The organism is Burkholderia sp. KL41 (genome assembly GCF_057005415.2).
In genome coordinates this window covers 969,641-1,297,318 of the sequence record NZ_CM189268.1, presented here as the reverse complement: position 1 = coordinate 1,297,318, position 327,678 = coordinate 969,641, and the positions used below count along the sequence as shown (strand labels likewise).

The window sequence follows — 327,678 nt, the reverse complement described above, 5'->3', positions numbered from 1 at the left end:
CGTAATGTCCGGATAAGGTCACCTTGTTGAGAGCGGACTTTATACCTTTTCGCGGCGACGGGCAACGCCCTTGTTCCTGCTTTACTTGCACTATCTCGGCTAACCTTCAGATACAAAAGGAAAATATTCGATCAGACGATCTTTTCGGGGCCCCATATCCATCTACCTTTCGATCAAAATGCTTCCCACAAGCTGCTACCTTTCATGCCCGGTCACGGAAACCCGGCACGGGATTTGCCCTCGCCAAGGTAACCATCCATGGGAAACAGATGTGCAGAATCGAGATCGTTGGGCACATTCATGGTGCCGTGCAGCACAGTCTCGTTTTCCTCCCATAACTTGCTACCTTCATCGATTCCCACAGGAGGGTACCTTTCAACCGGTCTTGATTGCATGGATGCCGCAGACAGCTCCCATAAACGGCAACCCTTCGGTTTCCCCATAACAGGTTACCTGTCCGTGCCGTCGATCCTGTCCATGGGAACCAACCACTGGAAAATTTGGAAAAAGGCAGTCAGGCGGCCCCGGATGCTACCCATAACCGGGTACCTTTGAAGCGCCCCATAACCGGCTACCCAAGAAAAATCACTGTGCATTCAGGCATCTACGGATCAAAAAAATGCCCCATAAAAGGCTACCTGCATACGTTCCCATAGACGACTACCCAACGTGTTCTGTGGCCGATTTCCCATAACCGGGTACGCTTGCCCCATATCCACAACCCTGACTCCCCACAACCCGGTACCCCAAACCCCAAATCCACAGACCTGAAACCCCAGACCCTTACACCTGTGCTCCCATAAATGGGTACCGAACACCTGTCAAACCCTTGTGGGATAAGGCTGTGAGCCGTCTAAAAGTAGTTAAAGAAGTAAACGTCGTTAACAAAAGATGTAAACACACGTGCGCGTCCACAGAAAGACGAACCCCATAAACCGCTACCATTGAGTAGCCGTCTATGGTGTTACAGGCACCTCAAGGCTTCGATTCAGGCCTGGGAAACAGTGGCCGGGCTCCTCATTTCGCACAGGTTCCAGGCCCAACAAGGCTTCCAGTAGAGGTGAGTACATACTCACATCGACTGAAACGTAGAAACTTATGGGAGAAAAACGGGAGGAAACTGCCCGTTTCCAGGTACAGGTTCCCGTTTATGGGATCGAAAAACCGTCCCCGTAGTCTTGCGAATGCACGTTATCGACGGGCAAAGTCGATCGGCGGCCGGAAACATAGATCTCTTCGGTTTCGTTCACAGCAGTTTGAAATCATCCGCTACGGCTGGCGGAGGAATTTTTACACTCAGGCCTCCTTGTCTGCGAAGAAAGTTCTCCGATCGTCGGCTCGCGTCTCCGGTCAAACCCAGCCTGTCGGCTGTGCACAGAGAAAATCGGCGCGACTCGCTTCGCCGCGCCCGGGGCATCCAACTTTCTACCTTTGGCTCCATCAACCGAAAATCAATGCTGTGCCTCCCGTCCACAACGAGAGGCCCTGGAACGGCTTTCCAGAGATCAAGTAGGGGGCAGCATCATTTGCACGCGCCGCCGGGTCCTGGGTCGATCCAGCATGCGTCGCGGGCCAACGTGAAGATGGAAGGATCACGACGCTCACCACAGTCGAATTCGCGCGATGATCCCGAACATTCTCACCTTTCGACACTTTCGAATCTCGTAAAAGCTCGCCGGCCTGACACGGCCGCAGGTATCGGCATGCTGTGCGGGCGGCAATGCTCGTCACGATGCGCTGAGGCCAAGGTCGCGGAATGAAAATCCTGTGTTTCGGGCACGCCGTCCGATACGTTCCTGTGCTGAATCGGCCGGATCTCACCCTGCCGCGACATCATTTCCGCGGACCACGTTCGCCCGACGACCGTGGTGACATCCGCGCGATGCCGTCAGCGCAATCGTGAAGCGGTCCCGGCCGATGTCTTCACCGTAGGCAAGGTCCACGCTTTTCGTCATACGGACCACACGGCGACCGTATTTGCCCACTAAGGCAGCCCTTGGGATCACAGTTCGGCGATTGGTTGCCGGATCGAACTGCACACGCTGTGTGCGATGCAATCGTGCTTGCCTTGGTCTCCGTAACACCGAATCGTGGTCGTTTATGGGAGGAGCCGTCGCTTGAACCACGTCGACCGGCAACGTGACACACAGTTCGACTGCTGCGACTGCCGCGACTGCGGTGATCGTGATCGGCCGAATGACGATCACGTCCAAGGTGAGCGCGCCGGCATCCCCACCTATGAAACAGTCATGGGTATTTCGCATCGCACCTTCATACATCACTCGTCCGCGTCTTCAGGGCTCGGGTACATCACCGGTTTCCGGCTCCCGCAATGGCGCGATCCACACTTTCCGTCCTGTCAGTGACCATCCCGGTCGAGTGCCGTCCACGTTTTCTCCCATACGTGTATCCCCGAACTCCGTTGCACGTTGACGCCATATTTTTCACGACGCGGTTATGATGCACAGGTCCCGGATGCGGCATGACAACCGACCGGGGCAGGGGCGGTATCTCGATGGTCTTCCAATCCGTGATAAACCAGAAAAGAGAGTTCAGCGATGCGAATCCAGATCAGAAAACTCACGTTGGCTGCTACCGCAGCCGCGTTCCTGTTCGGCTCGGCAGTTCCCGCGTTTGCGCAGACCGACGCCAGCGCGTCCGCTGCACAGGACGCCAAGGCAGCGAAGAGCCAGGCACGCAAGGCGGCCAGGGCCCAGCGCAAGGCAGAGCACAAGGCTGCGCGTGCGAAGAACAACGCCGAGCTGAAGAAACTCGAAGATGCCGGTTACAAGCCGGCGGCCAATGATCCGAACTATCCGCAGAACCTGCAGAACGCGGAGAAAAAAGCCGGCATCGGCGCAAGCCAGTAAGCGTCGTCCGGCGGCAAGCCACGGATCGATCCGTGGCTTGCCGCATGCGGCCCCGTTCCACGGCGCACATCGAACGCAGCAATCCCGGTATCGACGAAGACAATACGCAATCCAGTCGCTTGCGTTATTTGATTCGCATTCCTGCATTTTGTGGCGCGTGCCACCCGCACACCGACGCGGTCAGTTCCGCCCGCCCGGCACAGCCGCATTTCCCGTCACCCTCAGCCAGTCCTTGAACGCCCGTACGGCGTCGTCGTTCGCGCGTGCGGAGGCGACGTACGTGAAGTAACGCCACGGCGGCAGCGCCGGTTCGCGGAACGGCTGCACGAGCCGACCTTCGGCGATGTCGTCCGCGACGAGCGCGATCGGCCCCATCGCGACGCCGAGCCCGTCGAGCGCGCCCTGGAGCGTCAGGTAGAAATGCTCGAGCGTGAGCGAGTGGCGCGGCACGAGATTCGGATGTCCGGCTGCCGCGAGCCATTCAGGCCACATGCCCGGATAAGTGGCCGCGTGCAGCAGCGTGAAGCCGGCGAGATCGGCGGGTGTATGCAATGGTCGCGCTTCCAGCAGCTTCGGTGCACACACGGGCAGCCGGACTTCCGACAGGAATTCCTCGGCAACGTAGCCGTCGATGGCCTGCGGGCCGCCGCGCACAATCAGGTCGACCTTGTCGCGCAGCTTGTCGATCGGCTCGTTCGACGTCGACAGTCGTACCTCGATGGCTGGATGGGCGACCTGAAACGACGACAGCTTCGGCACCAGCCAGCGCAACGAAAACGTCGCGGGTGCACTGACGCGCAGCACGCGCTGCTGCGCGTGGCCGAAATGCTGCGCGGTGGCGAGCGCGATCCGGTCGAACGACGCACCGACCTCGGCGAGATACGCGCGGCCCGCGTCGGTCAGCTCGACCCGCCGGTTATGGCGTTCGAACAGCGGCCGTCCGAGCCACGCCTCCAGTTGCTGAACGTGCCGGCTGATCGCGCCGTGGGTCACGCACAGTTCGTCGGCGGCCAGCGTGAAGCTGCCGTGGCGCGCGGCGGCTTCGAACGCGCGCAGCGAATTCAACGGAGGGAGGCGTCGGGCCATTGCATCATTTCGCGTGATATTTACTCACGCGATGGTTCAGGTTTAATCGTTTGATCGGGTGCTCAAGCTCCGCCAATATGGCACACAAACGGCCGGCTCGGCCGAACGATTGTCTGAATTTCTCACATGGAGTGCGGAGCATGCCGAACGTGGTGGTCGTGGGCGCCCAATGGGGCGACGAAGGTAAGGGACGCGTCGTGGACTGGCTGGCGGCACAGGCCGATCTCGTCGCGCGCTACAACGGCGGCCACAACGCAGGTCATACGCTGGTCGTCGGCGGCAAGACATACAAGCTCGCGCTCCTGCCGAGCGGCATCGTGCGCGGCAAGCGCGGCGTGATCGGTAACGGCGTGGCGCTCGATCCGGAAGCCTTGCTCGCGGAAATCGCGCGGATGGCCGAACTCGGGCTGTCGGTGACGCCGGACAACCTGTCGATCGCCGAGAATGCGACGCTGGTGCTGCCGATCCACCGTGCGATCGACCAGGCTCAGGAGCGTCTGCGCCGCGAGCCCATCGGCACCACGCTGCGCGGGATCGGGCCGGCCTACGAGGACAAGGTCGGGCGTCGCGGGCTGCGCGTCGGCGATCTCGCGGAACCGGGCCGGCTTGCCGCCAAACTGGATGTGCTCGTCGACCATCACAACGCGTGGTTCCGCGGCCTGGGGCTCGACGAACATTCGCGCGATGCGATGCTGGCAACGCTCGCCGACCTCGCGCCGCGAATCCTGCCGTTCGTCCGCCCCGTCTGGGCCGATCTCAACGACGCGACCGACCGTGGCGAGCGCATCCTGTTCGAGGGGTCTCAAGCCGTGATGCTGGACATCGACTGGGGCACGTATCCGTTCGTGACGTCGTCCGGCACCGTTGCATCGGCGGCGGCGGCCGGCACGGGGCTCGGCGCGTCGAAGCTCGGCCACGTGCTGGGCGTCACCAAGGCGTACGCGACACGGGTCGGCGGCGGCCCGTTCCTCACCGAACTGTCCGACGCGACCGGCGAAACGCTGCGCGCGCGCGGGCAGGAGTTCGGCGTGAATACCGGCCGGCCGCGCCGCTGCGGATGGCTCGATGCCGCGCAGCTGCGTCAGGCGGTCAGGATTTCGGGCATCGATTCGCTGGCGCTCACCAAGCTCGACGTGCTCGACGGTTTCGAGTCGATCGAGCTGTGCGTCGGCTACGAACTCGATGGCGTGCGGGTCGATCATCTGCCGGCAAGCCTCGATGCGCAGTCGCGTGCGAAACCCGTGTACGAGCGGTTCGACGGCTGGCGCGGCACCGTGAAAGGGGTACGCGAACGCGCGGCGCTGCCGCGCGCCGCGCAGGATTTCATCGCGCGCGTCGAAGCGGTCGCGGGCGCACCGGTATCGATGATCACGACCGGCGCGGAGCGCGACGACACGATCGTGTTGCGCAATCCGTTCGATGCGCCCGCCACGGCCTGATCCGCCATACATGACGTGAATCGTGCGGCGACACCGTGGTCGCCGGGTAGTTTTTGCCGATTCGGTGCGGTTAGCTTGCCGGCGCGTCGGGACGTCATGCACACGAACCGGACGACGCGTGCAGGGCGGCCCGGCGACACGATTCGGCATCCGGATCATGCCGCGTACGGCGAACTGGACACGTCTGCACCGCTGCTGTACTGTTCCGCACAATTCGCGCCAGACCGGCCCGCGCCGGAACCGCCGGCACCATGGCCGCACGGTGGCGCGACGTGATCTCAATCCCGGGGACAGGTCGATGGACACGTTACAGATGATGCGCATTTTCGTCCGGGTTGCGGAAGAGGGCAGCTTCACGAGCGCGGCCCAGCGTCTGGACATCACGACGGCCTATGCATCGCGGTCGGTCGCGCAGCTCGAGACGCATCTGCGCACGCGCCTGCTCAACCGCAGCACGCGCCGCATCGCGCTGACCGATGCCGGGCAGCGTTATCTCGACCGCTGCCAGCGCATCCTCGGCTATATCGAAGAAGCGGAAGCCGAGGCGGCCGATGCACAGGCGAAGCCGTCCGGACGGCTGCACGTTCATGCGACGACGAGCTTCGGCCAGGCCTACGTGGTGCCCGCGGTCGTGCGTTACCGGCAGCGTTATCCGTCGGTCGCGGTCGAGCTCACGCTGTCGCAGCACGTGCCCGACATCATCGACGAAGGCTACGACGTGTCGCTGCAGTTGAGTGCGACGGAGCTTCCCGATTCGGGGCTCGTGTCGCAGCGGCTCGGCGAGGTGCACAGCGTGCTGTGCGCGTCGCCCGCATACCTGAAGGAGCGCGGTACGCCGCGGACGGTGCGCGAGCTCGACGGCCACGCGTGCCTGCAGATCGTCACGCCCGTATTTCCGCGCGATCGCTGGCATCTCGACGGCCCCGATGGCCCCGAGACGTTCGACCTGCCGTTGCCGGATTTCCAGGTGAACATCGCCGATGCGCTCGGCGCCGCATTGCGCGCCGGCCTCGGCATCGGTTCGCTGCCGATGTCGTCGGCACTGCCCGCGCTGGCGAGCGGCGCGCTGGTGCGCGTGCTGCCCGACTACCGTTTGCAGAAGCTGACCGTCTACACGCTGTACGCATCGCGCCAGTATCTCGATGCGAAAATCCGCACGTTCGTCGATTTTCTGCGTGAATGCGTACCCGAAATGCTGTCCACCGACGAGGCTGCGCTGAACGCTTCCTGCACGTCCTGAAGTCGCGCCGTCGGCGCGTGAGGATGACGCTGCGTGTCAATCGAACCAATAATATGCAGTCCTGTATTTAAACCGGGTATCGAATTCATCTGCACGACCGGCTCGACCAAGGATGCGCGAGTAACTGGCAGGCCTTTATGAAAGTACTTGCTTTCGATATCGAACATCGTAGGTTCGGTGCATGGGTGCCGCGCACGTGACGTGCGTGGCCTACGGCGCGACGCGGGATAGCGGCACCGCCTGGTCGCGCAGCTTCACGACATCGCGGCCTGGCGCATCGCCGAAGAGGCGTGCGTATTCGCGGCTGAACTGCGACGCGCTCACATAGCCGACACTGCGGCACGCCTGCTGCGCATCCATTGCCGACAAGCACATCAGGCGGCGTGCCTCCTGCAGCCGCAGCATTTTCTGGCATTGCAACGGGCTCATCGACGTGACCGCGCGGAAGTGGTGATGGAACGTCGACGGGCTCATGTCCACCTGTCGCGCGAGCGATTCGACCGTCATCGGATCGAGGTAGTGGTCGCGGATCCAGGCGACCGCACGCGAGATGCGCTGGGTCGTCGAGTCGTCCTGGCCGACCTGCGCGACGCGCGCACCCGACGGGCCGCGCAGCAGCCGGATGAGGATTTCGTCGACGATCAGCGGCGCGAGCAGGTCGATGTCGTCGGGGTGTGCGATCAGTTGCATCAGCCGCACGACGGCGTCGACGATTTCGGGCGGCGCATCGTGCGTGTCGAGTGCGCCGCAGTCGACGGCCTTCGGCAGCCCGCGCGGAAACACGCGTGGTGTGAGCGTCGCGATGCGGGCCGGGTCGAGTTCCAGTTGTGCGTAAAGGAACGGCTCGGCCGGGCTCGCGCGCGTCACGCGGCCGGTGACGGGCAGGTCGGCAGTCGTAACCAGCATCCGCGATTCGTCGATTACGTAGGCGGCGTCGCCGACCCGTGTCGATTTCGCGCCTTGTCCGACGATGCTCAGGCACGCGTGGTGCACGCCATGGTTCCAGTGTGGCGGTGACGCGGACACGCGTGCGATGCGCAAGCCACGCACCGGGAGTTCGAACGTGCCGTCGTGCGGTGCATAGGCGGCGATCAGCGCAGCGAGCCGGGCCGTGGGCGACTGAGGGTCGTGATCGGGTGTGGTGCGCTGTAGCGGCGTCGTTCGGGCGTCGATTTCCATATTGCGTGAGCGGATGACCGAGGGGGCGGTGCGAGGTGCGCGACTGCGATTCCCTGTCGGTGTCCCGGCAGGTGGCTGGCACGGCGGTCACATCGTACGGCGAGTCGCGCGCACGTGATTGCCTAAATCTGTCGGAAACCAGCCCGATCATCCGGATCTGCACGGCCGGCGGCTGCATCGCCCGGGGTTGTGCAGTGTGCAGCGCACAAATTCGGAAATTAAGGCAAAACAATCGCAGGATCAGGCAAGCCAATTTCCGGCGGTTTTCATACCATTGCACCTGCTGAAAGAAACGTGTTCCAGTGCGCTCGGGCGATGCGGGTATGAGCGTCGCCAGGCCGGCGCATGCCGCCGGCGTTGCCGCTGTGAATCGCTGCAAGAGACTCAGGACTGCTATTCGAATATTCGTGCATCGGGCCAGCCGAGGCCGGCTTGCGTCCGTTGCATGCCGGTGCGCGTCCGGCGCGAGCGCACCGACCGATCCGGCGTGGCCGGCGTCGGTGCCACCGCATTGGCCGGGCCGTCACATGTCGGTCGGGACGCGGCAGCGGATGTGCGCGTCCAGGCGGCCGACCGCGCAGGGGAATCCGGACAAATGGACCAACTTCAATCGATTCGGGCATTCGTGACGGTGGCAAGGGAAGGCGGTTTTCGCCGGGCGGCGACGCGGCTGCGCGTGTCGACGGCGATGGCGAGCCGGCTGGTCGATGCGCTCGAGACGCGCCTTGGTGCACGCCTGCTTCAACGCAGCACCTGCCACCAGTCGCTGACGGAAATCGGCGAGTTGTATCTCACGCGCGTCGAACGGATTCTCGGGGCGATCGACGAGATCGACGGTCGTTTCGTCGCGATGGGCAGCAAGCCGGAAGGCGCGCTGCGCATTGCCGCGCCGGTCGCGTTCGGGCTCAGCCAGTTGAGCGCGTTGCTCGATCGTTTCGTGAGCCGGTTCCCGGACGTGCGGCCGACCGTGACGCTGACCGACGCCCATGTCGATCTGACATCCGAAGACATCGACGTCGCGTTCCTGACCGACGGCATGCCGGTGACAGGTGCGCACGCGTTGCACACGCTGGCCTCTTACGAATCCGTGCGCGTCGCAGCACCGGGTTATGTCGCCGCACACGGCGGCGCCGCTGCGTCGGGCGACTGGCCGGATCTTGCGGCCGTGCGGCTCGATCTGCCGGCCGCCGGCGGCGACGATGCGGCTGCGTTCCGGCCCGACGCGACGCCCGGCGGCAGTCAGGGCGTCGGCCATCTCGAGATGGCACGGCGGCTGGCCGTGGCCGGCATGGGCGCCGCGGTGCTGCCCGCGTATCTCGTCGACGCCGATCTGGCGGACGGCGCGCTGGTGCGCGTTGCACCGGTTCACTCGCTCGCGCCCGTCACGCTGAAGCTCGCGCATGCGCGTACCGCGCGTCTGCCGGCCGCTGCACGGGCATTCATCGAATTTGCCGGCACCGCGTTCCGGCCCGCGAGCTAGCGGCCCGGTTGGTCGCCGCGGCAACGCCCGCCCGCCAGTGACGCGGGCTCATGACGCTTTTTCCACGGAAGCAGTTCGACGAACGAACGCTCCGCAGGGCGCAACGAACGCCCGACATACGCAACCGCATCCGCGGCAAACAGGAAGCGACAGCATTCCGGCCGCGCGTGCAGGTTACGAGGAGATCTGGTGGTTCCAATTGAAGGTCGTCTATTTGCGAGAGGTCGCTCCATGCGCGTCGAACGGGTTCCATACCGCTTAATCACTGCCGCAACGGCTGCCGTTTTCCTGGCCGCGTGCGGGAAAAAAGAATCGGCACCGCCGCCGCAAACGCCGGAAGTCGGCGTCGTCACCGTCCAGCCGCAAGCCGTACCGGTCTTCACCGACCTGCCGGGTCGCACCAGCGCGTTCCTCGTCGCGCAGGTCCGCGCGCGGGTCGACGGCATCGTGCTGCGTCGTGAATTCACCGAAGGCACCGACGTCAAGGCCGGTCAGCGCCTCTACAAGATCGACCCGGCGCCTTACATCGCCGCGCTGAACAGTGCAAAGGCAACGCTCGCGAAGGCGCAGGCGAACCTCGTCACGCAGAACGCGCTGGTCGCACGCTACAAGGTGCTGGTGGCCGCGAACGCGGTCAGCAAGCAGGACTACGACAACGCGGTGGCCACGCAAGGCCAGGCCGCGGCGGACGTCGCGGCCGGCAAGGCGGCGGTCGATACCGCGCAGATCAACCTCGGCTATACGGATGTCGTGTCGCCGATCACCGGCCGCGTCGGCATCTCGCAGGTGACGCCGGGCGCGTACGTGCAGGCGAGCCAGGCGACGCTGATGTCGACGGTGCAGCAGCTCGACCCGGTGTATGTGGACCTCACGCAGTCGAGCCTCGAAGGGCTGAAGCTGCGCCAGGACGTGCAGAGCGGCCGCCTGAAGACGTCCGGCCCGGGCGCGGCGAAGGTGTCGCTGATCCTGGAAGACGGCAAGACCTATTCGGAGCCGGGCAAGCTGCAGTTCTCGGACGTGACGGTCGACCAGACCACCGGCTCGGTGACGATCCGCGCGGTCTTCCCGAACCCGGGCAAGGTGCTGCTGCCGGGCATGTTCGTGCGTGCACGGATCGAGGAAGGCGTGAACGAGAACGCGTTCCTGGTGCCGCAGATCGGCGTCACGCACGACCAGAAGGGGCAGGCGATCGCGATGGTGGTGAACGCCAGCAACAAGGTCGAGCCGCGTCCGCTGAAGACGACGGGCATGCAGGGCCCGAACTGGGTGGTCGAAGGTGGTCTGCAAGCGGGTGATCACGTGATCGTGCAGGGCGTCGACAAGGTGCGCCCGGGTGCGACCGTGAAGACGGTTCCCGCACAGCTCGCACCCGCGCCGGACGCCGCGTCCGGCACACCGGCAAGCGCCGCGAATGCGTCCGGCGCCGCGCCGGCGAGCACCGCCGCCAATGCTGCCGCGAGTTCGACCGCTGCGTCGTCCGCGCAATAACAAGGAGTCCGTTTCATGGCCAAGTTTTTTATCGATCGCCCGATCTTCGCGTGGGTGATCGCGATCGTGCTGATGCTGGCCGGCATCGCGTCGATCTTCAAGATGCCGATCGCGCAGTATCCGACGATCGCACCGCCGACGATCCAGATCCAGGCGAATTACCCGGGCGCTTCCGCGAAGACGGTGGAAGACACGGTGACGCAGGTGATCGAGCAGCAGATGAGCGGTCTCGACAACTTCCTGTACATGTCGTCGACGAGCGACGATTCGGGCAACGCGACGATCACGCTGACCTTCTCGCCGGGCACGAATCCTGACGTCGCGCAGGTGCAGGTGCAGAACAAGCTGTCGCTCGCGACGCCGAACCTGCCGCAGGTCGTGCAGCAACTCGGCATGCAGGTCACGAAGTCGAGCAGCAACTGGCTGATGTGGTTCGCGTTCAACTCCGAGGACGGCAGCATGTCGAAGGAGGACCTGACGAACTACGTGGCGTCGCACGTGCTCGATCCGCTCAGCCGCGTGAACGGCGTCGGCCAGACGCTGCTGCTCGGTTCGCAGTTCTCGATGCGCATCTGGCTCGATCCCGTCAAGCTGACCAACTACAGCCTCACGCCGACCGACGTGTCGGCGGCGATCTCGCAGCAGAACGTGCAGATCGCGGGCGGCCAGATCGGCGGCACGCCGGCGAAGCCGGGCACCCTGCTGCAGGCGACGATCACCGAATCGACGCTGCTGCGCACGCCCGAGCAGTTCGGCAACATCCTGCTGAAGGTCAACCAGGACGGCTCGCAGGTCCGCCTGAAGGACGTCGGCCGCGCGGCGCTCGGTTCGGAGAACTACACGTTCGACACGAAGTACATGGGGCAGCCGACGGCCGGTCTCGGCATCCAGCTCGCAACGGGCGCGAACGCGCTCGCGACCGCGACCGCGCTGCGGGCCAAGGTCCAGGAGCTGTCGAAGTACTTCCCGCACGGCCTCGTCGTCCACTATCCGTACGACACGACGCCGTTCGTGCGCCTGTCGATCGAGGAAGTGGTCAAGACGCTGCTCGAAGGCATCGTGCTCGTGTTCCTCGTGATGTACCTGTTCCTGCAGAACCTGCGGGCGACGATCATCCCGACGATCGCGGTGCCGGTCGTGCTGCTCGGCACGTTCGCGATCATGGGCCTCGCCGGCTTCTCGATCAATACGCTGTCGATGTTCGGCCTCGTGCTCGCGATCGGCCTGCTGGTCGACGATGCGATCGTGGTGGTGGAGAACGTCGAGCGCGTGATGGCCGAAGAGGGCCTGTCACCGAAGGAGGCGACCCGCAAGGCGATGGGCCAGATCACCGGCGCACTCGTCGGCGTGGCGCTGGTGCTGTCGGCGGTGTTCGTGCCGGTGGCGTTCTCGGGCGGTTCGGTCGGCGCAATTTATCGCCAGTTCTCGCTGACGATCGTGTCGGCGATGGTGCTGTCGGTGCTCGTCGCGTTGATCCTGACGCCGGCACTGTGCGCGACGATCCTCAAGCCGATCCCGCAAGGGCATCACGAAGAGAAGAAGGGCTTCTTCGGCTGGTTCAACCGTACCTTCGACCGCAGCCGAGATCGTTATACGGGCGGCGTGAACCACGTGATCCGGCGCTCGGGGCGCTGGCTCGTGATCTACCTGGCCGTGTTCATCGCGGTCGGCGTGATGTTCGTGCGCCTGCCGAAGTCGTTTCTGCCGGATGAAGACCAGGGCTACATGTTCATGATCGTGCAGACGCCGTCCGGTTCCACGCAGGAAACGACCGGCAAGACGCTCGACAACATCAACACGTACCTGACCACGACCGAGAAGGATGTGGTCGACTCGGTGTTCACGGTCAACGGCTTCAGCTTCGCGGGCCGCGGCCAGAACGCGGGCCTCGTGTTCGTGAAGCTGAAGCCATACGAGCATCGCCAGCGATCCGACCAGAAGGTGCAGGCGCTGATCGGCCGGACCTTCGCGCACTACTCGCAGTACAAGGACGCGATGGTGATCCCGTTCAACCCGCCGTCGATTCCCGAACTCGGTACGGCTGCCGGCTTCGACTTCGAGCTGACGGACAACGCCGGGCTCGGCCACGAGGCACTGATGGCCGCGCGCGGCCAGTTGCTCGGAATGGCCGCGAAGGATCCCACGCTGGCGCTCGTGCGCCCGAACGGCCTGAACGATACGCCGCAGTACACGGTCGACATCGACCGCGAGAAGGCGAACGCGCTCGGCGTGACGGCTGCGGCGATCGACCAGACGTTCTCGATCGCGTGGGCGTCGCAGTACGTGAACAACTTCCTGGATACGGATGGCCGGATCAAGAAGGTGTACGTGCAGGCGGACGCGCCGTTCCGGATGACCCCGGAAGACATGAACATCTGGTACGTGCGCAACAGCACCGGTGGCATGGTGCCGTTCAGCGCGTTCTCGACCGGCCACTGGAGCTACGGTTCGCCGAAGCTCGAACGCTACAACGGCGTATCGTCGATCGAGATCCAGGGGCAGGCTGCGGAGGGCAAGTCGACCGGCCAGGCGATGGCCGCGATGGAAGCGCTCGCGAGCAAGCTGCCGGAAGGTATCGGCTACTCGTGGACGGGCCTGTCGTTCCAGGAAATCCAGTCCGGCTCGCAGGCGCCGATCCTGTACGCGATCTCGATCCTCGTCGTGTTCCTGTGTCTCGCGGCACTGTATGAAAGCTGGTCGATCCCGTTCTCGGTGATCATGGTGGTGCCGCTCGGCGTGGTCGGCGCGCTGCTCGCGACGATGCTGCGCGGCCTCGAGAACGACGTGTTCTTCCAGGTCGGCCTGCTGACGACCGTGGGCCTGTCCGCGAAGAACGCGATCCTGATCGTGGAGTTCGCACGCGAGTTGCAGGCGAACGAGAACATGGGGCCGGTGCGCGCGGCGATCGAGGCGGCACGCCTGCGGCTGCGTCCGATCCTGATGACGTCGCTCGCATTCATGCTCGGCGTGCTGCCCCTTGCGATCAGCAACGGCGCGGGTTCGGCGAGCCAGCATGCAATCGGCACGGGCGTGATCGGCGGGATGATCACGGCGACGTTCCTCGCGATTTTCATGATCCCGATGTTCTTCGTGCGGGTTCGCGCGATCTTCAGCGGCGAGACGGAAAACGTCGACGATGCCTGGCGTCTCGTGCAGGGCGACCTGCAGCGCGGTCACGGCGACGCACACGATTCGAAGGGGCAGTAACGATGCAAAAACATGCTTTGACTGCAAGTGCGGTCGCGATGGCTGCCGTGCTGTTCGCTGCGGGCTGCACGATGGCGCCGCATTACAAGCGGCCCGACGCGCCCGTCGCGCAGGCGTACCCGGCCGGCGGCGTCTACGCGACGCAGCCGGGTGCGGCCGGCGCGCGCAGCGCGAACGGCCAGGCGGCGACCGCCATCGGCTGGCGCGAGTTCTTCGTCGATCCGCGCCTGCAGCGGCTGATCGAGATCGCGCTGAAAAACAACCGCGACCTGCGCGTGTCGGTGCTGAACATCGAGGCGGCGCGCGCGCAGTACCAGATCACGCGCGCGGAGCTGTTCCCGACGCTCGACGGAACGGGGACGGGCAGTGTCCAGCGCATTCCGCAGGGCTTGTCGACGACCAATGCGCCGCTGATCTCGCGCAATTACAACGTCGGGCTGTCCGCGTCGTGGGAGCTCGACCTGTTCGGCCGCGTGCAGAGCCTGAAGGACCAGGCACTCGCGCAATACCTGTCGACGTCGTATGCACGGCAGGCATTCGAGATCTCGCTGGTGTCGCAGGTGGCCGATCAATACCTGACGCTGTTGTCGACCGATGACCTGCTGAAGGTCACGGAGGACACGCTGAAGTCCGCTCAGGCGCAATACGACCTGACCAAGCTGCGGTTCGACAACGGCACGGGCTCCGAGCTCGAGCTGCGTCAGGCGCAGACGGTGGTCGAGCAGGCGCTGTCGAACCAGCAGCAGCAGGCGCGTGCGCGCGCTCAGGCACTGAACATGCTGGTGCAACTGATCGGCGAGCCGCTGCCGGACGACCTGCCGGCAGGCATGCCGCTCGACGCGCAGAACCTGCTGACGGACGTGCCGGCCGGGTTGCCGTCGGATCTGCTGACGCGTCGTCCGGACGTGATGCAGGCCGAGCAGACGCTGCTGGCCGCGAATGCGAACATCGGCGCAGCACGCGCGGCGTTCTTCCCGCGCATCTCGCTGACGGGCGCGTTCGGTACCGGCAGCCCGACGCTGGGCGGCCTGTTCAAGGCCGGCACGGCGGCGTGGTCGTTCGCGCCGCAGATCACGATGCCGATCTTCGAAGGCGGGCAGAACATCGCGAACCTGAACCTCGCGAACGTGCAGAAACGCATCGAGATCGCGAACTACGAGAAGGCGATCCAGTCGGCATTCCGCGAAGTGGCGGACGGTCTTGCCGCACGCGGCACGTACGACCAGCAGATCGCGGCGCTCGAGCGCAACGAGCACGCGCAGCAGCGACGTTTCGACCTGTCGGACCTGCGTTACAAGAATGGTGTCGACAGCTACCTGTCGGTGCTGACCGCGCAGACGGATCTGTACTCGGCACAGCAGACGCTGATCAACGCACGTCTGGCGCGCTGGACGAACCTCGTCACGCTGTACCGTGCATTGGGCGGCGGCTGGATCCAGCGGGCCGGCGAGACGCCGCGCGCGCCGGATGCGCCGGTCGACTACGACAAGGCGGCCGCTCCGGCGCCTGCGTCGGCAGCGGCGACGAACGGGTAAGTGAAAGGCGGGGCAGGAGCGGGCAACCGCTTCTGCCTGCCGAACCGGCGAGATGCAAAAGCGAAAACGCCACGGATGAAAATCCGTGGCGTTTTCTTATTGCTCGGCTGCTCACATCCGAAGCGATGTTGCGCTACGCCTGCTTTGTCCAAAGCGTGCGGCCGAAGAACGTCAGCGTGCGATCCCATGCCATTTGCGACCACACCGGATCGAACTGCGTGCCGGCGATACGGCCGGGGCCGACGGCCGTTTCGTTCGCGAACGCATGATGCGCGAGATAGCGATGGAATTCGAAACCGACCTTCGCGTCGGTCAGCTTCTTCTCGAGCGCATCGACCTGGTCGATCGCGAAGAACGCATCCTGCGTGGCCCAGTGGCCCATCAGCGGCACCTTGAGCTTCGCCGGATCGAGGTAGTCGAGCGGCGGGAAGCCGTACCACGTGACGCCCGCGTCCGCATCGGCGAACTGCAGCGACAGCAGCGTGAGTGCGCCGCCCATGCAGTAACCCGTTACCGCGACACGCGACGCAAGCGTCTTCAGATAGGTCACGGCGCCCGGAATGTCCTGCGAGGCCGCGTCGCCGAAATCGAGCCCGGTCATCAGGTGGTGCGCTTCTTCTTCCTCGACCGTCGACTTGCCGCGATACAGGTCGGGCACGAGCGCGAAGTAGCCGCAGCGCGCGAGGCGATCCGCGACGCCGCGGATCTGGTCGTTCAGCCCCCACCATTCCTGGATGACGACGACCGCGGGTGCGCCTTCGGTCTTTGCCGGCGTGGCGAGATAGCCCTGCAGTTCCTGGCCGTCCGGGCGTTGAAACGTGATCATGGAACCGGATGTTTGAGACATGAAACCGCTCCTTTTCGAAAAATGCGATGAGTGCGGCATCGGGGCCGGCCTGCGGTGCGGCGACGATCGGGCAAGCCGGGCGTCGTGGTTTCCGCTCGCGTTCGTTTCGGCCGGCGCCGACCACGCGGCCATTCTATGCGCAAACACCGGCTGCCTGCGTGAACGGCACGGCGTTCGCAAGATCGCGTGCGATGGGGGGCGATCCGTGCCCGGAACGGATGACCGAAAAAGCAACACCCCGCCCCGTTGGAACGGGAGCGGGGTGTTGTGCGGTGTGCCGCGCGCGTATCGGAATACGCCGGCGCGTGACGGGCGCTTACTGGCCGAAATACACGGAGTCGCGGCCGTCCTGCTTGACCGCGATCGCGCGGCCGGCACGCACACCAGCGGCGGCTTGCGCGCCGTAGCCGGTTTCATCGGCGTTCGTCACACGGGCCTGTGCGGTCTGCAGCGCGCGCGGGTAATACTGATCGGAGACTTCGGGCTTGTAGCCGGCCTGTTCGAGCTGGACGAGTTCCGCGCGCACCTGGGCACGCGTCAGTTGGCCCGACGGATTCGACTGTGCGAATGCGCCGTACGAGGCGGACAGGGCGGTTGCGGCGATGACAGCGTAGATGAACGACTTCATGATGACCTCCGGTTTCATTGATTTCGCGCTTCGCTTGTTGCGTTCAGCGGTTGATTGCATCGTAGCGATCGCGTTACCGGTCGGAAATACGCGTTCCAGCGAATAATTATTGCAACTGGGTAAACGATCTGAGCGAGTGAGTATTTCGTCTGACGATTGCGGGCCTGTCCGGCGCTTGATCTGGACCACGGGCGAGGCCGTCAATGGAGCGATGTCGTTGATCAGCACGTGGCCGGACAACGATGAATAAATCGTATTCCGAAGTGTTCGAGTGGGGCTGACGACATCGTCGATCGTGTCGTATCGCGTGCGTACTGCCGCGTCACTCGGCCAGGACTGCCTGCCGTTTCCGGTATTCGGCAGGTGTGATGCCGACGTGCCGGGTGAAAGACCGCCTGAGCGTATCGACGTTCGCGAAGCCGCATTTCGCGGCGACCTGTTTCGGCGTGTCGTGGCCGTTCTCGAGCAGGTGGCGGGCTGCCGAAATCCGGGTCGCCTCGACCCATGCGGCAGGCGTCATGCCGACTTCCGCGCGGAACAGCCGCGCGAAGTGGCGCGGGCTCATGCCCGCATGCTTCGCCATCTCCGCCACCGAGTGCTCGAGTTCCGGATTGGCCGCGATCCAGCGCTGGACCTCCTGCAGCACCGAACGCCCGGCGGGGCGCGCCTCGCCCTTGCGGCTGAACTGGAGTTGCCCGCCCGGTCGCTTGAAGAACATGACCAGTTGCGCGGCGACCCGCCGCGCGATCTCGCGGCCGAGATCTTCCTCGACCAGCGCGAGCGCGAGATCGAGCCCGGCCGTCACGCCGGCGCCGGTGCGCAGCTTGCCGTCGCGCACGTACAGTGCATCCGCGTCGACGGCGAGCGACGGATAGGCTTCGGCAAGCGCGTCCGCGGCAGCCCAGTGCGTGGTCAGGTGACGCCCCTTCAGCAGGCCGGTGGCCGCGAGAATGAACGCGCCGGTGCAGATCGAGCCGTAGCGCTTGCTCTGCACGGCCGCCGCTCGCAGCCATGCGAGCACGTCGGTGCGCAGTGCGATCCGGCCGGCACTCGGCGCGCCGGCGACCAGCAGCGTGTCGATGCGCTCGGGAATGTCGGGAACGATCCAGTCGGGCAGCAGCTGCGCGCCGGACGAACTGCGGATCGGGCCGGACTCGCCCGCAATGATCCGCAACGTATAGAACGGTTTCCCGCATTCGGCGTTCGCTTGCGCGAAGACGTCGAGCGGTGCGGAGACATCGAGCAGTTGAACGCCCGGAACGGCGAAGATTCCCACGACCTTCGGCATGATCGATTGCGTGTTGTTTCGAACGTGACGGGTAGCAGTATAGAGGGGCCAGCGATGCACGGAGCGCGCGGCGGAGCCTGTTTCCGGCGTTCTTCCTGCCGTGCGGGCACCGTGGCCGTCTGTCGCGCAAAATGGCAGGATTTGACGCAATACGTCTATTGAAGACGGCTATCGGGCTCCGGAGAATCAAGGGTGTTTTCAATGGAGGTCGATCATGACTGAGAACGTTGCAGGCATCACCATTCCCGATAGCCAGCTGACGCGCGAGATCACCGAACTCGTGCGCGATACCGCGTCGCCGTTGCTGTTCCATCATTCCAGCCGCGTCTTCTATTTCGCTGCGCTCGCGGGCCAGCGGCGCGGTCTGAAATACGATCCCGAGTTGCTCTACTGCGGCTGCATGTTCCATGACATGGGGCTCACGCACAAACACAGCAGCGCGTGCGAGCGGTTCGAGGTGGACGGCGCCAACGCCGCCCGCGATTTCCTGAAGGGCAAGGGCATCTCGCAGCAGGATATCGATGTCGTATGGACTTCGATCGCACTGCATACCACGCCGGGCATCCCGCAGCACATGCATCCGGTGATCGCGCTCGTGACCGCAGGTGTCGAGATGGATGTGCTGGGCCTGACGTATCCGGAATACAGCGACGTCGAACGCGAGGCCGTCGTCCGTGCGCATCCGCGTACGCCGCATTTCAAGGAAGACATCATCCAGGCGTTCTACGACGGGATCAGGCACAAGCCCGACACGACGTTCGGCAACGTGAAGGCCGACGTGCTTGGCGACAAGGATCCGCATTTCCACGCCGGCAACTTCTGCAGCGTGATCCGGTCGTCCGCGTGGGCGGGCTGATTGTTCTCGGTATGGCGCACGACCTCGGCTGCTGAACGGAGATCGTGCGCGCCTCGCGATTCGCGATTCGCACATTGTTCAGGAGTGCGATCATGTTGGACCGGTCGAACGATCGAAAGCTGATCGGAGCGAACGGCGCGCCGGTCGAAGATGACGTCAACATCCAGACGGTCGGCCCGCGCGGCCCCGCGCTGTTGCAGGACGTCTGGCTGATCGCGAAGTGATTCCGGAGCGGCGCACGCGTGCGAATGATGTCGGTGCGTACGGCATGGGTCGTGGCGCATGGTATTCGCCGATACACAAGGGCGAAAACCTTCACGGCAATCGGCAATCGGCAATCGGCAGGCGGCAGGCGGCAGGCGGTGGCGGTGGCGGTGGCGCGTTTTCCGACGTTCACCGGTGAACTTGGTGCGGCCGACTCTGTTGGTCAGCACCACGCGTCGGATCTTCGGGGAGTCGCAGAACATCCTCCACGACAAGTCGGCAACTGTGCGAAGGCCGGATCGACATATGGCGTGGACATCACGGCGACATGGGTGTGGCTTGCGGTGTCGTCGAAGCAAGCCGGGCGGTACGGCGACACGGCATCGTTGCATCACCAGCGGAAAGGTAGCCGTGTATGGGGGGCGCGATTCGTTGCGCTGCCGGATTTTCGACCCATACGAGTGTTTCGATGGCGCCCACACCTCACTACCTATCCGACAGCCCCGGTGTCGATGTGTGCTCGACACTGTTCGACGATGCCTGCAAGGGGGGAGGCCGAATGGCCGACGAGGTCTCACACTGGGTGTTCATGACCGGCGACGAGAAACGTGCGGTATGGGAACGCATCCGGCGCGAGGCGCGGTGATGTGTTTCCGTCGTGACGAACGGTGAATTGCCGGGAGCGGCGTTCCGAGTACCGAGTACCGGGGACCGCGCTTGACGAAATCTCCGTGTCCTTGGCGAACCTCTCGGCCTTGTCAGGAAGAATGGGCGGCGGAGCGGGAGCGGATGAAATCAGTAAAGATGTTGTTACGTGACAACCACGTGATATTTCCCAGACTTTATATACTGAACAAGTGCCTTCCGTCACCCTGGCGAATCTTCGATTCGCCCCCCCAGTAACGTGCCTCCAGGCAGGTGGGTCATGTTCACCCCCGCCTTTGCAGACGCCCTGACCTCCACCACAGCCACACTCTCCATCTACCTTCCGCCAGTTCCCGGCAAAACGCCTATAATGATTGGGCAAATTGCCTGGAGAAATCATGAGCACCATTGCTTTTCATCCTTCGGGCGTCGCGCATCCGCGTCAGGCCGAATTCACGATTCTCGAACAACTGCTGGCGATCCGAGTCCGATCGGGGGCCGATCTTGCCGAGCTGGCGAGCGCGCGCGTCGACGTCTCGGTGATCGACCGGCTGTCCGAGCGCGGGCTGAAACCGGACGAACTGGCCTTCATCATTCCGCGCCGCACGCTGAGCCATCGCCGCCAGGCGCACGAACGCCTGTCGCCCGAGGAATCCGACAAGGCGATCCGTCTCGCGCGCATCGTCGCGCAGGCAACGGCCACGTTCGGCGACCAGGACAAGGCGATGGCGTGGCTGCGCAACGGGCTCCAGCGCTTCGGCGGCCGCACGTCGCTCGACATGGCGAGCACCGAGCATGGTGCGCGGCTCGTCGAGGAAGCCCTCACGCAGATCGACGAGGGGTATTTCGCTTGACGACGCTTTGGCGGATCAGCAATTTCGCCGACCTGAAAGGCATCGGCGGGTTGCGCGCCGGCGGGCGCTGGCACTTCGCCGGGCAGCCCGTCGTGTATCTCGCCGAGCATCCGGCGCTCGCGCTGCTCGAGACGCTCGTTCATTTCGAGATCGCCACGGTCGCGCAATTGCCGAGCGGGTACCAGTTGCTTCGCATCGAGGTAGCCGATTCGGTCGATATCGCCGAAATCGCGGAGGGCGACGCGCCGGACGACTGGCGATCCAACGTCGACTGGACCCGCAGCGCCGGTACCGAGTGGCTGCACACACAGCCGAGCGCGCTGCTGCGCGTGCCGAGCGTCGTCGTGCCGCACGCGCACAACTTCCTGCTGAATCCACTGCATCCGGCTGCTTCCGAGGCCCGTATTGCCGAAGTGATGCAATCACCATACGACACCCGGATTCTGCGGCTGGTCCAGTCGAAGCCGGGTGAATAGGGAACCGGACACACGGAGCCTGCGCCGAACGCAGGTTCAGCGCTCGTGTGCGGCGCGATCCGCTGCCGCATCGGGCGGCAGCGTCTGCTGGAGGCGCGTGACCGTTCGCGTACTGACGAGACCGAGCATCGTACTGACGTCGGCATGTGCATGACCCGCAAGCAACTGGCGGCGCGCAACCGTATTGCGCAGCACGCGCGGGCTCATGTCCGCCGCGTGGAAGCCGATCGCGCTCAGCGCGTCGCGCACCACGAGCAGCAGGAACATGTCGTTCATCGCGCCACCGCCGCGCGGTGCGGGAAACAGCAACGCGGATGCCGGCGCGTCGCCCGAGCGCGCACGCCATGCGGCGAGCGGCGCCAGTGCAAATTCGGCGAACGCGATCCGGCGCGCTGGCCGCGCCCGATCGCGCGGCACGGATAGTGCCGGCGGCCGCGCGTCGAGATCCAGCGCGTCGTGCGTCGTCGCACGTATCTCCGCCGAAGTGATGCCGCTCCCGAGCAGCAGCGCGACGATCGCGCGATTCCGGCAATCGGCCTGCGTGTCGTCCGGTCGAGGCTGCACGTGGTGCTGAAGCGCCGCGTCGGCATCGGGCGGCAGGTAGCACGGCTCGGGCTCGCCGTCCGGCCATGCGAGATCACGCGTCGTCCGGCCGGCCGGATGAATCGTGCGCACGCCGGCCTCGACCAGATGCCGGCCCAGCCGGTCGATCAGCTTCGCGTAGCGCACGCGAGTCGACGTGCCGGGCGCACAGGTGCGCTCGAGTTCCGCCAGGAAGGCCGCGACGTGGTCGGGCCCGAACGTGGCCAGCGACACGCGGTGCGCGATCAGATGACGCAGGAACCGTTCGAACATCGCGACGTGCTGCACGACCGAACGCGGCGCGAACGGCCGGCGGTCGGCGCCGGTCGCGGCGGTTTCCTGCCATGCCCGGAAGGCGCCGACGGGGTCGTGGGTCCAGCGATTCGTGTCCACTGCTTACGAAAAGGTTTGTTGGAACGACGTGTGTGTAATGTGTAATGCGTGGATGCTTCGCACCAGTATGCGACAGTGAGTGACCGGCGGCGGTTCATCATGTCGCCAGCGCATGTTCCCCGGCTGTCAGGGAGCGTCTCCATACCGATTGGCCCGGACCGATGCATGAGCGTTGTCCGGCTGATCCGCTCGAGGTTTCCGGATCAGATCCAGGGCGATCGCGACCGGTTCGATTGCTTCGTATTCCTGCGACAAAACTTCCTACTCAGGTGGAGCATCCCGGAATTGCGTAGGGGATACACCGGTCCATCGCTTGAATGCGCGGGCGAAATTGCTGGTGCTGGTGAATCCGAGCAAGAACGCGATTTCGGTGACGGAGCTTGTCCGCTGACGGATGTAATTGCGCGCGAGGTCCCTGCGCGTGTCGTCCATGATCTGCAGGAAATGGGTGCCGCGTTGTGCCAACCGCACCTGCAAGGTAGCCGGACTCACGCATAACGCTTCGGCAACCTTCTCCCTGCTGCAGTCGCCGGAGGGCAGCAATTCGATGATCTTCTGCGTGACGCTTGTCACCACGTCGCTCTTGTCCAGCCGTGCAAGATATTGATTCGCGATGGCGTCGTTGACTTGTGCCAGTTCCGGACAGGCGCCGCCGAGCGGCTGCATCAGCTCGTGCCGGTCGAAAGTCAGCGTCGTGGCCGGATTCGAAAAACTGACCGGTGCCCGCATCAACGCGCGGTACGGCTCGTCGCCTTCGCGCGGCATCGCACGATGGAATTCCACGGACAGCGGATTGAACCCCGGCTTGTACAACAGGCGCATCGTCTGCACTAGGAACCCGACGAAGGCGTCTTCGGTTTCGCCGCAGACCTCGACCTTGAAATCGGTGGCGCACACGGCGATCGTGTCGACGTCTTCAACGATGCGAACGGTGGCCGCTTGCGACACCAGCCGGAAGTACTGTTCCAGCCGGTGACAGAAGTCGAGCAGCGTGCTGCTGGCGGCGAGCGCGTAGCCGAGCGCATGCAGGTTGGAGATATGGATGTGCCGGGCGACCGACAGGCCGAAATACGCATTGTGGGTGGCCTCCACGCAGGCCCGGTATAGCCGGGTCAGGGTGGAGACAGGCAGCCGGACCATCGGGCCGTTCACCATGTGGGGTTGCACGCCGACGGAGCGAAAAATGCGCTCGCTGTCCATTCCGCTGGCTTGCAGGGTTTTGGCGATTGCCGTGCAGTACCCCCCTATGGTCGTCGCTTCCTGCGTGGCGACGCGGGAGGGTTGGCGGTCGGGTTTCAAGGCGCGGCGAAGTCGATGGACGGTGGTGCGGCTGATTCTACACCGCCGCTGAACCGTTCAGCGCGCACCCGCGGCGATCCCCGTTCGATCGTGCGGAGCGACAACCGTCCCCTCCACAATCACCAGCTCGCTGGCGCGTGACGTCAATGTTTACCGCGAATCGCTTTGCGGAATGCACTTTTCGCTCCAAAGAGCCGCGCGTTCATTTCCCCCTGCCTAAGATCACTTCCTATCGCGGGCAGGTATGTACCTCTGCGCCACCACAACATTCCAAGACAATCCGGAGACGTCATGACTGAAGATGCATTGCTGTATGAAGCGACTGGCGCGGTCGCACGCTTGACGCTGAATCGCCCCAAGGCGATGAACGCGATGAATATCGCGCTGCTGACCGAACTCGACCGTCGGCTGGCCCAGATCGCCGCCGACGATAACATTCGCGTTCTAGTCGTGACCGGCGCAGGCCCCGCATTCTGTGCCGGCGCGGACTTGAAGGAGGTGCTGGCCAGCCAGAAGGCGGAGGTCGGCGAAGCCGATTTCCTCGACCGCGCCGATGCCACGCTTGCGCGCCTGCGCAATTTCCCGAAGCCGGTGATCGCCGCACTCAACGGTATCACCATGGCCGGTGGCCTGGAAATGGCCATGTGCGCCGACATCGTCATCGCTGCCGAGAGCGCAGCCATCGGGGATGCCCATGCCAACTTCGGCGTTTATCCCGGCGCCGGCGGCGCGGCAGTCTTGCCGCGCCTGATTCCTCAGAACATCGCGATGTATCTGCTGTTGACCGGCAAGACGCTTTCGGCCGCCGAGATGAAGGCTTACGGCTTCGTATCCGAAGTCCATCCGGATACCGAATTGTCCGATGCGGCGATGAAGCTGGCCGGCCAGATTGCCGGAAAGAGCCCGGTCGTGTTGCGGCGCATGAAGGAAGTCGCGCGCACCTCCGCCGACAAGAGCCGCGACGACGCGTTGTTGCACGAGCAAGTCATGTTGCGTCGGCATCTGCGCAGCTTCGACCTGCAGGAAGGCTTGCAGGCATTCGCCGAAAAGCGCGCGCCGCGATTCCAGGGCCGTTAAGGCATCCCGATTTCTTCATACCGCATTTCTCATTCCTCTTTCGGGCATTACATGAACGATATCTATGTTGCCGGTGTCGGCATGACGCCGTTCGGCCGCTTGCTGGAGCGCAGCGTCTACGACTTGGTCGGCGAAGCCGTCACGCTGGCGTTGAAGGATGCCGGCGCAGAAGCCGCCGACATCGGCTCGGCGTTCTATTCGACGCTGACCAATGGTCAGTTTCAGGGGCAGACCGCGATTCCCGGGCCGATCGCCATGCGTCGACTCGGCATCGCAGGCATCCCGGTGTTCACCGTCGAAAACGCCTGCGCTTCCGGCTCTTCGGCATTCAATCTGGCAGTGCAGGCGCTGCGGGCCGGAACCTGCGACGTCGCGCTGGCCGTCGGCGCGGAAAAAATGAACATCGCCGACAAGGCCAAGATGTTCGCCGCGTTCGATGGGGGCTGGGACGTCTCGACCGTCGAGGAAAACAAGAAGACGCTGCTGGCATTGGGCGAAGGCGTCGAGCCCCCGCCCGGCACGACGTCCGATCGCCCTTACAGCGTGTTCATGGATGTCTATGCGGCTATCGCCCGCAACCATATGATGCGTTATGGCACCACGCAGCGCCAGATCGCCGCGGTCGCGGCCAAGAACCATCAGCACTCGGTGCATAACCCGCTGGCGCAATTCCAGCAGCCGATGACGATCGAGCAGGTGCTGGCGTCGCCGCCGATCACCTATCCGCTGACGACAACCATGTGCTCGCCGATCAGCGACGGCGCCGCCGCCGCGGTGCTGTGCACCGCGGCCGGCCTCAAGCGCCTGCGAGGCGAGGCCGGACGCGCAGTGCGCGTGCTGGGCAGCGTCATTCAGACCGGCATGACGCGCAGCGTCGACGAGCCGCACAAGATCATCGCCCATCTGGCGGCGAAGAAAGCCTACGACCAGGCCGGTGTCACGCCGCAGGACGTCGACGTTGCCGAAGTGCACGACGCGTCGGCGATCGGCGAGATCCTCAACGCCGAATCGCTGATGCTGGTGCCGTTCGGCGAAGGCGGCCCCGCAGCCGAGCGCGGCGACTTCACGGTCGGCGGACGCATCCCGATCAATCCGTCCGGCGGCCTCGAATCGAAGGGCCATCCGATCGGCGCGACCGGTCTCGGCCAGATTCACGAACTGGTGACGCAGTTGCGCGGCGAAGCCGGACAGCGTCAAGTTCGAGACGCACGCATCGCCATCCAGGAAAACGGCGGTGGCCTGTACGGCATCGAAGAGGCCGTGGTCGGCGTCAACATCCTGGGCAAACAATAAGGAGGCGGACATGGGACACGTATTTCGCACCGAAGAGCAGCAGGCAGCCGTCGATGGACTGAAACGCTTCCTCGACGCCGAGATCGATCCGATCTTCAGCAAGCAATACCGCGACAAGTTCGTGCCACGCGACAAGATGGCCGAGATCATGCGCCGGCTGACGGAATTCGGTCTGGTGTCGGGCATCGCGAGCGAAGCCAACGGCGGCATGGGCCTGGACTGGCTGACTTCGCTGATGCTGTTCGAGGAGGTGGCGACCACCTCGGCCGACCTGTCGGTGCCGGTGCTGATCAACTCGTTCGGCGTCGTGCTGCTCGAGAAGATCGCGCCCCCGCATTTGCGTGAACGCTACCTGCCCGGCCTGTTGAGTGGAGACAGTTTCGTCTCGATGGGCATTTCGGAACCCGACGTCGGCTCCAATGTACTGGAGATCAGAACGCGTGCGCGCCGTGATGGCGATCATTTCATCATCAACGGCGAAAAGACCTGGATCAGCAACGGCGAATACTCGGACTTCCTGATCTGCACCTGCCGCACCAGCGACGATCCGCGCAAAGGGTTGACGCACTTCCTGCTCGACCGCAAGGAACATCCGTACGAAGTACGCGGCATCCACAAGATCGGCTTCAACAGCCAGTCCACCGCACAGATCTTCCTGACCGATGTGCGCGTGCCGGCCTCCAACATGATCGGCAACGAAGGCGAGGGGCTGCGCAATACGCTCTCGCTGTTCGAACGCTCGCGCGTATTCGTCGCCGCGCAGGGCCTGGGCATCGCTCGCCGCGCGCTCGAAGAGGCGGTGCGTTACGCCACGGAGCGGCGCCAGCACGGCAAGGTCATCGCGGGTCACCAGTTGATCGCGGCGATGCTGGCCGATATGGCGACCAACGTGGACGCGGCGCGCCTGTTGACCTATCGCGCGGCGTCGATGATCGAAGCGGGCGTGCCGGCCGAGATGGAAGCCGCGATGGCCAAGTATTTCGCCTGCGAAGCCGCCGTGAAAGTCGCCCGCGAGGCCGTGCAGATCCACGGGGGTAACGGCGTCACGACCGAATTCCTCGTCGAGAAGCTCGCACGCGAGGCGATCATCGCGCCGATTCCGGAAGGCACGACCCAGATTCAGCAACTCATCATCGGCCGCGCGTTGACCGGCGTGCCGGCGTTTTAAGCACCATCGCCACAGGACACATCATGCGCATTGAAGGAAAAGTCATCGTCATTACCGGCGGCGCTTCGGGCCTTGGCCTCGCCACCGCACGTTATCTGGTGCAGGAAAAGGGCGCGCGCGTTGCCATCTTCGATCTGAACGCCGAAGCCGGAGCCAAGGCTGTCGAAGAGATCGGCGCCGAACACGCGATGTTTGTGCAAACCGACGTCGCCAGTGAGGAGTCCGTGCAGAACGCGGTCGCAGCCGTGACGGCCCGGTTCGGTACGGTTCACGTCTGCATCAACTGCGCGGCGTTGCCCACGCCGTGCAAGGTGTTGGGCAAGGACGGCAAGGCCACGCCGTTGGCCAAGTTTGCGCAAGTGACGGCGGTCAACGTCAACGGCGTGTTCAACGTCATGTCGAAATGCGCCGAGCAGATGGCCAGGAACGAACCGGAGGTCGGAGAGGAGCGCGGCGTGGTCATCAACATCTCGTCGGGTGCCGCCTATGAGGCACAAATCGGTCAGGTCGCCTATGCTGCTTCCAAGGCGGCACTGCTCGGCATGAACATGCCGGCGGCGCGGGAACTCGGCGACGTCGGCATCCGTGTCAATGCCATTGCGCCGGGCCTGTTCCTGACGCCGATGGTGCAGACGCTCGACGAGAAGATCGTCGCTGCGTTGAAGACGCAGATCGAAGCCCCGCGACGCCTCGGCGACATGCGCGAGTTCGCGCACTGCTGCGCTTTCATCATCGAAAACGCCTACCTCAACGCGCACACCATCCGTCTGGACGCAGCATCACGGCTGCGCGCACGCTGAACGCGCCGCACCGGCGACAGTGCCGCCCTTCCTCTGAAGGAGAGGGAGGGCAAAAGAACAGAGGAGACAAATCCATGAAGATGAACTTTTGCCGCATCATGTGCCTGATGACGCTGCGCTTTCGCGACCGGCAAGCAATCGTCAATGTGGAGCGTAGCCGTAGCTACAGCTACCACGAGTACCACCTGTTGACCAACCGTATCGCCGATGCGCTGCGCAACGCGCTCGGGGTCGGCAAGGGTGACAAGTTCCTGCTCATCCTGGAAAACGACAACCTGAGCCTGATGATGCTGCCGACCGTCCTCAAGCAGGAAGGCACGGTGGTCATGACCAACCTGCGCGATGCGCCGGAAGAGCATGCGCGCCAGATCGAACTGGTCAAGCCGAAGGTCGTGTTCATTGAAACGCGCATGCTCGACGGCTACTACGACATGCTGCGTGCAGCCGGTTGCGAGATCGTCGTCATGGACAACCCGACACCGGAGCAGGCCGCGCGCCCCGGTGTACGCGCGTTCTGGCATCTGGTTGACGCTGCGTCCGAACTCGACGCCGACGTGGAGCTGGACGACGATGAGCACATCTGCATGTTGCGCTTCACCGGCGGCACGACTGGGCAGGGCAAATGCGCGATGTACTCGATCGACAATCTGATGGCTTGCTGCGATGGCGGCTTCCGCAACCCGGATTTCGGCTTCAACGATCGCACACGTATGTTGCACGTGGCGCCGCTCTCGCATGGCGCCGTGGTCGCTTTCATACTGACTTTCTATGCCGGTGGCGCCAACATCACGCTCAATCAGCTCGATCTCGAGCAATGGCGGGAAACGGCCGAGCAGCAGTGCGTGACCCATTCGTTCCTGGTGCCGACCGTGCTGTACCGTCTGCTCGAGTTGCAGCGCACGAACCCACGCAATCTCTCTTCGCTGAACACCCTGATCTACGCCGCGGCGCCGATGAGTCCCGCCAAGCTCGATGACCTGATCACGTGCTTCGGCCCCATCTTCGCGCAAGCCTACGCCGCCACGGAAGTCCCCATGTTCGTGTCGACGCTCGACAAGGCCGAGCACGAGACCGCGCATACAACGGGCAGCGGCACCAAGCGCCTGTCTTCGGCTGGTCGCACAACGCCGGGCGTCGAGGTTTATATCACCGATGAGCAGGGCAACCCACTGCCAACCGGCCAATGCGGCGAAATCCGCATCCGGAGCCGAGCTGTTATCAAGGGGTACTACAACAATCCTGAAACGACGGCCGCCGAGTTCTCTGACGGGGCATGGAAATCGGGCGACCTCGGCTACATCGACGAGGACGGCTATCTGTACATCGTCGACCGGTTGAAGGACATGATCATCAGCGGCGGCTTCAACGTCTATGCGGTCGAAGTCGAAGCGGCGCTGGCTTCCCATCCGGCCGTCATGATGTGTGCCGTGGTTGGCATACCGCATCAGGAGTGGGGTGAGGCCGTGCACGCGGAAGTGGTGCTGCGTCCTGGTGCTTTGGTCGAGGCCGCTGAACTTATCGCACACGCCAAGGAAAAACTCGGGAGCTACAAGGCGCCGAAGTCGATCGTATTTGTCGAACAATTGCCGACCTCGGTGGTCGGCAAGGTTCTGCGACGCGTGGTTAAGGACAGGTACTGGCAAAACATGCAGCGCAAGGTCAGCTAGGCACATCGATGCGTATGCTTTGAGTGAGTGGGGCGATATTGAGATTCAGGAGAATGCCTTGAAGATTCTTGTTGCTGTAAAGAGAGTGGTCGACGCGAACGTGAAGGTCGGCGTGAAGTCCGATCAATCCGGTGTCGATGTCGCAAACGTGAAGATGTCGATGAACCCGTTCGACGAAATCGCCGTTGAAGAAGCCGTGCGCCTGAAGGAAGCGGGCGTCGCGACCGAAGTGATCGCCGTGTCGGTGGGTGTCACGCAGGCGCAGGAAACGCTGCGTACGGCGCTGGCGATCGGTGCGGATCGCGCGATCCTCGTCGAATCGACCGACAGCGTCGAGCCGCTGGCCGTCGCGAAGATCCTGAAAGCGCTGGTCGACAAGGAACAGCCTCAGTTGGTGATCCTCGGCAAGCAGGCGATCGACGACGATTCGAACCAGACGGGCCAGATGCTGGCCGCGCTGGCAGGCCTGCCGCAAGCGACGTTCGCATCGAAGGTGACGATCGCTGACGGCAAGGCAACGGTTGCACGCGAAGTCGACGGCGGCGCGGAAACGCTGTCGCTGTCGCTGCCGGCGGTCGTGACGACCGACCTGCGCCTGAACGAGCCGCGCTACGTGACGCTGCCGAACATCATGAAGGCGAAGAAGAAGCCGCTGGAAACCGTGAAGCCGGAAGACCTCGGTGTGGACGTCGCACCGCGTCTGAAGACGCTGAAGGTCGTCGAGCCGCCGAAGCGTGCAGCCGGCGTGAAGGTGCCGGACGTGAAGACGCTGGTCGAGAAGCTGAAGACCGAAGCCAAGGTGCTGTAAGAGGGAGCGCAAAGAAATGACGATTCTGGTGATTGCAGAACACGACAACGCGTCGGTCAAGGCCGCGACGTTGAACACGGTGGCGGCGGCAGCGAAGATCGGTGGCGATATTCACGTGCTGGTCGCGGGCCACAACGCGCAAGCGGCTGCGGATGCAGCGGCGAAGATCGCAGGTGTGTCGAAGGTGCTGCTGGCCGACGCGCCGCAACTCGAAGCAGGTCTCGCGGAAAACGTCGAGGCGACCGCGCTGAACATCGCGAAGGGCTATTCGCACATCCTCGCGCCGGCAACTGCGTACGGCAAGAACATCGCGCCGCGTATCGCCGCGAAGCTGGACGTCGCGCAGATCTCGGACATCACGGCGGTCGATTCGGCCGACACGTTCGAGCGCCCGATCTACGCGGGCAACGCGATTGCGACGGTGCAGTCGAGCGACCCGATCAAGGTCATCACGGTGCGTGCGACCGGTTTCGATCCGGTTGCAGCGGAAGGCGGCAGCGCGACGGTCGAGAAGATCGAGGCGGCGGCAGACGCCGGCAAGTCGCAGTTCGTGAGCCGTGAAGTGACGAAGCTGGACCGTCCGGAGCTGACGAGCGCGAAGATCATCGTGTCGGGCGGCCGCGGTCTGGGCAGCGGCGAGAACTACACGAAGGTGCTGGAGCCGCTGGCTGACAAGCTGTCGGCCGCACTCGGCGCATCGCGCGCGGCAGTCGACGCAGGCTACGTGCCGAACGACTACCAGGTCGGCCAGACCGGCAAGATCGTCGCACCGCAGCTGTACATCGCGGTCGGCATCTCGGGTGCGATCCAGCATCTGGCCGGCATGAAGGATTCAAAGGTGATCGTTGCGATCAACAAGGATCCGGAAGCCCCGATCTTCAGCGTGGCCGACTATGGCCTCGTCGGCGACCTGTTCGCGCTCGTGCCGGAGCTCGCGAGCGAGTTGCATTCGCATTCATGACTCGCTTGCCGAAACGGCCTGCCAGTGTTATCCGATGTCATTTGTGGTTCACGTAAACGCGATTCTGGAGCAAGAGGTGAATAGCCGGGAAAGGTCGCTAAGCAGGCTGGTCGATAAGTGGTTCGGTTGCGAAAGTATGCGGCTTACCCGTTTGACACGTCGTGATTTCAGCATCCATAAATCATGGCGTGGTGTCTGCATCGAGGCAGAGTATGCATCCGGCACGTTATCGATCGTATTTTTCCGTCATAACGATGGCTCATGGTGCGTTTACCCGCCTCGGGGGCGACACCCTTTCATGGCAGTGACGAGTCCGATGCCGCCGGTTGTGACCGAATCCCGCGCTGCATGACGCGTGCGCAATTTCTTGTCTGGATAACAGAGTCGCCAGAGTTAATCTTGCTTCGGGCCAGATTTCTGAGATGCCAATCGGGGAATGCGGCTGATGCCATTCTAGCCGGCTGTTGAATACACTCGTCCGACACGGCAGGTTCTCCCAAAGAGCCGCCGCGCCGTTGGTATCCGGCGCGCCTGCGCCGGCCGGTGGGGAGCGGGCATGAAACTCTACGAAAAACTTGCGGACGATATAGAACGCTTGGTCCGTCAGGGCGTGTATCGACACGGCGATCGTGTGCCGTCGGTGCGGCTGGCGAGCCAGCAGCACCGGATCAGCATCACAACCGTGCTGCACGCGTATCTGCTGCTGGAAAGCCGCGGGCTTCTGGAGAGTCGCCCGCAGTCCGGCTATTTCGTGAACCTGCGGCGCGACGATGGCCATACACCGGTGCGCGAACTGCGGCCGTCGAAGCCGATCGCGATCTCGTCGTCGGTGGACATGAGCCGGCTCGTGCTGTCGACGCTGCGCTCGATCGGCACCGACGACGCGGTGCCGCTCGGCTCGCCGTATCCGGACCCGAGCCTGTTCCCGTTCGAGAAGCTGAACCGCTACGCGTATGCGGCCGGCCGCGACAAGTCGCAGTGGGGCGTGACGGACGGACTGCCGCCCGGGCATCCGCAGCTAATCCGGCAGATCGCGCGGCGCTACCTGGAAAACGGGATGGCGGTGGACCCGAACGAGATCATCGTGACGGTCGGTGCGACGGAGGCGATCAACTTGTGCCTGCAGGCGGTCGCGAAGCCCGGCGATACGATCGCGGTGGAATCGCCGACGTTCTACGCGATGCTGCACGCGATCGAGCGGATGGGGATGAAGGCGATCGAGGTGGCTACGCATCCGGAATACGGGATCGATATCGCGGCGCTGGCCGCGATCGCGAAGTCGCAGCCGCTCGCCGCGTGCATGGTGATGCCGAACTTCCAGAACCCGCTCGGCTTCCAGATGCCGAACGAGCGCAAGCGCGAACTGGTCGAATTCGCGACGCGGGTCGACATGCCGATCATCGAGAACGGTGTGTATAACGAACTGTATTTCGGCGAGTCGCATCCGAGCACGCTGAAGTCCTATGACCGCAACGGGATCGTGCTGCATTGCTCGTCGTTCTCGAAGAGCCTGACGGCAGCCTACCGGATCGGCTGGGCGTTGCCGGGCCGCTATCGCGATCAGGTCGAGAAGCTGAAGTTCCTGAACACGCTGGCGACGCCGTCGCTGCCGCAGCTCGCGATCGCGGAGTTTCTCGAACGCGACGGTTACGAGCATCACCTGCGGCGCTTGCGCAAGGCGTATGCGCAGCAGGCGAACCTGATGCGGGCGATGGTGTCGCGGTTCTTCCCGGAAGGCACGCGCATCTCGAGCCCGGCGGGCGGCTACGTGCTGTGGGTCGAATTGCCGGCGCAGGTCGATGCGATGCGGCTGTACCAGCTCGCGCTGGAGCAGGGGATCACGATCGGGCCCGGCTACATGTTCTCGATCACGGACAACTACCGGAACTTCATCCGGCTGAACTACAGCAGCCCGTGGTCGCCGGAGATCGAGCAGGCCGTCATCACCGTCGGCAAGCTCGCGACGGCCAGCGCCGGCTGACCGCGCGGCGCGCCCTGCGTCACGTCAGCCAGTACGATTGCTCGTCCGTGCCCGCGAGCTTTCCGCCGTCAACGATCAGGTGCTGTTACATAGCGCGCTGATGGTGGCGACGCGCAAGGTGGGTTGGCACAACATCGGCGCGGCCCGGGCGGGGCGCCGCGGCCGATTGAGGGGCACGGTCGGGGCGGTGTTCAGGCCGGGCCAAATTCCATGATGCCGTCGTCCAGCCGCCCCAGCTTGAGTACAAGGATATCGAGCGGATAATTTTGATGGAATTTCCAGGGGCGCCGCGTGCCTTGCCGGGGTAACAGATCGCGTGCGCGCTGGATATAGCCGGCGCTGGACTGGACCAGCGGCGGGCAAGGCATGCCGTCCAGCGGCGGGCGCGGCATGCACTGGCCGGCGCCGGTGCGGTCCATGTGGCGCAGCAAGCGACACGCATAGGCACTGGCCAGGTCGGCTTTCAGGGTCCAGGAGACGGTGGTGTAGCCCAATATCGACACCAGGTTGGGAACGCCACCGTACATCACGCCCTTGTACTGGACCATTTGCGACCAGTCAACCGGCCTGCCATTGACGTAAAACGCAATTCCGCCCAGCATTTTCAGCCGCAAGCCCGTCGCCGTCACGATCACGTCCGCGGCCAGTTCCGCCCCTGAACGCAGCTTCACGCCCGTTTCGGTGAAGGTGTCGATGTGGTCGGTCACGACTGAAGCGCGTCCCGAACGGATGGTGCGAAACATGTCGCCATCTGGCGCTAAGCAGACTCTCTGCTCATAGGGAGCGTGGCGCGGAGTGAAATGGGCATCAGCCCCGGCGGGCCACTGCCGGTGCATCTGCTTGAGCATGGCGGTGCGGGCCAGGGCTGGCCAGCGCCGGCGCAATGTATGGGTGCAAACACCTTGCACGATGCGTTTCCAGCGCGTCGCCAGGTAGGCCGGACGGGAAGGCAACGTAAGGTGCAGCCAGCGCGCCACGCGGTCCACGCCCGGTTCGGCCATGACATAAGTGGGAGAGCGCTGCAGCATGGTGACATGGGCTGCCTGCTCGGCCATGGCCGGCACCAGGGTGACGGCAGTCGCGCCGCTGCCGATGATGACCACGCGCTTGTCGCGGTAGTCCAGGTCTTCCGGCCACGCTTGCGGATGAACGACGCGGCCTCGGTAGCGTTGCTGGCCGGGAAAGTCTGGCGTGTACCCGGCTTCGTAATCGTAATAGCCACCACAGACGATCAAAAAGCCGCAACTCATGTGCACGGACTCGCCCTGTTCGCCGCATTCCACCGTCAGCCGCCAGCGCGCTTCCTCGGACGACCAGGCAGCCGCCACTACCCGGTGCCGGTAGCGGATATGGTGGTCGATACCAGTCTCGGCGGCCGTCTCCCGCAAGTATTGCAGGATGGTGGCTCCGTCGGCAAAGGTTCGATCATGCGGCCATGGCTTGAAGTCATAACCCAGCGTGTACATATCGGAGTCCGAGCGCAAGCCCGGATAACGGAACAAATCCCAAGTGCCGCCCAGGCTGGCGCGGCTTTCAAGCAGGACAAAGCGTTTTCTGGGGCAATCCTGCTGCAATCGCCGGGCGGCGCCGATGCCGGAAATCCCGGCGCCAACGATTAGTACATCGAAATATTCGGTCATGACGCGCTCCCCGGACGGCGATATAGCATGTTCAGTGAGCGAATACGCATAACGGTCGCGCCGTTCTGGTTATTGAGTTCGCTTAACATGGTGACCAGGCCACGGTCAGGCTTGCTGCCGGACGGACGCTTCTCCAGGCAAGTGACGGTCAGTGTCAGTACATCGCCCGGCCGTCCCGGAGTGAGAATTTCCAGTTCGTGCCGCAGGCTAGCAACTCCGGCCATGGGCGGATCCAGGCCGTCATTACTCAACAGGGCATAGATGGCGGCCAGGTGGCTGCCGGACGCAATCAAGCCGTTGACGGGCGTATCACAAGCGGCGACCGGATCGACATGGATGGGCAACGGGTCCCATTGCCTGGCAAATGCGATCATGTCGTTCTGGTTCAAGGCATGGGAGCGCGAAACCATCGGCAAGCCTATCTGTACATCGTCAAAATACAGCATGTGCATTTCCCCCTGCATTACGCAACTTTTTGATTTTCATGGTGCGAACTCAGTGAAATTGGGCGAAATTAGGACGGCGCTTTTCCAGGAATGCACTGAAAGCTTCGCGAACTTCCGGACTGTGCAGAGCGGCGGCCAGGGCGGCGCCTTCCGTGTCGATGGCGGACACCAGGCCCGCGTGCTGTGTCTGGCGCAGCAGGCGCCGGGTGTTTTGCACGGCATTGGGTGCCAGCGCCGCAAGCCGTTGCGCCCATTGTTCGGCCAGCGGCAGTTCCTGGCCGGCTGCAACGACCTGGTTGACGATGCCGGCGCGCAGGGCGGTTTCGGCGTCGAAGGGTTGCGCCAGCAACAGCAATTCCGTGGCCAAGCGGGAGCCAGCGCTGCGCGGTAGCAAATAGGTGGAGGCAAATTCCGGGACGCCACCCAAGCTGGTGAAGGGCAGCAGGAATTGGGTATCGGCCGCCGCTGCTACCAGGTCGCAATGCAGCAGCAGGGTGGCGCCACCACCTATGGCCTTGCCATGGACGGCGCCGATCAGCGGCTTGGTGAAGCCGGCCAGGGCGTGAGTCAGCTGAGCAAGGGGTGAGCCATCGAAGCCTTGCTGCAAGGCGCTGCGGCGCATGCCGTCCAGGTTGGCGCCGGCGCAAAATGCCCGTCCTTGCGCGGACAGCAGCACGGCACGCACGGCCGGGTCGTGTGCCGCGTCGCGCAACGCCGCCGCCAGCGCTGTGCACCAGGCGTCATCCAGTGTGTTCAGGCCGTCGGCCGACGAAAAGACCAGTTGCAGCACGCCTTGCTCGAGGTTGGAAGAGATGTTGGTTGTCATGTGGGAGTCCTGTTCAAAATGCGCTCACGCCGGTCAGCGCGCGTCCGACAATCAGTTGCTGCATTTGCGTGGTCCCTTCCGGGATGGTCATCACGATTGCTTCGCGCGCCAGTTTTTCGACCAGGAATTCGCTGGCAAGGCCATTGCCGCCGTGAATTTGAACCGCCTGGCGGCAGATTTCCACGGCCGCTTCGGTGGTATAGGATTTGGCCATGGCCGCTTCCATTTCGGCGCGCAGGCCGGCATCCATCATGGCGGCAGCGCGGTTGCACAGCAGCCTGCCGGCATCGATACGAGTGGCCATATCGGCCAGCATCGCGGAAATCAACTGGTGGCCGGCCAGCACCTTGCCGTGCTGGCGGCGCTCCTGCGCGTAGGCGATGGCTTCGTCCAGTGCCCGCCGGGCCACGCCCACGCCCTGACTAGCCACGATCATGCGTGAACGTTCAAAGAGCGCCAGGGTATTGGCCAGCGCGCGGCCTTCTCCGCCAATGATATTGGCGGCCGGCACCGTGACGTCGCGCAGGAAAATTTGCGCGGTCGACTGGCTGTTCAGTGCGATCTTGTGGATGTCGCGCACTTCATAGCCGTGTTGTTCGCGGTCGACCAGCAAGTAAGTTAGACCGCCGCGGGCGTCGGCGCCGGTACGGCAAGTGCAGATCAGGAAATCGGAATAGCGACCATTGCTGATCCAGGTCTTTTCGCCGTTGATCACATAGCCGTTCTCCCCCAAGCGGGCCCGAGTTTTTACTTCCAGCAGGTTGGAGCCCACATCCGGTTCCGAAAAGGCCAGGCTGGCGAAGCGCTCGCCTGATATCAGGCCGGGCAGGTAGCGCTCTCGCAGTGCGGGCGGAGCCAGTAAGTCCAGGCAGACAGCGCCAAACGTATTGATCAGCGCGACGATAGACAAGTCCAGCCAGGTGTACGCCAGTTCTTCGAACAGCATGGCGTAGGTTTGCCAGTCCAGTCCCAGACCGCCATGCTCTGTGCGCACCGGGCCGCTGCCGATGCCGAAGGCGGCCAGCTGGGCCATGATGGGTTGCAAGCGTTCTTTCGGCAAAGGGCGGTCGCGGAATTCGCGCGCCCATGGCTCGATTTCCTCATCCAAAAAACGGCGGAAGCCATCGACCGCGATCTGCTGTTCACCGGTACGAAATACATGTCCCATCAATCCTCCTTGCTGTTATTGAAGTTGACGAATATCGATTTTCACGAAATTATTATTTATTCAATTTTTAATTGTGCGATTCGTGCAGAAGGGCGGGTTTTGTAAAATGTCGCTATTTTTTTTAAATTCCGATCGCATAAAAATGAGGGTAATCCCTACCCAATTCGGATCAGAGTTTCGCCGGTCATGTTTGGGTGGGAATTACCAAAAAAAGAAAGGAAACTCTCGGCCGTTTTTAATAGAATGGCCTAATGTTTTTATGCGGGGTGAAAATGGAATCCTGGCAACAACTGAGCAGCATGTTCGGTGTCCGGCCGGTGGTGAGCCGGGAGATCGAAGGCAGTCTGCCTTTGCGGGTGGAACGCTACTTTTGCCATGCCAGAAAGCGGCGCGGCAATGGTTTGCCGCAAATGCTGCTGCTGACGCATTTGGGCGGCGCGCGGGCCTCCTGGGCCAGTCGGCACCGGGAGGCGGCGAATTTCTTGCCAGGATTTTCAGTGCTGGTGCCGCCCCACTGCGCGGCGGAATGGGTGCAGGATGGCGCCGTCGATTGCGCCGTGTTCCACTACCTCGATGGCGACCATCCCCATGTGCAGCGGTTGCGGCGGCTGATGGGCGATGGCGCCGTAGCCTATCCGTTCCACGATCCACTTGTGAGCGCAGCGGCGCGCCAAGTTTGCCATGAACTTCGGAGCGGCGATCAGGGTAGCCTCGCGTATGCCCAGCGCTTGAGCGGCATTATGGTGGAACAGACCGAGCGGGTATTGGCCGGCTGTGCGGGACGCCTGCCATCGCCCGATCGCGTGCAGTTGGCCCGCCTGTCGGCCTTGCTCGACTGGATACAGGGCAATTTGGGGGCGGCGATCGACAACGATGTGCTGGCGGGGCGCATGGGGGTGAGCCAATCCCATTTCCGCCGCTTGTTCTTCGAAGCGATGGGGCTGTCGCCCAGCCGCTATGTCCGCCAGCAGCGCTTGGAACGGGCGCGCGAATTACTGGCCACAACCAATTTGCCTATCGATGGCGTGGCGTTTGAATGCGGGTTTCGGGACCAGAGTTATCTGACTACGTGCTTCCGTTCGGAATTTGGATTGACGCCGGCCCGTTTCCGGCGCGCGGCATAAGTGACCCTGAACCAGAATTAGTCCCGGAATTGCGTAGGTGACATACCGGTCCATCGCTTGAATGCGCGGGCGAAATTGCTGGTGCTGGTGAATCCGAGCAAGAACGCGATTTCGGTGACGGAGCTTGTCCGCTGCTGGATGTAATTGCGCGCGAGATCTCTGCGCGTGTCGTCCATGATCTGCAGGAAATGGGTGCCGCGTTGTGCCAGCCGCACCTGCAAGGTAGCCGGGCTCATGCATAACGCTTCGGCAACCTTCTCCCTGCTGCAGTCGCCGGAGGGCAGCAATTCGATGATCTTCTGCGTGACGCCGGTCACCACGTCGCTCTTGTCCAGTCGTGCGAGATATTGATTCGCGATGTTGTCGTTGACTTGTGCCAGTTCCGGGCAGGCGCCGCCGAGCGGCTGCATCAACTCGTGCCGGTCGAAAGTCAGTGTCGTGGCCGGATTCGAAAAACTGACCGGTGCCCGCATCAACGCGCGGTATGGCTCGTCGCCTTCGCGCGGCATCGCACGATGGAATGCCACGGACAGCGGATTGAACCCCGGCTTGTACAACATGCGCATCGATTGCACCAGGAACCCGATGAATGCATCTTCAGTTTCGCCGCAGACCTCGATCCTGAAATCGGTGGCGCACACGGCGATCGTGTCGACGTCTTCGACGATACGAATAGTGGCCGCCTGCGACACCAGCCGGAAGTACTGTTCCAGCCGGCGACAGAAGTCGAGCAGCGTGCTGCTGGCGGCGAGCGCGTAGCCGAGCGCATGCAAGTTGGAGATATGGATGTGCCGCGCGACCGACAGGCCGAAATACGGATTGTGGGTGGCTTCCACGCAGGCACGGTATAGCCGGGTCAAGGTGGAGACAGGCAGCCGAACCATCGGGCCGTTCACCATGTGGGGTTGCACGCCGACGGAGCGAAAGATGCGCTCGCTGTCCATTCCACTGGCTTGCAGGGTCTTGGCGATTGCCGTGCAGTACCCCCCGATGGTCGTCGCTTCCTGCGTTGCGACGAGGGAGGCTTGGCGGTGGGGTTTCAAGGCGCGGGATGTCGATGGACAGTAGTGCCGCCGATTCTACACCGCCGCTGAACCCTTCGACACGCGCTCGCGGCGGCCGCCATTCGATCGTGCCGGAGCGGCAAACCTCCCGTCCACAGTCCCACCCAATGACGCGCGTCATCCATGATCGCCGCGGATCGCTTTGCGGAATGTACTTTTCGCTCCAAAGAACCGCGCGGTCGTTTCTCCCTGCCTATGATCACTTCATATCGCGGGCAGGTCTGTACCCCTCTGCCACGACGACATTCCAAGACAACCCGGAGACGTGATGACCGAAGAAGCCTTGCTGTTTGAAACGACTGGCGCGGTCGCGCGCTTGACGCTGAATCGTCCCGAGGCGATGAACGCGGTGAATATCGCGCTGCTGACCGAACTGGACCGTCGGCTGGCACAGATCGCCGCCGACGATGAGATTCGCGTACTGATCGTGACCGGCACAGGCCCCGCATTCTGCGCCGGCGCGGACTTGAAGGAGGTACTGGCCAGCCAGAAGGCGGAGGTCGGCGAAGCGGATTTCCTCGACCGCGCCGACGCGACGCTTGCGCGCCTGCGCAATTTCCCGAAGCCGGTGATCGCCGCCCTCAACGGCGTCACCGTGGCTGGGGGCCTCGAGATCGCGATGTGTGCCGACATCGTCATTGCTGCCGAGAGCGCTGCCATCGGGGATGCCCATGCCAACTTCGGCGTCTATCCCGGCGCCGGCGGCGCGGCGGTCTTGCCGCGCCTGATTCCTCAGAACATCGCGATGTATCTGCTGTTGACGGGCAAGACGCTTTCGGCGGCCGAGATGAAGGCTTACGGCTTCGTATCCGAAGTGCATCCGGATGCTGAATTGTCCGATGCAGCGATGAAGCTGGCTGGCCAGATCGCTGCAAAGAGCCCGGTCGTGTTGCGGCGCATGAAGGAAGTCGCGCGCACCTCCACCGACAAGAGCCGCGACGACGCGTTGCTGCACGAGCAAGTCATGTTGCGTCGCCATCTGCGCAGCTTCGACCTGCAGGAAGGCTTGCAGGCATTCGCCGAAAAACGCGCGCCGCGATTCCAGGGCCGTTAAGGCATCCAGATTTCCTCTTACTGTATTTCTCATTCCTCTTTCGGGCATTACATGAACGATATCTATGTTGCCGGTGTCGGCATGACGCCGTTCGGCCGCTTGCTGGAGCGCAGCGTCTACGACATGGTCGGTGAGGCCGTCACGCTGGTGTTGAACGACTCCGGTGCAAGCGGGAGTCAATGTAAGGTGATGGTGCTCTGATCCCGTCCTTCACAACAACGGAGTAGTCGATGAAAAGTATTCAGGTACGCGCGTTGGCGATTGCTGCATTGATTCTGGCCGCGTCCGGCCACGCATGGTCGCAGCCGGGCCAGGCTGCTAGTGCGCCTGTAGGCATGCCGGCCGCTTCCGCTTCCACTGCCGAAAGCGTGGCGGCTCCTGCGGGCACGAGGAAGGCCAATCGCGCGCTGCGTCGGAAGGTGTATGCCGCCATCGGCAAGTACAAGAAGATTAGCGCCGGCAATGTCAGCGTCGTAGTCAGAGGCGGCGCGGTGACGCTGAGCGGTACGGTCACGGATGCTGCGCAGGTCAATGAGGTTGCCCAGATCGCGAAGGGGGTGCAAGGGGTCACCTCCGTGACCAACAAGCTCACTGTGCAAAAGCCGTTCGACGGTTCGTAACAAGCTCGCACATCGGGGGAAGCAGGCACGAGCGTGCAAGCGCTGGCAGGTTCCGGTGTTGGAGTCGATCCGCTAAGGGCACCCGGCCGGAAAGCCATGCTTTTCCCGATTACTTGCTCGCATCTGTTCGCGACCGGTGCGATTGCCATGCCAGTGAGGTTGTCTGGCCGTGCCGCGAACCCGGTATAAAGGCACACCTTCACGGCAAGGGCTTCTTGCCTGCACCGCGCTGACCTTGCCTCGCGGCGGTGGACGTCGTTCCAGCTGACGTCACGCTCCCCAAGCGGAACCTCGTGCCCTGCAATCCCTGGGGTGCCACGACGAGTGTTTTCGCCTGGCATTCCCGTCGATGGATGACTTCGACGAAACGCGCCATTCCGGGCAGCCACGTCACTTCCGGCAAACGTATACGAATCAGGGCGTCAGGACGTGCTCTGCAGCTGATGCAGATTGTCCTGCGTTGATCGCGAGGCCGTCTTGTCGCCCCGGAAGTCCGACGGCGAGTGACCGGTCCAACGCTTGAAGGCGCGAGTGAAATTACTGCTGTCGGTGAAGCCGAGTAGAAAGGTGATTTCGGTAATCGATCGTGCCGGCTGCAACACATACTGACAGGCCAGATCCTTGCGCGTTTCGTCGAGCAGCGACTGGAAGCTCGTATCATGCCGAGCGAGGCGAGCCTGCAGCGTGCTCTCGCTCGTGAGCATGGCATGGGCCACGCGTTCGCGCGTGCAATCGCCCGTGGGCAGGAATTCGATGATCTTCCGACGCGTCGCGGCAACGACGTCGCCCTTGTCCAGGCGAGCGAGATACTCCAGCGTAAGACTATCGTTGTGAAGGGCGAGTTCGGGGCATGCACCGGCAAGCGGTTGCTGGAGCGCGCTCATTGGCAGCGTCAACGCCGAGCGCGGTGCGTCGAACGTGACGGGCGCACGGAACAGCCTGACATACGCATCGTCGCCCTGCGGCGGCGTGGGATGATGCATGGCCACCTGCAGCGGATTGAAATCCTGTTGGTGAAGCATCCGCATCGACAGCACGAGGAATCCCAGGAATGCATCCTCGGTCTCCCCGCACACGGTGGTCAGATGCTCGACGCGCATCACGACCTCATCGTCGCGCTGCTCCAGGGACACTTCTCCAACCTGCGACGCGAGCTTGAAATAGCGTTCTACCCGCTTCAAAAAGTCCATCAACGTGCTGCTGGCAGCCAGCCCGAAGCCCAGCGCATGCAGGTTCGAGATATGGATGAAGCGGGCCACGGTGAGCCCAAAGTACGGATCCCCCGTGACATCCACGCAGGCCTTGTACAGCTGCGTCACGGTATCGACCGGAAGGCGCGACATCGGATCGTTCGCGATGGCCGTGTCGATATGAAAGGGGCGGAACAGCTGCGCTGGGTCCACACCGTAGCTTTTCAGGGCTTTCGCAATCGCCAGGGCGTACCCGCCAATCGTCGTCAGCGAGCACGTCCGGAGTGTTGGGCTGGCCGCGCGTGGCGAATGGGGGGCAGGCATGGTGTCAGCGCAATCACAAAAATCCCATTCTTTTGCACGTACCACAACCTGTCAAGGCCGCTGTTCCAGACCGGATTTCCTCGCGTTCGCACGCATTCCTTCCGAAAGACCGAATGTCGATCGCAAATGACCGGCGACTGTCGGCGTACAGGAATAGTGTTTTGTCCAAGGGAACGGGGTGAATCGGTGGCACATACCAACAGCTTCTTCCGCATGCGCGCCTCTAAGGATGAGACATGAATTTGCACGAACTGCATGGCGTTGCCGTCGCCGCTTGGCTTGTCGTTCTCGCGGTGGAGGCCGCTGTCGAAGTGCAAGCGCGAGCGCGAGCGCCCGGGGCTCACCCCACCGTCGCGGCCATGCATGGATGGATCGGGCTGTTGGCGGAGGCGCCGCTGATTGCGATCACCGTGGTCACGGGGATGCTGCTGATGATGCGCATGTGGCCGGTTTCAACACTTGTCCTCGTCAAGGCCGCGTTGGGCCTCGTCGCGGCCGCTGCCAACAAGTTTCGCGTACTGCTGGCCACGCCCCGCATCTGTGTGGACGACGATGTGAAGCGCATCCGGTTGACGCGCCGGATCACGCTGGCCGGAACGGCAGTCCCGATCGGTGCCGCCGCCTGGTTTATCGGGTACTTGTATTTGCATGGGGAGTAGAGGGAGAACGCTGCTTCCCGTGGCACACCGAACTAGTAGCACAGCGCGACTAGCAAGCCCTCGACGAGCGCAATGGGCGTCGAGGCGAAACATCCGACGTAATCAGTATGTACAGCGGTCGCAACAGGCCGCTTCAACGCAAAAAAAACCGGAGACGCAATGAAATTGAAGTGGATCGCTGCTGCCGTTCTGGTGGCAACAGGTAGTGCAGTACACGCTCAGTCTTCAGTGACGCTGTATGGCGTCATCGATTCTGGGATGTTGTATCAGAGCACGTCGGCGGCAACGTTGAGCCCGACGGCGCCGAACCGCGGCAAGGTCTATCGCTACAAGGATGGCGGTATCTTTGCGAGCGCATGGGGCCTCAAGGGGTCGGAGGACATCGGCGGCGGCTATCATGTCAATTTCAAGCTGCAAGGCGAGTTCGACAGCGGCAGCGGCAGGTTCAACCTGTCCGATACGCCGGGCGCGGCGGCCCAGTTCAACCAGATCGCGACCGTAGGCGTGACCGGACCGTTCGGTACATTAAACCTCGGTCGACAGATCGTGCCGATTGCGTATGCAATGGCTGAGACCGACGTACGGGGAGCTCACTATTTCGGCAGCATCCTGACAGGGTGGCTCGGCATGAACCAGGCTGCCGGCTGGCAGGGCGCCAGCACCAATGCGCCAATCGGCGCGTTGTACGACAGCAATGCAATTGTCTATGAATCGCCGAAGTTTGCCGGCCTGTCCGCGGCACTCGAGTATGCCCCCGGGGGGGTGCCGGGCAGCTTTCAGGGCGGGACGAGGGAGTCCGCCGTACTGAAATATTCGAACTATGGCCTTCGTCTTGCGGCCGGTTACTACGTTGGCCACGACACGAACCCCGGCCCGACGACGGTGGCCACCGGGCTGGCCAATAACCGCCTGATCTACGTGGGCGCGCTCTACACGTACCGTGCGTTCTCGGTTTCCGCATCGTATTCGAACGGCAGGAATCCGGCGCATTCCGACCTGATCAACATCGACCTGTATTCGGCCGGCCTCGGCTACCAGTTCTCGCCGGCCTTCAAGGTGACCAGTGGTGTGTACTACCTGAAGGACCGCAACAACTCGACCAACAAGTCGACCGAAGTTGCGGTCGGCGCGGAGTACAGCTTGTCGAAGTCGACGCTCGTCTATGGCCAGGTGGGGCATGTAAACAACCGGGGAACGATGAACCAGCCCATCACGTTCGGGCAGCCCGTGGCGCCGGGCGTGAGCACGACCGCGGCCATGCTGGGTATCCGTCACGCTTTCTAGCGACTGCGTACCTGAACGGGAGCGATGACGGGGCGAGGAAAAACTGTGGAGAGCCACATTTCGCGAGCAATCCCATACGTGCGCCGCAGCGTCGACGAGCGGGAAGCCCGGGACGCTGCACGGACCGGCGAATCGGCTCCACGGACCGGTATGCGCACGATTTTCTCTCCATCATCGACCACCATGCGTGACACCTCCGTCGACGCGATCGATGGTGATCCGTTGGATTCGCACCGGGCGCACCGATCAGCGTCGGTGCGGTCTCTTTGTTCTGTATTCCCGAGTCCGGCTACGTGAGCGGTCAAGCCACACACCGTACGGATGGACTTCATCAGGATTTGACTCCCTCGATCGACACCATGGCACTTCTGTACCCATTCGCCCCTCCCTTGCCGCGCCACACCGTCGAGGTTGCCGCCGGCGTGCGCTGGATCCGGCTGTCCATGCCGTTCAAGCTAGATCACATCAACGTATGGTCGATCGACACCCCCGACGGCTGGATACTGGTCGACACCGGCCTGAACGCTCCCGACACCGTGGCGGACTGGTTGGCGCTCACGGAGCAGGGGCCGCTGTCGCGGCCGCTTCAGGGAGTGTACGCCACGCACATGCACCCGGATCACATCGGCCTGGCAGGATGGTTCACACGGCGCACCGGGGTGCCGCTGCACATGAGCCGCCTTGAATACCTGTCCTGCCGCGTGTTGCATGGCGACACGAATCGCGAGGCGCCGCTCGACGGCGTGCAGTTTTGTCGGCGCGCCGGGTGGTCGGATGCAGACATCGAAGGCTATCGCAGCCGCTTCGGCAGTTTCGGCAAGCATATTCACGCGCTGCCCGAAAGCTATCGGCGACTGCGGGACGGCCAGCAGATTCGGCTGGGCGAGCACGACTGGCGGATCATCACAACCGGAGGCCACTCGCCCGAACACGTCAGCCTGTACTGCCCGGATATGAAGCTGCTGATCTCCGGCGATCAGGTGCTGCCGAAGATATCGTCGAACGTGTCGGTGTTTGCCAGCGAACCGGAAGCCAATCCGATGCAGGAGTGGTACGAGTCGCTTGGCAAGCTCATAAGCGTCGTGCCCGACGATGTGCTCGTGCTGCCTTCCCACAACGAGCCGTTCTACGGTCTGCATGAGCGCCTCGAAGCACTCAAATCCGGGCAGGACCGCGCCCTCGATCGGCTGCTCGTATCATTGGCGGCCGGCCCCCAACGGATCGTCGACGCGTTTGTCCCGCTGTTCGGCCGCCCCATCGGGGAACGGGATGCGCAGCAACTGAGTCTTGCCACCGGCGAAGCGATGGCCTGCATGAACTACCTCATTGCCCAGCGCGTCGTGAAGTGCGCGGCGGACGAAAACAACATCGCCTGGTATTCCCTGGCAACTTGAAGCGGACGCACGCTTCGAGTTGTCGAACCGGCCAACCGGCTCGCACCTTTGCGAGTATTGATCGATAACATGTGCTCTCCTGTGTCGCCAGCGCTACGACGATCGGAGCCACTTTCGGAAGGAGTCGTCCCATGCCTCATCCCATTTCCTCTTTGGGCGCGGTTCACACTATTGTCAGTCTGGTGACGGTGGCCGCAGGTCTCTACAGCTTTGCCCGATATCGACGGATCGAGAGCACGACCCAGTCCGCGAAGATTTACGTGGCGGGGATGGTGGTATCGGTGTTCACGTCGTTTGGTTTGTCCAGTACCGGCGGCTTCAATATCGGGCACGCGCTCGGCATCGTGGCGCTACTCGCGACCTTGGGCGGGCTGCTCGCCGCGCGAACGAAAGCCGTGACGCCCGCGCGGCTGTACCTGTCTCAGTTCGCATTCACGTTCAGCTTCTTTCTGCTGCTGGTCCCGGGAATCAACGAGACGCTGACACGATTGCCCGCTGGTCATCCCCTCGCGAACGGTCCCGATTCCCCGATCGTGCGCGGATCACTCGCCGCGTGGCTGGGTGTTTTTGTGCTGGGGGCGATGCTGCAGTTCGTCTGGCTTCGTTCGTACCGCAGCCGTACATGAATGTAGGGCGTCCATCCCTCGACTGTTGTCCGAGCGCGTCCCCGATCTCCTGCAGTCTCGGTCCCGGAAATCTCCGAGGCATCGCGACCGTCAGTGTCAAAGAAGAAAACGGAACCAATTCATGAAAGCAGGTGAGGCGGGCGAGTCAGCGCGCACCGCTACCCGTCTTCACCATCAACCGTCGCGCGAAGGCGAGGAAGCCGCAACCGCTGTCGCGCTTGCCTGTCCACTGAGCCGCGCAAATGCGGCGAACGCCAGTTGCGTCGCGATGGCCGCGAGCGTGCCGGCCGCCATGCCGTTGCCGAGCACGATCTGCACGGCTGAGCCGAAATGGCGATACAGGTTCGGCACCAGGATCGGTGCAAGGCCGACGACGAACGCGGCCGCGAGCGTGTACTGGTTGGCGCGCGCGTGCAGGTCGACGCCGGCGGGCAGCCGGATGCCCATCACGCCGATCATCGCGAACACGACGAGCGCGGTGCCGCCGACCACCGCGGCCGGAATCGCATACGCGAGCCGCGCGAGCGGCGCGAACAGCGCGATGACGATCAGGATCGCGCCGGCCGCGGCCGTCACGTAGCGCGAGCGCACGCCGGTTGTCTGCACGACGCCGATATTCTCGGCGCTGGTCACGATCAGCGGCGTGCCGAACAGCGCGCCGGCGAGCGACGCCAGCCCATCGCCGCGTATCGTCTTCGGCACGTCGCGCGACAGCGAGATCGGCTTGCCGCACGTTTCGCCGACGGCGACCGTCTGCGCGGTGGCCTCGGCCATCGAGATCGCGGTGAAGATCAGCAGCGGCAGCGCGGCCAGCACGTCGAAGCGCGGCATCCCGAACGGCAGCCATACCGGATGCGTGAACAGCGGGCCGCGCCACACGTCGGCGAGCGCCGGCATCGCATCGAGCGCCCAGCCGAGCGTTGCGCCGGCCATCAGGCCGATCAGCACCGCGAGGCGCCCGAGCGTGCCGCGGAACGCACCCGCGACGACGACGGTGGCGACGATCGTCGCCAGCGCGAGGCCGAGCGCGCGCGGCTGGGCGAAGTCGGCCGAACCGGGCTGGCCGACGGCGATCGTCGCGTAGATCCGGATCAGGTTGATCGACACGAGCAGCAGCATCGCGCCGACGACGATGCGCGGAAAGAGCCGCAGGCAACGCGTGAAGACGGGCAGCAGCACCCAGTAGAACGCGCTGGCGAGCAGCGCCGCGCCGGCGGCGGTCGGCAGGCCCGATTGCGCGGCAATGCCGGCGAACAGCATCGTCGGTGCGCCGCCGGGCACCATCACGAACGGCATGCGTGCGCCGATCGGGCCGGCGCCGAGCGATTGCAGCAGCGTGCCGATCCCGCAGGCGAAGAACGTCGCGCCGATCAGCTGGACCGTCAGGTCCGCCGGCAGCGCGAGCACTTTTGCGATCAGGAACACGGCCGTGATCGGGGACGCGGCCATCGACAGCACGTGCTGCAGCCCGAACAGCGCGAGCTGCCAGGCGGGCAGCCGTGTGTCGACGGGCGTTGGGATCGGATCGTGCGACACGGCAGGCCCCTCGGAAGCGAACGGCGACGAGCGCCGGAAACCGGCGGTGAACGGCAAGGTCAGGCCCGCAGCCAGGGCAGTTGCGCGGCGCTGTAGCGGAACGTCTGGAACACGCTGTTGAGCTGGCCCGGCCCGGTCTTGCGCGCGGCTTCGTCCGGGTATTCGGCGAACCACGGAATCACGTATTCCCAGACGACCTCGCCGGCGGGCGTCACTTCGAACAGGCGGCCTGTCGACGATTCGGTGACGTGCGTGTTGCCGTTCGGCAAGCGCTGCGCGTTGCCCATGAACGGCGTGTAGAACAGGTTCACGACGTCGTCCGCATACGACCACACGACGCGCTGCGTCGCCGGATCGATCTCGACGACGCGCGAGAACACGACGTGCGCGCCGTGGCGGAAATTGCCGTTGTCGAACGCGAGGATGTTGCCGTTCGCGAGCGGCACCGGCGCGTGCTGGTGCGACACGACGTTGGGCCCGATCCGCAGGTCGACGCGGCCGGTTTCGCGGTTCACGCCGATGATGCCCGACGTCGTGCGCAGGCTCATCAGCACGCGGCCGTTCGCGTCGACCGCGAGGCCGTTGACGAGCGGCCAGTGATAGCGCCCGAAGCCCGCCGCGATCGGGAAATCCTCGGGTCGCAGGTGTTCGCGCGCACGCCATTCCCACACGATCTCTCCGGCCCGGTTTACTTCGCGGATCACGTCCGCATACATCACTTCGTCGTCGCCGTGCGGCGTGCCGCCCGGCACGCGCCGCGCGAACGCGGCGTCGACCGCTTCGCACGCGGCGTACAGCAGGTTGCCGTTCGGCAGCCACTGCGCGTCGTGATGATGCGCGGGGTCCTCGTAACGCCACACGGTTTCGCCTTGCGGCGTGACTTCGTAGAAGTCGCCGCCATGCCACATCGACCACGGCGCATAGCGCGATTCGGAGTGCGGATGATTGCCGTTGTAGCCGAGGTTGCCGTTCGCGAGGATGACCGCATGGCGGCCGGGGCGCACGGGCATCTTCCACTGGTGCGCGACTTCACCGTCGATGTCGACGAGATAGACGTTGCCGTCGGCCGTCTGCGGCGCGATGAGCGTATAGCCGCCCGCGGACAGTGCGGGATCGTGGGCGATGAGGCCGACGCCACGGCGGCGCTGGGTAATCTGGTCGACGGTTGTCACTGCACGCTCCATTCGAATCGGACACGGGGATGCAGCGCAATCTAGACGATCCGGGCGATCAGTAAAATCGGATTATTCTTGACGGCCTGTTCGGAAAAAACTAACGGATCACTCATGCGTTCGATATCGCAGGCATTCCGCTGTTTCGACGAAGTTGCGCGACGCGGCTCGATTCGCAAGGCGGCCGACGCGCTGCACCTGACCGCCGCGGCGGTGCACCAGCAGATCCGCAATCTCGAGGAGCAGGTCGGCGTGCCGCTGTTCGACCGGCTGCCGCGCGGCATGCAGCTGACGCTTGCCGGCGAGATCGTGATCGCGGCCGTGCGGCGCGGCCAGCGCGACTTCGACAACGCGCTCACGCAGGTCGAGGACCTGCGCGCGCTGCGGCGTGGCCACGTGAACCTGGCGGTGCCCGCATCGACCGCGGAAAAGCTCGTGCCCGACGCGATCCTTGCCGCGATGCAGCGCTATCCGGGCGTCACGTACAGCGTGCGCTCGGGAAACGGCGAAAGCATCGTGCGCTGGGTCGAGACGGGCGAGGCCGACATCGGCTATGCGTTGCGCCGGCGCACGTCGGCGGGCGTCGTCGAGGTGCGGGCGTTCGCCCAGCCGCTGGGTGTCGTCACGGCGCCCGGCCATCCGCTCGCGGCGTCAGGCGGAAAGGTGCGGATGCGCGATTGCTTCGCGTATCCGCTGATCCTGATGACACCCGACACGGAACTGCGCGCGATGTTCGACCAGATCGATGCGCGGCAGCCGCGCAGCGTGCGGCCGCTGGTCGAGACGGGTTCGGTGCCGATGGTGCGGCGCCTCGCGGCCGAAGGCGCGGGCGTCGGCTTCCTGATCGCCGAGAACGTCGCGGACGACGTGGCTGCCGGCCGGCTCGCGTGGACGCCGCTTGCCGATGCGGGCGCGCGCTCGTTCAGCTGCATCTACCAACGAGCGGACATGAGCGCGACGGTCGCCATGACGATGTTCCTCGAGTTCTTCTCCGACGCGATCGAAGCGATGGAAGACGGTTTCGCACGCGACGGCCGGTCGGCCGGCAAGCGCCGCCGGGCAGCGCGATAACGACAGCGGCCACGCGAGCGCATCGCACTGCGATGCAGTGCAACACGCGCACCCGCGCGCGCGGTCGTGACGTTGTGCGTGCAACGTCCGGCCGCATTACTTCATTCCCTTATTGCGGAAAAAAATTTGTTCATGGGACTATCGAATGCGTTGTCGGCGCACCGAGGGGGTCGCAGGCAGCGTGATGTCCCTCGCAACGACTGACAAGAACATCGGCAGACAATGAACAGAACAGCGATCTTTCCGTATGCGTCCGCGTTGCTCGCGGCCACCATGATGTCGGCCTGCGGCGGCAACGACATCGAAACCGACGCGGGCGCCACGACGACACCCACGGCCGACACGAGTTGTCTCGCAATCGACAACAGCGGCTCGACTGTCGTGGTCGGGTCGAACCAGCCGGGCGACCCGTCACTGCCGGAGGCGTCGTCCGGTTATCGCACCGGGATGAAGCCCGTCTATGCGAAAACGTATCTGGTCGCCACGTCGAACGCCTATGCGAGCGCGGCCGGTTGCGCGGTGCTGAAGAAAGGCGGCACGGCCGCCGACGCGGCGGTCGCCGTGCAGGCCGTGCTCGGGCTGACCGTGCCCGAAGCGACGGGCCTCGGCTCGGGCGGTGTGCTGCTCTACTACGATGCGCGCGGCAAGACGCTGCAGGCGTATGACGGCCGGGAAACCGCGCCGGCCGCCGCGACGGAGAACTACCTGCGCTATGTCGACGATGCGACCGACCACTCCGCGCCGCTGCCGAATGCGCGTGCGAGCGGCCGCTCGATCGGCACGATCGGTGTGCCGAGGCTCATCGAGGCGCTGCAGCAGGATCACGGCCGGCTGCCGTGGCAGAACCTGTTCGGCGATGCGATCACGCTCGCGACCAACGGCTTCCCGATCGGCGGCCGGCTCGCCGACGCGATCGCGGCGAACGCCACGAACCTGAAGCGCGACCCCGAGGCCGCCGCGTATTTCCTGAACGCCGACGGTTCGCCGAAGACGCTCGGCACCGTGCTGAAGAATCCGGCGTATGCGCGCACGCTGACGCTGATGGCGCAGTCGGGGGCGAACGCGCTGTACACGGGGCAGATCGCGCAGGACATCGTCGCGAAGATCGCCACGACGAAGGGCGCCGATGGCTCGACGCTCACGCCGGGCAAGACGACCGTCGCGGATCTGGCCGCCTACCAGGCGAAGCGCCGCGACCCGGTGTGCACGACCTATCGCAGCTACTGGGTGTGCGGGATGCCGCCGCCGTCGTCGGGCGGCATCGCGGTCGCGTCGGCGCTCGGCATTCTCGAGAACTACGACCTGAAGTCGCTGAAGCCGACGGCGATCGATCTCGAAGGCGGCAAGCCGACTGTCGCGGGCGTGCACCTCATCACCGAGGCCGAGCGGCTCGCGTATGCCGACCGCGACAAGTACGTGGCCGATACGGATTTCGTGCCGCTGCCGGGCGGCACGTGGAATACGCTGCTGAACAAGCCGTACCTGAAATCGCGCGCGGCGCTGATCGACCCGGCCAAGAGCATGGGGACCGCGCAGCCGGGCAATCTCGGTGCGGTGCCGCTCGGGGTCGACACGACGTTGATCGAGCACGGCACGAACCAGTTCACGATCGTCGACGGCGACGGCAACGTGCTGAGCGCGACGACCACGGTCGAGTCGAGCATGGGTTCGTTCCACATGACCAACGGCTTCCTGCTGAACAACCAGTTGACCGATTTTTCCGCGAACCCGGTCGACAGTTCGGGCAATCCGGTGGCCAACCGCCTGCAGCCGGGCAAGCGGCCGCGCAGCTCGATGGCGCCGACGATCGTGTTCGGTCAGGCCGCGGACGGCTCGCGCGGGGACTTCGTGATGGCGACCGGTTCGCCGGGCGGCGGCACGATTCCGCAATACGTGGTCAAGACGCTCGTCGGCGCGCTCGACTGGGGCCTCGATGCGCAGCAGTCCGCGGGGCTCGTCGACTTCGGCGCGAGCAACAGCCCGACGACCACGATCGGCGGCGAGCACCCGAACGTCAACACGGCGAACAACGGGGCGAACGATCCGCTGATCACGGGGCTGCTCGCGCTCGGGCACAAGGTGTCGACGTCCGCGCAGGCGAGCGGCGTCAACACGGTGATGCGCGTGACGGTCGGTCAGTCGCCGGCGTTGCAGGGTGGCACCGATCCGCGGCGTGAAGGCGTCGTGCTCGGCGATACGTTCCGGCCATAATCGGGCGGTACGCGTGCGGCCCCGATTTGCCCGTATGTGCCGACGGGCGATCGGGGCCGTGCATCGTGAAGGAGCCGCAATGATGCATGCGCATCTGCTTGAAATGGACGCCATCCTGTCGGCGCCGGGCTTTTTCGATTTCCTCGCCGGCCTGGATTGCGACCGCGCGCTGGACAGTCGCGACGCCGAGCCGTTCGACGCGCAGTGGATGGCGTCGTTCGACGAAATCGACGGTGATCCGGGCGCAGCGCTCGACCGGCCGGCCGTGGATGCGCTGAGGGAAAAGGTGTTCAAGCTCGCGTTCGGCGCGTCGGGGCATGCCGGCGTGGCGGCGTGCGTGTCCGACGACATCGAGCTGATCGCGAGGAGCCGGTTGTCAGGCCGCACCGACGGCTGGCCGACGAGCGTCCTTTGGAATGCTTATAGAAGCGGCCGGTTTCCCTGCTAGCCGTTTCCGGTCGCTTCCGGCCGTTTCGCCTGTCTGGTTCCGATCCGTGGCGATCGGCCTCGTCCCCGTCGCGGAATGCATCGCGCGACATGCCTCCAGGCTCTCCCCGTCCGCCGGACTACACCGTCCCGATCCCGCTGCAATCCCCCGATTGTCAAACTGTGTGAATCAATCGTCAGCATTTGCAACCGAAGTAACAGTCCCCGCAAATCAATCGTTTTGCGCGTTCGCGCCGCTACATTAGCTCCACCTGCCGCACGTCGCGGCGAGGCATGCGACAAGCCGCACGAAGGCGGCCCGCAGCAACAACGTCTTTGGGGAGAATGACCATGAACAAGATCCGTACGATTCTGGTGGGTGCTGCACTGACGGCAGTGGCGACTTCGGCTGCGTTCGCACAGACGGCGCAAACCGGCGCCCAGGGTTCCGCGGGTGTCGGCGCGCAGGTTCAGACGCCGCTGCTCGGCGGTGGCGTGGGTGTGCAGGCCGGCGCCGGCGCGAACGCGGCAGGCTCGGGTTCGGGCGCGGGCAACGTCGTCGGCGGTGCGCTGAACGGCGTCGGCAAGACGGTCGGCGGCGTGGGCTCGGCGGCCGGCAACGCGGTGGGCGGTGCGACGCATGCGGTCGGTTCGGCAGCGGGCACGGCGAAGGATGCCGCCGCATCGGCCGTCCACTCGACGAAATCGCACGTGAAGCATGTCGCGGGCACGGCGAAGAGCCACGCGCAAGGCGCGGTGTCGACGGCAGGCGACGTCGCCGGCGGCGCGAAGGCGAAGGCCGGTGAGGCGCTCGAAGGTGCGACGAACGCGGTGCAGGGCGGCGCATCGGTCGGCGTGAAGGGTTCGGCGTCCGCGCAAGGCGGCGCGCTGTAAGCGTCACGCTTCCCGTCAAGGCCCGGCCCGCTTCGATGCGGGCCGGGCTTTTCTATTGGCGCGCGCGGCGCGCCGTTCAACGCATCCTCGATACGGGGATGCGTCGACGTTCGCCACCGATCCGGCGCGCGACACGTATGCACGCCTTTGCCTGGGGCCGCCGGCACGTGCCCGCAACGGGCGGCGTGCGCGCCCCCTGCCCATTGCCCGCTCGCCATGCTTAAATAGCGGGGCTCCCGGTCGCCGGGCCGCCGGGATCGCGGTGCCGGCCGACACGGGCCAGCATGTCCGATCGACATCGTGACGACAGACGACACCAAAACGCCGTTCCGGCCAGTCCGGCGCGGCCCGATAACATTCCGAGGCTTCACGTCATGACCATCCTGTTCCGTCTTCTCGCGCTCGCCTGCGCGCTCTGGCTGGCCGCCTGCGCAGCGCCGCCCCCGCCGTCCGCCAGCACCGGCGCGTCCGCCGCCGCGCCGGATGCCAGCGAACGCCGCGGGCTCGGCACTGCATGGGGCGAGTCGGTGCGATCCGAAACCCGCCAGGTCGATTTCGAACGCGCGGATCCGGCGAAGCCGACGGATCTCGCGTCGGTCTATTACAACGATGCGCTGCCCGGACATCCGCCCGCGTCCCAGGTTCGCCGGTTGCCGACCCGCGTCGCGCTCGCCAACGGCGACATCGCGCTGTCGTTTACGGACGAAAAGGGTGCACCGCTGCGTCTTGCGCGCAGCAACGGCCGCTGGCACATGGCGGGTGTCGAAGGTTCGCGCTACATGATCGTGCTGCGCAACCAGGGGCGCCGTACGTTCGAAGTCGTGTCGACCGTCGACGGGCTCGACGTGCTGTCGGGGCGGCCGGGCAGCTACACGAATGGCGGTTACGTGCTGTATCCGGGCCGCACGCTGACGATCGAGGGCTTCCGCAAGAGCCGCGACGAAGTCGCCGCGTTTCGCTTCGCGGCGGTGCCCGACAGCTACGTCGCGAACTCGAAGTACGGCGATTCGGCGAACGTCGGCGTGATCGGCGTCGCGCTGTTCGCGCAGAAGGAGAATGAAGAGGAAGCGCTGCGCCGCAACGCGAATCCGTTCCCCGGCAATGACAACGGCTATGCTCCGCCGCCGGTGCCGCGCGGCGAGTGACGTTGCGTCGTGGATCGGCCGCGCGCGTCGCGGCGAACGATGCACGCGCGACGATCCTGGGTCGCCGCGGCCCGAGCGGCATGCCGGCGCATGCGACGGACCTCGCGACGATCCTGCGCGATTCTTGCGAGCACGGGTCGGCCCGATGAGATCGTCGATTGCATTGAAGCTCGCGGCGCTGGCGCTGCTGGCCTCGAATGCCGCCGTCGCATTCGCCGAAACGCCGGCGCCAGAATCGGTGCGGCTCGCCAACGGTCACGAGATCGAATGGGCGAGCCCGAGGTTGTTCGAGGTCGATGCGGCCCGTCACACGAAATCGGCACTGATCGTGCCGGCCGCGCTGCGTCGTGCATTGGCCGAGGCATCGAGCGTTGCGTTCCCGTCGGACCGTTTGAAGCGGATCGACGGCAACGACTATCTGCTGGTCGTCGTCAATCGCTCGTCGAGCAGCCGTCCGACCGGATATTGCGGCGCGGGCGAAGAAGGGTCGCTATACGTGCTGGAACTGCGCGGCGCCCGTGCGGTGCCGCGTTTCTCGCTGCCGGTCCAAAGCTGTCTCGATACCGTTTCTCTCGAAACCGACGGTGGAACTCAATCGCCTTACCTGGCGATCGCGTGGCGCGACGATCCGGCCGCCATCGACATCCGGTGGGAATATGTCGCGCATGGCGGCGCGCTGCATCGCGTTTATCGTTTCGTGAACGGCACGTTTGTCGAGGCCGAGGTACCGCAGTAACACGGTCATCCCGTGGCACGATGGCGATTCGAATTCGCATCGCGTGCTTTCCTCCCTTCCGGATCCACGGAGAGCGTCATGTCGTTACCCGCTTTCAGGTACCATCCCGACCCGCTGGCAACGGGCAGCGTGATCCGCTCGGACGCGCGCTGCGTGTGTTGCGGCGATGCACGTGGTTACGTATACGCCGGCCCCGTGTATGCGGTCGACGAGTATGAGAATTGCCTCTGCCCACGGTGCATTGCCCACGGTTCGGCGCAGCCTTCAGTGGCACGGACGGCATCGGCGGCGGCGAATGCGACGAAGTTCCCGACGCGGTCGTCAGCGAAATCGCTTGTCGCACGCCGGGCTTTCGGGGTTGGCAGCAGGAGCGCTGGTGAACGCATTGCGGCGTTGCCGCGCAGCTCATCGGCCGTGCGGGTACCGGAGAACTGCGCGCGCTCGGCCCGCAGGCAGTCGCGTCGATTCGGGCCGACCGGACTCGACGAGGGCGCGGAGTGGGAGCATTGCCTTGCCGCACTCGACAAGGACGGTTCACCGACCGCGTATATGTTCCGCTGTATCCGTTGCGGCGAACCCGGCGGCTACCAGGATTGCGTTTGATGGCCTGGCTCACGGCATCGCGCGGCGATCGCCGGTTTTATCGTCATGAAACAGAGGAATCTTCGTGAAGTTCATCCACGCGGCAGACATACACCTTGACAGCCCGTTGCACGGCCTGAGCGCGTATCCCGACGCGCCGGCCGCGCAGTTGCGCAACGCGTCGCGCGAGGCGCTGCGGCAACTCGTGGATCGTGCGATCGAAGAGGAGGTCGCGTTCCTCGTGATTGCCGGCGACCTGTACGACGGCGACTGGAAGGATCACAACACGGGCATCTTCTTTGGCCAGCAGATGGGGCGCCTGCGCAAGGCCGGCATCCGTGCGTTCGTCCTCGGCGGCAACCACGATGCCGAAAGCGAGATGACGAAGAAGCTGACGCTGCCCGACAACGTCACGGTGTTCGGCCACCGCAAGGCGGAAACCCACAAGCTGCCTGAATTCGAAGTCGCGCTGCACGGGCAGAGCTTCAAGGACAAGGCCGTCGTCGACAATCTCGCGATCGGCTATCCGGACCCGGTGCCCGGTTACTACAACATCGGCGTGCTGCATACGGCGCTCGAAGGCTATGCGGCGCACGCGAACTATGCGCCGTGCACGCTGGCCGAACTCCATGCGAAAGGCTACGACTACTGGGCGCTCGGCCACGTGCATGAATTCCAGCAATGGTCGGGGCCGTCCACCGTGGTGTTTCCCGGCAACCTGCAGGGGCGCCATATCCGCGAGACGGGCCGTCGCGGCGCGGTGCTCGTGACGGTCGAGCAAGGCCGCACGCAGGTCGAGCGTCTGTATCTCGACGTGCTGCGCTGGGAAGCCGTGTCGGTCGACGCGTCCGATTGCCTGACCGTCGCCGACCTGTCGAGAAAGATCGGCCAGTCGCTGGAAGCGCTGCTGACCGTCGACGGCCATGTACCGCGCGCGGTGCGCGTGACGGTCGCGGGGCGTACGCCCGCCCACGGCCTCTTTTTCGGCCGCGCGCCGCAGTTGCGCGCGGAGGTGCTGAACCAGATCGGCATCATCGGCAACGAGCGGCTGTGGCTCGAGAAGGTCCGGCTCGCGACGTCCGCGGCCGATCATCAGCCGGGCGAAAGCGAGCAGCTCGAGGCGCTCGAGGACCTGAAGCAGATCCTGGCCGATGCCGCGCGCGATCCGGATTTCCTCGAGCTGCTCGAACGCGACCTGAAGCCGTTCGTCGGCAAGGTGCGCAGCGACGTGAAGGAAGAGGTGCCGTTGTTGGCGATGGCGCGCGCGGGCGAGCTCACGGCACTCGTCGAGCAGGTCGGGCCCGCGTTGCTTGCGCGGCTGGCGAGGGGGGAGTAAACGATGCGGATCAACCAGCTCGATCTGATCAAGTACGGCAAGTTCACCGACGAGACGCTGCGTTTTCCGTCGGCCGGCGAGGATTTCCATGTGATCGTGGGGCCGAACGAGGCCGGCAAGTCGACGATCCGCACGGCCGTGTCGGAGCTGCTGTTCGGGATGAAGCTGCAGACGCCGCTCGATTTCCTGCACAGCACGCCGGAACTGCGGATCGGCGGCGTGCTGGAGAGCGGCACGGGCGAACTCGCGTTCCACCGCGCCCGCGGGCGCAGTCCGCTGCGCACGCCCGCCGACGACAGGTTGCCCGACGATTACCTGGCCGCCGTTCTCGACGGCGCCACGCGCGAGTTCTTCGAGCAGATGTTCGGGCTCGATCACGGGCGTCTGGTCGACGGCGGCCGGAGCATTCTCGACGCATCCGACAAGCTCGGCCAGGTGCTGTTCGAATCGGCCGCCGGGGTCGGCAGTCTCGGGCCGGTGCGCGAGGAGCTCGATGCGCGTGCGGTCGAGCTGTGGGCGCCGCGTCGCAGCGGCAGCGCGCTCGCGCTCGCCGAAACGTCGTTCAACGAAGCCGTGACCGAACTGAAGACGGTTCAGGTGCGCACGCGCGACTGGGTCGAACGCAAGGACGCGCGCGAAGCGGTCGAACAGCAGATCGAGCAGGCGCGCGCGGAACAGCGCCGGCTCGAAGCGCTGCGCTCGAAGCTCGAGCGCGTGCGACGGCTGGCGCCGTACCTCAAGGAGCTGACGGTCAAGGACGCGGCGCTCGCGGAACTGGGCACGGTCGTCGAGTTGCCGCCCACCGCGTATGCGGATCTGTTGAAGGCGCAGGGCGATCTCGCGGCCGAACAGAAGGTGCTCGAGGAACGGCGTGCCGACCTGCTCGCGAAACGGCAGGCACGCGATGCGATCGACGCCGACGCTGACACGCTGGCGCTCGAAGCCGACATCGAGGCGCTCGATCGGCTGCGCGGCGCGTGCATGAATCACGCGCAGGATCTGCTGCTGCTGGGTGCGGACGTCGAGCGGCACCTGTCCGCCGCGTTCGCCGCGGCCGCCCAGCTCGACTGGCCGACGGACGAAGCGTCGCTGCGTGCGTCGCTGCCGACGGCGCTGTCGCTGAAGACCGTGGCCAACCTGTTGCGCGAACACGGCGCGCTGCACCAGGCGCTGGCCGGCGCGCGCGAATCGCTCGACGAACGCACCCGCGAGCTTGCACAGGTGCAGGAGCAACAGGCGCGCCTGTCGACCGTCGATGTGCCGGAAACGTTGCGCGCGGCGCTGGCCGATGCGCAGGGCTTTCGCAACAGCGGCCAGCGCGAGCAGGCGCTCGAACAGGAAATCGCTGCTGTCGAACGCACACTGTCCGGCGCACTCGATGCGCTTGGCCGGTGGCGCATGCCGGTCGACACGCTGCGCGCGCTCGACGTGCCGTCGGTGGCACGGCTCGGCGCGCTGCTGAAGGAGGACAGCGAACGCGCGAGCGCGGCCGCTGCCGCACGCGACGCACGGGACGGCGCGCTCGAGGAGCTCGAGCGGCTCGAACTGCAGGAGAAGCACTTCGCGGAGAACCACAAGGTCGTCACGACCGCCGACGTGCTGGCAGCGCGTGCGCGGCGCGACGGCGCGTGGAGCGATATCCGCAGCGGCGCGATCGATCTCGCAACGGGCGCGCCCGCGCTCGACGATGCAATTCGCCTTGCGGACGAACTCGTCGACGCGCAGTTGGGCGCGACGCAGGCAGCGGCGACGTTGCAGTCGCTGCGTCAGCAGGTCGAATCCGCGCGTGCGGGCGTGACGCGCAGGCAGGCCACGCTGGACGAGCGCGAGCGTGAGCTCGCCGCGCATCGCGACGCATGGGCCGCGCTCGCGACGACGGCCGCGGTGCCCGGCATGCCGCTGGCGGCGATGGGCGACTGGCTGGCGAAGCGCGACGCGGTGTTCGCCGCGCAGGCCGATCTCGATCGCCAGCGCAGCGAATTCGACACGATTCGCGCCGCGCGGGCCGGTGCCGAAGCCGCGTTGCGCGCGGCGCTGCGTACCGTGTCGCGAGGCGGCGAGTCGGACGGCCTGGCGGCGCTCGTCGCGACCGCCGAGGCCTTCGTTCAGTCGGCCGAGAAAGCGCTCGCGCAGCAGGACAGTCTCGAGGAGCGCGCACGGGAAGCCGAACGCGGATGCGCGACGGCGCAATCGCGGGCCGGCCACGCGCAGGCGACCTACGACGCGTGGCACGCGCAATGGCGCGACGCGCTGGCCGACGCGAAGCTTTCCACGAGCGCGGCGACGCTGGCCGCGGCGGAAGGTGCGCTCGCGCTTGCCAACGCCGTGACGGCCGAGCTGGCCGATGCCGACGCGCCGCGCAACCGGATCGTCGCGATCCGTGCGGAACTGGCCGCGCTCGAGGCGGGCGCACGGCGGCTTGCCGCGGCGCTCGCGCCGGAATGGCTGACGAGCGGCGACTGGCCGGACGTCGCGCGCCGGCTGACGATGCGCCTCGCCGCTGCCAGGGAAATCGCGCGTGCGATCGGTCGGGCCGACGAGGCCGTGCGGCAGGCCGACGGCAAGGTCGCGGATGCCGCCGCCGCGGTGGCCGGTGCCGATGCACGCGTCCAGCCGCTGCTGCAACTGGCCGGTGTCGTGTCGATCGATGCCGCGCTGCCGCTGGCCGAACGCTCGGACCGGCAGCGCCAGCTGCGGCAGGCGGTCGATGCCGCGCACGAGGCACTGGTGCGCGACGGCGACGGCCTGTCCCGCTCCGCCGTCGAAGCCGAGGTCGCGGAGCAGGACATCGCCGACGTACCAGCGCACCTCGAAGCGGTGAAGCAATCGCTCGGCGATGTCGGCAAGCGGCTCAACGAGCTTTCACAGCAGCAGGTCGTGGCCGATCAGGCGTTCGGCGCGATCGACGGCCAGGCGAACGCGGCCGTTGCCGAGTCGAAACGGCAGGAAGCGCTGGCGGCGATGGGCGATGCAGCCGAACAGTACCTGGAAGCGGCCACCGCAAGCCGGTTGCTGAAGTGGGCGACGGATCGCTATCGCGACCAGAAGCAGGGGCCGATGCTCAGGCGCGCGGGCGAAATCTTCGCCGGGCTCACGCTGGGCGAATTCGCGCGGCTGACCGTCGATACCGAACGGACGCCGCCCGCCCTGTATGCACGGCGGACGAAGGGTGCGTCGGTCGAGGTTGCCGGGTTGAGCGAAGGCACGCGTGACCAGTTGTTTCTCGCGCTGCGGATCGCGGCACTGGAACTGCAGCTCGGCAGCCGGACCGCGCTGCCGTTCGTGGCCGACGATCTGTTCATCAACTTCGACGACGCGCGCGCGAAGGCCGGCCTCGATGCGCTGCGCGATCTGTCGACGCGAACCCAGGTGCTGTTCCTGACGCACCACGACCACCTGCTGCCGCTCGTGCGGGACGTATTTGGTGCGCAGGTCAACGTGGTCGAGCTGCAGCGCGCGCCGGTGAGCGCGTGATGCGGGGTGTGCCGGGATGCCGGCGCACGGGCGCGGTCATCGCGTGCAGGTAGTATGTGCGGTTCCGAAATGCGCGCGACCGGTTCTGCCGGTCGCGGGTCTGGCCATACGAGGGGGGAATATGAAAAAGCTGGTAGCCGCTATCGCGTTCGCGGCGGACAAGCATCGCAATCAGCGACGCAAGGACGAAGAAGCGTCACCGTACATCAATCATCCGATCGCGCTCGCCGACGTGCTGGCCAACGAGGCCGGCGTCGAGGACGAGCGGGTGATCGTCGCGGCCGTGCTGCACGATACGGTGGAGGATACGGAGACGACCGAGCAGGAGCTGCTGCGGCTGTTCGGCAAGGACGTGGCGGACATCGTGATGGAAGTCACCGACGACAAGTCGTTGCCGAAGGAAGAGCGCAAACGCCTGCAGGTCGAGCACGCGGCGACCATCAGCCGGCGTGCGAAGCTCGTGAAGCTGGCCGACAAGATCTGCAACCTGCGCGACATCGCACGGCATCCGCCCGCGGACTGGCCGCTCGAGCGCAAGCAGGCGTACTTCGACTGGGCGAAGTCGGTCGTCGACCCGATGCGCGGCGTGCATCCCGGTCTCGAAGCGATCTTCGACACCGCCTACGACGCACGGCCGGCGGACTGAGGCGCCCGCATGCGATCGGCCCGATCCGCTGGATCCGCGCGGCAATCGCTGGCCGTGGCGGGTGTCGATGTGGGTGGCGAAAAGAAGCAATGCGATCTCGTGATCCTGCGCGGACCAACGGTCGTTTGCCGCGAGGAACGGATCGCGCCCGAGGCGGTGCCTGCGCTGTGTCTCGCCCATGACGTCGTGGCCGTCGGTGTCGACGCACCGAGCCTGTGGTGGACGGGGAGCGGGCGTCGGGCGGCGGAACAGGCGCTCGCGCGCGAACGGATCTCATGCTTTCCGACGCCGTCACGGGAGCAGGCAGTCGCGAGCACGTCAGGCTTCTTCGACTGGATGTTCATGGGAGAGCGTGTCTACCGCGCACTCGCGGACGCCTATCCGCTGCTGACCGGCGCGCGCTATGCGGGCGGGCGCGCGAGCTTCGAAACCTATCCTTATGCGATCACCTGCGCAATGCTGGGCAAGACAGTTGCGTCGGCGAAGCAGAAACGCAACCAGCGCCGGCAGTTGCTGGAGCGACTGGGGATCGATGTGTCGACGCTGAAGTCCGTCGATGCGCGAGACGCGACCCTGTGCGCGTTGACCGCGCAATACGTCATCGACGGGAATGCGCACGCGTATGGCGATACGGAGGGCGGATATATCCGCGTGCCGATCGTGAACGAGACGATCGCTCTCGACGCACCGTAGTTGTGTCGCGCGGCCCGGGCGAGGCGCGTAGCAAAAAGGTGAGCTTTTTCGGGAGGGGCGCGGCCGGTGTGCCGGCGAAGGTGTCGGGCTGCGATTGCCGGCCGGCAAGCATCGGAATGGCTGGCGCACACGGCGTTAGGCCGGTGCGCTGCGCGATCCCGGGCCGCGTTACTCAATCCTCGAGGATGGCTTTCGGCACGCTGGACAGGTCACAGGCTTGCGCCTGTTCGAAATAGCCTTCGGCGTCGTCGATCATCACGACTGCGACGTCGATCAGTTCGTCGAGCCGTTGCAGCAGTGATTCGCGCCACTCGATGTCTTCGTCACGCTCGGGCGTCTTGTCCAGCTGCTCGATGATCGAGTCGGCCGTCTGCAGGAAGGGAATCGCCTGTTGATAATTTTCGATCGAGACCATTGCCGCGTTGCGCGCGCCGACGAGCCGCTCGCGGTGCTCGTCTGCCAGTTCGGATTCGCCGCTGATTCGCGGCAATACATCCGAGATGCGCTGCAGAAGCGGCGGAGCCTGTTCTTCCAGGATGATGGCGCGCTCGCGGAGCGCTGCATATTCGTCGCGAAGGTCGGCGTCGCCGGGTTGAGTCGTGCTGTCCATCGTGGATATGAGTGCGTGGTTCGGTCGCGGCATGATACTCGACAGCACCGGATTCCTTGCCCGTTCCGCGTCCGTATATATAGAGGGACGTGAGGCATACGTCACACCAATAGAGGGTTGATCGCGTGGCGACGCGCGGCTCGTCGTGAGGCCAGCCCCCGTGCGCGCCAGCGCACGGGGGCTTTTCAAAATATTTTCACAAAGGGCTTGCGTAGATGGGGGCCGGTGCTTAGAATCACGCCTCTTTCGCGCTAACGGAAACGCGGCGCGGAAGGGGGAAGCAAAGCTGGTGGTGTGCTGCAGTGTCGGGTGCGCGGCTGGCTTGGAAGTTGAGCCCCGCAGTCGCAACGATGCAGTGTAAAAAGTTGTTGACGAGCTGCGAAACACGGTTCATAATCTCGCTTCTCTGCTGCTGAAAACGCAGCGCTGCTGAGAAACACGAAGTTCCTCGCAGATTGCTCTTTAAAAATTAACAGCCGATAAGTGTGGGCGCTTGATGGAAGCGAGCTGATCTTCGGATCAGATAGCAAAAGTATCAAGAGTCTCACACTAAAGTAAGTCAGGTTTATGAAGCAATTCATATTCCTGTCAGCTTTGAGTGAGCGACCGGTTCTTAACTGAACCGAAAACAGTAACAGGTTTAAACTGAAGAGTTTGATCCTGGCTCAGATTGAACGCTGGCGGCATGCCTTACACATGCAAGTCGAACGGCAGCACGGGTGCTTGCACCTGGTGGCGAGTGGCGAACGGGTGAGTAATACATCGGAACATGTCCTGTAGTGGGGGATAGCCCGGCGAAAGCCGGATTAATACCGCATACGATCTACGGATGAAAGCGGGGGACCTTCGGGCCTCGCGCTATAGGGTTGGCCGATGGCTGATTAGCTAGTTGGTGGGGTAAAGGCCTACCAAGGCGACGATCAGTAGCTGGTCTGAGAGGACGACCAGCCACACTGGGACTGAGACACGGCCCAGACTCCTACGGGAGGCAGCAGTGGGGAATTTTGGACAATGGGCGAAAGCCTGATCCAGCAATGCCGCGTGTGTGAAGAAGGCCTTCGGGTTGTAAAGCACTTTTGTCCGGAAAGAAATCCTTGGCTCTAATACAGTCGGGGGATGACGGTACCGGAAGAATAAGCACCGGCTAACTACGTGCCAGCAGCCGCGGTAATACGTAGGGTGCAAGCGTTAATCGGAATTACTGGGCGTAAAGCGTGCGCAGGCGGTTTGCTAAGACCGATGTGAAATCCCCGGGCTCAACCTGGGAACTGCATTGGTGACTGGCAGGCTAGAGTATGGCAGAGGGGGGTAGAATTCCACGTGTAGCAGTGAAATGCGTAGAGATGTGGAGGAATACCGATGGCGAAGGCAGCCCCCTGGGCCAATACTGACGCTCATGCACGAAAGCGTGGGGAGCAAACAGGATTAGATACCCTGGTAGTCCACGCCCTAAACGATGTCAACTAGTTGTTGGGGATTCATTTCCTTAGTAACGTAGCTAACGCGTGAAGTTGACCGCCTGGGGAGTACGGTCGCAAGATTAAAACTCAAAGGAATTGACGGGGACCCGCACAAGCGGTGGATGATGTGGATTAATTCGATGCAACGCGAAAAACCTTACCTACCCTTGACATGGTCGGAATCCTGCTGAGAGGTGGGAGTGCTCGAAAGAGAACCGGCGCACAGGTGCTGCATGGCTGTCGTCAGCTCGTGTCGTGAGATGTTGGGTTAAGTCCCGCAACGAGCGCAACCCTTGTCCTTAGTTGCTACGCAAGAGCACTCTAAGGAGACTGCCGGTGACAAACCGGAGGAAGGTGGGGATGACGTCAAGTCCTCATGGCCCTTATGGGTAGGGCTTCACACGTCATACAATGGTCGGAACAGAGGGTTGCCAACCCGCGAGGGGGAGCTAATCCCAGAAAACCGATCGTAGTCCGGATTGCACTCTGCAACTCGAGTGCATGAAGCTGGAATCGCTAGTAATCGCGGATCAGCATGCCGCGGTGAATACGTTCCCGGGTCTTGTACACACCGCCCGTCACACCATGGGAGTGGGTTTTACCAGAAGTGGCTAGTCTAACCGCAAGGAGGACGGTCACCACGGTAGGATTCATGACTGGGGTGAAGTCGTAACAAGGTAGCCGTATCGGAAGGTGCGGCTGGATCACCTCCTTTCCAGAGCTTCTCGCAAAATTGAGCGCTCACGCTTATCGGCTGTAAATTAAAGACAGACTCAGGGGTCTGTAGCTCAGTCGGTTAGAGCACCGTCTTGATAAGGCGGGGGTCGTTGGTTCGAATCCAACCAGACCCACCACCGTCTTGTGGGCGGTACACACCTGAGGAATTCTGTACATGGGGGCATAGCTCAGCTGGGAGAGCACCTGCTTTGCAAGCAGGGGGTCGTCGGTTCGATCCCGTCTGCCTCCACCAATCACCAACGCTAAGTGCTTGGTTCATACGATGAACCGAGAATTTTGCATTGGCGATTGAGCCAGTCAGAGTGATACGAAAGTATCGGCTGTCGTTCTTTAACAATCTGGAAGAAGTAAGTAATTTGGATAGCGGAAGCGTCTTGAGATGGACGTGGAAACTATCCGGGTTGTGATTGTATCGATGTATCTCAAGATGATTCGAACTCTATGTTTGACTCAATTTGGAATACGGCACAACGCGAGAACTCAACCTGTAGCGACTGTCGTCCCCAGGCGGGGATGGGGCCCTCGTAAGCGCTAAAGCGCTAACGATGGCCGACATGAGACAGACTCGTTATAGGGTCAAGCGAACAAGTGCATGTGGTGGATGCCTTGGCGATCACAGGCGATGAAGGACGCGGTAGCCTGCGAAAAGCTACGGGGAGCTGGCAAACAAGCTTTGATCCGTAGATGTCCGAATGGGGAAACCCACTCCTTTTGGAGTATCCATGGCTGAATACATAGGCCATGTGAAGCGAACGCGGTGAACTGAAACATCTAAGTAACCGCAGGAAAAGAAATCAACCGAGATTCCCAAAGTAGTGGCGAGCGAAATGGGATGAGCCTTGCACTCTTTATTTGTATTGTTAGCCGAACGCTCTGGAAAGTGCGGCCATAGCGGGTGATAGCCCCGTAGGCGAAAACAGTATGAAAGAACTAGGTGTGCGACAAGTAGGGCGGGACACGTGAAATCCTGTCTGAAGATGGGGGGACCATCCTCCAAGGCTAAATACTCGTGATCGACCGATAGTGAACCAGTACCGTGAGGGAAAGGCGAAAAGAACCCCGGGAGGGGAGTGAAATAGATCCTGAAACCGCATGCATACAAACAGTCGGAGCCTCGTAAGGGGTGACGGCGTACCTTTTGTATAATGGGTCAGCGACTTACGTTCAGTAGCAAGCTTAACCGTATAGGGCAGGCGTAGCGAAAGCGAGTCCGAATAGGGCGTTCAGTTGCTGGGCGTAGACCCGAAACCAGGTGATCTATCCATGGCCAGGATGAAGGTGCGGTAACACGTACTGGAGGTCCGAACCCACTAACGTTGAAAAGTTAGGGGATGAGCTGTGGATAGGGGTGAAAGGCTAAACAAACCTGGAAATAGCTGGTTCTCTCCGAAAACTATTTAGGTAGTGCCTCGTGTCTCACCTTCGGGGGTAGAGCACTGTCATGGTTGGGGGGTCTATTGCAGATTACCCCGCCATAGCAAACTCCGAATACCGAAGAGTGCAATCACGGGAGACAGACATCGGGTGCTAACGTCCGGTGTCAAGAGGGAAACAACCCAGACCGCCAGCTAAGGTCCCCAAATATAGCTAAGTGGGAAACGAAGTGGGAAGGCTAAAACAGTCAGGAGGTTGGCTTAGAAGCAGCCACCCTTTAAAGAAAGCGTAATAGCTCACTGATCGAGTCGTCCTGCGCGGAAGATGTAACGGGGCTAAGCTATATACCGAAGCTGCGGATGCGTGCTTAGCACGCATGGTAGGAGAGCGTTCCGTAAGCCTGCGAAGGTGCCTTGTAAAGGGTGCTGGAGGTATCGGAAGTGCGAATGCTGACATGAGTAGCGATAAAGGGGGTGAAAGGCCCCCTCGCCGTAAGCCCAAGGTTTCCTACGCAACGTTCATCGGCGTAGGGTGAGTCGGCCCCTAAGGCGAGGCAGAAATGCGTAGCTGATGGGAAGCAGGTCAATATTCCTGCACCATTGTTAGATGCGATGGGGGGACGGATCGCGGAAGGTTGTCCGGGTGTTGGAAGTCCCGGTCGCTGCATTGGAGAAGGCACTTAGGCAAATCCGGGTGCGCAATTCAAGGGTGTGGCGCGAGCTCCTTAGGGAGCGAAGCAATTGGAAGTGGTTCCAAGAAAAGCCTCTAAGCTTCAGTCTAACGATGACCGTACCGCAAACCGACACAGGTGGGCGAGATGAGTATTCTAAGGCGCTTGAGAGAACTCGGGAGAAGGAACTCGGCAAATTGGTACCGTAACTTCGGGATAAGGTACGCCCTTGTAGCTTGACTGGCCTGCGCCAGGAGGGTGAAGGGGTTGCAATAAACTGGTGGCTGCGACTGTTTAATAAAAACACAGCACTCTGCAAACACGAAAGTGGACGTATAGGGTGTGACGCCTGCCCGGTGCCGGAAGATTAAATGATGGGGTGCAAGCTCTTGATTGAAGTCCCGGTAAACGGCGGCCGTAACTATAACGGTCCTAAGGTAGCGAAATTCCTTGTCGGGTAAGTTCCGACCTGCACGAATGGCGTAACGATGGCCACACTGTCTCCTCCCGAGACTCAGCGAAGTTGAAGTGTTTGTGATGATGCAATCTACCCGCGGCTAGACGGAAAGACCCCATGAACCTTTACTGTAGCTTTGCATTGGACTTTGAACCGATCTGTGTAGGATAGGTGGGAGGCTATGAAACCGGAACGCTAGTTTCGGTGGAGCCGTCCTTGAAATACCACCCTGGTTTGTTTGAGGTTCTAACCTTGGCCCGTGATCCGGGTCGGGGACAGTGCATGGTAGGCAGTTTGACTGGGGCGGTCTCCTCCCAAAGCGTAACGGAGGAGTACGAAGGTACGCTAGGTACGGTCGGAAATCGTGCTGATAGTGCAATGGCATAAGCGTGCTTAACTGCGAGACCGACAAGTCGAGCAGGTGCGAAAGCAGGTCATAGTGATCCGGTGGTTCTGTATGGAAGGGCCATCGCTCAACGGATAAAAGGTACTCTGGGGATAACAGGCTGATACCGCCCAAGAGTTCATATCGACGGCGGTGTTTGGCACCTCGATGTCGGCTCATCTCATCCTGGGGCTGTAGCCGGTCCCAAGGGTATGGCTGTTCGCCATTTAAAGAGGTACGTGAGCTGGGTTTAAAACGTCGTGAGACAGTTTGGTCCCTATCTGCCGTGGGCGTTGGATATTTGAAGGGGGCTGCTCCTAGTACGAGAGGACCGGAGTGGACGAACCTCTGGTGTACCGGTTGTCACGCCAGTGGCATCGCCGGGTAGCTATGTTCGGAAGAGATAACCGCTGAAAGCATCTAAGCGGGAAACTCGCCTTAAGATGAGATATCCCTGGGGACTAGATCCCCTTGAAGGGTCGTTCGAGACCAGGACGTTGATAGGTCAGGTGTGTAAGCGCAGTAATGCGTTCAGCTAACTGATACTAATTGCCCGTAAGGCTTGATCCTATAACAAGTCTGCCTTGTAGATCGGCGCCGTGCGACAGCACTGGCTGCAGGATCCAGAGCGACAAGTTGGATTCTCGTGTGTGATACACACAACCTAAATTACTGCTTCTTCCAAGATTGGTTGCGCTGCGAAGCCAGCGCAACAACCCTCTTTGCCTGATGACCATAGCGAGTCGGTCCCACCCCTTCCCATCCCGAACAGGACCGTGAAACGACTCTACGCCGATGATAGTGCGGATTCCCGTGTGAAAGTAGGTAATCGTCAGGCTCCCTAAGCCAGAAACCCCCGCCCGAAAGGCGGGGGTTTTTGCATTGGTGCGGCGGAAATGCGCGAGTGATCGGGATCGGTGGCCTGGCTGCAACCGGGCGCAGAATGCGTTCAGTCGCCATCCGTTCTCGAGCGATCGGTAGTTCTGCGCCACCGAACGCTCCCGACACGTTCCCCATTGCACTCCATGTCCCTTGGAACCTCTTACACAAGTGCGGCACGGTGGGTCATACCGGCTTCCTTCTGCCTCACGAGTCAGATCGTGATCCGCAAGATCGGAAAGAACCTGCCCGGGACGATGCTTGATTCCTTTTCGCCGATTTTTTCAGCCCCGATCGTCAGATAGAACGGAACCGCATTGGGATCGGCTTCGATCACAAAGCTCCTGATCCCTCTCGCAGCGCTTTCCTTGCGGACCGCGTCCCACAGCGCACGGGCGACACCCCGGCCCATGTGGTCGGGATGGACGAACAGCCATCCGGGTGTCGGGCGATCCGATTCCGATGACGCCCTGACCCAGAACCCGATGATTGCCTCCGCGGATTCCGCGACGTAACCGATCGACCCGTCGATCGTCTCCGGTGCAATCGTGAGATCGCCCTGCCACAAGTCGAGCCAGTCCTTCGGATAGCCCCAGTGTGCCTTCGAAATGCGAGCCAGACGCGTGAGTTCGTCCGCGTCCGCGGTACGGGCAGCACGTACGGTAAATGGTTTGTGCATTTCGTCTCCTGTCATGGTCGACACCTTCGTCGAGGTATCGTCCGGCTCGCATCGACTCAAACAACTCCGGATTCGCAGCTTGCCGACTCGTAGGGAGGCGAACTCGACGCGACTACATGACCTGCGATGCGTGTCCGGCGACGACGCGCCAGCCGGCGCCCGATCGACGCCACAGCCGAGTATAGGCAAACACGCCGTCGAATGCCGTGCCGTCGAAATGGCCGGCGAGCGTCGCCTTCGTCGTGGTCAGGATCATCTCGCCGATCGCGCAGGCGCGCGTTTCTTGTACTTCGAGCGTGTCGAGACGCAGCAGATTCTTGCGATGCGCGGCCAGGTCGTCTTCCTTCGAGATGACCTGGCCGGTCGGAACGGTGAACACCAGGTCGTCGTCCAGCAACGCCTCGAGTGCTTCGACATCGTTGGCCAGCATCGCGGCGCGAAGCGCGGCTTCGCTGGGTTCGATGACTGTACGGATTGCGTCCATTTCCGGGCCTCGCATCGTCTCTGAAGGTTTGTGGTTCCGTGCATATCGACGAGCCACGACAGCAGGCAACACACCGCACTGACGGATACCGCTTACCGCGTGGCCGACAACGATTGACGCCGGACCAGCATCACCACGCAGATGCCGATCGACGCAACGACGTTGACGGCCGGATAGAACGCGACCGCGATACCCCACGTGCTCAATGCCAGCAATGCCAACGCGTACTTGAGCACGCACAGCGCGAAATACGCGAGGCTCTCGCTCCACGGATCGCGGATCGTCTTGCAGACGGTGGGACCGAGGCCGGCAAGCTCGATCAGCGTCACCAGACAGACCGAGATCGTCGGATCGTCAGTCAGCATCCAAAGCGGAATGGCCGACAGGGCCGCGACCAGGAAAAACCAGTCGACGCGCGTCCAGCCGCGTTCGCCGCGAAACATGCTCGCGACCAGCGTCAGAAGGCATGTCACCGCAATCGCCGCCGTGCACCACGCGGACGGCCCGGCACCCGCGACGAACTGGCCGGCAGCCGCGATCGCCGTGACGACCGACCACACGAGCCATGTGAACAGATGCGGACGAACGGTGCGCCGGTAGATCGCGAGCGCGTACGGGATTGCCGCCAGCAACGACACGGCCGTTCCAATGACGCCAAAGATCGAAGCGGCACCCTGATCGACGTTCCCCATCGAATGCATCCTTGTTCGCACCGTCCGACCAGTATGTGGTCGGACGGGCCGCGGCGCAATGTCGTGCCGGCCCGGCGTCGCACCGGGTGTCACGTTGCATCGCACCGGAAAGCCGACGAGATCGCGCGCAAACAAACGGCACCGGGATCGTGCCGTGGCAGGAAAACCCACTGCACGCGCGCAGGATGAATAGAAATAACCTCTTCAATGAGAAGAAAAACTGTTCTTTCAAATCGCTTTTTGATGATCGACAGTTTGTCGACCGGACAACTGCGGCGATTCACGGCGGTCATGGGCATCGGTTGCGCCCGCTGGCGTCTTTCGTCGGGTCGAGTTCAGGCGGAGAACAACGCACAAACGCCTGGTCGTCAAAACGGAGTCTTGAATGAACCCAACTTCAGCAGAAAACCATCAGCACGCGGACTGGAGACGTCTCGCGGCGCAAGTCGAGCCGAGAACGCTCGCGCATCTCGGTGGCCGCAGCGTGCCGGCCCGAAGCGGCCGGACGTTTGCCGCAATCAATCCGGCTACCGAGGCCGTCATCGCGGAAGTTGCGTCGTGCGATACCGCGGACGTCGACGATGCGGTGCGGGCCGCGCGTCACGCGTTCGAATCCGGCGTCTGGTCGCGCTGCGCACCGGCGGAGCGCAAGCGTGTGCTCTGCCGGCTCGGCGAACTCGTCGCATCGCACGGTGCGGAGCTCGCACTGCTCGACTCGCTCAACATGGGCAAGCGCGTGGCGGACGCGTTCAGCATCGACGTGCCGGCTGCAGGAGGGCTGTTCAGCTGGTACGGCGAAGCCGTCGACAAGTTGCACGGCGAAGTTGCGTCGACCGACCCCGGCAACCTCGCGGTCGTCACGCGCGAACCGCTCGGCGTTGTCGGCGCGGTGGTGCCGTGGAATTTCCCGCTCGACATGGTCGCGTGGAAAGTGGCGCCGGCGCTGGCGGCCGGCAACAGCGTCGTGCTGAAGCCGGCGGAACAATCGCCGCTGTCCGCATTGCGTCTCGCCGAGCTGGCGCTCGAGGCCGGCCTGCCGCCGGGTGTGCTGAACGTCGTGCCGGGCTATGGCGAAACCGCGGGGCGGGCGCTCGGGCTGCATCCCGACGTCGACGTGCTCGCATTCACGGGCTCGACGGCCGTCGGCAAGAAATTCCTCGAGTACGCCGCTCAGTCGAACATGAAGCAGGTGTGGCTCGAGTGCGGCGGCAAGAGCCCGAACCTGGTCTTCGACGATACGGACGATCTCGATCTTGCCGCACGCAAGGCGTGCTTCGGCATCTTCTTCAACCAGGGCGAGGTGTGTTCCGCGAACTCGCGGCTGCTGGTCCAGCGTTCGATTCACGATGCGTTCGTCGACCGCCTGATTGCGCATGCCGCCGCGTTCATGCCGGGCGATCCCCTCGATCCGGCGAGCGGTATGGGGGCCATCGTCGACGAGCCGCAGCATCGGCGCGTGCGCGAGTGGATCGCACGCGGCCGCGACAGCGCGACGCTCGCGATCGGCGGAGGCGCGCCGCGTGTCGACGGCAAGGGCTACTTCATCGAGCCGACGATCTTCATCGACGTGAAGCCTGACGACGCCATCGCGCGTGAGGAGATCTTCGGGCCGGTGTTGTCGGTGATGGCATTCGACACCGAGGACGAGGCCATCCGGCTCGCGAACGACTCGATCTATGGCCTTGCCGCGTCGGTCTGGACCGGCAGCCTGTCACGCGCACACCGTGTGTCGGGCCGGCTGCGCGCCGGCACGGTGTCGGTCAACACGGTCGATGCGCTGAGCGCGCAGACGCCGTTCGGCGGGTTCCGCCAGTCGGGCTTCGGCCGCGATCTCTCGCTGCATGCGATCGACAAGTACACGGGCCTCAAGACGACCTGGATCAGTTACTGATTCGCGACGCGGCGGGTCGCAAGCGGCCGCGCCGCGCAACACGACAACGCTTTAATCCACACAACGAACCGGAGACTCGCCCATGAACGCGCCCAACTTTCCGCATCGTACGACGCAGGACTATCAACGCAGCGACGCCGCGCATCACTTGCATGCGTTCGTCGACCAGAAGGCGCTGAACGAGGAAGGCGCGCGCGTGATGGTACGCGGCGAAGGTGTCCATCTATGGGACAACGACGGCAACCGCTACCTGGACGGCATGTCCGGGCTCTGGTGCACCAACGTCGGCTATGGTCGGCCGGAGCTGATCGACGCCGCCGCGCGGCAGATGAAGGAACTGTCCTACTACAACATGTTCTTTCACACCACGCACCCGTCGGTGATCGAACTGTCGGAGCGTCTGTTCGCGCTGCTCGGCAATCGCTTCAGTCACGTGGTGTATACCAATTCGGGTTCCGAATCGAATGAGGTGCTGATTCGCACCGTAAGACGGTTCTGGGACATGATGGGCAAGCCCGCGAAGAAGGTGCTGATCGGCCGCGTGAACGGCTATCACGGGTCGACGGTGGGCAGCGCGTCGCTGGGCGGCATGGCATTCATGCACGAAATGGGCGACCTGCCGATTCCGAACATCACGCACGTGGACGAACCGTACTGGTACGCGAATGGCGGCGACCTGAGCCCCGAGGCATTCGGCAAACAGGCGGCGCTGTCGCTTGAGCGCAAGATTCTCGAGATCGGCGCGGACCGCGTCGCCGCGTTCGTCGCGGAGCCGTTCCAGGGGGCGGGCGGGATGATCTTTCCGCCGGACGGCTACTGGCAGGAGATCGAGCGCATCTGCCGTCAATACGACGTGCTGCTCTGCGCGGACGAAGTGATCGGCGGCTTCGGTCGCACCGGCGAGTGGTTCGCGCACCGCCATTTCGGCTTCGAACCTGACCTGATCTGCATGGCCAAGGGGCTGACCTCGGGTTACGTGCCGATGGGCGGGCTGATCATGAGCCGGCGCGTGGGCAATGCGCTGGTCGACAAGGGCGGCGTCTATGCGCACGGGCTGACCTATTCGGGGCACCAGGTCGCGGCCGCCGTCGCGCTGGCCAACCTCGACGTGCTCGAGCGCGAAGGCCTCATCGAACGGACGAAGACGGACACGGGGCCGTATCTGCAGAAGGCGCTGCGCGATGCGTTCGACGGCCATCCGCTCGTCGGCGAGATCCAGGGCGTGGGCGCGGTCGGCGCGATCCAGTTCGCGAAGAACAAGGCGACACGCGAGCGCTTTGCGAACGAGGCAGACCTGACCTGGCACAGCCGGACGGTCGGGTTCGAACTCGGTGCGATCGTGCGTTCGACGAATGGCCGCCTGATCGTTGCGCCGCCGCTGGTGATCGATCACGCGCAAATCGATGAACTGGTCGACACGATGCGCAAGGCCGTGGATGCCACCGCGCGGGAAGTGCTCGGGATCGACTGCTGACCGCCGAGCGACGCGCTTCCGTCCGGCAACAGATGGCCGGAAGCGCACCGAACCACGGGTTACGCTCCGGAGGCGAGGCGGATTCACGCATCCACAGGAGCGGCTGGCCGACACGTTGAGAATGAAGTGCCGCAGGCGGCAGTCATGTAACGCGATGCGTTATCGACCGCCTATTGATCAGGAATGCAAATGAGAAGAAAGCGTTCATTGCAGGACCCGCGCTTCACGTGCGCCAGGCATTCCGGGTCGCCCTCCAGCCGCCGAACCCGCGAACACCACAACATAAACAAGGAGACGAAATGAGTCAGGGCGAGTCCATTGCTCATCTCGAGGAAAGCACCATCCAGCCGATTCCGCTGACCGAGCGCCACGGCAGCGCGAAGGACCTGTTCACGATCTGGTTCGGATCGAACATCATGATGCTGACGATCGTCACCGGGTCGCTCGCGACCACGGTGTTCAAGCAGCCGTTCTGGTGGGCGGCGCTCGCCACGCTCGTCGGCAGCCTGATCGGCGCGGTCTTCATGGCGCTGCATTCCGCGCAGGGGCCGCAGCTTGGCGTGCCGCAGATGATCCAGACCCGCGGGCAGTTCGGGTCGTTCGGCGCGCTGCTCGTGGTCGGGCTGGTCGTCGTGATGTACGTCGGCTTCTTCGCATCGAACTGTGTGTTCGGCGGGCAGGCGCTGCACAGCCTCGGCGCCGGCATTCCGCTCGATGCGGGCGTCGTGGCGATCGGCCTGATCAGCCTGCTCGGGTCGATCTATGGCTACAAGCTGATCCACGCGTATGCGCGGCTGCTGAGCTGGTGCTCGGGCAGCGTACTCGTGCTGGCGTTCGCATGGATCATTTTCGTGCATGGATTGCCCGCCGATACCTTCTCGAAGCATTCGCTGAACCTGTCCGGCTTCCTCGGCGCGATGTCGGTCGCCGCGCTGTGGCAGATCGCTTATGCGCCTTACGTGTCGGACTATTCGCGCTACCTGCCGCCGGATACCGGGCCGCGCACGGCGTTCTGGTCGAGTTACTGGGGCTGCGTGCTCGGCTCGTTCTTCCCGATGCTGCTCGGCTGCCTAGTGGGCCTTGCGACGCCCGACGGCAATGTCGTGAGCGGCCTCACGGGCCTCACGCAAGGGATCAGCGTACTCGTGATCGTCGTGCTGTCGTTCGGCATCGCGGCCAGCAATGCGATGGAGCTGTATTGCGGCGCGCTGTCGGCCATCACGGTGCTGCAGACGCTCTTTCCGTCGTGGTCGGGCAAGGCGCGTGCGCGGGCGATCACCGCGATCGTCCTGTGCGCGATTGCGCTCGCGATCGCATTGTTCGGGCAGGACAATTTCCTCGCCGGCTACACGAACTTCATCCTGCTGCTGCTGTACGTGCTCGTGCCGTGGACCGCGATCAACCTCGTCGACTACTACCTCGTCTGTCACGGCGAGTACGACGTCGATTCGTTCTTCCGGCAGGACGGCGGCATCTACGGACGCTTCAACACGATCGCCGTCGGCTCGTATTTCATCGGCATCGTCGCGCAGGCACCGTTCATGGCGACCGATCTCCATACCGGCGAACTGGCGAGCCGGCTCGGCGGTGCGGACGTGTCGTGGATCATCGGTTTGTCGCTGACGTCGCTCGTCTACTACGCAGGCTGCAAGCTGTTCTCGCGGCCGCTGCGGGATATCGCCAGCGTCGACGGCGTTTCCCGCTGAGTGCGCGTCACGTCACGGCCTGAATGTCCGCAGGCGCTCGGCGTGGGCTTCGAGCCCGTCGAGGCCGAGATGGTGGCGGAGCTTGCCGGCGCGGACCCGGGCGATGTCGGTCTCGAGTTCGTGCAGCAGCGTCGTGATCGCCGAACGGCAGGCCGACGCCGCATCGACGCCTCGGGCCGACAGTGCGGCGCCGATCAGGCGCGCGCTGTCGGTGCCGCCGGCGGCGACGCAGCGCGCCATCGCGTCGGCATCCGGCTGCACGCCGGCGTCGAGCAGCGCGCGAATCAGTGCGGGCGGCACGGTGCCGGACACGGACTCCAGCGAATCCGGCGCGACCGGTGCGCCGGATTCGAGCAATGCACTCGCGGCGGCAAATTTCTGTCGCCGCAGCGCATAGTCGGTCGGGCTCGAGCTGCCGGCGAGTGCCGCGCCGAGATTCGCGATGAGCGGTACCAGTTGCACGGTGAGCGCGTCGTCGTCGTGGTCGATCGCATGTCGCAACGCGTGGCGCGCGAGCGCCGGTTGGGCGGCGAGCGTGCCGTCGGCGAGCGGTGTGCGCCAGTCGATCACGGCCCGGCAATAGAACGCGATCACCTTGTCACCCAGCGATGCCGACAGGCCATGCTCGGCCTGGCGTGCGTCGATATAGTCGAGCAACGTCGCGCCGGTGCCGTTTTCGCCGCCGGGTTCCAGCGGGTCCGCATTGAGCTGCAGGGCGCCGAATGCCGCGTACAGGTCCGGCGCGACCGTCGCGAGGCCGTCCTCGTGCATCGCGCCGCGCCACGCGGGCGGCAGCCCCTGTTTCCACGCGAGCACGTGGCCGCGATCCTTCGCGTCGGGGTCCGTCACGATGTAGATGCGGTCGCAGTACTCGAATCCGCCGAACGGCAACACGTCGAGCCTGCCGCTCCACGGGCGTGAATGCTCGTCGGCGGCTTCCTCGGCCAGTTCGAGTTCGTGGTCGATCCAGCCATCCAGATCGCGGTAGCCGTTGCTGCCGTTGTAGAACAGCTCCCCCCAGCCGATGGCTTCGATGTGTCCGTTCATCTCCAGCGTCAGGTCGTAGTCGAGGCTGCCGCCGGCCGTCGTGCGCCACAGCTCGAGCAGTGCGGGCGGAAGGTCGCCGTGACAGCGGGCCTGCACGGCCGCGATCTGGTCGGCCGGCATCGGCGGCTGAGCGTCGAAGATCACGCGGTCGGCAAACAGCACGATGCCGTGCGCGCGCAGGTCGGCCAGTTCAGTGTCGGAAAAGTCGGTGGCTTGCATCGGAGCGGGAGCGGTAGTGGTGGGTCGTGTCTTCGCCGTCGCTTGCCGACAACCTTCGACAACGAACGGCAGCCGGCTGGTCGCATCGTATCAGCGTCGAGTGAGTGTTTCCATGTCGGCCCTGCACGCCAGTCGACGGCCGCCTGCCGCATCATCCGCTCGCACTTCCCGGTTCCGCCTCGGCCGCATGCACGTCCCGACGGAACGCACCGGGGCTCGTACCCGTCCATTTCCGGAACGCGCGATGAAACGCGCTCGGCTCGGTGAAGCCGAGCTCGACCGCGATCTCCGCGACGCTGAGCGTGTGCCCGCGCAGCAGCGACTGGGCGAGCGCGCCGCGCAACTCGTCCTTGATTGCCGCGAAGCTTTGTCCTTCGCTGCGCAGACGCCGCCGCAGCGTCGCGGGCGTCGTGCCGACGCGCACGGCCAGCGTATCGAAATCGGGCCACTCGGCGGCCGGCAGCGTCTTCAGCTGCGCGCGCGTTTTCGCGACCCAGCCCGTATCGTGCCGGTAGCGCACGAGCAGGTTGCCGGGCGCGCCGCGCAGGAAGGTCTTCAGCGCCTGCTCGGAGCGGATCGTCGGCAGCGCGAGGTAGGCGGCGTTGAATGCGAGCCGGCTGTCGGGCCGGTCGAAATGCACGGGCACGCCGAAGAACTGGTGATAGTCGCTGCGCTGGTCGGGGCTCGGGCACGCGAAGTCGATGCGTTGCAGCGGGATGCGCCGGCCGATCAGCCAGCATGCGACGCCGAGGAGCATCAGCCAGAACGTCCGGTATGCGAACGCCGGGTAGGGCGTGCCCGTCTGCGTCAGCACGATCTGCGCCTGCCCGTCGGCCACGACGAGCTCGCCGTGCGGCTCGTCCAGCACCACGCGCAGGAACTGCAGCGCGCGCCGCAGCGCCTTGTCGAGCGTGCCGGCGTGCAGCACCGCGTGGCACAGCAGCGTGAAGCTGCCGTGCCGCATCGGGCGCGCGGCGAGCCCGAAGAATTCGTCGTCGAGGGTGCCGGCGATCGCAAGCCACAGCCTGCCGTACTGCTGCGGCGTGACGGGCTCGCGCACGGCGGCCGGCAGGCCGGCGGCGCGCAGCACGGGCGCCGTCGCGATGCGTTGCCGGCGCAGGCACGCGAGCGCGTCGTCGACGAAATCCGGCGAAATCATCTGCGGCCCCATTTTCCTGCATCCTCCCGACATGGCAAAAGCGATCACGATTCTAGATTCTGTTTGTCATTGATTGCAATGTGCGGGCTGTCTACTATCGAGCTATCCCCGTCGCGCCCCTGGCTCGCCGGGGGCCATAACGCACAGGAGACACGCATGCCTGATGGAGCTACCGCCCGGGCGGTGCCGGCCTACGCCGACGCCGTGGCCCGATTCAGTATCGAGACCGCCGCGCAGCAATTGCATGGTGACCTGGAGCGCGGCCTGAACGCGTGCGTGGAATGCTGCGACCGGCACGCGTCCGCGGACGCGATCGCGCTCGACTGGATCGACGCCGGCGGGCAGCACCGCCGCTACACGTTTGCGCAGATGAAGGCGCTGTCGGCACGCGTCGCGAACCTGCTGGTCGCGCAGGGCGTGAAGCCGGGCGACGTGGTGGCCGGCCTGTTGCCGCGCACGCCCGAACTCGTCGCGACGATCCTCGGCACGTGGCGCGCGGGCGCCGTCTACCAGCCGCTGTTCACCGCGTTCGGCCCGAAGGCGATCGAGCACCGGCTGCGCATGAGCGACGCGCGCCTGGTCGTGACCAACGTCGCGAATCGCGCGAAGCTCGACGAGATCGCCGCTTGCCCGACCGTTGCGACGGTGCGCGACCCGGGCGAGACGCTGCCGGAAAGCGACATCGATTTCCGTGCGGCGCTCGATGCGCAGTCCGACTCGTTCGAACCGGTGCTGCGCAAGGGGGCGGACCTGTTCATGATGATGTCGACGTCGGGCACGACGGGTTTGCCGAAGGGCGTGCCGGTGCCGCTGCGCGCGCTGCTCGCGTTCAGCGCGTACATGCGCGAAGCGGTCGACCTGCGGGCGGGCGACCGGTTCTGGAACATCGCCGATCCGGGCTGGGCATACGGGCTCTATTACGCGATCACGGGCCCGCTGATGCTCGGCCACGCGACGACGCTCTACGAGGGCAGCTTCACGGTCGACAGCACGTACGACGTGATCGAACGGCTCGGGATCACGAGCCTCGCCGGCTCGCCGACTGCGTTCCGGATGCTGATGGCGGCCGGGACGGAAGCGGCGGCGCGGCTGAAGGGCAAGCTGCGCGTGGTCAGCAGTGCGGGCGAGCCGTTGAATCCGGAAGTCGTGCGCTCGTTCGACGCGGCGCTCGGCGCGCCGATCTACGATCACTACGGCCAGACTGAACTCGGGATGGTCGTGAACAACCACCACGGCCTCGCGCATGCCGTCCACGCCGGTTCGGCCGGCTTCGCGATGCCCGGCTACCGCGTCGCGGTGCTCGACGAAGCGAGCCGCGAACTCGGCCCCGGCGAGCCCGGCAACCTCGCGATCGACATCGCGCGCTCGCCGCTGCTGTGGTTCCACGGCTACTGGCAACAGGACACGCCGGCGATCGCGGGCGGCTATTACCGGACCGGCGACAACGTCGAGCTGGAGCCGGACGGCACCGTGAGCTTCATCGGCCGCGCGGACGACGTGATCACGTCGTCCGGCTACCGGATCGGCCCGTTCGACGTGGAAAGCGCGCTGATCGAGCATCCGGCCGTGAGCGAGGCCGCCGTCATCGGCGTGCCCGATGCGGAGCGCACGGAGATCGTCAAGGCGTTCGTCGTGCTGTCGAACGACTTCGACGGCACGCCGGCACTGGCCGAGGAACTGAGCCAGCACGTGAAGCGGCGGCTGTCCGCTCACGCCTATCCCCGCGCGATCGACTTCGTCGATGCGCTGCCTAAAACCCCGAGCGGCAAGATCCAGCGCTTCGTGTTGCGCAAGATGGAAGCCGACAAGGTCGCTCAACCCTGAACACACACTGTACGGATTGCGAATGAATATCAAGGATCGCGTTTTTCTGATCACGGGCGCCGGGTCGGGCCTCGGCGCCGCGGTGGCGCGCATGGTGGTCGCGGAAGGCGGCAAGGCCGTGCTGCTGGACGTCAACGAAGAGGCCGGTGCGGGCCTCGCGCACGCACTTGGCGAGGCTGCACGCTTCGTGAAGACCGACGTGACGAGCGAAGCCGACGGCCAGGCGGCCGTCGCCGCCGCGCGTGACGCGTTCGGCCGCATCGACGCGCTCGTCAACTGCGCGGGCGTCGCGCCGGGCGAGAAGGTGGTGGGCCGCGAGGGTCCGCATTCGCTCGACCGCTTCGCGCGCGCGGTGTCGATCAATCTGGTCGGTACGTTCAACATGATCCGGCTGGCCGCCGAAGCGATGTCGAAGCAGGACGCCGATGCGGAAGGCGAGCGCGGCGTGATCGTCAACACCGCATCGGTCGCGGCGTTCGACGGGCAGATCGGGCAGGCTGCGTATGCGGCATCGAAGAGCGGTGTCGTGGGCATGACGCTGCCGATCGCGCGCGAGCTTGCGCGGTTCGGCATTCGCGTGGTGACGGTCGCGCCGGGCATCTTCGCGACGCCGATGATGGCCGGCATGCCGCAGGACGTGCAGGACGCGCTCGGCAAGAGCGTGCCGTTCCCGCCGCGGCTCGGCCGCCCGGAAGAATTTGCGGCGCTGGTGCGCCACATCGCCGAAAACACGATGCTGAACGGCGAAGTCATCCGTCTCGATGGCGCGTTGCGCATGGCACCGCGCTGACACTGGAGGAAGCGAATCATGACGACTCAGGATCCGATCGTAATCGTTGGCACGGCGCGTACGCCGATGGGTGGTTTTCAGGGCGACCTGGCGGCAGCCAGCGCGAGCGACCTCGGCGCGGTGGCGATTCGCGCGGCGCTCGAGCGCGCGAACGTGCCGGCCGAGCGTATCGATGAAATCGTGTTCGGCTGCGTGCTGCCGGCGGGCCAGGGCCAGGCACCGGCGCGGCAGGCCGCGCTGAAGGCCGGACTGCCGCTCGGGGCAGGCGCGACCACGGTCAACAAGATGTGCGGCTCGGGGATGAAGGCCGCGATGTTCGCGCACGACCTGTTGCTGGCGGGCTCGGCGGGTGTCGCCGTCGCGGGCGGGATGGAGAGCATGACGAACGCGCCGTATCTGCTGCCGAAGGCGCGCGCGGGGATGCGGATGGGCCACGGGCAGGTGCTCGATCACATGTTCCTCGACGGGCTCGAGGACGCGTACGAGAAGGGCCGCCTGATGGGCACGTTCGCGGAGGATTGTGCGCAGGCGTACCAGTTCACGCGCGATGCACAGGATGCGTTCGCGATCGCGTCGCTGACGCGCGCGCAACGCGCGATCGCCGAAGGGCATTTCGTGTCGGAGATCGCGCCGGTGACCGTGAAGGCCGGCAAGTCCGAAACCGTCGTGTCGATCGACGAACAGCCGGGCAAGGCGAAACTCGACAAGATCCCGACGCTGAAGCCGGCGTTCCGCGACGGCGGCACGGTGACGGCCGCCAATGCGTCGTCGATCTCGGACGGCGCGGCCGCGCTCGTGATGATGCGCCGCTCGGAAGCCGAGCGCCTGGGCCTCACGCCGAAGGCCGTGATCGTCGGGCATTCGACCTACGCGGACAAGCCGGGCCTGTTCGCGACCGCGCCGATCGGCGCACTGCGCAAGCTTTCCGAGAAAACCGGCTGGAACCTGCGCGACGTCGACCTGTTCGAGATCAACGAAGCGTTCGCGGTGGTACCGATGGCCGCGATGCGCGATCTCGACCTGCCGCACGAGAAGGTCAACGTGCACGGCGGCGCGTGCGCGCTCGGCCATCCGATCGGTGCGTCGGGTGCGCGCGTGATGGTGACGCTGCTGGCCGCGCTCGAGACGTATGGCCTGAAGCGCGGCATCGCATCGCTGTGCATCGGCGGCGGCGAGGCGACGGCCATCGCGATCGAGCGCGTCGCTTGACGCGTAGCACGCACGTAACGACGCACACGCGCGGTACGGCACGCTGACCGTATCGCGCTACGGGCGAAGGGCATCGCGCAGGCCGTCTCTGCGCGTTGACCTTCGCCCGCTTCGTTTTCAGTGAACGGCGATTCGCGTTGCGCTACGCCTTCGCGTGCGGCGATACCGCGCCGCATGCGCGAATCACGAGCTGCACGACCTGCTCGGTCGTCTCGGCGAACGCCTTCTGCGTGAACGCACGCTTGCCGCTCAGCGCGCGGATCTGCGCATCGAAATCCGCGTAGTGCTGCGTGGTCGCCCAGATCAGGTACATCAGCGCATGCGCGTCGATCGGCGCGAGCAGCCCGCGCGCGATCCAGCCGTCGATCACCTTCACGCGCGTGTCGAACCACGGCTTCACGCGTTGCGACAGGATGTCCTGCATGTGCTCCGCGCCATGGATGATCTCGTTGGCCCAGACCTTCGAGCCGAGCGGGCGCCGTCGCGACAGATCCATCTTCGCGCGCACGTAGCCGCCGATCGCTTCCACTGGATCGTCGCCAGCCTCGAATGTGCCGGCCGCGCGATGCCAGTCCTCGAACAGGTCGTCGAGCACGCGACGGTACAGCGCGAGCTTCGTCGGGAAGTAGTAATGCAGGTTCGCCTTCGGCAGGCCCGCGCGCTCCGCGATCATCGCGGTGCTCGCGCCGTCGAGCCCGCGCTCGGCGAACACGGCCTCCGCACACGCGAGCAGATGCGCTTCGTTGGACTCGCGAATGTGTGCCTTGCGTCGCCGCAAAGGCGCGGACGTTTCGTCGCTGTCGGTTGCTTCGGCTGCCGCCTCGTCATGTCTCATCGTTACCCTCGCGCGGCGGGCATGCCGCGTTGGGCTTCATTCTAGCCGCTGATCCGCGTCGAACGCACGCATGCGGAAACGGCGCATCCGCAGCGATGCTGCGTTGCGATGGCACGTTTCTCGCTCTATCGATCCACGAAAGAAAGACATTGCTTTGGTCATTTTGATCGTCTAAAACCTGTCCAATCGGACAGGATTCGACGAGCGGCGGAAGGCAGTTCCGGCGATTCGTCGGACGAACTTCGCGCACGACCGGGACATGCACCGCGCATGGGCGGGATTGCCCCGAAACAGGTATTGCACGCACCGGCACAGACCGGGCTGACGACATCACCGACCCCACAGGAGCGATACGAATGAACGCGGTATCGGAAACAGTGAAGCGGGCAGCTTTCGACACGTCGATCAAGGTCGACGGCAAGCGGTTGTGGGACAGCCTGATGGAAGTCGCGAAGATCGGTGCGACGCCGAAGGGCGGCGTGTGCCGCCTCGCGCTGACCGATCTCGACAAGGCCGGGCGCGACCTGATCGTGGGCTGGGCGAAGGCCGCCGGCTGCACGGTGACGGTCGATACGATGGGCAACGTGTTCATGCGCCGCGCGGGCCGCGTGGCCGATGCGGCGCCGGTCGTTACCGGCTCGCACGCGGATTCGCAGCCGACGGGCGGCCGCTTCGACGGCATCTACGGCGTGCTCGGCGGCCTCGAGGTGATTCGCAGTCTCAACGATCACGGCATCGAGACCGAGCATCCGGTCGAGGTCGTGATCTGGACCAACGAGGAAGGCTCGCGCTTCGCGCCCGCGATGGTCGCATCCGGCGTATTCGCGGGCGTCTTCCCGCTCGAATACGGGCTGTCACGCAAGGACGTGGACGGCAAGACGATCGGCGAGGAACTGGCGCGGATCGGCTACGCGGGCGACGTGCCGTGCGGCGGGCGCAAGCTGCACGCGGCGTTCGAGCTGCATATCGAGCAGGGGCCGATACTCGAAGCGGAGTGCAAGACGATCGGCGTCGTGACCGACGCGCAGGGGCAGCGCTGGTACGAGATCACGTTCACCGGCCAGGAAGCGCATGCGGGGCCGACGCCGATGCCGCGCCGGCGCGATGCGTTGCTCGGTGCGTCGCGCGTGGTCGATCTGGTCAACCGGATCGGCCTCGATCATGCGCCGTTCGGCTGCGCGACGGTCGGCATGATGCAGGTCTACCCGAACTCGCGCAACGTGATTCCCGGACGCGTGTTCTTCACCGTCGATTTCCGTCATCCGGACGACGCGGTGCTCGCGAAGATGGATGCTGCATTGCGCGACGGTGTGGCGCGCATCGCGGCCGACATCGGGCTCGAGACCCAGCTCGAGCAGATTTTCTATTACAAGCCGGTCGCGTTCGATTCCGCCTGCGTGGAAGCGGTGCGCGGTGCGGCCGACCGGTTCGGCTACTCGCATCGCGACATCGTGTCGGGCGCGGGGCACGATGCGTGCTATCTCGCCCAGGTCGCGCCGACGTCGATGGTGTTCGTGCCGTGTGTCGACGGCATCAGCCACAACGAGATCGAGGACGCGACGCCCGCATGGATCGAGGCCGGCGCGAACGTGCTGCTGCACGCGATGCTGTCGCGTGCATGCGAGCCGGCTTCATGACGCAAGGACCATAGCAGCCGGCAGGCTGCGTACCGCCTGACCGTAGCATTCCTGATAATGATGACCGCCCCGACTGTGCATTCGCAGCCGGCGGGGACGGCTTTGTCTCCACCCAGTCGAAGGAACGCGTATGACCACCAAGCCAACCGGCGATATCGCCGCGCATCGCCTGTCGTCCACGCAACTCTCGTGCGAATTCGCCGATATCGCGCCGCTGCTCGATCCGACCGCGGCAGCGGCCGCCGCCAGCCGCTGCCACTACTGCTACGACGCACCGTGCGTGCAGGCCTGTCCGACGCAGATCGACATCCCGAGCTTCATCCGCAAGATCGGCAACGGCAACCTGAAGGGCGCCGCGACCGACATCCTGTCGGCGAATCCGCTCGGCGGGATGTGCGCACGCGTGTGCCCGACCGAGATCCTGTGCGAAGGCGCATGCGTGCGCAATCATCAGGATGCGCAGCCCGTTGCGATCGGCGCGCTGCAGCGGCATGCGACCGACTGGGCGATGGCGACCGGCGCGGTGCGCTTCACGCGCGCACCCGACACGGGCCGCCACGTCGCGGTGGTCGGTGCGGGGCCGGCCGGGCTCGCGTGTGCGCACCGGCTCGCGCTCGCCGGGCATCGCGTCACGCTGTTCGACGCACGCCCGAAGGCCGGCGGTCTCAACGAATACGGGATCGCCGCGTACAAGACCGTCGACGATTTCGCGCAACGTGAAGTCGAGTGGCTGCTGTCGGTGGGCGGCATCACGCTGCAGACCGGCGTCGCGCTTGGCCGCGACATCACGCTGGACGCGCTGCGCGAGCAGCACGACGCGGTGTTTCTCGCGATGGGCCTCGCCGGCGTGCGCGCGCTCGCGATCGACGGCGAACAACTGGGCGGCGTGATGAACGCAGTCGACTTCATCGAGCAGGTACGGCAGGCCGACGCGCTGGAGAACGTGCCGGTCGGGCGGCGCGTGGTCGTGATCGGCGGCGGCAACACGGCCATCGATGCGGCGGTGCAAAGCCGCAAGCTCGGCGCCGATCGCGTGACGATGGTGTATCGACGTGGCGTGGACGCGATGAGCGCGACGTGGGCCGAGCGCGAATTCGCGCAGAAGAGCGGCGTCACGCTCGTCACGCACGCGAAACCCGTGCGCATGGCGGGCGCGAACGGGCAGGTGACGGGCGTCGAGTTCGAGGCGGCATCGGGCGAGCGTTTCACCGTCGACGCGGACATGGTGCTGAAGGCGATCGGCCAGACGCTGGTGCCGGACGATGGCGCAGCCGCGCTGCTGACCGCGGACGCCACGCGTATCGCGGTGGATGCGGACGGGCGCACCGCATGGCCAGACGTGTGGGCCGGCGGCGACTGCGCGGCGACGGGCGGCATCGACCTCACGGTGCAGGCCGTGCAGGACGGCAAGCGCGCGGCCGCGTCGATCGACGCGACGCTCGCGCAACGCGACGCGAAGGCCGCGTGAGCGCACCGCGCGCGTCGCATACCACCACCACGAGCACAACGAACACGACCCCACTCTCACGGAGCCGAACATGGCCGACCTTCGCTGCACCATCGCGGGCATCACTTCGCCGAATCCCTTCTGGCTGGCGTCCGCGCCGCCGACCGACAAGGCCTACAACGTGAACCGCGCGTTCGAGGCGGGCTGGGGCGGTGTCGTGTGGAAGACGCTCGGGCTCGATCCGCACGTCGTCAACGTCAGTTCGCGCTACGGCGCCGTGCAGTGGAACGGCCAGCGCATCGCGGGGCTGAACAACATCGAGCTGATCACCGACCGTCCGCTCGACGTGAACCTGAGAGAGATCGCGCAGGTGAAGCGCGACTGGCCGGAACGCGCGCTGATCGTGTCGCTGATGGTGCCGTGCAACGAGCGGGACTGGAAATGGATCTTGCCGCTCGTCGAGGATACGGGCGCCGACGCGGTCGAGCTGAACTTCGGCTGTCCGCACGGGATGAGCGAGCGCGGGATGGGCGCGGCGGTCGGGCAGGTGCCCGAATACGTGGAGATGGTCACGCGCTGGGTGAAGGAAGGCACGAAGCTGCCGTGCCTCGTGAAGCTCACGCCGAACATCAGCGATATCCGGATGGGGTCGCGCGCCGCGTACAAAGGCGGTGCGGACGGCGTGTCGCTGATCAACACGATCAACTCGATCGTCGCGGTCGATCTCGACCACATGGCGCCGATACCGACCGTGGACGGCAAGGGCACGCACGGCGGCTATTGCGGCCCGGCGGTCAAGCCGATCGCGCTGAACATGGTCGCGGAGATCGCGCGCGACCCGGAAACGCCGAACCTGCCGATCTCCGGCATCGGCGGCATCTCGTCGTGGCGCGACGCGGCCGAGTTCATGGTGCTCGGCGCCGGCAGCGTGCAGGTGTGCACCGCGGCGATGCATTATGGATTCCGGATCGTGTCGGACCTCGCCGACGGCCTGTCGAACTGGATGGACGAGAAGGGTTACGCGACGCTCGACGATATCCGCGGCCGTGCGGTGCCGAACGTGACCGACTGGAAATACCTGAACCTGAAGTACGACATCAAGGCGCGCATCGACCAGGACCGCTGCATCCAGTGCGGGCTGTGCCATATCGCGTGCGAGGACACGTCGCACCAGGCGATCACGGCGACGAAGGACGGCGTGCGTCACTTCGAAGTGGTGGACTCGGAATGCGTCGGGTGCAATCTTTGCATGCATGTGTGTCCGGTCGAGCAATGCATCACGATGGAGCGCGTCGATTCGGGCGACTACGCGAACTGGACCACGCATCCGAACAATCCGGCGAGCGCGGACGCGGGGGCGAGTGCAGGTGCGGTGGCACCCGAGAAGCACGCGAAGAAGGCTGCCTGACCGGCGTCCGGCGGCGCGGGAGAGCCCCGCACCGCCGCTTTTCGTTCCACCCGGGCCGGCATCGCATGGTGCCGGCGCCGACGTTTTCGCGGAGTGCGTTCAATGAATCACGCAGCGAATCCCGCCGATCCCGATGGCGCCGCGGCGCAGGGCGGCAGCCTGTACAACGACGACCTCGCGCCGACGACGCCGGCGCAGCGCACGTGGAAGTGGTATCACTTCGCGGCGCTCTGGGTCGGGATGGTGATGAACATTGCGTCGTACATGCTTGCGGCGGGGCTGATCCAGGAAGGCATGTCGCCGTGGCAGGCCGTGACGACGGTGTTGCTCGGCAACCTGATCGTGCTCGTGCCGATGCTGCTGATCGGTCATGCGGGCGCGAAGCACGGGATTCCATACGCGGTGCTCGTGCGCGCGTCGTTCGGCACGCAGGGCGCGAAGCTGCCGGCGCTGTTGCGCGCGATCGTCGCATGCGGCTGGTACGGGATCCAGACCTGGCTCGGCGGCAGTGCGATCTATACGCTGCTGAACATCCTGACCGGCAACGCGCTGCACGGTGCGGCGCTGCCGGTCGTCGGCATCGGGTTCGGGCAGCTCGCGTGCTTTCTCGTGTTCTGGGCGCTGCAGCTCTACTTCATCTGGCACGGCACCGATTCGATCCGCTGGCTCGAGAGCTGGTCCGCGCCGATCAAGGTCGTGATGTGCGTGGCGCTCGTGTGGTGGGCGACGTCGAAGGCGGGCGGCTTCGGCACGATGCTGTCGGCGCCGTCGCAGTTCGCGGCGGGCGGCAAGAAGGCCGGGCTGTTCTGGGCGACCTTCTGGCCGGGCCTGACCGCGATGGTCGGCTTCTGGGCGACGCTCGCGCTGAACATCCCCGATTTCACGCGCTTCGCGCATTCGCAGCGCGACCAGGTGATCGGCCAGTCGATCGGGCTGCCGTTGCCGATGGCGCTGCTGTCGGTGGTGTCGGTCGTCGTGACGTCCGCGACCGTCGTGATCTACGGCAACGCGATCTGGGATCCGATCGACCTGACGAGCCGGATGACGGGCATCGGCGTGGGCATTGCGCTCGTGATCCTCACGCTCGACACGATGTGCTGCAACCTCGCCGCGAATCTCGTCGGCCCGGCCTACGATTTCTCGAGCCTGTGGCCGAAGGCGATCTCGTACCGCACCGGCGGGATGATCACCGCGACCATCGCGATCGTGATGATGCCGTGGAAGATCCTCGCGACGACGGACGGTTACATCTTCACCTGGCTCGTCGGTTATTCGGCGCTGCTCGGGCCCGTGGCGGGGATCATGATGGTCGACTACTTCCTGATTCGCGGCACGCGGCTCGACACACGCGCGCTGTTCGACGAACGCGGCGGCTTCAGCTACGCGCGCGGCTGGAACCCGGCCGCGCTGGCCGCGCTCGCGGTCGGCGTGCTGCCGAACCTGCCCGGCTTCCTGCACACGGCATTTCCGGCGTCGTTCCCGAACGTGCCGGCGTTCTTCAACACGCTTTACACGTACGCGTGGTTCGTCGGCCTCGTGCTGGCGTCGGGCGTGTACGGCACCTGGATGAAGTGGCGCGCCGGACAGCGCGCGCAGATCGCGAGCGCATGACACGCGCGATGTGCTTGATGCGTGCGATGCGGCACCCGACAGTCAACGAGGAGGCAACCCCATGGCAATCCTGATTCGCGGCGGCACCGTGGTCGATGCGGACCGCTCCTATCGCGCCGACGTTCTGTGCGCGGACCCTGAAGACGGCGGCACGATCCTCCAGATCGCCGAGCAGATCGACGCGCCGGCCGGCGCGAGCGTTGTCGACGCGCACGACCAGTACGTGATGCCGGGCGGCATCGATCCGCATACGCACATGGAACTGCCGTTCATGGGCACGACCGCGAGCGACGATTTCTACTCGGGCACGGCCGCCGGGCTCGCCGGCGGCACGACGAGCATCATCGACTTCGTGATCCCGAGCCCGAAGCAGCCGCTGATGGACGCGTTCCGCGAATGGCGCGGCTGGGCCGAGAAGGCGGCGGCCGACTATGGCTTCCACGTGGCCGTGACGTGGTGGGACGAGAGCGTGCATCGCGACATGGGTACGCTCGTGCGCGAGCACGGCGTGTCGAGTTTCAAGCACTTCATGGCGTACAAGAACGCGATCATGGCCGACGACGAGGTGCTCGTGAACAGCTTCTCGCGTTCGCTCGAACTCGGCGCGCTGCCGACCGTGCATGCCGAGAACGGCGAGCTCGTGTTCCAGCTGCAGAAGGCGCTGCTCGCGCGCGGGATGACGGGGCCGGAGGCGCATCCGCTGTCGCGGCCGCCGGAGGTCGAGGGCGAGGCCGCGAACCGTGCGATCCGCATCGCGCAGGTGCTCGGCGTGCCCGTGTACATCGTGCACGTCTCCGCGAAGGACGCGGTCGACGCGATCACGCGCGCGCGCAGCGAAGGGCTGCGCGTGTTCGGCGAGGTGCTGCCGGGGCACCTGGTGATCGACGAGGCCGTTTATCGCGATCCGGACTGGACGCGCGCGGCCGCGCACGTGATGAGCCCGCCGTTCCGCTCGGCCGAGCATCGCGAGGCGCTGTGGCGCGGGCTGCAGGCGGGGCAACTGCATACGACGGCGACCGACCACTGCGTGTTCTGCGCGTCGCAGAAGGCGATGGGCCGCGACGATTTCACGAAGATTCCGAACGGCTGCGGCGGGGTCGAGGATCGCATGTCGGTGCTGTGGCATCACGGCGTGAATCACGGCCGCATCACGCCGAACGAGTTCGTGCGGATCACGTCGACGAACGCCGCGCAGATCTTCAACCTGTATCCGCGCAAGGGCGCCGTGCAGGTGGGCGCCGATGCCGACCTCGTCGTGTGGGACCCTGCCGCGACGAAGACGATCTCGGTGAAGACCCATCACCAGCAGGTCGACTTCAACGTGTTCGAGGGGATGACGGTGCAGGGCGTCGCGACGCATACGCTCACGCGCGGCGCACTCGCATGGGCCGACGGCGAATTGCGCGCGGTGCGCGGCGCGGGCCGCTACCTGAAGCGCCCGCCGGCAGCCGGCTACTACGAGGCCGCGCGGATCGCGAACCGGCTGCGCGAACCACATCCGGTCGAGCGCGCCGGCTGAACGGTGCGTAACGAGTGTAACGTGCGGGGCGTGTCGGGTCGAGCGGCACGCCCCGCATGCTTCATCTAGCCTTCCCGTGCATGCCGGCACCGCTTCTGCCTGCTGCTCCCCATCCCGCCAATTCTCTCAGTATTTGGGACGGATCGTGGCGTGATCCCGTCTTGCCGATCTCCCGGTATGTAGAAGAACTGAGCAAGTCGACGAAGCACGCGACGTTGCTCGAACGCGGCCATTTTGTTTGCGTTGTCGGCGTGCATGCCGGCGAGTAATATCCACCGACGGCGTTTTCGCAGGTATGCCGGGCCTGCCCGCCGAACAGTCCAACAACATTGAGAGCAAGGAGTACGAGGTGGATATTCTGCGCAGTCTCCTGGGTATGCTGTTCCTGCTGCTGGTGGCCTACCTGCTGTCGAACAACCGGCGCGCGGTAAGCGGCCGGACCATGGTCGCCGCGCTGTGCACGCAACTGGCGATCGGCGCGCTGGTGCTGTTCGTGCCGTCCGGCCGCACGGCGCTGGCGGCGGCCGCGAACGGCGTCAATCGCGTGCTCGACATGGGCAATCACGGCATCGCGTTCGTGTTCGGCGGGCTCGTCGACAGCAAGATGTTCCAGCTGTTCGGCGACGGCGGGTTCGTGTTCGGCCTGCGCGTGCTGCCGATGATCATCTTCGTGACCGCGCTGATCGCGGTGCTGTACTACATCGGCGTGATGAAGTGGATCGTCGCGATCCTCGGCGCCGCACTGGCGAAAGTGCTCGGCGTGAGCCGTATCGAGGCGTGCTCGGCCGTCGCGACGATCTTTCTCGGGCAGAGCGAAATGCCCGCGCTCGTGAAGCCGTTCGTGCGGAACATGACGAGCGCCGAGATCTTCACGGTGATGGCAAGCGGCATGGCGTCGGTCGCCGGCTCGGTGCTGGTCGGCTACGCCGGCCTCGGCGTGAAGATGGAATACCTGCTCGCCGCGTCGTTCATGGCGGTGCCCGGCGGCCTGCTGTTCGGCAAGCTGCTGTTTCCGACGGTCGAGCCGAGCCGCGTCGTGGTCGACGGGCTCGACTTCGACGACAAGCGCGCCGCGAACGTGATCGAGGCGGCGGCGTCGGGCGCGTCGGTCGGGCTGCGGATCGCGATCAACGTCGGTGCGATGCTGATCGCGTTCGTCGGGCTCATCGCGCTGATGAACCTCATCGTCAGCGGCGCGGCGGCGTTCGCGGGCTTTCCGCAGATCACGCTCGTGGGTATCATCGGCCACCTGTTCGCGCCGCTCGCGTGGATCATCGGCGTGCCGTGGCACGACGCGGCACTGGCCGGCAACTTCATCGGCGAGAAGCTGATCTTCAACGAGTTCGTCGCGTATGGCGACCTGTCGCCGTACCTGAAAAGCGGCGAGCACGTCGCGGCGGCCGGCCTGCAGGTGCTCGACCCGAAGACGCTCGCGATCGTGTAGTTCGCGCTGTGCGGCTTCGCGAACTTCTCGTCGATCGCGATCCTCGCGGGCGGCTTCAGCGCGGTCGCGCCCGAGCGCCGCTCGGAAGTCGCGCGGCACGGCCTGCGCGCACTGACGGCCGCGACGCTGTCGAACCTGATGAGCGCGGCGATTGCGGGCCTGTTCTTTTCGCTTCATTGAACTTGCGCCTGAACCTGAACGATCGAGGAGAGGCAACGATGTTTTTACCGCAGGAATTCATTCGCCGGAAGCGCGACGGGCAGCCGCTCGATCGCGACGGGATCGCCGCGTTCGTGCGCGGCGTGACCGACGGCAGCGTGACCGAGGGCCAGGTGGCCGCGTTCGCGATGGCCGTGTTTTTCAACGACCTGAGCACCGACGAGCGTGTCGCGCTGACGCTCGCGCAGCGCGACTCGGGCGACGTGCTCGACTGGCGCGCGCTCGATCTCGGGGGGCCGGTGATCGACAAGCATTCGACCGGCGGCGTCGGCGATGTCGTGTCGCTGATGCTCGGGCCGATGGTGGCCGCGTGCGGCGGCTACGTGCCGATGATCTCGGGGCGCGGGCTCGGCCATACCGGCGGCACGCTCGACAAGCTGAGCGCGATTCCCGGCTACGACGTGACGCCCGATACGGACGCGTTTCGTCGCACGGTGCGCGAGGTCGGCGTCGCGATCATCGGGCAGACGGCGCGGCTGGCGCCGGCCGACATGCGCATCTATGCGATTCGCGACGTGACGGCGACCGTCGAATCGATCGCGATGATCACCGCGTCGATCCTGTCGAAGAAGCTCGCGGCCGGGCTCGACGGGCTCGTGATGGACGTGAAGGTCGGCTCCGGCGCATTCATGCCGACCGCCGAACAGTCGGCGGAACTGGCGCGCAGCATCGTCGACGTCGGCAACGGCGCCGGCATGAAGACGACCGCGATCCTCACCGACATGAACCAGTCGCTCGCGCCGTGCGCGGGCAATGCGCTCGAAGTGGCGTGCGCGATCGACTACCTGACGGGCAAGTCGCGCCCGGCGCGCCTGCATGACGTCACGATGGCGCTGTCGGCGGAGTTGCTCGTCACCGGCGGGCTGGCGCGCGACGTCGAGGCGGCGCGCGTGAAGTTGCAGCACGCGCTCGATTCGGGGGCGGCGGCGGAACGCTTCGCGAAGATGGTCACGGCGCTCGGCGGCCCCGCGGACCTGATCGACGCCCCCGCGCGTCATCTCGCGCGGGCGGAGGTGATCGTACCGGTTCCGTCGCGCGCGAGCGGCGTCGTGCAGCGGGTCGATTGCCGCGCGCTCGGGCTCGCGGTCGTCGCGCTCGGCGGCGGCCGCACGCGCGCGGCGGACGCGATCGACTACCGTGTCGGCCTGACGGCGCTCGCGGAGATCGGGCAGCATGTCGAAGCCGGCCAGCCGCTCGGCCATGTGCATGCCCGCGATGCAGCCGCCGCGGCGCACGCGGTGGATGCGATCCAGCGTAGCTATGTGCTGGGCGACACGGGCGTCGCGCCGCCGACCCTCTATCAGCGGATCGGCTGACCGGTCGCACGGTGCGGATACCGGCGATCGCTGCACGCCACGGGCGTATCGTGGCGGCCGGGATGCGGCCGCGCCGATGCTCCCCGGCACACAATCGGAGGCACGACGAGATGGAACGACACGAACTGATCGAAGCGGCGAAGGCAGCGCGCGAACGCGCGTATGCGCCGTATTCCCGCTTCAAGGTCGGTGCCGCGCTGCTGGCGCGCGACGGGACGGTTTTTCACGGCTGCAATGTCGAGAACGCGTCTTACGGACTCTGCAACTGCGCGGAACGCACGGCGATGTTTGCGGCCATCGCCGCCGGTTATCGTCCGGGGGATTTCACGCGGCTCGCGGTCGTGGGCGACACGGACGGCCCGATCGCGCCGTGCGGCGCCTGCCGCCAGGTGATCATCGAGATCGGCACGCCGGACATCGAAGTGATCCTGGCCAACCTGAACGGGGCCGTCAGCGTCACGACGGCCGACGCATTGCTGCCGGGCGCGTTCCGGTTGTAACGAACGGCGCGCGCGCCGGCGCGCCGCTCACGTCACGCGCCGGTCACGCGCCGTCGCGCGCTTCGCGGATCGGGATCACCGTGCGCGCGCCGCACTGGCGCAGCAGGTCGCGCAGCTCGTTGATGACCGGAAACACCTCGTGGTTCCAGTCGGCGCCCTGCCGGTCATGCGCTTCCTGCTCGCGCTCGACGATCCAGCGATCCTCGCGGAAGATGCGCTCGGTGAACCAGACGAGCAGCGGCCACGCGAGATCGAGCGCGAACGGTATGCCGGGCTTGTGGATCGACAGCAGTCCGAACGTGCGGTTGGTGCGCTGCTCGGCGTCGAGCGGGACGTAGACGATCCACAGGTCCATCACGAGCGTGCCTTCGCTCGAGCGGATCTGCAGTGTCTGGTACGGATAACCGGTGCGCACCGTCATCACGCTCTTGTCCGCCTGCTCGCCGGGCTTCTTGCTCGCGCCGAACACGAGCGCCTCGCCGACCGGCTGCTTGCCTTCCATCCGCGCGAACGTGTAGTCCACCTCGACCCAGTCGTCGCCGCGGCGCCGGCCGACCGAGCGCGCACGCATCTGCCCCATCTGCTTGCGATGCAGGAACTGATGGTTCATGTCCATCAGGTTCTCGTGCATGAACGAGTAGTGGCACTTGACCTCGCGGCCGAAGCGGCGCGTCTTGAACGCGCGGTCGTCCGCCGATTCGAGCGCGGGGAACGGCCGCGAGTCGGCGAGCGTCGCGTCGCCCGGGAACACGAAGATCAGCCCGTGCGCTTCGCGGCACGGGTACGCGCGCACGCCGTTGGGCAGGCGCTCGCGGCCGAGGTACGGCACGTCGACGCAGCGGCCGCTGTCGCACGCGTAGGTCCAGCCGTGATAACAGCAGCGCAGCGTCTCGCCGCTCACGACGCCCGCGTGCAGCGGCACCTGGCGGTGTGCGCAACGATCTTCGAGCGCGTACACGGCGCCGGATTCGGTGCGCACGAGCACGATCGGATCGCCGGCGAAGCGCACGCCGAGCGTCTTGCCGCGTTTCAGCTCGCGCGACCACGCGAGCGGGTACCAGTGATCGGGATGAATCGGCACGCGGCGCAAGTCGCGCACGGCCGAGCCGGAAGAGGGTTCTCCAAGGGTGCCGCTGTCAGGGAAGGGCACTGCTCGCATGCGTGACGTCTCCGGGCTGGACTGGAATTCCGGGCGCCGCAAGATGCGGCGGGGATCTGGAGAAGTCTACGCGAAGTTGCCGGTCGCGGCGGACGCGATGCGGGTTTGCCCCGGCACGGCGGCCGCGGCTTCGTTGATGCAGCGCAAACCGGATCGCGGGCGGCTCGCGCCGGCCGTGCGTGGCCGCACGGGCTTCGGCCGTGCGGCGGGCGTTACCCGGTCGACCGGTCACCCCGTCACGCGGCCGCGTGACCGCGTGACGGTCACGAGCGCGCATCGCGCCACAGCACCGCTTCGGTGCGGTACAGCGCCGGGAAGTACTGCTTCAGCCCGGTGATCTTCGGCATGTCGTTGTACGCGATGTACGGCGCGTCGGGGTGCAGCTCGAGGTAGTTCTGGTGGTAGGCCTCGGCCGGGTAGAACCCCTTGTAGTCCTCGACGCGCGTGACGACCGGCGCCGGAAACACGTGCGCGGTGCCGAGCTGCGCGATGTACGCGGTCGCGACCGCGCGTTGCTGCGCGGTGGTCGGGAAGATCGCCGACCGGTATTGCGACCCTTCGTCGGGGCCCTGCCGGTTGAGCTCGGTCGGATCGTGCGCGACCGAGAAGAACACCTGCAGAAGCCGGCCGTAGGTGATCTGGGTCGGATCGTAGACGATGCGAACCGATTCCGCATGCCCGGTCAGCCCCGAGCCGACGAGCGCATAGTGCGCGGTTTCCGACGCACCGCCCGCATAGCCGGCCGTGACCTGCTTCACGCCCTTCACGTGCTCGAATACGCCCTGCACGCCCCAGAAGCAGCCGCCGGCCAGCACGGCCGTCTCGTCGTGCGATGCGCCGGGCGTTTCGTCGAGCGTGGGCGCGGGGACGGTGCGCATCGGCTCGGCGGAGTTGACGATGCGCTGGTAGCCGAACACGGCGAGCGCCGCGACGGCGATGGCGCCGATGCGGCGCAGCATCGCCGTGCGCCGTTGCGGCGCGGAACCGCGGGGGGAGGTGGTGTTCACGGTGTGCTCCTTCGGAAGGCGGAATGGAAAGCGGGGCCCGGACGCGGCGCCGGTGCGCCGCCCCCGGCCGGGATCAGCCGAACGTGAACGCATAGGCATTCACGCCGGGATCGAGAAACTCGATCGAGAACGTGCGATCGGCGATCGCGCCGGGTTGCCGGACCAGCTGATACAGGCGTTGCCCGGTCACGGTGCCGTAGCCTTGCGCATCGACGTCGCTGCCGTGCGCGGCGCCGGGGGCCGCGCCGTCGAGCGTCACGCGAAAGCGCACCGGCTTGCCGTCCTCGCCGGGGCCGAGCACCAGGTGCAAGTCGCGCGCATGGAAGCGGTAGACGATGCGGCCGGCGGGTGCCGCGAGCGTCGCGCGTTCGGCGCCGACCCGCCACATGCCGGCGAGGCCCCAGTCGTTCAGATCGGGACGGGCCGGCTCGGCATAGTGATACGCCGCATCCCGCACCACGCCGCCGGGCGACACGAAATCCTCGGCGCGTGCGTAGCCGACGTAGGTCTCGGGCGAGCGGACGTCCGCGCTGTCGGCCGCCGCGAGCGCACCCTTCGCGGGCGCGCCGGCGAGCCCGAGCGGCACGTTCAGCGCTTCCGGATGGCCGGCCTCGGCGAGCAGCGACTGGATCGCGCGCTCCGATTCCGCGTACTCGCCTTCGCCGAAGTGGTGACGGCGCACGCGGCCCTGCGCATCGACGAAGTAGTGCGCGGGCCAGTATTCGTTGTTGAATGCGCGCCAGATCGCGAAACGGTTGTCGATTGCGACCGGGAAGTCGATGCCGAGGTCGTGCACGGCCTTCTTCACGTTGCCGATGTCGCGTTCGAACGCGAATTCGGGTGCGTGCACACCGATCACGACGAGCCCGTACGGCGCGTACTTGCGCGCCCACGCGGTCGTGTACGGCAGCGTGCGCAGGCAGTTGATGCACGAATAGGTCCAGAAATCGACCAGCACCACCTTGCCGCGCAGGCCGGCCGCCGTCAGCGGCGGCGAGTTCAGCCACTGCACCGCGCCGTCGAGCGACGGCAGCGTGCCTTCGACGGGCAGCGCGGCCGGCACGTGCGTCGCGTCCACCGCGCGCATCATCGCGCCGCCGGCCTGCGCGGCATCGGCTGTCGCGGCCATCATCGCGCCGCCGGAGCCGTTCGCGGCACCGTTGGCCGAGCCGTCCGCCGCGCGTTCTGCCACGTTCTCCGCCGGACCGCCGGCCGCGGCCATCGCCGCCGGCGCGCCGTTCGCATGCCCGCCGAGCCGGTCGACGAGCTTCGTTTCGAGCCCGCCCGTCGTGACGGTCGACAGTTGTGCGAGCGCGCCCGTATCGAGGCCGAGCGCGATCGCGCCGACGCCGGCCAGCAGCGCCGCGCCGATTCCGCGCTTGATCCATTCGCCGGCGCCGAGCGAGCGCTTCATCGCGGCGAACAACTTGCCGCCGATCACCAGCGTGACGCCGAGCGACGTCGCCGCGCCGGCCGCATACGCGACCAGCAGCAGCGTCGTGCCGACGCTTGCGCCGCGCAGCGCGGCGCCGGTCAGCACGAGCCCGAGGATCGGGCCCGCGCACGGCGCCCACAGCAGGCCGGTCGCGACGCCGAGCAGCAGCGACGACGCGGGGCCGGCCGGGCGGCCGTCGCGTTGCGCGAAGCCGGTGAGGCGGTTGCCGGCGGCGACGAGCGGTCGCGTCAGGTGCTCCGCGAGACGCGGCATCAGCAGCGTCAGGCCGAACACCGCGAGCAGCACGATGGCGACCCAGCGGCCGGCCTGGTTGGCCTGCGCGACCCAGCCGCCGCCGACGGCCGCGAGCGTCGCGACGACGGCGAACGTGAGGGCCATGCCGGCCAGCAGCGGCAGGCCGGTGCGCACGAACGGCTGGTCGGCGCGCGCGAACACGAACGGCAGCACGGGCAGGATGCACGGGCTCAGGATCGTGAGCACGCCGCCGAGATAGGCAAGGACGATGAGCAGCATGGTGCGTTCTCCAGTCGATCAGGCGTGGGGCCGGATCAGGCGGTGGCGGGGTGGAAGGCGAGGGCGAGGCCGTTCATGCAGTAGCGCAGGCCGGTCGGCGGCGGGCCGTCGTCGAACACGTGGCCGAGATGGCCGCCGCAGCGGCGGCAGTGCACTTCGGTGCGGATCATCCCGAACGACGCGTCGGTGTGGGTGGCGACCGCGTGGTCGAGCGGCTTCCAGAAGCTCGGCCAGCCTGTATGGCTGTCGAACTTGGTGGCCGACGAGAACAGCGCGAGGTCGCAGCCGGCGCACGCGAACGTCCCGTGCCGGTGCTCGTCGTTCAGCGGGCTGGTGTACGGGCGCTCGGTGCCGGCTTCGCGCAGGACCGTGTACTGGGCGGGCGTGAGCCGGCGATGCCATTCGGCGTCGCTGAGGGTGACCTCGAAAGGCGCGGCCGTCTGCGGGGTGGCCGGCGGCGCGGCGAACGCGCGGCCGACCAGCGCGCGGCGGCCGACGGACGACAGGGTCGCAAGCGCGGCGAGGCCGGTGGCGCCGGCGAACAGCAGATGTCTGCGGGTGGGCATGATGGGCTCCTGGCGGCAGGTCCTGAAAACATGCGCCCATCGTAGTCAGCGGCCGGTGTCGAAGTCCTCACGGAAAGTTAAATGAATCGTGAAGTCTGGGGTGTTCGGTTGGGGGGGGGGCTGGAATCCGTCGAAGCCCCGGCTGGTAAGGGCCTTCGACAGGGGGAGCCGCCGATGTTTACCGGGCGCCTGTTCGTGCCGCGATTTTTAGTGTCTTTTTAGTGTTCGTCGAGAGGCGCGGCGAATCCGGAGTTTGGCTGGCCGGTCGAATCGGACAGGGACACGAGCGTTGTTTGACTGCGGTCATGCATCACGCCGAACGTGCGATGCGCGTTGATAGACGGATGAGTTTGCAAGCTAGCGCGACCGACGTGTGGTGCGCGTGTGGACGCGGAAGTTTGACAGTTTTTTCGTAGAAACTTCAGGGGGCGAGTTAGGACGTGCGCGGTTGTGCAGTGAAAGACGGGCGCGATGCGCTCCGCCGAAGTGGTCCATTTCGAGGCAGGATCCGGCGGAATGAAGGGGAACATAGTAAGGGCCAGGTTCTCCTTCATTTCGGGACCTAGGCGGGAGCCTCCGCGTGCGAGGCATCGTGTCCGAAGGGCATTGAGCGCCCCCGCCGTGGCGATCGAAAAACGCTGCCGCCACCGTCTCGGCACCCCTGTAATTCTGGCGCGGGCGACGACGTGTCGGTGGGCGGGTTCATTGGGCATTGCGTCGCACGCGGGCCTGGAGGTTCTTCGATCTGGGCGGGGCGACTGGAGGGGCGGCTTTGTCTCTGGCGGTGCCGAAGCTCAATTGCGCGCGCACATTTAGCGCGGTGACAGGTGAGGGCCTCGGCGGGCCGGTGGCTGAATTCTCTCCGCCCTGCGGAGAGAATTGAGCTGGACCCATCTGAGGATGTTGATGTACGTCGACGACCCGCTCAAGCGCGACTTCTACATCGAACTCTGTCGCCTGGAGCGCTGGTCGTCGCGGCAGTTGCAGGAGCGGATGAACTCCCGTTATGCGGCCGGCCTGCGCACCAACCGGCTGGTCGGCACGACGGTCGGTGGCATCTGTCGCCACGGTCGCGATCTACCGCGTGCCGGTCCATTTCACACCGGCTTCGCAGCCGGGTCCTTTCTCTGAATCGAGTGCGGCGCGGTTCACGCGGTACGCGATCCAGAGTCGCGGGCTCAGCGCCGACTGCAGCCGGCTCGTCGTCACGCCCTTCAGGCGATTCTTGACCGGCTGACAAAAGCGATCCCTGGACAGCCCACGAGCGCTTTCGAATTCGTGCCGAACCCGAGCGAGTCCAGCGCGTACTGGCCATGACCGTCGGCGCTCTCGAGCAGGTTTGTCGCGGTGCGCGGCACGGGCGTCGACTTGCTGCATACCCTTCCTTTTGTTTGATCAAATCCCGAATTGTGGTAAATACATAACATTGCGTTGTCTTTTCAGTAAGGCGTATCTCCACGATAGCTGGCGATTTTCGGGAACTTCCCGTTCTTCTTCTGACGAGGAAGGGTGCGGTTGTGTTTGACAAATCCCGTAATTAGGGATTACAGTAAAAACACCTTAGCCAAACCCGTCGAGCAGCCGCATGAACATCCCACAGTTGGGCAGCGATACCGAAGCAAGAAGCGGGGCGAGCGTCGTGCTCACCACGGCGCGCGACGCCGGTGTCGACGTCTGTTTTGCCAATCCAGGCACGACCGAGATGCCGTTCGTCGGTGCGCTCGATACCGTGGCGGGCATGCGCTCGATCCTCGGGCTGTTCGAGGGCGTGTGCACGGGCGCCGCGGACGGCTATGGCCGCATGACCGGCAAGCCCGCGATGACGCTGCTGCATCTCGGCCCCGGCCACGCGAACGGCATTGCCAACCTGCACAATGCGCGCCGCGCCCGCACGCCGATCCTGAACATCGTCGGCGATCACACGCGCGAGCATCTGAAGTACGACGCACCGCTGACGTCGGACATTGAATCGCTCGCCCGTCCGGTGTCGGTGTGGTATCGCAGCGTGGCGCGCGACGCCGATATCGCGACGGATACGGCCGACGCGATTTCCGCCGCGATGGGCACGCGGCGTGGCGTCGCGACGCTCGTGCTTCCAGTCGATCTCCAATCGGCCCGGGTGCGCAGTGCGGCGTGGCCCGCCATCGTGCGCCCGGCCGCGGTGACGTTCGATGCCGCTCGGGTCGAACAGGTGGCCGACCTGCTGCTCAGCGGTCATCGCGCTGTCCTGCTGATGGGCGCCAGCGCGCTGTCGGCGCGTGGGCAGCGTGCGGCGGCGCGCATCGCGGCGGCCACCGGTGCGACCTGCTTCAGCGAGACTTTTCCTGCGCGGGCGGAGCGCGGCGGCGGTCTGCCGGACATCGACCGCCTGCCTTATTTCCCCGAACCGGCGCTCGCCGCGCTAGCCGGTCGGCGCGTGGTGCTGGCCGGCGCGCTCGCGCCCGTCACCTACTTCGGCTACGAGGGCATTCCGGGCGAACTCGCGCGGCCCGAGGACATCGTGACGCTGGCAACACCAGGCGATGCGGCGGACGACGCGCTGGAGGCGCTGGCCGATCGCATCGGCGCGGCAACGACCGACGATGGGGTGCCTATCGAACGCTGGCGCGTGGAGGACGGGCCGCTGACGCCGCAGACCGTCGGGCGCGTGCTGGCGAATGCGCTGCCCGACGACGCGATCGTGTCGATCGAGGGCGGCACGTGCGGTTATCCGTTCGTGACCGCGTCGGCGCGCGCGCGCCGTCACACGATCCTCACGAACACGGGCGGCGCGATCGGCCAGGGCTTGCCGGTGGCGCTCGGCGCCGCCGTCGCGTGCCCGGAGCGCCGCGTGTTCGCGCTGCAGTCCGACGGCAGCGCGCAGTACACGATCCAGTCATTGTGGACGATGGCGCGCGAGCGTCTGCCGATCGTCATGCTGATCGCCTCGAACCGGCGCTACGGCATCCTGCAGACCGAGCTCGCACGCGGCGGCCTGCCGGCCGACATGCCGCACGCGAGCCGCCTGACACTGCTCGGCGATCCGCCGATCGACTGGCTCGCGCTGTCGCGCGGCTACGGCGTACCGGCCGAGCGCGCGAATACCGTGCAGGCGCTGTCCCAGGCGCTCGACGTCGCGCTCGCGCACTCCGACGGGCCGCGGCTCATCGAAATGTGCCTGCCCTGATCGCGCTACCCGCTGACTTCTTCAATCCCGACTCTGATCTTTCATCGTTATGGACCTGCAACTCCACGGAAAAGCCGCATTCATCACCGGCGGCAGCATGGGCATCGGCAAGGCGGTCGCGCTCGAACTGGCCCGCGAAGGCGTCAACGTCGCCATTGCCGCGCGACGCCTCGAACACCTCGAGGCCGCCGCCGCCGAGATTCGCGCGACGCTCGCGCCGCTGGGCGACGCGGCCGGCGCGATCCTGCCCGTCACGCTCGACACGACCGACATGGCGTCCATCGAAGCAGCGATGGCGGCGAGCGTCGAACGTTTCGGCCGGCTCGACATCCTGCTGAACGGCGCTGCGCATCCGGGCGGCCTCGTGCGCGCGGAGCTGGAGCACGCGGATCCGCAGGGGCTGCTCCAGGACATCGACATCAAGGTCGTCGGCTACCTGCGTTGCGCGAAGGCGGCCGCGCCCTACATGCGGCGCCATGGTTTCGGCCGGATCGTCAATATCGGCGGGCTCACCGGCCGCGGCAGCAAGCAGTTGTCCGGCATGCGCAACGTCGCGATCGTGCACCTGACCAAGACGCTGTCCGACCAGCTCGGCCCGTTCGGCATCACGGTCAACACGATTCACCCGGGCGTCGTCGAGACGCCGCACATTCACGAGCTCTACGAGAAGGAAGCGCAGAAGCAGGGGCTGACGGCCGCGGAGGTCGAGGCCAACTACGTGAAGGTCACGCCGATCCGGCGCGTGCTGCAGCCGGAAGAAATGGGATGGATCGTGGCGTTTCTCGCGTCACCGAAGTCCGGCTCGATCACCGGCGAGTCGATCGGCTGCGACGGTGGGCTCACGCGCGGCATTTTTCTCTGACACAAGGAGCATCGCATGACCGCAACCGTACTGGTCGCCACCGCGGGACAAGGCATCCTGCGCTCGAACGACGACGGCAAGACCTGGCATCGCCTCGGGCTGGACGAGCCCATCGAGTTCGACGGCATCGTGCGCGCGCTCGCGGTGGACCCCGCGACGCCGTCGCGCGTGTATGCCGGCGCCGATTCGGGGCTGTGCATCAGCGAGGATGGCGGCGCGCACTGGTTTCGCCCCGAGAACCTGCTGAACGGGCAGACAGTCTGGTCCATCGCGATCGATCCGGCGAATCCGGCCGTGCTGTATGCGGGCACCGGCGCGCCGTCGCGTGCCGCGCTTTACAAGTCGAGCGACGCGGGGCTGACCTGGGCGCGAACGGCTCCCGAGTTTCCGGAGTTCTGTTCAGGCGTCAATCGTCCGCGGCTGCTGACGATCTGCGTGGACCCGGAAGACAGCCGCAACGTGTGGTACGGCGTGGAGGAAGGCGGCGCATGGCGCAGCCGCGACGCCGGTGCGACCTGGACGCGCGTGGACGGCCCCGGCACGGCGATCCGCAACAGCGACATTCATGCGATCGCCGTGCTGCCCGCCGGGCCGCACCAGCCGAAGACGACGGTGTTGCTGACGGTGAACGCGGTGCACGTGAGCGACGACGACGGCCTGACCTGGGACGGCAAGCTGTCGCGCGACCGCTTCGACGGGCTGTACTACACGCGCACGGTCGTCCCGCTGGCGGCACCCGGCGGCGACCTGCTGATGGCGATCGGCGACGGCACGCCGGGCACGCGCAGCCGTATCTACCGCTCGCCCGATCGCGGCCGTGCATGGCACGAGACGGATCTGCACACGCCGCCGAATTCGACGTTCTGGGCATTCGGCGTCCATGCGGCGCGGCCCGGGCTCGTCTATGCGGGGACCAAGTACGGGCACCTGTTCCGTTCGCACGACGGCGGCCGGAGCTGGACCAAGGAATGGCGCGAATTCAGCGAGATCACGGCCGTGGCGTGGACGCCGTTCGAAGCGCCGCTCGTCGCCCACGCGCAGTCGACGCATTGAGCGGAGCGAGCGATGACCCAGCCTGACCTCCAGCAACGGGCGGCGCACGCGAACGAAAGCGGGCTGCCGCTGCCGGTACCGCGTGTGCAGCGCACGCACCTGTCGCTGTTCGTGCGCGATCCGGTGCGCTCGAGCATCTGGTATGCCGACGTGCTCGGCATGACGGAAACCGCTCGCGGCGAGCAGTGGGTGTTCATGTCGTTCGGCCAGAAACACCATGACATCGCGCTGATTCGCGCGGCGTCCGATGCGGAACTCGGCACGATCGGCCTGCAGCACTACGGCCTCGAAATCGCGGGCGGCCTGACCGAGCTGCGCCGGCTGTACGGGATGCTGATCCGTCGCGACGTGCCGATCGTGAAGATCACCGATCACAAGGTCGGAATCGGCGTGTATTTTTCGGACCCGGACGGCAACCGGCTCGAATTCTTTTGCGAAACCGTCACGGACGACGAGGAAGGCAAGCGCGTGCTGCACCGGTACAACGCGCCCAGCGATCCCTTCCAGCTCGAACCGCTGTTCGACTGACGCGCCGTCCATTCATTCCGACATCATCGATACTTTATAGAGGATTACTGATGAGCAAGATCGCCAATTTCGAAGGCTTTCATATCCGCAAGTGGTATACGCAGATCGAGGATTCGCTCGCGAACGAGACCGGCCAGCTCGCGGACGGCGAGCCGCTGCGCAAGATCGTGATCGCCGCGGCCGTGCACAACCCGTATGCGGGGCGGTACAGCGAAAATCTTGACGATCTCGTACGCCCGTCGCCGGCGCTCGGGCAGGAATTCGCGCGACGCATCGAGTCGCTCGCGGCGGGCCGCGCGATCGAGAGCTACGGCAAGGCGTGCCTGGTCGGCTCGGCCGGCGAATACGAACACGGCAACGCGTTCCTCACGTCGATCTTCGCGGAGCCGATCCGTGCGGCATTGGGCGGCGGCAAATCGTGGGTGCCGTCGAGCGGCAAGCGCGGCCCGATCAACACGGTGATCGACGTGCCGCTCGCGCACAAGGATGCGCTCTACGTGCGCTCGCACTACGACACGGTGACATGCCTGTTTCCCGACGCGCCCAACGACGACGAAGTGCTGGTGATCTTCGCGTTCGCGACGCGCGGCCGCCTGCATGCGCGGCTCGGCGGGCTGAAGGCGAGCGAGATCGTCGGCCGCGACGGCCTGGTGTGAAAGCAGGGGCTGCCGGAGAGCGAATGATGAATACGGTGTCCGTCAAGGATGGATGGGTCGAGAGCGACGGGTTGCGGCTGCACTACGTGAGCTGGGGTCGCGACGATGCGCCGGCCGTGGTGATGCTGCACGGCTTGCGCAGCTACGCGCGGACGTGGGAGCCCGTTGCCGACGCGCTGGCCGACCGCTACAGGGTCGTCGCGCTCGATCAGCGCGGGCGCGGGCTGAGCGACTGGGATCCGCGGCGGGACTATTACGCGGCGGCCTACGTGCGCGATCTCGATGCGCTGGTACGCGCGCTCGACCTGCGACGATTCGTGCTGGCCGGGCATTCGATGGGCGGCGCCAATGCGTTCGTCTACGCGGCATCGAATCCGGACCGGCTTGCCGGTCTCGTGATCGAGGACATGGGCCCGGGCGCGTCGGCCGGCTCGCAAGGTTCCGAGCGCATCAAGCGCGAGCTGAAGGAAACGCCGGACGCGTTCGCGTCGTGGGACGACGCGCGCGCATTCTGGCGGCATCAGCGGCCGAACATCGCGGAATCCGCGCTCGATTCGCGCGTCGCGCACTCGCTGAAGGAGGACGCGCACGGACGGATCGTGTGGCGGCACGACGCCGCCGGGATCGCGGCGGCCCGGCTGGCCGCGACGCCGGAGCAGCTCGTCCATCTGTGGCCGCTGGTTCTCAACCTGCAGGTGCCGACGCTGCTGTTGCGCGGCGGCGAATCGGATTTCCTGGCCGCGGAAGTGGCGGCCGAAATGGCGGCCAGCGCCGGCATCGACTGGCTCGATATTCCGGGCGCGACGCACTACGTGCATGACGATCAGCCCGCCGCGTTCAACCACGCATTGCGCACCTGGCTCGATCGTCTCGACGATCCGGCATGGCGGACGGGAGCCGACGCATGAAGGCGAACAATCCGGAGCGGACATCGGTCGCGATCGTCGGCGCCGGGCCAAACGGCGTGGCGATGGCGAATCTGCTCGGCCTCTACGGCATCGCGACGGTGATCGTCGAGAAGGCGGCGGACGTCGTCGAATTTCCGCGCGCGGTCGGCATCGACGACGAAGCGTTGCGGATGTTTCAGACAGCGGGGCTCGCCGACGAACTGAGCCGCGACATCATCCAGAACGTGCCGCTGCGCATGTTCAAGGCGAACGGTGAATGCTTTGCCGATATCCGCCCGTCGATCCGCGAATTCGGCTGGTGGCGGCGCAACATCTTCATGCAGCAACTGGCCGAACGAACGCTGCGGGCCGGGCTGGACCGCTATCCGCACGTGTCGCTGCGAACCAGCGAGGAAGTGGTGGATGTGGAACAGGACGATGGAGGCGTCACGTTGCAGGTGCGCCGCGCGGACGGTCGGCAGTATGCGCTCCAGGCCGACTACGTGGTCGCGGCCGACGGCGGACGCAGCCCGATGCGCGAGCTGCTCGGCGTCACGCTCGCCGGCACGACGCATCCGATCAAGTGGGTCGTGGTCGATGTGAAGAACGCCGGCCTCGACCAGCCTTGCACGGCGCTGAACTGCGACCCGCGCCGCCCGAACGTCTGCATCTATCTGCCGTTCGATTTCCGGCGCTGGGAGTTTCTCGTGTTTCCGCACGAGGACGAAGCGGCGATCGCCCAGCCCGACTCGATTCGCGCGCTGATCGCGCCGTACGTCGACGACATCGATCGCGTCGAGATCGTGCGCGCGCGAACCTACACGCACCATTCGCGCGTGGCCGAGCGTTTCGTTGTCGGTCGCGTGGCGTTCGTCGGCGATGCCGCGCACCTGAGTCCGCCGTGGATCGGCCAGGGCCTGAACGCGGGCCTGCGCGACGTGGGCAACCTCGCGTGGAAGCTGGCGGGCATCGTCCGTGGCGCATTGCATCCCGGCGTGATCTCGACGTACGAATCCGAGCGGCGCGATCACGCGAAGGCGATGATCGACCTCGCGGACACCTTCGGCGCGATGCTGATGCCGACCAACCGGCTCGTCGCGTTTGTGCGCGATCGCGTTCTCGGGCTGGTCCGCTTTGCGCCGGGACTGAAGGACTACATCCTGCAGATGCGGTTCAAGCCGATGCCGAGCTACACGCGCGGCATCGTGCTGCCCGGCGGATCGGATGCGGTCGGCAGGATGATCGTGCAGCCCGATGTCGAAACGGCCGATGGCGTGCGCCGCAAACTCGACGACGTGCTGGGTCCGTGGTTCTCGATCGTCGGCTGGCAGTGCGATCCGCAAGCGTGCCTGAGCGACGACGATCGCGCGTACTGGACGTCGCTCGGCGCGGCGTTCGTGCAGGTGAGCCGTTCGCGCAGCGGGACGAGTCGCGCCCGGCGCGTGACCAGCGTGCACGGCAGCGCCTGCGTCGAGGACGTCGACAACGCGCTGGCGGCGTGGTTCGACCGGCATGCCGGCCCGCTCGTGGTGGTGCGCCCCGATCGCTACGTGGCGGCGCAGACGGACGCCGTGGGGATGGCCCGCGCAACCGCGGCCTTTCAGGCGTTCGCGCCACGACAACGGGAGGAAGCGCATGTTTGTTGAACAACGCACCTATACGCTGGTGCCGGGCGGCGTCGCCGAATATCTGCGGCTGTATGCGGAATGCGGACGCGCCGCGCAGGAGCGGGTGCTCGGCACGATGATCGGCTGTTTCGCGACGGAAGTCGGGCCGCTGAACCAGCTCGTCTATCTGTGGGCATTCGATTCGCTCGACACGCGTGCGCGGCGGCGTGCCGCGCTGATGGCCGATCCCGAGTTCGGGATTTTTCGCGGCAAGGTCCGGCATCTGCTCGTCAGGCAGGAAAACCAGATTCTCCGGCAGGAAATCGGCGGCTTGCTGCATGCGCCGCAACAGGCGGCGTGAAGCGGCCGTCGCGCCGTCCGCGCCAACCGCGCACTTTCAACCGAGGGTTCCGTCTTGATTCCGTTTACGCCGCTGACTTCGCGCATGGTGCCTGATGCGTGCGTCGATTACCCGCCGCTTCGTCTGTATGTCGACGGACGGTTCCTGCCGGCCGACGGCCGGCGCACACAGCCCATCTTCGATCCGGGCAACGGCCGCGTGCTCGGCGACCTGCCGCATGCGACGCGGGCCGATATCGACGCCGCCGTGCATGCCGCGCATCGTGCGTTCGCGACATGGCGCCGCGAGTCGCCGCTCGTGCGCTCGGACATCCTGCGGCGCGCCGCCTCGCTCGTGCGCGAGCGCGCCGAGTCCATCGGCCGCCACATCACGATGGACCAGGGCAAGCCGCTTCGCGAGGCGGTCGCGGAGGTCATGTCGTCCGCGGAACAGCTCGAATGGCACGCGGAGGAGGGGCGTCGCACCTACGGCCGCGTCGTGCCGGCGCGTTCGCCGGACGTGATGCAGACGGTGCTGCGGGAGCCGATCGGCGTGTGCGCGGCGTTTTCGCCGTGGAATTTCCCGTTCAGCCAGGCGATGCACAAGATCGCGGCCGCGCTTGCGTCCGGGTGTACGCTGGTGCTGAAAGGGCCCGAGGAATCGCCGAGCGCGATCGTCGCGCTCGCGCACCTCTTCCACGATGCGGGGTTGCCGGCGGGCTGCCTGAACATCGTGTGGGGTGTGCCGGGCGACGTGTCGACGCAACTGATCGAGGCGCCGCAGGTGCGCAAGATCTCGTTCACCGGTTCGGTGCCGGTCGGCAAGCGGCTGGCGGCGCTCGCCGCGGCGCACATGAAGCGCATGACGATGGAGCTGGGCGGACACGCGCCGGTGATCGTCTGCGCGGATGCCGAGATCGAGCGCGCCGCGGCGATGCTGGCCGCGTACAAGTTTCGCAATGCCGGGCAGGTGTGCGTGTCGCCGACGCGGTTCTTCGTGCAACGCGCGGTGTTCGATCGCTTCGTTGCCGCGTATCTGGAAGCGGTCGGCAAGATCCGCGTCGGCTACGGACTGGAGGAGGGCGTCATGATGGGGCCGCTCGCGCATGCGCGGCGCGTGTCGGAGATCGACGCGTTCGTCGCCGACGCGAAGGCGAACGGCGCGGCGATCGTCGCGGGCGGCACGCGTTTGCCGGGGGCCGGCCATTACTTCGCGCCGACGGTCGTCGTGGCACCGCCGCGCGAGGCGCGCCTGATGAATGACGAGCCGTTCGGCCCGATCGTCGGGATCGTGCCGTTCGATGCACTCGACGATGCGCTCGCCGAAGCCAATCGATTGCCGTTCGGTTTGGCGTCATATGCATTCACGACATCGGCACGCAACGCGCACCGGATTGGCCGCGCGCTCGAGGCCGGCATGGTCAACATCAATCACTTCGGCATGGGGCCGGCGGAGATCCCGTTCGGCGGCGTGAAGGACAGCGGCTTCGGCAGCGAGGGAGGCACCGAGACCTTCGACGGTTATCTGGTCACCAAATTCATCACGCAACTGAACTGACGGTGCGCGCGCCGGCGCCCGCGCGCGACGTCGCGCCAGCCTTCAGGTGGCTTCGCCGATCTGCGCGGTGGCGTCGATCAGCAGCTTGCCGAGCACGTGCTCGTCGAACAGCGCGAAGTGCTCGGCGCGGAAGACCAGCGACAGGCTGCTGTTGATCTCGCCGCTGCTGGCGGTGCGGATCGGGGCGGCGATGCCGACGAAACCGGCGTCGAGTTCGCCGCGCGAGATCCAGTAGCCGGTCTCGACGATCTGCTGGCAGTGCCGCCAGAACTGTGTCCAGTCGGCCGCGAACTCGCCGAACGCGGCGTTGTGCCGTTCGTGCATCCGTTTCAGGCGCGCGCGCGACATCGCGGCCACGATCACTTTCGACGATGCGCCCTGGAACAGCGGCATGATGCGGCCGCGGCCGAAACCGAGCTGCAGGTTCTCGGCACCGGTTTCGTGCATGACGTTGATGATCTGTTCGTCGAACAGCGTCGACACGAGCGCATCGCCGCCGGTGACCTGGACCAGTTTCTGGATGACGGGCTTCGCGGCGGTGAGCGTCGGGTCCGACTGCCGCATGTTGTAGTCGAGATGGATGATGCGCGGGCCCAGCGTATAGCGGCCGTTGGTGCCGACGAGCAGGCCGACGGAAGCCAGTTCCTTCACGTAGCGATAACACGTGGTGCGTGAAAAGCCCATGTGTTCGGCGATTTCCTCGGCGGTCATCGACGTCGCGGACGAAGAGAAGACGTCGAGGATGGACAGCATTTTGGTGAGGCTCGACATGACGTGATCCGGAAATCAGGCGGCTTGCGGCAATGGAACGGGAGAATCGGAAACGGCTCGCGCCGCGCCGCGGTCGCGGGTGACGCGACACATCGGCGACGGCAGGGCCGTAGTCTAACTTAAGTCGTGGCGGCGGCAACCGGGCCCGCATCAAGGAAGGCGCGTGACACATGCCACTGATCGTCCTGTGATCGCGTCGCATCGAATCAATATGGAATCCTATGTTGACGATGCAGATAACGCAACCCGACACGGCCTGTGTGCGATCCGGCTCGCGGACGCGATGCATGAATATTCGATGAGGAGAAGAAGATGGGAACGTGGTTGAAGATGGTGGCGCTGTGCGGCTGCGGTGCGGTTTCGCCGGTGTTCGCGCAGTCGAGCGTGACGCTCTACGGTTCGCTCGATACCGGCATCACCTATACGAGCGATGTCGCTTCCGCGCCGCGCGGCGGGCGCCAGCTCGCGCTCCAGGCGGGCGTGTCGCGCAACGACGTGTGGGGCCTGACGGGCAGGGAAGACCTCGGCGGCGGCAACTTCGCGGTATTCCGGCTCGAAAGCCAGTTCCAGACATCGGACGGCACGTTGACCGTGCCGGGCTCCGCGTTCAGTTCGCAAGCGTACGTCGGGCTCGGCGGCGACTGGGGCACCGTGACGCTCGGGCGGCAGTTCGATTTCGTCGGCGATCTCATGCCGTCGTTCGCGATCGGCGCGAACACGCCGGCCGGGCTGCTCGCGTGGGGCTTGCCGGCGAACGCGTCGGCGGGCGGCGCGCTCGACAACCGCGTGTGGGGTGTGCAGGTGAACAACGCGGTGAAGTACGTGAGTCCGACGTTCGGCGGTGTCGCGTTCGGCGGCATGTGGGGGTTCGGCAACGTGCCCGGCACGGTCGCGCGCAGCAGCGTGCAAAGCGCGATGCTGTCCTACACGCAAGGCGCGTTCAGCGCAGCGCTCGCCTATTTCGGCCAGCACGACGTGGCTGCCGGCGGCAATCTGCGCAACTTCTCGGGCGGGGCCGGCTACAACGTCGGGCCGTTCCGCGTCTTCGGCATGGTGTCGGACGTACGGATCAGCGCTGCCGCGCCGTTGCGCGCCACTACCTACGACGCCGGGTTGACCTATTCGGTCACGCCCTCGTTGCAGCTCGGCGGCGGTTTCCAGTACCAGCAGCGCGGCGGGGACATCGGCTCGGCCAACCAGATCACGCTGAGCGCCGACTATTCGCTGTCGAAGCGCACGGGGCTGTACGCGGTGTTCGCGCGCGGGCACGACAGTGCTTACGGTGCCCAGGTCGAGGCCGCGCTCGGCGCAGCGGCGGCAGGCGCGTTGCAGACCGCGGTGCGCGTCGGGGTGCGGCATCAGTTCTGACCGCACGAGAGAGCACGGGTTGCCGCGTGCGGCAACCCGGCCCGCGGGTCGCCGCGCTCAGAACCGATGCATCATCCCGATCCGCAGCGCCAGCTGGTTGCGGCCCGACGACTGCCCGGCCGTGCCGAGCACGTGCGCATAGTCGAAGTCGGTACCGGTGTTGCCGGTTGCATGCTGGTAGGCAGCCTGGAGGTAGGTCGAGGTCCGCTTGCTGAGGTCGTAGTCGAGCATCATCGACAGCTGGTGCCAGCTCGGCGATGCGTCGCCGGCCGTCGTGGCGACATGCGCATGCGTGAATGCATAGGCGGCACCGAGCCAGAAGTCAGGCCGGAAGAAATACTGGCCGTTGACCTCGAAGTTGTCGAATTTCCACGCGTTCTGCGTGCCTGCCGCAGGCGGGTTCGCGAAGTAGAGATTCGATTCGGGGTTGGTCACGTCGACGTGCGAATACGCGGCGGAGAGCGTGAACTTGTCGCTGAACTTGTATGACGCGCCGGCATCGATGTTCTGCTGCGAGCGGCCGCTGAATACCGTGTCGTCGCTCGACAGCGCGCCGCCCGCGGTCGCGCCGCCGTTGTTTGCCTTCAGGTAGGCGACGGCGGCGGAGAACGCGCCCATCTGGTACTGCACGGCCGCGCTGTAGACGCGGTTTCGCGCGAAGCCGCCCGCCTGGTTCGAGAGGCCGTAGAGCACTTCGCCCTTGAAGCCGGCATACGCGGGCGACACGTATTTGACGCTGTTCTGGATGCGGTAGTCCCAGTCGGCGTTGTCGTTGTCGTACGGGTGCGCGCCGAAGTCGCCGAGCCAGTTTCCGGTGGCCGTGAACGGGCTCCACATGTCGAGCGTGGGGTCGTACTGGCGGCCGAGCGTAAGTGTGCCGAACCGGTCGGAATCGAGTCCGACATAAGCCTGCCTGCCGAACATCCGGGACGTCACGCCGAGCGCGCCCGTACTCGCGTTGAAGCCGTTTTCGAGCTGGAACAGCGCCCTCAGGCCGCCGCCGAGGTCTTCGGTACCTTTCAACCCCCAGTTGCTGCCGACGGTATCGCCGCTGATCATCTGGTAAGCCTTGCTGCCGCCCGCGTTGCTCGTGAAATTGATGCCTTCGTCGATCAGGCCGTACAGCGTCACGGTGCTTTGCGCGTGGGCCGGCAGGCCGAAACCCATGGCGCTCGCGGCCGATACGGCCGCCATTATCTTCTTCATCGTCGATCTCCAGGTGTGGGCGGCCCACGCGTGGCGACACGGTTTCCGACGGCGTGCGTCAGCACCGGACGCGTGCAGCGGGTCCGATTATCGTTAGTTAAACGAAATATGAATCGGGAAGAAAATCGGTCCGCCGCGATCGAGCGGACCGAATACGGCGCCTCGCCGGGCGCGAGGTTCCGCGTAGCGGAGCTACAGCATCCGCCGCAGCACGTCGTTTTCCGGGTTGCGGTCGAAGAAGCGGTGCTTCAGCGCGCCGAGCACATGCAGCACGATGAGCGCGAGCAACGTGTAGGCGAGCGTCCGGTGCAGCCACTGAAACGCCTCGAACCAGTGGTCGTTCTTCGGCAGCAGCTCGGGTACGCGGAAAAAGAAGAACGGCACGCCGTCGCTCTGCGTGAAAGTACTGGACATCGAATAACCCATCAGCGGCACGACGATCGCCAGCGCGTACAGCAGGTAGTGGCCGATCTTGGCGAGCTTGCGGTCGAGCGTCGGCAGGGTGGCAGGCAGCGGCGGCAACGGCTTCATCGACCGAATCGCCAGTTGCGTGACGACCACCAGCAGCGTGAGCACGCCGAACTCCTTGTGCGTCGGGTAGTACCAGTCGAACTTGGCCGGCAGGTTGTCGTCGAGCCGGACCATCGTCCAGCCGGTCCAGAGCTGCGCGCCGATCAGGATCGCCCTGACCCAGTGCAGCAGCCGAAGCGCGAGCGGGTATTTCTCCACGGTGAATGCAATGGCCTGGTGTTCCATTTGATTTGTCTTCCTTTGAAGCGACACTGCGACAGGCGGGATGCCGATCGTCAACGTCTCGCGCCGATCTTCGTCGAACCGAGGCCGGATGGCGATGCGCACGAACCTTCGACGAGAGGCCCGTGCGCCACGCTATTTCGCGCGCTCAGGCGATCGCCGGCGAATCCGCGCAGCATTCCTGCAGTGCTTCGCGCAGCGTCACCGCGATGAAGTCGGCTTCGTCCTGCCGCAGCGTCAACGGCGGCGACATCACGACCTTGTTCGCGATCGCCCGTACCAGGACGCCGCGCTTGCGCGCGGCATCGGCCACGCGGGCGGCGAACCCCTGTCCCGGATCGAGCGGCGTGCGGCTGGCCTTGTCGGTCACCAGATCGAGCGCCAGCATCAGTCCCTTGCCGCGGACGTCGCCGACCGTCTCGAAGTCGGCCTTCAGCGGCAGCAATTGCTCGAGCAGGCGCTGGCCGACCCGCGCTGCATTACCGGGCAGATCCTCGGCCTCGACGATGTCGAGCACGGCAAGCGACGCCGCGCAAGCGAGCGGATGCCCGCTGTACGTATAGCCGTGCATGACCACGTGCGAGAAGCCCGCACCATGTTCGATCGCGTCGGCGATCCGGCCGTTGTACAGTGTCGCGCCGAGCGGCACGTAGCCGGCGGAAATGCCCTTGGCGACGCACAGGATGTCGGCGGCGACGCCCCAGCCGCGGCTGCCGAGCAGGCTGCCGGTGCGGCCGAAGCCGGTGACCACCTCGTCGGCGATCAGCAGGATGCCGTTGCGGTCGCATACGGCCCGCACGCGCGGCCAGTAATCGGCCGGCGGGACGATCAGGCCGCCGGCGCCCTGCACCGGTTCGGCGACGAACGCGGCAATGGTCTGCGGGCCGTGAAACGCGATCGTTTCCTCGAGCTGCCGGATGCAGTGCTCGACGAGCTGTTGCGGATCGTCGCAGTTCCACGGATTGCGGTAGAGCCACGGCGTGTCGAGCAGTACGCAGCCGGGCAGCAGCGGGCCGTGATTGTAATGGTAGACGCCGTTGCCGCCGATCGACGTGCCGCCCATGTGTACGCCGTGATAGCCGTTGCGCAGCGACAGGAATTTCGTGCGCGACGGCTCGCCTGCGGCGACCCAGTACTGACGCGCCATCTTGAGCGCGGTCTCGATCGCGTCGGACCCGCCGCTGCCGAACATCACCCGTTGCATGTCCTCCTGCGCGAACATAGCGCACAGGCGGTCGGCCAGGTCGTAGACGCGCGGATGGGCGACGCCGTCGAAGGTCTGGTAGTAAGACAGCTCGTCCATCTGCCGCGCGATCGCGCTTTTCACTTCCGGCCGGTTGTGGCCGACGTTGACGTTCCACAATCCGCCGACGCCGTCGAGCATGCGATGGCCGTCGACGTCGTACACGTAGTTGCCGTCGCCGCGCGCGATGACGACGGTGGGGGTCGTATGGCCGGCGGCGGCCGAGCTCATCGGATGCCAGAATCGTTTTTGACGCTTTTGATAGTCCATGGTGTCTCTCGTCTCTCTTACGAAGTGCTTGAACAGAGGGGTGCGACGTGGTGTGCGCCGCGGGTCACAGGGCTGCGGTGACGATCTTTTCCTCGAGGTATGCATCGAGCGCGGCCTTCGACAGGTCGCGCCCGATCCCGCTTTGCTTGGTGCCGCCCCACGGCAGGCGTGCGTCGATCGGGCTCCATGCATTGATTGCGACCGCGCCGACGTCGAGCCGCTCGGCGACGCGGTGCGCGGTGTCGACATCCTGTGTCCACACCGAAGCGGAGAGGCCGAACGGCGTGTCGTTGGCGATGCGAACGGCCTCGTCCTCGGTCTCGAACGGCATGACCATGCCGACCGGGCCGAACACTTCGTCGCGGGCGATTCGCATGCCCGGATGGACACCGCCCAGGATCGTCGGTCGCATGAAGCAGCCGCGCGGCGGCACCTGTTCGTCGCCGACGAGCATGACCGCCCCTTCGGCGAGCGCGCCGTCGACGAGCGCACGGACGCGCGCGAGGTGACGCGGGTTGATCAGCGCGCCCATCTGCACGCCGGGCTCCGACGGCGGACCGACACGGATGGCCCGGGCCGCCTCGGCAAGCCGCTCTTCGAGTGCGTGCGCGATCGAGCGGTGCGCGAGCACGCGCGAGCCGGCCGCGCACGTCTGGCCCTGGTTCGCGAACATGCCGGCCATCAGCGACGGAATCGCACGATCGAGATCGGCATCCGCGAACACGATCTGCGCGGCCTTGCCGCCGAGTTCGAGTGTGACGCGCTTGAAGGTCTTCGCTGCCGCGGTCGCGATCGCGCGGCCGACTTCGGTGCTGCCGGTGAAGCTGATCTTGTTCACGAGCGGGTGCGCGACCAGCGCGGCGCCGACTTCCGCGCCCACGCCGTGAACGATGTTGACGACCCCGGCGGGCAGGCCGGCTTCGCAGACGAGTTCGCCGAGCCGGGCGACGGCCAGCGGCGTGTCCTCCGACGGCTTGATGACCACGGGGCAGCCGGCCGCGAGCGCCGGCGCGAGTTTCCACACGGCGATCATCAACGGCGCGTTCCACGGAATGATCAGACCGGCGACGCCCACCGGTGCACGCCGCGTGTAGCTGAGCGTCGGTCGGCCCATGAAGCCGTCGGTCGGAATCGTGCGGCCCTCGAGCTTGTCCGCCCAGCCGGCGAAATAGCGCAGCGTGTCGATGCACATCGGGAGGTCCATCATGCGCATCTCGGCAAGCGGGCGTCCCTGTTCGACGGCCAGCAATTCCGTCAGCGCATTGCCGTTGCGCTCGACCAGATCCGCGAGCCGAAGGAGCCAGCGGGCGCGGGCCGAGCCGCCGGCGCGGGCCCACGCGTCGTCGTGCAGCGCGGCGTGCGCGGCACGCACCGCGCGATCGACGTCCTCGGCGGTCGATGCGGGCACGGCGGCGACGTAGTCGCCGGTTGCCGGCGCCAGCTTTTCGAAAGTGCGGCCGGTCGCTGCATCGCAATGCCTGCCGCCGATCAGATTCTGAATTTTCATCATGGTGTCCATGTTTCACAGGGGCGAATCGTCGGGCTGAACGGGGCGGCGGCGAGGGCGGCTGCCACCGTGCTGCGGCGACGTCGCTTTCACTGTATGTCGATGAAATCGCGCGCCTTGTCCGCTATCGGCAATCGTTGCTGTGCGATCGGGATAGGGAATACCCGTGCCGGCGCGACGCATTGCGAGTCGCGTCGGCAGCGGGAAATGCCCGGGGAGGGCGTAACGGGACGACGGGGCGGCGCGGCACCGTCCGGGCCGCGGCTACGGGCCAGCGGCTACTGGGCGGCGCGCCCGAGTTCGCGGTACAGGTCGGGATCGCTGCGCTTCAGCCGCAGCGCGGCGCGGATGCCGAGCGCACCGACGGCGACGAGGAAATACGGAAACATCGCGACGAAGGTCGAATCCGATCCGCTCAGCACGGACAGGTTGCGCACGACCAGCACGAGGCATGCACCGAGCGCGATCACGCTGACGAGCGGCGCGATCAGGCGGTGCACGACGCTGGCGTCCCGGCGATCGCGCGCGAAGAATGCGATTACCGAGGCCGCCACCAGGATCTGCACCGCGATGATGCCGATCGTGGCCAGCGCACTCATCCACGAGAACACGACCGCGAACGGATCGAGGCGGAACACCGCCGATCCGACGATGGCCGCGAGCGCGATCAGCGTCTGCACCTTGCCGGCGACGTCCGGGCAACGATGCACGGGGCACGTATGACCGAGCTTGCGCCACAGTACGCGTTCGCGGCCCATCGCGTAGAAATAGCGCGTGATCGTGTTGTGGAACGACAGGATGGCCGCGAAGAGGCTCGTGACGAGCAGCACGTTCATCGCGTCCGTCGCGATGCCGCCGAGCAGCCGGCCGCTGACGGCAAACCACAGATTGGCCGGATCGCGGCCCGCCTGTGCGGCGATCTGCCCCTCGCCCCACGCCTCGACGATCGCCCACGACGACAGCGCGTAGAACGCCATGATGAGGATCACGGCCAGGTAGGTGGCCCGCGGAATCGTACGTTTCGGGTCGCGCGCCTCCTCGGAGAAGATCGCCGTCGCCTCGAAGCCCATGTACGAGCCGAGCACGAACACGAGCGCGGTGCCGAGCCCGGGTGCGAACACCAGCGCGGGGCTGAACGGCTTCGCGCTGAAGCCGCCGGTGCTCGCGCCGTGCACGACGATCGCGAGATCGAGCAGCATCACGATCGCGATCTCGCCGATCATCAGCATGCCGAGCAGCCGGCCGCTGAACTCGATGCGTCGCGCGCCGCAGACGTGGACCGCGACGACGCACGCGAGCGCGAACGCCCACCACGGCACGTCGACGCCGTAGTGCCGCTGGATGCTGTCGTTCAGGAAAAAGCCGAACATGCAGTAGATCGCGATCTGCACGGCGTTGTACGCGACGATCGCGACGAACGCGCCGCCCACGCCGGCGGGGCGTCCGAGCCCGTTCGCGATGTATGCATAGAACGCGCCCGCATTGGAGATGTGCCGGCTCATCGCGGCATAGCCGATGCTGAAGATCAGGTACATGACGCCCGCCAGCACGAATACGCCGGGCACGCCGGGGCCGTTGCCGAGCGAGAATGCCGCGGGCGTCGCGCCGACCATCGCGGTGAGCGGCGCGGCCGCGGCGACGACGAAGAAAACGATGTGTGAAAGTCCGACGGCGTTCTTGCTGAGCCCCGCTTCGGACCGGGGTGACGATTCGTTCATGAGTAGTCCCGCTGGCCGGATCGTCCGTCAGGAATCGACACCGGCATGCCTGATCGATATTCCCGTGCCGCGCGCCGATCCTGACGAGCCGGCAAGGGATGCCGACGGCCGACCACCGACGACGACACAGGTGTGCGCTTGGACGGCCGCTCGATGCGGTGAAGCGCACACAAGCAGGCCGACGACAAAAATTTACGGTGCCTAAATCACGCGCGTTGTCCGTTATCGGCAATCCGCATGCGCGGGGGCGGCAGGGGATTACCCGGATGCGCCGCCACCATGCGTCGTTCGCGGGCTCAGCTCAGGCGCGGCGTGTGTGACGGCAGCTCGTGGAAATGCTGGTGGTAGTACGCGGAGAAGCGCCCGAAGTGGCAAAAGCCGAATTGCGCCGCCGCGTCGCCGATCCGCATCGTCTCGGGCGTCGTCATCAGGAAGCGCCGCACGGCGTTCAGCCGGATCGAGCGGAGATAGGCGGTCGGCGTCGTGCCGACCACGTTCTGGAAACTGTATTGCAGCGTGCGGCGGCTGATTCTGAGGTGGTGACAGAGATCGATCACCGTCGGCACGTCGTCGCATTCGAGCGCGATTTCCTGGCTGCGACGAACGATGTAGCTTTGCGTCGAGGCCGACGGCAGCGCGCCGGCATCCGCATCGTCGGACTGCACGAGGTCGAGCAGGATGCCGACGACACTGTGCGCGAGCACGCGTTCGTCGAATGCATCGCGTGCGGTGAGCGAACCGCTGTCGAGCGCCTGGCAAAGCACGCGCTCGAGCCCGTCCAGCGCATGGCCGTAGCGTGCGGGCGAGATCGGCAGCACCGGCTGCTTCAGGATGCGGGCAGGCAGGTTCGCGAGTTCGTCCAGTTCGCGATCGGCCGTGAGCGTGCGATCGATCGTGAAGGCGAGCACCTCGGTGTCGCACGGCAGATGCGCGACGAACTCCTCGCCGCCGCGCAGCGTCAGCAGGCTCGGGCGCTCGACGGTGCGCCCCTGGACCACGGGCGCGACCGCGCTGACGATCGGGAGCGCGAAGCAGAGCCGGTCGCGCGGCGCGAGGCCGTGCTGCATCACGCGCTGATTGATGCGTTCGCGAAAGACGTGGAAACGCTGGCCGGCGACCTGGCGCAGCGTGGTCGTTGCGGTGCCGGGACTGATCTGGTCGTAGTGCTGCGACCAGTTCACGATCGCCTGGGAATGGAGGAACACATCCGAGAAGCACAGTGTTTCAGCGTGCAGATTCATGGCGTGGCTGATGCATACCGTCTGAAATTCGATGCCGGCCGAGGCCGACGCAGGTTGCCCGGGCGCGGGCAGCGCGCGATGCGCGCGGTTCGCCTGGATTCGCCCGGATGGACGGCTTCCGAAGATGCCGTGCCATGCGGCCGGTCCCGCCGACGATCATATCCAGAAAAAAACACCGGGTGACGCGATCGAAAATCCCGTTGACGCTCGCGGCCGTCTTTTTTTGTAAATCTCATTATATGAGATTGAATTTATTTTTATGATGGGGGTTTACGTGCGATATGACGCGATACCTTGCAGTGTAGGCGAAATGACCGGGATATCCGCAGGATCTCGATGTTTTCTTACAAAACTGACGAATGAAGGTGGGCGATGCGGTGCAGGCGACGCCCGGCGGATTTTCTCGTGTTAACTACCAATGAATCCCGAATTGTGAGATTCGTATAATTCTCCCGTGGCGCTTCGACTGGCCGTGCGCATGCATGGCGCCGCCGATTACAGCCGCGAGCAACGCACGCGACTGCCGATGCATGTCCACCTACCGGGAGCGGTCCATGTCCGAGTCACCCTCTGCCGTCTTGTACCGCCGGATCGCGCTGCGCGTGATTCCGTTTCTGTTCGTCTGCTATGTCATCAACTTCGTCGATCGCGTCAACATCGGGTTCGCCAAGCTGCAGTTCCTGCAGGATCTCGGCTTGAGCGAAGCCGTGTTCGGCTCCGCGACGGCCATATTCTTCATCAGTTACGCCGCCTTCGAGGTGCCGAGCAATCTGGTGCTGGCGCGCATCGGCGCGAGCCGCACGCTGATGCGCATCATGGTGCTGTGGGGCCTTTGCACGGTGGCGCAGATGTTCGTGACCGGCAGCGTGTCGCTGTACGTGGTGCGGTTTCTGCTCGGCGCCGCCGAGGCCGGCTTCTTTCCGGGCCTGATCCTGTACCTGTCGTACTGGTTTCCGGACGCGGTGCGCGCCCGTGTCAACAGCATGCTGCTGCTCGCCGTTCCGGTTGCTGGAATGATCGGCGGACCGCTGTCCGGCTGGATCATGGCGCACATGCAGGGCGTGATGGGGTTGCGCGGATGGCAATGGCTGTTTCTGATCGAGGGGTTGCCGGCCATCGCGCTCGGGCTGGTTGCGCCGCTGATGCTGAGCGACCGGCCAGAACAGGCGGCATGGCTGTCGTCTTTCGACCGGCAGGCGCTCTTGCGCGATCTGGACGCCGAGCGGGCCTCGGCCGTGGTCGGCCATGACCGGGTCGGCGTTGTCGACATCGTTGGCAACGGTCGCGTGCTGGGGCTTGCCGCGATCTATTTCTGCATCTACGTCGGGATGGGTACGGTGACGTTCTGGTCGCCCACGGTGCTGAAGTCGGCCGGGGTGTCGAGCATCTCCGGAATCGGCTGGTTATCCGGGCTGATATCGGTGTTCACGATGATCGGAAACGTGGCGATCGCATGGAGTTCCGACCGATTTGGCGAGCGCCGGTGGCATACGGTGGTCTGCATGCTCGTCACCGCGTGCAGTCTACTGCTCCTGCGCTTCTCGGTCGGCCACGTATGGATCACCGTGGCCTTGCTGGCGGTCGCGCAGCTGTGCGCGTTCACCGTGCCGATCGTTTTCTGGACGATTCCGGCTGCACAACTGACCGGTCGCGCGGCGGCGGCGGGCATCGCGGTGATCAGCATGCTGGGTTCGCTCGGCGGCGCCTTCAGTTCGTGGCTGGTCGGCCTCCTGTTTGCGCGTACGGGGGCGCCGTATGCCGGGCTCGGGGTGGTCGCGGGGCTGCTGGTGGTCGGTTCGGTGCTGGTGACGAGCCTGGTGCCGCGCACTCTGACGCCGCGCCGCGCGGCGAGCGAACGGGCGTGTCTCCATACAAGCCGGGGAGGTCGAGCGTGCTAGAGGACAAAGACACAAGGCGGCTCGTTGCTCACGGGGAACGCATTCAAAAAAGTGGCGTGCTCGGAAAATCGTCGCAGATCAATCGTCTTTTCGAATTACTGCTCGAACGTTCGCTGGCCGACGCCGCACCGAAGGAAATCGAGATTGCGCAAACGGTCTTCGGCAAATCCATCGACGTGGATCTTGCCGCCGATGCGACCGTGAGGGTGCATGTCCACCGGCTACGGAAGAAACTCGAGGAACTGCCACCGGACGAGCATGGTGAACGCCTGGCCCTTCCGCGCGGGGAATATCGGCTCGTCGTCGTTCCGCCGGCTGCGGCCGCGGCAGACGATCGTGCCGCACCGCGTCGCCGCCTGCCGCGCGGCGCCTGGATGTGGTTCGCAGGAGGCGCCGTGCTTCTCGCCGGGCTCAATCTGATTTGCTGGAACTGGTTCGCAGGCAATCCCGCCGGAGACGCTCGCCTCGAGACCAATCTCTGGAGTGCGCTGGCGGGGAGCCATATTCCGACTCTTGTCGTATATGGCGGCGATTATGTTTTCGGCGAGTTGGATTCCGACAACGAGGTTTCCCGCCTGATACTCGACCCCCGAATTCACTCTGCGGATGAGTTGGGTCAGTACCGGTTGCGGACCTCGGGCGCGAATCAAAAATATATCGACTTGAATACCTACACCCTTCCTGAAGGTGTGGCGCCGGCTATGGCTGCCATTACTCCCATCATTGCGACCGCGCGAGCCGGTGAGCTGCCGTCGCTGCAATCCATCGCGATGTCGAGCTTCACCAACAACATGTTGCGGACTCACGATCTCGTCTATGTCGGTTTGCTGAGGAATCTGGCGGATCTGAAAGAACCGCTTTGCGATATCTCGGGTTTCTCTCTGTCGGACGACGGCGATACGCTTGTCGATCGGGCGAGCGGGAATCAGTTTCAATCCGACTGGGACAACCCTTCGACCGAGGGGATTATGCGCCGCGACTATGCATATATAGCCAGCTTTCCGGGCTCATCGGGAAATCATATCGTCGTTATTGCTGGCACCAGGGATCCTGCGCTCATGGAGGCGATACATGTTGCGTCGAGTAAATCCGAACTGGACAAGCTGAAGAAGAGTCTCGGCTCCGATAACACGTTCGAGGCACTGTATGAAGTCCGTACATTCGGACCGTCGAATGTCGGTAATAAGCCGGTCATTGTTCGCCATCTGAAGGTCGGCCAGATGTGGCCTGTAAGAGAAAGCGAGCTTGCGCCCAAGAAAGCCGGAGCCGGCGAACCCGCAAAACCAAAATAAAAAGTTGCGTTGCGTACGGTGATCCCTGGAGCCGGTCCGGGCTCGAGATCGTGGTGAGCATGCGGGACGCACCTGTTTCGACGGCGATCCGGATGTGCTCTCGATGCCGCATCGAGATTGAATGCCCGATACCGGTTCGTCTTCTGTTTCTCCACCCGTTCCTCCCGTTTCGAGACGTCGTTATTTCGGCTGGGCCGAACCGGTGCGCGCCGCAAGCGAGCGGAGCAGAAGAGCGGGCGCAATGGACGCAGGAATCGATATGCCCGCGATACGCAGGCATCCGCGATGCGATGAAATCGGGTTTACCCCCGGAATTGCAGATGTCCGGTCACGCGAAAACACCAAAAAACGTTCGTTAACCGTTCGTCCACCGTTCGTTACTGGCCTGTGGGAGGGCGGCAGATCACCATGAACGCACTATCCCGACGGCCGCGTCTTCCTTCTGTGTCGAACAGGCCGCGGGCATAGACGGTACCTGGCAAGTGCGGCGTGCGCGACTCGCGGCCCTGCCCTGGCTCGTGACAATATGCAATCCCGGAGACGAAGATGCTAAATGAGATATGGAGCTCGGTTGCTGACTTTTATGACCCGACCATCGGAATGCTGCGGCAGTGGGCATGGGGTCTTCCGATTTATTTCGTGGTAGTTGCATGGGTCGCGTTCCTGGCAAGAAAAGAACGAGAGCCGGTGACGTTACGGGCGGTGGTGAGGTCCGTATTTCCGAAGGACCAGTACGATCACGCGTCGGCTCGCGTCGACCGATGGAACGGCATTATTCTTCTGGCGATCGGTTTTCCACTTTCTGTATTCGTCGCAATCAATGCGATATCGGTGGCGGACAATCTGGCGGGTTTTCTGGCGACGTATTTCGGGGCGAGAGCGCCTCTGATGCACACCGACTGGAAAATGGTTGCGGCTCAGTTCGCTATCTATTTTCTGGCTCTGGATTTTTCCGGCTACTGGGTGCACCGCTGGTGTCACGAGGTTCCCGTCCTGTGGCCACTGCACAAGCCGCACCATACGGCCGAAACGCTGACGCCATGGACGCTCTTTCGTCAACACCCGGTTGAATTCTTTTTTCTGAACACGATTCCGTCGTTTTTCGCCGGCGTGATGCTGGGCTTGCTGCTTTACGCCACCGGAACCGCTGTCAATCCGGGAACCGTGACCGTGATCGGAATTCAGGTGTACGTTTCCTTTTTTGTCGTCGACACGATGTCTCACGTACACGTGCACGTTTCGTACGGAAACTGGGTGAATCGTATCGTTCTCGCGCCTGTCATGCATAACCTCCATCACAGCATCGAGCTGCCGCATCGAGATAAAAACTACGGGGTGATTTTGACGGTATGGGACTGGATGTTCGGAACGCTTTATCTGCCGAAAAAGAACGAAACATGGCGCTGGGGGCTGAATGAAGTGGAGTTTGGGGAAAAAAATCCTCACAAAACCCTGCGAGGCTTCTATCTCGAGCCATTCGTTTCGTTCTGGCAGGGTTTGCTTCAAATCGGCGCTCGCCAGGATACCGTGACGCCGACCCACGAGTGAGTTTTCGCCGACGGGCGGATATCCAGGCCGCACGCACGACTCGATATCGAACAGAGTCGCGCGTGCTCGTTAAAAAATCACCTTTCTTGAATATGCCAAAAGTTACCTATATCGAAGCGAATGGCGACGAGCACGTCGTGGTCGCGCCGGACGGCGCCAATGCAATGGAGACCGCACTGGAAAATGGAGTGCCGGGTATCGACGGCTTTTGCGGCGGACAGGCCTCGTGCGCGACTTGCCATGTCTATGTCGACGAACCCTGGCTCGGCGTGACCGGCAAAGCCGATCCGGCGATCGAGCTTGCTCTCCTCGAGCCGTTGGGTGCAACGCAGGAGAACAGCAGGCTCGCTTGTCAGATCAAGTTGACACGAGAATTGCACGGCCTGGTGCTGAGAATGCCCGAGAAGCAAGGCTAGGCGGCTATCCCGAGCCTGTTCCTGACGGCTCGGCGCGCGTACTTCGACGGAGTACGACGGCGATGAACCGGGGGCACGAATGCGAATCTTCGTGTTTCGTGCCCGTTCGCGCGCGTTGTGCATCGACGGGTGCCGCGGCCGGTTCGGCGATCGGAGACGCGCTCGTGTGGGCGTATCCGATTGCCTGTCGGCGAGACACGCTCGTCTTCCTCTTCAACGCATTCGGAGTCCGTACTGCCCGGCAAGTGATCCACCTCGTCGAACATCGTTCCGGCTGCGCGATTGTCGAAGCGACGGTTTGCCGGCGAACGTCGTCCTCGACAGCCGGTTCCGGTGCGCACGGCGCACGCCGATCCGGTTCAAACCCGTGGATTGCCAGGGCGTTTCCTCGGGAGACAATTTTGACATCCTCACAAAAAGCGCCGCTCGTTATCGTCGGTGCCTCGTATGCCGGAACTCATCTCGCCGCGGCTGCGCGCGAACTGGGATTCGATGGACCGATCGTCCTGATCGGAGACGAGCCGCACGCACCCTACCAGCGCCCGCCTCTTTCCAAGGGCCTGCTCACCGGCAAGACCGGCATGGGCCAGCTCGCGCTGCGCAGCCCGGATTTCTATACTGAACAATGCATCGATCTGCGCGTGGGGCAGCGCGCTACAGCGCTGGATCTGGCCGCGCGCCGCGTGCGGCTGGCGGACGGCGAGCATCTCGAATACAGCTGGCTTGCACTCGCGACGGGCGCGCGCTGCCGCCCGCTTCCGGTTCCCGGCGCTGAGCTTCAGGGCGTGCATCAACTGCGCACGCTCGACGATGCGCTGGCGGTACAGCGCAGGCTTGGCCGTTGCTCGAGCGCGTGCATCGTTGGCGGCGGGTTTATTGGTCTGGAGGTCGCGGCCGCGCTGATCTCGGCTGGAACGCGGGTTACCGTGGTCGAGAGCCAGACTCGCCTCCTCGCGCGCGCCTTCCCGGCGTTCATGTCGGACTATGTCGCGCATGCGCATCGCCGACGCGGCGTCTCGCTGGAACTGGGCCGTAGCGTACGGGCGCTGCTGGGCCGTCAGGGTAGCGTCGAGGCAGTCCAGTTCGACGATGGCCGCACGTTGGATTGCGACTTGGTCGTAACAGGGATCGGCGTATTGCCGAACACGGAGCTTGCCGATGCCGCCGGCATCGCCTGCGACGACGGCATCCTTGTCGATGCGTTGGGCCGCACCTCGGTGCGGAACGTACTGGCCGTCGGCGACGTGGCCAACATGGCGCAGCCGCCTTTCCCGGGTAGTCCAGCCAGAATGCGGTTTGAATCTATCCAGGCCGCCAGCGACGGCGCGCGCGCCGCGGCCTCGGTGCTGGTCGGTCGGCCTCAACCGCTTTCGGCCGTACCATGGTTCTGGAGCGAGCAGCACGACCTGAGATTCCAGATGGCCGGTCTGCCATCGTCCGGAGACCAGGTGGTGTTGCGCGGTGCACCCGCCAGCGATCGCTTTACGGTGTTCTACCTGCACGACGGTGCGATGGCGGCTGCGCATTCCGTGAACCGGCCGTCGGACCATGTGCTGGCGCGCAAGCTGATCGCCCAGCGATCGCGTATTCCCGCTGCGACGCTGGCCGACCCGACCGCGGATCTCAGATCCATGATCGACGCCGGACAGGTGAATTGACCGTCATTTTCGGGGTACACCGGGCGCCTCGCGCACGCGAGTCACCGGTCGTATGTCGGCCATCGCGTGAATCCGCGTGCGCTCCGGCAGCGGATTCGGTCGCGGAAGATGACGAGCAGGGTGGTGGCCGCAGCCGTCGGAATGGGTGCGAGGCACCCTGCATCGCGGTCGGGCTCGGTGATCGGACCGCGCCGGCTCGTCCGGCTTCTATCCGTCGTTCCGAACCGGTCTTTTGGTATGCGAAGGCAGCTCGCCGAAGAGTGCCAGGTAGTCCTCGGCGAAATGGCTCATGTGGAAGAATCCCCATCGGGCGGCGGCGTCACCGATCAGGAGTTTGGATGGATGCGTCGACATCAGGCTTCGACGCACGCCGTTGAGCCGCACGGACCGAAGGTAATTCAACGGCGTCGTTCCGGTCACGGATCGAAAGCTGTTCTGCACGGTACGCCGGCTGACCTGCAGTTGCTGGCACAGCTCCATCACGCTGGGAACCTTGACGCTCTCGGACATGGTCAGGTGATGACATTTCTCGACGATGAAACTTTGGGTGGAACTGCTGTTGCGTTGGCGTAGATTGCAATCCGGGCTGCTGATCAGTCGAATCATTTCATGAAGAACGAATTGCTCGAACGCGCCTTCGTCATGCTGGATGGTGCCGCCTTCGTCGTCGACGAACGCCTCGGAAAATATCGCAAGCAGGCGACGGCGGCACGCGTTCAGGCGCTGTCTGGGCAACGTGATGACGGGTTGCTTGAGGAGCGTGTTGATCGCGTGGGCGTTCGCAACGGTCGATAGTGCCGATTCGAACATATCGCGATCGAAGTTGATCGACAGCATGTCCATGCCCGTTGGCATATGAAACATGAACTCCTCGCCGCTACGCAGGAAGAGAACGCTGTTGCAGTCTGCCTTGCGGCCTTGCATGACGACCGGTCCGGACGCCGAAATCGGTATGGCTAAGCAAATCTTTCCCGACGGAGCTTCGCCGTGTTGAACGACGCGCTGGTTTATCCGTTCCCGGAAAAGATGGCAGCGCGCGCTCGCAAGTTGCATCAGCGAGCTTTCGAGCGAACCCGCCGATATCTGGCTGTAGGTTTGATTCCAGTGCTTGATCGACGCGGCGTGGGCATTCACGTCATCAAATCGGTCGATGCTCTTCATGACAGGAAACCTCGACGGGGCGGCGAAGGACGTGCGTAGGGCGACTGATCGTTTTTTGGGCAGGAGAAATTCTGCGAACAAATCGTGTGTTATCCCAGCGGGGGAAACCCGCGGATGTCGAGCCTGGACGCGCGAGCCCGTCCGCCGGTCCGATGACTCCGTCAAGTTCGGCGTGTCGAGGCGCCGTAAGCGGTTGCGACTGCTACGAAGTCCGATGTCGGCGATGCGATGTGCGGCGGGGTGATCGAAGATTGCGCTAGAAATTCGCGACGATCATCAGGTTGGCATAGAAGTTTGCGGCCGCGCTGCCGGTCTGGTTTCCGCCGTTTGCAGCGTATTTTCGCGGTTTGTAGACACCGAAGTTCGGGGAAAACTGGAGATGCTTGGTCAGAGCCCAATCCAGATAGAGTGTCAGCTCGGACGCGTCGAGATCGAGGGTCGAGCGATTGGACAACGTCCGGAAGTTGAAATACATCAGGGTCACGGTAAATTTTTCGGATGGGTGGACTGTGAGCCCGACGTCATGGATGCGCGTATTGAAGTTGTATGAAAACGAATAGTTGGATGCGATTTCACCCTGGTAGCGATCGCCGAATCCACCCTGGAACAGCGAGTCGAAATCCTTCGAATAACGCGTGTAGCGATAGCTCAACGACGGCTGCCACCGGACATTCCGGAACGTATATCCGGCTTCGGCATACCACCCGTTGTCGTTGCCGGATCGTTTGGTTTGGTATGCATATTCGAACGCGAAGTGCGTATTGGAGATCCCGGCGTCACCGTCGCCTCGAATGCTGTACGTGTTCATCCCCGGGCGATCGAGGCGGCTTGGGGTACTGACATATCGCTTGTCGATGCTGATGCCATGGACAAAGGTGAGCCCGAGCGTTCCCGGCTGGGCCGTATAGTCCAGGGTGCCTACGGCCAGCTCGGTATCGGCTTGCAGATGATTGTTCGATTTGAGCCAGATTGCGCTTCCATGCCATCCGGTGTCGCCGCCCAGTCGCAGCACTGCGGTTCGCGAGAAAGCCACGCGCGATGCCAGATAGTAAGCGCCGCCGCGATCGTAGCGGCCGTCGTCCACAGCTCTGCCGGCACTGACTTTGTCTCCTTTGATCAGGAAACCGGAGCCCACGTTGACGTACTGGCTGCCGGCGGAAATGTCGATGCCGTCCTTTCCCAATGCAGGAATCGAGTCGCCGGATTTCCAGCCGAGGTAGGCGTCCTCGAGCGCGTTGCGGCGTTCGCGGCCGGTCGTAAAGCCGCCGGGGTCGCCGTCGCCCCACGTGGCCGAGCCGAGAAGACTCACGGCCCCGTAGATCGACCCTGCGCCGGGGATCGCCGTGCCGCCGCTCAAGCCATACTTCAGATAGCCTTCCTGCCATCGGGTTGCGCCCGGACGGTCGATATAACTGCGCTGGACACTGAAGAACCCGTAGCCCACGCTCAGATTCGCGTCGATGTTCGTGCTCCCGTCGTTGTAGAACTCGTATGCGCTTGCAGGCGACGGAAATGTGCCGATGACGATCAGCGCTGGAAACAAAATTCGGATAACGGAATACATGGAATTGTCCTGAAATGTGCAGTGCGCTGGAGTTTTTCTGCATGCGGTGTGCCCTGTGCAGCGCGCGCTGTCGACGGGAGACAGCGCGTCATTGAAGTCGTCACGAGCACCGCGAATCGCGGGTTCGAGTGTTCAGTCGCGATGCCGTGAGGTGGTAGCCCAAATCAGCACAAAGTACGAGGGTCGGGTGCAGGCGGCGATGCGAAACGTGGCGGCGCAATCGAGCCGTTGCCGTTGGCGGTTTCCTTTCGCGAGGGTATTCCCCCGGTTCCGTATGGAGTTGCCATTTCTGGATAAACGGCTGTCTGGAGACGCTGTTTAATGACTTGCGTCGAGCCGCCGACGGGTGTGCTTCCCTGGTCGACAGTGCAGCGGGATGGCGGCAGGGCGAACGGGAATCGCGGGGGCAGCGCGCCGCATGAAGGAAAAGCCCGCGCGGGAATACCGCTCATCAGCGAATACGAGATGCCGGAAACGGAAGGGCGGCGCTTTCGTCGCAGCGTGGCGTGGAATGCCCGAAAGACATTCGTGAAGCGACGCCGTGGGTCACGTGTTTCGCGCAGTGACCATGCTCATCAACAGTGGAAACATTCACATGCACCGTCTGATAGAGAAAACCCGATACGTTGTCTTGATGGGAGTTTGGATCGTGGCAGGTACGGCCGCACCGGTTCGCGCGGAGGTCCCGCAAATGCCCACCGTCGTCGAAGTTCCACCCTCCGGTAAGCTGCCTCTGTCGTCGGCTTCCCGCCCTGGAACCGAATATATCGATCTGGCCAGATACGGGTACACCGAGAAGGAATACTACCTATCCGGTATCGCCCCGGTCATTACCGCGACGGGGAAGACGATGTTCCAGGCGCCGTACCTGACACGGATTCTCGTCCGCGCACCGACCGACCCGGCCCGCTTCAATGGAACCGTGATAATCGAGCCGTTCAGCTGGTTCGGAGAGCGCGGCGCCGGCTGGATCCTTACCCGGAAATATCTGCTGAGTCGCGGATACGCCTACGTGGGATACACGCTCAATAGCAACAAGCCGGCGGTCGATCCGAAGTTCATATCGGACACGCCGAAGGAGCAGGCGGACCAGATCGCGTTGTATGGAAACATCGTCAATTTCGACTTCATGCGTCGCTTCGACTACGCGCGTTATGCGCCGCTGGGCGTGTATTACGATCCCGAGCATTTCGTGCTGGGCAACGTGCCGAACCCGTTCATTCCGCAATCGCAAGGCATCGGTGCGCAATTGGCGCTGGTGCTGAAGTCCGATACGCCGCAAAGTCCGCTCGCGCCACTGAAGGTTCGGCGGGTCTATGTCGATAGTTGGGCCGTGACGGCGCAAGTATGGATGGACTATCTCGACCAGGGGCGCCACCAGCAATGGCGGATGCCTGACGGTCGTCCTTTGATCGACGCGTACATGGCGGGGCGCATGGCCTATGGCGAGGTGGGGGGCGAATCCATTCGCGTTCCGCGCAAGATGCCGGACGACGCACCGTTCGTGACGGTCTTCAGCGAATCCGAATTGATGCACGATGTGCTCGCCGGTATTCCGCTGCCGCCGGACACCGACAGCCCCAAGCTTCGTTATTACGAAGTCACGGGCATGCCGCACTTGCGAAAGGCCGATCTCGGCACGGGTGAGAAGGAGTGGGTGGCCGCCGATATCGGCAAGGGTAACGATCCGCGTTGCCGAACGCTCTATGACGAGCCGGTGGAGGACGTCGTATCGGCAATCCTTGACGGGATGGATAGATGGGTGCGGAACGGCGAGACCATGCCGAAGGCGCCGAGGGTCGTCCGCAACGGTAAGGCCGTGGTGCGCGATCTGGTAACTGGAAACATGGAGGGAGGAGTCCGTCCACCCTGGATTCAGGTGCCGTCCGCGACCTACATGACCGACCAGGAAACGGGTTGCGGTCTGATCTACGACACGAAGATTCCGTATTCGAAAAGCAAGATGAGAAAGTTGTACGGAAATTACCAGAACTACGAGCAGGAATTCGAGGCGGCGAAAGAAAAGTCGATCAAGGAGCGCTATCTCCTGCCGGACGATGCTGCTACGCTTCGGCCGATTGCGAAACCCGGGGACTTCTAGCAGGCTGTTGAAAAACGCCTCGTTGTGACGACCGAGGCGCTACTTAAATGGGTTTCGTATGCAATTGGCCGTTGAGTCGCTGGCGGATCGTGCCGGATGCCCCGCTTGTCAGCGGGCCAACCGACGCGTTGCCGCGCAACGGCTGCGCCTGGGCGGCTCATCGTGCCACTCCCAGCGGCATCGCTTCCAGTATTCGAGCTATTCGAGTTAGGTTGCTCGCCAGCATCGTCAGCTTGAAGTGCTGGTCGACCCGTTTGATGCCGCGATACGTGGACTGCCAAATCCGGCCGACGGTCTTGCACCAGCCAAAGTGTTCTTCGATGCGCTTGCGAATTACTTGGCTGATGCCATTACCGGCGTGTCGCGAGGTGCGGCCGTCGATCGCGCAGCCACCTTGAGATGTCTGACCGAGGTCGCGAATCACACCGGGACGAGCAATCCTGGCTTGATCACCGCAGCCGATCCCGTGACGGAATCGCGCTACAGTCACCACCGATTCGTGACGGGGTATACCGGGATGCGGAAGGGACGTAACGGGTGCAGACCATGGTCTGCACCCGTTTTCATTTTCCGTTGACCTTCCCGTATCTTCCCGGCCACTGACCAGGCTGATCGGGAGCGTGGAAACATGCACTTCCCATCTTCTTGCCATCGTTGAAAATCATTCAATCGCAAAGCCAATTATCAAGATCGACCGGGGGCAACAAAATACGACATCGCACCCTCGTACAGGCATGAGCCATGCATTTCGACCACGCCACCATCGTTACCGATGACATCGACGGTACCCGTTGCTTTTTCGATGAGGTTGTTGGTCTCGATACCGGGCCCCGACCGCCGTTCAGCGTGGACGGCTATTGGCTGTACCTCGATCGTCACCCGATGATTCACGTTACGCGCGCGACGCTTCCTGCGCAGAAAGGTCGTAGCACACCGCGTATCGATCATATTGCGCTGCGCATCGACGCGCGCCGCGAATGGGAGGCGTTGATCGAGCGGCTGACCACCAGGCGGATCGACTACACATTGAGCGACGTGCCGTTGTCCAACGAGCGACAGCTGTTCGTGTCTATTGCTCCGGGCGTTTGCGTCGAGTTCGTGACGACACTCGCAACCAATGATCAAGGTGATATCAAGAATGCTTGAATCGGTATGTCGGACTGTGACGCGCAGATCGAAGGCTGGCGTAATGTGACAGAAGCGGTGCATGCAGAGGGCGGGCGCATCTTTTTACAGCTTTGGCATGCAGGCAGGATGTCGCACCCGGCTTTCCACGATGGTGCGTTGCCGGCAGTGCCATCGTCGGTAGTGTTCGAAGGACAGATTCTTAACGGAGGAAACGGGTGATGAAACTCAATGATCAAAGGGTGTTGGTGATTGGCGGAAGCTCCGGGATAGGTGAAGCGACCGCACGTGCATTTGCGGAGGCCGGAGCGACAGTGACGATTGCATCGCGCGATGCGGCCAGGCTGGCGGCGAGCAAAGACAGGATCGGTTATGGCGTGAGCACCGGCGTGATGGACATTACCGACGACGCGAGCGTCCGTGCATTTCTCGATTCGGCGGGCGAATTCGACCACGTTGTCGTATCGGCCGCCCAGACAGCCACGGGCCCGGTGCGTGGTCTGGAGCTTGATGACGCCTATGCGGCGATGGACAGCAAGTTCTGGGGAGCGTATCGCATCGCACGGGCCGTCCGCATTCGGCAAGGTGGTTCCCTGACGTTTGTGTCGGGATTTCTGAGCGTGCGGCCGAGCAAGAATTCGGTCTTGCAAGGCGCGATCAACGCAGCGCTTGAATCGTTGGCGAGAGGCCTTGCGCTTGAACTTGCACCGGTACGTGTCAACACGGTATCCCCGGGCCTGATCGCGACACCTCTCTGGTCGAAGATCGATGCGGAAGCGCGCGACCGGATGTACGAAGGCGCCGCGGCGCGATTGCCGGCCGGTCGAGTTGGACAACCCGAGGACGTCGCGAACGCCGTGCTCTACCTCGCGTCGACTCCTTATGCGACGGGTTCGACGGTGCTGGTGGACGGTGGTGGCGCGATCGCATAGCACCCTGCGCCGGGACAACCCGGGCGCGCGTGGATCGTACCGATAGTCGGTCAGTTCCCGTAGCTTCAGCTGGTACCGCGCGTCCGCGTTTTCGCGGAATTCCTTCGTGAATCACTCACGTCCGCCCGGAGTCGGGGCGAAGGGGAGTATCCGCTTCCTGAACAGCCGTTCCGCCTACGCCACGGGCGTGTTCAGGATGCCGTCAGCGCTGTCGAATACGTGGACGGCGGGACGGCTCCGACATGCGTACCGAATCGTCGTCTGGCGTTTCCAGGCCAGACGAACGGATCGTTTGCCACATCGCTTCTTCAAAACGTTCCATGGCGGGTGTAAAGGTCCTGCCGCGGCGCCAGCGCAACGCAGCGATGCGCGCCAGGCCGTCGTCCGAGATAGTCGTCGTTTCGATTCGCGAGCCGGCCTGCACTGCCAGCGGGCTCGCGATTGTTGCGTAGTCGGCATGCTCGATGAGCCGTATCAGCGAATCGACATTGGCAGCTTCTACGCGAACGTCCAGCGCAATGTTTGCATTCGCACATGCGGCGTCGATTTGCCCGCGCATGGCGAATGTCCGATTCAGCAGCGCGAGCGGCTGGCGCGCAACTTCTTGCAGGCTGACGGTCTTTCCGGCCCTGCGACGGGTAGATCGCCGGACGAGCGCCAGCCGTTCCGTGAACAACGTTCTCTGCTCGATGTCCGCATTCGACAAGTGAGAGAACGACACGCCGATATCCAGTTCAGTTTCGATCAGCCCTTGATCGATCGCCGCGGCCGGGAGTTCGTGAACGGACACGCGCAGCTGAGAATGCCGGGCGAGTAGCGTCGATATGGTCGGTATCACGAGCGATCTTGCGTAGGTGTCGATCGCACCAATGCGCAATGTGCCCTGAACTTCGAGCGAGCGGTTCCGGACGTTGGCAAGCGTCACGTCGAGTTTTTCCAGGATCGGCTCGACTTCCGCGAACAGGTCCGCACCCGCTTGAGTGAGCAGAATGCCGCGACCCACCCGGTCGAACAGCGTCACGCCGAGCAGATCCGCGAGCTCACGGAGGTGCTGCGAGAGTGCCGATTGAGTCAAATGCAGCCGGGCTGCCCCGCGGGTCACACTGCCCGAGCGTGCGACCGCAATGAAGCTGCGCAGCAGGCGAAGATCGATGGCTGAATACATAACAGGGGCTAATGAATCGATACGTAAAACATAAATTTACATCAGGTGATCCGAATCCTAACCTCTCATCCACGCATTCTTTCAACAGAGGTGAAGACATGCCGCACCTGATCATCGAATCCACGCCCGGGATTGCGAGACTGATCGATTTCCGATCCTTGACGAGTACGTTGCACGAACGGCTCGCGGCACAAGGACATGCTTTGCTCGCCGAATTGAAGAGCCGCATCTATACGGCCGAACAGTTCTTGTCCGGAGATGATCCGACAAACGAATTCGTCGTCGTCAGGCTGTTGCTGACGAAGCCCAGGAGCGAGCCGGTACTGCACGAAATGGGGAGGCTGATTCACGACGTCGTGCGAGACGACGTCGAGCGTATCCAGCCGGCGTTCGGCTGGCAGTGCTGCGTACTCGTCTGCGATTTCAGCGGCGCGCCGTACATCAAGACCGTTCGTGACGGGACCCACGCCGAGACGGGTGCTTCTGCATGACGTGGCAAGTGCTAACAACAATTCATGGAGACTGAAATGGACATCATGCGCAGCACCGGGTGTGAGACACCCGACGAACGAAAAGCAATCTCGGCACACTCGTCGCCCGCGGATCTCGACGCACTTTATCGACGCATCGGTTGGAAGCTGATGCCGTTGCTACTGGTGGCTCAGGTTCTTGCGTATCTCGACCGGGTTAACGTCGGGGCCGCGAAACTGCAGATGGCAGGTGATCTTGGATTGAGCGACACCGTCTACGGTATCGGCGCGGGCATATTCTTCGTCGGCTATTTCTTGTTCGAGGTACCGAGCAACCTCATGCTGCATCGTGTGGGCGCGCGCGTGTGGATTGCCCGCATCATGGTGACCTGGGGGATCGTTTCGGCCGCGGCGGCGTGGGTACATTCTCCCGCCACTTTCTATCTGCAGCGGTTGGTCCTTGGCGTAGCGGAGGCCGGATTTTTCCCTGGCATCGTGCTGTACCTGACCTACTGGTTTCCTGCTCACCGGCGCGGCCGGATGACGACGTTGTTCATGAGCGCGACGGCGGTCGCAGGCATTGTCGGCAACATGCTGTCGGGTTGGATCATGACGAATCTCGACGGATTCGCGGCGCTGTCCGGATGGCAATGGACGTTTGTAATTGAAGGCTTGCCGACGGTCGTCGTGGGTCTCGCCGTGCATTATCTGCTACCGAGCCGCCCGAACGATGCCCGCTGGCTGTCGCCGGAAGAGGCGGATGCGGTGTTGCGAGGCCTCGATGTCAATGCAGGTCGTGCCGAGGAGACGCAGCGCGCATCCAGGTTGTCGGCATCGGAGATGGTGTTGCTGACGACGATTTATTTCCTGCTGCTCGTCGGTCTGTACGGAATCGGCTTTTGGCTTCCGACGCTCGTGAAGGACACGGGTCTGACGAAACTGTCATGGATCGGCGTTTGCAGTGCGATTCCGTATTTGATTGCGGTGCTGGCGATGAATGTCGGCGCACGTAGCGCGGACCGTGCGGGTAACTGGGCGGCCTATGTCGTAGGCGGCGCCGGTGTGGCATCGGTTGGTTTCATTTTGAGCGCATCGTTCAGCGGCGCTCTGCCGGTAGTGATCGCGGGGCTTTCACTCGCCGCTGCGGGCACGCTGACCGCATTGCCTCTGTTCTGGCATCTGCCGACCATGCGATTGACCGGCACGGCCGCGGCAGCGGGGATCGCGACGATCAATTGTTTCGGAAACCTTGCGGGCTTCGCCGGACCGATCGCGTTCGGGTGGTTGAAAGACCGTCATCACGATGCGATCGAGCCGACCATGTTGCTGGCACTGAGTGCTTTGGCGGCTGCGTTGCTCACCGCGATTTACCGGCGGGTGGCGAGGCATTGACGAGACGCATGCCGAGTTTGCCTGACCGGTTTCGGTGGGATCCGAATTTTTTGGTCTGGATTGAAAGTCTATTCATTTCAAGGCCCATTTTCAAAATATGGGCGTTTGCCGAGAATTCATTCCACGCGCACGGTTTGGCGCGACATTCAATATCTGTTCATTCGTCATCACGCACCGCAATGCGGTGACAGAGACGCGCTTGTGCGTCGTGAGGAGTTCAACTATGGCAATTCAGGTCGATCAAACGGATCGTGATTCAGTCAATCAGGCGCCGGATCAGCCGACGCGCCGTTCCTTCCTGACCAAGGCCGGTGTCGGCGCGGGTGCTTTCGCCGTCGGTGCGATGCTTCAAACGGCGCAGGTCGACGCGCAAACGAGTCATTCCCAATCGAACGCGGCAGCTGCGCCCGGGCGGGGAGAATTCTGGCCTGACGGCGCGCGGCTGGTCATTTCAATCTCGATGCAGTTCGAGGCGGGCGGGCAGCCCCCGAAGGGGGCCGACAATCCGTTCCCGAAGGTCGATTTCCCGGCGAGTGTCCCCGCCGACCTGGCCGCCGAAGCGTGGTTTGCGTATGGATACCGCGAAGGGATTCCCCGGATGCTGGATCTCTGGGATCGTCACGACGTGAAGGTGACGGCTCATATGATCGGCGAGGCGGCGAAGCGGCATCCGGAGATTGCCCGGGAGATCGTGGCGCGTGGCCATGAGGCTTCGGGCCACGGGCCGACGTGGAACTCGCAGTACGCGATGTCGCGGCCACAGGAGCGCGAGTTCCTGATCCAGGCGCGATCGATGGTGGAAGAGGTAACAGGTCAACGCCCGATCGGCTATAACGCGAACTGGCTGCGACGCGGCCCGAACACACTGTCGTTGCTGCAGGAGCTCGGCTACGTCTATCACATCGACGATACGAGCCGTGACGAGCCGTTCATCGAAAAGGTCAACGGCAAGGATTTCGTTGTGGTTCCGTACACACTGCGCAATAACGACATCCTGCTGGTCGAGGGCCGCAATTACTCTCCGGAAAAATTCCTCGAACAGATCAAGTTCGATTTCGATCAGCTGTACGAAGAGGCGGGATCGCGTCGACGCATGATGTCGATCAGCGCGCATGACCGTATCAGCGGAACGCCGCAGATGACACGTGCATGGGACGCGTTTCTGCGTTATGCGAAGAGTCATCCCGGCGTTGCGTTCATGCGCAAGGACGACATTGCACGGTTCGTCCTGAAAAGCCCGATTACGGTACGCGAAAGCGAGACGATCTAGGGTACTGCCCGAGCGGCTGCGCACTGATTCGATCGCGCAGCACGCATTCCCGCCTGAACATTCAAAGTCGCGTCATTTCCGGATTCATTTCGTTTTTCGAGCACACCGCATAGGAGCCTGACATGAAAACCAGCACCGTCGTTTCCGTCGTTTCCCGCATCGCGTTGGCCGCCGCCACAGCTGCTGCCGCATTGCCTGCCGTTTCCGCCACCGACGACAATCTCGTGCAGCCGAAAACGCTGATTGTCGACAAGAGTCTGTCGAAGCATCAGGCCGAGCAACAGATCCGTGCGGCGCGCCTTTACGATACCTTCTGGAGCACGGGTGACGAGGCACAGGCGCGCGAGGCACTGGCGGCCGATTTCACCGACCGCACTTTGCCCGCCGGCCGGCCGCAGGGCATCGCGGGGCCACTCGCGGCATCGAAGGGTTTCCATGGTGCCGTGCCGGACGTTCACGCCGAGGTCGAACAGATGATCGTCGCGGGCGACCGTGTCATCACCCATCTGCACTTCACCGGTCACTTCACGGGCAGCTTCAACGGCGTGCAGGGAAAGGGGCAGGTGGTCGACTTCATCGCGACGGACATCTATCGCGTTCGCGACGGCAAGATCACCGACAACTGGCATCTCGAGGACAATCTGACGTTCCTCCAGCAGCTCGGCGTGGTCGCCAGGTAAATGGGCATGGGGCCGACCCCGCCGGTCGGCTTTTCCTGATTCGATCTGCATCGCGTTACCATGCCGGGGCCCACGCGGGGCATCGCGCGGCACAACCCATCATTATTTTCGCGTGACGCGATCATGGACAATCTCGGTGATATTCGCCTCTTTGTTGAAACGGCAAGCCAAGGCAGTCTGTCGGCTGCCGGCAGAAAGCTCGGCCTCTCTCCCGCCGCGGCGAGCGCCCGGCTCGTGAAGCTCGAGGGAGAACTCCATACTCAGCTGTTCGAGCGGTCGACCCGCAAGCTGCGCCTCACCGACGAAGGTCGCCTGTATCTCGTACATTGCCAGCATGCGCTGCAAACCCTGGAAGATGCGCGCGCTGCGTTGCAGGCCGGACGGGCGTCGGTGAGTGGGGCGTTGCGCGTGTCGGCGACGTCCGATTTCGGACGCACCGTGCTACGTCGATGGCTCGACGAATTCAACGAACGCCACCCGAACGTCACACTGACGCTGGTCCTGTCCGATTCGCTGTCACATTTGCTGCAGGACGACATCGATCTCGCGATCCGCTTCGGCGTGCCGGCCGACAGTTCGATGGTCGCCAAGCGCATGGCCGACAATCGCCGTGCACTATGTGCGTCGCCCGACTACATTGCCGCGCACGGTATGCCGAACCATCCCGACGATTTGCGCGAACATCGGTTCGTCGTACTTTCTTCGGCAGCGGGCGCGGCGAACAACTGGCGTTTCGCGCGCGACGGTGAGACCGCATTGTTCACGGCGCCGCTCGACAGTTCACGTCAAACGAACGACGGTTCGCTTGCCCGCGAATGGGCGATAGAGGGTCGCGGCGTGGCCATGAAGTCGATCTGGGACATCGGCGCAGATCTGCAGGCCGGGCGGCTGAAGCTGCTCCTGCCGGAGTGGCGTTGCCCGGACGTGCCGGTGAACGCACTCTTTCAACGCACGCTTTATATGGCACCGCGCGTGCGCACATTGCTCGACTTCCTCGAAAAGCAGTTCTCCGAAGCTTCCGAAGCGTTAGCGCCGTTTTTGCGATAGCTCGCCTTTATCGGCGGTTATCGGTTTGACCTGTATCCGCGCGGATCATTGCGGCCAGTGAGCGAGTCGCGGGGAGGGCGGCGGCACTCATGGTTTCGAGTCGTTTCTGTCGTGCCGGAAATGCCGCGAATGCTCGTCGCTTGTTCAGGGGGACTTGGACCCATCACGAGTGAGCCGGGCGAGAGGCATCGCTTCACGGAATGTCCGCTCGCTGTCTTCGTACGGCTCGGGAGAGACGACCCCGCTACTCGACGACACGGAGCCGGGTTCGACGCGACGCTCGCCGTTTTCCTCGCAGCCGGACACAACCAAGGTGATCCGGCATGCACGGGACCATCAGCGAGCGCCGATTTTGGGCCTCCCGTTACCGGTCGTACTCGAAGGACTCGGTAAAGAGCGTGTCGACCGGATCGGACCAGTTCAAATTCACGAACGAGAAGTCCGTGCTGCCGGTCCAGCCGGCGACCGACGGAAACGCCACGCCCTGGTCGCCCGGCACGTTGAGCGTCACCGCAGCGCCCGGCTGGACCGGCAACGCCGATGCCGAACCGTTGACGAACGTCGCCGCCGTCTGCCCGGCCGCGGTTGCGCGAATCTGCACGTTGCCGCGCTTGACGAACGGCAGTCCGGCTTTCGACGTCCAGGCCAGCGGAAAGGTCGTACCGCCCACGAATGTATCGGCAGTGCCCGGCGTCAGCTTGTCACGCGTGGATTGCGCCAGCTTGTGCCATGCGTACTGGCGCAGCGCTTCGGGAAGCGGCGACGGCGTACGCAACCGAACCGTGTAGTGTTTGGCTGGTGTCGACGTGTTGCCGTTCTGATATACGTCGATCGTATAGGCGCTGAACGGCTTGATGTCGGCCAGCTCGGCGGCACTCAGTTGCGGTTTCGCCCACGCGGTATTGTTGCGCGGCGCGTCGCCGGGCCACGTGAACTGGCTCTGGGTGGCCGGATCCTGCGCGACGCCGGCGAGGCGGAAATTGTTGCGGCACAGCGCATTCTTCGCCAGTGCGGCAAGCTGCGCCGGCGTCTGCCCGCTCGCGATCTGCGCCCGGATGTTCAAGGTGTCGCAGGTGCCGCTCGACGGCTGCAGGAACACGCCGTTGCGCAAGCCGGGGCCGTTCACGATCGCGAAGTCCACGGCGGTACCGGTCGCATCGACAGCGCCCACCTGGAGGTTGAGCGAATCGACGAATGCATTGGTTCCCGTCGACGGGTTGGCCGGATTCAGCCAGTCCCATTTTTGCGCGTTCGCGTTCACCTTGGTCAGTACCGCGCGCTGATTGCCGACCACGCGCCAGCCGTTGTCGCCGCTCGCGAGACTGCCCGCCCGCACCGCCAGCTGCACGTGCTGCTGCATGCCGTCGCGAATGCCGTCGCTGCGCGTCCACGCGAGCTTGACCCACATCGTGTCACCGGCAACGACGCGGATGACTTCCGGCAAGCTGAAGCTGGCGTTGTTCATTGCATCGTCGGCCACGATCCCCGGCGTTCTGCCGGCCACCGCACCGAACTCCTGGTCGGCCGACATCCCGTTGTTGAGATATGCAGCCGGCACGCCGCCGTTCAGCGCACTCGATGCGACGTCGTCCACGAAGATCCGGCCGCACGCCGCTACGCTGCCGCCCGTGCGCGCGGTGCCGGTCGAGCCGGCGAAGCACTGGTTGAGTGCGGTCTGCAATGCTGCCAGATCGCTGGCGCTCGGCAAATTCGACACTACTGCACCGTTGATGGTCGCGGCGGCCGGCAGACTCGCCTTGTCGCTGGCCTGCGGCGCGACACCAGGTGCGAGCTGAAGCTGTACCGGCGTATCGCTGGACGCGCCTGCCACCGAGCTGATCTGGACGCCGCCATCCGGCAGCACGTTGACCTTCACCTGGTCGAGCAGCCGGTCGAGGCCCGGTGCGCCGGCGGTCAGCGGGCCGGAAATCAGGTCGACACCCGTATTGCCGGTCGCGGCCAGCAGGTCCGATAGCGCAGACGAATACGCTTGCACGGTGCTCGCAACTGCCTGCGCTGTGACTTTGCTCTGCAGCAAGCCGGTGTCGGCGAGCAGCTTCGTCGGGTTGTCGCCGACGATCGTGGCGGCGATTGCGTTCGTGATCGGCGTGATGTTGATGGTCTGCGTGCCGGCTTTCGCGCTGAGTGCGATCAGCGTGGCTTGCGAATCGGCGACGTTGCCGTACGCGGACAATGCGAACGGCGCGCTCAAGCCCGTTACGGTGCAATGAAACGCGCCGGTCGACGCATCGGCCGGGCAGTCAACCGCTTTGCCGGTGGCATCGACCAGCTTCACGGTGGAACCCTGCATCGCCGCGCCGGCGGCCGCGACCCCGCTGACCGTCTGTGCTGTTGGTTCGGCAGGCGACGAGGACGAACTGCTACCGCCGCCGCAAGCCGACAGGACGAGCACTGCAATACCGGATACGACAGGTGTGAGCTTCATTGTTTTTTCCCCCGGGAGCCTGCTGGTTGATACGTGCCATATGCACTGCTGATGCACGCTGAATGGCCGGGATTCTCGCAAAGCCATTTTTTTTGATCATCATTCAGGTGGATGAAAATCAGGAAATAACATGGCACTGCATGCAAATAACCTGTGTTAGCCTGAAAACATTCGGTATTCGAAGCAATATCGTCAGACAAAATCAACATACGAAGATCGCGAAGCGACGGGGGGGAGCATGCACCGTGACCAACTCATCGGGGACCTCTACGAGGCCGCGCTGCATCCGGATGGTTTTCTCGAAGTCTTTCACCGGGTATCCGAAAGCCTCGGTGCAAATGTATTTCACATGTTCAGTTGGGACGTCGCACGCAATGCGCCGAAATTCTCGATTTATTCACCGCGCGCGGAATTCGACGAGATCGTCGCGCTCTACGACCAGTATTACGGCGCGCTCGATCCACGCCGAGGCTTCGTGGAGAATGCGCCGCTAGGCGAATTCGTTTGTTGCCAGGATCACCTGACCGAGCGCGATATCGAACGCAGCGAATTCTTCCAGGACTATCAGATTCCGTCGGGCATTCGCTATCTGATGGGCATTCGGTTCGCCCGCCCCGGTAGCGACAACATCTTGCTCGGGCTGTTGCGCGCGCACGGGCGCCCGCCCTATTCACCGGAAGAGCGTGCGACGCTGACCGGCATGGCCGGGCATCTGCAACGTTCGATCAACCTGTGGCAGGACGCCAGGGTATTGCATCACGATGCGGCACTCGGCACCGAACTGATGGAGGAACTGGGCCTGTCCGTCTTCGCGCTGGACCGGCATGCACGCATCGTGTTCGTCAACAGGGCGGCCGAAGCGATGCTTCGCGCGGCCACCTGGATCAAGCTCGAGAACGGTCATCTCGGCGCGGTAAGTGCGCCTCAGAATGACGCGCTCAAGGCGGCGCTGGGGCGTGTCGCGAAAACCCGCAAAAGCGAGAGTCTGGCCCTGTCCAGCACCGTGAACGCCGCGCACGAAGTCTTTCTGAGCATCGCCGCCTTGTCCGGACACGGGCGGCATGCCGTTCTCGGCGATGCGACGCTGCTGGTCACGGCCAGGCAACGTAGCGGGGCGCCGCTCGTCGCCGCGCAACAGCTACGACAGGCGTTCGGCCTGTCGAGCGCGGAAGCCGCCGTCGCCGAAGCGTTGATCGGTGGCAAGACGCCGGACGAATGCGCGGCCAGCGCGGGTGTGTCGCTCGCGACCATTCGCACCCAGTTGCGCGCGATCTACGAGAAGACGCACACCCGGAACCAGGCCGAGGCAGTGGGACGGATGCTCTGGGTGCTACCTCGGCATTCGCGCGGTGATTGATGCTTCGAAACCGCTCGCCGGATGGGGATAAGTCGCTTTCCGGCTCTGCGCGAGACCGCCGATCTCGCCGCAGTCGTGTGTCGCCTCGTTCACGGCGTAGTCGCAGTGGCGCAGGATCTGCCCAATCTGGTCGAGCAGGTGGCGCCCGCGTCGCCAGCCGTGGCACGTTCTCGAACACGATGAGTTCCACCGGGCCTTCCTTCCGTGCTTCACACGTCTGCCAGATACGCCCTTGCACGGCGAGAAAATGAACACGCAGTGCGGATGCTGGTTGCCGGCAGCGACATGGATGTCGGTGGCGGTCGCTTCGCCCCACGTTCAAAGCCGCGCGCGGAGCGCCGCAGCCCGCAGGGCGAGTACCGAACGGGTGACTACAACGCTTCGAGAACAGTCGCGATCCCTTGTCCGCCACCGATACACTGCGTGGCAAGCGCGTAACGACCATTGACACGACGCAGTAGCGTCGCCGCCTTGGCCGTGATCCGTGCGCCTGTTGCGCCGAGCGGATGGCCAAGCGCGATTGCTCCGCCGTCGATATTGGTTCGATCGGGATGGATGCCGAGCTCGCGCATGCATGCGATCGCTTGCGAGGCAAAGGCTTCGTTGATTTCGATCACATCCATGTCCTCGATGCGCAAGCCGGCACGCGCAAGTGCCTTGCGGGTCGCGTGTACCGGCCCCATCCCCATGATTTCGGGTTCAAGGCCCGCAATTGCGGTCGACCGTACGCGGGCGAGCATGTCGAGCCCATGCTGTCGCGCGAATGCTTCCGACGTGACGAGTACGGCAACGGCACCATCCGTCAAAGGCGAGGCAGTACCAGCCGTGACGGTACCGCCTTCCCCGAACGCAGGTTTCAGCGCGGCGAGCCCTTCGAGCGAAGTCTGCGGACGCAGACAAAGATCGCGATCGACCACGGTGCCATCGGGCGTGATAACCGGCACGAGCTCATCGTCCAGCCGACCTTCGGCTTGCGCACGTGACGCCTTGCGCTGAGACTCGACGGCGAACGCGTCTTGTTGCTCACGCGAAATAGCCCAGCGTGCCGCCACGTTTTCGGCAGTGACGCCCATTGGCGTGTACGCCTGGGTCGGAACGTCTGCATCGGGATGTTCTCTCGACGCGAAACGCGGATTCGGAGACGCCGACAAGCCGCCTTGCGGCACCATCGTCATGCTCTCGACACCGGCCGCGATGAACGCTTCGCCGGCACCGATGGCTATCTGTCCGGCCGCCATGTGGATGGCATACATCGACGAGCCGCAAAAGCGATTGACCGTCGCGGCACCGATTTGAACGGGCAGTCCGGCGAGCAGCGATGCGATACGTGCGACGTTGTCGCCCTGAGCGCCCTCGGGATAGGCGCACCCCATCAGTACATCCTCGATCAGGTGTGGATCGATTCCGCTGCGTCGGACCAGTTCGGCAAGTGCGACGGCGGCGAGATCATCCGGCCGCGTTGCGTGAAAGGGGCCCTTGCGTGCAAATGCGAAAGGCGTGCGCACATAACCAGCGATGACGGTACGATTCATTTCACAATTCTCCAGATATAGCCGATCAATAACGGCGGGTCGTTGCGCGATCCGTCACACCTCGACCCGAGTCCAGATACGTTTGGGCACCATCGTGGCCGCGCATACCAGCGCTGAACCGATCGTTCCCGCCGCGACGAAGGCGGACAGCGTCCCCATGCCGCCACCCAGCTGATTGACGGCCAGCCATCCACCGCCGGCCGCAATGAGCAAGCGGGCCGTTCCACCCAGGATTGTCCAGAAAGGACGGCCGATACCCTGAGCCGCGAACGAGAGGATGAAAGACACGCCGACCAGACCGTAGAGTGGCGCGATGGTCCTCAAATATAGGATTCCGAAGTGTGTCGTGGCCGTGTCATGCGTGAACAGACCCAGCCAGACGGGGGGATGAATGGCGACGACCAACCCGATGATCTGCGTGAAGCCGGCTCCCATCGCAATACCGAGCCAGGTGGCTCGTCGGGCCCGCGCGACGTCGCCCGCTCCCATGCATGTCCCGACGACGGTCAGCACGGCGGTACCTAGACCGAACAGCAGCGGGATCAAGACGTAGTCGAGTCGTGAAGCGATGCCGTAGCCGGCCAGCGCAGCCTGGCCAAAACGCCCGACCACCGCGGTCAGCAATACGACCATCAGATTCAGTTGCAGTGCGCCTATCGACGAGAGCGCACCAACCCGAAGAATGTCCGAAAAGAAACGCAGATTCAGCGGCGCGCGCGTCAGGACCAATCCGGCGTGCCCCCTGGCCATGTAGATCAGGAGCGCGACGGCGGCGATGCTGTAATAGAGGGAGACGGCAATACCCGCACCGGCAATGCCCAGGCCGGGTACGGGGCCCATGCCGAAAATCAGCAAAGGCGAAAGCGGAATCAGCACCAGCGCGCCGGCGAAGGTCGTGATCGCGGGAATCTTGACGTTCCCGCTGCCTCGCAGGGCTGCGCACAGTAAGTTGACGATCCAGACCGGTATGGCGCCGGCGAATACGTAGTTCGAATAGGTCACCGCCGCGGCGAGTCCCGGCCCCCGGCCGCCGAGTGCGGTATACAACTCGGGACCGTAGCACCACGCCGATATCGTGAAGAGGCAGCCGAGCGCCACGGCCACGACAACCGCATGCAGGACGAGCGCATCGGCATCGCGCCGTTTGCCGCCGCCAATTGCTCGAGCCACGGCGGACGCGACGCCACCTCCAATGCCGCCGTTGGACATCATCGTCATCAACATCGAGATCGGGAAGACAAGCGACACGCCGACCAACGAATCAGTACCGAGAAAACTCACGTACCACGTCTCCAGCACGCCGACGAACGTCTGGGCGATCAATACGGCCATGGTGGTGACCCCGAGCGACAGCAGCGTTCGAAACAGGGGGCCGCCCAGAATGCGGGCGCGACGTAGCGCGCCGGCATCGGGTTTGTTTGAAGTCTGATCCATATGCTTCGTCCCTATCCCCGGTCGGACAGGAACGACAGCAGCAGCTGATTGACTGCGTCCGGCGCTTCTTGTTGCGCGTAGTGCCCGATTCCGGCGATCAGGTGTTTCCCCTTCAGGTTGGGCACGTTACGTTCGAGCGTCTCGTATTCATCCTTTGCCATCTTCAGCACGCCATCCAGTTCACCGGCGATGAAGACCGTGGGCTGGAGGATGCGCGCGCCGTCCAGGAACGGCGTCAGCTCCCAGTTCCGATCGAAGTTCCGATACCAGTTGATGCCGCCCCGGAAACCCGACATCTTGAACTGTGCGGTGAAGTAGTCGAGTTCCTCCGTCGTCAGCCAGGCGGGTTGCTCGTCGGGGAACACGAGACTGTCGACAAGACGACTGGCCTTGTCGAAACGGACGAAGCTGGAATGGCGGTGTTTTTCACTCGAGCGAGCCTGCCCCGAAGCCGAATACAGAATGCCCAGCAAAGCGCGTCGAACATCGGCTTCGAGCTCGCGCTCGATCCGTTCCGGTTCCTGAAAATACTGTTGATAGAAATGCTGCTCTTGCGCGAGCAATTGAAAGCGGACGGCCGGCCGCAGTGTCTGGCGCGGCAGGTACGGCACGCTCAGCAAAGCCAGTTTGCGGAACATGTCGGGACGAAGCAGTGCGGCGGGCGCTGCGACCATGGATCCCCAATCGTGCCCGACGAGAATCGCGTGTTCTTCCCCCAACGCATGAACCAGGCCGACCAGGTCCGCAACGAGATTCAGGACGTTGTATGCGTCGATTGCGTGCGGTGCATCGGTGTCGGCGTAGCCTCGCTGATCCATTGCGACGACCCTGTACCCGGCCCGCGCCAAGGGCGCGATCTGATGGCGCCACGAAAACCACGATTCAGGCCACCCGTGACAGAGCAGGATCAGCGGCCCGGATCCCTGCTCCACATAGTGCATGCGAATGCCGTTGGTATGGACGTATCCATGTTTCCAGTCCTGTCCCACTTCCGCCCCCTTGGGTAAATAAGAGTATGGTCGACATCCAATTAGAGTATGAATACACTCTAAGTGTCAACGGGAAGTTTTACACGGAGCGCCCAGGCGCAAGATCGATATGAGAAAGTCCAGGGAAGAGGCAAGCGAGACCCGCAAGCGGATCGTGGAAACCGCCGCAAGGGAGTTTCGCGAGAAGGGCGTGGTTGGTGCGGGGATTGCCGACATCATGTCGGCTGCAGGCTTGACCCCAGGCGGGTTCTATCGGCACTTCGAGTCGAAGGACCATCTCGTGGCGGAAGCATGCGATGTCGCCAGCGCGACGCTGTACGGGACGCTCGAGGCGTTCGTGCAGGGGAAACCGCCTCGTGAGGCGCGCCGGGAGATTGCGGAGCGTTACCTGTCGGTCACGCATCGAGACAATATGTCGATAGGCTGCCCGTTTGCGGCGCTGGGTGGAGATATGGCGAGAGCCGATTCGCGTACACGGCAAGTCGCGACGGACGGGTTTCTACGTCTCGTAGGTCTCATCGAGGCACAGTTGGGCGGCACGGAAGCAAGCAAGCGTGGCAAGTCGCTGGCGGCCGCGTCAGCCATGATCGGTGCGCTGATGATGTCGCGCGTGGTCGATAACGAGGCGCTGTCGGAAGAAATACTCCAGGCTGCTCGGGATGCGCTGTGCAGATAACGCGGGAATGACTTTTTTCGATGGTTCGGCATCCTCTGTATTATCGAAGGATCCTGGGGCGCCGACCCTGATGCTGCGTGAGCACACGCAGCAAACGAAGCCAATCAAATCGGGGATTGCGGTTTAGTCGACATCGAAGCGCACCCATGCTCGACGAAGGTTTCGCCAACGGATCGAACGCGGAGCACACGCGTCGCGGGGGAAACCGTTGCCTGTTGCCGGCGCCGATGACGGCAGCAATTGCACTGGTGATGCGTAACACCAGTGCAATTGCGCGATGCGCGCCGGTTGTCAGTTCCCGACTTCCTTCAGCAGTGCCGCGGCGGCCAGTTTGCCGATGTTGTTGGACGCAAGCGGGCTATCGCCCGTGATCAGTTTCCGGTCCTGATGGCACCGGCCCGTCATGTCCTTGTTCAACACCTTGGCGCCGAGTTTTTCGAGGCTCTCGGCGACGAGCCACGGCAGCGGGCCCGGCATGTACCCGATATCGAGATTCGGCCCCTTGTCGAGGGCATCCGGGAACACGCAAACCTCGTAGTCCTTGAACGGATAGTTTTGCGGATCCTCGTCGACGGCCGCCGACAGCAGGCACGCCGGGCCGTGACACAGCGTGATGATGTGCCGGTCGTTGTCGAGCGCCCACTTGAGGGTTCGCTTTACCTCCTTGCTGTGCGGAATCCCGGCGAGCACGCCGTGGCCGCCGGGAATGAACACCGCGATGTACGGCGAATCGGCGCCGAGGTCCTTCTCGAGCACGTCGGACAATTTGAGCGGCGTCTTGAGCTTCGTCAGGTATTTCTGGTACGTGGACTGCACGGCTTCGTCGTCGCCGGGCATGGCCCACAGCTCCAGCTTGGCGGGATTGCCCGAAAGCGTCGCGATATCGATTTCAAAGCCGGCCTGATCCATGTGATGCATCGGCAGCAGCATCTCGACCGGATGATTGCCGGTCGAGAACATCTTGCCGTTCGTCATCAGGACGTAGCGTTCGTCCGTGGCGATCATCAGGACCTTCCACTTGCCGCCCTTGTACGGGTTCGGGTAATGCGCGCCGTCGAAGTCGGTCTTTGAAGACGTGTATTGCGACAACGAATACGGAGACGGAAAGTACGCATTGTTCTCGGCCGGATCGGGCGAGGGGATCTTGTCCGTTTGCTGCGGCTCGGTGGTCATGACTGCTCCTTTCACTGGACATGGTTCAGGAATCGGCGGGGCGTCGACGATTGGCCGTGCTCCACCGACGAATGCCTCTGAGTCGGCTCGGTAGGTCTCCTTTGCACTTCGAGGCGAAGACGACGATGTCGCCAGGCCGCGCGAGCATGCCCGGAGATCTTACAACGCGGCCGGGATTAATTGCCCCCCCGATCAGGTGGGTTCGCGCCCGGCCGGGCGAGTGCAACCCGCGCGATCGGGCGCGGCATGGCCGATCCGCCAGGACGGCTTGTCCCCCCAAACGTGGGGGTGTCCGGCGCATGCCGGTACGGTATCTTGACTGTCACCCTGGCCGACGCGAACCGGCGTCGACGACGGCCTGCATGGCCGCCAGAAACCTTGAATCGGGCCACGTCGCCGCTCACGGAGACTCTCATGAACCCTTCGCATTCCGGCTCCCGGGATGAGCCATTGCCGTCCGCGTCCACGTATCCGCTGCTGGTCAAGCAATTGCTTCACACCCCGCTGGCGACGCGGCCGGAACAGGAAATCGTTTACGGCGACCAGGTGCGCCACGACTACTGGACCTTTCGCCATCGTCTGGGTCAACTTGCCAGCGGGTTGTCATCGATCGGCGTCGGGGCCGGAGATACGGTTGCGGTGATGGACTGGGACAGCCACCGTTATCTCGAGTGCTATTTCGCGATTCCGATGATGGGGGCGGTGCTGATGACCGCCAACGTTCGACTGTCTCCCGATCAGCTCCTGTACAGCCTCAATCATTCGGGCGCGCAGGTTGCACTGGTGCATCGCGACTTTCTGCCGATGCTCGCCGGCATTCGCGACCGGCTCGAAACGGTGAGACGGTTCGTGCTGATCGGCGACGGAGCCGAGATCGACCTTCCGGACGGGTTCGTCGACGAGTACGAGCATTGGGTCAGCGCCAGCCCGCCGGATTTCGCGTTCCCCGATTTCGACGAACAGACCCGCGCGACGACGTTCTACACGACCGGTACCACGGGGCTGCCGAAGGCCGTGGCGTTTACCCATCGTCAGCTCGTGCTGCACACGCTGGCCGGCATGGCGGCGTTGTCGAGCGCGCGCGATCGCGGCCGCGTCCATCGTGACGACGTCTACATGCCGATCACGCCGATGTTCCACGTGCACGCTTGGGGCATCCCGTATATCGCGACCGCGCTCGGCCTCAAGCAGGTTTATCCGGGGCGCTATTCGCCGGACGGATTGCTCGCATTGATCGCGCGCGAATCGGTGACGTTCTCGCACTGCGTGCCGACGCTGCTTGCGATGATCCTCGACAGCCCGGCGCTGGCCGGGATCGACCTGTCGTCGTGGAAGGTGATCGTGGGCGGCTCGCCGCTGCCCGAGGGGCTGGCGCGGGCGGCACTCGCGCGCGGCATCGAGGTGTACACGGGTTACGGCATGTCCGAAACCTGCCCGCTGATGACGATCGCGCAGGTCGACCCGCCGCTCGGGGCCGGCTGCACGACGGACGACGACGATATCGCGCGCCGGACGAAGGCAGGCTTGCCGCTGCCGCTCGTCGACCTGCGCATTGTCGACGCCCAGTTTCGCGACGTGCCGCACGACGGCCGCTCGGCGGGCGAAATCGTCGTGCGGATGCCGTGGGCGACGCAAGGTTATCTCGGCGACGGGGCGGCATCGGCCGCGCTGTGGGCCGGCGGATATCTTCATACGAACGACATCGGCGTGATCGACAAGGACGGTCGGCTGCAGATCACGGACCGGATCAAGGACGTGATCAAGACGGGCGGCGAATGGGTGTCGTCGCTCGAGCTCGAGGACATCCTGTCGCGCCATCCGGCCGTCCGGGAATCGGCCGTGATCGGCGTGAAGGACGCGCGGTGGGGCGAGCGGCCGCTCGCGCTCGTCGTGCTGGCTGACGAGCATGTGGGCCGCGTCGGGCCGGCGGAGTTGCAGGCCCATGTGAAGCAGGTGGCCGACCGCGGGCTGATCTCGCGCTATGCGGTGCCGGAGCGCCTGCTGATCGTCGACGCGATCGAGAAGACGAGCGTCGGGAAGATCAACAAGCGCGCGCTGCGCGAGCGCTACGAGCCCGACTGAGTGCGGCGTTTCCGCCGGGCGCCGCTCGCCCTTGCGGTGCGGCGCCGGGTCGGCACAACGGAATCGTCCGGAGGACGTCACCCGAGGGTCGTCTTGCCGAGATCCTCGAAGAGCCGGACGTTGTCCCAGTAGGCGGCGAGCCGCTCGATGCGGCCGTCGGTATCGAACTCGAACACGAACGCATGCCGGAGGGAGAACGTGCGTCCGCGGTTCTGGATGCCGGCGAATTCGCGTACCTGCGTGCCGCCGATCGTGACTTCGGCGGTGGCGTGACGGCCGGCGTCGTCCGCATGAATGGCGTCGACCTCGTTGTGCAGGTCCGGAAATGCGTCCAGCAGCGCCGCCCAGATGGCCTTGCCCTGCACGTCCGCCCGGCCGGTCACGCCGATCGGCACGTAGTCGAGGGTGGCATCCGGCGCGAACAGCGTGAGCATCCCTTCGATGTCGTGCCGGCGATACCGGTCAAAAAACGCGGCGACGGCGTCGCGACTGTTCATGGCGGCTCCTGGGGAAAGCGCAGCGTCGGTGGCATCGCGGGTCACCCGCGATGCCGAGTTGCCAGAATGAAACGACATTGTCGTGCGAGGTACCCCCCGAATGGGGGGCTGAACATTGTGCGCCCGTTCAAGAACAATGCGGGTCCTTTGGAGCCGACCGCGACGCGGCGCCGCGAGCGGGCGGATCGGTACGGACATCACCTACTTTTGACGGCCGGCGCCGACTCGCTATGCTGTTGCGGAGCGCCGAGCGCCGAGCGCCGAGCGCCGAGCGCCGAGCGCCGAGCGCCGAGCGCCGAGCGCCGAGCGCCGAGCGCCGAGCGCCGAGCGCCGCGCCCGGGCATCCGGCCGGGCAGCCGGCGGTGCTTATTCCGGGCAGGCGGATACGCGCAGTGCGCGAGGAGAACGTGAACAGCATGACGCCGAGGGACAACAGACGATCAACCAGCCCGGCGGACGCCGACACGATCGAAGTGCTCGTGCGCACCAAGCTCGCGCCGCCGTCGGCCAGCGGGATCGTGTCGCGCATCACGCGGCTCGGGCGGCTGCGCCGCGGCCTCGATCGCCGTTTGACGCTCGTCTGCGCGCCTGCCGGGTACGGCAAGACGACGCTGCTGGCGGAATGGCGCAACGCGCTGGTCGAATCGGACAGGAAGGTCGCATGGGTGAGCCTCGACCAGGACGACGACAACGCGTCGATCTTTTCGTCCTACGTCGTCGCGGCAATCGTCGACGCGACGGGCGGGGTCGGCGCGCATGCCCGGCAGATGCTGCGCGACCGCGCACTGATTCCGCTGAAGGTCGTGTTCGACGAACTGCTCAACGAGCTGGAAAGTTCGGGTGTCGAACTGTTCCTGATGCTCGACGACTTCGATCGCCTCGTGTCGCCGGTCATCCACGACGCGATGTTCGGTCTGCTGCGCTACGCGCCGTCGAACCTTCACGTCGTGCTGTCGTGCCGTTCGGCACCGGCGCTGCCGCTCAGCTACTTCGATTCGCGCGACCAGCTCGTGCGAATCGACGAGAACGACCTGCGTTTCGACGATACCGAAACGCGCTCGTTCTTCGAGCTGATCGCCGGCAAGCCGCTCAACGCGGAAAACGTGGAGCGCCTGCGCGCGGCCACCGAGGGCTGGGTGTCGGGCCTGCAACTCGCGGCGCTTGCATTGAACGACGACAACGATGCGGCGCGCGTGGCCGAACAGGTCAGCCATGCCCGGGCCGGCATCGCCGCGTACCTGAACGAGAACGTGATGACGCAGGTGCCGGACGCGATCCGTCGCTTCCTGCTGCACACGGCCGTGCTGGACCGGATGACGCCGGCGCTGTGCGATGCGCTGACCGGCCGGGACGATGCGCTCGGCTGCCTCGAATGGCTGATCGGGCATAACCTCTTCATCCGGTCGATCGATGGCGACCGCCAGCGTTATCGCTATCACGCGTTGTTTCTGCAGTACCTGCGCGAGGAACTGGCGCTGCGCGAGCCCGATGCGGTGGCGACGCTCAATCGTCGTGCGAGCGAGTGGTATGCGGCGGAGCGGCAGTGGCCGGACGCCGTCCGGCACGCGCTGGCAGCGGGCGATTTCGACGCGGCTGCCGCCTGGGTCGAGGCATGCGCGATGAAGCTGATCGCGTCGAGCGACGTGCGCACCGTGCTCGACTGGGTGTCGCGCCTGCCCGGGCAGGCGCTGGCAGGCCGGCTGCGGCTGCGGATCGCGCATGCCTGGGCGCTGGCACTGGCGATGCAGATCATCGACGCGCGGCACGCACTCGATGCGCTCGAAGCCGACATCGACGCGGGGCGGCTCGACACCGATGCCGTCACGGCGACCGAGCTGCTGGCCGTCCGCTCGCTGATCGTCGCGCTGTCGGATCGCAGCATCGAGGCGCTGCACCTGGGCGAGCGCGTACTCGCGGCCGGCCCGCCGTCCGGCTCGTGGGTCGAGCAGATCGGGCAGACCGCGCTGAGTTTCGGGCTCGGGTACGCGGGCCGCCTCGACGACGCGCTGGACCTCCGGGCGCGGGCCGAGCGCGCGGCGTCCGGCCACGAACCGCTGTTTGCGAACGTGTATCGCCAGAACATGTCCGGCCTCGCGGAGTTCGTCGCCGGCCGTTTGCACGACGCGTCGAAGACGTTCGAAACGGCGTTGCGTGCCGCGGAGCGGGCGGCGGGGCGCCTGTCGGCGGCAACGGCGCTGTCGGCCGGTTACCTGTCGGCCATTTACTACGAATGGAACGACTGGCAAAAGGTGCGCGACGCGCAGGTCGACCGCTTCGACATCGCGATGCAGGCGTGTTCGCTGGGGCCGCTGCTCAGGTTCGTGCAGACCGCCGCATTGCTGCAGTTCCAGGCCGGGCACGAAGCGCGCGCGCACGAACTGCTCGACGAGGCCGATCACATCGCATGCAGCCGGCAATGGCTGCGGCTGCGCGTTGCATGCATGGCGACCGGCATCCGGCTTCACCTCGACGCCGGGAAACCGACGCAGGCGCATCGCGTCGGGCGGGCGCTCGCATCGCTGGTGTCCGAGGTGCCGCCGGAAGATACGTCGAGCCAGGTCGAGACATGGCAGATGGCGCAATCCGCACGTGCACGCCTGCTGCTTGCCGATGCGCGCGCGGACGAGGCCGCGCAAGTCATGGCGACCGTGCACGAGTTGCTTGCCGCCCGCGGGTTCGACTGGCTGGCGGCGCAGGCGGCCGTGTTGCGCGCGCTCGCGTGCGAACAGGCGGGCGACGAAGAGACGGCACTCGCGATGCTCGCCCGCGCGCTCGAATACGGTCAGGGCAACGGGCTCGTGCGGACCTTCGTCGACGATGGACCGCCGGTCGAGCGCATGTTGGCGCGCGTGCAGAACCGGCTCGACCGGTTTCCGGCGCTCGGGGCGTGGTATCCGCGCGAACTGATGCGCGCGTTCGACGCGCAGCGCGCCGCGGGCGCAACACCGGCCGGGCGGCCTGGCGTGGCCGGCAACCTGAGCGCACGGGAAGTCGAGATCCTCGACTACGTCGCGCGCGGGCTCTCGAACAAGGAAATCGCCCGCGCGCTGCGCGTCGCGCCGGAGACGATCAAGTGGCATCTGAAGAACATCTTCGAAAAGCTCAACGTCACGTCGCGCATCCAGGCCGTGCGCAGCGGGTTGGCGCTCGAAGCGTCCCGCACGCGCTCCGGCGGCGAATGAACGGCTTGCGCCCGCAGACGATTGGCCGGAACAGGCGATACAGCCACTGATCCGGAAATCGACCGTCGACCCATAGGTGTACCGACTGTTCGTTCGTCACGATGCGCGCGCCACGCCCGAGCGAATGAGGTTCCGTCGTCATATCGGCTCGCGGCCGGTGCGTCTGCGCGATCGGCGCGTTGACGCAAACGCCAAGCATTCCACATGATCGACCGGTACTTCAGCCCCCCGACCGGGGGGCTGAAGTGTCGGCGCGGAATGCCGGACAATCGGTGGCACCGAACGCGTCGCCGCACCTCGCTGGCGTGTCGCGTGGATGCAGCACTGGATGATGGGTCGAAATGGACATCCTTGAGAACATGCGGACGTTTGTGCGCGTCGTGCAGGCCGGCAGCTTTACGGCAGTGGCGAAACAGACCGATGTGGCGATTGCACAGGTATCGCGGGCGGTATCCGGCCTCGAGGAATATGCACAGACCCGCTTGTTGAATCGAACGACCCGGAGGATTTCGCTGACCGACAGCGGACGGCGTTATTTCGAGCGCCTGCTGGCCATCCTCGGCGATGTCGACCAGGCGAATGCCGAGGCGAGAAACGCACTCGTCCGGCCATACGGGCGGTTGCGCGTGCACACCATGCCGGGCCTGGGGCAAAGCCATGTCACCGAGGCCGTCGTCACCTATCAGGCGGCATTTCCCGAGGTGGCCGTCGACATCACCTATTCGCAGAGGATGCCGAACCTGGTGGAAGACGGTTACGACATTTCGGTGGTCGCGGCGTCGAGTCTTCCCGATTCGGGATACATTGCGCATACCTACGGAAGGTGCTACAGCGTGCTGGTCGCGTCGCAGGACTATCTCGACCGGCATGGCACGCCGTCGAAGCCGGCCGATCTCGCCGACCATACGTGCTTGCGCCTCGACACGCCGGCCGACTCGAACGATGAATGGTTGCTTCATGGCACGCGCGGCGAGGTGGAATCACACTCCGTTCTCTCGGCCCCGTTCCAGGCGAATGCACCGGAAGCGCTGGCGATCGCGTTGCGTGCCGGCATGGGCATCGGGTCGTTGGCGATTTACTCCGTCATTGACGATCTGCGGAGCGGGAAACTCGTCAGGGTGTTGCCGGGTTACCGCCTGACGATGCTCGACGTTTACGCGATGTACGTATCCCGGCAGTTCATGGACGCAAAGATACGGACATTTCTCGAGCATCTGCGCATGACGCTTTCGCCGGCGCTGGAAGCCGACGAAGGTGCGTTGAATGCGATTGCCGCATAAGGCCTGCGCACTGCAACCGGCAGTGGCCGGCGCGACGCAGGCGCAATACCGGGCCCGATTCGAGTACCCACCCACCCGTAGTTTCCCGTTCGTTCAAATTGAGGAGAGGATGATGAAGTCACGCCTTATGATCGTTGTCGCCGGTTTCGTCGCATTGACGTCCGTCACGTCCTACGCGCAATCCGCCAGCCCCGACACGCAAACGGCCACGCAAACGGCTGCCCCGTCGCGCTCGGCCAAGAAGGCCGAGCGCCTGGAAAACCGTGCATTTGCGAAGAAGGTCCGTCAGGCGATCGTGAAAGCGCACGGGATCGGCAATGCACAGGTCACCGTCTTTGCCAAGGCAAAGACGGGTGAAGTGACGCTGGCGGGACTGATTACCGACGAGTCGCAGGACAAGGCCGCGGTGGAAGCGGCTCGTCAGGTGCCGGGCGTCACGTCGGTGACCAGCAAGCTTCAGTTGCGCATGGAAGGCGGGCAGTGATGCGCCGTATGTCGTATTGCTGAGCGATACCGGATCCTCCGGATGTTCGCATCCGGAGGATCTTCGCCATGCGGGGCGCTGCATTCGACCCGCCGCGCGCAGGGTGAACCGCCGCCGGATCAATGGCGATGCGGCGAGCCTGCCGGATGCTTGAATCGGCGCCCGCGCGCTGCGGCGGGCGATCGGATGGCCGGGATCGACAGGCTCTCGATTCGCCCGGCTCGGCGCGCGGGCCGCACGTGACCTAGAAGAGATGCCGAATCCCGACGACGGTGCCGAAAGTCGATCCCGACACGCCGTCCAGCGCGCCGTTGGTCGACAGTCCCGTGTTCATCCTGCCGTGGTTGTTGACGAACCCGAGCTGGCCGTAAATCAGCGTCGCCTTCGACAGGCTGTAGGTCAGGCCCGTTGCGGCCAGTATCGAATGGTTGCCGGTATCGTTCCCGTCGCTCGTGTACCAGACGCCCGCGTCGGCGTGGATCGTCGGCGTGAACCGGTAGCTCAGGCCGCCGCCGTAGACGCGGCTGTCGAACGCGCCCGCGACCTTGTAATTGACGAATACCGCGTTCACGGTCAGGTCGTTGAATTCGTAACGCGCACCGATCGTGCGGCCCGAGAACGCGACCGCACTCGGCACGGGCGTGGCCGCAGCCGTGCCGCCGGCGTTGCCGCTATACATCGCCGCGCTGACGAGCATCGGCCCGTAGGTGTAGTTCAGGCTCGCCGAGTACTGACGGCCCGCCTGGAAATTGCCGGCGGCGCCCCCCAGCGCGAGCATCGCGTTGCCCTGAAAGCCTGCAATCGTCGGGCTCGCATACGAGATGGCATTCGCGTTGAAGATGCCGGTGACGAACACGTTGCCCACATAGACGGGTACCTGGCTGCCGAAGAACGAGACGGAGCGAGGGTCGGTCGCGATCAGCGATAGCACGAACGGGGAAAACTGCAAGCCGGCCTTGACGGTACCCGCGCCGCTCTCGATACCGATCCACGCATGGCGGCCGAAGAAGTTTCCGTTCGAATCGGTGAAGCCGCCCTTCGACAGGTCGATGCCGCTCTCCAGCGTGAAAATCGCTTTCACGCCGCCGCCAAGATCCTCGCTGCCTTTCAGGCCGAACAGCGAGGGCGTCATGCCGCCGCTGATCAGCGAGAACTGATGGCCGGCGTTTCGCCCGGTCGCCGGATCGACCGTCTTGCTCGTGTACAGGATGCCGCTGTCGACGATGCCGTAAAGCGTCACGCTGCCCTGCGCATGGGCCTGCGGTACCGCCCCTCCCATGATGGCGGTGACCAGTGCGACTTCACGAATTCCGGGGCGAAATGACATCGTTGATTGTCTCCAATGTAATGTGGATTTCTAATGATTTGTGATTCTTGAATCTATTTGAATAAATGAGTCGGGAAATCATCCGGCCACGTATTTCCGTTTCATTTCGATCGATGTTAGATCATGGTGCCGCCGAATTGAAATACGGTAGTAGCACTAGATATGTACGCAATAAATAGAGGGCCATGAAAACAATTCATTTGCGTCGAATTTTCTGCCTGCCTACGCTTTCAACCATAAAAAATCGATGAATCCCGGCGCTCTGGGCGGAAGTCTTCCGTGCCTGCAGCCGACCGGGAAAATATGAGCGGTGGACTTGAAAGGAGACGATGCATGGAGTCGAAGAACGTTCCGGAGATGGCTGAACTGTTGCGCGATGCGCCGAAGAACTGGGGCAAGTGGGGGCCGGACGACGAAGTCGGGTCACTCAATTACCTGACCGAGACGGAGGTACTGCGCGGCGTTGCAGCCGTGCGTTCCGGCAAGACCTTCACGCTGCAGATCCAGATGGGCAATCCGAAGGGCGACCCTGTCTGGCCGGGGCGCTCCCAGGCCTGTCGCATGAACGTGATGGACAAGGGCCACTACATGTGCGGCAAGGGGCCGCTGTTCCCCGGGCTCCTCGAGTATGCGGACGACATGATGATCATGTATCTGCAGGGCTCCACGCAGTACGACGCCCTGGGGCACGTGTGGTACGGCGACCAGATTTGGAACGGCTATGACGCGAAATCGACGATCGGCGGCCTCGCGAAGGCGAGCGTCCTGCCGATCGCGGAGCGCGGCATCGTCGGGCGCGGCGTGCTGATCGACATCGCGCGGCATCGCGGCAAGGCCGTGCTCGATCCGGGCGAGACCTTCACGCATCGCGACCTGCTCGAGGCCGCCGAAGCGCAGCGCATGACGATCGAAAAACGCGACGTCCTCGTGATCCGCACCGGCTGGATCGGCTCGTTCTACGAGCGCGACAGGAGCGAGTTCTACAAGAATTTCATCGAACCCGGGCTGACCTACAGCCCGGCGCTCGTCGAATGGTTCCAGCGGATGGAGATCCCGAACCTCGTCACGGATACGATCGCGAACGAGGTGACGATCGATCCGGAATCGGGCGTTGCGCTGCCGCTGCACAACGCGCTGATGCGCAATCTCGGCGTCACGCTGACCGAGATCGCGCAGCTCGATCCGCTCGCGTCCGACTGTGCGGACGACGGTCAATGGTCGTTCCTCTACACGGCGGCGCCGCTCAAGGTCGTCAGCGGCAGCGGCGCGCCGGTCAACCCGGTGGTCATCAAGTAGGCCGTCCCGGCTCCGGCCCGACCGCGCCCGACGCCCGCAAGCGCCGGGCGCGCAGTGCAATTCCGGCGGCGCACGCACGTGAAGCCGCGCCGCCCGCTTCTGGAGTGTCCATGACGCCCTATGACAACAAGCCCTGGCTCGCGAACTACGCGGCCGGCCATCCGGCGACGATCGCGCCGGTATTTACCGACGCGCTCTCGATGTTCCGCGCGGCCGTCGCACGGGCGCCCGAGCGGGACGCGATACGGTACTTCGACGGCGTGCTGAGCTACGCCGAACTCGACGTGCAATCGGATGCCCTCGCAAGCGCGTGGCGCGCGCGCGGCTGCGTGGCCGGCGATCGCGTCGCGCTGTATCTGCAGAACGTGCCGCAGTTCGTGATCGCGCTGGTGGCCGCGTGGAAGCTCGGGATGATCGCGGTGTCGATCAATCCGATGAACCGCTCACGCGAGCTGCGCGTATTGCTCGCGGATTCGGGCGCGCGACTGCTGATCTGCCACGAATCGCTGTACGCGGACGTCGTCGGCCCGCTTCTCGCGGAGGAAGCGCGGGCCGCCGCGCGGGGCGAGCCGGCGGTGCAGCCGGCCGTGATGACCACGAGTGAACTCGAATACCAGCGCCGGCACGACGCACGGCTCTTTGCCGGTACGCGACGGCAGCCGGCGCTAGGTGTGGAGGATCTGTCGACGACGATTGCCGCTCATCGCGGCCACCGGCCGCCACCCGTCACGCTCGGGCCCACGGACGTCGCGATGCTCGTGTACACGTCGGGCACCACCGGCGTGCCGAAGGGCGCGATGAACACGCACGGCAACATCGCGTTCAACGCGCAGGTGTACCGTGACTGGATCGCGCTGCGGGAAGGCGGCCCGATCCTCGGCGTCGCGCCGCTGTTTCACATCACCGGGCTGGTGGGACATATCGGCGCCGCGTTGATCTGCGCGGCACCGCTGATACTTGCATGCCGTTTCGAGCCGGGCGTCGTGCTCGATGCGATCCGCGAGCATCGCGCCGAATTCACGATCGGCTCGATCACGGCGTTCATCGCGCTGATGAACCATCCGCATGCAACGCGCGAGCATCTGGCGTCGATGCGACGCATCTACTCGGGCGGCGCCCCGATTCCGCCGAGCGTCATCGATGCGTTCCGCGAGCGCTTCGGCCACTACATTCACAACGGTTACGGCCTGACCGAGACGAACTCGCCGACGCACTGCGTGCCGCTCGATCGCGACGCACCGGTCGATCCGTCGACGGGCACGCTCGCTGTCGGCGTGCCGGTATTCAACGTGGAGTCGTACATCGGCGACGAAGCCGGCCGCCCGCTACCGCCCGGCGAGATCGGCGAGATCATCACGCGTGGGCCGATGGTCGTGCCCGGTTACTGGAACAAGCCGGCGGAGAGTGCGAAAGCGATCGTCGACGGCTACTTCCGCACCGGCGACGTCGGCTTCATGGACGAGCACGGCTGGTTCTATCTCGTCGATCGCAAGAAGGACATGATCAACGCGGGCGGCTACAAGGTCTGGCCGCGCGAGGTCGAGGATGTCCTGTACTCGCATCCGGCGGTACGCGAGGCCGCGGTCGTCGGCGTGGCGGACAGTTACCGGGGCGAAACCGTCAAGGCGGTCGTGAGCCTGAAGCCGCATGCCGAAGTCACGCCCGACGCGTTGATCGCCTACTGCAAGGAGCGGATGGCGGCGTACAAGTATCCGCGCATCGTCGAGATCATCGACGAACTGCCGAAGACCATGACGGGGAAGATCCTGCGGCGCGAGCTGCGCGGGTGAGCGCGCGGCCGGCGAGGCACCGCATCACGGGTGGCTCGCCGTGTCCGCGCGAACGGGATCGAATATGTCGCCCAGTTGCCGACGTAGCCAGCCGTTCGCGGGATCGGCATCGGAGTTCGCATGCCAGTAGAGGTAGGTATCGATCGACGCGTCGAACGGGCATTCGAGCATCCGGTTGCCGCACATCTCGTTGAGCAGCCGCGCGTACCGCTCCGGCATGGTCAGCAGCAGGTCGGTCTGGTTGACGACGCGGCACGCGGCGAAGTAGCGGACGCATCGCAGGCGCACGCGGCGTTCGGCGCCGAGCCTGACGAGCGCGGCATCCTCGACGCCGCCGCCGCGCTGCCGGCTCGTCACGAGCACGTGCTCTTCGGCGAGATAGGCGTCGAGGTCGAGGCGCTGTCCGACGCGCGGGTGATCGCGCCGGCACAGCACGACGTACCGGTCGGTCGACAGCCGGGTACTGCGGACGGATTGCGGGTGCGGCAGCAGCACGTCGATCACGGCATCGAGCGAGCCGGTGAGCAGGTCGGCCTCTATCGCGCGCCGGTCGTGTTGCACCGCGGCGATATCGATCGACGGTGCGTGCTGCGCGACGTATTGCGCGATGGCCGGCAATACCACCGGTTCCTGCGCATTGAGGATGCCGATCGTGAAACGCCTGATCGTCGTCGCGACATCGAACCGGCTGGCTTCATGCAGCGTGCATTCGAGCGTATGCAGCCCGTTGCGCACGCGCGCAATGATCGCCCTCGTGAACGGGGTGGGCATCATGGCATTGCCGTGGCGCTCGAACAGCGGGTCGCCGAGCAACTCGCGCAGCCGGTTCAGCGCATGACTGACCGCCGACTGACTGAGGCTGAGCTGCTGCGCCGCGCGCGTGATGCTCTGCTGGGCGTAGATGCGTTCGAGTACCACCAGCAGGTTCAGGTCGGTACGGAAAAGGTTCATGACGTCGCGAATGAAAGGAGGGCGCGGCAGCAGCGGCGATTCGTGAGAAATACCGCGCGAAGACACGTTTTTTCCACCCCCCGGACGGGGGGCGGTTCGCCTCGCGCCGCTCGCCCCGGGAATCCGTGCGTGCGCGAGCCCCGAGTGACGGTCGTCGACGGGAACCGTCGGTGTTTCCCCGGGGGACACGTGAGCACGCCGACGCCCCCCACCTGTGGGGGCTGTTATTCGCCGATGGCGGAAATATGCTCGGTCGTCCTGGCGATCGCGCAGCCAGGGCCGGCCGGGCAGGGAAGCGATCCCTATCTTATGGATGACGAATCGATTGACGGGATGACGGATACGCAAGGCGATCCCGATTCTCAAAACTGGCGATGGAGGAGACAAATGACGTTGAATGCAAGCGCAGTTTCACGTATCCGGGAGCACGCGAAGTTTCGAGAGCTGGTCGACGAACGCGCACGCCTGGGCCGGGTGTCGATGGTCATCGTGCTGGGCGCGTATTTCGGGTTGATTGCGCTGGTCGCGTTGCGGCCCGACCTGTTGCGCAGTGCCGCGTGGGCCGGCAGCGTCACGACCGTCGGCGTGATCTTCGCGATCGCCGTGATCGTGGCGGGATGGGGGCTGACGTGGCTGTATGTCCGCGTCGCGAATGACCGGTTCGAACGTCTGACCGGCGAATTGCTGGGCGAGGTGGGGCAATGAATCCGATCGCACGCGTTTCGACCGCGGCATTCGCGCTTGCCGCCGCGCCGGGCGGCCTTGTATGGGCCGGCCCCGCCGTGGAGGCGGGGCAGCGTCAGCCGCTCAATCCGGCCGCCATCGCGATGTTCATGGTGTTCGTCTGCATGACGCTGGGCATCACGTACTGGGCGGCGCGCCGTACCAGGACGGTCAACGACTTCCTCACCGCCGGCGGCGGAATCAGCGGGCTTCAGAACGGCCTTGCGGTCGCCGGCGACTACATGTCCGCCGCGACGTTGCTCGGCGTCGTGAGTCTCGTCTACGCGAAGGGCTACGATGGCCTGCTTTATGTCGTCGGTTTCTTCGTCGGATGGCCGGTGATGCTGTTCCTCATGGCCGAACGACTGCGCAATCTCGGCCGGTTCACGTTCGTCGACATCATCGCCTACCGGCTCGATCCGGTCAGCACGCGCTGGATGGGCGTGGTCAGTTCGTTGACGGTCGTGTTCTTCTACCTCATCGTCCAGATGGTCGGCGCGGGGGAACTCGTTCAGCTGCTGTTCGGCATCGACTACAACTATGCGGTCGTCGGCGTCGGGTGTCTCATGATCGTCTACGTGACGTTCGGCGGGATGATCGCGACGACGTGGGTTCAGATCATCAAGGCCGTCCTGCTGATGTTCGGCGGCACGTTGCTGACGCTGTTGGCGCTCGGTCACTTCGGTTTCAGCTTCGAACGGCTCGCGCGGTCGGCGATCTCGGTACACCACGCGGGGAACGCGCTGATGGAGCCGGGCCGCCTGTTCTCGGACCCCGTTTCGGCCGTCTCGATGTCGCTCGCAACGGTGTTCGGGCTCTCCGGGCTGCCGCACGTGCTGATGCGCTTCTTTACCGTTCCGAATGCACGGGAAGCCCGGAAGAGCGTATTCGTGGCGAGCACGTGCATCGGCTTCATGTTCATTGCGATGTTCGTCATCGGGCTCGCGAGCGTCGTGATCGTCGGCACCGATCCGCAGTTCTTCGAGGGCGGACGCGTGGGCGGCGTGCTGCGCGGCGGGAGCAACATGGTGGCGATGCATCTCGCCGACGCGACGGGCGGCAGCCTGTTCCTCGGTTTCCTCGCGGCGGTGACGTTCGCCACCATCCTGGCCGTGGTGTCGGGCCTGGTGCTGGCGGGTGCGTCGGCCGTATCGCACGACCTCTATGCGGGCGTGTTGCGCAAGGGCCGAGCGAGCGGGGCCGATGAAATCCGCGTCACGCGGTGGACGACGCTGGCGATCGGCGCCGTGGCCGTCGTGCTCGGCCTCCTGTTCAAAGGGCAGAACCTCGCTTTTCTCGTGGCACTGGCGTTCAACGTTGCCGCTTCGGCGAATTTTCCGCCGCTCGTGCTTTCGATGTACTGGAAGGGGCTGACGAGCCGCGGGGCCGTCTGCGGCGGCGTCGTCGGGCTCGTATCGTCGGTCTCGCTGGTCATTCTGTCGCCGGCGGTGTGGAAGTCGGTGCTCGGGCATCCGGCTGCCGTGTTCCCGTACGATCATCCGGCGCTGTTTACGATGCCGCTGGCGTTCCTGGCGAGCTACGTGATGTCGACCCTCGATCGCAGTTCGAGGGCCGACGCGGAGCGGCATGCGTTCGACGCCCAGTTCGTGCGCGCCCAGACCGGGCTCGGTGCGGAACGGGCCGTCGAGCATTGACCGGAACGAACCGCGTCGCCCGCCGCGCGCCGGTGAACGAGCCGGTGTGCGCGGCGGGTACCGACGCGTGGTCAGTGCGGGCGGAAAGCGGAGAGCGGCGAGTCGGGTGCCGCGAGCGCGCTGTGAATGAAATGCAGGCTGCCGAGCACCGTTTGAAGGCGGGGCGCGGACGGGCCTGCCGCATCGGCGGTCTGCATCGTCCGTTGCAGCGCGGCGATTGCAACCTGTACCGCGTGCGTGGCAGCAGCGCCGGCCTTCGGTGTCGGCGCCTCGAACAGCAGCCGGATCGCGCGGCACGCGGATGCGCAGTCGTCGAGCCAGGCCGGTGCGGCGTCCGGCGCGGCTCGTGCGGCCTCGATGGCCGTTGCGTCGCGCAGGTCCGCGACGGCCGAGCCGATCTCGAGGACGGACAGAAACCATTCGACCGACTCGCCGTTTGCCGCCGGATCGTCACGCGATATCGACCGGACCTGATACATGAGGTCGCGCGTGCGGCTTTCGAAGCGCGTGCGCAGCGTTGCGACCGAATCGGTGCATGCGAACACGACCTGCCTGCGCAGGTCGGCCAGCAGATGCCGGCGCAACCCGCGCATCGTCGGCGGCAGGAACAGCTCGAACGCGACGGACGCCATCAGCATGGACAGGACCAGCGCGATCGCGTCGTTCATGAAGGACGTCGGATCGTAGGCGACGACATTGTCGGGGCCGGTCAGAAAGCAGAAATAGATGCAGTAGCCGATGCCGTACCCGGCCAGCGACGCGCGCGTCGTCATCCAGCATCCCAATGCGAGCGGCGCGGCGAGTACCACGCAGAGCAGCGGGAAGCCGTCGATGACCGGATAGACGACGAACATGACGATCAGCCCGACGACGGACGCGAACGCGGTGCCGATCGCCATCTGGAACGCCGTGCGAGACGGGTGCGCGGAGGAAGCGACCAGCGCGCAGATGGCACCGCCGTTCAGCACGAGCAGCGCGCCCGACGGCCACGCGGTCGCGATCCAGAACGCGCTGAGCACGAGCGTCAGCAGCATCGCGCGGACGCCGGCGACTGCCGCGATGAGCGGATTGGTGCGCGGTTCGTAGGGCGTCACCCACTGTTCGCGCTCGTGTGCGGTGGCGTTCAGCGACAGATAGGTGCTCGCATAGGCGACATAGCTGCCCAGGAACCGGTCGAGCAGGTCGACCGCCGTGTCGAAATCGAGCGCGGTCGTGCCGCTGCCGAGCCGGTTTCGCGCCAACTGCGCACGTCCGGGCAGCGCCGTGCGGCAGTGCTCGAGCGTGGCGGCCAGCGACGCGGCGAATGCGTCGATATCGTCGGCGTGCGTCGCGTCCTGCCGTATGAGTCGGAGCGGCTCTGCGATACCGGCCATCAGTGCGTCGATCTCCGTCAGCACCCCATCGGCTCGCGCGACACGCAGCCGGGCGATCAGCTGACTCAATGCGTGCAGCCGCGTCGACGCCGCCATGCGCTCCGCATTGAGCCGCGTCAGGCGGCCGTTTCGCAAGCGCGTGTCGGGGCCTTCGAACACCGCTGCGCTGCGCGCGGCTTCGGCGCTCACGGTCTCGTCGACGATGCGCACGCTCAGCGCCTCGAGAAACGACCGGTCGATCCGGCCGGACAGAATCGACAGCACATCGTCCGCGAACGCGGTGAACCGCGTGCGGTTCACGCGGCTGATCTGTTCGCTGACATGCTGCGGAAAGACGAGCGCGCTGACCGCGCCCGAACTCAGGATGCCGATTGTCACCTCCGTCACGCGCGTCATCGCAGAAAGAAAGGCCGCGTCCGGATGCTGCCATGACGGGATGCCGATGAGCGCGGCCGTGTAGCCGGCGAGCACGAATCCATAGGTCCGGAAGTTGCGGTTTCGCGCGGCCCCCGCGGTGCACATGCCGATCCAGAGCGCGGTGGCGCCGAGGAAGAGTTCGGGTACCTGCCCGAACAGGCCGATCAGCACCAGCATGGCCAGCAGGCCCACGATCGTGCCGCAGATCCGGTACAGGCTTTTGGCGAGCACCATGCCGCTTTGCGGCTGCATCAGCACGAAGACCGTCGTCATCGCCGTGCGCGGCATCGGGAGTTCGAGCTTCATCGCCACGCCGAGCGCCAGCAGCGCGGCGAGCAGGGTCTTGAAGATGTACAGCCAGGTGACGCCGCTCGTGCCGGCCCAATGACGGGCCGCATCGGCGATACCTGTTTTGGTATCCGAAATAGATGACGTGAATCTGGAGGGCGGCGAAGACATGATGGATGTGGTGCGCGATGCAGGCGTGCGGCGACAGGACGACCGTGATTGTATTTTCCGGAGGCGCGTTCGAGTATTGCGCGTGGTGTTAAACGCTTTTTCCGGATCAGGATCGATGTGAGCGCGCGACGGCCGTTTTCCCGCGCGTTTCGTTCGTGCGCGAGCCGGCGGCGAGCCGGGTGCTCGCCGCCGGTGCGGGGGGCGCTTCTCGGGTCAGGCGCGCGTCAGCAGTTTCAACAGCGCGTGGGCGGCCGGTTCGGACGACGCCGGATTCTGGCCGGTGATCAACAGGCCGTCGACGACCACATACGGTTGCCAGTCATCGGTTTTCGAATAACGACCGCCCTTCGACTTGAGTTCGTCCTCGACGAGAAACGGCACGACGTTCGTCAACCCGACGGCATCCTCTTCCGAATTCGAGAAGCCGGTGACGTTCCTGCCGGCGACGAGCGGCTTGCCGTCCGGCCCCTTCGCATGGCGCAGCACACCCGGTGCGTGGCAGACGGCCGCGACCGGCTTGCCCAGTGCGATGGCCTGCTCGATCAGCGAGACCGACCGTGCGTCTTCGGCGAGATCCCAGAGGGGGCCGTGGCCGCCCGGATAGAACACCGCGTCGAACGCGTCGACCGCGACCTCCGACAGTTTTTGCGTGGCTGCGAGCGCGGCGCGCGCGTCCGGATCGGCTTCGAAGCGGCGCGTGGCGTCGGTCTGGAACGCGGGGTCCGCGCTTTTCGGATCGAGCGGCGGCTGGCCGCCGGCCGGCGACGCCAGCGTGATGTCGGCGCCCGCGTCTTTCAGCGTGTAGTAGGGCGCCGCGAATTCCTCGAGCCAGAAGCCGGTTTTCTCGCCGGTCGAACCGAGGGTGTCGTGGGAAGTCAGGACGAACAGAAGTTTCATGATGTCTAGGGATGGAGATGAATGATGGATGCGCGAATTCGCTTCATGCAGCGACTTCGGCGACGCGCACGACCACCTTGCCGAAGTTCTTTCCTGCCAGCAGGCCGATGAGCGCTTCCGGCGCGTGTTCCAGGCCGTCGGTGACGTCTTCGCGCGGCGTGATCTCGCCGGCCTCGACCCAGCGGCTCATTTCGGCCAGGAACGCCTGATAGCCGGTCGCATAGTGGTCGAGGATGATGAAGCCCTCCATGCGGATCCGTTTCTTCAGGAGCGTGTCGGTCAGGCGCGGCAGCCGGTCGGGGCCCGGCGCCGGTTCGCTGTCGTTGTATTGCGAGATCAGGCCGCAGAGCGGCACGCGTGCGCCGACGTTGAGGAGCGGCAGCACGGCGTCGAAAATCGCGCCGCCGACGTTCTCGAAGTAGATGTCGATGCCGTCGGGGCAGGCTTGCGCGAGTTGCCGTGCAAGATCGGGGGCCCGCCGGTCGATGCACACGTCGAAGCCGAGCGTCTCGGTGACGTACCGGCATTTCTCCGCGTCTCCCGCAATGCCGACGACGCGGCAGCCCTTGAGCTTCGCGATCTGGCCGACGACGGCGCCCACCGCGCCGCTCGCCGCCGCGACCACGACCGTTTCGCCCGGCTTCGGTTGCCCGATCTGCAGCAGGCCCGTATAGGCGGTGAAGCCCGGCATGCCAAGTACGCCAAGCGCATGGGACGGGCGCTCGAGATCCGTGCCGAGCGGCATGAGGTCGGTGCCGTCGGAGAGCGCGTAGTCCTGCCAGCCGCTGTCGCCCAGGACCAGCTCGCCCACCGCGAACGCGGGATGCTTCGACGCGACGACGCGACTGACGGTGCCGCCCACCATCGTGTCGCCGAGCGCAACCGGCGGCGCGTAGGACGGCGCGTCGCTCATGCGCCACCGCATGTAGGGATCGAGCGACAGGTAAAGCGTCTGCAGGAGGACTTCGCCGTCGGCGGGCGTCGGCACCGCCGTGGTTTCGAGCCGGAAGTCGTGCGCTGCCGGCGCACCGACGGGGCGGCTGGCCAGGACGACCCGGCGATTGACGGATGGGGAATGCGGCATGGATGACCTCTGTGTAACGGTTTCGCCGCCCGGATCGGGCCGGCGGCGGCGGGTTATTCGCGTGACGGTCGAGATGCGCGGGACGACGTGCCACGACGGCACGACGCACGAACAAAGTAGACCAGTCGTCTATAGCGTGGACGCTTGCGGGCAACGTCACAGGGCATGACCTGCGGGGGTGCGCCGGGTTGCGCCATGCATCGCATGAATGCGAGGGCCGACATGGCGGTCGGACCGTGACGCGGATCATACGGCTGAGTAGACCAGTCGTCTAGTGAGGGGGAGGCGCGATTTCGCGCTTTCCGATCGGTCCCGTTTGCGGTTGACGCGGCGCGCATGGCCACGGCAAACGGGGTATCCGTTCCCCGCAAGGGCCGTGTCATAAGGCGCTCGCCGGAATCGGGCGTTGCTGCGACTGACGGCATGCGGCCGCTTCCGAACCGTGTCGTCGATGCGGTCCGCCTCCCCATTCGGGGGGGCCGTTGGCTGCGGGAAACGCCGTAACGTAGTCGGCAAGATCGCCGTCCGGGCGGGTCGTCCGGCCGGGCGGCGCCATCATCGTGAACCGAGCGGGAGGATGCATGACCAGAACGGTGTTGATAACCGGTGCGGGGTCCGGATTCGGGCGAGGGGTCGCGTTCGCACTGGCGGAGCGGGGGCATCGTGTCATCGCGTGCGGCCAGATCTGGCCGCAGGTCTGGGCACTGCGTCAGGAGGCCAAGGCGCGCGGCGTGGACATGCAGGTCATCAAGTTCGATGTGACGAACGAAATCGATCGTGCGCACGCATTGACGCACGAGGTCGATGTCCTGCTGAACAACGCGGCCATCATGGAGTCCGGCCCGCTCGTGGAGATCCCGATCTCCGTGTTTCGTTCGGTCTTCGAAACGAATGTCTTTGCGGCGCTGGAGGTCGCGCAGGGCTTCGCGCGCAGGATGGTCGCGCGCGGGCATGGCCGGATCGTCTGGATGTCGTCGGTCGCGGGATTGATCAAGGTGCCGTTCGACGGCGCTTACGCCGCGTCGAAGCATGCCGTCGAAGGCATCTGCTCCGCGATGGCGGAAGAATTGCAGCCTTACGGCGTCGAAGTCGTCACGATCAATCCGGGTGCCTATCGCACCGGCTTCAACGATACCGGCATGGAAAGCATGGATCAGTGGTGGGATCAAGGCGAGCGCGTCGTCGCCCATTGGCCGAAGCGCGAACTGAATCGGCAACACGATCCCGCGGAAATGATCGACGCCATCGTCACGGTGATCGAGGCGGAGGCGCCGCCGTATCGCACGGTCAGGCCCGAATCCGCCGAGCAGCTCGTGCGCGACGAACAGGCCGCCGCATGGCAGCGGGTCGTCGGCGGCAAACAGTGACCGGCTCGAACGAGCGCCCGTCGGTCGGCGAGTTCGGCATGCGTGGCTGCGGGTTGCCGTCAGCGTCGGGGGCCGGTGCTTCCAGAGGTTTTTTCACCCCCCCGTACTGGGGGTAGAGCGGTCGGCAGGACAACGCTATCGTTGGCTCATCGTCGCGACGGGCCGAAACGATGCAGGCAGGCCGGTTCGTATCGAGCGGGTGCGGTGACGTCGTCCGGTTCCGGAGCGAGGCCGCGCAGCATGAACCGGCTCGATCGTTCCGCACCGACCTCATCTGCCGATCCGACCGCGGCTGAAAAACTGCCGGGACGTCGTGCTGAACCGCGCATGAACCCGTCGACGATTGCATTGCTCGACCGGCCGCGTTCGCCTGTCCACGCGAGCCGGCAGCAGGGCAGCGCGCATGCACGCGCCGCCCACCCGGAATGTCCGGCCCGGGATCGATGCCGGCATCGTGTCAATTGCACTGCGCGACGGTTCGCGTTGCGCGGAGAAACCCGCCATGATTTTTGAAATTGCCCAGATCGAGATCCAGGAAAACGGAGAGCAGGGATTCGAGCGCGCGGTCGCCGAGGCGAAGCCGCTCATCGAACGCGCCCCCGGTTGCCATGGCTTGCGCCTGTATCGCGGTATCGAGCAACCGTCGCGCTACCGCCTGATGGTGCAATGGGAAAGCGTCGCGCTGCACGACGCCTTTCGCCAGACAGCCGATTTTCAGCGTTGGCGCGAACTGGCCGGCCCCTTCTTCGTGGGCCCGCCGTCGGTCGAGCACGTGAGCGAAGTCCGAATCGCCGGTGCATGAGGCACGGTACGCCGCCGCATCCGTGCGGCGTGCCCGGCCGGCACCGCCGGCACCCTGGGTTCTTGCAAGGAGAGAGGGGCGGTGAGGTTATCCACGATCAGCACGCAGATTCAACTGGCGAGACGGCCGAACGGTCAGCCGGTCCCGGACGATTTCCTGACGGTCGAGGTGCCGCTTCCGGCGTTGGCGGACGGCGAGGTTCGCGTACGCAACGAATACGTTTCGGTCGATCCGTACATGCGCGGCCGGATGGACGACCGGCCGTCGTATGTCGAACCGTTCAAGCTGCATGAAATGATGACGGGCGCCGCGGTCGGCCGTGTGACCGACAGCGCGTCGAGCACGTTCGCACCCGGCGATCTCGTGCTGCACCGCTACGGCTGGCGCGACATCGCGCAGGGCGCCGCAGTCGAATTCACCCGCGTCGCGGACTTGCCCGACCTGTCGAGCAGCGTTCACCTCGGCGTCATGGGCGCAACGGGCATGACGGCCTACGTCGGGCTGCTCGTGGTGGCACGCATGCGCAAGGATGAAGTCGTGTTCGTGTCCGCGGCGGCGGGCGCGGTCGGTTCGCTCGCGGGGCAGATCGCGCGGCTGAAAGGCGCCGCGCACGTGATCGGCTCGGCAGGGAGCGACGAGAAAGTTGCCGTGATGCGCGAACGCTACGGATACGATGCGGCGTTCAACTACCGGCGCGCGCCGGTGCTCGAGCAGCTGGCGGCCGCGGCACCGGCAGGTATCGACGTCTATTTCGACAACGTCGGCGGCGATCATCTCGAGGCGGCCTTGTCGGCCTTCAATTACGGCGGGCGGGCGGCGATCTGCGGCGCCATTTCGCAGTACGACCGCGTCGGCGTGTCGCCCGGGCCGCGGTTCATGGAAAACGTCGTCTACCGGAGCCTGACGCTGACGGGCTTCCTGCTGCACGACTATCGGCAGCACCGCGACGCGTTCGTCGACGAAATGGCGGCGTGGTTGAGGGCCGGGCAGATCGTGCACGACGAGACGATCGTCGACGGTATCGCGCGCGCGCCGGAGGCCTTTATCGGGCTGATGAACGGGACCAACACCGGCAAGATGCTGGTCAGGATCACGTGACCGATTGAACACGCGCGGTCGACCGGGCCCACGGCTCGACCGCACCGGCTTGCGGGTGGGACATGCCTGATGCGATTTCACGACTGGACGACGGGCCGCGCGTGGGTTCCGCCCGCGAGTTCGCGGGTGCCCGGGTGACGGTGCTGGAATGCGACGGAAGCGTGCTGGTGGTTCGTTGGGTCGAGCCCGGCGTCCGGCACTTCGGCGAGCAGCGCTGGCGGCGTGTCATCGCGTCGCGCCGCGGCGTCTGCGTGCTGACGCATGTGCCGATCTTCCCCGGCGACGCGGTGTTTCGTCCGGCGGAGCGGCCGAGGCCCACCAACGCCGGCGCGATGATCCTCGCGAACGATGCGCTGATCATGCAGCCTGGCTGAACGCATGCCGGCGCGCACTGCGCCGGCCCGACCGGATCACGATTGCACGACGGTATTCCTGAGTACGCCGATCCCCTCGATCTCGATCTCGCACACGTCGCCGGCGCGCATCCAGTGCGGCGGATTGCGCGCCATGCCGATGCCCGACGGCGTGCCGGTCGCGATGACGTCGCCGGGCTCGAGCGTCATGACTTCGCTGATGGTGGCGATCAGCGTAGCGATGTCGAAGATCATGTCGTTCGTATTGGCGTCCTGCATGACGACACCGTTGAGCCGGGTCTGAAGCCTGAGACCGGCCGCGCCCGCCGGCAATTCGTCGACGGTCACCAGCTCGGGGCCGAGTGCGCCCGTTTCGTCGAAATTCTTTCCGACCGTCCATTGCGGCGTCTTGAACTGATAGTCCCGCAGGGTCGCGTCGTTGAAAGCCGTATAACCGGCCACATGGTTCAACGCATCGCTTCGCGCGATGCGCCGGCCGCCGCGCCCGATGACGACCGCCAGCTCGCCTTCGTAGTCGAGCTGATCCGATTCCGTCGGCATGCGTATCGCGGCGCCGTGCGCGGTCAGGCTGCTGCGAAAGCGTGCGAAGAGTGTCGGATACGACGGAACCTCGTATCCCGCCTCGTGCGAGTGCTCGACATAGTTGAGCCCGACGCAGATGATCTTCGCCGGCCGCGTCACGGGCGGGAGCAGGGTGCAATCGGCCAGGTCCAGCGGCCGGCCGGCCAGCTGGAGGCGTTCGCTTGCCTGCGCCAGCGCGGCAGGACCGCCGGAAACGAGGGTGTCGAGATCGCCGGGAAAGTCCGGGTCGCTACGCGTCAGTCCGAGATAACGGCCGTCGCCGAAGCGGATGGCGACGCCGGTGGCGCCGTCGCGGACAAAGCTGATGAATCGCATGATGGTTTTCCGATAATCGAGTCAAACAAGTGGAAGGCCCGTGCCGCGCAGACCTTCGATCGCGTGCGGGCGACGGGTTCCGCGTGATACGGGCCGCCGCCCGAGGTCATTTGCCGGTCGAACCGGGCGCGCCGTCGTCGGTCACTTCGTTCGTGACGGCAGCCCGAATCCGCTTCAGTTGCGCCGGATCGACCTGCCGCCGGACTTTCGCGACGTCGGAGGCGCTCACTTCGCCGGCACGATTGCCCCAGCTGCCGCGGACGAACGTCGCGAGCTCGGCGACCTGCATGTCCGACAGCCGCCAGCCGAATGCGGGCATGGCCAGCGGCGCCGGATCGGATCGGGTCGACGGCATCCGCGAGCCGGTCAGAATCACGTGAATGACCGACGACGGATCGTCGGACGTGACCACCGCGTTGCCCGCCAGCGCGGGAAATGCCTTCATCGCGCCGCTGCCGTCCGAACGATGGCACGCGTTGCAGTTGTCGAGGTACAGCAACGCGCCGCCTGTCGGCGTGACGCCCGAGCGCAACGCCGCGGTCGTATCGGACTTGACGGGAGGTGCCGCCGACGTCCGCGTTGCGCGACCGGGGCCCGGGCTGACGAGGTAATCGGCCACCGCGGCCAGGTCGGCGTCGCTGAAATACTGCGTGCTGTTCTCCACCACTTCGGACATCCCGCCGAACGCGGCGCTGCCGTGCGATCGTCCGGTGCGCAGAAGCTGGACGATGCTGTCCCGTGTGCGCTCGCCCGCACCGTTTCCGTCGCCGGGGCGCAGGTCGGGCGCATGCCAGCCCGCGAGCGTGTAGCCGCTCAGGTACAGGTCCGTCCCGCGTGCGTCCAGCGCCTTCTCCTGGCCCATCGGACCGTGAGGCGTATGACATGCGCCGCAGTGCGCGAGCCCTTGGACGAGATAGGCACCACGATTCCACGTCGCGCTTTGCGTCAGGTCCTCGCGATACGTGCCACTGGGCCGGAACAGAAGATTCCATCCCGCGAGCAGCACGCGCAGGTTGAACGGAAAGTGGAGCCGCGTCTCGGTGTTCGGCTGGCCGATCGGGCGCACGCCGTGCATGAAGTACGCATAGAGTGCACGGGTATCGGTGTCGCTGACCTTCGAGAACGACGGATACGGCATGGCCGGGTAGAGCAGGTGCCCGTCCTTCGCGACGCCTTTGCGCAGCGCGGCCGCGAAATCGTCGTAGCTGTAGCGGCCGATCCCGTGCGTGGTATCGGGCGTGATGTTCGTCGAATAGATCGTACCGAATGGCGTTTCCATCGGCAGCCCGCCCGCAAACGGCTGGTCGCGGCGCGACGTGTGGCATGCCACGCAATCGCCGACGCGCGCCAGATAGGCGCCGCGCGCGATCTGCCCGGCATCCTGCGCGTTCGCGTCGGCCGGTTTCAACCACGTAGCCAGCGCGGTGAAAGTGCATAGCAGACCGAATGAGATTCCGGCCAGTTTCTTGTATCGCTCACCCATTGCCTTTCCTATGTCGGTAGCAGCGGACCGGGATTCTTCAGGTACTGCTCGCGAATCGCGCGCGCCGAGAAATACGCTTGCGCGCCGACCATGCCTGTCGGGTTGTAGGCCCAGTTTTGCGGAAACGCGCAGGCTCCCGTCACGAATACGTTGTGGACGTCCCACGATTGCAGGTACTTGTTCACGACGCTCGTGTCCGGACGATCCCCGCAGACCGCGCCGCCCGTCGTATGCGTGGTCTGGTACGGCCGCATGTCGAAGTGATCGCCGATCTTCCCGGCGTGGACCGACATCGATTTCGGCTTCATCGCGCGCGCGACCTGCTCGGCCTTGCCGGTGACGAAGCGCGTCATGCGCATCTCGTTGTCGTGCCAGTCGAACGTCATGCGCAGCAGCGGGAGGCCGTATGCGTCGCGATAGGTCGGATCGAGATCCAGGTAGTTCGTGCGGTAAGACATGACCGACCCCGCCGTACCGATGGAAAACGAATGCAGGTAGTTGTCCTTGAGCGCCTTCTTCCACGCCGAGCCCCATTTGGGCGTGCCTTCCGGCAGCAGGGTCTGTCCGATCGGACGGCCGCCGGTGACCATCGCGCTGATATAGGCACCGCCGACGAACCCCGCGGCGGAATGATCGAAGTGGTCCGCATTGAAGTCGTCGAATGCCTGGCCGCCGGAGCCGGCGCCGATGAACGGATCGATGTGGACGTCCTTGTCGAAGAACAGCGAGACCGCGCTGTTCTTCTGATAGGCGAAGTTCCTGCCGACGGTACCCGTTCCCGTCGCCGGATCGTACGGCGTGCCGATCCCGGACAGCAGCAGCAGGCGCACGTTGTGCATCTGGAACGCGCACAGCACGACGATGCGCGCCGGCTGAAACACTTCCCGGCCCTGCGCATCGAGATAGGTCACGCCGGTCGCGCGCTTGCCGTCCGAATCGAGTTGCACACGCGTCACATGGGATCGGTCGCGCAACTCGAAATTGGGTTTGGCCAGCAAGGCGGGCAGGATGCAGGCTTGCGGCGATGCCTTCGCATACATGTAGCAGCCGAAGCCTTCGCAATAGCCGCAGAAGTTGCACGGGCCGAGCTGCATCCCGTACGGATTCTGATAGGCGATCGACGCATTGGACGCGGGTATCGGAAAGGGATGAAAACCGGCGTCGCGCGCCGCGTTCCGGAACAGCGTCGCCGGATAATTGTCGGCGAGCGGCGGGCACGGATAGTCGCGCCGGCGCATGGCCTCGAAGGGATTCCCGCCGTCGACGATCCGGCCGCGCAGATTGCCTGCCTTGCCCGACGTGCCCATCACGGCCTCGAGGCGCTCGAAGTACGGTTCGAGTTCGTCCAGTGAGTAAGGCCAGTCCTGGATCGTCATGTCGCCGGGGATGAACCCGGCGCCATATCGCTGCACGTAGTGCGAGCGGATCTTGAGGTCGGCGGCATTGGCACGCCAGGTCGTGCCGTTCCAGTGCACGCCCGAGCCGCCTACCCCGGTACCCAGCAGGAATGCGCCGAGCTGCCGGTAGGGCAACGCGTCTTCGTTCGGCGCATGCCGGATCGTGACCGTCTCGTGCGCAAGATTCTGCATCAGCTTGCGCCGCTGAATGTAGGCGAGCTCGTCGGCGATGGCGGGGTACGCGAACTCGGGGCTCGTATCGCGGTTTGCGCCGCGCTCCAGGCCGACCACGGTCAGGCCGGCCTCGGCCAGCTCCATCCCCATGATCGAACCTGTCCAACCCATCCCGACGAGGACGGCATCCACTTCCGGCTTCGTGATTTGCGGCATATGCGTCTCAACCCTGTTGACCTTCGATGCTGACGGGCCCATACGGGTAGCGCTTGCCGGTCCCGACCCAGTCGAGGAAGTCCGCCCTGGCCCCGGGAAAGCCGATCATTTTCCAGCTGCCCATCTCCTTGTTGCCGCCGTGTATCGGGTCCGACAGATAGCCTTCGCGGGTGTTCTCCAGCAGAAACGCGAAGAAATCCGCCGACGAGATCGCGTCGAATGCCATCGCGCCGGACTCCAGGCGTGCGAGCACGCCGGTTTGTTCCGCGACGGGGAGTTCGGCAAAGCGCTTGCCGGCGAACTCGCGCATGCAGCTTGCGTTCGTCGCCTGGATGCCGGCCCGGTACAGCTCGCGCGGCGTGAGCCTCGACTGATAGCCGAACAGCGGGGAGGCCGCGCGAAACGGGCCCTGCATGTACCAGTGCGCCGCGTAGCCGTAACCGGTTTCCAGTTGCCGGTCGATGAAGACGGGAACGTTCAGGTCGAGCGCACCGGGCCCCTCGTCGTCGTGCGGGATCAGGCGATCCACCGCCGCGAGCACGAAGTGCCATTCTTCGGGCGTGAAGAACACCGGACGATAGGTGTCGAGCCGAACGCCGCTGCCGGCATTTTGCGTCGCCGTCGGTGCCGGCGATGCGTCGTCGCCCGAATGGCACCCGCCTATCGCGACGGCGGCGGGAACAATGGCGACGCGTTTGAGGAAAACACGCCGGCCTGACTCAGGCGCCGGCTTGTCGCCGGATGATGGGCTTTTGTTCATGGATGGGGCGGATCATTCCGTGGTGTCGTCGGTGCGCGGCCGCTACGGTCTGCAGACCATGCAGCGACAGCGTGCCGGTACGCACTTCGACCGGCATGAGTCGGGCGGATGCCCAGGAGGGGAGACGCGCGCCGGATCATGTGTCGAAGGGGCCATGCCGCCAAAAGTACCCATGGCCCGGCGCGAAGGCAGCCCCCTGTTCGGGGAGGGCGTGCAGGATCGACCCGCCCCGCGCTGCCGCGCGAGGTCGATCGGGGCGCCCCCCCACTTAGGGAGGATTCTTGCAAAGGCCCCGACGTGGCGAGGATCATGGCGTCGGCGAAGCTTGCTTTTTCAAACTGACGAATGCCGCTCAACGACGCCGGATTGCCGGCGCAGTCATTGCCATCCGCAGTGACATGGGGACCGCCGCGCCAGGGGATTGCAACTGCGTTACTTGATGCCGCCGCGGATTGCGAGCCGGGCGCGGCTCTGCCGAGGCGAGATGAAACCAACCCAGGAGTCTGCCATGTCGACTATCTCTCGACGTACCTTCGTCCAGTCAATCGGTGCCGCCACATTCGCGCCCGGTGTGTTGCTCGCGTCTTCGGAAGGGGGCGCTGCTCCCCAACCGTCCGCGCCATCACAAGGGGGAGGCGGAAGCTATGCCGATTACAAACATATCCGGGTTACCCGCGATAGCGGCGTCGCCACGGTTACCCTGGACTATCCGCCGCTGAATCTGCTCGACGAGGTTCTCTCGGAGGAGTTCGACTCGCTGACCCGGCTGCTGGAACAAGATGCGAGCGTACGTGTCGTTGTCCTGCAGAGCGCCGTGCCGAAGTTCTTCATTGCTCACTCGGGCCTGCACCGTGTCGGCTCGGCGCCGAAGACGACTTCGAATACGCGCACCTTCCGCCTGACACAGATGCTTGGCGAGCGCTTGCGCAACATGCCCAAGGCCGTCATCGCGAAGGTCGAAGGGATCGCCCGCGGCGGCGGCTGCGAAATCGCGCTGGCCGCGGACATGTGTTTCGCCGCGATTGGCGAAGCCGTGTTCGGTCAGCCGGAGGTCGTGTGCGGGCTCGTCCCCGGCGGCGGCAACACGCAGCGCCTGCCGCGGCGGATGGGGCGCGCCCGCGCCCTCGAGGTACTGCTGGCCGGGGAAGACTTCTCCGCGGAGCTGGCCGATCACTACGGCTATATCAATCGTGCATTGCCGGCCAGGGAACTGGGCCCGTTCGTGGACAAGCTGGCACGCCGCATCGCGACGTTCCCGCCCTCCACGATTGCACACCTGAAGCGGTCCGTGGACATGGGGTCCGACGTTTCCTTCTCCGAAGGCTTGTTGGTGGAAGCGCACGAGGCCGATCTTTGCGTGGCCAACGAAGCGATACAGGCGCGTGTGAAGGCGATACTCGCAGCCGGTGCCGAGACCTACGAAGGCGAACTCCACTTTCCGGACCTGTCCGCGAAGCTGCCCCCCGCTGATTGAGCGATCTGCGCGGCTCCGGAAGAGAATGCTCGCCGATTCGACGACCCGACGCGGCACGCGTCGAGCCGGGCATGGAAATCGCTCCTATACGTGGATCAGCGTCGCACCGACGCACATCCGATTTCGCGATCCACTGTCAGGAGGCCGCGCCATGCACGAATTCACGAACTGGAGCCCATTGGTTTCGCTGATCGCCGGGATTCTCATTCTGGTGGTACCGCGCTTGCTGAATTACATCGTTGCGCTCTACCTGATCATCATAGGGTTGCTCGGGCTTTTCGGCGGACATTTACACTGACGCACCGCGCGAAACGGCCCTGTGGACGACCGCACAGGGCCGCTTGCTCGAGTTTCCGGAGACGCGCAATGCCGCCGGGAAACGGCGGCGCGTCGGAACCTACAAGTGCTCGACGCGTACCTCGACTGAATCCCTGGGCACGGTCAATCGCGTGCGGCCAAGCAAAGCATCCGCGGGCGCGGTGCCGTCCGGGTTCAACGGCTTCATCTTGTTGAACGTGACGGAAAAGGAGTCCGGCGTGACCGTGGCCGACGCGTAACCCTGCGCGTCGTGGTCGGCGTGGCACAGATCGGGGTTGTTCGCCATCAGGAAGCGGTCGAGTCTGACAGGCGTCGCCGCGATGGACGCGAGCGGTGTGCCGTTCCATGCGGCCTTCAGGTAGGAATAGAACGACATGCTGCTGATGCCGGCGCAGACGAAATCGACGATGACCGGCACTCCCGTCGCGGGATCGGGATCGTCCCGCACGACACCGCACTGAAATGCGTGCAGGTCTCCGGTGATCGCGACGACGTTATGGATCCCGTGCTCCCTCAAGTAGGCGAGCAGTTCGTGCTTGTGCGCGGGATAACCGTCCCATGCGTCGCAATCGACCACGAGGCGGGCCCCCGGTGTCTGGGGTGCACCCGGCATCACGAACCACAGACGGTTCAACATCACCTCGTTGCCCCATACCTTCCAGGTTGCCGGCGAGTCCTTCATCGCGGCTTTCCACCATTGCGTCTGTTCCGGACCGAGCAGCGACGGCGGGCGGCCCAACTGCCGGGCAAGACGCGCCTCGTCGCGTTGCAGTCCATCCTGCTTGACGAAGTAGCGCGAGCCGGCTGCGTCGTCACCGTGCACCGGGTCGTGCCCGTGCGCGCGCGCGATAGCGGATTCGCTCACGACATGGTCGTCGCGATACAGCCGCTCGTCCGTCATCACCAGATGCATCAGCATGCCGAAACGAAAATCGCGGTAGATGCGAATGTTCGTGTACGACGGATCGTCCGGCTCGAAGCGCACGTCGCCCCAATCCACCGGCATGTACTCTGCCCACGCGCGACTGGCGTTGCGGCGCCGCCGGGTTTCCTGTCGCTCCTCGTTGGTGTAGACCTGATGATCCTGCCAGCAATCGTCGGAAAATTCGTGGTCGTCCCAGATCGCGATCATCGGCAGGCGCTGGTGCAGTGTCTGCAAGCGCGAATCGGTGCGATAGGCGCGATAGAGCGTCCGGTAGTCGTCGAGCGAATCGGCATACGCGCGGCCGTCCGCGAGCCGCTTGCCGTCGGGCAGATGCAGCGGAGAATGTGCCGGCTCGGCCTGGCCGGGGGGAGAGGTCCCGACCGTTTCATAGATATAGTCACCCACGTGCACGACGAAATCGAGATCGCGTTCGGCGGCCATCAGCGTCATCGCTTGCCAGTGGTTGACGCTCCAGTCCTGACAGGTGAGCCACGCGAAGCGAACCTGTTCGTTGGCCTCGCCGGCCTCCGGTGCCGTGCGCGCGACACCGGTCATGCTGACGTCGCCGCCGGCGACGAACCTGTAGTGGTAGGTCGTCTTCGGCGAGAGTGCCGCCACCTTCGCGCGCACGGTGAAGTCGTAGATGGCCAGCGCCCTCAGCGGTACGCTGGCGACGAGCGTCGAGAAATCCGGCAGCGTCGATACTTCGAGTCGTAGCGGTACCGCGCGCGCGGCACTTCTTGCATCGTGCTGGTCGCCGCCCGGTACCGGCACGCAGCGTGTCCAGAACACGATGGAGCGATCGCGCGGATCGCCGCTTGCGACACCTTGCGGAAATTGACTGGTTTTTTTGCGCGCGGTGCTGCCCGGCAAGCCCGCTGGTGAAACGTCGTACGGGACAGCAGCGGCGGCAGCCGCAATGGTAAAAAAGGCCGACGACTTGAGGAAATGGCGACGATCCATTGATCCTCCCGATCGCATCCCGCGGATGCAGGAAGCACTGCAGCAGGCGTCCGCTTCTCTCGCTCAACGAGCTTGCCGGCGTTACGCAGCGAGGGCAGGTAGTGCAGTCGATCCGGAACATTACTGCGAAGATCGACGCCTGAAAAGTCGTACGAACCCCATCTCGAAGGCACGCACGCTACCTGGCGGGCGGATCCCGTATTCAGGAACACGAATTGCTGGATACGGTGCAGCAAACTCGGGGAGGGAGCAATGCACATTGGCCACACCGTCGGCAAGGTGGCCGCGTGGCTTGCCGTCATCGTCACCCTGGCGCTTGCCGCGCTGGTCATCTTCATCGTCACGTTCGACTGGAATCGAGCCCGGCCGTGGATCGATGACAAGGTGTCGGACGCGATCGGACGTCAGTTCGCGATCAACGGCGATTTGCGTATCGATTGGCGTCGGCCGGTGAGCGAGCAAGGCTGGCGCGCATGGGTGCCGTGGCCGCGATTCAGTGCACGCGATGTCACGATCGCCAATCCCGATTGGGCGCGCACGAAGTATTTCGTCGCGCTGGACATGATCAGCTTCGAAGTCGAGGCGCTGCCGCTGATGGCACGCCGCATCGTGATTCCCGCAATCGACCTGGTCAATCCGTCCGTCGACCTCGAGCGCATCAGGGACGGGCGAGTCAACTGGACGCTCAAGCTCAAGAGGCCCGCGCAGCCGGGCCGATGGACGCTCGACCTGCATCAGGTCGCGTTTGCCCAGGGTCGTCTCGGTTACTACGATCAGCAAAAGCAATTCGATCTGAGCGCCGTGGTCGACACGCTTGGCCAGCCGATCCCGTTCGGCGCGGTGGTGAAACAGCAGCAGGCGTTGGCGCAACACGAATCGGCGCGTGCCGTCGGGCCGGCAGGTCAGAAAAAGCTCGCGGCCCAGGCGCGCTCCGGCCCGGCGCAACCGGTGGTGCCCGCGTCGGGTGCCGAGGCGGCGCCCCGCGCATCGGCCGCGGCGTCGCAAGCGGTGGCCGCTGCTTCGCATGCTGCTGCGACGACGTCTCGCACCACGATAGCCCCGGCTGCATCAGGCACGTCGATGGCATCGAGCGCGCCCGCAGCGGCCGCATCGGGCGCAGCGGCTTCGGCGACAACGAGCGCATCGACGGGCGCAGCATCCGCCGGCGTCGGCACGTACACGATCGGCTGGACCGTCAAGGGGACCTACAGGAAAGGCGCGGTCGCCGGCACGGGCAAGATCGGCAACGTGCTGGAGGTGCAGGGCGCGCAACACCCGTTTCCGGTTCAAGCCGATTTGCGTTTCGGCGATACGCACCTGGCGCTCGTCGGCACGCTGACCGATCCGGCTCACCTGGCGGCGGTCGATCTTCGACTGTGGCTCGCTGGCACCAGCATGGCCAAGCTGTATGACGTCACGGGCCTCACCCTTCCCGAAACCGCGCCTTATGCGACCGACGGCCGACTGGTCGGCCAGTTCCGGGCGTCCGGCAACGTCTTCAAGTACGAGGACTTCACGGGACGCGTCGGCGGCAGCGACATCAACGGCTCGTTGGTGTACGTTTCGCGCGAACCGAGGCCGCTCTTGTCCGGTACCCTGGTGTCGAGGCTGCTGCAGTTTTCCGACCTTGCGCCGCTCATCGGCGCCGACACGAATGCCAGCAAGGCGCGGCGGGGCGCCGCCGTCGCGCAGCCCGCGAACAAGGCATTGCCGGTCGAGGCATTCCGCACGGACCGCTGGAAGAAGATCGACGCCGACGTTCGATTGACCGGGCGGCGCATCGTCAAGACCGCGAGCCTGCCGATCACCGACCTGTCGACCCACGTCGTGTTGCATGACGGCGTGCTGACGCTCAACCCGCTGAACTTCGGCGTCGCGGGGGGCACGCTTGCGTCGAACATTCACCTGGACGGCAGCGGCATGCCGCTCAAGGGGCGGTTCTCGCTGCAGGCGCGACATCTGAAACTCAAGCAACTGTTCCCGACGTTCCCGGTGATGCAAACGGCGCTCGGCGAGGTCAACGGCGATGCCGCGCTGTCGGCCACCGGCAATTCGCCGGCGGCGCTCGCCGCGACTTCCAACGGGGAAGTGAAGACCTTGGTGACCGACGGCACGGTGAGTCTCTTGCTGATGGAAGCCGCGGGGCTGAACGTTGCAAACGTGGTGTACGAGAAATTGTTCGGCACGCGTGACGTCAGGATCAACTGCGGTGTGGCCGACTTCGTGGTCACCAACGGCGTGCTCGACTCGCGCGTATTCGCGCTCGACACCGAGGATGCGGTGATCGGCATGGATGGCAACGTGAACCTGCGGGACGAGACCATGAATCTGACGATCCATCCCCATACCAAGGGCTTCCGGGTGATATCGCTACGCTCGCCGCTGTACGTCACCGGGTCCTTCAAGCAACCGCACGTCGGCGTGAAAGCGGGCGCACTGATCGCGCGTGGCGGTGCCGCGATCGGGCTGGGCTTGCTGAATCCGCTCGCCAGTCTGCTCGCGTTGCTGCAGCCGGGCCGCAGTCGTTCGTTGCCGTGCGGGCAGATGCTGGCCGACATGGAGCAGCGCCCGACGGCGCCTCCGCCGGGCGTCCGACAGGGAAAGAAGGCTGTCCCGGCGTACATGAACGCGCCGCTGGCTGCTTCTGCCGCGTCCGCACCGGCCGGTGCCGAACCCGGGCATTCGACGCGGGCGAACCGGGGTTCCGCTCATGACCGGTAACGCCACGTGCGCGGTCCGTTCCCGCGCTCGGCCGCCTCGAGTACACGCACGAGCATCGACAGATCGCGCAGGGGGCGCGGCGATTGCGATACGCGCGTGCCCCAACCCTCGTGGCGCTGATGAATCGCGACGTCTTCGTGTGCAACTCGTGCGCGCGTCGACAGCGGGCCCGGTTGCGGAATCCGATGGGCGACAAGCCGAAGTAGCGTGGCGACGCGCGTCCGCGAAGCGCGGCCGATGCAGGTAGCCGGAATACCGCGAGATCGCGTTCGGGATGCCGTTCGATTTGCGTGGCCGGTCGATTCCCGGCCGCCGGCAGGGCACCGCATCGGCGCGAGCGCACGCGCATCGCGTCGACCCGTGACGACAGGTTCCTGCTTGCCGTCACCCGGTGCCTGCGGCCGATATGGACAGGGGGCGACGTCGAATGGCGGTTGAGATCGAATCGCGTGCGGTGCACAATCCGGAAACAGAACGACATCGCGCGAACGGGCCGTCTCGCTTCACGTATTCCGGCGCTCGATGACGGATGGCACGCCGTGCCGGCGATCGACCGGCACGGTTGTCTGTCATCGCGCGCTGCGCGGATATCACGTCGAATTCGCGGTTCCCGTTAATCGTCAATCCAGGCCGGGTCCCGATCGGCACGAGTTGAACAAGATGAATGCACCTGACCTCAATCTCTTGATTGTTCTGGATGCCTTGCTGTCCGAGAACAGCGTCGCGCGGGCCGCGGAGACGCTCGGCCTCAGCCCGTCGGCATTGAGCCGGTCCCTGGCCCGCCTGAGGGCCACGACGGGTGATCCGCTGCTCGTCAGGGCCGGACGCGATCTGGTGCCGACGCCTCATGCGCTTGAACTGCGGGTCCAGGTTCGCGCGCTCGTGGAAGGCGCGCAGGCCGTGCTGTGTCCGTGCAAGAACGCGGACCTCGGCGGGCTCGAGCGCACGTTCACGATCCGTGCCAACGAAGGGTTCGTCGATACGTTCGCGGCCGAACTGCTCGCGCTGGTGATGGAAACCGCGCCGAACGTGCGGCTGCGCTTCGCGCCGAAGCCGGACAAGAGTGTCGAGGCGTTGCGCATGGGGGCCGTCGATCTCGAAATCGGCGTGGTGGGCCATACGGGCCCCGAATTGCGTGTACAGGCGCTGTTCCGCGACCGCTTCATCGGCGTCGTTCGGGCCGGTCACCCGCTTGCGCGGGAGGAGGTCACGCCGCAGCGATATGCATCGTTCGGCCATATCAGCGTGTCGCGGCGGGGGCAGCTCAGCGGCCCCATCGACAACCTGCTTGATGCGCTGGGGCTGCAGCGAACCGTCGCGGCGATCGTGTCCGGTTTTCCCGCCGCATTGTCCCTGGCGCGTGACTCGGATTTGATCGCCAATGTTCCGGAGCGGCAGACCGCGAAATCGCGGGGGGGAATGTTCAGCTTTCCGTTGCCGGTACTGACTGCCACGTTGACGGTTTCGCAGATATGGCATCCGCGCTTCGACAACGACCCCGCGCATCGCTGGCTGCGCAGCTGCCTGCGACGTGTCTGCGCGACCCAGGCGTCGTCGTTGTACGATGTCGGCGCACCTGAACCATGACGGTGCACACGTCACGTTCGCGCGCGTCAACTGCATGAATACATTGAGCGTGACGCATCTTCCGCGCGGGATTGCAACTCGGTATGCTCAACCTTGTCCGATTGCTGCGTTCGGCGTAATTAATCCGTATTGCATTGTTTCGTTCAATGCACTTTGATCCGCGATTGTTGCCCGATCGTTGCTGATAATGATCCCGAGCTACGCGAGCGGCACATGGCCGAATCGCGTGCATAACTGGCTTAATAAATATAGAAACAGGCTGGTGCTTTCGCGCCAAGCACTGTCGTTTGCGCTTTCGAGGGCTGAACAGGATGATTCACGCTTCGCAGGATGGGCGTGCGCCGAGTCGGCCAGCATGGTTAATTGTTCTGGAGATTAGAATGACTCGGTTGGCATTGAACATGACACCCCCCACTGCGGTCGCGTTGAGCACGAGAGAGTGTGAAGTATTGAAATGGGCAGCCGAAGGGAAGACTGCCTATGAGATAGGCATGATTCTCGGATTGACCGAACGTACGATCAACTTTCACATTTCACGTTCCATTGCCAAGCTGGATGCTTCGAACAAGACAAACGCGGTCGTGAAAGCCGTGCTGATGGGCCTGATCGTATTCGTTTAGAAAGGCCCGGGGCGCCCGCCCCGGGAAGCCGTTTGTCAGATCGCGCCCTGGAACGCCAGCACGCGCGCCTTGAACTCTTCGGGAACCGGCATCGTCGCATTGCTCGCATAGTCGAACATCACGTGTGTCGACTGCGCGCGGGCAACGATCGCGTCGTCGCCGGCCGCGCCGTTGTCCCGCATCATCAGGTGTTCGAGTTCGAAGCTTTTCGAGCCGAAACGGGTAATGCTGCTGCGCACCGTGATCGTATCCCCGTACTGGGCGGGCTTCAGGTACTCGCACGACGTCTTGACCATGATGTGCGGCAACTTCTCCGAATACGGCAGCTCCAGCAGGTCGTGCATGAACGTCAGATATGCGTGCTGAAGGTAATCGTAATAAACCGGGCTGCTGACATGCCCGAGTCCGTCTGTCTCCCGGTATTTAACTGTAATTTCAGTTTCATAATGATTTTTTGTCATGTGTATCTCCATGTGAGAGTGCGAGGTGCAATGGCGCATGTCCTCGCGATGAAAATAAATTGAATCGGATGGTTTTAGATACTGTAAAAAATAGCAGATTGAGGAATTCGATTGGCGACTGAGATAAATGACAGTATCGAATCGAATTTGATAAAGCTTTAATTGACCCCCGTGAGTTTCGTATTGTCGAATCGAAATCGGAGAGTCAAGTGGAACAGCCTCATCTGAAAGGGACGGCGGCGGTCACCGGGGCAATGCAACTGCGTGGCGAGTTGCATGCCGACGCCGCGACCACTCGCTTGGTACGTGGTGCCCAGCGCGCACTCGCCCGCATCCTCGCGGGCAGGGACGATCGCCTCGCGTTGATCGTCGGGCCGTGCTCGATTCACGACACGGACGCCGCGCTCGAATTCGCGCGCCGGCTCGCACCGCTGCGGGCGCGTTACGCCGATACGCTCGAGGTCGTGATGCGCACGTACTTCGAAAAGCCGCGCACCACGGTTGGCTGGAAGGGGTTGATCAACGATCCACGGCTCGACGGAAGCTATCGCGTCGACGACGGGCTGCGTCTTGCGCGTCGCCTGCTGCTCGACGTCAACGCACTCGGCATGCCGGTCGCGACCGAGTTTCTCGATCCGCTCACGGCGCCCTACCTCGACGATCTGGTGTCCTGGGGCGCGATTGGCGCACGCACGACCGAGTCGCAGATTCACCGGCAGATCGCATCCGGCCTCGATGCGCCGATCGGCTTCAAGAACGGCACCGACGGCAACGTGAAGATCGCGATCGACGCGGTCCGCACGTCGCGGGCCGCGCATCACTATCTCCGTCCGCGTGACGAAGGCGGCCTCGAGGTCGCGTCCACGCAGGGCAATCCGAATACGCACATCGTGCTGCGCGGCGGGCGCGTGCCGAACTACGACGACGTCAGCGTGACGGCCGCCTGTGCGGCGCTGCGCGATGCGCAATTGCCGCCGCACGTCGTGATCGATGCGAGTCACGGCAACAGCGGAAAGCAGACGCGCGCGCAAATCGCCGTCTGCGAGAACGTGGCCGGGCAGCTGCGCGACGGGCAGCGCGCGATTGCCGGCGTGATGGTCGAGTCGTTTCTCGTCGAGGGGCGGCAGGACCTCGTGCCCGGCCGGGCACTGACCTACGGGCAGAGCGTGACGGACGCCTGTCTCGGCTGGGAGGACACGGTTGCACTGATCGAGCTGTTCGCCGCCGCGGTCGCGTCGCGACGGCGGTCCCGAGTCGGCTTTCTGGTACCGGGTGTTCCGGCCGGCACCGTACAAGCCATTTCTTACTGAAAGGAGCTTTCTTGAACTTACCCATCGATATCGCACACGCGCTCGACTGGAAGGGGGACGGCGCAAGCCGGACACCGTTCGAGGCCTATACGAGCGATGCGCTTTACCAGCGCGAACTGGAGCGTTTGTTCTATTCGAAACACTGGTGTTACATCGGCCTCGAGGCGGAAGTGCCGTCTCCCGGCGATTTCCAGCGCACCGAAGTCGGCGAGCGCTCGGTCGTGATGACGCGCACCGAGGACGGCGAGGTGGTCGTGTTCGAGAACGCCTGCGCGCATCGCGGCATGCAGTTCTGTCGTGAACGCGCGGGGAACGCGAAGGATTTCCACTGCCCGTATCACCAGTGGAACTACGACCTGAAGGGCAACCTGGTCGGCGTGCCGTTCCGGCGCGGCGTGCGGCAGAGCGGCAAGATCAACGGCGGCATGCCGCCGGATTTCGACCCGAAGAATCACGGGTTGCGGCGGCTGCGCGTGTCGACGCGCGGCGGCGCGGTGTTCGCGTCGTTCGACCAGGACGTCGAGTCGTTCGAGGATTTCCTCGGTCCCGACATCCTGCGCTATTACGACCGCCTGTTCCACGGGCCGAAGCTGACCGTGCTCGGTTATACGCGCCAGCGCGTGCCGAGCAACTGGAAGCTGATGGTGGAGAACATCAAGGACCCCTATCACGCGGGGCTCCTGCACACCTGGTTCGTCAACTTCGGGCTGTGGCGCGCGGACAATCCGGCCCAGCTGGTCACCGACGCGCATCACCGTCACGGCGCGATGATCTCGATCCGCAGCGGCGGGGGCGGCGGCGAGGTCACGCACAACGTGACGAGCTTCAAGGAGCGCATGACGCTGAACGACGACCGTTTCCTCGACGTCGTGCACGAGCCGTGGTGGGGCGAGCCGACCGTCGTGATGTTGACGTTGATGCCGAGCGTGATCATCCAGCAGCAGGTGAATGCGCTGTCGACCCGGCGCATCCGCCCGGTCAGCCCCGGCGTGTTCGATTACGTCTGGACGCACTTCGGATTCGAGACGGACGACGAGGACATGACGCGCCGGCGGCTGCGCCAGGCCAACCTGTTCGGGCCGGCCGGCTTCGTTTCGGCGGACGACGGCGAAGTGATCGAATGCGTGCAGCAGAGCTTCGAGCAGATCCAGCACGGCAACGTATACAACGAGCTCGGCGGCCGCGAAGTCGACGAGCGCACCGACCACATGGTCAGCGAAACGCTCGTGCGCGGCATGTACCAGTACTGGCGCCACGTGATGGAGGCATGAATGACGATTTCATCCGCATTGGCCGACGCACGGCCCGCGACGCGCGGCACCGGAACGGTTGCGGCGACCTTCGCCGATTTCTACGGGCTCGTGGACCTGAACGCGCGCTATGCGTCCGCACTGGATCGCGGCGACTGGGACGCGTGGCCGGAATTCTTCGAGGAGGACTGCACGTATCAGCTGTTGCCGCGCGAGAACCATGAACGCGACTTCCCGCTTGCGCTGCTCGCGTTCGAGAGCAAGGGGATGCTGAAGGATCGCGTGTACGGCATCAAGGAGACGCTGTTCTACGACCCGTACTACCAGCGCCACCTGATCGGCACGCCGCTCATCACGTATCTCGACGAATCGGTCATCGAGGCCGAGACGAACTACGCGGTGCTGCGTACCAAGAGCGAGCAGATGAGCGACGTGTACAACACCGGCCGTTATCTCGACCGGATACGCCGCACGCCGCACGGGCTGCGTTTCGAGTCGCGCATCTGCGTGTACGACAGCGAGATGGTGCCGAATTCGATCATCTATCCGATCTGAGGAGGCGGCGTGACGACGGAATGGATCTATGCGGTCGATACGGCCGCGGTACGCGAGGAGGGGCTGACGGGCGTGATCGTCGGCGGGCGCGACATTGCGCTGTTCGCGGTCGACGACGAGATCTTCGCGACCGACAACCAGTGCACGCACGGCGAGGCGCGCCTGAGCGACGGTTTTCTGCTCGACGACGAAATCGAGTGCCCGCTGCATCAGGGGCGCTTCAGCGTGCGTACCGGTGCCGCGCTGTGCGCGCCGGTCACGGCTTGCGTGAAGACGTTCCCGGTGAAGATCGAGGCGGGCCGGGTGTTCGTGCGATTCGATACCGAAGTCGCGCATGACGAAGCAGATGCATCAACGGGAGAGCGGACATGAGTGCCTATGTGGTGGTGGATGTCGACGTATACGACGAAGTGCGATTTGCCGAATACCGGAAGCTCGGTGTGCCGACGATCGCCGCGCATGGCGGCCGCGTGCTCGCACGCAGCGACGACGTGGTCGTGCTTGAAGGCGAATGGACGCCGCGGCGCCTGGTCGTGCTGGAGTTCGACGATCTCGACGCGGCGCGCCGCTGGCACGGCTCCGACGAATACCAGCGCGCGAGGCAGCTGCGGCTCGATGCGGCCGACACGCACAGCATCGCGCTCGCGAGCCTGTGAAACCGGGGCCGCGCTCGGCCGCGGCCCGCGAGACCAAGTGGGGGAAGACATGACGGCATATATCGTGTTTGACATCGATGTTCACGACGCACGAGGTTATGAGGAGTACAGAGATATCGGCGCGCCGACCGTCGCCGAGTTCGGCGGGCGTTTCCTGGTGCGCGGCGGCGAGGCGGCAACGCTCGAAGGCGCGTGGTCGCCTGGGCGCGTCGTGGTGCTCGAATTCGATTCGATCGACCGCGCAAAGGCGTGGTACGAGTCCGACGGCTATCGGCGTGCGCGGGATATTCGCGAGCGCACCGCACGCACGATCGGCATCATCGTACAGGGCGCGCCGCCGGCGACAACCGTGGGAGAGCAGGGATGACCGGGACGACTTCGGCGGCGCGCGTCGCGATCGTGGGCGCGGGTATCGGCGGGTGCGCGCTCGGCGCGATGCTGCAACGGATCGGCCATGACGTGCGCCTGTTCGAGCAGGCGCCGGCGTTTGCCCGGGTGGGGGCCGGCATTCACCTGAGCCCGAACCTGATGCGGGTGATGCGGCTGCTCGGCGTGCATCGCCAGGCCCTGTGGGCGGGCCAGGAACCCGACGCGTTCGCCAACCGCCAGGCGGCCGACGGTGAGCTGCTGTATCGGCTGCCGCTCGGCGAAAACGCGATCGGGCGCTTCGGCGCGACGTTCGTGACGCTCAAGCGCGGCGACCTGCATGCCGCGCTGTTGGGGGCGGTGGCGCCCGGGACGATCGCGTGGGGCAAGCGTCTCGCCGGCCTCGACCCGGCGGGCGACGCGATCAGGCTGACGTTCGAGGACGGTTCGAGCGACACGGCCGATCTGGTGATCGGGGCAGACGGCCTGCGCTCGCGCGTGCGCGAGGCGCTGCGCGGATTCGAGGCGCCGGAATTCTCCGGGCAGGTCGCGTTTCGCGGGGCGTATCCGCGCGCGCTGCTGGGCGAACTCGCGGTCGAGGATCTGACCAAGTGGTGGGGCGACCGGAAATTCGTGCTGTCGTACTGGCTCGATCGTGCGCGTCGCGAATTCTATTTCGCCGCGATGACACCGCAGGCCGAGTGGCCCACGCAGGCTTCGTCGATGCCGGGCGACGTCGACGAGATGCAGGCGATCTTCGCGGATTTTCATCCGGCCGTGCGTCACATGCTGGCCCGCGCGCCACGCGAGTCGGTCATGAAGTGGGCGTTGTTCGAACGTTCGCCGCAGTTCGAGTTCGGCAACGAGCGCGTCGTGCTGATCGGCGACGCCTGTCATCCGATGCGCCCGTTCATGTCGCAGGGCGCGGCCATGGCGCTCGAGGACGCGACGATCCTGCTGCGTGCGCTCATTGGCTCGTCGAACGCGGCGAGCGCGTTCTCGACCTATGCGCAGTGCCGGGTCGCGCGACTCGGCGAAGTGCATCGCGTGTCCGCCGCGAATACCTTCATGCACGGCCCGACCGAGCCGGACTGGGTGTTCGGCTACGATGCGCTGACCGCGCACGCGTCGCCCGCGCTGCCGCCGTTACCCGTCGAGCTGGACTGGCTGGTCGGCGCGTCGCCGCTCGCCGCGCGCATGCAGGCGGCGGCGACGCGTGCGGTATCGTCGCATCGGTCGCCGCCGATGCCGCACGCGCCGGTACCGTATTAGACCGGTGCCGGGTTGCGCTCGAAGCCGCGCTGGTGCCAGTACGGGTAGGGCAGTTGCGTCGTACTGGCGGCATCGAGCCGCTTCACCTGGTCGGGCGTCAAGGCCCAGCTGGCCGCCTGCGCGTTCTCGCGCAGTTGCGTGGCGTTTCGGGCACCGATGATCACGTTCGCGACGGTGGGCCGCCGCAGCAACCAGTTGAGTGCGACCTGCGCGACCGCCTTGCCGGTTTCGGCGGCGATCTCGTCGAGCGCGTCGACGACGTGGTGCAGCAGGGCATCCGTGACGGGCGGGCCCTCGTCGGCGGTCTTGTGCAGCCGGCTCGTCTCCGGCAACGGTCGGCCCCGGCCGATCAGGCCGGTCAGCCGCCCCCATCCGAGCGGGCTCCAGACCATCGCGGACACCTGCTGGTCGAGCGCGAGCGGCATCAGCTCCGTTTCGTAGTCGCGGCCGATCAGCGAATAGTAGACCTGGTGCACGGCATGCCGCGTGAGCCCGTCGCGATCGGCGGCCGCGAGCGACTTCATCAGGTGCCAGCCGGAGAAGTTCGAGCAGCCGATCACGCGGATCTTGCCGGCGCGCACGAAATCGTCGAGCGTGCGCAGGGTTTCCTCGACGCGTGTCTGGGCATCGAATCCATGCAGCTGGTACACGTCGATGTAGTCGGTGCCGAGCCGCTTGAGGCTGCCGTGAATGGCATTGGCGAGGTGATGGCGCGACGACCCGACGTCGTTCGGGCCTTCGCCGAGCCGGAACGTGCCCTTCGTCGACACGATCACGCGATCGCGCCGGCCGGCGATCGCCTGGCCGAGCAGCTCTTCGGCGAGTCCGTCGGAATAGACGTCCGCGCTGTCGAACATCGAGATGCCGGCGTCGAGCGCGATGTCGACGAGTTCGCGCGCGCCGGTGGCGTCCGTGCTGCCCCATTCCCTGAAGAATGCGTTGCCGCCGCCGAACGTCGCGGTGCCGAGACTCAGAACGGGAACCTTGAAGCCGGTTCCGCCGAGGGTTCGGTATTCCATGATCGGTACTCCTTGTAGAAGCGTGAAGGACTGCAGGATGGCGCCGCGAGGGCGCGGGATACGGACGGGGACGGCAGGGCATGCGCCCGCCGTCCGCCGGGGTTCACGGGGGCGACCGGTCGGCGTGCATCAGCCACGCTGTCAGCAGGACGCCGGCGAATGCGGCACACGCGCCGACGGCGAAGGCGGACGGGTAGTCGGTACGCGCGACGACCCAGCCCGCGAGCGGGCCGGTGCACGCATAGGCGACATCCTGGAACGCCGTGAAGCCGCCGAGGGCGGTGCCGCGTGCCTGTGCCGGCACGTGCCGGAGGGTGGCGACACCGAGCGCGGGAAAGACCAGCGAACAGCCGAGGCCGGATACGGTCGCGCCGACGAGCGCGACGCCGGATGCCGGCGCGGCCCACAGGAGAACCTGGCCGATCGCCTCGATCGCGAGTGCGGCGAGCGCGACCGGATAACCGCCGAGCCGGTCGGGCAGATGGCCGAACAGGACGCGGACGAGAACGAAGGCGCCGCCGAAGCAACTGAGCGCGAGGCCCGCGCCTTCCCATCCGCGCGCCTGGAACAGCAGCGTCACGAACGCGCCGATCGCCGCGAAGCCGACGCCCTGCAGCGCGAGGCTGCATCCGGGCCGCGCGATGATTCGTAGCACGCGGGACAGCGGCACCCGCAGGCCCGGCTGCGGCGCGACGGCAGGCAGCGTGGCGACGAGCGCGAGTGCGATGCAGGGCAGGACGATCGTGGCGCCGGCCACGGCCGCCAGCCCGCCGGCGCGCGCGAGCGCCATCCCGCATGGCGCGCCGAGCGCGATCGCGCCGTAGAGGGCCATGCCCGTCCACGAGAGCACGCGGCCCGAGCGGGTCGCGCCGAGCGTGCCGATGCCCCACGCGAGCGCGCCGGTGACGAGCTGGCTTTCGCCGAGCCCGGACAGCAGCCGCGCGGCAACCAGCAGCGCGAGACGTGCGCCCGGGCCGGCCGGCGCCGTGGCGCTCGCGACGTAGACGCCGCCCGCGACGACGCACGACACGAGCCCCGCGCACATCGTGCGCTTCGCGCCTCGATGATCGGCGCGGCGGCCCGCGATGCTCCGCGTGAGCACGGTCGCGAGGAATTGCGCGCCGACCGCCGTGCCGACGACGAGCGTGCCGAAGCCGAGCGTGTCGTGCACGTACAGCGGCACGACGGGCAGCAGGACGCCGAAGGTCAGCGCGCCGAGAAAGACGCCGAAACAGATGAGCCGGGCCGTGCGGGCCGGGGCGATGTCGGGTGCGACGACGTTGTCGAGGTCGGGGGCGTTCATCGGAAGGGGCCGGTTGATCGGCGTCACGGACGCCGGTAGCGGATGGACCAGACGGTCAGCAGGGTCACGCCGAACAGCAGCAGGCAACCGAACGAGAAATCGTTGAGCGCGAGCATGTGGGCTTGCACGTCGATCGAGCGGCTGACCGACGCGAGCGCGCCGGCCGGCGACATGCCGGCATGTTCGAGCCGGGCGAGCCAGTCGCCGGCAGCCGGATCGAACGGCGTGATGCGATCGACGAGGTACGTGTTGTGAACGCGCGAGCGCCGTTCGAAATAGGTCGGCGCGACGGAGGTGGCGACGCTGGTGCCGATCCGGCGCAGCGCATTCTGCACGCCCGACGCCGCCGGTAGCCTTTCGCGCGGCAACCCGGCGATCGACAGCGACACGAGCGGGGTGATGAAAAACGCGGTGGCCGCGCCCATCAGCAGCGAGTTGGCCGCGATGTCGCCGAGCGTCACGTCGGTATTGAAGCCCATGCGCCAGAACGACGCCGCGCCCCAGCCGAGCAGCGCCACGGTCGCGAGGTGGCGCGGGTCGGTGCGCCCCTGGATGCGCCCGATCAACGGCGCGATCACGATGCCGGCGATGCCGAGCGGCGCGGTGGCGATGCCGGCCCAGGTCGCCGTGTAGCCCTGCTCGGTCTGCAACCAGAGCGGCACGAGCACGAGCGCGCCGTAATAGACGCCGAAGCCGACCGTCACCGCGATCGTTCCCGCCGTGAAACCGCGATCCGCGAACAGCCGCAGGTCGACGATCGGATGCGCGTCGGTCAGCTCCCAGAGGACCAGCGCGACGAACGACACGACGCAGAGCACGGCGAGCGCGCGGATCTCGACCGCCGCGAACCAGTCGAGGTTCTGGCCGCGGTCGAGCATCAGCTGCAGCGAGCCGAATGCGGCGGCGAGCAGCAGCAGGCCGACGAAATCGACGGGAAGGTGGCGGGTCGGGTTGTCGCGCCGGCCGAGGAAGCGGGTCAGCACGAGCAGGACCAGCGCCCCCGTCGGCACGTTGACGTAGAAGATGTAGGGCCACGAGAGGTTGTCGGTGATCCAGCCGCCGGCGATCGGGCCGAGCACGGGCGCGACGAACGTGGTGGTCTGCCAGACCGACAGCGCGACGTTGCGGCGCGCGGCCGGAAACACGGCCAGCAGCAGCGCCTGCGAGAGCGCGGTGATCGGCCCGGAGGCCGCGCCCTGCAGCGCGCGGAACAGCAGCAGCGATTCGAAATTCGGTGCGAGGCCGCACAGGATCGAGGTCAGGACGAACAGCACGACCGAGACCCGGAACAGCCGCACCTGGCCGAAGCGCTGCGCGAGCCAGCCGGTCAGCGGCAGCGTGATCGCGAGCGGCGTCGCGAACGACGTCAGCATCCAGGTGCCCATGTCGGGCGCGACGCCGAGATCGCCGGCGATGGTCGGTACCGCGACGTTGGCGATCGTCAGGTCGAGCGTCTGCATGAAGTTGGCGACGCTGATCGCGATCGCGACGAGCACGAGAGCCGGGCCCTGCAGCGGCTCCAGCGGCAGTTTCGGCGCCGCACCCCGAGCGACGGGCGCCATGCTCAGGCTCCCGGCGCGCGGCGCACGGCGGCGCCGTCGTTCGCGCGGATCGTGTCGTTGACGAGGGCGTCGCCGGACGAGGCATCGTCATCGAAGATCGACGTCGCGTCGATCGGGCGCCGGGCGGCGGCCGGCGCGGGGCGCACGGAGGCCGATGCGGTGCCGGGCGCGCCGTCGCCGAGCACGACCGATGCGTTCATCGACAGGCCGATGCGCAGCGGGTGCGCGCGCAATTCGCCGGGATCGAGCGCGACCCGCACGGGTACGCGCTGCACGACCTTGATCCAGTTGCCGGTCGCGTTCTGCGCGGGCACCGACGCGAATGCCGAACCCGTGCCCGCCTCGACGCCTTCGATGCGGCCGTGGAACACGACGTCGGAGCCATACAGGTCCGAGCGAAGCTCGACGGCCTGCCCGGCGTGCATGCCGCGCAGCTGCGATTCCTTGAAGTTGGCCTCGACCCACACATGGTCGAGCGGCACGAGCGCCATGGCCGGCGCGCCGGGCGTGACGTGCTGCCCGACCTGCACGACACGGCGTGTCACGAGCCCCGCCAGCGGCGCGCGGATTTCGGTGCGGCGCAGTGCGAGCGCCGCACTGCGCACCCGCGCGGCCGCGGCGCGCACCAGCGGGTTCGAGTCGATCGACGTGCCGTCGACGCGCGCACGCGATGCGTCGTATGCGGCCTGCTGCGCGTCCAGCGCGGCGGACGCACTGGTCATCGCGTCGCGCGCATGGCGGATGTCCTCGCGCGATACGCCGCCGTCCTGCGCGAGGCCGAGCCGTCGCTGCAGGTCGTCGGAGGCCTTCGACAGCTCGGCCTTGCGCTGGAGGATCTGTGCCGCCTCGCGCGCCGTGTCGGCATGCGCGGTGCGGTACTCGCGCACCGCATGGGCGAGCTGTGCAACGGCGTCGTCGAGCGCGAGCTTCGCATCGGTCGGATCGACGCGGAACAGCGGATCGCCGGCACGGACCCATTCGGCGTTCTGCACCATGATCGTGTCGACCGTGCCCGCCACCTGCGGCGATACCTGCACGACATCGCCCGTCACGTAGGCGTCGTCGGTCGTCTCGGTGCCGCGCGACGTGACCCACCAGTAGCCGCCGGCCAGCGCGGCCAGGGCGAGCGCGATGAAGAACCAGCGGAAATAGCGGCGCCGCGTGGTGCGCAGCGCCGGTTCGGCGGGCGGGGGCGACGCCGCGCCCGCGGCGGCCGGCGCGGCGGCCGGCGGGGTGTCGGTGCGATTCATTGTTGGGCTCCGGGGTTCGTTGCGCCACCGAGCGCGGCGATCAGCCGGACGTGCTCGACGGCAAGTGAGGTATCGGCGCGAGCGACCGACCGGCGGTCTTCAAGCAGCCGGGTTTCGGCCAGCAGCACGTCCAGGTAGCCGGAAATGCCTTTCTGGTAGCGCCGCGTCTCGATGTCGTAGGTCTGCTGCGCGCGTGCCAGCGCATCGCGATTCAGGTCGCGCTGCCTCGCCAGCGCGTCGAGCTGCACGAGCGAGTCGCTGACCTGGGCGAGTGCGTGGACGACGGTGTCGTCGTAGTCGGCGACGGCGGCGTTGTACGCGTCGGTCTGCGCGCGCAGGCCGGCTCGCAGCCTGCCGCCTTCGAAGATCGGCAGCGTGATCGCGGGGCCGGCGCCGAACGTGCCGCTGCTGCCGTGAAGCAGCGCGCGAAAGCCGAAGCTCTGCACGCCGGCGAACGCCATCAGGTTGATGTCCGGATAGAACGCCGCGCGGGCCGCGTCGATGTCGGCCGACGCGGCCTCGACGCGATAGCGGGCTGCCAGGATGTCGGGCCGGCGCCCGACGAGCGCGGCCGGGAGCGCCGCGGGCAACGGCGTGACGGCATGCAGCACGCGGGGGGACGGCGTGAGTGTGTCCGCATAGCCGGGCCCGCGCCCGACGAGCGCCGCGAGCCGGTGGCGCAGCAGCGCGACGGCCGCGCGCTGCCGCTCGACATCGGCCTGCGCGAGCGGCAGCGGCTCGCCGGCACGCGCGACCGCGACCGGCATGTCGAGTCCCGCCGCTTCACGCTGGCGGGTGAGGCGCAGCAGGTAATCGTGCTGACGCAGCGTATCGTTCGCGATGTCGAGCAGTTGCAGCTCGAGCGCGAGCTGCAGGTACGTTTCGACGAGCGCGGCCTGCAACGACACGGTTGCCGCGCGCTCGAGCGACTGCTGCTCGCCGGCGCGCAGGGTCGCGGCGCGGGTCAGCGCGCGCAGGCGCCCGGCAACGTCGAGATCGAACGACGCATTCAGCAGCGCCTGCGCGTTGACTTGCCAGTGGCCTGCGGCGGGGGGCGGGGTGGTGTAGCTGCGCGGCAGCCGCGTCGGCGTCGCGCTGACCGCTGCGCCGAGCAGCGGCAGGGAATCCGCCGCGCTGACGTCGGCTTGCGCGAGCGCCTCGTCGACCCGGGCGCGCTGGGCCTTCAGCGACGGCGCGCCCGCGAGCGCGTCGGCCAGCACGCGGTCGAGCTGCGGATCGCCGAAGGTGCGCCACCATTGCGCGTCCACGTCGGCCTGACCCTTGGCCGCGTGAAGGGCGAGGCCCGGGTCGAGCTGTTCGACCGGGGTGATCTTCTGTGGGTCCGGCTGCTGGCCGAACGGGGCACAACCGGCCATGACGGCCGCCGTCACGGCTGCCGTAGCGATCGAACCCCATCTTCGAGTCGAGACAAGAAACTTGGACATGATCGGTTTCCACGAATCCGGTTGACGAATTCAGACTATCTAAAAATATATCTTTAGATATTCTCAAACAAGGAGCAACTGTCAGAAATGGCAGTGGGGAGCGCCCGTGACGGGGCGGGAAGGGAACCGGGAGCGGGGCAGCCGCGCGCATGGGCGCGACCGTCAGGCGGACGCGGATTCGGCGAGGGCCGCCGCGACGATTTCGTCGATCGACGCGCCGCGCGTGTCGAGCAGGCGATGCGCGCAGGCCCGGTACAGCGGATCGCGCGTCCGCTGCAACTCGGCCAGCACGGCGCGCGGATCGGGCACGTCAAGGAGCGGGCGCGCGGGATCGCGCCCGGTGCGCCGGTACAGCGCGTCGATGTCGCTGACCAGGTAGATCACGTGGCAGCGCGCCTTGAGGCGCGCGCGGGTGTCGTCGCGCAGCACCGCGCCGCCGCCGGTGGCGAGGATCAGCGTGTCGCGTTGCGACAGCGCATCGATGACGCCGGCTTCGCGGGCGCGGAACGTCGGCAGCGGAAACAGCATGGCAAGCGGGGCGCCGAAGCGCTGCTCCATCTCCCGGTCGGAATCCGCGAACGGGCGGTCGAGTGCCGCCGCAAGCGCCGCGCCGATCGTCGTCTTGCCCGCACCGGGCATGCCGATCAACGCGATGCGCGGATGGTGCGCTGCCGTCACAGCCGGCTCCGCAGCGAATGCGTCCGGCGCGTCGCCGCCGTGATACGGCGCAGGCGCACCGTATTGGCGAGGCGGTCCAGGACGCCGGTCATTCTCGCGGGCGATACGGGCGCGGCACCGGGTTGCGCGAGCAGATCGCCCAGCGCGATGCCCCCGACCTGCACGTCGTTCGCAAGCAGCGCGTCGGTCAGCATGGCGACGCTCGTATCGATGCCGGCCCACGCATGGCCGAAATCGGCGAGCACGCGGCGCGAGGTCGCGGGTGCCGCGAGGCAGTCGCGCCAGGGCACGAGTACGCCGCCGACGGGCGCCGCGCCACGCGCGGTTTCCAGCAGCCGCCAGCCGTGCGCGGTGGCGCCGTTCCGCGTGCACCAGCGGCCATAGGCCGTCGCGGACGTATCGACGACCAATGCCGTCGGCAGCCGCAGTCTGCCGAGCCGGCGAAGCAGCGCGGCCCGCGCATCGTCGTCGACGTCCGGCGTGGCCACGCGCTGCACATGCGTCAGCAACTCCAGTTCGTCCTCGTAGTCCGCGTGCAATGCACGCAACCAAGCGCCGGTGTCGCGACGCAGCGACGGCGGCACGACCCCGAGCAGGACCAGCAGGCGGTCGTCGTGGCCGTCGCAGATGGCCCGCACCCGGCGCGCGACGGCGGTATCGGCGGACGCGGCACTCATGTCGCGCTCGGCTCGGCAACGGCGCCGGCATCGACGAAAGGCGCGCGCGGGTAGGAGCCGAGGATTCGCAGGTCGGCGGCGGTCGTCCTGATGTCGTCGAGGGCGGCGCGGACATGCGCGTCGTCCTGATGGCCGTCGATGTCGACGAAGAAGCGGTACGCCCATCCGGCGGCGCGGCCGGGACGCGCGTCGAGCCACAGCACCGAGATCCGGTGCCGCGCCAATGCATCGAACACGCCTGCGAGCGCGCCGATCGTATCGTCGAGCTTCAGCAGGAGACTGGTGCGGTCGTGGCCTGTCGGCTCCGCCGGCGGCCCGCCGAGGACAAGAAAGCGCGTGCGATTGCCGGGTTCGTCCTGGATCGCGTTCGCCACGATACGCAGTCCGTAACGATCGGCCGCCCGTTCGCCGGCGATCGCCGCGCAATCCGTCATGCTCGCTGCTTCGCGGGCGGCCGCGGCGTTGCTCGCGACAGGCACGCGGCGCAATTGCGGCGCATGCGCATCGAGCCACGCGCGGCACTGCGCCAGCGCCTGCTGATGGCCGAGCACGCAGTCGACGCCTTCGAGCGTGCCGGATGCGCTCAGCAGGCAGTGCGCGACCGGCAGCACGATCTCGCCGACCACCGGAGCGGTTGCGTCGGCCAGCAGGTCGATCGCGCGCGTCACGGTGCCTTCGGTCGAGTTCTCGATCGGCACCACCGCATGGTCGACGTTCGCGGCCGCCAGTGCGGCGAACGTCGCTTCGAGCGTGTCGCACGCATGTGGACGGATCGGGGCGCCGAAGTAGCGCTGCATCGCGGTCTCGGTAAAGGTGCCGGGCGGGCCGAGGAACGCGACCGACGGCACCTGCTGCAACTCGCGGCTGACGCGGAACAGCGTGTGCCAGATCGCCGCGACGTGGCGCGCCTGCAGCAGCCCGTGCGGCCGGGCGCACAGCCCCGCGACGATTTCCGTTTCCCGGGCCGGCTGGCGGATCGTCCGGCCGTCGAGCGCCTTGAACTGGCCGATCGCGGCGGCATGCTGCATCCTGCGCGCGATCAGCGCGAGCAGTTCCTGGTCGATGGCATCGATCTGCGCGCGTTGCAGCGCGACCGGATCGTGAGCGGGCGAGGCGGTGGCGGTGAGGGTCATGACGGTACCGTGGAGGTAGCGAAAGAAAGCGGGTGCCCGCTCAGTGCGCGGGGGCGTGCCGGCCGATGCGGGCGGACTCGTGACGCACGCGTTCGAGTGCGACGCCGTACTCGATCTCGAGCTGCGCGACGATCTGCTCGACGCTCAGCACCGTGTCCATCGAGCCCACGCCCTGGCCGGCGCCCCAGATGTCGCGCCACTGGCGCGCGCCGGATTCGGGCGAGAAATCGAGGCGCGCGTGCTCGCTGCGGGGCAGGTTGCGGACGTCCATGCCCGCAGCCTCGATGCTCTGGCGCAGATAGTTGCCGTGCACGCCGCTGAACGCATCGGTGTAGACGATGTCGGCGGCGGTGGCCTCGACGATCGTGTCCTTGTAGCGCTGCGCCACGTTGGCTTCGTGAGACGCGAGGAAGCGGGTGCCCATGTACGCGCAGTCGGCACCCAGTGCAAGCGCCGCCGCGATGGCCGCGCCGGTGGCGATCGCGCCGGACAACGCGATGAAGCCGTCATGAAGGCGGCGCACCTCCGACACCAGCGCGAACGGGGACAGCGTGCCGGCATGGCCGCCCGCTCCGGCCGCGACCAGGATCAGGCCGTCGACACCGGCCTCGAGCGCTTTTTCCGCGTGTCGTACGGTCGTGACGTCGTGCAGGACGACACCGCCGTAGGCGTGCACGGCTTCGACGATCTCGCGCGGCGGCGCGCGCAGGCTCGTGATCAGGATCGGCGTGCGCCGGTCGATGCAGATCCGCAAGTCCGCTTCGAGCCGCGTGTTGGTCTGATGGCAGATGTGATTGACCGCGTAGGGCCCCACGCACGCTTCCGGACGGGCGGCACGGTGCGCGGCCAGTTCCTCGTCGATGCGATCGATCCAGTCGCCGAGCTGCGCGCTCGGTCGCGCATTGAGCGCGGGAAAGGCGCCGACGATCCCGCTCTTGCACTGCGCCAGCACCATCTCGGGGTAGCTGGCGATCAGCATCGGCGACGCGATCAGCGGCAGGCGCAGGTCGTGCAGCGGCGTCGGGCGCATCGGGGTGTCTCCTCCAGTGGTGCTCATTGCGCGACCGGTGCGCGGTCGCGGCGCTCGGCAAGCCGCTCGTGAAAACTGTCGCGACCGACCGCGCAGCGTGTATGGATGCCTTCGCCGACGACGCCGGCCGCATCGCGAACCGACACCTTGTAGGTCATCATCCGGCCTTCCACGGAGATCAGCTCGGCGTCCACCGTGACTTCCCAGTCGGGCGGCGTCGGAGCGAGATGCTTGATCTCGAAGTTGTAGCCGACCGTCATCAGGTCGGAGCCGAGCAGGTGATCGGTTGCCTGCATGCAGGTCTGCTCGATGAAGATGATCATGATCGGGCTGGCAAGCGCGTGCGCTTCGCCGCCCCATTGATCTGCAAGCGAAATCGTATCGACGCGGTGCGTGGCACGGGCACGGAGGCCGGGCTGGATGGTCAAGGCAGACTCCTTCGGGATGAGAAACGAAAAATCGAGCACTCAGGCCGCGTGCATGTGCGACGCGGTCGCGCGTCGCTGCATCTGGCTGAAGATGTTGCGCGCGTGCATTTCTTCGGTGCCGCCCGCGGTTCCCATGGCGAGTGCGTCGGCAACGAAGGTCGCGAGCGGGCCGCGGCGATAACCGTCGCTGCCGTAGATCGCGAGCAGGTGCAGCGCGGCCTGGGTCAGGTCGCGGGCGCCGCCCAGTTTCGCAATCGAGCAACTGGCGAGCGCGGACGAGTCGCCCGCCCTCAACTGGTCGAGTGCGGCGAGTGCCATCCAGCGCGAGCGCTCCGCACCGACATGAATGTCGACGAGCCGCCGCTGGACATGCTGATGCTTGTCGAGCGTCACGCCGAGCGCGCCGCGTTCGCCGACGTACGCGAGTGCGTCGTCGAGGAACGGCCCGACCACGTCCGCGCACAGCAGGCCGAACAACGCGCGGTTCATCGACGCGATGTCCATCAGCACGCGCAATCCGTCCTTGGGAGTGCAAAGCAAATCGTCCGTGCCGACGGGAACGCCGTCGAACGTCATGTCGCCGATCGGCAGATCGGCGACGCCCAGGGTTTCCTGGGGCGCGGTGCGCGTCACGCCGGCGCGCTGCGGATCGAGAAGAACCAGCGCCGTACCGGGGCGACCGTCGTGCGTGGCGCTCGCGGCGACGAGGATCAGTGCCGCGTCCGGGGCGTGGCTGATGTTGTACTTGTGACCGTCGAGGCGGCCATCCTGGCCGTCCAGCGTGACGCGGCTCTGCAGTGCGCGGATTTCGGTGCCGGTGCCTCTTTCGGAAATGGCGGTCGCGGCCACCGCGCCGGACGTCAGGGCCGGCAGGAAACGGTCGCGCTGCGCCGGTGTGCCGTGGAGCAGCAGCGCGCGTATCACGGTCGCCTGATTCGCCAGCGCCATCGCGAAGCCGACGGATCTCGTCGCGGCCACGATCGCCTCGAACGCGGCGATGAACACGTTCAACGACGCGTCCGCGCCTGCATCGCGGCCGGCGACGAGCGTGCGCCACAGGCCTGCTTCGGACAGCGCGCGCCAGGTTGCCCAGTCGAAGCCGCGGCGCGGCGACGGCGCGAAGTGACGCAGCGCGATGGCGCGATAGGTGGCGGCGGCAGCGCGTTGATCGGGGGTGGCTTCGAAGTTCATGGTGTCCCTGAGGCGATGCGGATGCGGTATGGCCAATCTATCCAAAACCCCGGGACGGAGAAACTGTCATTTTTCGCAATCGCTCATCGGCGATGACGGTGCGTTTCCGGACAACGCCGGCCCGCCACGCAAACAAAAATCGACAAATCGGAACAGATGGGCGCGGTGTTCCCGCCTACCATCCGGACGTGCTTCGCGCGTTCCCGCACCACTGCGCGATCGGCAGATGCATCGCCTGCATTCCGCTGCACGTGACTCCCTCGCACCCTCGCACTCTCGCATCCTGACGAGCCGCCAACAGGCAAAGGATTCGCCATGTCCGCAAGATCATTCGCTTCATTCGTGCTGATGCTGCTGCTTGCGGCGTGCGGCGGCGACTCGGATTCGTCGATGCCGGGCGGCCCGGTCGCGGCGGCTTCGGCGCGCGCGTCGCAAGCCGCCGCGTGGAAGCCGCTCGTGCCCGGCACGAGCTGGCAATGGCAGATCGACGGCAACCCGATCAACGAGAAGGTGCTGGACGGCGTGAACAACGCCCGCAAGATGTACGACGTCGACATGGAACTGACCGATGCCGGCACGATCCAGCGCCTGAAGGCGAAGGGCATCACCGTCGTGTGCTACATGGAGGTGGGCGGGCGGGAAGACACCCGTGGCGATGCCGGCCGGTTTCCCGACAGCGTGCTCGGTTACCCCGTCGAAGGATACGAGGATCACGAACGCTGGCTGGACATTCGACAGACCGCGATCCTGATGCCCTTGATGCTGGCGCGTCTCGACATGGCGAAGAAAAAGGGCTGCGACGGCATCGAGCCGGACCTCGACGACAGCTATCGCCACGAAACGGGTTTTCCGCTGACGCGCGACGACCAACTGCGGTACAACACGGCGCTGATCGCCGCCGCGCACGATCGCGGGATGTCGATGGGCCTCAAGAACGGCTCGGGTATCGCGGCCGCGATGGCGAAAGTGGCCGACTGGGCGCTCAACGAGCAATGCAACAGGTTCCACGAGTGCGGCGATTACGCGAGCTTCATCGCGCTGAACAAGGCCGTGTTCAATGTCGAGTACACGCGCCCGGACGGCATGACGCTCGCGGCTTTCTGCCCGGCGGACAACCAGGCCGGTTTCGACGGCATTCTGAAACTGTCGAGCGACACGCTTTCGGCGCTGCCGCGCGCGGCCTGCCGATTCGAGTGAGCGGCGGGACGCAGCCGGGTGCCCTCCGGCGTGCCGGTGAAGCGCGTGCACGTGCGGCACGCGCTTGATGCAGGTCAACCGCGTTTTCCATGGCGGCCCTACAGTCGATTCGAGCGCTCGGACGCTGCGGCACGTGACCGCGCGTCGAATGCGGGATGTCGGCCGTCATACGGCCGGATTGGCGTCGAGCGGGTTCGTGCTACCCGACGGCGAGCGGAACGCGATGCGTTGCGGGGCGGTCGAGATGAAGCAACGGGTGTGGGCGGTCGGCGTGCTGCTCGCGTTGGGGGCGTGCGCCGGAGTGGAGCGGAGCGCGGCCTTCCGGTCGACGGAAACGCAATTGTTCGCGGCGCGCCAGGCCGCGGCGCTGCAGTGTTCGACACCGGCCGAGTGCGACCGCGCATGGCGCCTTGCGCGCCGCTATGTCGAAGGGCATTCGTCGACCCGGATCGCCCGGGCCGATGCAGACACGATCGAGACGGCGCCGCCGTTCCTGGCCGGCGAAGTCTATGTGTGGGCCTCGCGCACCGCATCGGGCGGCGGCGCGGCGGTGATCCGGCTCAAGGCGATGTGCAAGGGCATGTACGGCAGCGACGGCGGCCCGGGGTGGCGGTACGACGCGTGCGCGACGAAGATCCTCGACATCGAGCGAGGTTTCCGGGCCGACGTGAACCCGGCGCGTTCCCCCGATGGGCCGAAGCCGGTCGCGCCGCGCTGATCCGGCATCTCGTGCCCGCGCGCCTTCACGTGAGTTCGAACCGTTGACCTCCGTCAACGCCCGCGTCCGGCGAACGCCGATGATGACACCCATCCGCACGCCGCCGGCGCGTCGGTTCATCCAGCGAGGTCGGTATGTACACGAACATCATGGTCGCCGTGGACGGCAGTCCTTCATCGAAACTGGCGCTCGACGAAGGTCTGAAGGTGGCGCGATCGTACCGCGCGCGCCTGTTCGCCGTTTTCGTCGTCGACAGCTCGCTTCTGGTGACGTACGCCGGACGAATGGATCCGGACGCGCTGCTCGACGAGGTTCGGCGCGATGGCGCGGCGGTGCTGCGCAGCGCGGAACGGGCGATCTCGCACGCGGCGGTCAACGGCGACACGGAAATCGTCGAGACCGAGCCTGGCCAGAATGTCGCCGAACGGCTGCAACGGTACGTCGCCGAGCATTCGATCGATCTGGCCGTGATCGGTACGCACGGCCGCCGCGGGGTCCGGCGGTTGTTTCTCGGCAGCGTCGCGGAGCGTTTCCTGCGCGGATCGAGTTGCCCGGTCCTGCTCGTACGCGCCGGCGATGCCGCCCCGGCGGCGGCAGCAGCCTAGCGTCTTCGCGCGCGGCGCACCGCCAGCCCGCGCCCACCCATGCGCAACCTGCACAGGTGACCATCATGCAGATCTCCTTTCCTTGCGAACATCCGACGTATTGCAGCCAGGATCCCGCGCTGGCGTTTTCCGCGCTGGTCGAAGGCCGCCGTGTGCACTGCGCGATCACCGCGGAAGCACTGGAGGATCACTTCCGCGCGGCGTCGCCGCGTGAACAGGATCTCGTGGAGGCATTTTCCCGTCATCGACCCGCGATCGAGCGCGCCGCGCGCTGCCTGCTCGAGGAGATGGGCGGCCGGCCGATCCTGCTCCACAGCGGCTATTTCCGGTTCTGCACCTGAGCGTCCGCTCCCGTTGACGCGCGTCAAGCCCATGCCGATGCGGGCCGTTACGCTGGAATCCTGATGATCGTTCGTCCGTTGCCCGGCACACGGTGCCGCGCCAATCCGATCTTCGTCATGGCTTCGCGCGGGCAGGGCGAAAGCGCGGGCCGCATGTCAATCGCTTGAGGAGTACGAACCATGGGCAATGTCACACGGTACGATCCGTTTTCGATCGAACCCGTCGCCGACCTGTTTCAGGGCCTGTTCAGGCCGCTGCGCGGGATGACGCTGGCGGACGAGCCCGATCTTGCATCGATGAAGATCGACGTGACGGAAAGCGACGATGCGTACAAGGTCAACGCGGAGCTGCCGGGCGTCGCCAGGGACGACATCGACGTCCAGGTGACGGGCAGTACCGTATCGATCAACGCGAAAATCCAGCGCAACAGCGAGCAGAAGGAAGGCGAGCGCGTGATCCGGCGCGAGCGCTATAGCGGCGCGGTCAGCCGCTCGTTCTCGCTGTCGGGTGAAATCGACGACGCGAAGGCAACGGCGACGTATCAGGACGGCGTGCTGTCGCTGACGCTGCCGAAGAAGGCGCCGGTCGCGCAGAAAAAGCTGACGATCGGCTGATCGGGCGGCAGGTTGCGGGTGACGCAGGCATGCGCTGCCCGACAGGAGGAAAACGGCGCGCGGAGCGATCCGCGCGCCGTTTCGTTGAAGCGGGCGCCGGGGCGCTCACGCATTCGATGCCGCGCCGGCTTGACCTCCGTCAAGCGGCGCACCGGCAGGCCGCGATGCGCGTCGAGCGGCGTCCGTTGACCTGCATCAGCGATCCCCGGCCGTGCATGTGCAAATCTGGGCGTATGCGGCGAACAGGCACGCCGCGGCTCACAGGAGTGCAGGCGATGAAAACCGACAGGCAACTGAAGCAGGACGTCCAGGACGAACTCGAGTCCGACCCGGCGATCGACGCGACACGTATCGGTGTCGAGGTCGTCGACCGGATCGTGACGCTCTCGGGTCACCCGCCGAGCTATGCGGAAAAACTGGCGATCGAGCGGGCGGCGAACCGTGTGGCCGGCGTCAAGGCGCTCGTCGTCGACATGACGGTGCATTTGCCGGACGACGACGTGCGCACCGACGAGGACATCGCGAATGCCGTGCACTCGGTTCTGCACTGGACGGTCGGTCTGCACGAAGACACGGTCAAGGTGCAGGTCGAACACGGCTGGATCACGCTGTCCGGCAGGGTCGACTGGGCGTACCAGAGCCATCTGGCCGTGCGGGCGATCTCGCAGATGCGCAGCGTGACCGGCGTGACCGACCACATCACGGTGCAGGGGGCGGTCGGGTCGGCCGACATCGGCGGCAGCATCAAGCGCGCGATCATGCGCCACGCGGAGCGCGAGGCGAAGCACATCGCGATCGAGGTGCACGACGGCACCGTGCGGCTGTCCGGCAAGGTCGGTTCGTTCTCCGAGCGCAAGGCCGTGCGCGGTGCCGCGTGGTCGGCGCGCGGCGTGCGTGCGGTGGTCGACGACCTGGTCGTCGAGTAAGCGCGGTACCGGGCAACCGGATGGGCAGTCCGCGCAGTTGAAGGAGGGAAGCCGGATGACACTGTCAGGCGAGGTACACGACGCAGACTGGTCGGTGACGATCGAGACGATTGCCGCCGAAGCGGGCGGCTACCGTTGCAGGATCCACGTTACGTTCACGTCGCCGGATGGCGCATGCGAGCGCACGTTCGCGCACAGCCGGACCCACGATACCGAGCGCGAAGCGGCGATCGACGGGCTGCGCGCCGGGATGACCTGGGTCGAGATGAGGAAATCGGACACGTTCACGGTCTGACGCCACGGCGCAGGTGAACGTGTCTCCCGTGGTCCTGGCGAACGGGATGGACGGCGTCGGCAAGCGCGTGGTGACCGGGGTGCGGCCGGCCCGGGCAGACGGACGGGACGGCAGGGCGAGCGCGATCGTTGAGTCGGAAGACCAGGCCGCCGCGCCGGATGCCGACGGCGCGGCACGGCTGCGTGCGGCTTCAGGCGGCCTTGAGTGCCGACAGTTGCAGTGCCTGCGCAAAGCGGGCCAGCGTGGCGATCGAGCCCGTCACGCTCTCGTACCGCTCGCGCCCGATCTGTCCGTCGAGGATCACGAGCATGCCGGCGTCGCGCGCCAGGGCGACGAGCGCCTGCGTGTCGAGCGGGGCAGCGTCAGGCCGGCCGGCCTGGTCGCCCGAATCGGGAAGCGGGGTAGCGTGTGTCATGACGGCTCTCCTGATGGTCCGGAATCCGGCTGGCGCGCAGTCGCGATCCGTGGTTTCAGTATCGTTGCCGCGCCCGTGCGATTCAATCGGCATGCCCCGAAGCTGCGGTAGGAATCGCGCGGAGCGCGTCGGCAGATTCCTACACGGCACGCGGTTTCCGCGGCGGGCGGCGGCGCACCGGCCGCGCCGCACGCCGCCGTGCATACCAGCTTCCGATCGCGCGCCAGATGTCGGGGGCGGATTCGCAGTACGTGAACAGGTCGAGATCGCGGCGATCGATCATCCCCTCGTCGGCGAGGAAGGCCAGGTCCACCGCGCGACGCCAGTACGCCTCGCCGACGAGGATGACGGGCAGCGGCGGAATCTTGCGCGTCTGCAGCAGCGTCAGGACCTCGAACAGCTCGTCGAATGTGCCGTAGCCGCCCGGGAAAAACACGGCGGCTTTCGCGCGTTCGAGCAGGTGCAGCTTGCGGATCGCGAAATAGTGGAACCGGAAACCGAGACCGGGCGTGATGTACGGATTCGGTGCCTGTTCGCGCGGCAACTCGATGTTCAGGCCGATGCTCGGCGCGCCGCGCTCGTACGCGCCGCGGTTCGCGGCCTCCATGATGCCGGGGCCGCCGCCGGTGACCACGGCGAGCCGCGCGGCGCGCGTGCACCGGTCGGCGTGGCCGACGATGCGCCCGAATTCGCGTGCGACGCGGTAATACACGCTGTGCTCGACGAGCCGGCTCGCCGCCGCGACGGCGCGGCGCCGGCCCGCATCGTGCGGACGCTGCGCGAGCAGGCGATTGGCTTCGTCCAGCCGGGCATTCGCGACGGCAGGAGCGACGATGCGCGTACTGCCGTAGATCACGACGGCATGACCGATGCCTTCGCTCTGCAGGCGCGCCTCGGCTTTCCAGTAATCGAGCTGCAGCCGGATGCCGCGCATGCTCGCGCGCTGCAGGATGGTGGCGTCGTCGTCGACAGGCGTGCGCTTCGGGCGTTGGGCGGGACGCCGCGCGCGACGCGGGCCGGGCCGGGCGCTGTCGTCGTTGCCGGCGAGCGCATCGGGCCGCGGACGTGCGCGTGTGCCGCGCGTGTCCGCCGGCGTCGCGCCGGGTGCGGCACGGCGGCGCGCATTGCTTCGTACCGCACGGGCGGGTAGGCGTTTGATGGCGGTCGGCATGCGGTGCGGGCCGGTGGGCCGGCTACTGGCTCAGCACCCATTGCACGAGCTGGTGCGCATCGTCGGCGGACAGCGGGCCGCCGCGATCCTCGGCGGACGGCATCGGCGTGTCGCCCCAGTGCACGCGGCCGCCGACGCGCAGCTTGCGTTCCAGTTCCGCGGCCGCCGCCGGATCGCCGCGATAGCGCTGCGCGATCTCGTGGAACGACGGCCCGAGGAACCTCATGTCGGGCGTGTGGCAGAACATGCAGTGCTGCGCGTTGACGAGATCGGTCGGCTCGGGCACGGCCGTCTGCGCGGCGGCCGGGCCGGCCGCCGCAGCGATCGCGCAGAGGGCAGCGAAACGCAGGAGGTTCATGTTTTTTTCCTCGTCCGGGTCGGAGGGGGCGCACCTTGCCTCGCGGCGCGATCAGGAGACGACTTCGTCGAGCGGGCGGCGCGGCGAATGCGGCGTATGCGGGCCGCGCCCGACGCGCAGCAGCAACTGCGGCTCGCCGCGCAGCCCGAGCATGTGGCGCAGGTGGGCGCGCAGCCCGGCCGTCTCGATCGGCTGGTTCAGGTAGGACGCCGTATGGCCCGCGCGCGCCGCGACGAGCAGGACGCGCTCCAGCGCCTGTCCGGCGGCGAGCCATGCGTCGCGATCGTCGCGGACGGTCGACAGGCAGACGATCAGCGGCGACGCGCCGACGAGCTGGTGATGCAGCGCGGCGAGCCCGTTGCCGAGATCGAACGTCCGGACCGCCATCGTCACGACGGGCGCCGCGAAGTCCAGCAGCGTCGGCACGCCGGCCGCAAATGCCGGCATGCCGTCGACGTGCCGGCGCGGATCGATCCAGCTTGCCAGCTCGCGCCGGAAGCGCGGATCGGCGAACTGCTGCCGGTCGGCCTCGGCGACGAGCTCGGCCACCCGTGCGCGGTGCGCGATCGCGTCGACACAGGCGACCTCGACGCCTTCCGCCGCGCCGGCCGCGATCAGCTCGCGCTGGAGCGTGTCCGGAACGGCCGTCGATTCGAACGGCGCGCGCGTGGTTACGCGCTCCGGAATCGCATCGAACAGCGCGCCGAGCGACGCGTCGGAATAGCCGTCGTCGCACACCCGCACCAGTGCGAGGAGATCGGGGTCGACTTCGGACGGAAACGTGCTGATCGTATGGGCGAGCCCTGCGTGGTCGAGCGCGACACGTAGGTTGAGCAAGGCGGCGCCGCAACTGATGATCAGCTCGCGATCGAACGGATCGACCACGGGCAGCGCACGGACGCGGTCCGCGCAGACCGCGATCGTGGGCCCGTCGACGATGAATCGCCACGGCTGCGAATTGTGGCTGGACGGGGCCAGCACCGCATAGGCCAGCAGCGACCTCAGATGCGCTTCGGGATGCGCGCTTGCGGCAAGTGGGGGAACGGCTGTCATTCGATCATCTCCTGGGCGCCGGGCCGGCGGCGTCATGCCACTTCATCGTGTCAGCAACCGGCCGGCCGCCGTTGACCCACGTCAAGCGCCCGTCACTGCGCCGTGCGCGCGCGGCGCGTGGCGACTAGCCTTGGATCGTGACGCGCGCGAACACGATGGCGCGGGGAGGCGAGCATGCTTGCGATGATGTTTGACGGCACGACGCCGCATTTGCGCGAGGCGCGCGTGCCGGAACCGCTACCGGCGCCGGGCCAGCTGCTGATCGACGTGCACGCGTGCGGTGTATGCCGGACCGATCTCCATGTCGTCGACGGCGAACTCGCGCACCCGAAGCTGCCGCTGGTGCCGGGGCACGAGATTGTCGGAACGGTGCGCGTGCCCGGCGAGGGCGTGACGGGATTCTCCGTCGGCGACCGGGTGGGCGTGCCATGGCTGGGCTCGACCTGCGGGCATTGCACGTACTGCGCGTCCGGCCGCGAAAACCTGTGCGACAGCCCGGGATTCACCGGTTATACGATCGACGGCGGTTATGCCGAGTGCGCCGTTGCCGACCATCGCTATTGCGTGCACCTGCCGCGGCGCTATTCCGATCTCGAGGCCGCGCCGCTCCTGTGTGCCGGCCTGATCGGTTACCGAACCTTGCGCATGGCCGGCGATGCGCGTCGCGTCGGCATCTACGGCTTCGGCGCGGCCGCCCATCTCGTCGCGCAGGTCGCGCATTTCGAGGGGCGGAAGGTGTTTGCGTTGACGAAGCCCGGCGACACCGTCGCCCAGCAGCTCGCGCTGTCACTCGGTGCCGCATGGGCCGGCGGCAGCGACGAAACGCCGCCGGAACCCCTCGACGCCGCGCTCGTCTTCGCGCCGGTGGGCGCACTGGTGCCGGCCGCGCTTCGCGCGGTCGACAAAGGCGGGATCGTCGTATGCGGCGGCATTCACATGAGCGATATCCCGGGCTTTCCGTACGCGTGGCTGTGGGGCGAGCGCCGCATCGTGTCGGTCGCCAACCTGACGCGTGCGGACGCGGCCGCGTTCATGCGGATCGCCGATGCGATGCCGCTGCGGGTCGAAGCGGTGCGTTACGCGCTGACCGATGCAAACCGCGCACTGGACGATCTGCGCGCGGGGCGCGTGTCCGGTGCCGCCGTGCTCGGCATGCGCGGCTGATCCCGCTCGGCATGCCCGCACCGCAATGCGCTCAGATGCGCCCGAGGCCGTCCGGATCGACGATGCGGATCTGCTTGCCTTGCGCGGCGACGAGCCCCTTGCGCTGGAACTTCGACATCATGCGGCTGACCGTTTCGAGCTTCATCCCGAGATACTCGCCGATCTCGTCGCGCGTCATCCGCAGCACGAATTCGGCGGCCGAGTAGCCGCGCGCCTTGAAGCGCGTGGACAGGTTCAGCAGGAAGGCGGCCACGCGCTGCTCGGCGGTCATCGTGCCGAGCAGCAGCATCTGCGCGGATTCGCGCACGATCTCGCCGCTCATCATCTGATACACGTGATGCTGCATCGGCCGAACGTCGCGGCACATCTGTTCGAGCTGGCCGAACGGAATGATGCAGACGGTGCTGTCCTCGAGCGCGATTGCGTCGCCGTTGTGCCGCCCGGTGTGCACGCCGTCGAGCCCGAGCGATTCGCCGACGATCTGGAAGCCGGTGATCTGCTCGTCTCCGTCGCGATGCATCACGATGGTCTTGAACGAACCGGTTCTGACCGCATAGATGCTGTTGAATGCGTCACCCGCGCGAAACAGCGTTTCGCCGCGCCTGACGTGCCGCGTCGTGCAGATCATCGCGTCGACGCGCGCGAAATCGTCAGGCGAAAGATCGGGCGGCATGCACACGGTACGCAACGCGCAGGTCGAGCAACGGGACGCGGCGCGCTTCGGCTGGTCCGCCCGTTCGACGGGATGCAGCGGGATGAACGGACGTGACGGTTGTGACGGGCGTAACGGGTGTAACGGGTGTAACGGCATGGTCTGCGAAACATCGGCATGGCTTTGCATGATCGGCTCCAATTCCTGGGCCAGCGGCGAATCGCTGCAGGGCGGGATCGCGCTGGCCGTCGTACCGGCGGCCTTGGTGTCTGCCGCCTTCCTGATGGGGAACCACACCGGACGGGCCAGGAGACCGAAACCGGTCTCGGCGTTGAGGGGGCCTTTGCTCCGGGTGGCACGCTGGCTTGTTTTTCTTGATACGCAGTATGGATGGCGCGACGCTCGACGGAAATCAGCCGGAATTGAAGATGCGGTAGGACACGTGGAAGCGTTGTAGGGCGTTTCCTACAAAGGGGGCGGAATCTTGCCGCGATCTTGCCGCCGAGGCGGGCGGTGGCCGTGAGATCGACGGGGCACAAGCAGCCGGCTGCCTGGCCGCCGTCAGAGTTCGTCCGGATCGTCGAACAGCTTGTGGCGCATCGCATAACGCACGAGCGCCGTGTCGTTCGGCATTTGCATCTTCTCGAGAATGCGCGTCTTGTACGTGCTGACGGTCTTGACGCTGACGCTGAGCGCCTGCGCGATTTCGGAAATCGACTCGCCGGTGGTGACGCGCCGGAAGACGTCGAATTCACGGTCGGACAGACGCTGGTGCGGCAGGAGATCGGTCGGTTCGTTCAGGCTCTGCGCAAACTGTTCGGCCATCGTCAGGCTGACATACACGCCGCCGGCCGCGATCTTGGTCAGCGCCGCGACCAGCTCGGCGCTCGCGCTCTCCTTGGTCATGTAGCCGGATGCGCCCGCGCGGAACGCGCGCACCGCGTATTGCTGCTCGGCGTGCATCGTCAGTACGAGGACGTGCAAGGCCGGTTTCTCGTCCTTGATCTGCTTGATGAGTTCGACGCCGTTCCGGCCGGGCATCGACAGGTCGAGCACCAGCACGTTCGCGGCCGTGCCGCGCACGAGTGCGATCGTGGATGCGCTGTCGCACGCTTCGCCCGCGACCTCGAAACCGCTTGCGTTCTGCAGGATGTGCCGCAGGCCGTCCCTGACGAGGGCATGGTCGTCGGCGATGAGTACCCTGATCATGACAGCACATCTCCTTGCCGGATGGCGTGAAGCGGCAACGCCACGGCAATCGTGAATCCCGTTCCCGGCCGGTTGTCGATCGTTACCGTGCCGTCGAGCATGTGCGCGCGCTCACGGATGCCGACCAGCCCGAACGACGTGGCCAGGCCGAGCGCCAGCGTCAGCAGCGTGGCGAGGGTCGCGGATCGCGCGGGCCGGACCCTGCGCGGAGCCGGCCCGGCCTTGAAGGCGGGCACATGGACTGTCATTGCCGTTCATCCTGACGGATTTCGCCGGCGGCCGGCGGGCCGGACGCGGGGCACGGGAAGCGGGGCAGGCCGAAACTGCGATATCGCCCGAAATTGTGCGCGTTTTGTCCGGGTTCGCCAATCGGGACCGATGCGTACGCCTGTTTCCGTGCGGGCTTGACCGGCGTCAACCGGACGATGCGCGTCGGGCCCAGACTGATCTGGCATGCCGGTCAAATCCGAACGGCAACGGGGAGGCTCCATGTATGCACGGATCTTTGCGGCTCTCGACGGCAGCCGCGCTTCGCGACTCGCGCTCGACGAGGCGATCGCGCTCGCCCGCGATTCAGGCGGCCTGATCGTCGCCGTGTGCGTGGTATCGGACGCGCCAAGGGTGGCCGACGTCGACAGCGGTTATATCGGCCAGCGCGACCCGGCCGGGCTGGATGCGGACAGGGCCGCGATCGCGGTGGCGGACGCGGAGACCGCGTTTCGCCTGTGCGGCGTCCGCGGCACGGCACACACGCTCGACGCGTGCGGCGAGGACGTGTCGTCCGTTCTGGCGCGCGCCGCCGCCGAATGCGACGCGGAGCTGATCGTGATGGGCACGCACGGGCGGCGCGGCGTGCGCCGCGCGTTGCTCGGCAGCGTCGCCGAATCGCTGGTGCGCACCGCCGACCGGCCGGTGCTGGTCGTGCGGGAGGGGCAGGGCGCGTGTGCGGCCGTGTTGTGACGAAAAGGGGGCGGCCGCAAGCGGCTGCCCCCTTTTCGACGGCTCAGTGAGACAGCAGCACCGGCACCGTCATCGTCTCGAGGATCGTGCGCGTGGCGCCGCCCAGCACACGTTCGTGCATGCGCGCATGGCTGTACAAACCCATCACGAGCAGGTCCGCGTGCAGGTCGGTCACCCGGTTCAGCAGCGTCGCGCCCACGCCGACCGACCGTTCGCGCGGCGTCGTGGAGAACGACGCGCGAATGCCGTGCCGCTCGAGATACGCGGCGACGTCGACGCCCGCGGGCGTCTTGTCCGGGTCGGGCTGCCCGCGCACGACCGTCTCGACGTTGACGAAGCGCGCACGGGCGAGCAGCGGCAGCGCATCGGCCATCACGCGGGCGGCTTCGCGCCCGCCGTCCCAGCCGATCAGCACGTTCTCGCCGATCGTTCGCACGTCGCCCGCATAGGGCACGACGATCGCCGGGCGGCCGCTGCCCATCACGACATCCTCGACGAAATGGCGCGCGACGTAGGTCATGCGATCGTCGGGGTCTTCCTGGCCGAGCACCAGCAGATCGGCGTGACGCGCGTGGAGAATGGCGACGGTGGTCGCGTCGCCGGCGGGGGCCTGCCATTCGACGCTGCGTCCCGCGCGCTCGGCGGCCGCCAGGAATTTTTCTTCGGCCTCCTTGCGACGTTGCTCGCACAGCCGCTCGTACACGGCAAGCTTCAGCGGTTCGTCGGGCCGCCGCAACGGCTCGAACAGGTCCTGGCAGACCACGTAGAGGCCGATCAGATGCGCGTTCCAGCGCGCCGCGAGTTCGAGTGCGAGGCCGACGCGCGTCGCGCAGCGCTCGCTGTCGTCGAGGTGGACGAGCAGGGTCTTGTAGCTCATGACAGCTCCTTTTCGGTTGATGCCGCGGCGGTTTCGGCGGGTTTCTCCGGCGGGCAGTTCGCCGGAATCATCAGGACCGGGCAGGTGGCCAGGCGCAACACGCGCTCGGCCACGCTGCCGAGGAAGAGGCGCTGAAAGCCGCGCCGGCCGTGCGTGCCCATCACGATCAGGTCGGCCCCGGTTTCGTCGGCAAGACGGACGATCCGGCGCGGAATGCCTTCGCCCGCGGGCTCGACGTTGGAGATCTGCGGCATGCCGGCCACGTCGCGCGCTTTCAGGCGGCGCGCCGCGTCGTCGGTGACGCGCAGCCCCTCTTCGCGGAAGGCATCGACGAGGATCGACGGATCGTATCCGTACGTGTCGTAGGCCGGCACCAGGAAATCGACGACGTAGACGGGGGTCAGCCGCGCACCCGTCTCCGCCGCGAGCGTCAGCGCGGCGTCGAGTGCGCGGGACGACGTGTCGCTGCCGTCGAGCGCAACCAGAATGTTCGAGTACATGGCATTTCCCTTGAACGGATGTGGATGAGGTCATCATCGGCGCGTGCGTGCCGACGGCGCTGATCTGGATCAAGCGGCGCGGTTGCCGCGCGGCACGCGCACTGCGACGCGTGCCGCCGGGCACGACGCGATGGGCAATGGCGCCCACCGTGATGTGCGGCAACTGCACACGGATCCACATCGCGATCCGTGCAGGCATGTCGCGACAGGGATCGCTCGTGCCGAGCCGCATCGCATCGGCCGGCTCAGTGCGACATCAGCACCGGCAGCGTCATCGACCCCAGCACCGTGCGCGTGGCGCCGCCCATTACCAGTTCGCGCCAGCGCGAATGGCCGTAGGCCCCCATCACGAGCAGGTCGGAACCCGTTTCGTAAGCGCGTGACAGCAGCGTGTCGCCGATCGACGCACCGGTGCCGGTACCGATGTCGAGCACGTTCACGTCGTGCGCGTGGCGTGCCAGCATCAGCGCGGCATCGGCGGCCGGAATGCGCGTGGTCGCCGCCTCCGAATCGGCGTCGACCACGGCGGCGACCGTCGTGCGCTTCGCATGCTCGAGAAACGGGAGCGCGTCGTGCGCGGCGCGGGCCGCTTCGCGGCTGCCGTCCCACGCGACGAATACCCGTTCGCCGATCGACGGAAATTCTCCGGTGTACGGCACGAACAGCACCGGGCGGCCGGCGGACAGCACCAGGTTCTCCGGAAACTGGTCGTCGATAAAGGTCTCGGGATCGTTCGGGTCGCTCTGGCCCGCAATCACGAGATCGGCGAGTCGCGCGGCGCGCAGCACGGCCAGATTCGCGCGTTCGTCCGCGTGAACCCAGGTCGCCGGCACTTTGGCGCGGGCGGTCTCCGCATGGAACAGGCGCTCCAGCGCGGCGAGCCGTTCGTCGCGCCGCTCGCGGTGCTCGCGGAAATAGTCGGCGGAACCGGCCATCACGTAGAACGAATACGGCTCGGGCGTGTAGACCGCGAACAGCCCGGTGAGATGCGCACCGAAGCGCCGGGCGAGACGCAACGCGAACTCGAGGCGCGAATGCGCGCGGGCGCTCGTATCGAGGTGCACGACCATGCTTTTGTAGCTCATCGGAATCGCTCCATCGACGGGTGATCCGCCAGTGCAATCCAGTCTACGAAGCAGGGTTTCCGCGCGCTTGACTCAGATCAACGGCAGCCGAGCGCCGCGGCCGCACAGTGAGGCGGTCGCCCTGCCGATGCCCGGCAGGCGGCACGAGGCGGATGCCAACCCGTTGACCGGATCGAAGGAGGGAACACGATGAGCGCCCATGCTTTGACGACACCGAACGACGCATGCCGCGCGGGATGCGATCTTGCATTGCGCATGGCCGCGCTGAACCGAGGCTGGCAGCAGGAATGGCATGCGCTCGCAGGGCGCTGCATCGAACGGGACCGCGACGCCGTGCGCGGCCTGCAGCAGGCGCTCACGGCTACGACCGAGTGGACGGCCTTCGGTGAAGCGGCCCGGCTGGCGATGCGCGACTACACGGTCGCCACCGTCGCGATCTGGCAGGACGCCACCGAGCTCTGCATGCGCGGGCAGTTCGAGAGTGCCGGCGCGTGGCGCACGTGGCTGCGCGAATACGGCCCCGGCGGGCTGGCGCGCTACCAGACCGACTGGTTGCCCGACCTCGGGCGGCTGGCCGTGATCAACGAGGCCAGCATGCCGTGGCGCGACTGGATGGCGGCGTTCGAGCTCGGCATCACGGAGGCCGTCGGCGCGAGCGACGGGGAAACGACGGCTGCGCGACTGCGGGACGACCACCTTGCCGCGCGGGAGCACGATCATGTCCGCTAGGCGCGTCGCGTTCGTCACGGGCGGAATGGGCGGCCTTGGCGCCGCGATCAGCCGTTGCCTGCACGACGCGGGCATGACGGTGGCGGTGTCGCACACCGAACACAACGACCACGTCGCGACGTGGCTCACGCAGGAACGCGACGCCGGCCGCGCGTTTCATGCATACGAGGTCGACGTTGCCGATTACGATGCGTGCCAGCACTGCGCGGCACGCGTGCTGGCCGAATTCGGGCGCGTCGACGTGCTCGTCAACAACGCCGGCATCACGCACGACGCCACCTTCGTGAAGATGACCAAGAGCATGTGGGATGCGGTGCTGCGCACCAACCTCGACAGCATGTTCAACATGACGAAGCCGTTCGTGCCCGGCATGATCGACGCGGGCTTCGGGCGGATCGTGAACATCGGGTCCGTCAACGGTTCGAGAGGTGCGTACGGGCAAACGAACTACGCGGCCGCGAAGGCCGGCATCCACGGCTTCACGAAGGCGCTCGCGCTCGAACTCGCGCGTCACGGCGTGACGGTCAACACGGTCGCGCCTGGCTACCTGGATACGGCGATGCTCGAATCGGTGCCGAAGGAAGTGCTCGACACGAAGATCCTGCCGCAGATCCCGGTGGGGCGTCTCGGCCGCCCCGACGAGATCGCCGCGCTGGTCGGCTTCCTGTGTTCCGATGCGGGCGCATTTGCGACGGGTGCCGAATTCGATGTCAACGGCGGCATGCACATGCGATGACAGCCTCCGTCGTCCGTGCACCGTTCACGCACGAATCGATGCCATCGCCGGATCGGGGCGGCCCGGTGTCGCGTTCCGCCGAATGCCCGGCGGAAACGACTTCGCCTGCGGACCAATGGAACCGCGCAGCGCATGCGAGCGTCGCCGCGATGACCTTCGGGCTGTCGCCCGTGTCGCTGGCGCTGGCCGTGCTCGACTGGGGCGCGCATCTGGCGGTGTCGCCGGGAAAGTGCTTCGAGCTCGCGGCGCAGGCGTGCACGGCCGCCGTTGTACCGGCGGCAAACCGGCGTGAGGGCGACGCCGACGATGCGGACATGAGCGGCGTTGCCGTGCATGCCGGCGAGGCCGATCCGCGTTTCGCCGCGCCGGCATGGGCCGGCTGGCCGTTCAGCGTGTATCGCGACAGTTTCCTGTCGATCCAGCGCTGGTGGCGCGACGCAACGCGCGGCGTGCCGGGCGTCGAACGGCACCACGAGGAACTGGTCGGGTTCGTCGCGCGACAGTGGCTCGACGCGTGCTCGCCGGGCAATTTCCTGGCGACCAACCCGGTCGTGCTCGACGCGACGATGCGCAGCGGCGGCGCGAATCTCGCGGCAGGCTTCCGGAACTGGCTGGACGACGCGAGCGCGTTGCTCGATCGCACGAGCGGCACGCGGGCCCGCGACACGCGCACGTATCTGCCGGGACGCGACGTGGCGATTACGCCGGGGCGCGTCGTCTGGCGCAACGCGCTGTGCGAGCTGCTGCAGTACGACCCGACGACGCCCCGCGTCGCACGCGAACCGATCCTGATCGTGCCGTCGTGGATCATGAAGTACTACATCCTCGATCTGCAACCGCACAACTCGCTGATCCGCTTCCTGGTCGATGCCGGCTACACCGTGTTTGCGGTGTCGTGGCGCAACCCGGGCGCGGAGGCCCGCGACGTCGGGCTCGACGATTATCTGCGTGACGGGTGCATGGCGACGCTCGACGCCGCCCGGTCGATCTGCGGCGAAGCGGTCCACGCGGTCGGCTATTGCCTGGGCGGCACGCTGCTCGCGATCGGCGCGGCGGCGCTCGCGCGCGACGGGCGGCAACACGACGCACTGCGCTCCGTCACGTTGCTGGCGGCCCAGACCGATTTCAGCGAACCCGGCGAGCTCGGCCTGTTCATCGACGCGAGCGAACTGTCCGCACTCGACGCGCTGATGTGGCGGCAGGGTTACCTGGACGGCGCGCAGATGTCCGCCGCGTTCGAACTGCTGAACGCGCGCGACCTGATCTGGTCGCGGATGATGAGCGAATACCTGCTCGGCACGCGCACGAAGCCCAACGACCTGATGTCGTGGAATGCGGACACCACGCGCATGCCGTATCGGATGCATTCGGAATACCTGACGCGGCTCTTTCTCGACAACGATCTCGCGGCCGGCCGCTATTGCGTCGACGGGCGGCCGGTCGCGTTGTCGGATCTCGACGTGCCGACGTTCGTGGTCGGCACCGAGCGCGATCACGTGTCGCCGTGGCGTTCCGTCTACAAGCTCCACCTGCTCACGCACCATGCGCTGACCTTCGTGCTGACATCGGGCGGGCACAACGCAGGCATCGTGTCCGAACCGGGCCATGCGGGGCGCCGCTATCGATGCGCGACCCGCGAACCCGGCGCGGCCTACCGCAGCCGGCACGATTTCGTGCGCGACACGCCGACGGTCGACGGATCGTGGTGGACCTGCTGGCGCGACTGGCTGCACGCGCGCTCGTCGGGCGACGTGCCGGCCCGTACGCCGGCCGCGGGATTGGCGGCGGCGCCCGGCACCTACGTACTCGAAACATGAGCGAAAACCCGCCGCCGGACGGGCGCGACGACGCCTGCCTGCCCGGCTTGCTGCCACTCCCGGACGGCGCATTACCCGAACTGATCGCGCGGGCGCGCAACGCGGCGCCGCTCGTCGTCGCCGTCGTGCATCCGTGTGACGCGACCAGTCTGGTTGCGCTCGCGGCGCTGCGCACGTCACCCCTGGGGGCAGCGATCGAACCGCTGATCGTCGCGCCGCGCGCCAAGGTGCAGCGCGTGGCGAACGAGGCGTGCGTCGATCTTTCGACGTGGACGATCGGGGACGTGCCGCACAGCCATGCGGCGGCGGCCCGCGCGGTCGAACTCGCGGCGGCCGGCCGCGCCGACATCCTGGTCGTTCCCGATATCGAAGCCGGCAACCTGCTCGCGAAGCAGCTCGAATACCTGGGGGGGCCGTCAGCGCAGGCATCGTCGTCGGCGCACGCGTGCCGATCGTGCTGACGAGCCGTGCCGACGGCATCGCCGTCCGGATCGCTTCGTGCGCACTCGCGACGGTGCTGGCGCAAGGGCGGCATCACCTGCAGTCCTGATGAATGAACCCGCAACCCTTTCTTTCGATGGAGGAACCGCGATGAAAGCACTCGTCTACCACGGACCCGGGCGCAAGGCGCTCGAGGAACGGCCCAGGCCGGAACTGCAGTCGCCCACCGATGGGATCGTCCGTGTGACGCGCACGACGATCTGCGGTACCGATCTGCATATTCTCAAGGGCGACGTACCGACCTGCGAACCCGGCCGCATTCTCGGCCATGAGGGCGTCGGCATCGTCGAGCAGGTCGGCGCCGCGGTCGATTCACTGAAGCCGGGCGACCCCGTGCTCATTTCGTGCATCTCGTCGTGCGGCCGCTGCGAGTACTGCCGGCGCGGCCTGTATTCGCACTGCACGACGGGCGGCTGGATCCTCGGCAACCGGATCGACGGCACGCAGGCCGAGTACGTGCGCATCCCGCATGCGCAGACGAGCCTCTACCGGATTCCGCCGGGCGCGGACGAGGACGCGCTCGTGATGCTGTCCGACATCCTGCCGACCGGGTTCGAATGCGGCGTGCTGAACGGCAAGGTGCAGCCCGGCTGCTCGGTCGCGATCGTCGGCGCGGGCCCGATCGGGCTGGCGGCGTTGCTGACCGCGCAGTTCTACTCGCCCGCGCGGATCATCATGGTCGACCCGGACAGCAACCGGCTCGAGGTCGCGCGGCGTTTCGGCGCGACCGATTGCATCGACGGCCGCACCGTCGACCCGGTGGCGGAGGTCATGAAGCTGACCGACGGCGTCGGCGTGGATTGCGCGATCGAGGCGGTCGGCATTCCGGCGACGTTCGAGATGTGCACGTCGCTGGTGGCGCCGGGCGGCGTGGTCGCGAACGTCGGCGTGCACGGGGTCAAGGCCGACCTGCACCTCGAGAAGCTGTGGGATCGCAATATCTCGATCACGACGCGGCTCGTCGACACGGTCAGCACGCCGATGCTGCTGAAGACCGTACGCGCCGGGCGCCTCGATCCGACGCGCCTGATCACGCACCGGTTCTCGCTCGACGACGTCGAGCGCGCATACGACACCTTCGGCCGCGCGGCGCAAACCCATGCGCTGAAGGTCATCATCGAAGTCGGTTGATCGCCGATAGCCGATAGCCGATAGCCGATAGCCGCGCGGCGCGTGCACGGCGCCCGGTGCGCGATGTCCGGTTCCCGTGCATGCGCCGGCCAGAGCGTCGCAGGCGTCGCCGTCAGGATGAAAGCGTGGCCGGCTCGTGCGTGTCGCCCGATTCGACCGCATCGAGATCGACGCACTGCGCGTAAGTCGGCACCTCGCACGGCCAGTGCAGTCGCTCCGCGATACGCCGCCGCAGCGCATCGGCCGCCGCGGGTTCGCCGTGCGTGACGAAGGTCCGAACCGGCGCGCGTTGCATCGTGCCGAGCCAGCGGAGAATCTCCTCGTAGTCGGCATGCGCGGAGAGCGTCGTGATCGACTCGACCTGCGCGCGCACGCGCACGTATTCGCCGTGAATCTTCAGCGTCGGCTCGTGCGCGGCCAGCGCCGCGCCGCGTGTGCCGGCCGCCTGGTAGCCGACCAGCGCGATCGTGTTGCGCGCATCGGGCGCGTAGCGGCTCAGGTGATGCAGCACGCGGCCGCCCGTCGCCATCCCGCTGCCGGCGATGATGACCATCGGGCCATGATGGTCGGCGATCGCTTTCGACTGCTCGACCGACCGGATCATCGTGGCCGCGTGACCGAGCGCATTCGCTTCGGACGGCGTCAGCCGGTGCTCGAGAATATGGTGACGATAGATCTCGGTCACGTCCGTCGCCATCGGGCTGTCGAGATATACCGGGACGCGCGCCATGCGGCCGGATGCCTTCAGCCGCGCGATGTAGTGCAGGATTTCCTGCGCGCGCCCGACGGTGAAGCAGGGCATCACCACGACGCCGCCGCGCGCGAAAGTCTTGTCGAACAGCGCGGCCAGTTCGTTCTCGGGGTCCGATTCCGGATGCAGACGGTCGCCGTACGTCGATTCGACGACCAGGAAGTCCGCATGCGCGGGCGCCAGCGGCGGCTGCATGATCGGGTCGTGATAGCGGCCGAGGTCGCCCGAGAACGCGAGCACCTTGTGATTCCAGTGCATCACGACGCTCGCCGCGCCGAGGATGTGCCCGGCCGGCAGCAGGCGGAACGCCAGGCCGCCGCCCAGTGCGGTGCATTCGTCGAACGCGACGGGCTTCAGCAGTTGCAGCGCGCGCTGCGCATCGTCCAGCGTATAGAGCGGCTGCGCGGGGTGATGCTTCGAGTAGCCGTGGCGGTTCGCGAAGTCGGCTTCCTCTTCCTGCAGCCGCGCGCTGTCGCGCAGCATGATGTCGCAGAGTTCGGCCGTCGCGGCCGTGCAGTACACGGGCCCGCGATACCCTTCGCGCACCAGTACCGGAAGGTAGCCGGTATGGTCGACATGCGCGTGCGTGAGCACGACCGCGTCGAGCGTGTCGGGCGCGAGCGGCAACGGGCTCCAGTTGCGCAGCCGCAGGTTCTTCGTGCCCTGGAACAGGCCGCAATCGACCAGCACGCGCCGGTTGCCGTGCTCGAGCAGGTACTTCGAGCCGGTCACGGTTTCGGTCGCGCCGAGAAAAGTCAGTTTCATGGATGCCTCACCGGGAGTCGAGGGAGCAGTGAACCGATTACAGCGCGGATGCGCGTGAAGCGATTGATGGAAATCAGGGATTGCCGTATCCGTGCCCGGGATAGACGAGGTTCGCCGTCCAGCCGTTGCGGCTACGGTTTGACGTCAATCAACGCGGGGGCCGGACGGTGGCGCGATAGTGGTCGCATGTGCGAGGGCGATGTCGTGATTCCGCCCTCCGCGCGGGCCGCGTATATGCCGTACACCATAGGCAGCGAGATTTCGACGCGATAGGGACGAATCCATCATGACGCTGATCGCCAACCTCGACGGCGCGCGGACCGGCTACCGGCTGTGCTTCGTCCGCGCGCCCTGGGCATGGTTTACGTGCCTGCCGCTCGACCTGCAATGCGGCCAAAGCTGGGCCGACGTGCCGTATCAGGACGTCGCGCAACCGCCTTACAGCGATTCGCGCACCCAGCTGCTGCGCGTGGCGTTCGACGCGCCGCGCCTGCTGCCGCCCGAAGCCGGCCGGCACGGGCAGGACTGGAGCGTCGAGCAGATCAACGGCGGCGCGGTGCCGTGGCTGCGCAGCGAGGAATTCGTCGACGCGATGAAGCTGGCCGTGCCGGCGGGGGCGACACTCGCCGAATTCGTCGAGACGATCGAGGCCGCCGGCGGTACCGTCTACGGCCCGCTCGGCTGGGCCGAGTTGCCGCCGTGGCAGCGGCCCGACATCGTGGCGCACACGTAGACGGGCTGACTCCGGACGACCGCACCGCCGCGTTTCAGCCCGGGTCACCCCGGCCGCCGCCGAGCGCGACGTGGAACGCGACCGTGTCCTGCCTCCGCTGCGCGACTGCCTGCAACCACGCAGGACGCCCCGGGATCACGCCGAGCAGCGTCGTCTTGCCGCTGCCGGCGGCCCGACGATCAGCAGCCTCGCGCCGAAGTTCGCCTCATCGATACCTCGCACAACGCCTGCGCTCGCCGGCGGCCGAAGCCAACTGTGCGACGAAAGCGGCGACGCCCGACACCAGCGCGACGATCGCATACGGGAGGACGGGCGCCCCGGCGAGCATCGCGTGCTCGACGCCCAGCAGCGACGCGAGTGCGATGAACACGCCGAGCGTGGCAAGAACGATCCGGTTTGGCAGGCGCATCATGACGTTCTCCGGCGAGGCGGCCGCCGGCCGCCGTGAGCGTGATGCCGCCCTGCCGCCATCGCGGCCGTCGGCTATCACAGGACGTGACGTCATGATCGCGTGAAGGGTGCCGGCACGGTTGATCTGTATCAACGGACGAATCCGGGCGCCGCGCGGGCGCCTGGCCACCTGCCGGGCCGGTTACGCCATTTGGGCGATCGTCTTGCGAAAGCGCATCAGCGACAGCAGGAACAGCGCGCAGCCGATCGCGAACAGCACCGCGAACTGAACCCAGACCGCATCGAGGCCCGCGCCGCGGTACAGGATGCGTTGCGCGAGTTCGACGAAATGCGTGGTCGGCGCGGCCAGCATGATGTCCTGCACGGCGAGCGGCATGCTCTCGCGCGGTGTCAGTCCGCCTGACAGCAGTTGCAGCGGCAGCAGCACGAGCACCAGCAACATCCCGAACTGCGGCATGCTGCGCACGAGCGTCGCGAGAAAGATCCCCATCGACGTCGTCGCGAACAGGTGCAGCGCCATCCCGGCCACGAACAGCGGGATGGAGCCCGGAATCGGCACGTGCAGCGCTCCGCCCACGACCAGCGTCAGCGACGCGACGGCCGCCACCGTGACGACGAGGCCCATCGACCAGACCTTCGCGAGCATGATTTCCGCGGCGGTGACCGGCATCACGAGCAGATGCTCGATCGTGCCGTGCTCGCGTTCGCGGATCAGCGCGGCCCCGGTGAGGATCATCGACAGCATCGTCACGTTGTTGATCAGCTCCATCAGCGCGCCGAACCACACTTCGTCGAGATTCGGGTTGAAGCGCATCCGCATCGCGAGATCGACGGGCGGCGACGAGGTGCCGCGATAGCGCCGCACGAATGCGTCGATCTCGCCCGACACGATCTGCTGCACGTAGCCGCCGCCGGTAAAGGCCTGCGTCATGCGGGTCGCGTCGACGTTGAGCTGGATCGTCGCGTGACGGCCGGCGAGCACGTCGCGCTCGAAATCCGGCGGAATGTCGAGCGAGAACGTGTAGTCGCCGTTGTCGAGGCCGCGATCGGCCGCGGCCGCGTCGACGATCGGCGGCGGTGCGAACTGCGGCGGGAAGAACGCCGCGGCGATGCGCGCCGACAGCGGCGATGCGTCTTCGTCGACGATCGCGATCGGCACCTTGTGCAGCGTTTCCGGGCGCGCGGTGGCCGCGACGTAGATCGACGCGCTGAACGTGTAGACGATCAGCACGAGCAGGATCGGGTCGCGGGCGAGACTCCAGAGCTCCTTGACCCCGAGCCGGAAGATGACGAGCAGGCGCGACATGGTCAGCGCTCCTGTTTGCGCAGCAGGACGGCGGTCATGACCAGGATGGCCGGCGCCGCCGCGAGCAGCGGCCAGAACTGCGACGACAGGTCGCCCAGGCCGAGCGCCTTGTTGTAGACGCCGCGGCTGATCGCGAGCATGTAGGTGGCCGGGTAGACCGCCCCGATCCACTTGCCGGCGCCTTCCAGCGACGACAGCGGCGTGAGCAGCCCCGAGAACTGCACGACGGGAATCAGCGTGCCGACGATCGTCATGAAGATCGCGGCGATCTGGCTGCGCGTGAACGTCGACGCGAACAGGCCGATGCCGGTGGCCACCACGTTGAAGACCAGCACCGCGGCCGCGAGCGTGAAGAAACTGCCCTTGATCCGCACGCCGAACGCGACGTCGGCCAGCACGACCATCAGCAGGAAGTTCAGCATGGCGAGCATCACGTAGGGCGCCTGCTTGCCGAGCAGGAATTCCGTGCGTGTGACGGGTGTGACGTACAGGTTGACGATCGACCCGAGCTCCCGTTCCCGGACGACGGCGAGCGCCGTCAGCATCGCGGGCAGCATCAGCAGCAGCATCGGCATGATGGCCGGAATCATCGCCGGCAGGCTCCTGACGTCCGGGTTGTAGCGATAGCGCACGGCGATCTCGACGGCCGGCGCGAGCGACGCGCCGAGCCGGCGCTTCGCCTGGTCGCGCAGCCAGTTCTCGTGCATGCCGGCGACGTAGCCGCGGATCGTCTCGGCGCGCATCGGCATCGCGCCGTCGATCCACGCGCCGATCTCGACCCGGCGGCCGTGCGCGACGTCCCGCGCGAACCCGGGCGGAATCTCGATCGCGAGCGACAGCTGGCCGTTGCGCATGCGGCGGTCGATCTCGCGCTCGTCCGCGAGCGGCGCGCGCGGCACGAAGTAGCGCGAGCCGCCGAGGTTCTGCGCATAGTCCTGGCTCAGGATCGACTGGTCGCGGTCGAGCACCGCGAACGTCAGGTTGTCGACGTCGAGGCTGATGCCGATGCTGATGACGCACATCAGGACGAGCGACCCGAACAGGGCCAGCGTCGCGCGCAGCGGGTCGCGCCGCAGCTCCAGCACTTCCCGCCACAGATAGCTGCCGGCACGCGCCGGGCTGAACCACGCGCCCGCGCCGGCGGCGCCGGCACGGCCGGCGGGGGCCTCGGGCGGCGCACTCAGCCAGCCCGCGTCGGACGCGGCGTCCATCGGGGCGCTGTCCGCACGCTGCGCGTCGGTCAGGTATGCGATGAACGCCTCCTCGAGCGTGCCGGCGCCGCGCATGCGCACGAGTTCCCCCGGCGACGCGCTGGCGAGCACCCGGCCCGCGTGCATCAGCGAGATGCGATCGCAGCGCTCGGCTTCGTTCATGAAGTGCGTCGAGATGAAGATCGTCACGCGATCCTGCCGGGCAAGCTCGATCATCAGCCGCCAGAAGTCGTCGCGCGCAACGGGATCGACACCCGACGTCGGCTCGTCGAGGATCAGCAGTTCGGGCTTGTGCACCATCGCGACCGCGAGCGACAGTCGCTGCCGCATGCCGAGCGGCAGGCCTTCGGGTAACGCGCCGAGTACGTCGTTGAGCCCGAAGCGCCCGGCCATTTCGTCGACCCGCCCCGGCACGTCCGCCTCCGGCACGCCGAACAGGCGCGCATGCAGCACGAGGTTCTGCCGGACGGTCAGCTCGCCATACAGCGAAAACCCCTGCGACATGTAGCCGACCCGCCGGCGCGTGTCGATGTCGTCGGCCGCGACCGGCTGGCCGAACAGCGTCGCCGTGCCTTCGGAGGCTGGCAACAGGCCCGTGAGCATCTTCATCGTCGTCGACTTGCCGCAGCCGTTGGAGCCGAGGAAGCCGAAGATCTCGCCGCGGCGGATTTGCAGGCTCACGTGATCGACCGCGACGAAATCGCCGAACCGCATCGTCAGCCCGTCGGCCTCGATCGCGTAGCCGGCGGCGGGTTCGGGCTGAAACGGCGCGATCCGGATCGGCTCGTGCCCGCGCCGCTGCGCGTCCGGGAGCAACGCGACGAATGCGCCTTCGAGCGTGTCGCACCCGGTGCGGGCCAGCAGCTCGTCGGGGCTGCCGGTCGCCAGCACCCGCCCGGCGTCCATCGCGATCAGCCGGTCGAAGCGCCGGGCTTCGTCCATGTACGCGGTCGCCACCAGCACGCTCATCGCCGGGCGGGCGGCCCGGATGCGTGCGATCAGTTCCCAGAACTGGGCGCGCGACAGCGGATCGACGCCGGTCGTCGGTTCGTCGAGGATCAACAGGTCAGGATCGTGGATCAGCGCGCAGCACAGGCCGAGCTTCTGCTTCATGCCGCCGGACAGCTTGCCGGCGGGGCGATCCAGGAACGGGTGAAGGCCGGTGCTGCGCGTGAGCGCGTCGATCCGGCGGCGCCGCTCCGCCGCATCGTGGCCGAACAGCCGCGCGAAGAACTGCAGGTTTTCCTCGACGGACAGCGTCGCGTAGAGGTTCCGGCCCAGGCCCTGCGGCATGTACGCGATGCGCCGGCACACGCGCGCGCGATGACGGCGCGACGACAGGTCGCCGCCGAGGGCCCAGACGCGCCCCTGCTGGATCGCGCGTGCGCCGGACACGAGCGCGAGCAGGCTCGACTTGCCGACCCCGTCCGGGCCGATCAGGCCGACCATGCGGCCGGCCGGGATGTCGAGCGTCACGTCGTCGAGCGCGGCCTTGTCGCCGTAGCGCAGCGAGACGCCGGACAGCCGCGCGACCGGCGCGGGTGCCGGCGGCGTTTCGGTCGCGCCGGCACCGGTATCGGCCGGGAGCGCCGATTTCATTGCGGCACCCGGATGGCGAGGCGAGCCGGCCACGCGGCATTCGGATCGACCTTCAGCCACGCGACACCCGGCAGCCCGGTCTTGACGAGCTTCAGGTGGCGCTGCAGCAGGTCGCGGTCGATGCGCGCCTTCACCCGGAACATCAGCTTCTGTCGCTCGGTGGCCGTCTCGACCGTCTTCGGCGTGAACTGCGCGGTGCTCGACACGTACGACACGCGGGCCGGAATCACGTATTCCGGCGCGGCATCGAGCACGATCCGCACGTCGGCGCCGAGCGGCACGCGGCCGACGACCGTCTCGGGCAGGAAGAACGTCATGTAGACGTCCGACAGGTCGACCACGTTGAGCACCTTGCCGCCGGCCGGCAGCACCTCGCCGGATTCAGCCACGCGATACTGCACGCGCCCGTCGCGCGGCGAGGTCAGGTCGCTGTCCGAGATGTCGGCCTGCACGCGTGCGACGGTCGCCTGCGCGGCCGTCACCGCCGAGTGCGCGGCGACCAGCTGGGCCCGGGTCGCGTCGATCGCGGCCTGGGCAGCCTGCACCTGCGCGCGCGCGGCATTCACGGTCGCCCGCAGGCTGCCGGCGCGTGCGCGATCGTCGTCGAGTTCCTGCATCGACGACGCGCCGTCGCGCGACAGCGTTTCGGAGCGCGCGAGCCGCCGCGTCGCCGCGTCCAGTTCGCTTTCCCGCTGGACGACGACGGCCTCGGCCGCCGCCTTGTCGCTGCGCCGCTGCGCGACCTGCGCGTCGATGCTCGCCGCCGTGTTCACGGCCTGCTCCTCCCGGGCGCGCGCCTCGTCGAGCTGTGCCTGCAGGACGACCACGTCCATGCGCGCGAGCGGCTGCCCGGCCTTCACGAAGTCGCCTTCGTCGACGAGCATCGCGGTGACGCGCCCCGGCAGCTTGGTCGCGACGTCGATCTCGGTCGCCTCGATGCGGCCGTTGCCGCTCACGAGGCCGGCATCGGCCTGCCCGTCACGCCAGCGCGTCCATCCGAAATACGTGATGCCGATCGCGAGCACGGCGACGCCTGCCCCCATCAGAAGAGGGCGCTTGAGGGTTTTCATCGTGTGGAATCCGGATTCGTCGATTCGTTGGTCGGTCGCGCGGCGGCCGCGCCGCCGTCTTGCGTGGCGCCGCCGAGCGCGCCGTACAGCGCGACGCGGCTCGACAACAGCGCGCGACGCGTCATCACCCATTGCTGCTCCGCGTTCATCAGGTCCCGCTGCGCGTCGAGCACCTCGAGGAAGCGGGTCGCGCCGCTGTCGTAGCGCAGCTTCGCGAGGCGGGCCCGTTCGGCCTGCGAATCCAGCGTGGCGCGCTCGATACGCACCTCGTCGGCCAGCCAGTAGCGGGACGCAAGCGCATCGGACACGTCGCGAAACGCGCTCTGGATCGTCCGCTCGTACCGCGCGAGCGCTTCGTCGCGCTGCGCGTGCGCGAGCGCGAGATTCGAGCGGTTGCGGCCGCCGTCGATCAGCGGCAGCGTCACGTTCGGGATCACCGACCAGACGCCGGTGCTGGACGTCAGCAACTCATGCAGCGCGCTGCTGCCCGAGCCGATCGAGCTCGTCAGCGCGATGCGCGGAAAGAACGCGGCGCGCGCCGCGCCGATGTTCGCGCGGGACGCCTGCAGCTCGTGTTCGGCCGCGATCACGTCCGGCCGCTGCGCGAGCAGCGACGAGGGCAGGCCGGGGGCGAGCGACGGCGCGACGGCGGCATCGTCGAGCGCGAGCGGCGTGCCGGCCAGATCGGGCGGCGCACCGACCAGCAGGGCCAGTGCATCGGCCGCCGATGCGCGCGCCTGTTGCAACTGGGCGCCGAGGGATTCCGCTTGCTGCAGCAGGATCTCGGCCTGCGTCAGGTCGAGGCGCGAGATCGCGCCCGCCGCATGGCGAAGCCGGAAAATCCGCAGCGACTCGCGGCGCGTGTCGATCGTCGCACGGGTCAGTGCGATGCGCTCGTCGTATTCGCACAGCGTCAGGTACGTGTTGGCGACCGACGTGATCACGCTCAGCGTCGCGGCACGCCGGGCCGCATCGCTCGCGAGATAGCGCTGCAGCGCCGCTTCCTTCAGGTTGCGCACGCGGCCCCAGAAATCGAGTTCCCATTGTGTCTCGGCCAGCCGGACCTCGTAGGCCTGGCCGATGAACGGGGTGGGCGAGAGGAGCCCGCCCGGTGCGCGAAACCGCGCATAGGCCGCGCCGGCGCCGATCGTCGGCCACTGGTCCGCACTGCGGATGCCGTAGGCGGCACGGGCCTGTTCGACGCGCGCGACGGCCGCGCGCAGGTCGCGATTGTTGGCCAGCGCCTGCGCGATCAGCACCCGCAGGCGCGCATCGACGAAGTAGTCCTGCCATGCGGGCACCGGCGCGGCCACGGGCGTGGCGCCGGCCGATGGATCCGGAAAGGCGGCGGGGATCGGCGCGGCGGGACGCTGGTCCGGCGGGGCGAGCGACAGGCATCCGGACAGCAGGCCGATACTCGTTGCGAGCGCAACGAAACGCCCGTACCGGGAAGCTGCAATGCGGAACACGACGGGAAGCGCGGTGGCGCGCATGGAAAGCCTCGGCGAATACGGAAACGCGGGGTGGCGCCGCCTCGTGGCGTCGCCGCTTCGGGTTCACTTATATCCGACGATTGACGCTCCCACCCTTGATCTGCATCACTTCGGCGGGAATGCGTTTCGAGCGGTGCTTCGGTTGACAGGCATGCCGGAACATGGCGCTGGGCCGGCGGGTTGCGCCGGGCCCGACGCGGTCGCGCGCGTCACGGCCGGTCGCCGGGGGCGAGGTTCAGCAGGATGGCGAACGAGAGGATGCTCAGGATCAGCGTGACGATCGAGTATCTGAAAACCCGCTCGTCGAACAGCATGCCGTGAATGATGCCGGCCAGCGATGCGAGCGCGACGAATACGCTGAGCGTCGCCAGCGAGATGCGGTATTGCCTGCGGTTCATGACGGTCTCCCGGGGAGCGGCGGTCGCAACGATACGAAGCGTGCGGGCCGCCACAGACGTCGCGGCACCGGGGTCATGATCGCGTCGCACCCCGTCGCGCAGTTGATCTGCGTCAACGGAAAAATCGGGATCGAGTGTGCGCGACGGCGGCTGCCGCAAGCACGGCGTTGATTGATCCTCGTCAAACCGCCGGCGGCGCCTTGCGCGATGCTGAACCCGGTGCGGCCCCATCGCCGATCGCGAAGGTCGCGACCGGCGCGGCCCGACAGGAGACGGCAATGAAGTCCGACGCAGTACTCAAGCAGGATGTCGAGCAGGCGCTGTTCTGGAATCCGGCGGTCGATGCACGGCGGATCGACGTCGACGTACACGACCGGATCGTGACGTTGCGCGGCACGGTCGACAGCTGGGCCCAGAAACTCGAGGCGCAGAAAACGGCGCTGCATGTCGAGGATGCACGCGCGCTCGTGCTCGAACTGAACGTCGCGCCGCCGGAGAACGCGTGCGCGGACCAGGAACTGGCGATCGCGATCACCTTCGCGCTCGGCTGGCAGGAGGCGCTGCGCGATCACAAGATTCGCGTCGAGGTCGATCACGGTTGCGTGACGCTCGACGGTGAAGTCGATCATGCATACCAGAGCCGTGCGGCGGAAAAGATGGTCAGCCGGATGATCGGCGTCGTCGGCGTCGCGAACCGGATCCGGGTGCGAACGGACCACACGGTGCCGGACGTCGGCACGCGGATCGCCGAAGCGCTTGCGCGTCGCGCGCGGCGCGAATCCGCGGGCATTGCGATCGACGCGGCCGACGGCATCGTCACGTTGACGGGCAAGGTCGCGTCGCTCGCCGAAAGGCGCGCCGCGTGCGGTGCGGCCGGGTCAGTGAGAGGCGTCCGGGAGGTCGTCGACCGGCTCACCGTCGGCTGACGGCTCGCCAGTGCCGTCTACAGCGAGGAGAAGCAGTCATGAACCGTTCGAATTCCGGCCCCGGCCGACACCCTCTGCGCCACGACAGGCGCATGCAGCCGCATACGAAGGACAGTTACCGCGATCCGAAGCGGCCGAAGGGCGACAGGATCTGCGAAGGCTGCGGCGCCGTCTGCGACGCGGGCCGCTGGACGTGGTACGCGACGCCGCTCGACCGGCGCCAGCTCGAATGCCCGGCCTGCAAGCGCATGCGGGAAAACCTGCCGGCGGGCGAACTGGTGCTGCACGGCGCGTACCTGTGCGCGCACCGGGCGACGATTCTCGACCTGCTCGAGCGCCAGGCCATTCTGGAGACGAGCGAGCATGCGCTCGAACGCATCATGGAAATCGAGAAATCCGCCGATACGCTCGTCGTCCGCACGACGGGCGTGCACATGGTGCGACGGCTGGCGGAAGCGTTGCTGCATGCGCATCACGGCGATCTCGCGATCCACTATCGCGATGGCGAGGACATGCTGCGCGCGCAATGGACGCGCAACGACGCATGAACGGAGGGGTGTCCGGCGAGCGGGCCGACGTGCGACGTGCGGACGCTGCGGCTCGAAGCCGAACACGTGCCGTCTGTCCGCCTGCGGATTGCCGGCGAGACGCGCGAGAACGTGTGCGTGACCGAGACCGGGATGGGGCGTGAATACCGTTTCCTGATGCCGGGGCCGTCGGTCAAGGCCGCCAAGCGGCGCGACTGCGCGGCCCGCATCGCGGCCTTGCAACCCGCGCCGCGCGATCTCGTGCTGGCCGGCGACATTCACCGGTTATAACCCGTTGCCGCTGCAGTCCGGCATGACGCTCGGCGAGCTCGCGCGGCGTTTCAATGCGTGTCTGCATATCGGCGTGGCGGTCACCGTGGTGCCGACGGCGAACTACGCGCGTGCGATGCGTTTCGACGACACCGGAATGCCGCGCACCAACGGATCGATGCGATTCTCCACGGCGTCGTGCAATGGCAAAATTTGCCAAAACATGCCGTTTTGTGGCTTTTCACGCGGATGTCATCTCGCGTCGCGATAGTGCGAAATCGCGCACCAGTCCCGGGGATCGACCCGAGGGACGCGGCGCACGGCAACCGACACGCACGCTCCGAACGGGCGGTGCATGACATCTCGACAGAAGGAGCGTCCCATCGTGAACGCCAACGCAGCGGCGGATGCTTACGACGTGATCGTCGTCGGCGCGGGCATCGTCGGCCTCGCCCATGCCTATACGGCGGCGCTCGAGGGGCTGCGCGTCTGCGTGATCGAACGCGATGCCGCATGCGTGGGCGCGTCGATCCGCAATTTCGGTTTCGTCACGGTCACCGGGCAGCACGCGGGGCACAGCTGGCGGCGTGCGCGGGCGAGCCGCGAGGTCTGGGCGGACGTGGCGCCGCAAGCCGGTATCGATGTGCTTCACCAGGGCCTGCACCTGATTGCGCGTCGCCCCGAGGCGATGCACCTGATCGATGCGTTCATGGAGACCGGCATGGCCGACGGCTGCCGGGTCATGACGCCCGGCGAAGCGGCGGCCGTGGCGCCGGAGCTGCGGCTGGACGGCGCGCATGGCGTCCTGCACAGCCCGCATGAACTGCGCATCGAGCCGCGTACCGCGATCGGGTTGCTGGCGTCATGGCTGGCCGAACGCTTCGGCGTGCGGTTCCGCTACGGCGAGATGGTGCACGAGGTGCGCACGCCGACGGTACGGACGTCGCGCGGCGTGCTGCACGCGGAGCGCGTGATCGTCTGCGGCAACGCGGACAGCCGTCACCTGTACGGCGACTGGTTCGCGCGGCACGAGGTCCGCCTGTGCCAGTTGCAGATGCTGCGCGTGCGGCCGCGCCGCCCGCTGGCGCTGCGCGCCGCGGTGATGAGCGACCTGAGCCTGCTGCGTTACGCGGGTTTCGCGGCGCTGCCCGCCGCCGGCGCGTTGCGTGCGCGCCTGAACGCGGAGGAGCCCGTGTGCGTCGGGTACGGCATCCACCTGATCGTGGTGCAGAGCGCCGACGGCAGTCTCGTGGTGGGCGATTCGCATGAATACGGCGCCGCACCGCTGCCGTTCGCAACGCAGGAGATCGATGCGCAGATCCTGAGCCTGCTGCACGAGACGCTCGATGTAACGGAACTGGATGTGGTCGAGCGCTGGACCGGCAGCTATCCGTCGGCGCCCGATGTCGATTGCGTGATCGAAGCGCCGGACGACGGCACGCGTGTCGTCGTCGTGACGAGCGGCGCCGGGATGAGCACGGGCTTCGGGATCGCGCAGGACGTGTTTGCCGCGTGGTGACGGCGTGGACGAGCCGGGGAGGCTCGCGCGGCTGAACCGGCCGGCGCCTGCCGATCGACAGCAGGCGCCGGCGCGATCATGCAGCCGTCACGCGTGACGGCGTGCGCCGCATTCGCCGCAGAACAGGTCGTCGGCGGCCATCGGCTTGTGACACTGCGCACACGCCGTGGCTTCGTCCGTGGCGGGCGATGCCGTATCCGACGCCGGCAGCGAAGCCGCTCCGGCCGCACCGGCGGCGTGTGACGCGCGTGCTTTCGCGAGGTGATCGGCGGCGCGCTCGCGTGCCTGTTCGGCGTGGCGTTTCGCGTCCGCGACGTGCTGGCTCAGTTTCTCTTCGGTCGCGGAGAAATCGACACCGCTGACCGTCTGCAGATAGATGAGGCACGTGCCGTTGACGAACGTCAGGAACGGGATCACGAGGCCGATCGCGACCAGCAGGCCGTTGCCGAAGCCGTACGCGCCCAGATAGGCCATGCTGCGGTAGTCGAATCCGCCCAGACCGCCGAGCCCGCCTTCCGCTGCATCCGCGCCGAGGCCGTACGCACCGGCATGGCGGCCGAAGCCGCCCAGGCCGCCGAGCGTGCTCATCAGGCCGCCCAGCGGGCTGGTGCCGGTTGCCGCCGAGATCGACGAGGCGATCGCGGCGCCCGTGCCGAGAATGCCGAGTACGACCGCGGACAGGACGCCGACGAGCAGCAGCAGCCCGAACATCCTGACGATCACGCCGAGCAGCTGGCGGCGGCCGATCTGCAGCAGGCGCGCGGCGGTCTGCAACGTCGAGTTGCCTTGCCAGATGGCGGGCGCGGCCAGCGGATAACCGACGTACCACATGCCGGCGAAGATCGCGCCCGCGACGATCGCCGCGAGCGGATACGCGATCGCATAGAGCAGCGGGCCGAGGCCCGGGATCTTGCAGACCAGGAACACGATCAGCAGCGCGAGCAGGAACAGCACCCAGCCGACGGCGAGCAGCACGCCGACCCCGATCAGGCGGTGGACGGTGAACGTCGCCTGCAGCAGCGCGTCGACGAATCCGACCGGCTCGCCCTGGGCATCGCGCATCAGCACGATGCCGACCGCGGAATAACCGATCAGCGAGATCGCGCAGGTCGCGATGACGAACAGCAGGCCGAGCACGGGGCTGTGACCGAGTACCTGGATCGTGAGCATGCCCATCAGCATGCTGGCGACGAGCGCGAAAGCACACATCGCGAGTGCGCGCCAGTTCGTGACGGCCTCGGCGGCGCGCAGTAGTCCGAACTTCCCCGACACGGGGGCGTGATCGAGCGTTGACATCGTTGAATCTCCTTGCAGGTGCGGGCGGGTCAGTGTGCGGCGGGGGCGTCGAGCAGCGCGACGACGGTGACGCCGTCGACCTGCGCGAGCTGGATGCTCGACTGCCGGACCGAGCCCGGCTTGCCGTTCAGGTAGACCTGGCTTTTCAGCGTATACGTGCCTTGCGGTGCGCCCGACGGCAGTTTCAGCGTGAAGCTGTTGTCGAATTCGCCGCTGCCCGGCGTCGCGTTGACGACCTTCTCGCCGCGCTTGAACTGTTCGCCCGACGGTGCATACACAGTCACGACTTCCTTGACCTCCTGGACGGGCTCGTTCGTGCCGGACACCGCACGAATCTGCGAGGCCAGCCTGATCGGCTCGCCGGCCTTGACGGCGGAGCGCGGCGTCACGACCGTGTTGTACGCGTCGATCTTCGCGTAGGGCGGCAGGTTGTTGCGGTTGCTTGCGCGGTAATTGCGATCGACTTCGGCTGCCGTCTTCGTTTGTCGTGTCGCCACTTCGATCACGGCGCACGCGGCGAGCCCGGCCACCGCGCCGCCGATTGCGCCCTTGGTGCCGCCGATCAGCGCGCCGACCAGGGCGCCACCGGCGCCGAGCGCGGTACAGCGCAGCACGGATTCGGACGAGATCCCGCCGGCGCCGTTCTGGGTGGCGCAGCCGCTGGCGAGCAAGGTGACCGCGCAGGCCGCGGCGAGGGTTTTCTGGATTGTCATGTCGGTCTTCTCCGGCGCTTCATTCAAGTGTGCTGTTGTTGCGCAGTGCATCCATCTGCCGCGCCTTCGCCTTGCCGATGAGCGTCTTCGCCGGACGGTTACCGGGCTCGATCGCAAGGACGCTTTCCGCTGTCGCGATGGCCTTGTCGTACTGGCCGCGCGACAGGTCGCCCTGCGCGCGTTTCAGCAGGCCGTCGACGGCGGGCGATGCGGGGTTGGCCGCCGTGGACGGGCGCACGGGCGGTGCAGGGCGCGGCTTGTTGCGCGATGCTTCCGCAATGGCGGCGGGTGCGGGTGCGTCGTCCTGCAGTTTCGCGAACGGCGACGTCTGCTGCGCGTTCGCCGATGCTGTCGGCGTGTTCGACGCGGGCGGCGTCGCGGGCACCGAAGCCGTCGCGACATTCGTGACGACGGCCGGGCCCGACGCGGGCGAGGCCGTGACTGCGGCGCCGGTGGCCGTATCGATCGGCGCGGACGCCGGTGTGTCGGTCGGCGTCGTCGCAACGACCGCGCTGGCGACGACGGTACCCGCTCCGGTGATGTCCGACGCGGCGTTGGCCGGGACGGCCGGCACCGTGGACGCGGCGACCGGCTCGGGCGTTGCGGGGGCGCTCGCCTGGCGGCCGTGCCACCAGAATGCGCCGCCCGCGCAGGCGACGGCGACCGCGACGCCCGCCGCAATGATCTTGAGTTTTGCCGACGTGTCGTCGTTCGTCGTCGCGGGCTGTGCGATCGGCCGGGACACCACGCCGGATACCGGACGCATGGGTTCGGTATCCGGCGCCGGCGCGGTATCGGTGTCGGGTACGTCGCGAGGTTCGGCGACCGTTTCGACGGCGATCGTTTCGTCGTCTGCGAGCGCCGCTTCGGTGCTTGCCGATGCGCCCGCAGGCCCGGACTGCCCATCGGTGACGACGGGTGAGACATGCGACGCAGCGACCGTGTCGCCGCGATGATCCGCCGCTGAGTTGGGCGTAACGGTTGCCGCGGCATCATGCGATGGCAGCGGTGCGCTCGCGCGACCCGATTCCGCATCGGCGATGTTCGCGACGTGCGCGATATCGTTCGGGGCGGTGTTCGCCGCCGGTGATTCGACGCCGATGTCGTGCGCAGGCGCGTGAGCCGATTCCGCGGCTGCGTATGCGGGTTGCGGTGCGGGCTCGGCCGGTGGAGCAGGCACGTCTATTTCGATTGCGCCATTGTCATTCGCGGATGCGACGGGCGTTCCGCACTTGTTGCAGAAACGCTGGCCTGGCGTCAGAACGGCATGGCAGCTCCGGCAGGGTGCGCCGGCCGCTTCGTTCCGAGTGGCCGCCACCGGTGTTCCGCATTGCTTGCAGAACTTGAGCCCGACGGGCAGAACGGTGCCGCAGTGGGTACACGCAGTCATGATTCAGTAATCCTCTTCTTTTGATCGATCGACGTGAAGGCACCGTGCGAGCAAGCGCACGTATCTCCGAATCGCGGGATGGCGGCGTGTCGGCCGTGTGCTACGAAGGCACGCGACGCGGAATAGGCCGCTCGGCGCGGGATATCAGTCGAATTCGGGACGGCCGCGCGGGAAGTGGCGGCATGGAGAAGAAGAGATCCGGCCGACGTGGATCGGCACGTATGGCACATACGGCCCGACGAATCCGGATGTTCCGGTATTGAATGGCGAGTTCAAGCTTTCCCCGTTTCAGTCGCCAGGTTGAATCCGGCGGACTGTTTTCATTATTTGGATTATTAATACGAATGGTCTTCTGCAGCGGATATTACACTGAAATCAAGCGGTTTTGCCATTCGCCAATCGCGTGACGAAGTGTGTCGACGGAGAGTTGCAAAGCACGGCAGCGAGTGCCTGGCGGCTTCGGAACGGACGTCATGGCGCAGGAAGAATTCCGCTCGAAAATGCGCATCTGCCGTCACAGCAGACAGACGCGACGCAGCGTGACCGTGCGCAGATACACGGATTTATCGAGCCACGGCACAAACACGTACTCGTCGTATGCGTCGCAGCCGATCAGAATCCAGTGGGACAGAACGTTGGACATGATGGTCTCCTTGACCCGGCTCGTTTCTCTCTCTGACGTGGTGGGTGCCGACGTTCAGCTGTCGTCGTTCCATCGTGCGCTCACACACGGTATACCCGGCGAGCACGGTACCTATTCCCGAAGCCGCGTGACGCATTTCCGCGGCATGTCGCTCATCGCGGGAATAAACGGGCTGGTTTCCCGGTATGTCGATCACGCACTGGAGGCATCGAGAGGAGGCGCCAATGCACGACAGGGAGAGGCAGGCCCGGGACACGCCGGGCCGGGCGCAGCACGATCGCGAGGGCGCCTCGAACGTGAGCGGGGCGCAGCGTTCGTCGTGGTTGCGGGAGGGCGCCGGCATGCGCCCGCCACAGAGCAACCGTGCCTTGCGTCACGCACCGCATACGCATGACCCCGACGACGGCCGACCGGTGTCGGCGCATGACCTGATGCGCAAGACCGCGCGGAGGCTGCAGCTCGGGTCCGGCATCCTGCTGTGGCTCTATATTTCGATTCACATGGTCAATCACGCGCTCGGCATCTGGTCGATCGATATCGCCGAGCGCGGGCTGCACCTGGCGATCGGGCTCTGGCAAAGCTTGCCCGGAACGATCGTGCTGTACGGCGCGGCCGGCCTGCATTTCGCGCTGGCGATTCGCACCATTTACGGCCGCCGGCACTGGTCGCTGCCGCCCGCCGAATGGCTGCGTCTCTGGGCGGGACTCAGCCTGCCCATGCTGTTGATCCGCCATGTTGTCGGGACCCGCGTAGCGACCTCGTTCTACGGCTTCGAACCCAACTACGAGCGGGTCATCGTGTCGCTTCTCACGAGCGGCACGCAGGGGCTGCAGATCGCGCTGCTTGCACCGGGGTGGGTGCACGGCAGTCTCGGGTTGTGGTTTCATCTGCGCCGGCGTGCGTTTTTTCGTCGCGCAAGGTTCGTGCTCCTGGCCTTGCTCGTCCTGCTGCCCGTGCTGTCGGCGGCGGGCTTCGTGCAGATGACGCGAGCGATCGTGCCGGAAAGTCTTGCCGTACCGGCGCCCGATGCGGCGCTGGTCGCGCATCGCGCCGCGCTCGACAGCTGGCGGCATCTCCTTGTCGCCGGTTATCTGTCGCTGATCGCGATCGCCTTCACCGGCGGTCAGTTGCGAAACCGGCTTTTCGGCGACGATCCATCCGCTGAGCCGCGGCGAGAACCGACGCATGAATGAATACCGCGCACCCGCTCGCGATTCGCGATTCGCGCATGCCGGCTGCACGCGGATCGGCGCAAGCCGGACAGGTAAAGTCTGCTGACAGAATCTGGCAGGGGCTTCGGCGATACTGTGCGTTTTCGCACCCGATGATCCGCGACGCGCGTCGGATCTCCACGTCATGACAACCACTCAAGTTCCCGTCCCGTTGAAGGAGTCACTGGGGAAGCGGCAATTCCACGCACTGTCCGACGCGCTGCATTCGATCGAGCCTGCCTTCGACCGGTCGGCATTTCTGGCGACGGCGCTCGAAGGCCTCGACGGCTTGACGTTGATGGAGCGCGTCAGGCGCGCCAGTCTCGCGATCGACACGGGCGCACGGCCGCTGCCGGGCGGGTACGATGCCGTGCTGGCGTTGTTGCAGGAGGCCGCGCCTCGACTGGGCCGGGGTTTCGTATCGCTGATCGCGCCGGATTACGTCGGGCAGTACGGTCGTCACGCGTTCGACCGTTCGATGGACGCGCTGAAATACTTCACGCCGTTCGGCACGTCGGAATTCGCGGTGCGCGAATTCCTGCGCATCGACCTGGCGCGTGCACTCGCAACGATGGAAGCCTGGTCGCACGATGCGGACGATGCCGTGCGCCGGCTGGCCAGCGAGGGAAGCCGCCCGCGTCTGCCCTGGTCGTTCCGGCTCCGCGACATCGAGGCCGACCCGTCGCTGGCCGCGCGGATTCTCGACAACCTTCGCTCGGACCCGAGCGCCTATGTGCGCCGCTCGGTCGCGAATCACCTGAACGACGTGGCGAAGACGCATCCGGCGTGGGTGCTCGATCGGGCCGAACGATGGGGCGGCGACCATCCGCATACGCGATGGATCGTCCGTCATGCGCTCCGCACCCTCGTGAAGCAGGGCAATGCGCGAGCGCTCGCGATCCTGGGTGCCGACAGCGCGCCGCGTCTGGAAATCGGCCCGTTCGCCGTGACGCCCGCGCAGGTGGTGCTCGGCGAGTCGATTACGCTCGCGTGCGAGCTGCAATCGACGGCCGAGACCGCTCAGCGGCTCGTCGTCGATTACCGTATCGCGTATGTGAAGCAGAATGGCGACGCGTCGCCGAAGGTGTTCAAGCTGAAGGGGCTGACGCTCGAACCCGGGCAGCGCGTCACGCTGCAGCATAGTCGTCCGATGCGCGATTTCACGACGCGCCGGCATTATGCGGGCCGGCATGAGGTGGAGCTGATCGTCAACGGTCAGGTCGTTGCGCGATCGTTTTTCGAGCTCGCCGTGTGAGTGGCGGTTGATGGGCGGGAGATGAGGCGGCCGACGTTTCGCGCTTGCCGGTCGTGCCCGCCGCGCGGGCGTGGGAGGCGGCGAAGGTGTTGCTGAATGAGTCAGCGGTCGCAACCGGGAGTACGCGTCAAACGCGTAGCCGTCCGGGTTAGGCGTTTGCTGCCGGCTCCCCTCCGCGTGTGCCGTGCGCCGCGCGTGCCGGTCGGCGGCACTGAGTGTCGGAGGCGCCATTCACATTCACACAGCGTGCAGCGCGGAATCGGATCGGCAATCCGGGGCGCGCCTCCATCGCTCGACAGATCCGCGCCCGAGTGTCCAGTTTGCGTCCGGACGGAACGGCGCAGGTTCCGTTTCATGGGGCCGGATTGGAGAGCCATACCGGCATTGGCTCACGGGGCGGACGCGATGCAAAGATAAACGAAATGTGATCCCTCCCTCCCGCAAAATTTTGCACAATGGCGGCAGCGCGGCGCATTGCCGCGATTCGCTCCCCGGGGAACCCGGCCAGCCGGCCCGGGCCCGGGGCCGGCCCGAACCGATACCCGACCCCGGCACCGACGTGCCGCCATCCGCCGCCATGGACCAACCGAAACGCATCCTGATCGTCGAAGACGACGCCGACATCGCCGACGTGCTCAGCCTGCACCTGCGCGACGAGCGCTACGAGGTCGTGCACAGCGCGGACGGCGCCGAAGGGCTGCGCCTGCTCGAGCAGGGCGGCTGGGATGCGCTGATCCTCGACCTGATGCTGCCGGGCGTCGACGGCCTGGAAATCTGCCGGCGCGCGCGGGCGATGACGCGCTACACGCCGATCATCATCACGAGCGCGCGCTCGAGCGAGGTGCACCGGATCCTCGGCCTCGAGCTCGGCGCCGACGACTATCTGGCCAAGCCGTTCTCGGTGCTCGAACTCGTCGCGCGTGTGAAGGCGCTGCTGCGCCGCGTCGATGCGCTCGCGCGCGATTCGCGGATCGATGCGGGTACGCTCGACGTCGCGGGGCTGGCGATCGACCCGATCGCGCGCGAAGCGAGCGTGGACGGCGCGCGCATCGACCTCACGCCGCGCGAATTCGACCTGCTGTATTTCTTCGCGCGGCACCCGGGCAAGGTGTTCTCGCGGATGGACCTGCTCAATGCCGTGTGGGGTTACCAGCACGAAGGCTACGAACACACGGTCAACACCCACATCAACCGGCTGCGCGCGAAGATCGAGGCCGATCCGGCGGAGCCCGTGCGGATCCTCACCGTGTGGGGCCGCGGCTACAAGCTCGCCGCGCCGGGCCAGCGGGACGGATGATGAAGCTCACCCTCACCCAGCGGCTGTCGCTCGTGTTCTCGGTGCTGCTGCTCGCGTGCTCGGGCGCATCGGCGTGGCTGCAGATCCGCGCGAACGACATGCGCGAACAGGAAGTCGTGCAGGGGCTGTCGCGTGACCTCGCCGCCAATATCGTCAACAGCGTGACCCACAGCGCGCCGCTGATGGACGCGAACGGGCTGCGCCCGGACGCCGTGCGCACGCTGTTCGGCCAGCTGATGGGCGTGAACCCGAGCGTCGAGGTCTATCTGCTCGACAACGCGGGGCGCATCAAGGGCGACGATGCGCCGCCCGGCCACGTGAAGCGCGACCGCGTCGATCTCGCCCCCGTGCAGCGCTTCATCGCGGGCGAGCCGCTGCCGATCCTCGGCGACGACCCGCGCAGCCCCGACGCACGCAAGGTCTTCAGCGCCGCGCCGCTGCAGCGCGCGGGGCAGCCGCCGTCGGGCTACATCTACGTGGTGCTGCTCGGCGAGGCGCACGACCGGCTGGCCGCGCGCGTGGACGCCGGCAACGTGCTGCGCACGACGCTGTGGTCGATGGCGCTCGTCGCGCTGCTCGGCCTGCTCGCGGGCCTCACCGCGTTCAGCTTCATCACGCGCCCGCTGCGCCGGCTCACGGACGCGATGCGCCGCTTCGACGCGAACGGCACGCCCGACACGCAGCCGCCGGTGCCGCGCTCGCGGCCGGGCCGGCGCGGCGACGACATCGTCGTGCTCGAATCCGCGTTCGCGCAGATGGCCGACCGGATCGGCGACCAGTGGCGCGCGCTGACGCACCAGGACCAGCAGCGGCGCGAGCTGATCACGAACATCTCGCACGACCTGCGCACGCCGCTCACGTCGCTGCACGGCTACCTGGAGACGCTGTCGCTGAAGGCCGACACGCTCGCCGACACCGAACGGCGTCGCTACCTGTCGATCGCACTCGCGCAGAGCGCGAAGGTCGGGCGGCTCGCGCAGGCGCTGTTCGAGCTCGCACGCCTCGAATCGGGCGGCGTGCAGGCCGAACGCGAGCCGTTCTCGCTCGTCGATCTCGTGCAGGATGTGTTCCAGAAGTTCGAGCTGACCGCGCAGGCGCGCGGCGTCGCGCTGCATGCGCGGATTCCGGCGCGGGTACCGGTCGTGTCGGCCGATCTCGGGATGATCGAGCGCGTGCTGACCAACCTGCTCGACAACGCGCTGCGGCATACGCCTGTGCATGGCGAGGTCGAGGTCGCGCTGGAGCCGCGCGGCGACCGCGTGCTCGTGACCGTGGCCGATACCGGGGAAGGGATTCCGGCGGCGCGGCGCGAAGGGTTGTTCCAGCGGCCGCAGCGGCCGATGAGCGGCGGCGCGGTGACGAGCGGCGGGCTCGGGCTGCTGATCGTGCACCGGATGCTGGCGCTCAACGGCAGCAGTATCCGGCTGGTCGACCGGCCCGGGCGGGGGGCGGTGTTCGAGTTCGCGCTGGCGGTGGCCGCGCCCGCGACCGGCGACGGGCGCTGAGCGCGGTTTCTGCTCGCGCTCAGCCGCCGCGCTTGTTGCGCCGCACGTCGCTCGGCGTCATGCCGGTCCAGCGCTTGAACGCGTGGCGGAAACCCACCGCATCGCTGAAGCCGAGCGTCGATGCGATGTCCTCGGTACTGAGCGTGGTCGTGCTGAGATAGTCGATCGCGAGCGCCTTGCGCACGCTCGCCAGCAGTTCGCTGTACGAGGTGCCTTCGGCTTCGAGCTTGCGGCGCAGCGTGCGCGACGTGATGCACAGGATCGCCGCGATCGCGTCGATATCGGGGAATTGTCCCGGCGTGCGGGTGAGTTCCTGGTACACGCGCCGCGTGACGCCGGCCTGGCTGCGCAATTCGTCGAGCAGGCTCGCGCAGTGCGACGACACCTGCGCGGCGGTAATCGGATTCGCGAGCTGCGGCGCGCGCGCGAGCCACGCGGCCGGGTAGCTGAGCACATGATGCGGCTGGTCGAACGCGATCGGGCATTCGAGCGCATCGCCCAGCAGCGCCGCGTGCGCCGGCTGCGGCTGCGCGAACTGCGCGCGCGCCGGCACGCACCACGCACCCATCACGTCCTTGATGATCGTCACGTGCAGCGCGAACTGCATGTCGATCAGGAAACGGTACAGCGGCTCGTCGAGATCGGGCAGCGCGACTTCGTGCCGGTCGGGAAACAGCCACGACGCGGTATCGCCCTGTTCGACCCAGCGGATCGCGAGCATGCCGTTCGCGAGCCGGTGATATTTGACGGCCGATTCGAACGCGTGCGCGAGCGATTCCGAGCACAGCATCGCGTAGCCGTACATCCCGTAGCTCGACACGTGCAGCCGGTGGCCGACGCGCACGCCGAGATCGGGGCCGTCATAGCGGCCGATGGCATTGCGCGCGGCCGTGAGGAACTGCAGCGGCGACGTGAGCGTGAACGGGTCCGCGACGGCGGCCGGCGTGAGGCCGGTACCGTCGAGCACCGCGACCGGGTCGATGCCGGCTTGCGCGGCCACGTCGAGCAGCACGGCCAGCTTGGCCGGCGTGAAGCGCTGCTGGCGCAACGCGTGGGCCGGCTCGAGGTCCGGCAGGCGGGCTGCGCGGGCGGTCGTCGGGTTCAAGGGCACACTGCGCGGCATGGGAACATCCTGCGTCCGAATCGATATCGTTTACGGCACGCAATTCTGCTCGGGATCGGTCCCATGCGCCACAGGGTTCACCCTGACGATCACGCGACAGTCGATGCGCGAGCGCGGTCAGCCCCGCTCGTCCGCACGCGTGCGCAGGATCGCGTCGGCGAACTCCACGAACCCGCTGCCGCCCGGGCCCTGCGTGATCCAGCGCGGCAACGCGGGCAACTGCCGCAGATAGTCGACCACCGTGCTCATGCCGGCCGTGTGCGTGAAGTAGCCGAACATCGGCGCATCGTTGGTGGAATCGCCGGAATAGGCGACACAATCGCGCGCCGCGCCGGCGCCCGCATCGACGCCGAACGTGTCCGACAGCACGCGCAGCGACATCGACAGCTTGTCGTACCCGCCGACCCACCCGATGATCCACAGGTTGTTGATGGTCGCGTCCGCGCCGGCCTCGACCAGCGCGTCGCGGACCCGGTCGTCCTGGTCGCCGCCGGTGCGGGCGTACGCGAGCGACGTCAGCCTGAAATCCTGGTCGTCCGCGGGGCGGGCGGCGGGGACGGCCGCCTCGACCTGCCGCGCGATGCGCCGGAGTGCGTCGCGCGCGCCGGCGAGCGCATCGTCCGCATGCCAGTAACGGCGTTCGACGCCGTGCCCGTCCGGGCCGCGCCGGATGAAAAGGCCGCCGTTCTCCGCGATCACGCCGTCGACCGGCCACATGCGGGCCATCTGGTCGCACCAGCCCGCCGGCGCGGCCGTCACCGGGATCACGCGGATGCCGCCCGCCTGCAGGCGTTCGAGCGCCGTGTAGGTGCGGGCGGACAGGCGGCCGTGATGGGTCAGGGTCTCGTCCATGTCGGTCAGCAGGAAGCGGACGGACGAGAAGGTGTCGGCGGGGGCCAGGGAAAGCGGCTGCATGGTTTCGACAGCGGAATGACAGGCGTCGATTATGAAGAAGGGCGCCCGGCCGTGCCATGCCGCTTGCTGCTTTGCAATTCGTGCCGGGGAATAAGCGGTTTCCCGTGCCGGCCGGCGAAGTTGTCTGGACAAGCGCGCCCGCCCGCGTGTCCGTTTCGATCATCTTTTCGGCCGCCCGGATCATTTTCAAAGCGCGCCGCGCGGGCGATAGTCGCCGGTCAGGCGACGGCCCGCGCTTCTGGCGTGCAGGCCGTCGCGCGAACGGCGCGCGGCCGGCGCGCCGTCCCCCGTGGAGTGAGACATGACGAAGAGACACTGGACCGGGTCGTATGGCTCGATCCCCGCCGAGATCGATCCCGATCGCCATCCTTCCGTAAGCGCGCTGCTGGACGACGCGATGCACCGTTTCGCCGATCGTCCGGCGTTCCATTCGTATGGCCGCACGCTCACCTATGCCGACGTCGACCGCCTGTCGACGGCGCTGGCCGCTTATCTGCAGCAGGTCGTGGGCGTGCGCAAGGGCGATCGCGTGGCCGTGATGCTGCCCAACGTGCTTGCGTTTCCGGTCGCGTTCGTCGCGGTCGCGAAGATCGGCGCGATCCAGGTCAACGTGAACCCGCTCTACACGGCGCGCGAGCTCGAGCATCAGCTCAACGACGCGGGCGTCGAAGTCGCCCTGGTGTGCGGCGGGTCGATGGGCACGTTCGCCGAGGTGGTCGGCGGCACGCGCGTGCGTACCGTACTGAGCGTCGGGCGCGGCGATCTCGGCGTCGTCGATGCGCCGGCCGGTGCATGCGACGCGCTGCCGCCCGGTTCGATCCCGCTCGCCGACGCCATCGCCGCCGGCGAATCGCTCGCGTTCGAGCCGGTGCCGCTCGGCGGCGCGGACCTGCTGCTGCTGCAGTACACGGGCGGCACGACTGGCCTGTCGAAGGGGGCCGCGCTTTCGCACCGCAACCTCGTCGCGAACATCGCGCAGTTCGGCGCGATCGTGCCGGCCGCGCGCGAGCCGGGCGAGGAGGTCGTCGTCACGGCGATCCCGATGTATCACATCTTCGCGCTGACGGTGAACTTCCTGTCCTACTTCGCGATCGGCGCGCAGAACTGGCTGGTCGCGAACCCGCGCGACATGGACGGCTTCATCGACGTGCTGAAGGCCGCGCGGCCGACGGTGTTCGTCGGCGTGAACACGCTGTATGCGGGGCTTGCCGGCCATCCGCGCCTGACGGAAGTCGACTGGTCGCGGCTGAAGCTGTCGGCCGGCGGCGGCGCGGCCGTGATCGACGTGATCTCGTCGCGCTGGAAGGCGGTGACGGGCAACTTCATCCGCGAGGGTTACGGGCTGTCGGAAACGTCGCCGGTCGTGTCGTTCAACCCGCAGTCGATCGACACGTTCACGGGCACCACGGGCCTGCCGCTGCCGTCGACCGACGTGAAGCTGCTCGACGACCAGGATCGCGAAGTCGCGATCGGCGAAGCCGGCGAAATCTGCGTGAAGGGGCCGCAGGTGATGAGCGGCTACTGGCAGAAACCGGACGCGAATGCGGCCGCGTTCACGACCGACGGCTATTTCCGCACGGGTGACGTCGGCGTGTTCGACGAAGCCGGTTTCCTGCGGATCGTCGACCGCAAGAAGGACATGATCATCGTGTCGGGCTTCAACGTGTACCCGAACGAGGTGGAAGCCGTCGCGACCGCCATGCCGGGCGTTGCCGAATGCGCGTGCATCGGCGTACCGGACGCGCGCACGGGCGAGGCCGTCAAGCTGTTCGTCGTGCTGGCGCAGGATGCGTACGTCCCGGAGGAACAACTCGTCGCGCATTGCCGCGCGAGCCTCGCGGCCTACAAAGTGCCGAAGCTGATCCGCTTCGTCGACCGCCTGCCGAAGTCGACCGTCGGCAAGATCCTGCGCCGGGAACTCAGCCGCACCGACTGATGGCGTCGGCGCGCCGCGCAAGGCCCGGCGCGCCCCGGGCCCGGAAGGCCCCGCGCGGGCCGCTCAAGTACAATGCGAGCGGTTCGACCGACGGGGACGCGATGACCGGTTCAGATGCACTTTCCGCCCAGCCCGGGCCCGGGCGGGCGCTGCCTTCGCCGAGCGCGACGGTGCCAATCTCGCTCGTCAACGGCTTCCTCGCGAGCGCGGGCGTGCAGCGCGACGTGGTCGAGCGCTACCTGCGCGGGGCCGGCATCCCGATCGAGCTGCTCGGCGAACCGCATGCGCGGGTGACGGAGGAGCAGTTCTCGACGCTGTACCGCACGCTCGCGATCGACCTCGACGACGAGATGCCCGGCATCTTCTCGCGCCCGCTGCGCGGCGGCACGCTGAAATACCTGTGCCTGAGCCTGCTCGACGCGCGCAACCTCGAAACGGCGCAGCATCGTTTCGGGCAATTCTTCCATATCCTGCTCGACGATTTCTTCGTCGAATCGAAGCGCGACGGCCTCGTCGCGCAGGTGCTGCTGCGCCCGAACGACGCGATCGGCCCGATCGGCGCGCTCGGCCAGGAACTGATGCTCAAGCTCGTGCACGGCGTGTGCTCCTGGCTGATCGGGCAGAAGATCCCGCTGCTGCAGATCGAGTTCGCGTGCCCGCGGCCGCGCCATGCGGTCGACCACCTGTATTTCTTCACCGGCTCCGTGGCGTTCGACTGCGAGCGCACGCTGATGCGCTTCAGCGCGGACTATCTCGATGCGCCGATCCGGCAGAGCAAGCGCAACCTGCGCAAGTTCCTCGCGCGCGCACCCGGCGACTGGATCTTCGAATCGTTCAGCGAACAGCTCGTGTGCCATCGCGTGCGGCAGTACCTGTCGGCCGCGTTGCCCGACCTGCCGGTGATCGACCAGGCGGCCGAGCACCTGCATTGCTCGGTGCGCACGTTGAGCCGCCACCTGGCCGCCGAAGGGACGACGTTCCAGGTGCTCAAGGACGAACTGCGGCGCGACATCGCGATCCAGCGGCTGACCGACACGCCCGACACGATCGCGGCGATCGGCGCCGACATCGGCTTCGACGATCCGAGCGCGTTCCATCGCGCGTTCCGGCACTGGACGGGGAGCACGCCGGGCACTTACCGGCGGCGCGCGTAGCGTGTGGTTTCAGCGCGGCCGGTTGCGCATGACCGGCTCCCGGTGCACGCGCCCGCGGTCGCCGGGGCCGGCCGCACGCGGCTGACGCTGACGCTGGCGCGGGATGCGGTCATGCGCGCGTCGGGCCGCCCGGGCCGCCCGGGCAGCAGCGATGCCGGCCGTCGCCGGTCGCAAGCGACGGCCGGTAATCGACGCGCGATCAGCGCCAGTGGGTCTCCACCCATTCGCACACGCGCCGCCACGCGGCGGAATTCATGTACGCGCGGGTTTCCTGCTCCATCTCCGGCACTTTCTTCCACTCGTCCAGGCCGATCGGTTGTCCGAGCAGGAAATTGCCGCGCTGATAGCCGCTGCCCAGGATCTGCTCGACCTGGATCGCGGCGATCGCCGCCGTGGTGTCCATCGTCAGCCCGAGCAACGCCGCGGCCGGAACGTTCCCGCTCGCGAACGGCCACAGCCACGTCGAAACGCCCCAGTTCAACGGATTGCCGACCGCATCGGGCGGAATGCCCTGCGGGCTCGTTCCGGTGCCGAGCGACAGCAGGCGCACGTCGTTCAGGCTGCCCACGAGCCCGTTGCCCAGCGCTTCGGCAATGGCGGCCACCGACGGGTTGTTCGCGAACACGCCGCCGTCGGCGAAGTAGCCGAGGCCGGCGATTTCGTACGGCGGGAAATAGGCCGGCGCGGCCGACGTCGCAAGCGCGGCATCGGACAGGCGGATGTCCCGGTACGGGTTCCTGGCGCCGTTGGAGAACGTGCAGGGCGTCCAGCTTTTCGTGGACGGCTCCCACAGGCGCGCCGAGTTGATCGCGACGAAGCGGGACACGTCGGTCAGCCTGGCAGTACCGAGCAACTTGTTCGCGATCTGCTGAACCCCGGTGTTGACATACTCGCACGCGCGCAGGCCGGGCCCGGCCAGCACGGCGCCCTGCTCGAGCGCTTGCTGCTGTTCCAGCCACGCGCCGTTTTTCTTGAAGATCGCCGCGCCCTGCGTGCGGTAGATGTCGACGATCTCCGCAATGGGCGCGCCACGCGCGAGCCCCAGGGCGATCAGGCCGCCCGTGGACGTGCCGGCGAAGCCGTCCGCTTTCGCGATGATCCCGCTTCGCTTGTCGAGGTCCTGGATGAGCAGGGCGGTGATCAACCCGCGAATGCCGCCGCCGTCGCAACTGAGAATCCTGAAGGTCATCGTGTTTCTCCTGGTTCGGGTGAGAGTGATGCTCGTGCCGCTTCGCATCGGGCCGCGCACATCACGTGACCGCCTACTGGTGTTCCGCGCGCCGGGTGGCGTCGTGAACCTTGCGCCCGCTGACCCATGTTTCCTGCACGACGATCTCGCGCAGTTGATAGGGGGTGCCGGATTGGACCTGCAGCGGATCGCGCTGCAGAATCACGAGGTCGGCCTGTTTTCCCTCCTTCAGCGAACCGACCTGATCGTCGAGGTGGCATTGCCACGCCGCGTCGATGGTCACCGCGCGCAACGCCTCGGGCGCGCTCAGGCATTCGGCCGCGTTGAGTACCGCGAGCTCCGGGTCGGCCTCCATCGCCCGCCACATTGCCTGGTCCATATAGCGCAACGGCCCCAGCGGCGAGACGAAGTGATCGCTGTGCAGGCTGACGCGCAGGCCCTCGCGCAGTGCCGACTTGCATCGATCGAGCTTCTGCGCGCGGTCTTCGCCGAGAATGGTGTTCCGGAACGCGCGCCCCCAGTAGCCCACGTGGCCGATCAGGAAACTGGGCGAGATGCCCAGCCGCTTCATGGTGCGCAGATCGTCGTCGTCGAGCAGCGACGCATGTTCGAGCCGGTGGCGCAACGGTTCCGCTTGCGCAACCGGCGCGGGAGCGGGCGAAGCGGGCTCGGGAACCTGGCTCAGCACCAACTGGTAGGCGGCCAGCACGTTGGCGATCCCCTCGTCGCCGTTCGCATGGACCAGGATCGGCCAGCCCGCCGCATCGACCTGCTGCATGATCTGCGCGAGCGAATCGATCGGCGTGAAATTGAACAGGCCGTTCGGCCCGACGCCGGGCACACTGTGCTCGGCGCAGCACTTGTACGGCGCGCTTTGCAGGCCGGTCAGGCCCTGGTTGGAACCATCGGCGATCAGCTTCATCGCGCGGATGGTGAACAGCGATTCGGGCGCGCTGTCCAGTTGCGGCTTGAACTGGTTGAGCCACAGCGGCCAGAGGTCATTGTTGCCGAACAGGGCGCCACCCATGCGCACCGTCATCCACGGCGTGCTCGCCAGCGCCTGCAACAGGACCACTTCATAGAACCCCAGCCCCATCCCCACGCCGGCGTCGAACAGGGTGGTGATGCCGCGCTCGTTCGCATTCGACATCACCTTCCGCAAGGCGGACAGCAACGCGATCGGCGTCGGGCGCGGGACGGTGTTCGTCATCAGCGTGACCTGCGATTCGGTCAGCACGCCCTTGGGGAAACTGGCCTCGAGGCCGGCGGCCTTCAACGCGGCGCCGTTCGCATAGCCGAGATGCCCGGAGGCATTGATCAGGAACAGGCATGTGTCCGTGCTGATCTTGTCCAGCCATTCGCGGTCGATATCCACCCACTCGAGCATCAGCGACGGGTCGACGCCGCTGCCGCACACCCACTTTTCGCCATTTTTTCCATTGGGCTGCGCATCGTCGGCCAATGCCTTGAGCTTGTCCGCGATGGTCTTGGCACTGTAGGCCGGATTCAGTTTCTGTTCGACGAACGGGGACAGGTCGTGCCACGGCTGAGTGAGGAACACGGCGCTGGGCAGCAGATGCGCGTGCGGTTCGATCAAGCCGGGCAGCAACGCATGGCCCGGTTCGAGCGTCTGCTCGCGCGCCTGGGGATAGCTGTCGCGCATGCGCCGGCGCACCTCGTCGAGCGTACCCGTGGCGATGACCTTGTGTTCGGCGATACCGAGCGCTTCGACACGCGTGTTGCAATCCTCCGGGTCCGGGTAGATCAGCCCGCCGTGAAAGATGACGGCCTCGGGCGCGCCGGGCGCTTCGAGCTGGCTCAATTCCTTGAGCAGGTCCTGCCATTCGCTCTCGCTCTGGCCGAGAGCGCCTGCGAGCAAATGCGGGCTGCAGCATGCACATCCGAGCTGGTTTCGATGGAACATGGTCCGATCCTTTTCAGTTTTTATTGCATTGATCGCGATTGTTTTAAAAAGGAACATCAGGTCGACCGGCGAGGTCGTACACGGAATCCGTGAATCGTGATGCACAGGCAGTTGCGAAACAGATGCTTGCGTGCGCATCGGTTTCGCGGGGATCGCGGTATGGCGTCGCCGTCAATATCCGCCGTGGATCGTTTCGGAAATCAAAGCGCCGCGCGGGATAATGCGTCGAACAACGTGATACGGGAATCGTGAGGCTCGCTTCATGAAACGATAAGGCGGAATGATACGGATGCCGAATCGATGCGACGGTGCGAATCGGATGAAGTGTCCGAGCGCAATCCAATGTATATGCGCTGCATGGAGCCGGTGCAAGCCCGGAATCCGGAGGAAAGTGACGTGAGTCAATCCGTCGCGAAAGGCGATTCATGACGGATGCGTGAACGCATCCGGCAAGCGATCGATGGCCCGACCAGACCGGTCGAGCACCGTTACCGCGAGGTCCGGGTGCCTCGCACCAGTCCGGCGAGATCGACGAGCGCCCGAACCAGTCCCGCGAGCAGCAGCGCCGCGAGCACCAGATAGTCCGGCGTCTCGCGGATCACGTCGGCGATCGGGTGGTCGGTCGCGGGAGACGAAACGACGAGGATCAGCCCGTAGACGACGAACCACCCGGTTGCGACCGTCAGTACGACCGTGGCCGTCAGGAGGCCGACGATCCGCGCAGCGCGCAGCCGCGATCGATGACGCGGGTTCACTGGCTGCTGCGCAGCCGGTAGCCGACGCCGCGCATCACTTCCGGCATCCCGGACGCGCCTGCGCATTCGAGCTTCTTGCGCAACCGGCTGATATGGCTGTCGACGGTGCGTTCCAGCGCATCGACGTCGGCGAGGCACGCGTCGATCAGTTCGCTGCGCGTGAACACGCGGTTCGGCGAGCCGGCCAGGTGGGCGAGTAGCCGGAATTCGGTCAGCGTCAGCGCGATGCTGGTTTCCCCGCTGTCCGTGCGGACCGTGGTCAGATAGCTTTGCGTATCGATTTCGAGGTTGCCGACCTTGATGAAGCGTCCCGCGGCGGCGGTTTCCAGACGGCGCAGGATCGCCCGGATGCGCGCGACCACCTCGGCCGGATTGAACGGCTTCGTGATGTAGTCGTCCGCGCCGAAGCGCAGCCCCTGCAAGCGATCGATTTCGCGGTCGAGCGCCGTGATGATGACGATCGGCGTGTTGCCGCGGCGACGCAGTTCGACCAGGACTTCCCAGCCGTCCTTGTTCGGCATCCTGACGTCGAGCAGGATCAGGTCGGGTTTCAGCACGCGCTGCACGTCGAGCACGGCCTGGCCGTGACCGACGCGATAGGTGCGAAAGCCGTCGTGAGCCAGGTAGGCGTCGAGTATGTCGGCGATCTCCGGATCGTCTTCGGCAATGAGTATCAGAGGGTTCATCGGTATCACTGAAAGTGAACGTGACCGGCAGGCGGGCCGGCGGCGCGGCACGTGCGCCGCCGGACTTCACCGTGCGTTCGGTCGTCGCGAACGGATCGGCGACGACGCGTTGCTCAGTTGTTCGCCACGTTGTTGGCGGGAGGCACATCGGTGTCGACCAGGCCGCCACCGAGCGCCTTGTAGAGCGCGACCGCGTTGCCCAGTTCGGCGTTGCGCAGGTCCAGCAGCGCCTGGCGCGCGGCATACAGCTGGCGCTGCGAGTCGAGCAGTTCCAGCCGGTCCTCGATGCCGGCCCGATAGCGCAGGTTCACGAGATCGGTACGGCGCTCGGCGCTCCTGACGACCCTGGCCTGCGCGTCGATCTGGCGGCTGAACGTCTCGCGCCCGGCGAGGCCGTCGGCCACTTCGCGGAACGCGGTCTGGATCGCGCGTTCGTATTCGACGACCGCGCTGGACTTGCGCACTTCCGCGAGATTCAGTTCGGAACGCAGCCGGCCGCCCTGGAAGATCGGCAACGTGACCTGCGGCGCGAAGCTCCACACGTTCTGGCCGCCGGCGAACAGGCTGCCCAGCCCCGGGCTCAGGAAACCGATCGACGACGTCAGCGACAGCCGCGGGAAGAACGCCGCGCGCGCCGCGCCGATGTCGGCGTTGGCGGCGACGAGGTTCTGCTCGGCCTGCTGGATGTCCGGCCGGCGGTACAGCAATTCCGACGGCAGGCCGGCCGGCAGTTGCGTCATCACCGGCTGGCGTTCCAGCGACAGCGGGTCGGGCAGGTCTTTCGGCAGGTCGGTGCCGACCAGCAGCCGCAGCGCGTTGCCTGCCTGCTCGACGGCGCGCGAGCGCGCTTCGAGATCGGCGCCGGCGCTCGCGACCTGGCCTTCGGCCTGCGCGATGTCGACACCGCTCGCCTGATCCGCGAGCTTGAGTCGGCGCGCGAGGTCGAGCGACTGGCGCCAGTCGTTCAGCGTGCGCTCGGACAACGCGCGCTGTTCCTGTGCGAGACGCTCGGCGAAATACGCGTTGGCCACGGAGCCGACGAGCGCGATCTGCACCGCGCGGCGGCCGTGGTCGGTCGCGAGGTAGCGCGCGAACGCCGCATCGGACAGCGACTTCACGCGGCCGAACAGGTCGATCTCGAACGCGCTGACGCCGACGTTCACACCGTACTGGTTCTGCGTCGTCTCGAAGATCGGCGGGTTCGATTGCGAATCGGCCGGCGTGCGCTGGCGCGTGAAGCTCGCGCCGGCGCCGATCGACGGCAGGCGCGCGGAACGCTGGATGCCGTACTGCGCTTCGGCGGCCTGGACGTTCAGCGCGGCCAGGCGCAGGTCGCGGTTGTTGTCGAGCGCGAGCTCGATCAGGCGCTGCAGGCGGCGGTCGCCGAACATCGTGCGCCAGCCGAGATCGGCCGCGTTCGCGTGCTGATCGGCCGCGGCAGCGGTCGTGTAGGCGGTCGGCACCGGCATCGCGGGCTTGACCAGCTTCGGGGCCATCGAGCATGCCGACAGCGCGAGGGCGGCGGAAACCGCGGCGGAAAGAATGAGCGATCGCATGGCGTCAACCTTCATGTTCGTGAGTCACGGTGGCGGGCTTCTTGCGGGAGGCCTGCCAGGCCGAGATGCGTTCCTGGATGCTCATCACGAACACGTAGAAAACCGGAACGAAGAAGATGGCCAGCACGGTAGCGGTCACCATGCCGCCGAATACGCCGGTACCGATCGCGTGCTGCGTTTCGGCGCTGGCGCCGGTCGCGATCATCAGCGGCACGACACCGAGGCCGAATGCGAGCGAGGTCATCAGGATCGGGCGCAGGCGCAGCTTCGATGCCTGCACGGCCGCTTCGATCAGCCCCTTGCCTTCCTCGCGCAACTGCTTCGCGAACTCGACGATCAGGATCGCGTTCTTGGCGGACAGGCCGATCACGGTGATCATCCCGACCTTGAAGAACACGTCGTTCGGCAAGCCGCGCAGCAGGACCGCGCCGATCGCGCCGATCAGGCCGAGCGGCACCACCAGCATCACCGACAGCGGGATCGACCAGCTTTCGTACAGCGCGGCGAGCACGAGGAACACGACGATCATCGACAGCACCATCAGCATCGGCGCTTCCGACGCCGACTGGCGTTCCTGGAGCGACTGGCCGGTCCACTCGACCGCGAAGCCCGGGGGCAGTTGCGCGGCCAGTCGCTCCATCTCGGCCATCGCGGCGCCGCTCGACTGGCCGGGGGCGGCCGAGCCCGAGATACGCGCGGACGGATAGCCCTTGAAGCGCACCATCTGCAGCGGCGTTTCGCTCCACACCGGGCGAACCACTTCGGACAGCGGCACCATGCCGCCGGCCGCGTTGCGCACGTACAGCTTCATCACGTTGTCGATCTGCATGCGCGCGGGTGCGTCGGCCTGGATGATCACCTGCTGCATGCGGCCCGCGTTCGGGAAGTCATTCACGTAGGTCGAACCCATCGCGGTCGTCAGCGTGTCGCTGAGCGTTGTGAACGACACGCCGAGCGCCTCCGCCTTCGCGCGGTCGATCTCGAGCCGGATGCTCGTGCCGGCCGGCAGGCTGTCCGGATACACGCCGGTCACGACCTTGCTTTGCGCGGCGAGTTCGAGCAGCTTCGCTTCCGCCGCCTTGAGCGCCGCCGTGCCCTGGTTGGCGCGGTCTTCCAGGCGCATCGAGAAGCCCGAGCTGTTGCCGAGTTCATCGATCGCCGGCGGCAGCAGGCTCAGCACCGTGCCTTCGGTCACGCCGGCCATCGCCTGCTGGGCCATCATGCCTTCCTCGAGGGTCGACGAGTCGCCGCGGTCCTTCCAGTCCTTCATCACGGACCAGTTGATCGCCGCGTTCGGGCCCTGCCCCGAGAAGCCGTAGCCGATCACGGAAATGCTCGACCGGATTGCCGGACGCGCAGCAAGATGCTTCTCCAGCGTCTTGACCACGTCATGCGTACGCTCGGAGGTAGCGTCTGCGGGCAGCAGAAAGCTGGTGATGAAGTAGCCCTGGTCCTCGTCCGGCAGGAACGACGACGGCAGGCCGCGGAAGCCGAGCACCAGCGCGCCCGAAATCGCGACGAACACCAGCATCACGCGGCCCGTGCGGCCGACCAGGCGGCCGACGCGGGTTTCATACCATTTCGTCAGGCGATCGAAGCGGCGGTTGAACCAGCCGAAGAAGCCGCGCTTCTCGTGGTGGCCCGGCTCGACCGGCTTGAGCATCGTCGCGCACAGGGCCGGCGTGAGCGTCAGCGCCAGCAGCGCCGAGAACAGGATCGATACGGCCATCGACATCGTGAACTGCTTGTAGATCACGCCGACCGAGCCGCTTGCCATCGCCATCGGCAGGAACACCGCGGTCAGGACCAGCGTGACGCCGATGATCGCGCCGGTGATCTCCTTCATCGCCTTCGACGTCGCGTCCTTCGGCGACAGGCCTTCCTCGGCCATCAGGCGTTCAACGTTCTCGACGACCACGATCGCATCGTCGACGATGATGCCGATCGCGAGCACCATGCCGAACATCGTCAGCACGTTGATCGAGAAGCCGGTCAGCAGCATCACCGCGAACGTGCCGAGCATCGCGACCGGCGCGACGATGGCCGGGATCAGCGTGTAGCGAACGTTCTGCAGGAACAGGTACATCACGAGGAACACGAGCACCATCGCTTCGAGCAGCGTGTGCAGTACCTTCTCGATCGAGATCTTGACGAACGGCGACGTGTCGAGCGGGATCGAGTAGGTCATGCCCGACGGCATCGACTTGCTCAGTTCGGCCATGCGCGTGCGGATCGCATCCGCGGTCTTCACCGCGTTGGCGCCCGGCGCGAGCTGCACCCCCACGAGGGAGGCCGGCTTGTTGTTCTCGCGGCTCACGAACATGTAGTTCTGCGAGCCGAGCTCGACCCGCGCGACGTCGCCGAGCACGACCTTCGAGCCGTTCGCGTTCGCACGCAGGACGACCTTCGCGAACTCTTCCGGCGTCGTTAGCTGGCCCTGTACGGTGAGCGGCATGGTCACGCGCTGGCCCTTCAGTGCGGGCAGCGCACCGAGGCTACCCGGCGCGATCTGCACGTTCTGCTGGCCGATCGCGGTCGTCAGGTCGCTCGTCGACAGGCCGTAGTTGATCAGCTTTTGCGGATCGACCCAGATGCGCATCGCGCGTTCCGAACCGAACTGCAGTACGCGGCCGACGCCGTCGACTCGCCGCAGTTCCTCGGAGACGCTGCGTGCCATGTAATCGGAGAGCGCGCCCTGGTCGAAGCGGCCGTTGTCGGAGCGCAGGCTGACGATCATCAGGAAGCCGGTCGACGCCGATTGGACGATCAGCCCGTTCTGGCGCACGGCCACGGGTAGACGTGGCTCGACCGACTTGATCTTGTTCTGTACGTCGACCTGCGCCAGCGCCGGATCGGTGCCCGGCTTGAACGTCACGGTGATCTCTGCCTGGCCGGACGTATCGGCCGACGATTCGAAGTACAGCAGGTTCTTGACGCCGGACAGTTCGCGCTCGATGAGGCTCAGCACGCCGTCGTTCATCGTCTGCGGCGTGGCGCCCGGGTAGTTGGCGGTGATCGTGACGGACGGCGGCGCGACCGACGGGTAGCGCGCGACCGGCAGTTGCGGGATCGCGATCAGCCCCGCGAGGATGATGAAGAGCGCGATCACCCACGCAAACACCGGGCGGCGGATAAAGAATTCAGCCATGACTGGAGGCTCCTCGTGGCTCAGTGCGCGGACGCGGTGGTCGCGGCGTCAGGCGACTTCCAGTCGGTGGCGGCGACCGGTGCGCCGTCGGTCAGGCGTTCCATCCCTTCGACGACGACTTTCTGGCCGGCCTGCAGGCCCGACTTGATGCGATAGCTGCGGTTCGTCAGTTCGCCGACTTCGACGGCCTTCAGATGCGCGGTGCCCTTCGCGTCGAGCACCCACACCTGCGGCTTGCCGCCGGCACGCACGACGGCCTGTTGCGGCACCGTCACCGCGTTCGCGTAGTGCGCGCGCGGAATGCGGGCACGCACATACATGCCGGGCAGCAACTGGCGCTTCGGGTTGTCGACCAGCACGCGCAGCAGCACGTCGCCGGTGCCCGGATCGACGTTGACGCCCGAGAACAGCATGCGGCCCTTCACGTCGTAGCGCGAGTCGTCGTCGCGCAGCACGTCAACCGGCAGCCCGTTTGCCGTGGTGTCCGGCTGCCCGGCGAGCGCGCCGCGCAGCGAATCGAGCGACGCGGCCGGCTGGCGGACGTCCACATAAACCTGGTCGATCTGCTGGATGCGTGCCATCGGCTGGCTGTCGCTGCTCGCGACGAGCGCACCCTCGGTCACGAGGGCCTGGTCGATGCGGCCCGTGATCGGTGCCTCGACGGTCGCGAACTTGAGGTCGAGCTGGCGGCGCGCGAGCGTCGCGCGGGCCTGCGCGACGTCGGCGGCGGCCTGGTCGCGTTGCGACACTGAGTCGTCGTAGACCTGCCGGCTGATCGCGTCGGCTTCGACCAGCGGCTTCAGTCGCGTGGTCTGCACCTTGGCCCGTGCGAGCGCGGCTTCCGCACGTTGCAGCGCCGCCGCTGCTGTATCCATGTCGGCCTTGAACGGCGCCGGATTGATCTGGAACAGCGGCTGGCCCGCGCGGACTTCGGTGCCCTGTTCGAACAACCGGCGCTGGACGATGCCGCTGACCTGCGGGCGGATCTCGGCGATCCGCACGGCCGCGACGCGGCCAGGCAGGTCTTCCGTCACGTCGAGCGGCGTGGCGGCCACGGTCATCGCCGCAACCGGGATGGCCGGCGCGGCGGCCTGCTGTTCGGAGGGCCCGCAGCCCGCCAGCATCGCCGCCACCAGCGCACACACGGCGCCGTAGCAGGCTCGTTTCTGATTCTTCATGTGGACTCCATGGGACGCAGGCACCCGATGGCCCGCATTTTCGGTTCGCAGTGTGCGTATGCCCGATGGAGTTTTTTGTGCGGAAAGATGGAGGTTTGATGGAGGAGGCGAAAGAATCGCGGAGGGGCGATGCGGCGGCGGTGTGGGCGCTTTACATCCGGAGCGCGTGGTCCCATAACCGGGAACCTTCGCGCGTTCCCATGAACGGCATCCCATCATCGATGCCGACGGCGGCCGTCGCGCAAGCATGCGCCGCGAGGATTGCTGCGCCGGTTTATCCAGTCTCGACCGCGACGCAGGCCGACGCGCCGCTCGACGCCGCCGCCCGCAGGTGGCGATCGCGGTCGGCCAGCCAGTCCTTGCGTTCGCCGCGCCAGCCCACCGCATGGATCTTGTTCATCTGGCGCGCGGCAATGGTTGCCGCGCAGGCCAGGCCGGGGAGCGGGATGTCGAGCAGGCGCCAGCGGCCCGCATGCGGCGTATCGACCTCGCGGAACGGCCCCGCAAACGGCGCCAGCGACGCGAGCGTCGCGCCGTGTCCGCTTCCGCATGCGTTCGAGAGGCTGTCCAGCCGAAGCTGGTCGCGCGATGCCGGACCGGCGGGCGTGCCGGCTTGCGCCATGCCCAGCCCGATCGGGCCACGGGCGATCGCGATCACGATCCAGATGCCGGCGTGGCCGACCACGATGTCGAGCCCGTCCAGCGAGTCGCAGCCCGCGATCGCGATATGGTCGGCCTCGCGCTCGATCAGCGTGAGTTCGTCGGCGGCGCAGCCGGCCAGCGTCCCCAGGATCGCGCGCAGCGCCGACCGGCCGATCGCGAAGCGGCGACCGTGCGCGCGGTTCGGATGCATCCTGGCACGCCGCAGTTCCGTCTTCGACAGGCAGAGATGGCCTTGCTCGCTGGTGACGAGCTGCCATTCGCCGCGCAGTCGCCACAACAGGATCTCGCCCGGATCGGGAAGCCGCGACGGACATGACGCCAGCGTGTGCGAGCCGGTGATCGTCAGGGCGGGATAGCGCATGCCGGCCCCCGTGTCGGTGGCGGATGCGACGTGGCCCGGCGTGCCGGCCCCGTCATGCCTGTTGTCCGGTTTGCAGCGCGTCGTTGCCCGAATGCTGCCGCGTGAGCCGGGCGGCGAGCGAGACGGCCTGCCCGAACGACGCCACCGCGTGATGCGGAATCCCGAATGCCTTGACGGCGACCTCGCCCTGCGCGGCCACTTCCGCGCGCCGGTCGGGATCGGGTTCGACGCTGACGAGCGCCTTGCAGACGGCGCCCAGCTCGACCTTGTTCTGCTTGAGCCAGACGGCGCGGTGCTTGCGGTCGTCGTGGCTCTCGTCGTTATCGAGCTCGACGTAGACGATCACGAACGGCTCGCCGTGGCGCATCAGCGTGTCGATCTCGCCTTCCCAGCGCGGCGCGTAGCCCGGTGTCGCGTGTTCGGGGCGAAACACGCAGACCGGGAACAGCTGGATGTCGTGCAGCGCGAAATCATTCGGATTGAGAGCGGACATCGAGGGTTCTCCGTTGGATGAGCGACGCCGAAGCGTCGGGTGGCCGTGCGTGGGCATTCAATGCGCGCTCGCTTGCGCCGCACCGGCCTGCGCGACCGGCGGCGCGTCGCGCCAGCCGACGCCGAGCGACTTGTAGAGCGCGATCGCGCCCTGCACCTGGGCGAGCCGGCTGAGTGCGAGCGCATCGCGGGCGCGGTACGTCGCGCGCTGCGCCGTGAGCACCGACAGGTATTCGCCGAGGCCGTTGCGATACAGCCGCGTCGCGCGCGACTGCGCATCCTGGCTGCTGTCGACCGCCGCGGCGAGCATGGCTTGCTGGTCGCGCGCGGCGCCGATTGCCACCAGCGCGTCCTCGACATCGCGAAACGCGCCGCGGATGCGCTGCTCGTATGCGAGCCGGGCGGCCTCGGCGGCCGCGCGCGCGGCGTCGACGCCGGCTTTCGCGCGGCCGCCGTCGTACAGCGTCTGCGTGCCGTCGAGCGCGACCGACCATGCGACGCTCGCGCCCGAGAACAGGTCCTGCACGAGGCTCGCCGTCGTGCCGAGGCTCAGCGGAATCGCGAAATGCGGAAACTGCTCGGCGCGCGCGACGCCGATCTGCGCGGTCGCGGCGGCGAGCCGCCGTTCGGCGGCGCGAATGTCGGGGCGCTCGCGGATCACGTCCGACGGCAGCGTGACGGGCAGCGCGGGCGCGACCGGCAGGGTCGCGCCGGGCGCGCTCAGCGTGTCGCGCAGCGTTTCCGGAAAACCGCCGACGAGCACGCCGATCGCGTGGGCGAGGCGCGCGACGTCCTGCTGCAGCGGCGGCACCGCCGCCTGCGCGAGCTGCAGTTCGGCACGTGCCTGCGCGACCGCGAACGACGTGCCGAGGCCGCGCCGGTTCGAGCGCTCGGTCAGCTGCCGCGTGGCGTCGAGGCTCGCGACGTTGTCCGTTGCGATCCGCAGCCGCTCCTGGGTCGCGCGCAGTTCCGCGTAATCGGATGCAAGCTCGGCCAGCAGGCTCACGAGGATCGCGTGGCGATCGTCGTCGAGCGCGTCGACCTGCGCATCGGCGGATTCGACCGCGCGTCGCGTGCCGCCGAACAGGTCGAGTTCCCACGACGCATCGAAACCGAGCCGGTAGGTGCGCGACTGGCCGATCCCGGGCGGCCATTCGAGCGCCCGCGACGAGCGCAGCGCATCGGCGTTCCCGCCCGCGGTGACGGTCGGGCCGAGGCGGCTCGCGATCTGGTCGCGTTCGGCGCGCGCCTGCAGCAAGCGCTGGCGCGCGATCGCGAGATCCTGGTTGTGCGCGATCGCCTGCTCGACCAGCGCATCGAGCTGCGCATCGCCGAACGCGCGCCACCAGTCCTGCAACTGCGCGGGGTCGGCCGTCACCGTGTCGCGCGGCGCGATCCAGCCGGGCGGGTGCGCGGGCCGCGGCGCCACGTAATCGGGGCCGACCGTCGTGCATGCGGCGAGCGCGCACGCGCAGGCTACGACGAAGGCGCGCATGCGGCACGTCGCGCGCACCGGAGGGAACGGGCATCGCATCGTCGCCTCCGTCACATCCACGCGTGCAGCCACGACGCGAGCCGGCCGCGCGGCGTGCGCTCGCGCCCGTGTTCGCCGACTTCGACGCTGCACGTCATGCCGGCCGCCAGCAGCACGCCGGCCGGCACCCGGTCGATCTCGATGCGCACCGGAATGCGCTGCGCGAGCCGCACCCAGCTGAAGGTCGGGTTGACGGCCGGCAGGCCGAGTTCGTCGAGCGTGCCGTTTTCGTCGGCGATGCCGCGGCCGATGCTCGTCACGTGCCCGCTCAGCAGCGGATCGAAGCCCATCAGCCGGATCGTCGCGGGTGCACCCGTCGCGACGCGGCGCAGCTTGGTCTCCTCGAAATAGCCGGTGATCCAGAAACTGTGCGCGTCGAGCACCGAGATGCCGGGCTTGCCTTCGACCGCGTAGTCGCCGTGACGCAGGCGCAACTGCGTCACGTAACCGTCGACCGGCGAGCGCAGCGTCGTGCGTTCGAGGTCGAGCTTCGCGACGTCGAGCGCGGCCAGCGCCTTGCGGTGCTCGGCCTGCGCGATCGCCACCGCGCGGCTCGAGCGCTGGATGTCCTCCCGCGGCACGAGATCGTCGAGGCCGGTGCGCCGCTGCGCTTCGTCGCGCTTCTGGCGCATCGACTCGGCGGTCGCGGCGACCTGCGCCTCGGCCTGTTCCACCGCCAGCGCGAAGCGCTGCGGATCGATCCGGTACAGCACGTCGCCTTTCGCGACGCGCTGGTTGTCGACCACCGCGACTTCGACGACGGTGCCCGACACTTCGGGCGCGATCCGCACGACGTGCGCGCTGACACGCGCGTCGCGCGTCCACGGCGCGAGGACGTATGCATGGCAGAGCGCGGCGACCAGCACGATCGCCACGGCCACGGTGGCGAGCGTCAGCAGGGAGCGGGTGAGGGGTTTGAGCGACATGACGCGATACGTTCCGACGGGAGGCTAGAAATAGAGGATCAGCGTGGCGACCAGCACGAGCGAAATCGCGAACTCGAACAGCGCCGGATGCCACACGCGGCGCAGCACGCCGAGCCGGGCGAGCAGCGCGCGCACGGCCAGGTAGAGCGGCACGGTCGCGCACGCATAGACGAAAAAGGGCGGCAGGTAGATGCCGGCCAGCGGGAATTCACTGAGCATCGCGGGCGCGCTCCGGAACGGCGGTGAAATAGGCGGCGTACGTGTGCAGCAGCACGTAGACGTCGGCGAACGCGGCCATCAGCCACTTCAGTTCGGTGTTGCCCGGCTGCGCGGCGGCGAGGCCGGCCAGCGCGTGCGCGGCGCGCCGTGCATGCCGGGCCGCGCGCGGCGGGGCGGCCGCGTGCCGCGCGAGGCCCGCGAGCCCCGCCCGCACGCATCGTCGCGCGGGGTCGGGCAGGCCGTCGCGCGGGGCGCCGCGGCGGATCCGCAGCAGCTCCTTGCCGACGTGCAGCGCCGCGAGCGCCTCGATGCTCGCCTGCGTCATCGCGGCCGGCTGGCCGGCGAGCAGCGCGCCGAGCTGCGCGATGCGGTGCTGCTGGCGCTGCTGCCAGCCCGCCGCCGTGACGCGCCGGCCGGCCACGAGCGCGAGCGTGTCGTCGCGGATCGTGCGGCGCAGCCGCGTGGCGTCGGTGGCCAGGTTGCCCGGCAGGATCAACCGGAACGTGAGCAGCGTGAGGAACGTGGCGAGCACCCACGCGACCGACTGGTTCAGGAACAGCGCGACGTCGGGGCGGAACGGATTGGTCGCGCCGGTCAGCGTGTTGAACGCGACGAGATAGGCGAGCCCCGCCAGCGCGGTCTTCGGCACGCTCGTCGCGTAGATGCCGGGCATCCAGAACAGCGCGAGCGCGACGACGAGCAGCGGAAAGCCTTCGATGCGCGGCAGGATGCCGAACGCGCACACGAACGCGGCCGGCACGGCGAGCACCGTGCCCTTGATGAACGCCTGCGCGCCGGCGGCCGGGTTGCCGGCGGTCGCGAGCAGCGCGCAGTACGGCGCGACCACGAGCAGCATCATGTCGCCCTGGTTCCAGCCGGTCGCGAGCCAGAATGCGCCCGAGATCACGATCGCGCACGCGGCGCGCACGCCGTTGCGCAGGGCCGCGCCCGTGTCGCGGTGAAAGCGCACCCGCGCGGGCCGGTAGCCCGGGCGCGGGCGCTGCAGTTCGACGAGCCCGTCGAGCGCCGCGCGGTAGTCGTCGATCTGCTCGATCAGCCGCTCGCCGGCGATCAGCAACGCCGCATCGTCGCGCGGATCGCCGAGCGCGATGCCGTCGAGCGCGTCGCGCAGGCGTTCGCGCGCATCGCCGAGCAGCGCACGCGCGTGCGTCGCGCCGCCGGGGCCGTCGCCCAATGCGTCGGCGGCGGCCTGCCACGCGGCCGCGAGACGCGGCTGCAGCGATGCGACCGCGCGCGCGCCGGGGCTGTCGGCCGGCAGCGGCGGCATGCCGCCCGCGAGCGCGCCGAACAGCGCCGCCATCCCGTGCCGCACGGCGGCCGCGCGTTGCGCGAGATCCTCCGATTCGGCCTTGCCGAGCGCGAGCAGATCGTCGATGCCGTAGATGCCGGCGAACAGCGCGTGCCGCTTGTCGTCGGCGGGTGCCGCCGCGAGGCCGTTGCGCTGCGCGGCGATGACCCGCGCGACGTCGGCGGTGATGCGCGTTACCAGCGCGTCGAGCTTCGCGTGCACGTCGCGCGTGCCGAGCAGCATCGACACGAGGCTCAGGCACAGCACGCCGATCGCGACCGTCGAGCCGCGCCCGATCACGTGTTCGAAGGTCAGCTCGGGATGCTGCATCGCGCCGTAGGTCGCGAGGCCGATCGTGTAGCCGGCCACGACGGTGCCCGACGCGCGGAAGTGCCGCAGCAGCGTCATGCCCGCGACGCAGACGCCGAGCCAGAACGCGAAGCCGAGGATGAACAGCAGCGGCTGCTGCGCGAAGCAGCCCATCAGCACGAACGCGACGACCATCCCCGCGATCGTGCCGACCACGCGCCACACGCCCTTGCCGATCACCGCGCCCTGGACGGGATTGATCACGAGCAGCACCGTCGACGCGGCCGAATACGGGGTTTCCAGTTCGAGCAGGTACGCGACGCCGAGCGCGAGCGCGGCGGCGATGACCGAGCGCGCGACATACGCGCCGCGTGGCGTGAAGATGTCGATGCGCGCGATCAGCGCCGCGGCCGCGCGAGTCAGGCGGCGGGGCGGCGCCGCGACGGCGCGCGTCTGATCTGCTGCGTCATGCACTGCACTCGCTCCATGAGAAAGGACGAAGCCAGTCTACGGTCGCGCCATGCATGCCGAACAGTGACGTCTTTGCACTCGACGAGTGCGTGCGACGCATCCGTCATGCATGCGCCGCACGCAGCGCCGGCTGGCCGGTGCACAGCCCGCGCACGACACGCCGCAACCACTGGTGCGCGGGGTCGCTCTGGAAGCGCGGATGCCACGCCTGCGTGATCAGCACGGTTTCGAGCGGCACCGGCAGTTCGAACGTGCGCACGCCGAGCCCGGCCCGCACCGCGCCGCGCGCGAGATGCTCGGGCAGCGGCAGGATCAGGTCCGACGCCTGCAGCGCGAAGATCGCCGCATACGGCGTCGGCACGACGAGCAGCACGTGGCGCGCGAGCCCGCGCGCGGCGAGCGCGTCGTCGATCGGCCCCGCGGACTTGCCGCGCCGCGAGACGCCGATATGCGGCCAGCGCGCGAAGCGCTCGGGCGTGATGTCGTCGTCGAAGATCGGGTGGTCGTGGCGCGCGAGGCCGACGAAGGTCGTCGTGAACAGCGGCTGCACGCGAATCTCCGGCCCCAGGCGGCGCGACGCGCTGATGAAGAGGTCGATGCGGCCGCTGCGCAATGCGTCGTCGTCGACGTCGTCTTCCTCGGGCATGAAGCGCAGCATCGCGCGCGGCATCCCGCGCGCCATCTCCTCGAGCAGCCGGCTGCTGTGCAGGCCGACGAAGACGTCGTTCGCGCGCACGTTGAACTGCTTGTCGAGTGTGCCGAGATCGATTTCCGCGGACGGCGCGAGCAACTGCGATGCGCGCTCCACGGTTTCTCGGACGACGCCGCGCAGTTCGAGCGCACGCGGCGTCGGCACCATCTTGCGGCCGGCCTGCACGAAGATCGGGTCGCCGACCGTTTCGCGGATGCGCGCGAGCGTGCGGCTCATCGCGGGCGGGCTGAGGTTCATGCGGCGTGCGGCGCCGACGACGCTGCCCTCTTCGAGCAGCGCATCGAGCGAAATCAGCAGGTTCAGGTCGGGTGCCATCGGCTTCTCCGTTTCATCGCGTGCATGCGGCGCAATGGTAGTGCGTGATGTGCGCGCGCAGCGTGACTGCAGCGCACGCAACGATTGCGTGCGGCATCACGCGTGACGCACGCATCGGTGGGGTGGCGCGTGTTTTCTCGAGCGAACGGGCCGGGTGCGAACCCCGCGAACGAATGCTCGAAACAACGGAACGTGCGCCCGTCATCCGCCGCCTGCATCGGACGGCAGCGAGCGGACGGCGGCGAACGCGCCGTTCACGTACATCAGCGGGTTCACGTCGGCGGACATCGCGACGCGCGTGACCCGCCCGACCAGAATCGAATGCGAGCCGACCTCGACCTGTTCGAGCGTGTCGCAGAAGAACGACGTCTGCGCGTTCTCGAGATAGGGCAGGCCCGTCGCCGCGTCGGTACGCCATGCGTCGTGCGCGAAACGCGCGTCGGAGCCCGTCGTGCTGCACGCGAGCGCGAGCGGCACGTGGCAGCTTCGCAGCGCGTTCACGCAGAAGCGCCGGCGGCCGGTGATCGACGCATGAATGCTCGCGCGCCGGTTGATGCACACCAGCACGGTCGGCGGATCGAGCGCGACCGACGTGAACGAGCTGGCGGTCAGCGCGCACGGTGCGGCGGCGGCGCCGTCGCCGCCGGTCGTCACGATCGTGACGGTGGCGGCCACGCCGCGCATCGCCTGTTTCAGTTGCTGCGCAATGTCCACGGTGTTCGTCATGATGCGGTCCTGTCGCGAGGAGCCCCGGTACCGCGCGGGTCGCGCCGCGCGGCACCGGGGCGGGCGTCAAAGCTGGTACGCGTCGGCCCAGGTCCAGTGGTAAGACTTGAAGTCGGCGCGGCGCGACTTGAGCTCGGCGTCGCGCGCCTGCTGCTCGGGGCCGTCGGGCAGGTGGAATACGCCGCCGTTGCCGGCCGATGCAAGCTGGATCCGCGCGCTGCGGTCGATCCGCAGGCGCTGGTATTCGACCAGCGCGGCGCCGAGCGCGTCCTTCGACGCGAGCCCGGTCACGCACCGGCCGAGCACGACCGCGTCCTCGAGCGCCTGCGCCGCGCCTTGCGACTGGTACGGCAGCATCGGGTGGCATGCGTCGCCGAGCAGGCACACGCTGTCCCACACCCAGCGCGTGAGCGGCTGGCGGTCGTGCAGCGACCAGCGGCTCAGGTCCGACGCGCAGCGGATCAGCCCGACGAGGCGTGGATCCCAGCCGGCGAGCTCGGCCTCGAGCGTCGCGCGGTCGCCCTTGCTGCTCCACGATTCGCGCGTGCTGCCGTCGCCCGGCACGATCACGACGAGGTTCAGCAGCCGGCGGTCGCGCACCCAGTAATGAATCGCGTGCCGGCCGGGCCCGAGCCAGATCGTCACCTGCGGTTCCCTGACGATCTCGAACACGGGCGAGCGCGGGTCGATCGCATCGGCGTCGATCAGCGCGCGATACGCGTCGTCGCCGCTGTAGTGCGGCGCGTCGTCGCCGAGCAGCGCGTGGCGCAGCGTCGAATGAATGCCGTCGGCCGCGACGACGAGATCCGCGCGCCAGCGCGTGCCCGCCGCGTCGACGAGCGTCGCGCCCCCCGGCCCGTATGCGTCGAGGCCGCGTACCGCGATGCCGCCGAGGACGGCGACCGGCGGGCCGGCCGTGTACGGGTCGCGCACGGCGTCGAGCAGCGCGGCATGCAGGTCGGCGCGATGCGCGTTCCAGTACGGCGCGTTGAACTCGGCTTCGACATCGCCACCGAGCGGGAAGGTGCCGAGCAGGCTGCCGTCCTGCCAGCGGCGGCGGATCGTCGCGATCGGGGCGACGGCGGCCAGCCGCTGCCGGTCGAGCACGCCGAGCGCACGCAGCGCGCGCGTCGCGTTCGGCACGACCTGCAGCCCGGCGCCGACTTCCCGAAACGCCCGGCTCTGCTCGAGGACGGTGACCCGATGGCCGGCGCGCCGCAGCGCGAGCGCGGCGGCGAGGCCGCCGATGCCGGCGCCGACGACGATCGTGTCGAGTGACAGGGACGGTGTCATGGGCGAGCCCGTGGTGGATCCGGAAGGAATCGGCATGGCGTCATAGTCCCGGCAGCACGTCGCGGGCGAACACCTCCAGGTTGTTGCTCATCAGTTCGTACGGCTGCGCGCCGTAGTCGATGTGCCACAGGATCGCGTCGAGGCCGAGGTCGGCCTCGAGCGCGCGAATGCGCTGGCGCACGGTGTCGGGCGTGCCGAGCACGGCGGTTGCGTCGAGGTCGGCCGTGTCCATGCCGCCCATCTTGTTCTTCATCGCTTCGTTGTAGCCCTGGTAGGCCGGCGACTGCACCTGCTCCCACGACTTCGCCGCTTCCGCGAAATTGCGCCAGTGATGGCGCAGGCGCGGCTCCGCGAGTGCCAGCGCATGCGCGTCCGACGTGCCGATCATCAGCGGGATGCTGATCGCGACCTGCGGCTTGCGGCCGGTGTGGCCGTGATGGCGCTCGAACGTGTCGCGATAGAGCGCCACCATCTCCTGTGTCTTCGCGAGCGCGGCCTTGCGCGGCGGCGCGGCCATCAGCAGGTTGAAGCCGCGTTCGCCGATCCACTCGAAGCTGGACGGCGTGAGCAGCGCCGCGACCCACACCGGCGGGCGCGGCTGCTGCGTCGGGCGCGGCAGCGATTGCGCGTCGCGATAGCGGAAGAACGGGGTGTCCTCGCTGGCCGATTCCTCGGCGAGGAGCCGCACCGTCGCGTCGATCGTCTGCTGGAAGCGCGTCTTGCTCGAGTCGAGATCGATGCCGAACGCATCGAATTCGTAAGGCAGGAAGGCGCGCGCGAAGCCCAGCTCGAGCCGCCCGTTCGAGATCGCGTCGAGCTGCGCGGCTTCGGCCGCGAGCTGGATCGGATGATGGAACGACGCCTGGATGCCGCCCGTCATCAGGCGGATCGACTTCGTCTGCGCGGCCACGGCCGCGAGGAACATCAGCGGCGACGGGCTGTAGCCGCCGTACGGCTTCAGGTAGTGCTCGGTCATCTTCACGTACGTGTAGCCGAGCCGCTCGGACAGCGCGCTGAGCTTCAGCGCCTGGGCGTAATAGTCGGCCGCCGGGCGGTCGGCCGGGCCGGTATCGGGCAGGAAGGACACGCCGAACTTCATAGACACCTCACAGGTTGATGTGCTGCCGTTGTCTGCAAAGGGGAAGCGATGCCGCGACGAATGCGTCCCCCGGTCGGGAAACAGGATCGCTCGCAAGGCACTTGCAAGGATGATCCAATCATAGGATGATTGGGTCTATGCAAGTCTTACACGTCGCAAGATTTGCTGCAAGCGTTGCTCGGTTGTCGCTCCAGTTCCGCCCGCAAACGGGCACCCCGGGGGCAGGCTGAAGTCGAACGGGCCGGCCTTTCCATTTCTGGCGAGGAATCACGGATGAACGCTCTTCTATCGGTTTCTGGCAAGGCGCTCAGGATGCGGCGGGTGGTGCGTGCCGCATCGGGCAAGTGTCTGATGGTGCCGCTCGATCATTCGCTCGCGGACGGGCCGATCGCCCATCCGCAGCAGTTGCGGCAACTGGTTGGCGACATTGCCGCGCACGGCGGCGACGCGATCGTCGTGCATCGGGGCCGCGCGCGCTTCCTGGCGCCCGACGTGCTGAGCGATCTCGCGCTCGTCGTGCACCTGAACGGTTGCACGCGCTACGCGGAGGACGCGAACGCGAAGACGCTGTTCGCGAGCGTCGAGGACGCGCTGGCGAGCGGCGCGGACGCGGTCAGCGTGCACGTGAATCTCGGCTCTAAAACGGAATCCCAGCAGCTGCTCGACCTGAGCCGCATTGCGACCGAATGCGCGCGCTGGTCGCTGCCGCTGCTCGCGATGATCTATCCGCGCGGCCCCGGCCTCGGCGATCGTCCGCAGGCCGAACTGATCGCCCATGCGGCGAACGTCGCGGCGGATCTCGGCGCCGACATCGTCAAGCTGCCGTACAGCGGCGACGCCGCGAGCATGGCCGACATCATCGCCGGTTCGTCGCTGCCGGTGCTGGTCGCGGGCGGCGCGAAGCTGCCCGAAGACGAGTTCGTCGCGTTCACGTCGCGGGTGATGAACGCGGGCGCGCTCGGCATCGCGGCCGGCCGCAACGTGTTCGCCGCGCCGAAGGCCGCCCCGCTGATCCGCCGCCTGTCGGACGCGGTGCACGGCGTCGAGCGCCGCGCCGCGCACCTGGCCGCCTGATTCGCTGCGCCGGGCCGTCGTACCCGGTCTTTTTCGACCATCGAGGGTTTCCATGCATCGCTATCCGTGGATCGACCTGCGCGCGCTCGGCGCGCAGGCAGGCGCCGTCGCGGCCGACGCGGCGAGGGCCGGCGCGCGCCGCGTCGTGGTGGCCGAGGCCGGTCGCGAACCGTGCGCGGCCGGCGCGGCGGCGCTATTGACCGTTTCGACGGCGGGCGTCGCGACGCTGGTCGACGACGCGCATGCGCCGCTCGCGGGCGTTCGCGTGAGGATCGACGGCGCGGCCGATTTCGATGCCGCGCGCGCCGCGATCGCGCGGCACGCGCTCGTCATGCTCGACTACGCGCTCGCGACCACGATGCCGCTCGAGCGCCTGCTCGAGGGTGTCCGCGACGCCGCGTGCCGCATCGTCGTGTCGCTCGCCGATCCGCACGGCGCGGCTTACCTCGCGCGCAAGCATGCGCAGTCGCCGGTCGACATCGCGTTTGCACCGCGCGATGCGGCCGCGTTGCGCGGCGTGCTGGCCGCGTGCGGCGAGCTGCGCTCGCGCGAGCCGCTGAAGCTGAAGGCATTCGAGGTGCAGCGCGTCGAGCCGCTCGGCGTCGGGCTGCATGCGGTGATCGACGGCTGTTCGCAGCTCGACGGCGAAGAGTGCGTGCTGGCCGGCGCGAGCGCGACCAGCATGCTGCTCGTCGTCGCGGCCGGCGCCGCGCACCCGCCGGGCCGGCCGCTCGTGTTCGGCATCGACGCGGGCTCGGCCGAATCGTTCGTGTTCTGCGGCGGCGACCGCGCGCGCCAGCTTTCGCTGCTGCGTTCGGGCGAGCGGATCCTGACGGTCGGCGCGGCGGGCGACACGCGCGCGATCGTGGTCGGCCGCGTGCGGATCGAATCCGCGCCGCTCGTCGCGTTGCACACACGCAGTGCATCCGGCACGAGCACGCGTGTCGTGCTGCGCGGCGACCGCGCGGTGCGGTTCCGGACCGACGGCGGCACGGCCGTCGGGCTCGCCGATGTCGCGCCCGGCGTCCGGCTGGCCGGCTACGAGCCGGGCGCCGGCTGGGTGGATTGCCGGATGCGGGCCGCCGCGTCGCGTTCGGCCGTTTCCGTCAGTCGCTAGTTTCACTCTGTCATTCAACCTGCTTTATCCCCTTCGAAGGAGATTGGCCTTGAAGAAGCTTTCCTGGATTGACCTGCGCAACATCGGCGAGCTCGCGGACGAGATCACCGAGGAAGCGCTGCATGTCGGCGTGTCCGCATTCGTCGTGAAGGATGCGGAGCAGGCCGGGCGGCTGCCGCCGAGCGCGTGCAAGGTCGCGGTCGTCGATCGGCAGCCGGCCGATGCCGCGCTGCTCGAGCAGGTGCAGATCGTCCTCGTGAAGGACGGACTGCCGGTCGATTTCGCGGTGCCGGACGGCGTCGAGCTCGGCGTGTTCATCGAAGTGACGGGCGAGGCGACGCTCACGCGCGCGTGCGAGCTGTCGGTGTCCACGCCGTGGCTGCTCGTCGAATTCCTGCAGGACCCGAGCAAGATCCCGCTCGAGATCCTGCTGGCGGCCGCCGATCGCGCGGCGGGCGAGCTGATCACCGTCGTCGCCGACCTGGAGGATGCCGAAGTGACGCTGAACGTGCTGCAGCGCGGCCCCGAAGGCGTGTTGCTCACGCCGACGCAGGTCGGGCAGGCCACGCAGCTCGTGTCGATCTGCAGCGACACGGTCGAGGATCTGCAGCTCGAGGAAATCGAGATCGTCGGGCTCACGCACCTGGGGCCGGGCGAGCGCGTATGCGTCGACACCTGCTCGCGCTTCGAGCAGGACGAGGGCATCCTCGTGGGCTCGTATTCGACCGGCATGATCCTGATCAGCAGCGAGACGCACCCGCTGCCGTACATGCCGACGCGCCCGTTCCGCGTGAACGCGGCCGCGCTCCATTCGTATGTCGTCGCGCCGGACAACCGCACCCGCTACCTCGCCGAGCTCGAATCGGGCGCGGAGATCCTGGCCGTCAACGTGCAGGGCAAGGCACGCCGCGTCGTGGTCGGGCGCGCGAAGGTCGAGACGCGGCCGCTGCTGCTGATCGAGGCGAAGAATGCGGCGAATCGCGCGATCAACATCATTGCGCAGGACGACTGGCACGTGCGCGTGCTCGGGCCGAAAGGCAGCGTGCACAACATCACGGAGCTCAAGCGCGGCGACCGCATCCTCGGCTATACGCTCGATGCGCAGCGCCATGTCGGCTACCCGATCCGGGAATTCCTGCACGAGCAGTGATCCGCCTGCTTCGTTGACGATGCGATCGCCCGGTGCATCGTGCGCCGGCGCGGTCGAACCCTGTTCAGGAGTGCTTTATGGAAAATGCGGCAAAACAGGTGCTGGATACGCTGTTCGGGCGGTGGCGCAGCCGGATCCTGTACGCGGGCACGCGGCTCGGCGTGTTCGATGCAGTCACGACGGATGCACCGGTTTCGTCGGCCGCGCTCGCGGCGACGCTCGACGTCGACGAACCGCTGCTGTACCGGCTGCTGCGTGCGCTCGCCGCGCTCGGGCTGCTCGACGAGGACACGCGGCGCGGCTTCCGGGCCACCGCGTCGGGGGCGCTGCTGCACGCGGACGCCGCGAGTACGTTGCGCGATTTCGTGCTGTTGCAGGAAGGCCCCGAGCACTACGCGATCTGGGCGCACCTGCCCGACATGGTGCGCGAGGGGCAGCAGAACGGCTTCGTCCGCGAGTTCGGCGCGATGGCGTTCGACTATGCGAAGGATCACGAACGCTACCGAAGCGATTTCAAGCGCGCGATGTCGAGCTTCTCGACCGTGCAGTCGGAACAGGTCGTCGATGCGTTGCGCGACGTCACGTTCGCACCGGGCACGCACGCGTGCGACATCGGCGGCGGCCAGGGGCACATGCTGTGCAGCCTGCTGCGGCGGTTCGGCGCGCTGACCGGTGTCGTGTTCGACCTGCCGGAGGTGATCGACGGCGACGCGGACGACTGGGCGCAGCGGATGGGCGTGAGCGCGCGCTGCAGCAAGGCGGGCGGCAACATGTTCGACGCGGTGCCGGCCGCCGACGTCTACCTGCTGAAGCTGATCCTGCACGACTGGAACGACGACGAATGCGTGGCGATCCTCAGGCGGGCACGCGAAAGCGCCCGTGACGGCGCGCGCGTGTTCGTGATCGAGCGGGTCGTGCCGGCGCCGGGCGTCGCGCATTTCTCGAAGCTCTACGACATCCACATGATGTGCTGGGGCAGCGGCCGCGAGCGCACGCGGGACGAATACGACGCGCTGCTCGCCGCCGCCGGCTGGCGGCCCGCGGGGCTCCGCTCCGCGCCGGACGGGCAGATCGACGTGATCGAGGCCGTCGCCGCGTAGCGCGTACCGGGCAAACCGGACGTGCGGGGCCCGTCAGGCGGCGGGCGCCTCGCGCGTCTCGAGCCAGGTCATCTGCGGCTTGAGGATCGCGAGCGTCGCGCGCACCGCCTTGTTCTCGTCGCGCTGTTCGATCGCGTCGAGCACCGCCTGGTGCGCCCGCATGTCCGGCTCGGGGATCTCGGCCTCGTCGAGTTCGACGAGGATGTCTTCCACGTTCGCGAGGATCGAGCCCGAGAAATAGCGATACAGCGCTTCGAGCGCGTGATTGTGCGAGGCGGCGGCCACGGCGATGTGAAACGCGCGGTCGCGCTCGACGAACTTCTTCACGTCGCGCGACGCTTCGCGCTCGCCGCGCGCCTTCAGCAGCTTGCGCAGCGTCGCGAGATCCTCGTCGGTGCGCCGGCGCGCCGCGTAGCGCGCGCATTCCGTTTCGAGCATGCATTGCAGTTCGAGATGATCGCTGCGCGCGGCACGATCGACGTTGCGCATCGTTTCGGCCGGATCGACGTTGCGGCGCACATAGGTGCCGTCGCCCTGGCGCACTTCGAGCACGCCGGAATACGCGAGCGTGCGAACCGCCTCGCGCACCGTGTTGCGGCCGACTTCGAGCTGCTTCGCGAGATCGAGCTCGGTCGGAATGCGCTGGCCGACGCGCCAGATGCCGGAAGTGATATTGGATTTGAGGATCTCGATCGCGGAATCGACGAGCGAGTGTCGGGTGGCCGGGGGCAGGCTTGACATTACGTGTGTCGCTTGAAACTTGAGGGTGTCGCTATCCTATCATCCGATCATTCATTTGGTCGTTCAGGATAACGACATTCAAACGTGACATTTTGTTAACGTCAGACGAATAAACCTGCGGCCGATCGATGCACGCCGCACATTCGTCGATTGCGTCCACCGGCATTTACCCGCGTCGCGTCGGCGTAAATGATTCGCATTCGCTGTTCAGTCGAGGTCGCCGTTGCAAGAGCGGCCCGTCTCCGTACCCAAGGGCGCGACGTATCCGCCGACGCCCGTCTCCGCTTTCCGGATAACCCGACATGAATCGATCACACATCGGCCGCGATGCGCGGCCTGGATTTCCGTTGCCGTGCGCGGCGTTGCGGCGCGTGCCGGGCTGGGCGGCCGTGCTGGCCTGCGCGGCTACGATGCCGATCGCCGCTTCGGCTGCCGCGCAAGATGCGCCGGACGCGGGCGAGCCCGCGGATGCGCCGCTGCTCGCGCCGATCGTCGTCGACGGGCGGCGCGAGACGGGCGTCGGCCCCGTGAACGGCATCGCGGCCGACGTGTCGCGCGCGGGCACCAAGACCGACACGGCGATCGTCGAGGTGCCGCAGGGCCTGTCGGTCGTCACGCGCGAACAGATGGACCGGCAGGACGTGCACAGCGTCGGCGACAGCCTGCGCTACACGCCGGGCACGTACGCGGACTCGCGCCCCGGCGGCGTGCTCGAAAGCGTGTTCCTGCGCGGCTTCGGCGGTTTCGCGGCGGCAGCGATCAATCCGCAGATGCTCGACGGCCTGCCGCTGCCGAAAGGCGTGAACTGGGCCGCGAGCGTCGTCGATCCGTGGACGCTCGAACGCATCGACGTCTTGCGCGGCCCGGCGTCCGTGCTGTACGGGCAGGCGAGCCCCGGCGGCATCGTCGACATGGTCAGCAAGCGGCCGACGCGCGACGCGCAGCACCTGCTCGCCGTGCAGACCGGCAACCGCGATCGCGGGCAGCTTGCGTTCGATTTCAGCGGGCCCGTGACGCAGGACGGCACGTGGCGCTACCGGATCGACGGCCTCGCGCGCCGCGCGGACGAGCAGATCGACTATTCGCGGCAGCAGCGGATCGTCGTCGCGCCGTCGCTGACGTGGCAGCCGAACGCCGATACGAGTTTCACGCTGCTGGGTTCGTTCCAGCGCGATCCGCACAACAACTTCGCGGGCTGGCTGCCGGCCCTCGGCACGCTGTGGCCCGACGCGGGCCGGCGGATACCGACGCGCTTCTATCCGGGGCTGCCCGGCTTCGACACGTACGACCGCACGCAGGCGATGATCGGCTACGCGTTCGAGCATCGTTTCGATTCGACGTGGAAAGTCCGGCAGAACGTGCGCTATACGCATCTCGACGTCGACTTCGCGGGCGCGGCCGTCAATTTCGTCGCGCCCTACCTGGCGCCGGGCGTGCTGAACCGTTCGCTGTCGTGGTCGCGCGAGCACGTGAACCATCTCGCGCTCGACAACCAGGCGGAGATGCGCGTGATGACGGGGCCGGTCGAGCATACGGTGCTGGCCGGGCTGTCGTACGAGCATGCGGTGGCGAACCTCGTCGGGTCGGGGTTCGGCGCGGCGCCGTCGCTCGATACGCGTGCGCCCGATTACGGGCAGCCGTTCACGGCGCCGCCGATCGGGCAGCAGACGCGCCAGACACCCGACCGGATCGGCGTCTACCTGCAGGACCAGGTGCGCTGGGATCGCTGGGTCTTCACGCTCGGCGGGCGCGAGGAATGGTCGCGCACGACGACCGACGACCTGCTGCGCTCCGCGAGCGTGCGGCAGAGCACGCGTGCGTTCACCGGGCGCGCGGGGGCCGTTTATCTGTTCGACAGCGGCTTTGCGCCGTACCTGAGCTATTCGACGTCGTTCGAGCCGGCGCTCGGCACGCGCTTCGACGGCCAGCCGTTCACGCCGACGAAGGCGAAGCAGTTCGAGGTCGGGCTGCGCTACCAGTCGCCGGACCGGTTGCAGAACGCGTCGATCGCCGCGTTCGACATTCGCCAGCGCAATGTGCTGACCGCCGATCCCGAGCATCCGTTCTTCAACGTGCAGACGGGCGAGGTGCGCTCGCGCGGGATCGAGCTGGAAGGGCGTTCGCGCATCTGGAAGCAACTGGACGTGATCGCCGCGTACACGTATCTCGACACGACGGTGCAGGCCGATACGGACGCGGCCGTCGTCGGCAAGCGCGTGGCGGCGGTGCCGCGCCATCTGGCGTCGCTGTGGCTCGACTACGCGGTCGACCGGCCGGGGCTGCGCGGGCTGAGGGTGGGCGGCGGCATGCGCTACGTCGGGCGCAGCGCGGGCGACAACGTCAATACGTTCGACGTGCCGGCCGTCGTGCTCTTCGATCTCGGGCTGTCGTACGACCTGGGTGTCGAGCGGCCGGCGTGGAAGGGGTGGCGCGTCGCGGCGCACGTGAACAACCTGTTCGACCGGACTTATGTGTCGTCGTGCTTTTCGGCGGGAGGGTGCTTCTACGGCACGCGGCTGACGGTGACGGGGGATGTCAGTTACCGGTGGTGACGGCGGGTGACGATCAGGATGCCGGTGCCGGGGGTGCGGCCGGTGCGGGCTGTACGCATGCGGCCGGCCCGGTTGCGGCGCCGCACGGATACACTGTCGCCTTCGCGGTACGCATCGCCACAGCCTCGCCCGTCATCCCTGGATTCGTGGAGAGATTGCCCATGAGCATCGTCGTTCGTCGAAACCGGATCGCCATCCCCCTGTGCCGGGTGCTGATCCCGGGCGTGTTGATCGCTTCCGTCGCCGGCTGCGCGGCGACGGCGGTCGAAGACACAGCCATTGCCCCCGATCTGCATGAAACCGTCGTCAAGGTGCCGGTCGACGAAGGCGGGCGCACACGCGACATCGTCGCCACGACCTACATGCCGGACGGCCCCGGGCCTTTTCCGCTGATCGTGCTGAGCCACGGCAGCCCGCCCGATCCGCGCGCACGGCCGAAGGTGGGACGCTACCGCGCGTTGCCGCAGATCCGGACGTTCGTGCAGCACGGTTTCGCGGTCATCGTGCCGATCCGCCGCGGGTATGGTGCGACGGGCGGTGTCGACGAAGAGGATGCGGGGTCGTGCCGGCATCCCGATTACCTCGCTGCCGGCCAGCAGGCCGCGCGCGATGTGCTCGCGGCCGTGCGGTATGCGCAGACGTTGCCGCAGGTGGATCGAAGCCGCGTCGTGCTGGTCGGGCAATCGGCGGGCGGCTTCGCGTCGCTGGCGGCGGCGAGCTACGCGCCGCAGGGCGTGGTCGCGGTGGTGAACTTCTCGGGCGGGCGCGGCGGGAATCCCGCAACGCATCCCGGCATGCCGTGCGATCCGCAGCAGATGGCCGACACGATCGGGCATTTCGCGAGCACGACGCGCGTGCCGGTGCTGTGGCATTACGTGCAGAACGACAAGTATTTCTCGCCGGAAGTCGTGGCGACGTGGTTTGCCGCGTTTCAGGCGGCGGGCGGGCACGGGCAGATGATCGTCGAGCCGCCGTTCGGCAAGAACGGCCACGGGATGTTCGCGGTCAAGGACGCGATCCCGATCTGGCTGCCGCATTTCGAGGCGTTTGTCGAGCCGCTTGTCGCGATGAAGTAGGGGGGCTCGAGGCCAGCGTCCGATTTGATCCAGGGTTAACCGAATCGGGACGTAGTGGGCTGGCACCTGTCAGCCGGGGTATCCGGCCGCTGGGCGAACGGCAAACTTCGCGCTTGCATGTCGGGACTGCGGGCAATCTCACGAAGTCAAAGATATTTTTCCTGATCATGTGAGGACGCCATCCACCCACGTGCCAGCAATCGTTACTCCAATCGCCACGAATATCGCACCGTAAATCAGTTGCCGAGAACTTCCTGGCGACGCTTAGGTTCCACCCCGACACAAAAATCCTTAGGCGCTAAATTTTCGTATTTATCCATCAAACGGACAGATTCTCGATCCAATAAATCCTCCACCATCGCGGAATATGGCTGGTTAGGTTCTGCATACTGGTATAGAGACAAAAATTCTGTAAACGCCTCGTCCTGCTGTTCCGTGGCGAATGGCTCAGGCATGAGCACCGCTCTGTCGAGCATCTTTTCGATGAAGACGACGCGTGCCCGTATCTCCAACAACCGTGACGTACGCAATTCCACTAGGCCTTGGCGGTTAAGTCCGAATACGCGGTAGGTGTGCCAACCATAAGGATCAGGAGAGTCGCCGTTCATGCGCGGCCCGACCAGACTTAGGCTCCGCTCCTGCAGCCACATCAAGTGATCGCTTGGATTCCGCCGTGTGGGATCAATGAGGGCTGCGTCCTCCGCGTTGTAATCGTCTGACTCGATAACCGCGTATTTCGCACCCAAGATTGGAAACGCGTCTCCCTTACCGAGGTTGAAGCGACCGTCAACCTCGTCAGTCAACGGGTCATAGGCTAACTGCTGTGCTTCTTGGTACCTTCGACGATTGCAATCGATGCAAGATGCGAGAAGGTTGTCCCAACGAGCAGCAAGCCACCAGTAACCCGGATGTTCGGGGCACTCTGCAACTCGCCCCTTGGGCCTGAAATGCTCGACATCCGTGGGTTGCACCGCTTTGATGCTCGATTCGCAGTACGCACACTTTCCGTGAAACAGCTTGTTCAATGCATCTGCGACATCTTGCTGCCGGTACGCTCGAAAAGTGAACTTTTCCCCGGGCTTGTCACTAAAGTGCTTAGTAGCTCGTGCGTGCTCACGTGCAGCAAGACATTTTGGGCCTTCCAGCGAGGGGGGCACGGGTACCTCAGTGCGATCAACTCGTCTCATGAACGGCGTCCCTCTCGGATTGCGCGAAGGCGGTCAAGAACACTATTGACTGCAGCTTCTCTTACCCGGCTTCGGTCGATCTGGCGTGAGGATGCTGCTTCTTCAACGAATCTTCTAAGCGCTTCGTTTGCGATTTGATCAATGGGGGTATCGCCGATCAATCGAAATGGTCGAAGCGTTTCCTGATCGATATTGGCATCTGCTGAGCGCGCGTCAATGGGTAGAGCTAGCCGCTCGAGAGCACTCTCGACATCTGGATCAGCCGTACTCGAGAGACCAAAGTAGTCTGACGTCAACAATTGCTCCGCACGAAGACCGCGAACATCTGGCAAGCCGGTCAATACTTGAATTTGATGGTTACCATCTCTAATCAGAACTTGCACCTCTCCACCGCGCATGCCCCTTAGGCAAAGCGGATCGTGTGTCGTGGCGATGAACTGAACATTCGGCATGGCCCGTCGAAGTGCTGACATGACGCGCAGCTTCCATCTTGGATGAAGGTGGGTCTCGACTTCATCGACTAGGACGATTCCACGCGCGTTCTCAAGGTCGCCCCATTCTTCTAGCATCCCGCGCATGACGTCAAGCACCATCGCCATGAGAGACCGGTAGCCATCGCTAAGTTTTTCGAGCGGTGAATCACGGCCATGCGCACGCACAAACAGGCGTCCCTCTTCATCTCTTTCTATGCGGTCTTCCTCTTGAAGAACGAGGACTTCACGCATCGCACGTGCTAGAGCGTTGAAGTCTTCATTGCCGAGACTTTGAATCCAGCGACCTGGATGTTGCAGCTTGGCGAATGGATCAAATAGCGATTTCAGGGAGGAAGCCGCTTGGCGTCGAACAAGGTCCTTCCCAAAGAAACGCCGAGATCCAAACGAGAACAAGATAGTAGCGGGATGCTCTTCGCCAATGAAGCGCTTCGCAATCGGGTCGATTGAAAGCCGGACAGGCTCACCGGTGTCGAACTCAATGGTGACCTCCGGTGTCACCGTGTCGTCGAGTTGCCAACCTGAGTCCTCGCGCGGCAAGAAGTCTTCTGCTGCCGTACCCATGCGGTCTCGCATCTTTTCGCCCATCAGAGCTAATGCAATTGCTTGTAGCGTAGTACTTTTTCCAGTTGAGTTCTCACCAAGCAGCATCATGCATGGTGCGTCAATATCGCTAGGCTGGGCCGGAGGAATATCGAGATCGAGTAGAGGTACTCCTTTGAAGTTTCGAATGCTGACGCGACGAATCTGGGAAGTTCGTGGTTTGCGTGCGTAATCAATCTCTCTAATAAGGATGTCCGTGGGCAGAATTTCTCCGTAAGGCAGTGGAAATTCTGAAGAGGAAAGCTCAACCAGATTCTTCCATTGAACTTCGTCAGTAGTTGTTGCGATTCGTATCGCATCCTCCACGACCGACCTGAACAATGGTTTCGTAGCGCCCGATATCAGGGTGAATGCTGTCAATAGATCGAAGAACGCAATACGAGCGGCGCCACTGAAAGCGGCGTCATCGTGCAACTCTCGCCTAAAAAGTTCGAGATTATGAGAATTGTTACGTGCGAGTTCTAGAGCGTGCAAGCAGCGCCGAAGCTTGTCTTTTCTCGCCTGTATTAAACTCGGTCGGTCGAGCGATAGGACCTTCACCGTTGTATTGCCGACCCGGTCTCGGCCCGTAACCTGGCCATCAAATGAAAATCGAAGATGCTTTCGAGGCTCAATGCGACATGGATTTATTAGGAGGGCACGTTCACTCGCCTCTGCCTCGCCCCAAGTACAACGGAAAGGAGCGGGAGGACCGTCTAAGGGAAAGAGATTCCGCTTGGAGCGGTTGCATTCTGCACATGAAAGGAACAGGTTCTCCCACTCGTACGCAAGCCAACTATAGTTGTCGGAGTCCTGTGATTCGGTGAACCTGTCTCGACCACTTACGGCATTTGCGACCGGTCGGTGATGAGAAACCTCCCCAAGCTGGCGTTCATTGACAGGTGACTCACAGTAAGCACACTTTGATTGGAAGGTTCCAAGCAATGCATTTCGGACGAGAGCCGAGCTCCAAATTTTCGGGTTAAGTGGTGCCCTTCTGCGTACTCGATCGACGGGGGGGAGACGAAAATGTGTCGCTAGCGCGTTCTTCGCCGCACGCACTTCTTCTCCGAGCAAGCTATCAGGAAGCGCTGACGGTCTTCTTATCACTTTTCTCATTGCACAGGCCTCTTCGTTGAGCGGTGTATTTTACCAAGGTGCCGTTAAGCGAAGATATTTGCGATCGAATAGTCGCTTGATGATGAGAGCGGTCGCCAATGTCATAGAAAATCTGTTGTCTCGTCCGGATCGGCTGCGTCGAATTTTAGGTCTCTCCGCTCCCGAGATGATCGCTTCCGCGATCGGCGTTTTCCGTTTCGGTGAGGAATCGCCTGCCGGCGCGAGGCGCGCGTGGTGGAACAAGGAAAAGCTGCGAACCGAAAGCCACCGCCCCAACCCGGCCACCTCGTCCCCCATTCCGGCACGCAGATTGCTTGCCGATTCCCCTAAGCCACCAAACCCCACCCCGCCCAAACCCGCACCCAGCCTGCCGCTTCCGCCCCCGCCCCCACATCCCGTGGCCGATTTTGTCACCAGGTGGGCCGAATATGACAATGGAAACCGGCTCGCACGGCATTAGGATGGGTCACCTCGCCGCCCGGAGCTGGCCGGTTTTGCCGTATCGGCCCCGTGGCGCGCCTCATTCACCGCCTGATTTGGAACATCGACCATGAGCTATAACGCCCCCGTCAAGGACATGCTGTTCGTGCTGAAGGAACTCGCGGGCATCGACACCGTTGCGCAACTGCCGGGTTTCGAGGACGCCGGTTACGACACGGCGCAGGCCGTGCTCGACGAGTCCGCGAAATTCTGCGGCGAGGTGCTGGCACCGCTGAACGTCGAAGGCGACCGCAATCCGAGCAGCTGGAAGGACGGTGTCGTGACCGCGACGCCGGGCTTCGGCGAAGCGTTCCGCCAGTTCGTCGAAGGCGGCTGGCAGGGGCTGCAGCACCCGTCCGAATACGACGGCCAGGGGCTGCCGAAGCTGATCGCGACGCCGTGCATCGAGATGCTGAACGCGGCGAACCTGTCGTTCGCGCTGTGCCCGCTGCTGACCGACGGCGCGATCGAGGCGCTGCTGACGGCCGGCACCGACGAGCAGAAGCAGCGCTACGTGCCGAAGCTGATCTCGGGCGAATGGACCGGCACGATGAACCTGACCGAACCGCAGGCGGGCTCGGATCTTGCGCTGGTGCGTTCGCGCGCCGAACCGCAGGGCGACGGCACGTACAAGGTGTTCGGCACGAAGATCTTCATCACGTGGGGCGAGCACGACATGGCGGACAACATCGTCCACCTGGTGCTGGCACGCACGCCGAACGCGCCGGAAGGCGTGAAGGGCATTTCGCTGTTCATCGTGCCGAAGTTCCTGGTCAACGAGGACGGCTCGCTGGGCGAACGCAACGACGTGCACTGCGTGTCGATCGAGCACAAGCTCGGGATCAAGGCGAGCCCGACGGCGGTGCTGCAATATGGCGATAACGGCGGCGCGATCGGCTACCTGATCGGCGAAGAGAACCGCGGCCTCGAATACATGTTCATCATGATGAACGCGGCGCGCTTCGGCGTCGGGATGCAGGGGATCGGCGTGGCCGACCGCGCGTACCAGAAGGCCGCGGAATTCGCGAAGGAGCGCGTGCAGAGCCGCCCGGTGGACGGGTCGGCCAAGCAGTCGGTGACGATCATCCATCACCCGGACGTGCGCCGGATGCTCGGCACGATGCGCGCGCTGACCGAAGGCGCTCGCTCGCTGGCGTACGTGGCCGCGGCGCACAGCGACATTGCCCACCGCCATTCGGACGAGGCGACGCGGGCGCGTCATCAGGCAATCTACGAATATCTGGTGCCGGTCGTGAAGGGCTGGAGCACGGAGATGGTGAACGACGTGGCGAGCCTGGGCGTGCAAGTGCACGGCGGGATGGGTTTCATCGAGGAAACGGGTGCGGCGCAGTATTACCGCGATGCGCGGATCCTGGCGATCTACGAAGGCACGACGGCGATCCAGGCGAACGACCTGGTGGGCCGCAAGACGCTGCGCGACGGCGGCGCGGTGGCGAAGGCGCTGATCGCCGAAATCGGCGAGACTGTCGCGGCGCTGGGCAAGCTGGACGGTGCGGCGGCCGCATCGATGAAGGTGCAGCTGGAGAAGGGCGCGAAGGCGCTGTCGTCGGTGGTGGATTACGTGCTGGCGAACGCGAAGCAGGACCCGAACGCGGTGTTTGCGGGCAGCGTGCCGTACCTGAAGCTGGCGGGCGTGGTGCTGTGCGGATGGCAGATGGCGCGCGCGCTGGTGGCCGCGCAGGCGAACCGCGCGAGCGACCCGGCGTTCTTCGACGCGAAGATCGCGATCGCGCAGTTCTATGCGGAGCAGGTGCTGGTGCAGGCAGGCGCGCTCGAAGCGTCGATCGTCGGCACGAAGGGCAACGAGGGCGTGCTCGCGTTGACGGAAGACCAGTTCTGACCGGCTGACGGTCGGGACGCAGGAGGAGACAGGATTTTGACCACACAGGACTTGCTCGCGCAGTACGGCCCGCGCGAATCGATGGAATACGACGTCGTGATCGTCGGCGGCGGCCCCGCCGGGCTGTCGGCGGCGATCCGGCTCAAGCAGCTGGCCGCCGAGAAAGGCACCGAGATCGGCGTGTGCGTGCTCGAGAAGGGTTCCGAGATCGGCGCGCACATCCTGTCGGGTGCGGTGATGGACCCGCGCGCGATCACCGAACTGTTCCCCGACTGGAAGGAACGCGGCGCGCCGCTCGACGTCGAGGTGACGGAAGACCGCTTCCTATTCCTGTCGGAGAAAAGCGCGGTCACCACGCCCAACTGGGCGCTGCCCGCCAACTTCCAGAACCACGGCAACTACGTGATTTCGCTGGGCAACGTCACGCGCTGGCTCGGTCAGCAGGCCGAGGCGCTGGGCGTCGAGATCTTCCCGGGTTTCCCCGCTGCGGAGATTCTCTACAACGACGACGGCTCCGTGAAAGGCGTCGCCACCGGCAACATGGGCGTGGGCAAGGACGGCGAGCCGACCGAGAACTTCCAGCTCGGCATGGAACTGCACGCGAAGTACACGCTGTTCGCCGAAGGCTGCCGCGGCCACCTCGGCCGCCAGCTGATCTCGAAGTTCAAGCTCGACGCGAACGCCGATCCGCAGGCTTACGGGATCGGCATCAAGGAGCTGTGGGAAATCGATCCGGCCAAGCACAAGCCGGGCCTCGTGATCCACACGGCGGGCTGGCCGCTGAAGTCGGACACCTACGGCGGCTCGTTCCTGTACCACATGGACAACAACCAGGTCGTGGTCGGCTTCGTGGTGGGCCTGGGCTACACGAACCCGTACCTGTCGCCGTTCGAGGAATTCCAGCGCTACAAGACGCATCCGTCGATCCGCGCGTTCCTGGAAGGCGGCAAGCGCGTGTCGTACGGCGCGCGCGCGATCACGGCGGGCGGGCTGCTGTCGCTGCCGAAGACGGTGTTCCCGGGCGGCGCGCTGATCGGCGACGACGCGGGTTTCCTGAACGCGTCGCGGATCAAGGGCAGCCACGCGGCGATCAAGACCGGCATGCTGGCCGCCGACGCCGCGTTCGACGCGGTGCAGGCAGGCCGTCAAAGCGACGAGTTGAATGCCTACCCGGATGCCTTCAAGCAATCGTGGCTGTACACGGAGCTGTACCGCGCGCGCAACTTCAAGCAGTGGATGGCCAAAGGGCTGTACCTCGGTACGCTGATGGTCGGCCTCGAGCAGAAGGTGATGGGCGGCAACGTGCCGTGGACGCTGCATCACAAGCACGCGGACCACGAGATGCTGAAGCCGGCGTCGCAGTGCGAGCCGATCGAGTACCCGAAGCCGGACGGCAAGCTGACGTTCGACCGGCTGTCGTCGGTGTTCATCTCGAACACGAACCATGAAGAGAACCAGCCGGCGCACCTGACCTTGAAGGATGCAAATGTGCCGGTGAACGTGAACCTGCGCACGTATGCGGGGCCGGAAGGACGTTTCTGCCCGGCGGCGGTGTACGAGTTCGTGAAGAACGACGACGGCAGCGATCGCCTCGTGATCAACGCGCAGAACTGCGTGCACTGCAAGACCTGCGACATCAAGGACCCGACGCAGAACATCGTGTGGGTCACGCCGGAAGGCGGTGGCGGGCCGAATTACCCGAACATGTAACGCAACGTATCCCCGCGCCTGCGGGCGCGAACGAACCGGAGTGAGACGATGAGCAATGCAGCGAAAGAAGTCGTGGTGGTGAGCGGTGTCCGTACCGCGATCGGTGATTTCGGCGGCAGCCTGAAGGATTTCTCGCCGACCGACCTCGGGGCGAAAGTCGTGCGCGAAGTGCTGTCGCGCGCGAACGTGTCGGGCGATGCGGTCGGGCATGTCGTGTTCGGCCACGTCGTGAACACCGAACCGAGGGACATGTATATCGCGCGCGTCGCGGCGATCGACGGCGGCGTCGCGCAGCACACGCCCGCGCTGACCGTGAACCGCCTGTGCGGTTCGGGCCTGCAGGCGATCGTGTCGGCCGCGCAGACGATCATGCTCGGCGACGCCGACGTCGCGATCGGCGGCGGCTCGGAAAACATGAGCCGCGCGCCGTACACGGTGCCGGCCGCGCGTTTCGGCCAGCGCATGGGTGACGGCAAGCTCGTCGACATGATGCTCGGCGCACTGCACGACCCGTTCCAGACGATCCACATGGGCGTGACCGCCGAGAACGTCGCGGCGAAGTACGGCATCTCGCGCGACGCGCAGGACGCGCTGGCGCTCGAATCGCATCGTCGCGCGGCGCGCGCGATCGCGGAAGGGCGCTTCAAGGACCAGATCCTGCCGATCTCGATCCGCACGAAGAAGGGCGAGGTTGCGTTCGACACGGACGAGCACGTGCGTCACGACGCGAGTGCGGACGATTTCACGAAGCTGCGCCCGGTGTTCAAGAAGGAGGACGGCACGGTGACGGCCGGCAACGCGTCGGGCATCAACGACGCGGCCGCGGCCGTGCTGATGATGAGCGCGGACGCCGCGCGCGCGCAGGGCGTGAAGCCGCTCGCCCGGCTCGTCGCGTATGCGCACGCGGGGGTCGATCCGGCGTACATGGGCATCGGCCCCGTGCCGGCCACGCAGAAGGCGCTCGAACGCGCGGGCCTGAAGATCACCGATCTCGACGTGATCGAGGCGAACGAGGCGTTTGCCGCCCAGGCATGTGCGGTCACGCAGGAGCTCGGCCTCGATCCGGCGAAGGTCAACCCGAACGGGTCGGGCATCTCGCTCGGTCACCCGATCGGCGCGACCGGTGCGCTGATCACGGTCAAGGCGCTGTACGAACTGAAGCGCATCGGCGGGCGTTACGCGCTCGTGACGATGTGTATCGGCGGCGGCCAGGGGATTGCGGCGATCTTCGAGAACATCTGATAATCGACCGCTCAGCACCCGAACACACAGGAACTACATGACCATCGAAATTGTCGGCGTCGTGGGCGCCGGAACCATGGGCAACGGCATTGCGCAGACCGCCGCCGTTGCGGGACTCAACGTCGTGATGATCGACGTCAGCGACGCCGCGCTCGAGAAGGGCGTCGCGACACTGAAGGGCAGCCTCGAGCGGCTCGTGTCGAAGGACAAGCTCGACGCAGCCGCACGCGATGCGGCGCTGGCGCGCATCACGACGTCGACCGACTACGCGCAGCTCGCGTCGGTCGATATCGTGATCGAAGCCGCGACCGAGAACGTCGAGCTGAAGGGCCGCATCCTGAAGCAGATCGAGGCCGTCGCACGGCCCGACGCGATCATCGCGACCAACACGTCGTCGATCTCGATCACCGCGCTCGCGGCGCCGCTCGCCGATCCGGCGCGCTTCGTCGGCATGCACTTCTTCAACCCGGTGCCGCTGATGCCGCTCGTCGAGATCATCCGCGGGCTGCAGACGAGCGAAGCGACCGCGTCGGCGGTGCGCGAGCTGACCGAGCGTTTCGACAAGTCGCCGATCGGCGTGCGTAACTCGCCGGGCTTCGTCGTGAACCGGATTCTCGTGCCGATGATCAACGAGGCGTTTTTCGTGCTGGCTGAAGGCATCGCGTCGGCCGAGGAGATCGACGCGGGGATGAAGCTCGGCGCGAACCACCCGATCGGGCCGCTCGCGCTGGCCGACCTCGTCGGCCTCGACGTGTGCCTCGCGGTGATGGACGTGTTCGTGAAGGACTTCGGCGACCCGAAGTATCGGGCGTGCCCGCTGCTGCGCGAGATGGTGACGGCCGGCCGGCTGGGGCGCAAGACGGGGCGCGGCGTGTACGACTACAGCAAGTAAGCAGCGCACCGGGAAGTCTTCAACGCGGGTGGCGAGTCGTGCCGGATGGAGGTGTTCATCCGGTGCGGTTCGCCACCCGCGTTTTTCATTGGGGGCGGGCAGGAGAGGTGCGTTGCCTTCGAGACCGCTGCGTCAGCTTGAGCCTTGACAATTCTTGAGAATCACGCGGTTTCGTCTGTGCAACCATCATCCGTGCCTGTCGAACAGGCCCGCCATGTGCGGCATCGAGAAGCGGTGCGTTCGGCTGGGAACGCGCACAAGCGGGGATGAGCGTCGACCGTACTCCGTCGAAAGAAAAAAGACAGCTGACGCGGCAACGTGAGCGCCGTCGAGCGTTTGCCTGGTTCTCCCCGAACATTCGCGCGGCAACCCCGACACGACAGCATCGCAACGGGACCGGATCCGCGGTGGTGCGTCGCCGAGCGCGCGCGCCATTGACAACGCGGTCGCAACACGCGAAGCTGCGCGCGACCGGCGCATCGGTACGGTCCCGGACGTTCGCGCGCTGGATTTCAGGCGAAAGTCCGGGGCGGAATCGCGCTCGGCCGATCAACGCAATCGAATGACGACAAGATGAAAATAAAAACAGGCCTTTTCGGGGTGTTGCTGTCCATCGCGACCGCAACGGCATATGGATTGGGCGTGCAGAGCGCGCCTGCGGAGCCGGCGGTTTCCACGCCAGCGGCGAATCCGGTCATTAACCTGACGCCCGCACAGATCAGTGAACGTGCGCGCGCATATATTGCGCAGATCGGGGTGGATCCAGACTCGGACAACGGGCAGATCCTGATCGCGTGGTTCACCCGAATCGTGCAGGAACCCGGTTATCTCGCGCGATTGACGACACTGCGCAGCAGCTCGCCCGGGTTGGTCGACACGATGCTGCCGCCGGCCGCGCGGCTGAAGGCCCTGCGGGTGACGGCGGATATGGCGCGCGGATCGCGGAACAACTGCGCGATGCCGGACATCGGCGGCAAGGATCTGGCGGCGCTGGCGAAGACGCTCCCGTCGAAGTCGCTCAAGGGTGTGCTGGAGATGATGGACATCCTGTTGAATCGCGATGGCACGGCGTCCGGGGATGAGCATTACACCGTGGCCGAGTTGCTCGACGTCGACGCACGCATGAATACGATCGAGCTGCCGGCGTCGCTTTCGAAGCCCGGCGCGTCGAAGTCCTGCGAGGCGATTGCGTTTGCCGTCGGTATGATCGACAAGCTTCCGGAGCCGGAACAGCAACGCATCACCTACGAACTCTTCAAGATGATTTCCGGCGGCAAGTCGGCGAGCGAGACCGTGCTGGCCGATCCGGACGCGTATCTGGACGAAGTGTTCGACGAGCGGCGCCTGCAGGAGGCGATTCGCAGCCAGTTGCCGCCGGACGGTAGCCGGCCGCTGCCGTATTCGCGCTTGATCGTGGACGGCGAATGGGTGAACAAGACGACGCCGAAGGCCGCAGGGCCGTATGTCGACACCTACGTCAATAGGCGCAATAACGGCGTGGTCGCTGAATTGATGACCACGCGCGATGGTTCCGGCGCGACTGACTGGTCCTACTTCGGGTTGACGTCGGGTATCGCGGAACTCATGGGCCAGAGCGTTCAAGGCCGTTTCGATGCACAGCAGCTCGGCATGCTGAAAGATGCGTCGGCAATCGCGGTGGCGAACGCGCCTTTGGCCGAGGGCAAACGCATCGAGTTCGCTCTGCCCCAACCGTCGAGCCGCGGCCAACTGACCCGGCGATGCGAGATCGGCAAGACCGAACCGGCGTCGACGATCTTCGGGACGTTGACCGGCAATGCCGTCAATCTCGACTGCAGCGAGGTACGCAAGGATGGGACGACGTCTCGGGTTCGTTCCGCATGGCTGGCCGACTACGGGATCGAATTGAGCAAGACGATCGATGACGAGGCCGGCAGAACCGACGTCATCATCAAGAACGTCACGATCGTGAAGCCATGAGGCCGGTGGGCAAACCTCGGCCGCGCGTTCCGGCGGTGCGGCGGTTCAACTGCGTCGGGCCCGCGCTGAAACGGTCGGTCGGAGCCGCAGGGCTGATGGCGGGGCTGACCATCGGGTTCGGCAGCGCCGCTGCGCCTCGGCCCGGGCCGTTGCCTGCCGCGATGCCGGCAATGCAACGCGCCGGGTCCGTTTCCGTCCACGACGACACGACGCCATGCGTAGTGACGCTGAACGCGGGGTTCGACAGCCTCCTGCTGAAGGACAAACCCGCGCAGATTCGCAGCCTTTGCCGGCAGGAAGCCGAGGCCGGCAACCTGACGGCCCGCGCGCTCTACGGACAGATGGTGCTGCATGGCTACGCGGCTCGACCGGACCTGAAACGCGGGATGACGATCCTCGAATCGGCGGCGAGCGACGGTTCGACGCCGGCCAGGCGCGCACTCGGCTACCTCTACTACGACGGTGTCGCGCTGCCGCGGAACTCTGCGGCGGCATACGCGTGGTTCGCGTCGGCGGCGCGCGACGGCGACGCGGCGTCGGCCAACCAGCTCGGCGGGATGCGCGCGGACGGCGACGGGCAACCGGCCGACAACGCTGCCGCCTACCGGTACTTCGTGAAGGCTGCCGAGGGCGGGTCGGCGGCGGGCGCGGCGAACGCGGGGAAATTCGCGCTGGCGGGGCGCGGGGTGGCGCGCGACCCGGTGGTCGCGGCGGCGTGGCTGTCGCGCGCCGCGGCGGGCGGCCAGGCGGACGGACAGTTCGTGCTCGGCCTGATGCTGGTCCGGGGCGACGGCGTGCAGCGCGATGTCGGCCAGGGAACGACGTGGCTGCGCGCGGCGGCGGACCAGAACCACACGGAAGCGCAGGCGGTGCTGGGCAACCTCTATCTCGCGGGCATCGGTGTGCCGCGCGACGCGCAGCGCGGCTTCAGCCTGATTTCGGCCGCGGCGCGCGCCGGCTCGATCTACGCGCAGCGCAGGCTCGGCGAGTTGTACGGAAGCGGGACGGGTGTGCCGCGCGACGACGCGAAGGCGCGCGACTGGTACCGCAAGGCGGCGCTCGCCGGCGATACACGGGCGCGTTACGCATTGGCGAACCTCTATCTGTTCGGCCGCGGTGGTCCGGTCGACCAAGAGGCCGCGTTGGGATGGATGCAGGGCGCGGCCGACGATGGGCTGGCTGTCGCCGAGAACGATCTCGGCGCAATGCTGCAGAACGGCCTGGGGACGCAGGCGGATCCCGTCGCCGCCAAACCGTGGTTCGAAAAAGCCGATGCGCAGGGCAATGGCGCCGCGGCGGCCAATCTCGCGCGTTACGCGGCACGCGGCGACGGTGAGCCGGTGGATATGCGCAAGGCCTTTCGGCTGGCCACGCGCGGCGCGGATCGCGGTGACGAAGCGGCCGCCCTGATGGCCGCCAACATGGCATGGCGTGGAGAAGGCACGAGCGTCGACCGGACGCAGGCGATGCAGTGGTTCCGGTTTGCCGCGGACCACGGCAACATCGAGGCGGCGCGGTGGGTCGGCCATCAGTACCTGACGGGTACAGCCGGCGTGCCGCGCGACGAGCAGACGGGATTGCGCTACCTGAAGCAGGCCGCCGACGCCGGCGATCCGGCTGCCGGCGTATCGGCCGGGTTCTACCTGAGCGAGCACCACACGTCGTTCGCGGGCAGGACGGGGCTTCAATGGCTGGAGGACCTCGCGAGCCGCAAGGTGCCCGCCGCGTATTCGGCGCTGGGCACGGTGTACTGGCGCGGGCAGTCGGGCGGTCCGCAGCCGGCGATCGCATTCGACTGGTTCTCGCGCGGGGCGAAGCTGGGCGACGCTGCATCGCAGGCGATGCTATGCGCGATGTATCTGGATGGAAATGGCACGCCGCGCCGTCCGGCCGAGGCCGCGCGCTGGTGCCGTACGGCCGCCGGCAGCAATGTCGGCGCGATGCGCGTCCTTGCGTCGGCCGATAGCGGCCTCGTTGCCGCGGACGAGCGGGCGTACTGGCAATGGAAACTCGCGGATCGCGGCGAGCCGGCGTATCAGTCGTCACTCGGCGATGCGTACGATCTGGGCGACGGCGTCCCGGTGGATTTCGATGCGGCGACGTACTGGTTTCGCCGCGCGGCCGAGCAGGGGAACGTGTCGGCGCAAGGTTCGCTCGCGTGGCATCTGTCGACCGGGCTCGGCGGTCGCACCGACGACTACGAAGCGTTCGCATGGGCACTGCGTGCCGCGCCGACGAGCACCGACGCGAAGCGGATGGTGGGAATCGCCTATCTGCACGGTCGCGGCGTCGCGCGCGATCCGAAGGAAGCGTCCACGTGGCTCAACAGTGCGGCGTCTGCCGGATCGCAGTGGGCGGAAAGCGATCTTGCGCTGATGTACGAAACGGGCGACGGCGTGCCCCGGGACGAAACGGTCGCAATGGACTGGCATCGCCGCGCGGCGCGACGTGGCTCGGCGGTATCCGAGATCGCGCTTGCGCTGCGCAGCCTCGCGCCGGCAATGGACACGGACACGGGGCATTCGGCCGGCGAGCAGCGCTGGCTGGTGCCGGCCGATCCGGCTGCCACGCTATGGAGCGACTCGCCCGCCAGCGCGATCGCGGCTGCCAACCGCCAGTGGGACGGGCTGTCGAGCCTGAACGAGGCGTTGCGCGGGGATCCGTTCATGCAGTATGCGGTCGGCATGCGGTTCCTGACCGGCAACGGTCTGCCGAGAGACCGAGCCCTCGGCGCCGCGTGGATCGCGCGTTCGCGCGCGAGTTTCGAGGCCTTGCCGGGTCTGGAGAGGTATGGCGCTGCTGCAGCGATCGTCGAGGCGCGAATCGCCAAGCGACTGGATGACGGGGAAAAACAGCGTGCCGCCGAGATTGCCGCGAATCTGATCTCGACGTTACCGTGAACAGGGCTGGCTACAGATGACCGGATGATGTGTCCCGGAGCATGGGGTGTTTTTTTCGAATGCAATATTCGCGTCCGTCATTCGCCGCGGATCAACCGCTATTGGTTGGTGCCCGCCGCCCATACCGCTACGCGCGGTTCGCAAACCACGAGTGATGCCGATCCGACGCGCGCGCCGATCAGGTCTGGATCGTGTTCATCACGTTGGCCGGCGTGACGAGATCGAACACCACCGTTTCGGGAATCGCGGTGGCGCCCGGATGTGTGCTCAGGGTGTTCGCCGTATCCCTCGCCCGCCGTGCGCCGATCGCCTCGCCGGTCTTCACGACATCCCGGTAGTCGTCGAACACGGCGTCCCGCAGCGTCGGGTCGACGAAACCGTAGTTGTCCTGCAGGAAATCGATCGAATGCTCCTGCACGCCGCGCCCCGTCACCGTTTCGGGATAGGGGCCATGGCCGGTCATAGACGCGTTGATCTGCACGTCCATGAAGTTCATGGCGCCGAGGGGCGGGTAGGTGGCCATTTGTGACGGCAGGCAGGCCGGCACGTCGGCCGGTGTCCATTGCGAGGACGGCTTGCCCGCCGGCAACGCGTACATCAGCGTCGATGCGTTGGGCACGATCGCCGCATGGTCGTACGCGCCGTCGTTGACCACCGTGTGCTGCACCGAGAACTGCCGGATGACCATGATGCCATCGGCCGATGCCGAAGTCGGTCAGCTACAGCACGACGCGAAGCGCCTGACGGAATACGGTAGCGGGCTCGGCACATTTCGTCGTCTTCGCATTCGCTTTGAGCGTCGAGCCGACATTCACGAAGCGTTCCTCAAACCTGGTTGCGCGCTCGGCTGATGGATCAGATTCTGGCATGTCGATTGGATTTTTAAAATAATCTAAGAATATATTTCACTCGCAGTCTCATTCGGATTGGCGGGTTATCCCCGTCAAATTTGACAGGTGATACTTGCTTGAATTTATCCTACGCTTAACCGTCATTTATGGGCGCGATAGAAATGCGCAACATAATGGGGCGGGATTTATATTCGTGACTTTAAATGGGGCGGGCAATCTTATGAAACCGGTTTATGCCGAACGCCTGGCTCGATTTGCTGGATGTTGCTCGGCGCCCGCTAAATAGCACCGAGAGTCGGAAGTGCCGGCGAAGCTGAAAAGCTTGTGCGGCGCTCCGTTGCGTACAGAGGCCCCGAGAGGCCCCATCACTCAGGCTTTGAACTGGAATTCGACGAGGCAGCGTGGCTCGCGAAGGACTGACATTCCCGGCCGGTTTAAATAAAAACGTAAGAATCATTTAATGGCATTGAAATAAAAATGCCTTTTTGGATTGGTAAGGCAAAGCCGGGTGTCGATCTAATGGATGCTGTTGCCTGATATTTTCCTGATTCAGGGTGCGACCAATAAAGGTGATGGCTCTTGTTTGCTTCGACTTCATGGTTAATTGGTGGTTAAGTTTCTCGCAACCATTATTGTTTTGAATTCTTCAACAATAAAGATCGTAAGTTTATTCTGGAGACGCCGTGAGCACGATACAAACCTCGCAGTGCACGACTCGTGAAATGACAGACGAACGCACCTTGCAGGAAGGGAATTCGGCCAGACATGACGCCATTGCGCTCGATGAATCGGTGGTCGAGCATGAGCAATTGGTCGCGAAGGCGGCAGAAGTCGCCAGCGTGCTCGCGGAAGAATCGCGCGCTGCCGATACCGGGCGCCGCCTGACCGAGCGTGCCGTCGTCGCGCTGACCGAGGCGGGGCTGATGCGGCTCTTTACGCCGCGCCGGCTCGGCGGCTACGAAGCGAGTCCCGCCACGCTGTTCGACGTCTGCTACGAGTTGGGGCGCGGCTGCTGCTCGGCGTCGTGGGTCACGAGCGTGCTCAACATGGGCAACTACATGATCGCTCACTTCCCCGAGAGTACGCAGGACGACGTGTGGGGCGGCAACCGCGACACGCGCACCGCGCTCATCATTGCGCCTTCGCGCGCCCAGGTCGAACGCGTCGACGGCGGTGTCGTGGTGACGGGGGAGTGGGCTTACGCGTCGGGCAGCCTGCACGCCGAATGGATCGGCGCGCTGATCCCGAAAGGCGTCGATGCCGACGACGAGACGATCAACCTGGTCCTCATGCCGATGAGCGCGCTCGAAGTCCGCGACTCCTGGCATGTCACGGGCATGCGCGGCACCGGCAGCAACACGGTCGTCGCGAACCGGCTGTTCATTCCGCGCCATCGCGTGACGCCTTACGCGCCGATCGTGCAGGGCCGGTCGCGCCCGCCGTCGGAACGGCACCGTTTATATAGCGGCGCGTTCTCGGGCTTGCTGTCGATCGGTCTGCTCGGACCGCAACTCGGGGCGATCGTCACCGCGCTGGAACTCGTGCGCGATCAGGCCCACGAGCGCCGTGTCGCCTCGTCCACGTTCAAGAGCCAGGCTGTTTCGCCGGCGTTCCAGACCGATATTGCCGAAGCTTCGATGATGATCGACGGCGCGCAACTGCATGCCCGCCGCATCGTCGAAACGGTCGAACACCACGCACTGGCCGGCGTCCTGCCCGACGAAGTGACGCGTTCGCGCTTCCGGATGGAATCGACGCGCGTCACGCGCCTGTGCCGCGAGGCCATCGATCGCCTCATGACGGCCTACGGCAGCGCCGCCTTCATGGAATCCAATCCGCTGCAGCTGATCTGGCGCGATCTGAACGTGGCGAGCCGCCACGCGGGCTTCGGGATGGGCATTCCGCAACTTGTCTACGGCCGCGCGCTCGTCGGCCTCGATCCGCGCGAAATCAGCTACCTCGTGTAATCCCATGCGGCCTCCCGGTTCCCGGCGGGGCGGCCCCCTTTGACTTCAGGAGCTTGCATGTCAGACGTCGAATCCCTCGAAAATCACGCGCACGTCGCGGCCCGGCAGCACAACCGGAAGATCGTGGAGCAGTACATGCACACACGTGGCGAAGCGAGGCTCAAGCGCCACCTGCTGTTCACGGAAGATGGCGTCGGCGGCCTGTGGACGACCGACAGCGGCCAGCCGATCGCGATTCGCGGCCGCGAGAAGCTCGGCGAGCACGCCGTGTGGTCGCTGCAATGCTTCCCCGACTGGGTCTGGACCGACATCCAGATCTTCGAGACGCAAGACCCGAACTGGTTCTGGGTCGAGTGCCGCGGCGAAGGTGCGATTATTTTTCCCGGCTACCCCCAAGGCTATTACCGCAATCACTTCCTTCACTCGTTCCGCTTCGAAAACGGACTGATCAAGGAGCAGCGCGAATTCATGAACCCTTGCGAGCAATTCCGTTCGCTGGGTATCGAGGTTCCCGAAGTGCGCCGGGATGGCCTGCCGAGCTAACGCATAATCAATGGAGGAGACGAATGGCTGGGATCCCGTCGATTCAACCGTACGCGCTGCCCGATTCGGGCAGCCTGCCCGAGAATGTCGTGTCATGGCGTGTCGACCCGTCGCGCGCGTTGCTGCTCATTCATGACATGCAGAACTATTTCCTTTCGCCGTTGCCGCCGACGCTGCGCGAGAGGTTGACGACCAATGTCGCGTCGCTGCGCAAACGGTGCAAGCAGGCCGGTATTCCCGTCGCGTACACGGCCCATCCCGGGCGCATGACCGAGAAGGAACGCGGTTTGCTGCGCGATTTTTGGGGGCCGGGCATGGAGACGACGCCGGCCGATCGGGACGTCGCCGAGGCCGTCGGCCCGTCCCCGGACGACTGGATGCTGACGAAGTGGCGCTACAGCGCATTTTTCCGCACCGACCTGCGCGAGCGCATGCGGGAGAGCGGCCGCGATCAGCTGATGCTGTGCGGCGTCTACGCGCACATCGGCGTAATGATGTCGGCCGTCGATGCGTTCACGAACGACATTCAACCGTTCTTCGTCGCCGATGGCGTGGCGGATTTTTCCGAAGACCATCATCACCAGGCCCTGGAATACGTGGCCCAGCGTTGCGGCAAGGTGGTGAGCACCGAGGAGGCGCTGGCATGAACGCCGCTCCGAACCGCAACCTTTTCGATCGCGTCCTCCACGGACAAGCGCCGTGCTTCGCGTTGATCGCGCGTTCGACGGGTAGCGCCGGGGAGCGCGCGACGATCGACGTCTTCGCCGGCGCGGTCTCCTATCCATCCTCCCTGGCCGAGCTTCCGTTGGCCGCGCCGACGGCGGCCGGTGCGGACCGTCAGGAGCTGCTTGTGCTCGTGCCATACCGGCAGCTGCGCGAGCGCGGCTTCACGACTCACGACGACGGCGCTCCGCTCGTCGCCATCACCTGCGACGAGCACGAAACGGTGCCCGCGCAGCTTGCGCTCGCCGCCATTCCCGATGCCGATACCGCGCTCGGCGAGCGTCACTTCGATATCGACGACGAGGCCTACGCCGAGATCGTCGAGCGCGTCATCACCGACGAGATCGGCACCGGCGCGGGCTCGAACTTCGTCATCAAGCGCACGCTCGAGGGCGATCTCGACGACTATTCGCCGGCGAAGGCGCTGGCGGTCTTCAAGCGCCTGATGCGCCGGGAGGTCGGCGCGTACTGGATCTTCGTGATTCATACCGGGGAACGCACGTTCGTCGGCGCGACGCCGGAGCGCCACCTGACGCTGCATGAAGGCTGCGCGACGATGAACCCGATCAGCGGGACTTATCGATATCCGCAAAGCGGGCCGACGATCGACGGGATCAACGCTTTTCTCGGCGATCGTAAGGAATCCGACGAGTTGTACATGGTGCTCGACGAGGAGCTCAAGATGATGGCGCGCATCTGCCCGGCCGGCGGGCAGGTCACGGGGCCGCACTTGCGCGAGATGGCGCGGCTCGCCCACACCGAATATTTCATCGTCGGGCACACGGAGGCCGATGTCCGCGACTTGCTGCGCGAAACGATGTTTGCGCCGACGGTCACCGGCAGTCCGATCGAAAGCGCGACCCGCGTGATCGCGCGGCACGAGCGGGCCGGCCGCGGCTACTACAGCGGCATTGCAGCGCTGATCGGCCGCGATGCGCGCGGCGAGCGCACGCTCGACTCCGCCATCCTGATCCGCACCGCGGAGATCGATCGCGCCGGCCACGTTCGCATCGGCGTCGGCTCGACGCTCGTCCGGCATTCGGACGCGGTATCGGAAGTCATGGAGACGCATGCCAAGGTGGCCGCGCTGTCGAACGCATTCGATCCGCCGGAAGCCGGCCCGGCGCTCGGACAACATCCATCGGTGCAGGCGGCGCTGCGCGAGCGCAACAAAGGCATCGCGGACTTCTGGTTTCGGCCATATGGCGGGCGACAAGGCGGGATGGCCGATGAGTTGGCTGAGTTGAGCGGTTGCCGCGCGCTCATCGTCGACGCCGAAGATCACTTCACGGCGATGATCGCCCAGCAATTGTCGTCGCTCGGCCTCGCCACCGAAGTGTGCGGCGTTCACGACGCGGTGGACCTTGCGCGTTACGACGTCGTCGTCATGGGGCCGGGCCCGGGAGACCCGAGCGACGCCGGCGATCCGCGCATCGCCCGCCTCTACACGTGGCTGCGGCATCTCATCGACGAGGGCAAGCCGTTCATGGCCGTCTGCCTGAGCCATCAGATCCTGAACGCCATCCTCGGCATTCCGCTCGTGCGGCGCGAGGTGCCCAATCAGGGCATCCAGGTCGAAATCGATCTGTTCGGCCAGCGCGAGCGCGTGGGCTTTTACAACACGTACGTCGCACGGACCGTCCGGGACGAAATGGAAATCGACGGCGTCGGCACGCTGGCCATCAGCCGCGATCCGCGCACGGGTGAAGTGCATGCCTTGCGCGGTCCGACGTTCAGCTCGATGCAATTCCACGCCGAATCGGTCTTGACCGTCGACGGGCCGCGCATTCTCGGCGAAGCCATCACACACGCGATACGCCGCGAAAAACGCCTGACATCGGTGACGGCCTGACGACTCTTCACGCTTTTTATCGAACCCTACAGGACACGCGTTTCATGATTGTCGACATCGTTTGGTGGAACCTCGACGGTTCCGAACAGAGCATCGAATCGCTGAAGGCGCGTGTGGACGACAGCACCCTCGCGCGCTGGTCGAACGTGCCGGGCTTGCGCGAGAAGCACTGGATCGCCGACGAAGACAGGAATCGTTGGGGCGCGATCATGCTCTGGGACGGCGAGCGTCCGCCCGCGCATCTACTGCCGCCGAACGATGCGCAGACGCTGATCGGCTTGCCGGTTGCCGAGCGGCTGCGCTTCTCGGTGGAGGCACGCGCCGCGAGCGGCGAGATCGCGGCACGCATGCGCGCGCTCGAACCGGCGGCATCGCACGCGAATACACACGCGGCGGCGCCGATCCATGCGTCGCATCCCGTCGACTACATCGTCGTTGACGCCTTCACGCGCACGCCGCTCGAAGGCAACCCGGTTGCGGTCTTCCTGGTCGACGTTCCGCTGCCGGCGGAGCGCATGCAGCGGATCGCCCGCGAAATGAATCTGTCGGAAGTGGTGTTCGTGATGCCGTCGAAGCAGGGTGGCGACGTGCACGTGCGCATCTTTACGCCGGTCAACGAGCTGCCGTTCGCGGGCCATCCGCTGCTGGGCACGGCCGTGGCCCTCAGGCACGTCAAGGCGCAGGATCGCTTCGTGTTCGAGACGGGCATGGGGCTCGTGCCGTTCGATGTGCGATCCGATGCGCCCGGCGAGGCTTACGTCACCATGCAGCAGCCGATCCCGACGTGGACGCGCTTTGATCGCGCCGGGCGTCTGCTCGAAGCGCTCGGCGTCGAAGCGTCGATGTTGCCCGTGGAGGCCTATCGAAACGGCCCGCGCCACGTGTTCGTCACGTTGCCCGACGCCTCCGCGCTTTCCGACGTGCATCCGGACCATCGCGCGTTGGCTGAATTCGAGGATATGTCGGCCATGTGCCTGGCCCCGGCGGGCGACCACTGGCGCTGCCGGATGTTCTCGCCGGCCTACGGCGTCGTGGAGGATGCGGCGACGGGCTCCGCCGCCGGCCCCATCGCCATTCACCTTGCCCGCCACGGACTGATTTCGTGGGGCGAGCCGCTGCATCTTCTCCAAGGCGTCGAGATCAAGCGCCCCTCGCACATGCATGCGCGGGTGAACGGCTCGGAGCACGGCATCGAGGCGGTCGAGGTCAGCGGTCACGGTGTCGTCGTCGCGCGCGGCCGCCTGGGCGTCTAGTGTCGCCCCCGTCTTTTGCCATCAAGAAAACATCGCCATGAACACCAGTCGATTCGAAAGCCTCACGGGACGCGTCGATGTCCTGTTCCCCGAATATGACGACCCGCCGTCCGAGCCGATCACGCTGCTCAAGCGCTGGCTCGCGGCGGCCGATGCCGCGGGCGTCCGCGAGCCCAAGGCGCTCGCGCTCGCGACCGCCACGTCCGACGGACGCATGTCTTCGCGCATCATCGCGTTCTCCTCGATCGACGACCGCGGCGTGATTTTCTGCACGCATTCGACGAGCCGCAAAGGACGCGAACTCACGGAGACGGGCTGGGCCTCGGGCTTGCTGTATTGGCGTGAAACCGGGCAGCAGATCATGATTTCCGGCCAGGCGGTTCCGCTCGAGGAAAGCGAGAACGACAAGCTCTGGTTCGGACGCTCGGTGCCGATGCACGCGATGTCGAGCGCCTCGCACCAGAGCGACGAGCTCGTCGACCGCGAAGCGCTGCTCGCGCACGCCGCCGAGCTGCTCGCGCTCGGCGTCGCGTTGCCGCGGCCGCCGCGCTTCGTCGGTTATCGGCTCGAGCCTCACGAGATGGAATTCTGGGCCGCCAGCTCCGACCGGCTTCACCGGCGCCTCAGGTACGAACGCAATGGCGACGATTGGAAAACCATGCAACTCCAACCTTGATTCTCTTGCGGATAAGGAACCTGTCTGTGTCTACTTTCGATATTCCGGTTGGCGTCGGCCAAACCGCACTGTTCATTGCCTGGCAACGTCATGCCGAAAGCCTGCGCCCGGATGCCTTGTTTCACGATCCGTTCGCTGCAGCGCTGATCGAGCAACTGGCCGGCACGCCGACGCACGAGCACGTCAGCGAAGTCGCGCGGCGCGCGAACTTTCCGCAATATTTCGTCGTCCGCACGCGCTACTTCGACGATGCCATTCGCGCGAACCTGAACCGCGGAATACAGCAGGTCGTCACGCTGGCCGCCGGCATGGACGGCCGCGTGGCGCGCCTGGCCTGTCCATCCGGCACGCGCTGGTTCGAGCTCGATCTCGACGACATCATCACTTTCAAGCGCGAGCTCATGAAACAGGCCGGATTGCCGCTGCAGTGCGATTGGCGGCCTCTCGTCGCCGATCTGACCTCGGATTGGGCGAGCCCGTTGCGCGCGGCCGGCTTCGATCCCGCCAAGCCCACGATCTGGCTCATCGAAGGGCTGCTGATGTATCTGCGCGACACGGACTGCGATGCGCTGATCCGTCAGGTGGCCGACCTGTCGGCGCCGGGCAGTGCGCTCATGCTCGAGCATCTCGCCGCGCGCATGATGAGCGACGAGGGCAAGGAAGCCCGTGCGCGCGTCGAATCGCAGGGCGCTCGTTGGCTCTCGTCCCGCGACGATGTGCGCGACTGGCTCGGCCGATACGGCTGGACGGCGACCGTGCATGCCTCGGACGACCCGACGATAGCCTACGGCCGCAGCGTCGCGCGCATCCCGGCGGGCTGGTTCGCTTCATCGACGCGCACGGCGCCCGGCGGGAGCGGATCATGAATCCGTCGATTCCCATGCGGCGCGACGTGCGCTTGAAGGCGAAGCTCAAAGGCCTGCCGACACCGGACGATTTCGAAATCGTCACCGCCGCCGCGCCGGCGGCCGGCCCGGGCGACGTGCTGGTGCGCAATCGCTATTTCCTGGTCTCGGCTTCCTTGCGCGCGATGATCAGCGAAGGCGCGGAAGACGTGCCCGGTGTGCCGTTTCCGTGTTTGTCGGCGGGTGACGCGCTGATGGGCGAAGCGCTCGGCGAGGTGGTGAACGCGCCTGCCGGCAGCGGGTTGTCGTCCGGCGACATCGTCACGCACTTCCACGGGTGGCGAGACTACGCGGTGGTGCCCGCATGGGGCTGTCAGCGCGTCGGTGAGGCGCTGCCGGAGCCCGCCGGTTATCTCGGCTACCTGGGGCACGGCTGGACCGCCTACGCGGCGCTGACGCGCGGCGTGACGATCCGTCCGGGCGACACGGTGTTCGTCACGAGCGCGGCCGGTGCGATCGGCGCGATGGCCGGACAGATCGCGCGGCGGCTGGGAGCGGGGCGCGTGATCGGCAGCACGAGTTCGCGCGAAAAGGCACGACGCCTGGTTTCCGAGCTTGGGTATGACGCCGCCGTCATGCGTGGCGGCAGCACGCCGTTCGCGGAGCAGTTGCTCGAAGCGGCGCAGGGCGGCATCGACGTCCTGATCGATTCGGTCGGCGGCGAACAATTGCAGGCGGCCGTCACGGCCGCCCGCGAAGAGGCGCGCTTCCTGATCCTCGGCGCGCTGTCGGGCCAGCTTGCCGCGACGGGAACGGGGCGGACCGCGCCTGCCGAAATCGATACCGTTCAATTTCTCCTCAAGCGGATCACGATGCGGGGCTACAGCGCCGACGCGAATCCGGAGGCGAAGGGCGAATGGTTCGAGCGTTTCGCGCAGTGGCTGCGCGCCGGCGAGATCGTGTTCCCGCATACGGTGATCGACGGCCTCGATGACGCGCCGGGCGCGTTGTGCGATACGTCCAGCGGACGTTATCTGGGCACGGTGCTCGTCAAGCTGTAGCGGCACGGAGCGTGGGCGTCGCCTGCATGCCAGGCGACGACACCCGTTCGATCGGCAGCATTTCATTTTGGGAGTGGAACCGTGGAATGCAATCTCTCTTCGGCGCGTGTGGCCGAGAATTGGACGCCGGCTTCCTGGAAGACGAAGCCGGCGTTGCAACAGCCGGCTTATCGCGATGCGGCGGCGCTCGATCGCGCCCTGACACAGCTGCAGGCACTGCCGCCGCTCGTCGCCGCATGGGAAGTGCTGACGCTCAAACGCAAGCTCGCGGACGCTGCGGCGGGACGATGCTTCTTGCTGCAGGGCGGCGACTGCGCGGAAAGCTTCGCCGATTGCACGGCGCCGATCATCGCCAATCGGCTCAAGGTGCTGATGCAGATGAGCCTGGTGCTCGTGCATGGCTTGATGCTGCCGGTGGTTCGGGTCGGCCGTTTCGCCGGCCAGTACGCCAAGCCGCGCTCGGCGGATACCGAAACGCGTGACGGCGTGACGCTGCCTTGCTACCGCGGCGACATCGTCAACGGCAGCGCTTTTACGAAAGACGCGCGCGAGCCCGACCCGCAGCGCCTGCTCGAGGCGCATTCCAGATCGGCGCTGACGATGAATTTCGTGCGCGCGCTGAGCGATGCCGGTTTTGCCGATCTGCACCACCCCGAACATTGGGACCTGGCCTGGGCATCGCATTCGCCGCTTTACGGCGAGTATCGCAAGATGACGCACTCGATCGGCGAATCGCTGCGCTTCATGGAGGCGCTCGCGGGCGAGCCCTCCGGCAGCGATGCGAGAGTCGATTTCTACACGTCGCATGAGGTCCTGCTGCTGAACTACGAAGAGGCGATGGCGCGGCAAGTGCATCGTCATTGGGGCTGGTTCAACCTGTCGACGCATTTTCCGTGGATCGGCATGCGCACCGCGCAGCTGGACGGCGCGCATGTCGAATATTGCTCCGGTATCCGCAACCCGATCGGCCTGAAAATCGGGCCCGGGTTGAGTACCGACCAGTTGCTGCGCACGATCGACGCGCTGAACCCCACGAACGAGGCCGGCCGCTTGACGCTCATCACGCGCATGGGCGCGGCGAAGATCGAAGCGGAGTTGCCGAAGCATCTGCGTGCCGTCAAGACCGAGGGCCGGCGTGTCTTGTGGTGCTGCGATCCGATGCACGGCAACGGTGAAACGACCCCGGGCGGTGTGAAGACACGGCGCTTCGAGAACATTCGCGCCGAGCTCGAGGCTGCCTTCGACATTCATGCCGCCTGCGGCACGCATCTGGGCGGTGTGCATCTGGAGCTGACCGGGGAAGACGTGACCGAATGCCTGGGCGGTGCACGCAACCTGACTGAGGCCGATCTGGCCCGCGCTTACAAGTCGACCGTCGATCCGAGGTTGAACTACGAGCAGTCGCTGGAGATCGCGATGCTGATCGTGCGCAAGTTGGGTACGACGCCGGTTGCCGAAATCGGCGCCGAGCGGCACGCGGCGTATGCGTAGCGGGGCGGTACTCGACAATTCGGTCGGGTGATGGCGAGTGCCGCCGTATTCAGGCCGCGCAGTGCTCGAGCGGATGCCGGCGTGCCGTGTCGGTCGATTGAATTGTTTATGGAATCGATTTAAATCATCAAATAGTTAAGCTAATTAATGATGATATCTTTCATATCTATTAAATTGACGTTTCAATATGTAATGCTATATCTTGGTTGCCCAAAAACAACCGGCATAAAATAAAGTGACAATAAACGAGGTGCTTCAGAAAAACCGCCGCTGGCCGGCCGTCGTCGTGTGGTCGGTATTCGCCGGACTGGCCGGCGCCGCGTCGGCCAGTACCGAGCCGGCGCAGCAGATGCAACCCAGGCAGGCGCGCATGCCTCGCGTGCCGCAGAATCTGCCCGTGTCGCCCGAGCAGGCGCAGTACAACCTGCCGCTCAGCGAGCAGGATCGCGCGGCGCTGACCAAACCTTCGCAGCTCAAGCAGCCGGCCACGCGCAGCAAGCGCAGCACGTCGGGCGCCGATTGCCACGATATGTCGGTGGTGACGCAGTATCGCGGCGCGGCACTCGCCGATTACATCGCGAATCTTCCCGATTACGAATGCCATTACGGCCTGTTCTCGGTCGATAAAGCGCAGGCCGCACAGATCTTCAATGCCGAAAACGTGCATGCTGTCGCGAGTCGTTTCGTGCAGGAAATCTATCAATACGACGCGAGCAATTTGATCCTGGTCAATTTGCTGATTTATCTGCGTGCCGCTTATTACCAATATGATGTATCGGGCATGGCGAACCCGATTCCGAATCTCGCGGTGTCGCTGCGCCCGTATATCAAGCAAAGCCTGGAGGGCGATGCGCTCTATCGCGACAATTCGCGTGCGCCGAGCACCGCGAACGAGCTGATGAAGTTCATCACGAACATGCGGGACGAAGCGTACTACCTGCCGACGCTGAAGAACCGCATCGCGTCGTACACCGTGAGCGCGGCGAATCCGCAGGCGGCGGCGCCGCTGCTGCAACGCAGTGCGGCGGGCGGCTTCACCGGTTTGCTCACGGTGTTCTTCTACGCGCACCAGCGCAGCGGCGCGCAGCCGATGCTCGACAGCGACGCGACGCTCCCGGAGACGCTCAACCGCTTCGTCACCGCGAACCGCGCGAGCCTGTCGAACACGAGCGCCGCCTATCAGTTGGCCGACGCGGCGCGCGAAACGTTTCGCTTCCTCCGCTATCCGACGCAGAAGCCGCGCGTGAAGAAAATGATCCAGGACATGCTCGCGTCGACGAGCATGACGGGCACGGACAGCGATCTCTGGCTCGCGGCGGCGGAAGCGGTCGACTACGGCGATCCGGGCAACTGCGCGGACTACGGAACCTGCGACTACAAGAAGCGGCTGTCCGACACGGTGCTCCCGAATCGCTACGCTTGCAGCACGGGCGTGCGCATTCTCGCGCAGGACATGACGATGCCGCAGCTGCAGTCGGTCTGCACGGCGGTCGCGCGGCAGGACGACTACTTCCACCGGATGATGAAGACCGGGCGCAAGCCGGTCGCGGGCGATCGCAACGACACGATCGAACTCGTCATTTTCGACGACTACGCGAACTATCGAAAATACGCGTCGGTGATCTACGGCATCAGCACCGACAACGGCGGCATGTATCTCGAGGGCGATCCGTCGGCGCCCGGCAACCAGGCGCGCTTCATCGCGCACGAGGCATCGTGGCTGCGTCCCGAGTTCAAGGTGTGGAACCTCGAGCACGAGTTCACGCACTATCTCGACGGCCGCTACGACATGGCGGGCGACTTCTCGGTGAGCACGGCGAAGCCGACCGTGTGGTGGATCGAAGGCGTTGCCGAGTATCTGTCGAGAAGGAACGACAACCAGGAGTCGATCGACGCGGTGCGCGCGGGCGCTTACCGGTTCTCGGACGTGCTCGGCACGCGTTACGCGTCGAGTGACTACGTCACGCGCGCGTACCGGTGGGGCTACATGGCGACGCGCTTCATGTTCGAGCGCCATCGCGCGGACGTCGACACGATCGTGTCGCGCTTCCGGGTGGGCGATTACGACGGCTACGCAAACCATGTCGCGTACATCGGCAATCGCTACGACACCGAGTTCGCCGACTGGGCACGCAACGCGACGACGGTGGGCGAGCCGCCGGTGCCGGCGAAGCGCTGACCGGCACGGGCCGGCGCCGCGTGATCGGACGCCGGCCAGCGTGGCGCCCAACCCGCCAGGGCAGGGAGCAGGGAGCAGGGAGCAGGGAGCAGGGAGCGGCCCTCGAGTGCAGGTTCGAGGGCCGCGGCGCGTCGGCATCACGCGCCGCCACCGCGCTAGCGATCCGTGCCGGTATCGGCAACGTAGTTCGCGATACTGAAGAAACGATAGTCGCTCAGCAGGTCAGGCGCCGGGAACCCCTCCGGATGAATCCGCCCGTAAATCGGGCTGTCGGGGCGCAGGCCGGCCAGGGTCAGCGCGAGCGTGAATTCGTTGAACGGCGCCATGAACTGGCGCGACACGAAGTGCATGCCCCAGTTGAACACCGACGGAAGCTGCTCGGTGCGCAACCACGTGTCCGGGCCGCCCGGCGCTCGCGCGCACAGGTTCTCCGCCCACGGGCTATGTCCTTCCACGATGAGAAAGCCATGCTTCGCGTGGCGCTTCCAGCGGGTCAGGAAATCGATCAGATCCGCAGCCGCCACGTAACCGGGAACGAGCCCTTCCGCGTCGCTGTACGCGACCTTGAACGCGCGCTTGATCTGTTCGAGCCCGATCGGCAACGCTTCCAGATCAGATACCGTCAGGGCCCCTGCATAGTGCTGGTCGATCACCGCGCGCAGGCGTGCCCGATCGACGGTGCGGAGATGGCGCTCGAGGATCGCTTCGGCGGCGTCCTTGCGCCGGATGCCCAGCCGGCGGTTGTGGACCAGGAACATGAAGGTGTGCAGCAGGTCGCTCAGCCGCGCCGGGCGCACGCTGCCGTCCGGCTGCGTGACGGTCAGGCCGCTGTCGGCCACGGCTTCGTCGTAGCGGTCGGGCTGGGAGATGTCGGCGGCGATCACGCGTACCTGCACGCCGGGGATGTCCTTCAGCGCGGATAACGTCGCGGCGGCGCGGCCGCGTGCGGATTCGTTGTAGTCGGCGCCGATCACGAGCAGCGGATAGTCGGCGAGGTGCCGGCCGCGCCGCGTCGACGTGATGACGTATTCCGCCAGGCGCTTCACCGCGCTGCCGTCGCCGCAGCCCATGTCCGCGATGCCGGCGGGCTGGCGGTCCAGCGGCGTGTCGTCGAACAGCTCGCGCAGGATCTTCGTCGTGATTTCCTGCGACGCCGGCCCCGATCCGGCGCCGCTCGACGCATACACATTCATCACGCGATCGATGTGGCCGTCGCTGTCGATGTCGAGCGGATCGGGGTTGCCGAACAGGAGCTCGTCGAGCAGCGCATACGAACGCAGATACGACGCGGGCAGCCCCGCATAAGGCGCGGCGATCGGACGGTGAATCCGGCCCGACTCGGTGAGCCGCACCTTTCCCTGGTCGATTTCCACCATGCCGAACTTGCCCATCAGCGCCCATGCCGCGTCCAGGACGACCGGGTCCGCCTGTGTCCAGGCGCTCACCGCGACCCCGCCGGGCTGTTCGTCGAGCTTGCCGAGGATGCCGGGCGCCGACTGCGCGTACTGGCCATCCGGCTGCCTGTCGAACACCGGCATGTCGAGCGCGACCCAGGTCGGGCCCAGCAGCAGGCCGTCCATCGCCGTGCGCAGCTGTCCGTTCGCCTGGCGTTCCAGGTCGGTGGCCGGGGGCGCAAGCTCCGGCCAGCCCGCCACGCAGGCCCGCGCGAGCCGCGCATACAGCAGGCTGTCTTCGGCCGCCACGCGTGTTCGATGACACAGTGCGTGCAGATGCTGGAGCACCGACGTTGCATCGGCCAGTTGCTCGAACAGCGGCCGGGCGTGCTCGACGCACGCGACGACATATTCGCCGGCGGGAGTGAGCGCGTAGTCGGCGTCTTCGTCGCCGCGATCGAGGGTCAGCCAGCCGGCCAGGCTCAGCAGGTTGAAGGCGCCCCACAGAATCCCGAGGTTACGGGTCGGGTCGGGCCGGCGGGACGCCGCGAACGCGCGCATCGCGCGGGGCGCTCCGGCCCGCAGGCCGTCGAACGCGCCGGCAAACACCAGGCGCGCCAGCGTCGGCACCAGCACGATGCCGTTGGCCCAGTTGCAACTGCGCGTGTAGGCCATCACGCGCTGTGCGTCGTGCCGGCCGATGCGCAGCGTGGCCGCGTGCGTGTGGTGTTCGAGCCTGACGGGCAGTTCCTCGTCGAGCACCTCGACGCCGATCGCGGCGCCGGCCGGCAGGCCGAGCAACGTGCGCGTTTCGTCGGGATAGGCGTCGAGATAGTGTTCGAGCTGCCGGGCCAGCGCGGTGGTGGAATCACCAAGGTCGAATCGGGCGTGCATGTTGGACGGTCTCACAGGATCGAAGGTTGGGCTGCATGGGATGAAGGGGCATCCGGATCGGCGTGCGCCACGACCGGCGCCGGCGCGGCGCCGCGAGTACGGGGCGCGAGATGGGCGGCCAGCGCGCGAATGGACGGGTAGTCCCAGACCGCGGACGGATCGACGCTCACGCTGAACGCCTCGCTGAATACGATCGTCATTTCGACGGCGAGGATCGAGTCGAAGCCGATCTCGGCGAACGTCGACTCGCGCGTCAAGCGAAGCTTGCGGTGCTTGAGGCGCTCGCCCAGCCACGCGATGAGCCATTGTTCGACGGCATGAACCTGCTGGCGATCGAGCAGGCTCGCCGGCTCGCCCGCGATCGGGGCCGGCGCCGAACCGGCGTCTTCGCCGGCCGGCGTGTCGGGTGTGTCGGGGGTGTCGGGCATGCCGGCGGCCGCATGCTCGCCGGGATCGGCGTCCAGCAACGGATCGACGAGCTGGCTGGCGCCCGGAACCGTTTGCTCGATCGCGCCGATCTCGAGCCCGATCCGCGCGGCCCAGTCGTTCAATTGCGCCGACGTGGTCAGTGCGGATCGCAGGCCGACCTGCCGCTGCGCCGCCTCGATCGCGAGTTCGTACCGGCGCTGCGCCCAGCGCAGCGCGCCGTCATCGATGCGCTGCTGCGCAGCCGCACGTTCGGTCACCGCGAGCAGCAATCCCCATTGCGCGATCGTGCCGAGCCAGTAATTGACCCAGACGGCGGCATGCGCGGCCCCGCCGAGTTTCGCCGCATTGGCGAGCCCGTCCTGCGACAGCCGGGCGCCAAGCTCGCGCAGCTCCGTGGCCAGCACGCCGGCGCCCAGCGCGCTTTCCAGATAACGCGGAAGCTCGTCGCTTCCGTTCAGCAGACGGCTGCCGAGGTGAACCAGCAGCGTTTCGGTCGGCCCCTCGAAGATGCGGGTCAGGCGCGCGTCGCGGAAGATCTGCGGCGCGAAGTTGGTCTCGATGTAACCGCGGCCGCCCAGGAACTGCATCAGCTCGTCGGCGGATTGCGACAGCAGCTCGGAGCCGAGAATCTTCGCGATCAGCAGGCAGTCTTCAGGCAACGTGACGCCGAGGTCCAGCTCGGTGGCCAGGTGCTCGACCAGCGCGTCGAGCCCGTCGATGCGGTCCCGCAGCTCGCCCAGGCGCAGGCGGCTCAGCGGATTGTCCAGCAGGAGCCCGGTGGCGACCTCGCGCCGCGCCCCGTAGCGATGCATCAGCTGCGCACAGCGCTTCATGCCGCCCACGCTGACGGCGGCGATGCCGAGGCGCGCGATGTTCATCGCGTGCTGCGCCACGGACATGCCCTGGCCGATGTCGCCGAGCCGGCATGCGTCGTCGATCCGCGCCCGATCCAGATGCAGCGAATTCTGGATCATGCCGCGCACGCCCATCGTCAGCTCCTCGGCGCCGATCCGCACGCCCGGCGTGCCGGGTCGCACCGCCAGGCCGACCATTCCCGCGCCGTCGGCCTGCTTCGCGAACACGTTGATGATCCCCGCCCACGCGGACGAGCCGCTCCAGCGCTTGGTGCCGGTGACCAGCCAGTCGCCGGACGCGGTGCGCTGCGCGCGGGAGGCGATCGCGCGGACATGCGAGCCCGCGGCCGGCTCCGTGATCGCGAATGCGGCGAGCATCCGGCCGCTCGCGAGGCTCGGCAGCAGTTCGTCGCGCAACGCGGGCTGCGCGTGCCGCATGATCGGCACGATGCCGAGCGTATTGTTCAGGGCAACGAAAAAAGCCAGCGTCGAATCGATCGCGGTCAGTTGCGCAAACACGCGCGTCATGTCGCGATGGCCGAGCCCGAGCCCGCCATGCGAACGGTCGATCGGCATGCCGAGCAGGCCCCGGTTGCCGAAGTCGAGCACGACGTGCGGCGGAATGGTGCGTCGCTCGTCGATGGTGCGCGAATCGATCCGCGTGCGGGCGTAGTGCCTGAGCCAGTCGTTCAGTTCGTCGACGGTGGCGCCGTCGTCGCGCCGGCGATCGTTGGCCGCCGGCTGGTCGACACCGGCGGCCGGGCGCGCGGGCTGCCCGCGATCGGGCGCCGGCGTTTGCGTGCCGGCGTCGACGTCCCACTGCGCGAGGATCGTCAGCGCGCCGTCGTGCAGCTGCGTGCGGCACGTGCTGCGGCGCACCTTGCCGCTCGACGTCTTCGGCACGCTGCCGGGCGACACCAGCACGATCCTGCTCGGCCCGATGTCGAGGCGGTTCCAGATCGCCTGGCGAATCGCGTCGATGAAGCTGTCGAGATTGCCCTTGCGCTGCGTGCGCTCGACTTCGGCCACGACGATCAGGCGTTCCGCGTCGGCCTGGTCGTCCATGAAGGCCGCGCAGCCGTTCGGCACCAGTTCCGGCACGCCGACGATCAGCGCGTACTCGATGTCTTCCGAGTAGTAGTTGCGGCCGGCGAGGATCACCATGTCCTTGAGCCGGCCGGTCACGTACAGTTCGTCATCCAGAATGAAGCCGAGATCGCCGGTGCGCATGAATGCCTGGTCCCGGGCGCCGGCCAGCGTGTGCCGGAAGGTCGAATGCGTCTGCTCGTCCAGCCGCCAGTAGCCGGCGGCGACGCTCGGGCCGGCCACGCAGATTTCGCCGATGGTCCGGTCGTCGCACCGGGCGTTGGTCTCCAGGTCGCGCACGATCACCTGCTGTTCGCCGTCGGTGCGGCCCACGCCGACCAGAACCCGCTCGCCCGGGCGGTCCAGCGGCTGCGGCGACACGCCGAGGGTCTCGTTGCGCAACACCACCGATTGCCGCTGGAGCGCGGCCTGGTCGACGCACAGCGTGCGGACCGGGTGCCGTTCCGTGCGGCCGGCGACGTACAGCGTGCCCTCCGCGAGCCCGTAGCACGGCAGGAACCCGTCGGCGGCGAAGCCCGCTGCCGCGAAGCGCTGCGAGAAATCCGTCAGCGTGCTGGCGCGCACCGACTCGGCACCGTTGTACGCGGCCCGCAGGCACGACAGGTCGAGCGTCGCCAGCTGTTCGTCGGAAATTCGCCGGCAGCACATCCGGTACGCGAAATCGGGCGCGCCCGTCAGGTCCGCGCGGTACTGGCTGATCGCGCGCAGCCACAGGTACGGATGCTGGATGAACCGTTCCGGGGCCATCAGCACGCTGCGGAAGCCGCCGTACAGCGACGTCAGGATCACGCCGATCAGGCCCATGTCGTGATACGGCGGCAGCCAGCTGACGATCGTGCTCGACTCGTCATAGGCAAGCCATTCGCGTATCAGCCCCAGGTTGTGGATCAGGTTCGCGTGACTCACCATCACGCCTTTCGGTGTGCCCGTCGTTCCCGACGTGTATTGCAGAAACGCGATGTGGGACGGCTGCACGCCGGCGGGCGAATCCACGGGAGCCAGCGCCTGCGCGCCGCCGACGTCGAGCAGCGTGCTGCCGGACGCGTCGGTATCGGCGAGCCAGGTCGAGCAGCGCGCGTGGTCCTCGGCCGAGCACAGGATCGTGTCGGCGCCCGCGTTTTCGACGATGCCGGCGATCCGCACCATATGCTGCCTGTTGCGCGGCGGGTAGGCCGGCACCGCGATCGCGCCCGCATACAGGCACCCCATGAAGGCGCCGACGTAATCGAGCCCCGGCCGGCACAGCAGCAGCACCCGGTCGCCGACGTCGACCGCGTTCTGCCGCAGCAGCGCGGCGACCCGGCGGGCGCGCACGTCGAGCTCGGAGAAGGTCATCGATTCGGCCCGTTCCTGCTCGGGCGGCCCGCTCAGGAACACGTAGGCGGTGTGGTCGCCGCGTGTGGCGGCGCGGTTCTGAAGCAATTCGCCAAGCGTAGTCGGCAAGGTCGCAGTGGTCATGATGTCGTCGGAAGAGGAATGAAAACAGCGAGCAGGGGCCTCGCACCGGCCGGCGCCCGTGCGTTGCCGCGGCGGACATCCGGATACGGCTATTCGGCGCGATGGAACAGGTCGATCATGTGCGTCATGCTTTTGAGGTGCAGGAAACGCGGCACGACCTTTTCGCTTCTTGCCGCGTAACGGGCCGTCCACTGATGGGCCAGTGCCTGCGTGGCGGCGGCGTTGCCGCGAACCGCGCGTGCGTCGGCCTCGCGTGCATCGAGGCACGCGCGCGCATGCCGTGCGGCCGACCGGGCGAGCTCGCCGGTGAGGATGCCGTGGTGCCCCAGGGCAAGCCGCGGTGCATGCAGCTGTTCGATGGCGTCCAGCGAGTGCCGGTACGCAAACAGGTCCTGAAAGACCAGCGGCAGCCAGTGGGTGGCGTCCTGAAACTCGCCGAGCGCATCCGACACGAAACCGATGTCCAGTTGCGGGCAGTAGTAGCCGAACTGGCAGCGGCTGTGGCCCGGCAGCGCGATCGTGCGAATCTGCATCCCGTCGCCGATATCGAGCAGCGCGCCCGGATTGACCGGGTAGAACGGCAGGTCGGCCAACTCGGTGAAATCGGCGCCGGCGGCGGGTTCCCACGACCGTGACGCGTGCTCGTCGAGCTGGCGGATGGTGCGGCAGGCCGACGGGCTCTGGAACGCATCGAACGCGTCGGGCGAACCGGACACATGGAGCCACGGCATGCGCGACTTGAGCGTCATCAGCAGGCTGCAATGGTCATAGTGCGAGTGGGTGATCAGCCAGTAGCGCAAATGCCGGATGCCGCCGAAGTCCCGCAGCAGATCGTGAAGCTGCTGCCATACGAGCGCCGTCATGCCGCTCAGGCCGCCCTCGATCAGCGTCGCGGCCTCGTCGTTGACGATCACGTACAGCGGCACGTCGGCGGTGCCGATCAGCGCCAGCCGCGGCTCGATCCACCCGGGGGATGCGTTCAGCATGTCGTTCAGCTCCGATAGAGCGCACAGGCCCACGTCGCGCCCGCGCCGTAGGTCACGAGGAGGTTGAGCTGGCCGGCCGGCATGCGGCCTTGCTCGCGGGCGAGGGAGAGCGCGACCGGAAACGCCGCGCTCGCCATGTTGCCCAGTTGATCGACGGAAATCATGCAGCGCTCGCGGGGCAGCCCGAGCCGCTCGATGACCGCGTCGAGGATGCGCAGGTTCGGCTGGTGCGGCACGACCAGGCCGATATCGCCGATCGTCAGCCGGTGCTTGTCGAGCATCTGCCGGCATGCGTCGACGATGCGGCGCGTCGCGTCTTCGAACATCGGCGCGCCTTTCATCCGGAAGTGGTGGCGGCCGGCCGCGATGTCGTCCGCGTCGATGAAGCGCGGGCGTCGCGCGCCGGGCGCCTCGGTGGCGAGCAGGTCGAACTGGGTGCCGTCGGCGCCGAGCGTCAGGTCGATCAGCCCGCGCGCCGGCTCGTCCGTCGCCTGCAGCAGCAGCGCGGCGGCGCCGTCGCTCAGCAGGATCGACAGGTTGCGCCCGGCGTTGCTCGTGTCGATGCGCCGCGACAGCGCCTCGGCGCAGACCAGCAGCACGTTGCGATACAGGCCGCTCGCGAGGAAGTGACGCGCGATCTCGATCCCGTAGAGCCCGCCGCTGCATTGCGCGCGGATGTCGAAGCACGGCACCTCCCGCAAGCCGAGCCGGGGCTGGATGTAGCACGCCTGCGACGGGTCGTGATGATCGGGCGACAGCGTATTGACGATCAGCAGGTCGACGTCGTGCGCCGTGACGCCTGCGTCGGCCATTGCGCGTTCCGCGGCCGGGCAGGCGAGGTCCGCCAGATCCTGATCGGGGCCGAGATAGCGTCGCGCGACGACACCGGTGCGTTCGCGAATGAACGCGTCGCTGGTGTCGATCATGCCGGCGACTTCGTCGTTGCCGACGATCCGCTCGGGCAGCGCATGGCCGAACCCGGCGATGACGAGACGTGCGCTCATGCCTGACCCTCCTGTTCCGTCACGGCGGCGACCGTGCCGCCCGCATCGGACACGACGGTTTCGCCCCAGCGCCACAATTGCGCGCCGAAGCCCCAGCCCGCGCCCGCGCCGGCAATCACGACCGTCGATCCCGGCCGGATCACGCCCTGCCGGATCGACTCGGCCAGCGCGAACGGCACGGCGGCCGACACGAGGCACGCGCAATCGGCCACGCGAATCACGTACTGATCGGGCCTCAGCCCGAGCCGCTGCGCCCATGAGCGCACGAGCAGCGCGGACGGCTGGTGGAACACCATCGCATCGACGTCGGCGATGCCGGTGCCGCTCCGGTGCAGCAGGCGCTCGACGATATCGGGAATGGCCACCGGCATGAAGCGCGAGATCGCCTCCTGCGCTTCGGGCTTGAGCGTGAAATACACGCCGAACGGGTTGTCGGCGCCGGTTTCCGCGTCGTCGTCGGCCGTGGCCTGCGCATTGCGCCACTGCATCGTCACGAGGTCGTAGCGCGTGGCGTCGCTGTGATATGCGGCATCCAGCCAGTCGGCGCCGTCGGGGTCGGCCGGCTCCGCGACGAGCACGGCCGCGGCCGCGCCGTCGCCGAAATTCGTCGACGACTTGCTCGTGTAGTCGACCACCGCCGACATGCGCTCGGACGAGCACACCAGCGCCCGTTTCACGCGCCCCTGCTTGATGAGGTTGGCGGCGAGCTGCAGTTGCAGCACGAAGCTCGCGCATTCCATCTCGATATCGGCATCGAGCGCGCGCGTGGCGCCGAGCCGGTCGCGCAGCGCGCGCGAGAGCCGCGGCGCGAACCGGCGCCGGCCGTCGGCGAGCGACACGAACGGCGACGTCATGTTGAACAGCACCAGGTCGAGTTCGGCGGGTTCCACGCCGGCACGCGCGAGGGCGTCGCGGGCCGTGCGCTCGGCCAGCGCCAGCTCGGATTCGCCGGCATCGGGGTCGATCATGTGGCGCGATTCGATGCCCCAGAATTGCCACCATTCCGCCGGAATGGGCTCGACGCCCGCGAAGACGGGATCGTCGTTGGGTACCTGGCGTGCCGGCAGGCGGCAGGCGAGACTTGCGATTCGGACGTTGTGCACCGTCAGACCTCCATCGTGCTGCAGGCGATGCGCGGCCGGAACGGATCCAGTGTCATGGCGATCACCGTCCGTTCATCGTCGCGCAACGAAATCGAATCTGCGACGCGCGACGCAAGCCACGCGGGCAGCTGGAACGGGTTCGGAATCTCCGCCGGACCGGTGACGACGTCGACGCGGAAAGCATCCCGCGCGCCGGTGGCGATCGACGGCCATCCGCCCAGCCACGATTCGCAGAACAGCGTGGCGGCACGCCGGTCGATGCGGCTTTGCGCCGCGTCGAGCATTGCGTTGACCGCGGCGCCCGCATTGGCCGGTTCGGCGTCGAACCGGCCGGTGACGCGATCGAACCGGCTTTCGAAGCGGGCCAGCGACAGGCTGCCGTTCACGCGCCGGGGCGCGAGTGCGTCGAGCGTCGCGAACGGCGGGGAATCGAGATCCGCGTAGCGGCTCGCATAAGCGCGGTCATGGCCGGACGGCGTCAGCACGATCGCGCCCGCACCGTCGGCGAAGCCGCTCTCGGCCACCTGCTCGACGTCCGCGAGCGCTTCCGCGCGAACGACGAGCGCGCGCCGATAGCCGAGCTGCCGGCAATGGCTTTGCGCGAGATCGAGTGCGAGCGTCCAGTCCGCATCGAGCAGATCGAACACGGCCGCATGTCGCGCACGCAGGTCGCGCTGCACGGGATGCGCCAGCCGCGGGCCCGCGATCGACGGCGCGTCCGCCATCCGGCTGGGGGAGATCGACAGGCTGACGATCAGATCCAGTTCCGACGGCAGGCAACCGGCTTGTTGCAGCGCCTGCCTGGACGCCTTGATCGCGTAGTCGTTCGCGCAGGATTGCGCGGTGGTCGCGGGGGCCGGAACGGCCGCCGCGGCGCCGAGAATTTTCATAGGATTTCTTCGCTTTGGACTGCTTGATTCAGGGAACGCGCCGCGCCATGACCGGCCTGCCGGAGCACGGCACGCCGCAATTTGCCCGATTCGTTGCGCGGCAAACCGGCGGCGTGATAGGCCACGCGATGCGGGCACTTGTATGGCGCAATCACGCTTTTCACGTGCTGCTGAAGCTGCGTCGTCAACGCATCCGAGCCGTCGACGCCCGGGCGCAGCACCACGTGCGCGCAGATGAGCGTGCCGCCCCGTTCGTCGACGTGCCCGACGACGCCGCACTCGGCGATATCCGGATGGCGCAGCAGCGCCTGCTCCACTTCGCCGGGCGACACCGTGTAGCCGGAGGTGATGATCAAGTCGTCCGCGCGTGCCTGGTAGAACAGGTAGCCGTCCTCGTCCAGGTAGGCGCTGTCGCCCGTCAGGTTCCAGCCGTGCTTGACGTAGTCGCGTTGCCGCGTGTCGTTCAGGTAGCGGCATCCGGTCGGCCCCTGCACGGCCAGGTAGCCGATCTCGTAGGGCGGCAGGCACTGGCCGTGCTCGTCCACGACGGCAAGGCGGTAACCGGGCACCGCCTTGCCGATCGCGCCGTCCTTCGCGCCGGTGTCGCCGGTCGACGCGAAGATGTGCAGCATCTCGGTCGACCCGATGCCGTCGATCAGGTGCAGGCCGGTGCGGATCTGCCACGCATCGCGCGTCCATGGCGGGAGCGCCTCGCCCGCCGACACGCATTTGCGCAGGGACGAGATGTCGCACGGGTCGCGCTGGTCGAGATGATCGAGCATGGCCCGATAGGCCGCCGGCGCCGTAAACAGGATGCTGACCCGATGCCGCTCGACGGCGGCCAGCAGCTGTTCCGGGCCCGCTTTCGGCAACAGCACGACGCTTGCGCCGACGCTGACCGGAAACAGCAGCAGCGCGCCGAGGCCGAACGTGAACGCGAGCGGCGGCGATCCGCAGAAGACGTCATCGGCCGTGGGCCGGAGCACGTGCTGCGGAAAGCAGTGGCAGGCCGCCATCACGTCGCGATGAAAATGGACGGTTGCCTTCGGTTCCCCGGTCGTTCCCGACGTGAACGCGATCAGGCAGGGATCGTCCGCGCGCGTTTCGGCGGCCGCGAATGCCGCCGAATGGCCGTCGAGCCAGCGCGCGTGCGGATGCGTGTCGTCCGTGTCGTAGCGTCGGACGTCGCCGCGCCACTGCAGGCTCGCCATCGCCGCGTCGAGTTCGGCGGACAGCCCGGCTTCGCAGATGACGTGCGTGACCCGGGCCCGCCCGATGATGGTCGACAGTTCTCCCGCGCGCAGCTTCGGCATCGTTGCGACGGCGACGCCGCCGGCCTTGACCACGCCGAACCACGCGGCGGCCAGCATCGGGTGATTCGCGCCGTGCAGCAGCACCCGATTGCCGGCCACGAGGCCGCCGTCATGAACGAGCAGGTTGGCGATCCGGTTGGCGGCATCGCGCAATTCGCGATACGACCACGTGATGCCCGACCCGGTCGTGATCGCCACCCGATCGCCCCAGCCGCGCTCGTCGACGGCGGTATCCAGCAGCGCGGCGGCGCAATTGAGAAACGGCGGAAACTGCAGCCCCGGCAATTCGAAGACGAACGTCGGCCAATCCTCGGCAGGGGGCAAATTCGCGCGGCAAAAGTCGTCCATCGTCAGCGCTCGCAAGAGTGTGAGTTTGAAGTTCGTGATAGCAGTGCGGTGCCGCGCGGGCCGTGCGCCATGACCGGGCGCGGCCCGCGCAGCCTGAGTCGCGATGCCAAAGAGATGTGGTCGGGGCGGCAGGCATCTGTCGCCGAGCGACGCACGGAGCGCCGGGTCAACCGGATGAAGGCCGGCCGGTTTCGGTGGAGTGATATCGTCTCATTTGATTTTCAAAATAAACAATAATCGATCGGTTTAATTCAAATGCACCTGGATCTGAAATTCATCGATCAATCTGGTCGGCGTCAAAAAAATCTTGGCGCAAGCTTAACGGAAGCAATATTGAAAAGTAAATGGAAGAATCGAAGGGTGATTGTGATTATTGATTGAAATCGATTCCATTGATCATCGTCATTTTTTAATTAATCGATTCCGGTAAATCATCTCGTGATTTGTTGACTTCGGTGGAGTCTGTTTGCCGCAGCGCTGAATAAAGCGTCGCGGAGTTCACCGGCGCGAAACGCGCATCGCTTCACGAAGCGGATTGCGCTGCGCAAAAAAAACGAAAGCTCCGCGCTTTCGAGCGTAGCGGAGCTTTGGATCGGTTCGAATGGGGAATCAGGGATTTGGGCGCGTGGTCTCGCGTTGCGCCCTTGGGGATTTTTGTAATTGTATTGGCGAATATTCAATAACGAGTGGGGAATGGGAATTTCCCGGTTATGAAATTCGTGCGCGGCCTAGCTGTCAAGCACGGAAAGATTTTCCGGCAATGTTTGCTTGAACATCGCGAGAATCCTGCGCGCCGCCTTCGGCGGCAATTCGATCGCATGTCGTACCGCCGCGGCGATCAACACCATCGTCAATTCCGAGAACGCGGCCAACTGCACGTCGGGCACCGCCGGTGCGAGTTCCCGCAGCGCATCCGCCAACAGCCCCGCCAGAAACTCGCCGTCCGCCCGGTCGAGCGCCTGCAGTGCGCGGTCGGCCTGCGTGGCCCGCCAGATGTCGCGCATCAGCGGCTCGTCGACGAACATCCGGTAATAGCTGTCCGTGATGCGGGCGAGCGTGGCGTGCAGGTCGTCGAGCGACTTCATCGCGGCGAGATCGCGCCGCACGCAGTCGTGCCCGGCTTCGTTGTAGCGCTCCGCGAGCGTGCCGATCACGGCCGCCTTGTCCGGGAAGTACTGGTACAGCGAACCGAACGAGATGCCCGTGCGCTCGACGATGTCGCTCATCCGGAACGCGTCGCAGCCTTTCTCGATCATCACCTCCGACGCGCTCGCGAGAATGCGCTCGAACCGCTCGCGGCTGCGCTGCTGCGTCGGTACCAGCCGCGCGCGCGCCGGCGCATCCGCTGCCGTCGCGTCGGGCTCGTCGTTTTGCCCCGATTTTTGTCGGCCCATGCCGCCTCCGGAAAAACTTGACGTTGCTAATGCGAGAGTCTATCGTGTTTTCGAAACGCGAGACATTCTCGCATTTTGGTCAAAGGAGACGGTCATGTCGGCACTTCCTACCCTCATCGTCGGCGGCTCGGGCAAGACGGGCGCCCGCGTCGATGCACGGCTGCGCGCGCGCGGCATCGCGACCCGGCCCGTGTCGCGCACGTCGGCCGTCCGCTTCGACTGGACGGCGCCCGAGACGTGGCCCGCCGCGCTCGCGGGCGTGTCGGCCGCGTACGTGACCTACCAGCCCGATCTGGCGGTCGCGGGCGCGGTGGACGCGATCGCCGCGTTCGCGCGGCTGGCGCGGGAAAGCGGCGTCGAGCGCGTCGTGCTGCTGTCCGGCCGCGGCGAGCCGCGCGCGCAGGCCGCGGAGGCCGCGCTGCAGGCGTCGGGCGTGGGCTGGGGCGTCGTGCGCGCGAGCTGGTTCAACCAGAACTTCTCCGAGGGCTACCTGATCGACGGCGTGCTGGCCGGCGAAGTCGCGCTGCCGGCCGGCGCGGTGCGCGAGCCGTTCGTCGATGCGGACGACATCGCGGACGTCGCGGTGGCCGCGCTCACCGAGGCGCGCTTCGCGAACCGCGTGATCGAGGTCACGGGCCCGCGCGCGCTGACGTTCGCCGAAGCGGTCGGCGAAATCGCGCGGGCCGCCGGCCGGCCGGTCGTCTATCGCGAGATTCCGGCCGATGCGTTCGTGGCCGGACTGCGCGAGGCCGGCGTACCGGAGCCGGTCGTCGCGCTGCTCGACGATCTGTTCGGCGTGGTGCTCGACGGGCGCAACAGCGCGGTGACGCACGGCATCGAAGCGACGCTCGGGCGGCCGGCACGCGACTTCGCCGACTATGCGCGCGCGACGGCCGCGACCGGCGTGTGGAGCGCACGATCATGATCGCGTTCGTGACGCCCGTCCTGCTGTGGGGCTCGGCCATCGGCTGCGGGCTGATGGCCGGCGTGTACTTCGCGTTTTCGACGTTCGTGATGACGTCGCTCGGACGGATCGCGCCGCATGCCGGCGTGGCCGCGATGAACGCGATCAACGTCGACATCGTGCGTTCGCCGTTCATGCCGCTGTTCCTCGTCACGACGCTGATGGCGCTGGCACTGGTCGTGATCGCGCTGCTCGATCGCGGCCAGCCGGGGGCGATGGCCGCGCTCGCGGGCGGCGTGCTGTACGTGTTCGGCATGTTCGCGGTGACGATGGCCGTCAACGTGCCGCTCAACGATGCGCTCGCCGCGGCCGATCCGTCGACCGCGCACGGCGCCGCGCTGTGGACGCGCTACGTGCACGACTGGACGAGGTGGAATCACGTGCGCACGGTCGCGTCGGCCGCCGCGTGCGTGTTCTTCATCGCGGGGATCGCGGCGCGGTAGCGCCCCCGTCGCGCACGGCCACGCGCTACGCGTAAAACGCCGACGGCGACACGCCGAAATGCCGCTTGAACATCGCCGAGAACGCGCTCTGGCTGCTGTAGCCGTGATCCATCGCGACGGTCAGCACCTTCTCGCCGTGCGCGAGGCGCTTGAGCGCGAGCAGCAGCCGCGCCTGCTCCCGCCAGCGGCGGAAGCTGAGCCCCGTCTCGCGCCGGAACGCGCGATGCAGCGTACGGACCGACAGGCCGAGCCGGTCGGCCCATTCGGCGATCGTGCGCGGATCGTCGGGCGCGGCGACGAGCGAGTCGCAGATCGTCCGCAGCCGTGCGTCGTGCGGCCACGGCAGATACAGCGGCAGCAGCGGCGCGACCGTCACCTCGGCGAGCAGCAGGTGCATCAGGTGATCGTGGCGCGAGCCCGGCGCGTAGTCGAGCGGCACGTCGACCGCGGCGAGGATCAGCTCGCGCAGCAGCGGATGCACTTCCACCACGCAACTGCGCGCGGGCAGGTGCTCGACCGTGCCCGGTTCGACGAACACGGTGCGCATCTGCACGTCGCCGCTCATCTGCACCGTGTGGTCGAGGCCGGCTTCGAGCCACACGCCGCGCGTGGGCGGCACGACCCACGACGCGCCCTCGGACTGCACGTGCATCACGCCCTCGATCGCATAGAGCAGTTGCGCGCGGCGATGGCAGTGCGTCGGTATCGACGTGCCGTGCGGGTATGCCGCCGCCATCGCCGACACGGGCATCGGCGTCGATTCGTAGCGCAGGTGCGCAAGCGGCGGGGTGGGCTCGAGTGTCCGATTGGCGATAAGTCCTGACATTTTGGCGTGAGACAGGCAGTTGGGCGGGCGGGCACGATGGCGTTCCGATTCACGCCCGCACCCTGTCACGATATTAATCCGTCAAACGCGATGAACAAGCCTCCTTTTCTGTTTCCCTTCTGCGCGATCGCGCTGTGGGCCGGCAACGTGGTCGTGTCGAAGCTGTCGGCATCGACGATCGACCCGTCGGCGATCACGTTCTACCGGCTGCTGCTCGCCGTCGCGCTGATGAGCGTGTTCACGCTGCGCCCCGCGTGGCGCAACCGCGCGGCGCTCGTCGCGCACCTGCCGAAGCTCGCGGTGCTCGGTTTTCTCGCGATGGCGCTGTTCCAGAGCCTGTCCTACGAGGCCGCGAAAACGACGAGCGCGACCAACATGGCGATCATCACGGCGCTCGTGCCGCTGATGACGATGGCGCTCAGCTCGCTGCTGCTCGGCGATCCGCCGGGGGCCGGCATGATCGGCGGCGGGGTGCTGTCGCTCGCGGGCGTCGTCTACCTGATCGCCGAGGGGCACCCGACGACGATCGCCGCGCGCGGCGTGCATGCGGGCGACCTGCTGATGCTGGCCGCGTCGGCCGCGTATGCGCTGTACGGCGTGCTGCTCAAGCGCTGGCGCATCGGCGCGCTGCCGGCGTGGCAGTCGACCTACGTGCAGGCGCTGGCCGCGCTCGTCTTCATGGTGCCGATGCTGCTGCGCCTGCCCGCGCAGGCGGCGTGGCCGACCCGCGCGAGCGTGCCGCTGATCCTGTATGCCGGCGTGCTGGCGTCGGTCGTGCTGCCGTACCTGTGGATGCAGGGCGTGCGGCTGCTCGGCCCGAGCCGCTGCGCGATGTTCATGAACCTGCTGCCGGTGATGACGGCCGGCGGCGCGATCGTGCTGCTCGGCGAATCGCTGCGGCTGTATCACCTGATCGGCGGCGGCGTCGCGCTCGTCGGCGTGGCGATCGCGCAGCGGTTCCCGTTCCACGCGAGTGCGTCGCAGGGAGTACGGCAATGAGCGGCGACCGCGACATGCAGAACCTGATGGCCGCGCTGCCGGACGCGCACGCATCCGTCGACGGTCCGGCGCTCGCGCACCAGCTCGAACGGATCGCGACCGCGCTCGAGGCACTCGCGGGCACCGGCCGGCCGGCGGCCGTCGATTTCGACGCGGCCGTCGCGTTCCGCTGGCGCGGTTTCGACGGCGGGCCGCGCAGGGCGCCGCTCGAACCGGTTGCGGCGCCCGCGCTGACAACGTTCGATGCGCTGCGCAACGTCGAGCGTCAGGTGGCGATCGTCGAACGGAACACGTGGCAGTTCGTGCGCGGGTTCGCGGCCAATCACGTGCTGTTGACCGGCGCGCGCGGCACCGGGAAGTCGTCGATCGTGAAGGCGTGCCTGCACGCGTTCGCGCCGCACGGGCTGCGGCTGATCGAGGTCGGCAAGGAACGGCTGAGCGATCTGCCGGCGATCGTCGAGCTGGTGCGTGCGCGGCCCGAGCGGTACATCGTGTTCTGCGACGACCTGTCGTTCGAGGCCGGCGAGACCGGTTACAAGGAACTGAAGACGGTGCTCGACGGCTCGGTCGCGAGCGACCTGTCGAACGTGCTCGTGTACGCGACGTCGAATCGCCGCCACCTGATGCCCGAGCAGGCGAGCGACAACGCGAACGTGTCGCGCGCGGAGAACGGCGAACTGCATCCGGGCGACGCGGTCGAGGAGCGGATTTCGTTGTCCGAGCGCTTCGGGATCTGGGTGACGTTCTACGGGTTCACGCAGGATGCGTACCTGGCCGTCGTCGAAAGCCGGCTCGAGGAAGCCGGGTTCGACGCGGAGCAGGTCCGCGCGGCGCGCGAACCGGCGCTGCAGTGGGCGCTGGAACGCGGTGCGCGGTCGGGGCGGATTGCCGGGCAGTTCGTGCGGGATTACCTCGGGCGGCTGGCGGACGAACGCGACGCGGACGAACCCGCGCACGCGCGGCGCGCGAGTTGAGCGGGGCGTTACAGCACCCGCTCCGACAACACGCGGAACGCAACATCCGGCACGACGAAGCACAGCGGTTCGCCGGTCGCGCCGATCCGCGCGAGGAAGGCGCCGCCGCCGACCGGTTCGACCGGTTTCAGCGGCCGGACCGCATCGATGTCGATCGGCAGGTTGATCGACGCATGGGCAAGGCCGTCGCAGTCGGCGACATGCGCGACGGCCGCGTGCTGCAGCGACAGGTAGGCGACGGCGTCGCGCCAGCTTCCGAAGAACGGCGCGAACGCGGCGGGTAGCGTGTCGTCGTTCGACACGGCCGCCGAGCAGTGGAAATCGGGCGCGCTCCCGGTCCCGCCTGACAGCAGCGTTCGATAGCGTCCGTCCTGCACGGCATGGGTGAAGCGCGCGGCGAGATGCGACGGCAGCGCGTCGCTGAAGAGCCGGCTGCCGAGCGCATAGAGCGGATGATCGAACACGTTCTTCACGAACAGCACCGTGCGATCGGCCGGCACGCCGCCCGGCAGCGCATCGACGTAAAGCCGCCAGTTGCTTTGCAGCGGCGACGGGAACACGCGTCGCAGCGGGCCCGCGATACGCGGGCCGAAATGGCGGTGCGCATAGGTGAGGATCGTGAACGGCGTGCGGCCGTCGCGGCTCGCGAGCGTGACGCCGCGCGGCACCAGGTGCGCGACGGCGGCGACATCGACGAGCCACGTGCAGTACACGACGTTCTCGACTTCGCTCGCGAGTTGCAGGAACGGCAGCCGCGACAGCAGCGCGCGGCGTGCGCGCAGCAGCGGGCGGCTCGCGACGAGCCGGTTGGCGAGGCGGCCGACGGGGCCGGCGGACGGGTAAACGAAGGCGTTGTCTTGGCGCATGACCGGCATTGTGCCGATGCCGCGGAGCGGGCGGAAGAGGCGCCTTCGTCGAAACGGTCGGTGCCCGCCTTTGCCGACCGGAAATCATGCCCTTGACGGCCGGTTCAAGGTCGAGCGGTCACGGCCTCGAGCGCAACGTCACATCGGCATTCGGTGTCGCGCCGACCTTTTCCAGTGCGGCCACCGCGGCGTCGTTGCCTTGCAGGATCGCGTTCTGCAGTGCGGTGCGGCCGAGCGCATCGACGTGATCGGGGTTCGCGCCGTGCGCGACGAGCACCGGCAGCATGTCGAGGCGGCCGAACAGCGCGGCGAACGACAGCGCCGTTTCGCCGGCGTGATTGGTCTGGTCGATCGGGCAGTGCGCATCGGCCAGCCGCTTCGCGATCGCGGTCTCGCCCTTGAACAGCGCGCCCATCAGGGCCGTGTTGCCATGACGATCGCCGAGGCACGGGTCCGCGCCGTTGCGCAGCAGATAGTCGAGCGTTGCGGGCTGGTCGCGATAGGCGGCCAGGATGACCGCCGTATAACCGTCGCGTGTCGTCGCGTCGATCGGATAGCGCGCGTCGACGAGTGCCTGCAGGATGTCGATGCGACCGAGGCGCGCGGCGGCAAACCATGCGTCGTCGTAGCGGCGCAGGTCGGCGTGCGCATCGGGGTGCGGCACGGCCGCGGGCGGTGCGGTTGGTGCGCAGGCCGCGAGCACGGCGGCTCCGGCGATCGCGAGCGCGCGGGAGAGGGCGGTTCGGAGTCGATTCTTCATCAGCAATGCGCGCCGCGCATGAACGCGCGGCGCAATCGGATTGACGGGTCGGGACGCGAAGGCCGCACCGGCAGCCTTCGCGGGATTGCCCGATCAGTTCTCGACGAGTTTGTCGGCGAGCGATTTCACGCGGGTCAGGTCGGCGTGCGTGGCACGCGCCAGGCGCGTCCCGTAGTCCGCATCGGCCTTGTAGAAGTACGACAGCATCGCGTACTTGTTCGCGTCGTTCGTCACGTGGTTCAGGTCACCCGACAACGCGGTCACCAGATCCTGCCGCTCCTGTGCGGGCAGCATGCGGTAATACTCGCCCGCCTGCCGGAAGTTCAGCGTCTTGCGGATCGCGGCTTGTTGCGTCGTGCCGGCAAGCGGCGTCTGGACCGACTTGTACCGCGGGTTCTGCGCGAGTTCGTTCAGCGCAGACGGCTCGTAGTTCACTTCGCCCTTGCGGTCGCCGAAGTTCATCGCGCCGTCCTGGTTGTTGTTCGTGACGGGCACGCGCGGACGGTTGATCGGCAACTGGTTGAAGTTCGCGCCGAGGCGGTACATCTGCGTATCGGCGTACGAGAACATCCGGCCCTGCAGCATCCGGTCTTCCGACGGCTCGATGCCCGGCACCATCCGCGACGGGGCAAAGGCGGATTCCTCGGTCGACTCGAAGTAGTTGTCCGGCACACGGTTCAGCATCAGCGTGCCGATCTTGCGCTCCGGCACGCCGGTCCATACCTTGGTGTCGTCGAGCGGGTTGAAGTCGAACGCGTCGAGCTCGGACGGCTTCAGCACCTGGATATAGAGATCCCACTTCGGCGCGTTGCCCGCCTTCAGTGCGCCGTACAGGTCGTTCGTCATCAGGTTCCAGTCGGCACCGATCGAACCGGGGATGTCCTTCGGCCGCAGCCCGTGCATCCCTTGCGCGCTCTTCCAGTGGAACTTCACGTACGTGTACTTGCCGTCGGCGTTGACGAACTTGAATGCGTGCACGCCGTAGCCGTCCATGTTGCGGTACGAATCGGGCATGCCCTCGATCGAGTACAGCCGGGTCAGCATGCTGGTTGCTTCGGGCGCATGCGCGAAGAAATCGAACGCGAGGTTCGCATCCTGCACGCCGGTGACCGCGCTCGGCTTGTTCGCGTGGACGAAGTCCGGGAACTTGATCGCGTCGCGGATGAAGAAGATCGGCAGGTTGATCCCGACCAGGTCCCAGTTGCCCTGTTCCGTATAGAACTTCACGGCGAAACCGCGCGGATCGCGTGCCTGCTCGGGCGAGCCG

The 327,678-nt window shown here is 66.1% G+C and carries 272 protein-coding genes, 2 tRNA genes, 3 rRNA genes and 9 pseudogenes (1 of these 286 running past the window's edge); 164 read left to right on the top strand and 122 right to left on the bottom strand.

Going from position 1 to position 327,678, the window contains the following annotated elements:
• Positions 1–2,117: 2,117 nt before the first annotated feature.
• Complete coding sequence (locus PQB87_RS39850; RefSeq protein ID WP_489244741.1) at positions 2,118–2,366, top strand: hypothetical protein; 249 nt, start codon at positions 2,118–2,120, stop codon at positions 2,364–2,366.
• Between the two features lie 192 nt (positions 2,367–2,558).
• Positions 2,559–2,870 carry a hypothetical protein gene (locus PQB87_RS39845; protein ID WP_021163674.1) on the top strand — a complete coding sequence of 104 codons (312 nt, stop codon included), beginning with the start codon at positions 2,559–2,561 and terminating at the stop codon, positions 2,868–2,870.
• A gap of 180 nt (positions 2,871–3,050) precedes the next feature.
• Here the strand turns inward: PQB87_RS39845 and gcvA are convergent, their stop codons facing one another.
• On the bottom strand, positions 3,051–3,956 hold the full coding sequence (gene gcvA, locus PQB87_RS39840; protein WP_059685505.1) for a transcriptional regulator GcvA: 906 nt from the start codon (positions 3,954–3,956) through the stop codon (positions 3,051–3,053).
• 140 nt (positions 3,957–4,096) lie between these two features.
• Here gcvA and PQB87_RS39835 point away from each other — a divergent pair, with 140 nt between their 5' ends.
• Positions 4,097–5,395, top strand: coding sequence for an adenylosuccinate synthase (locus PQB87_RS39835; protein WP_060349502.1), 1,299 nt, complete (start codon positions 4,097–4,099; stop codon positions 5,393–5,395).
• Between the two features lie 298 nt (positions 5,396–5,693).
• The gene (locus tag PQB87_RS39830) at positions 5,694–6,635 is read left to right on the top strand and encodes a LysR family transcriptional regulator (protein WP_042978100.1); all 942 of its coding nucleotides are present in this window, start codon (positions 5,694–5,696) and stop codon (positions 6,633–6,635) included.
• 210 nt (positions 6,636–6,845) lie between these two features.
• Here PQB87_RS39830 and PQB87_RS39825 read toward each other — a convergent pair whose 3' ends face one another.
• Positions 6,846–7,814 (bottom strand): AraC family transcriptional regulator, encoded by a 969-nt coding sequence (locus PQB87_RS39825; RefSeq protein ID WP_111939609.1) that lies wholly within the window; start codon positions 7,812–7,814, stop codon positions 6,846–6,848.
• Between the two features lie 595 nt (positions 7,815–8,409).
• Between PQB87_RS39825 and PQB87_RS39820 the strand changes: the two genes are divergently transcribed.
• The 4 genes from PQB87_RS39820 to PQB87_RS39805 all read left to right on the top strand — a co-directional run bounded on the left by PQB87_RS39820 (position 8,410) and on the right by PQB87_RS39805 (position 15,524).
• Positions 8,410–9,294 carry a LysR family transcriptional regulator gene (locus PQB87_RS39820; RefSeq protein WP_021163681.1) on the top strand — a complete coding sequence of 295 codons (885 nt, stop codon included), beginning with the start codon at positions 8,410–8,412 and terminating at the stop codon, positions 9,292–9,294.
• A 231-nt stretch (positions 9,295–9,525) separates the two neighbouring features.
• Positions 9,526–10,782 carry an efflux RND transporter periplasmic adaptor subunit gene (locus PQB87_RS39815; RefSeq protein ID WP_111998968.1) on the top strand — a complete coding sequence of 419 codons (1,257 nt, stop codon included), beginning with the start codon at positions 9,526–9,528 and terminating at the stop codon, positions 10,780–10,782.
• A gap of 15 nt (positions 10,783–10,797) precedes the next feature.
• Positions 10,798–13,989: an efflux RND transporter permease subunit gene (locus PQB87_RS39810; protein WP_489244737.1), complete on the top strand. Its 3,192-nt coding sequence runs from the start codon at positions 10,798–10,800 to the stop codon at positions 13,987–13,989.
• 2 nt (positions 13,990–13,991) lie between these two features.
• Positions 13,992–15,524 (top strand): efflux transporter outer membrane subunit, encoded by a 1,533-nt coding sequence (locus PQB87_RS39805; protein WP_489244736.1) that lies wholly within the window; start codon positions 13,992–13,994, stop codon positions 15,522–15,524.
• A gap of 133 nt (positions 15,525–15,657) precedes the next feature.
• Here the strand turns inward: PQB87_RS39805 and PQB87_RS39800 are convergent, their stop codons facing one another.
• From PQB87_RS39800 to PQB87_RS39790, 3 genes are all read right to left on the bottom strand, one after another.
• Positions 15,658–16,371, bottom strand: a complete 714-nt coding sequence (locus PQB87_RS39800; protein WP_059552675.1) for a dienelactone hydrolase family protein — start codon at positions 16,369–16,371, stop codon at positions 15,658–15,660.
• Between the two features lie 316 nt (positions 16,372–16,687).
• Positions 16,688–16,999, bottom strand: coding sequence for a DUF4148 domain-containing protein (locus tag PQB87_RS39795; protein ID WP_489245160.1), 312 nt, complete (start codon positions 16,997–16,999; stop codon positions 16,688–16,690).
• 322 nt (positions 17,000–17,321) lie between these two features.
• Positions 17,322–18,287: a GlxA family transcriptional regulator gene (locus PQB87_RS39790; protein ID WP_048028157.1), complete on the bottom strand. Its 966-nt coding sequence runs from the start codon at positions 18,285–18,287 to the stop codon at positions 17,322–17,324.
• 214 nt (positions 18,288–18,501) lie between these two features.
• Here PQB87_RS39790 and PQB87_RS39785 point away from each other — a divergent pair, with 214 nt between their 5' ends.
• The 5 genes from PQB87_RS39785 to PQB87_RS39765 all read left to right on the top strand — a co-directional run bounded on the left by PQB87_RS39785 (position 18,502) and on the right by PQB87_RS39765 (position 21,322).
• A complete protein-coding gene (locus PQB87_RS39785; RefSeq protein WP_060063405.1) occupies positions 18,502–19,143 on the top strand; it encodes an HD domain-containing protein in 642 nt (213 codons plus the stop codon).
• A 92-nt stretch (positions 19,144–19,235) separates the two neighbouring features.
• Positions 19,236–19,367: a catalase gene (locus tag PQB87_RS39780; RefSeq protein WP_208866776.1), complete on the top strand. Its 132-nt coding sequence runs from the start codon at positions 19,236–19,238 to the stop codon at positions 19,365–19,367.
• Positions 19,368–19,816: 449 nt separating this feature from the next.
• Positions 19,817–19,993, top strand: coding sequence for a DUF1289 domain-containing protein (locus PQB87_RS39775; protein ID WP_081075936.1), 177 nt, complete (start codon positions 19,817–19,819; stop codon positions 19,991–19,993).
• A 397-nt stretch (positions 19,994–20,390) separates the two neighbouring features.
• Positions 20,391–20,846, top strand: a complete 456-nt coding sequence (locus tag PQB87_RS39770; RefSeq protein WP_124629305.1) for an Xre family toxin-antitoxin system antitoxin — start codon at positions 20,391–20,393, stop codon at positions 20,844–20,846.
• On the top strand, positions 20,843–21,322 hold the full coding sequence (locus tag PQB87_RS39765; protein ID WP_027792217.1) for an RES family NAD+ phosphorylase: 480 nt from the start codon (positions 20,843–20,845) through the stop codon (positions 21,320–21,322). Before PQB87_RS39770 ends, PQB87_RS39765 begins: the two co-directional genes overlap by 4 nt.
• Positions 21,323–21,358: 36 nt before the next feature.
• Here PQB87_RS39765 and PQB87_RS39760 read toward each other — a convergent pair whose 3' ends face one another.
• Both PQB87_RS39760 and PQB87_RS39755 read right to left on the bottom strand, forming a co-directional pair.
• Entirely contained in the window at positions 21,359–22,297 is a 939-nt protein-coding gene (locus PQB87_RS39760) for a site-specific integrase (RefSeq protein ID WP_489244732.1), read from the bottom strand.
• A gap of 261 nt (positions 22,298–22,558) precedes the next feature.
• Positions 22,559–23,596, bottom strand: a complete 1,038-nt coding sequence (locus tag PQB87_RS39755) for an AraC family transcriptional regulator (protein WP_153491230.1) — start codon at positions 23,594–23,596, stop codon at positions 22,559–22,561.
• Between the two features lie 291 nt (positions 23,597–23,887).
• Here PQB87_RS39755 and PQB87_RS39750 point away from each other — a divergent pair, with 291 nt between their 5' ends.
• The 8 genes from PQB87_RS39750 to PQB87_RS39715 all read left to right on the top strand — a co-directional run bounded on the left by PQB87_RS39750 (position 23,888) and on the right by PQB87_RS39715 (position 33,351).
• Entirely contained in the window at positions 23,888–24,673 is a 786-nt protein-coding gene (locus tag PQB87_RS39750; RefSeq protein WP_153491228.1) for an enoyl-CoA hydratase/isomerase family protein, read from the top strand.
• Positions 24,674–24,724: 51 nt separating this feature from the next.
• Entirely contained in the window at positions 24,725–25,966 is a 1,242-nt protein-coding gene (locus PQB87_RS39745) for a thiolase family protein (RefSeq protein WP_489244730.1), read from the top strand.
• Between the two features lie 10 nt (positions 25,967–25,976).
• Complete coding sequence (locus PQB87_RS39740) at positions 25,977–27,134, top strand: acyl-CoA dehydrogenase family protein (protein WP_048028168.1); 1,158 nt, start codon at positions 25,977–25,979, stop codon at positions 27,132–27,134.
• Between the two features lie 23 nt (positions 27,135–27,157).
• A complete protein-coding gene (locus PQB87_RS39735; RefSeq protein ID WP_111943816.1) occupies positions 27,158–27,934 on the top strand; it encodes an SDR family NAD(P)-dependent oxidoreductase in 777 nt (258 codons plus the stop codon).
• Between the two features lie 74 nt (positions 27,935–28,008).
• A complete protein-coding gene (locus tag PQB87_RS39730; protein ID WP_048028172.1) occupies positions 28,009–29,601 on the top strand; it encodes a class I adenylate-forming enzyme family protein in 1,593 nt (530 codons plus the stop codon).
• Between the two features lie 58 nt (positions 29,602–29,659).
• On the top strand, positions 29,660–30,409 hold the full coding sequence (locus tag PQB87_RS39725) for an electron transfer flavoprotein subunit beta/FixA family protein (protein ID WP_111943814.1): 750 nt from the start codon (positions 29,660–29,662) through the stop codon (positions 30,407–30,409).
• A gap of 16 nt (positions 30,410–30,425) precedes the next feature.
• Positions 30,426–31,370, top strand: a complete 945-nt coding sequence (locus PQB87_RS39720) for an electron transfer flavoprotein subunit alpha/FixB family protein (RefSeq protein WP_489244727.1) — start codon at positions 30,426–30,428, stop codon at positions 31,368–31,370.
• A gap of 556 nt (positions 31,371–31,926) precedes the next feature.
• On the top strand, positions 31,927–33,351 hold the full coding sequence (locus PQB87_RS39715; RefSeq protein WP_111943810.1) for an aminotransferase-like domain-containing protein: 1,425 nt from the start codon (positions 31,927–31,929) through the stop codon (positions 33,349–33,351).
• 191 nt (positions 33,352–33,542) lie between these two features.
• Here PQB87_RS39715 and PQB87_RS39710 read toward each other — a convergent pair whose 3' ends face one another.
• The 4 genes from PQB87_RS39710 to PQB87_RS39695 are packed head-to-tail and all read right to left on the bottom strand — an operon-like array spanning position 33,543 to position 37,431.
• Positions 33,543–34,991, bottom strand: coding sequence for a flavin-containing monooxygenase (locus PQB87_RS39710; RefSeq protein ID WP_111943808.1), 1,449 nt, complete (start codon positions 34,989–34,991; stop codon positions 33,543–33,545).
• Entirely contained in the window at positions 34,988–35,437 is a 450-nt protein-coding gene (locus tag PQB87_RS39705; protein WP_174394434.1) for a MaoC/PaaZ C-terminal domain-containing protein, read from the bottom strand. Before PQB87_RS39705 ends, PQB87_RS39710 begins: the two co-directional genes overlap by 4 nt.
• 49 nt (positions 35,438–35,486) lie before the next feature.
• Complete coding sequence (locus PQB87_RS39700) at positions 35,487–36,263, bottom strand: enoyl-CoA hydratase-related protein (protein WP_111943804.1); 777 nt, start codon at positions 36,261–36,263, stop codon at positions 35,487–35,489.
• A 13-nt stretch (positions 36,264–36,276) separates the two neighbouring features.
• Positions 36,277–37,431 (bottom strand): acyl-CoA dehydrogenase family protein, encoded by a 1,155-nt coding sequence (locus PQB87_RS39695; RefSeq protein ID WP_111943802.1) that lies wholly within the window; start codon positions 37,429–37,431, stop codon positions 36,277–36,279.
• 272 nt (positions 37,432–37,703) lie between these two features.
• On the opposite strand from PQB87_RS39695, the gene PQB87_RS39690 reads away from it, so the two are divergent.
• A complete protein-coding gene (locus PQB87_RS39690) occupies positions 37,704–38,555 on the top strand; it encodes an AraC family transcriptional regulator (protein WP_174394432.1) in 852 nt (283 codons plus the stop codon).
• A 17-nt stretch (positions 38,556–38,572) separates the two neighbouring features.
• Here PQB87_RS39690 and PQB87_RS39685 read toward each other — a convergent pair whose 3' ends face one another.
• Positions 38,573–39,598: an AraC family transcriptional regulator gene (locus PQB87_RS39685; protein ID WP_301861277.1), complete on the bottom strand. Its 1,026-nt coding sequence runs from the start codon at positions 39,596–39,598 to the stop codon at positions 38,573–38,575.
• 289 nt (positions 39,599–39,887) lie between these two features.
• Here PQB87_RS39685 and PQB87_RS39680 point away from each other — a divergent pair, with 289 nt between their 5' ends.
• Genes PQB87_RS39680 through PQB87_RS39670 form a run of 3 tightly spaced genes read left to right on the top strand, consistent with a single transcriptional unit; the run spans position 39,888 to position 41,293 of the window.
• A complete protein-coding gene (locus PQB87_RS39680; RefSeq protein ID WP_489244724.1) occupies positions 39,888–40,673 on the top strand; it encodes an enoyl-CoA hydratase/isomerase family protein in 786 nt (261 codons plus the stop codon).
• A 51-nt stretch (positions 40,674–40,724) separates the two neighbouring features.
• The gene (locus PQB87_RS39675) at positions 40,725–40,874 is read left to right on the top strand and encodes a hypothetical protein (protein ID WP_174416122.1); all 150 of its coding nucleotides are present in this window, start codon (positions 40,725–40,727) and stop codon (positions 40,872–40,874) included.
• 29 nt (positions 40,875–40,903) lie between these two features.
• The gene (locus PQB87_RS39670; RefSeq protein WP_111943778.1) at positions 40,904–41,293 is read left to right on the top strand and encodes a BON domain-containing protein; all 390 of its coding nucleotides are present in this window, start codon (positions 40,904–40,906) and stop codon (positions 41,291–41,293) included.
• A gap of 422 nt (positions 41,294–41,715) precedes the next feature.
• Here the strand turns inward: PQB87_RS39670 and PQB87_RS39665 are convergent, their stop codons facing one another.
• Positions 41,716–42,807, bottom strand: coding sequence for an AraC family transcriptional regulator (locus PQB87_RS39665; protein WP_111943776.1), 1,092 nt, complete (start codon positions 42,805–42,807; stop codon positions 41,716–41,718).
• A gap of 236 nt (positions 42,808–43,043) precedes the next feature.
• Here PQB87_RS39665 and PQB87_RS39660 point away from each other — a divergent pair, with 236 nt between their 5' ends.
• The 4 genes from PQB87_RS39660 to PQB87_RS39645 all read left to right on the top strand — a co-directional run bounded on the left by PQB87_RS39660 (position 43,044) and on the right by PQB87_RS39645 (position 46,770).
• Entirely contained in the window at positions 43,044–43,466 is a 423-nt protein-coding gene (locus PQB87_RS39660) for a hypothetical protein (protein WP_174416124.1), read from the top strand.
• Between the two features lie 159 nt (positions 43,467–43,625).
• Positions 43,626–44,750 carry a porin gene (locus PQB87_RS39655; RefSeq protein WP_048028180.1) on the top strand — a complete coding sequence of 375 codons (1,125 nt, stop codon included), beginning with the start codon at positions 43,626–43,628 and terminating at the stop codon, positions 44,748–44,750.
• Between the two features lie 359 nt (positions 44,751–45,109).
• A complete protein-coding gene (locus PQB87_RS39650) occupies positions 45,110–46,144 on the top strand; it encodes an MBL fold metallo-hydrolase (RefSeq protein ID WP_489244720.1) in 1,035 nt (344 codons plus the stop codon).
• A gap of 131 nt (positions 46,145–46,275) precedes the next feature.
• Positions 46,276–46,770: a hypothetical protein gene (locus PQB87_RS39645; protein ID WP_301861264.1), complete on the top strand. Its 495-nt coding sequence runs from the start codon at positions 46,276–46,278 to the stop codon at positions 46,768–46,770.
• Positions 46,771–46,944: 174 nt separating this feature from the next.
• On the opposite strand, the gene PQB87_RS39640 is transcribed toward PQB87_RS39645, so the two are convergent.
• Positions 46,945–48,306, bottom strand: coding sequence for a uracil-xanthine permease family protein (locus PQB87_RS39640; RefSeq protein WP_489244718.1), 1,362 nt, complete (start codon positions 48,304–48,306; stop codon positions 46,945–46,947).
• Positions 48,307–48,365: 59 nt separating this feature from the next.
• Positions 48,366–49,490, bottom strand: coding sequence for an aryl-sulfate sulfotransferase (locus PQB87_RS39635; protein ID WP_301861261.1), 1,125 nt, complete (start codon positions 49,488–49,490; stop codon positions 48,366–48,368).
• 102 nt (positions 49,491–49,592) lie between these two features.
• On the opposite strand from PQB87_RS39635, the gene PQB87_RS39630 reads away from it, so the two are divergent.
• The 11 genes and pseudogenes from PQB87_RS39630 to PQB87_RS39580 all read left to right on the top strand — a co-directional run bounded on the left by PQB87_RS39630 (position 49,593) and on the right by PQB87_RS39580 (position 62,692).
• Positions 49,593–50,549: a LysR family transcriptional regulator gene (locus PQB87_RS39630; protein ID WP_059681783.1), complete on the top strand. Its 957-nt coding sequence runs from the start codon at positions 49,593–49,595 to the stop codon at positions 50,547–50,549.
• A gap of 222 nt (positions 50,550–50,771) precedes the next feature.
• Positions 50,772–52,760, top strand: coding sequence for a gamma-glutamyltransferase family protein (locus PQB87_RS39625; RefSeq protein ID WP_111943770.1), 1,989 nt, complete (start codon positions 50,772–50,774; stop codon positions 52,758–52,760).
• Positions 52,761–52,842: 82 nt separating this feature from the next.
• The gene (locus tag PQB87_RS39620; RefSeq protein WP_301861256.1) at positions 52,843–53,208 is read left to right on the top strand and encodes an immunity protein PIM1 family protein; all 366 of its coding nucleotides are present in this window, start codon (positions 52,843–52,845) and stop codon (positions 53,206–53,208) included.
• A 329-nt stretch (positions 53,209–53,537) separates the two neighbouring features.
• A complete protein-coding gene (locus PQB87_RS39615) occupies positions 53,538–54,080 on the top strand; it encodes a hypothetical protein (protein ID WP_059681778.1) in 543 nt (180 codons plus the stop codon).
• A 374-nt stretch (positions 54,081–54,454) separates the two neighbouring features.
• Positions 54,455–55,225: a hypothetical protein gene (locus tag PQB87_RS39610; RefSeq protein ID WP_059681777.1), complete on the top strand. Its 771-nt coding sequence runs from the start codon at positions 54,455–54,457 to the stop codon at positions 55,223–55,225.
• Between the two features lie 145 nt (positions 55,226–55,370).
• A complete protein-coding gene (locus tag PQB87_RS39605; protein ID WP_301861254.1) occupies positions 55,371–55,961 on the top strand; it encodes a hypothetical protein in 591 nt (196 codons plus the stop codon).
• A 78-nt stretch (positions 55,962–56,039) separates the two neighbouring features.
• Positions 56,040–56,341 (top strand): annotated as a pseudogene (locus PQB87_RS39600) (CbrC family protein).
• A 287-nt stretch (positions 56,342–56,628) separates the two neighbouring features.
• The gene (locus tag PQB87_RS39595; RefSeq protein ID WP_027792227.1) at positions 56,629–57,879 is read left to right on the top strand and encodes a metallophosphoesterase family protein; all 1,251 of its coding nucleotides are present in this window, start codon (positions 56,629–56,631) and stop codon (positions 57,877–57,879) included.
• A gap of 3 nt (positions 57,880–57,882) precedes the next feature.
• Entirely contained in the window at positions 57,883–61,353 is a 3,471-nt protein-coding gene (locus PQB87_RS39590; RefSeq protein ID WP_489244714.1) for an ATP-binding protein, read from the top strand.
• Positions 61,354–61,474: 121 nt separating this feature from the next.
• Complete coding sequence (locus PQB87_RS39585; protein WP_043185438.1) at positions 61,475–61,999, top strand: HD domain-containing protein; 525 nt, start codon at positions 61,475–61,477, stop codon at positions 61,997–61,999.
• Positions 62,000–62,008: 9 nt separating this feature from the next.
• The gene (locus PQB87_RS39580; RefSeq protein WP_059681769.1) at positions 62,009–62,692 is read left to right on the top strand and encodes a DUF429 domain-containing protein; all 684 of its coding nucleotides are present in this window, start codon (positions 62,009–62,011) and stop codon (positions 62,690–62,692) included.
• A 172-nt stretch (positions 62,693–62,864) separates the two neighbouring features.
• Here PQB87_RS39580 and PQB87_RS39575 read toward each other — a convergent pair whose 3' ends face one another.
• Positions 62,865–63,302: an ATPase gene (locus PQB87_RS39575; protein ID WP_165843631.1), complete on the bottom strand. Its 438-nt coding sequence runs from the start codon at positions 63,300–63,302 to the stop codon at positions 62,865–62,867.
• Positions 63,303–63,944: 642 nt separating this feature from the next.
• On the opposite strand from PQB87_RS39575, the gene PQB87_RS39570 reads away from it, so the two are divergent.
• From PQB87_RS39570 to rrf, 5 genes are all read left to right on the top strand, one after another.
• A 16S ribosomal RNA gene (locus tag PQB87_RS39570) occupies positions 63,945–65,477 on the top strand.
• A 62-nt stretch (positions 65,478–65,539) separates the two neighbouring features.
• Positions 65,540–65,616 (top strand) — tRNA-Ile (locus PQB87_RS39565).
• A gap of 40 nt (positions 65,617–65,656) precedes the next feature.
• Positions 65,657–65,732: transfer RNA gene (locus PQB87_RS39560), tRNA-Ala, on the top strand.
• A 342-nt stretch (positions 65,733–66,074) separates the two neighbouring features.
• Positions 66,075–68,956 (top strand): 23S ribosomal RNA (locus PQB87_RS39555).
• A 155-nt stretch (positions 68,957–69,111) separates the two neighbouring features.
• Positions 69,112–69,224 (top strand): 5S ribosomal RNA (rrf, locus tag PQB87_RS39550).
• The 16S, 23S and 5S rRNA genes sit together here with 2 tRNA genes alongside, the layout of an rRNA operon.
• Before the next feature lie 255 nt (positions 69,225–69,479).
• On the opposite strand, the gene PQB87_RS39545 is transcribed toward rrf, so the two are convergent.
• The 3 genes from PQB87_RS39545 to PQB87_RS39535 all read right to left on the bottom strand — a co-directional run bounded on the left by PQB87_RS39545 (position 69,480) and on the right by PQB87_RS39535 (position 71,120).
• A complete protein-coding gene (locus tag PQB87_RS39545) occupies positions 69,480–69,944 on the bottom strand; it encodes a GNAT family N-acetyltransferase (protein ID WP_174416265.1) in 465 nt (154 codons plus the stop codon).
• A gap of 112 nt (positions 69,945–70,056) precedes the next feature.
• Entirely contained in the window at positions 70,057–70,428 is a 372-nt protein-coding gene (locus tag PQB87_RS39540; protein ID WP_021156764.1) for a nuclear transport factor 2 family protein, read from the bottom strand.
• Positions 70,429–70,520: 92 nt separating this feature from the next.
• Positions 70,521–71,120 carry a hypothetical protein gene (locus tag PQB87_RS39535; protein WP_111940705.1) on the bottom strand — a complete coding sequence of 200 codons (600 nt, stop codon included), beginning with the start codon at positions 71,118–71,120 and terminating at the stop codon, positions 70,521–70,523.
• Positions 71,121–71,131: 11 nt separating this feature from the next.
• Here PQB87_RS39535 and PQB87_RS39530 point away from each other — a divergent pair, with 11 nt between their 5' ends.
• The 4 genes from PQB87_RS39530 (at position 71,132) to PQB87_RS39515 (ending at position 76,191) form a co-directional block, all read left to right on the top strand.
• Positions 71,132–71,509, top strand: a complete 378-nt coding sequence (locus PQB87_RS39530) for a hypothetical protein (protein ID WP_489244710.1) — start codon at positions 71,132–71,134, stop codon at positions 71,507–71,509.
• Positions 71,506–73,011, top strand: coding sequence for an aldehyde dehydrogenase (locus tag PQB87_RS39525; protein ID WP_489244709.1), 1,506 nt, complete (start codon positions 71,506–71,508; stop codon positions 73,009–73,011). Before PQB87_RS39530 ends, PQB87_RS39525 begins: the two co-directional genes overlap by 4 nt.
• 82 nt (positions 73,012–73,093) lie before the next feature.
• On the top strand, positions 73,094–74,485 hold the full coding sequence (locus PQB87_RS39520) for an aspartate aminotransferase family protein (protein ID WP_489244707.1): 1,392 nt from the start codon (positions 73,094–73,096) through the stop codon (positions 74,483–74,485).
• A gap of 299 nt (positions 74,486–74,784) precedes the next feature.
• Complete coding sequence (locus tag PQB87_RS39515) at positions 74,785–76,191, top strand: purine-cytosine permease family protein (protein WP_318828571.1); 1,407 nt, start codon at positions 74,785–74,787, stop codon at positions 76,189–76,191.
• 12 nt (positions 76,192–76,203) lie between these two features.
• On the opposite strand, the gene PQB87_RS39510 is transcribed toward PQB87_RS39515, so the two are convergent.
• Both PQB87_RS39510 and PQB87_RS39505 read right to left on the bottom strand, forming a co-directional pair.
• Positions 76,204–77,457, bottom strand: a complete 1,254-nt coding sequence (locus tag PQB87_RS39510) for an SMI1/KNR4 family protein (RefSeq protein ID WP_489244705.1) — start codon at positions 77,455–77,457, stop codon at positions 76,204–76,206.
• A 151-nt stretch (positions 77,458–77,608) separates the two neighbouring features.
• The gene (locus tag PQB87_RS39505; protein WP_059685721.1) at positions 77,609–78,628 is read right to left on the bottom strand and encodes an AraC family transcriptional regulator; all 1,020 of its coding nucleotides are present in this window, start codon (positions 78,626–78,628) and stop codon (positions 77,609–77,611) included.
• A 144-nt stretch (positions 78,629–78,772) separates the two neighbouring features.
• On the opposite strand from PQB87_RS39505, the gene PQB87_RS39500 reads away from it, so the two are divergent.
• Genes PQB87_RS39500 through PQB87_RS39490 form a run of 3 tightly spaced genes read left to right on the top strand, consistent with a single transcriptional unit; the run spans position 78,773 to position 82,439 of the window.
• The gene (locus PQB87_RS39500) at positions 78,773–80,440 is read left to right on the top strand and encodes an acyl-CoA synthetase (RefSeq protein ID WP_489244703.1); all 1,668 of its coding nucleotides are present in this window, start codon (positions 78,773–78,775) and stop codon (positions 80,438–80,440) included.
• A 22-nt stretch (positions 80,441–80,462) separates the two neighbouring features.
• Positions 80,463–81,230 carry a 3-hydroxyacyl-CoA dehydrogenase gene (locus tag PQB87_RS39495; RefSeq protein WP_048029023.1) on the top strand — a complete coding sequence of 256 codons (768 nt, stop codon included), beginning with the start codon at positions 80,463–80,465 and terminating at the stop codon, positions 81,228–81,230.
• 18 nt (positions 81,231–81,248) lie between these two features.
• Positions 81,249–82,439 (top strand): acetyl-CoA C-acetyltransferase, encoded by a 1,191-nt coding sequence (locus PQB87_RS39490; RefSeq protein WP_027792243.1) that lies wholly within the window; start codon positions 81,249–81,251, stop codon positions 82,437–82,439.
• 142 nt (positions 82,440–82,581) lie between these two features.
• Here PQB87_RS39490 and PQB87_RS39485 read toward each other — a convergent pair whose 3' ends face one another.
• Entirely contained in the window at positions 82,582–83,274 is a 693-nt protein-coding gene (locus PQB87_RS39485; protein WP_059685726.1) for a TetR/AcrR family transcriptional regulator, read from the bottom strand.
• Between the two features lie 356 nt (positions 83,275–83,630).
• On the opposite strand from PQB87_RS39485, the gene PQB87_RS39480 reads away from it, so the two are divergent.
• The 8 genes and pseudogenes from PQB87_RS39480 (at position 83,631) to PQB87_RS39445 (ending at position 94,375) form a co-directional block, all read left to right on the top strand.
• Positions 83,631–84,911 carry a Zn-dependent hydrolase gene (locus PQB87_RS39480; protein WP_021156778.1) on the top strand — a complete coding sequence of 427 codons (1,281 nt, stop codon included), beginning with the start codon at positions 83,631–83,633 and terminating at the stop codon, positions 84,909–84,911.
• A gap of 130 nt (positions 84,912–85,041) precedes the next feature.
• A complete protein-coding gene (locus tag PQB87_RS39475; RefSeq protein WP_489244700.1) occupies positions 85,042–86,379 on the top strand; it encodes an NAD(P)-dependent oxidoreductase in 1,338 nt (445 codons plus the stop codon).
• A 70-nt stretch (positions 86,380–86,449) separates the two neighbouring features.
• Positions 86,450–87,766 carry an NAD-dependent dihydropyrimidine dehydrogenase subunit PreA gene (gene preA / locus PQB87_RS39470; RefSeq protein ID WP_489244698.1) on the top strand — a complete coding sequence of 439 codons (1,317 nt, stop codon included), beginning with the start codon at positions 86,450–86,452 and terminating at the stop codon, positions 87,764–87,766.
• Positions 87,767–87,868: 102 nt separating this feature from the next.
• Positions 87,869–89,377, top strand: a complete 1,509-nt coding sequence (locus PQB87_RS39465) for an NCS1 family nucleobase:cation symporter-1 (protein ID WP_060154396.1) — start codon at positions 87,869–87,871, stop codon at positions 89,375–89,377.
• 61 nt (positions 89,378–89,438) lie between these two features.
• Positions 89,439–90,896, top strand: a complete 1,458-nt coding sequence (gene hydA / locus PQB87_RS39460; RefSeq protein WP_021156782.1) for a dihydropyrimidinase — start codon at positions 89,439–89,441, stop codon at positions 90,894–90,896.
• 349 nt (positions 90,897–91,245) lie between these two features.
• Positions 91,246–92,520 (top strand): annotated as a pseudogene (locus PQB87_RS39455) (NupC/NupG family nucleoside CNT transporter).
• Between the two features lie 38 nt (positions 92,521–92,558).
• Positions 92,559–93,875, top strand: coding sequence for a thymidine phosphorylase (deoA, locus tag PQB87_RS39450; RefSeq protein WP_489244696.1), 1,317 nt, complete (start codon positions 92,559–92,561; stop codon positions 93,873–93,875).
• Between the two features lie 62 nt (positions 93,876–93,937).
• Positions 93,938–94,375 (top strand): cytidine deaminase, encoded by a 438-nt coding sequence (locus PQB87_RS39445; protein WP_168799579.1) that lies wholly within the window; start codon positions 93,938–93,940, stop codon positions 94,373–94,375.
• A 43-nt stretch (positions 94,376–94,418) separates the two neighbouring features.
• On the opposite strand, the gene PQB87_RS39440 is transcribed toward PQB87_RS39445, so the two are convergent.
• The 4 genes from PQB87_RS39440 to msrB all read right to left on the bottom strand — a co-directional run bounded on the left by PQB87_RS39440 (position 94,419) and on the right by msrB (position 99,076).
• A complete protein-coding gene (locus tag PQB87_RS39440; protein ID WP_059685737.1) occupies positions 94,419–95,534 on the bottom strand; it encodes a Rieske 2Fe-2S domain-containing protein in 1,116 nt (371 codons plus the stop codon).
• 263 nt (positions 95,535–95,797) lie between these two features.
• Entirely contained in the window at positions 95,798–96,493 is a 696-nt protein-coding gene (gene msrA / locus PQB87_RS39435; protein ID WP_226218128.1) for a peptide-methionine (S)-S-oxide reductase MsrA, read from the bottom strand.
• A gap of 121 nt (positions 96,494–96,614) precedes the next feature.
• Positions 96,615–98,510, bottom strand: coding sequence for a cytochrome c biogenesis protein DipZ (locus PQB87_RS39430; protein WP_489244693.1), 1,896 nt, complete (start codon positions 98,508–98,510; stop codon positions 96,615–96,617).
• Between the two features lie 35 nt (positions 98,511–98,545).
• Positions 98,546–99,076: a peptide-methionine (R)-S-oxide reductase MsrB gene (gene msrB, locus PQB87_RS39425; protein ID WP_027792254.1), complete on the bottom strand. Its 531-nt coding sequence runs from the start codon at positions 99,074–99,076 to the stop codon at positions 98,546–98,548.
• 855 nt (positions 99,077–99,931) lie between these two features.
• On the opposite strand from msrB, the pseudogene PQB87_RS39420 reads away from it, so the two are divergent.
• The 10 genes and pseudogenes from PQB87_RS39420 to PQB87_RS39375 form a co-directional block, all read left to right on the top strand.
• Positions 99,932–100,079 (top strand): annotated as a pseudogene (locus tag PQB87_RS39420) (DUF1016 N-terminal domain-containing protein); the annotation flags it as partial.
• Positions 100,080–100,661: 582 nt separating this feature from the next.
• Positions 100,662–102,242 (top strand): acetolactate synthase large subunit, encoded by a 1,581-nt coding sequence (locus PQB87_RS39415; protein ID WP_489244691.1) that lies wholly within the window; start codon positions 100,662–100,664, stop codon positions 102,240–102,242.
• A gap of 49 nt (positions 102,243–102,291) precedes the next feature.
• The gene (locus PQB87_RS39410) at positions 102,292–103,104 is read left to right on the top strand and encodes an SDR family NAD(P)-dependent oxidoreductase (protein WP_021157760.1); all 813 of its coding nucleotides are present in this window, start codon (positions 102,292–102,294) and stop codon (positions 103,102–103,104) included.
• A gap of 15 nt (positions 103,105–103,119) precedes the next feature.
• Complete coding sequence (locus PQB87_RS39405) at positions 103,120–104,157, top strand: WD40/YVTN/BNR-like repeat-containing protein (RefSeq protein WP_059495586.1); 1,038 nt, start codon at positions 103,120–103,122, stop codon at positions 104,155–104,157.
• A gap of 12 nt (positions 104,158–104,169) precedes the next feature.
• A complete protein-coding gene (locus tag PQB87_RS39400) occupies positions 104,170–104,685 on the top strand; it encodes a VOC family protein (RefSeq protein ID WP_059495588.1) in 516 nt (171 codons plus the stop codon).
• 50 nt (positions 104,686–104,735) lie between these two features.
• Positions 104,736–105,341, top strand: coding sequence for an amino acid synthesis family protein (locus tag PQB87_RS39395; protein ID WP_021157757.1), 606 nt, complete (start codon positions 104,736–104,738; stop codon positions 105,339–105,341).
• 26 nt (positions 105,342–105,367) lie between these two features.
• Positions 105,368–106,249: an alpha/beta fold hydrolase gene (locus tag PQB87_RS39390; protein ID WP_059651311.1), complete on the top strand. Its 882-nt coding sequence runs from the start codon at positions 105,368–105,370 to the stop codon at positions 106,247–106,249.
• Positions 106,246–107,874, top strand: a complete 1,629-nt coding sequence (locus PQB87_RS39385) for a bifunctional 3-(3-hydroxy-phenyl)propionate/3-hydroxycinnamic acid hydroxylase (protein ID WP_174414896.1) — start codon at positions 106,246–106,248, stop codon at positions 107,872–107,874. Before PQB87_RS39390 ends, PQB87_RS39385 begins: the two co-directional genes overlap by 4 nt.
• The gene (locus PQB87_RS39380; RefSeq protein ID WP_021157754.1) at positions 107,864–108,196 is read left to right on the top strand and encodes an NIPSNAP family protein; all 333 of its coding nucleotides are present in this window, start codon (positions 107,864–107,866) and stop codon (positions 108,194–108,196) included. The genes PQB87_RS39385 and PQB87_RS39380 overlap by 11 nt, the downstream gene beginning before the upstream one ends.
• A gap of 84 nt (positions 108,197–108,280) precedes the next feature.
• Complete coding sequence (locus PQB87_RS39375; protein ID WP_489245158.1) at positions 108,281–109,732, top strand: NAD-dependent succinate-semialdehyde dehydrogenase; 1,452 nt, start codon at positions 108,281–108,283, stop codon at positions 109,730–109,732.
• Positions 109,733–109,774: 42 nt separating this feature from the next.
• Here PQB87_RS39375 and PQB87_RS39370 read toward each other — a convergent pair whose 3' ends face one another.
• Positions 109,775–110,503 (bottom strand): IclR family transcriptional regulator, encoded by a 729-nt coding sequence (locus tag PQB87_RS39370; protein WP_059863805.1) that lies wholly within the window; start codon positions 110,501–110,503, stop codon positions 109,775–109,777.
• Between the two features lie 312 nt (positions 110,504–110,815).
• On the opposite strand from PQB87_RS39370, the gene PQB87_RS39365 reads away from it, so the two are divergent.
• Positions 110,816–111,871 carry a porin gene (locus tag PQB87_RS39365; protein ID WP_060061240.1) on the top strand — a complete coding sequence of 352 codons (1,056 nt, stop codon included), beginning with the start codon at positions 110,816–110,818 and terminating at the stop codon, positions 111,869–111,871.
• Between the two features lie 57 nt (positions 111,872–111,928).
• On the opposite strand, the gene PQB87_RS39360 is transcribed toward PQB87_RS39365, so the two are convergent.
• From PQB87_RS39360 to PQB87_RS39335, 6 genes are all read right to left on the bottom strand, one after another.
• A complete protein-coding gene (locus PQB87_RS39360; RefSeq protein ID WP_301863176.1) occupies positions 111,929–113,077 on the bottom strand; it encodes a porin in 1,149 nt (382 codons plus the stop codon).
• 192 nt (positions 113,078–113,269) lie between these two features.
• Complete coding sequence (locus PQB87_RS39355) at positions 113,270–113,833, bottom strand: cytochrome b (protein ID WP_048027888.1); 564 nt, start codon at positions 113,831–113,833, stop codon at positions 113,270–113,272.
• 145 nt (positions 113,834–113,978) lie between these two features.
• Positions 113,979–115,343, bottom strand: coding sequence for an aspartate aminotransferase family protein (locus PQB87_RS39350; protein ID WP_233344947.1), 1,365 nt, complete (start codon positions 115,341–115,343; stop codon positions 113,979–113,981).
• A gap of 64 nt (positions 115,344–115,407) precedes the next feature.
• Complete coding sequence (locus PQB87_RS39345) at positions 115,408–116,853, bottom strand: aldehyde dehydrogenase family protein (protein ID WP_048027942.1); 1,446 nt, start codon at positions 116,851–116,853, stop codon at positions 115,408–115,410.
• A gap of 275 nt (positions 116,854–117,128) precedes the next feature.
• Positions 117,129–118,568 carry an APC family permease gene (locus tag PQB87_RS39340; protein WP_048027885.1) on the bottom strand — a complete coding sequence of 480 codons (1,440 nt, stop codon included), beginning with the start codon at positions 118,566–118,568 and terminating at the stop codon, positions 117,129–117,131.
• Between the two features lie 296 nt (positions 118,569–118,864).
• A complete protein-coding gene (locus PQB87_RS39335) occupies positions 118,865–119,809 on the bottom strand; it encodes a helix-turn-helix domain-containing protein (RefSeq protein ID WP_059495730.1) in 945 nt (314 codons plus the stop codon).
• 554 nt (positions 119,810–120,363) lie between these two features.
• Here PQB87_RS39335 and PQB87_RS39330 point away from each other — a divergent pair.
• The 5 genes from PQB87_RS39330 (at position 120,364) to PQB87_RS39310 (ending at position 126,621) form a co-directional block, all read left to right on the top strand.
• Positions 120,364–121,707 (top strand): MFS transporter, encoded by a 1,344-nt coding sequence (locus tag PQB87_RS39330; RefSeq protein ID WP_489244685.1) that lies wholly within the window; start codon positions 120,364–120,366, stop codon positions 121,705–121,707.
• Positions 121,701–122,999: a hypothetical protein gene (locus PQB87_RS39325; RefSeq protein ID WP_489244683.1), complete on the top strand. Its 1,299-nt coding sequence runs from the start codon at positions 121,701–121,703 to the stop codon at positions 122,997–122,999. Before PQB87_RS39330 ends, PQB87_RS39325 begins: the two co-directional genes overlap by 7 nt.
• 546 nt (positions 123,000–123,545) lie before the next feature.
• The gene (locus PQB87_RS39320; RefSeq protein ID WP_060061246.1) at positions 123,546–124,547 is read left to right on the top strand and encodes a sterol desaturase family protein; all 1,002 of its coding nucleotides are present in this window, start codon (positions 123,546–123,548) and stop codon (positions 124,545–124,547) included.
• 62 nt (positions 124,548–124,609) lie between these two features.
• Positions 124,610–124,963, top strand: a complete 354-nt coding sequence (locus PQB87_RS39315) for a 2Fe-2S iron-sulfur cluster-binding protein (protein ID WP_021157738.1) — start codon at positions 124,610–124,612, stop codon at positions 124,961–124,963.
• 62 nt (positions 124,964–125,025) lie between these two features.
• Positions 125,026–126,621, top strand: coding sequence for an NAD(P)/FAD-dependent oxidoreductase (locus PQB87_RS39310; RefSeq protein WP_489244681.1), 1,596 nt, complete (start codon positions 125,026–125,028; stop codon positions 126,619–126,621).
• Positions 126,622–126,828: 207 nt separating this feature from the next.
• On the opposite strand, the gene PQB87_RS39305 is transcribed toward PQB87_RS39310, so the two are convergent.
• Positions 126,829–127,782 (bottom strand): helix-turn-helix domain-containing protein, encoded by a 954-nt coding sequence (locus PQB87_RS39305; RefSeq protein WP_489244679.1) that lies wholly within the window; start codon positions 127,780–127,782, stop codon positions 126,829–126,831.
• A gap of 256 nt (positions 127,783–128,038) precedes the next feature.
• The gene (locus tag PQB87_RS39300) at positions 128,039–129,346 is read right to left on the bottom strand and encodes an alginate export family protein (RefSeq protein ID WP_111940642.1); all 1,308 of its coding nucleotides are present in this window, start codon (positions 129,344–129,346) and stop codon (positions 128,039–128,041) included.
• 691 nt (positions 129,347–130,037) lie between these two features.
• On the opposite strand from PQB87_RS39300, the gene PQB87_RS39295 reads away from it, so the two are divergent.
• Positions 130,038–131,447, top strand: coding sequence for an alpha/beta hydrolase domain-containing protein (locus PQB87_RS39295; RefSeq protein WP_244113991.1), 1,410 nt, complete (start codon positions 130,038–130,040; stop codon positions 131,445–131,447).
• A 157-nt stretch (positions 131,448–131,604) separates the two neighbouring features.
• On the opposite strand, the pseudogene PQB87_RS39290 reads toward PQB87_RS39295, so the two are convergent.
• Positions 131,605–131,895 (bottom strand): annotated as a pseudogene (locus tag PQB87_RS39290) (IS5/IS1182 family transposase); the annotation flags it as partial.
• A 293-nt stretch (positions 131,896–132,188) separates the two neighbouring features.
• Here PQB87_RS39290 and PQB87_RS39285 point away from each other — a divergent pair.
• The 3 genes and pseudogenes from PQB87_RS39285 to PQB87_RS39275 all read left to right on the top strand — a co-directional run bounded on the left by PQB87_RS39285 (position 132,189) and on the right by PQB87_RS39275 (position 133,504).
• Complete coding sequence (locus PQB87_RS39285) at positions 132,189–132,593, top strand: VOC family protein (RefSeq protein ID WP_021157732.1); 405 nt, start codon at positions 132,189–132,191, stop codon at positions 132,591–132,593.
• Positions 132,594–132,611: 18 nt separating this feature from the next.
• Positions 132,612–132,773 (top strand): annotated as a pseudogene (locus tag PQB87_RS39280) (oxidoreductase); the annotation flags it as partial.
• Between the two features lie 20 nt (positions 132,774–132,793).
• Entirely contained in the window at positions 132,794–133,504 is a 711-nt protein-coding gene (locus tag PQB87_RS39275) for an SDR family oxidoreductase (protein ID WP_060061250.1), read from the top strand.
• Positions 133,505–133,706: 202 nt separating this feature from the next.
• On the opposite strand, the gene PQB87_RS39270 is transcribed toward PQB87_RS39275, so the two are convergent.
• Entirely contained in the window at positions 133,707–134,669 is a 963-nt protein-coding gene (locus PQB87_RS39270; protein ID WP_489244676.1) for a LysR substrate-binding domain-containing protein, read from the bottom strand.
• A 98-nt stretch (positions 134,670–134,767) separates the two neighbouring features.
• Here PQB87_RS39270 and PQB87_RS39265 point away from each other — a divergent pair, with 98 nt between their 5' ends.
• The 5 genes from PQB87_RS39265 to PQB87_RS39245 all read left to right on the top strand — a co-directional run bounded on the left by PQB87_RS39265 (position 134,768) and on the right by PQB87_RS39245 (position 139,528).
• The gene (locus tag PQB87_RS39265) at positions 134,768–135,160 is read left to right on the top strand and encodes a 5-carboxymethyl-2-hydroxymuconate Delta-isomerase (protein ID WP_301863181.1); all 393 of its coding nucleotides are present in this window, start codon (positions 134,768–134,770) and stop codon (positions 135,158–135,160) included.
• A gap of 36 nt (positions 135,161–135,196) precedes the next feature.
• Positions 135,197–136,531, top strand: coding sequence for an MFS transporter (locus PQB87_RS39260; protein ID WP_489244674.1), 1,335 nt, complete (start codon positions 135,197–135,199; stop codon positions 136,529–136,531).
• A 223-nt stretch (positions 136,532–136,754) separates the two neighbouring features.
• The gene (locus tag PQB87_RS39255) at positions 136,755–137,801 is read left to right on the top strand and encodes a polysaccharide deacetylase family protein (RefSeq protein WP_059685753.1); all 1,047 of its coding nucleotides are present in this window, start codon (positions 136,755–136,757) and stop codon (positions 137,799–137,801) included.
• Between the two features lie 122 nt (positions 137,802–137,923).
• Positions 137,924–138,481 (top strand): ester cyclase, encoded by a 558-nt coding sequence (locus tag PQB87_RS39250; RefSeq protein ID WP_060147537.1) that lies wholly within the window; start codon positions 137,924–137,926, stop codon positions 138,479–138,481.
• Positions 138,482–138,604: 123 nt separating this feature from the next.
• On the top strand, positions 138,605–139,528 hold the full coding sequence (locus PQB87_RS39245; protein WP_060082701.1) for a LysR family transcriptional regulator: 924 nt from the start codon (positions 138,605–138,607) through the stop codon (positions 139,526–139,528).
• Between the two features lie 364 nt (positions 139,529–139,892).
• On the opposite strand, the gene PQB87_RS39240 is transcribed toward PQB87_RS39245, so the two are convergent.
• Positions 139,893–141,974: a hypothetical protein gene (locus PQB87_RS39240; protein ID WP_489244671.1), complete on the bottom strand. Its 2,082-nt coding sequence runs from the start codon at positions 141,972–141,974 to the stop codon at positions 139,893–139,895.
• A gap of 238 nt (positions 141,975–142,212) precedes the next feature.
• Between PQB87_RS39240 and PQB87_RS39235 the strand changes: the two genes are divergently transcribed.
• Positions 142,213–143,331: a helix-turn-helix transcriptional regulator gene (locus PQB87_RS39235; protein ID WP_124918978.1), complete on the top strand. Its 1,119-nt coding sequence runs from the start codon at positions 142,213–142,215 to the stop codon at positions 143,329–143,331.
• Positions 143,332–143,367: 36 nt separating this feature from the next.
• Here PQB87_RS39235 and PQB87_RS39230 read toward each other — a convergent pair.
• The 4 genes and pseudogenes from PQB87_RS39230 to PQB87_RS39215 all read right to left on the bottom strand — a co-directional run.
• Positions 143,368–143,646 (bottom strand): annotated as a pseudogene (locus tag PQB87_RS39230) (DNA cytosine methyltransferase); the annotation flags it as partial.
• A gap of 56 nt (positions 143,647–143,702) precedes the next feature.
• On the bottom strand, positions 143,703–144,863 hold the full coding sequence (locus PQB87_RS39225; protein WP_048027859.1) for a thiolase family protein: 1,161 nt from the start codon (positions 144,861–144,863) through the stop codon (positions 143,703–143,705).
• Positions 144,864–144,917: 54 nt separating this feature from the next.
• On the bottom strand, positions 144,918–146,297 hold the full coding sequence (locus PQB87_RS39220) for an MATE family efflux transporter (protein ID WP_301863186.1): 1,380 nt from the start codon (positions 146,295–146,297) through the stop codon (positions 144,918–144,920).
• Positions 146,298–146,308: 11 nt separating this feature from the next.
• Positions 146,309–147,286, bottom strand: coding sequence for an alpha/beta fold hydrolase (locus PQB87_RS39215; RefSeq protein WP_196798900.1), 978 nt, complete (start codon positions 147,284–147,286; stop codon positions 146,309–146,311).
• Between the two features lie 109 nt (positions 147,287–147,395).
• On the opposite strand from PQB87_RS39215, the gene PQB87_RS39210 reads away from it, so the two are divergent.
• Positions 147,396–147,962: a TetR/AcrR family transcriptional regulator gene (locus PQB87_RS39210; protein ID WP_048027855.1), complete on the top strand. Its 567-nt coding sequence runs from the start codon at positions 147,396–147,398 to the stop codon at positions 147,960–147,962.
• Positions 147,963–148,253: 291 nt separating this feature from the next.
• Here the strand turns inward: PQB87_RS39210 and hchA are convergent, their stop codons facing one another.
• Positions 148,254–149,135 carry a glyoxalase III HchA gene (hchA, locus tag PQB87_RS39205; protein ID WP_048027854.1) on the bottom strand — a complete coding sequence of 294 codons (882 nt, stop codon included), beginning with the start codon at positions 149,133–149,135 and terminating at the stop codon, positions 148,254–148,256.
• A 414-nt stretch (positions 149,136–149,549) separates the two neighbouring features.
• Here hchA and PQB87_RS39200 point away from each other — a divergent pair, with 414 nt between their 5' ends.
• Positions 149,550–151,217, top strand: coding sequence for a fatty acid--CoA ligase (locus PQB87_RS39200; RefSeq protein WP_111940615.1), 1,668 nt, complete (start codon positions 149,550–149,552; stop codon positions 151,215–151,217).
• Between the two features lie 77 nt (positions 151,218–151,294).
• On the opposite strand, the gene PQB87_RS39195 is transcribed toward PQB87_RS39200, so the two are convergent.
• On the bottom strand, positions 151,295–151,714 hold the full coding sequence (locus PQB87_RS39195) for a nuclear transport factor 2 family protein (RefSeq protein WP_059685771.1): 420 nt from the start codon (positions 151,712–151,714) through the stop codon (positions 151,295–151,297).
• Between the two features lie 416 nt (positions 151,715–152,130).
• Between PQB87_RS39195 and PQB87_RS39190 the strand changes: the two genes are divergently transcribed.
• The 3 genes from PQB87_RS39190 (at position 152,131) to PQB87_RS39180 (ending at position 156,660) form a co-directional block, all read left to right on the top strand.
• Positions 152,131–154,896, top strand: coding sequence for a winged helix-turn-helix domain-containing protein (locus PQB87_RS39190; RefSeq protein ID WP_489244666.1), 2,766 nt, complete (start codon positions 152,131–152,133; stop codon positions 154,894–154,896).
• Between the two features lie 341 nt (positions 154,897–155,237).
• Positions 155,238–156,176, top strand: coding sequence for a LysR family transcriptional regulator (locus tag PQB87_RS39185; RefSeq protein WP_048027848.1), 939 nt, complete (start codon positions 155,238–155,240; stop codon positions 156,174–156,176).
• Entirely contained in the window at positions 156,160–156,660 is a 501-nt protein-coding gene (locus tag PQB87_RS39180; protein WP_226217996.1) for a BON domain-containing protein, read from the top strand. Before PQB87_RS39185 ends, PQB87_RS39180 begins: the two co-directional genes overlap by 17 nt.
• Before the next feature lie 244 nt (positions 156,661–156,904).
• Here the strand turns inward: PQB87_RS39180 and PQB87_RS39175 are convergent, their stop codons facing one another.
• A complete protein-coding gene (locus PQB87_RS39175) occupies positions 156,905–157,987 on the bottom strand; it encodes a porin (RefSeq protein WP_081082718.1) in 1,083 nt (360 codons plus the stop codon).
• A gap of 333 nt (positions 157,988–158,320) precedes the next feature.
• Between PQB87_RS39175 and PQB87_RS39170 the strand changes: the two genes are divergently transcribed.
• Entirely contained in the window at positions 158,321–159,283 is a 963-nt protein-coding gene (locus PQB87_RS39170; protein ID WP_153491181.1) for a cyclase family protein, read from the top strand.
• Between the two features lie 110 nt (positions 159,284–159,393).
• Positions 159,394–161,073, top strand: a complete 1,680-nt coding sequence (locus tag PQB87_RS39165; protein ID WP_489244664.1) for a class I adenylate-forming enzyme family protein — start codon at positions 159,394–159,396, stop codon at positions 161,071–161,073.
• 24 nt (positions 161,074–161,097) lie between these two features.
• Here PQB87_RS39165 and PQB87_RS39160 read toward each other — a convergent pair whose 3' ends face one another.
• Entirely contained in the window at positions 161,098–162,024 is a 927-nt protein-coding gene (locus PQB87_RS39160) for a LysR family transcriptional regulator (RefSeq protein ID WP_124545288.1), read from the bottom strand.
• A 189-nt stretch (positions 162,025–162,213) separates the two neighbouring features.
• Here PQB87_RS39160 and PQB87_RS39155 point away from each other — a divergent pair, with 189 nt between their 5' ends.
• Both PQB87_RS39155 and actP read left to right on the top strand, forming a co-directional pair.
• Positions 162,214–162,729 carry a DUF485 domain-containing protein gene (locus tag PQB87_RS39155; protein WP_181523049.1) on the top strand — a complete coding sequence of 172 codons (516 nt, stop codon included), beginning with the start codon at positions 162,214–162,216 and terminating at the stop codon, positions 162,727–162,729.
• Positions 162,726–164,402, top strand: coding sequence for a cation/acetate symporter ActP (gene actP, locus PQB87_RS39150; protein ID WP_059484409.1), 1,677 nt, complete (start codon positions 162,726–162,728; stop codon positions 164,400–164,402). Before PQB87_RS39155 ends, actP begins: the two co-directional genes overlap by 4 nt.
• Positions 164,403–164,473: 71 nt before the next feature.
• Here actP and PQB87_RS39145 read toward each other — a convergent pair whose 3' ends face one another.
• The 3 genes from PQB87_RS39145 to curA form a co-directional block, all read right to left on the bottom strand.
• A complete protein-coding gene (locus PQB87_RS39145; RefSeq protein ID WP_489244661.1) occupies positions 164,474–166,651 on the bottom strand; it encodes an FUSC family protein in 2,178 nt (725 codons plus the stop codon).
• 213 nt (positions 166,652–166,864) lie between these two features.
• Complete coding sequence (locus PQB87_RS39140) at positions 166,865–167,548, bottom strand: type 1 glutamine amidotransferase domain-containing protein (RefSeq protein WP_048027836.1); 684 nt, start codon at positions 167,546–167,548, stop codon at positions 166,865–166,867.
• Between the two features lie 43 nt (positions 167,549–167,591).
• Positions 167,592–168,632, bottom strand: a complete 1,041-nt coding sequence (gene curA / locus PQB87_RS39135; RefSeq protein WP_489245157.1) for an NADPH-dependent curcumin/dihydrocurcumin reductase — start codon at positions 168,630–168,632, stop codon at positions 167,592–167,594.
• 581 nt (positions 168,633–169,213) lie between these two features.
• Between curA and PQB87_RS39130 the strand changes: the two genes are divergently transcribed.
• From PQB87_RS39130 to PQB87_RS39115, 4 genes are all read left to right on the top strand, one after another.
• Positions 169,214–169,999, top strand: a complete 786-nt coding sequence (locus PQB87_RS39130) for an SDR family oxidoreductase (RefSeq protein ID WP_048027832.1) — start codon at positions 169,214–169,216, stop codon at positions 169,997–169,999.
• Between the two features lie 403 nt (positions 170,000–170,402).
• A complete protein-coding gene (locus PQB87_RS39125) occupies positions 170,403–170,801 on the top strand; it encodes an antibiotic biosynthesis monooxygenase family protein (protein ID WP_346656417.1) in 399 nt (132 codons plus the stop codon).
• Between the two features lie 81 nt (positions 170,802–170,882).
• On the top strand, positions 170,883–171,899 hold the full coding sequence (locus PQB87_RS39120; RefSeq protein WP_489244658.1) for an NADP-dependent oxidoreductase: 1,017 nt from the start codon (positions 170,883–170,885) through the stop codon (positions 171,897–171,899).
• A 62-nt stretch (positions 171,900–171,961) separates the two neighbouring features.
• Positions 171,962–172,273, top strand: coding sequence for a DUF3331 domain-containing protein (locus PQB87_RS39115; RefSeq protein WP_153491171.1), 312 nt, complete (start codon positions 171,962–171,964; stop codon positions 172,271–172,273).
• A 36-nt stretch (positions 172,274–172,309) separates the two neighbouring features.
• Here PQB87_RS39115 and PQB87_RS39110 read toward each other — a convergent pair whose 3' ends face one another.
• From PQB87_RS39110 to PQB87_RS39095, 4 genes are all read right to left on the bottom strand, one after another.
• Entirely contained in the window at positions 172,310–173,170 is an 861-nt protein-coding gene (locus PQB87_RS39110; protein ID WP_489244657.1) for a fumarylacetoacetate hydrolase family protein, read from the bottom strand.
• 106 nt (positions 173,171–173,276) lie between these two features.
• Entirely contained in the window at positions 173,277–174,578 is a 1,302-nt protein-coding gene (locus PQB87_RS39105) for a c-type cytochrome (protein ID WP_502291567.1), read from the bottom strand.
• Between the two features lie 83 nt (positions 174,579–174,661).
• Entirely contained in the window at positions 174,662–176,440 is a 1,779-nt protein-coding gene (locus PQB87_RS39100) for a GMC family oxidoreductase (protein WP_059685791.1), read from the bottom strand.
• 7 nt (positions 176,441–176,447) lie between these two features.
• Positions 176,448–177,011: a gluconate 2-dehydrogenase subunit 3 family protein gene (locus PQB87_RS39095; protein ID WP_226218009.1), complete on the bottom strand. Its 564-nt coding sequence runs from the start codon at positions 177,009–177,011 to the stop codon at positions 176,448–176,450.
• 673 nt (positions 177,012–177,684) lie between these two features.
• On the opposite strand from PQB87_RS39095, the gene PQB87_RS39090 reads away from it, so the two are divergent.
• Together PQB87_RS39090 and PQB87_RS39085 are read left to right on the top strand one after the other, a co-directional pair.
• Positions 177,685–178,674, top strand: a complete 990-nt coding sequence (locus PQB87_RS39090) for an enoyl-CoA hydratase/isomerase family protein (protein ID WP_249456026.1) — start codon at positions 177,685–177,687, stop codon at positions 178,672–178,674.
• A 151-nt stretch (positions 178,675–178,825) separates the two neighbouring features.
• Positions 178,826–178,972, top strand: coding sequence for a DUF3096 domain-containing protein (locus PQB87_RS39085; protein WP_081062303.1), 147 nt, complete (start codon positions 178,826–178,828; stop codon positions 178,970–178,972).
• A gap of 99 nt (positions 178,973–179,071) precedes the next feature.
• On the opposite strand, the gene PQB87_RS39080 is transcribed toward PQB87_RS39085, so the two are convergent.
• Positions 179,072–180,880 carry an alkaline phosphatase D family protein gene (locus tag PQB87_RS39080; RefSeq protein ID WP_489244654.1) on the bottom strand — a complete coding sequence of 603 codons (1,809 nt, stop codon included), beginning with the start codon at positions 180,878–180,880 and terminating at the stop codon, positions 179,072–179,074.
• 252 nt (positions 180,881–181,132) lie between these two features.
• Between PQB87_RS39080 and PQB87_RS39075 the strand changes: the two genes are divergently transcribed.
• The 3 genes from PQB87_RS39075 (at position 181,133) to PQB87_RS39065 (ending at position 185,808) form a co-directional block, all read left to right on the top strand.
• Positions 181,133–183,601 carry an AsmA family protein gene (locus PQB87_RS39075; protein ID WP_489244652.1) on the top strand — a complete coding sequence of 823 codons (2,469 nt, stop codon included), beginning with the start codon at positions 181,133–181,135 and terminating at the stop codon, positions 183,599–183,601.
• Between the two features lie 660 nt (positions 183,602–184,261).
• On the top strand, positions 184,262–185,188 hold the full coding sequence (locus PQB87_RS39070; RefSeq protein ID WP_059685950.1) for a LysR family transcriptional regulator: 927 nt from the start codon (positions 184,262–184,264) through the stop codon (positions 185,186–185,188).
• Positions 185,189–185,568: 380 nt separating this feature from the next.
• Positions 185,569–185,808, top strand: a complete 240-nt coding sequence (locus PQB87_RS39065; protein WP_225723211.1) for a LuxR C-terminal-related transcriptional regulator — start codon at positions 185,569–185,571, stop codon at positions 185,806–185,808.
• A gap of 35 nt (positions 185,809–185,843) precedes the next feature.
• Here PQB87_RS39065 and PQB87_RS39060 read toward each other — a convergent pair whose 3' ends face one another.
• Entirely contained in the window at positions 185,844–186,269 is a 426-nt protein-coding gene (locus tag PQB87_RS39060; protein WP_021157713.1) for an acyl-CoA thioesterase, read from the bottom strand.
• Between the two features lie 209 nt (positions 186,270–186,478).
• On the opposite strand from PQB87_RS39060, the gene PQB87_RS39055 reads away from it, so the two are divergent.
• The 7 genes from PQB87_RS39055 to PQB87_RS39025 are packed head-to-tail and all read left to right on the top strand — an operon-like array spanning position 186,479 to position 191,678.
• Complete coding sequence (locus PQB87_RS39055) at positions 186,479–187,579, top strand: 3-deoxy-7-phosphoheptulonate synthase (protein ID WP_489244648.1); 1,101 nt, start codon at positions 186,479–186,481, stop codon at positions 187,577–187,579.
• An 11-nt stretch (positions 187,580–187,590) separates the two neighbouring features.
• Positions 187,591–188,850 (top strand): Rieske 2Fe-2S domain-containing protein, encoded by a 1,260-nt coding sequence (locus tag PQB87_RS39050; RefSeq protein WP_489244646.1) that lies wholly within the window; start codon positions 187,591–187,593, stop codon positions 188,848–188,850.
• Positions 188,851–189,384, top strand: a complete 534-nt coding sequence (locus PQB87_RS39045) for an aromatic-ring-hydroxylating dioxygenase subunit beta (RefSeq protein ID WP_027792273.1) — start codon at positions 188,851–188,853, stop codon at positions 189,382–189,384.
• A gap of 9 nt (positions 189,385–189,393) precedes the next feature.
• Complete coding sequence (locus PQB87_RS39040; RefSeq protein WP_021157708.1) at positions 189,394–189,756, top strand: non-heme iron oxygenase ferredoxin subunit; 363 nt, start codon at positions 189,394–189,396, stop codon at positions 189,754–189,756.
• A complete protein-coding gene (locus PQB87_RS39035; RefSeq protein ID WP_021157707.1) occupies positions 189,753–190,040 on the top strand; it encodes a DUF1330 domain-containing protein in 288 nt (95 codons plus the stop codon). The genes PQB87_RS39040 and PQB87_RS39035 overlap by 4 nt, the downstream gene beginning before the upstream one ends.
• A 37-nt stretch (positions 190,041–190,077) precedes the next feature.
• Entirely contained in the window at positions 190,078–190,407 is a 330-nt protein-coding gene (locus PQB87_RS39030; RefSeq protein ID WP_489244644.1) for a DUF1330 domain-containing protein, read from the top strand.
• Positions 190,404–191,678: an FAD-dependent monooxygenase gene (locus tag PQB87_RS39025; RefSeq protein WP_233344921.1), complete on the top strand. Its 1,275-nt coding sequence runs from the start codon at positions 190,404–190,406 to the stop codon at positions 191,676–191,678. Before PQB87_RS39030 ends, PQB87_RS39025 begins: the two co-directional genes overlap by 4 nt.
• Here the strand turns inward: PQB87_RS39025 and PQB87_RS39020 are convergent.
• The 11 genes from PQB87_RS39020 to PQB87_RS38970 form a co-directional block, all read right to left on the bottom strand.
• Positions 191,675–192,697 carry an aldo/keto reductase gene (locus PQB87_RS39020; protein ID WP_059685797.1) on the bottom strand — a complete coding sequence of 341 codons (1,023 nt, stop codon included), beginning with the start codon at positions 192,695–192,697 and terminating at the stop codon, positions 191,675–191,677. The two genes, PQB87_RS39025 and PQB87_RS39020, sit on opposite strands and share 4 nt — an antisense overlap.
• Before the next feature lie 103 nt (positions 192,698–192,800).
• A complete protein-coding gene (locus PQB87_RS39015) occupies positions 192,801–194,000 on the bottom strand; it encodes an arabinose transporter (RefSeq protein WP_489244642.1) in 1,200 nt (399 codons plus the stop codon).
• Positions 194,001–194,023: 23 nt separating this feature from the next.
• On the bottom strand, positions 194,024–195,562 hold the full coding sequence (locus PQB87_RS39010) for a DHA2 family efflux MFS transporter permease subunit (RefSeq protein ID WP_489244640.1): 1,539 nt from the start codon (positions 195,560–195,562) through the stop codon (positions 194,024–194,026).
• Between the two features lie 2 nt (positions 195,563–195,564).
• The gene (locus tag PQB87_RS39005; protein ID WP_060061276.1) at positions 195,565–196,812 is read right to left on the bottom strand and encodes an HlyD family secretion protein; all 1,248 of its coding nucleotides are present in this window, start codon (positions 196,810–196,812) and stop codon (positions 195,565–195,567) included.
• Positions 196,809–198,257 (bottom strand): efflux transporter outer membrane subunit, encoded by a 1,449-nt coding sequence (locus tag PQB87_RS39000; RefSeq protein WP_489244638.1) that lies wholly within the window; start codon positions 198,255–198,257, stop codon positions 196,809–196,811. The genes PQB87_RS39005 and PQB87_RS39000 overlap by 4 nt, the downstream gene beginning before the upstream one ends.
• A 162-nt stretch (positions 198,258–198,419) precedes the next feature.
• Entirely contained in the window at positions 198,420–198,935 is a 516-nt protein-coding gene (locus PQB87_RS38995; protein ID WP_374709007.1) for a shikimate kinase, read from the bottom strand.
• Complete coding sequence (locus tag PQB87_RS38990) at positions 198,932–199,612, bottom strand: hypothetical protein (RefSeq protein ID WP_489244637.1); 681 nt, start codon at positions 199,610–199,612, stop codon at positions 198,932–198,934. Before PQB87_RS38990 ends, PQB87_RS38995 begins: the two co-directional genes overlap by 4 nt.
• A complete protein-coding gene (pheA, locus tag PQB87_RS38985; RefSeq protein ID WP_174414929.1) occupies positions 199,609–200,745 on the bottom strand; it encodes a prephenate dehydratase in 1,137 nt (378 codons plus the stop codon). Before pheA ends, PQB87_RS38990 begins: the two co-directional genes overlap by 4 nt.
• Positions 200,746–200,785: 40 nt before the next feature.
• A complete protein-coding gene (locus PQB87_RS38980) occupies positions 200,786–201,775 on the bottom strand; it encodes an NAD(P)H-dependent flavin oxidoreductase (protein WP_489244634.1) in 990 nt (329 codons plus the stop codon).
• Between the two features lie 23 nt (positions 201,776–201,798).
• A complete protein-coding gene (locus PQB87_RS38975) occupies positions 201,799–202,203 on the bottom strand; it encodes a thioesterase family protein (RefSeq protein WP_027792286.1) in 405 nt (134 codons plus the stop codon).
• Between the two features lie 39 nt (positions 202,204–202,242).
• Positions 202,243–203,394, bottom strand: coding sequence for an acyl-CoA dehydrogenase family protein (locus tag PQB87_RS38970; RefSeq protein WP_489244632.1), 1,152 nt, complete (start codon positions 203,392–203,394; stop codon positions 202,243–202,245).
• 315 nt (positions 203,395–203,709) lie between these two features.
• Here PQB87_RS38970 and PQB87_RS38965 point away from each other — a divergent pair, with 315 nt between their 5' ends.
• The 7 genes from PQB87_RS38965 to PQB87_RS38935 all read left to right on the top strand — a co-directional run bounded on the left by PQB87_RS38965 (position 203,710) and on the right by PQB87_RS38935 (position 208,091).
• Complete coding sequence (locus PQB87_RS38965; RefSeq protein ID WP_489244630.1) at positions 203,710–204,591, top strand: endo alpha-1,4 polygalactosaminidase; 882 nt, start codon at positions 203,710–203,712, stop codon at positions 204,589–204,591.
• A 133-nt stretch (positions 204,592–204,724) separates the two neighbouring features.
• Complete coding sequence (locus PQB87_RS38960) at positions 204,725–205,309, top strand: hypothetical protein (protein ID WP_489244629.1); 585 nt, start codon at positions 204,725–204,727, stop codon at positions 205,307–205,309.
• A gap of 134 nt (positions 205,310–205,443) precedes the next feature.
• On the top strand, positions 205,444–205,914 hold the full coding sequence (locus tag PQB87_RS38955; RefSeq protein ID WP_111940565.1) for a universal stress protein: 471 nt from the start codon (positions 205,444–205,446) through the stop codon (positions 205,912–205,914).
• A 65-nt stretch (positions 205,915–205,979) separates the two neighbouring features.
• Complete coding sequence (locus tag PQB87_RS38950) at positions 205,980–206,255, top strand: DUF1488 family protein (protein WP_059685817.1); 276 nt, start codon at positions 205,980–205,982, stop codon at positions 206,253–206,255.
• Positions 206,256–206,435: 180 nt separating this feature from the next.
• Complete coding sequence (locus tag PQB87_RS38945) at positions 206,436–206,870, top strand: Hsp20/alpha crystallin family protein (RefSeq protein WP_059685819.1); 435 nt, start codon at positions 206,436–206,438, stop codon at positions 206,868–206,870.
• A 275-nt stretch (positions 206,871–207,145) separates the two neighbouring features.
• Positions 207,146–207,796 carry a BON domain-containing protein gene (locus PQB87_RS38940; protein WP_060061283.1) on the top strand — a complete coding sequence of 217 codons (651 nt, stop codon included), beginning with the start codon at positions 207,146–207,148 and terminating at the stop codon, positions 207,794–207,796.
• 55 nt (positions 207,797–207,851) lie between these two features.
• Positions 207,852–208,091: a hypothetical protein gene (locus PQB87_RS38935; RefSeq protein ID WP_111940563.1), complete on the top strand. Its 240-nt coding sequence runs from the start codon at positions 207,852–207,854 to the stop codon at positions 208,089–208,091.
• Positions 208,092–208,281: 190 nt separating this feature from the next.
• Here the strand turns inward: PQB87_RS38935 and PQB87_RS38930 are convergent, their stop codons facing one another.
• The 4 genes from PQB87_RS38930 to PQB87_RS38915 all read right to left on the bottom strand — a co-directional run bounded on the left by PQB87_RS38930 (position 208,282) and on the right by PQB87_RS38915 (position 211,088).
• A complete protein-coding gene (locus tag PQB87_RS38930; RefSeq protein ID WP_060061285.1) occupies positions 208,282–208,506 on the bottom strand; it encodes a hypothetical protein in 225 nt (74 codons plus the stop codon).
• A 139-nt stretch (positions 208,507–208,645) separates the two neighbouring features.
• Positions 208,646–209,677, bottom strand: coding sequence for an LOG family protein (locus PQB87_RS38925; protein ID WP_111940561.1), 1,032 nt, complete (start codon positions 209,675–209,677; stop codon positions 208,646–208,648).
• A gap of 22 nt (positions 209,678–209,699) precedes the next feature.
• Positions 209,700–210,035: a c-type cytochrome gene (locus tag PQB87_RS38920; protein ID WP_021159373.1), complete on the bottom strand. Its 336-nt coding sequence runs from the start codon at positions 210,033–210,035 to the stop codon at positions 209,700–209,702.
• Positions 210,036–210,086: 51 nt separating this feature from the next.
• A complete protein-coding gene (locus PQB87_RS38915) occupies positions 210,087–211,088 on the bottom strand; it encodes an Acg family FMN-binding oxidoreductase (protein ID WP_111940559.1) in 1,002 nt (333 codons plus the stop codon).
• A 174-nt stretch (positions 211,089–211,262) separates the two neighbouring features.
• Here PQB87_RS38915 and PQB87_RS38910 point away from each other — a divergent pair, with 174 nt between their 5' ends.
• Positions 211,263–212,252 (top strand): zinc-dependent alcohol dehydrogenase family protein, encoded by a 990-nt coding sequence (locus tag PQB87_RS38910; RefSeq protein ID WP_111940557.1) that lies wholly within the window; start codon positions 211,263–211,265, stop codon positions 212,250–212,252.
• Positions 212,253–212,283: 31 nt separating this feature from the next.
• Here the strand turns inward: PQB87_RS38910 and fnr are convergent, their stop codons facing one another.
• The 3 genes and pseudogenes from fnr to PQB87_RS38895 all read right to left on the bottom strand — a co-directional run.
• Entirely contained in the window at positions 212,284–213,093 is an 810-nt protein-coding gene (gene fnr / locus PQB87_RS38905) for a fumarate/nitrate reduction transcriptional regulator Fnr (RefSeq protein WP_111940685.1), read from the bottom strand.
• Between the two features lie 372 nt (positions 213,094–213,465).
• Positions 213,466–214,113 (bottom strand): response regulator, encoded by a 648-nt coding sequence (locus PQB87_RS38900; protein ID WP_059685834.1) that lies wholly within the window; start codon positions 214,111–214,113, stop codon positions 213,466–213,468.
• Positions 214,110–214,250: pseudogene (locus PQB87_RS38895) on the bottom strand (ATP-binding protein); the annotation flags it as partial. The pseudogene PQB87_RS38895 and the gene PQB87_RS38900, both read right to left, overlap by 4 nt.
• Before the next feature lie 352 nt (positions 214,251–214,602).
• Here PQB87_RS38895 and PQB87_RS38890 point away from each other — a divergent pair.
• The gene (locus PQB87_RS38890; RefSeq protein WP_027792301.1) at positions 214,603–215,073 is read left to right on the top strand and encodes a universal stress protein; all 471 of its coding nucleotides are present in this window, start codon (positions 214,603–214,605) and stop codon (positions 215,071–215,073) included.
• A 43-nt stretch (positions 215,074–215,116) separates the two neighbouring features.
• On the opposite strand, the gene PQB87_RS38885 is transcribed toward PQB87_RS38890, so the two are convergent.
• The 3 genes from PQB87_RS38885 to PQB87_RS38875 form a co-directional block, all read right to left on the bottom strand.
• Entirely contained in the window at positions 215,117–215,950 is an 834-nt protein-coding gene (locus PQB87_RS38885; RefSeq protein ID WP_059685841.1) for a universal stress protein, read from the bottom strand.
• Positions 215,947–216,450, bottom strand: coding sequence for a universal stress protein (locus PQB87_RS38880; protein ID WP_111940549.1), 504 nt, complete (start codon positions 216,448–216,450; stop codon positions 215,947–215,949). Before PQB87_RS38880 ends, PQB87_RS38885 begins: the two co-directional genes overlap by 4 nt.
• 245 nt (positions 216,451–216,695) lie before the next feature.
• A complete protein-coding gene (locus PQB87_RS38875; protein ID WP_111940547.1) occupies positions 216,696–217,535 on the bottom strand; it encodes a universal stress protein in 840 nt (279 codons plus the stop codon).
• 189 nt (positions 217,536–217,724) lie between these two features.
• Between PQB87_RS38875 and PQB87_RS38870 the strand changes: the two genes are divergently transcribed.
• The 5 genes and pseudogenes from PQB87_RS38870 to PQB87_RS38850 all read left to right on the top strand — a co-directional run bounded on the left by PQB87_RS38870 (position 217,725) and on the right by PQB87_RS38850 (position 222,449).
• Positions 217,725–218,264, top strand: coding sequence for a hypothetical protein (locus PQB87_RS38870; RefSeq protein ID WP_111940545.1), 540 nt, complete (start codon positions 217,725–217,727; stop codon positions 218,262–218,264).
• Complete coding sequence (locus PQB87_RS38865) at positions 218,254–219,000, top strand: beta-ketoacyl-ACP reductase (RefSeq protein WP_060061294.1); 747 nt, start codon at positions 218,254–218,256, stop codon at positions 218,998–219,000. Before PQB87_RS38870 ends, PQB87_RS38865 begins: the two co-directional genes overlap by 11 nt.
• Positions 218,997–220,817 carry a PHA/PHB synthase family protein gene (locus PQB87_RS38860; protein WP_111940543.1) on the top strand — a complete coding sequence of 607 codons (1,821 nt, stop codon included), beginning with the start codon at positions 218,997–218,999 and terminating at the stop codon, positions 220,815–220,817. The genes PQB87_RS38865 and PQB87_RS38860 overlap by 4 nt, the downstream gene beginning before the upstream one ends.
• Positions 220,814–221,367 (top strand): annotated as a pseudogene (locus tag PQB87_RS38855) (phosphate acyltransferase). The gene PQB87_RS38860 and the pseudogene PQB87_RS38855 overlap by 4 nt, the downstream one beginning before the upstream one ends.
• 41 nt (positions 221,368–221,408) lie before the next feature.
• Positions 221,409–222,449, top strand: a complete 1,041-nt coding sequence (locus PQB87_RS38850; RefSeq protein WP_111940541.1) for a zinc-dependent alcohol dehydrogenase family protein — start codon at positions 221,409–221,411, stop codon at positions 222,447–222,449.
• 112 nt (positions 222,450–222,561) lie between these two features.
• Here the strand turns inward: PQB87_RS38850 and PQB87_RS38845 are convergent, their stop codons facing one another.
• A complete protein-coding gene (locus tag PQB87_RS38845; protein WP_111940539.1) occupies positions 222,562–223,965 on the bottom strand; it encodes an MBL fold metallo-hydrolase RNA specificity domain-containing protein in 1,404 nt (467 codons plus the stop codon).
• A 286-nt stretch (positions 223,966–224,251) separates the two neighbouring features.
• Here PQB87_RS38845 and PQB87_RS38840 point away from each other — a divergent pair, with 286 nt between their 5' ends.
• The gene (locus PQB87_RS38840) at positions 224,252–224,698 is read left to right on the top strand and encodes a hypothetical protein (protein WP_021163484.1); all 447 of its coding nucleotides are present in this window, start codon (positions 224,252–224,254) and stop codon (positions 224,696–224,698) included.
• Positions 224,699–224,903: 205 nt separating this feature from the next.
• On the opposite strand, the gene PQB87_RS38835 is transcribed toward PQB87_RS38840, so the two are convergent.
• From PQB87_RS38835 to PQB87_RS38810, 6 genes are all read right to left on the bottom strand, one after another.
• Complete coding sequence (locus PQB87_RS38835) at positions 224,904–225,242, bottom strand: DUF2964 family protein (protein ID WP_436407299.1); 339 nt, start codon at positions 225,240–225,242, stop codon at positions 224,904–224,906.
• Between the two features lie 48 nt (positions 225,243–225,290).
• On the bottom strand, positions 225,291–226,415 hold the full coding sequence (locus tag PQB87_RS38830) for an ABC transporter permease (protein ID WP_111940537.1): 1,125 nt from the start codon (positions 226,413–226,415) through the stop codon (positions 225,291–225,293).
• Between the two features lie 2 nt (positions 226,416–226,417).
• Positions 226,418–229,225, bottom strand: a complete 2,808-nt coding sequence (gene rbbA, locus PQB87_RS38825; protein WP_489244621.1) for a ribosome-associated ATPase/putative transporter RbbA — start codon at positions 229,223–229,225, stop codon at positions 226,418–226,420.
• Positions 229,222–230,295, bottom strand: a complete 1,074-nt coding sequence (locus tag PQB87_RS38820; RefSeq protein ID WP_489244620.1) for an HlyD family secretion protein — start codon at positions 230,293–230,295, stop codon at positions 229,222–229,224. The genes rbbA and PQB87_RS38820 overlap by 4 nt, the downstream gene beginning before the upstream one ends.
• Positions 230,292–231,788, bottom strand: a complete 1,497-nt coding sequence (locus tag PQB87_RS38815) for an efflux transporter outer membrane subunit (protein WP_489244619.1) — start codon at positions 231,786–231,788, stop codon at positions 230,292–230,294. The genes PQB87_RS38820 and PQB87_RS38815 overlap by 4 nt, the downstream gene beginning before the upstream one ends.
• Before the next feature lie 209 nt (positions 231,789–231,997).
• Positions 231,998–232,186, bottom strand: a complete 189-nt coding sequence (locus tag PQB87_RS38810; protein WP_111940528.1) for a DUF2964 family protein — start codon at positions 232,184–232,186, stop codon at positions 231,998–232,000.
• 278 nt (positions 232,187–232,464) lie between these two features.
• On the opposite strand from PQB87_RS38810, the gene PQB87_RS38805 reads away from it, so the two are divergent.
• From PQB87_RS38805 to PQB87_RS38785, 5 genes are all read left to right on the top strand, one after another.
• Entirely contained in the window at positions 232,465–233,112 is a 648-nt protein-coding gene (locus tag PQB87_RS38805; protein WP_111940683.1) for a BON domain-containing protein, read from the top strand.
• Between the two features lie 38 nt (positions 233,113–233,150).
• A complete protein-coding gene (locus tag PQB87_RS38800; RefSeq protein WP_111940526.1) occupies positions 233,151–233,660 on the top strand; it encodes a BCAM0308 family protein in 510 nt (169 codons plus the stop codon).
• Positions 233,661–233,696: 36 nt separating this feature from the next.
• On the top strand, positions 233,697–233,930 hold the full coding sequence (locus PQB87_RS38795) for a 1-phosphofructokinase family hexose kinase (RefSeq protein ID WP_258403809.1): 234 nt from the start codon (positions 233,697–233,699) through the stop codon (positions 233,928–233,930).
• A gap of 22 nt (positions 233,931–233,952) precedes the next feature.
• Positions 233,953–234,180: an exo-beta-N-acetylmuramidase NamZ domain-containing protein gene (locus PQB87_RS38790; protein ID WP_258403808.1), complete on the top strand. Its 228-nt coding sequence runs from the start codon at positions 233,953–233,955 to the stop codon at positions 234,178–234,180.
• Positions 234,181–234,264: 84 nt separating this feature from the next.
• The gene (locus tag PQB87_RS38785) at positions 234,265–235,428 is read left to right on the top strand and encodes a TIGR03364 family FAD-dependent oxidoreductase (RefSeq protein WP_111940524.1); all 1,164 of its coding nucleotides are present in this window, start codon (positions 234,265–234,267) and stop codon (positions 235,426–235,428) included.
• A gap of 87 nt (positions 235,429–235,515) precedes the next feature.
• Here PQB87_RS38785 and PQB87_RS38780 read toward each other — a convergent pair whose 3' ends face one another.
• The 4 genes from PQB87_RS38780 to PQB87_RS38765 form a co-directional block, all read right to left on the bottom strand.
• Positions 235,516–236,724 (bottom strand): zinc ribbon domain-containing protein, encoded by a 1,209-nt coding sequence (locus PQB87_RS38780; RefSeq protein WP_059685871.1) that lies wholly within the window; start codon positions 236,722–236,724, stop codon positions 235,516–235,518.
• A gap of 29 nt (positions 236,725–236,753) precedes the next feature.
• Positions 236,754–237,437: an arrestin family protein gene (locus tag PQB87_RS38775; protein ID WP_233344897.1), complete on the bottom strand. Its 684-nt coding sequence runs from the start codon at positions 237,435–237,437 to the stop codon at positions 236,754–236,756.
• A 19-nt stretch (positions 237,438–237,456) separates the two neighbouring features.
• Complete coding sequence (locus PQB87_RS38770) at positions 237,457–238,827, bottom strand: zinc ribbon domain-containing protein (RefSeq protein ID WP_111940520.1); 1,371 nt, start codon at positions 238,825–238,827, stop codon at positions 237,457–237,459.
• A 514-nt stretch (positions 238,828–239,341) separates the two neighbouring features.
• Complete coding sequence (locus PQB87_RS38765) at positions 239,342–239,470, bottom strand: hypothetical protein (protein ID WP_021162513.1); 129 nt, start codon at positions 239,468–239,470, stop codon at positions 239,342–239,344.
• A 224-nt stretch (positions 239,471–239,694) separates the two neighbouring features.
• Here PQB87_RS38765 and PQB87_RS38760 point away from each other — a divergent pair, with 224 nt between their 5' ends.
• The 4 genes from PQB87_RS38760 (at position 239,695) to PQB87_RS38745 (ending at position 244,738) form a co-directional block, all read left to right on the top strand.
• Positions 239,695–240,663: a hypothetical protein gene (locus tag PQB87_RS38760; protein WP_309251657.1), complete on the top strand. Its 969-nt coding sequence runs from the start codon at positions 239,695–239,697 to the stop codon at positions 240,661–240,663.
• Between the two features lie 163 nt (positions 240,664–240,826).
• The gene (locus tag PQB87_RS38755) at positions 240,827–241,936 is read left to right on the top strand and encodes a DNA alkylation repair protein (RefSeq protein WP_111940518.1); all 1,110 of its coding nucleotides are present in this window, start codon (positions 240,827–240,829) and stop codon (positions 241,934–241,936) included.
• Positions 241,937–242,513: 577 nt separating this feature from the next.
• Positions 242,514–243,233 (top strand): response regulator transcription factor, encoded by a 720-nt coding sequence (locus PQB87_RS38750; protein WP_021162521.1) that lies wholly within the window; start codon positions 242,514–242,516, stop codon positions 243,231–243,233.
• The gene (locus PQB87_RS38745) at positions 243,233–244,738 is read left to right on the top strand and encodes a sensor histidine kinase (protein WP_060061314.1); all 1,506 of its coding nucleotides are present in this window, start codon (positions 243,233–243,235) and stop codon (positions 244,736–244,738) included. Before PQB87_RS38750 ends, PQB87_RS38745 begins: the two co-directional genes overlap by 1 nt.
• A gap of 19 nt (positions 244,739–244,757) precedes the next feature.
• On the opposite strand, the gene PQB87_RS38740 is transcribed toward PQB87_RS38745, so the two are convergent.
• Together PQB87_RS38740 and PQB87_RS38735 are read right to left on the bottom strand one after the other, a co-directional pair.
• On the bottom strand, positions 244,758–245,861 hold the full coding sequence (locus PQB87_RS38740) for an AraC family transcriptional regulator (protein WP_153491138.1): 1,104 nt from the start codon (positions 245,859–245,861) through the stop codon (positions 244,758–244,760).
• A gap of 117 nt (positions 245,862–245,978) precedes the next feature.
• A complete protein-coding gene (locus PQB87_RS38735) occupies positions 245,979–246,776 on the bottom strand; it encodes an HAD-IIB family hydrolase (RefSeq protein ID WP_059554982.1) in 798 nt (265 codons plus the stop codon).
• 301 nt (positions 246,777–247,077) lie between these two features.
• Between PQB87_RS38735 and PQB87_RS38730 the strand changes: the two genes are divergently transcribed.
• Both PQB87_RS38730 and PQB87_RS38725 read left to right on the top strand, forming a co-directional pair.
• The gene (locus tag PQB87_RS38730) at positions 247,078–248,712 is read left to right on the top strand and encodes an AMP-binding protein (protein WP_301863210.1); all 1,635 of its coding nucleotides are present in this window, start codon (positions 247,078–247,080) and stop codon (positions 248,710–248,712) included.
• Positions 248,712–249,866 carry an AraC family transcriptional regulator gene (locus tag PQB87_RS38725; protein ID WP_060061316.1) on the top strand — a complete coding sequence of 385 codons (1,155 nt, stop codon included), beginning with the start codon at positions 248,712–248,714 and terminating at the stop codon, positions 249,864–249,866. Before PQB87_RS38730 ends, PQB87_RS38725 begins: the two co-directional genes overlap by 1 nt.
• A 199-nt stretch (positions 249,867–250,065) precedes the next feature.
• Here the strand turns inward: PQB87_RS38725 and PQB87_RS38720 are convergent, their stop codons facing one another.
• The 17 genes from PQB87_RS38720 to PQB87_RS38640 all read right to left on the bottom strand — a co-directional run bounded on the left by PQB87_RS38720 (position 250,066) and on the right by PQB87_RS38640 (position 270,719).
• Entirely contained in the window at positions 250,066–251,055 is a 990-nt protein-coding gene (locus PQB87_RS38720) for a patatin-like phospholipase family protein (protein WP_059685894.1), read from the bottom strand.
• 73 nt (positions 251,056–251,128) lie between these two features.
• Entirely contained in the window at positions 251,129–253,117 is a 1,989-nt protein-coding gene (locus PQB87_RS38715; protein WP_489244611.1) for an amidohydrolase, read from the bottom strand.
• A gap of 350 nt (positions 253,118–253,467) precedes the next feature.
• Positions 253,468–253,734 carry a hypothetical protein gene (locus PQB87_RS38710; RefSeq protein WP_301863211.1) on the bottom strand — a complete coding sequence of 89 codons (267 nt, stop codon included), beginning with the start codon at positions 253,732–253,734 and terminating at the stop codon, positions 253,468–253,470.
• Complete coding sequence (locus tag PQB87_RS38705; protein WP_042977095.1) at positions 253,731–254,420, bottom strand: response regulator; 690 nt, start codon at positions 254,418–254,420, stop codon at positions 253,731–253,733. Before PQB87_RS38705 ends, PQB87_RS38710 begins: the two co-directional genes overlap by 4 nt.
• A gap of 113 nt (positions 254,421–254,533) precedes the next feature.
• Positions 254,534–255,976 carry an efflux transporter outer membrane subunit gene (locus tag PQB87_RS38700; protein ID WP_489244608.1) on the bottom strand — a complete coding sequence of 481 codons (1,443 nt, stop codon included), beginning with the start codon at positions 255,974–255,976 and terminating at the stop codon, positions 254,534–254,536.
• Between the two features lie 4 nt (positions 255,977–255,980).
• Positions 255,981–259,124, bottom strand: coding sequence for a multidrug efflux RND transporter permease subunit (locus tag PQB87_RS38695; RefSeq protein WP_489244606.1), 3,144 nt, complete (start codon positions 259,122–259,124; stop codon positions 255,981–255,983).
• Positions 259,125–259,144: 20 nt separating this feature from the next.
• A complete protein-coding gene (locus tag PQB87_RS38690) occupies positions 259,145–260,302 on the bottom strand; it encodes an efflux RND transporter periplasmic adaptor subunit (protein ID WP_111940502.1) in 1,158 nt (385 codons plus the stop codon).
• A gap of 274 nt (positions 260,303–260,576) precedes the next feature.
• Positions 260,577–261,326, bottom strand: a complete 750-nt coding sequence (locus tag PQB87_RS38685; protein ID WP_111940500.1) for a 4'-phosphopantetheinyl transferase family protein — start codon at positions 261,324–261,326, stop codon at positions 260,577–260,579.
• Between the two features lie 52 nt (positions 261,327–261,378).
• The gene (locus PQB87_RS38680; protein ID WP_059685906.1) at positions 261,379–261,819 is read right to left on the bottom strand and encodes a hypothetical protein; all 441 of its coding nucleotides are present in this window, start codon (positions 261,817–261,819) and stop codon (positions 261,379–261,381) included.
• A gap of 57 nt (positions 261,820–261,876) precedes the next feature.
• Positions 261,877–263,313, bottom strand: a complete 1,437-nt coding sequence (locus tag PQB87_RS38675) for an efflux transporter outer membrane subunit (RefSeq protein WP_258403806.1) — start codon at positions 263,311–263,313, stop codon at positions 261,877–261,879.
• A 50-nt stretch (positions 263,314–263,363) separates the two neighbouring features.
• On the bottom strand, positions 263,364–264,278 hold the full coding sequence (locus PQB87_RS38670) for an HlyD family secretion protein (protein ID WP_489244603.1): 915 nt from the start codon (positions 264,276–264,278) through the stop codon (positions 263,364–263,366).
• A 24-nt stretch (positions 264,279–264,302) separates the two neighbouring features.
• Complete coding sequence (locus PQB87_RS38665; protein ID WP_027792350.1) at positions 264,303–264,497, bottom strand: DUF1656 domain-containing protein; 195 nt, start codon at positions 264,495–264,497, stop codon at positions 264,303–264,305.
• Positions 264,487–266,589, bottom strand: a complete 2,103-nt coding sequence (locus PQB87_RS38660) for an FUSC family protein (protein ID WP_489244601.1) — start codon at positions 266,587–266,589, stop codon at positions 264,487–264,489. The genes PQB87_RS38665 and PQB87_RS38660 overlap by 11 nt, the downstream gene beginning before the upstream one ends.
• Before the next feature lie 100 nt (positions 266,590–266,689).
• Positions 266,690–267,613 carry a LysR family transcriptional regulator gene (locus tag PQB87_RS38655; RefSeq protein ID WP_059685911.1) on the bottom strand — a complete coding sequence of 308 codons (924 nt, stop codon included), beginning with the start codon at positions 267,611–267,613 and terminating at the stop codon, positions 266,690–266,692.
• A 201-nt stretch (positions 267,614–267,814) separates the two neighbouring features.
• The gene (locus PQB87_RS38650) at positions 267,815–268,339 is read right to left on the bottom strand and encodes a flavin reductase family protein (RefSeq protein ID WP_021164278.1); all 525 of its coding nucleotides are present in this window, start codon (positions 268,337–268,339) and stop codon (positions 267,815–267,817) included.
• A 66-nt stretch (positions 268,340–268,405) separates the two neighbouring features.
• A complete protein-coding gene (locus PQB87_RS38645; RefSeq protein ID WP_489244599.1) occupies positions 268,406–269,632 on the bottom strand; it encodes an FAD-dependent monooxygenase in 1,227 nt (408 codons plus the stop codon).
• A gap of 40 nt (positions 269,633–269,672) precedes the next feature.
• Complete coding sequence (locus tag PQB87_RS38640) at positions 269,673–270,719, bottom strand: LLM class flavin-dependent oxidoreductase (protein WP_230942759.1); 1,047 nt, start codon at positions 270,717–270,719, stop codon at positions 269,673–269,675.
• 285 nt (positions 270,720–271,004) lie between these two features.
• Between PQB87_RS38640 and PQB87_RS38635 the strand changes: the two genes are divergently transcribed.
• The 4 genes from PQB87_RS38635 (at position 271,005) to PQB87_RS38620 (ending at position 275,172) form a co-directional block, all read left to right on the top strand.
• Positions 271,005–271,805: a 2-amino-3,7-dideoxy-D-threo-hept-6-ulosonate synthase gene (locus PQB87_RS38635; protein ID WP_021164281.1), complete on the top strand. Its 801-nt coding sequence runs from the start codon at positions 271,005–271,007 to the stop codon at positions 271,803–271,805.
• Positions 271,806–271,857: 52 nt separating this feature from the next.
• The gene (locus PQB87_RS38630) at positions 271,858–272,922 is read left to right on the top strand and encodes a 3-dehydroquinate synthase II family protein (protein ID WP_489244597.1); all 1,065 of its coding nucleotides are present in this window, start codon (positions 271,858–271,860) and stop codon (positions 272,920–272,922) included.
• A 49-nt stretch (positions 272,923–272,971) separates the two neighbouring features.
• A complete protein-coding gene (locus tag PQB87_RS38625; RefSeq protein ID WP_021164176.1) occupies positions 272,972–274,072 on the top strand; it encodes a 3-dehydroquinate synthase II family protein in 1,101 nt (366 codons plus the stop codon).
• A 77-nt stretch (positions 274,073–274,149) separates the two neighbouring features.
• Positions 274,150–275,172, top strand: a complete 1,023-nt coding sequence (locus PQB87_RS38620) for a methyltransferase (protein WP_060318928.1) — start codon at positions 274,150–274,152, stop codon at positions 275,170–275,172.
• 33 nt (positions 275,173–275,205) lie between these two features.
• Here PQB87_RS38620 and PQB87_RS38615 read toward each other — a convergent pair whose 3' ends face one another.
• Positions 275,206–275,913 carry a FadR/GntR family transcriptional regulator gene (locus tag PQB87_RS38615; protein WP_059685921.1) on the bottom strand — a complete coding sequence of 236 codons (708 nt, stop codon included), beginning with the start codon at positions 275,911–275,913 and terminating at the stop codon, positions 275,206–275,208.
• 302 nt (positions 275,914–276,215) lie between these two features.
• Here PQB87_RS38615 and PQB87_RS38610 point away from each other — a divergent pair, with 302 nt between their 5' ends.
• Both PQB87_RS38610 and PQB87_RS38605 read left to right on the top strand, forming a co-directional pair.
• Positions 276,216–278,465 (top strand): TonB-dependent siderophore receptor, encoded by a 2,250-nt coding sequence (locus PQB87_RS38610; protein ID WP_489244595.1) that lies wholly within the window; start codon positions 276,216–276,218, stop codon positions 278,463–278,465.
• 161 nt (positions 278,466–278,626) lie between these two features.
• Positions 278,627–279,541 (top strand): alpha/beta hydrolase family protein, encoded by a 915-nt coding sequence (locus PQB87_RS38605; RefSeq protein WP_489244593.1) that lies wholly within the window; start codon positions 278,627–278,629, stop codon positions 279,539–279,541.
• Positions 279,542–279,777: 236 nt separating this feature from the next.
• Here PQB87_RS38605 and PQB87_RS38600 read toward each other — a convergent pair whose 3' ends face one another.
• The gene (locus PQB87_RS38600; RefSeq protein ID WP_153491120.1) at positions 279,778–280,566 is read right to left on the bottom strand and encodes an HNH endonuclease family protein; all 789 of its coding nucleotides are present in this window, start codon (positions 280,564–280,566) and stop codon (positions 279,778–279,780) included.
• Positions 280,567–280,724: 158 nt separating this feature from the next.
• Entirely contained in the window at positions 280,725–282,362 is a 1,638-nt protein-coding gene (locus PQB87_RS38595) for an AAA family ATPase (protein WP_194290362.1), read from the bottom strand.
• 1,108 nt (positions 282,363–283,470) lie between these two features.
• Here PQB87_RS38595 and PQB87_RS38590 point away from each other — a divergent pair.
• From PQB87_RS38590 to PQB87_RS38565, 6 genes are all read left to right on the top strand, one after another.
• On the top strand, positions 283,471–285,261 hold the full coding sequence (locus PQB87_RS38590; protein ID WP_233344876.1) for an acyl-CoA dehydrogenase: 1,791 nt from the start codon (positions 283,471–283,473) through the stop codon (positions 285,259–285,261).
• 81 nt (positions 285,262–285,342) lie between these two features.
• On the top strand, positions 285,343–286,971 hold the full coding sequence (locus PQB87_RS38585; RefSeq protein ID WP_063813037.1) for an electron transfer flavoprotein-ubiquinone oxidoreductase: 1,629 nt from the start codon (positions 285,343–285,345) through the stop codon (positions 286,969–286,971).
• A gap of 48 nt (positions 286,972–287,019) precedes the next feature.
• Positions 287,020–288,213 (top strand): beta-ketothiolase BktB, encoded by a 1,194-nt coding sequence (gene bktB, locus PQB87_RS38580; RefSeq protein ID WP_042973147.1) that lies wholly within the window; start codon positions 287,020–287,022, stop codon positions 288,211–288,213.
• Between the two features lie 37 nt (positions 288,214–288,250).
• On the top strand, positions 288,251–289,105 hold the full coding sequence (locus tag PQB87_RS38575) for a 3-hydroxybutyryl-CoA dehydrogenase (protein ID WP_153491116.1): 855 nt from the start codon (positions 288,251–288,253) through the stop codon (positions 289,103–289,105).
• Positions 289,106–289,678: 573 nt separating this feature from the next.
• On the top strand, positions 289,679–291,064 hold the full coding sequence (locus PQB87_RS38570) for a hypothetical protein (RefSeq protein ID WP_489244590.1): 1,386 nt from the start codon (positions 289,679–289,681) through the stop codon (positions 291,062–291,064).
• 170 nt (positions 291,065–291,234) lie between these two features.
• Positions 291,235–293,964 carry a tetratricopeptide repeat protein gene (locus PQB87_RS38565; RefSeq protein ID WP_489244588.1) on the top strand — a complete coding sequence of 910 codons (2,730 nt, stop codon included), beginning with the start codon at positions 291,235–291,237 and terminating at the stop codon, positions 293,962–293,964.
• 178 nt (positions 293,965–294,142) lie between these two features.
• Here the strand turns inward: PQB87_RS38565 and PQB87_RS38560 are convergent, their stop codons facing one another.
• Positions 294,143–294,652 carry a hypothetical protein gene (locus tag PQB87_RS38560; RefSeq protein ID WP_489244587.1) on the bottom strand — a complete coding sequence of 170 codons (510 nt, stop codon included), beginning with the start codon at positions 294,650–294,652 and terminating at the stop codon, positions 294,143–294,145.
• Positions 294,653–294,695: 43 nt separating this feature from the next.
• Between PQB87_RS38560 and PQB87_RS38555 the strand changes: the two are divergent.
• The 11 genes and pseudogenes from PQB87_RS38555 to PQB87_RS38505 all read left to right on the top strand — a co-directional run.
• A pseudogene (locus tag PQB87_RS38555) lies at positions 294,696–294,815 on the top strand (IS5/IS1182 family transposase); the annotation flags it as partial.
• 722 nt (positions 294,816–295,537) lie between these two features.
• Positions 295,538–296,782, top strand: coding sequence for an acyl-CoA dehydrogenase family protein (locus tag PQB87_RS38550; RefSeq protein WP_489244586.1), 1,245 nt, complete (start codon positions 295,538–295,540; stop codon positions 296,780–296,782).
• A gap of 57 nt (positions 296,783–296,839) precedes the next feature.
• Positions 296,840–297,325, top strand: coding sequence for a phenazine biosynthesis protein (locus tag PQB87_RS38545; RefSeq protein ID WP_059555908.1), 486 nt, complete (start codon positions 296,840–296,842; stop codon positions 297,323–297,325).
• Between the two features lie 137 nt (positions 297,326–297,462).
• Positions 297,463–297,972 carry an isochorismatase family protein gene (locus PQB87_RS38540; protein ID WP_302547764.1) on the top strand — a complete coding sequence of 170 codons (510 nt, stop codon included), beginning with the start codon at positions 297,463–297,465 and terminating at the stop codon, positions 297,970–297,972.
• On the top strand, positions 297,969–299,900 hold the full coding sequence (locus PQB87_RS38535; protein WP_489245155.1) for an anthranilate synthase family protein: 1,932 nt from the start codon (positions 297,969–297,971) through the stop codon (positions 299,898–299,900). The genes PQB87_RS38540 and PQB87_RS38535 overlap by 4 nt, the downstream gene beginning before the upstream one ends.
• Before the next feature lie 44 nt (positions 299,901–299,944).
• The gene (locus PQB87_RS38530) at positions 299,945–301,153 is read left to right on the top strand and encodes a PhzF family phenazine biosynthesis protein (RefSeq protein WP_502291566.1); all 1,209 of its coding nucleotides are present in this window, start codon (positions 299,945–299,947) and stop codon (positions 301,151–301,153) included.
• Positions 301,119–301,829 carry a phenazine biosynthesis FMN-dependent oxidase PhzG gene (phzG, locus tag PQB87_RS38525; RefSeq protein ID WP_226127189.1) on the top strand — a complete coding sequence of 237 codons (711 nt, stop codon included), beginning with the start codon at positions 301,119–301,121 and terminating at the stop codon, positions 301,827–301,829. The genes PQB87_RS38530 and phzG overlap by 35 nt, the downstream gene beginning before the upstream one ends.
• On the top strand, positions 301,802–302,695 hold the full coding sequence (locus tag PQB87_RS38520; protein ID WP_489244585.1) for an SAM-dependent methyltransferase: 894 nt from the start codon (positions 301,802–301,804) through the stop codon (positions 302,693–302,695). The genes phzG and PQB87_RS38520 overlap by 28 nt, the downstream gene beginning before the upstream one ends.
• Positions 302,692–303,735: an MDR family NADP-dependent oxidoreductase gene (locus PQB87_RS38515; protein WP_059856077.1), complete on the top strand. Its 1,044-nt coding sequence runs from the start codon at positions 302,692–302,694 to the stop codon at positions 303,733–303,735. The genes PQB87_RS38520 and PQB87_RS38515 overlap by 4 nt, the downstream gene beginning before the upstream one ends.
• Positions 303,736–303,816: 81 nt before the next feature.
• Positions 303,817–305,226, top strand: a complete 1,410-nt coding sequence (locus PQB87_RS38510) for a class II 3-deoxy-7-phosphoheptulonate synthase (RefSeq protein WP_059687493.1) — start codon at positions 303,817–303,819, stop codon at positions 305,224–305,226.
• 241 nt (positions 305,227–305,467) lie between these two features.
• Complete coding sequence (locus PQB87_RS38505; RefSeq protein WP_489245151.1) at positions 305,468–307,405, top strand: collagenase; 1,938 nt, start codon at positions 305,468–305,470, stop codon at positions 307,403–307,405.
• Positions 307,406–307,560: 155 nt separating this feature from the next.
• Here the strand turns inward: PQB87_RS38505 and PQB87_RS38500 are convergent, their stop codons facing one another.
• The 8 genes from PQB87_RS38500 to PQB87_RS38465 form a co-directional block, all read right to left on the bottom strand.
• Positions 307,561–309,693, bottom strand: coding sequence for an AprA-related methyltransferase (locus PQB87_RS38500; protein WP_489244582.1), 2,133 nt, complete (start codon positions 309,691–309,693; stop codon positions 307,561–307,563).
• An 11-nt stretch (positions 309,694–309,704) separates the two neighbouring features.
• Complete coding sequence (locus PQB87_RS38495; RefSeq protein ID WP_489244580.1) at positions 309,705–313,541, bottom strand: AMP-binding protein; 3,837 nt, start codon at positions 313,539–313,541, stop codon at positions 309,705–309,707.
• Between the two features lie 89 nt (positions 313,542–313,630).
• Positions 313,631–314,527 carry an MBL fold metallo-hydrolase gene (locus PQB87_RS38490; RefSeq protein WP_111941937.1) on the bottom strand — a complete coding sequence of 299 codons (897 nt, stop codon included), beginning with the start codon at positions 314,525–314,527 and terminating at the stop codon, positions 313,631–313,633.
• Positions 314,528–314,532: 5 nt separating this feature from the next.
• Positions 314,533–315,531: a ketoacyl-ACP synthase III gene (locus tag PQB87_RS38485; RefSeq protein WP_060148235.1), complete on the bottom strand. Its 999-nt coding sequence runs from the start codon at positions 315,529–315,531 to the stop codon at positions 314,533–314,535.
• Positions 315,528–316,658, bottom strand: a complete 1,131-nt coding sequence (locus tag PQB87_RS38480; protein ID WP_181523082.1) for a 3-oxoacyl-ACP synthase III family protein — start codon at positions 316,656–316,658, stop codon at positions 315,528–315,530. Before PQB87_RS38480 ends, PQB87_RS38485 begins: the two co-directional genes overlap by 4 nt.
• Positions 316,637–317,524: a beta-ketoacyl-[acyl-carrier-protein] synthase family protein gene (locus PQB87_RS38475; protein WP_489244578.1), complete on the bottom strand. Its 888-nt coding sequence runs from the start codon at positions 317,522–317,524 to the stop codon at positions 316,637–316,639. The genes PQB87_RS38480 and PQB87_RS38475 overlap by 22 nt, the downstream gene beginning before the upstream one ends.
• The gene (locus PQB87_RS38470) at positions 317,521–319,185 is read right to left on the bottom strand and encodes an AMP-binding protein (protein ID WP_489244577.1); all 1,665 of its coding nucleotides are present in this window, start codon (positions 319,183–319,185) and stop codon (positions 317,521–317,523) included. The genes PQB87_RS38475 and PQB87_RS38470 overlap by 4 nt, the downstream gene beginning before the upstream one ends.
• Positions 319,186–319,913: 728 nt before the next feature.
• The gene (locus PQB87_RS38465) at positions 319,914–320,579 is read right to left on the bottom strand and encodes a TetR/AcrR family transcriptional regulator (RefSeq protein ID WP_222153852.1); all 666 of its coding nucleotides are present in this window, start codon (positions 320,577–320,579) and stop codon (positions 319,914–319,916) included.
• Between the two features lie 94 nt (positions 320,580–320,673).
• Between PQB87_RS38465 and PQB87_RS38460 the strand changes: the two genes are divergently transcribed.
• The gene (locus PQB87_RS38460) at positions 320,674–321,504 is read left to right on the top strand and encodes a Rossmann-fold NAD(P)-binding domain-containing protein (RefSeq protein ID WP_175936485.1); all 831 of its coding nucleotides are present in this window, start codon (positions 320,674–320,676) and stop codon (positions 321,502–321,504) included.
• Positions 321,501–321,986: an anthrone oxygenase family protein gene (locus PQB87_RS38455; protein WP_027792387.1), complete on the top strand. Its 486-nt coding sequence runs from the start codon at positions 321,501–321,503 to the stop codon at positions 321,984–321,986. Before PQB87_RS38460 ends, PQB87_RS38455 begins: the two co-directional genes overlap by 4 nt.
• 25 nt (positions 321,987–322,011) lie before the next feature.
• On the opposite strand, the gene PQB87_RS38450 is transcribed toward PQB87_RS38455, so the two are convergent.
• Positions 322,012–322,812, bottom strand: coding sequence for an AraC family transcriptional regulator (locus tag PQB87_RS38450; RefSeq protein WP_059687483.1), 801 nt, complete (start codon positions 322,810–322,812; stop codon positions 322,012–322,014).
• A gap of 90 nt (positions 322,813–322,902) precedes the next feature.
• Here PQB87_RS38450 and PQB87_RS38445 point away from each other — a divergent pair, with 90 nt between their 5' ends.
• Together PQB87_RS38445 and PQB87_RS38440 are read left to right on the top strand one after the other, a co-directional pair.
• Complete coding sequence (locus PQB87_RS38445) at positions 322,903–323,811, top strand: DMT family transporter (protein ID WP_027792389.1); 909 nt, start codon at positions 322,903–322,905, stop codon at positions 323,809–323,811.
• A 26-nt stretch (positions 323,812–323,837) separates the two neighbouring features.
• The gene (locus tag PQB87_RS38440) at positions 323,838–324,785 is read left to right on the top strand and encodes an ATP-binding protein (protein WP_489245149.1); all 948 of its coding nucleotides are present in this window, start codon (positions 323,838–323,840) and stop codon (positions 324,783–324,785) included.
• 8 nt (positions 324,786–324,793) lie between these two features.
• On the opposite strand, the gene PQB87_RS38435 is transcribed toward PQB87_RS38440, so the two are convergent.
• The 3 genes from PQB87_RS38435 to PQB87_RS38425 all read right to left on the bottom strand — a co-directional run.
• Complete coding sequence (locus PQB87_RS38435) at positions 324,794–325,660, bottom strand: DUF2071 domain-containing protein (protein ID WP_489244575.1); 867 nt, start codon at positions 325,658–325,660, stop codon at positions 324,794–324,796.
• Between the two features lie 109 nt (positions 325,661–325,769).
• Complete coding sequence (locus PQB87_RS38430; protein WP_226216248.1) at positions 325,770–326,411, bottom strand: ankyrin repeat domain-containing protein; 642 nt, start codon at positions 326,409–326,411, stop codon at positions 325,770–325,772.
• A gap of 93 nt (positions 326,412–326,504) precedes the next feature.
• On the bottom strand, positions 326,505–327,678 hold the 3' portion of the coding sequence (locus PQB87_RS38425; RefSeq protein ID WP_489245148.1) for a catalase. The gene runs 329 nt beyond the window's last position; 1,174 of the gene's 1,503 nt are visible here — the last part of the coding sequence; the start codon falls outside the window, past its right edge; the stop codon is at positions 326,505–326,507.

What these genes read in the sequence shown, in the direction of transcription:
- PQB87_RS39845 (WP_021163674.1), top strand. Translation starts at nt 2,559, where the DNA reads ATGCGAATCCAGATCAGAAAACTCACGTTGGCTGCTACCGCAGCCGCG.
- gcvA (WP_059685505.1), bottom strand. Translation starts at nt 3,956, where the DNA reads ATGGCCCGACGCCTCCCTCCGTTGAATTCGCTGCGCGCGTTCGAAGCC.
- PQB87_RS39835 (WP_060349502.1), top strand. Translation starts at nt 4,097, where the DNA reads ATGCCGAACGTGGTGGTCGTGGGCGCCCAATGGGGCGACGAAGGTAAG.
- PQB87_RS39830 (WP_042978100.1), top strand. Translation starts at nt 5,694, where the DNA reads ATGGACACGTTACAGATGATGCGCATTTTCGTCCGGGTTGCGGAAGAG.
- PQB87_RS39825 (WP_111939609.1), bottom strand. Translation starts at nt 7,814, where the DNA reads ATGGAAATCGACGCCCGAACGACGCCGCTACAGCGCACCACACCCGAT.
- PQB87_RS39820 (WP_021163681.1), top strand. Translation starts at nt 8,410, where the DNA reads ATGGACCAACTTCAATCGATTCGGGCATTCGTGACGGTGGCAAGGGAA.
- PQB87_RS39815 (WP_111998968.1), top strand. Translation starts at nt 9,526, where the DNA reads ATGCGCGTCGAACGGGTTCCATACCGCTTAATCACTGCCGCAACGGCT.
- PQB87_RS39810 (WP_489244737.1), top strand. Translation starts at nt 10,798, where the DNA reads ATGGCCAAGTTTTTTATCGATCGCCCGATCTTCGCGTGGGTGATCGCG.
- PQB87_RS39805 (WP_489244736.1), top strand. Translation starts at nt 13,992, where the DNA reads ATGCAAAAACATGCTTTGACTGCAAGTGCGGTCGCGATGGCTGCCGTG.
- PQB87_RS39800 (WP_059552675.1), bottom strand. Translation starts at nt 16,371, where the DNA reads ATGTCTCAAACATCCGGTTCCATGATCACGTTTCAACGCCCGGACGGC.
- PQB87_RS39795 (WP_489245160.1), bottom strand. Translation starts at nt 16,999, where the DNA reads ATGAAGTCGTTCATCTACGCTGTCATCGCCGCAACCGCCCTGTCCGCC.
- PQB87_RS39790 (WP_048028157.1), bottom strand. Translation starts at nt 18,287, where the DNA reads ATGCCGAAGGTCGTGGGAATCTTCGCCGTTCCGGGCGTTCAACTGCTC.
- PQB87_RS39785 (WP_060063405.1), top strand. Translation starts at nt 18,502, where the DNA reads ATGACTGAGAACGTTGCAGGCATCACCATTCCCGATAGCCAGCTGACG.
- PQB87_RS39780 (WP_208866776.1), top strand. Translation starts at nt 19,236, where the DNA reads ATGTTGGACCGGTCGAACGATCGAAAGCTGATCGGAGCGAACGGCGCG.
- PQB87_RS39775 (WP_081075936.1), top strand. Translation starts at nt 19,817, where the DNA reads ATGGCGCCCACACCTCACTACCTATCCGACAGCCCCGGTGTCGATGTG.
- PQB87_RS39770 (WP_124629305.1), top strand. Translation starts at nt 20,391, where the DNA reads ATGAGCACCATTGCTTTTCATCCTTCGGGCGTCGCGCATCCGCGTCAG.
- PQB87_RS39750 (WP_153491228.1), top strand. Translation starts at nt 23,888, where the DNA reads ATGACTGAAGATGCATTGCTGTATGAAGCGACTGGCGCGGTCGCACGC.
- PQB87_RS39745 (WP_489244730.1), top strand. Translation starts at nt 24,725, where the DNA reads ATGAACGATATCTATGTTGCCGGTGTCGGCATGACGCCGTTCGGCCGC.
- PQB87_RS39740 (WP_048028168.1), top strand. Translation starts at nt 25,977, where the DNA reads ATGGGACACGTATTTCGCACCGAAGAGCAGCAGGCAGCCGTCGATGGA.
- PQB87_RS39735 (WP_111943816.1), top strand. Translation starts at nt 27,158, where the DNA reads ATGCGCATTGAAGGAAAAGTCATCGTCATTACCGGCGGCGCTTCGGGC.
- PQB87_RS39730 (WP_048028172.1), top strand. Translation starts at nt 28,009, where the DNA reads ATGAAGATGAACTTTTGCCGCATCATGTGCCTGATGACGCTGCGCTTT.
- PQB87_RS39720 (WP_489244727.1), top strand. Translation starts at nt 30,426, where the DNA reads ATGACGATTCTGGTGATTGCAGAACACGACAACGCGTCGGTCAAGGCC.
- PQB87_RS39715 (WP_111943810.1), top strand. Translation starts at nt 31,927, where the DNA reads ATGAAACTCTACGAAAAACTTGCGGACGATATAGAACGCTTGGTCCGT.
- PQB87_RS39710 (WP_111943808.1), bottom strand. Translation starts at nt 34,991, where the DNA reads ATGACCGAATATTTCGATGTACTAATCGTTGGCGCCGGGATTTCCGGC.
- PQB87_RS39705 (WP_174394434.1), bottom strand. Translation starts at nt 35,437, where the DNA reads ATGCTGTATTTTGACGATGTACAGATAGGCTTGCCGATGGTTTCGCGC.
- PQB87_RS39700 (WP_111943804.1), bottom strand. Translation starts at nt 36,263, where the DNA reads ATGACAACCAACATCTCTTCCAACCTCGAGCAAGGCGTGCTGCAACTG.
- PQB87_RS39695 (WP_111943802.1), bottom strand. Translation starts at nt 37,431, where the DNA reads ATGGGACATGTATTTCGTACCGGTGAACAGCAGATCGCGGTCGATGGC.
- PQB87_RS39690 (WP_174394432.1), top strand. Translation starts at nt 37,704, where the DNA reads ATGGAATCCTGGCAACAACTGAGCAGCATGTTCGGTGTCCGGCCGGTG.
- PQB87_RS39680 (WP_489244724.1), top strand. Translation starts at nt 39,888, where the DNA reads ATGACCGAAGAAGCCTTGCTGTTTGAAACGACTGGCGCGGTCGCGCGC.
- PQB87_RS39675 (WP_174416122.1), top strand. Translation starts at nt 40,725, where the DNA reads ATGAACGATATCTATGTTGCCGGTGTCGGCATGACGCCGTTCGGCCGC.
- PQB87_RS39670 (WP_111943778.1), top strand. Translation starts at nt 40,904, where the DNA reads ATGAAAAGTATTCAGGTACGCGCGTTGGCGATTGCTGCATTGATTCTG.
- PQB87_RS39665 (WP_111943776.1), bottom strand. Translation starts at nt 42,807, where the DNA reads ATGCCTGCCCCCCATTCGCCACGCGCGGCCAGCCCAACACTCCGGACG.
- PQB87_RS39660 (WP_174416124.1), top strand. Translation starts at nt 43,044, where the DNA reads ATGAATTTGCACGAACTGCATGGCGTTGCCGTCGCCGCTTGGCTTGTC.
- PQB87_RS39655 (WP_048028180.1), top strand. Translation starts at nt 43,626, where the DNA reads ATGAAATTGAAGTGGATCGCTGCTGCCGTTCTGGTGGCAACAGGTAGT.
- PQB87_RS39650 (WP_489244720.1), top strand. Translation starts at nt 45,110, where the DNA reads ATGGCACTTCTGTACCCATTCGCCCCTCCCTTGCCGCGCCACACCGTC.
- PQB87_RS39645 (WP_301861264.1), top strand. Translation starts at nt 46,276, where the DNA reads ATGCCTCATCCCATTTCCTCTTTGGGCGCGGTTCACACTATTGTCAGT.
- PQB87_RS39635 (WP_301861261.1), bottom strand. Translation starts at nt 49,490, where the DNA reads ATGGAGCGTGCAGTGACAACCGTCGACCAGATTACCCAGCGCCGCCGT.
- PQB87_RS39630 (WP_059681783.1), top strand. Translation starts at nt 49,593, where the DNA reads ATGCGTTCGATATCGCAGGCATTCCGCTGTTTCGACGAAGTTGCGCGA.
- PQB87_RS39625 (WP_111943770.1), top strand. Translation starts at nt 50,772, where the DNA reads ATGAACAGAACAGCGATCTTTCCGTATGCGTCCGCGTTGCTCGCGGCC.
- PQB87_RS39620 (WP_301861256.1), top strand. Translation starts at nt 52,843, where the DNA reads ATGCATGCGCATCTGCTTGAAATGGACGCCATCCTGTCGGCGCCGGGC.
- PQB87_RS39615 (WP_059681778.1), top strand. Translation starts at nt 53,538, where the DNA reads ATGAACAAGATCCGTACGATTCTGGTGGGTGCTGCACTGACGGCAGTG.
- PQB87_RS39610 (WP_059681777.1), top strand. Translation starts at nt 54,455, where the DNA reads ATGACCATCCTGTTCCGTCTTCTCGCGCTCGCCTGCGCGCTCTGGCTG.
- PQB87_RS39605 (WP_301861254.1), top strand. Translation starts at nt 55,371, where the DNA reads ATGAGATCGTCGATTGCATTGAAGCTCGCGGCGCTGGCGCTGCTGGCC.
- PQB87_RS39590 (WP_489244714.1), top strand. Translation starts at nt 57,883, where the DNA reads ATGCGGATCAACCAGCTCGATCTGATCAAGTACGGCAAGTTCACCGAC.
- PQB87_RS39585 (WP_043185438.1), top strand. Translation starts at nt 61,475, where the DNA reads ATGAAAAAGCTGGTAGCCGCTATCGCGTTCGCGGCGGACAAGCATCGC.
- PQB87_RS39580 (WP_059681769.1), top strand. Translation starts at nt 62,009, where the DNA reads ATGCGATCGGCCCGATCCGCTGGATCCGCGCGGCAATCGCTGGCCGTG.
- PQB87_RS39575 (WP_165843631.1), bottom strand. Translation starts at nt 63,302, where the DNA reads ATGGACAGCACGACTCAACCCGGCGACGCCGACCTTCGCGACGAATAT.
- PQB87_RS39545 (WP_174416265.1), bottom strand. Translation starts at nt 69,944, where the DNA reads ATGCACAAACCATTTACCGTACGTGCTGCCCGTACCGCGGACGCGGAC.
- PQB87_RS39540 (WP_021156764.1), bottom strand. Translation starts at nt 70,428, where the DNA reads ATGGACGCAATCCGTACAGTCATCGAACCCAGCGAAGCCGCGCTTCGC.
- PQB87_RS39535 (WP_111940705.1), bottom strand. Translation starts at nt 71,120, where the DNA reads ATGGGGAACGTCGATCAGGGTGCCGCTTCGATCTTTGGCGTCATTGGA.
- PQB87_RS39525 (WP_489244709.1), top strand. Translation starts at nt 71,506, where the DNA reads ATGAACCCAACTTCAGCAGAAAACCATCAGCACGCGGACTGGAGACGT.
- PQB87_RS39520 (WP_489244707.1), top strand. Translation starts at nt 73,094, where the DNA reads ATGAACGCGCCCAACTTTCCGCATCGTACGACGCAGGACTATCAACGC.
- PQB87_RS39515 (WP_318828571.1), top strand. Translation starts at nt 74,785, where the DNA reads ATGAGTCAGGGCGAGTCCATTGCTCATCTCGAGGAAAGCACCATCCAG.
- PQB87_RS39510 (WP_489244705.1), bottom strand. Translation starts at nt 77,457, where the DNA reads ATGCAAGCCACCGACTTTTCCGACACTGAACTGGCCGACCTGCGCGCG.
- PQB87_RS39505 (WP_059685721.1), bottom strand. Translation starts at nt 78,628, where the DNA reads ATGGGGCCGCAGATGATTTCGCCGGATTTCGTCGACGACGCGCTCGCG.
- PQB87_RS39500 (WP_489244703.1), top strand. Translation starts at nt 78,773, where the DNA reads ATGCCTGATGGAGCTACCGCCCGGGCGGTGCCGGCCTACGCCGACGCC.
- PQB87_RS39495 (WP_048029023.1), top strand. Translation starts at nt 80,463, where the DNA reads ATGAATATCAAGGATCGCGTTTTTCTGATCACGGGCGCCGGGTCGGGC.
- PQB87_RS39490 (WP_027792243.1), top strand. Translation starts at nt 81,249, where the DNA reads ATGACGACTCAGGATCCGATCGTAATCGTTGGCACGGCGCGTACGCCG.
- PQB87_RS39485 (WP_059685726.1), bottom strand. Translation starts at nt 83,274, where the DNA reads ATGAGACATGACGAGGCGGCAGCCGAAGCAACCGACAGCGACGAAACG.
- PQB87_RS39480 (WP_021156778.1), top strand. Translation starts at nt 83,631, where the DNA reads ATGAACGCGGTATCGGAAACAGTGAAGCGGGCAGCTTTCGACACGTCG.
- PQB87_RS39475 (WP_489244700.1), top strand. Translation starts at nt 85,042, where the DNA reads ATGACCACCAAGCCAACCGGCGATATCGCCGCGCATCGCCTGTCGTCC.
- preA (WP_489244698.1), top strand. Translation starts at nt 86,450, where the DNA reads ATGGCCGACCTTCGCTGCACCATCGCGGGCATCACTTCGCCGAATCCC.
- PQB87_RS39465 (WP_060154396.1), top strand. Translation starts at nt 87,869, where the DNA reads ATGAATCACGCAGCGAATCCCGCCGATCCCGATGGCGCCGCGGCGCAG.
- hydA (WP_021156782.1), top strand. Translation starts at nt 89,439, where the DNA reads ATGGCAATCCTGATTCGCGGCGGCACCGTGGTCGATGCGGACCGCTCC.
- deoA (WP_489244696.1), top strand. Translation starts at nt 92,559, where the DNA reads ATGTTTTTACCGCAGGAATTCATTCGCCGGAAGCGCGACGGGCAGCCG.
- PQB87_RS39445 (WP_168799579.1), top strand. Translation starts at nt 93,938, where the DNA reads ATGCGGCCGCGCCGATGCTCCCCGGCACACAATCGGAGGCACGACGAG.
- PQB87_RS39440 (WP_059685737.1), bottom strand. Translation starts at nt 95,534, where the DNA reads ATGCGAGCAGTGCCCTTCCCTGACAGCGGCACCCTTGGAGAACCCTCT.
- msrA (WP_226218128.1), bottom strand. Translation starts at nt 96,493, where the DNA reads ATGCTGCGCCGCATCGGCGCCATCGCCGTCGCGGCGCTCGCCGTGTTC.
- PQB87_RS39430 (WP_489244693.1), bottom strand. Translation starts at nt 98,510, where the DNA reads ATGCTGCTCATCGTCCTTGCCTATCTCGGCGGCGTGCTCACGATCCTG.
- msrB (WP_027792254.1), bottom strand. Translation starts at nt 99,076, where the DNA reads ATGCCCACCCGCAGACATCTGCTGTTCGCCGGCGCCACCGGCCTCGCC.
- PQB87_RS39415 (WP_489244691.1), top strand. Translation starts at nt 100,662, where the DNA reads ATGAACATCCCACAGTTGGGCAGCGATACCGAAGCAAGAAGCGGGGCG.
- PQB87_RS39410 (WP_021157760.1), top strand. Translation starts at nt 102,292, where the DNA reads ATGGACCTGCAACTCCACGGAAAAGCCGCATTCATCACCGGCGGCAGC.
- PQB87_RS39405 (WP_059495586.1), top strand. Translation starts at nt 103,120, where the DNA reads ATGACCGCAACCGTACTGGTCGCCACCGCGGGACAAGGCATCCTGCGC.
- PQB87_RS39400 (WP_059495588.1), top strand. Translation starts at nt 104,170, where the DNA reads ATGACCCAGCCTGACCTCCAGCAACGGGCGGCGCACGCGAACGAAAGC.
- PQB87_RS39395 (WP_021157757.1), top strand. Translation starts at nt 104,736, where the DNA reads ATGAGCAAGATCGCCAATTTCGAAGGCTTTCATATCCGCAAGTGGTAT.
- PQB87_RS39390 (WP_059651311.1), top strand. Translation starts at nt 105,368, where the DNA reads ATGAATACGGTGTCCGTCAAGGATGGATGGGTCGAGAGCGACGGGTTG.
- PQB87_RS39385 (WP_174414896.1), top strand. Translation starts at nt 106,246, where the DNA reads ATGAAGGCGAACAATCCGGAGCGGACATCGGTCGCGATCGTCGGCGCC.
- PQB87_RS39380 (WP_021157754.1), top strand. Translation starts at nt 107,864, where the DNA reads ATGTTTGTTGAACAACGCACCTATACGCTGGTGCCGGGCGGCGTCGCC.
- PQB87_RS39375 (WP_489245158.1), top strand. Translation starts at nt 108,281, where the DNA reads ATGGTGCCTGATGCGTGCGTCGATTACCCGCCGCTTCGTCTGTATGTC.
- PQB87_RS39370 (WP_059863805.1), bottom strand. Translation starts at nt 110,503, where the DNA reads ATGTCGAGCCTCACCAAAATGCTGTCCATCCTCGACGTCTTCTCTTCG.
- PQB87_RS39365 (WP_060061240.1), top strand. Translation starts at nt 110,816, where the DNA reads ATGGGAACGTGGTTGAAGATGGTGGCGCTGTGCGGCTGCGGTGCGGTT.
- PQB87_RS39360 (WP_301863176.1), bottom strand. Translation starts at nt 113,077, where the DNA reads ATGAAGAAGATAATGGCGGCCGTATCGGCCGCGAGCGCCATGGGTTTC.
- PQB87_RS39355 (WP_048027888.1), bottom strand. Translation starts at nt 113,833, where the DNA reads ATGGAACACCAGGCCATTGCATTCACCGTGGAGAAATACCCGCTCGCG.
- PQB87_RS39350 (WP_233344947.1), bottom strand. Translation starts at nt 115,343, where the DNA reads ATGGACTATCAAAAGCGTCAAAAACGATTCTGGCATCCGATGAGCTCG.
- PQB87_RS39345 (WP_048027942.1), bottom strand. Translation starts at nt 116,853, where the DNA reads ATGATGAAAATTCAGAATCTGATCGGCGGCAGGCATTGCGATGCAGCG.
- PQB87_RS39340 (WP_048027885.1), bottom strand. Translation starts at nt 118,568, where the DNA reads ATGAACGAATCGTCACCCCGGTCCGAAGCGGGGCTCAGCAAGAACGCC.
- PQB87_RS39335 (WP_059495730.1), bottom strand. Translation starts at nt 119,809, where the DNA reads ATGAATCTGCACGCTGAAACACTGTGCTTCTCGGATGTGTTCCTCCAT.
- PQB87_RS39330 (WP_489244685.1), top strand. Translation starts at nt 120,364, where the DNA reads ATGTCCGAGTCACCCTCTGCCGTCTTGTACCGCCGGATCGCGCTGCGC.
- PQB87_RS39320 (WP_060061246.1), top strand. Translation starts at nt 123,546, where the DNA reads ATGCTAAATGAGATATGGAGCTCGGTTGCTGACTTTTATGACCCGACC.
- PQB87_RS39310 (WP_489244681.1), top strand. Translation starts at nt 125,026, where the DNA reads ATGAACCGGGGGCACGAATGCGAATCTTCGTGTTTCGTGCCCGTTCGC.
- PQB87_RS39305 (WP_489244679.1), bottom strand. Translation starts at nt 127,782, where the DNA reads ATGAAGAGCATCGACCGATTTGATGACGTGAATGCCCACGCCGCGTCG.
- PQB87_RS39300 (WP_111940642.1), bottom strand. Translation starts at nt 129,346, where the DNA reads ATGTATTCCGTTATCCGAATTTTGTTTCCAGCGCTGATCGTCATCGGC.
- PQB87_RS39295 (WP_244113991.1), top strand. Translation starts at nt 130,038, where the DNA reads ATGCCCACCGTCGTCGAAGTTCCACCCTCCGGTAAGCTGCCTCTGTCG.
- PQB87_RS39285 (WP_021157732.1), top strand. Translation starts at nt 132,189, where the DNA reads ATGCATTTCGACCACGCCACCATCGTTACCGATGACATCGACGGTACC.
- PQB87_RS39275 (WP_060061250.1), top strand. Translation starts at nt 132,794, where the DNA reads ATGAAACTCAATGATCAAAGGGTGTTGGTGATTGGCGGAAGCTCCGGG.
- PQB87_RS39270 (WP_489244676.1), bottom strand. Translation starts at nt 134,669, where the DNA reads ATGTATTCAGCCATCGATCTTCGCCTGCTGCGCAGCTTCATTGCGGTC.
- PQB87_RS39265 (WP_301863181.1), top strand. Translation starts at nt 134,768, where the DNA reads ATGCCGCACCTGATCATCGAATCCACGCCCGGGATTGCGAGACTGATC.
- PQB87_RS39260 (WP_489244674.1), top strand. Translation starts at nt 135,197, where the DNA reads ATGGACATCATGCGCAGCACCGGGTGTGAGACACCCGACGAACGAAAA.
- PQB87_RS39255 (WP_059685753.1), top strand. Translation starts at nt 136,755, where the DNA reads ATGGCAATTCAGGTCGATCAAACGGATCGTGATTCAGTCAATCAGGCG.
- PQB87_RS39250 (WP_060147537.1), top strand. Translation starts at nt 137,924, where the DNA reads ATGAAAACCAGCACCGTCGTTTCCGTCGTTTCCCGCATCGCGTTGGCC.
- PQB87_RS39245 (WP_060082701.1), top strand. Translation starts at nt 138,605, where the DNA reads ATGGACAATCTCGGTGATATTCGCCTCTTTGTTGAAACGGCAAGCCAA.
- PQB87_RS39240 (WP_489244671.1), bottom strand. Translation starts at nt 141,974, where the DNA reads ATGAAGCTCACACCTGTCGTATCCGGTATTGCAGTGCTCGTCCTGTCG.
- PQB87_RS39235 (WP_124918978.1), top strand. Translation starts at nt 142,213, where the DNA reads ATGCACCGTGACCAACTCATCGGGGACCTCTACGAGGCCGCGCTGCAT.
- PQB87_RS39225 (WP_048027859.1), bottom strand. Translation starts at nt 144,863, where the DNA reads ATGAATCGTACCGTCATCGCTGGTTATGTGCGCACGCCTTTCGCATTT.
- PQB87_RS39220 (WP_301863186.1), bottom strand. Translation starts at nt 146,297, where the DNA reads ATGGATCAGACTTCAAACAAACCCGATGCCGGCGCGCTACGTCGCGCC.
- PQB87_RS39210 (WP_048027855.1), top strand. Translation starts at nt 147,396, where the DNA reads ATGAGAAAGTCCAGGGAAGAGGCAAGCGAGACCCGCAAGCGGATCGTG.
- hchA (WP_048027854.1), bottom strand. Translation starts at nt 149,135, where the DNA reads ATGACCACCGAGCCGCAGCAAACGGACAAGATCCCCTCGCCCGATCCG.
- PQB87_RS39200 (WP_111940615.1), top strand. Translation starts at nt 149,550, where the DNA reads ATGAACCCTTCGCATTCCGGCTCCCGGGATGAGCCATTGCCGTCCGCG.
- PQB87_RS39195 (WP_059685771.1), bottom strand. Translation starts at nt 151,714, where the DNA reads ATGAACAGTCGCGACGCCGTCGCCGCGTTTTTTGACCGGTATCGCCGG.
- PQB87_RS39190 (WP_489244666.1), top strand. Translation starts at nt 152,131, where the DNA reads ATGACGCCGAGGGACAACAGACGATCAACCAGCCCGGCGGACGCCGAC.
- PQB87_RS39185 (WP_048027848.1), top strand. Translation starts at nt 155,238, where the DNA reads ATGGACATCCTTGAGAACATGCGGACGTTTGTGCGCGTCGTGCAGGCC.
- PQB87_RS39180 (WP_226217996.1), top strand. Translation starts at nt 156,160, where the DNA reads ATGCGATTGCCGCATAAGGCCTGCGCACTGCAACCGGCAGTGGCCGGC.
- PQB87_RS39175 (WP_081082718.1), bottom strand. Translation starts at nt 157,987, where the DNA reads ATGTCATTTCGCCCCGGAATTCGTGAAGTCGCACTGGTCACCGCCATC.
- PQB87_RS39170 (WP_153491181.1), top strand. Translation starts at nt 158,321, where the DNA reads ATGGAGTCGAAGAACGTTCCGGAGATGGCTGAACTGTTGCGCGATGCG.
- PQB87_RS39165 (WP_489244664.1), top strand. Translation starts at nt 159,394, where the DNA reads ATGACGCCCTATGACAACAAGCCCTGGCTCGCGAACTACGCGGCCGGC.
- PQB87_RS39160 (WP_124545288.1), bottom strand. Translation starts at nt 162,024, where the DNA reads ATGAACCTTTTCCGTACCGACCTGAACCTGCTGGTGGTACTCGAACGC.
- actP (WP_059484409.1), top strand. Translation starts at nt 162,726, where the DNA reads ATGAATCCGATCGCACGCGTTTCGACCGCGGCATTCGCGCTTGCCGCC.
- PQB87_RS39145 (WP_489244661.1), bottom strand. Translation starts at nt 166,651, where the DNA reads ATGTCTTCGCCGCCCTCCAGATTCACGTCATCTATTTCGGATACCAAA.
- PQB87_RS39140 (WP_048027836.1), bottom strand. Translation starts at nt 167,548, where the DNA reads ATGAAACTTCTGTTCGTCCTGACTTCCCACGACACCCTCGGTTCGACC.
- curA (WP_489245157.1), bottom strand. Translation starts at nt 168,632, where the DNA reads ATGCCGCATTCCCCATCCGTCAATCGCCGGGTCGTCCTGGCCAGCCGC.
- PQB87_RS39130 (WP_048027832.1), top strand. Translation starts at nt 169,214, where the DNA reads ATGACCAGAACGGTGTTGATAACCGGTGCGGGGTCCGGATTCGGGCGA.
- PQB87_RS39125 (WP_346656417.1), top strand. Translation starts at nt 170,403, where the DNA reads ATGCACGCGCCGCCCACCCGGAATGTCCGGCCCGGGATCGATGCCGGC.
- PQB87_RS39115 (WP_153491171.1), top strand. Translation starts at nt 171,962, where the DNA reads ATGCCTGATGCGATTTCACGACTGGACGACGGGCCGCGCGTGGGTTCC.
- PQB87_RS39110 (WP_489244657.1), bottom strand. Translation starts at nt 173,170, where the DNA reads ATGCGATTCATCAGCTTTGTCCGCGACGGCGCCACCGGCGTCGCCATC.
- PQB87_RS39100 (WP_059685791.1), bottom strand. Translation starts at nt 176,440, where the DNA reads ATGCCGCAAATCACGAAGCCGGAAGTGGATGCCGTCCTCGTCGGGATG.
- PQB87_RS39090 (WP_249456026.1), top strand. Translation starts at nt 177,685, where the DNA reads ATGAAACCAACCCAGGAGTCTGCCATGTCGACTATCTCTCGACGTACC.
- PQB87_RS39085 (WP_081062303.1), top strand. Translation starts at nt 178,826, where the DNA reads ATGCACGAATTCACGAACTGGAGCCCATTGGTTTCGCTGATCGCCGGG.
- PQB87_RS39080 (WP_489244654.1), bottom strand. Translation starts at nt 180,880, where the DNA reads ATGGATCGTCGCCATTTCCTCAAGTCGTCGGCCTTTTTTACCATTGCG.
- PQB87_RS39075 (WP_489244652.1), top strand. Translation starts at nt 181,133, where the DNA reads ATGCACATTGGCCACACCGTCGGCAAGGTGGCCGCGTGGCTTGCCGTC.
- PQB87_RS39070 (WP_059685950.1), top strand. Translation starts at nt 184,262, where the DNA reads ATGAATGCACCTGACCTCAATCTCTTGATTGTTCTGGATGCCTTGCTG.
- PQB87_RS39065 (WP_225723211.1), top strand. Translation starts at nt 185,569, where the DNA reads ATGACTCGGTTGGCATTGAACATGACACCCCCCACTGCGGTCGCGTTG.
- PQB87_RS39060 (WP_021157713.1), bottom strand. Translation starts at nt 186,269, where the DNA reads ATGACAAAAAATCATTATGAAACTGAAATTACAGTTAAATACCGGGAG.
- PQB87_RS39045 (WP_027792273.1), top strand. Translation starts at nt 188,851, where the DNA reads ATGACGATTTCATCCGCATTGGCCGACGCACGGCCCGCGACGCGCGGC.
- PQB87_RS39035 (WP_021157707.1), top strand. Translation starts at nt 189,753, where the DNA reads ATGAGTGCCTATGTGGTGGTGGATGTCGACGTATACGACGAAGTGCGA.
- PQB87_RS39025 (WP_233344921.1), top strand. Translation starts at nt 190,404, where the DNA reads ATGACCGGGACGACTTCGGCGGCGCGCGTCGCGATCGTGGGCGCGGGT.
- PQB87_RS39020 (WP_059685797.1), bottom strand. Translation starts at nt 192,697, where the DNA reads ATGGAATACCGAACCCTCGGCGGAACCGGCTTCAAGGTTCCCGTTCTG.
- PQB87_RS39015 (WP_489244642.1), bottom strand. Translation starts at nt 194,000, where the DNA reads ATGAACGCCCCCGACCTCGACAACGTCGTCGCACCCGACATCGCCCCG.
- PQB87_RS39010 (WP_489244640.1), bottom strand. Translation starts at nt 195,562, where the DNA reads ATGGCGCCCGTCGCTCGGGGTGCGGCGCCGAAACTGCCGCTGGAGCCG.
- PQB87_RS39005 (WP_060061276.1), bottom strand. Translation starts at nt 196,812, where the DNA reads ATGAATCGCACCGACACCCCGCCGGCCGCCGCGCCGGCCGCCGCGGGC.
- PQB87_RS39000 (WP_489244638.1), bottom strand. Translation starts at nt 198,257, where the DNA reads ATGTCCAAGTTTCTTGTCTCGACTCGAAGATGGGGTTCGATCGCTACG.
- PQB87_RS38990 (WP_489244637.1), bottom strand. Translation starts at nt 199,612, where the DNA reads ATGAGTGCCGCGTCCGCCGATACCGCCGTCGCGCGCCGGGTGCGGGCC.
- pheA (WP_174414929.1), bottom strand. Translation starts at nt 200,745, where the DNA reads ATGACCCTCACCGCCACCGCCTCGCCCGCTCACGATCCGGTCGCGCTG.
- PQB87_RS38980 (WP_489244634.1), bottom strand. Translation starts at nt 201,775, where the DNA reads ATGCGCCCGACGCCGCTGCACGACCTGCGCCTGCCGCTGATCGCGTCG.
- PQB87_RS38970 (WP_489244632.1), bottom strand. Translation starts at nt 203,394, where the DNA reads ATGAACTTCGAAGCCACCCCCGATCAACGCGCTGCCGCCGCCACCTAT.
- PQB87_RS38965 (WP_489244630.1), top strand. Translation starts at nt 203,710, where the DNA reads ATGTCCGCAAGATCATTCGCTTCATTCGTGCTGATGCTGCTGCTTGCG.
- PQB87_RS38955 (WP_111940565.1), top strand. Translation starts at nt 205,444, where the DNA reads ATGTACACGAACATCATGGTCGCCGTGGACGGCAGTCCTTCATCGAAA.
- PQB87_RS38950 (WP_059685817.1), top strand. Translation starts at nt 205,980, where the DNA reads ATGCAGATCTCCTTTCCTTGCGAACATCCGACGTATTGCAGCCAGGAT.
- PQB87_RS38945 (WP_059685819.1), top strand. Translation starts at nt 206,436, where the DNA reads ATGGGCAATGTCACACGGTACGATCCGTTTTCGATCGAACCCGTCGCC.
- PQB87_RS38940 (WP_060061283.1), top strand. Translation starts at nt 207,146, where the DNA reads ATGAAAACCGACAGGCAACTGAAGCAGGACGTCCAGGACGAACTCGAG.
- PQB87_RS38935 (WP_111940563.1), top strand. Translation starts at nt 207,852, where the DNA reads ATGACACTGTCAGGCGAGGTACACGACGCAGACTGGTCGGTGACGATC.
- PQB87_RS38930 (WP_060061285.1), bottom strand. Translation starts at nt 208,506, where the DNA reads ATGACACACGCTACCCCGCTTCCCGATTCGGGCGACCAGGCCGGCCGG.
- PQB87_RS38925 (WP_111940561.1), bottom strand. Translation starts at nt 209,677, where the DNA reads ATGCCGACCGCCATCAAACGCCTACCCGCCCGTGCGGTACGAAGCAAT.
- PQB87_RS38920 (WP_021159373.1), bottom strand. Translation starts at nt 210,035, where the DNA reads ATGAACCTCCTGCGTTTCGCTGCCCTCTGCGCGATCGCTGCGGCGGCC.
- PQB87_RS38915 (WP_111940559.1), bottom strand. Translation starts at nt 211,088, where the DNA reads ATGACAGCCGTTCCCCCACTTGCCGCAAGCGCGCATCCCGAAGCGCAT.
- PQB87_RS38910 (WP_111940557.1), top strand. Translation starts at nt 211,263, where the DNA reads ATGCTTGCGATGATGTTTGACGGCACGACGCCGCATTTGCGCGAGGCG.
- fnr (WP_111940685.1), bottom strand. Translation starts at nt 213,093, where the DNA reads ATGCAAAGCCATGCCGATGTTTCGCAGACCATGCCGTTACACCCGTTA.
- PQB87_RS38900 (WP_059685834.1), bottom strand. Translation starts at nt 214,113, where the DNA reads ATGATCAGGGTACTCATCGCCGACGACCATGCCCTCGTCAGGGACGGC.
- PQB87_RS38890 (WP_027792301.1), top strand. Translation starts at nt 214,603, where the DNA reads ATGTATGCACGGATCTTTGCGGCTCTCGACGGCAGCCGCGCTTCGCGA.
- PQB87_RS38885 (WP_059685841.1), bottom strand. Translation starts at nt 215,950, where the DNA reads ATGAGCTACAAGACCCTGCTCGTCCACCTCGACGACAGCGAGCGCTGC.
- PQB87_RS38880 (WP_111940549.1), bottom strand. Translation starts at nt 216,450, where the DNA reads ATGTACTCGAACATTCTGGTTGCGCTCGACGGCAGCGACACGTCGTCC.
- PQB87_RS38875 (WP_111940547.1), bottom strand. Translation starts at nt 217,535, where the DNA reads ATGAGCTACAAAAGCATGGTCGTGCACCTCGATACGAGCGCCCGCGCG.
- PQB87_RS38870 (WP_111940545.1), top strand. Translation starts at nt 217,725, where the DNA reads ATGAGCGCCCATGCTTTGACGACACCGAACGACGCATGCCGCGCGGGA.
- PQB87_RS38865 (WP_060061294.1), top strand. Translation starts at nt 218,254, where the DNA reads ATGTCCGCTAGGCGCGTCGCGTTCGTCACGGGCGGAATGGGCGGCCTT.
- PQB87_RS38860 (WP_111940543.1), top strand. Translation starts at nt 218,997, where the DNA reads ATGACAGCCTCCGTCGTCCGTGCACCGTTCACGCACGAATCGATGCCA.
- PQB87_RS38850 (WP_111940541.1), top strand. Translation starts at nt 221,409, where the DNA reads ATGAAAGCACTCGTCTACCACGGACCCGGGCGCAAGGCGCTCGAGGAA.
- PQB87_RS38845 (WP_111940539.1), bottom strand. Translation starts at nt 223,965, where the DNA reads ATGAAACTGACTTTTCTCGGCGCGACCGAAACCGTGACCGGCTCGAAG.
- PQB87_RS38840 (WP_021163484.1), top strand. Translation starts at nt 224,252, where the DNA reads ATGACGCTGATCGCCAACCTCGACGGCGCGCGGACCGGCTACCGGCTG.
- PQB87_RS38830 (WP_111940537.1), bottom strand. Translation starts at nt 226,415, where the DNA reads ATGTCGCGCCTGCTCGTCATCTTCCGGCTCGGGGTCAAGGAGCTCTGG.
- rbbA (WP_489244621.1), bottom strand. Translation starts at nt 229,225, where the DNA reads ATGAAATCGGCGCTCCCGGCCGATACCGGTGCCGGCGCGACCGAAACG.
- PQB87_RS38820 (WP_489244620.1), bottom strand. Translation starts at nt 230,295, where the DNA reads ATGAAAACCCTCAAGCGCCCTCTTCTGATGGGGGCAGGCGTCGCCGTG.
- PQB87_RS38815 (WP_489244619.1), bottom strand. Translation starts at nt 231,788, where the DNA reads ATGCGCGCCACCGCGCTTCCCGTCGTGTTCCGCATTGCAGCTTCCCGG.
- PQB87_RS38810 (WP_111940528.1), bottom strand. Translation starts at nt 232,186, where the DNA reads ATGAACCGCAGGCAATACCGCATCTCGCTGGCGACGCTCAGCGTATTC.
- PQB87_RS38805 (WP_111940683.1), top strand. Translation starts at nt 232,465, where the DNA reads ATGAAGTCCGACGCAGTACTCAAGCAGGATGTCGAGCAGGCGCTGTTC.
- PQB87_RS38800 (WP_111940526.1), top strand. Translation starts at nt 233,151, where the DNA reads ATGAACCGTTCGAATTCCGGCCCCGGCCGACACCCTCTGCGCCACGAC.
- PQB87_RS38790 (WP_258403808.1), top strand. Translation starts at nt 233,953, where the DNA reads ATGACGCTCGGCGAGCTCGCGCGGCGTTTCAATGCGTGTCTGCATATC.
- PQB87_RS38785 (WP_111940524.1), top strand. Translation starts at nt 234,265, where the DNA reads ATGACATCTCGACAGAAGGAGCGTCCCATCGTGAACGCCAACGCAGCG.
- PQB87_RS38780 (WP_059685871.1), bottom strand. Translation starts at nt 236,724, where the DNA reads ATGTCAACGCTCGATCACGCCCCCGTGTCGGGGAAGTTCGGACTACTG.
- PQB87_RS38775 (WP_233344897.1), bottom strand. Translation starts at nt 237,437, where the DNA reads ATGACAATCCAGAAAACCCTCGCCGCGGCCTGCGCGGTCACCTTGCTC.
- PQB87_RS38770 (WP_111940520.1), bottom strand. Translation starts at nt 238,827, where the DNA reads ATGACTGCGTGTACCCACTGCGGCACCGTTCTGCCCGTCGGGCTCAAG.
- PQB87_RS38765 (WP_021162513.1), bottom strand. Translation starts at nt 239,470, where the DNA reads ATGTCCAACGTTCTGTCCCACTGGATTCTGATCGGCTGCGACGCATAC.
- PQB87_RS38760 (WP_309251657.1), top strand. Translation starts at nt 239,695, where the DNA reads ATGCACGACAGGGAGAGGCAGGCCCGGGACACGCCGGGCCGGGCGCAG.
- PQB87_RS38755 (WP_111940518.1), top strand. Translation starts at nt 240,827, where the DNA reads ATGACAACCACTCAAGTTCCCGTCCCGTTGAAGGAGTCACTGGGGAAG.
- PQB87_RS38750 (WP_021162521.1), top strand. Translation starts at nt 242,514, where the DNA reads ATGGACCAACCGAAACGCATCCTGATCGTCGAAGACGACGCCGACATC.
- PQB87_RS38745 (WP_060061314.1), top strand. Translation starts at nt 243,233, where the DNA reads ATGAAGCTCACCCTCACCCAGCGGCTGTCGCTCGTGTTCTCGGTGCTG.
- PQB87_RS38740 (WP_153491138.1), bottom strand. Translation starts at nt 245,861, where the DNA reads ATGCCGCGCAGTGTGCCCTTGAACCCGACGACCGCCCGCGCAGCCCGC.
- PQB87_RS38735 (WP_059554982.1), bottom strand. Translation starts at nt 246,776, where the DNA reads ATGCAGCCGCTTTCCCTGGCCCCCGCCGACACCTTCTCGTCCGTCCGC.
- PQB87_RS38730 (WP_301863210.1), top strand. Translation starts at nt 247,078, where the DNA reads ATGACGAAGAGACACTGGACCGGGTCGTATGGCTCGATCCCCGCCGAG.
- PQB87_RS38725 (WP_060061316.1), top strand. Translation starts at nt 248,712, where the DNA reads ATGGCGTCGGCGCGCCGCGCAAGGCCCGGCGCGCCCCGGGCCCGGAAG.
- PQB87_RS38720 (WP_059685894.1), bottom strand. Translation starts at nt 251,055, where the DNA reads ATGACCTTCAGGATTCTCAGTTGCGACGGCGGCGGCATTCGCGGGTTG.
- PQB87_RS38715 (WP_489244611.1), bottom strand. Translation starts at nt 253,117, where the DNA reads ATGCGCACGCAAGCATCTGTTTCGCAACTGCCTGTGCATCACGATTCA.
- PQB87_RS38705 (WP_042977095.1), bottom strand. Translation starts at nt 254,420, where the DNA reads ATGAACCCTCTGATACTCATTGCCGAAGACGATCCGGAGATCGCCGAC.
- PQB87_RS38700 (WP_489244608.1), bottom strand. Translation starts at nt 255,976, where the DNA reads ATGCGATCGCTCATTCTTTCCGCCGCGGTTTCCGCCGCCCTCGCGCTG.
- PQB87_RS38695 (WP_489244606.1), bottom strand. Translation starts at nt 259,124, where the DNA reads ATGGCTGAATTCTTTATCCGCCGCCCGGTGTTTGCGTGGGTGATCGCG.
- PQB87_RS38690 (WP_111940502.1), bottom strand. Translation starts at nt 260,302, where the DNA reads ATGAAGAATCAGAAACGAGCCTGCTACGGCGCCGTGTGTGCGCTGGTG.
- PQB87_RS38685 (WP_111940500.1), bottom strand. Translation starts at nt 261,326, where the DNA reads ATGCGCTATCCCGCCCTGACGATCACCGGCTCGCACACGCTGGCGTCA.
- PQB87_RS38680 (WP_059685906.1), bottom strand. Translation starts at nt 261,819, where the DNA reads ATGTCCGCTCTCAATCCGAATGATTTCGCGCTGCACGACATCCAGCTG.
- PQB87_RS38675 (WP_258403806.1), bottom strand. Translation starts at nt 263,313, where the DNA reads ATGCGCGCCTTCGTCGTAGCCTGCGCGTGCGCGCTCGCCGCATGCACG.
- PQB87_RS38670 (WP_489244603.1), bottom strand. Translation starts at nt 264,278, where the DNA reads ATGTCGCTCAAACCCCTCACCCGCTCCCTGCTGACGCTCGCCACCGTG.
- PQB87_RS38665 (WP_027792350.1), bottom strand. Translation starts at nt 264,497, where the DNA reads ATGCTCAGTGAATTCCCGCTGGCCGGCATCTACCTGCCGCCCTTTTTC.
- PQB87_RS38655 (WP_059685911.1), bottom strand. Translation starts at nt 267,613, where the DNA reads ATGGCACCCGACCTGAACCTGCTGATTTCGCTCGATGCGCTGCTCGAA.
- PQB87_RS38650 (WP_021164278.1), bottom strand. Translation starts at nt 268,339, where the DNA reads ATGACGAACACCGTGGACATTGCGCAGCAACTGAAACAGGCGATGCGC.
- PQB87_RS38645 (WP_489244599.1), bottom strand. Translation starts at nt 269,632, where the DNA reads ATGACACCGTCCCTGTCACTCGACACGATCGTCGTCGGCGCCGGCATC.
- PQB87_RS38635 (WP_021164281.1), top strand. Translation starts at nt 271,005, where the DNA reads ATGAACGCTCTTCTATCGGTTTCTGGCAAGGCGCTCAGGATGCGGCGG.
- PQB87_RS38630 (WP_489244597.1), top strand. Translation starts at nt 271,858, where the DNA reads ATGCATCGCTATCCGTGGATCGACCTGCGCGCGCTCGGCGCGCAGGCA.
- PQB87_RS38620 (WP_060318928.1), top strand. Translation starts at nt 274,150, where the DNA reads ATGGAAAATGCGGCAAAACAGGTGCTGGATACGCTGTTCGGGCGGTGG.
- PQB87_RS38615 (WP_059685921.1), bottom strand. Translation starts at nt 275,913, where the DNA reads ATGTCAAGCCTGCCCCCGGCCACCCGACACTCGCTCGTCGATTCCGCG.
- PQB87_RS38610 (WP_489244595.1), top strand. Translation starts at nt 276,216, where the DNA reads ATGAATCGATCACACATCGGCCGCGATGCGCGGCCTGGATTTCCGTTG.
- PQB87_RS38605 (WP_489244593.1), top strand. Translation starts at nt 278,627, where the DNA reads ATGAGCATCGTCGTTCGTCGAAACCGGATCGCCATCCCCCTGTGCCGG.
- PQB87_RS38590 (WP_233344876.1), top strand. Translation starts at nt 283,471, where the DNA reads ATGAGCTATAACGCCCCCGTCAAGGACATGCTGTTCGTGCTGAAGGAA.
- PQB87_RS38585 (WP_063813037.1), top strand. Translation starts at nt 285,343, where the DNA reads ATGGAATACGACGTCGTGATCGTCGGCGGCGGCCCCGCCGGGCTGTCG.
- bktB (WP_042973147.1), top strand. Translation starts at nt 287,020, where the DNA reads ATGAGCAATGCAGCGAAAGAAGTCGTGGTGGTGAGCGGTGTCCGTACC.
- PQB87_RS38575 (WP_153491116.1), top strand. Translation starts at nt 288,251, where the DNA reads ATGACCATCGAAATTGTCGGCGTCGTGGGCGCCGGAACCATGGGCAAC.
- PQB87_RS38570 (WP_489244590.1), top strand. Translation starts at nt 289,679, where the DNA reads ATGAAAATAAAAACAGGCCTTTTCGGGGTGTTGCTGTCCATCGCGACC.
- PQB87_RS38565 (WP_489244588.1), top strand. Translation starts at nt 291,235, where the DNA reads ATGCAACGCGCCGGGTCCGTTTCCGTCCACGACGACACGACGCCATGC.
- PQB87_RS38560 (WP_489244587.1), bottom strand. Translation starts at nt 294,652, where the DNA reads ATGGTCATCCGGCAGTTCTCGGTGCAGCACACGGTGGTCAACGACGGC.
- PQB87_RS38550 (WP_489244586.1), top strand. Translation starts at nt 295,538, where the DNA reads ATGACAGACGAACGCACCTTGCAGGAAGGGAATTCGGCCAGACATGAC.
- PQB87_RS38545 (WP_059555908.1), top strand. Translation starts at nt 296,840, where the DNA reads ATGTCAGACGTCGAATCCCTCGAAAATCACGCGCACGTCGCGGCCCGG.
- PQB87_RS38540 (WP_302547764.1), top strand. Translation starts at nt 297,463, where the DNA reads ATGCAGAACTATTTCCTTTCGCCGTTGCCGCCGACGCTGCGCGAGAGG.
- PQB87_RS38535 (WP_489245155.1), top strand. Translation starts at nt 297,969, where the DNA reads ATGAACGCCGCTCCGAACCGCAACCTTTTCGATCGCGTCCTCCACGGA.
- PQB87_RS38530 (WP_502291566.1), top strand. Translation starts at nt 299,945, where the DNA reads ATGATTGTCGACATCGTTTGGTGGAACCTCGACGGTTCCGAACAGAGC.
- PQB87_RS38515 (WP_059856077.1), top strand. Translation starts at nt 302,692, where the DNA reads ATGAATCCGTCGATTCCCATGCGGCGCGACGTGCGCTTGAAGGCGAAG.
- PQB87_RS38500 (WP_489244582.1), bottom strand. Translation starts at nt 309,693, where the DNA reads ATGCACGCCCGATTCGACCTTGGTGATTCCACCACCGCGCTGGCCCGG.
- PQB87_RS38495 (WP_489244580.1), bottom strand. Translation starts at nt 313,541, where the DNA reads ATGACCACTGCGACCTTGCCGACTACGCTTGGCGAATTGCTTCAGAAC.
- PQB87_RS38490 (WP_111941937.1), bottom strand. Translation starts at nt 314,527, where the DNA reads ATGCTGAACGCATCCCCCGGGTGGATCGAGCCGCGGCTGGCGCTGATC.
- PQB87_RS38485 (WP_060148235.1), bottom strand. Translation starts at nt 315,531, where the DNA reads ATGAGCGCACGTCTCGTCATCGCCGGGTTCGGCCATGCGCTGCCCGAG.
- PQB87_RS38475 (WP_489244578.1), bottom strand. Translation starts at nt 317,524, where the DNA reads ATGAAAATTCTCGGCGCCGCGGCGGCCGTTCCGGCCCCCGCGACCACC.
- PQB87_RS38470 (WP_489244577.1), bottom strand. Translation starts at nt 319,185, where the DNA reads ATGGACGACTTTTGCCGCGCGAATTTGCCCCCTGCCGAGGATTGGCCG.
- PQB87_RS38465 (WP_222153852.1), bottom strand. Translation starts at nt 320,579, where the DNA reads ATGGGCCGACAAAAATCGGGGCAAAACGACGAGCCCGACGCGACGGCA.
- PQB87_RS38460 (WP_175936485.1), top strand. Translation starts at nt 320,674, where the DNA reads ATGTCGGCACTTCCTACCCTCATCGTCGGCGGCTCGGGCAAGACGGGC.
- PQB87_RS38455 (WP_027792387.1), top strand. Translation starts at nt 321,501, where the DNA reads ATGATCGCGTTCGTGACGCCCGTCCTGCTGTGGGGCTCGGCCATCGGC.
- PQB87_RS38450 (WP_059687483.1), bottom strand. Translation starts at nt 322,812, where the DNA reads ATGTCAGGACTTATCGCCAATCGGACACTCGAGCCCACCCCGCCGCTT.
- PQB87_RS38445 (WP_027792389.1), top strand. Translation starts at nt 322,903, where the DNA reads ATGAACAAGCCTCCTTTTCTGTTTCCCTTCTGCGCGATCGCGCTGTGG.
- PQB87_RS38440 (WP_489245149.1), top strand. Translation starts at nt 323,838, where the DNA reads ATGGCCGCGCTGCCGGACGCGCACGCATCCGTCGACGGTCCGGCGCTC.
- PQB87_RS38435 (WP_489244575.1), bottom strand. Translation starts at nt 325,660, where the DNA reads ATGCCGGTCATGCGCCAAGACAACGCCTTCGTTTACCCGTCCGCCGGC.
- PQB87_RS38430 (WP_226216248.1), bottom strand. Translation starts at nt 326,411, where the DNA reads ATGAAGAATCGACTCCGAACCGCCCTCTCCCGCGCGCTCGCGATCGCC.